The sequence below is a fragment of the Rhodanobacter panaciterrae genome (genome assembly GCF_014651895.1).
GTDB lineage: Bacteria > Pseudomonadota > Gammaproteobacteria > Xanthomonadales > Rhodanobacteraceae > Rhodanobacter > Rhodanobacter panaciterrae.
On record NZ_BMXT01000002.1, the window covers coordinates 1 to 461,373 of the forward strand.

The window sequence follows — 461,373 nt, forward strand, 5'->3', positions numbered from 1 at the left end:
GATTCATTCATCCGGCATCTATCGACCAAGCATTCTCGGCTAGTTGCATGAGGAGTCCATACACGAATAGTTAGGCCACGCCACGCCGCTAGGAGACGATGTTGAGCAACGCATAAGAAAGCGGCGCAGACGCAAACCCAATGAAAAACGAGCGTACAGATTAGATGGCCTAGGCACAAAGGCTAGTGCTATGCCGCCCAAAAGAATCGCTGCGTAGGCAAAAAATGACATGACCCACATGGCATAGAACGCAAAAATATTCCCCTTGTCGGGGTTAAGCAGAAACGCTACCACTACGGCTCCGTAGAGGAGCAATAACGGTGTCACCGCTCCTAAAACAACAATGACAAACTTACGAAGGCGTGGCGCGCGCAACATGACCACGATTGCAGTTGTAGGAACGCTGAGTTCGAACAATAGCGCGCCCCAAAGCATTTCGGTTTCCGAGACGGGCATGGCTGTTCCTTGGCCTAACGCCGGAATTAAGCGGCGGCGCAGCCGTCCGCTTGAATGATTTGTTGGGCGAACAGCGCTCAACCCTTGTCGTATACACGAATGTCCTTGCTCCAAGAAGCTGACGAGCTATCACTCTCGAAAACCTCTACACGTACATTGCCAGCGCGCGCAAAAATAAGTTGCAGTTCAGCTCGACCTGATTCCGCGTTGAAATGCTGCACCGGCGAAGAAGTATTGTCCTGATACTTGCTCATTACCCAGTTGGTGACACCGACCACGTTGTAATGCCAGGCGCCCGAGGTGTCGCTGAGGTACGCGTGTGGCGGGCCATGCAGCACCACGTGAAGAGTCTCATTGTCGGGAATGTCCGCTCGCAATGATAATTCTTGCCCTACGAACGCATCGTGCGTCGTTGCCGCCAACAAATTTGGCCCGTGACGGCCATTCGCTACGTACTGAAACGTGCGAGGCGCAGACGCTTTTGTGCTTTGTTGGTCTGGGCTGCCGGCTCTTGCTTTTAGCAACTCGATTCTCTCGCGATAAAAGAGGTTGGCAGCGCCCCAGCCTGCGCCAAATGCGAGTACTACGAACGTGGCGAAACCCCAAGGGTTTGCAGTTACCCAACCCCAATTCTGCTGTAGCAAGTCCATCCTTCCCCCTCAGCTACAAGATTTGACGCCCAACGCTGGAATTGAGCGGCGGCGTAGCCGTCCGCCTCGAATGACTGGTTAGCATGCAACCTTAGTCCCCGGACTTGAGATTGGCTACTGACAGAACCTTGAAGACCTTGAGCACATGCTTGGAAGCGCCGAGATTGCAGTAATGACCTTTGGGGCTGAGGCTGCCCTGGACGACAACCTCTGCGGTACCGGACTGAGCAGATCGAAGTTGCGCTTTAGCCATCTCGGCGCTGTTGACGCACCAAGCCTCATTGGAGCCTGCTGGTGTGAACGAGGAACTTTCAAAGTTGTAGAAATAGTTGCCCTTGAAGATCTTCGCCGGCGACTGCGTGGCACAACCGGCAAAGAGCAGACTTGCAGAAAGCAGCAACCCGATCGCGAGATTCTTCATTTGCACGCTAACGCTAAGTAGACCCCAGAAATGGAGTGTTGCACGGAGTATGCAGACATCGGTCAATGCCACACAAGGGACAACTTCCTACAAGAGTTCAAGCCTTTGCACCGCTGCGCGACTCTGCGCAAGCGGGCAAGCTGCTGGCGTTATCTGATGATTTTGAGGGTGTATGAGTTACGCAGGTGAAAGTGCGGGTGTAACGGGGACGAAAACGCCGCGGTTGCTGGATCAAGTGCGTGCGCGTTTGCGGTTGAGGCACTACAGCTTGCGAACGGAGCAGGCGTATATCGGCTGGATTCGGCGCTTCATTCTGGCGAATGACAAGCGGCATCCGCGTGACATGGGTGCGGCCGAGGTCGAGGGTTTTCTCAGCACGCTGGCGACCCAGGGACAAGTTGCCGCCGGCACCCAGAACCAAGCGCTTTCGGCGCTGCTGTTTCTGTATCGGGAAGTCCTGTCGATCGAGTTGCCGTGGATGGAAACGATCGTGCGCGCCAAGCGCTCGCAGCGGGTGCCTGTGGTGCTTTCGCGTGATGAGGTGAGTCGACTACTGGCGTTGATGGACGGTTGCTTCGCGCTGATGGCGTCGCTGTTGTATGGATCAGGCATGCGCTTGATGGAGTGCGTGCGCCTGCGCGTCAAGGATGTGGATTTCGAACTCAACCAGATCTGCGTCCGGAACGGCAAGGGCGGCAAGGATCGGCACGTGCCGCTGCCGCAGCGGCTACGCGAGTTGCTGCGCGCACAACTGGAGCGGGTCAAGCTGATCCATCAGCAGGATCTGGACGCGGGCCACGGCTCGGTGTGGCTGCCGGATGCGCTCGCGCGCAAGTATCCGTCAGCGCCGCGCGAGCCTGGTTGGCAATATGTATTTCCCTCGAGCCAGCTTTCGCGCGACCCACGCGGCGGCGCGTGGCGACGTCATCACGTGGATGAAAGCGGTCTGCAGCGTGCGGTGCGTGCGGCACGCATCAAAGCGCATATCGTCAAGCCGGCCACCTGCCACACCTTGCGCCATTCGTTCGCCACACACCTGCTCGAAGCAGGCCAGGACATTCGCACCATCCAGGAACTGCTCGGCCACAAGGACGTGGCGACCACGCAGATCTACACGCATGTGCTCAACCGCGGTGGCCACGGCGTGCTGAGTCCGCTGGATCGCGGCTGAGCGCTGCGGTTACGAACGCCTCAATGGAACTGGTCGCTGGCCGGCACCCACGAACTGGATGGTGACGCGGGCGTGCTGGACGGCTTGACCGGCAGCACGATGCCTTCGCAACCGGGCGGCGGCGGGCCGCCGGCGACGCGGGCGGCGGCGCATTCGGCGCCGTTGTCGAACTTGATCATCGGCGTCGGAGCGGCGCTGCTGGCCGCCGGCGCAGGCGATGCCACCGGATTGGCGGGAGCGAGGTGCAGGCGATCGTAGACTTTCGCATCGAGTGGCTTGGCCGGCGGATCGGGATTCTTGCAGCCGAGCAGCGACATCGGCAGCAGCGGCATCACCGCGCATTCGACGCGCACGCCACGCGGCAGATGGAAGGTGTGCTTGACCGTGGTTTTTTCCACGGCATGACGCAGCGCGGTGTCGATCGAACTCTCGCCCTCGGGAGTCCAGTCCTGATTGAAGCGGGTCGCTTGATAGCCGATGTTCGGCGTGCCGTGACTCATGATCGCGGTATCGCCGCGCGGCTTCAGCTGCACGTACTCGCCAAGCTCGCCGTGCTTCTCGCCCTGATCGGCACCGGGTTGATTGCCGCCGGGCTGACCGCTGCCCTGCTGTTTGCCGGTGCTGCCCTTGTCGCTGCCCTGCCCGGTTTTCGGCGATGCGGCGGTGTTTTTGCCGGTGTCTGCTTCCGGTGCGGCGACCACGCCATTGGGTTCACCCGGCGTGGCGGTGTCGCTGCCTTGCGGCGTGGCATCGGGGGCGCGGCTGACGTCGCGCCCGTTGTCGCGGTCGGCCGGGCTCGGGCTGACCTCGTGTGCGGCAGGCTGTTCGGTGGTTGTGGGCGACGGCGACTGTGCCGGCTTGCTCGCGGTGGTGGTCGCTGGTGTGGCCGCGGCCGCGATCGCGGCTGGCGCGTTCAACTGCGGTCGCTCGATGGACGGCTGGATCGCTGGCGTATGTGCGGTGTCCGCCACCTCGATCTTCACGCTCGGTGCCTGCGCTTCGGTGCGTGCCGGTGGCGCGGGCGTCAGCGGCACCGCTTCGAGTTCGGCTTCGGCCACTTCGATCGCCGGCGCCTGCACCTGCGGTTTCTCATTCGGCACGGTCGGCGTCGGCGCACTCATTGACGTCTGCAGATTCACGCTCGGTGATGGCTGGGCCGGCAACGGAACCGGCTGCAACTCGGGCACCGGTGGTGCCGCGGCCATCTCCGCGTGAGCCGGTACCACGCTGACCGGCGCCGCAGTTTTCGGCACCTCGGCATTCAACGCGATGCTGCTCACGCTGATCGGTGGCAGTGATTGCGGCGGCACTTCCGGCATGGCCAGCGAAGCCGGTGGCTGCAACGGCTGATTGCCTTCCAGTTGCGGCTTGCGCACCGATTCGGGCTGGAACTTCGGTGGCACTGGCGGCTGCAAGGTCGGCGTCGGCAGCACCACCGGCGGTGGTTCGCCGGCCAGCGGGATCGGCTGCAGCGCAGGTGTCGGTGCCGGCTTCGGCAGACTCACTGGCGGCGGTGGCGCGGCTACCGGTTTCGGGGCCGGTGCATGCGACTTGGCGACCTTGGCAAGCACCGGCGTCGCGGCAGCCGGCGCCGGTGCTGCCGCCACCGCAGCCTGCGTATACGCGCTGCGCTCGCTGCTCGACGCGGCCTGGCTGCTGCGACCTTGATGCCGCGGCCCGCGTTCTTTCGGCGGGGTGCCGCGCACCGGTGGTGGCGGTGGCGGCTCGGGCGGTTCGATCAGGCGTACCTGCAAGAACTGCAGCTTCGACTCCGGCGGTGGCGTCAGCTCGTAAGCCGGCCCCAGCACGAAGCTCAACAGAAACACGATATGCACCAGCAGTGCACCGATCGCGGCGAGTGCGTGCAGGCCACGCTCGCGTGGACGCTGGCGGGTACGCTGATGGTAGACCCGCGCCCGGCTGGCCGCCGCCAGTGGCGAGTTCAGCATGATCCGCGCGGGGTTGGCGGAACGGCCAGCAGCAGGTTGGTCCGGGGGTGGCAAGGGCATGCGGCCAGTGTAACGGGCGCGGCCGCCGTTCCGCATGACACTCAGTGGGCCGCGGCGGCACTCTTGGCACGTTCGCGCAGCTCGGTGTCGACCGCACGATTCGGCGTATCGACCGGGCAACCCCACTCCAGTGGTTTGCCGGCGCGATACATCGCGATGCAGGACTCGACGCTGGGCGGCTTCGGCGCGTGCGCCTCGCCATCCAGCGACGTCGCCGGCGCCATGCTGAGACGCTCGTCACCGTCCTTGGCCGAAGGCGGTGCTGGCGGATTGATGCAATTCGGGGTCGGAATGCCCAGCAGCGTCATGCACTTCAGATGCACACCACCGGGCAGATTCACGTCTGTCTTGTTTATCACCTTGTCGACCACATGCCGAACCGCCGCGCCGCCGAGAGTTTCATCCGGCGGCGGAAAGTACTGCTCGAAGCGCGTCGCCTTGTACTTGATCGGGTCGCTGTGCTGCATGACCCGCGCATCGCCTTGCGGCAGGTTCTGCACATAGCCGGGCGCGGGTGCGCTGGCGACCGCTGCCGGCAGCAGCGGCTGGCCCTGCTCGTCATACAGTCGCGCCGTGGCGGCCGGCTTGGGCGTTGGCAGCTGGATGGTCATGGCGTCCTTCGCGACCGGCTCAGGCGGTCTCGGCCGCACCACGGGTTTCGGTGGCGGCGGCAGCGCCTGCGCGGGTGGCAGCGCGGTCACCGCCGTGGGTGAGCGGGCGATGAAACGTATCTGCAGTACCTCCTCGGCTTGCGGCGCCACCAATGCGATCGGCCGCGGCCGCATGCCGTACCAGATCACCACGACGAACAGCGTATGCAGCAACACCGCCACCACCAGCGCCAGCCAGTGCTGCCGACGCTCGTGTCGCGGCTCGCGCCAGCGCCGCTGTCGCAGCCGCGCCTGGGTCGAGCCGTCCAGCGGCGTCAGTCCGCCATCCGGCTGATCCTGACCTGACTGGTTCGGGCTCGGCCATGACTGGCGCTGATGTGCGACCTGCGACGGACGGACGATAACGGTGCCTCACGGGATGCGGATGGCGATGGGCAGGATGCCGGATGGCGCTTGAACCCCGGCGCACCGGCCAGCGGATGCATGCGTGGGTGGCACGCGCACTACAGACCACCGCAACACGCCGCCGGTTCCCCGCACTGCAGCTTGACCGCATCGGCGGTTCGCTCAAGTCTAGGCGGGTGGCGCCACGCGCCACTCCGCCATGACCGCCTTCGCCCCGCACTTGTGAAGGACGACCATGACGGCCCGCCATCGTCAGCCGCCAACGCGCGGCCTCATGCGGCGCCGTTCATGCCACGAGGCCACGCCCTGCTTTGAGGAGGGTCGCATCGTGTCGTACACCACGGAAAATATCCGCAACATCGCGTTCGCCGGTCACGCCGGCGTGGGCAAGACCACGCTGTTCGAAGCGCTGCTGCAGGCCGGTGGCGCGATCCAGGCGCCAGGCACGGTCGAGCGCGGCAACACCGTATCGGACACCGACAGCCAGGAAAAGGCACGTGTGCACTCGATCGACACCTGCATCGCCCATCTCGATCGCGGCGACTGTCACCTCAACCTGATCGATACTGCCGGCTATGCCGATTTCCGCGGCGCCACGCTGGCCGCGCTGGCCGCGGTGGAAACCGTGGCGATCGTGGTCAATGCGATCAACGGCATCGAGTACGGCACCCGCCGCATGATGATGCACGCGAAGCAGCGCGGACTGGCACGCGTATTGGTGATCAACAAGATCGACTTCGACGGCGCCAACCTGGCCGCCGTGGTGGACGCGCTGCGCGAGGAGTTCGGCAACGAATGCCTGCCGGTGAACCTGCCGACCGGGCGCGGCAGCCGCGTGCTGGACTGCTTCTTCCACAGCGAAGGCGCTACCGATTTTTCCTCGCTGGCCGAGGCGCATCAGCGCATTCTCGACCAGGTTGTCGAGATCAACGAAACCGTGATGGGCCAGTACCTCGACGCCGGCGAAGGCGCGCTGACCCCGCAGCAATTGCACGATGCGTTCGAGCAGTGCCTGCGCGAAGGTCACCTGGTGCCGATCTGCTTCGTCAGTGCGCGCACCGGCGCCGGCATCAACGAATTGCTGGATGTCGCCACGCGGCTGCTGCCGAATCCGGCCGAGGGCAATCCGCCGCCGTTCACGCGCGGCGATGGCACGCCGCTGGCAGTCAGCGCCGACCCGGCCAGTCATGTGATCGCCGACGTGTTCAAGATCGTCAACGATCCGTTCGTGGGCAAACTCGGCGTGTTCCGCGTGTGGCAGGGCACCATCCGTCGCGACAGCCAGCTGCTGGTCGACGATGGCCGCAAGCCGTTCAAGGTCGGCCACCTGTTCCGGCTGCAGGGCAAGTCGCATGTGGAGATCGAAGTGGCGATCCCCGGCGATATCGCCGCGGTGGCGAAGATCGAGGAGATCCACTTCGATGCGGTGCTGCACGACTCGCACGACGAGGATCAGATCACGCTGGCGCCGTTGACGTTTCCGTCGCCGATGTTCGGCCTCGCATTGGAGCCGAAGCACAAAGGGCAGGAGCAGAAACTTTCCAATGCGCTGGGGCGGCTGGCCGAGGAGGATCCATGCTTTCGCGTCGAGCACCACAAGGAGCTCAACGAGACCGTGGTGCGTGGGCTGTCCGACCTGCATCTGAAGGTGATGCTGGAGCGCATGCGCGAACGCTACGGCGTCGAGGTGGCAACCCATCCGCCGCGGATCGCCTATCGCGAAACCATCGCCGGCCACGCCGAGGGCCATCACAAGCACAAGAAGCAGACCGGCGGCGCCGGCCAATTCGGCGAGGTGTTCCTGCGGGTGGAACCGCTGGAGCGTGGCACCGGTTTCGAGTTCGTCGACGCGGTGAAGGGCGGCGTGATTCCCGGCCAATTCCTGCCTGCGATCGAGAAAGGCGTGCGCCAGGCGATGGAACACGGCGCCGTCGCCGGCTACCCGTTGCAGGATCTGCGGGTGACCGTCTACGACGGCAAATACCATCCGGTCGATTCGAAGGAAGTCGCCTTCATCAGCGCCGGCAAGAAGGCGTTTCTCGATGCGATCGTCAAGGCGCGACCGATCGTGCTGGAACCGATCGTCAACGTCGAGGTGGCGATACCCGAGCACAACGTCGGCGACGTCACCGGCGGTCTCGCCGGCAAGCGCGCGCGCATCATGGGCACCGATAGCCAGCGCGGCGGCGAGCTGGTGATCAAGGCGCAGGCCCCGCTGGCCGAACTGGTCGACTACCCGACCGAACTGAAGTCGATGACCGGCGGTCGCGGCCGTTACAGCCTCGACCTCAGCCACTACGAAGCGGTGCCGTCGAACGTGCAGAAGCAGCTCAGCGAAGCATGGAAGCCGCACGTGGAAGAGGATTGACGGGTGACCGCCGCGCTCACGCGGATCCGGCATCGTGCCATGCTGGGTCCACCTGCCGACCGCCACGGAGAAACCCATGCATCCGGCCCGCACCCTCTTTGTTCGCAGCCTGCTCACCTGCAGCGCATTCCTGCTCGGCGCATGCGTGATGCGGGCCGATGCGACGTCTGAGCAGCCCATGCATGCGGCCAGCGTCACTCTGCAACGCAGCACCTGCCTCGGCAATTGCCCCAGCTATACGGTGACAGTTACCGCCGACGGCCAGATCAACTTCGTCGGCCACGCCCACGTGCAGGCCGGCGTCGCCAGCGGTCTCGCCACACCGGCCCAGCTGGCAAACATTTTTGCTGCCGTGAAGCAGGCCGGACTGCGTTCCATGCGCGACAGCTACGTAGGAAGCGACGACGGCTGCGAGATGGTGATGAGCGATCAACCCGGCGTGAAGATCACCGTCGTCGATGCCGTGGGCAGCAAGACGGTGGACTTCTACAACGGCTGCACCGGTGCCGTCGCCGATGCCGTTCGACCGAGGATCGAACAGCTCGCCAGGAGCATCGATCAGCAGCTGGATACCGCGAGGTGGATCGGCAAGCCGATGGCGCCGGGCAAGGTTGAGAAGGCAGATCGCTGAGGCAATGCGGTTCTGACGAGAGCACTGAGAAAACCTCACAACTTGTCGACCCTTCACATCTCGTCATTCCGGCCTACGCCGGAATGACGAGTGAGGAGAGGTCGCCGCCACGTGCGGCGTACAACGAGCAGCGAGCTACAGCCGACTGCTCCGCTTCACACTCAGATAGCGCTCGATCAACGCACCCGACAACTCGCTGCAACTGACATCGAGCGTGTTGACGCCTTCGCGCCGCAAACCTTCATGCACGCGCTCGCGCTCGGCCAGGTAGTGCATCGCCGCTGCGCTTCGAATGCTGGTTTCCAGCTCGTCGCCCGGTTCGTTCGCGGCGCGATCCAGCGCCAGTTCGCGCAGGCTGACCAGCATCACCAGATGGCGCTTGGCCAGCATCGACACTGCCATGCGCAGCTCCGCATCGTCTTCGTCGCGCACGTTGGTGATCAGCACCACCAGCGCGCGGCGCTGCTGGTGTGCCTGCAGTGCGCTGGCGGCGGCGAGATAGTCGGTGGCCAGCGGCATCGCCTGCAGGTCGTAGCCGGCGCCAAGCAGCATGTCCATGCCGCCACTGCCCTGTTGCGGTGGCAGCCAGCGTTGCTGCTGGCCGGTGCAGGCCAGCATGCCGACCGCGTCGCCCTGGCGCAGGGCGATGCTGGCCAGCGCCAGCGACGCGTTCAGCACGTGATCGAAATGCGCCAGCTGATCGTCCTGCGCCAGCATGCGCCGGCCGCAATCGAGCATCAGCACCACCTGCTGGTTGCGCTCGTCGCGGTACTCGCGCGAGATCAGCCGGTGGCTGCGCGCGGTGGCCTTCCAGTCGATCTTGCGCAGGCTGTCGCCCACGCGGTAATCGCGCAGCTCCTGGAATTCAGTGCCTTCGCCGCGCCGCCGCTGCAAGCGCGCACCGACACTACGCGAAGCCAGTTCCACGCTGAGTCCGGCCAGTTCGGCCAGCGACGCGAAATTCGGATACACCCGCACCGTCGACGGAACACCGACGACACGACGCGACGTCCAGCAGTGCCACGGTGAACGCAATTGCAGATGGCAACCGTCGAAGCGGAACTGGCCGCGCGCATCCGGCGTCACTGCATAGTCGAGCAGTACGTCGCTGCCGGGCGGCAACGAAACTTTGCGTGGCATGCCGCGCACCGCCCAGCCACCCGGATGCAGGTCGTGCAGCCGCAGCTGTTGCGAACGTGGCGCGGACGCGCGCAGCCGCAGACCGACGCGCGCCTCCGGCCCCAGCGGCATCACCGGCGATACGTCGCGCTGCACGTCGGGCGAAGGTATCCGGCGCAGACGCCAGCCGTCGACCAGCGCCAGCGATGCGATCACGCCACCGCAGGCCACCCATGCCGTCAACGGCAGCCACGCCAGACTGGCCAGCACACCGAGCACGGTCCAGCCGGACAACAACCACAACAGTGGCGGTGCGGGTCGCATCATTGGCGCGGCGCTGGCACCTTGTGCAGCAGCGCGGTGAGTACGTCGTCGGGGCGCTGGCGTTCGATCAGCGCTTCCGGCGCCAGCACCAGTCGATGCCGCAGGGCCGGCAGCGCCACTGCGCGCACGTCGTCAGGGGTGACGAAATCACGGCCATCGAGCACTGCCTGCGCGCGCGCCAGACGCGCCAGCGCCAAGCCACCGCGCGGACCGGCGCCACCAATCACACCCGGCCATTCGCGTGTGGTGCGCACGATGCGCACGGCGTAGTCGGTTACCGTGGCATCCATGCGGATCGCCGCGACGCCCTGCTGCAAGGCCAGCAGTTCGGCTTGCCCCATCACCGGTTGCACGCGCGAGACGTCGAGATCGGCGGCGACCTTGCCATTGACCACGCTGGCGACCATGCGGCTCTCGTCCTCCGCGCTGGGGTAGCCAATCACCACCTTGATCAGGAAACGGTCCAACTGTGCTTCGGGCAATGGATAGGTGCCTTCCTGCTCGATCGGATTCTGCGTGGCCACCACCATGAACGGCGCCGGCAGCGCGAAGCGGCGCCCTTCGATGGTGACCTGCCCTTCCTGCATCGATTCGAGCAATGCGGCCTGCGTCTTCGCTGGCGCGCGGTTGATCTCGTCGGCCAGCAGCAGGTTGGCGAACACCGGACCGCGACGGATCTGGAAACGCTCGGTCTTCGGATCGTAGATCGCGTGACCGGTGACATCCGCCGGCATCAGGTCGGGAGTGAACTGGATGCGTCCGAAGCTGCAGCCGACCGATGCGGCCAGTGCGCGCACCAGCAAGGTCTTGCCCAGTCCGGGCACGCCTTCGATCAACACATGGCCAGCGGCGAGCAAGGCCAGCAAGACCTGATCGAACACGACGGCCTGACCGATGAAGGCATGCGCAACCTGCTCGCGCAGCGCGCGTGCATGGGCGCCGAGTTCGGCAATCGAAAGTGGCGCCAGCGGCGTGACCGGTGCGGCGGCGAGTGTCTCGGTGGTCATGGGCGGCTCCTGAGTCGCGCCAGAGTGATGATGCATGCACGAAACGCCTGCGCGTTCGCGGGTGACTGGAAGGCCTGGGCGATCTGCGCGGCATCGAGTTCGCTGCGCTCGGCCAGGCGTGTGTAGAGCGCATCGCCGTTGAGCATCGCGCAAGCGGGATCGCGCCGACGCAGGCGCACCAAGACGGTCTGACAAGCCAGGCTGTGCAGACTGCGGCCACCGTCGCGTCGATACAGAAATTCACCGGCGGCCTGCACGTGTTCGAGCAGTGCACGTCGATGCATCGCCGGCGCCGGTATCAGCGGACCCAGTCGCGCGCTGCGCATCGCCATCCAGCCAGCCAGCACGAGCGTCAGCGCCAGCAGTGCCGGCCAGCCATCGCGCAACAGCATTTTCAGGAACGAGATGCCGTCCAGCGCGTACACCAGATAGACCTGGCCGCGGCCCATGTTGGGTGCCAGCAGACGCCAGCCGAACTGCTGCGCGGCGGTGCGCTTCAGCGCGTTGCGCGAGAGCGCATTCATGTTGACCAGCAGGCTGACCGCGCCCTTGCCCATTCGGGTGCGGGCAAACAGATAGCCGTCCTGCGCATCGCCGATCGCCGCATCGACGGCAGCCGCTGGCACGAGGCGAAAGCGCCGACCGCACGATTCGATCTCGTTGGCATCTTTGTCCGCGGCGGTGTCCATAACGTGGATCACGCTGCAGGCATATTCCGCCGGCTTCGGATCGAGCAATTGCAGCGCTTCGAACAACGGCGTGTGTACGGCCGTTTGCACCAACCCCGGCGACAGCAGCAGATGACCGCCGCTGTGTACCCACGTCGCGATCCGCGTGGCGTCTTCCACATCGATTCGCGCCACATCGTCACCCAGCACCAGCGTGTCACCGGGACGCAGCGGCATCTGCTGCCGATCCAGTGTGGTCAGCGCAATCACCGGCACATCCAGGCGTTGCAGGATCAGCTCCAGCGCGAAGAAGCGGTTGTAGCGCGCCTCACCCTTGGCGGCCACCGTTTCGGTGACGTCCTTGTGTTCGAACATGGCGAAGAAGCCGCCGACCAGAAGCAGCAGCGCGCCCAGCACCAGCAGAGCCACGTAGTACGGTTTGCGGTTCATGCCGACGCTCCCGCTTCCACCGGCCAGCCGCTCAGCAACTGCTCGATCCCGGCGTCGTCCGGATAACGCCCCGCATAGGCGGCGAACTGCCAGGTGCGCACGATCGCGATGACGCGCTGCGCACGCGCCGGATCGTCGATCGCGGCGGCCTGACGCAGCCAGTCCGCCTCAGTCGCATCCACCGACGGCGGCAGCTTCAGCAAGCGCGCCGTCTGTTCCACGCAGCCGCGATACAGCAGCGCCAACGCCTCGCGCTGATGCTGCGCCTGCCACAACGCGCGGGCGGCACCGGCCAGATCCGCCGGCAGCGGCGCATCCACGACGACACTTGCGCGCATGCTCTGTGACAGCGCCGACGTTGGCTCGGCTGGCATCGGCATCAGCCGTCCGCGCCAGCGCCAGGCGAAGCGCAGCAGCGCGGCGATCGCCACGATCAGCAGCAGCCACATGAGCGCCTTGAAGATGATCGCCAGCGCATTGCCGAAGGCCGGGAACGGTATCGGCTGCGCATTCGGCGTGGGCTTCGGCGTGTACTTGAATACCCACTCGTGCGTCGTGTGCTCGCCGCCGAAGCGCGGGTCGCGGTAAGTTTCTGTCGCTGCCGTGGCAAAGCGCTGGTCGCCGCTGTCCGCCGGCTGCTGGAACACTTGCTGCAGCGATGTCGCCACGGGCTTCGGCGACGCCTGCGCCGGTGTCGCCGCATGGCTTGATAACGGCCACACGCACGCACACACCAGCAGCACGCCAAGCACCTTGCCGAGTGCCTGCAGCCGCGTGCGCATGCGGCGGAAGGCCAGGTCGATATCCCACGCTTCCAGCTGGGTGCGCCGGTTGAGATACAACGCGAACCCGCAGGCCACATACAGCGGCTCGATCGCGCTCATCGCCAGATACGCCACGGCCGCGGCCAGCAACATCCAGGTCGTCGAGGCATCGCGCACGTCATGGCGGAAAAAATCGCCGAACGAATCCGCGCGCCACTCGTGCGGTATCAGCATCGCGCCCAGCAGCCATGCACTGAGGAACAGCACCAGCTCGAACTGCAGGCAGCCGTAGGTCAGCAGGCTGGTGTCCGCCACGATGCGCCGACGCAGCACTTTCCAGCGCGCCGAGCGCAGCTTGCGCGGCGCGCCTTCCAGCAACTCCATCGGCAGACGCAACGCGCGATTGCTGTCGATGCGCAACCAGCTGAGTGCGGCCAGAGTGCTGCGCCAGCTCCACTGACGCTGACCGCGCAGGGTTTCGCACCAGCTCGGCGGCCGATCGAACACGGCACGCGACAGCACGTACAGCGGCAGCCGGTCGAACAGCGGCTTCAGCCACCACATCAATACCAGACCCAGCCATGGCAGGCCCAGCAGCACGCCCAGCGCATTGCACAGCACGAACACCGGCAGGGTGAACGCGAACCATGCCGACCACACCGCCACCGCATTCGCGCGCAGCATCGCGGCGCCCAGATCCAGTGCCTCGCGTGGTGCGCGCGGTCGTAGCACCACGCTGATTCGTTCAAGCTCCATGCGTGCCCGCCCTGCCGCCGCGCCACAGCCAGCCCAGCACCAGCAGCCACAGCAAGGCGCCACTGCCGAACTTCAGTACATCCGGCAACGCCGCGATCGACGACCAGTACGCCTCGACGAAGGCCGCCGCCAGCAACATCGCGAACGCACCCAGCGCGAGTTGCGCGCCGACCCAGCCGGCAGCGACCAGCGCCGGGCCACGCCGTTGCCGGCCCGGCGCCAGCAGGGTCAGGCCGAGCTGCAAACCGGCGCCGCCGGCGATCACCAGTGCGCTCAATTCGAACGCCGAATGGGCCACCACGAAACGCCAGAATGGACCGCCATAACCGATCGCGTTGAGATGCCCGGCCACGCCACCGACCTCCACGCCGTTCGCACCCAGCACATAGACCGCACCGACGCCGAAGAACAGGCCCGAGGCAAACGTGCGGAACGCGATGCTGACGTTGTTCATCACGTAGTAGCCGAACATCTGCATGTCGGTGCCGCTGTTGCGGCCGATGTGCTTGTTCGCCGGGTCGTACATCTTCTCGAAATCGGCCAGCTGGGCGCTGCTGAACACGGTATGCGCCAGCTCGGGCCGCAGCTGCATCAGCACCAGGGTGATCAGCGCCGGCACGTAGAACAGCACCGCCGCCGCGAGCATGCAGCGCCACTGCGCGCGCACCAGACGCGGAAATCCGGCGATCAGGAAACTCGCCACCCGATGCCAGCGTGGCGCTGGCGGCCGATACAGCACGCGATGGCCTTGCTGCACGATGCGCTGCAGCCGATCGGTCACTTCATGGCTGTAACCGCGCCCGCGCGCCAGCGCCAGGTGGTGGCAGAGACGCCGGTACGACAGCGGAAAATCCAGCGCCTGTTCCTGCCGCATGGTCCGCTTCGGCTGCCGTTCGAGCGCGCTCAGCCACGACTGCAGGATGTCCCACTCGCGACTGTGCAACGCCACGAAACGTTCCTGCTTCATGGTCGCCCCAACAGCCAGTTGGCGTGTCCGATCAGCTGCCGCACTGCCGCGGTATCGTTGCGCCCGGTGAGCGGCGTGAGCAGGTTGGCCAGCTCTTCCTGTCGCTGCGGGGTGAGCTGGGCCGAACGTTCGGCGAACTCCACCAGCGCGGCCTGCTCATCGGCCGCCAGCACCACCGGCAGCGGCACCGCCGCAAACGTCGGTACCTGCTGGCCCGCCGGCAACTCGACGGCGTGGATCACCATGGTGCCGGCGACGATGTCGCCGAGCCGGCGCGCATAGGGATCGATCAGCGTGCTGACCAGACCCACGCCATACACGCCCGGCAACACGTCCACCGCGCGCAGCAGATTGCGCACCACGGACGGCAGCCAGGTCACCGGCGTGCCGTCCGCGTTGACCACACGCAAACCCAGCGCGCGCTTGCCTAGCGTCTGCCCGCCCAGCCAGACCTCGCACACCACCGAGTACACCCACGTCAGTGCGAACAGCAGCAACATGGCCAGTCCGTTGCCGCCCATGCCGAACAACGACAGCGGAATCATCGCCATGATGAACACGCCCATGCGCAGCAGCATGTCGACCATCCACGCCTGCGCACGCGGCAACGCCCCCGCCGCACGCAGGCGCAGGGCGATGCCTTCGGGCGTCTCGATCTCGCGAACGGTGTCGAGCATCAAACGTCGACGACGATCGTGTCGGCGAGCAGGTCGTGCACGCAGCGGCGCTCCTTGCCGAAGATCAGCAGCACATCAGCCAGAGTGCATAGTTTGCCCACGACCGGAATCATGCCGATCAGAGTGATCGGCACCACTCGCAGGAAGATGTAGCGGCCCAACCCGACGCGGTTGCCGTCGGTGCGCACGATCGCGATGTCCAGCGCACGCTTGCCGATGGTCTGGCCGCTGCGATGAATCATGATGCAGTTGACGACGAAGATGCCGATCAACAGGATCAGACCCAGCAGCACCACGCCCACCATCGGCGCGGCGGGCTTCAGTCCCCGCCTGACATCAAGCGCCATGGTGACGCCCCAGATGATCGGGAGTAGCCAGATCAGGTTGACCAGGCCATCCAGCAGCGCCGCGCCAAGGCGTTTGCCACGCCCGGCCTTGCGGTTTTCCAGGTCATACGCATCCCACGCGGCCACATCATCGACCACCGCCGCTGGTGCGGCATACGGATTCGATTCCATCGCTTCCTTCCCCTTGTCGCTTGTCCTCGTTGCCCTCCCCCATGTCGGGCAACGTTGCGAGTATAGAAGCGAATTTTGACCGCTGACTACCGCTTGGGCTTGAGCAAGGTGCCGGTGCACTTCGGCGAACCGCACAGGCAAACCCACAGCTTCTTCAGCCGCGCGGTATGCGGCACATCGAGCACGATACCGTAGTCGTAGGTGAGCTCCTCACCCGGCTTGATCGCGCGGATCGTCTCGATCAGCACCCTGTCCTTGCGCGGATCGCCGCTGGCGCTCTCCTCGACCACGGCACGGCAGTTCGGCGCGCAGCTGTGGTTGATCCAGCGCGCGCTGTTGCCGTGCTGGTTCGCGTCGATGATGTAGTCGTCGTTGAGCGTGAACAGGAACGTGTGACCGGTCTCGCCGCCGTCGCCATACAGCTCGTCGGCCTCGGCATGCGTCATCAGCTTGCCCTTGTACTGGATGATCTCCTCGCCTTTGGCAATGGCGCTGACGGCGAAGACTCCGTTGCCGTGGATCGGCGAACGGCGGGCGATGATGCGACGTGCTGAGGTCATGGGCGAATCTGCTGGCTCGGGGAAACGGAGCCGCGATGATGCCCGTTGCGGAGCGTCATGGGAATTTCCGCCAATTTTGCTAAGATTCAAACAATCGTTTGAGGTGAAGTCATGAAACGACTGCTGCAAGGATTTCTGCTTGCCCTGTTGACCGCCGGATTGATCGCCTGCGGCCCGGCAAAGAAGAGCGTCTACCCGCCCACCGTGAGTATCCAGCAATTGTCGGTGTTGCCCGGCGGCCAGTGGCAGCTGACCGTGCGCATCCAGAACAACAGTTACGCCGAGATGGACTTCAAGTCGCTGGACGGCCAGTTGCAGGTCGCCGACTCGGTGCCGATCCGGCTGCACGCCGTGTTCAAGCTGGACATCCCGGCGCTCACCGGTGACGTGGCCCAGGTCGACGTGCTGCCCACCGCGGCGATGGCGCAGGCACTACAGGGCATCGCCGGCCAGGGCAGCAGCGGTAGGCTGGCTTACCGCGTCAGCGGCAGCGCCAGTGCCAAGCCCGAGCAGGAAGACAAGCCGCGCGACTTCGACTTCAACGGCAACGACTGGCTCTCGCCGGTGCCGGGCATTGCCAACACGTATCGCTGATCTCTTTCCACGAATCACCTTTCATCCCAGGAATCACCATGACCGCTTACAAGGCTCCCCTCGATGACCTGCGCTTCGCCCTGTTTGATGTGCTGGGCGCCGAAAAGACCCTGACCGGTCTGCGCAACGGCGAAGCACACAGCCGCGACCTGCTCGACGCGGTGCTGGAAGAAGCCGGCCGCCTCAGCGAACAGCTGCTGGCGCCGACCAATGGCCCCGCCGACGAGGAAGGCTGCCACTTCGACAAGGCCACCCAGACGGTGACCACGCCGAAGGGTTTCAAAGAAGCGTTCAAGCAGTTCGCCGAAGGCGGCTGGACCGGCTTGACCAACCCCGAGGCCTACGGCGGCCAGGCGCTGCCCAACGTACTCGGCACCGCCACCACCGAGATCTTCCAGTCCGGCAACCTGGCCTGGAGCCTGTATCCGCTGCTGTCCGAAGGCGCCACCCACGCGATGGAGATGCATGGCGAGGAGTGGCAGCGCGAGCGCTTCATGAAGCCGATCGTCGAAGGCCGCTGGACCGGCACGATGTGCCTGACCGAGCCGCAGGCCGGCTCCGACCTCGGGCTGCTGAAGACCCGCGCCGAGCCGGGCGAAGGAAATACCTACAAGATCACCGGCACCAAGATCTTCATCAGCGCCGGCGAGCACGACCTCACCGAGAACATCGTGCACCTGGTGCTGGCGCGCCTGCCCGACGCGCCGGAGGGCAGCCGCGGCATCTCGATGTTCATCGTGCCGAAGTTCAAGGTGAATGAAGACGGCTCGCTGGGCGCGCGCAACACCGTCGCCGCGGGCGCGATCGAACACAAGATGGGCATTCACGCCTGTTCCACCTGCGTGATCAACCTGGACGGCGCCGAGGGTTACCTGATCGGCAAGCCGCACAAGGGCCTGATGGCGATGTTCACCATGATGAATGCGGCGCGCCTGTCGGTTGGCGTGCAGGGCCTGGCGTTGGCCGAGCGCGCGCTGCAGAACAGCCTCAACTACGCGCGCGAACGTTTGCAGTCGCGCGCCCTGTCTGGCCCCGTATTCCCCGACAAGCCGGCCGACAACCTGCTGGTGCAGCCTGACGTGCGCCGCATGCTGCTGACCCAGCGTGCCTTTGTCGAAGGCTCGCGCGCGCTGCTGCTGTACACCGCCATGCAGACCGACATCGAATCGCGCAGCACCGAAGAGGCCGCACGCAAGGCCGCTGGCGAGCTGGTCGCATTCCTGATCCCGATCGCCAAGGGCGTGGTCACCGAACTGGCGCAGGAAAGCACCAAGGAAGCGCTGCAGATCTACGGCGGCCACGGCTACATCGCCGAGAACGGCATGGAGCAGTTCGTCCGCGACGCCCGCATCATCACCTTGTACGAAGGCACCACCGGCATCCAGGCCGCCGACCTGCTAGGCCGCAAGATCCTCCAGCTGCAAGGGGTCGGCTTCAAGCATTTCCTCGAGGAGATCAGCGCGTTCTGCCAACAGCACAGCGCCGACGAAGACCTGCGTCCGTACATCGCCCCGCTTGCCATCGCCACCAGGAGCTGGAGCGATCTCACCCTGAAACTCGCCGCGCGCGTGCAGGCCAATCCGGAAGAGCTCGGCGCCGCGGCGGTCGACTACCTGTACTACTCCGGCTATGTCGCACTGGCCTATATGTGGGCACGCAGCCTAGTGGCCACCGCGACCGGCGCACAGTCGGCCGCGTTCAAGCAGGCCAAGCACGACACCGCGAAGTTCTATTTCGCGCGCATCCTGCCGCGCACCCTGACCCATCAGGCGGCGATCGAAGCAGGCGTGGGTACGCTGCCGGCGATCGTCTGAGCCGTCTTCGCGTCACCACGATAAACAAAAGGCCCGGCATGTCCGGGCCTTTTGCTTCGCCACACTGGCCGGTTCTAGGCAACCAGCATGGAAAACCGAATTCCCCACCGTCCATTGAGGTCACGGTGAGGTGTCGAACTTGGTCACCTATGGCTCAGCCGTGACACCATCCCGACTGTAAGCGGCGTGTCACAGGGTGTAACTGTCCTGATACGCAGCGTCGGTCATCCGCAGATACTGCTGGATCAGTGCCTCATGCGCGTCCGCGGCCTGCAGCAGGTCCCGCGCCAGCATCTCTTGCGCGGCAGCGACACTCAACGGAGGCGGCGCCTTGGCTATCCGCAAATCCGGTGCAGCAACCCTGACCGGTTCGGACTCAAGCAGATGGGAGATGTCGTAGGCTTGTTCGCTCATGCCTGCGTCAATGCAACAGGCTTGCCAACTTTGATCGATGGCTCATCGGAATCGACATTGGGGGTACGCTAGGCCGTCTTGTCCGTCCGGGGAATCATGATGCATTCGAGTCGACTCGCTGCCGGGCTGTGGCCCGCGCTGTTCGCCCTGCTGTTCACGCTGAGCGGTGCGCTGCAAGCCGCCGACACGCCACAGGCGAAGTACCCGAACTATCCCAGCGAGACCCCGGCCAAGTTCGTGCCCGCCACCGCCGACCACGACTACGTCTCGCGCGACGTGATGATCCCGATGCGCGATGGCGTGAAGCTGCACACCATCATCCTGATCCCGAAAGGCGCGCAGCACGCCGGCATCCTGCTCACCCGCACGCCGTACGACGCCAAGGCACTGACCACGCACACGATGAGCGGCCACCTCGGCCCGATGCTGCAGGGCTACGACAACGCCACCGACGTCATCGTCGAGGACGGCTACATCCGCGTGGTGCAGGACGTGCGCGGCAAGTACGGTTCCGAAGGCGACTACGTGATGAACCGGCCAGTGCATGGACCGCTGAACCCGACACCGGTGGACGACGCGACCGACACCTGGGACACCATCGACTGGCTGGTGAAGAACATCCCCGAGTCGAACGGCAAGGTCGGCACGCTGGGCATTTCCTACGACGGCTTCGAGCCGCTGATGGCGCTGATCAACCCGCATCCCGCGCTGAAGGTGTCGGTGCCGATGAACCCGATGGTCGACGGCTGGATGGGCGACGACTGGTTCCACAACGGCGCATTCCGCCAGCAGAACCTGAGCTACATCTACGAACAGACCGCCAGCCGCGACAACGGCATCAAGTGGTGGACGAACTACCACGACGAGTACGACCTGTTCATGCACTACGGTTCCGCCGGCGCACTGGCCCACGCCTACGGCATGGAACAGCTCGGCTTCTGGAACAAGATGCTGGCGCATCCCGCCTACGACAGTTTCTGGAGCGAGCAGGCGGTGGACAAGCTGCTCGCCGCGCAACCGCTGAAAGTGCCGGTGATGCTGGTGCACAGTCTGTGGGATCAGGAAGACAGCTACGGCGCACTCGCCGTGTATCGCGCGATCAAGCCGAAGGACTCCAGCGGCAGCATGGTCAAGCTGGTGATGGGCCCGTGGCATCACGGCCAGGAGATCGACGAAGGTAGCTCGCTCGGCGCGATCCATTTCGGCAGCGACACCGCCCAGTATTTCCGCGAACACATCCTGCGTCCGTACCTCGCGCAATACCTCAAGGATGGCGCACCCAAGGCCGACCTCGCTGCGGTCAGCGCCTTCCAGACCGGCACCAATCAGTGGCAGCGGCTGGATCGCTGGCCGCTGGCCTGTGCCGACGGCTGCCCGACCAAGAGCCGCGCGCTGTACCTGGAAGCCGACAACAAGCTCGGCTTCAGCGCGCCTGCTGCCGGTGCCGACTACGACGAATACGTGTCCGATCCCGCGCATCCAGTGCCGTTCCGCGCACGCCCGATCCAGCCGGTCGGTTACGACCCCGGGCAAACCTGGTCGCAGTGGCTGGTAGACGACCAGCGCGAAGCCTCCGGCCGCACCGACGTGCTGAGCTATGTCTCCGACGTACTCACCACGCCACTGAAAATCAGCGGTGCACCCGAAGTGAACTTGATCGCCTCGACCAGCGGCAGCGACAGCGACTGGGTGGTCAAGCTGATCGACGTCTATCCCGATCAGGTCGCCGAGCAACCGGAGATGGGCGGCTACCAGCTCGCCGTGGCGATGGACATCTTCCGCGGCCGCTACCGCGAAGGCTTCGCCGAAGGCAAACCGATCGCCGCGAATCAGCCGCTGCCCTACCGCTTCGATCTCCCCGCGGCCAACCACGTCTTCCTGCCTGGCCACCGCATCATGGTGCAGGTGCAATCGAGCTGGTTCCCGCTCTACGACCGCAACCCGCAGACCTTCGTGCCGAACATCTTCCTGGCCAAGCCGACGGATTACGTGAAGGCCACGCAGCGCGTGTATCACGCACCGGCGCAGGCGAGTTTTATTGCGTTGCCGGTCGTAGGAGGCTAGTCGTCCTGCTCCTCCCCCTGCCCTGCAGGGGGAGGTCGGGCGGGGGTTCGCTTTTGAGCTGAAAGATCGAATCAAGAGCACCCCTCCCCAACCCTCCCCTGCCTTGCAGGGGAGGGAGCACGGCGAAGATCAGTTCGCGCCTTGCTCCTTCGCGATCGCCACAGCTTGATTCACCGCGTCGATGACGATTTCCGGGCGGTCGTACTGCACGTAATGGCCACTTCTCGGCACGATCATGTTCACTCCATGCGTCGACATCGCGGCAATCTGCGTGTGCATGTCCTCCCACAGCAAGGTGTGCTGATCCTGCACTTCCTGGGTCCAGTTCTTGTTCCTTGGATATGGTGAATGCGTAAGCACGACGATTGGCATATCGCCGAAGTCCTTGCGGGTTGCGCGTGTTTGATCTGCGCTTGCGTAGAACATGTTTTGCCGCTCCGACGCAAAAGCCGATTGCCATTTGAGTGACGCCCCATATCCCAGCATCGCCTCGTTGATGGCCTTGCTGTAACGCGGGTCGTCGTCGCCGACACACTTCGCGTAGGCCGGCGTGCCTTTTTTGATGAACCCGCTCTTTGCCGCATCAACGCAACTGGTGTCTTTCAGGCCAGCGTCCCACTTTTCTTTCTGGCCCGGAGCTTCGATGGCCCATGATCGGGTCGACTGGTCCTCATGCGAACCCTCGACCACGACCATGCCGACCACTTCGCTGCGATAGCGATCCGCAAACACCCGCACGGTCATTCCTGCCGCCGAGTGTCCCACCAGAATGTAAGGCGGTTTGATGCGGGCGGCCTGTAGCAAGGCATGCAGGTCTTCCGCCATGTTGCTGACCGTACCGGGGCGCGTGGCCGCGTCACTGAAGCCAAGACCCGCCCGGTCATACGAACAGGTCCTGGTCCGCTTCGCGAGCGCCGGCTGTACCAGTGCCCACGAAATCGTGGAGTCGCCCATTCCCGAATCGAAGATCACGGTAGGCGAACCGGAACCCCGGCAGTAAAGGTTCATGCGGCGCCCGTGATCCATGTCCACCAGTTGCTGCGGCTTCGTGTAGATCGGATCAGTGACGATGGGTGGCTTGGGTGTTTCCTGACCCAAACACAAAGTCGACAACGCCACACCCGCAAGCAGAGACGCCGCAATGGCGACAGACATACGCATGAATTTCCCCTTCCTGAGACATCCGATGAATGAGGGCATTACACACAGGGTGTGCACGTTCCACAACTGAGGTGCGAATGCCTGTCGCCGTGTGGTTACGGCTTCGCCGTCCGCACTGCCGCCGCATGCAGCGCGAGAATCCTGCGCAGCTCAAGGATCGCCGCCGGGGTGTCCTGCACGCTGTGCCAGGACGGGATGGCGAGTTCGGAATCGGCTCCGGCGAGGTGCGCGCTCTGGTACGGCACCACGCCGTCGCTGCTGGTGGCGAGCGGGCCGGTCGATTTGTAGACGCCGACGATGGTGTGATAACGCACGCGCGGCGAGATCGGCAGGTTGGCGGCGGCAACGATGAAGGGGTCGGTGTCGCTTAGGTTGTCGATGCTGTTGGGCACGCGGATCGGCGTGATCTTGGAGCCGTCGCTCTTGAGCAGGTCCGAAAGGCTGGCCACTTCCTTGAGCACGTTGACCGGCAGGCGGATCAGGTTGCCGATCCAGCGCGCAATGCGATGCTGCGCGTACGGGGTGCCGCGATGCGGCGAGGCGAGGAACACGGCACGAGTGACCTGCGGCATCGGCGTGAACTGCAGGTAGGGCGCGAGACGCTTGCGCACCCGCGCGCGTTTCTCCGGCGACAGGTTGGCGCGCACGGGCACGACATCCCACAGCTTGTCGCCGCTGGACGACACCAGCAGCCGCGCGATGACGCCGCCCATGCTGTGGCCGACCAGTACCATGTTCTGCGAGGCACGCGCACGACCGGAGGGATCGAAGTGCTGCAGCGTCGCGTCGAGCGCCTTGCGGATCTGCGCGAGATTCACCGCGACGGGCGCATTGGTCGGGTAGTAAACCTCCCACACCTGGTAGTTGCGGCGCAGGTTCTCATCGCCCATGACTTCGTTTGCCACGTTGATCCACGCCTCCGGACTGCTGGCCAGACCGTGCAGCATGACCACGGTGAGGCGATCGGGATCGTACGGCTGCATCAGCAGCACACGCGGCGTGGTGATGCCGCCTTCGCGACCCAGCAGGGAGCGGATCGACTGGCTGGCAAAACCCGAGCGCGCCAGCCACACGCCATAGGCAGCGGTGAAGTTGGCGCCAAGTGGCACCACCCTGCCGCCGATGGTGATGCTGCGGTCGCGGTACGGATCGCGCGCCAGCAGCTGCACCTGGCTCGTGGCCAGTACGTTAGCCAGCGTGTTGCCGTCGAACACCAGCGCGCCGGTCATCGACACGTAGTCGGGGTTGCGCCATGGCACTTCCGCGGCGGCCGGTTCCGGTGGCGAGACGGCGACGAAATCCGAGCCGAAGCCGTCGCGCTGATAGACGTTGCGCAGGCCGTTGAAGCGCAGGTCCGCGGCGGGAAGGAGTTCCGTCGGCACGCGTGCATCGCCGGCCAGGCGTACATCGGTCTGCGGTCGCAGCACCGTCCAACCGGCCAGCGAAGTCTGCGTCCATTGCGTGCCCAATTGCGGCAACTCGTGAAAGAAGCGCGCCACCGCGCGTTGCACGGCGAAGTTGTAGAAGCCGATTACCTGCACCTGGCGCAACTCGAAGGACCGTTCGGATGGCTGCCGTGCGGTGTAGAACAGATAAGCGTAGGCGTAGCGCGCGGACTGCAGGTAGGCATCGAGCGTCGCGTCGTCCATTGGTGTGCCGGCCTTGGCGCGGTCGGTCTTCATTGCCCGGCCCATCCACAGTTCGGACAGCGTCGAAAGCCGCAGCTCGTCGGTCAGCCCGGGCGAACGGGTGACGGTAGCCGTGCAATCCGCGAACACTCGCGCGCAGGCATCGGTGGTCAGCGCGACGACGTTGAGCGCCTGCACGGTGCCGTCGCTGAGGTGGCCACTGCCGAGCACATCGGCGCGCCGTTCGGCGACATAGTCATGCGGCTTGATTCGGCTGACGCCGACCATGGCGCACGCGCTGAGCGAAAGCAGCATGGCAAGGGCACTGCATCGCACGATCCATATCCGCGTTCCGCTACGCATGCTGCTATCCATTCGACGGGTGCAGGGGAATTGTAGCGATCGGATCGCCGGCCATGGGTTGCCCATGCGCCGGACCATGCATTGTCTTCTCGCAGTCAAAGCCGCACGCTTGCGATGACGGTCAATGCGACGGGAACGAGATGGCGAAGAAACTCCGGATGGTGGGCCGGTCTGTGCTGTTCGTGGCGATCGCGCTGGTCACGCTGCTGTCGGGCGTGTGGGGCGCGCTGGCGCTCTGGTACAAGCTGCCTGGCGGCGTGGCGTGGCGAACGCTGGGCGGCACGATCTGGGCACTCGTGGTGATCGCGCTGGCCGTGTTCGCGATCAGCCGGCGCAGCTGGCTGCCGCTGGGTGTCTACGCGCTGATGTACACGCTGCTGCTGCTCTGGTGGGCGAGCATCGCGCCGTCGAATCACCGGATATGGTCGGACGATGTCGCGCGCATGCTTACCGGCACGGTGCAGGGCAGCGTGGTCACGCTCGACAACGTGCGCAACTTCAACTGGCGCAGCGACACTGACTACGATGCGCGCTGGGAAACCCGCCATTACGACCTGGATCGGCTGGCTTCGGCCGACGCGGTGCTGTCCTATTGGGGCAGCAAGGCGATCGCACACGCCATGATCTCGTTCGGCTTCGACGACGGCAGCCATGTGGTGTTCTCGGTGGAGATCCGCAAGAAGCGTGGCGAGCAGTACTCGTCGATCGGCGGATTCTTCCGCCAGTTCGAAACGATCCTGGTCGCCGCGGACGAGCGCGACATCATCCGTGTGCGCACCAATGTGCGCGGCGAGGACGATTACCTCTACCCGCTGCGCATGGACAAGCCGATCATGCGCGCACTGTTCCTTTCCTACGTGCAGGCGGCGAATACTCTGTCGACCAAGCCGGCGTTCTACAACACGATCACCTCGAACTGCACGACGATCGTCTACCGCATGGCACGACAGATCGATCCGGGGCTGCCGTGGGACATGCGTCTGCTGCTGACCGGTTACCTTCCCGAATATCTGTACAAGGTCGGCGCGCTGGATCGCAGCGTCCCGGTCGAGCAGTTGCGTCAGCGCGGGCGCATCACCGATCGGGCGAAAAACGCGGCACCGGACGAGGATTTCTCGAAGGCGATTCGCACGGGCTCGTAGTGAGCCCCGACGACCCCTCAGCGGCGTCATTCCCGCGAAGGCGGGAATGACGGCAAAAAACAGATATCAGCCGGCCAACTCGAAGCGCGTGCTGCGCTTGACCGGATCGGCCTCGACCAGCTTGACCCTGACGTCGGCACCCAGCGGTAGGCTGGATGTGCTCGATACGCTGGCCTCGATCGCCGGATCGCGCACGATGACCACACCCTTGGTCGGCGCGTTGGCGGCGACTTCGACGATCGCGCCAGCGAAAGTTTCGCCCACGCGCGGCGCCAGCACCGCGGCTTCGGCCAGATCGAGCACGGCTTTCTGGTACTGACTGGCCCGGTGGCCGGAAGCCTGCATCGTGACGGGCAGGCCAGGCAACGCGGCGAGCACCCAGGCAGGCACCGGCTGTTTCGCGCACAGCGCCACGCAGACTTCGCCGGTATAGCGGTCGACCAGTCGGCGCAACGGTGCGGTGGCATGGGTGTATTCCGCAGCCACTGCCCACTGCATCGGCTGTGCGGGCAGTTCGCCATTGAATGCCGTATAGCCGGCGCCACGCAGCACCGTGGTGCATGCAGTCAGCATCGCGACATGGGTGTCTTTCGACGGATCGAGCGAGCGGATGAATTCAGGATAGCTCAAGGCGTCCGGCCAGTCGATGGCCAACGCCTTGGCGGTGATGTGCAGGCGTTGCAGCGACTGCGGTTCGGGTTCGGGCAAGGTGCGCAGCAGGCCGACTTTCGCCTGCACCATCAGCTGCGCCGCGGCCATGCCAGTCAGCAGCGAGATCTGCTCGTTCCAGTCCTCGACCGCCAGACGCGCACGAAACGCCAGCGTCCACTGGCCGTCGACCACGTCGATTTCCTGTTCGGGCAGCGGCAGGCTGATGCCGCCGCGCGCCTGCTCGCGCTGCTTGCGCAGCTCGCCGATCTCGCGCAGCACGGCCCACATCGGATCGGCGCTGCCGGCGTCGATCTGCTGCTGCACGCCGGCATAGTTGAGCTTGGCGCGACTGCTGACGCGGGCGCGCCGCACGTCGATGCTGGCGATCTCGCCGGTCTTGTCCAGTTCAATCGTCCACAGCAAGGCAGGACGCAGCTGACCCGGCAGCAGCGAGGTAGCGCCTTCGGACAGTACCTTGGGATGCAGCGGAATCTTGGCGTCCGCGCCATACAGCGTCTCGCCGCGGCGATTCGCTTCGAGGTCGATCGGATCGCCAGCGGTGACGAACGCGGCGACGTCGGCAATCGCGTAATACACCCTGTGACCGTTATCGGTACGCTCGACGTACATCGCCTGATCCAGGTCCATCGAGTCCGGCGGATCGATCGTGATCAGCGCGATGTCGGTGCGATCCAGCTCCGGCAGCCGTGGATGGGCGGCGGCCTGCGCGGCCGCAGCCTCGACTTCCGGCGGAAACGCCAGTGGCAGTTTCAGCTGACTCTGGATATCGTGCATGCCCTGCACGAGCACGTTGTCGTCGCTGGGCTGGATGTGGATGCGGCGGGTGGTGGTCGGCACGGGCGATCTTCCTTGCGTGGTGGCTTGCGGTAATCCGGAGCACATGCAACACGCCCTGGCGAATGGCGCATTCCTCAAAATATACACGCCTCGGCGCCACGGCCAGCATGGTATGCATACGCCGCGGCCTGCCGGACGGTACTTCCGTCACCGTCGCGCAAGGTGTAGAAACGGCAAGGTTATCCCCGCCCCATCATCGATCCCCTCATGACTGACACATCCCTGCTGATACGTCTGGCCGAAGACGACGACGATTTCGTCCTCTCGCTGGTACCGCGCTTCGTGGATTTCACCCTGCCACCGTGGCGGCGCCGGCACGAATGCATCGAAGGCATCCGCAACGACTTGTTGCGACATCTGGAAGACCAGCCGGCGAACAGCTACCTGTTCGTGGCCGAAGACGCCGAGGGCACGCGGGTTGGCTTCATCCACCTGCAGCGCACCGCGGATTTCTTCACCGGACGCAGCAATTGCCACATCTCCGATCTGGCGGTGGCACCGAAACACGAGGGCAACGGTGTCGGCCAGGCACTGCTGGCGCATGCCGAGGAGTGGGCGCGCGAACATCATTGCCAGCTGGTGACGCTGGCGGTGTTTCCCGGCAACGAACGCGCGCGGGCTCTGTACGAAGCGACCGGCTATGCGCCGGACCTGCTCAGGCTGGCCAAATCGGTGCACTGAGGCCCTAAACGGAAGAAGCCGCCCGAGGGCGGCTTCTTCGTGATCGTGTCGCGATCGACGCGCGATCAGTTCTTGCTGGCGCTGCCGACTGCTTCAGCCTGCTCACGCACGTCCAGGCGCTGGGCCAGACGGTCGATGTTGGCCAGCGACAGCAGGTGCGCGTAGATCCAGCCGAGCACACCTTCACGCAGGAGCTCGTGGGTGACCTTCTCGTCCAACGCGCGCAGCTTCTCTTCACTGACCACGAACAGGCCACTGAGATTGATCGACTTGCCTTCCTGGCCGTCCATGCCGTTCTTCTGCAGCTGAACGTTGCGCGGCTCCAGCAGGTCATGCTTGAGCAGCTGCTCCATGAACCACTTGGTGCGCCCGATGTTCTGCTGGAATTCGCCGAGGAAGCCCACAGCCTTGGTCAGCATCTCGCTGTCGGTGCCGTCTTCCTTGAACAGACGCTCGCCTTCGCTGGCGTTGAAGCCCTCGTAGCGCTCGTCGAGGAACACGGTGAAGTCATCGCCGCCTTCCTGCCCAGCCGGCTTCTCGGCCAGCACGAACGGATAGCGGCGCACGAAAGCCGGGATATAGGTGTCCGACGCCCAATGACCGTCGGCATCGACATACAGGTTTTCGTTCTGGCGTAGGCCAAGCATGGCCATCGGACCGGCTTCGGCCATCGACGTGCCGCCAAACACGATCAGCAGATCGCGCGCGGCAATGCCGAACTCCACACCGGTCAGCGGCACCGAATGCGCGTTCATCGCGAACTTCACGTTCGGCACGCCCTTCAGGCGCAGATCCTTGTGTTCGGTGCGGTTGAGCGGCACCGGATGCTCGTAGAAAAGAACTTCAGCCACGTTACTTACCTCTGCCCCCGCCGTGCCGGGTCACCACCGAAGCGCCCCTACCAAACCCGGCGTCAGGTCTGTGTTGACTGGCAATCATATCAGCGCTTCCGCACGGCGGCGACTGCCCTGCCGACGAGCCCTAACCTGAATTGCATGCGGATTGCAATGAAATTGTTCTATGCTGGCTCCAGACAAGCATCCTGCATTGCCGAAACGCTCTCAAAGCCCTGGCTGAAGGACGATTTACATGCTGATGGAAGTGCCAAGTCGGGCCGATATCAATGCGACCCGTGTGTTGTCGCTGGACGCCGCCGGCCGGATCCTGGACTGGATCAGCTGGCAGGAGGCGGTTTGCCTGTATGTCCGCGACGCAGTCGCCTGGACGCTGGGCGATCCTTGCCTGACCGTGCATGGCGGCCACAACCGCCTGCTTGGCGTGCAAAGCACGATGCAGCTGCACCCGATCATTGCCAGCACCGGCCATTGCCGGGAGCATGCGATCGATCCGGCCCCGGCGCTCACCAACACCGCATTGTTCGCCCGCGATCGCCATATCTGCCTTTACTGCGGTGAGCACTTCACCCGCGGCGAGCTGACCCGCGACCATGTGCTGCCGATTTCCAAGCATGGCAAGGACGACTGGGAGAACGTGGTCAGCGCCTGCCTCGCCTGCAATCTGAGAAAGAGCAACCGCACCCCGCAACAGGCCAACATGCCGTTGCTGGCCGTGCCGTACCGGCCGAGCTGGGTCGAGCACCTGATCCTGTCCAACCGCAATATCCTGGCCGACCAGATGGAATTTCTGGTCAGCCGGTTGCCGCGTGATCGGCGCCCCATCGCCGCCTGAAAGCGGGTTTCCGCGCCAAAGCGCCCCGCTTCCGCCCAGCGTTGCCCTTGCCCCGCCCCGCCGCTGGGCCAACAATACGCGGATGAACGACCTTTCCCACTACCCCCATCTGGCTCCGATCGAGACGCCGGCCGACTTGCGCCGCGTCCCCGACGACGAGCTGCCCGCCGTTGCCGACGAGCTGCGCCAGTATTTGATCGAAGCCGTGGCCAGTTCCGGCGGCCACTTCGGCGCGGGCCTGGGTGTGGTCGAGTTGACTGTGGCGCTGCACCACGTATTCGACACGCCACACGACCGGCTGGTGTGGGACGTCGGCCATCAGTGCTACCCGCACAAGATCCTCACCGGCCGCCGCGACCGGATCACGTCGATCAAGAAGAAGGACGGCCTGGCACCGTTCCCGCGTCGCGAGGAAAGCGAGTACGACACCTTCGGCGTCGGCCACTCGTCCACCTCGATCTCGGCTGCGCTGGGCATGGCCATCGCGGCGCAGCGCAAAGGCGATCAGCGCAAGGTCGTGGCGGTGATCGGCGACGGCGCGATGACTGCCGGCATGGCGTTCGAGGCGCTCAATCACGGCGGCGACGTCGAACCGAACATGCTGGTGGTATTCAACGACAACGGCATGTCGATCAGCGAGAACGTCGGCGCGCTGACCAAGATGATGGCCCGCGCCATGGCCAGCCGCCGGCTCAACGAATGGCGCGAGCGGGCCAAGCGCGCGATTCCGAAGCAGTCGTTCTTCGGCCGCTTCTTCAAGCGCTGGGAGGAACACGCCAAGGGCATGTTCGTGCCCAGCACGCTGTTCGAGGAACTGGGCTTCCACTACACCGGCCCGATCGACGGTCACAACATCCCGCAGCTGCTGCAGGCGCTGCGCACGGTGAAGAACCTGCCCGGCCCGCAGTTGCTGCATGTGATCACCACCAAGGGCAAGGGCTACGCGCCGGCCGAACAGGCGCAGATCGAATACCACGCGGTCGGCCCGTTCGATCCGCAGGCCGGCCTGGTGAAGAAGAACGCGCCGGCCAAACCCACCTATACCGATATCTTCGGCGACTGGCTGTGCGACCAGGCCGCTGCCGACGAACGCCTGCTGGCGATCACGCCGGCGATGCGCGAAGGCTCGGGTCTGGTGCGTTTTTCGAAGGAATATCCGCAACGCTATTTCGACGTGGCGATCGCCGAGCAGCACGCGGTGACGCTGGCCGCCGGCATGGCCTGCGAAGGCGCGAAACCTGTGGTGGCGATCTACTCGACCTTCCTGCAGCGCGCTTACGACCAGGCGATCCACGACGTGGCGTTGCAGAATCTCGATGTGACCTTCGCGATCGATCGCGCCGGCGTGGTCGGCCCGGATGGCGCCACCCATTCGGGCAGTTTCGATCTCAGTTTCCTGCGCTGCCTGCCGAACATGCTGATCATGGCGCCGGCCGACGAAAACGAATGCCGCATGATGCTGAGCACCGGCTTCCAGTACCACGGTCCGGCCGCAGTGCGTTATCCACGCGGTAGCGGCCCCGGCGCCGCAATTCATCAGGCACTCGACACCTTGCCGATCGGCAAGGCCGAGCTGCGCCGGCGCGGCCGCGGCCTCGCCCTGCTCAGCTTCGGCACGATGCTGGCGCCAGCTGCCACAGTCGCCGCCGAACTCGACGCGACCCTGGTCAACATGCGCTTCGTCAAGCCGCTGGATGAGGCGCTGATCGTGGAGCTGGCAAAAACCCACGACGCCTTCGTCACGCTGGAAGACAATGCGATCGCTGGCGGCGCTGGTTCCGCCGTGGCCGAGTGCCTGGCTGCGCATGGCATCGTCAAACCGATCCTGCATCTCGGCCTTCCAGACGTCTATCTGGAACACGGCAGCCGCGAGGAAGTGCTGACGATGGCCGGCCTCGACCTGCCCGGCATCCGCAATGCGATCCTTGCGCGCTTTCCGCAACCGAGTGCCACCAGCATGGCCAGCGCAGGCTGAAGCCGATCGTGGTTCTGCACATGAACGCCCCGCCTCGTGCGGGGCGTTTGGTTTGTGCGATCAGCGACGACCGCCACTGATGCGATCGCGCTGCTCCATGTCCACGGCCGTAAATACCTCGGCATAACCCGCCTCATGCAATAACGCACGAACCGCGTCGCCCTGGTTCCAGCCATGCTCGAACAGCAGCCAGCCACCGGAATGCAGGTGGCTGGCCGCATCGCGCACGATGCGACGGATATCGTCGAGACCATCCGTGCCTGAAGCCAGTGCGCTGGCCGGCTCGAAGCGCAGATCGCCTTGTCCTAGGTGCGGATCGGCGGACTCGATGTACGGCGGATTGGAGACGATCAGCTCGAAGCGCTGACCGGCGAGCGGCGCCAGCCAGTCGCCGCGCACGAAAGTGACGTTGCTGATGGCGTGACGCTGCGCATTGCGCTGAGCGACGGCGAGCGCATCGGCGCTGGCGTCAGTGGCCACCACCTGCGCATGCGGACGCTCGCGTGCAATCGCCAGCGCGATCGCACCGCTGCCGGTGCCGAGATCGGCCACGCCGCACGCAGCATCATCCGACAAACGCTGCAGCGCCAGCTCGACCAGCAGCTCGGTTTCCGGGCGCGGAATCAGCGTAGCCGGGGTCACTTCCAGATCCAGCGACCAGAAGCCGCGCTGGCCAGTAATATAAGCCACCGGCTCGCCGGCCGCACGCCTCCCGATCAGGCTCGCATAAGACGTCTGGACGTCTATATCCAGCACATCGTCGGCATGCGTGAACAGCCAGCTGCGCGATTTCTGCACGACATGCAGCAGCAGCAGCTCGGCATCGAGACGCTCACCGAGCTGCTGCGTGGCTGCGGCCAGCATGTGGCGGACATCAGGCATGCTGCGGCGGCTCCGGCGTGGATGGCGGCAGCTGCGGCGGCGTCGCGTCGGGCTTCGGTTCGCGCTTGCGCCAGTAGCCACCATGCGTCCATGCCTCGAATGCCCAGCGCAGCCAGCCGATCAGCGCGTTGGCCAGCCACAGCGCCCACGCCAACATGGCCAGCTTGTAGACCCACAGCGAGACGCTGAACACGCCGCCGCTCGGCAGGGCACTCGTGCTCTGATCGGCAAACCAATGCAGGTTCCACGCGCTGGAATCGTTGCCGGCCACATGCATGTCAGGCAGACCGAGCAAACCGGTCGGCACCGCACTGATCAACACGATCAGCGACAGCAGCGTGAGTGCAGCAAGACCGAATTGCAGCAGGTTGAATTTCGTCGCGGTCAGTCGTTCCGCTGGCGCCCCGCGCGCGCGCAGGCCGAGCAGGATCAGCCACAGCACCACCAGTGCATAGGCACTCCAGGCAAACGCGGAGAAGCCCAGTCCGAGCAGCAGCCAGTGATGGAAACGCAGTGGTGTCGGCGCATACCGCGCCAGCAACCATGCCGCCAGCAGCAGCACGATCAGCTGCGACCAGTACAGCACCGCCGGCCCCACCGTCGGTCCCCACGTCCACAGCACCCAGCGATCCTGCGGCAACTGCAGCGCGAGATTGATGTTCGCCACCGGTGCATGCAGGGCGAACGCCGGCGTGCGCATGCGCGTGGCAACACCATGCGGCTCGCGCAGACGCAACGTGTAATCGTGCGCGCCCGGCAATAGCGGCAGGCTGAGCTTGCCGTCACGTACGGCGAGATTGATCGGCTGGTTGTCGCGCTGTGCCTCCAGCAATTCGGCACCTGCCGGCAGATCGATCGCATGCTCGCCACCACGCGTGCTGCGCGCATGCAGGCTCAGCGTGGTCTCGCTGGCACGCTCACCGACCGTGCTGGTCAGCTGCACGCCATCGACGGCCAGACTGTCACCCGCCACCGCCACCGGCTGATTGAAGGCGAGCTGCAGGCTCTCACCCGGCAGTGGCTGGTACAGCAGGCCGTCGTCGCTGGTGCTGGTCGGCACGCCCTTGGCATCGACGTGCCACATCGGTGCGGCATGAATTTCCCAGACCTCGGCACGTTCGCCGAGAGCGGGCGCCTTCAGCTCAAGCTGTGCGGCATGATCGAGACGACTGGTCCAGCTCACGCTGTCGCTGTTCGCATTGAAGGTGATGCTGATGTGGCCGTCCTTGACCAGCGCATCGTCACCCAGCGGATGCTCGCCGGGCAGCAGCGGCAGCGTCGTGCTGAAGCCACCCTGCTGTGGTGCGATGCGTTCGGCCACGTTCTGTACCGTCCAGTCGAGACCCAGCACCAGACTGCGGGTCAACCGCACATACGGCGGAAAACTCTGTGCGGCCGGCAGGTTCTTGCCGTCGCTGGCGGTACGCACACGGTGCAAGGCGATGCTGTCGCCCAGCGCGCGGCCATCATCGACACCATCCAGCGACCAGCCTTGACCGTTGAACGCAACGTGTTGCGGGCGCTGCACAAAACGCAGACTGACGCTGTCGGCCGCACCGATGCGGTAGTGCAGACTGACCCGATGCACGCCACGATCCAGCCGCAGCAGCAATTGACCGGCATTGCGCGTCAGCGGCGCATCGGCATGACCGTCCACGGCGACATCAAGCAACTGCAAGGCGTCATCACCCTGTGGCAATGGCAACGCGACCGGCGTGCCGATATGCGCTTCCAGTTCGACATCGAGTATGTCGCCATTGGTCTGCAACTGCGCCTGTGCCAGATCGGCACAGGTCGGTGCGCATTTCGGTGCCTCGGTCAGCCGGTTGCGCAGCTGATCAAGCAGTTGCTGGCTGGGCAGGGTTTGCGCATGCACTCCATGCGGCAGCAGGGCGAGAGCCAGCAACGCGGTACCCACCATGTTGCGGCCGCGCCAGTCGGACCAGCGTGTACGCAGCGGCAACAGCAGCGTCGATACCAGCCTGGCCAGCAGCACAGCCAGCAAGGCAACCATCGCCACGCGAAGCAGCCGTACCAGCCATGCCGGCGCGATCACCAGCCGGGTGCTCTGATCCACTGTCACCGGCCCGGACCAGCCGAGTCGATAGTTGTTGCCCTGATCCCAGTGCGGCATGCCGGCGCCAGCTTGGATGATGCTGCGATTGTCCTGCTGCGGGATCTTGGGAGCCGTCATGACGTTGCCCGATACGGTTATCCCTGACAGATTTTCCGACGAGGACGCAGCGTTATCGACTGCGTTGGCGCTCATTTCCGCGACCGCAGGCAGGCCGGGCGGCGGTGGAGGCAGGGCGGCAGGTGGAGCTGGTGGCGCCATCTGCTTCATCTTCGCATTCGTGTCGATCTCAACTTGCATAGCCGGCTCCGCAAAGTTCGCCGATACGACGCGACTCTGATTGGCTCCTTCCAGCTGTGGATGCAGCGCGTACTGCAGTTGCGTGGCGACGAACGGCAGCGTCCACAACACGGCCAGTGCAAAGACAGTCAACGCGCCAATCCGCGCAAAGGAACGCAAACGCCCTTCCGGCAACGCGCGCAGCAGCAACGCCAACGCCAGCGTGGCGGCCAGTGTCCACAACGGCGCATGGCTTTCGTGCTGCGCCAGCACGAGATAGCCGGCCGCCAGCAGCGCCCACGGCCAGCCGAGCAGACGACCGGCCAGCAGCGCGATCAACGCCACCACGAACAGGTCGAGCAGGCTCCATTGCCCCGCCCACGAATCGGGCGAGCGATCCGCGCCAGCTGCGCCGAGTAGCCGGTAACCCGCGGGCAGGTGCAAGGTGGCCTGGATGCCTTCCAGCGGCAGCTGCCAACCTGCGCTCGGAATCGCGCCGCCATAGTTCGCGAGACGCAGACCCGCATTGAGGTCGAGCTGCTGATCGCGCAGCTCGACACCGCTGCGATCATTGGCACCCTTGGTGATCAGCAGCGGCTCGTCGGCCTGCGCGGCACGCTGCAGTTGCCACGGCGCCGCCACGTCCAAGCGCTGGTGGTGACGCAGGTCGCCGGTGAGATGATCGGCCACGCTGAGGCCGGAACCGTTGAAGTCCAGCCACAGCTCGCGCTGCAGATGCAGCTGGTCGCCCTTGCCGCCTTCGTCGCCACGCGTGCCCTGTTCGATCGCCAGACCGGCGTTGTCGCCCAGCGCATACGCCGGCAGATCGCTCCAGTCGGATGGCACGCCGGCCTGCGCTGCATCGGTGGCGTTGCCTTCGACACGCGTGCTGCGCAGGTCGGTATCGTCGGCATAGCTCCAGATTTCCTGTCGCGGCCACGGTGTGGCGGGCAGCTTCAGGGCGAGCTTGCTCAGCGGCGCGACGCTGCGTGCGCTGAGCGTGACGGTCCATTGTCCCGGCCGCAGTTGCATGCGCAGCTGGCCGTCATTTTCCAGTCGAGCCGGCAGATCGCCGGACAGTGCAGTCGCCACAAAACCCGCCGGCAATACCGGGCCCAGCAATTGCTCACGCGCGCTGCCGGTGACGTTGAACTGCAACCGTGTCTGCAGCGTGGCCGGCAGGCCATCCTCGAGACGGCGATAGACACGCAGCGACAACGCATCGGCCGCCCGTTGTGCGGCGGCGGCTTCGCCGAGGGTGAGCTGATCGCCGTTGCGTTCGATGCGCGCGACCGCCGCACCGTCGACGCTCAACGTGACCAGCCCGATCATCGCCGGCACGCGCAAGCGCGCGGGACGCGAAGTCCACGGCAACGTCCCGCTCAACCGATAATCGCCCGGCGTCAGCCACAGCATCGGCACACCAGCGCGCTGCAGCACCGTGGCCGTCTGCTTGTTGATGCTGACCTGCTGCGGCCAGTTCCTTGCGTCGCCCGGCAACGCCACCCAGCCCGGCGCATCCACGTGCACATCCAGGCTGAAATGGCCGCCATCCTTGCCGGCGTCGAAGGTCAGGCGACCGGGCCACGCGCATTGATAGCTGCCGTCGCCCGGCATCTGGTTGGCGAGGAACGGACAATCGTGCTGCGGCACGTCGTGCAGTACCCAACCCTGCCAGTCGCGCAACGGCGGCGGTACATCCTGCGCCGGCAACGGCGTGGCGAACAACAGCCACAGACTCAGCAACCCAAGACCGAACAACCCTGGCGATCGACGAAGCATGCATTTCTCCCTGTGTGCCCGTGGGGCCGGCACAGTGTAGGTGGAACACGACGGTATAAAGCAGTACCCGCGCCCGGACGGTGACTCGTGCTGCCGGTGCCGATGATCAATACAACGCAGCAGGCAGAGCAAAGGGGTTATCACGAGGTTGGCGTCGTGACGCCGCTGTCCGGTGATGTTGGGCAGCACCATCGCCAGCGATGCCATGCGCTCGTTGGTTTCGCTTGATCGAGGAGCCGTGCGATACCGCGACGCCAAAGAAAAACGCCGGCAGGTTTGCACCTGCCGGCGTTTCTTTTGCGCCTGGGACTTTAGCGAATGGTCGCCGGATCCTGCTTGGCCTTGAGTGCACTGCACAGCTGGATCGATTCGCTGGTCTGCGCCAGACCGCGATCAATGCCGGCGGCATCCTTCACGCGCGGCTTGAAGAACGCCTGCAGACGATCACCCTCGGCGGTGGTGCAGCTGCCGCCAGCGGCCAGCGACGGCAGACGGCCACCGGAGAAGCTGCCGGTGCGTTCGATGATCTGCTGATAGTGCGCGGTGAACCACGTCCACATCGCATCACGCTGGGTTTCCGTGTCACGACCGGCGCGCAGCAACATCGCCATCTCGCCGACCTTGACCGGCTTGGTCAGCGCGAAGTTGCGCACCTGCTCGGTCAGCGCCGGATCTTCCACGCTGGCCAGGCCACCGAGGATGCCATTGCGCAGGGCCGGGTCGCTGGTCTTCGGCAGTTCGGCGATCAACGCATCGACCGCGCTCTTGCCGTGTTCCTGCACCGCCATGCCCAGCGCATCGCCGAGCAGGTCCGGATCGGCCGCCGCCAGATCCAGGCGACCGTCCGCCTTGGGCTTGAGCGCCGCCTCACCCTGCTTGAGCAGGGCTGCACGCACTTCCGGCAACTTGAAGCCGAAGGCTAGGCTGCCGGCCAGCTCGCTGCGCATCAACGCATCGTCCTCGGACTCGCCCGCCTTGCGCTGGTAGCCGAGCTGCTCAAGACGCGGCAGATAGGCATCCTTCGCCCACGCGGCCAGACGGGCACGCTGGGCGTCAGTGGTGGCTTCGTTGCGATAGATCCAGCCGACCTGACCCAGCGGCGCGGTGGCCACTTCGCGGATCTTCGAGCTAGTCAGTGGCTGCAGCGCGGTCAGCACGTCACCGGCATCCAGGTCACCGTGGCGGAAGCTGGCATCGACCGCGTCGGCGTAGGCCAGCTGTTCGGCATCGCTGAACTTGCCGACCTGCTTGACCAAGGCGGCCACACCGTCCTTGCCGAGGCTGAAGCGGTAATAGCCGCTGGCGTTCGCGTTCGGCATCACCCAGGTCGGGTTGCTGGCGCCGGCCAGCGTCATCGAGCCGGTGGCCTTGTCCAGCATCTCGCAGCTGACCTTGCTGCCGTCGGCGGTGCCGTAGCGCACGCATACCGGCACGCCCCAGATGCGCTGCGCGTCGCCGGTGCTGCCGATCGGCAGGTAGCGATTCTGGCTCAGCTGCAGCACGGTCTTGCCGTCTTTCTGTTCCAGTTTGGTCGCAATGTACGGCACACCAGACTGGTCGAGGAAACTCTTGAACGCGTGCTTGAACGCGTCGCCCTTGTCGGCCGCGGCGGCGATCGCCGAGACCAGATCATCGGCGGTGGCATTGCCGAATTTCTGTTTCTGGATATACGCGCGCATGCCCTTCTGGTAGGTCTTCTCGCCCACGTAGTTCTCGAACATGGCGATGACGCTGGCACCCTTCTGATAGGTGATGCCGTCGAACGCGGTCATGATGTCGCCGTTGCCGGTGATCGGCTGGCGGATGCTGCGCGCGCTGACCAGGCTGTCGTTGCTCATCGCGCCCTGCGCACCGCGTACGCGGTCGAGGTCGGCACGGTATTCCGGGTGCACTTCCATGGTGACCTTCTGCTGCATCCAGGTCGCGAATGCCTCGTTGAGCCAGATGTCGTTCCACCACTCGGTGGTCACCGTGTCGCCGGTCCACTGGTGCGCCAGCTCATGCGCGTTGACGTTGAACGAGCCCTGCACGTTGCGCGCCGGCGAATCCTTGTCGATCAGCAGCAGCCAGTCGCGGAACGTCACCAGGCCGGCGTTCTCCATCGCGCCGGCTTCGAAATCCGGTGCGGCAAGCAGGTCGAGCTTGTCCCACGGATAGCCGAAGCCGTAGTAGTTCTCCAGCGCGTGGATGATACTCGGCGTTTCGCCCAGCACGTGCTGCATGCGATGCCCTTCGCCGGCGGCGGCAATGCCGCGCAGCGGCAGCGGTTTGGCACGGTACGCGTCGGGCGAGATGTCCGGCGCCTTGACCACATCCCACGGGCCGACACCGAACGCGACCAGATAGGTCGGCAGCGGCAGCGTCTGCGCGAAGGTCAGCGTCTTCCAGCCCTTGCCCGCGGCGACTTCCTTCACTTGCTGGGTATTCGCCACGCCGACCTGGTCGCTGGGAATGGTCAGGCTGATGTCGAACGGGGTCTTGAAGCCCGGCTCATCGAAACTCGGAAACGCGAAGCGCGCGCTGATCGGCTCCATCTGCGTCATCGCGTACGGCTTGCCCTTGGCGGTGACCTTGTACAGGCCCTGCAGCTGCGCATTGAGCGGCGCGGTGTACTCGAACTTCAGGGTCAGATCCTGCGGCTTCAGGGTGCTGCCGAAGTCCACTCGCACCACGCCGGCCTTCGGGTCCGCCTCGACGTATTTGCCGGCATGCAGCTTGCCCGCGGCGTCGATGATGTCCACCTTCGATACCTTCAGCGCAGCACCATCCAGCCACACATGATCAGACGCCTGGGTCAGCTTGACCTTGATCGTGGTGGTACCGGAAAAATCCTGCTGCGCCGGATCGACCTTGAACGCGATCTGGTACGACTGCGGTATCGCCCAGCCCGGCAACCGGCCCTGTGGTGTCTGGTCGGCGGTGGCGGCAAACGCCGCGCCGCAACAGGCAGCGAGCGCGGTGAGCATGAAAGGACGGGCAAGACGGTGCATGGAGATTTCCCTGGGTCGATGGAGAATCCCCACGCTAGAACCGCCATGACCATCGACCCAGTGCCAGAAGGCACAGGCGCAAGGCGCCGTATGCGCTTCGATGCCGGCGTAGTCGCTGCTTGCAGTTGTCAGCGCACAAAAAAACCGGCGACGAAGTTGACTTCGCCACCGGCAGGGGAAGCCCGCGCGCCTGCGGGGGAGAGGGAGGGGACTCCAGACGCGCGGGGTGTTGCTACCAAAACGTGCACGCAGGATAGAACCCACGCTTGTATTGCTCCAATTGATTGTTACCATCCCAGCCATAGCGCGAGCCTATTGCCTAGCCAGGACGATCCATGAATCTTCGTGATCTCCAGTATCTGGTCGCCCTTGCCGAGCATCGGCACTTCGGGCGCGCCGCCGAGGCCTGCTTCGTCAGCCAGCCGACCCTGTCCACCCAGATCAAGAAGCTGGAGGACGAACTGGGCGTACCGCTGGTCGAGCGCACGCCGCGCAAGGTGTTGCTGACTGAAGTCGGCCGCGACATCGCCATCCGCGCACGCGACGTGCTCAACCAGATCGAACAGATCCGCGGCGTGGCTCGGCGCACGCTCGATCCGGAATCCGGCACGGTGCGTCTGGGCATCTTTCCCACGCTGGGCCCGTATCTGCTGCCGCACGCGTTGCCGCTGGTGCGTAGCGCGTTTCCAAGACTTGAACTGCTGCTGGTCGAGGAAAAAACCGAGGCGGTGCTGCGCCTGTTGCGCGAGGGCAAGTTGGACGCCGGCATCCTTGCGTTGCCTTTGCATGAGGACAGTCTGCACAGCGAGTTCCTGTTCGAGGAACCATTCCTGCTGGCGGTCTCGGGCGAGCACACACTGGCGCACAAGCAAGGCCTGCTGAAACTGGCCGATCTGACCAACCAGAATCTGTTGCTGCTGGAAGACGGTCATTGCCTGCGCGATCAGGCGCTCGAGGTATGCCACATGGTCGGTGCCGGCGAGCACAGCGGCTTCCGCGCGACCAGCCTGGAGACGCTGCGACAGATGGTGGCGGCAAACGTCGGCATCACCCTGCTGCCGGTGACGGCGGTGAAGCCGCCGGTGGCGCCGGTCGAGGGACTGCACCTGATCGAGTTCAAAGGCCATCCGCCGAGCCGGCGCATCGCCATGGTCTGGCGCAAGAGTTCGGCGATGACCGGGTTCCTCAAGCAGCTGGCCGAAGTCTTCCGGCAACTGCCCGCCGACTTGCTGGATGCCCACACGGCAGCCACTCCCATGCCGGCAAAAATCACAGCGCCAGTGGCGCGCAAGACCGCCCGCCGATAGCTGCAGGCTATGCGCACCATCTAGACAATCAATTTCATCGCGGACCCTCCGGGCGCTAGGCTCGGCAGGTCAAGACCGCAAGGCCGACTCGCATTTCCCTCCCAGCCACACGCCACGAGGTGATGTCATGAGCAACCTGAAAGGCTCCAAGACCGAGCAGAACCTGAAAGACGCCTTTGCCGGCGAATCGATGGCCAACCGCCGCTATCTCTACTTCGCCGCCAAGGCCGACGTGGAGGGTTACAACGATGTCTCCGCGGTGTTCCGCTCCACCGCCGAAGGCGAGACCGGCCACGCGCACGGCCATCTGGAATACCTGGAAGCCGTGGGCGATCCCGCCACCGGCCTGCCGTTCGGCGAAACCCACCTGAACCTGAAAAGCGCCATCGCCGGCGAGACCCACGAGTACACCGACATGTACCCGGGCATGCACAAGGCCGCGCGCGAAGAAGGCTTCGACGAAATCGCCGACTGGTTCGAGACCCTGGCCAAGGCCGAGCGTTCGCACGCCAACCGCTTCACCAAGGCGCTGGGCGACATGGGTTAGTCGCATATCCAATCGGGCAAGAGTGTCTTTGCGTCCAGGCGAAAAGGCACTCTTGCTTCTTCCAGCGTAGTGGAGGCCACCGATGGACCTGATCCACGAAAAGGGCGAAGGCAATCTGCAAGCACCGACCCGGCATTCGCTGGACTGGCTCAATCCTGAATTCATGGATCAGCAGGCGCTCGACGCCGAGCTGGAGCGCGTATTCAACATCTGCCACGGCTGCCGCCGCTGCGTCAGCCTGTGCCACGCCTTCCCCATCCTGTTCGACCTGATCGATGAATCCAAGACGATGGAAATCGACGGCGTCGACAAGGCCGACTATCCCAAGGTCACCGAGCAGTGCTACCTGTGCGACCTGTGCTACCAGACCAAGTGTCCGTACACGCCGCCGCATCCGTGGAACGTGGATTTTCCGCACCTGATGCTGCGCGCCAAGGCCACGCACTTCCACGAGCATGGCGCGCCGCTGTCGGCGATGATCCTGTCCAACACCCGCGCCGTCGGCAAGCTGGCCTCTATCCCGGTGGTGGTGCAGGTGATCAACGCCGCCAACCGCCATCCGGGCGCGCGCAAGCTGCTGGAAAAAACCATGGGCGTCGATGCCGACGCGCGGGTGCCCGAATACCACACACCCACCGCACGCAAGCGCCTGCGCGATCTCGACGGCAGCGGCACGGTGACGCCTGCAGGCCGCACGCGCGGCAAGGTCGCCATCTTCGCCACCTGCTACTGCGACCATTCCAATCCGGTGGTGGTCGAGGACCTCGCCGCGGTGCTGACGCACAATGCGATCCCGACGAAACTCGTCGAGCAGGAAAGCTGCTGCGGCATGCCCAAGCTGGAACTCGGCGACCTGCAGACGGTAAAGAAATACAAGGAGCGCAACATTCCGGTGCTGGCGAAGATGGCGCGCGAAGGCTGGGACTTCACCGCGGCGATTCCGTCCTGCGTGCTGATGTTCAAGCAGGAACTGCCGCTGATGTTCCCGGACGATGCCGACGTGACGCTGGTGCGCGAGCGCTTTTTCGATCCGTTCGAATACTTCGCCGAGCGCCACAAGGCCGGCCTGCTGCAGACCGACTTCAAACAGTCGCTGGGCAAGGTCGCCTGGCAGGTGCCGTGCCACCAGCGCGTGCAGAAGATCGGCCCGAAGACGCGCGACATCCTGCAGCTGGTACCGGACACCGAAGTCGTCACCATCGAGCGCTGCTCCGGCCACGACGGCACCTATGGCGTGAAGCATGCGACCTATGCGCTCTCGCGCAAACTGGCGAAACCCGTGGAGACTCGCGTCGAGCAAGCCAACCCCGACCACTTCACCAGTGACTGTCCGATGGCCGGCGGTCATATCGCCCACGGCCTCGACGACAAGCCGGCGGCGGAACATCCGCTGAGCCTGCTGCGCAAGGCGTACGGCATTTGAGGAACGCATCACGCCACTGTTTACCCCCACGACCGTCATTCCCGCGCAGGCGGGAAGTGTCTTACAACAGCGAAGCTGGTCATCGCACTTGTCATTACTCCATAGACAACCATGAATAACCAGCTTCGCTGCCATAGAGCGATTCCTGCCTTCGCAGGAATGACGACAAAGTAAAGACCTGAAGGCACACTCAGGTATCGCACCGACACCATCCTGGACGCAGCATGCAGAAGCTGACCCGCGCCGACCTGCTCACCCTCGAAGCCTATGCGCAGCAACGCAGCGAGTTCCGCACCCGCGTGATCGCACACAAGAAGAAGCGCAGCGTACATATCGGCGAACACCTCACACTGATCTTCGAGGACCGGCTGAGCGTGCAATACCAGGTGCAGGAAATGCTGCGCATCGAACGCATCTTCGAGGGCGCCGGCATCCAGGATGAGCTCGATGCCTACAATCCACTGATCCCCGACGGCGGCAACCTCAAGGCCACCTTGCTGATTGAGTACCCCCACGTCGAGCAACGCAAGCTGGAGCTGGTTCGTCTGCGCAACATCGAGCACGCCATCGTGCTGAGCGTGCAAGGGCACACACCGATTACCGCGATCGCCGACGAGGACATGGAACGCAGCAACGATGAAAAGACCGCCGCGGTGCACTTCCTGCGCTTCGAGCTCGATGCGGCGATGATCGCGAACTGGAACGCGGGCGCGCCGATCAAGATCGCCTCGACTCTGCCAGCGATGCCGATCGAAGTAACACTGACGCCCGAACAGCGCTGCATGCTCGCGGCGGATTTCGCTTGAGCCTGCGCAAACTCCTGCTTGGCGCCGTCCTGCTGCTGGTGCTGCTCGGTGCGATGTCGCACTGGCGCCATCGTCCGTTGCATCCACTGCCGGGCGTGCTCGCCCCCGATGCCCCCGAGCAGGTTGACCTCGACCATGGTGCGCAACTGCAACGCGGCGACGTCACGCTGACCACCCGCGCCCATTTCGACATCACCGCCCGCGTGCTGTCCCGCAAGGATTATTCCTGGGGCGCCGACGCCGATCTGATCCCCGAAGACCTCGCCCTCGGCTGGGGCCGCATGTCCGACAGCGATGTACTCGCAAAGATCGACATCACTCAATCCGATCGTTTCTACTACTGGCACGTGAAGGAATTTCCGATCCCGCGCCGCGAAATCGAAACCTCCAGCGCCAACATGCACATGATCCCCGCCGATGCCGGCGTGAAGCGCGAACTCGAACAGGTGCGCCAAGGCCAGATCATCCATATCGAAGGCTTCCTGGTCGACGCCAGTCGCGTCGATGGCTGGCACTGGAATACGTCGATGACACGCGAGGACACCGGTGCGGGGGCGTGCGAACTGGTTTATGTGGAGAGTCTTGGCATCGTTAAACCGTGAATCCCGTTACACCCGAAAAATCTCAGATAACAAAGCAACCCCTCCATCCATGTAGAACTCCCGGCATCGCACAAAGTCTTGTCTGACAAGGGTGTTTGCCGCTTGAACGGGCAGCAATGAAGCGCAACACCCCGGATATAGGGTCTACTAAGCGTTAGCTGCTCAACTGGACTTGATGATGACCAAGCACATCTACAAATACTTCAGCCCAAGCTTGGCTAACATCGCACTGTCGGAGAATGGAGCCACGCTCAAATGCTCATTGCCTAAGGACTTCAATGATCCATATGAGCTTTTTCTGACGGTAGATTTCAATTCTGATCCGGGGGCTCTAGCCTGCTATCAAGAGGCAATCGGCTCTATCCCTCAACTCCCCACAACTTGCTTCTCGAACTCGCCCGCCGTATCCCCGATGTGGGCTCACTACGGCTCGAACGTAACCGGATTCGCAGTTGAGTTTGATGAGGATCTACTCAAAGAGCACTTTCCTGGGAGCCAATTTGGTGACGTTGCATATCGAGATGAGGCCGATGAAGGACTCACCGAGATGCTTTACAGGGTGCATGTAATAAAGAAACCACGCTATACATATTTCCTGCAAGGTGGAGTGTTCCACGCAGCCTATTTCACCAAGACAGGAGCTTGGTCGTATGAATCTGAGCGTCGAATGGTCGCAGATGAAACTGAGGTGCGCGCATCTTCAGAACTTCTACTTTTGGACGTCCCAGAGGATTGCATAACAGCAATTATTGCCGGCGCAAGAACCAACCCGGAACTAGTAACCGAACTGCAGCAAAGAGCGACCAGTTATTCCTGCAATTTCTTCCAAATGCGGATCGGACGAACTCAAACTGCACCATATTTCCTTGATGCCTCAGGCACCCCATACGTCTTTAACGGTGAAACAATTGTTCCCGCAGCAAACACGTGTGAATCATGCAAAGAGCCCTTAGATGCTGGTAGGTCTAAGTGCTCTTGGTGTCAAATTTCAGACGAGCATCGACTGGAAGCAGCGATGGGCAACCCATATATATTACTCGACCGCGTTGGACAGCTCGACAGCTACATCCAATCCATGAACGACATTACTGAAAAGTTCGCGAAATAGCGTGGTCGTAGCTAAGAATCCATTCAAGCCGACGCCACTTCGCGGCGCAGCTTAATTCGGGCGTCAGGTACTACAAACATGCTCCATGAAATCTGGAAGTGGTTGCAGTTTAATTTTTTATTTGGCTTGATTTGTCTTGCCGCGGACCTGGTTGTTTCGCTGCCGCTTTTGCTAACCAAGTCTCTTCGAGAACGCTTCTTGCGCTCGGCCTACGAGATAGAGACGATCAGTGCTATTACATTGGTCATCGCGATTGTTGTGGTCGGTTTGTACAACCATTTTGGCGCTAGTGGTACTTGATAATTCGCCCGACCGAACCTCAGTAACGCAACAAACTGTGCAGCTGCTGACTCCCAAGCCAACGATCCCGTCCGTGCAGCGCGACCAGTTCGATGACCACACTGGCACCCACCAGCTCCCCGCCAAGCTGCTCGACCAAGGCACGTGCCGCCGCCAGCGTACCGCCGGTAGCCAGCACATCATCGACCAGTAGCACGCGCTCGCCAAGCTTCAACGCACCGCGCTGTGCTTCCAGCCGATCGCTGCCGTATTCCAGCTGATAGTCCACCGTCACCACCGGCGGCGGCAGCTTGCCGGGTTTGCGCAACGGTACGAAACCGGCGTGCAGCTTCTGCGCCAGTGCGGCGCCGAAGATGAAACCGCGCGCCTCGATGCCGCACACGGCCTGCACACCGCTGCCCTGCCATGGTTCGGCCAGCGCGTCGATGCTGCGGGCGAAGCCGCCGGCATCGGCGAGCAGCGGGGTGACGTCGCGGAACATCACGCCGGGCGTGGGGAAATCCGGCACGGCGCGGATCAGTGCAGCGAGGTCTTGCATGAAACTTCCTTGGAGATGGTGCGATCGTGGAACGGTGGTGGCTGATCTTGCTCAGCAAGGCATGAGCAGCGGGCCGTCGGACTGATCGCCAATCTCGTCGATGGCCAACCGCGCCTCGCTCAATTGGGCCTCGACCTCGCCCACGATGCCGCTGGCGAGCGCCAGGCTCGATTCGGGCACGCGCACTTCGATGTAGTTCATCGCCGGCAGCTGGCCTACTGCGCCGGTGAGGTATTCCCCCGCAATGAACGCCGGAATCCCACCGGCCTCCAGCGCATCCTTGACCAGATGGGCATCGAACAGGTTTTCGGCGCGGTAGACGGTGTGCATGGCCCGCACGCTACGCCCCGACACGGGCTTGGGGCAAGCGGCCCCACTTGAACCTCGGGCAAGCGACACCTTGTCCCACCTTGCATCTGGGGCGATCTGCGCCCGGCAGCGGTGACAGGGTAAACTTGGGCGTTTCCGCTACCGCTTGCGAGCCTTGCCTGATGTCGACTGAAAATCCCGCCGCCGCTACCGTTACTCCGACTGCGGTCGTCCACCAGGATTTCATCCGGCAAATCGTGCGCGACGACCTCGCCACGGGCAAGCATCATGCAGTGCACACACGCTTTCCGCCGGAACCGAACGGCTACCTGCACATCGGCCACGCCAAGGCGATCTGCCTGAGCTTCGGCATCGCCGGCGAGTTCAAGGGCTGGTGCAACCTGCGCCTGGACGACACCAATCCGGGCAAGGAAGACCCCGAGTTCGTCGAGGGCATCAAGGACGACGTGCGCTGGCTTGGCTTCGAATGGCACTCGCTGCGCCACGCCTCGGATTATTTCGAGGTGTTCTACCGCTCGGCGCTCAAGCTGATCGAGGACGGCGTGGCCTATGTCGACGACCTCAACGCCGAGGAAATGCGCGAGTATCGCGGCACGCTGACTACCGCCGGGCGCAACTCGCCGCATCGCGAGCGCAGCGTGGAAGAAAATCTCGACCTGTTCCGCCGCATGCGCGCGGGTGAGTTCGCCGACGGCGCAAAGACGCTGCGCGCGAAGATCGACATGAGCGCCGGCAACATCAACCTGCGCGATCCGGCGATCTACCGCATCCGTAAGATCGCCCACCAGAATACCGGCGACGCGTGGCCGATCTATCCGATGTACGACTACGCGCACTGCCTGTCCGATGCGATGGAAGGCATCACCCATTCGCTGTGCACGCTGGAGTTCGAGGATCACCGGCCGCTGTACGACTGGTTCGTCGACAAGGTCGACCTGCCGAATCATCCCGAACTGTGGCAGTCGGTGGTCGCCGCTGGCCTGGAAGCGAAGCCGGCCAAGCCGCGCCAGATCGAGTTCTCGCGGCTCAACCTCAGCTACTGCATCACCAGCAAGCGCAAGCTGGCGCAGCTGGTGAGCGAGAATTTCGTGGACGGCTGGGACGATCCGCGCATGAACACGCTGCGCGGCCTGCGCCGGCGCGGTTTCACGCCGGCCGGCTTGCGCCTGCTGATCGAGCGTGTGGGCGTGAGCAAGCAGAACAGCGTGATCGACTACGCGATCCTGGAAGGCTGTATCCGCGAGGATCTGGACGCCACCGCGGCGCGCCGCATGGCCGTGCTCGATCCGCTGAAGCTGGTGCTGACGAATTTGCCGGAAGGCCACGAGGAAACGCTGACCTTCGCGAACCATCCGAAAGACGACAGCTTCGGCACCCGCGAAGTGCCGTTTGCACGCGAGCTGTGGATCGAGCAGGACGATTTCGCCGAAGTGCCGCCGAAGGGTTTCCACCGCCTGAAGCCAGAGGGCGAAGTGCGCCTGCGCGGCGTCGGCATCATCAAGTGCGAACAGGTGATCAAGGACGCCGACGGCAAGGTGATCGAGCTGCGTTGCACGCTCGACCCGGAAACCCGCCACGGCATGCCGGGCGCGGACCGCAAGGTGAAGGGCACGATCCACTGGGTCAGCGCGAAGCATGCGGTTGCCACCGAGGTGCGTATCTACGATCGCCTGTTCAGTGTGGCCGCGCCGGACAGCGAAGAAGACGGCAAGAGCTGGCTCGACCATGTCAATCCGCAAGCCAAGCGTGTGGTGCAGACGTGGCTGGAGCCGGCGGCGGCGAACGTCGATCCGGAGCAGCGCTTCCAGTTCGAACGGCTGGGCTATTTCGTGGCCGACCGGGTCGATCATCGTGCCGACGCGCCGGTGTTCAATCGCACCGTGACCCTGCGTGACGTGTGGGCGAAACCGGCCGGCCAGTAAAAGGAGAGCATCATGCTGCCCCAGCAAATCCACCTCACCCTGCCGCCATGGATTGGCGAGGTTGCCGACGAAAGCCGGCTCTACCTCACCGATGAAGACAAGGTCGGCCTGGCAATCGAGCTGTCGAAGCACAACGTCGAGCGCAGCCACGGCGGCCCGTTCGGTGCCGCGGTGTTCAACGCGGCGGGGCGGCTGATCTCGGTCGGGGTGAATCGCGTGGTGCCGCAGACCTGCTCGGTCGCGCATGCGGAAATGATGGCGTACATGACGGCGCAGCAGCGCCTGGCGGCCTTCCGGCTCAACGAGCAGGGCGGCCACTACATCCTGGCTACCAGCGCGCAACCGTGCTGCCAGTGTTTCGGCGCCACGGTATGGGCCGGTGTCGATGAACTGCTGATCGGCGCACGCGCCGAGGACGTCGAGGAGTTAACCGAGTTCGATGAGGGCCCATTGCCGGCCGACTGGATCGGCGAGCTCCAACGCCGCAACATTGCTGTACGCCGCGACATCCTGCGCGATCAGGCATGCGCCGTACTGGCCAGCTACGGCGCCACCGGCACACCGTATTGAGTCGCTGGCGCGCCGCGCTGCCACTGATCCTGCTGGTGCTGGCCGGCATCGTGCTGTTCGCCTCCGGCTGGCTGGATCGACTGACCCCACAGCAACTGGTGGCTCACCAGAACGAATTGCACGTGCATATCGCCGAGCATCCGTGGATGAGCCGGCTGGCCTTCATCGGCTTGCTGACCCTGGCCACGTCGACTGGCCTGCCCGGCACGGTCGTGGTGATCCTCGCCGGAGGTTTCGCGTTCGGCGTGGTCGACGGCACCTTGTGTTCGTCGGCGGGACTGACGCTCGGTTCGCTGATCCTGTATCTGGCCAGCCGCTACGCGTTCGGTGCCGGCAGCCGACACCCGCCGGCGATCGTGGCGAAGCTGCACCACGGCTTCGAGCGGCATCCGGTGAGCTACACGCTGTTCCTGCGCTTCGTGCCGGTAGTCCCGTTCGGTGCGGTGACGGTGGCGCTGGCGTGGCTGCGTTGCCCGCTATGGTTATTCGTTGGCGCCAGCTGGCTCGGCGGCACCGTCGCGCTGATCTTCGAAACCTCGATCGGCGCCGGTCTCGGCGCCTCCATGAGTCAGAGCGACACGTTCGGCCTTGGCATGTTCATGCACCGCAACGTGCTGTTGCCACTGGGCGCACTCGCCCTGCTCGCGCTGCTGCCGCTGCTGATCGAACGACTCACCCGGCGGTACCGCCAGGCCGACCGACACATTGATTGAAACATGCGCCGGTGAGTATCACCGGCAGCTGCCAATCCACCCGTTTCGCGCTAGTGTTGTCCCACATCCACGTTGCCCAGAGGCGGCGTCGATGGGCGACTGAACTGTCCCCGGCGTGTCGGCGTGCGGGGTCATGCCGGGGAGGTATCGGGCAAATGGGCACGGCGACCAACTCCTGGCCTGTACGGCTATGGCAGCGCACGTCGCTGATGCAGCGACTGGCCTTCGTCGCGCTGGCGCCTACCCTGATCACGGCCGTGTTGCTGGTGACCTTGCTGACCCAGCGCCAGTTGAGCAACCTGCGTCAGATGGCGCAGAGCAATGCGGACGCCATCGCCACGCAGACCGCTTCGGTCTGCGTGCAGCCATTGCGCAATATGCAGCTGCGCGAGCTGCTGGGCATTGCCGATTCGATCGGTGACCTGCCGCATGTGACGCGCGTGCAGATCCGCACGGCCGCGGGGCAGATCCTCGCCGATCACCGTGAATCCGGTGACAGCCACAACCCGCAGGAAATCATGACAGTCGTGCACGATGTGGTCGACGGTGACCAGGCGGGGCATCCCCTGCTCGGCTCGATCCTGGTGGATGTCAGCCTGCGCGATGCGATCGCTGCACAACACGCCAGTCTGCGTCACGCACTGATCGCGCTGCTGCTGAGCCTGTTTGTCGCCGGCGTGATCGGCTGGCAAGCCGCAAGCTGGATCAGCGCGCCCCTGCGCCATCTGGCAGGTGCGGTGCAACAGCTCGGTCAGGGCGATCGGCGTGTCGCGGTGGCGGTCACTGACCGTACCGAGATCGGCGAGCTGCAGCAGGGTTTCAACCATGCGGCAGCGGCGCTGTTCGATGTGCAGCGCGGCATGGAACAGCAGATCGAGCAGGCCACGCACGAACTGGCGCAAAAGAATGCTGCGCTGGAAGCGGCCAGCGTGGCCAGGTCGCGCTTCCTCGCCGCTGCCTCGCACGACCTGCGCCAGCCGCTCTACGCGTTGACCCTGTTCTCCTCGGCACTGGCGGTGGACGAATACGATCCGCAGCGGCTGGATCGCATCGCGCATATCCAGGAATGCGTGCAGTCGCTCGATCACCTGTTCAGCGAGTTGCTCGATCTGTCGCGGCTGGAAACCGGCGCGGTCCAGGTCGAGATCAGCGAGTTCCCGCTCGATCAGGTATTCACCGAGGTTCGCCGCAATTTCGACATGGTGGCCGAGCAGCGCGGACTGCGGCTTACTAGCCGCCCTACCCGGCTATGGGTACGCAGCGATCGCACCATGCTGACCCGCATGCTCAACAACCTGGTCAGCAATGCCTTGCGCTTCACCCATCACGGTGGCGCGCTGGTGGGCGCGCGACGTGATGTTGATGGCTGCGTGCGCATCGAAGTGTGGGATACCGGCAGTGGCATCGCGCCGGAGCATCTTTCCAGCGTGTTCGACGAGTTCTACCGCATCGATGACCATGCCGATGCCGGACTCGACGACGGCTCGCATTCGGGCCTCGGCCTGGGCCTGGCCACCGTGCAGCGACTGGCGGAACTGCTGGATACTCTGGTTCAGGTGAAGTCGCGACTGGGTCGGGGCAGTGTGTTCCACTTTGAGTTGCCGATCGCCGACGCGCGCGCGGAGCTGGCCGCGCCCGATGACGACATATCGACGGATCTGGCCGGCAAACGCGTACTGGTGCTGGACAACGATCCGGCGATTCTTTCCGGCATCCGTTTCCTGCTGCGCAGCTGGGGCTGCGAAGTGGCGGTGGCCGAGGACCACCTGCAGGCACTGGAGGCGATCGAGAACTGGCCCGGGCCGGCCGACATCGTGATCTCCGACCTGAACTTGCGCGCGGGCGAACGCGGACTTGAGGTGTTTGCCGCACTCGATCGGTACTACCAGCACGATGACGCGACGCCATTCGCGCGGCTGCTGATCACCGGCGAAACCCGCATCGATCATCTGCGCGAGATCATCGCGGCGAAGATTCCGCTGCTGTACAAGCCGGTCTCGCCTCAGCAATTGCGCAGCACGATGATGTCGGTGTGGACGGCGGCCAACGGCGATAGCTGATCCTGCCCCGTTTATCCCGATCGCATGCAAAAAAAGAGCGCCCGATGGGCGCTCTGGAAACTGGTGGGTCGTCCGGGATTCGAACCCGGGACCAATAGATTAAAAGTCTACTGCTCTACCAACTGAGCTAACGACCCATCATTAAAAACTCAAGCCGACAATTTTACGGGCTGGGCGGCAACCGCACAAGCAATCATGTGCTCAGACGTACCGCGTGGGATCAGCCAGCCCTGCTTCGTGGAACCCCTGCGCGCGCAACCGACATGCATCGCAGTGACCGCAGGCACGGCCTTCATCGTCCGCCTTGTAGCAGCTGACCGTCACCGAGAAATCCACACCCAGGCGCTGGCCTTCGCGCGCGATGTCGGCCTTGCTCATGCGCATCAGCGGGGCGTGAATGCAAATGCCGGCACCTTCGACGCCGGCCTTGGTGGCCACGTTAGCCAGCGCCTCGAACGCATTGACGAAGGCGGGACGGCAATCCGGATAGCCCGAGTAATCGACCGCATTGACACCGCACCAGATGTCGCTGGAACCGAGTACCTCGGCCCAACCCAGTGCAATCGAAAGCATGATGGTGTTACGCGCCGGCACATAAGTCACCGGGATGTGGCCGTCGCCGTCGTGTGCACCGTCGTCCAGTGGCACGTCGATATCGGCAGTGAGCGCCGAACCGCCGATGCTGCGCAGATCGATACTGACCGTCTTGTGCTCAACCGCTCCAAGCATCTTCGACACACGATCGGACGCGGCCAGCTCGGAGTTATGACGCTGACCATAGGCCACGCTCAACGCATGCACCTGATAGCCCTGCTCGCGTGCCAGCGCGATAGTGACGGCCGAGTCCATGCCGCCGGAAACCAGCACGACCGCCTTGCGCAATGTGTCTTGAGACATTGATGTATTCCACTTCAGAGTGACCGGTCACCGGCCGCAAACGCCACCGGCAACACAGGCCGGCGCGTCGGTTTTCTTGTCGCTTGCGGCAACATAGCCACAGTGCGGATTTTTCTTGAAGAGTGCGGCCATGGATAGCCGCTTTTTGATCTTCGCGTTCATGGATGAACGCACAAATCTAATGACCGGCTGCGTCGTTCCACAGCAGCTTGTGCAACTGCATCTGAAAGCGCACCGGCAGCTTGTCGGCGATGATCCATTCGGCCAGCTCGCGCGGCTGCACCGCGCCGTGCACCGGCGAAAACAGCACCATGCAACGATCCGCCAGCGAGTGTTCGGCCAGCATCGCGCACGCCCATTCGTAGTCGGCGCGACTGGCGATCACGATCTTGATCTGATCGTGCGGCAATAGATGATCGAGGTTCGACCACAGGTTGCGCTTGCTTTCGCCCGAATCGGGCGCCTTCAGGTCCATCACCTTGCGCACGCGTGGATCGACCGCGACGACATCCAGCGCGCCGGAGGTTTCCAGCGATACCTCGTAACCGGCGTCGCACAGTTTCTGTAGCAGGATCAGGCAGCGCTTCTGTGCCAGCGGTTCGCCACCGGTCACGCAGACGTGCTTGGCGCCATGCGAGGCCACTTCGGCCAGGATGTCGTCGATCGCGTGCCAGTCGCCGCCGTAGAACGAATACTCGGTATCGCACCAGACGCAACGCAGCGGGCAACCGGTGAGCCGCACGAATACCGTGCGCCAGCCGATCGCATCGGCCTCGCCCTGGATCGAGTGGAATATCTCGGTAATCCGCAAGCGCTCGGCGGCAACCGCAGCCGGCGTGGTGGACGCCGTGGATGCGTCATTGCCGCTCATCACTGCGTGCTACTGCTGCAGGCGCTGCAGACGTTCCTGGGCCAGGCTGGCTGCCTTGGAACCCGGATACTTGGTGGTGACTTTCTTCAGCGTGGCCTTGGCTGCATCGACCTGCTTGAGCTCAAGCTGGCTGTAGCCAACCTTGAGCAGCGCATCGGACGCCTTGTCGCTCTGCGGAAACTGGCTGAGCAGCCGCTGGAACGATTCCTGCGCGACCTGGTAATTGGTGGTGGCGTAGTAGGACTCACCCAGCCAGTACCAGGCATTCGGCGCAAGCGCATGGTTCGGATATTGCTGGAGGAAACTGCGGAATTCGCGTGAAGCCTCCACGTAATTGCCCGCGCGAATCGCCTTGAACGCCGTGTCGTAGGCTGCCTGGGCACCGGCCGAATCGGCGGCGCCGCCAGCCGCCGCGGCGGGCTGACCAGTAGCCGCTGCGCTGCCTGCTACAGGAACGACAGTGGCACTTGCTGCGACGGGTGGAGTATTAATCTGGGCCTGCGGATTGTTGCCTGCGGCCGCGCCTGCACCGGCAGCGCCGCCCTCAAGACGTCCCAGGCGGGAGTCGAGGTCGCCGTACTGGGCTTTGTTCTTGTCCTCGATCGTCTGCAGCTGATGCTGCAATTCCTCGAGCTGACCCTGCAGCTGTTGCACCTGTGCCTGCAGCTGTTGCATCTGGTTGACCATGCCGATACCGGACTGGTCCTTGTTCTGTGCCTGCTGTTCCAGCCGCGCGACGCGATCGGCGAGACTCAGCCGCGAGTCCTGCGCGAATGCCGGAAACGCGAACAGCGTGGCGGACGCGATTGCGCCCGCCACGCTGATCCTGGCTGCAAAGCTGTTAGCCAGTCGCTTCATCTCTTACTGCGCCGTGTAGACGATCTCGACGCGACGGTTCTTGCCCCAGCAATCCTCGTTGTGCTCACGGCACACCGGCTTCTCTTTGCCGTAGCTGATCACTTCGAGCTGGCTGGCCGAACCACCGGCTGCCTGCAGCGCGCTGGAGACGGCATTGCCACGACGCTCGCCGAGGCCCAGGTTGTATTCGCGCGTGCCGCGCTCGTCGGTGTTGCCTTCGAGACGGATGTGCGACATCGGGCGATCCTGCAGGTACTTGGCGTGGCACGCCATGATCTGCTGGAACTCCGGCTTGATTTCGGTCTTGTCGAAATCGAAGTACACGACGCGCTGACGCAGGCAGGCATCGGTATCGAGATCGGCGGGGGTGTACTTGCCATCAGACGCCTGAGTCTGAGTCTGGGTGTTCTGCTCCATGGGCGGCTGCGGCTTGACTTCTGCCTTCTTGGAGCAAGCGGCCGCGCCTACGCAGAGCAGGGCAACCAGGGCGACGCGAACGGTCTTATTCATGGTGACGTTCCTTACGAGTTGAGTTCCGACAAACGATGACGATCGAGGTTACGGGACAACGACGCCGGTTAACCGGCTGTTATTTTGACACGTGAAAGATCGGTTGTGCGTAACAATGCACAACCGACCTGACTGGACATGGCGCGGCAAAGCGTCACAACCGAAAACCGAATTACGCCAGAGGCGTTGCTCGGGCCCAATCCTTGGGCATCATGATGCCATACATGGTGCGTGGCAGCATGGAAAATCAGCGTTGACGATACGGACCCCAGGCAGGCTCCTGCACATTGCCGTCGGCAAGTGCGAGCCGTTGCCGGACCATCCCGTCGTTGGATACCGAATACAGAACTCCGCGACTACCCTCGGTGGCGGCGTACAGCAGCATGCTTGCGTTGGGCGCAAAGCTGACGGCGTCGTCGATCGGGCCCGGTGAGACGTAACGCACCTGCCCGCCCAAGCTACGATCCAGAATGGCAATACGATACACGTTCCCGTTGCCCTGCACCATCGCGATCTGTTTGCCGTCGTAACTCACCGAGGCCTTGAGGTTGTTCTGGCCCTGGAAGGTGACCCGCTCGGCCGCCCCGCCACCGGCAGGGACCTGGTAGATCTGCGGACGACCGGAACGGTCGGAGGTGAAATAGATGCTCTGGCCGTCCGGCGCCCATGTCGGCTCCGTATCGATCGACAGGCTGTTGGTCAATCGGGTTTCCTGACGGCTGCCCAGATCCAGCACGAAGATCTCGGGATTGCCGACATAGGACAGCGCGAGCGCCAGCTTGCGGCCGTCCGGCGACCAGGCCGGGGCGCCGTTGATGCCCTTGTGCGACGAGACCAGCTGGCGCGAGCCCGTGGTGATGTCCTGGATATAGATGTTCGAGTTGCCGCTCTCGAATGACACGTAGGCGATCTTGCGACCGTCCGGCGACCACGCCGGCGACAGCAGCGACTCCTTGGAGCGGGCGACGACCTGCGGGTTGAAGCCGTCCGAGTCGGCCACGATCAGCGAATAGGATGTGTTGTTGCCCAGGCCCACGGCGGTGATGTAGGCAATGCGGGTCCAGAACGCGCCGCGCACGCCGGTGATCTTTTCGTAGATCTGGTCGGCAATCTGGTGCGCCACGCCGCGCAGGTCGCCGGCCGGCACAGTGAATGCCTGCGCCAGCAGGCTCTGCTGCTTGTTGACATCCCACAGTTCGTACTCGACCCGCGTCATGCCGCCACCGGCATCGCTCACGCGACCGACGGTGATGTAGTCCTGCTTGAGCAAGCGCCAGGTAGCGAACTTGATGTCCGAACCCTTCGACGGCGTCTCAACGATGTCGCTCTTGGCCAGCGAGCGGAACTTGCCGGAGCGGTTGAAATCGTTGCGCATCACGTCGGCGATGTCGGTCGACAGCGGCGCGCCCCCCTGTTGGGCGAACGGCACCACCACGATCGGCGTGGCGGTCTTGACGCCGCCGACGATGTCGACATTCAGTGATTGGGCACTGACCGGGCCGACAAACAGCGCCGTAATGGCCAGCAGGACGAGGGCGAAGCTTGAGCTGAGTTTGCGCATGGGCTTGATCATTGCGGCCTGAAGGTGAAGGTAAGGTTGCGCTGGAACACGCTTTCAAAACCCTTGTACGGCAAGGTCTTGGTTCGCAGCACCGCGTTTTCGACCGAGCGCCGGCCGGCATCATCGTAGGGACAGCTGGAATCGACGGTGGCACTCATCACGTCACCGCCGGGTGATTGCACGATGTGAACCTGGCATGGAACCGCCGGTATGTTATCCGGCCGTAGCCAGTTCGGCGTGACCGCATTCTGAATGGCCGCGGCATATTCGTCGGCCAGACTGCTGTTGGCGCTGTTGTTGCCGGTCTGGCGCTGCGCGGCAGCAGGCAGATCGGGTTGACCGTCATCCTGCGCGTTCTTCAGGTCTTCCATCTGCTGCTTGGCCTGCTTGGCCTTGTTGTCCAACTGCTTGGTCTGAGCCGAGGCTGCGTCCATCTTGGCAAATATTGCGTCGAGCTTTTTCTTCTGTTCCTCTTTCTTCTTGGCTGCCTGCGCGTCCAGCTCGGACTGGCGCTGAAGTTCCTTTTCTTCCTGCAGCTTCTTGGCGTCTTCCGCCTTCAACGCGGCATCTTCGACCACACGCTCCTGCTCCACCACGTCGACTTGCTTGGGCGGAGGTGGCAGTGCCTTGACCACCGGCGTGTCGGGCTGCGGCGGCGTGGGCGGCGGCACGCTCGGCGGTGGCGGCACGGTATCGGGGATCGGTTTGGCCTTCACCGCCTTGGGCGGTGGGCTGCCGGTGGGGCCGATCAGGGTCGCCTCAATGATCTGCCCCTGCAGCTCCAGCGGCTTCGAGCAGGTGATCGGATTCATCCACGCCGGCAGATGCAGCGCCTCGAAGACGCTTTCGTAGCTCGAACACGGCAGGATCGCGAGGAACAGAAACCCCACGATGCCGATGTGCAGGATGGCGGAAAATACGACCGCCTTCGGCGTCGCCTTACTTTCGTCCATTGGACGTGCTCTTGCCTTGCTCGGGCTGGCCCATCAAACCCACCTTGGCGACGCCGGCCTGCTGCAGATCGGCCAGCACCTTGAACACGCCGCCGTAGGCGCCGCGTTCGTCGCCACCGACCAGCACGCTGACTTCGGGGTTCTCGCGCACGAACGCGCCGACCTTGAGCTTGAGCGCGTCCTCGTCGACCAGTTCTTTCTTCTCGCCGCTGAGGGTCAGATAGAGCTGGCCGTCCTGCAGCACCGAGACCAGTACCGGGTCCTTCTTCTGCTGCAGCGACTTGGCGTTGGCTTGCGGCAACTGCACGTCGACGCTGGAGTTCATCATCGGCGTGGTGACCATGAAGATGATCAACAGCACCAGCATCACGTCGATATACGGCACGACGTTGATTTCGGATTTCAGCTTGTAGCGCTTCTGGCGCCGGAGGGTTGCCATGACTGCTGCTCCGCTCAGGCCACGTCGTCGGTCTGGATCTGCCGCTGCAGCACGGAGGAGAACTCTTCCTGGAACACGTCATAGCGCGAGGCAATGCGCTCGACCTTGGTGGCGTAACGGTTGTACGCCCACTGCGCCGGAATCGCCGCGAACAGGCCCATCGCGGTGGCGATCAGCGCCTCGGAAATGTGCGGCGCGACCACCGCGATGGTCACGTCCTTCATCTCGCCCAAACCCTGGAACGCGCCCATGATGCCCCACACGGTACCGAACAGACCCACGTACGGGCTGATCGAACCGACGTTGGCGAGGAACTCCAGGTTGCGCTCGAGCGCGCCGATCTCGCGCGTGCCGGCGACCTGCATGGCGCGCTCGGAACCCTCGATCACACTGCGCGTGTCGTTCGTCTTGCGTTGCCGTTGACGGGCAAATTCGCGGAAGCCCGACTCGAAGATGTTCTCGATACCGCCGTTGCTGCCACCGCGATTGCTGACCTCGCGGAACAACTGGGCCAGATCGCCGCCGGACCAGAAGCGCTCCTCGAACGCCTCGGCGTCTTCCATCGCCGCCTTGGTCTGCGTGTATTTGCGGATGATGATCACCCATGACAGGAACGAGAACACCAGCAGCACCAGCAACACCAGCTTCACCGGCCAGCTCGAATCCGCGATCAGCGAAAAAATGTTCAGTCCACCGTTCATTGCTTGAAGGTTCTCCGCCAGTTGGCTTGGTTGTCTAGGGTGCAGGTTCGGGAATCAGATCGGCAGGAATCGGTGCCGGGCGCATGCGCTGAAGATCCACGCAGGCCACCCGCACTTGCGCGCGGATCAGGCAGCTGCCGTCTGTCTTCGTGATCGTCTGGGTGAACAGGATACTGGCTGCGCGTCGTTCTTTGACTTCGACCGTTACCGACAGTTCATCATCCAGCAGGGCTGGCTTGAGGAAATCGATCTGCATGTCGCGCACCATGAAGGCCAGCCCGGTGGCCTGCTTGAACGCCATCTGGTCGACGCCGAGCGCGCGCATCCACTCGCTGCGCGCGCGTTCCATGAAGCGCAGGTAGCCGGCGTGATAGACCACGCCGCCGGCATCGGTGTCTTCCCAGTACACCCGCACCGGCCAGCTGAAGACCGACTCAGACATCGCCGGCCTCGGCATTGAACAGGTCGGCCGGCTGCGCCTGTCGCGGCGGCGGGACCAGTCCCAAGTGGCGCCAGCCCTTGGCGCTGATCATGCGTCCGCGCGCCGTGCGGATCAGGTAGCCCTGCTGGATCAGGTACGGTTCGACCACATCCTCGAGGGTGCCGCGATCCTCGCTCAGCGCAGCGGCCAGCGATTCCACGCCGACCGGACCACCGTCGAAGTTCTCGACGATCAGGCTGAGCAGACGCCGATCCAGCTCGTCGAAACCTTCCGGGTCGATCTTCAACATGTCCAGCGCGGCCTGCGCCACCGGCAGCGTGATCTCGCCACCGGCACGTACTTCGGCGTAATCGCGCACGCGGCGCAGCAAGCGGTTGGCGATGCGCGGCGTGCCACGCGAACGACGGGCGATCTCCTGCGCCCCTTCCGGCGCGCAGACGATGCCGAGGATGCGCGACGCGCGACGCACGATCGCGGCGAGCTCGTCGGCGGTATAGAACTCCAGTCGCTGCACGATGCCGAAGCGGTCGCGCAGTGGTGCGGTGAGCATGCCGGCGCGGGTGGTTGCACCGATCAGGGTGAACGGCGGCAGGTCCAGCTTGATCGAGCGTGCGGCCGGACCTTCACCGATCATGATGTCGATCTGGAAGTCCTCCATCGCCGGATACAGCACTTCCTCGACCACCGGCGACAGCCGATGAATCTCGTCGACGAACAGCACGTCGTTCGCCTCGAGGTTGGTCAGCAGCGCGGCGAGGTCGCCGGCACGTTCCAGCACCGGACCGGAGGTGGAGCGCACGTTGACGCCAAGCTCATTGGCGATGACGTGGCTCAGCGTGGTCTTGCCCAGACCGGGCGGCCCGAAGATCAGCACGTGATCCAGCGCACCACCGCGCTTCCTGGCTGCCTCGATGTAGATCGACAGCTGTTCGCGTACCGCCTGTTGACCCAGGTATTCGGCCAGCCGCTTCGGACGGATGGTGGCTTCCAGCGCGTCGTCGTCGAGCTGGGCGGCAGCGGTGATGATGCGGTGGTCGGTCATGTCCGCATTATGGCAGGCCCGTCATGCACATGTAGGAGCCCGCGAGCGGGCTCCTACATGACCATCCCTCAGATTTCGATCTGTGCGCCCAGCTCGATCAGCCGGTTGCCGGGAATCTGGAAGAACGCGGTAGCCGGCATCGCATTGCGCGACAGGAACGCGAACAGCTTGTCGCGCCACAGCGCCATGCCGGGACGGCGGACATCCGCCACGATGTTCTCGCGCGACAGGAAGAACGTGGTGTCCATCATGTCGAAGCCGAGGCCCTCGCGCGTGCACCGCGACAACGCCTGCGGGATGTTGGGATCCTCGGCAAAACCGAAGCGCAGCTCCAGCCCAAAGAAGTTGCCTTCCAGCGGCTTGATCTCGATGCGTTCCTCGACTTCAGCCACCGGCGTCTCCAGCATCTCCACCGTCAGCAGCACGTTGCGCTCGTGCAGCACCTTGTTGTGCTTGAGGTTGTGCAGCAGCGCGTGCGGCACGGCATGCTGGTTGGCGGTGAGGAACACGGCCGTACCCGGCACGCGCAGCGGCGGGTGTTCGGCGATGTTCTCGATGAACGGCTGCAACGCGAGCCCGGACTGCTTGATCTCGCGCACCACCAGTTCGCGGCCGCGACGCCAAGTCGTCATCACGGTGAAGATCACTACGCCCAGCACCAGCGGGAACCAGCCGCCGCGGGCGATCTTCAGCAGGTTCGCACCGAAGAACGCGAGGTCGATGACCAGGAACAGCACGCCGACCAGGATCACCGCGGGCATGCTCCAGTTCCAGCGCTTGCGCGCCACCACCAGCGCAAGCAGCGTCGTGACCGTCATCGTGCCGGTCACTGCGATACCGTAAGCGGCGCCCAGATTGTCCGAGCTGCGGAAGCCGAGCACCGCAAGGATCACCAGCACCATCAGCAGCTTGTTGACCCACGGCACGAAAATCTGCCCGGACATCTCGCGCGAGGTATGCACCACCGCCATGCGCGGCGAGTAGCCCAGCGACATCGCCTCGCGGGTCATCGAGAACGCACCGGAAATCACCGCCTGCGATGCGATCACCGCCGCGGCGGCGGACAACGCGATCATCGGGTACAGCAGCGACTCGGGCACCATCAGGTAGAACGGACTCTCGATCGCCCGCGGATTGCTCAGCAGCAAGGCACCCTGGCCGAAGTAATTGAGCAGCAGCGACGGCAACACGAAACCGAACCAGGCCACGCGGATCGGTTTCTTGCCGAAATGACCCATGTCCGCGTACAGCGCCTCGGCGCCGGTCAACGCCAGCACCACACCGCCCAGGGCGATGAACGAGGTGTCGCCGTGATTGATGAAGAAGCGCACCGCGTGCCACGGATTGACTGCGTACAGCACCTGCGGATTGGCGATGATCTGGCGCACGCCGAGTATCGCCAGTACCACGAACCACACCGTCATCACCGGCGCAAACGCCTTGCCGACCTTGTGCGTGCCATGCCGCTGTACCGCAAACATGCCGAGCAGGATCACCAGCGCGATCCACACCACGTATTTGTCCAGGGCGGGTGCCGCAACGCCCAAACCTTCCACCGCGCCAAGAACCGAAATGGCCGGCGTGATCACGCCGTCACCATAGAACAGCGCCGCGCCAAAGATGCCGAACGCGGCCAGCACCCAGCGTGCGCGCGCCGAGCCGCTCATCGAGCGCTGCGCCAGCGCCATCAGCGCCATGATGCCGCCCTCGCCCTTGTTGTCCGCGCGCATCACGAAGGTGACGTATTTCAGCGACACCACCATGATCAGCGACCAGAACACCAACGACAGCACGCCCAGTACCGCCGACGGCGTCGGCGTCATGCCGTGCGTGCCGAGGGTTTCCTTCATGGTGTACAGCGGGCTGGTACCGATATCGCCGAACACCACGCCGATGGCGCCCAACGCCAGCGCTGTCAGCCGACTGCGGACCTCTGCGGTCGGCCCGCTCTGATTGATTTCATGACTCACGATCAAGCTCCGAGCGCTGCGCGCAGCGCCTTGCGGATGATGGCTTCGGCGTTATCGCCTTCGGCGGCGACCTTCTGCACCAGCCGGGAGACTTCGGCCGGCTTGTAGCCCAGCTGTTGCAGCGCCACGGTAGCTTCGCCGGAGGCATCCAGAGGAGCGCCCGCGGCGTGCACCGGTGCGCCGGAAACGCCGGCCATGCCATCGAGACGATCGCGCAGCTCGACCACGATGCGCTCGGCGGTCTTCTTGCCGATGCCGGGAATCTTGGTCAGCGCGACCACATCACCGGCGTGTACCAGCCGCGCGAAGTGATCGGTGGATACACCGGATAACACGGACAGTGCGATCTTCGCGCCGATCCCGCTGACCTTGAGCAGGTTGCGGAACAGCACGCGTTCGCTCTCATGCAGGAAGCCGTACAGCGTCACGCCGTCCTCCTTCACCGCATGATGGGTAAGCAGGACGACTTCCTTGCCGAGGCCCGGCAGGTCGTAGATCGTCGACATCGGCGCTTCGACTTCATAGCCAACACCGGCGACTTCGACCAGCAGCGACGGTGGCTGCTTGCTGATCAATGTGCCGCGCAGACGCCCGATCATCGACGCCGTCTCCAGGCCGTGCGCGGAATGCCGACGCGAACCAGGCTGGCACGGGTGTGCGCATGGGTGACCGCAATCGCCAGCGCATCGGCGGCGTCCGCCTGCAACGGGCCCTTGAGGCCGAGCAGAATGCCAATCATGTGTTGCACCTGGGTCTTGTCGCTGCGGCCGCTACCGACCACGGACTGCTTCACTTCGGTTGCTGCGTATTCGTGCACCACGATCCCCTGACTGACCACCGCGCAGATCGCGGCGCCACGTGCCTGCCCCAGTTTCAGCGCCGAATCCGGGTTGCGCGCCATGAACACGCGCTCGATCCCGCACTCGGCCGGTTGATGCGCGGCGATGATGTCACACAGTTCGTCAAAGATGCGTTTCAGGCGCAATGGAAACGTGGCCTCGCCGGCCACCACCAGGGCACCGTGAAAGACATGGGTGAGCTTGCCGGCATCATCTACGTCGATGATGCCCACACCGGTGCGCTGACTGCCGGGGTCGATGCCGATAATGCGGGTCATCGTCGGTGCGATGCGAAGGCGCGCGGCCTCCGACTTATTCGGCGACCTCGGCGGGCAGCAAGGCGTTGTGTGACACATCACTGACATCGTCCAGCGCATCGAGCTTTTCGAGCAGGTCGAGCAGCGATTCCAGCGCGTCGTCGGGCACCGCGACGCGATTGTTCGGACGCATCACCACGCCACCATGCTGCGCACTCAGGCCGGCATCGACCAGCGCCTGCTGCACGGCTTCGAAGTTCTCCACCGCGCACAGCACGACACTCTCGCCGTTCTCGTTGACCACGTCGTCGGCACCGGCTTCCAGGGCCGCTTCCAGCACTTTTTCCTCGGCCGCCGCATCGCCATGGGTGATGAACACCAACTCGCCACAGCGGGTGAACTGGAACGCCACCGAGCCGCTGGTGCCGAGGTTACCACCGTGTTTGGTCAGCGCGTGGCGCACTTCGGCGACGGTGCGCACCGGGTTGTCGGTGAAGCTTTCAATGATCAGTGCAATGCCGGCCGGGCCATAGCCCTCATAGCGCAGTTCCTGCATGTCGGCACCGCCGTCAGCACCGGAACCACGCTTGATTGCGCGGTCGATGGTGTCGCGGGTCATGTTCGCCGACAGCGCCTTGTCCACCGCCGAACGCAGCCGCGAATTGGCCGCCGGATCGGCGACGCCGGCGCGGGTGGCGACGGTGATTTCGCGGATCAGCTTGGTGAATACCTTGGCGCGCTTGGCGTCTTCGGCACTCTTGCGGCCTTCGATGGACGGGCCTCTACCCATGACAATACCTGCACTTGGATCAGATGAACGAACCGGGAATTTTACCTGATTTCGGATCGCGTGCCGGAATTCCCCCACGCCGCGGTGGAGTGCGGGTTGAGCCAGTCAATCGGCCTCGAAACGGCCCTGCTTCAGGAATCGCGCGACCCGCTGAGCCACCTCGGCGGAAAACAGCAGGCCGGTATGGTTCGCCTCGACCACGGAGTGGGCAGTCAGTCCGTCCAGCCGGGTTTCGTCGACCGCCACGGTGCCGTCGTGCTCGCCGGCAAAGCGGCCCAGCATGGCACCGAGACCGAGCGGCATGCGGCCGGCGATCATGCCGACTTCGCGCGGCCCGTCCCAGCGCTCGAAGCCCTGCTCCAGCAATTCGCGGTTGTGCCCCAGCAGCACTTCGCCGCCGCGGCCCCAGGCGGCAAAGCCACGCGCGGCGGCGCTGCCCTTCAGAGGCGAACCCAGACAGACGATACGGCCGGGTGGCAGCTCGCCATCGAGGCAAGCACGCAAGGCCAGCAGACCGCCGAGGCTGTGACCGACCAGATGCACCGCATCGGCCTCCGCCGCCAGGCCATTCATGCGCGCCTGCAAGCGATCAAGAATGCGCTGCTGGGTCGCCGCCACGCTGAGGTAGTCGAAACGGTGCACGCGAAAGCCCGCCTCGATCAGCCGACGGTGCAGCATGGACAGCGCAAAGCCGCGCATCCACAGACCGTGCAGCAGGATCACGTGCTCGCTCATGGCATGCCGCAGGAAGGTCGCACGGGGAACTGTCGGCGATTCAGCCGACAGCCTCCTTGCCAGCCGCCACGCGCACATGCAGCTCTTTCAGCTGCGCGTCGCTCACCATCGACGGCGCGTCGGTCATCAAATCCTGCGCGCTGGTGGTCTTGGGGAACGCGATCACGTCACGGATCGATTCGGTGCCGGCCATCAAGGCGGCGATGCGGTCGATACCGAACGCGAGGCCACCGTGCGGCGGTGCACCGAACTTGAGTGCCTTGAGCAGGAAACCGAACTTCATCTCGGCCTCTGCGGCGCCGATGCCGAGCAGCTCAAACACCGTACTCTGCATCTCCGGCCGATGGATACGGATCGAACCACCGCCGATCTCGTTGCCGTTCAACACCATGTCGTAACCGCGGCTCACCGCGTTGGCGGCATTCGCACGCAGGTCGGCGACGTCGTCGATCTTCGGCGCCGTGAACGGATGATGCAGGGCGACGAAGCGCTGCTCCTCCGCGTCGTATTCGAACATCGGGAAGTCGGTGACCCACAGCGGCTTCCAGCTGTCCTCGACCAGGCCGCGATCCTTGCCGGCCTTCAGCCGCAGCGCGCCCATGAAGTCGGTGACCGTCTTCCAGCTACCGGCACCGAAGAACACGATGTCGCCGGTCTGCGCGCCGGTCGCCTTGAGCACGCCGTCCAGCGCCGCGTCGTCGAGGAACTTCGCCACCGGCGAGTTGATCCCGTCGCGACCCTTGGCCAGATCCTCGACCTTCAGCCACGCCAGACCCTTCGCGCCATAACGCGACACATATTCGGTCAATCCGTCGATGTCCTTGCGCGACAGCGTGCTACCGCCAGGCACACGCAGCGCGGCGACACGGCCGGCTGGATCGTTGGCCGGCTCGGCGAATACCTTGAATTCGACGTGCTTCACCGCGTCGGCGATGTCGACCAGCTCCAGCGCGATGCGCAGGTCGGGCTTGTCCGAACCGAAGCGACGCATCGCCTCGGCCCAGGTCATGCGCGGGAAGCTCGCATCGAGTTCGACGCCTTGCACTTCGCGGAACACGTGGCGGATCAGTTCCTCCACGAAATCCTGCACGTCCTTCTCTTCGACGAACGCGAACTCCAGGTCGAGCTGAGTGAATTCCGGCTGGCGATCGGCACGCAGGTCCTCGTCGCGGAAGCAGCGCGCGATCTGGTAGTAGCGGTCGAAGCCGGCCACCATCAGGATCTGCTTGAACAGCTGCGGCGACTGCGGCAGCGCGTAGAACTGGCCCGGATGCACGCGGCTGGGCACCAGGTAATCGCGCGCGCCTTCCGGTGTGGCCTTGGTCAGGATCGGTGTCTCGACGTCCTGGAAACCGCGTTCGTCGAGATAGCGACGCAAGGTCTGCACCAGCTTGATCCGCTTGCGCATCATCGCCTGCATTTCCGGACGACGCAGATCGAGGTAGCGGTAGGTCATCCGCATGTCCTCGTTCGGATTCTCGTGCAGCGCGAACGGCAGATCCTTCGCGGCGTTGAGAATCTCCACCGTGTCGGCAACGAGTTCGACCGTGCCGGTCTTCAACTTGTCGTTGACCGATACGCGTTGACGGATCGTGCCGATGACGCGCAGGCAGTATTCGTTGCCGATCTCGTTCGCCACCGCAAAGGCAGCTGCGTTATCGCGATCGATCACTACCTGGGCCAGGCCCTCATGATCACGCAGGTCGACGAAGGCGACATGACTCTGCAGCCGCAGGGTATTGACCCAGCCGCACAGGGTGACAGTCTGGCCGATCAGCGACTCATTGATGAGGCCGCAGTAATGCGTGCGCATGCGTTGGAACTCCGGCGTCGCCGCAGCGACTTCAGGCGTGGGAAAAGACTGCGAAGTTTACCACCGCGGCGCGGCGGGTCGGCTGGACGCGGCTGTGGGCTGCTCCAGATCCGAGCCTACCAGCGCCGGTCGACGAGAAATTCGCCACGGCAGCCGTGCGCCACCCACACCCCGGCGCGGTTCCAGCCCCAGCTGTAGCCCTCGGTGCAACGGGCGTCGGAGAGCTGCCGCCCCAGCCGCACGCTGCCATTGCGACCCACGTCGACCTGACACATCTGGTACTTCTTCTTGTTGCTGTCGCACTGCAGGCTGATCTGGCGATTCCAGTCGGGACCTGGCTGCCAGCCACCTTGGTCGCCGTAACCACGATCACGGCGATCGTCGTCGTAGCGATTGTCGTAACGGCTGTCACGGCGGTCGCCATAGCCACCGCGGTCGGCCGGACCGAACAAGCCGCGACAACCGCGATCAACCCACAGGGTGGTGTCATCCATGCCCCAGCTCTGGCCGCGGATGCAATCGGCCTTCGACTCCTGCTTATACAGCTCGACGTATTGCCACGGCACGGCGCAACGTGCGTAGTGGCCATCGTTGCTCACGCAGCGCACCGGTGCATCCGACTGCGCCAGGACGGGCGGCGCCACCCCGAGCAAGCCACCCACGAACCCGGCCACGATGATCCCGCCTGCCCATCCGCCCATTGCACGCATCGCCCTGCCTCCTCACTCGTATCGAACCGGCACCGTCGCCAGCGTCTTCGGCATCAGCATATCTTGCGTCGGAATGCAGGAACCGGCCGGGCGTTCTGCCGGTTCAGCTGGCGCTTTCCCCGGAACCGCCGGTCGCAGGCGTGGCGACCGGTGCAGGTGCAGGTGCTGGCGACGCCGCAGTGGTGGTGCCGGACTGGCCACCATCGCCGGCCAGGTTGCGCTTCTTGTCGCCGTCTTTCTTGAAATCGGTTTCGTACCAGCCACTGCCGGCCAGCCGGAACGATGGCGCACTGACCATCCGCCGCAGATGCGGCGCATCGCAGGCCGGGCAGATCGAGGGATCGGTATCGGACAACTTCTGCAGGCGATCGAAACGATGACCGCAATGGCTGCATTCAAATTCGTAGATGGGCATGAAAACTCCGGACAGTCCAGCCAACGCGGGGCTGGCAGCAGACCATTATCGGCGCGTTCGCGCGGATTTCAATGTCCCACCCGGCGCGTGGCACCGGCTGTACTGCGGGAGTAGCCTGCGATCAGGGGGCAGAACAGCCCCAGGCCACCCGTTGATCACGGCATCAATCGGGTGGATTGGACGTATAGACGTCTATACGGCTATTGACGGAGACATGATGCGTCACTAATCTGCAATTGCTGCGACGCAGCACCCATGAAACGGAGAGTCCCCATGAGCAAGCGTTCCAATCCGATCGTACTGGCATGGCTGCCTGCCGCCGTGCTGCTGGCACTGGCCAGCAACGCCGCCGCGCAGGACGCCAGCGCGCCTCCGGCAGCCAAGGCCAAGGACCTGAGCGCCGTGATCGTCACCGGCACCCGCTCCGACAGCCGCACCGAAAGCAGCTCGCTGACGCCGATCGACGTGGTCTCGGCCAAGGTACTGCAGCAGACCGGAACCAACGACCTGCCCACGGCACTCGCCCGCATCATCCCATCACTGAACTTCCCGCGCCCCGCCGCAGCCGATACGGCGGATACGCAGCGTCCGGCGCAGTTGCGCGGGCTCTCGCCGGACCAGGTGCTGGTACTGGTGAACGGCAAGCGCTGGCATCCCGGCGCGATCCTGCTGAACAACGGCGTGATCGGCCGCGGTTCGCAGTCGGTGGACCTCAATACCATCCCGCTGTCGGCGATCGATCACATCGAAGTGCTGCGTGACGGCGCGTCGGCACAGTACGGCTCCGACGCCATCGCCGGCGTGATCAACATCATCCTGAAGAAAGGGGCGAAGGGCGGCGACGTCGAGCTCAGCGGCGGCCAGTATTCCGCGGGCGATGGCCGGCAATGGCAGGGTTCGGCCAACTTCGGCATCCCGCTGAGCGACGACAAGGGCTGGCTGCGCTTCACCGTACAGAGCGGCAACGAGGATTACACCAATCGCGCCGGGCCAGACAAGCGCCCGGGCTTCCCCGGTCTTGGCGTGAACTTCCGCCAAGGCGACCCGGCGGTGCATGACACCAACCTGCTGCTCAACGCGCAGTACGACATCACGCCCGATGTGCAGTTCTACGCGTTTGGCCACTACGGTCGCCGCGAAAGCACCTCGCCGGCATTTTTCCGCTACGGCACCAATTCGCCGAAGCCGAACAATGCCCTGATCAGCCGGGTTTATCCCGACGGCTTCCTGCCGCTCGAGCACGCCGACTCCACCGACCAATCCTTCGTCGCGGGCCTGCGCGGCACGATCGACGGCTGGCGCTGGGATCTGAGCGGCAACTTTGGCCGCAATCGCGTTTCCTATCAAACACGGCACAGCCTCAATTACGCCTACTTGCACGATTTCGGCACCACGCCGACTACGTTCCACGATGGCCTGCTGTCCGCAGCGCAGCAAAGCCTTGACCTCGACATCGCCAAGGACGTCCCGGTCAGCTGGCTGCCCAACCCGGTCACGGTAGCGTTCGGCGCGCAATACCTGCGCCAGACTTACGGTATCCAGGCCGGCTCGCTGCCGTCCTGGTACGTCGGCACATCCGGCGTCTCCGGCGGCGCGCAGGGTTTTGCCGGCTGGCAACCGTCCAACGCCATTGATGCCTCGCGTCAGGACGTGGCCGAATATCTCGACCTGGAAACCAACCTGACCGATAAACTGGGTGTCGCCGCGGCGGTGCGGCACGAGCACTACAACGATTTCGGCAACACCACCTCGGGCTCGCTGGCGGGCCGCTTCGACTTCACCGATACCTTCGCGCTGCGCGCCAGCGCTTCGACCGGTTTCCGGGCGCCATCGCTGGGCCAGGAATACTTCTCGCAGACGTCCTCGCTGTTCTTCGCCAACGGCAATTCGGCAGGCCTCCCTGCCGGCATCTACAACTCGGGTCTGGTGCCGGTTGGCAGCCAGATCGCACGATTGCTCGGCTCGGAGCCGCTGAAGCCGGAGAAGTCGAGGAACTACACCCTGGGCGCGGTATGGAACCCGACCGATGCACTGAACCTCAGCCTGGACGTCTACCAGATCAACATCCAGAACCGCATCGCACTCTCCGGCGCGATCTCGACCACCGCACCGGCCGTGGTGAATTATCTGACGGCCAATGGCATCGGCACCCTCAACTACAGCAGCATCGACTACTTCACCAACGCCGCCAGTACGCGCACGCGTGGCGTCGACGTCGTGGCCACCTATCTGGCCGACCTGGGCAGCTCAGGCACCCTCACCACCACACTGAGCGCCAACTACAACCAGAACACGGTCACCAGCGTCAAACCCAACCCGGCGGTACTGACCAACCTGGGCGTCAATTTCGTCCGCCTGAGCCGCCAGGACATCAAGGGCTACCTGGCCAATTCGAGTCCGCGCAGCAAGCTCATCCTCAGCGAGCAGTACAACGTCGGGAACTGGGGAGTGACCGGCACGCTGACCCGCTACGGCCGTTACACCAGCTACGTCAGCAATCTCGCCAGCTACAACGTGGCCACCGGCGTGGTCGATCAGACGTTCACACCCAAATGGATCCTCGATCTGGCGGTGAACTACAACCTGCATGACTGGACGTTCACCGTGGGTGCGGATGACGCGCTCAACATCTATCCGGACAAGAACATTCCCAACAACACCAACAACGGCACGCTGCCGTATTCCACGTTCTCCCCGTTCGGTTACAACGGCGCCTATGTCTACGGCAAGGTGATATATCGCTGGTAACCCCAGTCGCCAGCGGATCAGTTCACGCCTGTTCCGCTGGCGATGGCAACTCCTCCATGGCCCTTGGCCATCCCGGTCATTGGCGGCAGCAAGCCGTCCTCCCGCACGTTATCTCCCCATCGTCTCTGGCGGATTTCGCTGACAGCAGTTACGCAGTCCGCCCTGCCTGACACCGCATGGCGGTGCTCGACGGGATGTCACTTGACAACCCCGATCCGGCGCGACCAGCATCCGCTGGTACTTGCCCGACGCCGCTTTTCTGCTCGCGCACGACCGCCATCCGGCAACAGGGGACCTGTGGACACGGGCCAACATGGCAGCACATGGGCCGACGTCCAACGCCGAATCGGCAACTGCTTGGGGACCGTGTCACACCATCAACCGGAGGGGATTCCATGAAATCCGCGAATCGTGCAACCACGATCAGCGCCGCACTGGCCATGGCATTGACTGTATGCGGCGCGGCCATCGCCCGCGAAGCGCCGACCATGACCGTCGCCGTGATCGACTTCACCAACCAGAGCAGCTCCGCCAACTGGTGGAGCAGCGATATCGGCAACCAGCTCGCCGATGTGCTCAGCAACGAACTGAGTGCGACCGGCGATTTCAAGGTGATCGAGCGGCAGAAAATCAATGCCGTGCTGTCCGAGCAGGATCTCGCCAGCTCCTACCGCATGCGCCCGGGTAGCAGCCCGCATACCGGCAACGTCACCGGCGCCCAGTACCTGGTCACCGGTAGCGTCAGTGCCTATACCGAAGGCACCTCCAACACCGGCGGCGGCCTCAACATCGCCGGCTTCCACGTGGGTGGCGGCAAGAGCGAGGCTTATGTCGCCGTCGACGTGCGCGTGATCGATGCGGAGACTTCCGAGGTGGTGTACTCGCGCACCGTCGAAGGTCGCAGCTCGGGTGGCGGCGTCAATCTCGGCGGCTATCTGGGTGGTGGCGTCGGCGGCGACTTCATGCATTCGAAAAAGACCCCGGCCAGCAAGGCCGTGCGCGCAGCCCTGATCGAGGCCACCGACTATCTCGATTGCGTGATGGTCAAGCGCGACGGATGTGAGGCCAGCTACCAGCAGAAGGAACAGCGGCGCCGCGACAGCGACAAAAAGACGCTCGATCTCGACGGCTGATCGCACGCGACTGCGCCATCTGCAACAGGGCCGACAAGGCCGCGCCGCAAACCGAAGCCATGCCGTCACACACCGGTGACGGCATGGCCGAAGACCGACCAAGCTCGAATCGCCGAGCGAAAAGCCTCACTTCTTGCCAAAGCCCAAATGCCCGCCTTCGGCCATGACATGGATCGTGTCGCCTGACTGGTAGCGGCCTTCGAGAATCTCTCGTGCCAGCGGATTCTCCAACTGTTGCTGGATCGCCCGCTTCAGTGGCCGTGCGCCGTAGACCGGATCAAAGCCGACGTTGCCGAGCAGGGCCAATGCGGCATCACTGACATCCAGCTTGAGCTGGCGTTCGGCCAGACGCTTCTCCAGATACGCCAGCTGGATCTTCGCGATGGCACGGATCTGCGTCTTGTCCAGCGGACGGAACACCACGATCTCGTCGAGCCGGTTGATGAACTCGGGACGGAAGTGCGCCTGCACCACGCCCATCACCGAGGCTTTCATCTGCGTGTATTGCTCCTCAACGTCGCCGCCTTCGCCGTTCTCGGACGCGTCCTGGATCATCTGCGAGCCGAGGTTCGAGGTCATCACGATCACGGTGTTGCGAAAGTCCACCGTGCGACCCTGGCCATCGGTGAGGCGGCCGTCGTCGAGCACTTGCAGCAGGATGTTGAACACGTCCGGGTGCGCCTTCTCCACCTCGTCGAGCAGGATCACGCTGTATGGGCGGCGCCGCACCGCTTCGGTGAGATAGCCGCCTTCCTCGTAACCCACATAGCCGGGCGGCGCGCCGACCAGCCGGCTCACCGAGTGCTTCTCCATGAACTCGCTCATGTCGATGCGCACCATCGCGTCGGTGGTGTCGAACATGAATTCGGCCAGCGCCTTGCACAGCTCGGTCTTGCCCACGCCGGTCGGGCCGAGGAACAGGAACGAGCCGTTCGGCCGGTTCGGGTCGGACAGGCCGGCGCGCGAACGGCGGATCGCATCGGACACCGCGCGCACCGCCTCGTCCTGGCCGACCACGCGCTTGTGCAGATCGTCTTCCATGTGCAGCAGCTTTTCGCGCTCGCCTTCCAGCATCTTGGCAACCGGAATGCCGGTCCAGCGCGCCACCACTTCGGCGATTTCCTCGGCGGTGACCTTGTCCTGCAGCAGCTTGAAGTCCTGCGTCTCGGCGGCCTGCGCGGCAGCGAGCTGCTTCTCCAGCTCCGGCAGACGGCCGTACTGGATCTCACTCATCTTCGCGTAGTCCTGCCGGCGCTGCGCGGCGTCCAGTTCCTGCCGTGCCTGCTCGATCTGCTCCTTGACCTTGGTCGCGCCCTGCAGCGCGGCCTTCTCGGATTTCCAGATTTCGTTGAGATCGGAGAACTCGCGCTCCAGCTTCTCGATGTCGGTTTCCAGATCGGCGAGGCGCTGTTTCGATTCGCTGTCCTTCTCCTTCTTCAGCATCTCGCGCTGGATCTTCAGCTGGATCAGCCTACGCTCGAGTCGATCGAGTTCCTCCGGCTTGGAGTCGATCTCCATGCGGATGCGCGAGGCGGCCTCGTCCATCAGGTCGATCGCCTTGTCCGGCAGTTGGCGGTCGGCGATGTAGCGATGCGACAGCGTGGCCGCGGCAACGATCGCCGGATCGGTGATCTCGACGCCGTGGTGCACCGCATAGCGCTCCTTCAGCCCGCGCAAGATCGCGATCGTGTCTTCGACCGACGGCTCGCCCACGAAGACTTTCTGGAAGCGGCGCTCCAGCGCGGCATCCTTCTCGATGTACTTGCGATATTCGTCCAGCGTGGTGGCGCCGATGCAGTGCAGCTCGCCACGCGCCAGCGCCGGCTTGAGCATGTTGCCCGCATCCATCGCGCCGTCGGCCTTGCCGGCGCCGACCATCGTGTGCAGCTCGTCGATGAACAGGATCACCCGGCCTTCCTGCTTGGACAGGTCGCTGAGCACGGCCTTCAGCCGCTCCTCGAACTCGCCGCGGAATTTCGCACCGGCGATCAGCGCGCCCATGTCCAGCGCCAGCACGCGGCGGCCGCGCAAGCCTTCCGGCACTTCATCCTTGATGATGCGCTGGGCCAGGCCCTCGACGATCGCGGTCTTGCCCACGCCGGGCTCGCCGATCAGCACCGGATTGTTCTTGGTGCGCCGCTGCAACACCTGGATGGTGCGGCGGATTTCCTCGTCGCGGCCGATCACCGGATCGAGCTTGCCGGACTCGGCGCGCGCGGTCAGATCGATGCAGTATTTCTCCAGCGCCTGGCGCTGCTCCTCGGCGTTCTCGCTCTGCACCTTCTCGCCGCCACGCAGCTTCTCGATCGCGGCTTCGAGGTTCGGCTTCGTGGCACCCGCCGCCTTCAGCGCGGCGCCCAGCTCACCCTTGTCGTCCAGCGCCGCCAGTACGAACAGCTCGCTGGCGATGAACTGGTCGCCGCGCTGCTGTGCCAGCTTGTCGGTGAGGTTGAGCAACCGGGTCAGTTCGTTGCCCGCGTGGATGTTGCCTTCCTGGCCGCTGACCTTCGGCAGGCGTTCCAGCATGTCGTTGACGCGCTGCTGCAGTGCCGGCACGTTGACCTGCGCCTGGGTCAGCAAGGGCCCGGTCGAGCCGCCCTGCTGATTGAGCAGCGCCGCCATCACATGGGCCGGCTCCAGCATGTTGTTGTCGCGGCCCACGGCCAGCGACTGCGCGTCGGCCAGCGCCTGCTGGAAACGCGAAGTGAGTTTGTCCATCCGCATATCGAGATCCCCTGCAAGAGGTAAAGGATTTGGCGGACTCGCCGCCACTGCCCGCAAAGATGCGGACAACGGCAGACGATTCAAGCAGATGGCATGACGACGCCGCGTCAAGACCCCGGCGGACAGTCAGCTGTCGGCCAGCCAGATCAGGCTGGCGAAGCGGCCGCTGCGTGCCCCGTCGCGACGGTAGGAATAGAACCGCGTATCGCTGAACGTATCGAAGCCACCGCCATGGACTCGCGTCACTCCCGCCGCCGCCAGCCGCCGCCGCGCCAGGCCGACCAGATCACATTGCCAATGGCCCGGTCGAGTCGGTGCGAAGCAATCCATCGCCGCCGCGTCGGCAGCCACGAAAGCGTCGCGTACCTCCTCACCCACCTCGTACGACGCTGCGCCGATGCAAGGCCCCAGCCATGCCAGCAACCGTTCGCGCGGTGAGTGCAGCTGGGTCAGCGTCGCTTCCAGCACACCGGCGGCGAGGCCACGCCAGCCGGCATGGGCGGCGCCGATCTCGCTGCCATCGTCGGCACAGAACAACACCGGCAGACAATCGGCAGTGAGGATCGACAGCACGGTGCCGGGGATGTGCGATACCGCCGCATCCGCCTGCGGCTCGTCCGGACTGGGCAGAGGGCCCAGCTCGGCCACGTTGATGCCGTGCACCTGGCGCAACCAGCGCGGCGCGGCCGGCAACCCCAACGACTGCTGCAGCGCGCTGCGGTTGGTCGCCACCGCGTCGGCCATGTCGCCGCTGCGCAAGCCCAGATTGAAACGCTCGAACGGCGGCGCCGAGATACCCGGCCCATGACGGGTGGTGATCGCCGCATGGACACGCGACGGGGCCGGCCAATCGGGAAAGATCCAGGTGTCAGTCATGGGTTCCGGGCATCGGGGGAGCGGAAGTCCCCCAGCTTAAACGAAGCCCGTCGAAAGACGGGCACCGCTGCCTTCAACTCAGTAGTGATCCGAACCGTGCTCGAGCAGATCCGCACGCAGCGCCTCGATCAGCGCCAATTGGTCAGCCGGCCGCTCGGCGCTGAACGACAACGCCTCATCCGTGATCGGATGGATGAACGACAGCTTCTCCGCATGCAGCGCCTGCCGCCGGAAGCTACGCAGCATCGCGATCAGCTCCGCGCTGGCACCCTTGGGCAGCTTCAGGCCACCGCCGTACAGCGGATCGCCGATCAGCGGATGGTTGATATGCGCCAGGTGCACGCGGATCTGATGGGTGCGGCCGGTTTCCAGCTGGCACTGCAGCAGGCTGTGCGCACGAAAGCGCTCGCGCAGCCGGTAATGGGTCACCGCGCGCTTGCCGTCCTCCTCGTCGCGCACCGCCTGACGCAGGCGATCGCCCATGCTGCGACCGATCGGTTCGTCCACCGTGCCACCGGCCACCATCGTGCCCAGCACCACCGCCTCGTACTGGCGTTCCACCTCGTGCCGCGATAGCAGGTCGACCAGCGCGGTGTAGGTCGGCAGGGTCCTCGCCACCACCATCAGACCGGAGGTGTCCTTGTCCAGCCGGTGCACGATGCCGGCGCGCGGCAGCTCGGCCAGCTTCGGATCGTGATGCAGCAAGGCGTTGAGCAGGGTGCCGGCCGGATTGCCAGCACCGGGATGCACCACTAGGCCGGCCGGCTTGTTCAGCACCAGCAGGTGCTCATCCTCATGCACGATGTCCAGTGCGATGTCTTCCGGCGCACTGGTCACCTCGTTTTCCAGCTCGACCTGCAGCCGCACCTGCTCGCCGCCACGCAGCAGCTGCCGCGGCGGCGCCTGCACCCCGTCCAGGGTCACCGCGCCGGACTTGATCCAGCCGCTGAGCCGCGAACGCGAATAATCCGGGAACATCTCGGCCAAAGCCTGGTCGAACCTGCGTCCTGCTGCGGCCAGCGGTACCTCTGCCTCATGCCGGATCGTGGTCATGCCGCGCTCCGCGGGCTGTGGCCGGTTTCGGCTATCATGCCTTTTCGTTCAAACATACTGAATTCATTCCTATGCGCCTATCAATGGGCTTGTCCAAGTTGCCGATGTTCAAATTGCCTGCCCTGAAAGTGCTCGCGGTGCTCGCGCTGGTGGTTTCCATGAGCGCCTGCTCGATGTTCAAATCGAAGCACGACACCATCGACAACATGCCGCTGGAAGCGCTTTACGACAATGCGCATGCCTCTCTGCAGAATGCCGACTATGCCGCTGCCACCAAGGCCTACCAGCGCCTGATCGCGCGCTTCCCGTCGGGCGAGTACAACGAACAGGCCCAGCTCGATCTGGCCTACTCGCAGTACAAGGACAACCAGCCGGATGATGCGTTGTCGACCGTGAACCGCTTCATCAAGACCTATCCGACCCACAAACATGTTGATTATGCCTACTACCTGCGCGGTCTGATCAATTTTGATCGCACCAGCGGCGTGATCGAGCGCTATATCAACCGGGAAGGATCACAGGCACGTCGCGACCAGGGCTACAACCTGCAGGCGTTCGACGACTTTTCCGAGCTGTCGCGCCGCTTCCCGGACAGCGCCTACACCGCCGATGCGCGCCAGCGCATGATCTACCTGCGCAACGTGCTGGCGCAGTACGAAATCAACGTGGCCGAGTTCTATCTGCGCAACAAGGCCTACATTGCGGCGGCCGATCGCTCGCAATACGTGGTCGAGCATTACCAGGAAGCGCCGCAGGCCGGCGACGCGCTAGCCATCCTCACCCGCAGCTATCTGGCGCTGGATCAGAAGACCCTGGCCGACCAGACCCGTCAGGTACTGGCACTGAATTATCCGAACCATCCCTACCTGACCGACGCCAAGTGGCCGCATGCGCCGTCCACTCTGCGCAAGATGGTGCCGTTCTCGGGCCACCATTGATCGATCGGGACGTTTGAAAGAAAAAGCCGGCGAGTGATCGCCGGCTTTTTTCATGCCGGTCAACGCCAACCGGAAGTGATGGGATAACGCCTTTCACGACCGAACGCGCGGGTGGTCACACGCGGGCCTGGTGCCGACTGTCGACGTTTGAATTCGTTGAGCAGGACCAGCCGCACCACCCGTCGCACGGTATCGGCATGAAAGCCCTGCGCCACGATCTCCGCCTGCGACTGCTCGCGCTCGATGAAGCGCTCCAGGATCGCGTCCAGCTCGTCATACGGCGGCAGCGAATCCTGGTCGGTCTGGTTGTCGCGCAGTTCGGCCGAGGGCGGCCGCTCGATCACCGCGGCGGGAATCATCTCGCCCTCGCCGGCCTTCGCGGCCTGTGCATTGCGCCAGCGCGACAGCTTGTACACCACGGTCTTGTAGACGTCCTTCAGCGGCGCATAGGCGCCGCACATGTCGCCGTACAAGGTGGCGTAGCCCACCGCCATCTCGCTCTTGTTGCCGGTCGCCAGCAGCAGCCGGCCGTGCTTGTTGCTCAGCGCCATCAGCATCACGCCACGGGTGCGCGACTGCAGGTTCTCCTCGGTGGTATCGGCGCCCTTGCCGGCGAATGCGGGGGTCAGCGCGTCGACGAACGATTGATAAGTCGCCTCGATGTCGATCACGTGGTAATCCACGCCGAGCTTTTCCGCCTGCGCACGTGCGCCATCCAGCGACAGTTGCGAGGTATAGCGGGTGGGCATCATCACCGCGGTGACCCGCTCCGCACCCAGCGCATCGACCGCCAGCGCCAGCGTCAGCGCCGAATCGATGCCGCCGGACAGGCCGAGCAGCACGCCGCCGAAACCGTTCTTGTCGATGTAGTCGCGGGTGCCACGCACCAGCGCGGCATACAACGTCGCCTCGATCGAATCATCGGCGGCAACCGGCCAGTTCTCCCCCGACAAGCTGCGCGTGACCGGATCGAACTCGGCCCACAGCAACGCATCGACAAAGGCCGGTGCGCGGGCGGCGATCGAGCCGTCGCCGTTCACCAGCAGCGAGGCGCCATCGTAGACCACCTCGTCCTGACCGCCGACCAGGTTGAGATAAACGATGGCGCAGCCGGTTTCGCGCGCACGGGCACCCAGCACCGCTTCACGCTCGACCTGCTTGGCGTTGTCCCACGGCGAGGCATTGATCACCAGCAGCAGCTCCGCACCGGCCGCCGCTGCCTGCGCTGCCGGCTCCGGTTGCCAGATATCCTCACAGACCAACAGGCCGACACGCACGCCGTCGATCATCACGGTGGCCGTCTCGTGACCGGGGCGGAAATAGCGTTTGTCATCGAACACGCCATAATTCGGCAACGCCTGCTTGTGCGCGGTCACTTCGATGCGCCCTTCGCGCAACAGACTGGCCGCGTTGAACACTTCGCCCTCGCTGTGCGGATGGCCGACCAGCGCGGCGACGCCGTTGGTGGCCTGCGCCAGCGCATGGAGTTCACTTTCGCAGGCGGCGAGGAAACTCGGCCGCAACAGCAGATCTTCCGGTGGATAACCGCTCAGGGTCAGCTCGGGAAACACCACCAGGTCGGCACCACCGGTACGGGCCTGTGCGATCAGGTCACCCACCTTCGCGGCATTCGCCGCCACCGCACCCACCGCGAAATCGAACTGGGCCAGTGCCAGACGCAGCCTTGCCATGCACGTACTCCTGAAATGACGAAGGCCGCGACGAATCGCGGCCTTCGCATTTTAGAGCAGTCAGTGCCGACTTACTTCTTCATCAGACCTGCGAGGGTCTTGCCGAGGTCAGCCGGTGACTTCACCGTGGTGACGCCCGCCTTCTCCAGCGCAGCGAACTTCGCCGCCGCGGTGCCCTTGCCGCCGGAGATGATCGCACCGGCATGGCCCATGCGCTTGCCGGCCGGGGCCGAGGCGCCGGCGATGAACGAGACCACCGGCTTCTTGACGTACTCGCCGATGAACTCGGCCGCGTCTTCCTCGGCGCTGCCGCCGATCTCGCCGACCATGATGATGCCTTCGGTCTGCGGGTCGTCCTGGAACAGCTTCAGGCAGTCGATGAAGTTCAGTCCATTGATCGGATCGCCACCGATACCGATGCAGGTGGACTGGCCCAGGCCTTCGTTGGTGGTCTGGAACACGGCTTCATAGGTCAGCGTGCCGGAGCGCGACACGATGCCGACCTTGCCCGGCATGTGGATGTGGCCCGGCATGATGCCGATCTTGCATTCGCCCGGGGTGATGATGCCGGGGCAGTTCGGCCCGATCAGCACGATTTCCGGATGCTGCTGCAGTACGTTCTTCACGCGCAGCATGTCCAGCACCGGGATGCCTTCGGTGATCGCCACGATGACCTTGATGCCGGCATCAATCGCTTCGAGGATCGAGTCGGCCGCGAACGGAGGCGGCACGAAGATCACCGACGCATCGGCGCCGGTTTCGAGTACGGCTTCATCGACCGAGTTGAAGACCGGCAGGCCGATATGCTCGGAACCGCCCTTGCCCGGGGTCACGCCGCCGACCACTTTCGTACCGTAGTCGAGGCACTGCTGTGCATGGAAGGTGCCCTGCTGGCCGGTGAAGCCCTGCACGATCACCTTGGTGTTCTTGTTGACGAGAACGCTCATTCGTTTGCTCCTCAGCCCTGGGCCGCAGCCACGGCTTTCTGCGCCGCGTCGTTGAGATCATCGGCCGGCGTGATCGCCAGGCCGGAATTGGCCAGCAGCTCGCGGCCCTGATCGACATTGGTGCCCTGCAGGCGCACCACCACCGGGATCTTCAGGCCTACTTCCTTGACCGCGGCGATGATGCCCTCGGCGATCAGGTCGCAGCGCACGATGCCGCCGAAGATGTTGACCAGGATGCAGCGCACCTTGTCCGAGGACAGGATCAGCTTGAACGCCTCGGTCACGCGCTCCTTGGTGGCGCCGCCACCGACGTCGAGGAAGTTGGCCGGCTCGCCGCCTGCCAGCTTGATCACGTCCATCGTGGCCATCGCCAGACCGGCACCGTTGACCATGCAACCGATGGTGCCGTCCATCGTCACGTAGTTGAGGTTGTTCAGCAGCGCGGCCGCTTCGGCAGCGTCTTCCTGGGTCAGGTCGCGCATCGCGGCCAGGTTCGGATGACGGAACTCGGCGTTGTCGTCGGAGTTGACCTTGCCGTCGAGCGCGGCAAGGTTGCCGTCCTCGAGGATGGCCAGCGGGTTCAGCTCAACCAGGGCCAAGTCCTGCTCGTTGAACAGCTTGTACAGGCCAAGCATGATCTTGGTCAGCTGGTTGACCTGCTTGCCGTTGAGATCCATCGCGAAACCGAGCTGGCGACACTGGTACGGCTGCAGCCCTTCGACGAAGTCGATCACGATGGTGTGAATGTCTTCGGGTGTTTCCTTGGCGACCTGCTCGATGTCCACGCCGCCGTGCTTGGAGGCGATGAACGACACCGACTTGCTGTCACGGTCGACCAGGATCGACAGGTACAGCTCCTTGGCGATGTTGGTCGCGTCGGTCACCAGCACCAGGTTCACCGGCAGCGCGCGGCCGGCTGACTGGTAGGTTTCCATGTTGGTGCCGAGCATGCCCTTGGCGGCGGCACGCACGTCATCGAAGCTGCGGCAGAACTTGACGCCGCCGGACTTGCCGCGGCCACCGGCATGGATTTGCGCCTTGACCATCCACTGGGTGCCACCCAGCGCCTTGGCGGCGTCGACGGCAGCGTCGGCGGAATTGGCGATCTTGCCCGGCGGCACGGCGATGCCGTACTGCGCGAACAGTTCTTTGGCCTGGTATTCGTGGAAATTCATTCGATACCTCGAGCGAACGGAAAAACGATGGCGGCCGCACGCATGTACAGCAGCGTGGGTCAGGAAGGTCGGACGGCGGAGTGACGCGCTGCCGGGAGGCAAGAGCGCCTGCCACACGAAGTGGCAGAAACCGCGCAATACGGCCGCTCATTTTCGCGGAAGCGGGCGTCAATGGAAAGGGCGGCCTGTTTTGACCCCCGCGGAGGCCGGTTTCATGCGCTTTGGCGCACCGGCACAGCGCCGATCAGCCCGTCTATACTCGGCCGGAACCGCCAGGAGTGCCCACTCACGTGTCCAGCGCACCACCGTTCAATGCCTCGTCCACAAGCCCGGCAACGATTCGTCACGAGCTGTCGTTCCTCAATGTGTTCCGGCTGGTGCAGGCCTTGGTGTATGCCGGACTGGCGTTCGGCCCGTCCGGCATGGGCTGGCCGCAACTGGCCGCACCCGGCTTTGCCCGTACCGTCACCACGCTGTACCTGATCTTCGCGCTGGTGGCGCTGCTGCTGAACCGGCGCAGCATGCCTTACGCCCGGACAGCGGTGGCAACGACCCTGATGGTGGATATCGCCGCCGCCGTGCTGGCGATTGCCGCCATGCACGATGCGCGCATCGGTATCGCGATGATGCTGGCGGTGAACCTCAGTGCCGGTGCGCTGATCCTGCCGTGGCGGCTGTCCAGCTTCTTCGCCGCCGTGGCCACGCTGGGCATGCTCGGGCATACCTTTTTCAGATCATCGGGAAACAATTCCGGCGGCGACCTGCTGGAAGCGGCGTTGTTTGGACTGGCCTATTTCGCCAGCACCACGCTATGTCACGTGCTGGGTCGGCAGTTGCGCGCCACCGAAGCGCTGGCCGAACAGCGCAGCACCGACCTGGCCAACCTGTCGCAGATCAACGAGCTGATCATTCGCCGCATGAAGACCGGCGTGCTGCTGGTCGACGACGCCAACCGCATCCACCAGATCAACGAATCGGCGTGGATGCTGATGGGCAATCCGGGTGCCGACCAGCGCGACCTGGGCCAGCTGGCACCGGAACTGTCGCGTCGGCTGTATCACTGGATGACCTCCGGCAAGCTGGACGAGACTGCCACCCAACTCGCCGATGGCGTGCCCGAAGTGGTGCCGCGCTTCACCCGACTGGCGCCGAACGACGATTCGCACGTGCTGATCTTCCTCGACGACACCTCGCTGCTATCGCGCCGCGCGGAGGAACTCACGCTGACCTCGCTGGGCCGACTGTCTGCCTCGATCGCGCACGAGATCCGCAACCCGCTGGCGGCGATCCGCTACTCGGCGCAGCTGCTGGCCGAGTCGACCAGCATGGACGCCACCGACCAGCGCATGGTCGAGATCATCAACAACCACTGCATCCGGCTCAACGAGATCATCGAGAACATCCTGCAGCTGTCGCGGCGCGAACGCTCGCGGCCGGAAACGCTGGATCTCGGCCACTGGGCACAGGGTTTTGTCGAGGAATACAGCCAGGGCAACGACCTCGGCGCCGATTCGCTGCGGGTGATCGCCAGCAGCGGCACGCCGGTGGCGGCGGTTGCCGATCCGCAGCAGTTGCAGCAGGTGGTATGGAACCTGGTGCAGAACGCGCTGCGCTATGGTCGCCTGCCCGGCGAGCCGGCGCGGGTGATGGTGGTGACCAGGCAGGGCGAACACGGCGTGCCGATCCTGGAGGTGATCGACCGCGGCCCCGGCATCGCGCCGAAGGTGGCCGCGCAGATCTTCGAGCCGTTCTATACCACCCACGAATACGGCACTGGCCTCGGCCTGTACCTGGCCCGGCAGATGAGCGACGCCAATCAGGCGGCGCTGGAATACGTGCGCGTGGCCGGCGGCGGCAGCTGTTTCCGGCTGGTGTTGACGCCACCGGCGCGCAGTCCCGCCGACACTGCTGAAACCACCCAGAACGCTACGCGTTGACCTTTTGGTCTGCCCTAGTAACCTTCGACTGAATCAATCGCGGATCAAAGACCTCTCATGACTGTACAGACCGTTCTGGTCATCGACGATGAACGTGACATTCGCGAGCTGTTGACCATCACGCTGGGCCGGATGGATCTGCAGGTCGACGCCGTCGGCACCGTGACCGAGGCGCGTCGCGCACTGGCCGAACGCAGCTACGACCTGTGCTTCACTGACATGCGCTTGCCCGATGGCAATGGCCAGGAGGTGATCGAGCTGATCGCTGCGAATCATCCTGACATGCCGGTCGCGATGATCACCGCTTATGGCAACGTCGATGCCGCCGTGAACGCACTGAAAGCCGGTGCCTTCGACTTCGTCTCCAAGCCGGTCGACATCCAGATGTTGCGCGGACTGGTGCGCACTGCTCTGCGGCTGGCCGAAGAGAAACGCAGCGGCGGCGGCGCGGCAAAGGCGGGCGACTCCAGCGAGCGACTGATCGGTGACTCGGCGGCGATGCAGCAGGTTCGTGCCACCATCGGCAAGCTGGCGCGCAACCAGGCACCGGTCTATATCGCCGGCGAATCGGGCGTGGGCAAGGAGCTGGTGGCCCGGCTGATCCATGAACAGGGTCCGCGCGCCAGCGGGCCGTTCGTGCCGGTCAACTGTGGCGCGATTCCGTCCGAGCTGATGGAAAGCGAGTTCTTCGGCCATCGCAAGGGCAGCTTCACCGGCGCCAGCACCGACAAGGAAGGCCTGTTCCAGGCCGCGCAGAGCGGCACGCTGTTCCTCGACGAAGTCGCCGAACTGCCGCTGCACATGCAGGTGAAACTGCTGCGCGCGATCCAGGAAAAAGCGGTGCGCCCGATCGGCGGTCGCGACGAAATTCCGGTGGACGTGCGCATCCTGTCCGCCACCCACAAGAACCTCGGCCATCTGGTCGAGCAAGGCCAGTTCCGCCAGGATCTGTTCTATCGCATCAACGTGATCGAGCTGCGCGTGCCGCCGCTGCGCGAACGCCGCGGCGACGTGCCGTTGCTGTCCGCCTTCATCCTCAAGGCGCTGGCCGGCAAGAGCGGCGAGAGTGTCGGCCAGCTGTCGCCGGCCGCACGGGATGCGCTGGATGCGTACGACTTCCCCGGCAATGTGCGTGAACTGGAAAACATCCTCGAACGCGCGATGGCGATGTGCGACGGCGCCATCATCGACGCGTCCGACCTGATGCTGCCGCAACGCGGTGCACGCGTCAGCCACGACGCGCAGCCGGTCGCCGCGGCGAGTCATGAAGCATCGGCTGCGCCGGCTGCGGCCAGCGCCAACGGCGGCCTCGACGACTACATCAGCAACCTCGAACGCACTGCCATCGTCAAGGCGCTGGAAGAATCGCGTTACAACAAGACCGCCGCCGCCCGCAAACTCGGCATCACTTTCCGCGCCTTGCGCTACAAGCTGAAGAAGCTCGGCATCGACTGAGGCACCGGCTTTACTCCCTCCCCTGCTTGCAGGGGAGGGTTGGGGAGGGGTAGCTCTTGATCTTGATGGAAGATCAAAAGCCACCCCCTCCCAACCTCCCCCTAGCTTTGCCAGGGGGAGGAGCAAAAGCACTCGGCTAGAACCGGATGTTCGCGCCAACCAGATCATGCGCTCAAACCGAACGCGTCGCCTCCACCGGCGGCACCGCGGCGGCGCGGCGCGCCGGACCGAACACGGCCAGCTGGCCAAGCAGCCACAGCAACAGCGCGCCGACGCCGAGTACCCACAGCGGCATCCGCGGCAATTCGTAGTGCGTCATCAACGACAGATTCGCGGCGATGCCGAGTGCCACGCCCAGCACCACGCCGATGCCGACGATCAGGGCGTTCTCAGTCTGGAAATAGCGCAGGATGTCGCCACGCGTCGCGCCCAGTGCACGCCGTACGCCGATCGATCGACGCCGCTGACTGACCCAGAAGCTGCTCAGTCCAACGATGCCGCCCGCTGTCGCCAGTAGCAGCAACACACACACCGCGCCCATCATGATCGCCACGCCGCGATCGGTGGCGTAGGCCTTCGTGCGTGCCTGCGCCAGCGTGACCACCCCATTCTCCGGGCTGATCAGGCGCATGCGGTTTTGCGCGACCAAGGCAGCCGGCGCCGAGCGCAGTACCGCCTCCAGTTGCCCCGGTTGCGTACGCACCAGATAGACCACACCGCCGGCAAAAGCTGCCCCGTCGCCGGTACTGGCGTAACGCGCCGGCACCAGCACGGTGTCCTCATCGATCGAACGCGTGCTGCTGCCCGCGTAACTGCCTTGCAGCCGATCGACCACGCCGATGATCGTGCTCGGACTGGCGTCGTTGAGATAGACGCGCTGGCCCACCGCCGCACCGTCGGGGAAAAGCTTGTTGGCCAGGTCGCGGGTGATGATGATCACCACCGGCACCACCTTGTCGTACGGGCCGAGACTGCCGATCTCGTCGGCGCGGAAATTGCGGCCGGCCACCAGCGCGGTGCCGAACGTGTCGATCGCGTGCTCGTCGGCAAAGTAGGAAAGCCCCAGTTGCGCCTTCGTCGTCCGCTCGACCCGATGCTTGATACGCACCAACCCGCCGCCGCCTTCTTCCAGCGGATAGGCCTGGCTGGCAAACGCGTCGCGCACGCCCGGCAGGCTGCGCAAGGTCGCCAGGTCGGTGCGCATCTGCGCATCGATATGCGGCGTGTCCGACTGGCCAATCCACTGGTTGTTGATCACGAACAGATGCGCCTCATCGGTGCCGCTCGGGCGCGACAGATGCACCACCCGCGTCTTTACGATGAACAGCGCATTGCTGACCACGGCCAGGGTCAGCGCGATCTGCAGCACGATGAGCAGCGTGGCCATCTTGTGCCGGCGCAGCGCGGCGAGGATCGGGCGGATCTGCATGGTCGTGTTCACCCGTTCGACTTCAGCTGCCACGCTGGCTGCACCTGGGCGGCACGCCAGGTGGGATACAGCGCGGCGATCAAGGTGGTCGCCACCGCAAGCGCCACGGTCAGCAACAACAGCGATGCGTTCAACATCGCCAGCCGAGCGATTTCCGGCGCGAATACGTGGCCGATGCCGGCCATGCCCAGCGCCGTCAGCAACAATCCCAGCACGCCGCCGGCCAAGCCGATTGCCGCAGCTTCCGTCAGAAACTGAAGATAGATCGAGCCACGCGATGCGCCCAGCGCGCGACGCACGCCGATCTCCGGCGCGCGACGCATGAAGCGCGCCAGCATCAGGCCCACCACGTTGACGAGGCAGATCAGCAGGAAGCTCAGCGAGACAATCATCGACAACGCCGAGGCCTTCGGCACCACGTTCATCAGCTGCAGCCACTGCCCGACATCGGACAGGCGCACGTTCGGTGGCCACGCAAAACGACCGAGACGTTGCTGCTCGGCCGCATAGTTGTGCAGCCAGTCGCGGTAGCGCGCCACGTCGGCGCGCGTGGGCAACTCCACCCACGCGGCGATCCATGCGCAATTGCTGCGCAACACGCTGTCCCAGTTCGGCAGGTCGGGATCGACGGTATTCGTGCTGCAGTAAAAATTGCCGGCGGCCGCTTTCTGCAGGTCGATGGCGCGACTGAACGGGAGATACAACTGGCGCGGATGACTGAAGGGATACCACGCACTAGCCACATCGAAGTAGCGCGGGCTGGGATTCCAGTCGTCCAGCACGCCCACGATGCGATAGGCGTGCGTGTCCAGATTGATCTCGCGGCCTACGCTGTCGGCGCCGCCGAACAGCTGCTGGTTGAGCGTGCTGCTGATCACCACCACCGCTGCGCGTTGATCGTCATCGCCGGCCGACCAGCCACCGCCGTAGCGGAACGGCGCGTCGAACATCGCGAAGAAGTCATGGCTGACTGCATCGCCCTCCTGCGAAGACGGCAAGTGTTGCGCGTCACCCGGCAACACCGTCCACTTGCTGGCGTAGATCAACACCTGCCGCCGCGCCTGGCGCGCATGCGACAACGCCACGGCGTCGGTATAGCTGAGCATGCCCGGCGGCTCGCCTTTATAGTTATGCGCCGGCCCGAAGCTGTCGATCTGCGGCACGAACAGCTGATTCGATTTCCACGGAATCGGATCAGCTGCAGTGGCACGAAACACCGCGAAGGTGACCATGCAGGTGGCGACACCGCAGCCCATCAGCAACACCACGAGCGCGGTCAGCGCCTTGCTGCGCCGGCAACTGCGCAGCGCCAGGTCAAAGTAATACGTCAGCAAGGACACCCCCTGAGTGACCATTCTGCACGTGACACGAAACGATCAGACTAGCCGCCGCTGTCGGCGGCACGCAATGCCTTGCGCAGTGTGCGCAGCAATGTCTGGGTGGTGACCGGTTTGTCGATTACGTAGAGATGCTCCAGCGGCGGCAGCTCGTGCAGATCCGGCGTGGCGCCGGGGCGCGCCAGCAGGATCACCGCACTGCTGTAGCCCTGCTCGATCAGCGCAGCCAGCGTGCGCACGCCGGTGAACAGGTTCATGTCCGCATCCAGCACGACCAGGTCGGGCAGGCCGCCGGCTTCGATCCATTGCAACGCGGCGGTACCGCTCTGGCTGGCATGCGCCTGATAGCCGTAGGCATCGAGCGTATCGGCCAGCAGGGACAGCTGACCGGCTTCTTCCACCACCACCAGCACACGCTCGGCGGCGCCCTCCAGGCTGTCGCGATCGTCCTGTTGCTCGCTGTCTGCCGCCAGTTCCTCCAGCGGGATATACAGGTCGAAACGGGTGCCGCGACCCGGCGCGCTGTCCACCCGCATCACGCCGCCGTGGCTGCTGACGATGCGTTTGCACGACAGCAGGCCCAGTCCGGTGCCGGCTTCCTTGGTGGTGAAGAACGGCTCGAACAGATGCTCCAGCACGTGCTGCTCCATGCCGGGACCGTTGTCGATCACGCTGATTTGCAGGTAATGGCACACGCGCGACTGCTCTTCCGGCAGGAAGAAATCCGCCACCAGCTGGGTCTGCGCCGTCTCGATACGCAGATTGCCGCCATCGGGCATGGCCTGGATCGCATTCAGGCACAGGTTGAGCAGGCATTGCTGCAGTTCGGTGTGGTTGCCCTCGAAGGACAACTCGGGGTCGTCGATGACCAGTTCCATCGATACCGTGCGCGGCACACTGCCTTGCATCAGCAGGTCGAACGCACTGAACAGCGCACCCAGCCGCACCTGCTCCGCGCGCCGCGCGCCGCGCGCGAACGACAGCATCGACTGCACCATGTCCAGGCCGCGCTTGCCGCAGTCGCGCACCAGTTTTCCCAACCGCGCCAAGCGTGGATCGTGCTGGTAATCCTGCAGGCTGTCGCCGGCCAGCAGCAGCGGCTGCAGCAGGTTGCGCAGGTCGTGACTGAGGCCGCCGGCAAGCATCGCCAGGCTCTCGAAACGCTGGGCGCGGATCAGCTCCGATTCGGCCCGGCGACTGGCCCGGCGCGCCTCGGCTTCGCTCAAGGCACGGCGCACCGCGCTGGCCAGCCGGGCCGGATTCTGCTTGAGGATGTAATCGGTGGCGCCGTTGCGCAACGCCTCGATCGCCGCTTCTTCGCCCAAGGTGGCGGAGACGAAGATGAACGGCAGGTCCTCGTCGCGTTTGCGCAACAGCTCAAGTGCATGCTGCCCGGAAAAGCCGGGCATGCTGAGATCGGATAACACGATGTGCGGCTTGAACTCGCCCAGCGCAGCGACAAAGCGCGCCTCGTCGTCGACCAGCCGCACCTCATAGCCGATGTTGTCGGCATCGAGTTCGGCCAGCACCAGCTCGGCATCGAGCTCACTGTCCTCGACCTGCAGCACGCGAATGGTCGGCATGGCCCGTAGCTGCCGGTTTGGCATGTTGATTCCTGCGACTACCTTTTAGCTTTTACGGCGTCTGTACGCCGGTCGCGAGCTGCACCATGCAGCCGCATCCCCTTTCGTTCCGCCGCTCGATCAATCCTTTTCGGGTGCCTGGTTCAGCACCGCCCAGAACTGCCCCAGCGTGCGCACCGCCTCGAAAAACTGGTCCACGTCGACCGGCTTGATCACATACGCATTGGCACCCAGATCCCAGCTGCGCGCCAGATCGCTTTCCTCGCGCGATGAAGACAGGATCACCACCGGAATCCGCCGCAACCGCTCATCGCCGCGCATCTGGGTCAGCACGTCCAGCCCGTTCATGCGCGGCATCTTGATGTCCAGCAACACCACTGCCGGATCGCCCGGCTCACGCGATGCCCACGCACCCCGCGCATAAAGATAGTCCAGGCATTCCACGCCGTCTTCCACATGCACCACCGGGTTGGCCAAGTGCGCCTCGCCCAGCGCGTCCAGCGCCATCTCGGCATCGGCCATGCTGTCTTCAACCAGCAGGATGGTGCGCAGATCCTTCTTGTTCATGCTCGACTCTCGTTATGTATGTGCGCCAGCCGCATCGGTGGCTGGCAGTGAAAAATGGAAGCGGGCACCCTGCCCCGGTTCGGCCTCGGCCCAGACACGTCCACCGTGACGCGCCACGATCCGTCGCACATTCGCCAGCCCGATACCGTTGCCCGGAAACTCCGAGGCGCGGTGCAGACGCTGGAACACACCGAACAGCTTGTCCGCATATTGCATGTCGAAGCCGGCGCCATTGTCGGCCACGGTGAATTCGTAGTCGCCACGTCGCCCCTGCTGCACGCTCACTTCAATCTGTGCCACCTCGCAGTGACTGGTGTACTTGACCGCGTTGCCGAGCAAATTCTGCCATACCGTTCGCAGCATGTTTTCGTCGCCGATCACCATCGGCAATGGCGCGACTTTCCACACGATACGCCGATCCTGCACGCCCGATTCGGCCAGTGAACAGGCCTCGTCGACCACCGACTGCATGTCGATCGCCTGCAGCCGCAATGCGCCACGGCCGAGTCGCGAGAACACCAGCAGGTCGTCGATCAACTGGGCCATGCGCTGGGCCGAACCGGCAATGACCTCGATGTAGTGCGCGACCTTGTCGTCGACGCGGTCGCCCAGATGCTGTTCCAGCTTGCGCGCGAAACCGGAGATGTGGCGCAACGGCGCGCGCAGATCGTGCGACACCGAATAGCTGAACGCCTCCAGCTCGCGGTTGACGTCGGAGATCTGGGCCACCTTGCCTTCGAGCTGGCGATTGAGCTCGTTCACCTTCTGCTCGGCCAGTGCGCGCGTGGTGACATCGCTCACCGTCAGCAGCAGCGCCGGCGCATCGGTATCCTGCTGCTGCAGGCGACGGGCATTGACCACCACATGGCGATCGACACCGTCGGCGGTACGCTGGATCACGTCGTGGTCCCACAATTCACGATCGCGCAACAGCACGTCGTGCAGCCGTTGCAGCAAGACATTGTCGTTCCATGCGCCGTCGCCGATCACGGCCAGCGACTGTGCATTCCGGCTCGGATCCATCCCATAGAGTTCACGGAAGGCGGTGTTCACCAACAGGCTGTTCAGGTCCTTGTCGAACAACGCGATCGGTTCGCGCACGGCCTGAAAAATCAGCTGCGAGCGCTGCACCGCGCGCCCCTCGCGGCTCTCCGCCACCAGCCGCCGGCTGATCTGCCGTTCGGACGCCACCACGATGATCGCCAGCAGCAGCAACTGCGCCAGTGCGGTGATGCTGAGCACCATGCGGCCATTGATGGCCTGCTTCCCGGCATCCGCTTGACGCCCCTGCAGCAGGACGTCCTCGTTGTGCACGATGTCGGTGATCTCGCTGTTGATCGGAAACAGATCGCCAGCATCGCGCAGTGATTGTCGCGCGCCCGCCGAATCGCCCTGCTGCAGACGCGCCAGTGCCTGGTTCATCAAGGTGATGCGGCCATTCGCACCGCTTTCCAGCGCACCGATCGCGGTCTGTTGATCCGGGTTGTCCAGCGTCATTTCGTGCAGCTGCCGTACCAGCCCCGGCACTTGCTGGCTGGCCAGCAGAGCACGTTTGCGGGTCAGCTCATTGCCATCACCCGTCAGCAGCCGATAGCCCGCCGACTCGCTGTCCCGCATCAGATAGGCGATCCGATAGGTGACCGATTTCACCTCGTTGGAATGGATCACCCAGGTGGCGGCCTGCTGCGTATCACGCGAGCTGTTGAGCGTGACCACATAGGGCAGCGCCACGATGACCAGCATCGCGAGCAGCAGGCCAGCGGTACGCCAGCGCATGATTCCCTTCACTTTCATATGGCTTGCAGCATCGGCCAACCCGATGTGGAAAAGACTTCGGGGATTCTGGCATGTTTCCGCAAGGCGTCCGTGAAGCTGCCGGCGCGGCTCATTCGCCGTATCGACTCATCGCGGCGGCCCGCGCCGCATCGCCCTTGCCCCAGTCCTTGTTCGGCTCGGCCTGCATGCTGAAATGCAGCTCGCCGCCGGCCAGGATTTCAGCGTGATGCAGGTAGACGCGATCCAGCGGCTTGCCGTTGAGCGTCACCGCGCCGACGTAGGGATGCGCGTCATCCAGCGGTGCCGCGCTGACCGTGAACGTATGACCATTGCTTAGATGGATTGCCGCATGCGGTACAAACGGCCGACCGATCGCGTACTCGTCGCTGGCCGGTGTCACCGGATAGAAACCGAGCGCGGTGAATACGTACCACGCCGACATCTGGCCAAGATCGTCATTGCCAGCCAGTCCATCCGGCCGCGTGGCGTACTGGCTGTCCATGATCTGCTTCAGCCGCTGCTGCGTCTTCCACGGCGCACCGGCGTAGTCGTACAGGTAGGCGATGTGATGGCTCGGCTCGTTGCCGTGCGCGTACCAGCCGATCAGACCGGTGATGTCCTCGACGTTTTTGAACTGCGCCGGATCGACCTTGGCATCGAACACCTGGTCGAGCTTGCTGACGAACCTCGCATCGCCGCCCATCGCGCTGATCAGCCCGGCCGCATCCTGCGGCACATACCAGGAGTACTGCCAGGCGTTGCCTTCGGTGTAGTCGCTGCCGTAGCCGGCGAAGGCCGGATCGAACGGCTCGCGGAACTGGCCGTTGCTCAACTTCGCGCGCATGAAGCCGGTTTTCGGATCCCAGGCGTTGCGCCAGCTGCCGGCACGCTGGTCGAACGTGGTCGCGATCGCGGTCTTGCCCATCGCCTTCGCCATCTGCGCCAGCGACCAGTCGTCGTAGGCGTATTCCAGCGTCTTCGAGGCCGCCTCCACCTCCTTGTCGATCGGCACGTAGCCGAGCTTCATGTAATCGGCGAGGTCGCCATATGGCCCATACGTGGCACTGGCCACCATCGCCGCAAGCGCCTTGTCCGCATCGAAACCGCGCACGCCCTTGATATAGGCATCGGCGATCACCGGCACCGCGTGATAGCCGATCATGCACCACGTCTCCAACCCCTGGTACGCCCACACCGGCAGGATGCCGAACGGGCTGGCCTGCTGCGCGGCGATCAACGAGTGGATGAACTGCGTACTGAGATCCGGCCGCAGCAGCACCATCAGCGGCTCCTCGGCGCGATAGACATCCCACATCGACCAGCTGGAATAGAACTCGAAACCGTCAGCGCGGTGCACCTGATGATCCGGCCCACGGTAGTCGCCGTTGACGTCCATGCTCAGTGTCGGCGCCAGCATCGCGTGGTATAGCGAGGTATAGAAGCCGGTGCGCTGTGTCGAAGTACCCGCCACGTCGATCACCGACAGCGCCTTGTTCCAGGCAGCCGTCGCTTCGGTGCGACGGGCATCGAAGTCCCAGCCGGCGCCGTCCTGATCGAGGTTGGCGATGGCGTTCGCCTCGTTCACTGGGGAAATCGCCACTTTCACTTCCAGCGGCTGCTTCAGCGCGCCGAAGTCGAACACGCCGACCAGCGCGCGACCGTTCTGCGCTTGCTGATCTTCCGGCTGATTGCCCGGCCCGGCGAAACCCTTGTAGACGACGTCCGCCTCACGGTTGTACAGCTCGCGCGAGGTCATCGGCTGCGAGAAGCGCAGCGCGAAACACAGCTCACGCCCCGGCGCCCAGCCACGGGTGGTGCGACAGCCGGTGACCGTGCCGTCCGGGTGGACGCGCAGGTTCGCCCACAGCACCTTGCCGGGGTAGTCGTAGATGCTGGGGCGCAGATCGAGCAGGACATGCGCCGGCTTGTTCGCCGGGAACGTGTAGCGATGCCAGCCGATCCGACGCCCGGCGGTCAACTCCGCGCGCACCCCGTAATCGCTCAACGTCACCGCGTAATAACCGGCCTGCACCACTTCACTGTCGTGACTGAAGCGCGAGCGGTAGCCGCTGCCGGGCTTGCTCGCATCACCAGGCTCCAGTTTCACATCGCCCGTGATCGGCATCACCAGCACGTCGCCCAGATCCGAATGGCCCGAGCCGGAGAAGTGCGTGTGCGAGAACCCCATGATGGTGGGATCGCCGTACTGATAGCCCGCGGCCCACTTGTAGGCATGCTTGAAATCCGGCATCGCGGTATCCGGCGACAGCTGGATCATCCCGAACGGCACTGTGGCACCCGGAAACGTATGTCCGTCGCCGCCGGTACCGATGCGCGGATCCACCTCTGCGGCATGGCCGCGCGCCTGATCGGTACCCCACGCTACCGCAGGCATCATGGCGGCGATGCCAAGCGCGGCGCCGAGCAGACTGGGAAGCACACCACGCAACCGGACAATCATCGTCAACTCCGCCTTTGAAACGATCCAGAGCGGCACGCTAACACCCGCTGCCGGACAAGGCATGCTGCGCCGCGACGTGTGCAACTGCGTCGATAAGTTACATTTGGATCGTTCTAATCGGGCAAAACTGCATGTCGAGCCACGCTCCCATTGGCCGCAAGGTGACCTTGAACGACATCGCCGCCGGCTGCGACGTGTCGCGCGCCACCGTGTCGTTGGTGCTGCGCGGCAGCCCGCTGGTCAACAAGCGCACCCGCGCGCGGGTCGAGGACGAACTGCGCCGGCAAGGCTATGTCTACAACCGCGCCGCGGCCAATCTGCGCCGGCGCAGCTCGTCCAGCATCGCCCTGATTCTGAACGACCTTGCCAATCCGTTCTTCGCCGAATTCGCCGCCGGCGTGGATGAGGCATTGGGCGCCGCCGGCTTCGTCACCCTACTCGGTTGCACCGGCGAATCGGCCAGCCGCGAGCAGGCAGTACTGGGTTCGCTGCTCGAACACGGCCCTGGCGGCATCATCCTGTCGCCGGCCGAACACAGCAACGCGCACGACGTGCTGGCCGTGGTCGGCCGGCGCGCACCGCTGCTGCTGTTCAACCGCGAACTGGGTGGCACCCTGCCCGAATTCGCGCACTGGGATCAGCTGATGCTGGACAACCAGCATGGCGCGCGACTGGCGACCGAGCACCTGATCGCCCGCGGCCACCGGCGCATCGCGTTCTTCGGCGGCCATCACGATTCCAGTTCGTGCCGGCAACGTCATGCCGGTTATGTCGAAGCGATGCATACGGCCAGACTGCGCACCGAACCGGACTGGCGCATCGAATGCGCGCCGACGCGCCTCGATGCCGCCCATCGCACCAGCGCACTGTTCGACGCCACCTACGTGCCGACCGCGGCGGTCTGCTACAACGACGCCGTGGCGCTGGGCCTTATGCTCGGTCTCCGTCAGCGTGGATTGCGCCCGGGCCAGGATTTTGCACTGACCGGCTTCGACGACATCGCCGAGGCCGCCTTGGGCATGCCGTCACTGACCACCTTGTCGACCGCGCCGCATGAGCGTGGCCGGCAGGCGGCGCAGCTGGTCATGCAGCGACTGCAGCAACCACAAGCCGCAAGCCACCAGACCATTGCACCCGTGCAACTGGTCGTACGCGAAAGCAGCTGTCCACCACCTACCGCCTGAACTCACCCCGGGGAATCCGCATGGCCTTCGTCACTCATCCGACACCGACGCCCGACGCCGCCCGATCCGGTGAGCGCTACACCGATTACCCGATGGCGATGGGCGTGCTCACCACGATCTTCTTCATGTGGGGCTTCCTCACCTGTCTCAACGACATCCTGATCCCGCACCTGAAGTCGATCTTCCAGCTCAGCTACGCGCAGGTGATGCTGGTGCAGTTCACCTTTTTCGGTGCGTACTTCCTGATGGCTCTGCCAGCCGGCCGACTGGTCGCCACGCTGGGCTACAAGAAGGGCATCGTCGCCGGCCTTGCGATCGCCGGGCTGGGTGCGCTCGGCTTCTGGCCCGCCGCCGGCCTCCATCTTTATCCAGCGTTCCTCGGTGCACTGTTTGTGCTGGCGACCGGCATCACCGTGCTGCAGGTGGCCGCCAATCCCTACGTGGCGCTGCTCGGCCCGGAGCGCACCAGCTCCAGCCGGCTGACTTTGGCGCAAGCGCTGAATTCGTTCGGCACCTTTCTGGCACCGTGGTTCGGCGGCCTGCTGATCCTCTCCAACGTGGTGAAGAGCCCGACCGAACTGGCCACGCTGGCACCGGCCGAGCAACTGGTCTACCAGACCCAGCAGGCGCAGGCCGTGCAGGGACCGTATATCGGACTGGCCGTGGTGCTGTTCCTGCTGGCGATCTTCGTGTGGCTGTTCCGCCTGCCGGCACTGACCGAAGCCACCGACAAGGACGACCACGCCAGACACGGCTACGCCGAAGTGCTGCGTCATCCGCACGTGCTGTTCGGCGTGCTCGGCATCTTCTTCTACGTCGGCGCCGAGGTGTCGATCGGCAGCTTCATGGTCAATTACCTGTCGATGCCCGACATCGGCCACATGAGCGAGCAGCAGGCGGCGAAGTACGTGTCCTGGTACTGGGGCGGCGCGATGATCGGGCGCTTCATCGGTTCGGCATTGATGGCGAAGTTCTCACCGCGCCGATTGCTCGCGCTGTTCGCCGCGATCAACGCCATGCTGGTGCTGACCACCATGTTGAGCAGCGGCAACGTGGCGATGTACAGCATCATCGCGATCGGCTTGTTCAACTCGATCATGTTCCCGACCATCTTCGCGCTCGGCATCGAACGCCTCGGGCCGATGACCAGCAAGGCCTCCAGCCTGCTGATCATGGCCATCGTGGGTGGCGCGATCATTCCGCCCCTGCAAGGTCTGTTCGCCGATCACATCGGCCTGCAGCACGCGTTCTTCCTGCCGCTGCTTTGCTATCTGTACATCGTGTTCTACGGCCTCAGCGGCTCAAGAATTCGCAGCGACGAACTCGATGGGAATCAGCCGACATGACCACGCGACCCATCCTGTGCTTCGGCGAGGCGCTGATCGACCTGCATGCGAACGGCAGCGACGATCGCGGCTTTGCCGCCAGCTTCGTACCGTTCGCCGGTGGCGCGCCGGCGAACGTGGCCGTGGCGACCGCCCGGCTCGGTGGCAAGGCCCGCTTCGCAGGCATGCTTGGGAAAGACCGCTTCGGTGATTTCCTGCTCGACAGCCTGCAGCATGCCGGCGTCGGCACCGATGACGTCATGCGCACCGAGGCTGCGAACACGGCACTCGCCTTTGTCACGCTGGATGCACATGGCGAACGCAGCTTCAGTTTCTATCGCGGGCCATCGGCCGACCTGCTGTTCCAACCATCCGACTTCCGCATGGATACGTTCCGCGATATCGCGGTATTCCATGTCTGCTCCAACAGCATGACCGATCCGGCCCTGGCGGCGACCACGCGCGAAGGCATGCAGCGCGCGCATGGCGTCGGCGCATTGGTCAGCTTCGACGTCAACCTGCGTCCGGCATTGTGGCCGGCCGCTGCCGATCCGCGCCCGCTGCTGTGGCCGGCGCTGCATCTGGCCGACGTGGTGAAGTTGTCCGCCGAGGAATTCGCGTGGCTCGCGCTGGATGGCGAACAGGCCGCGCTCGACCGCCTGTGGCAGGGCCGCACGCGCCTGGTCGTGGTGACCGACGGCGCGCAACCGCTGCGCTGGTTCCATCCCGACGCCGAAGGTGAATTGCCGTGCTATCCGGTCAAGGCGATCGATACCACCGCCGCCGGCGATGCCTTTGTCGGCGGCCTGCTGTGCTGCCTGGCCGAGCTTGAAGCGACTCCGGAGCGGATTGATCAACTGGTCACCGAGCTGCCGCGCCTGCACGCGATGCTGCGCTTCGCCGCGGCCTGCGGCGCGCTCACCGTGACCCGTCAGGGTTCGTTCGCCGCGATGCCCAGCGGCGACGAAGTGCTGGCCTTCATGGAGCAACAAGTATGAGCGCCGTACCCACCACGCCCGACTTCCGCTCCGCCACCTTCCTGCGCGAACACATCGCACAGACGATGGCGTTCTATCACCCGCACGCGATCGATCCGGCCGGTGGCTTCTTCCACTACTTCAAGGACGACGGCACGATCTACGATCGCAGCCATCGACACTTGGTCAGCAGCACGCGCTTCGTCGTCAACTATGCGCTGGCAGCGATCGAGTTCGGCAACGATGCGGCGCTCCATCGTGAATACATCGATGCCGCGCGACACGGCCTGCGCTATCTGCGCGAGGCGCATCGCGATCCGTACAGCGGCGGCTACGCCTGGACGATCCGCGACGAGCAACCGGAAGACCGCACCAACCATGCCTACGGCGTCGCCTTCGTGCTGCTCGCCTACTCCACGGCATACAAGGCCGGCATCAGCGAAGCCGCGCTGTGGATGGACGAAACCTGGAACCTGCTGGAGCAGCGTTTCTGGGATGCCGACGCCGGGCTATACCGCGACGAGGCCGATGCCGACTGGCACTTCAGCGGCTACCGCGGCCAGAACGCGAACATGCACATGTGCGAGGCGATGCTGGCGGCTTATCAGGCCAGCGACGAGCCGCGTTATCTGGAACGCGCACTCACGCTCGCCGATCACATGACCCGTCGCCAGGCCGCCAAAGCCGGCGGACTGGTGTGGGAGCACTACGACCGCGAGTGGAACATTGACTGGGATTACCACCGCGACGATCCGAAACACCTGTTCCGTCCGTGGGGTTTCCAGCCCGGCCATCAGACCGAATGGGCCAAGCTGCTGCTGATCATGGAGCCGCTGCTGCTCGAACGCGGTCGCGAGGAAAACTGGCTGCTGCCGACCGCGATGCACCTGTTCGACACCGCGCTGACACGCGCATGGGACAACGAACACGACGGCATCTGTTACGGCTTCGCACCGGACGGCAGCGTCTGCGACGACGACAAGTATTTCTGGGTGCAGGCCGAATCGCTGGCCGCTGCTGCGCTGCTGCATGCACGCACCAGCCTGGCCGTGTATGACGATTGGTACGGGAAGCTGTGGGCATATGCGTGGCAGCATTTCGTCGATCACCGCTACGGTGCGTGGTACCGCATCCTCACCCGCGACAACCGCAAATACGACGACGACAAGAGTCCGGCCGGCAAGACCGATTACCACACCATGGGCGCCTGCCACGAAGTGCTGGCGCTGATCCGTTCCGGCGGCCGGCCGTAAATCCCGCTTCTTCTTCCCCAAGGCATCGCATGAAGAACCTCACGCTTTCCCTCGCCGCCACGCTCGCCGTGCTGCTGGTCGCACCGGCATTCGCTGCCAATCCCGCGACTGCACCATTCGATCCGCCGCAGACGTTTGCACCGTACAGCTACCCGCAACCGGCCACGGCCTATCGCTCGGCCAGTGGCAAACCCGGTCCGCTGTTCTGGCAGAACCGTGCGGACTACCAGATCAAGGCCACACTCGATCCGGCCACGCGCCTGCTCAGCGGCAGCGAAGTGATCAGTTACAGCAACCACAGTCTCGATGCGCTCGATGTGCTGTGGCTGCAGCTGGATCAGAACCGCTACCGCAAGGACGCCCGTGGCGCGTTCACCGACGGCAAGTTCCCGACCGAGTTCACCGACGGCTATCACATCGATTCGATCGAGGTCGACGACGGCTCCGGTCACCTGCAAAAAGCCACGTGGACAGTTTCCGACACGCGCATGCAGGTGCAATTGCCGACCGCGCTGAAGGCGAAGGACGGCCAGCTGCGCCTGCACATCCGCTGGAGCTTTACCGTGCCCGGCGAGTTCGGCGGACGCATGGACGTGAATCTCAGCAAGAACGGCGAGATCTTCGAGATCGCGCAGTGGTATCCGCGCATGGCCGTGTACGACGACCTGCGCGGATGGGATACCGCGCCCTACCTCAACAGCGAGTTCTACCTGGAATACGGCGACTTCGATTATTCGATCACCGTGCCATGGGACATGATCGTGGCCGGCTCCGGCGAATTGCTGAACCCCGAAGACGTGCTGACCAAGACCGAGCAGCAGCGGCTGGAACAGGCACGCCATAGCGACAAGACGGTGATGATCCGCAGCGCAGATGAAGTCACCCAGCCGTCCAGCCGTCCAAAGCAGGACGGCACGCTGACCTGGCACTTCCGCATGCAGAACACGCGCGACGTCGCGTTCGGCGCGTCGAAAGCGTTCGTGTGGGATGCCGCGCGGATCAACCTTCCCGGCGGCAAGACCGCACTGGCGATGTCGGTTTACCCAGCCGAAAGCGGCGGCGATGCTGCCTGGGGTCGCGCCACTGAATACCTCAAGGCTTCGACCGAATATTTCTCGAAGCAGTGGTATCCGTATCCGTGGCCGGTGGCGATCAACGAGGCCGGCACCGCCGGCGGCATGGAGTACCCGGGCATCACGTTCGACCACAAGCTCGCCAAGGGCAAGATCCTGCACATGGTGATTGCGCACGAGATCGGCCATATCTGGTTCCCGATGATCGTGGGCAGCAACGAGCGCCGCGCCGCGTGGATGGACGAAGGCTTCAACACCTTCATCGACGTCTACGAGGACGACGCGTTCAATCACGGTGAATACGCGCCCAAGCGCGACAGCGAATACGCGCCGGGTGGCGGCAACCCCGCCGACGAGATCGCCAAGGTCCTGATGGACGCGGACGCGCCACCGCTGCTGATCGGCGCCGACATGACGCCTGAGAAATATCGTCACCCGATCAGCTACTTCAAGGGCGCTTTTGGCATGGTGCTGCTGCGCGAGCAGATCATCGGACCGGAGCGCTTCGATCCGGCATTTCGCAAGTACATCGCCACCTGGGCCTACAAGCACCCGAGCCCGTCGGACTTCTTCCGCTTCATGGAGAGCGAAACCGGCGAGGACCTGGGCTGGTTCTGGCGCGGCTGGTACGAGCACAACTGGAAGCTCGACCTCGCCGTGCAGAAAGTTGCCTACACCGATGGTGATTATCGCAAGGGCGCCGACATCACCGTGGCCAACCTGGACAAGCTGGTGCTGCCGGCCACGCTCGAAGCGATCTACGACGACGGCAGCAAACAGGATGTGCGCGTGCCGTGGGAAACCTGGCAGCAGCACCGCAGCTTCGTGGTCCACGTGGACGGCACGCGCCAGCTGAAGTCCGTCACCATCGATCCGGCCCATGCCCTACCCGACCATGATCGCAGCAACAATACTTTCGTAATACCGCAAGCATGAGCGCGTGAACGAAAAAGGCGGCAGTCCTGTGACTGCCGCCTTTCGTTCAACTGCCTGCCCACCTTCGCCACAGCAATTGACCAGCTTCGCCAGCGAAACTTACCACGGCCGGCGTCCACGCTTCCCATCATGGCCCAGCACCGTACTCCCTTGTGGCCATTAGAGGCCGATCTGGAGATGAGCTGCCAGATCGCCAGGTCCGGACAACATCGTCCATTTCGCTGTTCGAGAAACTGGCCGGCACAGCCATGCTGTACCGGCCACATCTTTCATGCAGTTACTTACAGATCCACGCCGAAGCCGGCACCCACGGACGTCTGTGAACCACTCGCCGTGGCACCCACGCTGACGTGCATGCGGTTACCCAGCGGTGCGGCATAGCCCACCGAGATGGCCGAACGTCCTGACTGTTCACCCACGCCTGCCGCGATCCGGCCGTTGCCGGAGGCGCCTGCCGCATTGATCGCCATCTGGGTGGCCGCGGCACTCATGGCGCCGTCCTCATTGATGTGCTTGTCGACCTGCTGGAACCGGTCGTTCATCTGGTTCTGCACATTGCCCAACGCGAAATCCGTATATCCCTTCGCCGCGGACAAGGTCTGCGAGGCACTGGTGTCGGTATAGGTCTTGGCCGTCTGTAGTGCCGCGTTCACCTGGCTGCTGACCTGACCCACGTTGGCGGCATCGGTGTCGTTCACACCGGCGGCGACATTGGTGATCTGACGCTGGTTGGTCGCCGAACCGACGGACACCGTGTTGGCGACGTCGGCAACCGAACCCTGGCCCAAGGCCACGGCATTGGCGGCCGTCACCGACGAGCCCTGACCGATGGCCGTACCCGAGGACGCCGTGACGGATGCGCTTTCACCGACGGCCACGGCATTCGTCGCCGTCGCGGCAATGGCCGTATTGGCACCCACGGCCGTGCTGCCATCGGCATTCACCTTGGCGTTGCCGCCAAGAGCCGTGTCATTCGGACCCGCGGCAAAACTGCCGCCGCCCACGGCCGTACCGTTGCTGCCGCCCGCCGCGGCGCCGTTGCCGATCGCCACACCACTCGTACCGGTCACCACGGTGGCGCCAGTGCCGCCGTCCACCGCGATCGTGGGCGGCAACGATGGGCCGGCGTTCTGCAAGTTGGTGATTGAACCCTGCACGGTCAACATCGCGCTGTTGAGCAGACTGATCTGGGACGCATCCAGGCTTTCCAGCGCGCTCAGCGCATTGAGCTGGCCCATGTTCACTGCATCGGTGTTGGCCACACCGGCGGCAACATTGTGGATCACCGTGCCATTGGTACCTCCGAGCGTAACGCTGCTCATGTCGGCAGCATCGTAATTCACCGCCATGGCGCTGACCTGCGACATGCCCGAGGTGATCGCCGACGTAAGCTGACCAAGATTCACCGCGTCCGTGGCCTGAGTGCCGTCCGCAACGTTGGACACCTTCACCGGCGTCGTGCCGTTACCCAGGGTCACACCGGTATGCGTGGCGTCGGTGTACATGACCGCGTTGCCGACCGTGGCGGTCAGCGTATTGACGGCCTGGTTGGTCGCATACAGCTGCGAACCGTTCACCGCATCGGTGCTGGTCGCGTTGAGCTGGCCGGCGGTCACGTTGGTGATGCTACTCGTGAACTTCGTGCCACCCGAGCTGCCGTCATTACCCACCGATACGGTGTTGGCGGTAGTTGCCCGCGCATTGGCACCCAACGCGACCGCGTTGCTGGCCGAGGCGATCGCACTGGTGCCCAAGGCCATCGCATTGGTGACCTGCGAGGTCGCCCCAGTCGGAGTCTTCACTTGCGCGCTGTAGCCGATCGCCACGGAGTTGCTCGGCATGTAGTTCTGCGGGGCGGTTGCGCTGGTGTTCCAGGCCGAGTAATTGAAGATGGCGGCGTTCGCGCCAATCGCCACGTCATTCTTGCCTGCGGCGGCCGCGGAACCCAGCGCGGTACCATTTTGCGTTACCTCGACGCCCCAGCCAATTCCCGTACCGTTGTTGTAGTAGAGATCGTTCCCCAAGGAATCCTGGTACCCCGCCATCATCGCCTGAGTACCGATAATGGTTGAATACTGGCCATTGGCAGCCGCGTTGTAACCAATGCCGATAGAGTACGTGCCCAACGCGTTGGCGAACGTACCCACGGCGACCGTATCTCTGCTACCGGTCATGGCTTGGAAACCAACAGCGACCGACGCCCCTGACTCGGTGATTGCGTTGTACCCGAGCGCGGTGGAGGCTCCACCTTGGGTCATGGCATAGCCACCCAGCGCAATGGACTGGTCACCCGCGGCATTCGATGAATAGCCGATACCAATCGATTGCGCACCGCTGACAGAAGCGGCAGTGCCGATAGCAATGGCACTCGAACCGGAAGCGGCGGCGGTATAGCCGATAGCCACGGCCTCAGTACCCGTTGCAACGGACCCGAAGCCGTTGGCGATGCTGGCGGCGCCCTGCGCCAATGCCGCAGGCCCCATGGCCATGCTGTAGTCGCCGGTGGCCGTGGAAGAATTGCCGATGGCCACGGCATTCGCACCACTCGCCTGCGTGGTAACGCCAAGGGCGATGGAGCCATGGCCCGAAGCCACCGCACTGGCGCCGATGGCTGTGGAGAGATCACCCGAGGCGGCCGCTGCCTGGGGGTTGCCGGATGCGTCGTAAGCCAGTGCGTTACCGCTGGCGTCCACCGCGACCCCACCCAGCGCCACGCTGCTGCGACCACTGGCCTGCGCGTTGGCGCCGACGGCGATCGTGTTCAAGTTCGTAGCGCCCGCACCGAAGCCGAGCGCGGTCGCGTAGTTGGCGCCGATGCCGGTGAAGGCACCATAGCCAAGCGCGGACGAGCCGATGCCATAGACCTTGGAGTTGGAACCGACGGCCGTCGTCTGATCATCAGACGCGTAGCTGTTATAGCCGAGGGCCGTGCTTTCGAGGCCCAGCGCCGTGCTCAGCGTGCCGGTGGCGGTGCTGTTGTCGCCCAGCGCAAAGCTGTTGTAGCCCAGCGCGGTACTCCCGGTGCCGATTGCCGTACTGAGTGCGCCGCCGGCGGTGCTGTCGGTGCCGAGCGACTGTGCGTTGTCGCTGCCGTCCGCGGCGCCATCAGCCGAAAAGTAGATCGGCGTGGTGGGGTTCGGCGCTGGCGAGGAGGTTTGCGTTGTCACCTGCGGTGTCGTTGTCTGCGCCGGACCGTCAGCCGCCATGGCGGACGTGGTGGACAGCGCCATGCCGAACGCCATCGAGGCAGCGGCCAGACCCGCGCGCATGCGCTTGGCACTGCCTCCCTTGCCGTTGGCCTTGGCAAACTCGCCGGCCACGACCATTGCGCCAAGCGACTTGTTCCAGATCTTGCTGTGGATCTTGTTCATTAGATTCCCCGAAATGATTGGACCGTGGTGCGCGTGGCGACCTTCAGGTGCGAGCCACTTGATGTGCGATGCCACGGATACGAGACGTCTGGACGTCCATAAAAAATGGATAAAGCAGAAGTACCGCCTTCCTTTCGACAAAGCGCTCCCTGGCAGCCGTTTAAAGCCGCCCAACGGGAAAACTTCGTCGTCCGGTGGAGAGGTGCCTGCTTACCCAGGCACCTGACCCGCTAGTGAAAACGGCCCATCGTTTACTGCCAGCTGCCGATGACGCTGACGCCGCTGAAGATGGCGCTGCCACCCGTAAGCGTCACGTAATAGGTGCCTGCCGTGACCGGGCGGATGGTTACCGTCTCGCTGTTGGTATTGGCGTGCGCCGACACGTAGTCGTAGGACGATGCACTCGCGGCACTTCCACACTTCACGTACATCGTCACGTCGCCCGTGCCACCGTAGGTGTTGAAGGTGAGCGTCCTGGCACCCGCGGGCACCACCAGCGTGAACTGCTGTGCCGCACCGGCGGTGCCCTGCGTGGTGACCGCGACGTTGTTGGTCAGCGCAGTGAGCACCGGCGGCGGCGCAACGCCCGACGGCGGGGTGCCGTTGCCCCAGGTATAGGCCAGCAAGTTGAAGGCGTTGATGTCGAGCGAGCCGTAGCCCGTGGTGAAATCCCAGCCCGCTGCGGCGTTGTAGCCGTAGGTCGTGCCGGCAAGCCACACGCCGTTGTTGCCCGAGGTCACGTCATGCAGCACGGCCGGGTGGTTCGGAAAATCCCGGTACATATCGCTGGCCGGGAAGCCGATCGAGTTGTTCGCGTAGGTCTGTGCGCGCGCAAACACGCCGACGAAAATCGGCGAAGCGAGGCTGGTGCCACCGACCCCATACTTCTGGCCGCCGATATAGATCAGGGCGCCGGTAACCGACGATGCGTCAAATGCGATGTCCGGTACCTGGCGCGCGGTCGCTCCCAGCGCCGTGGCCTGCCATGCAGGGGCCGCTTCGAACAGGCTCACGCCACCACCGGTGGCCCAGATGCGATTGTCGCCGTCGCCGGCATCCGCGATGCCGTCATTCCAGGTGACTTCTCCTGCCCATGCGGTGCCATTGGTGGTCAACTCCGTACCACCCACGGCGATGACATTCGGCGACACCGCCGGCTCACTCGCCGAATAGGTACTGAGGCTGAACGGTGCCGGCAATACCACGCCAGCGTTGGTTTCGAATTCGCCACCGGTCGCGGTGTACACGCCCTGGTCGCCGGAAGCGACCGAGAAGGTCTGCCCCTGCGCCACGGCCTGGGCAAAGATCGCGTCATCCGCGGTCTGGGAACCCGACTCGTGGGTCGCCGTCTCGTCTCCGCCCAGCGACACGTTGATGATCTTGGCGATGTTGTCGGTGACCGCCTTGTTGTAGGCGGCCGTGATGCCAGCGTCGGTCAGCTCTTCGTCATAAGCGCCATAGCGGCCATTGGCCACCGTATAGAACACGAGTTGCTTGACGCCGCCGGATGTGCCGACGATGGTCTGCGAATCCAGATTCCACTCACCGTCACCGTTGGGGTCATCGGAGAAGTCCCTTTCGCCCGCGAGCGTCACCGGCACGACCTTCACGTTGACCGGATTCATGCCGTTCACCGTCGTCATCGTCCTCAGGTCGGCCTGCGTCTGGGTCAGGTCGCCCCAGGTGATGATGCCCACCGTGGTGTTGTATGCGGACGGCGTGCTCGCGGCGTCATAGATCAGCGGAAACTGCGTGGGCGGGTGCAACACATTGGTCGGGCCGGTCTGCGTACCCGTCGCGGCCACCGAGGAAATCTGTGCGCCGACGTGGCTTAGCGGATGCCTCACGCTGACGTTCTGCAGGCCGGTCACCGCACCGACAATGCCGCTCAACGCCTGCGGCACCATGGCGTCGCTGTCATTGCCGAAGCGCAGCTTGCCGTTCTCGGTGTACGACTTCATCGTCGCATTGAACGCCGTGCCTACGGCTGCGGGATTGCCGTCCGCGAACACCAGCGTGTTGTTTGGCGACACCGTGATGTTGGTGAAGCCCGACTGCTGCATGTGCGTCACGACGGCCTGCACTTGCGCGTCGGTCGGCGCGTAGGACGCCTTGAACTGGGCCGGGGTGAGGAACTGACGGTAATTGGCGCTGCCCGGTGTGTTCAGGCTCTTGTTGAAGGCCTGCAGCTGGTCGACGTTACGCAGGTTGAGACTCACGGCCACATGCAGCAGCTTGGTGCTGTCCAGCGGCGTGACCAGCGCCTGCACGGCGGGCCTTCCGTACGCATTGATCCGGTAGGTAGTGGTCGGGACGGCGGCGCGGCTCATGCCGGTGACCGAAGTCGACTCGGCCTTCAGCAAGGCGGCATGCGTCGTGGTGGGCGCCCACGCGGTGGCCGCGTGGCCACTCATCGGGCTCAGCGCCAAGGCCAGGGCCATGGGCAGCAACGCCTTGTTGCAGGACTCGACAGCCGATTTCAGCTTTTGTATGCGACTCAACATTTTTGATCCCCAAAAAAATGGAAGGCCCCGCGGCGACTTGACTGCGGCTGCCTCGTTTCTGATATGCGCCATCAGGCGGTGTATGGACGTCGAGATGTCCGCGTCCTGCAATCGCCTTGCAAAGAGAATTCGCTATGCAGACGGTGGAGTCACGCACGGTTTTCCACGAAATGTTTCCATGAACTTCTGAAGTTCACGCAACATTGCAGTCGCTTACGCAATGTTGCAGTTGCTCACGGAACGAGCTCATGCGACAACTGTCACGCGAGAGGTCGTGATTTGGAGGCACCGTGATCAAAAAGGCTTGGCGTGCCATAGGCGAATGGCTGGCGCGGGTTCCAGTGATGGATCCCGTGGATCGACGCAATGCACCTTTCGTGCAGGCACTGCTCATTGGCATGGGTTTGCTGATGCCGGTCGACAAGGTGGTCCGCCTGTGTTTCGGTTCGTTTCGGCACACCACGAGCTTGCCAGTTCAAGTGGTGAACACGCTCACCGACGTGCTGATCACGGTTGCTGCCTGGGCGTGCCTTTATCTTGTCCGCGTCGGCCGCTTCCGGCTGGCCATCAAGTTGTATCTTGGGGTGATGCTCTTTTTGGCTGCATGCGCCTATGCCGTGATCGGCCTGGAGCCGCTGTCGGACGATCCGTTGCCACTGCTACTGCTCGGCATGAGCGGGCTGGCCCTCGGCCGGCGTGCGCTATGGACGGTGTTTGCGGTGTTGATGGTGGTGTTCGCCATTGGCGACGCGTCGGATGCCATTCGGCAAGTGGGGCACGGCGTCGTGGCATGGAGCCTGGACCAGCAAGCATCGATGGCCATTAGCTACGTCGTCGTGGCCGTCGTGCTTGATCGCACCATTGCCGGGCTACGCGAGAGCCTGGTCGAATCCAACGCGCGCGGGCGGATGCTGCAGGTGTCCAATGAGCGGTTGCACCGCGAGATGGAAGACCGTGCCCGTGCTCAGCAGCTGCTGATCCATGCCCAGAAGCTGGAGACGGTAGGGCGAGTCGCAGGTGGCGTGGCTCACGATTTCTCCAACGTGCTCGGGGTGATCCTGGGTTATGCGCAGCGCCGCGAGCGGCTTGCCGATAGTGGGCCGGAGGCCTTGCTGAAAGCTCTGCAAGGCGTGGAGATGGCGGCCCGGCGAGGCTTGGCAATTACCCGTCGCCTGCTCAGTTTCAGCCGTCAGGAGCCCACCCAACTGGAAGTATTCAACGCCGACGAAGCGCTACGCGAGCTACTGCCCATGGTCTGCCAACTGTTCGAGGCCAACGTGCGGGTAAGTCTGGCGGTGAGCGAAGGGCCCCTGCCTATTCGTTTCGACCGTTCGCAATTCGAACTGGTCATCCTCAGCATGGCAGCCAACGCCCGCGATGCGATGCCCGAAGGCGGACACTTTCAGCTGGGAGCTTGCCCATGCGAGCAACGCCCTGCCGAAGCCATCGAGGTCACACTGATCGATAGCGGACACGGCGTATCGGAAGAGGTGAAATCACGCATGTTCGACGCCTTCTACACCACCAAGCCGCCGGGGAGCGGTACCGGGCTAGGGCTGGCCGTGGTGAAGGATCTGGTGGTGGACGCCGGCGGCCGCATCGACGTTAAAAGTTCGCCCGGCCGGGGTACTTATTTCCGCATCCGCCTACCCTGCGCGGACGTGCCTCACAGGGAATTGCACCTGTCGGCCTGAACGCTTGTTACCCTCCCTCGTGGGAAGAGGGAGACGGCTGAATTACAACGGCGTGATCGGTGAACCAGTCCGAATGAGGGCGCTCAGTGCTGCATCTCCGCCACGAAAACGTAGCCACTGCCGCGTGCCGTGAGTAGCGGCACTGCCTCGCTGGTGCACTTGCTTATCTTCCGGCGCAGGCGATGGATCAGCATGTCCAGCCGATGTGGATCGAAGTTGTAGATATCCTTGGTGACCAAGGCAATCAGCGCCTCTCGATCTACCGGTGCACCGGCCGCCGCTATCAGCGCGCTGAGCAGGCCGCGCTCGGGTGCGCTAAGGGCGATGACTTCGCCCCTGGGGGAGACCAGGCACCATCCATCGGTATCCAGATGCCAGCGCGCACTGGCATCCGCCGGCATCTCGAACGCCTCTGGCCCCGTGCGCCTCCGTATCCGGCGGGAAAGGCTGTGCAGCGTGGCCGCCAGCACTTCAATGTCGGCAGGTTTGGCCAGATAAGCGTCAGCACCTTCGCGGAGCGCGCGGACCCGATCATTGCGTGAATGGTTGCCCGTAAGCATCACGATGCCAAGGTCGGGTAACTCTTGCAGGTGGCGAACCACACTAAGGCCATCTTCGTCGGGCAAGCCGATATCGAGCACCACCATGTCGAAGGCCTGCTTCACCATATGCCGATACAGTTCTGCCGCGGTGCCGGCGGCAGTCACTTCGAAGCCGAAATCGCGCAGGCCGGGCAGGAGAATAGCATCCCGCAATTCGGGATCATCTTCCAAAACCGCCACGCGCAGCGCCTTGGAAGCCTTGCCAGAAGTGTTGGATTGCACGCTAACTTTCATGGATGTAGCCATCCCTCCACTGCAACAGATACTGCCGTTATCCCGCTGACAAGGCGACGCAGACGGTCGAAGATCAAGCTCTGCTCGATCACCGCACACTCTACTCACTCGTCTGCTTCTGCAACAGCAGAAGATAGCTGGCGGCAGCCCAGCTGAAATTGGGCGACTGATAGCCCTGGCCGGTCAATGGGTCGTAGTTCTCGTACATCGGCGCCTGCTGCGTCAGGCCCTTGGCATTGAGCACCAGACGACGCGCCATGTCGTCGGCCTGCTGGGCGTAGCCGTAGCACCTGAGCGCTTCAACGCCGAAATAGGCTTGATCGATCCATACCGGGCCGCGCCAGTAACCCTTGATCGGCGAGAAGTGCGGGTCGTCCGCGGCGAGTGTGGGGAACGGCATGACGGTGGCGAACTTGGCTGGATCAAGCATGATCCGGATCACGGATTTGGCCTGATCGGGACTTGCCGCGCCCGCCCACAGCGCCGTCCAGCCTTCCGAACCATAAACGCGCACGGGATCGCCGCTGCCTAATTTGGTATCGAAGAAATAACCGCGCGTCATGTCGAACATGCGTGTCTGGATGAAGGCCTTCATCGTCGCAGCCTCTTTCAGCCACTGCACGTGATCCTGTGTCTTGCCGAGAATCGCCGCGACATGCGCCAGATCCAGTTTTTCCTTGTACAGATAGGCGTTGAGATCGACCGACTCCTGATCCATCGACCAGGCGCCCTCGCCGTTCTTGAGCATGTTGATGGCATCGAAACGGACGCCGTTGTCCATGCCGCTTTCCCACTTCGCGGCGACCTTGGTGCCATCGGTCGAACCATATTCGGCCACACCGTTGTGATCGTGATCGCGCGCGGTGAACCACCAGCGGTGATAGCGCACCAGCTTGTCGTACATCTCGGCCAGAAAGGCTTTGTCGCCGGTGGCACGATAGATTTCCAGCGTCGCCCAGACCGCCAACGGCGGCTTGGTGTCGCGCCAGTTGTTGCCGGCCTTGTCCAGATAGACGCAGTCGGGAACCATGCCGTCGGCACCCTGATAGTCGAACATCGCGCGCATCTGATCGCGCGCGAGCGCGGGTGCAAATCGAGCCAGCGCCGCCGCATGTTTCCACGAATCCCAGGCCCAGAAGCCGTTGAAGTCGGGGTTGGAATACGAGGGGATCACGCCGTCGTGATGCAGGTCGCCACGCGCCGCCCGCCAGTTTCCGAGCAAGGTCAGCATGGCCTTGACGGAAACCCGTTGTGCCGTCGCGTCGGGCAAGCCGGAGAGGTGACTCGATGCGACGGACTTCAGATAGCCGGTCCAGCGTTCGCGATTCCTGGCCCACGCGTTGGCCAAGTCGACTGGCGGGGGCGCCTCGGTGCGAACGTCATAGACCAGGGTCTGCTCGACCCAAACCGTCGCGGCCTGATTCGGCTTTAAATGCAGTGGCTGGTTCAGGCCGATTCGATAATCGGTGCCCGACAGCGTGACCTGATCGGCGGCAACGCCATCTGTTTGGAGTCGCGTGGTCAGCTTCGAATTCGAGTGGGCGAAGGTTTGCGTCACCGTATCGCCATCCTTGACCAACCCCTTCTGTTGCTGAGGCATCACGCGCCCTGCGACGGAAAGATCCACGTCCAGCGAAGTTGCCGCAGTCAGTTCGATGCGCACCAGCGCATGCCAGGAATCGGCAAAGAACAAGGTCTGGCTTACCGTCAGGCCAGGGCCGGAAAAGCGGCGTACCAGATAGCCCGGTGCCGCGTGGCTATCGACGGATCTCAAGGCGATGCTCTGCTTGCTGGCGGCATTCCGTAACGTCAGCTGGGCGAAGCGCGCACCGACCCATTGACCGTCGCCAAGGCTGTGCACGAACGGACCGGAAAAACCGGTCGCCGTATCGTTGGCAAGCGGCAGGCTGTAGCCATGCCACGACCCGGCGTCGAAAAAAATGTTGAAGCTTCGATCCGTCGGCGTCTTCGGCGCACCATGCAGGTCGAGCACGTCGACATAGCTTGCAACGGCATCGACCCGATGGTCGGTTGACTCGGCGCGTGCGGCGCCGCCGTCAAGACCAAGAGCGGCGACTGTCACAACGATGATCAGGAATGTGAGGGATGGACGCATGACGTGTCGTTCCTTGGCGCAGACCGCAGGTGAAAAGATTTTCAGGTCACGCTCAAGCACTCAGTCTCCCACCTGCCGTCGCGTCGACCGCTGATGCGGCCGACGCGACGCGGGTTTCCGGATAACAGCAGCTGCCGTTACCCCACTCTTCAGAACTTGTACTTGACCTGGAAGTTGACCTCACGCCCTTCGATCGAGCGGGCGAGAATCACGCCGCCGCCGCTGGCAAAGCCGAACAGGCGGGCGTTGCCTTCGGTGATGCCGATCTCGTTGGTGATATTGGTACCACGCAAGGTCAACATCCAGTTCTGGCCGATGTTGGCGATGGCGCCGATGGCGAGGTCGTGATAGCTGCCCAGTGGCTGCTGCTGCAGCTGGTCGCCATAGCGATTGCCCACGTGTTCATAGGTGAACCAGAACTTCATGCTGCCCCAGCTGGTCGGGACCACATAGGCGGGGGTCAGGCGGTACTGGATTTTCGGCTGACGGTCCAGAACCATGCCGCTGATGGTGTCGCACCGCTGGCTGCCGTCCTGGCCGACGTAAGGCACGCAGCTGTCGTAGCCCGAGTAGTGACCATCCATGTAGTTGCCGCTCAACGCAATCGAGAAATGCTCGAACGGCGTGACCGTCACCTGCGTGTTGATGCCCTTGGTCACCGAGCCATAGACGAGGTTGACCTGTCCGGTGGGCAGATCGATCGAGTACGGGATGCCATGGAACAACCGGCGATAGGCACTGATGTCGGCATAGATCCACGGCGCCTGATACTTGAAGCCAAGTTCCATGTTGTGGATTTTCTCCACCGGCGGATTCCCCTGGTTCACGATGTCGTCGAAGCTGGGCAGGAATACGCCGTCATTGACGCGCGCATAGGCGCTCATGTTGTCGCTCAGCGCGTAGTTCGCTCCGAGGGTCCACGACGATGCGCTCCTCGATCCGGAAGGATGCTGGTAGCTGTTCGTCAGATACTCGGCGTTGTTGTTGTACACGGTGTACGGGTTGCCATCGAGGTCGCCGGAGGTCGTGTTCTGGAACCAGCCGCCGATGTCGTCATGCTGGATTCGCATGCCGCCGTCGAACCGCCACTTGCCGATGTTCCACTCGTCGGCAACGAAGAACGCCGTGGTCGTGGCGTGCCAGCGCTCGTTGAAGGCCATCCATGACTGCGGATTGGAATTCCAGAACAGTCCCTGCGAATCGGTCAAGGCGTAGTTGTTCGTGCCATCGCTCAGATTGACCACGATCGGGTTCGGATTGCTCTTCGCCTGCAGCAGCTGATTGAGCCCGTCGTACTCGGCATGGTTCAGCGAGTACACCGCCGTATAGTTGCCGACCGTCAGGGTGTTGCCCTCGAACAATTCCTTGCTCAGACGAAATTCATTGCTGACGGACTGGACCTTCTTGGGAATGTACTCGGGGTTCTGAACGGTGACGTTTTCATTCATATCTGCCGCTTTGCCGTTGGTGTACGTGGCCTTCGCGGTGAGATTGGCGGGAAGCCCGAAGTCCGAAGCAGCGCCGGCAATGAAGTTGCCCAGCGTGGTCGGATTGTCGCCCGTGCTGAAGAACGCGTTGATATCCATGTGGCCGGCGACGAACAACGCCTTGTCCGACAGTGACCAGCCGTTGTCGAAAGACAGGTCCAGATTGGCGCCCAGCATGTGAATATTGCCGCCCTCGCCGTTGGCCATGTCGATATTCTGGCCGCCCGGCTTGCAGCCTGCGGTGAAGCACGGCGTGGTCTCAAGGTACTGGCGCCGGTCGGCATTGCTGCCAAAGGTGCCGGTCAACGGATTGAACCCCGGATAGGCCGAGAACTGGCCGGGCGCCGGGTTGAGGATCGGCGTATCGGTGACGAACTGGTTCTTGTCCTTCAACACTCGCGCATAGAACATGACCGAACCGTGGGCGAGGTCGTGGCTCAAGGTCGCGGTGAGCTGGCCACCCTTGTCGGCGGGGAATTGCGGATCGCGCACGCCGTCGGATTTGCGCCAGAAGCCGCCGATGCTGCCGTACCAGCCGCTGTCCTTGCCGCCGATGGGAAAGCCATAGAAACCATCGAGGCGCTCCATGCCCTCCGATCCGTAGGTCACGCCGATGCTGCCCGTCGGCGTCGAGGAGCCTTCCTTGAGAATGAAGTTCGCAATGAGTCCGGGCTGGCCGTTGCCATACAGGACCGAGGTTCCGCCCTGCACGGCTTCCATGCGATCGATGGTGTCATCGAGGCGGAACATCGCGTCGGTGAAGTAGTCCCACTTCGGGAAAAGCGGCGAGCCGTTCATCTGCAAGGTGACGAACGGTGCACCACTGTCCGACGGGAAGCCGGCGACTTCGATGTTCGCGCCGGTCTGGCCGCCGGAAGATTCCGGGTACACGCCCGGCGATACCTTCAGCAGATCCGCCACGCTGATCGGGTTGAGTTCCTTGATCTGCTGGCTCGTCACCGTGGTGACCGAGTAGCTGGCGTCGATCTTCTTGATGCCGCCGAAAGCGGAGTTGCCGGTGACCACGATCTGGTCGAGCGTCTGCGCGGATGCCGGCGCGGCGGCTTTCTGCTTGCCGTGCTCAGCGGATGGCGCGGCTTGGGACGGTGCAGCTTGGGGCGCCGCGGCCTGGGACGTGGCGTCCTGGGCCTGGACTGCACCAGTCGCCAGCATGATGCCGATGGCAACACTTAGAGCCCGTCGATTGATCTGCGTGCAAGTTCTCATGATGAAATCTCCTCCCCGAGACATATGGATCAATAGTTATTTGCCTGGACTCGATGCCGTTGCGCCTGCGCGCCAGCCAGTCCCACGTGGTTCCTGAAGCTCTCGCCTCTTCTCCCGCTATCCACGCCACGGGTATCGCATCGGCGAGCTCGCATCCTAACTCAGAAAATTCCATTTGTACTACCATAGTATAAAATGCGGAGATCCGGAGAGGACGCGCACGGTCACACGACACGGGGAGGCGCCCGCGGGATGGCGGCTGGAAAGGTGTGCAAGGACGGGTGCACCAGCGATGCCATCGCACGGCCCATGGCGGGCCCAGGGCAATATGCGAACGTGGCCATGTCTCAAAGCGACAACGGATCGCTGCCGCCGACCTTCAACCCTGCGCGGCCGCCTGTATTTCCGCGCGCCACGCGACCTTCACTCAGTACGTTTGTATGATAAATTTCGAGCGTTATCGCACTGCAGCATGCGGCGACATCCGGTCCACATGGCTTCATGCCACGACTGCGTGACAACGCTGGAAGCGCTCTTACCACGGAGAGAAGTTGAACATGAAGGCTACGGATTCACGCAATCTGCACGGCCATGTGATCCGTGAATTGGGCAAGCGGATCGTTATCGGCGACTTGCGTCCGGGCGATATATTGCCGCGCGAAGAGGCTCTGGCCGAAAGCATGGATGTGAGTCGCACGGCTCTGCGCGAAGCCTTGAAGGTGCTGTCCGCCAAGGGCCTGATCGAGTCGCGCCCGCGAGTGGGTACCCGCGTACGTGCGACGCACTTCTGGAACCAGCTTGATGCAGACGTCCTTTCATGGCGCTGCGCCTCGATGCCGACCGACGACTTCATCGAGAAACTGGTGGAGATGCGGGAAATCATCGAGCCGGCCGCAGCGGCAGCGGCAGCACGCCGGCGCACTGCGGCACAGCTGACGCAGGTGGATCTGGCCTACCGGAAAATGGAGGCCGCTCGCGACCCTGACGAGTGGGCGGCGGCGGATCTCAGCTTCCATGATGCCGTGCTACAGGCGACCGGCAATGAATTGATGATCTCGCTGTTCTCGGTGGTCGAAAGCGCGCTCGGGATGTTCTTCGTGTTGTCGGCGAAAACGGCCGGCGACTTCAGCTATTCGCTGCCGCAGCATCAGAAAGTGCTTGAAGCGATCCGCCGCAAACAGCCGGAGGTCGCCCGCAAGGCGATGCAAAGCATGATTGCGGACTCGCTGGCCAACCTGCACAAGAAGCGCAAGGGCAGCTCCAAGAAAGCCTCCTGATGCTTGATCTGCTGAAACTCGCCACCCGCTGCGTTTGCCAATCCATCGACACCCATGCCGTCGTTCGCTCCATCATCATGGCTTGAAGCTGCGGGCAGCTTCTTCACCGTCTCGCGCTATTGAGCCACTTCGGAGGAAGAAGTTGTGGCGAGTGATGTCGAGGGTATGAGTAGTCTGTTCGAAATTGCTTTTGACCCGCCGCCCAGAGGAAGCCGCCGATCTGCGGAATCCGTCTACGCGCAGTTGCGAGCCGCCGTTCTTGATGGTCGGTTGGTTGCCGGGTCCAAACTACCGGGGGAGCGTCAGTCGGCTGTCTTTTTCGGTGTATCGAGAAACACGGTCGCCCGGGTTTATGCGCGGCTGGCGATCGAGGGTTTGGTACAGCCCCGGCAAGGGTCGGGAACGTATGTGGCGCCGAAGCAAAATCGTCCGCAACGCGAACGCTTCCTGACACAGCAAACGCCCGATCCACGTCTGAATTCGCTGTGGTCGCGGCCTGAGCTGATCCGGACACTCAACTTCTGGCACGACAATCAGCGTGCAAGGGCGCCGAGCGCGGCCGCGTTCCTGGACTTCCGGCCTGCATTGGTCGATCCGCGATTATTCCCCTTCGAAACATTTCGTCGACTCAGCGCCAAGCAGCTCCGGCGAATGGAATTGAAGCCGCCTGCCTTCAAGAGTCCGCAGGGCAACCAGGGGCATTTTCCGTTGCGAGAAGCCATCGCGACGCACATCGGCATCTCGCGCGCGGTCGTGTGCGAGCCCGACGATGTGCTGGTTACCGCCGGCGCACAGCAGGCGTTCGATATTCTCGCCCGTGTACTGGTAACCCCTGGGGTTACCACGGTCGCCATTGAAGATCCAGGCTACCCACCGATGCGCGCTGCATTTCTTGCTGCCGGTGCCAAGGTCGTGCCGGTACCGGTCGACACCGAAGGGCTGGGGGTCGACGCCCTGCCGATCCCGATACAGATCGTCTGCGTATGCCCTTCACACCAATTCCCGTTCGGCGTATCCATGTCCGCGCAAAGGCGGGCGGCACTGCTCGACTTTGCGCGCAAGCATGGGGCCGTCATCGTCGAGGACGATTACGACGGCGAATTCCGCTACGACGGCACGCCACTGCAAGCGCTGCGATCCACGGCGACCGCGGATGATGTGTTCTACGTCGGCACCTTTTCCAAGTGCATGCTGCCCGCACTGCGATTGGGATTCACCGTGGCGCCCCGGTGGGCCATGCCAGCGCTGATCACGGCAAAGAACTGTCTCGATTGGCATTGTCCGACGTTGACGCAGATGGCGGTTGCCCGTTTCATCGCGGATGGGCATCTGGCGCGGCACGTGCGAAAGCTCCGTGACGTATACAGGAAGCGACGGGATCTCATCGAAGAGATCCTGCGGTCGGACTTCTCGGGTGTACTGTCACCGATGCAGTCGCACTACGGCATGCATGTGGCAGCGTTCTCGACGTTATCCAAGCACCTCGAACGTGTCACCGCACGATTGCTGGAGTCAGACATGCATTTGCATTCGTTCGAACGCTATTTTTTCGGTGCACCCACGTCGGAAGGCCTGGTTTTCGGCTATGGCGCCGTTGACCTCAAGGCTATCGAGCAGGGTCTGCAGGCGTTACGACGCGTGCTCTAGCCGGCTGTTGAGAAATCTCCCAACGCCGCGTCGGCAAAGTGGACTACCTTAAATTTCTCCGACTGCCCCTTCTGGCATCACGGGTTTTCCCTAAAGTCTCGTCCTGGGCTTGGTTATGTGGAGAACGCGATGATGTGGAGACTGCTGATACGCGGGGTCATGGTTGCCGGTGTTCTGGCATGCGCGTCCTTGAATGCACGGGCCGCGTCGCCTCGGGACGGCGCGCATGATTTCGACTTCGCGCGCGGGGTTTGGCATACCCATGCCACGCAGGTGCTCGACCCGTTCGATGGCGGGACCCACACGGTGACCATGGACGGTACAAAGACCGCGCGACCGGTGTGGAATGGCCGCGCGTGGCTTGAGGAAATCGAAGCCGACGGCCCCAACGGACATTGGGAGGGCGCGACGCTCTTCGTCTATAACGCCAAAGCCGGGCAATGGAGCCAGACTTACATCGACAGCGACTCGGGAGAGATGGAGGCCCCGACCATCGGAGGCTTCAAGGACGGCCGGGGCGAATTTTTCGGCACGACCGTCCACAAGGGCCGCACGGTTCTGGTCCGCGGCGTCTGGTCCGACATCACGGCCAACGCTCATCGCTTTGAGATTTCCTACTCCCGAGACGGCGGCCGAACATGGGCAACCGCGTTCAAGGCTTATTTGACGCGACTGAAGTGATCGCGCTCGGGCTCCCGCTCGTCATGTCGGACTACGACTCGCGCAACACCTGATCGAGCTTGTCCAGAAATTCTTCGGCGTTGGCCTGACTGAACACGATCGGCGGCTTGATCTTCAGCACGTTGTCGTCCGGACCCTCGGTGGAAAGCAGCACGTGGCGTGCCTTCATCGCTTCCACCACGGCCTTGGCCTTCGGCTGGTCGGGCGTTCTCGCCTCGCAATCTCTCACCAGTTCGGCACCGACAAACAGGCCGCGCCCGCGTACATCGCCAATGCAATCGTGGCGTTGCTGCAATTCGCGCAGTCCTTCCATCAGGAAGGCGCCGACGCGACGTGCGTTCTCCTGCAGCTGTTCGTCGGCAATCACATCCAGCACGGCCAGCGCGATCGCGCAGGACACCGGATTGCCGCCAAAGGTATTGAAGTACTCCATGCCGCTGACAAAGCTCGCCGCGATCTCCGGCGTGGTCACCACGGCACCCATCGGATGGCCGTTGCCGATCGGCTTGCCCAAGGTGACGATATCCGGCACGACGCCCTGGTGCTCGAACGCCCAGAAATGTTCGCCGACCCGGCCAAAACCGACCTGCACTTCATCGGCCAGGCACACGCCACCGGCCGCACGCACCGCCGCGTAGGCTTCAGGCAAGTAGCCTTCCGGCAGCACGATCTGGCCACCGCAGCCCAGCAGCGATTCGCAATAGAACGCCGCCGGCGCGATACCGCTCTGACGCAGGCTGTCGATGGCCGCTGGCAACAGCTGGCCATATTGCATTCCGGCCGTGGAAGCTTCGCGGAAAGGTCCACGATAAGTGTCGGGCATGCCCACTACACCTACATGCGGACTCTGCCCTGCTCCACCCTTGCCGTTGAACTTGTACGGACTCAACTCGACCATCGACGGCGAATGGCCGTGGTAGGCGTGATCCACCACCACCACGCCCTGTGCGCGGGTATGTGCCCGCGCCAGGCGCAAGGCCAGATCGTTCGCCTCGGTGCCCGAGTTGGTGAGAAACACGACTGACAACGGCTTCGGCAAGGTCGCCGTCAGGCGCAGCGCGTACTCGACGATGTTGTCATGCAGATAGCGGGTGTTGGTGTTGAGCTGCGCCATCTGCGCCTGCCCGGCCGCAACCACGCGTGGGTGGCAATGCCCGACATGGCAAACGTTGTTGACCATGTCCAGGTAGGCCTGACCGTACTGGTCGTACAACCAGACACCTTCACCGCGAACGATCTTGAGCGGCTCGTTGTACGACACGCTGAGGGTCGGATTCAGCAGCTGTTTGCGCAGGCGCAGAATGTCGGCATTGCTACGTTGCGGCACGTTGCTGGAGGCGGTGGGATCAGTCATGGCTTGGTTCCAGAAAGGGGCCGACGATGGCATCGTGGTTGACTTCGGCGAGTTCGCGCAACAACGCGCGCACGCCTTGCTGCGACACGAGGATGAACGGGTTATCGGGCTCTTCCCGATGCGCACGTGTCGCCATCAGCACACTGTGGCAAAGGCGCGCGAGGATGAAGGCATGCAGTTGCTCGAGCTCGATGCGCAGCAGCGGGCACTGCGCCAGATAGCCACGGACGATGGTGCGCGCGCACGCCACCGGATCGGCCTCATGCTGCATCGCGTAGGTACAGGCGATCGCCAGGTCGGCCAGACGGAAACTGGTGCACATGTCGCCGAAATCGATCACCGCGCGGACGCGCTGGCCGTCGCCGTCATCCGCCACGATCACATTCAGATCGTTGGCATCGTTGTGCAACACCGTGATCGGCAGCTGCGCCCCCCATTGCGGCAGACGGGCGCAGAACGTCTCGGCGTGCGTCTGCACGATGGCGCGCAGCCCGGCATCTTCGATATGCGCGATTTCGCCGCACAGCGTTGGCAGGCGCAGCAGATTCCAGTCGTGCTGGCGATCGGCCGCCGGATGATGAAAATCCTGCAGCCCACGTGTCAGCCGACCGACCGCACTACCGAGACTCTCGTGCAACGCCGCGCGCTGCGTCTTCGGGACGGCTCCGATGGCATCCGCATACGTCGTGCCGGGCACGAAGCTCAACACGCGCACCTGGCACGGCTGCCCCGCAATCGGCAAGGTCAGCAGGTGCTCGCCGTCCACGGCGAGCTGCACGCGTGGCCATTGCAGCGCCGGCTCGCGCTCGGCCAGCGTCATCATGGCCTGATTCTCGAGATCCAGATCCAGCCGCGACCATGACGGGTGCGCCACCTTCAGCACATACTCGCCATGCTCGGTGCGGATACGGAAGTTCTGATCGGCATAGGATGGCAGTGCGCAAATATCGCCATGGATGCGCCAGTACCGGTCAGCTAGCACCAGCGCCGCGTCGGGAGTCAGGATGTCCATAGGGTTGCGCACAAATATTGCGGGAGTCTTAATTGTAGTATAAGTTGACATTTGAAACTCACCACAGGCGCATCCCATGTTTCGGCCCTTGCTGGCGGCGGTATTGGCCACTGCCATGATGATCACCGCTGCTAACGCGAATCCGGTCGATGCCGGCGGCCCGCATCCGGCGCCGCTGCAAGGCGCGGCGTTGCTGCACCAGCGCGAGCCGATGAGCTTTGGCGTGTTCTATTACCCGACGCAATGGCCGCGCAGCCAGTGGCAGCGCGACTTCGACGGCATGGCCAAGCTCGGCTTCGACTTTACCCACATGGCCGAATTCGACTGGACCTACCTGGAGCCGGTCGAAGGCCAGTTCGATTTCGCATGGCTCGATCACGCCATCGATCTGGCCAACAAGTCCGGATTGCGCGTGATCCTCGGCACGCCGTCAGGGGCACCGCCAAGCTGGATGGACGAACGCTACCCCGAGGTTTACCGGGTGGACGAGCACGGCCAGCGCCACGAGCACGGCATCCGCGCGGAAGTATCCCTGGCCAATCCAAAGTACGAAGCCTTCGTGGCGCGCCTGGTCACCGCCATGGCCCAGCATTACGGCCACGATCCGCGCGTCTGGGGCTGGCAGGTCGACAACGAGCCCGGCAGCTTCCTCGATTACAGCGACAGCGCGCGGGCGGCGTTCCAGGAGTGGCTGCAGAAGAAGTACGGCAGCATCGATGCGATGAATACCGCGTGGGCCGGTTCGTTCTGGAGCACCCGCTACGGCAGCTTCAAGCAGGTGCACCTCCCCAATGCCACGCTCGCGGCCGAAGACAAGCTGAGCCCCCACGCACAGCTCGACTTCGCCCGCTTCCAAGCCGACACCACCGCGCACTTTCTCGATACCCAGGCGTTGATCATCAAGAAGTACGCCCGCACCGGACAATGGGTGACGACCAACTACACCAATGTCTCCACGGCTACCGATCCGCGACGCAGTCACGACCTGGATTTCCCGACCTTCACCCTCTACCCGGTCGCCGGCGCGAATGTGTTGGGTGGCGACAGCTACGAAATCGGCAAACCCGCCAACCTGATGGAAGCCGCGGCGTATTTCCGTTCCATCAACGGCACCTTTGGCGTGATGGAATTGCAGCCGGGCCAGGTCAACTGGGGCGAGATCAATCCGCAACCGATGCCCGGCGCGGTCAGCATGTGGATGTGGCATGCCTTTGCGTCCGGCGCCTCCTTGCTCAGCACCTATCGTTATCGACACCCGCTGCGCGGCAGCGAGATGTACCACGAGGGCATCGTTGGCACCGACGGCGTGACGCTCTCGCGCACGGGGCGTGAATTCGTCGACACCTTGCATCAGATCAAGTCGCTTGAATCGCAACTCGATACCAAGGCGCCACTGCCGCAAAAACTGGCGGCACGTTACACCGCTTATTTGTGGAGCCAGGACGTATTCTGGGATCTGGAAATCCAGCCGCAAACCACGCTGTGGAATAGCTGGGCCTACCGCAACGGCTACACGCTGGCCGTAAAGAGCACCGGCGCGCCGATGGATTTCATTGCGGAAGATGATGACTTCAGCCGCTATCCGTTCCTGATCGCACCGGCCTACCAGATGGTCAGCAAGCAGCTGGCGGACAAGTGGCGGCGCTATGTGGAACAGGGTGGCCATCTGATCCTGACCAGCCGCACCGGGCAGAAAAACGAGCTCGGACAGTTCCATGAAGGACCGTGGTATGCGCCGATCCTCGATCTGATCGGCGCCGATGTCGATGGCTTCGACATGCTGCCGCCAAGCGCCAGCGCGCAGGTAAGCGCAGGCGGCAAGACGCATGACTGGCATCGCTGGGCCGACATTCTTTCGCCGCGGCTAGGCACCGAAGTACTCGCCACGTATGCCGATCATTACTACGCCGGCAAAGCGGCGGCGACCACCCGCAAGCTGGGCAAGGGCAGCGTCACCATGATCGGCGTGTCGACCGATGACGGCGAACTGGAGCGCGAGATCGTGCGCAGCGTCTATCAACGTGCGGGCGTGGCGATCGAAGATCTGCCCAAGGGCGTATTCATCGACTGGCGCGGCGGCTTGGATTTCATGGTGAACTACAACCCGCAGCCGTTTTCCCCCGTGCTTCCGGCAAGCGCGAAGATCGTGCATGGCCAGATGCCGCTGGCCCCGGCGCAGACGCTGATCTGGAAGGACACCACGCCGTGATGCACATGACGTCCACATCGCGGCGCCATGAGGAAAGGCCGAATCCATGAGCGGCTTGATCGGACTCGACTGGGGCACGTCCAGCCTGCGCGCCTACTGGCTCGATGGAGCTGGCGAAATCCGCGAGACGCGGACGCGCGCCTGGGGCATCCGCCATCTGCCGGATGGCGGCTTCGACGCCGCATTGACCGACATCACCGCGGGCTGGCCTCGGCTGCCCCGACTGGCCTGCGGCATGGTCGGCAGCCGCCAAGGCTGGCTGGAGGTACCTTACATGGACGTTCCCGCCGACACCGCGCAGCTCGGCAGCGCCGTCCGCAGCCTGCGCACCAAGGATGGTTTGGACGTCCATATCGTTCCCGGCCTGCGCAACCCGCAAGGCCCCGATGTGATGCGTGGCGAGGAAACCCAGCTGCTGGGTGCCCTTGCCCTGCGCCCGGCGCTGATCCCCGATTCCAGCTGGATCCTGCCAGGCACGCACAGCAAGTGGGCCCGCGTGCGCGATGGCGCCGTGGCCGATTTCTGTACGCTGATGACGGGCGAATTGTTTGCGCTGCTGCGGCAGCATTCGATTCTTTGTGCCGGCTCGGGCGATGCGGCGGTGGATCATGACGCGTTTGCGCGCGGCGTCATTGCGGCACGCGACAGCGGCAGCGCCGGAGCATTCAGCCGGCTGTTCTCGGCACGCGCCTTGATGCTCGACGGTGCACTGGCGCCGGACGCCGTGCCCGAGTATCTCTCTGGCCTGCTGATCGGCGAGGAGCTGCGTTCCAGCCTTGCCACGAATCGTTTCCGCCACGACGCGCCGCTCCAGCTGATTGGCGATGCCGTGCTGTGCGCGCGTTATCGGCTGGCCGCATTCCACTTCGACCTCGATCTCGCCGAACCCCTGGTGGATGCCGCTGCGCACGGGCTGTGGCAGATCGCCTGCGATATCGGCCTGGTCAGCGCCAATTCGTCCACGACATCCAAGGAATCTTCGTCATGCTGAGCCCCTGGCTCAATCCGCTGCCGCTCGTCGTGATTCTGCGCGGCATACGTCCCGACGAAGCCGTGAGCATTGGTCATGCGCTGGCCGATGCTGGCTTTCGCGTGTTGGAAGTGCCGCTCAATTCGCCGCAACCGATGGAAAGCATTCGTCGCCTCACCCAGTCTCTCGGCGACGGCTATCTCATCGGCGCCGGCACCGTGATGACGCCGGCACAGGTGGATGAAGTCGCCGCTGCCGGTGGGCGGCTGATCGTGATGCCGCACGCCGATACCGCCGTGATCCGCGCGGCCAAGGCGGCCGGCATGGTCTGCGTGCCCGGTGTCGCCACGCCCACCGAGGCCTTCGCTGCGCTGGCGGCCGGTGCCGACGGACTGAAGCTGTTTCCCGCCGACCAGGTGTCGCCCGCAGCACTCAAGGCCTGGCGTGCCGTGCTGCCCAAAGAGCTGCCGGTGTTGCCGGTCGGCGGCATTGCGCCCGACAACATGGCGGCATGGGTCGCCGCCGGCGCGCAGGGGTTTGGCATCGGTGCCGCGCTCTATGCGCCCGGCCTCGACGCCGATGAAGTCGCCAGTCGTGCCCACGCCTTCGCTCAAGCGTGGGCAGCTGTCTCTCCAAAGTCTCAGGAACACCGTGCATGAAGATCACCAAACTCACCACCTTCCTGGTGCCACCACGCTGGTGCTTCCTGCGCATCGACACCGATGCCGGTATTTGCGGCTGGGGCGAGCCGGTGGTGGAAGGTCGCGCACATACCGTGGCCGCTGCGGTCGAGGAACTATCCGATTACCTGATCGGCAAGGATCCCCGCCATATCGAGGATCTGTGGAACGTGATGTATCGCGGCAGCTTCTACCGCGGCGGCCCGATCCTGATGAGTGCCATCGCCGGCGTCGACCAGGCGCTATGGGACATCAAGGGCAAGCATCTCGGCGTGCCGGTGCATGAGTTGCTCGGTGGCCCGGTGCGCGAACGCATTCGCGTGTATTCGTGGATCGGCGGCGACCGTCCCGCGGATACGGCCATGGCGGCGAAGGCTGCGGTCGAACGCGGCTTCACCGCAGTCAAGATGAATGGCACCGAGGAGATGCACTTCGTCGACAGTCACGCCAAGGTCGAGCGCGTGCTGGAGAACGTGCAGGCCGTGCGCGAGGCGGTCGGCCCGCACATCGGCCTGGCCATCGATTTCCACGGCCGCGTGCACAAGCCGATGGCCAAGGTATTGATGCGCGAACTGGCGCCGTACAAGCTGATGTTCATCGAGGAGCCGGTGCTGTCCGAGCATCTGGATGCGATTCCGGAACTCGCCAGCATCGCGCCGGCACCGATCGCGCTGGGCGAGCGTCTGTATACGCGCTACGACTTCAAGCGCGTGCTGCAGATGGGCGGCGTCGACATCATCCAGCCCGACCCTTCGCATGCCGGCGGCATCACCGAAACCCGCAAGATCGCGGCGATGGCCGAAGCCTACGACGTGGCGCTGGCGCTGCACTGCCCGCTCGGCCCGATCGCGCTGGCGGCGAATCTGCAGCTCGATGCGGTCTGCCACAACGCCTTCATCCAGGAACAGAGTCTGGGCATCCATTACAACGCCGCCAACGACCTGCTCGACTATGTGGTCGACCGCAATGTATTCGCCTACGCGGATGGTTACGTCGCGATTCCCGGCGGCCCGGGCCTCGGCATCGAGGTCAACGAAGCCTACGTCGCCGAGCGCGCCGAGGTCGGTCATCGCTGGCGCAATCCGCTGTGGCGCCACGACGATGGCAGTGTCGCCGAATGGTGAGCATGTCTTTTTCCGATTGCGGAGTCTGCTGATGCCTACCTTCGCCAGCTATCCCAGCCTGATCGATCGCAGCGTGCTGATCACCGGCGGCGCCAGCGGCATCGGCGCGGCCTTTGTCGAAGGCTTCGCGCGCCAGGGTGCGCGGGTGGCGTTTCTCGACGTGGACGATGCCGGCGCGGCGTCGCTATGTGCGTCGCTCGCCGACGCGCCGCATGCACCGCACTATCTGCACTGCGATCTCACCGACCTGGACGCGCTTCATGCTGCGATCGTTGCGGCACGCGCGCAGATCGGACCGATCGCCGTGCTGGTCAACAACGCGGCCAACGACGCCCGCCATGCACTGGCCGACATCCAACCCGCGGATTTCGAGCGCAACGTGGCTGTGAACCTGCGCCACCAGATCTTCGCCACCCAGGCGGTGATTCCCGACATGCGCCAGCTCGGCGGCGGCTCGATCATCTGCCTGGGTTCCACCGGCTGGATGAAAAAGAATGCGGGCTACCCGCTCTACGCTATGGCCAAGGCGGCGGTGCATGGCTTCGTCAACGGCATGGCGCGCGAGCTCGGCCAGCAGCACATCCGCATCAACAGCCTGGTACCGGGCTGGGCCATCACCGACAAGCAGGCACGCCTGTGGCTGGACGACGCCGGCCGCGAGGAGATTGCGCGCACGCAGTGCATGCCCGGCTTTCTGATGGCCGAGGATCTGGCGCGTGCCGCCCTGTTCCTCGCCGCCGACGACAGCCGCATGTGCACCGGACAGGACTTCATCGTGGACGGCGGCTGGGTATGACGGCCCCGACCGTACTGGCGCCGATGGAGGTTGCGCTGGACGCCGGCAATACCTTGGGCGAAGGCATCGTCTGGTGCGAGCGCGCCCAGGCGCTTTACTGGACCGACATCCAGCGCGCCACGCTGTACCGCCTGCACATTGAAAGCGGCACGCTGCAACACTGGCCGATGCCCGAGCGACTCGCCTCGTTCGCGCTATGCGAAACCGATGGCTGGCTGCTGCTGGCGCTGGCCTCGCAGCTGGCGTTTTTCCGTCTCGCCGATGGCCAGCTGCAGACGCTGCACGAGATCGAGCCCGGGCTGCCGACACGTTGCAACGACGGTGCCTGCGATCGCCAGGGCCGCTTCGTGTTCGGCACGATGCACGAACCCGCGGAAGGCAGCAAACAGGCGATCGGCAGTTTCTGGCGACTCAATGCCGACCTCAGCCTGGAACAACTTGCGCTGCCGAAGGTGGCCATCAGCAACAGCATCGCCTTCAGTCCCGATGGCACCACGATGTACTACTGCGACTCGCTGGCACGCTGCATCCAGCGCTGTGCGTACGGCGACACGCTGGGCACGCCACAGCTGTTCGCGGACCTGGGCGAGCTTGCCGGCGAACCGGACGGCTCGTGTGTCGACGCCGACGGTTCGCTGTGGAACGCGCAATGGGGCCTGGCTCGCGTGGTCTGCTATGCCGCCGATGGCTCGGTGCGCCAAGTGCTGCCGGTACCGGCGCGCCAGCCGACCCGACCCGCCTTTGGTGGCCCCGATCTCGACACGCTCTATGTCACCAGCGCGCGTGATGGATTGTCCGGGGCGCAGCTGGATGCCGACGTCCACGCCGGCGCGCTGTTCCGTTCCCGTGTCGGTGTGCGCGGCCTGCCTGAGCCACGTTTCGCCGGCATGCCGGCGTGAGCATCACTCCATGAAAACCGCCGTTCAACCAACCGCCCATCGCCGTCCGCGGCCTGCAGGATTTCCCTCATGACTACTGTCGCGACATCCCCGCTCCACCCGGCTCGCACCACGGCCTTGTTCACCTGCATGCTGGCTGCGCTGGCCGGCTTGATGTTCGGCCTGGACATCGGCGTGATTTCCGGTGCCACCCAGTTCATCCAGAAAGAGTTCCAGATCTCCGATCACATGATCGAGTGGATCGTCAGCTCGATGATGCTCGGCGCGGCGATCGGTGCGCTGGGCGCGGGCTGGATGTCCGCGACGCTGGGGCGCAAGCGTTCGCTGATCCTCGGCGGCGTGCTGTTCGTGGCCGGTTCGCTACTCAGCGGTTCGGCATGGTCGCCGGAAACGCTGGTCGCGGCGCGGGTGATTCTGGGTCTGGCGATCGGTGTAGCCACCTTCACCGCGCCGCTGTACCTGGCCGAGGTGGCCGAGGAACATATCCGCGGCGCGATGATCTCGCTGTACCAGCTGATGATCACCATCGGCATCCTGGTCGCGTTCCTGTCCGATACCGCCTTCAGCTACAGCGGCAACTGGCGCTGGATGCTGGGCATCATCGCGATTCCCGGCATCCTGTTCCTGCTCGGCCTGTTCCTGCTGCCGGACAGCCCGCGCTGGCTGATGATGCGCGGGCGCAAGCAGGAGGCCACCGACGTACTGAACAAGTTGCGCGGCGATGCCGGCCATGCCGCGCGTGAAGTGGCCGACATCGAGGAGCAGCTGAAGACGCCGCAGCGTGGCTGGCACCTGTTCCTGGAGAACCGCAACTTCCGCCGCTCGGTGGGACTGGGCGTGCTGCTGCAGGTGATGCAGCAGTTCACCGGCATGAACGTGGTGATGTACTACGCGCCACGCATCTTCCAGGACATGGGCTACGCCACCTCGGCGCAGATGTGGTTCACCGCGGTGGTGGGTCTGGTCAACGTGCTGGCCACCTTCATCGCGATCGGCCTGGTCGACCGCTGGGGCCGCAAGCCGATCCTGTACACCGGTTTCAGCGTGATGGCGGTGGGCCTGGGCCTGGTCGGCACGATGATGCACCTGGGCATCACCACACACGGCGAGCAGATTTTCACGGTGGCGATGCTGCTGACCTTCATCGTCGGTTTTGCGATGTCCGCCGGCCCGCTGATCTGGGCGCTGTGTTCGGAAGTGCAGCCGCTGAAGGGTCGCGATTTCGGCATCGGTTGCTCGACCTTCACCAACTGGGTCGCCAACATGATCGTGGGTGCCACCTTCCTGACCCTGCTCAACGGTATCGGCAACGCGGCCACGTTCTGGCTGTACGCGGCGCTCAACCTGGTGTTCCTGGTAATCACCTTCGTGCTGATTCCGGAGACAAAGAACGTCACCCTGGAGCAGATCGAGCGCAACCTGATGGCTGGCCTGCCACTGCGCGAGATCGGCAGTGAATCCTCGGCGGCATCGTCCGGTTTCAGCAGGCAAGCAGCGGAAGACGCCGCCTCCTGATGGGCGCGAACTCGCATCGCCGTTGAATCTGTCGCTCACCTGGGAAAAGCACACGATGGCTACAACGCCGGCAGCAACGAATGAACTCGGCCTGCGTCGTGTGCTCGGCACCAGGGATCTGGTGCTGTTCAACATCGCAGCGATCGTCGCGTTGCGCTGGCTGTCGATGGCGGCGCAGGTGGGGCCGTCGAGCCTGGTGCTGTGGCTGCTAGGACTCGTGGGTTTCTTCATCCCTCTCGCCCTGGCGGTACTCGAACTGAGTTCGCGTGTGCCTGGACAGGGCGGCCTGTATCTGTGGTCGAAGACCGCGTTCGGCGATATGCATGGCTTCATCGCCGGCTGGACGTACTGGGTCTCCAACCTGGTCTATTTTCCGTTCGCGCTGCTGTTCAGCGCCGGCATCTTTCTGCATGTCGGCGGCGACTGCTGGTTGGCGCATGCCGGCGACGGCAGCTACAACCTCGCCTACTGCCTGACGGTACTGTGGGCCGCGACCGGGCTCGGCATCTTCGGCCTCGAGCGCGCCAAGTGGCTGCAGAACATCGGCGGCATCGCGACCTGGTCGGCGGCGGCACTCATTCTCGTTGCCGGCGCGCTCGCCGCGTACCACTTCGGTGCAGCCACCGCGATCACCACGGCGAACGTGATGCCGGACTTCGGCAAGCTCGCAACCTTTTCCACCTTCGCGACGATGGCCCTTGCCTTCCAGGGGCTCGAACTCGGGCTGATCCTCGGTGGAGAAATCAAGGATCCGCGCCGGCAGATTCCGCGTGCCACACTGATTTCCTGCGTGGTCATTGCGGCCATCTATATCGCCGGCACGGCATCCCTGTTGATCGCGCTACCCGCCTCGACCATCGACATCATCGCCGGCATCCCGCAGGCGCTGTCCGCGATTGGCGAACGGATCGGCCTGCCTATGTTCGGCTCGTTGACCGCCGCACTCGTCACGGTCGGCACGATCGGCAGCATCTCCGCGTGGGTCACGGGCACGGCGCGGCTGCCCTTCGTGGTGGGCGTCGATCGCTACCTGCCCGCAGCGCTTGGCCGTCTGCATCCCAGGTATGGCACGCCCCATGTGGCCTTGATCACCCAGGGCATCCTGACTTCACTGGTACTGGCGGCGGCGTTGTCCGGCTCCAGCATCCATGAGGCCTACATCATCCTGGTCGACATGACCGCGATCATGTCGCTGCTGCCCCTGCTGTACATCCTGCTGGCCTTTCCTCTGCTGCGTCGACGCGCTGCCGGTCGCAACGAAGGCGTCAACCTGTCGCCCGGTGGCGCCTTCGGTTGCTGGCTGGCCGCACTGACTGGTTTCGCGGTCACTTTGCTGGCGATCGTTACCTCGATGATTCCACCCGCCGACAGCAGCAACCCGGGCCTGTTCCTGCTCAAGGTGGTAGGTGGCTCGGCCCTGCTGATCGGCATCGGGCTGCTGTTTTATCGGCATGGCCGAAGCCGGCCCGCCATCGAAAGCCACCACCTGAAAACATCTAAGCCCGCCAAGTGGCGGGCTTAGAAATGAAATACAACAGCTATTTGAATAGCGGAATTTAGAACGGAATCTCGTCATCCGCGAAGCCGCTGTCGGCCGGTGCCGGCGACTGACGCGACGGGGCGCCGTGGTCATCGCTGCCGCGCGACTGATTGCCGTAATTGCCGCCGCCCTGGCGCTGGCCACCACCGCTGCCCTGTGGGCGCTCGCGCTGGTAATTGCCACCGCCACCACCGCCGCCTTCATTGCTTCCCAGCATCTGCATTTCGCTGGCAATGATGTCGGTGAAATATTTTTCCACGCCGTCCTTGCCGGTGAATTTGTCGGTGCGAATGGAACCCTCGATATAGACCTGACGACCTTTCTTCAGGTATTCGGCGGCGATCTCGCCAAGGCGGCCGAAGATCTTGATCCGGTGCCACTCGGTACGTTCCTGCTTCTCGCCGGACTGCTTGTCGGTCCAGGATTCGGAGGTGGCCAGACTGAAGCTGCAAATGCTGACGCCGCCGCCGGTGCTGCGCAGTTCCGGGTCCGAGCCCAGGTTGCCGACCAGGATGACTTTGTTGATGCCACGTGCCATGGGATGTCCTCTGTTGAGCCGGCCGCAAATTCGGGATGGGTTGCGGCCGGAGTGATGAAACTGGCTGGATATCATACCTGTGGCAGCCGCCAATGCCACGTGCACAAGCCCCGCTCCGGCGTGGGCCGACTCCCATGCGATCTGCGGCGAAAGGCAGGCGCCACAAGGGTTCTGGCCGCCGTCAGCGATGGCTCAAGGCCAGTTCAAACGGTTGTAAATGTCCGCCGGAGCCCGGCTTGGCCGTCAACCAGAGCGAATTGGCCGGGTCACAACGATAAAGATTCTCTGCCTCCTACGCGGCCGGCTCGGCACGCTGGACAGCCTTATCGGCTGCCTATCGTCATCATGGCTCCTGATGGCATTCAGTCTGCGCGCGAACGAGTCGCGCGCCAGATCCACGCGATCAGCAGTGCAACGGCAGACGCACCCACAACAGCGTCAGCCACAAGGTCGATGCATGCGCAGCGTGCGCATTCAGCAGCATCTGAACATTGGCCGGCAGTACGGCCACACACAACGCGATCAACCCATACCCCGCCCAGCGGCGTGTGGCATGCCACAGCACGCCAAGACCACCAGCCATCTCGCACAAGCCACTGATCGCGACGAGCTCCCGATGCGATGGCAGCCATGCCGGCATGATTCCCATGTAGTTCGTGATGAACAGGAAATGGAACGTGCCCGCGACGATGAAGAACAGCGTGAGCAGGTAGCGGGATAGGTTTTGTTTCATGGGTAGCTAACAGCGAGTCGTCGTTGCATTGGAACAGATCGCGACCACTGGTGAGCATTTCGAAGGATGCGACTGCACATCACTGATGCCCAACAGTGGACGTTGCGGCTATTGCTGCCGTCGGGCAAGCTGCGTACGTCTTCTTCTGATTCAAAAAAAGACGTTCGTATCTGGGCGAGAAGATCAGAATCTTCAAGCGGCATTTTTGAACAAGCGATACGCTCTTCCATGATAAAGACCATGGAATCTGGGGCTACCGGAAACAATGAGAGTCACAGCAACACAAATTCAACAATGGGCCGGCACACGGGAAGCACAAGGATTGCTGCCCATACTGGTTCGGAAGTTGATTGCCGAAACAGCCAAACCCACCGAACTTGCGATGCCCGGGGGAGACTCGGTTGGACAGCCCGGCTGGGACGGTGTTCTGACCGTTGCGGAGGAGAATGCATGGGTTCCGGCCGGCGCTTCTCGATGGGAAATGGGTTGCAATGAAAACATTGCTCGCAAAGCGAGCGATGACTACAAGAAACGCACCGATGAGTACGGCGTCAGCGTGGCAGATACCAATTTTGTATTCGTATCACCGCGCCGTTGGTCCAAAAAGAAACATTGGAGCGATACCGTCGGAAATCCGGGGCCATGGCGCAGCGTGAGAGTCCTCGATGCGGATGATCTAGAGGTGTGGCTGGAGAATGCTCCCGCGACGACACTCTGGTTCGGCGAGTTGCTTGGGCTTGCGGGTCAGGGAATCCAGTCAATTGGATCGTACTGGGAGACATGGCGCAGCCAATCGCTGATTCCCCTCTCGATTGAAGCGATCAGTGTTGGTCGCGAAACGAAGATCCAAGCTCTCCAGGATGCCATTTCTAAGTTGCCTCCTATCCTAGTGATAGAGGCAGACAGCACAGAGGAGGCAGTTGCGTTCGCTTGCGCGGAGTTAGTCTCGCTGGGTCAGTCGGCCTGTGCGGCTTGTGTTACCGCGGCTGACGGATGGCGCTACGTGGACACGAACCCGCAGTTGCGTATTCTCGTGGCGGCGAATTCGGAAGTTGCGACAGCACGAGCTCCCACAGAGGGACAAATGCTGATTGTCCCCGTGAACATCGGCGACCGCCCTAAGCACTTCTCGCCGCTCACAAAATACACAGAAGTCCAACGCATTTCGCTTGAGCGACCAGATACCCGAAGTTTCGAAAAGGCGCTAATTGCAATCGGTGAGAATGAAGCAGATTCCGCACGATATGCGAGGTCGACTGGCCGTTCCTGGTCGGTCTACCGCCGACACATGGCCGCCAATCCTGCAATCGCACATCCTGCTTGGGTCAAAAACCCGATGGCGCGGGTATTGACAGCTGTCGTGCTGGTCGGTGGCTGGAACGAGTCACGGCCAGGGGACATTGCGTGTCTCGAAGAGATTACGGGCAAGAAATATGAGGAACTAGAACGCGAACTTCTCTACTTGGCGCGTTTGGACGACTCGCCGGTATTGAAGATCGGGCACATCTGGAAAGCAAAGGCGCCCCTTGAGCTCCTCCATATCTATGCGAAGGAGATATCGGGTGGAGAACTGGCGCGCTACTTCGCAACGGCCGAGGCTGTGCTGGCGACCCCAGACCCGGCCCTTGAGCTGGATGCCGACAAGCGGTGGATGGCTTCCGTTTACGGAAAGGTTCGGAAGGAGTCTGGAATCGTTATTGAGTCGATCGTCGACTCGCTTGCAAAGCTGAATGTCTACGCAGAGAGCAATCGTGACGGCCGTATGACATCAGGTGTCAACGTTTTGGTCGGGCATCTGCTCGACGGCGCAGATGGAGAGCGCTGGTTGTCGCTCTTCGGAGTGCTGCGGGGCTTGGCGGAAGCTGCCCCCGATATTTTCCTATCCGCAGTCGAAGCAAGTCTGCGCCACAAAGACGCTCCCATTAGCCGATTATTCACCGAGAACAATGGCGATGCGGCGTTTGGTCGAAACTGGCATACCGATCTACTGTGGGCATTGGAAATACTCGCTTGGTCGCCACGTCACTTAGGTCGCGTGGCTGAAATCCTGGCTCAACTCGATGCGTGGCCTGTTCAACATAATCTGATGAACAGACCGATGAATACTCTGATCTCGCTGTTTCGTCCCTGGTGGCCTCAAACGACCGCCTCGATCGAAATACGCCTCGCTTGCCTGGATCACTTGCTGGTTCGGCACAGCGAAGTCGGTTGGAACCTACTCGTTTCTCTATTGCCAAAGCACCTTCTATCGGCAAGCGCCAACGCGAAACCACACTGGCGCGACGACGACGCAGGGGCACCTACTCCCAGTAGAGACATTAGCGTTCACGAATGTTACGAGCAGGTAGCGCATCGCGCGGTCGGACAAGCGCAGGGGCAAGCCAGCCGGATCGCGACGCTGGTCGAGAATCTCGATGTATTCGGCACGAAGCATCGTCGAAAGATCATCGACTTAGTGGAGGACGCCCGAAAACTGCTCGACGAGGATCGTGAAATTGTTCGTTCTGCCGTTCGCAAGTACATCGGCCAGCACAACACTTACAATCAGGACGGCCAGCGACGAGAGCGCACTTCAATTAAGCGCCTGCGTCGCCAGTTCGACGCACTGGCGCCGGCAAGTACATCGAGCCGGAATGCGTGGTTGTTCGAGAACGGCCGCGTCGTGCTTCCAGGTGGGCGCTCAAAGAATTTCGAAGAAGAGAATTCAGCGAGGGAAAAAGCGCGCCTAAAGGCGATCGAGGATGTGTTCAATGATGAGAACTGGCCCGGCCTGACCCGACTCAGTCAATTGGCCGTCGATCCGCTTTTGGTCGGATGGTCAGTCGTGCGAGCAGGTCTGTCGAAGAAAGAAGTCACGACGTGGATTCTGGATCGATTCTCCGAAAGCGGCAGTGAATGGCACGACCCATTAGTGTCCGGCGTCCTCAACGGACTTGATAAGGAGAATCGCCTCGACCTTATGAAGCGGGCGGTGATTAGCCTTCCGCCCCCGGAAGCCGCCGCGTTCCTGAGTAGTGCCCCCTGCAATCCGGAGACGTGGAATTTCCTCGAACATTGCGTCGACACAACCCAGCTGTTCTATTGGAAAAACGTACGTCCACAAATATTTCTTCCTGACGGAGACGACCTAAAGTTCGTCATCGAAAAATTTATACAGGCAGGACGTCATCGCACCGCATTCGCAGCCACTTATGTCGGATCTGACAGAGGTGATCCCGATCAATTGCTCGCATTGCTTGAAGGAATCGCGATAGGTGAAGAACCTGATGGGCCATTGCCGGACAGCTGGCATATCGGCAAAGCCATCGAGCGCATTTCGGACGCAAACATTACTTCGATGCGCCAGCTTGCTCGCTTGGAGTTCGCATACTTTCGCGCGCTTGAACACAGCAACTCCACGCCACACCTCTACGCCGAACTCCTGTCAGATCCTGCGCTGATCATGGAGTGCATAGCGCTCGTTTATAAGTCGCATAACGCGCCTGACGCGCCAATTGATGAATCTCTTCGTGCTAACGCAGAGATCGCCTGGAGTGTCCTGCACAATGGCCGTGGTATCCCGGGGCTCAAGAACGATGGCTCTATAGATCAGACAAGGTTCGATGCGTGGATTACAGAGGTCCGAAGGCATGCCGTTGAGATTGATCGGCAAATTGTCACAGACCTCACCATCGGAGAATGGTTGTCAGCCAGTCCACCCGATACTGATGGAACGTGGCCCTGCCTTGCCGTTCGACAGCTCTTGGAACGTCAGGATGCAACTGATATCCATCGGGGCTTCCACACGGGCGTCATGAACAACCGTGGTGTGCATAGTCGTGCTCTTGATGCAGGAGGAACCCAAGAGCGGGACCTTGCGAATCATTACCGCAGACATGCAAGCGCAATCCTAATCTCGCATCCAACGACTGCTTCCGTTCTTGAGAAGATCGCCAAGAACTACGACCACCAAGCCATTGGCGAGGATGATGATGCGAAATTAATGCGTGAAGGCCTGAGCTAGTGGAATGCTCGCAAGTGACTGCGACCTCAACTCCCCCCAAGAAACCGATACCCCACTCCCGGCTCCGTCTTCAACCAGCGCGGCGACACCGGATCATCGCCGAGCTTCTGGCGCAGCTTGCCGAGCACGATGCGCAGGTAGTGGGTGTCCTGCACATGGGTGGCGCCCCAAACTTCGCGCAGCACTTGCTGCTGGGTCACCACGCGGCCGCTGTGGCGCAGCAGCAGGGCCAGCACGGCGTATTCCTTGCGGGTGAGCGAGAGCGGCACGCCGTCCAGATGCACTTCGCGGCGCGCCATGTCGACGGCGAGATGGCCGTCGTCGTAGCGCGGTGGCAGCTCCGGTTCGCCGGGGCGGTTGCGCAGCAGCGCGCGCAGGCGTGCCATCAGTTCCTGGATGCCGAACGGCTTGGTCACGTAGTCGTTGGCGCCGTGGTCGAGCGCGCGCACCTTTTCGCTCTCGGCATCGCGTACGGACAGCATCAGCACCGGCACCTGGCTCCACTGACGCAGTTCGGACAGCACGTCGTGGCCTTCCATGTCGGGCAGGCCGATATCGAGGATCACCAGGTCGGGCGACTGCGTGGCGGCCAGCGCCAGTCCTTCCGCCGCATTGACGGCGAGCAGCACTTCGTAGCCTTCGGCGCGCAGGCCGATATCGAGAAAGCGGCGGATCTGCGCCTCGTCGTCGATCACCAGGATGCGCGGAGCGGCTGAATTCATAAGGGTAGCGTCATGGACTCGTATCAGGCGGCGCCGGCAACGGCAGGCTGATACGGATGGTGGTGCCGATGCCGTCGCCGGGCAAGGCCTCCACGCTGCCGCCGTGCGCGCCGATCATGCCGCGGCAGATCGCCAGGCCCAGCCCGGTGCCCTGCGGCGCACGGTCGCCGCGTGAGACCGAGTAGAACATGTCAAAGATGCGCGCCCGCTCGTCTTCCGGTATGCCGGGGCCGCGATCCCGCACATCGATCAGCAGCCGCTCGCCGCTGGTGTGCACGCTCACCCGCACCGCTTCGTCCGCCGGCGAGAAACGCGCGGCGTTCTCCAGGATGTTGAACAGCGCCTGCTCGATCAGCGCGGGATGCACATAGAGCAGCACCGTCTCCGGCGGTGCGATCGTCTCCACCCGCAATTCCGGAAACAGCTTGCGCAGGCGCGTCACCGCGGCGGCCACGATCTCGGCGCTGTCGGTCCAGTCGCGATTGAGTTTCAGCGTGCCATGGCCGAGCCGGGTCATGTCGAGCAGGTTCTGGATGTAGCGATCGAGCCGCTGGCCCTCGCCGAGGATCGCCTGCAGCAAGTCGCGGCGTTCCTCCGGCGGCAATTTTTCCTCGTAGCTGATCAGGGTGCCGGCGGCACCGATCATCGAGGCCAGCGGCGAGCGCAGGTCGTGCGACACCGACGACAGCAGCGCGTTGCGCAGGCGCTCGGTCTCGCCCTGTACGCGCGCGCCTTCGAGTTCGTCGGAAAGTCGGGCGCGTTCGAGCGCCTGGCCGATATCCTGGGTCATCGCCAGCGCGAGACTGCGCTGGTCGGGATCGGGCTCGCGAAGTGCCGGATCGAAACGCAACGCCACCGCGCCCAGCGGCCGGGTTTCGCTGCCCAGCGGCAACACCCAGCACGGCGCGCCATTCAAGGTGTCGGTATAGCGCCCGGCCTGCTCGCCATGGCGGTCGCTCCAGTCGGCCGCGGCCAGATCCTGGGCCAGCAACGTACGTTCCACGGGCACACTCGCCACCACGCGCAGCACCTGTTCCGCATCGCGGGCAAGGATGGCCGCGTCGCAGCGCAGCGCATGCGCGAGTGCCTTGCTGCCGACGTCGCGGATGCCGCTGGCGTCGGTGCTGGCGGTCAGCTGCTGGCCCAAGGTGAGCAGCGCGCGTGCCTGCACGTGTGCACCGCGCAAGGACTCGACCTGGCTGGCCAGCCGCGTGGCGAGACGGCTGCACACCAGCGCCGCCACCAGGAACAGCGTCACCGCCAGCACGTCGTCGAAGCTGGAGATCGCCAGCGTGTAGCGCGGCGGCGCAAAGAAGAAGTTGTAGCCAAGGAAACACAGGATCGCCGTATAGACGGCTACCGACATGCGCGTGCGCACCGCCACCACAAGCACCGCAGTGAGGAAGATCAGCGACAGGTTCGCCACCGACAGGTAACGGTCGGCGACGAATGCCAGTCCGAATGCGACCAGCGTGGTGAGCGTGGCGTAGATGTATTCGCCGCGCGAACCGCGTGCGGATGGCTGCGGCAGACGCATCCGCCTGCGCGCCTTCGCCCGCTCGCTCGGCGTGGCGATGATGGTCAGCTCCAGGTGCGCGCCACGACGCAGCAGCAGCTGGGTCAGCGAGCGGCCCAGCATGCGTGCCACCACCCGTTCGCGGGTACGTCCGAGGATGATCTGGCCGACACCCTCACGATCGGCGTGCGCCAGCAGTTCGTCGGCGATCGCATGGCCGCGCAGGATGATCGCCTCGCCGCCGAGCCGCCGCGCCAGCCGCATCGCCGAATCGCGCCGCTCGCGGCGCGCGGGATCCAGCCGCGCACCGGTATCGACGAAGGCGACGCTCCACGGCGCACCGCGCCGCTCGGCAATGCGCCGCGCCACGCGCACCAGGTACTCGCTCTGACCGTGGCCGTCGATCGCCGCCAGCACGCGTCGGCGTACCGTCATCGCGCTGCCGCGCGCCAGCATGTGCTCGCGCAAGTCGCTGTCGACATGGCCGGCGATGGTGTCCAGCGCCAGTTCGCGCAAAGCAGCCAAATTGGTCGGCGAGAAGAACGCGTCGAGCGCGGCGGCAGCCGTCTCCGGCACATACACCTTGCCCTGCTTGAGCCGGCCGATCAGCTCACGCGGCGGCAGGTCGACCAGCACGATGTCGCGCGCGTGATCGAGGAAGGCATCTGGCACGGTCTCGCGCACGGTGATGCCGGTGATGCGGCGCACTTGGTCGTTGAGGCTTTCCAGGTGCTGCACGTTGAGTGCGCTGTATACCTCGATGCCGGCATCGAGCAGCTCGGCGATATCCTGCCAGCGCCGCTCATGCCGGCCGCCTGGCAGGTTGCGATGCGCCAACTCGTCGACCAGCAGCACCGCCGGCTTGCGTGCCAGCGCGGCATCCAGATCGAACTCGCTGAAATTATGAGTAACGCCGTCGCGCTCGCTGCCGTCGGACGACTTGTAACGCACCTGGCGGCGCGGCAACACCTCCATGCCTTCCAGCAAGGCCGCGGTTTCGGCACGGCCGTGCGTCTCGATAACACCGACCACCACGTCCACGCCCTGCCGCTTGAGCTCGCGCGCGGCGGACAGCATCGCGTAGGTCTTGCCGACGCCGGGCGCGGCGCCGAGAAAGATCTTCAGCCGATGGTTGCGCTCGTCGTGTTCGGTGCTCAACAGGGCATCGGCACGTGCTTCGCGGGAGGGCTCGGTCATAGGTGTCCCATCATCGCCGGTTTGCGGGCCGTTAGCTCCCTCTCCCCTCGTGGGAGAGGGCTGGGGAGAGGGGCCGGGCTCGCGTCATTCTCACATCAGAGCCTCTTTCTGATCAGCATCGATGCGGAGCACCCACCCCCTCTCCTCAATCCTCTCCCACGAGGGGAGAGGAGGCCAAGCGCGGTGCGTCCAGCGCCAGGTTGAGTTGCAGCACGTTGACCCGCGGTTCCCCGAACACACCGAGCTGGCGCCCGCTGGTGTATTCGTTCACCAGCGCCTGCACCTGCGCGGTGCTGAGCCCGCGCGCCTTCGCTACTCGCGCCAACTGGTACTGCGCCGCCGCCGGGCTGATCTCCGGGTCGAGGCCGCTGCCCGAGGCGGTGACCAGATCCACCGGCACCGGTGCGGTGTTGCCCGGATCGGCGGCACGCAGCGCGGCGATGCGCTGCTTCACCGCGTCGGTCAGCGCCGGATTGGTCGGGCCCAGGTTGGAGCCGCCGGAGTTGGCGCCATTGTCTGCCTGTGGCGTGGTCGCCGACGGTCGACCCCAGAAGTACTTCGGGTCGGTGAACGACTGGCCGATCAGCACGGAACCAATCGGCTTGCCGTCCTTCACGATCAGGCTGCCGTTGGCCTGCTGCGGAAAGATCAGCTGGGCCAGCCCGGTGGCCACCAGTGGATAAAGCACGCCGGTGATCACGGTCATCAACAACAGCAACATTACGGCATTGCGCAAGAGCCTGGTCATGGTCATCACCTCAGTAGTGCAGGATCGCGTCGAGCAACGCGGTCACCTGATAGTTCTTCTTGCCGCCGTCATACGCCGGAAAGTCGTAAGCGCGCTCATAGCGGAATTCCGGACGGATCTCCAGATCTGGCGTCACCCAATGCGTCATGCCGATCGTGTGGCTGGAATAACGCGTGGCGAAGCCGGTGCGCTGCCCTTGCTGATCGTTGTAGAACTCGTTGCGGATCGAGACCATGTTGGTCGGGTTCAACTCGATGTTGAGGTAGTTGACGATGCCGTAGGCCGGGTTGTTGCCGAGTCGAAAATCGGGCGCCTGGCCCAGCGGATAACCCGGCTCGCCGACCGGCGCGTGCGACTGCGACGGATCGGTGGCTAGCGACTGGTTGCGCACGTAAATGCGGTACGCCTCGGTCAGCATGTGCACGTTCGGACTGAAGCGATGGCCCCAGGTCAGCACGAATTCCTGCAGGTTGTTGTAGGTCTGGCTGGAGTGGTTGTACGACTCTACGCAGGGATACAGCATGTCGTTGTTGGACTTGGATACCCAGCGCACGCAGGCCTGCGCGCTGAGCCGGCTGGTCTTGTCCCAGATCGCCGAATCGTCGCCGCCGTGCACACCCAGCTGCAGCGTCCACTGCTCGTTGAGCCTGGTGGTGGTGATCACGCCCATGTTGGTATACGCATCAACCGTGTACAGGATCGAATGCGTCAGCAGGTAATTGTTGGGCGAGAACTGCGCCTCGATGTCGGGCAGCGAGAGGTAGCGACCGGCGGTGATCACCATGCCCTGTGCGACCCATGGGATGTACAGGTCGACATACGCGATCATCGGATCGTTGCCGTAGATCTTGCCGTTGAGTGGCTGGTTCGGCGCCGGATGGTTGAGCAGCTGGTCGCTGGTCACGCCCTTCATCGTGGTGTAGTGGTAGTCGTAGCCGTACAGATCATCGAAATGGAAACCCCAGTCGATGTGATCGGTCTGCACCGTGTCGGGAACGCGTTGGATGCGGAACAGCGCCTGGTCGAATTCCACCCGGTTCGGTCGCGTCGCGTACGACAGCGGGTAGTTGGTGAAACTCGAACTGCTGAGGTTCATCGACGGATTGATCCAGCCGTACATCTCGATGCGGTTGTCCTGCATCCAGCGACCCACGACCGTACACGCCAGCGCCTTCTCGAGCGGGTACTGCGAGTTCTCGTTTGGCACGCCGATCGGGAAATCCACGCCACCCAGCTGCCATTCGGCCGACGGGAACGGCGGCGAGCTGAACGGCGAATCCATGCCACGGCGCTTGGGCGCAGGCGCGTTCGGGTCGGCCGGCTGCGCGTCCTCGCGATAGGCCGCTGCGAGACGACTGAGAAAGCCGGCCGAACAGTCGTTGCTGGCGACATGCGCCGTAGCCGGTGTCGCAATGACCGATTGCGGATCGGGCGTGCTGACTGAGGTGGCGGTCGCCGCGATGGACTGGCCGATCGGCAGCATCGTCATCAGCAGCGCACTGGGAAGCATTTTCTTGAACAACATGGGAAACCCCTGCAACGACGGCTCGTATCGAGCCGTGACTTTGGTGATGAAAGAATCGTGTTTCGCGTGATCTCAGATGCCGGCGTAGCCGCCGAGCACGTAGTCGTCCTCGGCACTATTCGCTGCGCTCTGGGCGATCGTCCCGGCGACGATGGCGGTGACCGGCTCGCTGCGCGGGCGCAGCGGCAGCGCGATCACCACGTCGCAGTCGGAGTCGTTTGCCGACAGGCGCAACTCCATATCGGGATGGGTTTCGTCGGGTAGCGATACCGATAGTTTCAGTGTTTGCATGACATAACTCCTCAAGCCAACTTGAATCAGGCCAGTCCGCACAGGACCAGCAACATGTCGATGATCTTGATGCCGAGGAACGGCACCACGATGCCGCCCAGGCCGTAGACCAGCAGATTGCGGCGCAGCAGCGAACCGGCGCCGAGCGCGCGGTACTTCACGCCTTTCAGCGCCAGCGGGATCAGGAAGATGATGATCAGCGCGTTGAAGATCACCGCCGACAGGATTGCGCTCTGCGGCGTCGCCAGGTGCATCACGTTGAGCGTGTTGAGCGCCGGATAGGTGGTCGCGAACGCCGCCGGAATGATCGCGAAGTACTTGGCGATGTCGTTGGAAATCGAGAACGTGGTCAGCGCGCCGCGGGTGATCAGCATCTGCTTGCCGATTTCCACCACCTCGATCAACTTGGTCGGATTCGAATCGAGGTCGACCATGTTGCCAGCCTCTTTCGCCGCCTGCGTGCCGGTGTTCATCGCCACCGCCACGTCGGCCTGTGCCAGTGCCGGCGCATCGTTGGTACCGTCGCCGCACATCGCCACCAGCCGGTTCTCGGCCTGGATGTCGCGGATCAGCTTGAGCTTCGCCTCGGGCGTCGCCTCGGCGAGGAAATCATCGACGCCAGCTTCCGCTGCAATAGCGGCAGCGGTGAGCGGGTTGTCGCCGGTGATCATGATGGTCTTGATGCCCATCTTGCGCATCTCGGCGAAGCGCTCCTTGATACCGCCTTTGACGATGTCCTTCAGCTCGATCACACCCAGCGCCCGCGAACCTTCAGTGACGATCAGCGGGGTGGCGCCGCGCCGCGCGATGTCCTCGGCCATGCGTTTGACCAGCGGCGGCATATGGCTGCCTTGCGACTCCAGATGCTTTTCCACCGCATCCAGTGCGCCCTTGCGGATCTGCCGTGTACCGAAATCGACGCCGCTCATGCGGGTCTGCGCGGTGAACGGCACGAACTGCGCGTGCATCGCCTCCAGCTGCTGCTCGCGCAGGCCGAAGTTTTCCTTCGCCAGCACCACGATGCTGCGACCCTCCGGCGTTTCGTCGGCCAGCGAGGCCAGCTGCGCGGCCTCGGCCATGATCTTTTCGTCGATGCCCGGTGCCGGATGGAACGCTACCGCCTGGCGGTTGCCCAGCGTGATGGTGCCGGTCTTGTCCAGCAGCAGCACGTCGACATCGCCGGCCGCCTCGACCGCACGGCCCGAGGTGGCAATCACATTGGCGCGGATCATCCGGTCCATGCCGGCAATGCCGATCGCCGACAGCAGTGCGCCGATGGTGGTGGGGATCAGGCACACCAGCAGCGCGATCAGCACGGTCAGCGTGATCGGGTGGCCGATGCCCGCCGCCTGCACGCTGTAGATCGAATACGGCAGCAAGGTGGCGCAGGCGAGCAGGAAGATCAGGGTGAACTTCGCCAGCAGGATGGTCAGCGCGATCTCGTTCGGCGTCTTGCGCCGCTTGGAGCCTTCCACCATCGCGATCATGCGATCGAGAAAGCTCTTGCCCGGATTGCTGGTGATGCGCACCACCAGCCAGTCCGACAGCACGCGGGTGCCGCCGGTGACCGCGCTGCGGTCGCCGCCGGATTCGCGGATCACCGGCGCGGATTCGCCGGTGATCGCGCTCTCGTCCACGCTGGCCGCACCGACTACCACTTCGCCGTCACCGGGAACCTGCTCGCCGGCCTCGACCAGCACGTGGTGGCCGGTGCGCAATTCGGCGGATGGCGTGAAGGTGATCGCGGCATGGCGATCGGCCGATGCCAGCTTCTTCGCGATCACATCCTTGCGCGAACCGCGCAAGGCATTGGCCTGTGCCTTGCCGCGGCCTTCCGCCAGCGCCTCGGCGAAGTTCGCAAACAGCAGGGTGAACCACAACCACAGGCTGACCCAGAAGATGAAGCCGGTCGGCGCCTCGCCGTGGCCGGCGAGCGCCTGCATCCACAACAGCGTGGTCAGCACGCTGCAGACGAGTACGACGAACATCACCGGATTGCGGAACTGCAACCGTGGCGACAGCTTGCGGAACGAATCGGCCATCGCCGTGAGCACCAGCTCGCGGCTGAAGCCGCTCGCTGCTTGAGTTTGTGCAGTCATGATTCAGTGTCCCGACATCAGGGATTCGGCGATCGGCCCCAAGGCCAGTGCCGGAAGGAAGGTCAGCGCACCGACCACGACCACCACGCAGGCCAACAGCGTGATGAACAGCGGCGTATGCGTAGGCAAGGTGCCGGCCGATTCGGGTACGTGGCGCTTGGCGGCGAGCGAGCCGGCCATCGCGAGCATCGCAATGGTGAGTGGGAAGCGTGCAAGGAACATGCAGATGCCGAGCAACACGTTCCAGAACGGCGTGTTCGCCGAGAGCCCGCCGAACGCACTGCCGTTGTTGTTGGAGGCCGAGCTGACCGCGTAGAGGATTTCGCTGAAGCCATGCGCGCCGGGATTGGCGACGCCGGCCACACCCGCCGGCGTCATCACCGCGATGGCCGTACCGATCACCACCAGCGCACACGGCAGCAGCACCGCGAGGCTGGCCATCTTCATCTCGTAGGCCTCGATCTTCTTGCCGAGGTATTCCGGCGTGCGGCCCACCATCAGCCCGGCGATGAACACCGCCACCACCGCGAAGGCGAGCATGCCGTACAGGCCCGAACCCACACCGCCGAAGATCACTTCGCCGAGCTGCATCAGCCACATCGGCACCAGGCCGCCCAGCGGAGTCAGCGAATCGTGCATCGCATTCACCGCACCGCACGACGCGGCCGTGGTGATCGCCGCGAACAGGCCGGACGCGGCAATGCCGAAGCGGGTCTCCTTGCCTTCCATGTTGCCGCCAGCCTGCAGCGCCGAGGCGTGCTGATCGACCGCCAGTCCATGCAGCGCCGGATTGCCGGCCTGCTCGGCCGCGACCAGGGCGATCGTCAGCGGGATGAAGATCACCAGCATGGTGGCGAGGATCGCCCAACCCTGGCGCCGGTCGCCCACTTGCATGCCGAACATGTAGCAGAGACCGCCGGGGATCAGCAGGATCGCCAGCATCTCGATGAAGTTGGAGAACGGCGTGGGGTTCTCGTACGGGTGCGCCGAGTTGGCGTTGAAGAAACCGCCACCATTGGTGCCGAGCATCTTGATCGCGATCTGCGACGCGGCCGGACCCATCGGCAAGGTTTGCGTGGTGACCGGCGTTTCCCTGGTCACTTCATGGCCGGCGGCATCCTTCACCGCGTTGCCAGCCGCGTCCTTCACCGTCTCGGTATAACTGGTGGTTTGCACCACCGGCACGTCGACATACGGCTTGAAGTTCTGCACCACGCCCTGCGACACCAGCAGCAAGGTCATCAGCAGCGACAGCGGCAGCAGCACGTACAGCGTGCTGCGCGTGAGATCGACCCAGAAATTGCCGATGCTGAGCGAGCTGCGCCGGCTGAAGCCGCGCACCACCGCCACCAGCACCGCGATGCCGGTCGCCGCGGAGAGGAAGTTCTGTACGGCCAGACCCAGCATCTGGGTCAGGTAGCTCATCGTCGACTCGCCGGCGTAACCCTGCCAGTTGGTGTTGCTGGCAAAGCTGATCGCCGTGTTCATCGCCGAATCGGGCGACACCGCAGCGAAGTGCTGCGGATTCAGCGGCAACCACGGCTGCACACGCTGCAACAGGTAGACAACCAGCACGCCGAGTACGTTGAACAACAGCATCGCCAGCGCATAACGCTTCCAGCCCATGGCTTCGTCGGCGCGGATGCCGCACAGGCGATAGATCGCGCGTTCCACGCCACCACCAAAACGGGTGACGCGGTTCGGCGTATCGGCGAACACCAGCGCCATGTAGCTGCCGACCGGCTTCACCAGCAGCAGCAACACCACCAGGTACAGGCCGACCTGCAGGAAATCATGGGTGGTCATTCGAACCACTCCGGCTTGAGCAGGGCCACACACAGGTAGCCGGCCAGCGCCACGGCGATCAGGCCGGCGACGACATAAAGGACATTCATGACGAGAAACTCATGCAGTAGGGAAAGGCAGACGCGGCGGACCGCGTTACTTGCGTGGACTCAGCCGATCGCAGATCAGCGCAAAGCCCAGCGTGGCCGCGCACAGCACGAGCAGGAACAACAGGTAGACGAAATCCATCGGCGTCGACTCCATGAAAGGACGACGCGCACTGTAGGAAGTGCCGTATAAGAACGGGGTATCGGGACGGCGGCTACGCGTATAGAACGCGTAAATTTTCCGGATCCGGCTGGGTCGGCGCTCAGGCCGTCATATGCAGCGAGTCATCCGCGGGGTCACCTGCAAGCCGCTCGACCATGTAGCCGGCTGCATCCCACGCATCGAGCCCGCCCAGCAATGGACGCACGTTGCGGTAACCGATCGTCATCAGCAGCTTGGCCGCCTTGGCTGCGGAGACCTCATTCGGGCAGCTGCAATAGATCACCAGCTCGCGATCCGGCGGGATCGCCTGCAGCGCCTGGGCGACGCCATCCAGATCGGCCAGCAGCGCGCCGGGGATGATCCGCGTGTCGAGAAGGCGTGCCGCCTGCGAACGCACATCGACTACCACCGGGTTCTGCCCCTCCTCGATGGACTGGTTCAGTTCGTCGACGGTGATGCGGGCCATGCGCAGGGCAATCAGCAGACGCCTGCGCTGCCACCACTTGGCGGCGATGTAGAGCACGAGCAGCACCAGCAGCAGCTCAAATGCGACGGTGCCGGCACTGGCCATCGCGTCCAGCAAATCGTCGATCTGAGCGGCGAAGGCGTAACCGAGCCCCACCGCGACACCCACCCACAGCAGCGAGCCGAGGCCATCCAGCAGCACGAACGTGCCGGCGCGCAAACCCATCGCGCCGACCAGCGGCGGCGCCACCGTCGACAGTCCCGGTACAAATTTGGCGATCAGCAGCACGCGCCCGCGCCAGCGCTGGAAGCGTAATTCGGACTGCTTCACGCAGGAATCCGGCGACAGCGAGATGCGGCAGATCGTGCGCATCACGCCGGACCCGAAGCGCCGACCCGCCCAGTACCAGAGCAGATCGCTGAGCAGGCAGGCGAGTACCGCAGCCAGCACCACATCCGCCAACGGCAATTTGCCATTCGCGCTCAGTGCGCCGGCCACGATCATGGTGGGTACCGCCGGCACCGGCACGCCGGCCTGCTCCACCAGCACATTGAAGAACACCAGCAGCAGCCCGTACTGGGCGATCAGCTCGATGATTTGATGGGCCATCGGATCGGTACTCGATGCACGGTTCCGCAGAAACCGCAGGCATCCATGATTGGGCCGGCCACCGACGATTGCAAACCGTTTCGGTTGCCCGGCGTGACATCCAGCCGCACCGCCCCGACCCGCGCAAACAAGGGCTTTCGCCCGGAACATCACCATCGTGATGCAGTCCGGGCCTCAAACCGCGGCGCAAGCCGCTGTGCGCCTCTATAATCAGCGCATACGCCGCCTTGAAGCCTCCATGAACTCGATGCCCGCCGACGCCAGCCGCCCCGCCGACTTCGCCCAAGTGCGTGACCTTGCCGCTGCCGACATGCAGCGCGTCGACACCCTGATCCGCCAGCGGCTGTCCTCCGACGTGGTGCTGATCAACCAGATCGCCGACCACATCATCGCCAGCGGTGGCAAGCGGCTGCGTCCGATGCTGCACGTACTGGCTGCCGGTGCCGCCGGCTATCGCGGCGACCACCACACCAAGCTCGCGGCGATCATCGAGTTCATCCACACCTCGACCCTGCTGCACGACGACGTGGTCGACGAATCCGACCTGCGCCGCGGCCGCAAGACTGCCAACGCGCTATGGGGCAACGCCGCCAGCGTGCTGGTCGGCGACTTCCTCTACTCGCGCTCGTTCCAGCTGATGGTGGAACTCGATGACATGCGCATCATGCGCATCCTCGCCGACACCACCAACACCATCGCCGAGGGCGAAGTGCTGCAGCTGCTCAACATCGGCAACGCCGACGTCAGCGAGGCGGCCTATCTGGCAGTGATCGAGCGCAAGACCGCCGTGCTGTTCGCCGCCGCCACCGAACTCGGCGGCATCCTCGGCGGCCTGCCGGAAGCGCAAGTGACCGCGCTGCGCCGCTACGGCATGGAACTGGGCTACGCGTTCCAGATCGCCGACGACCTGCTCGACTACGTCAGCGATGCCGGCACCCTGGGCAAGAACATCGGCGACGACCTCGCCGAAGGCAAGCCGACCCTGCCGCTGATCTACGCGCTGGAAAAGGCGAATCCCGAACAGGTGCAGTCGCTGCGCCACGCGATCGAACACGGCGGCCTCGACTCGCTCGACCGCATCATCGCCTCGATCCGCGACTCCGGTGCACTGGAGCGCACGCGCGAACGTGCACTGGTCCACGCGCAGGCTGCGCGCGAGGCACTGTCCGCACTGCCCGCTTCCGCCTATCGCGATGCACTGGCCACGCTGGCCGACTATTCGGTGCAACGCACGTTCTGAGCCTGAGCGCAGCGATGCCTCACGGCGTACCGGCAAACGCCGCACGCAACCAGTCATGCATCAACCGGTAGCTGCGTGCGGCGGCGCGTTCGTCGTAACGGCAACCGGCCGAGTTCTCGCCCACCTCGGTGAAGCAGTGCACCGCATGGCCGATCACCACGAACTGCCAGTCGGCCGGGCTTTCGCGCATCTCATCCATGAACTTGTCCGCATCCGGCATGGTGCCCTTGTCGTCGGCACCGTTCATCGTCAATACGCGGGCCTTGATGTGTTTCGCCAGCGCCGGATCATCCGTGGTCAGGCCGCCATGGAACGACACCACCGCGGCGATATCCGCGCCGCTTCGGGCGAGATCTAGCACGGCCGTACCGCCGAAGCAGAAGCCGATCGCGCCCAGCTTGTCGGCATCGATCGGTGCGCTCGCGACCTGCGCCTTCAACTGGGCCAGCGCCGCGTTGATCCGTTTGCGCATCAGCGCACGATCGCCATACAGCGGCTTTATCGCCGCCTGCGCCTGATCGGCGTTGCCCTGCTGGGGACGCACGCTGGCGCCGTACATGTCGGTGAGCAGGATCACGTAGTCCTTGCCTGCGATCATCTCGGCCTTCTGCACGGCCATGTCGTTGATGCCGTACCAGTTCGGCACCATCACCAGGCCGGGCCGTTTCGCACTGGTCGCGTCGTCGTAGACCAGCACGCTGTGGAACCGCGTGCCATCCAGCGTCCATTCGACCGGACGGTGCACCATCTTCGCCTGGGCGGCGAAGCTTGAACCAGCCAGCAACAGCAGACAGCAAAGTCGGGCAATGCGCATGGTGAATCCTCCGATGGATCTGCAGGCTCCCTCCCCCTGCATGCAAGGGGAGGAGAAAAATTCAAAGTCCGGCCGCGTGCTCCGAAATGCGCCGCTTCAGCGGCGCGAGGCGATCGAGCAGACGCACGCCAAGCCCACGTGCGGCAACCAAAGCCGGTGACTGCCACGCATAAATGCGCGCGAGAGCATCGAAACCCAGCGCATCGAGCGTATCGGCGCTGCGCCGGCGGCGTGCGTAACGACGCAGTACGTGTGCTGCACCAATGTCGCGACCGGCGGCACGTGCGGCAACCAGGGTGTCGTGCAGCTCGGCCACGTCACGCAGGCCCAAATTGACGCCCTGCCCGGCCAGCGGATGCACCGCATGCGCGGCATCGCCCAGCAAGACGAAGCGATCCGCCTGATAACGCTCGGCCAACTGCAGTTTCAACGGAAACGCCGCGCGCTTTGTGCTGCCGACGATCCGGCCCAAGCGGAAATCACTGGCGAGGCCTAGTTCGTCGAGGAAAGCCTGCTCATCCAGTGCCAGCACGCGCTGGGCTTCCGCCTCGGGCAAGGACCACACCAGCGAGCTGCGGCCATCCGCGAGCGGCAGCAAGGCCAGCGGCCCGCTCGGCAGGAAACGTTGCCAGGCAGTGTTCTCGTGCGGTCGTTCGGTGCGGACATGCGCCACCACCGCACGCTGCGCGTAGTCGTGACCACGCGTGCCGATGCCGGCCAGCTGGCGTAGTGGCGAGGCCGCGCCGTCGGCAGCTACCAGCAAGCTGGCTACCAGCGTTTCACCATCGGCGAGTTCCAGCTGGATGCGGTCCTCGCGCGCCTCGAAACCCTTCACCTCGGCCGGACACAGGCGGCGGACCCCGGCCGCTTCGAGCGCTTGCCACAGCGTCCACTGCACCAGGTTGTTCTCGACGATGTAGCCAAGCAGATCGCGCCCCTCGCCCGCCGCGTCGAAATTGATCGTCGCGCCGCTCTCGGCATCCCATACGTGCATATGTGCATACGGGCCGGCACGCGTATCGCGAATGGACGTCCAGACGCCCAGATCATCCAGCAGTGCCAGCGATGACGGCGCCAGGCCGACCACGCGCAGATCCACTTCGTCGCCCGCATTCCACGCCGTCGGCGCCCGCGCCTCCAGCAAGGCAGTACTGAAACCGGCGCGCGCCAGCGCCAGTGCGGCGGCAGCGCCGACCATGCCGCCACCGACCACGGCGACGTCCAGCGCCGGCGCACGGCGGCGGAGCGAAACCTCTGATGCCGTTGTGTTCATGGCAGCCGCTCCAGCACGGCCAGCGGTGGTTCACCGCGAAAACCCATGCCACGCCGCGCCAGTGCGCGTTGCAGCGGCGGCAGGCGATCGCAGGCCAGCAACGCCAGCGAGCGCAAGGGTGCCAGCAACGGTTGCGGCAGGCAGGCCAGCCGCACCAGACCATGACTCATCGCCATGGTGCCTTCACGATCCGGTGCACGGCGTGCGGCATAGCGTTCCAGCAGATCGGCGGCGCCCGGGTCGGCCGCGCCGGCCACCAGCTCGGCCAGGGTCAATGCATCGCGCAAGCCGAGGTTGAAGCCCTGCGCGCCGATCGGATGCACGGTTTGCGCGGCATTGCCGACCAGTACCGCGCGCGGACCGATCAGCTGTGCGGCGGCCACGCGATGGATCGCGTACGGATGCCGTTTGCCGGGCCGGCTCAGTCGACCCAGCCGCCAGCCGAAACGCCGTTGCGCCAGTTCGATGAAGCCCGCATCGTCGAGCGCGGCGATCGCATCCGCTTCATCGGTCGCTACGGTGAGCACCAGCCCGCAGCGGCGCTCGGCCAGCGGCAACAGCGCAATCGGACCGTCATCGGCGAAGCGTTCGTAGGCGCGGTTCGCGTGATCGCGTTCCGGCGTGATCGTACAGACGAACAGTGTCTGTTGGTAATCGTGGCGCTCGGCTTCGATACCGAGCTGCGTGCGCACGAACGAGCCGGTGCCGTCGGCACCGACCAGCAGCGGCGCGTCGAGGCTGCGCATGCCGTCGGGCGTGTTGATCTGCGCACGCCAGCCGTCAACCAGCGGTTCCAGTGCGGCCAGGGTCGCAGGTGCCAATCGGGTCAACCGGGTGCATTCGTCGAGCCGGCGCAGCAGCGCCGCGCCGAGCTCGCGCGCAGGCAGCGTCCAGCCCAGCGCATCGACACCTTGCTTGTCCGCGTCGATGCGCGCGCTGCCAAATTCGCCGGCACGGCTGACATGGATATGCCGGATCGGGGTGGCTTGCGCGGCGGCATGCCGCCACACACCGATCGCGTCGAGCCCGTTGACTGTAGCCCGGGCCAGCGCCAGATTGCGTTCGTCGTAACTGGGCTGGGCGTCGGCGCGTGGCGCGGCAGTTTCGACCAGGGTGGCGGCGATGCCGGCCGCATCCAGCGCGATCGCCAGACTGGCGCCGACCAGGCCACCACCGACGATCAGGACCGCGGATTCGTTCGAGACGGGGGATGCGGGCACATTCATGCGCCGATGATACGCGTTGAGACTGCCTGCGTTGCAGTGCATTGGGCTAGACTAGTGGTCTGTTCAGACGCCCATATGGAGCCCCTCATGGTCAAGACACTGACCCAACGCCTCGGCATCTTGCTGGCACTCGCCGTGGTGATGGCGGCTACCCGCATGCATCACTCGGTGCTGCATCACTTCGATGCACTGCCGGATGCCTCCTGGGGCATTTTCTTCCTCGCCGGCTTCTGGCTGCGCGGCGCCGGTCGCTGGGCCTTCCCGTTGCTGATGGCCGAGGCGGTGCTGATCGACTATCTGGTGATCAACAGTCAGGGTATCGATTTCTGGAGCCACTACTGCGTCTCGGTGGCCTACTGGTTCCTGATCCCCTCGTATTTCAGCCTGTGGCTGGGTGGCAGCTGGCTGGCGAAGCACCAGGTCGGCCTGCGCCTGCAGACGCTGGGCATGGCCATCGTGGCGCTGCTGGTCAGCTGGGCCGCGTGCTACCTGGTTTCCAACGGCAGCTTCTACTGGCTCAGCAACAGCGTGCCGCTGCCGCGCAGCTTGGCCGCATGGTTCGCCAATCTGGGCGACTGGTATCTGCCGTTCCTGCAGACCACCGCGCTCTATGTCGGCATCGGCGCAGTGCTGCACGTGCTGGCAGTCCAGATCGCGCATGCGCTGCATGCCGACCAAGCCAAGTTGCCGCGCTGATCCGGAACGCTAATTCGCGATGGGCAACCGGCTCTCGAAGATCTACACGCGCACCGGCGATGACGGCAGTACCGGTCTCGGCGACGGTTCGCGGGTAGCCAAGGATTCGCTGCGTGTGGCTGCCTACGGCACGGTGGACGAGCTCAACAGCACGATCGGCATGGTGCTGGCTGCTGAGGGCGTCGATGCCGCGGTGGCCGAAGTGCTTGGCCAGGTACAACATGCCCTGTTCGATCTTGGTGGGGAGCTGTGCATCCCCGGCATGGCGATGATCGAGGATGCCGACATCGAACGGCTGGAGCAGGTACTGGACGGCTTCAACGATCCGTTGCCACCACTGAAGGATTTCATCCTGCCCGGTGGCGGTATGGCAGCAGCCTGCTGCCATCTCGCACGCACGGTATGCCGCCGCGCCGAGCGCGAGGTAATTGCGCTGGCGCGGATCGAGACCATACGTCCGCAGGCACAGCGTTATCTCAACCGGCTGTCCGACCTGCTGTTCGTGATCTCGCGCGTGCTGGCGCGCGCCAGCGGCCATGGCGAAGTGCTGTGGCAGCATGAGCGCCGCCGCAAGCCCCAGTCTGCCGGATAAGCCGCCGCATGCTGCGGCTGTACACCCATCCCGCCTGTCTGCAGCACGATCCGGGGCCGGATCATGCCGAACGCCCGGCGCGGCTGCGCGCGGTGCTGCAGGCGCTGGATCACGATCGCTATGCCGCGCTCGACCGGGTCGAGGCACCGCGCGCCACGCATGAGCAACTGCTGCGGGTGCACGGTGCGGCCCACGTCGACCACATCCTGGTCAGTGCCCCGCCGGAAGGTGGCACGTATCGGCTGGACGAGGACACCGTGATGTCAGCCGGTTCGGTCGAGGCTGCCCTGCGCGCCGCCGGCGCCACGGTGGCCGCCGTGGATGCCGTGCTGTCCGGTGCGGCCCAACGCGCGTTCTGCGCGGTGCGTCCGCCCGGCCATCACGCCACCCGCGAGCAGGCGATGGGTTTCTGCCTGTTCAACAACATTGCCGTGGCCGCCGCGCACGCGCTGACCGCGCATGGCCTGAAGCGGATCGCGATCGCCGACTTCGACGTGCACCACGGCAACGGCACGCAGGACATCTTCGAGCGCGAACCGCGCGTGGTGTTCGCCTCCAGCCACCAGTCGCCGCTGTACCCGGACAGCGGACGCGAGGATGAGCGCGGCGTCGGCAATATCGTCAATGGCACCTTGTCCCCCGGCGCCGGCTCGCACGAGTTCCGCGAACTGTGGGATGGCGTGCTGCTGCCGCGGCTGCACGCGTTCAAACCGCAGCTGGTGCTGGTCTCGGCCGGCTTCGATGCACACCGCAACGATCCGCTGGCGGATATCCGGCTGGGCCAGGAAGACTACGCCTGGATCACCGAACGGCTGCTGGCACTGGCCAGCACTCACGCGAGCGGGCGGCTGGTTTCCACCCTTGAGGGCGGCTACGACCTCGCCGCGCTGGCCGCCTGCACGGCAGCTCATGTCAATTCGTTGATGGCCTGAGGCTCTGGACGGCGCCGCCGGCGCGCCATTTTGCTCACAATCTGCCCACCTACGCTGAATCCTCGCATTGATCTGGAAACGTTTGCCTGCCGTATCACGGGTCTTTCTGCTAGCTTAACGAGCCTTCAAAGCCGGCAGACTTCCATCGTGATGTCCAAGTTTCCTCCGCGCCGCCTTTTGGCGGTTGCCGCTGCCCTTGCCCTGATCGGTGGCCAAGCCGATGCCAAGGGCAGTCAGAACCGTCCCAAGACCTCGCTGGACGGGTCGGAACAGGTCTGCCCGCTGGGTTCGTTTCACTGTGCGCCGCGGCCGTACAGCTACGCCATGTGCCGACCGAACGCCATGCTGGAGTTCTACGACCCGACCCTGAGCACGGATTCCGACCTGCGCGATGTCAGTCCGGCGTACGTCAAGGCAAAGTCCGTGGACAGCTCCAACCAGACGGTCTACCACCTCGCTGGCGACGCGTGGCTGACCCGTGCCGACCAGCGCTTGCAGGCCGACACGATCGACTACAACGACGACACCACCGACTACGACGCCCGCGGCAATGTCCGCTACCAGGAGGCTGGCCAGCTGATGGCCGGCAGCCACATGCGTGGCAATACCCAGGCCAGCCGAGGCATCGCGGACGACGTGCGCTACCAGTTGCTGGATGCGCGCGGCAACGGCGTGGCGAAGCAGGGGCAGATGCTGGATGCCCAGCACACCCGCTATTCGATGGCCACCTATTCCACTTGCGACGTCGGCAACCATGTGTGGGAGTTCCGCGGCAAGACGATCACCCTCAACAAGGACACCGGCGTCGGTGTGGCGCGTGATGCCACCATGCGGATCGGCAAGGTGCCGTTCCTGTACCTGCCGTATTTCAGCTTCCCGATCGACCACCGGCGCAAGAGCGGCTTCCTGTACCCGACCTTCAGCAAGAGCAGTCGTTCGGGCTTCGAGATCAGCACGCCGTACTACCTGAATCTGGCACCCAACTACGACGCCACCCTGGATCCGCGCCTGTATACCTCGCGCGGTCCGATGCTGGCAGGCGAGTTCCGCTACCTGGTGCCGGGCAGCAGCGGCCAGCTCAACGTGGAATACGTACCGAACGACCACGGCGACAATGATGGCCTGGCCAACACCCACGGCACTTCGCGCTACCTGATCGACTACACGGATCGCACGCAACTGTGGCAGGGCTGGTCATTCGTCGGCTCGTACAACCATGCGTCGGACAGCAGTTACCTGTACGACTACGGCAATGCGTTGTCGCATACCGTCATCTATACCCTCGCCTCGAACGCAGCGATCATCGGCGGCGGCAAGTGGTGGAATGCATCGTTCGGCGGCACCCTTTACCAGAACACCAACCCGTTCGCGACCGACGCCTCGCTGCCCTACCAGCAGCTGCCTTACGCGAATTTCAGCATGAACGTGCCGCTGACGCGCTGGCTGCAGTTCGGCATGGACGACGGCGCGGCATCTTTCAGCAAGAACGGCTATGTCGAAGGCCAGCGCGTCGATCTCTATCCCTATCTTGCCGGCGACTTCGGCACCTCGGCGTGGTTCGTGCGGCCGAAACTGGCTTATCGCTACACCGGCTACCAGCTGAGCGGCGATTACCAGAACTATGGTTACTACGGGCTGCTCGGCAGCGGTACCGCATCGCCGTTCACGCAGAAGTCGCCCAGCCGTTCACTGCCGGTCGTCAGTCTCGACACCGGACTGGTGTTCGACCGCAGCACGTCGCTGTTCGGCCAGAGCTATACGCAGACCCTCGAGCCACGGCTGTACTACCTGTATGTGCCGTATCGCAACCAGAACAATCTGCCGCTGTTCGACACCAGCCTGATGTCGTTCGACTACTGGCAGCTGTTCTCACCGAACCAGTTCTCCGGCGCGGATCGCCAGATGAACGCGAACAACCTCACCGGGGCGATCACCACCCGCCTGCTGGACGATGACGGCGTCGAGCGTCTGTCGGCCAGTTTCGGGCAGATCCACTACTTCACGCCGCAGCGCGTGCAACTGCCCAGCGGAGCGAACACGGTCACCCCCGTCACCGACTGGTCCGGTTCGGCCTACGTGGCCCAGCTCGATCTGCAGCTCAGTGACCGCTGGCGCCTGAGCAGTGAATACCAGTGGGATCCGAACAACCACGTCACCGACATGGCCTCACTGGAGCTGCAACATCGTCTGGGCAGCGACGGCATCATCAACTTCTCGTACCACTATCGCCGTGGCCTGATGGAACAATACAGCGCTTCCGCGGTCTACCCGCTGTCCGAACGCTGGCGCCTGCTTGGCTCGTGGACCTATTCGGTGCCCATCAAGAACGTGATCGGGGTACCGACGGGTACGGTCGATGCGATGGCGGGCGTGGAATACGACAGCTGCTGCGTCACGCTGCGACTGGTCGAGCGCAACTACGTGAACCAGAATTATTACGGAGTGGCCCCGGTTCCCAGCGGCAGCAATATCAACCATCGCGACAACGCCGTCATGTTCGAAGTGGTCTTCAAGGGGCTCGGTTCGTCGGGCGGCCAGATCGACTCCCTTTTGCGCCGTGATATTCTCGGCTATCAATAAACGCATTCGCCCCGGCGATTCAGGCTTTCCATCGATGAAGCAATTCCTTGCATCTCTCCTGCTCGCGCTCGCGATCATGCTCCCCGCCCATGCCCAGATGCTGACGCCAGCCGCGCCGGCGGGTCAGCCGCTGGATCGCATCGTGGCCGTCGTCAATGACGATGTGATCCTGCAGAGCGAACTGAACGACGCCGTGACCTCGGTGCAGCAGCAATATGCCGGTCATACCGAGCAGTTGCCTCCGATGAACGTACTGCAGCAGCAGGTGCTCGATCGTCTGGTGCTGATGCGCCTGCAGATCCAGAAGGCGCAGGATCAGGGTATCCACGTCTCCGACGCCGATGTCGACCAGGCGATCCAGGGCGTGGCCGAACAGAACAAACTCACTCCCGAGCAGTTGCGCGCCCAGGTGGAGCAGAGCGGCTCCAGTTTTGCCGCATTCCGCCAGCAGCTGAGCGACCAGATCACCGTGCAGCGACTGCATCAGAGCGTGGTGCAGGATTCGGTATCGGTCACCGACAGCGAGATCGACAACCTGCTCAGCAGCCCGACCTACAAGGCCGGTGAAGTGCATCTGGCGCACATCCAGATCAGCATTCCCGGTGGCGCCGATGCAGCCGCGATCCAGGCCAGCCAGACCAAGGCCGAGCAGGCGCTTGCCGCGATCAAGGGCGGCATGGACTTCAATGCCGCAGCGATCCGCTACTCCGATGCGTCCGATGCGCTGGACGGCGGCGATCTGGGCTGGCGGCGGATGGACGAGATTCCGGCCGCCTTCGCCGACACGATCGGCTCGATGAAAGCCGGCGACGTCAGCCCGGCGCTGCGCGGTCCGACCGGTTTTCACATCATCAAACTGATCGACCAGCGCCAAGGCAGCCGCAAGATGGTCACCGAATTCCATGCGCGGCAGATCCTGATCAAGCCGAGCGAGCTGGTGACGCCGGCACAGGCCGAACAGAAGGCGAAGGATCTGTACAACCGCATCATCAACAAACATGAAGACTTCGCCACCCTGGCGAAGGAAAACTCCAAGGACGACACCACCGCCAATGTCGGCGGCGACATGGGCTGGTTTCAGCCGCAGGCTTGGGGTGCGACCATCGGCAAACAGCTGGGTGCGCTGAAGGACAATGAAGTGTCGCAGCCGTTCCAGAGTGAAGCCGGCTGGCACATCCTGCAGCGGCTGGGTTCGCGCGAAAGCGACCTGACCGTGCAGACCGAGCGCGATCAGGCTCGCCAGGCGATCGGCACCCGCAAGTCCGAGCAAGCCTACGACGACTACCTGCGTGATCTGCGCTCCAACGCCTATATCAACATCCTGGTGCCCGAATTGCGCGAGGCGGACAGCCAGGCTGCCGCCGGCACCTCGCCGTAAGCTGATTGAACGCCATGCCATTGCCCCGGCTCGCGGTCACTGCCGGTGAGCCGGCAGGCATCGGCGCGGAACTGCTGATCCGACTGGCCGCCACTCCACTGGCGGCCAGTCTGGTGGCGATCACCGACCGCCAGCTGCTGGAACGCGCGGCCACGCGTTGCGGCGTGGCCATCGAACTGATCGACGACGATGGCAGCGTGCAGACCGAACGCCGCCCCGGCAGTCTGCGCCTGCGGCACACACCGCTGGCAGTCGACGAAATACCCGGCCAACCCGATCCACGCAATGCCCGGCACGTACTGGATACGCTGGCCGAAGCGGCCGATGGCTGCATGGCCGGTCGCTACGACGCCGTAGTCACGGCGCCGCTGCAGAAATCCTCGATCAACGACGCCGGTATCCGCTTCAGCGGTCACACCGAATTCTTTGCCGAGCGCGCACACGCAGAAGTGGTGATGATGCTGGCAAGCCCGGAGCTGCGTGTGGCACTGGCGACCACGCATCTGCCGCTGGCGGCGGTTTCCGCCGCGATCACGCAAGCCTCGCTGACGCGTACGCTGCGCATCATGCATGCCGAACTGCGGGCAAAGTTCGGCATCGCCGAGCCGCGCATTGCCGTGCTGGGCATCAATCCGCATGCCGGCGAAGGCGGTCATCTCGGCCGCGAGGAAATCGACACGCTGATCCCGGCACTGGACGCGCTGCGCCACGAAGGCATGCACCTGCTCGGGCCGCTGCCCGCCGACACGGCGTTCGTGCCGGCCCAGCGCCGCCATTACGACGCCGTGCTGGCGATGTATCACGACCAGGCGCTGCCGGTGCTGAAAAGCGAAGCGTTCGACCGCACCGTCAACCTCACCCTCGGCCTGCCGTTCATCCGCACCTCGGTCGATCACGGCACCGCGCTGGATCTGGCCGGCACTGGCCGTGCCGATCCCGCCAGTCTGATCGCCGCCGCCAACATGGCCTTGGAACTCGTGGCGCGCCGCGACACTCGCCCCCCTTCTCCCTTGCGGGGGGAAGATCGGGATGAGGGGACAATCTTGCCGAGAACGATCAAATGAACGCCCGTCCCAAAAAAAGCTTCGGCCAACACTTCTTGCACGATCGCCGCTACATCGAACGCATCGTCAGCGCCGTGGCACCGCGCGCGGAAGATTTCGTGGTCGAGATCGGTCCCGGTGAAGGCGCACTGACACTGCCGTTGCTGACTGCCGCCGGCAAGCTCACCGCGATCGAGCTGGACACCGACCTGATCCCCGGCCTGCAGGCGCGTGCCGCCAGCGTCGGTGAGCTGCACATCATCCACGCCGATGTACTGAAGGTGGATTTCACCGCGATGGCGCACAGCCACGGCGCGCCGCGGCTGCGCATCGCCGGCAATCTGCCCTACTACATCTCCAGTCCGATCCTGTTCCACTGCGTCGAGCATGCAGCTGCGATCCAGGACATGCATTTCATGCTGCAGAAGGAAGTGGTCGACCGCATGGCCGCCGAACCGGGCAGCAAGGTGTATGGACGGCTATCCGTGATGCTGCAGCTGGCCTGTCGGGTCGAGCCGCTGTTCAACGTGCCGCCGGAAGCGTTCCGGCCGCCGCCGAAAGTGGAGTCGGCGGTGGTGCGGCTGCTGCCGCTGGAACCGCACGAGCTGCATGATGCGCGACCCGAGCATGTCTACGCCGTGGTCAAGGCCGCGTTCGGTCAACGGCGCAAGACGCTGGCCAACGCACTCAAGCAGTTGCTCGACAGTGATGCGATCCGCCGCGCCGATGTCGACCCCAAGGCTCGTGCCGAAACACTCGCACCGGCCGATTTCGTGCGACTGGCCAAGGTCTACGGCAGCCTTTGATCGACCGGATGCGTTTCAATTGCGACCGCTGCGCCCCATTCGCGGCGGCAGGCCTTACAATCGGGTCATGACTGAAAAATCTTCCTACACGATCGATGTGCAGGTCGAAACACGCTTCGTCCCCGATCAATCGAAGCCCGGTGACAATCGCTACGTTTTCGCCTACACCGTCACCCTGCGCAATGCCGGCAAGATGCCTGCACGCCTGCTCACCCGTCGCTGGATGATCACCGATGCCAATGGCAAGGTGGAAGAAGTGACCGGCGATGGCGTGGTCGGCGAACAGCCATGGATGCGTCCCGGCGACGATTACGAATACACCTCGGGTGCCGTGCTGGAAACTCCGGTGGGCACCATGGGCGGCAGCTACCAGATGCTGGCCGACGACGGCACGGAGTTCGAAGCACCCATTCCGACCTTCACCCTGTCCATTCCGCGCACGCTGCACTGATGGTTCAGCGCTGACATGGCTACGTACGCGATCGGCGACGTGCAGGGCTGCTATCCCGAATTGCAACGCCTGCTCGACAAGCTGCGCTTCGATCCGGCGCAGGATCAATTGTGGTTCTGCGGCGACCTGGTCAACCGCGGTGGCCAGTCGCTGGAGACGCTACGGCTGATCCACAGCCTGCGCGAGCACAGCGTGGTCACCCTGGGCAACCACGACCTGAGCCTGCTGGCGATTGCCCAGCGGCGTCCGGATGCGCAGGCGCGGGTGAATCCCGAACTGCGTGAAGTGCTGTTCGCCGACGACGCGCCGGTGCTGTTCGAATGGCTGCGCTCGCAGAAACTGCTGCACCACGACGAACAGCTCAACTGGACGATGGTGCATGCCGGCCTGGCCCCGATGTGGACCTTGCGACAGGCACAGAGATCGGCCGAAGATGTCGAGCGCGAGCTGTCCAGCCCGCGTCATCCGCGCCTGCTGCGCAACCTGTTCGGCAACCGGCCGGCGGTGTGGTCAAGCCGCCTGCAGGGGCTGGATCGCCAGCGCGCCACGATCAACACGATGACCCGGATGCGCTATTGCGACGTCAACGGGCGGATCGACTTCGAGGCCAAAGGCATTCCTGGCACGCAGAAGCCGGGACTGTATCCGTGGTTCTCGGTGCCCGGCATGCGCCGGCGCGACACCCGCATCGTCTGCGGCCACTGGTCCACGCTCGGTCGATTTGCGGGGCTCGGCGTACACGCGATCGATACCGGCTGCGTGTGGGGCGGTCAGCTGACCGCACTGCGACTGGATGGCGAGGAGCCGCAGTACATCACGGTGAATGCCGAGCCATATCGCAAGCGGCCGCCGGGCGGCGAAGATTGATTCGGCGCGGATTGCATCTGCGCTCATGAAAAACCCCGCCGCGGCGGGGTTTTTCATGACTGCCGGAATGGCTCAGGCGAGCTGGCCATGGCAGTGCTTGTACTTCTTGCCGGAGCCGCACGGGCACGGCTCGTTGCGTCCCACCTTGGGACCATCGTGCTCGGCCGGCGGCTGTGCGATGCGCATGCCGGCGCCAACCGGTGCCTCCGCATCGCCGCCGAACGCGCCCACCGGCGCACCGCCACCGGTCGCCAGCATCTGCTTCTGCAGGCGCTCCGCCATGCGCTGCTGCTCAGCCTCCATCGCGGCGACTTCCTCTTCACTGCGAATGCGGATCCGCGCCAGCATCTGCACGACTTCGGTCTTGATCCGGCCGAGCATCTCGGAGAACAGCTTGAACGACTCGCGCTTGAACGCCTGCTTCGGATCCTGCTGCGCATAGCCAACCAGATAGATGCCCTGGCGCAGATAGTCCATGTTGGATAGGTGATCCTTCCAGGCGTTGTCGACTACCGTCAGCATGATGTGCTTTTCCAGCTGGCGCATGGTGTCGGCACCGATCTGTGCTTCCTTGGCCTGGAACAGCTCATTCACCGCATTGCGCACGTGCGCGAGGATCATCTCGGCATCGATCTCGTGCTGCTGCTCGATCCAGTGCTTCAACTCGAGCGACAGGCCGAACTCGCTTTCCAGCTCACGGTCGAGACCAGTCAGGTCCCACTGCTCATCGATGCTTTCGGCCGGCACGTACGCGCGCACCATGGTCTGCACCACATCCTCGCGGATGTCGGCGACCGTGGCCGACACGTCGTCGCCCTCGAGCAATTCGTCGCGCTGGCGGTAGATCACCTTGCGCTGGTCGTTGGCGACGTCGTCGAATTCCAGCAGGTGTTTGCGGATGTCGAAGTTGTGCTGCTCGACCTTGCGCTGCGCTTTCTCGATCTGCCGGCTGATCATGCGATCTTCCAGCGCGTCGTCGTCCTTCATGCCGAAGCGCTTCATCCAGCGCACCAGACCTTCGCCGCCGAAGATGCGCAGCAGGTTGTCTTCCAGCGACAGGTAGAAACGCGAGGAGCCCGGATCGCCCTGACGGCCGGAACGGCCGCGCAACTGATTGTCGATGCGCCGCGACTCGTGCCGCTCGGTGCCGATGATGTGCAGGCCGCCAGCGGCGAGCACCTGCTCGTGCAGCTTCTTCCACTCGGCCTTGACGCGCTGGCGATCGATCTCGCTGGCGTCTTCCGGCAGCGCGGCCAGGGCCACGTCCAGACTGCCACCGAGCACGATGTCGGTACCGCGACCGGCCATGTTGGTGGCGATGGTGACCTGTCCGGGTGCGCCGGCCTGCGCCACGATGTGCGCTTCGCGCTCATGCTGCTTGGCGTTTAGCACCTCGTGCGCCACACCGGCTTTTTTCAACAGACCGGACAGCAGCTCGGACACTTCGATCGAGGTGGTGCCGACCAGTACCGGCTGGCCGCGCTTGTGGCAATCCTTGATGTCCTCGATCACCGAGCGGTATTTCGGATCCTGGGCAAGGAAGATCATGTCCGAGTTGTCCACCCGGATCATCGGCTTGTGGGTGGGAATCACCACCACTTCCAGCCCGTAGATGCTCTGGAATTCGAACGCTTCGGTATCGGCCGTACCGGTCATGCCGGCCAGCTTCTTGTACATGCGGAACAGGTTCTGGAACGTCACCGTGGCCAGCGTCTGGTTCTCGCGCTGGATCGGCACGCCTTCCTTCGCCTCGACCGCCTGATGCAAGCCATCGGACCAGCGTCGACCCGCCAGGGTGCGGCCGGTGAACTCGTCGACGATGATCACTTCCCCATCGCGCACGATGTAATCCACGTCGCGCTGGTAGATGCCATTGGCACGCAGCGCCGCATTGAGATGATGCACCACCGCCAGATTCTTGGAATCGTACAGGCCGCTGTCCTGCTCGATCACGCCGGCGGCCTGCAGCAGCTCATCGGCGTGCTGCATGCCCTCTTCGGACAGGTGTACCTGTTTCTGCTTCTCGTCGACCCAGTAGTCGCCGCTGCCGTCTTCCTCGGTCTGCCGGATCATCTGCGGCACGATCTTGTTCACTGCCAGGTACAGCTGCGGAGAATCCTCGGCCGGCCCGGAAATGATCAGCGGCGTGCGCGCTTCGTCGATCAGGATCGAGTCGACCTCGTCGACGATCGCGTAATGCAGGCCGCGCTGGTAGCGCTGCTCCTTGCTCAACGCCATGTTGTCGCGCAGGTAGTCGAAACCGAACTCGTTGTTGGTACCGTAGGTGATGTCGGTGGCGTAGGCCGCGTGCTTGTCGGCGTGATCCATGCCCGGGTACACCACGCCCACATTCAGGCCGAGAAAGTTGTACAGCTTGCCCATCTGCGCGGAATCGCGCCGGGCCAGATAGTCGTTGACGGTAACCACATGCACGCCCTTGCCGGCCAGCGCATTGAGGTAGACCGGCAACGTGCCGACTAGGGTCTTGCCCTCGCCGGTGCGCATCTCGGCAATCCTGCCCTGATGCAGCACCATGCCACCAATCATCTGCACGTCGTAATGGCGCATGCCCAGCGTGCGCTTGGCCGCCTCGCGCACCACCGCAAACGCTTCCGGCAGCAGCTTGTCCAGCGACTCGCCATTGGCGACCCGCTGTTTGAACTCGTCGGTTTTGCCGCGCAACGCGTCGTCGCTCAGCTTTTCGAATTCAGGTTCATACGCATTGATGCGGTGAACGGTTCGGGAAAGCTGGCGCAATACGCGCTCGTTGCGGCTACCAAACAAGCTCGTCAGGGCACGATTGAACATCGGTCTTCCGGATTGGGGAACAGAATGCCCGCAACAGACACGGGCCAATCGGGCATATTACTACATGCCCATTGAAGGCATGCCCATGAAGCCATGCCCGCGAAGGCACGGCTCAAGGCACGCCGGGCCAGCATTCTGCATGGCGCCGGCCATGACCGGATTCAAGGGATTGCCGCCAAAAGACGCGGCGTTACCGGTGGTTGCGCACAAAGGCCAGCGGATTGACCACGCGCCCGTCGTACCAGACCTCGAAATGCACATGCGAGCCGGTCGAGCGGCCGGTCGAGCCGGCTTGGGCAAGCACGTCGCCTACCTGCACGTGCTGGCCCGGATGCACGTCCAGCACACTGTTGTGGGCATAGCGGGTCATGTAGCCATTGCCATGGTCGACCTCGACCACGTTGCCATAGCCGCTACGCACGCCAGCAAACGTCACCATGCCTTCGGCAACGGCATGCACCGACGTACCCAGCGGGGTGGCGATGTCGATGCCGGTATGCCGTGCGGAGCGGCCGTCGAACGGATCCGCACGCACGCCGAAATAGGACGAGATATAGCCAGGCACCGGCATCCCGGTCGGTTTCAGATTCGATTCGATCTTGGCATCCAGCAACAAGCTCTGCAGCGCCGACAACTGCGCCTGCTGCAAGTCAAACTGGCTGGCCAGCTGGCTGATGCTGTTGTCCAGCGCCTGCGGCAACGCGTAGGCACTGCCGCCGATGTCCTCGACACCGCCCACCGCCGGCTGCTGGTCGAAATTGAACTCGCCGTCATCGAGTTTGCCAACCTCGATCAAGCGTTCGCCCAGCGCATTCAATCGGGTCGACTGCGCCTGCAACTGCCCCAGCTTCACCGCCAGCGCATCGAGGCCGCGCTGGGCATCTTGGCGCACACCACCCAGCTGCGTGTTCTGTTGCCGGATTTGCTGCTGCAACTCCTGGATTTGCGCCAGCGCCAGGTCACGCGGGCTGGCGACCATCAGCGCCAGCGCCATGCCCGCACCAATGCAGCCGAGCACGCCCAGCGACAGCAGCGACAATAACTTCCAGCGCAGCCGCCGATCCGCCAGATCGAGGGTCTTCGGCAATTTCCTGGCACGTGATACGAGTATGATTTGCATGTCTTTCCTGAATCGAATGTCGGCACCATGCAACGCGCCGCTCCAGCCACTTCCCGCCGCATCGGCAACGGACCGAAGTCCCTTGTCGACTGTGGCTCCTTCGCGACGCTGGCCAAAAAGGCCGGCGCGCTGGAAGCGCTGGATCGCGCATTGCGTCAGACGTTGCCGTCGCCGTTGCGCGAGCAGGTGCGATTCGCCAACCTGCGCAACGACCGCCTCGTCTTTTTGGCGTCTTCACCGGCCTGGGCGTCGCGCCTGCGCTTGATGCAGACACAGATCCTTGCCACCGCGCATGCCATCGGCACGAGCGCCAGTTCAGTCACCGTGAAAGTGGCCCCCCAACCACCGGTTGCAACAGCGCCGGATCGGTCGAAACCGCTTTCGCTCGCCGCAGCCACCCATTTACGGGCCGCTGCCGCGTCATTCACAGACCCCGAATGGCGGGTACTGTTCCTTGAGCTGGCGTCCCTCGCCGAAACCGCTGATTCCCCTGACTCCGAAGCGGATTGAATCCCACTAATCGCTCCGCCCTACGTGTACCGGCACATCATGCTGACGCTGCCAATCCGTATGACAAGAGTGGGTTTATAGCATGCAGCAGGTTAAGGAATAGCCCGAAATGTCATCGAGGCGTGAAGCAAGACGCGGTCGAAATGTGCTGTTCATCACAAAAAAAACGGCCATATCTCACGATATGGCCGTTTTTGCTAAGTGTTGCTGCTGTGAGGCGTCAGGTGCGACTTAAATCGCCTGCGCCGGGTGCGCATAGGAGATTGGCGAAGTCGCCGGATCGTCCTGGTAGCTGACCTCTTCCCACGCCGAGGCATCGGCCATCAGCGTGCGCAGCAGCTTGTTGTTCAGTTCATGGCCCGACTTGTGCGCGTGATAGGCACCGATCAGGCTGTGACCAAGCAGGTACAGATCGCCGATCGCGTCGAGGATCTTGTGCTTGACGAATTCATCCTCGTAACGGAGACCGTCTTCGTTCAATACGCGGTAGTCATCCAGCACCACGGCGTTGTCCATCGACCCGCCCAGCGCGAGGTTGTGTTCGCGCAGCATCTCGATGTCGCGCATGAAGCCGAACGTGCGCGCCCGGCTCACTTCCTTGACGAAGGAAGTGGTGGAAAAGTCGATCTCGGCGCGCGAAGTGCGCTTGCTGATGATCGGATGATTGAAGTCGATCGAGAAGCCGACCTTGAAACCTTCGAATGGCTCGAAGCTGGCCCATTTGTCGCCTTCCTGCACTTTCACCGGCTTCTTGATGCGAATGAAGCGCTTGGCCACGTTCTGCTCTTCGATGCCCGCGGACTGCAGCAGGAACACGAACGGACCGGCACTGCCGTCCATGATCGGCACTTCCGGCGCGGACAGGTCGACATACGCATTGTCGATACCAAGCCCGGCCATCGCGGAGAGCAGATGCTCGACCGTGGAAACACGGGCATCGCCATTGACCAGTGTGGTCGACAGTCGGGTATCACCGACGTTGTCCTGGCGGGCGCGAATATCCACCGGTGGATCGAGATCCGTGCGGCGAAATACGATGCCGGTATTCGGTGCCGCCGGCCGCAAGGTCATGTACACCTTGTCACCCGTATGCAAGCCGACACCGGTCGCCCGGATGATATTTTTCAGCGTACGCTGCTTGATCATTGTTGTTGGTACCTGTGTAGGCAGCAGCCAATCAGGGGCGGATGCTAACACAGTTTTAACCTGTGATAAAAGCAAACCGTACCGTACAGTCTGATTAAGCCTTCATGTTTCTTTCATCCTTGAAAGCGATGGGCATCCGCTGCCGTTTCTCCCGACAATCCGGCGAATCGACACAATGTTCCGTACCTGGGACGGGAATCCGGTACGGAACATCGGGCTAGTCGCACCGGGCGAACCCGTTACGGCTGGCCATGCGCCATCCCGACGCACAGTCTTGCTGCTACACCTGCGAACGGTTGCCCGACCAGGTCAATCCACCCGCTCCGCTCGCCGCCATGACCCGGCAACGGCGGCACCAACCCCGGCGGTGGACAGCCGGTTTGGGCACGCTGGAAGAGTGACCCGTCTCGCGGGCGTTCGTTCAATATTTTCGCATCTCCTTAACTTGTGCAATCTGCCATTAGTCAGCCTGACGACGCAGGAACGCCGGAATATCCAGGTAATCGAAGCCCGGCTCGGCATTCTTCGCCGCTGCGGCGGGTTCCGCACGGCTATGGCTGCTGATCGTCATCTCCGGCTGTGCGTAATCGACCACTTCATTGCCGGTACCGGTACGCAGCACCACCGGACGCGGACGCATCTGCACCTGCTGCGTTTCGACCATGCGGATCGGCGGCTGCTGGCGCGACGCATTGGCACGATTGAGGCCAGTGGCCACCACGGTAACGCGCACATCGTCCTTCATTTCCGGATCGAGCGAGGTACCGATCACCACGGTGGCGTCTTCGCTGGCGAAGTCATGGATGATACGACCGATTTCGTCGAATTCGCGCATGGTCAGGTTCGGACCGGCGGTGACGTTGACCAGGATGCCGCAGGCGCCATTGAGGTTGACGTCTTCCAGCAGCGGGTTCTTGATCGCCGCCTCGGCCGCCGCCTGCGCGCGGTCATCGCCACGGGCGGTGCCCGAGCCCATCATCGCCAAGCCCATTTCCGACATCACCGTGCGCACGTCGGCAAAGTCGACGTTGATCAGGCCCGGGGCCGTGATCAGGTCGGCAATACCCTGCACGGCACCCTGCAGCACGTCGTTGGCGGCCTTGAACGCGTTGAGCAAGGTCACGTCACGGCCGAGCACGCTGAGCAGCTTCTCGTTCGGCACGGTGATCAGCGAGTCGACGTGTTGTGACAGGTCCTCGATGCCCTTCAAGGCGACCTGCATGCGCCGGCGACCCTCGAACGGGAACGGCTTGGTCACCACCGCCACGGTGAGGATGCCCTTCTCCTTGGCCAGCTGCGCCACCACCGGCGCCGCGCCGGTACCGGTACCGCCGCCCATGCCGGCGGTGATGAACACCATGTCGGCACCTTCGAGCATCGCTTCGATGCGCTCACGATCTTCCAGCGCCGCCTGACGGCCGACTTCCGGATTGGCGCCGGCACCGAGACCCTTGGTTACATTGCCACCGAGCTGCAGGTGGGTCCGCGAGCCGCAGCTGGTCATAGCCTGCGCGTCGGTATTGGCGACGATGAACTCGACGCCTTCGATGTTGGAGTTGAGCATGTGCGCTACGGCATTGCCGCCGCCGCCGCCCACGCCGATCACTTTGATTACTGCATTGGGTGCGAGTTTATCAATCAGTTCAAACATTTCCCGTCCTCCTAAGAGTTGTTGTCGTTGTAACCAGGGATCGCGACTCCTGTCGGTCCATGGTGGTGGGCGGATATCCATTCGCCCGAGGCGACGCGTCCTGCGTCACCCAAAAAATCAAAACCAGCGATCAAAAATTCTTGGTGATCCAGCCGCGCAACTTGCCGACCAGACCACCAACACTGCCGCCCGCCGGCCCACCGACCCGCGTGCCGCCGGCGCGCGCGCCATGCAGCAGCAGGCCCACGCCGGTGGCGTGCAGCGGACTGGAAACGACTTCGCCCAGACCATCGATCTGCTGCGGCACGCCGATGCGCACCATCTTGTGAAAGATCTCCTCGGCCAGCTCCAGCGCACCTTCCATCTTCGAGGCGCCGCCGGTCAGCACCACGCCGGCCGCGACCAGGCTCTCGTAGCCGGAGCGACGCAGCTGGTCCTGCACCATCTCGAAGATTTCCTCGTAGCGCGCCTGCACGCTCTGCGCGAGCGACTGCCGCGCGAGCCGACGCGGCGGCCGATCGCCGACGCTGGGTACCTGGATGGTTTCCTCGGCGTGCGCCAACCCGGTCTGCGCACAGGCGTACTTGATCTTGATCTCCTCGGCATGCGCGGTCGGCGTATGCACGCCATAGGCGATATCGCTGGTGACCTGGTCGCCGCCAACCGGCAGCGACGCGGTGTAGCGGATCGAACCCTGGGTGTAGATCGCGATGTCGGTAGTGCCGGCGCCGATGTCGACCAGACACACGCCCAGCTCGCGCTCGTCGTCGGTCAGCACCGCCTTGGCGCTGGCCAGTGCCGACGGCACCAGCTCGTCCACCGACAGCCCACAGCGCTGGATGCATTTGGTGATGTTCTGCACCGCCGCCGCCGCGCCGGTGACCAGATGCACGTTCGCTTCCAGGCGCACGCCGCTCATCCCGACCGGCGAACGGATACCGTCCTGGCCATCGATGCGGTACTCCTGTGACTCCTTATAGAGAACCTTGCGATCGGCCGGGATCGCCACCGCGCTGGCCGCCTCCAGCACCTGCTCCAGATCGCCGACAGTCACTTCGCGGTCGCGGATCGCCGCGTTGCCGTGCGAGTTGCGGGTTTCCAGATGGCTGCCGGAGATCGATGCGTACACCGAGCGGATGTCGCAGCCGGCCATCAGCTCAGCCTCCTCCACCGCGCGCTGGATCGAGTGCACGGTCGATTCGATGTCGACCACCGAGCCGCGCTTCATGCCGCGCGATACATGCGTGCCGATGCCGATCACGGTGATCGGCTCGCCCGGCTCGTACTCGCCGACGATCGCCACCACTTTCGAGGTGCCGATATCGAGGCCGACCACCAGCTGCTTGTCGTTGCGCGATTTCATAGGGCGGCCTTCAATAGGCAGATCGTCTTCATGAGCGGGGCGAACCTCCAGCGTTGGCGGCGGCCGCTTGCGGCCAGCGCACGGCAAATCCATTGGTGTAACGAAGATCGGCGTAGGCGAAAGCGTCGGTATGACCGGCGATCAGCTGCGGATAGACATCGAGGAAACGGCGCAGCCGCCGGCTGGCCTGCTCGCGATCGCCGATCACGATCTGCGCGCCGCTGGCGGTGCTGACACTCCAGCTGCCGCGCTCGGTCAGCGCCACGCCGTTGATCTGCAGATGAGTACCGGCGAACGCCTTCTGCGTCTCGGCGTAAAAGCTCACCACTTCGGCCAGCCGCGCATCCGGGCCGTGCAGATCCGGCAAGGCGCTGGTATCGGTCGCGCCCGGCGCGTCGAACACCAGGCCCTGCCGGCTGATCAGCTGCTTGTCGTTCCAGCGCGCGAACGGCTGCCGTTCGTAGATGCGCAGTTGCAAGGTGTCCGGCCAGCGCTTGCGCGCCTCGGCCGACTCCACCCACGGCAACGCGGCGACGGCCTTCTGCACGGCATCGAGATCCAGCGCGAAGAAACCTTTGCCCAGCCGTGGTCGCACCACGTCGCGAATCTCGTTTGCAGTGACGTGCTTGAACTCGGCCTGCACAGTCAACTGGGTCACCGGCCAACGGCTGGCCGCAAACCATCCGCGCAGCACGCCGACGATCGGCAGCGCGACCAGCGCGATGGCCAGACACCAGGCAACGAGGCGGATGGTTCCCTTCACGCGCCCTCCCGGAAACTGGTTTCGAGCACGCGCCAACACAGCTCCTGATAGTCGATGCCGGCGGCCGCGGCGGCCTTCGGCACCAGCGAGTGCGAGGTCATGCCCGGCGCGGTGTTCACTTCCAGCAGCCAGTTGCGACCGTTGCGGTCGCGCATCACGTCGACGCGGCCCCAGCCATGGCAGCCGAGCGCATCGAATGCCTGCAGCGACAGCGTGCGCAACTCGCTTTCGGCATGGCCTTCGAGGCCAGGACAGAGATAGAGCGTGTCCTCGGCGATGTATTTCGCGTTGTAGTCGTAGAACGCGCCCTTCGGCACGATGTGGATCGTCGGCAGCACCTCGCGACCGAGGATGGCGACAGTCAGCTCGTCGCCTTCGATCAGGGTTTCCATCAGCAGGTCGCCCGGATACTTCGCGGCCAGTTGCACCGCCTGATCGAGCTGCGCTTCCTCGAACACGCGGGTGACGCCCACGCTGGAGCCTTCACAGGCCGGCTTCACGATCAGCGGAAAACCGATCTGCTTCGCCGCGGCATGCACATCGGCGCCACGTGGCAGCGCGACGAATCCCGGTGTGGTCAGGCCAAGCGACTGCCACACGCGCTTGGAGCGCGTCTTGTCCATCGAGAGCGCGGAACCGAGCACGCCCGAACCGGTGTATGGCACGTTGAGCGACTCCAGCGCGCCCTGCAGCACGCCATCCTCACCACCGCCATGCTGGCCGTGCAGAATGTTGAACACGCGCGCGAAGTGGCCGGCGCGCAACGCATCGAGCAATGCCGGGATACCGTCGATCGCATGCGCATCGATCCCGCGCGCCTGCAGCGCGGCCAAGACGTTGCGGCCGGAATCGAGCGACACTTCGCGCTCGGCCGAGCTGCCGCCCATCACCACGGCGACGCGACCGAACTGGGCGGGGTCTGTAATTTTCATGCTCACTTGCTTGTCCTCAGATGACCGACGTGGGCCAACTCCACCGCTGCCGCGCCGATGTCGCCGGCGCCCAGCAACAGCAACAGATCACCGTCGTGCAGCAAGGTCGGCAAGGTGTCCTTGAATTCGCGTGGATGCTCGATCAGCACCGGGTCGACCTTGCCGCGTGCACGCACGGCGCGCGCCAGGGCACGGCCGTCGGCACCGATGATCGGCGTTTCGCCAGCGGCATAGACCTCGGTCAGCACTAGCACGTCGGCATCGGCGAGCACGTTCGCGAAATCGTCCAGCAGGTCGCGAGTACGGCTGTAGCGATGCGGCTGGAAACCGACCACCAACCGACGATCCGGCCAGCCACCGCGCGCGGCGGCGAACACCGCCGCGAGTTCGCGCGGGTGATGGCCGTAATCGTCGACCAGCAGCACGCTGCCCTGGTCCAACGCGATCTCGCCGCGCCGATGGAAGCGACGACCGACCCCCTGGAAATGCTCCAGCGCATGGGCCATGGCTTCGGCTTCCACGCCCAGCTGCCAGCCGATCGCAGCGGCGGCCAGCGCGTTCAGCACGTTGTGCCGACCCGGCAGGTTGAGCTTCACCGGCAACGCATCGGCGCGGCCCGGCAGCATCAGATCGAAATGCATTTCGAAGCCATGCTGGGTCACATTCAGCGCGCGCACGTCGGCGTCTGCCGTGTCGATGCCGTAAGTCATCACGCGGCGCGTGGTGGATTTCGCCAGTTCGGCCACTTCCGCATCGTCCACGCACAGCACGGCCAGACCGTAGAACGGCAGCCGGTGCAGGAAATCGGCGAATGCCTTCTTCACCTGGGCGAAGTCGCCGCCGTAGTTCTCCAAGTGATCGGCGTCGATATTGGTAACCGCCGCAATCACCGGCGACAGCAGCAGGAACGAGCCATCGGATTCATCGGCTTCCGCGACCAGATACTGGCCCGTGCCCAGCCGCGCATTCGCGCCGGCCGCGTTCAACTGGCCACCGATCACGAAGGTCGGATCGTAGCCGGCCTCGGCCAGCACGCTGGCGGTGAGGCTGGTGGTGGTGGTCTTGCCGTGAGTGCCGGCAATCGCCACGCCACGACGGAAACGCATCAGCTCGCCGAGCATCTCCGCACGCGGGATCACTGGGATACGCGCCGCACGGGCAGCGACCAGCTCCGCGTTGTCCGCCTTGATCGCGCTCGAGGTCACCACTACGTCGGCGTCGCCGATATGTTCGGCGGCATGCCCGACATGCACGATGATCCCGAGCTGCTGCAAGCGCAGTGCGGTCGGCGAATTCGCGCGGTCGGAACCGGACACCGCGTAGCCGAGGTTGTGCAGCACTTCGGCGATGCCGCTCATGCCGACGCCGCCGATGCCGATGAAGTGCACGCGCTTGAACGTGCTCATCAGGTCTTCGTGTGCATGCAGGCGACGCGGCGTCATGCGGCCACCTCCATGCAAGCGCGCGCGATGACCTGCGCCGCGTCGGGTTTCGCCAGCGTGCGCGCGGCCTCGGCCATCGCCAGCAAGCGACTGCGATCACCCAGCAACGACTCCAGTCGCTGCGCCAAAATCTGTATGTCCAGCTTGCTCTCCTGCATCAGTTCAGCGGCGCCGATCGCCACAAGCGCCTCGGCATTACGTGTCTGGTGGTCGTCCACCGCGTGCGGGAACGGCACCAGCACCGCGCCGAGTCCGGCCGCGGTCAGTTCGGCCAGGGTCAATGCACCGGCACGGCAGACAGCCAGATCGGCCCATTCGTAGCTGCCAGCCATGTCGTCGATGAAGGCCACCACCTGCGCCTCGACGCCGGCCTTTGCATACGCTGCTCGCGCCTCGTCGAGGCCGCGCGTGCCGCACTGATGCACCACCTCGGGACGCTGCGCCGGGGTCAGCTGAGCCAGCGCCTGCGGCACCGCGAGGTTCAAGGCGCGCGCACCGAGGCTGCCGCCGAGTACCAGCAGGCGCGGCCTGCCGCTGCGGCCTGCCATGCGCTGTGCGGGCGGCGGCAACGCCGCGATCGCATCGCGCACCGGATTGCCAACCCACTCGGCCTGCGGCAATGCATCGGCGAAACCGGCCAGCACGCGCTTCGCCAGTCCGGCCAGCTTGCGGTTGGTGAAGCCGGCGACGCGATTCTGTTCGTGCACCAGCAGCGGCCGCCGCAGCAGCCACGCAGCAAGACCACCGGGACCTGCAACGTACCCACCCATCGACAGCACACTGCGCGGCTTCACCTGGCGCAGCACGGCCAGCGAGGCGAACAGCGCGCGCAGCAGCATCAGCGGCGCCAGCAGCCGGGTCTTGATGCCCTTGCCGCGCAAGCCACCGACCGCCACCGTGTGCAGCTCGATCCGCTGTGCCGGTACCACCTTCGTTTCCATCCCGCCGACCGCGCCCAGCCACACTACCGGCACGCCCTGCGCACGCAGGCACTCGGCCACGGCCAGGCCGGGGAAGATATGGCCACCGGTACCACCGGCCATGATCAGCACGGGTGCCTGCGTCTTCATGCGGCCACCGCTTCGCGCGGCTTCACCGCGACGTTGGCATCGGCCACCGCGGCGGCCGGTATGCGCGAGGTCATCTGCCGTGCGTCGAGCGCGCGATTGATCTCGAACGTGGCGCGCAGCAGCACGCCGGCCATCGCGCAGGTCAGCACCATCGACGAGCCGCCATAGCTGATCAGCGGCAAGGTCAGGCCCTTGGTCGGCAGTGCGCCGAGGTTCACACCGACCGACACGATCGCCTGCATCGCCAACATCAGCGAGATACCGAAGGCGACGTAGCCAGCAAAGCGCTGACCCACTTCGATGCCCTTCAAGCCCAGATACAGGCCCCGCCCGACGACCAGCGCGAACAGGCCAACCACCAGGATCACCCCGGCCAGACCAAGTTCCTCGCCAATCACCGCAAAGATAAAGTCGGTATGCGCTTCCGGCAGGTAAGACAATTTCAGCACGCTGGAGCCCAGACCCACGCCGGTCCACTCGCCGCGACCGATCGCCATCAATGACTGAGTCAGCTGGAAGCCGTCGTTGAACGGGTCCTTCCACGGATCCATGAACGTGGTCAGCCGCTTCATGCGGTAGCTCTCGCCGGTCGCCGCGATATACAGCAGCGGCATCAGCGGCAGACCCATCAGGAACAGGAAGATCGGTCGCGCACCGCCAAGCCAGACCATCGCGATGGTCACCGCGATCACCAGCGTGGCCGAGCCGAAGTCCGGCTGCGCCAGCAGCATCAGCACGATCACGCCGGCCACCATCACAGGCTTGAACAGGCCAAGGAAGCGCGTCTCCACACTCTCGCGATGACGCACCAGGTAGCTGGCGATGTACACCACCAGAATCAACTTCACCGCCTCGACCGGCTGGAACGTGGTCACCAGCAGGTTCAGCCAGCGGCGCGCGCCGTTGAGGCGCATGCCCAGATGCGGCACGAACACCGCCAGCAGCAGCACGAACGCCAACAGCATCAGATGGAACGCGTACTTCTCGAACAGCTTCAATTCGGTACGCATCGCCATGGCAGCCGCCAGCGCGCCGAGACTGAGAAAGATCAGGTGCTTGCGCAGAAAATAGAACGCACCCATGTGCTGGCTGTCGGCCACCGCGATCGAGCTGGAGGTCACCATCACCACGCCGACGCTGACCAGCCCGATCAGCCCGACCAGCAACCACAGGTCGAAGCTGCCGCGCGGACCCTGCCGGCGTTTGGCCTGAGTGCTGTCGAAACCGAACATCAGCGCACCTTCAACGTGGCAAGACCGACCAGCACCAGCACCACGCTGATGATCCAGAAGCGCACGATCACCCGTGGCTCCGGCCAGCCCTTCAACTCGAAGTGGTGATGGATCGGCGCCATCCGGAACACGCGCTTGCCGGTGAGCTTGAAACTGGCGACCTGGATCATCACCGAGGCGGTTTCCATCACGAACACGCCACCCATCACCAGCAGCACGATTTCCTGACGCACGATCACCGCAACGCAGCCGAGCGCAGCACCCATCGCCAGTGCGCCGACATCGCCCATGAACACCTGTGCCGGATACGTGTTGAACCACAGGAAGCCGAGCCCCGCGCCAGCCAGTGCGCCGGTGAAAATGGCCAGCTCGCCGGCACCGGGAATCGAGGGGATACCGAGGTATTCGGAGAACACCTTGTTGCCAGCCAGGTACGCGAAGATGCCCAGCGCACCGGAGACCAGCACGGTCGGCATGATCGCCAAACCATCCAGTCCGTCGGTGAGGTTCACCGCGTTGGAGAAGCCAACAATCATGAAATAGGTCACCACCACGAAGAACAGCCCCAGCGGCAGCACCACCTGCTTGAACAGCGGCAAGTACAGCGCGGTCTCGGCCACCGGCAGGCCTGCAACACCTACATGCGGCGCGCTGTAGTACAGGAACAGCGCCGCACCGAGACCGAACACCGACTGCCAGAAATACTTCCAGCGGCTGGCCAGCCCGCGGCTGTCCTTCAGCACCAGCTTGCGGTAGTCGTCGTAGAAACCGATCGCACCGTAGGTCAGCATCACGGCCAGCACCACCCACACGTAGCGGTTGCGCAGGTCGGCCCACAGCAAGGTGGCGACGGTGACCGAGAGCAGGATCATCACGCCGCCCATGGTCGGCGTGCCGGCCTTGACCAGATGCGTCTGCGGGCCGTCGCTGCGCACCACCTGGCCAGCCTTCAGCGCAGCCAGCCGATTGATCAGCCACGGTCCGCACAGCAGCGACATCGCCAGCGCGGTGAGCGCAGCCATGATCGTGCGAAAGGTGATGTACTGAAACAGATGCAGCGCGGTGAAATGCCGTGCCATCCAGTCAGCGAGTTCAAGCAGCATCGGAGGCGCCCTCCTTTTGCTCGGGGTTTCGCAATGCGGCAACCACCTGTTCCATACCCGCCGAGTGCGAGCCCTTGACCAGACATGTCACGCTGCTGTGCAGACGCGACTGCAACGCAGCGACCAGTACTGCCTTGTCATCGAAATGTTCGCCTTGCGCCTCGAATGCCTCGACTGCTGCAGCGCTCAACGGGCCAACTGCAAACAACCGCTCGATGCCGCGCTTGCGGGCGCATTCACCCACCTGCGCATGCAACGCACGTGCATCCGCACCCAGTTCCGCCATGTCGCCCAGCACCAGCCAGCGCTCGCCTTGTGCCAACGCCAGCGTGTCGATCGCCGCCGCCATGGAGCTGGGATTGGCGTTGTAGCTGTCGTCGATCAACGTCCAGCCACCAGACATGGCCTCACGCTTGAGCCGACCTGCGACGGCACTCGCCTGCTCCAGTCCGGTGACGATCGTCGCCAGCGGCACGTCCAGCGCCAGCGCGATCGATGCGGCGGCCAGCGCGTTGGCCACGTTGTGTCGCCCCGATAGTGGCAACGCCACCTCGGTGTCACCCACCGGCGTGCTCAGCACGAAGCGCGATCCGTCCACGCGCTGCTCGATGATGTCGGCACCCACATCCGCCTTGTGGTCGAGACCGAAGCGCAGCACCCGGCGCGTGCCGGCCAGGCCACTGAAGAAACTGGCGAACGCGTCGTCCGCATTGATGATCGCCACGCCGTCGGCCGGCAGCGCCTGGTACAGCGCGCCCTTGGTCTCGGCGACGCCTTCCACGCTGCCCATCCGCTCAAGATGCGCCGGCGCGATGATGTTGACGAGGCCGATATCGGGCCGCGCGATGGCAGCGAGATACGCGATGTCGCCCGGCTTGCCGGCACCCATTTCCAGCACCGCGTATTCGGCGTCGACCGGCATCGCCAGCAAGGTCAGCGGCAGGCCGATCTCGTTGTTGTAGCTGCCGGCATTCACATGGGTGCGGCCATGCAGCGAGAGGATCGCCGCAGTCAGCGTCTTCACCGTAGTCTTGCCGTTTGAGCCGGTGATGCCGATCACCCGCGCGCTGCGCTGCGCACGCACTGCGCTGGCCAAGTCACCCAGCGCCAGCTCCACGTTGTCTACCAGCACCTGCGGCAGCTCGCTGTCGACTTTGCGTTCCACCAACGCTGCCGCTGCACCGCGCGCGGCTGCCTGGGCAAGATAGTCGTGGCCGTCCACGTGCTCGCCCTTGAACGCCGCAAACAGATCGCCCGATGCGAGCTTGCGGGTATCGATGGCGACACCGGTTACTTCGACATCGGCGCCGAACAGCTGCCCGCGGGTCCACACCGCGATGGCGCTCAGCGACATCATGCGCGCGGCTCCCGGCTGATCCGTTCCAGCGCGGCATGTGCCACCGCCAGATCGTCGAACGGGCGCTTGCCGGCCGCGCCATCCTGATAGGTTTCATGACCCTTGCCGGCGATCAGCACCACATCGCCGGAGTGCGCCAGTTGCAGCGCCTGACCGATTGCCGACGCGCGATCGCGCTCGACCGTCATCGCACGTGCTGCCGCCATGCCGGCGACGATCTGCGCCACGATCGCGTCGCCGTCTTCGCCGCGCGGATTGTCGTCGGTGACGATCGCGACATCCGCCAGCCGCGCGGCGATTTCACCCATCAACGGACGCTTGCCGGCGTCGCGTTCGCCACCGCAGCCGAACACGCAGATCAATTTGCCGGCGCAATGTGCACGCACGGCATTCAATGCCTGCTCCAGCGCGTCCGGCGTGTGTGCGTAATCGACCACGACCAGCGGCAGGCCATGCAGGCCGCCGAGCCGGCTCATGCGGCCGTTGACCGGCTGCAGCTGTTCGACCGCAGCCACGATGCGCGAAAACGATTCGCCCAGCGCGCCAAGGCAACCCACCACCGCGAGCAGGTTCGCCACATTGAAGCGACCAAGCAGATGACTATTGATCGTGAGCACACCCCACGGCGTGCGCAGCTGGAACGCCAGCCCTTCGGCCGAGGTGGCGATGGCGCTGGCGGCAATCTCCGCGTCGCTGTCGTCGGCCATGCTGAAGCGCAACGGCTGCACGCCGGCGGGCAACTGCGTCGCCAGCTCGCGGCCGAACGCATCGTCGATATTGATCACCGCGCTCTGCAGTCCCGGCCACGCGAACAGCTTCGCCTTGGCTGCGCCATAGGCTTCCATGCTGCCGTGATAATCCAGGTGATCGCGGGTGAGATTGGTGAACGCGGCCACTTCGAAATCCACCGCGCCCACGCGGCCCTGTTCCAGCGCGTGCGACGACACTTCCATCGCCACATGACTGACTTCGGTATCGCGAAAATCCGCGAGCAACGCCTGCACACTGATTGCATCGGGTGTGGTGCGCTCGCCTTCGCGCAACTGGCCATGCACGCCGGCACCGAGCGTGCCGATCGAGGCCGCGCGATGACCGAGCAGGGTCAGTGCCTGTGCCAGCAATTGCACGCACGAGGTCTTGCCGTTGGTGCCGGTGACGCCGACCATCCGCATCGATTCGCTGGGACGCTCGTAGAAGCGCGCGGCGATCTCGCCGACCTGCGTGTGTAGGTTCTCGATCCACAGCAGCGGCACGTCCAGTGGCGTCACGCCGTCGATCGCAGGCGCTTCAGCCAGTACGACCTGCGCGCCACGCTGCACCGCGCTGGCAGCGAATTCGATGCCGTGACCCTGGGTGCCGCGCAATGCGAAAAATGCATCGCCGCGCTGCGCACGGCGCGAGTCGAGCGTGAGCCCGGACAGCACGATGCGGCCGGCACCCGGCGCGGCGGCAACCTGCGCGTCGGCAATCCCCAGCAGCAGCTGATCGAGATGGCCGGTACTCATGGCGCACCTCCATCGATCGGCGCGTCGTCGATCGGCGTATCCACCGGCGCCTTGTTGCCCACCAGCCCGTCGGGACTCTGCAGTGGACCACCGACATACCAGCGACCGATGTTGTCCGGCGGCACGTCGAGCAGGCGCAACGCGCCATCCATCACCTTGGAGAACACCGGCCCGGACACCGTGCCGCCGTAATAGCTGCCCTTCTTCGGATCATCGACCACGACCACACCAACCAGGCGTGGATTCGATGCAGGCACGATGCCGGCGAACGCCGCCGTGTAGTTGTTCTTGGCATAGCTGCCACCGGCGGCCTTGTGCGCGGTGCCGGTCTTGCCGGCCACGCTGTAGTTCGCAATGCGCGCCGTCGTGCCGGTGCTGCCAGGGCCGGTCACCGTCTCCATCATCCGGATCAGCTGGATCGACACATCTGGCGAGACGATCTGCTTCGCCGTGTTGTCGTTGCCCTTGATGAAGGTGGGGGTATGCATCACGCCACCATCCGCGATCGTGGCGTAAGCATTGGCCAGCTGCAGCACAGTCACGTTGAGACCATAGCCGTAACCGAGAATGGCTTTTTCCAGTGGACGCCAGTCGCGCCCGATCCGCAGGTGACCGGAGGCTTCACCCGGGAATCCACTCTGGGTGCTGTCGCCCAGACCGAATGCGCGATAGGTGTCGTACATCAGGCCGGTGTCGAGCTGCATCGCGATATGCGCGGCACCCACGTTGCTCGACTTGGTGATGACGCCCGTCGGTGTCAGCAAGCCGTAATTATGCGTGTCATGGATATCGTGCCCCTGGAAATACCAGTGGCCACCGGTGGTGTCGATGATCGGACTGGTCGGTGTGAACTTGCCGCTGGATAGCGCCGCGGCCATAAGAATGGGCTTCACGGTGGAACCCGGCTCAAGCACGTCGGTCATCGCCCGGTTGCGCCGTTGGCCCGGCTGGCTGCCGCTGAGTGCATTCGGGTTGTAGGTCGGCAGGTTGACCATGGCCAGCACTTCGCCGGTCTTCACGTCGAGTACCACCATCGAACCGGAATCGGCCTGCGATTTCTCCAGCGTGCTTTTCAGTTCGTTGTAGGCGAGAAACTGGATACGGCGATCGATGCTGAGCGTGAGGTCCTGCCCCGGCTTCGGCGCACGGATCTGTTCGACGTTCTCCACCACATGACCCATGCGGTCGCGAATGACCCGCTTGGCACCCGGCTTGCCGGACAGCCAGTCGTCGTAGGCCAGCTCCAGACCTTCCTGACCGTGGTCGTCGATGTTGGTGAAGCCGAGCACGTGCGAGGTCACTTCGCCGGACGGGTAGTAGCGCTTGAACTCGCGCTGGCCGTTGATGCCGGGGATGCTCAAGTCCAGCACGGCCTGCGCTGCCTCTGGCGACATCTGCCGACGCAGATAGACAAATTCCTTGTCGGAACGCTGCGCCAGCTGCTCCTTCAATTCACCCGCATCCACACCCAGCGCCCGCGCCAACTGCGGAATGCGATCCTCGTTGTCGAGGACTTCCGAGGGATTCGCCCAGATCGACATCACCGGTGTCGACACCGCCAACGGCTCGCCGTTGCGGTCGAAGATGGTGCCGCGCGACACCGGGATCGGCATTACACGCAGAAAGCGCGCGTCGCCCTGGCTCTGATAGAACTGCTTGCGCACGACCTGCAGGTCGAACGCACGCGCCACCAGCCCGAGCGAGGCCAACCCGAGCAGGCCGACCACCACCACCATCCGCTTGCGCGAACTGGGACCGGCACTGCGGCGGCGACCGTGCTGGGGAGGCGTGCTGTGCTTGTGCCAGGCCATCAGTGCAGCAACCTGATGTCTTGCGGGCGCGGATCGATCATGCCCAGTTTTTGCCGGGCCTCGTCATCGATGCGTCGCGGCTCGGCATAGGTCGCCTGCTCCAGTTCGAGCCTGCCGTATTCGATGTTCAAGTCGTCGCGCTGGTTCTGCAACGCGGTCAGGTTGACGAACAGCACGCGGCTCTCGTGGCGCGTCCATACCACGCCGATCGCGCTGGCCAGCACGGCCGCGAGCAGGATCAGCATGAACAGGGCGCCGATGGCCTTCATGCGCGGCCCTCGTGCAACGGCGTCTGCTCAAGCAGTTTCTCCGCCACGCGCAGCACGGCCGAGCGTGAGCGCGGATTGGTCGCCGTCTCAGCATCAGACGGAAACTGCGCTTTGCCGACCGCGACCAGACGCGCCGGCGCAGCCTGCACCGGCGGTCCCCGGCGGCTGTTATTCACGCGACCGGAGTGATCGCGGATGAACAGCTTCACCGCCCGATCTTCCAGCGAGTGAAAACTGATCACCGACAGCCGACCACCCGGCTTGAGCCGCTCCACCGCAGCATTCAGACCCTGCTGCAAGGCATCCAGCTCGCCGTTCACGCGGATGCGCAACGCCTGAAAACTGCGCGTGGCCGGATGCTTGCCCGGCTCGCGACGACCGACCACGCGCTCGATCAGCGCGGCCAACTGGCCGGTACGGGTGAATGGCGTAGTCTCACGATCGGCAACGATCGCGCGGGCGATACGCCGGCCGTGGCGCTCTTCGCCGAAACTCCACAGCACTTCGGTGATCTCGCGCTCACTGGCATGCGCCAGGAAATCGGCGGCGCTTTCGCCCTGGGTGGTGTCCATGCGCATGTCCAGCGGCGCATCGGCCATGAAGCTGAAGCCGCGCGCGGCTTCGTCCAGCTGCGGCGAGGACACGCCCAGATCGAGCAACACGCCGTCGAGGCCGGCGGCGGTTTCGTCCCACTCGGCCAGGCTGGAAAAATTGGCATGCCGGATCGACACGCGCGGGTCATCGGCAAATTCGGCTTGCGCCGTGGCGATCGCCGTGGGATCGCGATCCATCAACAGCAGCCGACCAGCGGGGCCGAGGCGCGACAGTACGGCGCGAGCGTGACCGCCGCGACCAAACGTTCCATCGAGATAGCGCCCGTCAGACTGCACGGACAAACCCTCCACCGCTTCACCCAGCATCACCGGGATGTGCCGCAACTGCTGCTCGGCCATGCCGCACTCCCGCTCCCGTCCCGCGTCTGTCGCTGCGCCCGTTTACAGGCGCAGTACGGCCATTTCGTCAGTGATCTCGTCTTCGCCGATGCTCTGGCGGATCTTGGCCAGATGGGCCTGTTCGCTCCACAGCTCGAACTTGTTGCCCATGCCCAGCAGCACCGCCTTCTTCTCGATACCCGCAGCGGCACGCTGACTGGCTGGCAGCAGCACCCGCGCCGCGCCATCCGGCTCGACCACGGCAGCGGCACCGACCAGCTTCATCTGCAGATCGCGATGGGCGGCCTTGACCTTGGGCAGCGCATTCACCTGATCGCGCACCTGTTCCCACTCGGCATACGGGAACAGCCAGAGGCAGCCCGACTCGAACGGGTTGTAGGTGATCACCAGACGATTGGCGCATTCGCCCGCCACCAACTCGCGATACGCGGTCGGAATGGCCAGGCGGCCCTTGTCGTCTACGGTGATGGCGGTTTCGCCCTGGAACACGATCGCTAGACTCCACTAAAACCCACGATTTCACACTGGAACCCACGATAGTCTCGCCCTGTGAGACTGTCAAGGGAATTTCGCTTGTGAATCAAGGAGAAAGGCGAAGTTGTGGCGGTAATTCCAGCGTTTTCTCACGAACCTTTGCAAGGTGTTTGAAAGCAAGGGATTTTTTGATTTTTAATCAATGCCACCACAGCGTCTGGCGAGGACAATTCGGGGTTGCCGACCGCATCGCGATGAACCAGCGTTCATCCGAACGCACTCCCACACATCACCACCGGCGTGGCTGCTTGCCGCGCCGGTGGTGAACTCATGAAAGAGGTGGAGTCGGCCTGTAAGCCGGGTTCTGTACGTCTTGCGACGCGACAGTCATTCCTCTCGGCCAGACGTCGCCGTCTGGCTCCAGCAACCTACCCGGGAACAACGCGGGCCGCGTTATCGTTCCCCTATTTGGTCTTGCTCCGAGTGGGGTTTACCGTGCCGTACGACGTTAGCCCCGTACGCGGTGCGCTCTTACCGCACCCTTTCACCCTTACCACGCACATCCGAAGATGCCGTTCGGCGGTCTGCTCTCTGTTGCACTGGCCGTCAGCTCACGCTGCCCAGGAGTTACCTGGCACTCTGCCCTATGGAGCCCGGACTTTCCTCGATGCACTTGCGTGCGACGCGACTGCCCGGCCGACTCCACCGCCAATTGTACTCCACGCGAGGTCTCAGCCCTCGTAGAGCAGTTTGCGCGGTGCGCCGGTGATCGCCGCGGCCATCTTCGCCGCCTTCGCCGGCGGCAGTTCCTCGCGCAGGATCGCGAAGATGCGCTGACCCTCGATCAGCTTCGCATCGGCCTCCTCGCCGCGGCCAGCCACTAGGATCACGCATTCGCCGCGCTGCTGGTCAGGATCGGCCGCGACCCGCGCGGCCAGTTCCGCCAACGGCTCACCCAGCACCGTCTCGAACATCTTCGTCAGCTCGCGCGCCAGCACGGCTTCACGCGCGAAACCGAAGACATCGCGCATGTCGGCCAGACTCTCGGCAACGCGATGCGACGACTCATAGAAGATGAGCGTGCGCGCATCACCAGCCAGCTCCTGCAAACGACTGCGTCGTGCGGCCGCCTTCGGCGGCAGAAATCCCTCGAATACAAACCGGTCGCTGGGCAACCCGGCCACCGACAACGCAGCAATCGCTGCGCAAGCACCCGGCACCGGAATGCAACGAATGCCTGCCGCACGCGCCGCGCGTACCAGACGAAAACCCGGGTCGCTGATCAAGGGCGTGCCCGCGTCGGAAATCAGCGCCACCGAATCGCCTGCCGTCATTCTGCGCACGATCGCATCCACTGCATCGCGCTCGTTGTGATCGTGCAGGGCGATCAGCGGCGTGTCGATATTGTGATGCACCAGCAGTGGCCGGCTGTGCCGGGTATCTTCGGCGGCGATCACCGCAACTTCACGCAAGGTCACGATGGCGCGGGCGGACAAATCGTCGCGATGACCGATTGGGGTGGCCACCACCCACAGACAACCTGGCTGAACTGCTGACATCGTCATACTCCTGCGCCGTGAGCCGGCAATCCGATCGGCTATGATCGCGCATTGACGACCATGACGAACAAGGGATCTCCCATGCGCCTCATGCGCCTCTCGCGCGCCGCCGCGACCGGACTGCTTTTTTCACTGGTTCTGGCCGCCTGCGTGCCGATGAACGCACCGCGCTCACCGGCCGAAATCGCCGCCGCGCAGAGCGCCGATGCGCTGGCACAGCAAGGTCAGTTCGCACAGGCCGCGCAAGCCTACCTGGCGCTGGCAGATCAATCTCGTGGTCATGCCGACAGTTATCGTTTGCAGGCCGCCGAAGCCTGGCGACAGGAAGGCCAGATCGAGCGTGCCGCGCCGATTCTCGCCAGCATCAAGCGACAACACCTGAGCGACGATGAACCACTGCGTCTCGACCTGCTGCAGGCCGAACTCGCACTCGACCAGCACGACGCAGCTACGGCACTGCGGCTCACCACCCAGCCGAATGTCACGGTACCGGCTGCGCTACAGCTGCGCCTGCTGGAACTGCGCTCGCGCGCGATGGTGGCCAGCGGCGACGACTGGGGTGCCGCACGCACCCGTGTGCAGATGGACGATCAGTTGAGCGGTTTCGATCACGCACAGAATCGCCAGCAGATCCTCGACCTCCTCAACAAGCTCGGCGTCGATCCGCTCAAGCAGCGCGCCGCCGCGATGAAACCCGGTGACCTCATGTTGCCCTGGGTCAACGAGGCGCTGACTCGACTCGGCGTGGTCGTGGCGCAGCCGCAACCGGAATTGCAGCAACCGGTCGGCACCCTGCTGCCGGGCGCCAATGCCAATGTGCGCGAAGGCTACAAGGTGCCGGCCCAAGTCGCCCTGCTGTTGCCCAGCGACGGCAATTACGCGGCGGCGAGCACATCGATCCGCGAAGGTTTCTTCGCGGCCTATCTCGATGCCGGGCGCAACCATGCCCCGCGCCCGTCGGTGCGCGTCTACGACAGCAAGGGCACCAGCGACGGTGCGATCAAGGCGTATCAGCAAGCGGTCCACGATGGCGCCAAGCTGGTGGTCGGTCCGCTCACTCGCGGCGAAGTCGCCGCGGTATTCGGCCAAGCGCAATTGCCGGTGCCGGTGCTGGCGTTGAATCATCCCGACGACAAGCAACTGCCGTCCGGTGATGCCAGCGAATTCGGCCTGCTGCCGGAGACCGAAGGCGCCCAGGCCGCCGACCACATGGTCGAGCGTGGCCTGCGTCAGGTTTACGTACTGATTTCCAACGACGACTTCGCCCAGCGTGCCGCCGGCGCCTTCAAGGCCGAGCTGGCCGCTCGTGGTGGTCAACTCCTCGGCACGATCACCTTGCCAGCCGGCGCGACCAGTTACGCCGACACCATCGCCAGTCTGCACATCCCCACATCCGCGCCAGCCGCCACCACTACCGCCGACACCAGCACGGCACCGGCCAGCGCCGCTCCCGCCGACACCGGCATCTTCATCAGCATGCGCCCGGTGCAGGCCCGCGTGCTGTTGCCGCAACTGCGCATCGCGCAGATCAACCTGCCGGTGATCGCCACCTCGCACGTCTACGAAGGCAACGACGACGCCTCGGCCAATCGCGACCTCGATGGCGTGGAATTCTGCGACGCGCCGTGGTTGTTCAACGCCCAGCCGGGTCTGCCGAACCATGACGACATCGCCGCCCAGCTATCGTCGGCCCGCGGTGGTGGCGCGCGACTGTTCGCATTCGGCATGGATGCATGGAGCCTGGTGCCGTACCTCGACTGGCTGCGCGCGCATCCGGGAAGCTACGTGCCCGGCGCCAGCGGCCAGCTCACCGCCGATCAGTTCGGCCGCGTGCGCCGCGTGCTGATCTGGGCACAATTCCAGGATGGCCTGGCGCACCCGCTGAGCGGCAACCTGCAGACCGACGACATGCCAGCCGGCAGCCCGCCCACAGACAACACGCCGGCATCCGCCACCAGCAGCAATACACCTGCCGACGCCAACCAGCTCATCAACCACTGATGCGCGCCGCCGGCGACGTCTTCGAGCAGCGCGCCCGCGCCGAACTCGAACGCGCCGGCCTAACCTGCCTGGCTCACAATTACAGCACACGCTACGGCGAGCTGGATCTGGTGATGCGCGACGGCGACACCATCGTCTTCGTCGAGGTGCGCTACCGCAAGAGTGCCAGCCACGGCGACGCGGCCACCTCGGTCACTACCAGCAAACAGGCCAAACTGATTCTCGCCGCTCAACACTGGCTGGCCGCACATCCACAATACGCACGCCATGCATGTCGCTTCGATGTGATCAGCTACGACGGGCCCGTCAACGCCATCCGGTACAAGTGGCTGCGAGGTGCATTCGAGGCAAGTTGATACAACGTATCTGTGCTCCCTTGAAACCTCAGTCGTCGCATTTCGTGCCACCTTGATTTGAAAGATCCAGGCGCACGACGACTTGTGCCGTCGCCTTTAACTGACATCCTTCTCGTGATGACGAGTCGCCCCACGACACCATGTCGGCGCGTAACTACATTATTGCAGCGCGCTTCAACGGCCGTCTGTAAGCAAACGCCTACCTCTCCGCATAGATGTGTGTCTTATATTTGTGACTCAAATTTGAGACGCAATCGGCGCAAATGTCACTGGCTGCGTGAAAGAATTTTCGCACCGACATGACGGAATCTTGCGGCAACGCCAGAGGCACCAAGCTCGACACGCAAATCTAAAGTGCAGCTTTTTCGTCGACCACCAGTCGACGATGAATCAAGTTCAGGGAAAGCGGTTGCGCGCTCTGCACAGGGGACTCGAATGGATTCGAACGACTCACGTACGGGAATTTGTTTCCCACTCTGCCATCACGGCGAGACAGAGGATCACATCCGACATCGTCGGCCGATTCCGCTGCACTCTGTTGCAATCACCACAACGCACGACTCACCTGCCACGCACTGTCTGTAATGACGGTGACTTTGGCGTGCCTGACGATTTTCTGATGCGGCGAGGAATCAGATTTTTGACGGCGACAGATTGAACATCTCTTGGCCTATGCAAGCGACGACACGCATCGGTTCGGCGGCGATAGGAACACTCAGGTTCTTGGCTCATGGTGACAATTCAACTACTCGATGCGGAAAAAACTGTGGACACGAAGCTCCGGAATCACGCCCTCAGAGGCAGCCTGATCATTGCGATCATCGCTTTGACAGGATGTGGAACCCCAGCAGCCAAAAACTTCGGCGGCAGCTGGAAACCGGTGAATCAATTTCGGCAACAGCCCACTGAAATACCGTTGACCGCAGCCTATACGTTCTATGCGGCGCCAATGGATGAGACGCTCAAGACCATGCTTACCCGGTGGGCGCGCGACTCGGGGCGAGAGTTGTCATATCAGCTTCCCTTTGACGTCACCCTTTACACACCGGTGTCGAGCATTCGCACCACCGATCTTGATAGTGCGGCCCAACAGCTGACGACAATCTATGCCGCGCAGCATGTGTATGTCTCCGCGACCGATCGAAAGATATTGGTGCTCCCATCCAGCACCGTCAGCAGCAGCACGACCGACGTGGAAGCTGCACCTGCATCGTCGCCACCCGCCAAACCGACAGGCAGCAAATGAAAAGGGAATTTATCAAGCTACCGCGCAGCAGGGCAGGCATTCGCTGATGTTGAACACGAAATCATCCAGTCGAAAAGTCGACGAAGCAGTCTCCAGGTCCGTCAATTTCGAGCTGACCATCGCTGATATCGCCAGACGCAGTGAGCGGCGCGCGTGGTGGGTGGCATTTACGGCCATAGCGATGGCGCTGATTCTTGCCGGCGGCTACTTCTACATGCTTCCGCTCAAGCAAAAAGTTCCGTATCTCGTCATGGCAGATGCCTATACCGGCACCGCCACGGTCGCACGTCTGGACGGTGATTTCGCCATGCGCGGGATAACTACCCGTGAGGCAGTGAACCGCAGCAATGTCGCTCACTTCGTGCTGGCCAGAGAGTCCTACGATTTGACCCTGGTGAATTTGCGCGACTGGAAAACCGTGCAGACCATGGCTTCCGCCGGGGTCAAGGCGGAATACACCGCGATGTTCTCCTCAACCAACCCGGACAGCTGGATCAAGCGGTACGGCAAGGATCAGTCCATTCGCGTCAAGCTGCTCAGCATCCAGCTGGTTGGCGGCGGCGAAGGCATGACACCACGCGGCGCCACTGTGCGTTTCCAGCGCAGTCTTTTCAATAAATCGAACGGCGCCAGCCGTCCCCTCGACAACAAGATCGCCACGATCGAGTTCACCTACAAACAGAATCTGGAAATGGACGACCAGAATCGGATTGAGAATCCACTGGGATTCTGGGTAACCAGTTATCGCGTGGACGACGACTACGCTACCGCGCCACCAGCAGAAATTCCCGGGCCTCCCGTTACCTCGCAAGCCACCATGCCGGTGTCCGCCGCTCCTGCGATCCCGGCGACCACAGCCGCAGCGATGTCAGCCCCGACAACGTCTACCGATTCCGCCACGGGAGCGGCTCGCCCATGAAACGATCAAGCCTCTGGTGTCTTGGATCCATCCTGTGTATTGCCGCTGCCGTTGCACCAACCATGGCGGCGGAGCAGGTGCTGACGCGCTATCAATTCAAGCCCGACAGCATCTATCCAGTGAACACGGGCTTGGGTATCACCACCCAGATCGAACTCAGCCCCAACGAGAAAATACTCGATTACAGCACCGGCTTCAGCGGCGGCTGGGACCTCACTCGCCGTGAAAACGTGTTCTACCTGAAGCCAAAGAACGTGGATGTGGACACCAACATGATGGTGCGCACCGCAACACACTCCTACATCTTCGAACTCAAAGTCGTGGCGACGGATTGGAAAACCCTGGCGCAGGCTCGCCGCGATGGCGTGCAGTACAAGATCGCCTTCAACTACCCGGCTGACACCAGCTTCGCCAACGAAAAGAAAAAACAGCTGCAGGCTGCAGCGCAAGACAGCAACCTGCTACCTGATCGCAGCTACAACTTCGACTACGACTACGCCACCAAAAGCAAAGCGGCCCCATGGCTGGTCCCCGCCAACGTCTACGACGATGGTCGCTTTACGTACATCAAGATGAGCGACCTGAAGGCCTTCCCGACTGGCGATTTTCCGGCCATCTACATGCGTGAGCAGGAGCACAGCGAAGACTCGCTGGTGAATACCACCGTGGAAGGCAACACCATCGTCGTCCACGGCACTTACAACTATCTGGTCATCCGCCACGGCAACGACGTCGTGGGCCTGCGCAGGAATACCAAAAAGTGAATACTCCCCAGTACCCCGAAGACGAGCGCACAGGCAACGATCCGGCGCAGACCGCCGCGCGCGGCCAGAACGAGACCATTCACAACAACCCTTACGCCAACCAGTACCAGCGCAGCGCCGAACCCGATCTCGATGCCAACGCGCCCGAGTTGCGCAGCAATGAACTGCGCCAGATGAACCGCCGCGCGCTGCTCTTGTTGGGCGCCGTGGTGTTGCTGCTGTTGTTCCTGGCTTTTTGGCTGATCAGCGGCGTGGGCAAAAAAAGTGAGCCATCCAAACCACGCGAGGAAAAGGTAACCGTGGCCGAGGCGCCTCTCGCCCAGCCGCAGCTGCCCTCCGCTCCGGTGCCGCAGCCGCAGCCAGCGCCCCAACCCATTCCACTGTTGCCAGCACCAACGCCAGCGCCGAACAGACAGATGCTGGCGCCGAGCGGCCCCACTTTGCTGCAGCGCCGACTCGCCGCAAGCAGTGACGACACTGGCGCCAGCGATTCCGGGGCGCTGGCTGCAACCCAGCAGTCGCTCGGAAAGAAGCTCCCTGGCGATGCCGATTCGGCTCCCACCAGTGCACAGCCGCTAACCCATCCGGATACCTTGATGCAGCGCGGAACCTACATCCGCTGCGTGCTCGAAACACGCATCATTTCAGACATTCCCGGCTTCAGTACCTGCCTGGTCACCGAGCCGGTCTACTCCTTCAACGGTCACACCTTGCTGCTGCCGAAAGGCTCCAAGCTGTTGGGCAGCTACAGCGGCGGCCCCACTGGCGATCGGGAAGCGGTGATCTGGGATCGCATCATCACGCCCACCGGTATCGACGTGAACATGTCCAGCCCTGGCATCGACAACCTCGGCGGCGCCGGCGTGCCCGGTTACTACGATGCTCACTGGGGCAAGCGCATCGGTTCGGCCCTGCTGATCAGTCTGCTCAGCGATGCCTTCAAATACGAAGCGGCCGAGCATGGACCCCGAACCACCAGCATCAGCAACGGCGTCGTGACCCAGACACCGTTCGAAAGCAACACCGCTCAAACCATCCAGAACCTGGCCAATCAGGCCGTTCGCGAAGCCGCCAACCGCCCGCCGACGGTCACCATCAACCAGGGCACCGTCATCTACGTCTATGTGACCAAGGACGTGGACTTCAGCGGCGTGGTTGCGCGCTCCTGATCTGGAATAGCGAAAAGGCACCTGACTCATATAGCCATGGAAGACGTCACCACCCACATCTCGAATGACTTTCTCGACTACCAGTACGAGGTGCTGGGCGTGCGCGAATACATGGCCTCCCCCGAGGTCACCGAGATCTGCATCAACCGCCCCGGCGAGCTGTACCTGGAAACTCGTGGCAGTTGGCAGCGGGTGGACGTGCCTTCGCTCACCTTCGAGCGAGCACGACAGTTCTGCACCGCCGTGATCAACGAGAGCAACACCGGTCAACGCATTACCGACGTGGATCCGGTGGTATCGCTGACCTTTCCCACCGGCCAGCGCGCGCAGTTTGTGATTCCACCAGCCTGCGAGGCCGGCTTCGTCTCGATCACCATCCGGCTACCGTCCAAACAGCTCAAGACGCTGGAGCAGTACGAAAGCGACGGATTTTTCGACGAGATCGTGGAAATCAGTCACGGCCTCAGCGAGCTGGATAGCAAACTGCTGGAACTGCGCGCGGCGCGACGCTACGCCGAGTTCTTTCGCCAAGCCGTACTCGGCAAGAAAAACATCGTGGTCTCCGGCGCCACCGGTAGCGGCAAAACCACCTTCATGAAATCCCTGGTCAACCACATCCCTGCCGATGAACGGCTGGTCACCATCGAAGACGCGCGCGAGCTCTTTATCGAGCAGCCCAACGTGGTGCACCTGCTGTACTCCAAGGGTGGCCAGAGCGCCAGCAACGTCACCGCCAAAAGCTGCATGGAAGCCTGCCTGCGGATGAAGCCCGACCGCATCATCCTGGCGGAACTGCGTGGCGATGAATCCTTCTACTTCATTCGCAACTGCGCCTCGGGCCACCCCGGCTCCATCACCAGTTGCCACTCCGGCAGCACCGAGCAGACCTGGGACCAGCTCGCGCTGATGGTCAAGGCGTCTACCGAGGGTGCCGGGCTGGAGTTCAACACGATCAAGCGTCTGCTGAAGATGACCATCGACATCGTGGTGCACATCAAGGCACACGGCGGACGTCGCTGCATCACCGGCATCGATTTCAATCCTCAACGCAGCCACGAGGAGCATTGAATGTTGCCCGGAATGGAAATGCTGGCCTGTCCCAACCTCGCCGTCTCGCCCGAGGTGATGCAACACATCGTGCACGTCGAATCCAGCGCCAACCCCTACGCCATCGGCGTCGTAGGCGGTCAACTGGAACGCCAGCCCAAGAACCTCGCCGAGGCGCTTGCCACCGTGCAGATGCTCGACACCAAGGGTTACAACTTTTCAGTGGGCCTGGCCCAGGTCAACCGCGCCAACCTGGGCCGTTACGGACTCGATTCGTACCAGAAGGCGTTCAGCGCCTGCGCCAACCTGTCCGCCGGCGCGCATATCCTCGCCGACTGCCATGCCAGCGCACACGGCGACTGGGGCAAAGCCTTCAGCTGCTACTACTCGGGCAACTTCACCACGGGATTTCGCGACGGCTACGTGCAGAAGGTTTACGCCTCGATCAATCGAGAGGCCAACGAGCCAGGAAAAGTGATGCCGGCCTCGGTGCCTGCAGAGGCCATTGCGCTGCGCTCGCAACCAACGGCGCCAGCAGCAGAGGCACCCACGCGCGCAACCGATCTCAAAACCGTCACCGTCTACGCTCCCGGCAGCTCCAACTATCGCGTCGCCTTGCGCAGCATGGCGATAGACGCAGCCGCGGCGGCCACGGTGCCCGCGATCGTCGCTGCGATCAGCCACTCTACGCCCGCAAACGCAGCCACTCCCTCGGACTCGCCGGCGATCAGTCCCATCGGCGCGAGCACCAGCCAAACCGCGCCAGCAGCGCCGGGCCCGGCAGATGCCTTACTTGCACCGACCTCGCCCGCCATCAACCAGACACCCGCTGCACCGTCGAACGACACAGTATTCGTTCCCAAGGTTCGTGGCCCCAACGATTTGCCCGACCCCACTACACCCGCTGATTCGACTCCGGCCATAACCCAGACAACATCCTCCAGCACAGGCGCAGATCGCGCCGACCTCCGCCAGGAGCAGCGCGATGCCGCTTTCGTCTTCTGACATAACCCGGTCCCTGCCCAAGCCGGCGGTTTTGCTTTTATCCGGCGCGCACCTCGGTGCGCGTTGCCCTGGCCTCACGGCCATCCAAATGTCGCGGGGCAACCCGGGACATAACGCAGCACGCAACGCCGCCCAAGGCGGCCAACCCTGAACCGGCTGTCGCCACCTGTCTGGCGTACTGCTTCAACTATCGACAAGGAAACTCAGATGGCTATCCACTCGACCGGCAACGAAAGCATTCTGCACTCTCAGCGCACGCGGCTTTTCATGATCATGTGCATCATGGCCTTTGTCGTGCTTCCCGGCCTTGCTTTCGCGCAGGATGCAGGTGCGACTATCGATACGACCTGCGGTTTCGCATCGAATGTTCAGAAAATCCTCAACGCGTTGTCCATCGTTGTCGTCACCATCGCGGTGATTTTCTCCGGCTATCAGATTGCCTTCGCACACAAACGCATTGGCGATGTGGCGCCCGTCATGATCGGCGCCATCCTGATCGGCGCTGCGGGTCAAATCGCCAATATGTTCCTGAAGCCAAGCGCGGGAACGGATGCCTGCAAGGCAACTACGAGCCTGATCACGCACATCATCACCAACTATGTATAAAAACCCGCTATTTCGCGGCTGCACCCGCCCACCGATGTTCATGGGTGTGCCTTACATACCTTTTTTCATGGGTGCAGGCGGGTGCTTTCTGCTGGCGGTGTACACCAACTTCTTCTACTTGCTGCTGCTTCCGGTAGTGATCTTCATCATGCGGCAGATGGCCCGCCGCGACGAGATGATCTTTCGGCTGCTTGGCCTGCGTCTGCAGTTCCGTACGCGGGTAAGAAACCTGGGCGACAACGACGGTATGTGGGTGTTTACCCCCAACAGCCATCGCGGTCAGGGCAAGGACAAATCGTAGTTTTCCCAGATGCCCTGATCGCAAGATCGGGGCATCATCTCGGACTCGAACCATGGCTAAACCCAGCTTTAGACCCGACACCCCCATCGCCGAATTCCTGCCGCTGTCCACGCACGTGTCGCCCACAGTGCTGAAGACTACCGACGGGGATTTTCTGCTGGTATGGCGCCTCGGCGGACTGCCGTTTGTGGGTCGCGAAGAGTGGGAAATCGAGCATCGCCACAACACCTTCAACCGCCTGCTGCAGACACTGCGGGCGCCCGACTTTGTCAACGTCGCGTTCTGGGTACACGACGTGCGCCGGCGCCGTCGTTTGACCGACCACAGCCACTTCGGCCAAAGCTTCAACCAGCAGATGTCGGACAGCTACTACGAAGCCTTGTCCGCGCAGAAGCTCATGCAAAACGAGCTATATCTGACCATGATGTATCGACCCATCGTGAGCGGCAAACGTTTCGCGGAAAAGTCCAGCGATGTCGGTCGGCTGGAGTCTCAGCAGCAAGACGCGGTGAATACCATCCTGGAGTTGGCCGGCAACGTGGAGGCTGTACTCAAGGACTATGCGCCCTATCGTCTTGGCATGTACGAGGCCAACAATGGCGTTGTGTTCTCCGAAGCATTGGAGCTCTACGGCTACTTGCTCAATCGCATCGATGAGCCGGTACCGGTGCTCGATGCGGCCGTCTACAACTACCTGGCAGTAAGCAAGCAGCGCTTCTCGGCCAAGACCGGTGATTTCGTGATCACCACGCCCGAAGGCAAGAACCATTTCGGTGCCCTTCTCAACATCAAGGAATATACCGATGGCACCTATCCCGGCATCCTCAATGGCCTGAAGTACCTGGATTTCGAATATGTCATCACCCACTCCTTCAGTCCCATGGGCCGCCAAGACGCGCTCAAGGCGCTGGACCGCACCAAGGGCATGATGGTCTCCTCGGGCGACAAGGCCTTCAGCCAGATCGCCGAGCTCGATCACGCGATGGACCAGCTCGCCTCCGGCAACTTCGTGCTGGGCGAATACCACTTCTCCATGGCCATCTACGCACCCAGCCAAGAGGCGCTTTCCCAACAGATTGCGACCACTCGGGCGGAGCTTTCCAACGCCGGCTTTGTCTCGGTCAAGGAAGACCTGGCCGTCACCGCCGCGTTCTACGCCCAATTCCCGGGCAACTGGAAATACCGCACCCGCTTGGCCAACGTCAGCTCGCTCAACTTCCTGGGCCTGTCCCCACTGCACAATTTCGCCACCGGCAAGAAAGAAAACAATCCCTGGGGCGACTGCGTCACTACCTTGCAGACCACCAATGGGCAGGCGTACTACTTCAACTTTCACGCCACCCATCCGGCGGAAAATTCGCTGGGCGAAAAGGCCATCGCCAACACCATGGTCATCGGCAAGTCCGGTACCGGCAAAACCGCGCTGATCAACTTCCTGCTCAGTCAGGTGCAAAAGCTTCAACCCTCGCCCACCATTTTCTTCTTCGACAAGGACCGCGGCGCGGAGATCTTCGTGCGTGCCTGCGGCGGCAATTACCTGGCACTGGAAAACGGCAAGCCCACCGGCTTCAACCCGTTCCAGTGCGAGCGCACCGAGGCCAACGCGCAGTTCCTGGCCGAGCTGGTGAAAGTGATGGTGGGCAAGAGCGTCTACAGTTCGCGCGAGGAAGAAGACATCTTCCGTGCGGTCGAGAACATGCTCGACACACCCATGCACCTACGCACCATGACCAACTTCCAGAAGAGCCTGCCCAACATGGGTGACGACGGCCTCTTCATCCGCATGCGCAAGTGGACCGCCGGCAATTCGCTCGGATGGGTGTTCGACAACCCAGTCGACACCATCGACCTGGAAAAAGCCAACATCATCGGTTTCGACTACACCGAGCTGATCGACAACCCTGAAGCGCGCGTGCCAGTCATCAACTACCTCCTGCACAAACTGGAGGCGCTGATTGACGGCCGCCCGCTCATCTATGTGATGGACGAGTTCTGGAAAATCCTCGATGGCAAGGGCGGGCTCAAGGAGTTCGCCAAGAATAAGCAGAAAACCATCCGCAAGCAGAACGGCCTCGGCATCTTCGCCACCCAAAGTCCCGAAGACGCGCTGGCTAGCGACATCGCTGCGGCCCTGATCGAACAGACAGCCACGATGATTCTGCTGCCCAACCCCAATGCGAGTCGCGAGGACTACGTCGGTGGGCTGAAGCTGACAGACGCCGAGTACCAGGTCGTTGTAAGTTTGGACGAACGCTCACGCTGCTTCCTGGTCAAGCAAGGCCACGCAAGTGCGGTTTGCCAATTGAACCTGCGCGGCATGGACGATGCACTGGCCGTGATCTCAGCCTCCACCGACAACATCGAGATCATGCACGAGGTGCTGTCGCAGCGGGCCGCGATTGAAGGTGTAGCTGTCGATGCACTCAGTCCGGAGCAATGGCTCAACGATTTTTATGACAGCCGCAAGGGTAGCGGCAAACGCAAGCCTGAGCAGCCAACACCACGCTCTTCGCGCGCGGCAGCCAACTGAGCTAAACCAAGCTTACTTACGTGAGGAATTCGCCATGCAAAAGACAAACCCGGGAAAATCGAAGACTCGCCGTCTTTCGGACAAGATAACAGCCTCCATTCTCGCGCTCACTTGCGCATTCGCCTTCAGCAGCGTCAGTGCGCAGGTGCTCGTTGCGAGCCCATCCATCACCGCAGGTATCACCGCATCAAACCATGCGGATTCTGCTTTGAGTTATGCCCGGCAGGGACTGGAATACGCAAAACAGCTGCAGCAATACGAAACACAGCTGCTGCAATACGAACAAATGATCATGAAGGTAAAGGGTCTCGGCACAAACGTATCGATAATCCCTAACCACCTGCAGCAGATTAGCGACCCTTCAACCCTTATCGCTCAGAACTGCCCAGGCTCGTCCGGCGGCTCGGTGGTCGGTAGCGTGGTGACCTCCATTGCATCCGCCTTCAGTCCCGGGGATTCGATCACGATGAGTCAGCAAACGATCTGCGCCAAGATCGTCACGCTTCAGGTCGACAAGTACAACAAGACCGTCATCGTTCTCAACGAGCTCAACCAGTACGGCGGCACATTGCAGCAGCTCAATGACCTGGCCAATCAAATAACCAATGTTGGCAACGCCAGCAATACCACTTCGCAAGCGGAGACAGTCAGCGCCACCATGGCGCGCAGCATGCATGACTGGGAAACCTCGGTAGCCGGGGACGACCGCCTTATCGAAGCACTCAACCAGCAACAGCAGATTCTTGCCAAGGTCGCGATGAACGGCAGTCCCTTGGGCAATGTGGTGCAAGGCGCGGCATTCGCGCTGGCATTTCGCAAGTGACACAAACTCAGGCCTGAAAGCAGGCCTGATGCAGCGCACCACCACTCGGCCGGGATAACGAGCACCATGGTTTACTTCGTCCTAATCTACAATTGGCTTCACGAGAGGATCGACAGCTTCGGGGCCAATCTGATGGGCGCCGTGACCAGTTGGATGACAGCTCTCGCCCTGATACTGGTCACCATATGGATCATGATTCAGGGCTACCGCCTGATCACCGGGCAGTCGCGCGAGTCGATGATGGGCCTGGTGACCAACATGGTGCGGGTAGTGGTGATCGTCACCGTCGCCACCACCGTGGGCGCCGTCGGCCACAGTCTGCACACTCTTGTCACCACCGAGCTGACGACCGACATCAATCAGTTGTTCACCGGTGACGACACCACGCTGGCAGAGACCATCGATAAAAACCTCGCCTACACTCAGTTGGCCATGTCCGCCATCGACACCGTGCAGGTACCCCCAGGCGACACTGAAGGCACCGCCAGCAAGACACGCGCACAAGCCTTCGCCACCTTTGGCACGGCCAGCCCGCCGATGGCTGCGGCCGCCATGCTGTTGCTCTACGAGATCACCCTGGCGCTGGTTATCGGGTTGGCACCGCTGTTCATCATGTGCCTGATTTTCGAGCAGACCAAGGGCCTGTTCCAGAAGTGGCTGCTTTACGGTATCGGCACGCTCTTCTCGATGGGCGTACTGGCCTTCATCAGCTCGCTGGTACTGCAACTCACGCTGAGAGTGGCAGGAGCACTCTGGACAGCCGGCATCATCAACAGCATTACTGGCCTGGGTGCCGAAGGCTTCACCAGTCAATCGATGCAGCAAGGCGGCATCGGCCTGCTGATGACCGTGTTGATCGTCTCCTCGCCACCGCTGGCGGCGATGTTCTTCCAAGGGACGGTGGGTAATTTCATGCACTTCTCAGCCTTTGGCGGCGGCATGGCAAGCCGACCCGGGCCACAGGGGCAACCACCGGGGGCGTATGGCGGCGGGTCCGGTGGTGGGGCGCATGCGCCAGCGCCATATACAGGGCAACCAAATACTGGTGGTCAGGGAGTAAATGCTTTTGGAAGTGCCTTTGGAAACCCAACACGCGTGAATGGTGCTCCCAGCGTTGTTCAGGTCGATGCTATCAAGTCAGTAACACCAAGATGACCAAGGGAGCCACACGATGAAATTCAGCCGCTGGTTATTGATTGGGTTGCTGTTGTTGCTAGGCAATGCAACACATGCCGAAGATGGTTGCCCATCCGGGCTGATTCCCGCAAGCGGCACAAATATCAACTCATGCGTTCCCATACCTCCAGGGTATTACGGCAATCAACAGCCGGCGCAACCACAACCATCGACACGACCGCAATGGGCAGATCGCTGGGGCGCAATCGCTACGGATTCAATGACAGGAAGCCTCGGGGCAGTCACCGGTATGTCGAGCGAAGCTGTAGCCCAACAAGCTGCGCTGTCCGATTGCACGGAGAAAGGGGGGACGAGATGTAAGCCGCAAACTTCATACCGGAATGGATGTGCCGCTATGGTTATTGGAGATAGAGAGTTCAATGTTGGTAGCGCCGCCACCATGAGCGAGGCTATTCAATCGGGTATGAAAGTTTGTACTGATGCCGGAAACACAAGCTGCCGCGTCTACTACTCAGCCTGCAGCCTGCCTGTAAGGATTCAATAGTCCAACCTCTCGCTCAGAACTTGCGTTCCGTCGCTGAAGTAGTTCTCCACCAAACACGGAGGTATGCCATGAAACTGCGCGCCCTATTCACCACCCTCACTCTCGGAGCGGCGTGCCTGACCACCGCTCCCATTCACGCCCAGACCGTGGACCCCTGCACCGTCTACATGTGCATGGCGGGCATCTCCGGCTTCGGACTCAGTGGTGGACCCGCCTGCGCCCCAGCACTTACCTACTGGCATACCGCCCTGGCCGTCTATAGTCCCTACTTCAACCCGCCTGCCAGTGCAGCACGGCGCAGGACATATCTGACGCCGGGCTGTCCTGGCGCCAACGTCGCCACCAACACTGCCGTGTTGAGCGCCATCATGACCCAGTGGGGCTGGGTGCCCTAGGGTCTCGATACTGATAGACCGTGATCCATCGCTTCAACAGCTGATCGATCGAAGATGATGCGCAACGAGACCCTGTCGTACATAAACGTGCTTATGGTTTATGCCCTGGTTGCATCGACGTTAATGCGTCACTTCACTCGCCCAGCACAACACCGGCCTAAGCGTTGTCGACACGACGCCTGACCAGCCTGCCTCAAGGCACTCATTAGTCATACGAATTACGTAATCGAGCCGCCATGTCAAAACGACTGACTTCCTCGCTGATTCTTTCGCTGGCCCTGATCACCTCTGCCTGTGGTTCCCCCATGAAAACTCCTGATATCAAGCAGAACCCGCATCCGAAGATGCGCTACGAAATCACCATGACCATCCAGGGCGCACCGGGGCCGTTCGATTCGATTAGCGGGTTCGTGCAATACAAGGTGTCGAATGGCCACTGCGTGCCCTTGACACCAATCAGCGGCGCCACGCTTCCACCGGAAAGCCGCATCCCTATCTCTTTTACCCGCGTGAGCGACAACTTGTACAAAGGCGATATCTATGCCGACTTGATGCAGGACGAGGACTACTACGGTCTGGGCGTCTGCCATTGGTCGGTGGTGGCGGCATCAGCGGATCTGAAAATCAAGACTGCAGCCTTGAGCCCGGCTATTTTTCACGACGACATCGTGGCGCAGAAGTCCGTGGCTACCTTTTTCGTCAACAGCGACTACCTCGACAGCGACAGTGCAAATGGCGAGGAACGTGTGGTGTCGGGCAACACCAACCGTGCTTTCTACCTGCCTACGTCACGGACTGATCTGTTCTCGATCTCGCTGACTGCCAAGGAAGACTTCCAATGAGTATCAGCTCAAGCGATTACGCCTTGCTGTCTCAGGATTCGTATCACGATCACCAGTTAAAGGACAAAATCACGCTCGGCGGCGTCCAGTACGAAATCCAAGATCACGTCGACAATCCCCGGACTGGCTATCAAGGTACCGCATACAAGCGACTGGATACCGGCGAAGTCGTCATCGCTCACCGTGGTACCGAGTTCGATAGAGAGCCAGTGCATGACGGTGGCATCGACGCAGGCATGGTGCTGGCTGGAGTGAACGCTCAGACGCCCGATGCGATGGCTTTCACCCGAAAGGTACTGGAAGAGGCGAAAGTCGATTCGGAACGGAGCGGACGCCCCCTGAGCGTCACCGTCACCGGTCACTCACTCGGTGGCACCCTGGCTGAGATCACCGCGTACGAATGCGGTTTGCATGGTGAAACGTTCAACGCCTATGGCGCCGCCAGTTTGTTGCAAGGTATTCCCCGCGGCGGACATCAAGTCATCGACCACGTTCGGGCCGGTGATGTAGTCAGCGCCGCCAGTCCTCATTTTGGTGAAGAGCACATCTATGCTGCCCAGCAGGATATCAACACGCTGAGCAAGGCTGGGTATCGCGACGATGGTGGTTTGTTGACTCCGCGCGCCCCACTAAAGGCAATCGACTTTGGCGCACACGCCATCGACAATTTTGTGCCCGAAAGCAAGGCCCTTGGTCACTCGATCATCAGCCCTGAAAGCGAAGCACAGTATCGCGCGCATCACGGCATGATCGATCGTTATCGCAGCGACATCATGGATCTGCGTACCGGTTTATCCGCGAGTTGGGAGATACCCAAGCTGGCGGCAGAAAATGGCATGGCGCTTGGTCGTGCTGCCTCCCATGAAATCACGCAAGGCGTGCATGCCGTTGAACATGGTGCGCAGTACGTCGCTCACGAAGCCGTGCAAGGCGTGCACGCTATCGAGCGTGGAGCTCATGCGGTAGCGCGTACGGCGCAGAGCGTCGCGCATACCGCTCACGACAACGTGCTGAAAGGTGCCCGCGCAACAGAGCACATCGTGTCGCAGAGCGTCCATACCGTCGAGCACACGGCGAAGGCTGTCGCCCGCACGGTCGGTGAAAATATTTCGCACGGTGTACGCACCACTGAACATGCTGTTTCGCAAGGCATCCATGCCGCGGAACATGCCGCGCAATCTCTGGCCAGAGACGCGTCAAAGGCATTCGATACACTGCGCCATCCCGGCTCATGGTTCGACGACAGGCCAGCGCCAGCAGCGGCACCTGTGCGGCTGGATCACACGACGCATCCGGATCATCCGCTCTATCAACAGACTCGCGATGCCGTGCATCGATTGGATGCCGAGCATCATAGAACGCCCGATCAGCACAGCGACAATCTCGCCGCGTCCTTAGTAGTCGCCGCACGGCGCGATGGCATGCAGGCGGTCAACCACGTCGTGCTAAGCAACGACGCGGCACGGACCTTTGCCGTGCAGGGTGATCTGAAGTCGTCGTTCAAACAGATCACCCATGTGGAAACAGTACAGGCCAGCAACACATCCATCGAACAGAGCAGTGCCGCGTGGCAACGCGCCATGCAACAGAAGCAGCCGGATCCGACGCACGCGCCGCAGATGACGCAGGAGCAACGGACCCAACAATCATCCCACCCTGCGACGGGGCCGTAGCTCGTCGCGCGCGGAATCCCGCAAACCGGATGCTCGGACGCCAACTCCGTTGCCCCATCAACAAAGCGCGCGCTTTCGTCATTCGCAATACACGCCACGAGAAACAATCGACGGATGGCGCTCTATGCGTATGAGACCTTAGATTGAATATGAAGAGCGTTCAAAAACACGTATCGCAGGATAGAACTTCATGAACAGGGAAAAGTTGTATTGGGCGATATTCTTGGCGTTTCTCGTGCTGGTGGCCGGAGAATATTTTTCAGGGTTCCTGACGCTGCTGTTCCTTCGACTGGATACCGGCTCGCTCAAATGGAATACCTACCTGGGTTACTTGCGCGCGCTGAACCTGCCGGAAGTTCAACCGTACTTTGGCCGCATCAAGGCGAGCGGTTATATCGGTTTCGGCCTGCCGGCCCTGCTGTGGTTGCTGGCGCTGTATTTCATGGCCCGCAAGAAGAAGCCATCCATCCACGGCGATGCCCGCTTCGCCCACGGTGGTGACCTGAGCAAACACGGCATGTTCAAGCGAACGGACAGCGGCATTCTGGTCGGCAAGTTCAGGGGTGAGCTGGTCAGGCTGAGCGGACAGCAGTTTGTGATACTGGCGGCGCCGACCCGCTCGGGCAAAGGTGTCGGTGTGGTGATCCCGAACCTGCTCGAATACGGCGAGTCGGCGGTGGTTCTGGACATCAAGCAGGAAAACTACGAGCTGACCAGCGGCTGGCGCGCCAGCCAGGGACAGGAGGTCTACCTGTTCAATCCATTTGCGGAAGATCGGCGCAGCCATCGCTGGAACCCGCTGAGCTATGTGTCGAAGGATCCCGCCTTCCGCGTGTCGGACCTGATGAGCATCGCGGCGATGCTTTATCCGGATGGAGCCGACGACCAGAAATTCTGGGTGAGCCAGGCGCGCAATGCGTTCATGGCTTTCGCGCTGTTTCTGTTCGAGAAGTGGGATGACGACGAAAGGAACGGCATTCCACTGCAGTTGCGCAGCAAACCCACACTTGGCGCCGTCTATCGGCTTTCATCCGGCGATGGCTCGGATCTGAAGCAGCTTTATCAGATGCTGGCACAGCAGACCTTTCTCAGCGGCAATGCGCAATCCGCGTTTGCCAATCTACTGTCGCAAGCTAACGAGACGTTCGCCTCGATCCTCGGCACGTTCAAGGAGCCGCTGAACGCATGGATCAATCCCGTGCTCGATGCGGCAACCAGCGACGACGATTTCCTGCTGACCGATGTGCGCAAGAAGAAGATGACGATCTACATCGGCATCCAGCCCAACAAGCTGGCGGAGAGCCGGTTGATCGTGAATCTTTTCTTCAGCCAGCTGATCAACCTGAATACCAAGGAGCTGCCGCAGGCCAATCCGGCGCTGAAATACCAGTGCCTGCTGCTGATGGACGAGTTCACTTCGATCGGCCGGGTGGAGATCATCGCCTCGGCCGTTTCGTTCATGGCCGGCTACAACCTGCGGCTGCTGCCGATCATCCAGAGCATGTCGCAGCTCGACGCCACGTACGGGAAGGACGTTTCGCGCACGCTGATCACCAACCACGCGCTGCAGATCGTGTTCGCCCCGCGCGAGCAACAGGACGCCAACGATTATTCCGACATGCTGGGCTACACCACCGTGCGCAAGGAAAACATCACGCGCGGACGCGAGACATCGCGTAGCCATTCGGAAGAGCGGCGCGCGCTGATGCTTCCCCAGGAATTGAAGGCGATGGGGACCGAGAAGGAAGTCTTCCTGTATGAAGGCATTCCGCATCCGGTGATGTGCCACAAGATTCGCTATTACCAGGACAAGTATTTCACTGTACGCCTGCTGCCCAAGGTCGATATCCCCAGGCTTGCGGTCTAGTCAGCGACGACACTGGCCGTCACGCGCCGCTTCGGCGCTAGACTTGGCGGATGCTGCCACCTTCCCTTCTCGATGCGCTACGCACCATCTTCGCGGCCGATGCACTCTCGGTCGGCGAAGCTGAGCGCATCGCCTATTCATACGACAACTCCCGTCTGCACGCGCTGCCGGATGCGGTGGTGTTTCCCACCGAACATGCACAGGTGGAGTCGCTGGCACAGGCCTGCCGCACGCACAAGGTACCGGTGATCGCGCGCGGACGCGGCAGCAACACCACTGGCGCCACAGTGCCAGTGGACGGCGGTGTGGTGGTGAGTTTCGAGCGGATGAACCGGATTCTGCGGATCGATCCGGACAACCGGCTGGCAGTGGTCGAGCCCGGTGTGTTGAATGGCGATCTGCAGCAGGCATTGGCGCCACACGGTTTCTTCTGGCCGCCCGATCCTACCTCGGCGCCGTGGTGCAGCATCGGCGGCAACCTGGCCTGCAATTCGGCCGGGCCGCGCACGGTGAAGTACGGCAGCCCGCGCGAGAACACGCTGGGTCTGCGCGCGGTGGCCGGCAACGGCGAAGGTTTCCGTTGCGGCACCTATACCAGCAAGGGTGCCACCGGCTACGACCTGACCCGCTTGCTGATCGGCTCGGAAGGTACGCTGGCGCTGATCACCGAGGCGACCCTGAAACTCACGCCGAAGCCGTCGGCGGTACGCACGTTGCGTGCGACCTATCGCGATGTCGGCAGCGCCGCGCGTGCAGTGGCGCGGATCATGGCGCAACCGGTGACACCGTGCGCATTGGAATTCATCGACGACGTGGCGCTGAAGCTGGCGCACGAGCATGGCGGCGACAGCGTGCCGCTGGCTGGCGCGATGCTGATGATCGAGGTCGACGGCGAACCGACCACACTTGAAAGTGCAGTGGATGCAGTGGCTACCGCCGCACGCGGTGACGGACTGGAAGAACTGCGGGTGGCGCAGAGCGCCGAGGAAACCCGCGCGCTGTGGGCGGCACGCAAGGCGCTGTCACCGGCGCAGCGCACGATTTCGCCGAACAAGATCAACGAGGACGTAGTGGTGCCGGTCAGTCATCTGCCCGCGCTGGTCGACGGCATCAAGCAGTTGTCGGCGAAGCACGATGTGTTGATCGTCACCTTCGGCCATGCCGGCAACGGCAACCTGCACGTGAACTTGTTGCCACGCGACGCCGCCGAACGCGAGCGTGCGCATGCCTGCCTCGCCGATGTGTTCGCGCTGGTGATCTCGCTCGAAGGCACGCTGTCGGGCGAGCACGGCATCGGCATGGTCAAGCGCGAGTTCATGCCGCTGGCGCTGGAAGCTTCCACGCTGGCGTTGATGCGCAACATCAAGACCGCATTCGATCCGGACGGGATACTCAATCCGGGCAAGCTGCTGCCGTGAAACCGCGATCCCGGCATGGTCGTGCAACTCTCCCTTCTGTCGCAGGGGAGGGCCGGCCAGGAGTCAACCGACCTCGCGGCAAGCCCGCCCACCCCCTCCCGACCTCCCCCTGCATGCAGGGGGAGGAGCTTCGCTTCGATCATGCCCTGACGTGCATCCAAGGGGCGTTGCGTGGCTGAATCGCTCGACAAGCTGCTCGTCGATATCCGCGCCTGCCGACTGTGCGAGGCACATCTGCCACTGGGCCCACGCCCGGTGTTGCAGGCGTCGTCCACGTCACGGCTGCTGATCGTCAGCCAGGCGCCGGGACGCAAGGTGCATGACACCGGCACTCCGTTCAACGACGTCAGTGGCGAGCGCTTGCGCGCGTGGCTGGGCATCGACCGCGATGCGTTTTACGACGCCAGCCGCATCGCGATCGTGCCGATGGGTTTCTGTTTTCCCGGTACGGGTCGCGGCGGTGATCTGCCGCCGCGACCGGAGTGCGCGCCGACTTGGCATCCGCGTTTGTTGCCGTTGCTGCGGCAAGTACGACTGACTCTGGTGATCGGTCAGTACGCGCAGGCCGGTGTGCTTGGCGTGCCGCGCGGCACCCGCCTCACCGATACCGTGCAGACGTGGCGCGATCATCTCGCGCACGGCCGTCTGCCGCTACCGCATCCGAGTCCACGCAACCGGCTGTGGCTGGTGCGCAATCCGTGGTTCGAGACGGAACTGCTGCCGGTATTGCGCGAGCGCGTGGCGGCGACGCTGAACGACGCCGGCTGAGCCCGCGCCGCAGTGCGCCTTGCCGGGCGCCTGCCGATTCATCTAACCTGCTTGGTCTTCATGGCCACGGGCTTTCCCTCGGCCTTGCTGGGGAAATCACTATGCGGGATATCGATTGATGAGCATCAAGCTCCGTCTTGTGGCAATGAACTTCATGCAGTTTTTCGTGTGGGGTGCGTGGCTGATCACCATTGGCGCCTACTGGTTCCAGTACCGGCACTGGTCCGGTGCGCAGTTCGGCGCGATCTTCTCGACCATGGGCATCGCCTCGCTGTTCATGCCGTCGCTGATGGGCGTGATCGCGGACAAATGGCTCAATGCGGAAAGGCTCTACGGCCTGCTGCACATCGGCGGCGCCGTGGTGTTGTTCATCATCCCCACGATCGACAACCCGACCACGCTGTTCTGGGTGATGCTGCTCAACATGATGTGCTACATGCCGACGATCTCGCTGGCGATCGCGGTGGCCTACAACGCATTGAAAACCAACGGCGCGGACGTGGTGCTGGTGTTCCCGCCGATCCGCGTATGGGGCACGGTGGGTTTCATTGCGGCGATGTGGGTGGTGAGCCTGCTGCATCTGGAAACCTCGGGCGGCCAGTTCTACGTCGCCTCCGCTGCGGCGCTGCTGCTCGGCCTGTATGCGTTCACGTTGCCGAAGTGCCCGCCGCGGCTGCGTGGCCAGGCGCACACATCGTGGCTGGATACGCTGGGCCTGACCTCGTTCACGCTGTTCAAGAACAGCAAGATGGCGATCTTCTTCCTGTTCGCGATGCTGCTGGGTGCGGCACTGCAGCTGACCAATGCCTATGGCGATACCTTCCTGCACGATTTCGCCAACGTCGATGCGTACAAGGGCATGATCGCGGTGCGTTACCCGGCGATCATCATGTCGATTTCGCAGGTTTCGGAGACGCTGTTCATCCTGGCGATTCCGTTCTTCTTCAAGCGTTTCGGCATCAAGACCGTGATGCTGATCAGCATGCTGGCGTGGGTGCTGCGCTTCGGCCTGTTCGCCTATGGCAACCCGGGGCCAGGCCTGTGGATGATCGTGATGTCGTGCATCGTCTACGGCATGGCGTTCGACTTCTTCAATATCTCGGGCTCCTTGTTTGTCGAGGAGCAGAGCGACCCGGCGATCCGCGCCAGCGCGCAAGGCCTGTTCATGCTGATGACCAACGGCGTCGGCGCGGTGCTCGGCAGCCTGATCAGCGGCAAGGTCATCGATGTGTGGTTCACCCATGCCGATGGCAGCAAGGACTGGCACGGGATCTGGACGACGTTCGCCTCGTATTCGCTCGCGGTCGCCGTGCTGTTCATGATCTTTTTCAAGCACAAGCACGATCGCGCCGCTTCGACTGCCACCGTGGACAGCCTGCATCAGGTCTGAGACGGCTCAATGCAGCAGCGAGCTGGCGACTACCCGGTTACGACCAAACGACTTCGCTGAATACAGCGCCGCATCGGCGGCGCGCATCCAGCTGCCGAGGTCATGGCAGCGATCGCCGTCGAACAGCGCCACACCGATGCTGATCGTGATGTGATCCAGCGGCACCGCAGCCGGTAACGACAGTGCGGCGACGCCGGCACGCAGGGTCTCGGCCAGGCGTAACCCGGCGTCCGCACCCAGCCGCGGACACAGCACGGCAAACTCCTCGCCACCGATGCGCGCGATGTGGCCGACGTCGACGATCGCGCAGCTCAGGTAGTCCGCCACCATCGACAGCACACGATCGCCCTGCGGATGGCCGGCGCTGTCGTTGACCCGCTTGAAGTGGTCGAAATCGATCAGCATCAGCACATGCGTCAGCCGCGGCGCATGGTCGTCGCCGAGCAAGGCGGTGGCGCGCTGCATGAAGGCGCGGCGATTGTCGACGCCGGTCAGCGGATCGCGCAGCGCCTGTACCCGCAATTCGGCCGCATACCGGCGCTGTGCGCGCAGCAACAGATACAACAGGCCGGCGATCAGGATAAGCGCCACGCTGACGCCCTTGGTCAGCATGCCGACCAGCGCCTGACGCTGCTGCGACTCGACATGCTCGGCGGCCTCGGCCTGCGCTGTCTTGAGCGCCAGTTCCTGCAATCGATTCTGGTGCTCCAGGGTCTGGATGCGCAGTTCGTTTTCGCGTGTTGCATAACGCGCTTCCAGCGAGACCTCATCCGAGTGCAGTGTCGTGGCATTGCGCTCGCCGAGCAGGCGGATGACTTCACGCGCATCATCCAGCGCCTGGCGCGGCTGGCCAGCCTGTTCGCTCATCCGGCTGCGACGCTCCAGCAGCTCGGGCAGCAGGCCATCCATCTTCGCGGCGCGGGCATCGTCCACCGCGGCGCTGATCGTGGACAACGCCCGCGCCGACTGGCCCAGCGTGGCGTAGTCGAGGGCGATGTTCGCGCGCGAAACCAGCGCGTCGCTGATCCGGCCGGTGGCCTGCTCCTGCGCCAGCGACGCCTGCGACAGCAGCAGTGCCTCCTTCGCCCGGCCGACCTTGAGATACATCTGCGCCAGGTTGTCACCCACCATGGCTACCATCTGCTCGGCGCCGAGGCTGGCGAAGTGCTGACGCGAGCGTTGATAGAGTTCGATCGCTTTCTCAGGCTGGTTCAGGCCAGCGAAGTTCACGCCCTGGTCGTTCTCGGCCTCGGCCAGACTCCAGGTGTCGCCGAGGGCGCGATAGGCGTCCTGCGCCTGTTCGCACAGCGGCATCGCGCCGCTGGCCCGTTCACTCATTGCATAGGCATCGCACAGGTTGTACTTGGCCCAGGCGATGATTTTCGGGTCGGTCGCATCCTGCACTTTCGCAGCCGCGCGCAAGGCCTCGCTGATACCGTCACCATTCCCGCTGGCGATCAGATGGCGCGAGCGCAGGAAGCCGGCCGACGCCGCGGCCAGATCGTAGTGCCGCGCCGCTGCCAGGCTGTCCAGCCGCAGCAGTGCCTCGGTCAGCGCAGTGTCGTCATTGACGTTGACCGCCGCGGTGCCCATCAGCCACAGCAGATCGCGCTCCTGTGCCGGTGCCGCGCTGCCGCCCAGCTTGTCCAGTTGCTGGCGCATGTCCGCGATCAATCCATGCGGATCGGCTTCGGTGCGGTAGCGCAAGGCATCGCGTGCGGACATGGCAACGCCGGCATGCGCAAGCATCGCCAGCAGATACAAACCGATGATCAGCATCCCCCGCATCGCGGCCATCCCCTGGCAGGCCCGAACGGCTTGCATTCTCCGCCATGTCACATGACAAGCAAGTGCCCGCCGCATGGGCATCCCGTCGTCGTGCCGTTGCTGCAGTTACAATGGCGGGATGCGCATCGGCCCTTATCTGATCGACCCGCCCGTGGTGCTCGCCCCGATGGCAGGCGTCACCGACAAGCCGTTCCGCCTGCTGTGCAAGCGGCTGGGCGCGGGTCTGGCCGTGTCGGAAATGACCAATGCCGACCCGCGCCTGTGGCATACGCGCAAGTCGCTGCAGCGAATGGACCACGTCGGCGAGCCCGAACCGGTCAGCGTGCAGATCGCCGGCTACGACCCGGCGATGCTGGCCGAGGCGGCCCGCTTCAACGTCGCCAACGGCGCGCAGATCATCGACATCAACATGGGTTGCCCGGCCAAGAAGGTATGCAATGTATGGTCCGGTTCGGCGCTGCTGCAGGACGAGCCGCTGGTCGCGCGCATCGTCAAGGCAGTGGTCGACGCGGTCGAGGTGCCGGTGACGCTGAAGATCCGCACCGGCTGGGACCGGCAGAACCGCAACGCGCTGAACATCGCGCGCATCGCCGAGGACAATGGCATCGCCGCGCTGGCCGTGCACGGGCGCACCCGCGCCGACAAGTACGAAGGCGACGCCGAATACGACACCATCACCGCGGTGAAAGCCACGGTGCGCATTCCGGTGCTGGCCAATGGCGACGTGAACACGCCGCAGCAGGCGCGCCATGTCTTCGACGTCACCGGCGCCGATGCGCTGATGATCGGCCGCGGTGCGCAGGGCCGACCATGGATCTTCCGCGAGATCGCCCACTATCTGGCCACTGGCGAGCTGTTGCCCGAGCCGGAGCCGGTCGAAGTCGCCGCGATCCTGCTCGGCCATCTTGAGCAGCTCTACGCGTTCTATGGCGAGCTGGCCGGTGTGCGCATCGCGCGCAAGCACCTGGGTTGGTACGCCAAGGACCGGCCGGAGAACGCTGCATTCCGGCAGGTAGTCAACCGCGCCGAATCGGCCGACGCCCAGCTGCGCCTGACCCGCGACTATTTCGCCGCCCTTGCCGCTGGCGAACGGCTGGCGGCCTGAGCAGAACCTCCCGCGGAACCCGCCATATATGTTGAACGGCCGTCCAAACGGCTGAACATCCGCCTAACCCCCTGCCCCGCAGAATCCGTGCGGGCTGCAAAACCTGGGGCGGGGATGTATCATGCCCAACTTCTTTTATCTCTCTATCCGCACGAAAGGATATATACCGCGATGTCCAACTACCTGTTCACCTCCGAATCGGTCTCCGAAGGCCATCCGGACAAAGTCGCCGACCAGATCTCCGATGCCGTGCTCGACGCGATCCTCGTGCAGGACCCGCGCGCCCGCGTCGCCTGCGAGACCATGGTCAAGACTGGCGTGGCGATCGTCGCCGGCGAAGTCACCACCAGCGCGTGGATCGACCTGGAGGCGCTGACCCGCAAGGTCATCGTCGACATCGGCTACAACTCCAGCGAAGTCGGTTTCGACGGCGAGACCTGCGGCGTGCTGAACCTGATCGGCAAGCAGTCGCCGGACATCAACCAGGGCGTGGACCGCAAGAACCCGGAAGACCAGGGCGCCGGCGACCAGGGCCTGATGTTCGGCTATGCGACCAACGAAACGAAAGACATGATGCCGGCGGCGATCTATTACTCGCACCGTCTGGTCGAGCAGCAGGCGAAGGTCCGCAAGGCGAAGAAGTCGCCCTTGCCGTGGCTGCGTCCGGACGCGAAGAGCCAGGTCACCCTGCGCTACGAGAACGGTGTGGCGACTGCCATCGACGCCGTGGTGCTGTCGACCCAGCACGACCCGAGCGTGAAGCAGAAGGACCTGATCGAGGCCGTGCGCGAGCACATCCTCAAGCCGGTACTGCCCGCCAAGCTGCTGCACAAGGGCACCAAGTTCCACATCAACCCGACCGGCAAGTTCGTGATCGGCGGACCGGTAGGCGACTGCGGCCTGACCGGCCGCAAGATCATCGTCGACACCTACGGCGGCTGGGCGCGCCACGGTGGTGGTGCGTTCTCGGGCAAGGATCCGTCCAAGGTCGACCGTTCGGCCGCCTATGCGGCGCGTTACGTGGCGAAGAACATCGTGGCCGCCGGCATCGCCGACCGTTGCGAAGTGCAGGTGAGCTACGCGATCGGCGTGGCGCACCCGACCTCGATCTCGGTGACCACGTTCGGCACCGGCAAGATCAGCGACGAGAAGATCGAGAAGCTGATCCGCAAGCATTTCGACCTGCGCCCGTACGGCATCCTCAAGATGCTCGACCTGATCCACCCGATGTACCAGCAGACCGCCAGCTACGGCCACTTCGGCCGCACCCCGCAGAAGATCAAGGACGCCAACGGCAACACCTACACCACGTTCTCGTGGGAGCAGACCGACCGCGCCGAGGCGCTGCGCAAGGATGCCGGGCTGAAGTAAGCCGACGTCACACGCTGCAAACGAACGGGCCGCCTTGTGCGGCCCGTTTTTTTATCGCACGCAGACGTGTCCGCCATGGGTGTGATCGCCGCACCAGCTACAATGGGCGGATGTCTCTTATCCAATTGCAACGCGTCGACTTCAGCATCGGCGGCCCACTCCTGCTCGAACACGTCGATCTGTCGATCGAGGCGAACGAGCGTGTCTGCATCGTCGGTCGCAACGGCGAAGGCAAATCCACCCTGATGAAGCTGATCGCCGGCGAGCTGCATGCCGACGACGGCGAGGTGCGCATCCAGAACGGCATCGTGGTCGCGCGGATGGCGCAGGAAGTGCCGCAAGGCACCGCCGGCAGCGTGTTCGACGTGGTTGCCGAGGGGCTGGGCGATCTCGGCCATCTGCTGGCGCGCTATCACCACCTGCTGCATGAGCTGCACACGCAGGCCGATTTCGATGCACTGGGCGAGGTGCAACATCAGATCGAGGCACAGCACGGCTGGGACCTGGATCGCCGCGTCACCGAAGTATTGACCCAGCTGGAACTGCCCGGCGACACCGACTTCGCCGCGTTGTCCGGCGGCATGAAGCGCCGCGTGCTGCTGGCGCAGGCGCTGGTACGCAAGCCGGACGTGCTGTTGCTCGACGAGCCGACCAACCACCTCGACATCGAGGCGATCGGCTGGCTGGAAAGCTTCCTCAAGCAATTCGCCGGCAGCATCATCTTCGTCACCCATGACCGCAGCTTCCTCCGTGCGCTGGCCACGCGCATCGTCGAGATCGACCGCGGCGCGCTGACCGACTGGCCGGGCGACTACGACAACTACCTGCGCCGCCGCGAAGAGCGCCTGCACGCCGAGTCGCAGGCGAACGCGCTGTTCGACAAGAAACTGGCACAGGAAGAAGTGTGGATCCGCCAGGGCATCAAGGCCCGGCGCACCCGCAACGAAGGCCGCGTGCGCGCGCTGAAGGCTCTGCGCAACGAGCGTGCCGAGCGGCGCAACCTCACCGGCAACGCGAAGATGGCGCTGGCCACGGCGCAGTCGTCCGGCAAGAAGGTGATCGATCTCGAGCATGTGCATCAGGCCTACGGTGGCCGCGTGCTGATCGACGACCTGTCCACCACGATCATGCGCGGCGACCGCATCGGCATCATCGGCCCGAACGGCGCCGGCAAGAGCACCCTGCTGAAGATCATGCTGGGCGAGCTGAAGCCGCAGCGCGGCGAAGCGACCCTGGGTACCAGCCTGCAGATCGCCTACTTCGACCAGCATCGCCTGCAGCTCAACGACAGCTTGAACGCGCTGGACAACGTCGCCGAAGGCCGCGAGTTCATCGAGCTCAACGGCCAGCGCAAGCACATCATCGGCTACCTGCAGGATTTCCTGTTCTCGCCCGAGCGTGCGCGCTCACCGATCACCCGATTGTCCGGCGGCGAGCGCAATCGCCTGCTGCTGGCGAAGCTGTTTGCGCAGCCGTCCAACCTGCTGGTGATGGATGAGCCGACCAACGATCTGGACGTCGAGACGCTGGAGTTGCTGGAGGAACTGCTGACCGACTACCAGGGCACCTTGCTGCTGGTCTCGCACGATCGCGCCTTCCTCGACAACGTCGTATCCAGCACGCTGGTGCTGGAAGGCCAAGGCCAGATCGGCGAGTACGTGGGCGGCTATACCGACTGGCTGCGCCAGCGGCCCAGCGCACGCAGTGCGGCGACACCCAAGCCTGCAACATCCAGCCCTGCCATCACGACTGCACCCGTGGAAGCCAAGCGCAAGCGGAGCTTCAAGGAACAGCGTGAGCTGGAGCAGTTGCCGAAGCGGATCGAGCAACTGGAAACGGCGATCGCCGCCCACGGCGAGGCGATGAACGACCCGGCGTTCTTCAAGCAGGACAGTGCCACCATTACCCGTGCCAATGAGGCCGTCGCCGCCTTGCAGGCCGAACTCGATGCCGCCTATGCGCGCTGGACCGAGCTGGACAGCTGAGGCCTGCGCGACCGACGAGGGTCAGTCGCGTCGCGGCATTGTCGCGGATGGTTTCTTGCCGGAGTGGCGCGTGGCCAACTTTGTCGCGCCTCCGGTACCGTGAGTGCGTTCGTGGCGTAGGCAGCCAGCCCGGCTTTTGCCGCCTTTCCGGCACACGGCGCGAGACTGGCTGGCCACCACGCTGCGGGTATGCCGACGCGATGCCACCATTTTCTTCGCGCGCGGCCCCACCCTCGGGACAGTCGACGCCTCGGCGCTGCTGATCGGTGACAGCGCGGCGAGTACCCGGTGCGTCATGCTGCGATCGGGCATGCCAGCTTCGGCGACCATTTCAGGCGAAATCTGCCGATGCTCGAAACCGTCGTCCAGCATGTGCGCCATCAGATTGTCGCGGGCGAGCGAGGTGCGTCCGCCCATGACCACGCCGAACAGACGTTGGCCATCGCGCACAGCGGTGGAGGCCAGGTTGAAACCGGCAGCGTCGGTGAAGCCGGTCTTGAGCCCGTCCATGCCCGGGTAACGATCCATCAGACGGTTGTGACCACGTATCAGCTGACCGCGGAACCTGAATTCACGGGTGGCGAAATAAGGTGCCTCGCGAGGGAAATCGCGATAGAGCGCCATCGCCAGCTTGCCAATGTCGCGTGCCGTGGTGGCGTCATCCCGGTTGGGCAGGCCCGAGGCATTGCCGAATCGGGTATTCGTCATGCCCAGCAACAGGCCTTGGGCATTCATCATCTCGACGAAGTGATCCTCGGAGCCGCCCAGCTTCTCGGCCACCACCGTGGCAGCGTCGTTGGCCGACTTGGTGATCATGCCAAAAATGCAGTCCTGCACCGAGATGGTCTGACCGGCGCGCAGGCCGAGCTTGGTCGGCGCCTTGTTCGCTGCCCGGGCCGAGACCGGCAACAGCTGATCCAGCGTGAGCCGCCCATTTTCCAGTGCCTGGAAGGTGAGATAGAGCGTCATCATTTTGGTCAGCGAAGCCGGATGATTGAGCTCGTCCGGGTTGACTGCACTGAGCACGTTGCCCGTTGTGGCATCGAGCACCAGTGCGGCATGGCCCGCATGGGCGTTACCGACAAAACCGCCCACACCACATACCAGCAAGGCCGCCAGTGTCATGCGGCCCAGCCTGCGCAGTGACCGGGTGAGCCTGGGGAAGTTGACATGCATTCGGGCGATCCTCGATTCCTGGTGCAACGATAGCGTGAACCCTACGTCAAAATCCATAGATTCTCACTTGAACTAACCGATACAAATACATGTTCTGCAATGAAAATCATGTCGATGAATGCAGCCTGCATACCCGTATCCGCAGGCAACACGGCAGCCAAGCAAGTCATGCGCCGAACCACGGCGTGCCTCCGCGGATCAAATAACAGCCCGAAGACGGCCGTTACCGCGGCGTATCATCGCCATCCGTCCACCGCGAATGATCGCCATGTACACGCTCTGTTACGCCCCCGGTTCGGCCAACCTGCTGGTGCCTCTGACCCTGCTTGAATGTGGCGCACCGTACCGGCTGGAGCACGTGGACCTGGATGCCGGGCAGCAACGCCTGCGTGAGACTGAAGGGCTGACCGAGTGGGCCTGAGCGCATGAGCGACGCACCCTGTGCCGATGCCTGGGCCGTGTACCTGCTGGAATGCGCCGACGGCCGCGTGTATACCGGCATCGCACGCGATCCCGAACAACGCTACGCAAAACACCTCGCCGGCAAGGGCGCGCGCTTCACCCGCTCGAACCCGCCACGGCAATTGCTCGGCTGGGTATGGGTAGCCGGTCATGGCGAAGCGTTGCGGCTGGAAATCGCCTGGAAGCGGTTGCCACGCGCCGCACGGATCGCCGCGTTAGTCGCATATACCTCACCTCAACCGTAAGAGTCCGCTGGCGCTGATCAACCGGTGTTCTGCAGTCCCTGCGATACGCCGTTGACGCAGGCGACCAGCGCTTGCAGCAAGGCATCGTCGGTACGCTCGGTGGCGCGCCAGCGTTGCAGCAGGTCGACCTGCAGCAGGCTCATCGGATCGACGTAGGGGTTGCGTAGACGGATCGATGCGGCGAGGCGCGGATCACCGCGCAGTAGTGCATCGCTGTGCTTGAGCTGCAACAGCCAGTGGCGGGTGCGCGCGAACTCGTCACGGATCAGGCCGAAAAATTCCTCATGCAGCGGGCCGGACAGTTTCGAGAACGCCTCGGCGATGTCGAGATCGCACTTGGCCAGCACCATCTCGACGTCGTCCAGCAGGTTGCTGAAGAACGGCCAGTCGCGCGCCATCTCCGCCAGTGCCTCTTCGCCGAACTGCTGCACGCCCTGCTCCAGCGCGCTGCCGAGGCCATACCAGCCAGGCAAGATCGAACGGCACTGGGTCCACGCGAACACCCACGGGATTGCGCGCAGATCCTGCACGCCGCGCATGCTGCGACGGCTGGCCGGGCGCGAACCCAGCGTCATCTTTTCGATCACGTCGATCGGCGTGGCGGCACGAAAATAATCGACGAAGTGCTCTCGCTCGACGAAGGCACGATAGGTTTGTCGACTGCTCGTCGACAACGCGTTCATCTGCTCGCGCCAGCGCTCTTCGCGCGGCTCGGTTTCGCGTGGACGCAGGCTGGCCCGCAACACCGCGCCGACGGTCTGCTCTAGGTTGCGCAACGCCAGCGCGCGGATACCGTACTTGCGATGGATCACTTCGCCCTGCTCGGTCACCCGCAGCACGCCGGCCACCGCACCGCGCGGCGACGACATCAGCGCTGGCGTGATCCGCGCGCCACCGCGGCTGGCCGAACCGCCGCGGCCGTGGAAGAACGCCAGCTCGATGCCGGCGGCGTTCGCCACCTCCAGCAACTCCACTTGCGCGCGCTGCAAACCCCAGCGCGAGGCCAGCGTGCCGCCGTCCTTGCCGCTGTCGGAATAGCCGAGCATCACCCACTGCTGGTTGTTGCGCGCGGCCAGGTGCTGGCGATAGACCGGATCGTCGAGCAGCGCCTGCAGCGTGGCCGGCGCGTTCTTCAGATCATCGACCGTCTCGAACAGCGGCGCGATGTTGAGCGGAACGCTATCGTTCTCGACCAGACCGCCGTAACGCGCCAGTGCCAGTACCGCCAGCACGTCGGCGGCCGAGCGCGCCATGCTGATGATGTACAGGCCGACGGCCTCCCTCCCATAACGACGACGGGAGTCGCCCAAGGTGGCGAATACGTCGTAAAGCGAGGTGACTACATCGGCGTGGCTGATCGGGAAACGTGCGTTGCCGCTGGCGTAGTCGCGCAGCTGCTGCGTGCGTGCATCGGCCGCGAGCTGTGGCCACGCCGGGTTGTCCAGCAGTGCGGCCAGCGCATCGTCATGCACGCGTGAATCCTGCCGCACATCCAGTCGCGCCAGGTGCAAGCCGAAGGTGCGCACGCGACGGATCAGACGCTGCACCGCGTACGCACCGGCGTGCAGCCCGTGGTGATCGACCAGGCTGGTGACGATCAACTGCAGGTCGTCGAGCAGCTCGGTCGCGGACGTATAGCCTTCCGGATGGTTGTCGTCATGGGTGGCTTCGAGACGGGCACCGATCACCGTCAGCAGACAGCGGTAAGGCATGTCGGCATGCCGCGGCCGCACCCTTTGCGCGGCGGCGGGAAAGCGGGCGCGGTAATCGTCCAGGCGACGCTGCAACTGTGGGTCGACCGCGGCCCGACCCTCGGTCTGACTGAGCAGACGCGCCAGTCCCGCCACATCTGCCACGTAATGCTCGATCACATGGGCGCGCTGGGTCGCCAGGCTGGCAGCAATGGTGTCCGCGCCGACGTTCGGATTGCCGTCCATGTCGCCACCGACCCAGGTGGCGAAGCCGAGCAGCTGCGGCAATTTCGCAGCCACGCCATAGACCGAATGCAGCGCCTCGGCCAGCGACTCGAACAGCGCGGGCACGATGCGGTAGATCGGGTTGGCCAGGTAGAAGCCCACATGATGGTGCTCGTCCTGCACGGTGGGACTGACCGGCGAGGCTTCGGCGGTCTGCCAGCCGGAAGACAACGCCATGTAGATGCGATCGTCGTCCTCCTTGCGCTCCTGTGGCGTGCGCTCCTGGTCGAAACCGTCGATCAGCGAGCGCACGATCGCCTGCTCCTTCTCCAGCAGCGAGCGGCGCACCGCCTCGGTCGGGTGCGCGGTGAACACCGGTTCGATCCACAACCGGTCCAGCCAGCCCAGCAGTTCGTCCGCGCCGACGCCTTCCGTTTTCAGTCGACCCAGCACGTCGAGCAACGACTCCGGCTGCGCTGTGCTGCCCTCGCGCTGGTAATCGCGGCGCCGGCGGATGCGATGCACCCGCTCGGCGGTGTTCACCGCCTGAAAATAGGTGGCGAACGCACGTGCCAGCGCTTCGGCGTCGCTGGCATCGAGGCCGGCCAGCGAGTCGGCCAGTTCATCCACCGAGGCACCCTCGCGACGGCGGCGAATGGCCGCGACGCGCACCTGTTCGACGCGAGCGAAGAACGCCGCGCCGCCCTGCTCGGCCAGCATCCTGCCGACCATCGCGCCAAGCCGGCTGACGTCCTCGCGCAGCGGGCCATCGGGTGGCAGGAACTCGGCTTCGCGGCTCTCTTCCATGCGGTCGTTCCGGTGTTGGGTGAACGGCCAGCCTATCGAATTGCGGCGTGGGAGGCATCCCTTGCCGTCTCCCGCTACAATGACGGGCTTGTACTGCCCGCCGAGGGGCGCTGCGACCGTTCACTGTGAATGCGGATCCATCCGCAAAAACCCGCACTTCCCTGTGCGGACTCTTCACAAAACCGGCCAGGCTCGGCGCGGCACGTTCCACAACGGCGCCCGGTTGTTTTTACGCGAAGCGATTCGCAATAAACCGGAGATGCACATGAACGCCGTTACCAAAGAAACCACCCACGACTACAAGATTGCCGACCTTTCGCTGGCCGACTGGGGCCGCAAGGAACTGGACATCGCCGAGCACGAGATGCCGGGCCTGATGTCGATCCGCAAGAAGCACGCCGCCACTCTTCCGCTGAAGGGCGTGCGCGTGACCGGCTCGCTGCACATGACGATCCAGACCGCGGTGTTGATCGAGACGCTGAAGGACATCGGCGCCGACGTGCGCTGGGCCTCGTGCAACATCTTCTCGACTCAGGACCACGCCGCCGCCGCGATCGCTGCAACCGGTACGCCGGTGTTCGCGTGGAAGGGCGAGACGCTGGAAGAGTATTGGGACTGCACGATGGACGCGCTGTCCTTCCCCGACGGCAAGGGCGGCTTCCTCGGCCCGCAGCTGGTGGTCGACGACGGCGGCGACGTCACCCTGCTGATCCACAAGGGCTACGAGCTGGAGAACGGCAGCAAGTGGGTCGACGAGAAGGCTTCCTCGCACGAAGAGCAGGTGATCAAGAACCTGCTCAAGCGCGTGCACAAGGAGCGTCCGGGTTACTGGCACACCGTGGTCAAGGACTGGAAGGGCGTCTCCGAAGAGACCACCACCGGCGTGCATCGCCTGTACCAGCTGGCCGAGGCCAAGTCGCTGCTGATCCCCGCGATCAACGTCAACGACTCGGTCACCAAGTCGAAGTTCGACAACCTGTACGGCTGCCGCGAGTCGCTGGCCGATGGCCTGAAGCGCGCGATGGACGTGATGCTGGCCGGCAAGGTCGCCGTGGTCTGCGGCTACGGCGACGTCGGCAAGGGCTGCGCCCATAGCTTGCGTGCCTACGGTTCGCGCGTGGTGGTCACCGAGATCGATCCGATCAACGCGCTGCAGGCGGCGATGGAAGGCTTTGAGGTCAACACCGTCGAATCGACCCTCGGCCGCGGCGACATCTACGTCACCACCACCGGCAACAAGGACGTGCTGACGCTGGATCACCTGAAGTCGATGAAGGATCAGGCGATCGTGTGCAACATCGGCCATTTCGACAACGAGATCCAGGTCGATGCGCTGAACGCGATGACCGGCGTCACCAAACTCAACATCAAGCCGCAGGTCGACAAGTACACCTTCACCGACGGCCGCGCGATCTTCCTGCTGGCCGAAGGCCGTCTGGTCAACCTCGGTTGCGCCACCGGCCACCCCAGCTTCGTGATGTCCAACTCGTTTGCCAACCAGACCCTGGCGCAAATCGAGCTGTGGGCGAACAAGGACAAGTACGAGAACAAGGTCTACATCCTGCCGAAGAAGCTCGACGAGGAGGTCGCGCGCCTGCACCTGGAGAAGATCGGCGTGAAGCTGACCACGCTGACCAAGGAGCAGGCCGGCTATCTCGGCGTGCCGGTGGAAGGCCCGTACAAGCCGGAGCATTACCGCTACTGAGTCACGGTGACACCAAGGCAACATCCAGAAGGGCGCACTTGTGCGCCCTTCTTTATTTCAGGTGCCGCAGGTTATTGATGTGCGCAACCAAGCACTACCCAGCAAGAAACGCCGCCGGTACATAGCGCATCTTGCCGATGCCATTGAACCAACGCAGCTTCATATAAGCCGGCAGACCCAGTACCAGGGTCCAGCGATTCACCGGATGGATATCGTTATGCGCCACCTGCAAATGCGACGGCTCGCCGGGCATCGTGGTGGTCGATACAGAACGCATCCAACTCACCTTCCCGCGCATGCTGCCGCGCCGTTGCCGCTGCGCCTGGATCAGCTCCTCGTACGGAAATGCCACGTCGCGGGCGTGCTCACGGAACAAGCGTCCCTGCCACGCGAACAGCAACTGCAACTGCGGGTGATTTGCAAAGTGCGGCACGATCCGCAGCGGACGCAGCAGCGATGCCAGGGTGATATCCGCGGCGGTGAAACGTCCACCAACAAGGAAACCATCGCGCTCCAACTTCATGGCGATCGGAACCAGTTGTGCTTCCAGTGCCTCGTACACCCGATCCTCGCGGTTGCGATGAAAGCGGAAACGTAGAGTCAGCATCGCGCCAAGCACCGGTGCGGCCAGTGCACGCAGCACCGGTCGGGTGAACAGCCCACCAGCGACATTCGGCATGAACAACCGTGAGAGGGCGTTTGGACATTCCATGATCAGCTGTGTGTAACCCAGCCGACGCGCGTGCAATCCGAGCGTGGAGTCGAGCCGCAACATCCACTGCCACACCTCCTCACGCTCAGCCGGGTCCCACGGCAGCAGTGCGTGTTCCGGGTAGGTCTCATCGAGGTAACGGATGATCGGCGAGGAATCGCTGATCGCCACACCGGTGGCGGTGTCATGGATCAGCGGCACCGTCTGCGCGCAATCGAAGCGCTGCATTTCCTTCTTGGTGAACGCGACGATGTCGATGCCGCGCCAGTTCAGCTGCTTGAAATCCAGCGCCCAGCGCACCTTCTCCACGTAGTGCGACCAATGCAGCTTGTATAGCTCAATCATGACCATCTCCTTGTCGAACCACAGCAATGGGGCTGCTACGCCGGTGCCGCAAGTCAGAGCGGCATGATCCTGGCTCACATCCATCTATCGCTTCATCGCGACACAAAGATATACTTCGACGATACCGCGACCAGGAACCCACGCGATGCCGGCGATCAGCTTCGAATTCTTCCCGCCCAAGACCGACGAGCAGCGCGCACAGCTGGACCGTGCCGCACAGGTTCTGAAAGCGCACCAGCCGGAGTACGCCTCGGTGACCTTCGGTGCCGGCGGCTCGACCCTCAGCTACACCGGCGATACCGTGGCGCGGCTGCACCAGCAGCATGGTCTCAACGTGGCGCCGCACCTGTCCTGCATGGGCGGCACACGGGCGGAGATCGCCGAACTGCTGGACGGCTACCGCGCCGCCGGCTATCGACGCCTCGTGGCGCTGCGTGGCGACATGCCTTCGGGCATGGCCACCGCAGGCGACTTTCGCTATGCCGCCGAGCTGGTGAGTTTCATCCGCCAGCATTGCGGCGATCACTTCCACATCGAGGTGGCGGCGTACCCGGAAACCCATCCGCAGGCCGACGATGCGCTGCGCGATCTGCAGCACTTCAAGGCGAAGATCGATGCCGGTGCGAACGGCGCGATTACCCAGTATTTCTTCAACCCCGACGCGTATTTCCGTTTTGTCGACGACGTGCGCAAGCTGGGCGTGAACGTACCGATCGTGCCGGGCATCATGCCGATCGCGAACTACACCCAGCTGAAACGCTTCTCGGACATGTGCGGCGCCGAGATTCCGCGCTGGATCGCCAAGCGCATGCAGGCGCACGGTGACGATGCCGAGTCGATCCGCGCACTCGGCGCCGAGGTGGTGGCGCAGCTGTGCCGGCGCCTGCTCGAGGGTGGCGCACCGGGCCTGCACTTTTACACGCTGAATCGCGCCAAGGCGACGCAATCGGTACTGCAACAACTAGCCTGAGCCGGCAGACGGGTATGCTGGCGTGATGCGCCCGTCAGTCGCCCTGTTGTGCCTCATCCTGCTCGCCTGGGCCGTCCCGGCGCTGGCGCAGACCGAGATCCATCGCTGCATCGGCGCAAATGGCAGCGCGGTATTCACTGACCAGCCGTGCGCCGCGCTGCAGGCCACCCCGGTCAGCCCAGCTGCCCCGCCCGGCCATGACATCCCGCCGGCTACGCCGCCACCGATCCTGTGCGCGGCCAGCCTGGGCGCACTGCGCCAGAGCGTGATCGATGCGTTCGCCAACCGCGATGCAAACCGCATGGCCGGCCTGATGTTGTGGAACGGCTACGGCCGTGGTGCGGCAATCGCCGACATCCGCTCGCTGGGCGAGTTGATGAAGCAGCCGTTGCTGGATGTCGGCACGCCAGACGATCCGGCGCCCGGCAGCGATCCGCCGGCACCGGCGATCGCCACCAGCAGCACCGGCCCGCTCTCCCCGCCAAGTCCGCCACCAGCCGGCGCCCAGCTGGTGCTGCATACCGCCGGCAACGATGGCAGCGGAAGCCCGCACGAGCAGCGTTTCAACGTCGTCAGCCGCGCCGGTTGCCTGTGGCTGCGCAATGCAGATTGACGCCGGGCAGACTCACAGCAGTTATCATGGGCGGTCCCCATTGGAGAATCGACATGGCGCAGCAGTACCCTGAGTGGATCTGGCAGAACGGCAGCATCAAGCCCTGGGCCGAGGCGACCACGCATGTGATGTCGCACGCGCTGCATTACGGCTCGTCGGTGTTCGAGGGTATCCGCAGCTACGCCACGCCGGACGGAGCGGCGATTTTCCGCCTCACCGACCATCTGAACCGGTTGTACCAGTCGGCCAAGATCTACGACATGGTGCTGCCGCATTCCGCCGATGAGCTGGCCGCGGCCTGCCGTGCGGTGATCAAGAAGAACGAACTGGGCGCCGCTTATCTGCGTCCGGTCGCGTACCGCGGTCTGGGTGGCTTCGGGTTGTCTGCCGAAACTCCGATCGACGTCGCGGTGGCGGCATGGCCGATGGGTCCTTACCTTGGGCCAGAAGCGCTGAAGAACGGTATCGACGCCTGCGTGTCGAGCTGGCAGCGTTTCGCGCCGAACACCATTCCGGCCGGCGCCAAGGCTGGCGGCAATTACCTGTCCGGTCAGCTGATCGCGCGCGAGGCGCGTCGCCTCGGCTTCGGCGAAGGCATCGCGCTGGCTTCCAGCGGTCTGCTCAGCGAAGGTGCGGGCGAGAACCTGTTCCTCGTGTTCGATGGCGTGCTGCACACCACTCCGGCCAGCGCCTCGATCCTCGCCGGCATCACCCGCGACACGCTGAAGACGCTGGCTCGTGAGGATGGCATCGAGGTGGTCGAGCGCGATATCCCGCGCGAATACCTGTATCTGGCCGACGAGTTGCTGATGTGCGGCACCGCCGCCGAGATCACTCCGATCCGTTCGGTCGACGGCAAGCAGGTCGGCACCGGCAAGGCCGGCCGGGTGACCCTGCGTCTGCAGGAGCTGTTCTTCGGCCTGTTCGACGGCCGCACCCACGACAAGTGGGGCTGGCTGGAACAGGTCTGAGGCACAGCCACTCACGGAAACAAAAACGCCCCGCAACGCGGGGCGTTTTTGTTTCTGCCCTGCTCGCTCCCTCCCCTGCACAGCAGGGGAGGGCCGGGGTGGGGTCGGCTCTTGATCTTCCCCGCACGTTCGGACAACCCCCTCCTAACCTCCCCCTGCTGCCCGCAGGGGGAGGAACAGGTTTATGCGAACTTGATGCTGGCGATCGCGCCATTCGCATCGCTGCGCGGGCGCATCGAGACATCCCAGCCGTACAACTCGCACAACCTGCGCACGATCGCCAGGCCGAGGCCGGCACCGCTGCCGCCGGCGCCCTCACCGCGTACACCACGCTGGAACAAGCGCTCGGCATCTTCCGGCTTGATCCCGGGGCCAGTGTCGATCACCTCGATGCGGCCAGCGCCCACTTCGACCCGCACGCTGCCTTCGAGGGTGTACTTGATCGCGTTGCCGATCAGGTTGGTCAATGCCACCGACAACACCGAGGCCGGCGCATTGATATTCACGGGCTCGTTGACGGCCAGGTCGATGGTCAGCGGCTTGCCGCGCATCTGCGGGCGCTGGCTTTCGATCACATCGGCGGCGACCTTGCCGACCTCGGTGGTCTCGCCGCGGGTCGGACCGCGTCGCTCGGCGCGTGACAGCAGCAGCAACGCCTCGATCAGTTCGGTCGCCTGACGCGAGGCGCGCTCGATGCGCTTCAACCGCTCGCTCAACTTCTCGGTCAGGTCGGGTGAGCCCTGCAGCAGTTCGGTAGTGCTGGCGATCACCGCCAGTGGCGTACGCAGTTCGTGGCTGACGTCGGAGTTGAACTCGCGGTCGCGCTCAACCATCGCAGTGAGCCGCTCCGAGTATTCGTCCAGCGCGTGCGCCAGTTCGCCCACCTCGTCGTCGGCGAAATGCTGTGCCAGTGGCTCAGCCTTGCCAGCCTTGCGGAAGTCACGCAGTCGATTGGCCAGCTCGCTGACTGGTTTGAGTACCTTGCGCGACAACCATAACCCGATGGCCAGCGACAAAAGACTGAACAACACCACTGCGCCCACCAGCGAAATCACCAGTTGCTGCTTGCCCAGATCTTCGCGGCTGATGTCGTAACGGGTAAAGCCGATGATCCCGTTCTTGCGTTGCACGGCCAGCTTGTAGTGTCTTTGCTTGCCGCTGCTATCGGTCTCGTAGATATCGTGAACCCCGCTACCCAGGTTCTGCCAGGCAAGCGGCATCTTGTAGAGCGTCCGATCGCTCTTGACCCAGCCTTCGATCAGCTCGGATTGAAATGGCTTGTCTGCAATAGCGTGATCGACCGCCTGATCGACATCGCTTTGCATGCTGTCGTTGATCAGCTGGTTCTCCACCTTGGCGCGCACGTACAACGCAGCCACAGCAAACAACGCGCTGAGGCCGAAACCGAACAGCGCGAAGGAGACGATCAATCGAAAGCGAAGCTTACGCCTGGACTGCATCCGGCTCGACCATCCGATAGCCAATGCCGTGCCGCGTGTGGATCAGCGGCTTTTCGAACGGTTTGTCGATGGCCGCGCGCAGACCGTGGATATGCACGCGCAGCGAATCGCTGTCCGGCAACTCCTCACCCCACACCTTCTGTTCCAGATCCTGTCGGGTAACCACCGACGGGCTCGCTTCCATCAGCGCCTGCAACAGTTTCAGCCCGATCGGGTTCAGCTGGATCGCCTTGCCTTCACGGTTCACTGTCAACGTGTCGAGGTTGAAGGTAAGGTCGGCCACCTTCAACACGCGGCTCTGCGGGCCCTTGCCGCGGCGCGCCAGCACTTCCAGCCGCGCGGCCAGTTCCTGCAGCGCGAATGGCTTGGTCATGTAGTCGTCGGCACCGGATTCGAAGCCGGTCAGTTTCTGCTCCAGCGCATCGCGCGCGGTCAGCATCAGGATCGGCGTCTGCTTGTGCGCCTCGTGGCGCAGCTTGCGCGCCACTTCCAGACCATCCATGCCGGGCAGCGTGAGATCCAGCACGATTACGTCGAAATCATGCACCACGGCCAGATGCAGGCCGGTCACGCCGTCGCCCGCAAAATCGACCACGTTGCCGCGGTCTTCCAGATAATCGCCGATGTTGGTCGCGATATCGCTGTTGTCTTCGATCACCAGAACGCGCATGTATCCCTCCTGCGCAGCCGACACACGGGTCGACTGAGGATGCAAGCTTAACAAGCTTGCGTTAACGAAGTGCGCCGATCGCGATGTGAAACTGAACGCACGATGCTGCAGGCAATAAAAAGGCCCAGATGCGCGACTCGCCGTCGCCCACCTGGGCCCAAACTACTGCCCCGATACCATCATCTGCTCGTCACCGGCCACAGGGCCTGCATGCCACGCAAAAAACAGTGTCTGCTTTATAGGGGGTCGCTGGTTACGGTGTAGTTAACCCGTACTCACCTGGCCGTTAATGCGGTGCGTGGTGCGCCGCCATTCAGGCCCGGGCCGGCTTGCGTCGCGTCCGCGTCTCGGCCGGCGCATCGCCTGCCTGCGCCTGCAGCAGATCCATGATCGCGCCCGCCACATCGACACCGGTTGCCGCCTCGATGCCTTCCAGGCCGGGCGAGGCATTCACTTCCAGCAACAGCGGGCCGCGATTGGAGCGCAGCAGATCCACTCCGGCGATGCCGAGGCCCAGCGCGCCGGCCGCCTGCACGGCGATACGCTTTTCCTCCGCACTCAAGGTCGCCGCCATCGCGCTGCCGCCGCGATGCAGGTTGGCGCGGAACTCGCCCGGACTGGCATCGCGCTGCATCGCCGCCACCACCTTCTTGCCGACCACGAAACAACGCAGATCGCTGCCCTTGGCTTCGGCGATGAACTCCTGCACCAGAAAGTTCGCGTACAGGCCGCGGAATGCCTCGATCACACTCTGCGAGGCGCTGCGCTTCTCGGCCAGCACCACGCCGGTGCCCTGGCTGCCTTCGTTGAGCTTGATCACGTGCGGCGGATCGCCGAGCAGAGCCAGCACGTCGGCGGTGTCGTCCGGGTTGTCGCCGAACACCGTGATCGGCATGTCGATGCCTTGCGCGGCGAGGATCTGAAGACAACGCAGCTTGTCGCGCGCGCGCAGCACCGCATCGGACGGGTTCGGCGTGTACACGCCCATCATTTCCAGCTGGCGCAACACGGCCGTACCGTAGAACGTGCTGGTGGTGCCGATGCGCGGAATCACCGCGTCGATGTCGCGCACTTCCTTGCCCTTGTAGCGGATCGCCACCGCGCCCGGCGCGATGCGCACGTAGCAGCGCAGCGGATCGAGCACGCGCACCACATGGCCACGCTCACGCGCTGCCTCGACCAGTCGCTTGGTCGAATAGAGGCGGGTGTTGCGCGACAGGATGGCGATCTTCATGAGATGTCCGGGGCCACCAGCAGCGGCCGTGGCTGGGTATAGGAACGTGCCGGATCGACCGCAAAACGCCCGCTCAGCGCGCTGCGACCCAACAACAACGGGAACAGCATATGCCGGCGATCGGTCAGATTGATGTCGACACTGAAACGCTGTCCCGCCAGCTGCACTTCGCTGCGGATGAACCAGCGCTCGGTACGCCGGCCACCGGTGTCAGTCACGGCGCGTCGATCCAGCGCCGGTGCCTCGCAACTCACATACACCGGCTGGCGTCGACCCACATGCATGGTGAAGCGCAACCAGGTCGCGTCGTCGCGCTGGAATTCCTCAAGGGTATCGACATGCAACGAACTGCTGCGCGCACCGGTATCGAGCTTGGCCTTGAGCAGATCGATGCCCAGCTGCGGCAACGCCAACCGCTCGCGCCAGCCCAATGTAATCAGGCCCGCGGTAATCAGATCCGCCATAAGGTTTCGGGATAGCTCGGATCACTGCAGCGGGGAGTGGAGCGGGTGAAGGGAATCGAACCCTCGTCAGTAGCTTGGGAAGCTACAGCTCTACCATTGAGCTACACCCGCATTGGCCGGCGGATGGTAACGCGTGATGCGCGCCGTTGGAAAGTCGGGTGCCTTGAAGTTTCACCAAACGTAACCGGCTGCCGCTTCGTTGCGCGTCGGGAGCGGGACACGATCGCTGACCCAACGCCGCATAAATCCCAGATGGCGGCCAGCTGAATCGCCAGTAGCACGACCAGCAAAACTAAGATTGGCCTAACTTTCGATATGTACATAATCGGATCGTCATCGTCGGCTTGCTTCAGAACAGGCTGGCGGATCGAAGGGACTCATTGCGCGATGGCCTATCGCGCCCACCCAGGGGGAACGTCACATGCGTGCGCTTGCCAAATTTTTCACCCCATCACGCTTCAGCTGGCGACTGCCGGCGATTGTGCTGCTGTGCGTGGCCGCAAGCCTGGCCCAGGCGCAGTCCGGCGCAGATGACGACAGCGCCGACCCGCCGAGCCGGGTGGCACGGTTGTCGTACATCGCCGGCGATCTCGGCTTCCTGCCGGCCGGCGCGACGGACTGGAGCGACGCCAGCGTCAACCGCCCACTGACCACCGGCGACCGGCTGTCCACCAGTCAGGGCGCCCGCGCCGAACTGGAATTCGGCGGTGCCAGCTTGCGCATGGACGGCCAGACCGACTTCGGCCTGCTCGATCTGAATGACCAGCTGGCCCAGATCGAGCTGACCCAGGGCACGCTCAACCTCACTGTGCGCAATCTCGATCAGGGCCAGAGTTACGAAATCGACACGCCGACCGTGGCGTTGGTGATCGACCGACCCGGCACGTTCCGGGTGGATATCAACGACGACGGTGGCGGCACCCAGATCACCGCGTTCAACGGCGTCGCCACCGTGTATGGCGAGAACAATGCACAGCGCACGATCAATCCCGGCCGCAGCTATCGCTTCGTCGACTCCAGCCTCGCGGCCGTGGTGATCAGCGACATCGACGGCGGTGACGCATTCGACGCATGGTCCAGCGAGCGCGACCGTCGCTACGTGCAATCGAACAGCAGCCAGTACGTGTCGGATGACGTGGTCGGCTACCAGGATCTGGATCAGTACGGCGCCTGGCAGGACACCAGCGACTACGGTCAGGTGTGGTACCCGACCCAGGTCGCTGCCGACTGGGCGCCGTACCGCGACGGCCACTGGGCGTATATCGCGCCGTGGGGCTGGACCTGGGTGGACGATTCGCCGTGGGGCTTCGCGCCTTATCACTACGGCCGTTGGGCCTATACGCATCGTGGCTGGGGCTGGATTCCGGGACCCCTCGGCGTGCGCTCGATCTACGCACCGGCACTGGTCGCGTTTGTCGGCGGTGGCGGCTGGTCAGTCGGCATCGGTGGCGGCCCGGTCGGCTGGTTCCCACTCGGCCCGGGCGAAATCTACAACCCGTGGTACCGCTGCGGTCGCAGCTGCTACACCAACGTCAACATCCGCAACATGCGAGAGCGCCGCGGCGATGACCGCCGCGCCGACATCGACGACCACTACAACCGCTACCGCAATGGCACGCCATCGCGTGGCGACCATTACGCCAATCGCGACGCGCCACGCGGCTTCACCGCCGTACCGGGCAACACGTTTGCAGGTGGTCGGCATGTACAGCGCAACCTGGTGAAAGTCGATCCACGCCAACTCGCCGCTGCCCCGCTGGTCTCGCGCGATGCCAACAAACTGCGCCCGATCGCAGGTGGCGCAGAGCCATCGCGCAACACGCATGCCCGTAGCCTGCCTACCGGCGGATTCAATCGCGAAGTCGTGGCACGCCGTGCGCCGCCGATGCCACCGCATGATGTGGCGCAATATCCGCGTGGGGCTGGGCGCAACAGTCAGCTCGCCGACTCACCACGCGCCGGCATGCCGACATCCAATGTCCGCGTGCTGAATCCGCGCGACAACCGTGACCGCGGCGACCGCGCTGCCCCGACCGATCGTGCGGATAACGGCCGCGTCGGCGGCGACGACCCACGTCGGTCCTCCGGCACACCGCAGCCGCTTCCTCCCGTCACCCGCATCACCGCGGCTACGCCGGCAGCGACACGAAACGACAACAGTGCCGAAGCACGCGACGACACCGGAATGCCCTCGACACGCTTCGCCCATCCGCGCGGCCGCGACAACATCGACCAACGCGAGGCGACGCCACAGCCCGGTGTCAGCTATATCTCCGGTGCCAACGAAAATCAGCCGCGTCCGGCTTACCGCAACAATGCGACGCTGCCGCAGGTGCCGCAGATCCAGCGTGCCGCCCCGGCCCCAGACAACCGGAACGCGCCGGCCAACGACGAGCGAATCCAGCGCTACCAGTCCAACCGCCCGATGCCGCAAGACTCGCCGGCGCCAGCCGCACCGATGCGCAACACCGACGAGCCGCGCTTCCAGCGTGCCGAACCCGCTCAGCGCAACTACGTCCGCGAACAGCCGCAGCCGATGCCCGTGCCGCAACGCAATGAACCGGCACGTCCGACCTTTCAGCAGCCACACTACGAGCAACCGCAGCAACGCGCCGAAACGCCCCGCCCGCAACGCAGCGAATCGCGGCCCGCACAAAAGCCCGCGCCTCGGGTGAGAGACGACGCGCAGGAGCACTGAGCCGTAGTCGCTCCCCACTCCGACCTTCCCCGCTTGCCGTGGGTAGTCGGAGTGGGGGCGACCGCATCGGCACTCGCGATGGCAGCCGCTACAATGCGCGCATGCCCAAGACCGACCATCCCGACCACGACGACTCCGTACCGGAATACATGCGCCGCATCCGCAGCTTCGTGCTGCGCGAAGGGCGCATGACGCCGGCGCAGCAGCGCGCGTTCGACACACTGTGGTCGCGCTACGGCATCGACTATCACGGCACCCCGCACGACTTCGCCACGAACTTCGGTCGCCATGCACCACTGGTGCTGGAGATCGGTTTCGGCAACGGCGAGGCGCTGGCCTGGGCCAGCGAGCACGACCTGGCGCGCGACTTCCTCGGCGTCGAAGTGCACGGTCCCGGCGTCGGCCGGCTGATGAACGCGCTGGCCGCACGCGATGCCGGCAACGTGCGGCTGTACAAGCACGACGCCGTCGAAGTGCTGGAACATGAGATCGCGCCCGGCACCCTCGCCGAAGCACGCATCTGGTTTCCCGACCCCTGGCACAAGAAGCGCCACAACAAGCGCCGACTGATCCAGCCCGAATTCGTCGAACTGCTCGCCTCGCGCATGGCGCCGAACGGCCTGCTGCATCTGGCCACCGACTGGCAGGCCTACGCCGAACACATGCTCGAGGTGATGGAAACCTCACCGACCTGGCGCAACCAGCTCGGCCCCGGCCGGTACGCCGAGAAACCCGAGTGGCGCATCGAAACCCACTTCGAGCGGCGTGGGTTGAAGCTGGGGCATGGGGTGTGGGATTTGTTGTATCGGAGGGTTTGAGGGGCAAGAGCTTCACCCCCTCCCAACCTCCCCCTGCAAGCAGGGGGAGGGGCAAAAGCCACTACTCAGATGCCGCCGTGTCGTAACTCCCTCCCCTGCTTGCAGGGGAGGGTTGGGGAGGGGTCAGGCTCTTGCCTCACCTTCCAACACCCGAAGAATCTCCGCCACCACATCCTCCGTGCGCAACAGCACGTCGTCGTTCCAGAAGCGCAGCACGCGATAACCTTCGCGCTCCATCGCCTCAGTGCGACGTTGGTCGTAGGTCCGCGCATCAAGGTGTTGCCCACCATCCAGCTCGACCACCAAACGCGCCGGCACGCACACGAAGTCCGCGATGTAGCCAGCCAGCGGATATTGCCGCCGGAATTTGTGGCCGGCCAGTTGTTGGCGACGCAGGAAGTACCACAGGCGGCGCTCGGCATCGGTGCTTTCGTTACGTAGGCGGCGGGCATTGATCCATATGCGCTGCATGGCGAGTCCTTCGCTTGGCTTGAGCGAAAAGCTTTACCCCCTCCCAACCTCCCCCTGCAAGCAGGGGGAGGAGCAATACGCTGTGCTCTCTTCCCTGCACGCAAGAGTGGGCGCAACACGCGATGCTCCCTCCCCTGCTTGCAGGGGAGGGCTGGGGAGGGGTCGCTCTTGGCCTTAGGTTCACCAGCCCTCGCATCAGCCCGCTTATACTCACGCCACTCACCCAGGGACGAATCGACGCAGCGTGAAGCTTCCACTGCCCCGCCGTATCTACCGTAACCCGCCGCCCTTCCGGGACGTCAGCTAGTGGGACTTTCGCTCACCCCCGAAATGATCCTGGTACTCGGGCTGGTGGGCTTCACCATGCTGATGCTGGTGCTGGAGTGGATCCGCGCCGACATGGTCGCGCTGCTGGTGGTGGTGGTGATCGGCCTGACCGGGCTGATTCCGTCCGAGCGCGTGTTCAACGGTTTCGCCGGCAACGCGGTGATCGCGATCATCGCGATCATGATCATGGGCGAGGGCCTCGATCGCGCCGGCGTGCTCAACCTCACCGCACGCTTCGTGATGCGCATGGCGCGCGGTATGGAGTCGCGCCTCGGCGTGGTGATCAATCTGGTCGCCAGCCTGTTCAGCGCGGTGATCCCCAGCCAGGCACTGGCCGCACTGATGATCCCGGTCAGCAGCCGCCTGTCCGCGCGCACTGGCGTGCCGCTGTCGCGGCTGCTGCTGCCGATGGCGTTCTGCATCCTCACCGCGACCAACACCACCCTGATCGCGAACTCGCCGCTGATCGTGCTGAACGACCTGATCGCCAGCGCCAACGTGAACTTGCCGCCCGGCGCGCACACGATCCCGAAGTTCGGCCTGTTCAGCGTCACCCCGATCGGCCTGACCCTGGCCCTGCTTGGCGTGGCGTACTTCTACTTCTTCGGTCGCAAGCTGCTGCCCGGCCATGAGGACGAGCGGCTGAAGGTGACGCCCGGCCGTACCGAGAGTTACTTCGCCGAGACCTATGGCATCGGCGGTGAGACCGCCGAGCTCACCGTCACCGCGGAGAGCCCGCTGGTCGGCATGAGCATCGGCGAAGTGGAACAACTGCACGGTGCGCCGCTGATCCTTGCGATCAAGAGCGGCAACGACGCGCGCATGGCGCCGCCGGCCGACCACGTGATCTGGGTCGGCTCGGTGCTCGGCGTGCTCGGCCCGCGTGACCAGCTGGCCCAGTTCGCCAACAACCATCTATGCCGGCTGTCGACCCGCATGCGCCAGCTCGGCGAGCTGTTCAACCCGACTCGCGCCGGCATTTCCGAAGTGGTGATTCCGCCAGTCTCGCGCTTCATCAAGCACACCGTCGGCGAGTTGCGCCTGCGCAAGCGTTTCGGCATCTCGGTGCTGGCGGTGACCCGCGGCGAACAGGTATTCCGCGACGACGTGCGCGGCGTCAGCCTGCGCGCCGGCGACACCGTGGTACTGCATAGCAACTGGCGCGACCTGGCGCTGGCAGCGGAAGACAAGGATCTGGTCGTCGTTACCGACATCCCGAAGGAAGAGCAACGCCCCGGCAAGATCTGGCAGGCGGTGGGCTTCTTCGTGCTGGCGAAGTGCCTGGCGCTGTTCACCAACCTCGACCTGTCGGTGGCGATGATGACCGGCGCGATCGGCATGCTGCTGTCCGGCGTGCTGAACATGGACGAGGCGTACAAGGCGATCAACTGGAAGACGATCTTCGTGACCGCGTGTCTGATTCCGCTGGGCTGGTCGATGGACGCCACCGGCACCGCCGCCTGGATCGCGCAGGTCGTGTTGCAGCATCTGGGTGGCGCCTCGCCGTGGGTGCTGCAGGCGTGCCTGGCCATCCTCACCCTGCTGTTCTCGCAGGTAATGTCGAACGTCGGCGCCACCGTGATGATGGTGCCGATCGCGATCAGCGTCGCCGTCGCCACGGGTGGCAACCCGTCAGCCTATGCGCTGATCGTGGCGGTCTCCTCGTCCAACACCTTCCTGCTCAGCTCCGGCCATCCGGCGCTGATGATGGTCACCGGCCCCGGCGGCTACAAGGGCAAGGATTTCCTGCGCGTCGGTGCACCACTGACCTTGCTGGTACTCGTGGTCACCCTGATCGCGATCAACCTGATGTTCCACTGAGCCACCCGCCCTACTCCTGTTTCGCAGCTCTGTTCCTCCCCCTGCTTCGCAGGGGGAGGCCAGGAGGGGGTAAGGCTTTTGATCTTGGCTTGAAAAAAGCACCCATCCGGGCCGCTGTGGCGGGAGTACAGATCACCGCCACAGCTCTGTTCCTTCCCGGACACTGGGCCGCGCCCATGCTCAAAAACATCACCTTCACGTCATCAACGCGTGCAGGCAGGCACCTTGGGCCACACTGGTGCGATTGATGTTCATCTACACAACTAAAGACTGAATACGAAATACCCGTGTCGGAGTCAGCCAGCTACATATGTTAAAATTGATGCAGATCACAGTTTGATGCTCTGTAGCCAACAGTCGAAAACCGCTGTGGCTTTGATTGCCATCGACATGATCCGGTTTCAACCGCACGACACTGCTCGCTCTGACAAGAACAGATTCACGCCGATTTGCCGATCACGCAACCCAGACACCTCCTTTTGAAATAATTCAGAAGGGCACTTGAATAGAAAAGGCTCTCTCACATGCAAGATACACGGACGATTCTTGCTTGCCTGATAGCCGTCATCGCTTCAACAGTAGCAATCACCGTGTTGCGTCGATTCGCTCCCACTCTGGGCCTGGTGGATCATCCCAACGAGCGCAAGCATCATGTGGGCAGTGTGCCGCTGGTCGGTGGCGTTGCCATCTTCATCGGCGTGCTTGCCGGAGCACTCAGCTACGGCCAATTCCATACGTACATAAACACGTTGCTCGGTACTGCCGGGATGCTGGTGTTGCTCGGTGCACTGGATGATCGCTTCGACTTGAGGGTACGGATTCGGGTGCTGGTACAGACCATGGTGATCCTGATTGTCATCGCCAATACCGGTGTCTACATCCACACGCTGGGCCACATCTTCGGCTATCAAGTGGAGCTGGGCTGGAGCGGCATACCGATCACCGTGATCGCTGTGATCGGCCTGCTGAACGCGTTCAACATGATGGACGGCATCGATGGCCTGGCCGGCAGCCTCGCCCTTGTCAGCATCGCCGCCATCGTGCTGTTTGCTGGCACTACACCCTTGCGCGGGTCGCTGGCACTGGTCGGCCTGCTTGCAGCCGCCGCACTGCCCTATCTCGCCGCCAACCTCGGCTTCATGGGCCGCAAAATCTTCCTGGGCGACGCTGGCAGCATGGTCATTGGCTACCTGCTGGCGTGGACGTTGATTCGTCTCAGCCAGGCACCCGGCACCCATCTGTCACCGGTCGACGTACTGTGGTGCGTGGCCCTGCCTGTGCTCGACACGTTGGCAGTGATGTACCGTCGCCTGCGTCAGGGCAAGTCCCCGTTCAAGCCGGACCGCGGACATATCCACCACATCCTGATGGGTGCGGGTCTCGGCCCACGAGCCACGTTGATTGCACTTGTCGCACTGGCCGCCTCGATCGCCTTCCTCGGCAGCGTGGTGCGATCTCTGCCTCTCGGCTCCGGCTCCAACCTCGCCGCCTTCTGCATTTTCATGGTCGTCTACATCGCGATTGTCGAACGGACTTGGCTGCGTCAGAGGGCACGCCGGAATCATTTCATCCGCCACTCTGCCGCAAACGATGCTCATGTGTTCGATTTCATCCGCACACCGTTCCGAAAGCCCGGCGTAGACAACAGGAAGGCAATCACTCGGGGAACCCTCCAGGAATAAGGGACCACCTGACGTCTAAAGCCGACTGCTACTCAATGCGTGGACGGTCAAAGTCATGGGCGGCCTGTTGGGTTAACGTCGATTACATATTTACTGTTTACTGATCTCAGTGCGGCAACAATTCGGCTCACGGCACTTGCAGAAGAGTACCTCCTCTCTGCCAGCTCCTTGCCTCGATGTGCCATCTGGCTCCGCAGTTCCGGCGAATCCAGCAATCTTTCTGCCAGTTTGCTCAACTGATGTTGTGCATCGCCAACACAGACGTAACCGACGCCCTCGGTGTCGATGATCTGTTTGAGATCATTTCCCGCATTGATTCGAGCCAGCACTGGCAAGCCTGCCCGCAGATAAGTCAAAAGCTTGCCAGGGATGTTATGCGTGGTATGTCGTGGGTCGAGCGCGATCAAGCCCACATGGCACTGTGCTAACAGGCCTGGAATCGATTTCGAGTCGATCTCGTCCATGAACATTACATGGCGCAGATCATGGCTATTCGCATATTCACGCAAGCGCTCCACCTCGCTACCACGCCCCACGAAAAGAAACCCCGTGTCATTGCGATCACGTAAATCTTCTGCCAGCTCCAACAGGCAATCCATTCCCTGCGCGGCCCCCATATTGCCCGCATAGACAAAAACCGTCTTTCCAGCAAGTGGTGTCTCCTGCAATGAAACTGGGCACTCGGCATCGATCAGGTCGGACAACCAATTGTCCAGCACCTCGATACGAGGATTGCCTCGAGTGGCAGTTGCCTTGACGAGCGGGACATTGCTCGGCGTCTGCACGCCGATCACATCGGCGATTTGGTACTGGTAACGCTCAATTTGTTTGAAAAAACGATACGCCAGTCCGCGTCGCATGATGCCCGCGTCCACCGCCCAGTCAGGAAACAGGTCACGCAGGATCAGATAGCTTCTGATGCCAAGACGCCGCCTCAACCGATGCACCATCGGCCCAAGAAAGATCGTCGGTGAATACCAGATCACGCCACTCCATGATTCCTTGGCTAATGGGCTCCGTAACAGGCCTCGATATAGCAAAAAGGGTAGCAACAGTTCAGCCAGTACCCGCCGTACATAGCCGATATCCTTGGTGCGAAACGCCTTGACCCGAAGCACCTCCACGCCATCCAAATTCTCAATGGTCCAAGAGCGATTCAGCTCCGGCGCTGGCACCACTACCGTTGGCTGATGCCCCTGCCGGGCAAACTCGATCGCCAAGTCATGCATCTGCAATGCTGCGGAGATACGTGCAGGGACGTACGTGTCAACGATGATCAGGATACGCATCCGACACCCATTGACGCGCAAAAATCAGGCCCAATGCAGTCGCTCATGGTTTCTTCCAGACAACCCGATTCACGTAATCCACATAGCTGTGGATGATGCGCACAACTTTCTCGGACACATTCGGCATGCTGTAGTCGGCAACCTGCTGCAGCATGCGCTGCGCTCCCGTCGGCTGTAACTCCAAAATCACCAGCGCCTGCATTACGCGCTCCACGTTCATGCCGACCATCATCACCGCGGCCTCCTCCATGCCCTCGGGCCGTTCATGCGCCTCGCGCAGATTGAGTGCGCGGAAATTGAGTATCGACGCCTCCTCGTTGATGGTACCGCTATCGGACAACACGGCCATGGACAACAACTGCAGCTTCACGTAGTCGGTAAAACCTAGCGGCTTCAGCAATTGAATCCGAGAATCCAATGTGTAGCCCATACTGTCGAAACGCTTGCGCGTGCGCGGGTGCGTCGAGACGATGATAGGCATGCCATAGCGCTGCGCCACCGCGTTGAGTACCTCAACGAGGTGGGCACAATTCTCATCCGACTCGACATTTTCCTCGCGGTGGGCACTGACCACGAAATAGCACCCTTCCTGCAGACCAAGTCGCGCAAGCACATTGGACGCCTCGATCTGATTCGCGTAGTAGTTCAGCACTTCGCACATCGGGCTACCGGTCTTGATCACCATGTCCGGCGATAGTCCTTCGCGCAGCAGGTACTCACGCGCAATATCGCTATAGGTCAGATTGATGTCTGCCGTATGATCGACGATGCGCCGATTGATCTCTTCTGGCACACGCATATCGAAGCAACGATTACCCGCTTCCATGTGGAAGGTAGGGATCTTGCGACGCTTGGCCGGGATCACCGCCAGACAGCTATTGGTATCGCCCAAAACCAGCACCGCATCTGGCCTCACTTCGGCCAGCACCTGATCCACGGCAATAATTACCTTCCCGATGGTCTCCGCCCCGCTGGCGCCGGCTGCCTCCAGGAAGTGATCCGGTTTACGGATTCCCATGTCGTCAAAAAAAATGCCGTTGAGTTCGTAGTCGTAGTTCTGCCCCGTGTGGATAAGCACGTGCTCGCAGCACTCGTCCAGCTTGGCCAGTACACGCGACAGCCGGATGATTTCGGGGCGCGTTCCGACAATCGTCGCAACTTTCAACTTTTTCATATTGGACTCATTGGGCTTAATCACGCACGTGCTCATGAATGAGCCATGTTCCTGGCTTGCAGGACAAAACTATCCCGGCGGCAGCTTTTTATGAAAAGAAGTCGCCTGGCCTTGGATACGAACTCCTCCTCGCCTCGGGTATGTGCCGTCACCCGCCAGCCACGGCTTTCGAAGAAATCCAACCATTCGGCCGTCGCACGAAACCGCACACCCACACCGAATGTATTGGCCTTCAAGGATGGAATGATCCGTGCCACAAGGTTACCGACACTCGAAAGGATGCGACTGCTAGTGATCACATAGATCAGCTTTCCCGAAAGATTCGAGATATAGGAGTCGTATATGTATTCATTGACAAACAAGTGAACTGGCTGATTGCGCCAGGCTTCAAGCGCCGTGCCCTGCAATTGCGCCGTCGACTTATCAGTGGGACCCACCAAATGATGCAGGATCAAATTAAAGCAGACCACGCTCTCATCACCGAAAACAGGTGGCTGGAGTGCATCGCTCTGAATTGCCTCGATTCCCAGCTTCTTGCACTGCTCGATAGAGGTGTCATCCAGATCGATGACCCGTGTGGGGATACCGAGCAAACCTGTAACGGCCGCAGCAAAGAAGCCGCATCCTCCACCGACATCGACGACGCGATCAGCAGCACCCACTTTCACATATGGAGTGCACATGAGCTCAAAGTGCTTGACTTGTGTATCGACAAAAAGGTCGTGATAGAACTCCTTGACCTGCACATTTGCTAGCTTCCGCTGAATAACGGGCTGTGCCATGAAATTTACTCCGTCAAGGAACATCCAACTGTTTCATATACTGCGGTCTGTGTACTCGGACCGACAAATTGCAAAATTCGATATGGCAAATTGAAGCTTGCTGAAATTCCTTTGCATTTTGAGATCATGCAGGAAGTCAAACCGGGCTGGAAATCGTGTCGGGCCTGGTTCGATCGAAGATCTCGTTGGCCCACAACATCACCACCATCTCATCGTCACCCGTATTGGTAATGTCGTGTGCCCAGCCGGGGATGGTCTCGACGATTACCGGCTGCTCACCCGAGGTATCCAGTTCGTACCGTTCATTTGTGAGGATGTGGCGGAATCGGAAGCGTGCCGTACCCTTGATGACCAGAAATTTTTCGGTCTTGCTGTGATGATAGTGACCACCACGCGTGATACCCGGATGTGCGGTGAAGAACGAGAATTGCCCGGAATCCTTAGTCTTCAGCATTTCGACAAACACACCCCGCGGGTCACCGTACTTCAGTACCCCGTAACTGAACGCTTCCGTAGGCAGGTAGCTCACATAAGTGGCATACAACGCACGCACAAAACCCTCGCCCACGCGCTCGGTGACCAGGTTCTGACGCACTACACCAAAGGCTTCGATCTGCCGCACTATCTCGCCGACAGTCGCTGTATAGACCGGGCCGGCTTCAAGCATGGCCGCACCCTGCGGCGGCTCGGACAGAAAGCGCAGAAACTCAGCCACCACGTCGTCCACATACACCAGCCGCACCTGCGCAGCAGGGTCATCGACCCGGATTGGTAAGCCATGCGCCGTGTTATGGCAAAACGTCGCCACCGCCGAGTTGTAGTTGGGCCGGCTCCACTTACCGAAAACATTTGCTAGTCGATACAGCCCTACCCCTGCGCCACTTTGCTCGGCATAGTCCGTCAGGTGCCTCTCGGCAGCGCGCTTGCTCGATCCGTAGGCATTGTCTCGCTCGGCCTGAATCGAAGAGGCAAATGCCACCGGTATCGCGCGCGCCGTAGCACGCAATAGCCTGCACAATCGTGCGGTAAAGTCTGCATTGCCTGCAGTAAATTCGGCTGGATCCTGCGGTCGGTTTACGCCGGCAAGATGCACCACCGCATCCGCCTTGGCGATGACTTGTGCCAGCTCAAGCTCATCCGTAGCACGGGTCACCGGCAGTACTTCGAAGTCCTTCTGTTCGGACAACGCTACACGGAGGTTCTTGCCAATAAAGCCGTCGGCCCCGGTAATCAATACCTTCATGGATCAGTCCACCGGCCTGGCTGTGCGACCCGCGATCAGGTCGCGGATGAAGTTCAGCTTCAGAAGGAGCTTCTTCATCCCTTCCACATCCAGCTGCTCCGTGTTGTGCGACGTGTAGTCCTCGCTAAGACTGATCTTCGCTTCGCCGTGTTCCACGAACTTACCGTAATTGAGATCGCGCAGGTCCGCGGGGATGCGAAAGTAGCCTGCCAAGTCGTCAGTACGTGCATGTTCTTCTCGACTCAGCAAAGTCTCGTGCAGCTTTTCGCCATGACGGGTACCGATGACATCGATCGGGTGGTCTGGACGACCCAGCAAGTCAAACATTGCACGCGCCAATACATCGAGTGTCGCTGCCGGCGCCTTCTGTACAAAGATATCGCCATTGACACCGTGCTCGAACGCATAGAGCACCAAATCGACAGCATCATCCAGCGTCATCATGAAACGAGTCATGGCGGGATCGGTGATTGTCAGCGGCCTCCCGGCCTGCATCTGCTCCACGAACAGCGGAATCACGGATCCACGCGAGGCCATCACATTACCGTAGCGCGTGCCGCAAATAGTAGTGCGCGCGGGATCGACGACGCGTGATTTCGCTACGAACACCTTCTCCATCATTGCTTTGGAGATGCCCATGGCATTGATCGGATAGACCGCCTTGTCGGTGCTCAGGCAAATCACCTTGCGCACGCCGCACTGAATCGCAGCCTCGACCACGTTCTCCGTACCAAGCACATTGGTCTTGACCGCTTCCATGGGATGGAACTCGCACGACGGAACCTGTTTAAGCGCCGCCGCATGGAATACGTAATCCACCCCCCGCATGACATTCATCACGCTCTGAGGGTCGCGTACGTCGCCAATATAAAATTTCAATTTATCATTTACATATATCTTGCGTTGATCGTCTTGCTTCTTTTCGTCTCTACTGAAAATGCGTATCTCTTTGATGCCAGTATCAAGAAAGCGACGAAGCACCGCATTTCCGAATGACCCTGTCCCACCAGTAATTAGCAATACGCCATCTTCGAACACGACAATCTCCCTAACGTAAATTGCACCAAAATTTCAAGTACAGCACACTCAATTCAAATTCACTTTGCCCATCTTAATTTAGAATGAGCAATCAAATACATTATACCCAACATTAGACATACAGTTACCAAACCATTATTTATAAGCTGCATGGGTCCAGCAGATACCCATGATGCCAAAATAAATGATAAGAAAGCATAACCAACCAACTCAGGAATTGTTGTTTTTGAACGAGAAATCATCCAAAAAGTTACTTTTGAATAAAATAGAGAAAGGAAAAATGGAAAAACAAATACACCCATATATCCCCAGTTATAAACGACTGATGTCCACATCGATATAGGTACGGTCCCACGATCCGAGCCATATAAAATTTCGTGAATCTTATTTGATAAATGCGTCCCATGCTCTCCGGGCAAAATGCTCATCAAATCATCAGCCCAATCAGACCCATACTGAACAGGCAGATGATATGTATAACGAAACCCAAAAATAGATCCTATTTGCTGCTCGGAAAAGATGCGGCTGAGTAACTCACCCGCATCATCGGAAATTGTATTTCCGCCGGATCGGCCTAGTGCCAAGCTCATATAAGAAAATAATACAAAAAATCCAATGACCGTGAAAATCACTTCTACACGTCCAATCGTTATTTTCCCGCGCGCAATAAAACCCTTAAGCAAAAATGCGACTATAACAAATCCTACAAAGAATGCACGCTGACCAGTACCGAGCAGTGAGAATACAACAGGGATTAATAGAATAACTGAAACAAAGCGCACGAAAAACAATGATCGTGATAATTTTCGAATGATCATAACAATGGAAAGATATGACCAGGGCAATAAAATATTTTTGAATTGATTAAAATATCCCGGCGCATAATATTTTGAGCCCGAGTAGGAAGCCAAGCGCATGTCCGTTATGTTTACATTCTCAGCCCCACTACCCAACACAAGGAGAAGTACGTTATAACCGACCAAGTAAAAATATATAAATGATGCAACTATTGAAATGATGAAAATACAAGTCGAGATTTGTAAATCCGCGCGGGAATGCGTAATTACTGTTTCCGAACAAAATCTCGACCACGCGGTGCGCAACTTAAAGCCGGCTGAAAAAAGCACGCTAAAAATAAGATATAACATCGCTGTAATAATTATTAATTCAGCATGTGCAACATCCTCAGCACGATTTAAATCAAGCTGGAATAAGATACCGACTCCCATCACGCCATTAAACCAAATAAACAAATTGTGTGGACACATCCACCCGCTTCGTCTAAGCATAAATAAATTTATGCCACAGACCAAAACGAAAAATGTTAATAAAAAAGCGTTCATAGCTATCGGCCAGAAAAATGTCTAAACATTATATTACGCAGCCAAAATCCTAGTCGCGTTGAATGAGTGAAGATTCGAATTCTATCCTTGAAGGGAATTCGTCTAGTCAACAAAACGATGTGCCACCAACCTAGATATTTAGCGATCTCCACAACAATTTCGCGAAGAAGTTGCTTTTCTGCAACCGGTGGTAGTTGAGAACCGCACAAATTGTAGAATTGAAGGTAAGCGCGCGATCTAACCCAAATCATATTTTTATACTGCTGGAAATTATCGTCGCGCCTGTGCGAATTGCCTTCATGTATACGGTAATTTAGGCCCACCTTACCAACATGAGCTATTTCGCAAGGAATGTATTTCAAATGCAACCAGATCCACGTATCTTCGTTAGGCAAATTTCCAGGGAGTGGAAATATTTTGTCGGCATAGCTTCTCGTGAGCATAATTGCTCCACCTGATGGGCTACCTCGTCCCTCAGCCTTGGGTATAATAATATTGTTGTATTTTGGGTTATCTGAAAACATTCGCAATTTACAAAATGAAGCAGCACACTCTTGGCCTAATTTGTCAGAATCAGTGCGTGACAACTTCAGAGCACTTGCCCGTTCGGAAAGTACGGCAGGTAATAGAATGTCATCTCCGCCCATTAAGCAGACACAATCACCGCTGGAAATTGCATATGCCAAATTTATCGCATTATTTTTTCCCTTAACACGGTTCTTTTCGACGGTTAATTTACAATTGCTGTTTGCGCATTTAATTTCATTGATAATATCCAAAGTTCGGTCAGTTGAATAATCATCCACCACTATCAAATGAACGAAAATATTTGAATCGTAATCATAAGACAAGACGGAAAGTATCGCATCTTTGATATATTTTTCTTCGTTATACACGGGCATTAAGATGTCGATATTCATTCACTATCTCGCGTTTATCTCTGAACTGATATTTTTCTAACTAAATAAGAAACTCCTCGCAGCATTATCGCCACGAAGAGCTAATAGTTAGGCGCATGCGCGTCCTATTTACCGCGTCATGTTAGTGCTTAGCGGCCGCACCAAAAATTCTTTTCACGGCCTCGAATGTCTTGCTTCCATCTCGCTTGTCAAGACAATACGTCACCACTCCTTCAATTAGTCCATCCTGTGCCATTTCCGTCATGGCTTGGGCACCAGCAGCAATATTCTCTGGCGTGCCTGCAACGTGATTAAATCTCTCTAAAGTAGACTCATCCCCTGAAACCATTACGATCATCGGGAGTGATTTTTTACGCAATAAAGCTAATGAATTCTCGACAGCTGCTCGGTTCGCCGGATACGCCGCCACGACTCCGTCAATCAATTGACTCCATGTATTAATGAATTGCTCATCATCCATTTGATGAGTAAAATACATCAGCGGATAAAATTTGATTTTAGGATTTATTGCTTTACCGGCCTCCACCATCTTATGAATATAGTCCGGCGTGAATTTTTTTGAATGAACTTCTTTGCTCGGAACTATGTTGCGCCAAAAATCGTCAATCACATACCCCTTAAGATTGGGGTGACTAAGAGAAAGTCTGGCAATCTCTTGAGCCCATTTTATGTAATCAAGACGAAACGGCTCGGGATAATGGAACGTGCTACCTTGAGCGGGTGTCTCAGATGGCGGAACCAAATAAACCCACACTGTAATACCCGCCTTCTCAGCCTTTGGTAAGAATATGGCGAGATCCTGCCAATCGTTTGTCCCGTGCGCAATGAGCCACATATACGTGTTCGCGTTCAGATCTACTAATTTGGTGACAAGGCGATCGGTATCAACACGGCCATTAAGACGTGGCTCTTTGTCATAATCACCTAGTACGAATTTAGAACTAGGCTGCGTGGAGGGTGTTGCTGATGTCGCATATGCCGGAGATATTAGGCCAGAACAAATCAACGTGGTGAATACACAAAAATACAAAGAGTTAATCGTATGTATATATGCCATTCTGAGCCATTTTGCATGTGTTAACGTGACCATATCCATGCTCCTGATGGTTTATGCTGTGGAATATCGGCACTCTTTAGAGTAATGACACGTTCTTGAGAATGTGCAACCCTGTATAACTGCAATTGATCATCTCTCCATCGTCAAGAATCTCACAGGAAAGCAATCGCCGCCCTACAGGCTAAGGCTGTTGTAGTCCAAATCGCCACCCATGGCAAAGCTTCCCGCAATACAGCAATCAATCTTTGCAATCGCATGCCCGAAACAATTACAACTACATACACATAGACAAGATAAAAAAGAAATCCAGAAACAGCATAAATCTCAACAACATCGTCGGCTGCAAATTTGGCAGCAAGCAAAACAGCACCCACACGAACAATAACGCCGAACAGTTGCAGAACTAATGCTCTTCGCTGGTGACCAGTCACATGCAGAGTCATTGATACTGGTGACGCTAGGAACTGGGCAACAAACCATGGCGTCATCCATCCAACAATATCGCCGGCGCGCCGCCATTCTTCGCCAAAAATAATTGGAAATGCAACTGGGGAAATAATGCCGGCAAATATCAACGGGCCGACACCAGATTTGGCAAGTCCTCCGATCACTTTCGCCGTAAATTCACCGAGTGAATCTCTGCGCAACTCTTCTGGCGCACGTGACAAATAAACTTGCGCCACTGAGCTTCCTATCAAAGTCATTGGAGCAGCCATCGCTCGAGTTGCCAGCATAAGATAACCGGCTTCAGGGCCGACAGCCAACGCCGCGATGATAATAACTGGCAACTGAATCCCGGCAGTATTGGCAAGCCCCTCGAAAGTCGAATATTTTGGAAAGCGATCGTATGCGTGAAACATTTTCCGCATGCCATTAAAACTGAGGGATGGTAGTTTGTTACGATCCTCCCTAAAAAAATCCCGACCTAAACCTGCTATCCCCGCGCCACTATTGATCATCTGTCCTAACAACAAACCGAATGGCGCCATACCTAGCCAGCCAAAACCAACTTGAACGCCGGCGCCTCCTATTGCCTGAGTCATCCTTGTTTTAGCTATTACTGTGAATTTATGTTTCCGAGTCGACCAGTATTGGAGAGCCGCATAAGAGCCAGATAGCCATATACCCAAAGGCAGCATCCATAGATAGGGACGCAATCCAGGTTGATGTACAAGCTCTATCACTCTCGCTGGAAAAGCAATGCTTATACAGCCGACAAGCATTGCTAACGCTAATGAGCTACTTAATGCTAGGGCTAACAAATTAATTGCATCACTATCGCTTTCCGGTATTGCAATCGCTATCTCGAATCGCAAACATGCAGCAACGGAAAGGATGCTTAACAGTGATGCATACACAGCAAGTATGCTGAAATGCTGAGGCGTATAAAGCCGCGTAAGTATAGGTAGCACTATTACCGTAAGCGCCTGAGCAACTGCTGTACCTCCAGCCAGAACGCCCACGTGGCGCAAGAACTTATTACTCAACAAGCGTCTAAGCCATATGCGCACGAGCATCACCCACGTAGACTCTGCGGCTGACATCAAAATTCAATCACTATGAAGCGCCGACATAATTTCAACCTGGTGAGCAGGTGACAAATACGGATGCATCGGCAAACTCATTACCCGCTCTGCCACTGCGTCGCCAATCGGCAACCTACTGGTCGCGTCAGCTACTGCGGGCTGCTTGTTTAAGGGAGTCGGGTAATGCACAGCGGTAGGAATACCAACACCCTTGAGTCTAGCCTGCACATTTTCACGATCATCGACCTGTATGGTGTACTGTGCCCAAGCACTGATGTTGTGTGATTCGACATAAGGCGTGGCTTTACTATCAAATTTGGTTAGCAGTTGACCATAGACTTTCGCTATACCCTGACGTAGTTCAATTTCCTCAGCTAGGATTTCCAACTTTGGTAGCAATATGGCTGCCTGTAGCGTATCCAATCGACTATTCACGCCCACACGGATGTGGTGATAACGACGATCCTGACCGTGGCGTGCGATTTGCCGCATGACCTTGGCCAACTCACCGTCACTGGTAAAAATCGCACCGCCATCGCCATAGCAGCCCAACGGCTTGCTGGGGAAAAAGCTGGCGCAGGCAACGGTAGTCAGGTTGCAGCTCTTGCGGCCCTTGTAGCTGGCGCCAAAGCTCTGTGCCGCGTCCTCGATCACCGTGATGCCATGCCTGGTTGCGATGGCGTTGATCGCGTCATAGTCGGCGCACTGGCCGTACAGCGACACGGGAATGATCGCTTTGGTACGCGGGGTAATAGCCGCCTCCAGCAATGTCGGGTCGAGGTTGTACGTGCGCGGATCGACGTCCACGTAAACCGGCTTGGCGCCCAGCAAGGCCACCGTTTCTGCCGTAGCGATATAGGTGAAGCCGGGGGTGATTACCTCGTCGCCCGGACCGATGCCGAGCGCCATCTGGGCAATCTGCAGCGCGTCTGTGCCGTTGGCCACCGTAATGCAATGTCCGGCGCCCACATAAGCGGCAAGCTTTTCCTCCAGCTCAGCCACTTCGGGTCCGAGAATGTACTGACCATGCGCCAACACCCGTTGAATGCCGGCGTCGATCTTGTCTTTGATGCGTGCCTGCTGGGTCTTGAGGTCAACGAATTCGATCATTGCGCTGCATCCAGCTTGTTAAGTTGACGTCCATCAAGCACGTAGCGCACGCCAGTGCGTGCACAAACAGCCTCGCTTGTACCTTGCAGGGGCAGCTTCAATTGCTCGCCGAATTCGCTCATCCAGCCAATTTGACGAGCAGGCACGCCTACCATCAGTGCATAAGCCGGCACATCTTTGTTGACCACCGCGCCAGCACCGACGAAGGCGAATTCGCCGATAGTGATGCCGCAGACGATGGTGCAGTTAGCACCCAACGTCGCCCCTTTCTTCACCAGCGTATTGCGGTACTCATCCTTGCGTTCGATCAGCGAACGCGGGTTGTAGACATTGGTGAACACCATGCTGGGACCGCAGAACACGCCCTCTTCCAGAGTGACATCGTCGTATACCGAGACATTGTTCTGGATCTTGCAGCGATCTCCGATGCTGACCTTGTTGCCGACAAAGACATTCTGCCCCAGGGAGACACCTGCTCCGATATGCGCGCCACCGCAGACGTGCACGAAATGCCATACACGGGACCCCTCGCCAATCTGCGCGCCCTCATCAACGATGGCAGAAGGATGCTGATAGAAGCCCATGTCATTCACCGTTTCAGAAAAGGATGGTAGTCACCTGTCAGCGCAGCGGGTGCCGCGTCGCGAATGGCTGCGACCGTGCTGATTGCGGTGCGATTCTCTTCCAGGCCGAAGCCGCGTCCGGCAAGTATTTCTTCGTAGCTGCGGATATGCAGATCGGTGAAACCACCAGAAAACTCGATCTCCTCGCCGTCCACGGTAATGGAACGATAGGTGCGCTGACCGGTTTCACGTACGGCGGCAGGCACGTCCTCGATATCGACCGAGAGGAACCAGCGTACGCGAGCATTCTCGTATTCCAGGTATCCAGCTGCCTTGGTCTCAGTCGACAGATGCACCACGTTGGACTGCAGCGCACCGAAGATGTAATGCAGCATGTCGAAGAAATGCACGCCGATGTTGGTGGCAATGCCGCCGGATTTCTTCGCATCACCCTTCCAGCTTTGCAGGTACCAATGGCCGCGTGAGGTGATGTAGGTGAGGTCGACTTCGCGCTTGGTATCCCGCTTTTCACTCTGCACTTTCTCACGCAGAGCCACGATTGCCGGATGCACACGCAGTTGCAGGATAGTGTTTACCTTGTGTCCGGTGCCCTGCTCGATTTCCTGCAGGCCGTCGATATTCCAAGGATTGAGCACCAGCGGTTTCTCGCAGATGGCATCGGCACCGGAGCGCAACGCGAAGCGCATGTGCGAGTCATGCAGATAGTTCGGTGAGCAGATCGACATATAGTCGATGCGATTGCTGTGATTGGCGCGACGCAGCTTGTCGACGTGACGATCAAACCGTTCGAATTCGGTGAAGAAGTCGGACTCGGGAAAGTGACTATCGATGATGCCAACCGAATCATTCGGATCGAATGCAGCCACCAGCTGATTGCCCGTAGCCTTGATGGCCTGCATGTGCCGAGGGGCGATGTACCCTGCCGCACCAATAAGAGCAAATTTCTTCATTACGTCCAATGTCCCGATGGAATTGAAAGAGCTTTCATGAAAAGACCGATGACTTACAGCCGTCCGTCGACTTCATCCTTGGGCAGCACACCCTTGATGTCGTAGAGCACGGCACGACCGTTGGCCCAGGCGCGCACACCTTCGCTGCCGGTGGCCTTGAACTCATCGTGGGCGACAGCGAGCACAACGGCGTCGTAGCTGCCTGGCTTCGGTGCCTGAGGCAACAGGACCAATCCGTATTCCGCCTTCGCTTCAGCCACATCGGCCCACGGGTCGTAGATGTCCACTTCGGCACCGTAACTTTCGAACTCTTTCACCAAGTCCACCACGCGGGTATTGCGCAAATCTGGGCAGTTTTCCTTGAATGTAAGGCCGAGCACCAGTACACGGCTGCCCTTGATCGCATGGCCCTTGCCGATCATCAGCTTCACCACTTCGCTGGCCACATGCTGACCCATGCCGTCGTTGATTCGACGACAAGCGAGCAGGATGTCCGGGTAGTAACCCACGGCCTGGGCCTTCTGGATCAGGTAGTACGGATCGACGCCAATGCAGTGACCACCGACCAGTCCGGGTTGGAACGGCAGAAAGTTCCACTTGGTGCCTGCGGCTGCCAGCACGTCCTGGGTGTCGATGCCGAGGCGGTGGAAGATCAACGCAAACTCGTTGATCAAAGCGATGTTGGCGTCCCGCTGCGTGTTCTCGATGACTTTGGCGGCTTCAGCCACTTTCAAGCTGGGTGCCTTGTGGGTACCGGCAATGATGATGGTCCGATACAACGCATCCACGTAATCAGCCGCTTCCGGTGTCGAACCGGAAGTGATTTTGGGGATGGTGGTGAGCCGGCGCAGTTTGTCGCCGGGATTGATGCGCTCGGGGCTGTAACCCACGGTGAAGTCAATGTTGAACTTCAGGCCGGAGACACGCTCCAGCTCGGGCACGCAGATTTCCTCGGTGGCGCCGGGATACACGGTGGACTCATAGATCACCACGTCGCCGTGCTTGAGCACCTTGCCGATCGACTCGCTGGCCTTGATCAGAGGCGTGAAGTCGGGGCGCTTGTGCTCATCGACCGGTGTGGGTACGGAGACGATGAATACGTTGCAGTCGTGCAGCGCCTGAAGGTCATCGGTGTAGGTCAGCCGGCTGGCGGCGGCGAGCTCCTCAGCCGAGGTTTCCTGGGTGTGGTCGATGCCGGCACGCAGTTGCGCGATGCGTGCGGTGTGGATATCGAAGCCGACCGTGTCGAAATGCTTGCCGAATTCCACTGCCAGCGGCAAGCCGACGTAACCCAGGCCGATGATGGCGATTTTCGCGCTGTGCAGTGACTGCATGGTGTTTCCGTAGGGCGATTTGGATCAGGTTGTCTAACAGGAGCCAAACGGCTCAAAAAACATTGAGGCAAGTTTTAACCGTTGATTATGAGTGTTCGTATTGCAGAGGCGGTATTTGTGCTTTGCTCCTCCCCTGTTCTGGAGGGGAGGAGCAAGAGCTCTACCCCTCCTCAGTCCTCCCCTGCAAAAGCAGGGGAGGAGGCACATGGGGAGGAGGCAGAGCGGCAAACACTTATTTGGCGGTTTTGTATTCGTAGTAGCCGTAGGAGTAGTAGCCAGCACTGCGGCGCTCAACGGCATTGAAGATGGCACCCTTGATTTCCACACCGTTCTGCTCGAAACGCTGCTTGGCCAACCCAATCTCGCGTGCCTGGTTGAGGCCAAAGCGCACTACCAGCAGGCTGGTGCCAGCCTGGTGGCCGATTACGGCTGCGTCGGTCACCGCCAGGATCGGCGGAGTGTCGATGATGATCAGGTCGTACAGCGGCATCAGCTTGTTCAGCAAGGCCGTGAAGTTCGCATGCATCAGCAGTTCGGAGGGGTTCGGCGGGATCTTGCCGCGGGCAATGAAATGCATGCCGTCGACGCTAGCCACAGCGCGGATCGCAACAGTGGTGTCTATTTGCCCAGCAATGAGTTCGGACAGGCCGTTCTCGGGTTTGCCGCCCAGGACCTTGTGCTGACCACCCTTGCGCATGTCGGCATCGATCAACAGCACCTTCTGGCCAGCCTGGGCAATCACCGCACCCAGGTTGGATGAAACAAAGGTCTTGCCGGCGTTGGGGCTGGAGCCGGAGATCATCAACAGGTTGTTCTTCGCCTCCAGTCGGGCGAAATGCAGGCTGGTGCGCAGACTGCGCAGCGCCTCGGTGGCCAGATCCGCCGGCGCGTCCACCGCAAGCAAATGTTGTCGGCCATCACTGCGGCGATGCGGGCCACGCAGGGAGATGCTGCGCTCCTGTTCGCTCATCGGGATCGACGCGTACACCGGCAGGCCAAGCTGCTCGATATCCGCAGGATCTTCCACGCCGCGATTGAGCATCTGACGCAGAAAGATGAAAGCGACAGCCAGGAAGCCGCCGAGGAAAGTGCCGCCGAGCGCGATGACTGCCTTCTTCGGCTTCACCGGGCGGCTGGTGTCCGCTGCGGCCTTGTCGATGATGCGCACATTACCGACGGTGCCGGCACGGGCGATATCCAGTTGCTGGGCCTGATTGAGCAGGCTGGTATAGGTGTCATTGCTGACCTGCACATCACGGGTCAGCCGCAGCAGTTCCTGCTGGGTGTCCGGCAACTGGCCAACCTGCTTTTCCATCGCAGCCTTCTGCGCATCCAGTTGACCGATCTGCTGCATCAGGGCCTTGTAGGCCGGATGCTCAGGGGTGAACCGGCGCTCCATATCGGCTTGCTGCATGCGCAACTGCTGGATGCTGGTCTCGATCGCCACTTCTTGGTCCAGCAAGCCCTTGGTCTGCATGGTGATGTCGACCGAATGCGCCTGGGTCTGGTACGCGTTCAGCGCCGTAGTGGCCTTTTCCAGGTCGCGCCGCACGTTCGGCAGTTGTTCCTTGACGAACTTCAGGCTGTTGGCGGCTTCGGCGGAATTACGATCCACGTTTTGGCGCACGTACAGCTCGCTGACCTGGTCGAGCAGGTTGGTGGCCAGTTCCGGGTCGGCGTTGTTGTAAGTCAACGCGATGATGCCCGAGTCCTTGCCTTGCTCGCTGGCATTGACGTCCTGCTGCAATTGGGTGATCACGGCCAGGTCGCGCTGGCGCACCACGTCGAAGCGCATGCCCGGATTGGCGGCCAGCGCCTTCACCTGGATGGTCACGCCGTGGCCGTTGGCGGATTGCCCGACTTGACCACTGAGCAGAGTGTTGTTGTCGTCATCGAGCAGGGTGTAGGCGCCGTTCTTGCCGGCAATCAAGGTCAACGACTTGTCCAGCAAGCTGGCAGGGACATCCAGCTGGAAGATATCCAGCGTCGAACCGCCCCAGTCATAGCTGTTCATGCCGAACTTGGGCGGTGCCACAGCGCCGGCTTGATCTGGCGAGTAACGACGAGCAATGAAACTGCCAATCATTGGGAAGCGTCGCGGCGTGACGTTGATGGCCAAATGAAGGTTGTCGGCCGCCGCGCCGATCACCGTGCGAGAGGTAATCAGCGCTATCTCGGTGGTGGCCTCCGAATTTGACGCGCCCAATGTCTGGGTGATCGCGCTGAGGCCCGGCAAGTTGGGCACTTTCTGCTCCACCTGCACGATCGCATTGGCCTGGTAGACCGGGGTGGCCAGCAAGGCGTAGGCCACGCTGATCACGAAAAACAGGCCGGTAACCAAGATGATCAGCCATTTATGGTCGATCAACGTACCGAGCAGTGCGCCCAGGTCGATTTCGTCATCGCCCTGCGATGGAGTTTGCGTAGCAGCCATTCAGGTGGTCGTCTCTTTGAAATGAATGTGAGTTACAGGTAGCGCAGCCAGCTATCAACACCTTGCGTGATCATGCCGTAAACATGGTCGAACGCGACGCGCTGCTGTCGATAGGGGTCGGGGATGTCCCGTCCCTGCAACCATTTGTCGAATATGAAAATCTTGCCGCTGGCTTCCGGCGCCAGTCGGACCATGGCATCCACATGGCTTTTTTCCATGCCAAGCACCAGGTCGGCCTCTCGCAGCATGGCCGGCGTGAGTTGCCGGGCGCGATGTGCCGCGCCGTCGATGCCATGCTCAGCCAGCAATTGCATCGCGGTCGTATCCATGGAATGCCCGGCAAGCGCGCCGAGGCCGGCGCTGCTCAACTGGATATCGCGTGGCGCCAAACGTTGCCGAAACAGGTATTCGGCAGTCGGGCTACGACAGATGTTGCCTATGCAGACGGTCAAGATCCGTTTGAACACTGTACTGAATGACTCCTCAAGTGCTGGACGCTGGTAAAGCGGGTTGCTCGTCGACTCAGCCGACTGCGCCCGATCAGGTCCATCCTGGAAAACTCCTTGAACTGGATGTTTCCTGCATCCTTTGCCCCGAATCATGCTGCATAGGGACGCTGCGGACCGTTCCGCCATGCAAATCCATGCAACAACCACCGCCGAGCCTTCCATCCAGCCGTTCTCGATGAAAACGCGACGGAGGCACGTGTTTCGGGGGATGCGACATGATAGCTGATGCTGGCCAAATTGATCGTTCCACCCCACCGGGGACATATATCCCCTTCAGTTTGATTGTGGCTATACTTGTCAACACATATATCTGCCGCTTGAAAAAGAGCGCACTTCCCGGGGGGTCTTCCATGAAGAAATTGATCGTTGCATTGCTGGCGAGCGGCCTGATGGGTTCGGCCTTTGCCCAGTCCACCCAACAGCAGCCGACAACGCCACCACCGGCCGCCGCACCGACTGTGCCTGGCGCCAAGGCAGCCAGCACCGCGTCGCTGGGTGAGCTGACTCCGTTCTACGTGGTCGCCGGTGTCGTTGCTGTTGCCGCGATCGTGGTCGCCTCCAGCGGTAGCAGCAAGAAGTCAGGCACAACTGGCACTCACTGACATCGCCATGTTTTGGATAAAGCCGCGCCAGGCAACGCCTGACGCGGCTTTTTTATGGCCCAGGATCTCCGCCACGACTGCAGACGAGAGCTGTCGGCAAAATCACGCTTCATCACACAGCCACACCATACTGAAGCGAATGGATTGAACCGGCCATATATAGTCTCTTCACATGGACACCACTATACTTTCGATGCTCATGAGTACAGGGCCACGACACAAGGAGTTACGCATGAAGATGCTATTAGCTGCACTTTTGGCCACTGGCCTGATGGTTTCAGGACTTGCTCAGGCCGCTGCTACGCCACAACCGAATACCTCGCAAAGTCAGGCGCAGACGCCAGCGGTTGCAGGTGCTGCCGCTGCTAGTACCGCATCCACGGGCGGAATCTCAGCGGCCCAAGTGGTTGCTGTGAGCATTGCTGTCGTCGCAACAGCGGCAGTCGTTTACGGCGCCACCCGCAGCAATAACCGCACCACCGGTACCACTGGTACCCATTAACCCTGTAGTTTCAGTAAAGCAAACGTGCCGAGTCAGTCGGCACGTTTGCTTTTGCTGTGTCCACCGTTTCTTCGCGAACCCAGTGAGTTCTACCAAACCGTGAAAAAGCTCTCCGTCTTGACCGCTATTGCCCTCGCCTCGCTGCTGAACGGTTGCATGTGGGCACCGGGACAGCACATGTCTTCCAATAGCCTGGTTCGTGGCGATTCGGCAGACAACAGTCAAGTTGAATTGATACCGATCACGCCGAAGCTGCTGGCGATGAATCGGGCTGGGGCACAGGCAGCGGCGATATCGCCGGCACTGCTGGCGTATCAACCGGAGCCGTACGTCATCGGTGCAGGCGACACCTTGTACATCACGGTGTGGGATCACCCCGAACTGACCTCGCCTGCTGGCCCACAGCAGCAAACGCTGGCCAATGGCCGTCTGGTACGTTCGGACGGCACGCTGTTCTATCCGTATGTCGGCAGCATCAAGGTCGCCGGCATGACGATCGAGGATCTGCGTCAGGCGATCAGCAGCAAGCTCGCCGCCTACGTCGAGAAGCCGCAGGTCGACGTCAGCGTGATTGGCTATGGCAGCCAGCGCGTGCTGTTGCAGGGTGCATTCGTGAAGACCGATCCGCAGCCGATCACGGCGGTGCCGTTGACCCTGTCACAAGTGCTGGGCACGGCCACCATCAATACCGAACAGGCCAATCTGTCCGGTTTGGTGCTGACCCGCGACGGCCACGACTACCATCTGGATTTGGATGCATTGAACGGCGACAAGAGCCTGGCGCAAGACATTTACCTGAAGCCGGGTGATCGCCTGTTTCTGCCGTACAACGACCGCCAGGAAGCGTATGTCATGGGCGAAGTCATGCGCCCGATGGCGATCAGCTTCAAGACCGCCGACCTCACGCTGACCCAGGCGCTTGGCCGTGCCGGCGGCCTCAATCCGACGACGGCGAAAGGCAACGCGGTGTATGTGATTCGCGGCATGGAAGATCTGGAACAGGCACCTGCCAAAGTCTTCCAACTCGATGCGCAATCACCGGCAGCGTTTGCCCTGGCTGATCAGTTCATGGTGAAACCGGGCGATGTGGTGTTTGTAGGTCCGGCCGGCGTGACCCGCTGGAACCGCCTGCTCACCCAGCTGTTGCCGCTGTCGGGCCTGATCAGCAACGCAGCCAGCGCGAACTACAATCTCGGTCACTGATCGTCACTGATGGTTTCATTGCGCACTTTCACACGCCCCTGCAGGCATAGCCCGATAAGGATGAGGACCCAGGCTTGCAACCGGACCAGTTGACGAACAGCGCGCAGACCACGACGCCAAAAGCACGCACAGCCACCCATCATGCCGTGCCGCGCAGGCGCAGCCTGTTGCTGGTTGCATGGCCACTGTTGCTGCTGGCGCTGCATGGCTGCAGCGACCTGTCGCGGTCCACCGTCGATGCGGCAAAGCTCGCGGTGCACCGACGCCCGCATGTGGAGCCTACGGCTGCCGAGGTGGCGGCCAAGCCGTATTTCCAGTTGCAGGTAACCAGCCCGGTCGGCAGCGCCGTGTTGATTCTCGGCAACGTGGATGGCTCGCGCGAGGCTTGGTATGGCACCAACCAGGTGGCGATTTTCATCGAACATGGCCGGGTGGTGAAAACCATCGGCCTGAGTCAGAACCTCGATGGCGTGCAATTGCCGGCCGATGACCCGTTCGCACGTGGCCTGCAAACCCTCAGTACGCCGATGAATTACCGCATGGGCAAGGACTGGTCACCCGGTTATCGCTACGGTGTACCGGTCGATGCCACGCTGACACCGGCCGGCCATGAGCAGATCAGCATCCTCGGCACCACCCACCAGGTGCTGCGCGTGGACGAACAACTAAGCGCGCCAGCCTTGCATTACCGCGCTACCAATCATTACTGGGTGGATCCGCAAGACGGCTTCATCTGGAAGAGCGAACAGCAAGTGGCACCCGGACTGACCCTGCAACTGGTGCAGTTGCGGCCGTACCGCGAGAAGCAGTCGTGAAGCGCGCGTTGTATGTGCTGTTGATGCTGGTCTGGTCTGCTGCCGCAAGCGCCGTGCAGGTGCAGGCTGACGGCGCCGTGACTCATGCCGGCCTCCAAACACTGAAGGACCCAGCCCGCCTCAGCGACGCAGCGCTGGCCGCGCAACCGCTACCGCAGGCGTACATCTTGGGCGCCGCATGGTTGCGACCGAGCCTGCTGGAATCGCAGCAGCGGCTCAAGGCTGGCGTGTTGTTTGATCTCGGTAGCCTGCGCCAGCGCGCGCATGGCAAAGGAAAGCAGGAGCTGGCCAGAATCGTCGGCGCAATGGTGGACTGGATCACCTCGCTACCGGTCACCGGCCGGCAGTCAGCAGCCCTGCTTGATCCACGCGCAGTCGAGGCCAGCCCGCCGGAAAATCATCCGCTGGCCGCCGGCGACCGCCTGTATTATCCGCTACGCCCTGAAACCATTCGTGTGGTCGGCGCGGTGCAACAGCCGTGCACGTTGCCGCTGGTGCCATTGCAGGATGCGCGCATTTATCTGGCCGCTTGCGCGAGTAGCAGTGAAGCGGATCCGGACAGCATCCAGGTGATCGAACCGGATGGCCGAGTGTTCGTGCAGGGTATCGCACTGTGGAATCGCAGCGTGCCATTGGTGCTGGCACCGGGGGCGGTGATCTATGTGCCGCTGAGGACACGGGCGATCCAGTTGGTGGATCCCGCGTTGAATGGCGACATCGCGACGTTCCTTGCCACACAGCTGTTGCCTGGGCCGGGAGTGGAGTGATGGGTTTTTGCGAAGAGCTTTACCCCCTTCCCTTGAAGGACTCCCGCGAAAAAGCTGTGCTCCCTCCCCTGCGCGCAGGGGAGGGCCGGGGTGGGGTCGCTCTTGATCTCCTTGCCAGCCCAAACCACTCCCTCCCAACCTCCCCCTGCGACCGAAGGAAGTCCCTTTGGGGCAAGCAGGGGGAGGAGCAAGTCAGGCACAGGAACCCACCGGTTTGAACAAGCTCCAGCACATCCGCCGTCGTTGCACCTGCCTGTTGCCGCTGGCTGGCTGGTTGATGACCTGCGCCGTGCATGCGCAAAGCGCGCCCACGCAGAGCGATTTCGGTGGCGCCGGGTTGTTGCAGACCCCGACTGCACGGATGGCCGACGAAGGTGAGGTGGCGTTCACCGCGAGCCGTACGTCTCCTTATACACGCTACAACTTCACGCTGCAGCCGCTGCCATGGCTGGAGAGTGCTTTCCGCTATTTGAATATTGCCAATGTCCCATACGGAATCGTACCAAACAGCAATTCTCAAAGTTACAAAGATAAATCAATCGACGTTAAGGTACGTCTGTGGCCTGAAACCCATTACTTACCAGCGTTTTCGGTGGGCATCCGCGATTTGGGTGGTACCGGCCTGTTCTCTAGCGAGTATGTGGTTGGCAACAAACGCTTTGGGTCGATGGACGCTAGCCTCGGACTGGCATGGGGATACATGGGTAATCGGGGCGATATCGCCAATCCCCTCGACGTATTAAGTGACAAGTTCAAGATTCGTCCAGGCGGCTTTTCGGGAACAGGTGGCAACTTCAATACCAGTCACTATTTCCGTGGCCGGCCGGCCTTCTTCGGTGGCATCAGCTACCAGACGGCATGGCAACCGCTGATCCTGAAGCTGGAATACGAAGGCAACAACTACAAGCACGAGCCGTTCAAGAACAACCAGCCGCAACGCACGCCGATCAACGTGGGCGCGGTCTACCGGCTCAACCGCGGCGTCGACCTGAGCTTGGCGCTGGAGCGAGGCAGGGTCGCGATGTTCGGTTTCACCCTGCATACCAATCTGGCCGAAAGCCCCGGCCCGACCAAGTTGCTTGATCCGCCACCGCCCGTACGTACGCAAACGCCGCCCACGCAAACACCTCAACAAGTCGATTGGTCGGCGGTCAGCACCGAGCTGCGCAGCAATGCCGGCATTGAGGTGTCCAAGATCACCCGCCGTGGCCGCGAAGTGCTGGTCACCGGCGAGCAGCAGCGCTATTTCTACCCAGCCAAGGCGCTGGGTCGTACCGCTCGCGTGCTGGACAACCAGCTTGGAGCGGACATCGACTGGTACACCGTGGTGGCCACTCGCGAAGGCATGCCCATTGTGGCCACCAGCGTGCATCGGCAACGCTTCGATGATCTGCTCGACTACAACATCGACCTGTCGACGTTCCGGCGCAGCGTCGAGCAGGACACGCCGCTGCCACAGCGCGAGGAAGTGTTGTATCGCGCGACACCGAAGAAATTCGACGGCGGTTTCTCGCTGGGTTTCAGCGAGTCGCTGGGTGGCCCGGATGCGTTCGTCCTGTATCAGGTTTCCGCCGATTACGACGCGAACTATCACTTCACTCCGAACCTGTGGTGGAGCGGCGGCTTCAGTGCGAACCTGCTCAACAACTACGACAAGTTCAAGTACGACGCGCCGAGCAACCTGCCGCGCGTACGTACTTATGTGCGCGAGTATCTGACCAGCTCTCGCATCACGATGCCTACGTTCCAGCTCACCACCAGTCGCCAACTCGGCACCGATCTGTACGGCCTGGCTTATGCCGGCATGCTGGAAAGCATGTACGGCGGCGTGGGTGGCGAAGTGTTGTACCGCCCGATGGGCGAGCGCTGGGCGATTGGCGCCGACGTCAACTGGGTCAAGCAGCGCGGTTTCGATCAGGATTTTTCATTCCGCCAATACCATGTCGCCACCGGCCAGGTGACCGGCTATTTCAACCTCGGCTACAAGGATGTCACGCTGGCACTCAGCGCCGGGCGCTACCTGGCGGGTGACTGGGGCACCACCATCGATGTCTCGCGCGAATTCCGCAACGGCGTGCGGATGGGTGCGTATGCCACCTTCACCAATGTCTCAGCTGCGCAGTTCGGCGAAGGCAGTTTCGACAAAGGCATCTACATCTCGATTCCGTTCGACCTGATGCTACCCAGTTCGCATGTGCGCAGCGCCAACATCATGTGGCAACCGCTGCTGCGCGACGGCGGCGCACGCCTCAACAAGCGCTACACGCTGTACGACCTGACCAGCGATCGCGACAGCGACCTGTTCCAGGACAACCTGCAGCAGATCACCGAATAGTCGTTGCCGTGCTCCCTCCCCTGCCTGCAGGGGAGGGTTGGGGTGGGGTCGCTCTTGATCGTGAAGTCAAAAGCCTCACCCCCTCACCTGAAGGATTCCCTTCGGTCACCAACCTCCCCCTGCCGAGCAGAGGGAGGAGCAAAGCGCAGACAGCGCTACGCCAGCTTTACCTCACCATCTTCCACCTGCACTGCGACTTCGCGCAGGTGTTCGCCGCGGCACGGGCCGGCGATGCACAGACCATCGGCCTGGTTGAAGGTGGCGCCGTGCACGGCGCAGATCAGGGTGTCGTTCTTCAGCAGGAATTTGCCCGGGGCGTAGTCGAGCCGACGCGCGGTATGCGGGCAGATGTTGAGATAGCCGCGCACCTGCTCGCCACGCCGGAGCAGGATCACGCTGCTCTGTTCGGGATCGGCCTCGCCATCGGCCAGCATGGCGTCGACCGCGGTGGCACCGCCATCGGGAATCTCGTCCAGCCGGCATAACGCCTGCCGGTGCGGCAATTCGGCGGGGGAAACTGTATCCATCGGCACTTGCCTCGCAGGCCGGATGGCCCCATGGTTGTCGCGTAAGTCGTTGATTTTACCACACGGATTTTTAACACATGCATTTTTCCATGCCTTCCATGCGACCAAAGGGAGTCCCCTTGGGACGCCGCCCTCGCCATCCGCTGGTTCGTGCCTTGTCGCTGCTGTTGGGCGTGGCCTTGATTGGCGTGTTGCTGGTGTTCGGGCTGGTAGTCGCCGGTGTCTTGCTGGTTGGTAGTGTCGTGCTGCTGGCCGTGCGTCAGTGGAAGCTCGGCCGCGCTCCGGCGAGGTCCGCCGCGCCGAACACGCCCCATCAACCGGCCGTGCTGGAAGGCGAGTTCGTGGTGATCCGGCAGGGTCGGCCGGTCGCGCACTGAGCGCCAGCATCTCGACCAAAGTCGCCCCATGACGGGGAAGCCGCTTGGCGACAAGCGGAGTGGGCTCGCGGATAATGCGCCGTCCCCACACGATCCGACCCCATGTCCGATACCTCTGCCAGCGCCGCGGCTGCATCGCCGCGCAGCCTGACCGATCCCCGCTTCCTGATACCGCTGGCGCTGTTCGCGCTGTACGTGATCTGGGGCTCGACCTATCTGGGCATCCGTTACGCGCTGGAAAGCTATCCGCCGTTCCTGCTTGCCGGCGTGCGTTTCCTGTGCGCCGGCGTGGCACTGTACGGTTTCCTGCGACTGCGCGGGATGGCGCCACCGACACCATTGCAATGGCGCAATGCCGCGTTCACCGGCCTGCTGCTGCTCGGGATGGGCAATGGTCTGGTGTGTTTTGCCGAAGAACGGGTGAGCTCGGGTATCGCCGCCGTGGCGGTGGCCAGCATGCCGTTGTTCGCCGCGCTGTTTTCCGGCATGTACGGCGAGTGGCCAAACCGGCGCGAGAGCATCGGCCTGGCGATCGGCTTCGCCGGCGTGATCGTGCTGAACCTGGGCAGCAGCCTGTCCGGTTCGCGACTCGGCGCGCTGGCGCTGCTGGTCGCCGCGATGTGCTGGGCCTTCGGCTCGGCCTGGAGCCGCCGCCGGGAGATGCCGCCGGGGCCGATGAACACCGCCGCGCAGATGCTGTGCGCCAGCGTCGCCCTGCTGCTGGTTGGCTTCGTCAGCGGCGAACGGCTGCCGGCGCATCCGACCACGCGGGCTACGCTGGCGCTGGTCTATCTGGCCGTGTTCGGTTCGATCATCGCGTTCAGTGCGTTCCTGTATGTGCTCAAGCGCGCGCGGCCGGCCGTGGCCACCAGCTACGCCTACGTGAATCCGCCGGTGGCGGTGCTGTTCGGTGTTTTGCTGGCCAGCGAACACGTGGGGCCCTACGACCTCGCCGGCATGGCGATCATCCTGTTCGGCGTAGCGGTGATCACGTTGGCGAAGCAGAAGCGCTGAATGATGGACTCCCTCCCCTGCTTGCAGGGGAGGGCTGGGGTGGGGTTGCTCTTCGCCAAAGCAAGATCAAAAGCCACCCCCTCCTAACCTCCCCCTGCTAGCAGGGGGAGGAACGACCAGGGCCGCTAGCTTTGCTCCCTCCCCTACTTGTAGGGGAGGGTTGGGGAGGGGTTGCTCTTGCCCTCCCCGCCACCCTGCGCCCCCGCCTCCCCCTGCTTTGCAGGGGGAGGGGCAAACGTGGCGGCGCGATTTAGCTCCATTGAAGCTAGACCTTGGTCGGCTTGCCCGCGCAGTCGGTTGGGCGCGACGATGTCGCGATCACCGACGGAGAGCCGCATGAACGCATCGCGAGACGGATGGATGGCGCGCGCAGCCTTGCGCAGCGCAGCCTGGGCAGAACGCTGGTTCCCCGACGCCTGGGTGTTCGCCGCGCTCGGCGTAGTGACGGTGGCGCTGGCGGCATTCGCTTTCGGCGCCACGCCCACAGCGGCGGTGAGCGCATTCGGCGATGGTTTCTGGAGCCTGATCCCGTTCACCATGCAGATGGCGTTCGTGGTGATCGGCGGCTACGTGCTGGCCACTGCGCCGATCGTGGCGCGCTTCATCGATCTGCTCGCACGCGCACCGCGCACCGGACGGGGCGCGATCGTCTATGTGGCGCTGGTCAGCATGCTGGCGTCGTTGCTCAGCTGGGGCTTCTCGCTGGTGTTCGGTGGATTGCTGGTGCGCGCACTGGCGCGGCGCACTGATCTGCGCATGGATTACCGCGCCGCTGGTGCGGCGGCGTACCTCGGCCTCGGCGCGATCTGGGCGATGGGACTGTCCTCATCGGCAGCGCAGTTGCAGGCGAACCCGGCCAGCATGCCGCCGGGCCTGCTGGCGATTACCGGTGTGCTGCCTTTCAGCGAGACGATCTTCCTGTGGCAGTCGTTCGTGCTGACCGGCGTGCTGATCGTGGTGTCGCTGCTGATCTGCTGGTTCACCGCGCCATCGGACGCGAACGCGCGCACCGCGCAGGATTTCGACATCAGCGAAACCTCGACACCTGTGCTGCCGCCGCGCACGCGTCCGGGCGAGTGGCTGGAATACAGCCCATTGCTGTCGCTGGCGATCGGCCTGCTCGGACTGGGCTGGCTCGGCCATGAGTTCGCCAGCAAACCGGCGATCAGTGCGATCGCGAATCTCAACACCTACAACTTCCTGTTCCTCACGCTAGGCATCCTGCTGCATTGGCGTCCGCGCAGTTTCCTCGATGCGGTGAGTCGCGCGGTGCCCAGCACCTCCGGCGTGCTGATCCAGTTTCCGTTGTACGGCGGCATCGCCGCGATACTGACTCATGTGCCCGGTGCCGATGGCGCCACGCTGGCACACCGTCTGTCGAACCTGTTCGTGCATGTCGCCGGCACTGAAAGCTTCCCGGCAGTGATGGGCGCGTATTCGGCCATCCTCGGTTTCTTCGTGCCGTCCGGTGGCGGCAAGTGGCTGGTCGAGGCGCCGTACGTGATGCAGGCAGCGAACGATCTGCACGTGCATCTGGGCTGGGCGGTGCAGGTGTACAACGCGGCCGAGGCGTTGCCGAACCTGGTCAACCCGTTCTGGATGCTACCGTTGCTCGGCGTGCTGGGGCTGAAGGCGCGCGACGTGGTCGGCTACACCTTCATGCAGTTGGTGGTGCACGTGCCGCTGGTGCTTGGCATGCTGTGGCTGCTCGGCTTGACGCTGACCTATGTGCCGCCGGTGATGCCGTAGCCATCGCGTGTAGGAGCGCACCCTGTGCGCGAATGCTTTTGATTCGAAATCGCATAGAGCATTCGCGCACAGGGTGCGCTCCTACAAATCGGCGTTACAGTTCGCGCAACGCTGTGGTCACCGGCAACCGCGCAGCACGCACGGCCGGGAACAGGCCGCCGATGAAGCCGATCGTGAGCGCCCACAACAGGCCGACCCACAACAGTTCCGCCGAAACTTTTAGTTCGAAGCTGAGCTTGCCGACCGTGCCGGCCGCCAGCGTGGAGGCGCTGTAGCCGTTGAAAACCAGCCATGCCAGCACACCGCCGATCAGGCCACCAAGCAAGGCCAGCAACATGGTTTCCAGCATCACCGCCACCACCACCGGCAGGCCGCGGAAACCGATCGCGCGCAGCGTGGCGATCTCGCGGGCACGTGCCGCGACTGCGGCAAACATGCAGTTGAGTGCGCCGAAGATCGCGCCGATCGCCATGATCGAGCCGACCACAATGCCGATGATGGTGAGGAAGGTGCTCATGCCTTCGGACTGCTTGCTGAAGTAGTCCAGCGTGGTGCTGACATCGACCTTGAGTTGCGGGTTCGCTTCCAGCTCGGTCTTGAAGGCATCGAACGCCTTGGGGTCGGCCAGCTTCACGGTAACTGACGCGCGGCTGCTGCCGCGGCGATAGGTGTCGGCCACTACGCCCGCGTCGCCCCATACCTCGGAATCCATCGCATCGCCAGAGGCGAACACGCCGACCACGGTCCACATCTGGCTGCCGAGACGGATCTCGTGACCCGGCTCCAGTCCGGCGAACTGCTTCGCCGCACCCTTGCCGACAATCAGCTCGCGCATGCCGGGATTGAACTTGCGGCCCTCGATGATCTTCAGGTTCGGCCGCACCGCCCAGGCCTGCTCACCGACACCGCGCAACTGCACGCTGCCCTCGTCGTCCGCACTGCCGCCTTTCAGCGGCAGGTTTGCTGCGACCACCAGCTCGGGCGAGGCGATCGGTTGTCCCTTCGCATCCTTGGCGATGCCGACGGCCTGCGGGATCAGGGTGACACTGTCGTGGTCGAGCACCGACATCACTTCAGACGCGGAGGCGCCACGCATCACGATGGCGGTATCGGCGCTGCCGGTCTTGTTCAGCGTCTCGCGGTAGCCGTCACTCATCGCCAGCAAGGCGACCAGCACGGCGACCACGCCGGCGATGCCCACCACGATCACCGACGACATGCCGAGTCGCTGCCTGAGCGTGCTGATGCCGACCGAGGTGATCGAAACCGCCTGCCGGCCCTGCCGGGTCAACAGCATCCAGATCGCCAGGAAGGCCGCGGACACCAGCGCAAAAGTGGAAAACAACAACATCAGAAAATGCAGGAACATGCTCGTTCTCCTCAGCGCCCGGCCAGTGCATCGACGATATTCAGACGCATCGCGCGGATCGCCGGCAACGCGCCGACCAGCAGCCCGACCACGACCATCAGCAGCAACCCGTGCGTCCAGATGCCCGCATCCACCGGGGCCATTGGTATCGCACCGCCCATCTTCGACTGGATGCCACCCACCATCAGCATCGCCAGACCAAGGCCCAGCACGCCGCCGAGCAACAGCAGCAGCACCGACTCGGCCAGCACCATCGCCAGCACGCTATGGCTGGAGAAACCAATCGTCTTCAACACCGCCAGTTCGGAAGTGCGCTCGCGCACCGCCTGCATCATGGTGTTGCCCGACAGCAGCAGCAGGGTGAAGAACACCGCGCCCATGATCGAACTGACGATCAGCCCGATGTCGGCCAGCTGCTTCATCCAGTTGGCAGTCGCGGCGGCCTCGGTCTGCGTACGCGTCTCATGATCGGAGTTGGCCGAAATCGCATCGATCGCCTTGGCCACGCGATCGGCTTGATTGACGTCGGTGACGCGCGTGACATACCAGCCCACCGTGCCGCGGTTGTATGGCGTGGTCTCGTCGAAGTACTTCCAGTTCAGCAGGAACATCTGATCGTAGAAACCACCGGCCTTCTTGTCCTTCGAATGCAGGATGCCGACGATGTCGAACGTCCAGTTCTTGCTGCCTTCGTGGTTCGGAAAGATCGTCGACTGCATCGGGATCTTGTCGCCCACCTTCCAGTGAAACCGTTCGGCCAGCTTCTCACCGACCAGCGCACCGGTGCGGGTATTGTCGAATGCCTTGCGCTCGGCCGCGCTCACCTGCATCTCCGGATAGAGATCGAGGTAGTTCGGTTCCACCGCGAAGCTGAAGACCTGGTTGTGCGGATCCTGATAGGCGCCGCCGAACCAGTTCGCGTAAGTCACCATTTTCACGCCTGGCACCTGCGCGATGCGTGCTTCGAGTGACTGCGGCAGGGTCTGGATGAAGGAAAGCCGGGAGCCGGTCTGTAAGCGTTCCGCGCCATTCGCGCTGTTGCCGGCCTGGTCGAATCCGGTGCGCACCGCATCGAGCATGCCGAACAGCAGGAACGCGGCGATGATCGACACCAGGGTGAGTATCGTGCGGGTCTTGCGCCGGAACAGCGCCGCCCAGATCAGATGAAGGTATTTCATGACGGGACCCTCTCAAGATCATTCGCGTATTGCTCCCTCCCCTGCGTGCAGGGGAGGGCTGGGGTGGGGTCGCTCTGTACCGCAAAGTCAAAAGCCTTACCCCCTCCCAACCTCCCCCTGCACGCAGGGGGAGGAGCAAGAGCCGTGCTCCCTCCCCTGCTTGCAGGGGAGGGTTGTGACCGGAGGAAATCCCTGTGGGAGGGTGGGGTCGCTTTTGTCGACACGCGCGCGGCCATCATCACACCAGCGCCTGCTCGACCAACGTGCCCTTGTCCAGATGCAGCGTATGGCTGGCGTATTCGGCTGCCTTCGGATCATGCGTGACCATCACGATGGTCTTGCCGTGTTCGCGGTTGAGCTGCTGCAGCAGGCCGAGCACGTCTTCCGCGGACTGGCGATCAAGATCGCCGGTCGGCTCGTCGCAGACCAGCAGGGTCGGGTCGGACACAATGGCGCGGGCGATCGCCACACGCTGTTGCTGACCACCGGACAGCTCGCTCGGCTTGTGCGTGGCGCGATCGGCCAGACCCACTAGCTGCAACGCGATCGAGGCGTTTTTCTTCCGCTGGGCACTCGAGAGCTTGGTGAGCAGCAGTGGCAGTTCGACATTGCGCTGCGCCGACAGCATCGGCATCAGGTTGTAGAACTGGAATACGAAGCCGACGTTGGATGCGCGCCATTTCGCCAGCGCACCGCCACCGAGCTGGTCGATGCGCTGGCCGCCCACGGTGATGCTGCCGGCGCTCGGCGTGTCGAGACCACCCATCAGATTCAGCAAGGTGGTCTTGCCGGAACCGGACGGCCCCATCAACGCGAGGAAGTCGCCTTCGGCGATCGCCAGGTTGACGTGGTGCAGCACCTCGACCTTCTGCTTGCCGCGTTCATAGGTCTTGGCGAGATTCTGGATATCGATCAATGTGCCCATGTGTTTCTCCGGATGCCGTGTGACTGTCGCGGCGGAAGCCGCTGCAAAAGAAATCGTTCTATGGCGTTGCGGTTTTCATCTGGACGGCCGAACCATCATGCAGATCGGCCGGTGGCGATATCACCACGCTGTCACCCGGCTTCACCACCGCCGGCAGCAGGCACAGCTCACCGTAAGCCTGCGTGGCCCGATTCACCGTGCGCTGCCGCACCACGCTGCCGTCGACGACGAACACCACGCTGTGGCCGTCGCGCTGCACGATCGCCGTGGCCGGTACCAGCACGCCCTGCGGTACCTGCGTGGTGGCCTCCGCTTTCTCTTCCAGAAACGACACGCGCGCGCCCATGTCAGGCACCACACGCGCATCCTTCTTTTCCAGCGCCACACGCACCTTGATGGTGGCCTTGCCACGATCGGCTGTCGGCACGATGGCGACCACGTGGGCGGGAATCTTCCAGTCGGGATACGCGTCCAGCACTGCCTCGGCCGCCATGCCGGGCTTGACCCTGCCGATATAGGCCTCGTTGACGTCAACGTCGACTTCCAGCGAGTCCATGTCGACGATCGTGCCCACGCCGGTGCGAGTGAAGCCGCCGCCCGCTGAGAACGGCGAGATGATCTCGCCGACCTGCGCATCCTTGGTGGTGATCACGCCAGTAAATGGTGCACGTACTACGCAGTAATCGAAATTGACCTTCGCCTGGATGACCTGTGCATCGGCCGACATGGCCTGCTTCTGCTGCGACTTGAGCTGGGCACGCGTGCTGTCGGCCAGTGTCAGCGCCTGCTCGGCCGCCTGTTTCGACACGAGTCCTTGCGCAGCCAGCGACTGCTGCCGTGCTGTGTCGCGCAGGTTCTGCGCAAGCTGGGCCTGGTATTGCACCACCAGCGCATGCGCCGCGGCCGCCTGTGCCGTGGCCGTATCCAGGGCCGCCTTGTAGGCACTGTCGTCCAGCCGCGCCAGCACCTGATCCTTGGTGACGTGATCGCCTTCTTCGATCAGCACCGCGGTCAGCGTGCCGGTGATCTGCGCCGATACCGTGGCCTGCCGCCGCGCGGTGACGTAACCGGTCGCCTGCAGCACCGCACCGGCCTCGCTGTTGGAACTGGGTGCGATCGCCGTGGCGGTCTGTACGGCCACCGCGCGATGACCGGACAGCATCCAGCCGGCACCGCCGAGCAAGACCAGCAGCATGACCACGCCACCGACGATCCACGGCCAACGCCCCGGACCACGGTCGTGGTCGTCGCGCTGGTGGCGCTCGATGCGCAGTTCCTTCAACAGTTCAGCGTTATCCACTCACGTTCCCCGCCCGGCATGCCGGTTGCTCGATAGGTGCAAGATTGGCCGATCGGCCGCAGCACGATCAGGGTGCGACATCAGCCATCGTCGATGACAGGTGTCATCCGGGCGGGCTCCATGAGTCGATGTAGAGCTTCAAGCCCATCGTGGGTCGCCTTGGTGGAGAAAGGGGTGCTTTCCAGGACGACGAACGCGATCGAAGAAAATCGACATCCGCTTGGAAACTTCCCGAAACCCCGGCGACCAGGCTCGCGTACCGTTGCGGTCATTGCGGCGCGATTGCCGGGAGCTGCGCAGAGAGTAACCTTCCGCGCATTGCGGCTGCCACCTCATGTCGACTATGTGTGTGGACGCGCGACGGTGCTCAAGCGCTTTGCTACGCTTGCCGGCATGACCTACGCCATTGCCGCACCAGCCCAGCCCAGCCTGCCGATCAGCGGCAGTGACCTGCGTTTTCCGATCCGCCGGGTGTTCTGCATCGGCCGCAATTACGCCGAGCATGCGCGCGAGATGGGCGCCAGCGTGGACAAGGCCGCGCCGATGTTCTTCTGCAAACCAGCCGATGCGGTGGTCAGCGACGGCGCCGATGTGCCGTATCCGCAAGCCACCACCGACCTGCATCACGAAGTGGAGATGGTGGTGGCGCTCGGTGCTGGCGGGCACGATCTCACGTCTGAGCAAGCCGCCGCGCTGGTATGGGGCTACGGCGTGGGGCTGGACCTGACCCGTCGCGACCTGCAGGCACAGGCCAAGGCGAAGGGACATCCATGGGACGTGGCCAAGGGGTTCGATCACTCCGCGCCGGTCTCGGCCTTGCGTCCGGCCGCGGAGGTCACACTGACCGCCGACAGCGTGCTGCGACTGAGCGTCAACGGCGAGCTGCGTCAGCAGACCACGCTGGGTGAAATGGTGCATGGCGTGCCGCAAATTATTGCGGCGCTGTCCACGCTGTTCGAACTGAAAGCCGGCGACCTGATCTTCACCGGCACGCCGGCCGGTGTTGCTGCGTTGCAGCGCGGCGACCGCTTCCATGCCGAGCTGGTCGGCGTCGCCGAACTGGACGGCCGGGTCGTCTGAATTCGTGTATTGGCCCCCTGTGCGAGATCAAAGCACTGCGCTAAAGTCCATAGGCCATTCGGCCCAATCCACGGAGAAAAAGCATGAGCATGCTGCAGGAATTCAAGGCTTTCGCCATGCGCGGCAGCGTTGTTGATCTGGCGGTCGGTGTTGTCATCGGCGGCGCGTTCGGCAAGATCGTCAGCTCGTTGGTAGACAAGATCATCATGCCGCCGATCGGCATGCTGACCGGCGGCATCGACTTCAGCCAGCTGAAGTGGGTGCTCAAGCCGGGCGATGACAGTGATCCGAAGCACAAGATCGCCGAAGTGGCGGTCGGCTATGGCGACTTCATCAACACCATCATCACCTTCCTGATCATCGCAGCCGCGATCTTCGTGGTGGTCAAGATGATCAACAGCATGCAGAAGAAACAGGAAGAGGCACCCGCCGCGCCGCCGGCCGATGTGGCCTTGCTCACCGAGATCCGCGATCTGCTGAAGAACAAGCCGTAAAGCGACGATCCACCTCCGAGGGCCGGGCCGCTTTCTGTGGCCCGGCCCTTGTCGTTTCCGTGGCATGCATGACTTCTGGCCTAAGCGACAGCTGCCGGTCGCGCCATAATCAGGATTCACCCTGCGGAGTTCCCCGATGCGCCCTGTTCCCCTCACCCTGCTCGCCGCCAGCCTGCTGCTGGCCACTGGCATTGCCAGCGCCGCCAATCCGACCACCACGATTTCCGCTACGGCCGTAAAGACGGCCGAACAGTTGCGTGACAAAGCGATGCTCGACGACACCGGCTACCGGATCGTCGAGTCGCTGACTACTGAAATCGGCCCGCGCCTGGCCGGCAGCGACGCCGACCAGCGCGCTCGCGACTGGGCCGTGGCCAAGTTCAAGGCACTCGGCTACGACAAGGTCTACACCGAAGAGGTGAAATATCCGCTGTGGGTGCGCCGCAGCGAACACGCCGCGATCGTCGCGCCGTTTCCGCAGTCACTGGTGCTCAGCGCGCTGGGTTATTCGCCGGGCACACCGAAAGGTGGACTCACGGCCCAGGTGGTGAAGTTCGACAGCCTGGATGCGCTGAAGGCCGCCGACCCGGACAGCGTGAAAGGCAAGATCGTCTACATCGGCTATCGCATGCAGCGCGCCAAGGACGGTCACGATTACGGCATGGGTTCGGCCGTGCGCACCGGTGGCCCGGTGCTGGCGCAAACCAAGGGCGCCGCCGGCTTTCTGCTGCGCTCGGCCGGCACCGACGCGGACCAGCGGATTGCACATACCGGCGTGACCGGCTTCCGCGATCCGGCCAAGGCGATTCCCGCCGCCGCTCTGTCCAACCCCGACGCCGACCAGCTTGAGCGCATCCTGGCCTATGGCAAACCGGTCACGCTGAAGCTGGATCTGGACTGCGGTGTGGTCGGCGAATACACCGGCGCCAACGTGATCGGCGAGATCACCGGTCGCAAGCATCCCGATCAGGTGGTGGCGATCGGCGGTCATCTGGATTCGTGGGATCCGGGCACCGGCGCGATCGACGACGGCGCCGGCGTGGCGATCGCGATGGCAGCCGGCAAGCTGATCCACGATCTGCCACAACGGCCCGATCGCACGATCCGCGTGATCGCGTTCGCGAACGAGGAGATGGGCCTGTGGGGCGGTCGCGCCTACGCCGACAAGCATGCGGGCGAAGTGGCGAAGTTCCAGCTCGGTACCGAATCCGACTTCGGTGCCGGCCCGGTCTGGCGCATGAGCGCCAGCGTGAAGCCGCAGGCGCGCGACGCGATCGACCAGATCGCCAAGGTGCTGGCGCCGATCGGCGTGGCCTATGACACCAAGAAGCCTGGTGGCGGCGGTTCGGATCTGTCGCAGATGCACGGCAAGGGAATGGCCGCACTGTCGCTGACCCAGGACGGCACGCATTACTTCGACTGGCACCACACCTCGAACGACACGCTGGACAAGATCGACCCGAAGCAACTGGCACAGAACGTGGCCGTGTACGCCACCTTCTCGTACATGGCCGCGCAGGCCGACGGCGACTTCGGCTCGGCGCCCGGCGCGTTTGCCAATGATGGTGCCGGCGAATAAGAGCCTTGCTCCCTCCCCTGCATGCAGGGGAGGGTTGGGGTGGGGTCGCTCTTTGGCGCAAGGTCAAAAGCCAACCCCCTCCCTAACCTCCCCCTGCGTGCAGGGGGAGGAGCAGAACTTTGCTCACTTTGAGTAATACAGCCCGGACGCCACCAGCGGCTCGGGGATGCAGAACGTCTTCTGGAACACGGCGATCGCCACCGGCACCAGCACCTTCTTCTCGACCCCACCGACACTCGCGCACGAGACATTCGACGGCAGCTGGTAATGGATGATGCGCACGGTGTACTGCGGGCAGACATCCGAACAGGGAAACTCGGCGACTACCGGCACGTTCTGATAGCGGCCCAGTTCGACCGTGGTGTTCATCAGCGTGGCCTTGTCCCATGGCTTGCCGGCGTAGGCCTGCAGTGCGGCGGCGTCCATCTGCGCGGGCGCGGTGGCACAGGCGGTGGTACCGAGGCCCGCACCAGCGATAGCCATGAGCACGGTCATGATCGATGTCAGTCTGCGCATGTTCGCTTCCTCGCTGATGGAGAAGCCAGCCTAACCGTCGCCGACCGAACGCTGCAAGTTACTGTGCCGGTAGCGTCTTGCTCTTGCCGGTTCGCTGAAAACGTTGCTGCAACCGATCCATGTAGATGTAGATCACCGGCGTCAGATACAGCGTCAGCACCTGCGAGACGACCAGTCCGCCGACCACGGCCAGACCGAGCGAGCGTCGTGTCTCCGCGCCGGCACCCATGCCCAGCGCGATCGGCAACGTGCCGGCAAATGCGGACATCGTGGTCATCATGATCGGGCGGAAGCGCACCTTGCAGGCTTCGAAAATCGCTTCGTGCGGCGGCATGTTCTCGACGTTCTGCCGTTCCAGCGCGAAGTCGATCAGCATGATCGCGTTCTTCTTGACGATGCCGACCAGCATCACGATGCCGACGAAGGCGAACAGATCCAGCGACGCGTGGAACAGCACCAGGGTAAGCAAGGCACCTACGCCGGCTGCCGGCAGACCGGACAGAATCGTCAGTGGATGGATGAAGCTTTCGTACAGGATGCCGAGCACCAGATAAATCACGAACACCGCCAGGAGCAGCAGCATGCCCATGCCCTGCATCGAGTCCTGGAACGCCTGGGCGGTGCCCTGCACGCTGCCGGAAATCGTCGCCGGCAAACCGATCCGGGCCATCGCGCCGTTCATGCTGGCCACGGCATCGCTCAGCGACACACCCGAGGCGAGATTGAACGACACGGTGACCGCCGGCAACTGACCCTGGTGGTTCACCGTGAGCACCTGCGGCACGCGATCGAAGCTGGCAACCGTGCCCAACGGCACCAGCGTGCCGCTGCTGGAAGTCACATACAGCCGTGACAGCACGGCAGGATCGTTCTGCATCGGACGATCGACCTGCAGGATCACCCAGTATTCGGTGGCCGCGCTGTAGATCGTGGAAATCTGATTGGCGCCGAAGGCGGTACCCAGCGCCGACTGCACCTGCGCCATGGTCAACCCGAGCGGCGCCAGCTTCTCGCGATTCACCTTGACCTCGATCGAGGGACTGTTGAGATCCAGATCGTTGGTGACATCGAGGAAGCCGGGCAGCTGCTGGAACGCCTGGGTCACCTTGTTGCCCCAGCTGTTCAGCGCATCCAGATCGGTCGACTGCAAGGTGTACTGATACTGCGAGTTGGACTGGCGCCCACCGATCTGGATCGCCGGTGGATTCTGGATGAAGGCCTTGACGCCGGTCACCTTGGCGAACTTCTTGCGCAGTTCGGCGATGATCTGGTCCGGTGTCTGCCGCTCGCTGGCCGGCTTCAACACCAGCAGCAGCGAGCCGTTGTTGACGGTGGCGCGCGAACCGCCGGCACCCACCGACGACATGTACGAAGCGACGTTCGGATCCTTGCCGGCAATCTCGGCCAGTTGCTGCTGGCGCGCCACCATCGCGTCGAACGAGGCGCCATCCGGCCCCTGCGTATTCACCCGCAACTGGCCGCTGTCGCCGGCGGGAATGAAGTCCTTCGGCGTCACGTAGAACAGCAGCACGGTCACCGCGAGACTCAACACGAACACCGCCATGACCCACAGCGGTCGACCCATGCTCCATTGCAGGCTGCGCGTATAGCCATTCTGCACGGCGGTGAAACCCCGATCGAAACGGGCGATCACCCAGTTCTTCTTCTCGTGGTCATGTGCCTTGACGAAACGGCTGCACAGCATTGGCGTCAATGTCACCGCCACCACGCCGGAGACCAGGATCGCAACGCTGATCGTCACCGCGAACTCGTGGAACAGCCGCCCGACGATGCCGCCCATGAACATCACCGGGATGAACACCGCGATCAGCGACAAGGTCATCGAGATGATCGTGAAGCCGATTTCGTTGGCTCCCTTCACCGACGCCTCGAACGGCGTCATGCCCGTTTCCATGTGCCTGATGATGTTCTCCAGCATCACGATGGCATCGTCCACCACAAAGCCGACCGCCAGCGTCAACGCCAGCAGCGAGAGATTGTCCAGGCTGTAGCCGAGCGCGAACATCACGCCGAAAGTGCCGATCACCGAGATCGGCAGCGCGACCGCGGGAATCAGCGTGGCCGAAAGATTGCCGAGGAACAGATAGATCACCAGCACCACCAGCAAGCCGGCCAGCAGCAGGGTGTACTGCACGTCGTTGACCGAGTCGCGGATCGACTGCGAGCGGTCGTACAGCACGTTGAGCTTGACCGACGGCGGCAAAGCCGCGCTGAATCCGGGCAGCAAGGCCTTGATCTGATTCACCGTGGAAACGGTATTGGCTCCCGGCTGGCGCTGCACGGCCAGCAGGATCGAGCGCTGGCCGTTGTACCAGCTGGCGACCTGGTCGTTCTGCACGCTGTCTTCGGCATGGCCGACATTGCCCAGCCGCACCGGCGCACCATTGCGGTAAGCCACCACCACGTTGTTGTACGCCGCCGCGCGCATCAGCTGACCATCGCTGCTGACCGGCAACTGCTGCCGTGTGCCGTACAGCGAGCCGGTGGACTGGTTGACGTTGGCGGCGGCAATCGCGCTCTGCACCTGATCGATGCCGATGCCCGCCGCGGCAAGCCGGTCCGGATTGACGTTGATGCGCACCGCGTACTTCTGCGAGCCGTACACGCTCACCTGCGCCACGCCGTCGACCATCGACAGGCGCTGCGCGAGTTCGGTCTCGCCGTAATCGTCAACCGTCGACAGCGGCAGCGTCGACGAGGTCACCGCGATATACAGGATCGGCGCGTCGGCCGGATTTACCTTGCGGAACGTCGGCGGCGTCGGCATCTGCGTCGGCAGCTGGCGCTGCGCCGCCGAGATGGCCGCCTGCACATCCTGCGCCGCGCCGTCGATGCTGCGGTCCAGTTCGAACGTCAAGGTGATCGAGGTGGATCCCAGCGCACTGGTTGAACTCATCTGGCTGATGCCGGCGATGGTCGACAGCTGGGCCTCCAGCGGCGTGGCCACGGCCGACGCCATGGTCTGGGGCGACGCGCCGGGCAGACTGGCCGAAATGCTGATGGTCGGAAAATCGACGTTCGGCAATTCGTTGACCGGCAACTGCGGATAGCCAACGATGCCGAACACCAGCAGCGCCGCCATCAGCAACGTGGTCATCACCGGTCGGCGGATGCAGAGTTCCGGCAGATTCATGCGCGCGCCTCAGTTGGCGCTGACGCGCGCGTGGCTGCCATCGACCAGCAACATCTGGCCGTCGACAACCACCTGCTCGCCGGCCGCCAGTCCCTTGTCGATCACCGTGCGATCGGCGGTACTGGTACCGGTGGTGATCGGGCGCTGCTCGATCGTGCCATCCGGCTTGAGTACGAACACGAAGCTGCCGGTACTCGAATTCTGTATGGCGACCACCGGCACCGATACCGCATTGGCGATACGCGTCGTCGGCAGTGTCACGTTGACGAACTGTCCGGGCGTCAGCCGATCGTCGGCGTTGTCGAAGCGCGCCTTGAGCGTGATCGTGCTGGTGGTGACGTCGACCGCGTTGTTGATGAATTCCAGCGTGCCGCTGATCGGCTTGCCACTGTCGCCATCCAGTTGCGCCTGCACGGTCACCGCACCACGTGCCTGCGCCTGTCGCACGGCCGGCAGGCTGTCCTGCGGCAGCGCGAACGTCACCCACACCGGCTCGATCTGGTTGAGCACCACGATACCGGTGGTGTTGGCCGTGATCGCCGCACCGGGATACACCAGCGGCGCACCGAGTACGCCGTCGGACGGCGCGGTGATCCGTGTGAAACCGAGCTGGGTCCGGGCGAATTCCTGGGCCGCGCGATCGGACTGCAACGCTGCCGCCGCCACGCCGAGATTGGCCTTGTAGGTATCGATGTCGGTCTGCGCGACATAGCCCTTGGCGAGCAGCGGGGTATAGCGCGCCAGATCGGCCCTGGCCTTGACCAGGTTGGCCTGATCGCGTGCGACAACGCCGATCGTCTGATCGAGTTGAGCCCGCAGCGGGCGCGGATCGATCTGCGCGATCAGATCACCCTTGTGCACGTGTGCGCCGGGCACGAACGCGAGCGACTGGATCTGGCCATCCACCAGCGAACTCACCGTCACCGTCGACCAGGCCTCGACGCTGCCCACCTGTTTGAGCGAGAGATCCACATCACCGCGCGTTGCCACGGCTATCTTCACCGGTACGACGGCAGGCGCCGCCGCAGGCTTGTTGCTGGCCGCGCGATGATGTCCGTACCAGAAAACCAGCAAGGCGACCAAACCCAGCACAGCAACGATCAGCAAGAATTTTTTCAGGGACATGCGTCTGGTACTCGCCGTTTCGCTGCGCAAATTTGCGGCAACATCACGCGCCTTGATGGATCGAAGTGACACGGCTGGCACAGCTGAAACGTGACAAGCCAGGAGATACCAAACGCAGCAGCCGCGTTCCGGTTTACCTGCCACGACATGAAATTTGCACGATGCCACTCGATGTCATCACTCGAACCGCGACCGATGGCACTTGCTGATCCTGATTCCCGTGCTTATGGCGCGTCATCCAGCGGCTGCTGCTCCAGCGCCACCAGGTTGTCCTTGATCCGGCTGATCACCGCCAGCGCCTGCTGCAGCTCGTCGTGGCCGATACCGCGGGTGGCGTCCTTGCGCAGATCGCGCGCGATGATCTCCATGTCACCCACGATCACCCTCGCCTGTTCGGTCGTATACAGCCGCCATGCACGACGATCCTTCGGGTCCGGGCGGCGCTCGACGAACCCCGCGGCCTGCAAGCGGTCGATCACCCGACCCACCGCGATCGGTTCCATTTCCAGAAACTCGGCCAGCTCGGTTTGCCGCAAACCTTCGCGGTGGTACAACACCTTGGTCGCGCGCCATTGCGCGCGGGTCAAGCCGAATTTCACCGCACGCCGATCGAAGTGCTTGCGGAACAGCAAGGTCACGTCGCTGAGCAGATAGCCGAAGGAAATGTCTTCCGTTTTCGCCATGACCCGTTGCCGCCTCATCGCACCTGAATGCCTGCCTGAAGCATAGGACGCCACCCGCGCCGATACCATGCCCTTAAAAGTATCCATCGCTGACATCACCACATTGCGCGTGGACGCGATCGTCAACGCCGCCAACCCCAGCTTGCTCGGCGGCGGTGGCGTGGATGGCGCGATCCACCGCGCCGCCGGACCAGCCCTGCTGGAAGCCTGTCGCGCGCTGCCCGAATCTGCACCCGGCGTGCGCTGCCCGACCGGCGAAGCGCGCATGACGCCCGGCTTTGCGCTCGCCGCGCGTTACGTGATCCACACGGTGGGGCCGATCTGGCACGGTGGCACTCGGGATGAAGCGCAGTTCCTGGCACTGTGCTATCGGCATACGTTGCGTCTGCTGCGCGAGCATCGACTCCGCACCATCGCGTACCCGGCGATCAGCTGCGGCGTCTACGGCTATCCCGCCGCCAATGCCGCCGAGGTGGCCGTGCGCACACTGCGTGACGAGCTGGCCGGGGATGACGCGATCGATGTCACCTTGTGCTGTTTCAGCGAGAGCATGCGCGCGATTTTCCAGCGCGCACTCAGTGCAGCTTGAACGGATACAACGGCGGCAGCCCCGTATCATCATCGCCCGCATCGGCGACACGCCAGACGAAGCCGCGTTTGAATGCCTCCGCCAGCTTCGCGCCGTCACCGGTCATCGGTGCACCGGCGTACTGGCGCTGCTGTAAGCCGGCGATCGCGGCACGTTGCGATGCATCGTCCAGCGCTGCCGCCAGCTCACCCAGGTGCTGGATCGCCGGCCGCTCCGCGCGCGCCCACGCCAACAGCGCGTGCGCCTGTGCTGCCGGGTCGTTGCCGCGCGCCGCGGCGAGGAAGACCAGTTGGCATTGGCGTGATGATGTTCGCGCTGCCGTTGGCGCCGTGGTAGTTGGTGCACGACGTCGGCGCCACAGCCACCAGGCCAGCACGCTGCACAACCACAGGCCGAAGCTGCCCAACGCGATCCAGCGCCATGGTGTTGTGGGTGCTGCCGCGGTCGCAACGACGCTGGCGCCGCTACTGGAGGCCTCTGCAGGTATGGACGGCTGGATGGCCGTAGTGCCGACCGCCGGCAACACCGTCACGCTGTGCGCGGGAATCTGCGCGACTTCCATCCGATCGGTCAGCACGTTCCACCACTGCAAGGTGGTTGCCGGGATGGTCAGCGTGCCGGCACGTTCGGGCACGATCGCAAACGACTGCTGGCGCCGGCCGACCAGCCACTGGCCGTCCTGCCGGGTACCGGTGACCGGTTTGTCCGGATACGCCTTGGCGCCATCCAGCGGCGGCAGGCTCAGCACCGGCAGCGTCTCGAACGGCAGGCCGGTCGCCTGCAGGTTCATGGTGAGATTCAGTGGCTGCCCTACCCGCACCGGCTCCTGTGCACCCGGCCAGCCATCCAGACTCAGACTGAGCTGACGCGCCGGCAACCACGCGCTCTTCCAGTCGGCAGGTGCTGCCTGCACATCGAGCGACACGGCCGGCGCGCTGGCCGAGATCGGCGTGCTGGAGCCAAAGAAGCTGTTCGGGTCGTTCGGATCGATCGCTTCGCCCTGGAAGCTCGCCGCGGGAATTTCGAGATGGCCGGCGTGTTGCGGAATCAACGCATAGCGCCGCTCCAGCACGTGATAGCTGCGGCCACCACGCTCGGCGTCGTAATTCAGATCGTCGCCGAGCTGGCTCACTTCCACACCGTCAAGCGACGGCGCATTCAATGCACCCCTGCTGATGCTGGTGGCGTAGAACAGGCGCACCACGTAACTCAGTTGCTGGCCGACGTAGCCATGCGCAGGTTCGACCTGCGCCTCCATGAAGACATTCTTGTTGGCTGCCGCGGCCGCATTCGGATCCGGCGCACTCACCTGCAGTTGCAGCGGCTGCGTCTGGCCGCCACCCACGTTCAACGCCGGGATCTGCAACGTACCGACATGCTTCGGGCGCAGCGCCACACCGATCGTCAGGGCCGAGCTGGCCGAGCCATTGACGACACTAAGGCTGTTGTTCTGCGAGGTGCCGAGGATGCTGAAGTCCTGGTTCAGCGCATCCAGGTCGGGCATGCCGATGCCGCCGCTCGCATTCTCCACGCGCAGGTTCAGGGTCACCGTCTCGCCCAGCTGCACATTGCTGCGATCCAGCGTCGCCTGCACCTCAGTCGCCCGCGCCAGCGCCGGAACCAGCAGCAGCGCCAGCAGCCATCCCACGATGAGTCGTCGAAACATCACGGCTGTTCATCCTCGCTCGGCGCGCCGCCGTGGCGCTGTTGATATTCCAGCTCGAACTTGCGTCGCAGCAGCGCACCGGGATCATCCGGCACGCGTTGCAGCGCGTGCTGCAGATCAGCCGGCAATTTCGACTGCGGGTCGTCCTTCGCCAGCGTGCCGAGCTGATGCGTCTGCGGCTTGTCCGTCGGGTTGGCCAGCGCCTGGTCCATCTGCTGCTTGAGCGCTTGCTGCGCCTGTTCCGCTTTCGCCTTTTGTTCGGCCTGCTGCTGCTCGGTCTGCGGTTTCGGCTGACCATCGCCTTGATCCTTGCTGGAAGGATCCTGCTTTGATGAATTCTGCCCGGACTGATCCTGCGCCTGCGACTTGCCATCCTGAGCCGGCTGCTCGGACGGCTTGGCACCATCCTGCGCGGATTTCTGATCCTGCGAATCCGACTTGCCGCCCTTGCCCTTCTCGCCAGCCGACGACTGTTCCTTGCTGCCGTTATGGCCCTCGTGCTGCTTCTGGTCGGACGGCTGCTGCTGTTGCTGCTTGCGCAGCCAGTCCTCGACCGCCTTGCGATTGGCCTTGGCATCGGCGTTGCCCGGATCGAGTTTCAACGCGTGATCGTAGGCCTCGATGGCCTGCTGATACTGAGCCTGCCGTGCCAGCGTGTTGCCGAGGTTGTACGCCGCATCGCCACCGGGTGCCCGCTGCAACGCCTGTGCCGCAGCGGCATAATCGCCCGCGCGATACGCCGCTGCACCGCGCCAGGCCGGATCCTGTGCGAGCTGCTCGGCCTGCTTCGCCTGACCCTGCCGCAACGCCTGCGCTGCCTGTTGATCGGGACGCTGCCACAGGTCGTGCCACGTCGTCGCGTCGGCCGTGGCCGGCAGCAGCGGCAGCACGACCAGTGGCAATAACAGCAGCCAGCCACGACGGAACGCCAGCGCCACGATCAGCAACAGCGGCAGCAACAGCCACGGGCCGCGATCCTGCCATTCATCGCCCATCTGCCCACTCGCCGTCGTCGCGGGTGCATCGCGCAGCTGTGCATGCAGCGTGTCGATATCGCGATGGTCCGCCGTCATCGCCACATAGCTGCCACCGCCAGCCGCCGCCAGCGCACTGAGTGCGGCATCGTCACGACGAGCCAGGGTCATGCCACCTTGCGCGTCGTGCAGGAAACCACCATCTGACAGCGGCACCGGCCCGCCCTGCGACGTGCCCACGCCGAGCACCGAGATCTGTACGCCAGCAGCCTTTGCCTTGCGCGCAGCCGCAACGGCGGCGGCATCGGCCTGATCGGTGATCAATACCAGCGAACCGCCGCTGGCCTTGGCATCGTGGATCAACGCCACGCCACGTTCGATCGCCAGTGCGGCGTTGTCGCCATCCATCGGCATCGTGTCCGGTGCCAGCGCATCGAGCAGATCATTGAGGCTGCCCGCATCGGACGTCAGCGGTGCCACCACGAACGCTTCGCCGGCATAGCCGATCAGCGCATTCAATCCGTCGTGGTTGCTAGCCAGCAGATCGCGCGCCTTGTAACGTGCGTGGTCGAGCCGGCTCGGCGCCACGTCACGCGCCAACATGTGTTGCGACAGCGAGATCGCCACCACCTGTGCCGGGCGGCTTGCATACAGCGGTTGGTTGATGCGGTTCCAGCTCGGTCCGGCCAACGCCAAGGCGCACAATGCCCAGCCCGATGCAAACAGCCATAGCGGCAGCTGACGGCTGCTGGCGCGGCCACGCAGCAGATGCGGCAACAGCTCGACATCGACCAGGTGCGACAATTCCAGTTGCGCCGTATTGCGTCGCGCGCCCAGCCAGACCAGCAGCGGCAACATGCCCAGTGTGATCAACCACCACGGCCGCAGGAAATGAAACTGCTGCAGCATTGCGCTCATGCTAGTCGCTCCGGCGCACGGCCAAACCGGCGCGGCACGATCACCAGCAGCAGCAAGGCGATCGCCGCCAGCAACGGCCAGCGGAACAGCTCATGCCGCGGGCGCAAGGTCGGACCCTGTTGCGGCATCGGCTCCAGCGCATCGATCGCACGATAGGCATCGGTCAGTTGGCCACTATCGGTGGCGCGGAAGAATAGCCCACCGGTCTGCGTGGCGATGCTGGTCAGCATGTCCGCATCCAGATCAGCCGAGGGATTGACCAGCTGGCTGCCGAAGAATCCCGGTATGCGCATCTGCGTGGCGCCGATGCCGATGGTGTAGATCCGCACGCCGGCCGCCTTCGCTGCGCGCGCCGCCTCGCGTGGCGTGATGTTACCGGCGTTGTTGACACCGTCGGTGAGCAGTACCAGCACCCGCGCCTGTTCGGGCAGCGCCGACAGCCGTTTCACCGCCACTGCGATCGCGTCGCCGATCGCCGTCTCGGTGCCGGCCAGTCCCACCGCCGCGCCCTGCAATTGCGCGCGCACGGCCGTCAGATCGTAGGTCAGCGGCGTCACCAGGAATGCCTGGCTGCCGAACAGGATCAAACCCATTTCGTCGCCACTGCGACGATCGATGAAGTCGCCGGCAATCGCCTCGACCGCGCCAAAACGACTGACCGACTGCCCGGCCAGTTGCATGTCGCCGGTGCGCATGCTGCCAGACAGATCCACCGCCAGCATCAGTGCACGACCGCTGCGCTGCTGCGCCTGCGGCGGCCCGACCCATTGCGGTCGCGCCGCTGCCGCCAGCAGGCAAAGCCACGCGAGCATCAGCAACCACAGCGCGGCACCCCGCGCACGGACACCTGCCACCGCAGCCAATTGCACGCCCGGCTGCGGCAGATGCAAAGCCTGTCCCGGTGCGGCCGGACGCCACCAGCGACGCAGCAGCCACGGCAACGGCAACAGCACGACAACCCATGGCCATGCGAACTCAGGCATGCACATGCTCCGACGCGGTCCGCTTCCATGCTTCTGGCTTCAAGGCCAGTCGCAACCATTGCCGCACAGCGATGACGGCGGCGGCATGATCGAATGAGGAAGGTGGCCGATAGATCTGCAGATCCAGCGCCAGCAATCGATCCAGCGTGGCCGCATCGACCGGCATCCGTGCCAGCGTTTGTCGCCAGGCATCGCCGCGCTGCTGCGCAGCCAACGCATCGTGCCGTCGCGCCACCCGGCGTAGCAGTTGATGCAGCCCACTCGCCAACGCAGCCTGGTCGCCATCGCGTCGATGCCGCAATACGAGTCGATCGACTTCGAGCAAAACCTGCTGGCGCTGATGCAGCGCACGTCGATGCCGTCGCCACAGCCATATGGCCGCCAGCACTGCCAGCAGCAGCAACGTCGCTAACCCCCACCAGCCCGGCGCGGGTGGCCACCACGATGGTTCGGGCGGCAGATGGATATCGCGCAAGCTTGGGCCCGGCGGTGACGAGGCCGCGGGCGAGACAGGCGGCGCCATCATCGCGCCGACCTCGCGTTGCCAAACAGGCCGGTGATGGCATCAAACGGATCGGCCGTGGTGTCGATGCTGCTGCAACGCAGACCCAACGATTTGGCCAGTTCACCGAGCCGCGTCGGGCCTGCGCCCAGCGCGCGCTGGAACTCGCGGCGCTGGCGTTCGGACTGCAGCAACACTTCGCTGCGCTCGCCGGCATGCTCCAGCGGGTAACGCCCCGCTGGCGCCAAGGCCAGTTCCAGTGCATCGGCCACCACCAGCACGCTGACGCCCGCATACCGGGTCAAATCCAGCAGGCGCTGCCGGGCGGATGTGTCACAGCTGAAGCCATCGCTGATCAGCAAGACGCGGCTGGCGCCATGCAATACGCGCGATGCGCGGGTCAATGCCTCGGACAGCGGCTCGACCTTGTCCGATGACGGCAACGCATCCCACTCAGCCAGTGCGCCGCATAACGCCAATGCACCGCGTGGCCCCGCCTGCGGGCGCAGCAGTTGCTCGGCATGGCCGAACGCCATCACCCCGACCCGCTCGCCGGCACGCACCGCGTACCATGCGGCGGCAGCCGCCGCACGTGCCGCCTGCACCGACTTGAAGCGCACCCGTGTACCGAAGCGCATGCTGGCATGGGTATCCAGCAGAATCAGCAGGCAGCCTTCGCGATCCTCCTGGAACAGCTTGGTGTGCAGCTTGCCGCTGCGCGCGGTGAGTCGCCAATCCAGTCGGCGCACGTCATCGCCGGCCTGGTAGACGCGCGATTCGGCGTAGTCCATGCCACGGCCGTATAGGCGGCTGGATTGTTGACCGCTGCGCGCTGCGCGACTAAGCAGCGGCGCCATGCGCACGCGGCCGACCCGCGCACGCAATGCGATCAGTTCGGCCAGCGAGACCTGACTGCGGCCGTCGCCATCCACGCGATGTGATGCGACGACGTTCACGGCAGCGGCACGAGATCCAGCAGGCGATCGATCACCTGATCCGGCCGCACGCCCTCGGCTTCCGCTTCGTAACTGAGCAGAACCCTATGCCGCAGCACTTCATGGGCAATGCCGTGCACGTCCTCGGGCAACACGTAGTCGCGCCCGGCCAGCCATGCCTGCGCCCGCGAGCAGCGATCCAGCGCAATGGTGGCGCGCGGGCTGCCGCCCCAGGCGATCCAGCGTTTCAGCTCCGCACCGTAGCGGCCGGCATCGCGCGTGGCCAGCACCAGCTGGGTCAGATACTCCTCCAACGCCGGCGCCATGTGCACCGCCATCGCCGCATCGCGTGCGGCGAATACATCGGCCTGACTGAGCAAGGCTGGCGGCGTGGCCACAGGATGTGCGCGACGACTGGCCTGCTCGCGCGCCAGCTTGAGGATGGCCAGTTCGGCCACCGCATCTGGATAACCGATCGTCACGTGCATCAGGAAGCGGTCGAGTTGGGCTTCTGGCAGCGTGAACGTGCCCTCCTGCTCGATCGGATTCTGCGTCGCCATCACCATGAACAACTCGGGCAGTTGCCAGGTGCTGCGACCCACCGTGATCTGCTGCTCGGCCATCGCCTCCAGCAACGCCGATTGCACCTTGGCCGGCGCACGGTTGATCTCGTCGGCCAGCACGATGTTGTGAAACAGCGGGCCGCGCTCGAACTCGAAGCTGCCCGACTGCGGACGAAACACGTCGGTACCGGTGAGGTCGGCCGGCAGCAGATCAGGGGTGAACTGCACCCGATGGAAATCCGCCTCGATCCGCGCTGCCAACGCCTTCACCGCGGTGGTTTTCGCCAGTCCTGGCGCACCCTCGACCAGCAGGTGGCCGTCAGCCAGCAACGCCACCAGCAGGCAGTCGATCAGGTGCGGCTGACCGATGATGCAGCGTTGCAGATCCTCGCGCAGTTGCGCGAAGGAGTGCTGAAGTTTGCTCAGCGGTGGCGTTTCATGCATATCCATCATCGGTTTCCGTTCTCGGCATGACACAGGCTTGATTCGCCGCCCTGTGATGCGCTGGTGGATCAGGCGGCGTGCTACAGACCATAACCCGCGCCGGAAGTTTAATCGGCTGTGTGTGGATGAAAACGACAAAAAAAGAGGCGGCCGAAGCCGCCTCTTTCCATGGGTGTATACCGGAATTTATTGCAACGTATCGCTCAAAATACGCGGCGTCACGAAGATCAGCAGTTCAGCCTTGGTGTTTGTACGCACGGTATCGCGGAACAGTGCACCGATGCCGGGGATATCGCCCAGTCCGGGCACCTTGGTCACCGTATTGGCCTTGTTGATTTCGTAGATGCCGCCGAGCACCACGGTCTGCCCATTGTCCACCAGCACCGACGTGTTGATCTCACGGGTGTCGATGGTCGGGATCTTGCCACTGCCGGGGGCGTCCACGTAACCGGCGAGCGCATCCTTCTTGACGTTGATCGCCAAATAGACCCGGTTATCCGCAGTGATCGTCGGGGTCACCTTCAGCTCCAGCACCGCATCCTTAAACTGCACCGTGGCGGTGCCACTGCCCGCACCACCACCAGCACTGTTCTGGAACGTGACATAGCCGATCTCCTGACCCTGGCGGATCACCGCTTCCTGTTGATTGGCAGTGATCACCCGAGGACTGGAGATCACTTCGCCGCGACCTTCGGTCTGCGCAGCCGAAAGTTCCAGATCCAGCGCGTAATTGGCACCAAGGATAGCCAAGCCGAAGCTGCCTCCCTGAAGAGAAGATGGCAGGTTCACATTGAGGCCGCCCGAACCGACAGTACTTGGCGTACCGTTGCTGCCAATCGTGCCGCCCACTGTATTGCCAAGCTGTAGCACCTGACCGCTGGGATTGACGTGTTTGCCGCTGACTCCGAACTTCGCACCCAATTCACGAGTGAAGTTGTCGGTGGCGACCACGATGCGCGACTCGATCAATACCTGTTGAACTGGCTTGTCCAGCACGGCGATCACGTCACGTACTTGTTTGATTTTTTCCGGTGTGTCGTTGAGCAACAGCGTATTGGTGCGCACGTCGAAGGATACGCTGCCACGTGGCGACAGAAAGCCGTGCTGGGTGTTGGCACCGCCACTACCGCCACCGCCCTGCATGCTGCCGGTGGTCAGCAGCTTGGCGATATCCGCCGCCTTGCCGTAGCTGATCGGCACGTAGTCGGTGACCAGCTCGGCGGTGTCCTGCGCCTTCAGCTTGGCGTCGGCCAGATCCTGCTCGTACTTGGCCAGCTCGGCTTGCGGTGCGACCCACACCACGTTGCCGTTACGGCGCTTGTCCAGGCTCTTGGCGCGCAGAATCACATCCAGCGCCTGATCCCACGGAACATTGACCAACCGCAGCGTGACGCTGCCGCCCACGCTATCCGACGCGACCAAGTTCAGCCCGGAAATATCGGCGATCAACTGCAACGCAGAGCGAACCGGAATATCCTGGAAATTGAAAGTGACGCGCTTGCCGTTGTAGCTCGGCTCCTGACCGAATTTGGCCAACTTGTCCTGCTTGGCATCAGCTTTCTTTGGCGCCACTTCAACCACGTACTGATCGGCAGTCTGGTAGGCCGAAGTATCGACGTCACCCTTGACTGCGATTTCCAAACGCGCCCCACCACCCATGCCGGCACGGGTGACGATCGACTGCACCGGTGTCGCGAAATCCAGCGTATCCAGGCGCTGTGCGAGATTGGCCGGCAGATTCGCGTGATCGACGCTGACCAGCACCTTGTCGCCCTTGCGGCTCATCTCGGCATTCGCACCACTGCCGTTGAAACTGATCAGCACGCGCCCCTCGCCATTCGGGCCGCGGCGGAAATCGATATTCGAAATCGTCGGGCCAACCGACGAAGACGGCAACGTCTTGCTCGGGTCGATGGTGGATGCCGTGGTCACGGACTGATCCGTACTGCCGTTGTTGACTGTCAGGATCAGGCTGTTGCCCTCGACCCGCGAGCGGTAGCTCGACTCACGCATCAACTCGATCACCACCCGTGTGCGGCCGCCAGCAGCCACCGCGGACACGCCGGAGGTCGAGCCCTTGCCAATATCGAGATGCCGCGCCGCTGCGTTGTCGGTGTCGGCAAAATCGACCGCGATGCGCGGCGGATTGCCGGTGGTGAATATCTTCGGTTGCGGCACCGGTCCATCACCGAAGTCCATGTGCAGTTCGACGCTGCCGCCTGGCAGTGCGTCATAGCTGATGTTCTTCAGCGTCGTGGTGGCTGCCATCGCGGCACTGGCCCAAGTGGCACCGGCGATCAGCAGGCCCATCAACATGAAACGGCTCGCATGGCGCATGACACGGCCCCGGACGGATTGGATTTGGTTGGTCATTGCATCAGCCCCTGTCTACCTATTTCGCGTCAAGCGCGATGCTGGCCGGACGTTCCATCCAGCCACCATTACCGTTGGATACCAGCTCGACCAGATCGATATGGTCCTCACTGATCGCAGTGATATGTCCGTAGTTCTGACCCATGTACTCATTGGCATGGACGCGATGGATCACACCACCCGGATCCTTGACCAACACTTCCATGCTCGCGCCAACGCCGACCGTGCCAACCATCTTGAGGCTGTCCAGTGCGAACATCTCCAGTGGTTGCTTGGCACGATTGGCGTCCGGTCGCGGACCGCCGGTCGCGGCATTGGTCTGCAACTCGGCCGTACTCGGACTGAATGGATCGCGCCGATCCTGATCGTCGTACTTGAACGTCTCGAATGTCTTGATCACCGGCAGCGGCTGGATCGGTGCGCCCTTCTTGGCCTTTTCCTGCGCAACCCAGTCACGCAGATCCGACATGCCGCGGGTGCAACCACCAAGCACCAGTGCGATACCCAGCATCAACAGGAGTCTTGCCGCATGCGTCGGTTTGTTGGGAGCAAGCTTGTTCATCATTTCGCTCCTCCCGCGTTGCCTTTGCTGCCTGCAACTGCCGTTGCACTCTCTTCATCGTCCAGATAACGGTAAGTCTTCACTGTGCCCTGCAGTATGAGTTGACCGCTGGCACTGCCATCCTTGCTTGGCGTTTTCGGGGTCAACGAGACATCGTGCAAGGTCAGGATCACGACCCGCGGCAACGAAGCCACGCCACTGATGAAGGTGCCGAACTGGTGATAAGTTCCTGTCATGCGCAGCGTAATCGGCCTTTCCGCGTAGAAATCCTTTGGGGTTTCCGGACCCGGTTGGAACAGGTCACTCTCCAGCCCCGCCGACTGCGCGGTCTGCGAAATGTCGACCAGCAGTTCGGGCATCTCGGTCTTGCTGGGCAACTGGCGCAGCAACTGGCGCAACATGTCCTGCATCTCGTCGAGCTGTTGTTGCAGCGCTTCCAGATTGACCGATTTGGCCTGCTTGGTCGAGAACTCCTGTTTGAGCTGATCTTCCTTGCCAGCGAGCGTCTTCAGGCTGTCCTGCTGGTCGCTGACGAAGAAATACCAGCCGAACAGTAGGACCACGGCGCACAACAACACCGTGAAGAACACCTTGACTGACTGCGGCCAGCCACCAACGTTGTTGCGATCAAGGTTACGGATATCGTCGAGGAACTTCATGGCTTGGCCCCTCCCGTGGCAGCTGACGCACGCACTGGCTTGGCTGCTTCAGGTGTGGCAGGTGCCATCGCGTCGACAGGCTTCGCCAGTGCGGTGGTCATCGCCTTGGCGGCGGTACCGGAGATTGCCGGAGTCGTCGCGGCCGGGGTCGCGCTGGAACTGGCCTCGGCTGGCTGCACCGAGGCCTTGCCGGCGTCGGCCTCATCCGTCTTGGGCCGGCTCAATGTCACATCCAAGCCGAAGGTATACGGCATGCGAGTGGCGTCATGGGTATTTTCGGTCTTGCGCAGATCGGTATGCCCCATCCACGGCGAGCTTTCGACATTGCGCATGTATTCCGCGACGCTGGCATTGGACTGCGCCACGCCATCGAGCGACATCGACTGGCCATTCTGTTTCAGTCCGGTCAGGCGCGCACTGGAAGGAATCGTCTTCACCAATTCGTCGAACAAGTGCACCATCTGCGAGCGGTCTGCCTGCAGTTGCTCGATGATCTGCTTGCGGGCCAGCAGATGTGCACGAACTGCCTCCAGATCCTTGATCTTGGCGATGCGCACGTCGAGTTGCTTGATCTCTGTCTGCAAGTACGTGTTGCGCTCGTTCTGGTTGTCGATGCGCTGATCCATCCAGAACACCCACAGCAACAGCACGCCCAGCGCCACCACGAAGGCGGCGGCCAGTTGCATGTAGAACTCGCGTTCACGCTGCTTGCGCCGCGCGGCGCGCCACGGAAGTAGGTTGACGTGTGCCATCAGTCGAAGCTCCTCAAGGCGAGGCCGACCGCGATCATCAGCGCGGGAGCGTCCTGCGCCAGCGACTGCGCTTGCACCCGTGGCGACAGCGACATGCGAGCCAGCGGATTGGCGACGACACAAGGCACCCCGAGCTGCTCTTCCAGCATCGGGCCCAGTCCTTCGATCGAGGCACAACCACCGGCCAGCACGACCTGGTCGACCTTGCTGTATTCGCTACCGGCAAAGAAGAACTGCAACAACCGACTGATCTGCTGGATCAACGATTCCTTGAACGGCTCCAGTGCCTCGGTCTCGTAGGACTCGGGCAAACCACCCTTGCGCTTGGCACGACCGGCTTCCTCATAGGAAAGACCGAAGCGGCGCATGATCTCATCGGTCAATTGCTTGCCGCCGAAGACCTGTTCGCGCGAATAGATGGTGCGCTGATTGCGCAGCACCGACAGCGTGGTCATCGTGGCGCCGATGTCGACCACCGCGACGAGCGCATCACGACCGACGTTGAGCTGGTCGGCCACCATCGCGAACGCGTTCTCCATCGCGAACGCCTCGACGTCGATCACACCGGCGGTAAGTCCGCCCAGATCCAGTGCCGCCACGCGCATATCGACGTTCTCGGTACGCGAGGCCGCCAGCAGCACGTTATTCATGTCGGGGTTGTCACGTACCGGCCCGATCACCTCGTAGTCGAGACTGACTTCGTCGATCGGATACGGGATGTACTGGTTCGCCTCGACCTGGATCTGGCCTTCCAGATCGTCGTCGGAAAGCTCGCCGGTCATCGGAATGATGCGGGTGATCACGGCTGACCCGGCCACCGCTGCCGACGCGTGCTTGAGCTTGGAGCCTGAGCGCGCCAGCGCGCGACGAATCGCATCGCCCACCGCCTCGACCTCGACGATGTTCTTTTCGACCACGGCATTGGGTGGCAATGGCTCGACCGCGTAATGCTCCACGCGATAGCGGCCGCCCGCTTGACTTAGCTGCAGCAACTTGACGGCAGTCGAACTGATGTCGACACCAATCAGCGCCGGCTTCTTGGGTGTAAAGAGCCCCACGGTGTTTCCCCCTTGCCGCTGACGCCCGTAGCCAGAATCCTGGCGGGGTGCGCAGTGGCATTAAATCGAAAAATTAACGCAATGGCAACGGTCTACAGAAACTTTCTCAAGTAATTGACGTGATGTCCACCACATTTGCGGAATCACCTCAAGTGGCGCAACCCTTGCTTTAGCCAACCCCGCCGCATGTGCCGAATACTGCTACATCTATACTCTGCCATGTTTTGACTCAGGTCTCGCTATCCCCACACCATGCGAATAATCAAGCGTCTGTTGCGCTGGGCATTGATCCTGGCCTTTTCCGGTTTGCTCCTGGCAGTTATCGCGGTTGGCGTGGCGTATTGGCTGATAGCCCCCAGACTCCCCTCGGTGGCGGACCTCAAGGACTACCACATGCAGGTGCCACTGCGCGTACTGAGCGCCGATGGCAAGCTGATTGCCAGCTTCGGCGAGACGCGGCGCATCCCGATAGCCATCGAAAATGTGCCGGATCGGCTCAAGCATGCGGTGCTGTCGGCCGAAGATGCGGATTTCTATCACCATCCCGGGGTGGACTGGCACGGTATTGCGCGCGCCGGCTGGCACGTCGTCGTAACCGGCGGCGACAAGGGGCCCGGCGGCTCGACGATCACCCAGCAAGTGGCGCGCAACATCTTCCTGAGCCCCGAGAAGCTGTATTCGCGCAAGCTAACCGAGATCTTCATCGCGCTACGCATCGAGCATGAGCTCAGCAAGGACCAGATCCTCGAGCTCTATCTCAACAAGATGTTCCTCGGTCACCGCTCGTATGGTGTAGGAGCCGCGGCGGAGTACTACTACGGCAAGACTCTGGATCAGCTGACCGTGGCCGAATGCGCCTTGATTGCCTCGACCTTCCAGCTGCCGTCGGTGGTCAACCCGATCAACAACCCCAAGCGCGGGATCGCCCGGCGCAACTGGGTGCTGGGCGAGATGCTGCGGCACAACTACATCACCAAGCCGGTGTACGAGCAGGCGATTGCCGAGCCGAACCATGCCTATCCACACGAACAGTCGATCGAGGTAGACGCACCCTATCTGGCGGAGATGGTGCGCCGGCAGGTGCTTGATCGATTCGGCAACGACGCCCTCACCGAAGGCTACGTGGTCAGGACCACGGTACAGAGCAAGAACCAGCAGACGGCGGTGGAGGCCGTGCGCGACGGGCTGATCATCTACGACCAGCGGCATGGCTGGCGTGGACCGGAAGCCCATCAGGATCTGCCTGCGGATGCCAGCGAGGCGGATTACGACAACCTGCTCTCCAGCTACACCAATGTTTCCGGCATGCAGCCGGGTCTGGTTACGGCCAGCGACGCGAAGCAGGCAACGATTTACCTGTCCAGTCACGAAAACGTGGTCATCGATCTGGCCGCGATGAGTTGGGCGCGTCCGCATGTCGACGACGACCGCGTCGGCGCCGCACCCACCAGCGTCAGCAGTGTGCTCAAGCGCGGTGACATCATCCGGCTTGCGCGCGACGACAAGGGCGAGTGGCAGCTTGCGCAGATTCCAGCCGCGCAGGCAGCACTGACCTCGATCAATCCGGAAGACGGCTCGATCCAGGCACTGGTCGGCGGCTTCAACTTCGTACGCAGCAAGTTCAACCGCGCGGTGATGGCAGCGCGCCAGCCCGGCTCGAGTTTCAAGCCGTATCTGTATTCGGGCGCGTTCGAGCGCGGCTTCACGCCGTCCTCGATCATCAACGACGCACCCCTGGCACTGCCCGATCCATCGAAGCCGAACGGCTTGTGGACCCCATCCAACGACGATGACAAATTTGCCGGACCGATGCGCCTGCGCGAAGCACTGGTGCAATCGAAAAACCTGGTATCGGTGCGCCTGCTTGATGCGGTCGGTGTGCGCTACATGCGTGAGTACGCCACCCGCTTCGGCTTCTCGCTCGACGCGATCCCGGCCAACCTGTCGATGGCGCTGGGTACCGCGTCGGTGTCGCCGATGAGCATGGCCCGCGGCTATGCGGTGTTCGCCAATGGTGGTTACCTGGTCACGCCGTATTTCATCCACGAAATCGACGATCGCAGCGGCAAACCGGTCTACGTGGCCAATCCCGCGCGTGCCTGCCGCAGCTGCCAGGAGCGCCTGCTCGATACGCGTCCACCCGGCCCGCCACCGGCTGACATGCTGTCGACGCCCGCCAACAATCTGGCCAGCGCCGCCGCGCCCGCGGAATCGAGCAGCGTCGACGGCGTCGGCGAAGCCGTATTGCCGGCCGACGTGCATGGCGACAATACGCACCCGCCGGTACTCGCCCCCTTGGTGATCGAGGCACGCAACGACTATCTGGTCACCTCGCTGATGAAGGACGTGATCGCCAGTCCCCGCGGTACCGGCTACGCCGCCAAGGCACTGGGCCGCGACGACCTTGCCGGCAAGACCGGTTCCACCAACGATCATCGCGACGCCTGGTTCGTCGGCTTCAACGGCGAGCTATCGACCGCGGTCTGGGTCGGCTTCGACGACTACACCTCGCTAGGCCACGGCGAGTTCGGCGCCAAGGCGGCACTGCCGATCTGGATGGATTTCATGGCCGCAGCCCTGAAGGACCAACCGTCGAGCACATTGCCGATGCCACCGGGAATCAGTACGGTACTGATCAACCGCCAGAATGGCCTGCCGACCGCGTCGGGCGACCCGGACGGCATGAACGAGATGTTCAAGGTGGAGGACATCGACCGGCTGCGCAATCAGGCAGCCCAGCAGAAGGAACAAGACCAGCAGCACGCCTACGACATCTTCTGAACCGGCGGGGCAGCCCGGGCACTGCGGGCTTCGCCCTTGCTGCCATCCATTGATCGATGAGGAGCGCGTCATGTCCCGAGGCGAACACCACCGCATCCACGCGCACGACCGGTTGCAACGCAATCGTCTGCGCATCGCCCAGGAAGCCGCGCGCCTGATGAGCGAACACGGCATCCGCGATTTTCATCACGCCAAGCTGAAGGCGGCCGAACGGCTGGGCATCCTCGAAACACAGGCGTTGCCGCGCAATCTGGAGATCGAACAGGCACTGCGCGAACACCAGCGCCTGTTTCTCGCCGACAGCCAGCCGCAGTTGTTGCAGCAACGACGCGAGGCTGCGGTCGAGGCGATGCGCTTCCTCGCCGCGTTCGAACCGCGCCTGGTCGGCGCCGTGCTCGAGGGCACCGCCGACGCACACTCGGCGGTATGCCTGCATGTATTCAGTGACGATCCCGATGCGGTCACGCTGTACCTGCACGATCACGGCGTACCGTTCGAAACGCAGACCCGCCGGTTGCGCAACAGCCGCGATGATCAGCCGGAGTACCCAGTACTGTTGTTTGCGGCCGACGAGCTGCCCTTCGACCTCACCGTGTTGCCACGCGACGCGTTGCGCCAGGCACCACTGGACCGGACCGACGATCGGCCGATGCGCCGCGCCGCGCTGGCCCAGGTGGAAATCCTGCTGGGCGAGGACACCGACGAAGACTTCGAGCAAAGACTGAGCGCCGCGTTGCGCTGAACCGGATCATCCATCACATACGCAAACGCCCCGGTCGAAGCCGGGGCGTTTGTCGTTGGAGCGAGGATCGCCGGATCAGCGTTTGGCGGTCGGCGTGTAATCGCGCACGTCGGCACCGGTGTAGATCTGGCGCGGACGGCCAATGCGCGATCCCGGCGTCTCGTGCTGCTCGATCCAGTGTGCGATCCAGCCGGAGGTGCGTGCAATCGCGAACATCACGGTGAACATCTCGGTCGGGATGCCCAGCGCCTTGTAGATGATGCCGGAGTAGAAATCGACGTTCGGGTACAACTTGCGCTCAACGAAGTAGTCGTCCTTCAGCGCCGCCTCTTCCAGCTTCATCGCCACCTCGAGCAGCGGGTCGTTGACACCCAGCTCGGCCAGCACCTTGTGGCACATCTCGCGGATGATCTTGGCGCGCGGATCGAAGTTCTTGTACACGCGATGGCCGAAGCCCATCAGGCGGAAACTGTCGTTCTTGTCCTTCGCGCGCAGCACGGCTTTCTCGACATTGTCCGGCGTGCCGATTTCCTCGAGCTGCTTGAGCACCGCCTCGTTGGCGCCGCCGTGCGCCGGCCCCCACAGCGCGGTGATGCCGGCGGCGATCGACGCGTACGGGTTGGCGCCGGTCGAACCGACCAGGCGCACGGTGGAGGTGGACGCGTTCTGCTCGTGGTCCGCATGCAGGATGAACAGCAGATCCAGCGCCTTGGCAGCGACCGGATTCAACGTCAGCGGCTCGCTCGGCACCTCGAACATCATGTGCAGGAAACGGGTGACGTATTCGAGGTTGTTGCGCGGATAGCGCACCGGCCAGCCGATCGAATAACGGAAACAGGCGGCCGCAATCGTCGGCATCTTCGCGATCAGGCGGATCGCCGCCATCTTGCGGTCGGCTGGATCATCCACATTGAGGTCGTCGTGATAGAACGCCGACAGCGAGGCGACCGCCGCGGCGAGCATCGCCATCGGATGCGCGTCGTGGTGGAAGCCCTGGAAGAAGTTCTTCTGCGCCTCGTGCATCATCGTGTGATGCGTGATGTCGTGCTCGAAGCTCTCGAACTGCGCCTTGTTCGGCAGCTCGCCATTGAGCAGCAGGTAGGACACTTCGAGGAAGTTGGACTTCTCGGCCAGCTGCTCGATCGGGTAGCCGCGATACAGCAGCACGCCCTGGTCGCCGTCGATGTAGGTGATCGCGCTCTTGGTGCTGGCGGTGCTGCCGTAACCGGGGTCGTAGGTGAAGTGACCGGTGTCCTTGTACAGCGTGCCGATGTCGATGCATGCCGGGCCGAGCGTACCGCTGATCAGCGGCAGCTCACTGCTGCGGTTGCTCGACTCATCCACCAGCTTGACGATCTTGGAATCGGACACGGAAACCTCCTTCATGTGGGTCATCACCGGCAGCTACCGCAATGACGGTGCCGTCCGGCGAGGGAATGTCTGGCATCGCTCTCGGGGAAAGATGCGATGCAACGGACGCCGTGGCGTCGGCTGTCTGACCATTATCGCATAAGGCCCCATCCACATTCGATGGCGAATGGTCGAATGGCGGGCACGAAAAAACACGGGGCAAGCCTGCGCTCACCCCGTGTTTCAAATCGAATCTCGTGGTCGGCCAGCGCAGACGCTGACCGCTACCGTCGATTACTCTTTGACGGTGCCCGCATAGCGGCGACGGAACTTGTCGACGCGACCGCCGACGTCCAGCGACTTCTGCTTGCCGGTGTAGAACGGGTGCGAATGGCTGGAGATATCCACCTTGATCAGCGGGTACTCATTGCCGTCTTCCCACTTGATGGTTTCCTTGCTGGACATGGTCGACTTGGTCAGGAACGAGAAGTCGGACGACAGGTCCTGGAACACCACCGGGTTGTAGTTCGGATGGATATCAGGCTTCATGACAGGCTCTAAAGCGGTGGTGAAAAGAGCGGCATTGTAACGAGAAATCGACCGCCGCCGCAAGCCGGCGCTCATTCAAGCGCTGAAACGGCCCCGGGACACCATCAGACGCCTTATGCACCCAGAGCTCGCCGCACCATCGCGGCAAAGCGGGCGTGATCCACTTCCAGCACGATATTCGCCTGCGCCGGCCGGCCCAACCGCGCGGCCCAGTCGACCACGGTGGCGCCACGGGTCAGCCGACCATCCAGCTCCACCGCCACCGCACGCGTCTCGCTGCGGGTGACGATCGACGGATCGATCGCCACCGCCATCGCCAGCGCATCCGCCGCGATCACCCCGCTGCGGTCATGCTTGGCATTGTAGCGCCGCGCCGTGGCGACGATCCGCCCGAAGAAATCCGCGCGCTTGTCGCCGGCCGCCAGCCACGTATCGAATTCGGCATCGTCGAAGGCATGCCGCAAGGTGGCCTCCCAGTCGACCAAGTCGAACGACGGGAACGCCTCGAACACCACGTGCGCCGCCTCCGGATCGAAGCCGACGTTGAACTCCGCCGGCACCTTGCCGGTATTGCCGTGGCCGGTCACCGCACCGCCCATCACCACCAGCCGGGCGACCCGCTCGGGCAGCGTGGGATCAATCCGCAGCGCCAGCGCCAGATTGGTCAGCGGCGCCAACGCCACCAGGGTCAGTTCGCCCGGGCGCTCGCGGGTCAGCCGCAGCAAGGCCAGCGCAGCCGACTCGGCCGACAGCGGCGCTTTCGGCTCGGCAAAACCGATATCGCCGAAACCGTCCGCGCCATGCACGAACGCGGCATCCTCGTCCGGCGCGCGCACCAGCGGCGTGGCACAACCGGCAAATACCGGCGCGGCGCTACCCATGAGATCGAGCAAGGTGCGCGCATTGCGCACGGTATGCTCGAGTCCCACGTTGCCGGCGGCGATGCTCAGGCCGGCGATATCGGCGTGTGCGTGCGCCATCAGGATGGCCAGCGCGTCGTCCACGCCGGGATCGGTATCAATCAGCAGTTGCGGTTTGCTCATCGGACTAGGGTCAGGTTGGTGCAACGGGTCAGTTTACCGGAACCGCACGACGGATCGCCGTGCCTCATGCATGCACGAAGCGCGCAGCGCCGCCGATCCAACGCTCGATCAGCTGCTCGGTCTGCCGCGGATGTTTCGTCAGCATGTGTTCGCCGACCTGCTGCACGGCCGGCAACAGATGCGCATCCCGGGTCAGGTCGACAATACGGAAGCTGAGCTGGCCGGTCTGGCGGGTACCGAGCACTTCGCCGGGGCCACGCAACTCCAGATCCTTCTCGGCAATACGGAAACCGTCATTAGTGTCGCGCATCACCTGCAGCCGCTCGCGCGCCAGCTGGCCCAGCGGCGGCTGGTACAGCAGCACGCAGTTGGAAGCGAGCGCACCGCGACCGACCCGGCCGCGCAACTGATGCAGCTGCGCCAGCCCGAGCCGCTCGCTGTTCTCGATCACCATCAGACTGGCCTTGGGCACATCCACGCCAACCTCGATCACCGTGGTCGCCACCAGCACGGCCAGCTCACCGGCCTTGAACGCATCCATTACTGCCTGCTTTTCCTTCGGCTTCATGCGGCCGTGGATCAGGCCGATCCTGAAGCCGGCCAGTGCAGCGGACAGTTCGGCGTGCGCCACTTCGGCTGCCTGCGCACGCAGCTGCTCGGACTCCTCGATCAACGTACACACCCAATACGCCTGACGCCCCTCGGTGCAAGCGGCGTGGATGCGCGCGATGACCTCGGCCCGTCGCGCATTCGAGATCGCGATGGTCTGCACTGGCGTGCGACCAGGCGGCAGTTCATCGATGGATGACACATCCAGATCGGCGTAAGCACTCATCGCCAGCGTGCGCGGAATCGGCGTAGCGGTAAGCACCAGTTGGTGCGGCACCAGCTCGCCGTCCTTGCCCTTGTCGCGCAAGGCCAGACGCTGCTGTACGCCGAAGCGATGCTGCTCGTCGACGATCACCAGCCCGAGCCGTGCAAACGCCACCCCTTCCTGCATCAACGCATGCGTCCCGACCACCACCGCTGCACCCGCAGCGACCCGCTCCAGCGCCAGTTTGCGTGCCTTGCCGCTCACCTTGCCAGCCAGCCATTCCACTTCGATGCCTAGCGGCTGCAGCCAGTGGCGGAAATTGTGCAGATGCTGTTCGGCCAGCAACTCGGTCGGCGCCATCAAGGCCACTTGATAACCCGCTTCCACCGCGGCCAGCGCGGCCAGCGCAGCCACCACCGTCTTGCCGCTGCCGACGTCGCCCTGCACCAGCCGCAGCATCGGCTTGATCTGCTTCATATCTCGGGCCACTTCCGTGCTGACGCGCTGCTGTGCCGCAGTCAGCTGGAATGGCAATCCGCTGAGCAAGCGCTTGCACAGGCCGCCATCGCCACCCAGCTTGGGCGCATGCCGGCGACGCACCGTCGCACGCATGCGTTTCAGACTCAGGTGCTGGGTCAGCAGCTCCTCGAACGCCAGTCGCTGTTGCGCCGGATGCTGGCCCAGCGTGAGCTGACCCAGGTGCGCATCCGGCGGTGGCCGATGCACATACAGCAAGGCGTCGCGCAACGAGGTGAGGCCATGCTCGGCACACAGCTCGGGCGGAATCAGCTCCAGTTCCGCGGCCGGCGGCAGCAGCGCCAACGCCTTGCCGATCACACCAGCCAACCGCTTCGGGCCCAATCCTTCGGTAGTCGGATAGATCGGACTGAGCAGTTCATCGACGGCGGCAACATCGTCACCACTCAGGCGCTGATACTGCGGGTGCACCATCTCCAACCCCTGCGCACCATGCCGCACTTCGCCAAAGCAGAGTAGCCGGGTACCCGGCAGCAGTTGCTCGGCCTGCGCCCGGTTGAAATGGAAAAAGCGCAGCAGCAGGGTCTGTTGGCTGATGTCGCCGATCGCCACCTTCAACTGCGGGCGATAGCGAAAGCCACGCTCGACCGCCTCGACCACGCCCTCGACCTGCGCCCGCTCGCCGACACGCAAATCGGCGATGGCGGTGACGCGGGTCTTGTCCTCGTAGCGCAACGGCAGGTGAAACCACAAATCCTGTACGCGCTCCAGCCCGAGCCGTGCCAGCGCTGCGACCAAGGCCGGGCCGACACCCGACAGCGCACTGACCGGCGCGATGCCCGGGTTGGTGTGAGCGGAGGAAGCAGGACGAACGATGCGGGCGGCCATGACGTGCAAGCCTAACCGAGCACCGTCTCGCATCGTAAGTCAGACATCGACACCGACTGTCGGTGCAGGCCGCGCGAAAAAATCAGGCCATCCCCATTACGGCAGCACCATCACCGCGTCGACTTCGACCTGCGCCGCCTTCGGCAGCCCCGACACCTCGATGGTGGAACGGGCCGGATACGGCGGCTGGAAGTATTCCGCCATCACCGCGTTGACCGCGGCGAAGTTGGCCAGATCGGTGACATAGATGCCGACGCGCACGATCTGCGCCAGCGAACCACCCGCGGCCTGCGCGACGGCGGTGAGGTTGTCGAACACCCGGCGCGTCTGCACCGTGATGTCGCCGTCGACCAGTGCAGCGGTAGCCGGATCGAGCGGAATCTGGCCGGAGAAATACACGGTGTTGCCAGCACGCACGGCCTGTGAATACGGGCCGATCGCGGCGGGTGCCAGTTCGGTGGCGATGATGCTGGAGGACATGGGGAGAACCTTGTGTGGGAAAGCGTCAGTTTAAAGCGGATACCGATAGGCGCCACTGACCACACCGGTACGACGCACGCGACGGATCACGTCGGCAAGATGCTTGCGGTTCTTCACTTCCATCGTGAACAACAGGGTGGCGGCGACGGCATCGCGCTCGACGTATTCGACGTTCTCGATATTCGAATCGGCGGCGGCGATCGCCGCGGCCACGGTGGCCAGCACGCCCGGGCGGTTGATCACCTCGATGCGCAGCTCCGCACGATAGTCGCCATGCACGTCCCGGTCCCATTCGATCGCAACACACCGCTCTGGCGACTTGCGCAGCTCGACCACGTTCGGGCATTCCTCGCGATGCACCACGATGCCCTTGCCCGAGGACAGGTAACCGATGATGTCGTCACCCGGCAGCGGATGGCAGCAGTTGGCGAAACTGAGCACGCCGCGTTCGGCGCCGGTGATGCGGATCTTCTCGTGCGCATGCGTCGACACCTGCGGCTTGCCGCCACCCTTCTTGCCGCGCGACGCCAGCAGCTGGCTGGCGACCACGTCGGGCATGCGATTGCCCAGCGCGATGTCGGACAGCAACTCTTCCAGCCGCTTGAGCTTCGACGCCTCCAGAAACCGATCCAGCACGGCCGAAGGGATGCCATCGAGGCTGCTGCCCTGCGCATCCAGCGCGCGATCGAGCATGCGATGGCCGAAGTCGACCGCATCCTCGTGCTGCAGATGCTTCAGGTATTGGCGGATCGCGGTGCGCGCCTTGCCAGTGACCACTACTTCAAGCCACGCCGGATTCGGCACCGCGGACGGCGCAGTGATGATCTCCACCAGCTGACCCGACTCCAGCCGCGTGCGCAGCGGCAGCAGCTTCTTGTCGACGCGCGCGGCCACCGCATGATCACCGACGTCGGTGTGCACGGCGTAGGCGAAGTCCAACGCGGTGGCGTTGCGTGGCAGCGACAGAATGTGGCCGCGCGGGGTGAACAGATAGACCTCGTCGGGGAACAGGTCGATCTTGACGTTCTCGATGAATTCCGACGACGAGACGGTGTTCGCCGAACTGTCCGCCAGCGACGACAGCCATTCGCGCGCGCGCGCCTGCGCACTGTTGGCCGGACCGCTTTCGGTCTTGTAGGCCCAGTGCGCGGCGACGCCGCTTTCGGCCACCGACTCCATCTCGGCCGTGCGGATCTGCACCTCGATCGGTGCACCGAATGGCCCCAGCAATACGGTATGCAGCGACTGGTAACCGTTCGCCTTCGGAATCGCGATGAAATCCTTGAAGCGCTTGTCCACCGGCTTGTACAGCGCGTGCACCACGCCCAACGCCATGTAACAACTCATCGCGCTGTCGACGACCACACGGAAACCGTAGACATCCATCAGCTGGGTGAAGCTCTTGTGCTCGCCGCGCATCTTCGAATAGATGCTCCACGGCGACTTGATCCGGCCCACTACGCGGCTCTGCAGGTGCTCGGCGCTGAGCCGCACCGACAGCGCCGTCTCGATCTTGCCCATCGCCTCGCGACGGTTGCCGAGCGCCGCGCGGATGCGCTCGCTGATCACCCGGTAGCGATCGGGATAGAGCGCGCGGAAGCCGAGATCCTGCAACTCCGCCTTGATCTTGTTCATGCCCAGCCGCTGCGCGATCGGCGCGAAGATCTCCAGCGTCTCGCGCGCGATGCGCCGGCGCGAGGATCCGTCCTTGGCACCGAGCGTGCGCATGTTGTGCAGGCGGTCGGCCAGCTTGATCAGGATCACGCGCAAGTCGCGCGCCATCGCCAGCAGCATCTTGCGGAAGCTCTCCGCGTCCGCTTCCTGACGACTGCCGAAACGCATCTTGTCCAGCTTGGTGACGCCATCGACCAGCTCGGCCACGACCTCGCCGAACTCGGCGGCGATGTCCGCACGACTGAGCTCGGTATCTTCCAGGGTGTCGTGCAGGATCGCCGCGATGATCGTTTCCGCATCCAGACCCAGTTCGGCCAGGATGCCGGCAACCGCCACCGGATGGGTGATGTACGGCTCGCCGCTCTTGCGCTCCTGCCCGGCGTGCGCCTGTGCACCGATCTGGAAGGCGCGCAGGACGCGCTCGATCTGCGCATCCGGCAGGTAGGCAATACGCTCTTTCAATGCCAGCACATACGGCGGCAACACGGACAGGTCGACCGGAGCGGGATGGGTCGCCGCCGTCATCGGTACTGGCGCCAGCTCAGGCGCCCACCTCGTCGCAGGTAGAACGGACGACTGCCAGACGCGCGCAAACCATCACACCGGACCAGCCGGTGCAGTTGCCGCGCGTTGTACAGCAGCCTTCATCCATCAATCGTCGCCGCCCTTGGACAGGTCGTCATCAACCTCGGCCGCGGCCCACTCCAGCGCTTCGCGCTCGGCGCGCTCACGCTCGGCCTTGTCGATCTGATCGATCGTGGCCTGGTCGATACGGCGGGCCGCGATCTCACGCAGCGCCAACACGGTCGGCTTGTCATGATCGGGATTGACCGCCGGCTCGGCGCCCTTTTCCAGCTGGCGAGCGCGCTTGGTTGCCATCAGCACCAGCTCGAAACGGTTGTCGACCACCTCGAGGCAGTCTTCCACGGTAATACGTGCCATGCGAAATCCTTAAAGAATAAAATGACTTATATGGTCTGACAGTGTAGCCAGCAGGTGCTTTGCTGGCAATGCGGGCGGCGCGTATGATGGCGGGCTGTCCGCGGATCGGCACTGCCCGGTGAAAGCACACCGAAAGCCGTGCACGATATAAAACCAGACAGTACACTTATACTGTCCTCCCGACGCGAACTCCCCGCACCCATGCCCTCACAGCTTCGATCTCCCTCATTGAGCCGCTGGTTGCCCGCGCTCGCGATCGCCTTGCTGGCGGGCTGCACGATTGCCAAGCCGCGCACCGACGATCCGCTGGAGAAGTACAACCGCGAGGCCTACCAATTCAACGACGCGGTGGACAAGGCGGTAATCCGCCCGGTCGCGTTGGGCTACCGCAAGGTGACCACGCCACCACTGCGTCGCTCGTTCAGCGACTTCTTCACCAACATCCGCATGCCGATCACGGTCGCCAACGACCTGCTGCAGGCGCGCCCGAAGCAGGCCTTGCAGAGCACGAGCCGGTTTCTGGTCAATCTGACCCTGGGCATCGGTGGCTTCTTCGATCCGGCCAGCCAGCTGGGCCTGCCGCTGGAAGACAACGACTTCGGCATCACCCTAGCTCGCTGGGGCGCACCGGAAGGCGATTACCTGATGCTGCCGTTCTTCGGCCCCAGCACCGCGCGCGATATCTGGCGCCTGCCGGTCGACAGCTACTTCTTCGACCCGTTGAGCCTGTACGCAAACAATCATCACTACAACGGTCTGCAGTATCTGCCGCAGGCTTTGTATCTGGTGACCCTGCGTTCACGCGCCATCGACGCGGAGAACTTCCTGCAGTCCGCCTACGACCCTTACGTATTCATCCGCGATGCCTACCGGCAACAGCGCTTGTACGCCATCTACGACGGCAACCCGCCCGACGAGCTCATCCAGCAGATGCAGGGCCTGGACGACAAGAACTTCGACCCTGACGAGCTGCTCGATCAACAGCACAAGTGGGAAAACAAGCATCCGGACAAGGCGACCCAGCAGCCGTAATCACGCTGATGTCGATGACACGAAAAGGGGCCTCACGGCCCCTTTTTGTTGTACAGCCCAGCCAATCAGAAATCAGGCAATCAGCGGTTCGACTTCGCAGACTTGGGCCAGCACCTGCATGCCGGCCGGCATCCGGACGACCTGCAAGGCCTGTCCGCGCCGATCGGCGTCAGCCATCACCGCCAGCACGCAGGCAAGCCCGGCGCTGTCGCTGTGGCTGACGCCAGCCAGGTCAAGTCGCGCCACACTGCCCAGCGCCAAGGCGGACTGGATCGCCCGCAACGCCATGGCTGCTGTATCGAAGCTCAACACACCGCTTACACCCAGCGTCCCCGGCGTGCCGGTATCCAGCTGGAACCGGGGCTCGACCGCGCTGGTCACTTGGCGTCCTTGTTGTCCTTGGCCATCGTCTCCAGTGCCTTTTCGCCCTGGGTTTCGAGGTTCTTGATCAGCTGCTCGATGCCGACCTTGCGAACTTCGGCATCCACCTGATTGCGGTAATTGGTGACATAGGAAATGCCTTCGATAACCACGTCGTAGGCCTTCCAGTCGCCGTTGCGACCCTTGCGGAAGGCGTAGTCGATCGACACCAGCTTGCCGTCGTCCAGCACCACCTGGGTACGCACCATGGTGCGCTTGTCGTTGAGGTCACCGTTGAACGGCAGCACCTTGACCCGGCCACGCGAATAATTGAGCAGGCCCTCGGCATAACGGTGCGTGATCGAGTTGTAGAACGCCTTGGCGAAGCGCTCGCGCTGGTCCGGAGTGGCTTCGCGGGCATGCTGGCCGAGCACCAGGATCGATGCATAGTCGATGTCGAAGTGCGGCAGGAACACCTCGTCGATGATGCTGATCAGTTTGTCCTGATTGCGCTTCAACTCATCGCGGTGCCCCTCGATCGCCGAGGCCAGTTGATCGGCAATACCCTGCACGATCTGGACGGGTGCCTGTTCGGCAGCGGCCGGCGCGGCAGCGGCCTGGGCAAATACCGGGGCGGCTACGACGGTGCCGAACGCAAGGGCGGTGGCAAGAACCAGTCTGCGCAACATGGAGAACTCCTTCAGGGGCACCGGCTCAGTGTTTGCCGGCGGGGGTATCGGATGATTTGCCGGTATCGGCGTCTTTCTTGTCGCTGGGCGAACCGTTGACCAGGAACTTGCCGATCAGATCCTCCAGCTGCATCGCGGACTGGGTCAGGATCATCTCGTCGCCGTCCTTCAGCATGTCGGGCGAGCCGCCAGGCTGGATCGCAACATACTGGGTGCCGATCAAACCGCTGGTGAACACCGCGGCGGCAGAATCGTCGGGAATCGTGTTGTAGCGCTTGTCGATCGCCAGCACGACCTGCGCATTCAACTTGACCGGATCGGCATGCACCGACAGCACGCTGCCGATCACCACGCCGGCCATCTTCACCGGCGCGCCGGCCGAGAGCGAGCCGACATTGGTGAAGTCCGCCTTCACCGTATAGCTGCCGCCGACATTGTCGACCACGTTACCGGCACCGAAGAATTTGCCCAGCATTTCCTCCAGCGGCTCGGTCGACTTGGTCCGCGCCAGCGTGCCGCCGGCCGCCAGGACCTGCTTCGCAGTGCCGTACTGGATACCCACGTATTGGTCGCCAAGCAGGCCACTGGTGAAGATCGTCGCCACCGAGTCCTGCGGGATCTTGTCGTAGCTCTTGTCGATCGACAGTTTCACGTCAGCCACTTCGTGGCCCGGCGCCAACGTGATCGACCGCACCTGACCGACCCGCACGCCGGCGATCTTCACCGGCGCGCGCTCTTTCAGCTGGCCGATATTGGTGAACTGGGCATCGACCGTGTAGCTGTCGCCCTGGTGCACGTTCGCCACTGAACTGGTCTGGGTCGCCAGATAGGCCAGCGCGGCAAAACCGAGCACGATGAACAGGCCGGTGCCGACGGCATAGGAACTTCTCGGTTGGCTCACGGCACGATCCTCAATAGGGTACGGATAGTCGAAATGGAGTTCATGGCAATCACATCAGAAAGGCAGTAAGCACAAAGTCCAGCGCCAGGATGGCGATCGACGAGGCGACCACGGTGCGGGTGGTGGCATACGCCACGCCCTCGCTGGTCGGCGGCGTGGTGAAGCCCTGGAATACCGCGATCAGCGATACCACCGCGCCAAACACCAGGCTCTTGAACAGCACGCCGTTGACGATGTCGGTATGCACGACCACCACCGAGGTCATGTTCGACCAGAACGTACCGTTGTCGATGCCGAGCCAAGTCACGCCGACCAGGTGACCTCCGAAGATCGCCATCGCGCAGAACACGCAGCACAGCAATGGCATCGCAATCAGTCCGGCCAGGAAACGCGGCGTGGCGACGTAGGCGATCGGGTCGACCGCCATCATCTCCATCGCGTCGATCTGGTCGGTAGCGCGCATCAGGCCGATTTCGGCGGTGATCGAGGTGCCGGCGCGGCCGGCGAACAGCAGCGCGGTCACCACCGGGCCCAGTTCGCGATACACCGCCAGCGCCACGACCATGCCGCTGGCCGAGGTGCTGCCGAAAATCGACAGCACGTTGTACAGCTGAAGCATCAGCACCATGCCGATGAACAGGCCACAGACCATGATGATGGCCAGGCTCATCGCGCCGACGAACCACAGCTGACGGATCGTCTCGCGGACGTAGCGGAAGCTGCGCGGAATCGCCGCCAGCAAGGTGAGCAGAAACAGGCCGCAGTTGCCGATCTGCGTCAACGACTGGATCACCACGTTATTGCTATGTGGTGCGCGCACGTTCATTTCGCTGCTCCAGTAAGGCCCAATGCCTGCGCCAGATCACCGGCCGGATACTGGAACGGCACCGGGCCGTCCGCTTCACCGCCGAAGAACTGCCGCGTCCACGGCGAACCATCATTCGCGATGGTCTTCGGATCGCCCTGCGCGACCACCTTGCCGTTCGCGATCAGGAATACATGATCGGCGACCTGCTTGACCGCCTCCAGCTCGTGCGCGACCAGCACACTGGTGATGCCGAGCGTCTGGTTGAGCGTGCGGATCAGTTTCAGCACCTGGTTCAGCGCCACCGGATCGAGTCCCACGAACGGCTCGTCGTACAGGATCAGCATCGGGTCGAACACAATCGCCCGCGCCAGCGCCACGCGTCGCGCCATGCCACCGGACAGCTCGTTCGGCATCAGCCGCGCCGCGCCACGCAAACCCACCGCCTGCAACTTCAGCAGTACCAGGTTGCGGATCAGCACTTCCGGCAGCTGCGTATGCTGACGCAACGGGAACGCCACGTTTTCGAACACGTCGAAATCGGTCAACAGGGCCGAATTCTGGAACAGGTAACCGACACCTTCGCGCATCTTGTACAGCTGTTCGCGCGACATGCCCGCCACGTTCTCGCCGTTGACGCGGATCTCGCCCGCATCGGCGCGCATCTGACCGGTGATGTGCTTGAGCAGGGTGGTCTTGCCGGTGCCGCTGGGCCCCATGATCGCAGTGACCTTGCCGCGCGGAATGTCCAGATCCAGCGCGTCGAAGATGGTCTTGCCGTTGAGTACCGTGGTCAGGCCACGGATCCGCACCAAGGTGCTGTCATCGGACGACGGGCTAGCAGGTTGCGTCATGGAGACTTCGGCCACAAAGGAGAACAAGGTAATGGAACCCGCGTCGCAACGCCATGCAGCGGGTTCCTACGGCGCCAGCAATTCGCCGATCAGCGATTCATGCCGCTGCCACTGCAGGGCACTGCGCAGGCGCACTGCCCGCACGATCGCCTGCAGGTCGGCCAGCGCATCCTCGAACGCATCGTTGACCAGGATGTAGTCGAATTCATGCGCATGGGCAATCTCGCCGCGTGAATTGCGCAGGCGGCGTTCGATCACCTCGACCGTGTCCGAACCGCGGCCGCGCAGGCGCCGCTCAAGCTCCGCCCGCGATGGCGGCAGGATGAACACGCTGACGCAATCCGGTTTGCTGCGACGGATCTGCTCGGCGCCCTGCCAGTCGATCTCCAGCAGCACGTCGCGCCCCTGCCCCAGCAGTTCCTGCACCGATGTGCGCGAGGTACCGTACAGGTTGCCGTGCACTTCGGCGTGTTCGAGAAAGATGCCTTCGGCGATCTCGCGCTCGAACTCGCCACGCTCGACGAAGTAATAATGCCGCCCGTACAGCTCGCCGGTGCGCGGCGGCCGCGTGGTGTGCGACACCGACAGCGAGATCGCCGGCTCGCGCTCAAGCAGCGCGTTGACCAGGGTGGATTTGCCGGCACCCGACGGCGCGGCGACCACGAACAGGGTGCCCGCTTCAATACTCATAAAGATGCGCAGCACGTTTGCACCCTCTCCCCACCGGGGAGAGGGCTGGAGAGAGGGGCCACGGCTTGCGCGGAATCAACGTGGGCGCGCGCATCTTCATTCGATGTTCTGCACCTGTTCGCGCATCTGCTCGATCAGCACCTTCAGCTCGACCGCGGCATTGGTGCTGCGCGCATCGACCGACTTGGAGCCCAGGGTGTTCGCCTCGCGGTTGAATTCCTGCATCAGGAAATCCAGCCGCCGACCGACCGGCTCCTTCAGTCCAAGCACCCGCCGCGTTTCGCCGATGTGCGTGGCAAGACGATCCAGTTCCTCGTCGACATCGGTGCGGGTGATCTGCAGCACCAACTCCTGCTCCAGCCGACCCGGCTCCACCGGTTGCTTGAGATCGGCCAGCCGTGTTTCCAGCCGGGTGCGCAAGGCGACACGGATTTCCGGCATCCAGCCACGCACGTCGGCAACCACGCGCTCGATGCCATCCAGCTTGTCGCGCAGGATCTCACCCAGCTTCTCGCCTTCGCGTTCGCGGGTGGCGGTCAGCGCGTCGAGCGCGCGGTCGAGTACATCGAACAAGGCAGTCTGTTGCGCTTCCGGATCCATCTCGGCCTGCTGCATCACGCCCGGGAAGCGCAGCAACTCGGTGAATTGCACCTGCATGCCGGGAAACCGCGCGAGCATGTCCAGATTCAGTTCCGACAACCGGGCTAGCAGCGCGCTGTTGATCTGCAGCGACTCGCTGCGCGCATCGCCCGCGCGACGTACGGTAATGTCGAGCTTTCCACGCGACAGCTTCGCCGCGATCCGCTCGCGCAACTGCGATTCGAAGCTGCGCAGATCCTCCGGCAGGCGCGGGCTCAGCTCCAGGTAACGGTGGTTGACCGTGCGCAGCTCGCAGCTGAGCGTGCCGGCGGGACCGGTGGTTTCGGCACTGGCGTAAGCCGTCATGCTGCGGATCATCTGGGCGCCGTCCGGACGTGGGGAAAGGACGCAATGGTAAACTCTCCCGTCCCGCCTTGCCCAATCCGGCCAAGCGACGCCAGGAACCACCCCATGAATCCCGTCTCCCGCCCCAGTGGCCGCGACAGCGACCAGCTGCGTACCGTCAGCATCGAACGTCACTACACCCGCCACGCCGAAGGTTCGGTGCTGGTGAGCTTCGGCGACACCCGCGTGCTGTGCACCGCCAGCATCGAGGATCGCGCGCCAGCCTGGCTGCGCGGCAAGGGCGAAGGTTGGGTCACCGCCGAGTACGGCATGCTGCCGCGCGCCACCAATACCCGCATGCAGCGCGAAGCCGCGCGTGGCGGCCAGGGTGGCCGCACCATGGAAATCCAGCGCCTGATCGGTCGATCCCTGCGCGCCTGCGTCAACCGCCAGGCACTGGGCGAACGCGTGATCACGCTCGATTGCGACGTGCTGCAGGCCGATGGCGGCACCCGCACCGCCGCGATCACCGGCGCCTACGTGGCCCTGGTCGATGCGGTGAATCTGCTGATGAAGCGCGAAAACCTCAAGCGCAACCCGATCATCGGCGCAGTCGCCGCGGTATCGGTCGGCATCTATCAGGGCATGCCGGTACTCGATCTGGATTACGTCGAAGACTCCGGCTGCGACACCGACATGAACGTGGTCATGAACGATGGCGGTGGCTTCATCGAGGTGCAGGGCACCGCCGAAGGCCATGCGTTCCGCCGCGACGAGATGGACGCCCTGCTGGCACTGGCCGAGAAAGGCATCGGCGAACTGGTCGTCGCACAGCGCGCGGCACTCGCGCAGGGCTGAGCAAGATGTCGCGCATCGTGCTGGCCAGCAGCAACCCAGGCAAGCTCAAGGAATTCGGCGCACTGCTTGCCGACAGTGGCCTCGAAGTCATTCCCCAGGCCAACCTTGGCATCGAAGATGCCGAGGAGACCGGCCTGACCTTCGTCGAGAACGCCTTGCTCAAGGCACGCCACGCCGCACAGGCCAGCGGTCTGCCGGCGCTGGCGGATGATTCGGGCCTGTGCGTGGAGCATCTGCACGGCGCGCCGGGACTTTATTCGGCGCGCTACAGCGGTGGCCATGGCGATGCTGCCGCGAACAACGCCAAGCTACTGCGTGAACTCGATGGCGTGCCGGCGGCGCAGCGTGGCGCATTCTTCATCTGCGTGCTGGTGTTGCTGCAGCACGCCAACGATCCGGCTCCGTTGATCGCCGAGGCGCGCTGGCACGGACAAATCCTCACCGAAGGCCGTGGCAGCGGCGGCTTCGGCTACAACCCGGTGTTCCTGCCTGATGGGTATGAGCAGAGCGTCGCCGAGATGGACGACGCTCTGAAGAACCGACTCAGCCATCGTGGTCAGGCGCTTGCGCTGCTGCACGGCCGGCTGCGCGAACTGCACGCATGAGCCTCATCGCACCACCGCTGGCGCTGTACATCCACATGCCATGGTGCGTGAAGAAATGCCCGTACTGCGATTTCAACTCACACGGCTTGCGCAGCGAACCGCCGCCCTACGCCGATTACATCGACCATCTGCTCGCTGACCTGGATGCCGATCGCGTCGACTTTGGTGCGGCACTCGAAGGCCGGCCCGTCATCAGCATCTTTTTCGGCGGCGGCACGCCCAGCCTGTTCGCGCCGGAGCTGATCGAGCGGCTGCTCGATGGCGTGCGCGAACGTCTGCCGCTGGCCAGCGATGCCGAGATCACGCTGGAGACCAATCCGGGCACGGTCGAGCACGGCCGTTTCGATGGCTATCTGGCGGCGGGCGTCAACCGCATCTCGTTCGGCGTGCAGAGCTTCGACGACGACAAATTGAAGCGTCTCGGTCGCATCCATTCGGCGAATGAAGCCGAGGCCGCGGTGAAGTCGGCGCAGGATGCCGGCTACACCAACATCAACCTCGACCTGATGTACGCGCTGCCGCAGCAGACGCTGGACGGCGCGCTGGCCGACGTGGATCGTGCGGTCGCGCTCCAGCCCACGCACATCTCGCACTACCAGCTGACGCTGGAGCCGAACACCGCGTTCGCCGCCAACCCGCCGCCGCTGCCGGATGACGATCACGCTTGGGCGATGCAGGAAGCCTGCGAGGCCCGTCTCGCTGCCGCCGGCTATGGTCAGTACGAGATCTCCGCGTACGCGCAGCCCGACCGGCGTTGCGTACACAATCTCAACTACTGGCAGTTCGGCGATTACCTCGGCATCGGTGCGGGCGCACACGGCAAGCTCAGCGACACCGCCAGCAATCAGGTCCATCGGCGCTGGAAAACCCGCCACCCGCGCGCCTACCTGGAAGCTGCCGGCGGCACCGCACGCATCGGTGGCGACAGCGTGGTCAGCGCCGCCGAACTGCCGTTTGAGTACATGCTGAACGCACTGCGCCTGATCGACGGCGTACCGCTGGCTGCTTTCGCCGAACGTACCGGCCTGCCGCCCGAGCGCATCGCCGCCGGACTGGCCGCCGCCCACCAGCGCGGTTGGCTGCACGACGATCCGCAGCGGCTGCATACCACCCCGCTGGGCCAGCGCTTTCTCAACGACGTGATCGCCAGTTTTCTCGACTGAAGCGATCTCGGCCAGCGATGGCATAGCCGCGGCAACCGGCATAGACTGAAGACTCCGGGGGAAAACACAGGTTCTTGCATGGATGTCGGACAGGATCGACGCCGCTCGCTCGCGTCGCACCAAGGCACCCGCCTCAACAGCGGGCGCTGGCCCGCGCGCGCGCAGCGACTGCTGGAAGCCAGCTACGCGCTCTCCGTGGGAGGGCTGCACGAACCGCTGCGACGTTGCCTGAGCGAGTTCGAACAGCAGCTTTTTGCACTGGCCGAACGGGCGCAACTGCCCAGCGTGCAGCAGGACTACTTCGCCAGCCGGCAACGCGTACTGCAGGATCGGGTCACGTTCGAACAGCGCTTCATGGAGTTGCTAGGCAGCACGTTCGATGAGCTCGACAGCGCCGCCAACCAGGCCGGCGACACGGCGACCGAGGCAACGCCATGGCAGTCTCTGGAACTGCTCGATATGGTCCAGCAGGATCTGTCCATGGCGCTGGAACAACTGGGCGCTCGTGGCGAAGTACGCCACAGCAGCGTGCTGTACGAGCTGAGCTACCGGATGGGCGTGCTGATCGGCGCGCCACCACTGGAAGGCACGGCGCTGCCGCTGGGGCCGCACGCCTTGGCGCAGATGTGCCAACAGGCCAGTGTCGAACTCAAGCTGCCGCTGGCGCACCAGTTGCTGTTGTTGCAGCACTTCGATCAGTGGGTGCTGCAGTCGCTGGCACCGCTATACGACATCGTCAATGCCGAACTGCAGGCCGATGGCATCCTGCCGCAACTGCGCAGCATTCCGATTCCGCGCCATATCAGCAAGCGGCCGCGTACAAGCACCGATGAAGCCGCGGCATCCACCGAACCTGCCCCTGCTGCCGCCACCGGCAACCCGGGCGCGGCTCAGGTTGGTGGCACCGGCAGTGGCTCGGGTGGTGGCTCCATCGAGGTACTGGAATCGCTGCGCAATCTGCTGGCGCAGCAGCGTGCCAATCAGGGCGGCGCCTACGGCCAGTTGTCCGGCCGCGCCGCCAGCGAGGACGAGTTGCAGACCGCGCTCGGCGCGTTGCAGCAGCATCTGGCCCAGGTCACCGATCACGCCACCCGCGAACTGCGCAGCGCTGCACGGCTGCGCGAGGAATTGCTGGCCCAGCTCAACGTCGGCAAGCCCAGCGACGCTCCGCGTACCCAGCTCAGCGGCGAACAGGGCGACAAGGTGGAATTGGTGGCGCGGCTGTTCGAACAGCTCGGCCAGCAACTGCAACATGGCGGCAATGCCAAGACCCTGCTGAGCGACCTGCAGCTGCCGGTGCTGCGCATGGCGGTCGCCGACCGTACCTTTTTCGAAAAGCGCGAGCATCCGGCGCGCCGGCTGCTGGATACGGTCACCGCCACCGCCAACGACTGGCTCGACGGCAGCGACGACGAGAGCAACCGGCCACTGGCGACCAAGCTCGAGCAACTGGTCAGCCGTGCCAATCAGGAGCCGCCCAGCGCCGGTCTGTACACCACGCTGCTGGCCGATATCGAACATCACCTGGCCCTGCTCACACGCAAGGCGCAGGCGGCCGAACGCCGCCACGTGGAAGCGGCACAGGGACGCGAGCGGCTGGATCAGGCGCGCCAGCGCGCCAGCGAGCTGATGGCCGAACGCTTTGCGCAATCGCCGCCACGCGGTCTGCTGCGCGCACTGCTGGATCGGGCCTGGTCAGACGTGCTGGCGTTGACCCTGCTTCGTCATGGTGAGAACAGCGACGCGTTCGGCGCACAGCTGGCAATCACCGATCAGCTGCTCGGCCGCCTCCCCGCCGGCGACCGCGCGAAGTTGCAGGAAAACGTGGAGAACGGCCTGCAGCAAATCGGCATGCACGCCGAGGAAGCGGAACAGGTGGCGCAGCGGCTGCTGGGAGCGGGCAAACCCGACCCGGCGGTGGAACTGCCCAGCGCCACCGATCTCGCCATGCGCCTGAAACAGCATCAGCGCCTGGGCGAACATCAGACTACCCAGCCTGAGCCGGCAACCAGCCATCCCGCACAGGCTTCTGCCCAACCTGCGCAGACTCCCGCACGTGCCCTGCCGCAGCCGCCTGAACCCAGCCCGCGTGAGCGGCGCATCGAGCAGCATCTACGCGAGCTGCCGTTCGGCAGCTGGTTCGAATTCATCGACCCGGCCAGCGGGCAGATCACGCGGCGCAAGCTGGCCTGGTACTCGCCGATGTCCGGGCGCTGCCTGCTGGTCAGCCGACGCGGCCAGCGCGGCGAGGAAGTGAGTTTGAGCCAGCTGGCCCACGAAGTGGCCAGTGGCCGCGTTTCCGAGGTGGTGGACCAGCGTGAGAGCATGCTCGATCGCGCCTGGCGCAGCCTCACCGGCAGCCTGCGTCAGCCGGCCGCTGCCAAACGTTCCACTTCACCGGGATCCGATCACCGATGAGCTCCAGCAACCAGCGTCGCGCCGAACGCAAGCGCACCTCCGTCAATGCCATCGTGACCGACGTCATCAGCGGTCTGCCGATCGGCCACCTGGGCAATATTTCCAGTACCGGCATGCTGTTGATCAGCGCGCAGGCACCACGCAGCGACGCGCTCTATCAGGTAAGCGTGACCCTGCCGGGTTCGGGCCGGATGCTGACCCAGTCGCAGCCGATCGAGGCCGGCATCAAGGAACAATGGCACGAACCCGCTGCCAGTTCCGGACAGATCTGGGCAGGCTACCGGATCGTGGCGATCACCGATGCCGATGCCGCCCGGCTCGACAACTGGCTGGCGCAAGCCTGAGCTTCGCTGGCAGTCGCCGCGCCCGCGCGGCATCATGGGCACCTGCTTTACCCCTTCCCCACCCAGCACGGGCTGTTCCGGCCCTGCGCGCAAGCGGCCCGCAACAGGGTCGCCCGTTGTCACGACGCGTGCAGACGATCCGGCAGCAGAACAGCCCGCCGTCGCAGGAGTCGCCATGCACGATCAACTCGCCAAGCTGTATCCGCACCATCTGGCCACCGTGCGCGAGCGCGCCGACCGGGCACTCGCACTGGGCGGCTTCGATCACCTGCTGATCGCCGCCGGCACACCGCTGCGCAAGTTCCTCGACGACCAGGATTACCCGTTCGTGGTCAATCCGCACTTCAAGCACTGGCTGCCGCTGACCGACGCGCCGGGCAGCTGGATCGCCTACACCCCGGGCCGCAAGCCGAAGCTGATTTTCCTGCAGCCGCGCGACTACTGGCATGTCGTGCCGCAGGCACCGCACGGCTACTGGGTCGAGCACTTCGACATCGTGATCGTGCGCAACGCCGCCGACGCGCTGGCTGAACTGCCCGCCGGCAAGCGCGCGGTGATCGCCGCCGCCTGCCCCACCGTCGATGGCGTCGAGGCGAACAACCCGCCAGTCGTACTCGACTACCTGCACTGGTACCGCAGCTACAAGACGCCGTACGAACTCGCCCTGATGCGCGAAGCCAGTCGCATCGGCGCGCGCGCGCACCGCGCGGCCGAGGCCTCCTTCCGTGCCGGCCGCAGCGAGTTCGGCATCCACCTGACCTATCTCGCCGCCGCGCGGCAGACCGATGCCGAACTGCCGTACGCCAGCATCGTCGGCCTGAACGAGCATGGCGCGGTGCTGCACTACACGAACTTTGACCGCATGCCGCCGGCGCACAGCCGCTCGTTCCTGATCGACGCCGGCGCCAGCGCGGCCGGCTACGCCAGCGATATCACGCGCACCTACGCAGCGCCGCAGGCAGCGAAATTCCAGGCCTTGATCGACAGCGTCGACGCCGCGCAGCAGGGTTTCGTCGCGAAAGTGCGCGCCGGCCAGAGTTATCCCGAACTGCACATCCATGCCCATCACGTGCTGGCCGGCGTATTGCGCGAGCACGGCTTCATTCGCATGAGCGCCGAGAGCGCGGTCGAGTCCGGCGTCAGCAGCGCGTTCTTCCCGCACGGCCTCGGTCATCCGATCGGCCTGCAGGTGCACGACGTCGCCGGCTTCCAGCAGAGCGAGCACGGCGGTAGCATCGCGCGCCCGGAAGGTCATCCGTATCTGCGCATGACCCGCGTACTGGAACCGGGCATGGTGGTGACGATCGAACCCGGCCTGTACTTCATCGACATGCTGCTGGCCGAATTGCGCGACAAACCGTTCGCCGGCGATATCGACTGGGCCAGGGTCGATGCGTTCCGCCAGTACGGCGGCATCCGCATCGAGGACGATGTGGTGTGCACCGATAGCGCACCGGAGAACCTCACCCGCGACGCGTTCGCGCGGCACGACTGAGCGGGCCAACCGTCACAGCCGCACCGTATACTCGACGCTCCAGAGGTCGATCGATCTCCGTGACGGGCCGGGGGGCTTGCGCAAGGCATGGAATTACCAGAAAGCGGCATTGACCTGAGTCCGACCCTGATCGTCGAGGACAACGGCCCAATGCAACAGCGTCTGCGGCGACTGCTGACCGATCTGATCGGCGCCGATGCACAGATCACCGCCGTCGACAGCATCGCCGCCGCCAAGGCGCAACTGGGCGAGAACGCGACCAGCATGGCCCTGATCGACATCGGCCTGCCCGACGGCAACGGCATCGACCTGATCGCATGGCTGCATGTCCACCATCCGCAAGTAACCACGGTGGTGATCTCCGCCTGGGGGCATGAAGACACCGTGCTGGCCGCCCTGCGCGCGGGTGCCATCGGTTACCTGTTGAAAGAGCGCGAGGACATCGAGCTCAGCCTGGCGTTGCAGAGCATCCGCCGCGGCGGTGCGCCGATCGACCCGACGATCGCCCGCGGCATCCTCGCCTTGCTGCAGCTTCCGACCGAGCCGGCAACCACCGTCGCAAGCGGGACCGTAGTTGCTACTGCGCGACCACCGGATCACGCCTTGTCGGACCGCGAATCCGAGATCCTGAAGCTGGTGGCACGCGGCTACAGCAACCGCGACATCGCCGAACTGACCACCTTGTCGCGCTTCACCATCGAGGGTTACACCAAGAGCATCTATCGCAAGCTGGCGGTACGCTCGCGCACCGCGGCAGTCTTCGAGGCAAAAGCGCTGGGTCTGTTGCATTGAGGCACCGCGCATGCGCCTGGTTGGCACTTGGCCTGATGCTCGTGCTCACCGCCTGCGCACGACAGGCAACGCCGGCGACACCGGCCGTGCTGACCATCGACCGCGCCGAAGCCGTGCAGGCCGACTGGCTTTCCGGTGCAGTGCCCAGCACGGGCTGGACCCCGGTCACGTTGATGGACTACTGGAACACCCGCTGGCCACAGCACGATGGCGTGGTCTGGTATCGCGTGCACTGGAACCAGACCAACGCGGACACGCCGGTCGGGATTCTGCTCGAATATGTGTGCATGGCCGATGCCGTCTACGTCAACGGCAGCCTGATCCACCGCGACCCGCAGCTGGTCGAGCCGCTGTCGCGCAGCTGGGTCGCACCGCAATACTTCACCATCGACAAGCCCCTGCTGCACGCGGGCGACAACACCTTGCTGGTGCGCGTCTCCGGTCTCGCCAGCTATCAGCCCGGTTTCGGCAAGGTGCAGCTGGGCAACCCGGAAGCCGTGCACGCGCTCTATCAGCACAACCTGCGCTGGCGTTACGGCATCCGCCAGTTCGACTTTGCGATCAGCGCGGTACTCGGCTCGCTGTTCGGCATGTTCTGGCTGCTGCGACGCAAGGACACCGTCTATGGCTGGTATGCGCTGAGCACCATCTTCGGCGCAGGCTACGGCTGGAATTATGTCGCCGACAGTCCGTGGCCATTCACCACCACGGATGCCTGGCAGGCCTTCAACGTCGCGATGTTCGTGGCCCTGGCGTGCAGTTTCATCGTGTTCCTGCTGCGCTTCTGCGGCCGGCGCTGGCCGCGCACCGAAGGGATCCTGCTGCTGGCAACCGTCGCCGCATTCGCCGTCGCCCTGCTTGCGCCCGGCGTGATGGGGCCGTGGCGCAACCTGTGGGTCATACCCACCGTCGTGCTCTATTACGTCGCGATCGCTGTTTTTCTCTGGTATGCCACGCGCAGTTCGCGCATCGACGTGCGCGTGCTCGCGGCATCGATGCTGTTGCCGGTGCTGGCCTCCATGTACGACCTCTCGCTGTATCTGGAGCTGGTGCGTGGTACTACCTTTCTCGGCGAACTGACCTCGCCGGTGTCCCTGCTCGGCATGAGCTTCGCCGTGGCATGGCGGTTTTCGGAAGCCATGCGCCGGGTTGAGGGCTTCAACGTCGAACTCAGGCACGAAGTCGATGCCGCCACTGCACAACTCGGCGACACACTGACACGCGAGCACCAGCTCGCACTCGCCAACACCCGCATCGGCGAGCGCCTGAACCTCGTGCGCGACCTGCACGACGGCTTCGGCGGCAGCCTGCTCGGCGCCATTGCCACGCTGGAAAATCCGCAGCGTCCGCCAGAACCCGCGCGCGTGGTCAGCACCCTGAAGGAACTGCGCGACGACCTGCGCCTGGTCATCGATACCACCACCCACGAACATGACTCCGACCTGGCCGGCCTGCTCGCCCCGCTGCGCCACCGCTGGAGCCAGCGCCTGGATGTGGCCGACATCGACAGCTGCTGGCAACTGGAAGGCCTCGACGGACTGCACCTCGGCCCCGCGCGCAGCCTCGACCTGCTGCGCCTTCTGCAGGAGGCGCTGACCAACGTGCTTAAGCACAGCCATGCCAGTCGTGTGGAGATCACCGTGCGGCGCTCCAACGCGCAGCTGTCCATTGAAGTCCGCGACAACGGCAGCGGCTTCGACCTCGCTGCCGCACGCGACAGTCATCAAGTAGGCGGCGCGGGGCTGGCCAGTCTGCGCACTCGCGCCGATCGCCTCGGCAGCGAGCTGGTGCTTGATGCATCGCCCGACCGTGGCGTCACTCTGCGCCTGAATGTTCACCTGCAAGCGGCCCGGTAATCAGCCGGCCCCTGCATGACCTGATATACGACCAGCCACCCTGACCTGCCCGGCGCGATATGCGCAGATTGCCGCAGGCTGCGGCATTACTGCGCACGACAGTTGCACAGACGCGGCGTATTCTCGGTGCATATGTGATGCACGGGATCGCCGCATGTCCATATCGTCTGTCGAACCGGATCGCCACGCTCTGCCAGCTCGTCCGCTGCGCCGGCTGACGTTCGAGCTGTTCGGCGTGATCGCCCTCAAGATCGCCGTGCTGATGCTGATCTGGTGGCTGCTGTTCGCTCCGCAGCCGAAACCCGATGTCAGTCCAGAAGCGATCGCGCATCGCCTGGCACCCACCTCGCAAACTCCGTCCGCAGGTCACCCATGATCATCGATACCGATGTCGTCACGCTGTCGCGTCTGCAATTCGCGCTGACCGCGCTGTACCACTTCCTGTTCGTGCCGCTGACCTTGGGTCTGGTGTGGATGCTCGCGATCATGGAGAGCGTCTACGTGATGACCGGGCGCGAGGTGTGGAAGCGCATGGTGCAGTTCTGGGGCGTGCTGTTCGGCATCAACTTCGCGATGGGCGTGGCGACCGGCGTGACGATGGAGTTCCAGTTCGGCATGAACTGGGCGTACTACTCGCATTACGTCGGCGACGTGTTCGGCGCGCCGCTGGCGATCGAGGGGATGATGGCGTTCTTCCTCGAAGCCACCCTGGTCGGCGTGTTCTTCATGGGCTGGGATCGCATCTCGCGGATCAAGCACCTGCTGGTGACCTGGTTCCTCGCGCTGGGCACCAGCCTGTCGGCGCTGTGGATCCTGATCGCGAATGCGTGGATGCAGCATCCGGTGGGCGCCGCGTTCAATCCGCAGACGATGCGCATGGAAGTGACCTCGTTCTCCGAAGTGTTTTTCAATCCCGTGGCGCAGGACAAGTTCGTGCACACGGTGAGCGCAGGCTACGTGATGGGCGCAATGTTCGTGCTGTCGATCAGCGCGTGGTATCTGCTGCGCGGTCGCAACGTGGATTTCGCCAAGCGCTCGATGACGGTGGCAGCGAGCTTCGGCCTCGCCGCGGCGCTGTCGGTGGTGGTGCTGGGCGATGCGTCCGGCTACACCGTGTCGCTGAACCAGAAGATGAAGATGGCCTCGATCGAGGCGATGTGGCACACCGAGCCAGCGCCGGCCTCGTTCACCCTGTTCGGCATCCCCGACGTGCAGCAGCGCAAGACCCACTTCGCGGTGAAGATTCCCTGGGTGATGGGCCTGATCGGCACCCACTCGATCGACGAGACGATGCCCGGCATCGCCGAGTTGGTGGATGCGGCCAAGGGCCGCATCGGCAACGGCATCCAGGCCTACGACGCGATGCTGATGCTGCGGCAGGACAAGGACAACGTACAGGCCAAGGCCACGCTCGCCGCGCACGATCAGGATCTGGGCTACGCGCTGCTGCTGAAGAAGTACGTCGACGATCCGCGTCAGGCGACGCCGGCGGATATCCAGAAAGCCGCCGACAGCACAATCCCGAATGTGCCGGTGCTGTTCTGGGCGTTCCGCATCATGGTCGGCTGCGGCTTCTATTTCATCGCGCTGTTCGCGTTCTCGTTCTGGAAGGCGAGCACGCGCCAGCTCGATACCCAGCGCTGGTATCTGCGCCTGGCGCTATGGAGCCTGCCGCTGCCGTGGGTCGCGATCGAGCTGGGCTGGATCGTTGCCGAATACGGGCGCCAGCCGTGGGCAATCGAGGGCGTGTTGCCGACGGCGCTCGGCGTGTCATCGGTCAGTGCCGGTCAGGTACTCACTTCACTGGGCGGCTTCGTGTTGTTCTACACCGCACTGGCGATCGTCGACGTGATGCTGATGCGGAAGTTCATCCGCAAGGGGCCGGACGGTTTGGGCATCTGGCCGTCCAGCTCTTCCCCCTCTCCCCTTGCGGGAGAGGGGGAAGAGCTGGCGGCACACTCTCGTCAAAGCGCGCAATGATGAATTCCTCGCCAGCGTGCTCCCCCTCTCCTCAATCCTCTCCCACAAGGGGAGAGGAAGTAGAAGCGCGCATCGCGGATCATTCTTGCCAGCACCCGCCTCTCATCTGCCTGTGGCATTTCCCCACTGAGGGGAAAAGAAAATTCGGAGAAAAGCATGTTCGATTATGAAAGCTTGCGAGTGATCTGGTGGGCCCTGCTCGGCACCTTGCTGATCGGCTTCGCCATCATGGACGGCTTCGATTTCGGCGTCGCCGGACTGCTGAAAGTGCTCGGCCGCGACAACGAGGAACGACTGGTGCTGCTGGAAGGGATCGAGCCGACCTGGGAAGGCAACCAGGTGTGGTTCATCCTCGCCGGCGGCGCCACGTTCGCGGCGTGGCCGATGCTGTATGCGGTGTCGTTCTCCGGCATGTACCTGGCGATCGCGCTGGTGCTGCTGGCGCTGATCCTGCGTCCGGTCGGTTTCAACTTCCGCGGAAAGATCCACGACCCGCGCTGGGCGTCGCTGTGGGACTGGATCCTCAGCGGCTCCGGCTTCGTGGTGATGCTGGTCGCCGGCGTCGCGTTCGGCAACCTGTTCCTCGGCGTGCCGTTCCGGTTCGACGGCGATCTGCGCATGAGCTGGCAGGGCGGCTTCTTCGATCTGCTGCATCCGTTCGCGCTGCTGTGCGGGCTGGTGTCGCTGAGCATGCTGCTGGCGCATGGTGCATGCTGGGCTGCGTTGAAGGCCGACCACGTGATCGCGGTGCGCGCGGTGAAAATCGCGCGCTGGATGACCCTGCTCTTTGCGGCGCTGTATGTGCTGGCCGGCGTGTGGCTGGCTTACGGCATTCCCGGCTACGCGGTGGTCGGGCCGGTGGTCACCGACGGCGTTTCCAATCCGCTGTACAAGCAGGTCGCCCAGGGCGGCAGCTGGTTCGCCGGCTACATGCAGTACCCGTGGTTCTGGATCGCGCCGCTGCTGGCGCTGGTTTCCGCTGTCGGCGTGCAGGCCTTGATCGGCCGGCGCAGCGTGGCCGGCTTCATCGCCAGCAGCCTGATGGTGGGTAGCACGATCGCCTCGGCCGGCTTCGCGCTGTTTCCGTTCCTGCTGCCGTCCAGTCTCGACCCGCGTTCCAGCCTCACCGTGTGGGATGCATCCTCCAGTCGCGGCACCTTGCAGCTGATGCTGATCGTCACCGCCGTCCTGCTGCCGATCGTGATGCTCTACACCAGCTGGGTGTATCGCGTGATGCGCGGGCGGATCACCCTCGAACAGGTGCGCAAGGCGCACGGCGGCTATTGAAAGGAGCGCAAGCTGATGTGGTATTTCGCATGGATACTTGGACTCGGGCTGGCCTGTGCTTTCGCCATCCTCAATGCAATGTGGTACGAGGTGCATGCCACTGACGAGGCGAACCGCTTGCGTACTGATGCAGAACTGCCGGACGAACTGAGCTAGCGCGCCGCCAGCAAGGCCTCGATCGCCTCGGCCTCTTTCGGCATCGCTGCCGTAAGCACCTCGTTGCCGTCGCGAGTCACCGCCACGTCGTCCTCGATGCGGATACCGATGCCGCGCCAGCGTTCGGCCACCGTGCGATCATCTGGCGCCACATACAGGCCCGGCTCCACCGTCAGCACCATGTCCGGCTCGAGCAGGCGCGATTCGCCGCCGACGCGGTAGTCACCGACATCGTGCACGTCCAACCCGAGCCAGTGACCGGTCTTGGCCGGAAAGAAACGCTTGTAGCTGCCCTCGGCAATCGCCGCGTCGGCATCGCCCTTGAGCAAACCCAACTGGCACAAACCTTCGGTAAGCACACGCACGGCCGCCGTATGCGCGGCGCTGAACGGTTGGCCGGGCCGCACTTCGTCGATCGCCGCCAGTTGCGCGGCCAGCACAATTTCATAAAGCGCGCGCTGCTCGCGGCTGTAGCGACCGTTGAGCGGAAACGTGCGGCTGATGTCGGACGCATAACAGTCCAGCTCGGCGCCGGCGTCGATCAGCAGCAGTTCGCCATCGCGCAGCGCGGCGCGGTGGCTCTGGTAATGCATCACGCAGGCATTCGCGCCGCCGGCGATGATCGGCGCAAATGCCGGCACGGCGCCGCGGCTGCGTACCACCCGCAGCAACTCCGCCTCGACTTCGTATTCCAGGCGGCCGGGCGTGGCGACCTGCAGCGCCGCCAGATGTGCGTCCACCGCGATCGCAGCGGAGGCGCGCATCAGCCTCAGTTCGGCACGCGACTTGTACAGGCGCAGGTCGTGCAGCAGATGTCCGAGCGCCACGAATTCCTTCGGCACCACGCCGCCGCCACGCAGCTGGCGCAGCTTGCGCATCCAGCCCAGCAGTTGCGCATCGAACTCCGGTTCGCGGCCGAAGTGGCAGTACACGCGGCCACGGCCCTCGATCATGCCGGGCAGGATGTCGTCGATGTCCTCGATCGGGAACGCGTCGTCCATGCCGTAGCCGCTGACCGCCTGCTCGGTGCCGATCGACTGGCCATGCCAGCGATCACGCTCCGGATCACGCTCACGGCAGAACAGCACCACCTCGCCATGCTTGCGACCCGGCAGCAGCGCCAGCACCGCGTCGGCTTCGGGAAAACCCGCCAGGTAATGGAAGTCCGAATCCTGCCGGTACGGCCACGCCGCATCGGCATTGCGCATCCGCTCGGGCGCGGCAGCAACCAGCAACACGGCATCTTCGCCAGCCATCTGCATCAGCTGGTGACGACGCCGTGCGAATTCGTCCGGCGTGATCGCCAGCGCGGCCAGCTTCGGTGTGCTGGGAATCAATGCACCGTGCCGCTGGCGGACGGGTCGTGCGCGCTGCATTCGGTGTGCAGCAGCATCGCGGCGACGCGCACGAACTCCTGCACTTCGATCAGGGCGTCCTCATCTTCGGCCTCGTTGCCGAAATCGAACGACGAGGCGGCGACCGTACCGAGGTCACGCAGGACTTCCTGCGCATCGTCCGACAGCTGCGCATGTGCCGCGGTGCCGGCGAGACCGAAGCCACCGAGGAAACCGCGGCACCAGTCGACCATCGCCTCGGCGCGCTCGGGCAGCGGCCGATCGTCGGCCGGCAGCAGCGGTTCGAAACCCAGCTCCGGATCGGTCAATTCGGCTTCGCACTGCCGGGCCAGCCGCTGCAGCAAAGCCTGGTCGTCCGCGGAGGGATCAGTGGCCTCGCCATCGAGCTGCAGCGCGGCCAGCACGGAGGTGCCGCGCAGCAAGCCGCCACCTGCCAGATAACCGCACAGCGAGCCGTGCAATTCGCTGGCCTCGGTGCCCAGCCGCAGGCGCGTGATCAGCGCATCGATATCGTCGTGGCCTACAGGCTCGGCTGCCGTCATGGCGGTACTCCATCAGGGAATGGCCGCCAGTTTAATGCACCCGCCACGCCGGCCACCGACCTCGGGCGGTAGCCGGCTGACTTCCGTCGGCGTCCTGTTATAGTTTCGTGCATGAGTACGCCCGACCCCGTTCAGTCCGACCACGTCCATCAGGAGCTGGTCGCCTTGAGTCAGCAGCTGGACCGGCTGCTCGACACCGTGCGCCGTCTCACCGAGGAAAACCGCAGCCTGCGCCATAGCCAGGAGCAGTTGTCCGGCGAGCGGGCCGGTTTGATGGCACGCAACGAGCAGGCACGCAGCCGCGTCGAGGCGATGATCCAGCGGCTGAAATCGCTTGAAAGCAACGGTTGATAGAATCCATGTCCAGCAGTGAACCGGTCGCGCTGCGACTGATCGACCGCGAATTCCTGATCGCCTGCGCGCCGGAAGAGCGCGATGGCCTGCTCGAAGCGGCCGGCTTTCTCGACCGCAAGATGCGCGAGCTGCGCGCGAACGCGAAAGCACCCAGTTTCGAACGACTGGCCGTGCTGACCGCGATCAGCGTCACCCACGAGTTCCTGACCCTGCGCAAGCAGCACGATGGCCAGGAGCAGCGCCTCAGCGACGGCCTTGCCGCCTTGCGCAGCAAGCTGGATGCTGCGCTCGAGAGCGACCTGCTGAAGCGCTGATAGCGGCACCGATCACGCTGTTCGATGAACCTGCACTGTCACTCGCCAGTGGCACATTGCCGGGCAAGCGCCTAAAATCGGCCTCGGCGTTTTCTGCGATGTTCGCCAGCACACTCTTACATTTGCCTTGTTCCTAAATACGGCCCCGGGTCGGCTTCACATCGGTTGTTGTGCATGTCCGCCACGTGCGGAAAGCCTTGAGACCATGTAGCTCTCCCACCTGATCCATCTTGGATCAAGGTCGTTTGGTGTGCAGCGGCATCGCGGTTGACGCCACTTAATTTCCCGCCCCGTTCGTCCCGCGATGAACGGGGCGACTTTTCGATGGAGACGCTCGAAACGTGGACGCCACCGCCCAACGACACGAGCTTCGCCAGCGCCTGGCCGACCAGCGCCGCGCCCTCACCCCGCCCGAACGCATGAGCGCCGCGCAAGGCCTGCGCCGCAGCCTTGAGCAACTGCCCGAGTACCTCACCGATGCGCGCGTGGCCGGCTACTGGGCCAGCCACGGCGAGCTGCCGCTGAATCTGGTGATTCCGCCGCTGGCCGCACGCGGCCAGCAATTCCTGCTGCCGGTGATCGGCAAGGGGAAACGCCTGCGCTTTGCGCCGTGGCAATCCGGCGAGGAGGTGCAGCCGAACCGTTATGGCATCCCCGAACCGGTCGCCCAGGGCGAACTGCTCGAACCGTTCCAGCTCGACCTGGTGCTGGTGCCGCTGCTCGGCTTCGACCGTCGCGGCAACCGGCTCGGTCATGGCGGTGGCTACTATGACCGCAGCTTTGCCTTCCTCAACGAGCAGGTACGCCCGACCGAACCGTTGCTGGTCGGCATCGCCTACTCCTTCCAGGAATTGCCGCAGGTCACGGAGGAAGGGTGGGATGTCCCGCTCGACTTCATCGCCACCGAGCGCGAGCTGATCGACTGCAACCCCGGGGTAAACGCATGAAACACTGGTTGATGAAATCCGAGCCCGAGGCGTTCTCGATCGACGACTTGAAACGCAAAAAGCGGGAAGCCTGGGACGGCGTGCGCAACTATCAGGCGCGCAACTTCATGCGCGACAGCATGCGGCCCGGCGACAAGGTGTTCTTCTACCACTCCAACTGCGCCGAGCCCGGCATCGTCGGCATCGCCGAGGTCGCGTCCGACGCGTATCCCGATCCCAGCCAGTTCGACGCCAAGAGCAAGTATTTCGATCCCACCAGCAAGCGCGAGGAACCGCGCTGGATGCTGGTCGACGTGAAGTTCGTGAAGAAGCTCAAGCGCACGATCACGCTGGACGAACTCAAGGGTCACGAGGCGCTGGACGAAATGCTGTTGCTGCGCAAAGGCAACCGGCTGTCGGTGATGCCGGTGGCTGCCACGGAATGGCAGTACATCCTCACGCTCGAATGACTTGAGTCCGCTCCGCGCTGCGCCTATCCACTATCCAGACAATCTCTTCCCGGAATCCATGTCATGAGCAATCCGAACGAAAAACGCCAGGCCGGTGAGGCCGCGATCCGCTTTGTCGAGGACGGCGCCATCGTCGGCGTCGGTACCGGCTCCACCGTGGCGTTCTTCATCGATGCCTTGGCCGACCTGAAGGATCGCATCCAGGGCGCGGTATCCAGCTCGGAGCAGTCCACCGCACAGCTGAAGCGACTGGGCATTCCGGTGCTCGACCTCAACAGCGCCGGCCCGCTGACGATCTACATCGACGGCGCCGACGAGTGCGACCCGTACAAGCGCCTGATCAAGGGCGGCGGCGCTGCGCTCACCCGCGAGAAGATCGTCGCCGCGGCGAGCGAGAAATTCGTCTGCATCATCGATTCCAGCAAGCGGGTCGACCTGCTCGGCAAGTTTCCGGTGCCGATCGAGGTGATCCCGATGGCGCGCAGCCTGATCGGTCGCGAGATCGTCAAGCGTGGCGGCCAACCGGTGTGGCGCGACGGCGTGGTTACCGACAACGGCAACTGGATCATCGACGTGCACGGCTGGCAGATCGCCGACCCGGCCGCGTTGGAAAGCGAGCTCAATCAATTGCCCGGCATCGTCACCGTCGGCCTGTTCGCACGACGTCCGGCCGATGTGGTGCTGATCGGCGATCGTGAGATGTGATCACACGGCGTCGTCAGTCAACGACCGACGACGCCAGTAAACGCTTAAACGCCCGCCGGCTTGATCGGACGCTTCACCACCCGCCCCTTGCGGAAATGCAGATAACGTCCGGACTGGCGTGCCTCCTGCAGGCGCTGCCCATGCGCGGTGAGGATATCGCCGCGGGTGAGGATGCCGACCAGCAGGTATGGCGCTTCATCACCCACCACGATCAGACGGCCGACGTTGTGCGCCACCATGTGATCGGCTGCCTCGCGCAAGGAATGGCTTTCCTTCACCACGATCGGCTCGCGCAGCACCAGCTCACCCAGTGACAGCGTGTAATGCCACTGCGGATCGAGCAGCGTGCGCCGGGTCAACACGCCTCGCACATGGCCTGCTTCATCGATCACCGGATAGCCCTGATGCTGCATGTCGGGCAGACCTTCGTTGAACCAGCGGCGCACCTCGGCCAGCGTCTGCGTGGTGCGCAAGGTCACCACCTCGTGCGTGCAGGCGTCGCGCACCACCACCTGATCCAGATAGTCGGCGGCGTATTCGGCCGGCACGCGCACACCGCGGCGGGCGATCTTCTCGGTCATGATGGTGTTGCGCATCAGCAGCGCGGAAATCAGATACGCCGCGGTGCAACCACCGAGCAAAGGCAGCAGCCCCGCCGGCTGGCCGGTGGTCTCGAACGCAAACACCACGGCGGTGAGCAATGCGCGCGCTGAGCCGGCAAAGATCGCCGCCATGCCGACCAGCGCGGCGATCCGCGGGTCGATGCCGAACTGTGGCGCCAGTGCAGCGATACCTAGGCCGAGCAGCGCGCCCAGCGCACCGCCGATGGTGAACAGCGGCGCCAGCGTGCCGCCGGAGGTGCCGCTGCCCAGCGCGATCGACCACGACAGGAATTTCATCACGCACAGAAACGCCAGCGCACTCAGAGTGAGCTGGCCGGACACGATGTCCTCGATATTGCTGTAGCCCACGCCGAGGGTCAGCGGCGCGAAATAGCCGACCACGCCTACCGCAACGCCACCGATCGCCGGCCACCACATCCAGTGAATCGGCAGCTTCTCGAACACGTCCTCGATGCCGTAGACAATCCGCGTCACGCCCACGCTGATCAGGCCGAGTACGGCGCCAATGCCGACATACGAAAGCAGCGCCAGCAGGCCCGGCGTGGCCAGCGCAGGCATCGCAAACACCGGTGCCGAACCCACCGTGGCATAGCGCACACCGGTCGCCGCGACGGTTGCAAGCGCTACGGGAATCAGCGAACGCGGACGCAGCTCGAACAACAGCAGCTCGATCGCCAGCACCACCGCCGCCACCGGTGAGCCGAACACCGCGGCCATGCCTGCCGCCGCACCGGCGGCCAGCAGCACCTTGCGCTCGGCGCCGGTCACATGCAGCAACTGGCCGACGAACGAACCAAGCGCGCCGCCGGTGGCGATGATCGGACCTTCCGCGCCGAACGGACCACCGGTACCGATCGCGATCGCCGAGGAAATCGGCTTCAGGAAGGTGATCCGTGGCGGAATCTTCGACTCGTTGAGCAGCACCTGCTCCATCGCCTCCGGAATGCCGTGGCCGCGAATCGCGCGTGAACCCCAGCGCGCCATCACACCGACGATCAAACCACCGATCACCGGTACCGCGATCACCCACAGTCCCAGGTGGTTATCGGCCGGCGAGCTGAATGCCGTCGACACCCGGCCGTAGAACGCCAGGTTCGTCACCAATCCGATCAACGCGGTGAGGAGCCGGGCGATGAAGGCCGCCGCGATGCCCAGCAGAATCGCCACCGCCGTGATGCGCAACACGCGACGATCCACCAGGGTCGAACGGCGCGGCATGCGGGTGGCGTCGAGCGTCACGCCGAGCGATGGCGACAGCGGCAAGGCATCGGTGCTGCCTTCCAGGCGCACGTCGGCATGCCCGACTGCGTTTTCGGTTTCGGAGGTCATCGGTTTGCCGCAAGACGAAAGCGGAGATTTTACGCTGGCGGTCTGAGGAACCGAAGAGGCAGGATTTTGCGAATGGCGTGATGTACTGACTAACGCGGTTCGCCTGCGCACCAAGACAAAACAAAAGTCACCGCATGCGCGGGCAAAGCTTGAGGGCACCGGGAGACTAGGATTGTTTGGCCCATCCATGGGCCAAACCCCGCAACGCGGGGCCAGCCTGCGGCTGTCCAAATTTGTTCCAGACAAATTTGTCGAACGTGGCTCGCTTCCCGTACCCCCAATCAAAATAAAAAACCCGCCACGAGGGCGGGTTTTTTATTTTGGCTGGGAGACTAGGATTCGAACCTAGATAGACAGCGTCAGAGGCTGTCGTCCTACCGTTAGACGATCTCCCAAAAACAGCTGGATCGATGCGCTCTGACTTTGTTGCATCGAACCACAACGCAAATCCCGCAGGGGAATTAGCGCTTGGAGAACTGGGTTGCGCGACGTGCCTTGTGCAGACCGACCTTCTTGCGCTCGACTTCGCGGGCGTCACGGGTCACGAAACCAGCCTTGCGCAGCGGCGATTTCAGGGTTTCATCATATTCGATCAACGCGCGGGCGATGCCGAGGCGGATTGCGCCGGCCTGACCGGTGATGCCGCCACCGGCGACCGTCACCTTGATGTCGAACTTGTCCGTGCTCTGGGTCAGCTCAAGCGGCTGGCGCACGATCATGCACGAGGTCTCGCGACCAAAAAAGGCCTCGAGCGTCTTGCCGTTGACTTCGATCGCGCCCTTGCCCTTGCGCAGGAACACGCGGGCGGCGGAGGTTTTGCGGCGGCCAGTGCCGTAGTTCTGCTGGATCGTCATGATGATTCCTTAGAGTTCCAGCGCCTGCGGCTGCTGTGCGGTATGCGGATGCTCGGCACCGCCGTAGACCTTGAGCTTGCGGTACATCTCGCGGCCCAGTGGGTTCTTCGGCAACATGCCCTTGACGGCGATCTCGATCACGCGCTCCGGGTAGGTCGCCAGCAGGTCCTTCAGACTGGTCGTCTTCAGGTTGCCGATGTAGCCGGTGAAGCGGTGGTACTTCTTGTCGTCCAGCTTGGCACCGGTGACGGCCACCTTCTGCGCGTTGATCACCACGATATAATCGCCGGTGTCGCAATGCGGGGTGTATTCCGGCTTGTGCTTGCCGCGCAGACGACGGGCAATTTCGGTCGACAGGCGACCGAGCGTCTTGTTCGTGGCGTCGACCACGAACCAGTCGCGCTTGACGTTGTCTGCATTGGCGCTAAACGTTTTCATTTCAGAATACCTGTTCTGCCGCCGTGAGGCGGTACGCGTAATCGGTGGATCAAAGGCGCGAGATGATAGCGGAGCTGTCATCCATGGCGCAAGCCCACCGACCGGCGGGCTGTGAGCTGGCAATGATAGCATGATGAGCATGCCGCTTGAAAAGTCCCCCCAGCTCGCGCCCGTTGGCCGCATCGCCGAACTGGCCGACCAATGCGTGCAATGCGGGCTGTGCCTGCCGGTTTGCCCCACTTACGCGCTGGATCGGAACGAGGCGGAATCGCCACGCGGGCGCATCGCCATCGCCTCGGCCCTAGCCCGCGGGCTGGCCGACCCCACCGCCGGGCTGCGCGAACACCTGGATCACTGCCTGGGCTGCCTGAACTGCGAAAAAGTCTGCCCAGCCAACGTGCAATACAGTGAATTGCTGATCGAAACCCGCGCCCTGCTGGGACCGGCGCCGCGACGGCCGCGGTTGTTGCTGGGCCTGCTCAAGCAGCCGGCGCTGATGCGCGCGTTGCGCCGCCTCGGCGGCTGGCTGGCCCTGCCGCGCTGGAAAAACGGGCTGGCGCGATGCCTGCCAGCGAACTCGCCGTGGCGCGCTGCCTTGCTCAGCTTGCCGGACAAGAGCCCGGCCGCATCTGTTCGAGTCGACCGCAATGACCGTGAGCAACCGCGACTTGCACTGTTTCCCGGCTGCGTGGCCAGCGTCGACGATGCGGAAGCGCAACAGGCCGCGATCACCCTGCTGCAGGCAGCGGGTTTCCACGTCAGCGTGCTGCCGGCGTTCTGTTGCGGAGCGATGGACCTGCACGGCGGCGCCACGGCGGCGGCCGAGCAGGCCGCGCAGCGCGTGCGCCTAGCCTGGGAGGCCAGCGGCGCCAGCCAGTTGCTCTCGGTGACACCCGGCTGCCTCGGCACGCTGCGTCGCGCCCTGCCCGGTATCAGCGTGCTCGATCCGGTGGAACTGCTGGCGACACGGGCCGAATCGTTACATTTCCGCCCGCTGGCGCAACGGGTGGCGCTGCATCTGCCGTGCACGCAGATCAACGTGGCGCGTACCGATGCGGCGTTGCTGCAACTGCTGCGCCGCGTACCTGGACTTGAAGTGCTCTCGTTGCCGCGACCACCGTATTGTTGCGGTGCAGCTGGCAGTCACCTGCTTGAGTTCCCCGCGCGCGCCGCGCAATTACGTGATGCAACGCTGCAGCGAGCCGCCACGCTGGAACCGCAGCGGCTGTTGTCGTCCAATATCGGTTGTCGCCTGCATCTGGCCGCCGGCATCGACCAGCAAGACTTGAGCTGGCCCACCCAACATCCATTGACCTTGCTGGCTCAGCAACTGATAAGTACTCGATTGAATCAGGAACACTCATGAACGTCCGTACGCTGAACCCGCTCGACCGCCTGCTGATCGGCTGCGAACGCGCGCTGGAGGCGATCGCCGGCTCGCCGCAGGCACATCGCCACTCGCCCGCCACCGGCGTCGCCGAAGCGGAGCTGGACGAGGTCGAACGCCGACATGCTGCTGGCCTGATGCGGATCAACCATACCGGCGAGGTCTGCGCGCAGGCGCTGTATTTCGGTCAGGCTGCGCTAGCGCGTGACGCCGGCAATCGCCAGCACCTGCTGCACGCGGCCGCCGAGGAAACCGATCACCTGGCCTGGTGCGCCCAGCGGCTGCAACAGCTGGACAGCCGCCCGAGCCTGCTCAATCCGCTGTGGTATGCCGGCAGCTATGCGATTGGCGCCGCCGCCGCGCTGGCCGGCGATCCGGTCAGTCTCGGCTTCGTCGTCGAAACCGAGCGACAGGTGGAAGCGCATCTAGCCGAGCATCTGGAAAAACTGCCGGTGCAGGATGAGCGCTCACGCGCCGTGCTGACGCAGATGCAGGCCGACGAGATCCGCCATGCACAGGCCGCGCAGCAACGCGGTGGCATCGAACTGCCGTTCCCGCTGCCGCAGCTGATGCACGTCAGCTCGATGGTGATGAAGGCGGTGGCGTACCGCGTGTAGGAGCGCACATGTGGGAGCGACTTCAGTCGCGATGCTCTTGATCGCACAAAGCATCGCGGCTGAAGCCGCTCCCACAGAAAACCCAAAAAAAACCCGCCTTCCGGCGGGTTTTTCGTCACATCAGGTTGCGGCCGTGGAACAGTTCCTCGATCTCGCGGCGCAGCAGCTGCTCGATGCGCTGGCGCTCCTTGAACGAGAGATCGTCGGCATGCGCCTCGAACAGGTAGGTGTCGAGGTCGAAGTCCTTGATGTGCATCTTCGTGTGGAACATGTTTTCCTGGTACACGTTGACGTCGAACATCTCGTACTTCTGGCGGATGTGCTTGGCCAGGTAGTCCTGCACCGAGTTGATCTTGTGGTCGATGAAGTGCTTCTTGCCCTTGATGTCGCGGGTGAAGCCGCGCACGCGGTAGTCGGCGATCACGATGTCCGACTCGAAGCTGTCGATCAGATAGTTCAACGCCTTCAACGGCGAGATCACGCCGCAGGTAGCCACGTCGATATCCGCGCGGAAGGTCGCGATGCCGTTGTGCGGATGCGTTTCCGGATAGGTATGGACGGTGATGTGGCTCTTGTCCATGTGCGCGACCACGGCACCGGAGATGGTGTCGCGGCCAAGCTTCTCAACCACCGGCTCTTCGGAGATCAGCATCGTCACCGAGGCACCCTGCGGATCGTAATCCTGGCGCGCGATGTTGAGGATGTTCGCGCCGATGATCTCGGCCACGTCGGTGAGGATCTGGGTCAGCCGGTCGGCGTCGTACTGCTCATCGATGTACTCGATGTAGCGGCGACGCTGTTCCTCGGACACCGCGTAGCAGATGTCGTAGATGTTGAAGCTCAACGCCTTGGTCAGGTTGTTGAAACCCTGCAGACGCAGACGGGGAAGTGGTTTGACCACGGACGGCTCTCCATGACCGGACATCCGGTCAGCAGTAGAGGCGGGTTAGCGACAAGGGTCCCCGCAGAATGGTGTGGAGTACAGGCAGGCAGCCTGCACGACCCTTGTGAACGGCGTGCGACAAGCTCGTCGCCACCGAAAGACTGCGAAGTATGCGGCAAAATGAAATGAAATTGAACCTTCGGCAAGCCGTCAGGGTTTGCCATAATGCTTGGCTTGCGGGGAATCACAGGCAGACATGCCGCGGCGGTGGTCGCCGCCGCGGGCAAACAACCAGTTCGGGGATCATCGTGGCGCAACTTAAATACCAGCTCCAACAGGCTTTCGAGCGCTCCCAGGCTCCACTCGGCTTTGCCCCCGACCCGGCCGCGATGGAGCGCTTCCTCGGGCTGTGCCATCGCCGCCGCTATCCCGGCAAGACCGCGATCATCCGCCCGGGCGATCCGGCCAACACACTGCACTACGTGATCGAGGGCTCGCTGGCGGTATGCACCGAGGACGAACAGGGTCGTGAACTGATCCTCGCCTATATCAGCCGCGGCCAGTTCATCGGCGAGATGGGTCTGTTCGTGGAACAGGCGCAGCGCGAATCCATGGTGCGCACGCGCACCCCGTGCGAGATGGCCGAGATCAGCTACGAACGGCTGTTCCAGCTGATGGAAGGCCCGCTGCGTGAGGAATGTCCGAAGATCCTGTTCGCGATCGGCGCCCAACTCACCAACCGTCTGCTGCGCACCTCGCGCCAGGTCAGCCGGATGGCGTTCATGGACGTCACCAACCGCATCTCGCGCACCTTGCTCGACCTGTGCCAGGAGCCGGATTCGATGACCCACCCGGATGGCACCCAGATCCGCATCTCGCGCCAGGAAGTGAGCCGCATCGTCGGTTGCTCGCGCGAGATGGTTGGTCGCGTGCTCAAGCAGCTGGAAGAGCAGCGGATGATCGACGTCTCCGGCAAGACCATCGTGGTGCGCGGCACCCGCTAAGGTTTGCGCGGCCCGCGCTTGCGGGCCGACGCCTTACTTCGGCGCGTAGATCATGTACACGTCGGCGCGCGCATAGTGCGAGCCGGCGCGGATCGTCGGTTGCAGCACGAAACCGGCCTGTTCGTACATGTGCAGCGCGGGCTTCAGGATACTGCTGGATTCGAGGAACAAGGCATCGCCGCCACGTCGGTGGAATTCGGCGATCGCCGCATCCAGCAGCAACCGACCCGCGCCCAGTCCGCGGAATGCTTCGTCGACACCCATCTTGGAAAGTTCGTAGACGCCCGGCGCCTCGTGTAGTAGCGCGCAGGTGCCGATGACCACGTCGCCGAGTCGCGCAAAGAAGATCGCACCGCCGGGTTCCAGCACCATCTGCTCGGGATTGCGCAGCACCTGCTCGTCGATCGGCTCGATCACGAAGTGCTTCTTCAGCCACGCGGCATTCAGCGCGTAGAAGTGTTCGCGCAGATGCGGTTCGAACGGCACGATCTCGATCTGTGGCTGTATCAACGCAGTGTTCCTGGCCAGAATCCGTGGATGCAGCGCCGTGGATTTCAGAACCACTCGACGCGAGTGATCGCCCGACCCAGCGCCTTCTCGACCTTCTTGCACAAGGCGGGCGTGCCGTTGACCAGCACGGCTTCCGTCGCCGGCTTCAGCATCGCCACGTCGAACATCGAATCGCCGTAGGCCACCTGCCATGCGGTGACGCCATGCTCGGCCAGCGTTTTCACTTTGCGCCGGCCCACGTTGTGCCGTAGCGGACGCATGCCGAGCCAGCCCGGACGCAACTGCGAGGCCAGTATCTCCAGATCGGTCAGTCCCAGCTGTTGCAGGATGCCGCTCACCAGCGTGTGCTCGCAGCCAGTCACCACGATCACCCGATCGCCTTGTACCTGATGCCGGCGCAACGCCTGCAGGCCATCGCGACAAAACTGCCGCGACCGGCGCGCCAGGCTGGCGGCAAACGCTTTCGCGGCGGCCTGGTAACTCCGCTCGCCCAGTCCGAACAGTGCGATGCGCACCAGCACACGCACCGGCAACCGGCGCGAGAACGGCAGCTGCAGCAACAGCAGCGGCGTACTCAGCAGCGCCAGCAACGTGCGCCACCACGAACGACGGTAGCGCTCGCGGATGAACAGATAAAACGCATCGCCGTGGATCAGCACGCCGTCGAAATCGAACAGCACCACGCGCGGCAATGCCGCCACATCCGCCGCCTCCACCGATGCCTCCCCCTTCAGCATGATGGTCACGGCGTGGCGAACAGCCGTCGCAATTCGCTGCCCGGATCTTCCGCGCGCATGAACGCCTCGCCGACCAGGAACGCCTGGATGCCGCCTTCGCGCAGGCGTGCCACGTCTTCCGGCGTATGGATGCCCGATTCGGCCACCAGCACGCGGTCGTACTCGATCAACCCCTGCAGTGTCAGCGAGGTTTCCAGCGACGTCTCGAAGCTGCGGAGGTTGCGATTGTTGACGCCGATCAGCGGCACCGGCAACGCCATCGAGCGTTCCAGCTCCTCTTCGTCATGCACTTCGCACAACACATCCAGGTCGAGCTCGGCGGCGAGCAGCGACAGCTGCAACAGCACGTCATCGTCCAGCGCGGCCACGATCAGCAAGATGCAGTCGGCGCCGATCGCACGGGCCTCGTACACCTGGTACGGATCGATGATGAAATCCTTGCGCAGCAGCGGCAGCGAGCATGCCGCACGGGCCTGCTGCAGGAAGGCCTCGCTGCCCTGGAAAAAATCGCTATCGGTCAGCACCGACAGACAGGCCGCGCCGGCTTTTTCATAGCTCTTCGCGATCGCCGCCGGATCGAAATTCGCGCGGATCACGCCCTTGCTGGGGCTGGCCTTCTTCACCTCGGCGATCACCGCCGGCAGGCCGGCCGCGATCTTCGCCTCGATCGCAGCGGCAAAGCCGCGGGTATCCGGCTGCTCCGCAATGCGTGCCATCAATTCAGTCAGTGGCAGCTTTGTCTGGCGCTCGGCAATCTCTTCCGCCTTGCGGGCAAGAATGCGGTTGAGGATGTCGGTCATGGCATCTCGCTAGTCGGTGTAGGGGAGTGCGCTCCGTGCACGGGGTGCTCCGATCCTGCCACTTTGCAGGCCCGTGTGCACCCGGCGGCGCATCTAGTCCAGCGCGGCAAGTCGCCGGGTGGTCGCCACGAAGGCCAGCATTTTCGCATGCGCCGCGCCGCTGGCAATCGTAGTGCGCGCCAGTTCGATGCCATCGTCAATGGAGCCGATCACATCGGCGGCATACAGCGCCGCGCCGGCATTCAGACAGACGATGTCGTGCGGGATGCCGCGGCGGCCTTCCAGCGCCTCCAGCAGCATCGCCTTCGACTCGTCCACGTTGTCCACCCGCAGGTTGCGGCTGGAGGCCATCGCCAGACCGTAGTCTTCCGGCTCGATCTCGTATTCGTGCACCACGCCGTTGCGCAGCTCGCCGACCAGGGTCGCCGCACCGAGCGAGACCTCGTCCATGCCGTCGCGCCCCCACACCACCATCGCGTGCTGCGCGCCGAGCTGCTGCAGCACGCGCACTTGGATGCCGACCAGATCGGGATGGAACACGCCCATCAGGATGTTCGGCGCGCCGGCCGGGTTGGTCAGCGGACCGAGGATGTTGAACAGCGTGCGCACGCCCATTTCCTTGCGCACCGGCGCCACCACCTTCATCGCCGGATGATGGTTCGGCGCGAACATGAAGCCGATCCCGGTCTCGGCCAGGCACTCGGCCACCTGCACCGGTTTCAGGTCGATCGAGGCGCCGAGCGCCTCCAGCACATCGGCACTGCCGGACTTCGACGACACGCTGCGGCCGCCATGCTTGGCCACGCGTGCGCCGGCCGCCGCCGCGACGAACATCGACGCGGTCGAGATATTGAAACTGGAAGCACCGTCGCCGCCGGTACCGACGATATCCAGTAGATGCTCGGTGTTGCCGATGACCGGCACGTTCGCCGACAGCTCGCGCATCACGCGCGCCGCGCCGGTGATCTCGCCCACGGTTTCCTTCTTCACGCGCAGGCCGGTGATGATCGCCGCCGTCATCAGCGGGCTCACTTCGCCGCGCATGATCTGGCGCATCAGTGCGATCATCTCGTCGTGGAAGATCTCGCGGTGTTCGATCGTGCGCTGCAGGGCTTCCTGCGGGGTAATCGTGATGTCGCGCGCGTGCCCGTTCATGCGGCCAGCCGCAGCGGCAGACCGAGGAAATTGCGCAGCAGGTCGTGGCCATGCTGGGTCAGGATCGACTCGGGATGGAACTGCACGCCCTCCACCGGCAACGTCTTGTGACGCAGGCCCATGATCTCGTCGATCGAACCGTCCGGGTTTTCCGTCCATGCAGTGACTTCGAGGCAATCCGGCAACGACGACTGCTCCACCACCAACGAGTGGTAGCGCGTCGCCTCGAACGGATCCGGCAGGCCGGCGAACACGCCCTGCCCGCGATGACGCACCGGTGAAGTCTTGCCATGCATGATCTGCTTGGCGCGGATCACCTTGCCACCGAACACCTGGCCGATCGCCTGATGACCGAGGCATACACCGAACACCGGCACTTCGCCGGACAGCTCGCGCAGCACGTCCAGCGACACGCCCGAATCATCCGGCGTACCCGGCCCGGGCGAGATCATGATGTGCGAGGGCTTGAGTGCACGGATGCCGGCGATGTCCAGCGCATCGTTGCGCACCACCTTCACCTGCTGCCCCAGCTCGCCGAGGTACTGCACGAGGTTGAAGGTGAAGCTGTCGTAGTTGTCGATCATCAGGAGCATGGCGAACCTTGCCGGAATCATGGCGCGTCGGCGCCTGGGGATTCGACATTATAGCCATCCCTTTCCGCTTGCCTTGCGAACCTGACGCCTGTAGCTAGACCCCGCTGAACCGACGCGGCGCCAGCATCGCCGCCGACAGGCCTGCATCGATCAGCGGCGACGGCAGCGGCCGGCCCAGCGCCAGGTTGGCGCAGGCTTCGCCCATCGCGGCGCTGGTCTGGATGCCGTAGCCGCCCTGCGCGGCGACCCAGAAGAAACCCGGCGCATCCGGCGCGAAGCCGCCGACCAGATCGCCATCGGCGACGAACGAGCGCAGGCCGGCCCAGCTGCGCCGCGGCCGGCGGATCGTCATGGTGGTCGCCTCCTCGATGCGATGGATGCCCAGCGCGATGTCGTAGTCCTCCGGCTGCACGTCATGCGGTTCCGTTGGATCGGCGTTCGCGCAGGTACCCAGCAGCAGGCCGGCATCGGGCTTGAAGTAGAAGCTCTCGTCGAAGCTGGTGATGAATGGCCAGTGCGCGGTAGCGATATTTTCCGGTGGATCGAACAGGAACACGGAGCGCCGTTTCGGCACGATGCCGATCGGCGCCACCCCGGCCAGCGTCGCCACCTGATCCACCCAGGCCCCGGCCGCGTTGAGCAATAGCGGCGCGCGGAATGTCTGCTCGCCATCGTCCACCTGCCAGCCACCAGCGCTGCGACTGATCGCGCGAATGTCGACATTCAGGCGCAGCTCGCCGCCGCGCGTGCGCAATCCGCGCAGGAAACCCTGATGCAGCTCGTTGACGTCGATATCCGATGCGCCAGGTTCGTGCAGGCCGATCCGCGCGGCTTCGGGACGCAGCACCGGCACCGTCGCCAGCACGCGGGCCTGGTCGTGCAATTCGATGTCGCGCGTGAACGGCACGATCGCCTCGTACATCGCACGCACGTCATCGACCTGCGCGGCATTACCGATGACCGTGGCACCGAGCCGCCTGAGTATCGGCTGCGCGGCAAAACCTTCCGGCGGCTGTGCAAGGAACGGGCGGGTGGCGCGGGTCAGCGCGCGCACCTGCGGCGAGCCGTAAGTTTCGCAAAACAGGGCCGCCGAACGGCCGGTCGCGTGCATGCCCGCATACGCCTCGCGTTCCAGCACCAGCACGCGCGCATGCGGCGCCATGAAATACGCGACCGAGGCCCCGGCCATGCCGGCACCGATCACGATCGCGTCGAAATTCTGCACAACAAAACTCATGCGGTATCGCGCCTCGATTGTCGGGTGACCACGCTGACAGCGGTGAGATCGGCGGTGACGTTGCCGAGCGTGGCCAGCGCGTCGGGAATCGTGTCCACCGCCAGCATCAAGCCCAGCGGACTCAGCGGCAGGCCCATCGCCTGCGCCACCGGCAGGTTGGTGGCGATGAAGGTGACCTGGCCCGGCAAGCCGACGGACCCAAGACTGATCACCACCGCCAGCATCGCGCCGGCCAGCAGTTGCGCCGTCGTCAGGTCCACCCCGTAGGCCCAGGCGATGAAGGCCGCTGAGGTCATGTACTGCACCGGGCTGGTCAGGCGGAACAGTGACACCGCCATCGGCAGCACCAGCGCGGTGACTTGCTGCGGATAGCCGAGCCGGCGATCCGCGCTTTCCAGCATCGCCGGCAGCGAGGCCAGCGACGACTGCGTGCTGAGCGCCACCACCTGCGCCGGTACCAGCGCAGCGGCGAAGCGGCGAATCCGCTCGCCGCCGAACATCAGCGCCACCGGCAACATCATCACGGTGACCGCGAGGTACAGCAGGCACTCGACCAGCACATACACGCCGAGCGCGCTGAGCATGCCCAGTCCGGAGCGCGCGCATACCGACAGGATCAGCGCGAACACGCCCAACGGCGCAGCCCACAGCACCCAACGCACGATCACGATCATCGCGTCGGCGATCGCCTGGAAGAATTCCAGCAGCAGCGCGCGCCGCTCCGGTGCAAGCCGGGTCAGCGCGAAACCGAAAAACAGCGCGAACACCACCAGCGGCAGCATCGCGCTCTGCGCTGCGGCCATGATCGCGTTGTTCGGCACGATCGCGGTGAGCGCGTCGACCCAGCTCACTGGTGCTGCCTGCGCGGCAGCTGGTATCGCCGCGTGACCGAGCGCCACGATCAACGCCGGGTTGTGCGGAAACAGGGCGAACACCAGCGGCGCCGCCAGCGCGGCAAACAACGCACCGCCGGTCAACACCACGATGAACACCACGATCGCGCGCCGCGCGATGCGACCCGACGCAGCCGCGTCGGTGGCGGTGTTGACGCCGACCACCACCAGCGCCAGCACCAGCGGCACCACGGTCATCTGCAACGCGTTCAACCATAGCTTGCCGATCGGCTGCGCCACGTCAGCGATCTGCAAGGCCAGCGCCGGATTCCAGCCGACCAGCAGCAGGCCGATCGCCGCACCGGCGGCCAGGCCGGTGAGCACGCGCGCGGTCGCACTCACGGCGCGTCGCCCGTCGCGGCGATCGCCGGCAACTGCCAGTCCGTGCGCAGCCGCTCGTACTCATGCTGTGGCAGCAGGATGAAGATCGGCTGGTCTTCCGGCCGCAGCCAGGCCAGCAACGACTGCATCACCGACGGCGTCATCGCGGTACAACCGGCGGTCGAATCCGTCGGCGACGCCCACAGGTGCGCGAAGATGCAGCTGCCCGCCAGCGGCTTGGCCTGCGGGTTCTGTTCGATCACGAAACCCATGCGGTAGCGCTGGTCGCCGTTGACGTGCAGGTCGCGCCGCATCGGTTCGGTGGAACCCTTCACCGCGTCGGCACCGACCACGTTCGCGTCGACGATGCGGTTGTAGTGCGCCGCGCCGCTGACGTCGACGCAGTACTCGGTGGCGTTGAGCGCTAGATACGGCATCGCGGTATCGACATGACTGGCGTAACCGAAGGTGTCACCGATGCGGAACACGCCGGCCGGGCTGCGGTTGTCGCCTTCGCGCTTGACCGGTCCGCCACTTTGCGGCGCATTCAATCCCAACCCCCAACCGGCGCCGGTCTTGCCGATCGTGACTGGCGCCGCCACACCGGCTGCGACCCAGCCATGCGCGCCGCGCGTATACGTGCGCAGCATGCCGTGATCGGTGTTCCAGTCGGCCACGGTGACCAGCACTAGTTGGCGCGATGACTGCCACGGACTGGTCTCGCTCGCCTTCAGATCGTGTCCGGCACATCCGGCCAGGATTGCCAAGGTTGCCAGCGCCAGCACGAGGCACACGGCGCACGAACGGGAATGACGTCGAAAAACCATGCGTACCTGCCTGCAGAAGTTGGGCTACGGCTCCAGCATCAGCTGGATGCGGTCGAGATTGGCCAGCAGCTGTGCGTGGCGGTCGTCGTGCCCTTCGCACAGCAGCACGAACACGCCATCGAGCAGATGCTGCAAGGCCGATTGGTACAGCAGCGGCTGGATGTACGGCTGCTCGTCATGCGCCGACACCACCAGCGCGATATCGGCCAGCGTGCGCAGCGGATTGGCGGTATGCCGCGTCACCGTGATCACCTGGCCGCGGCGCTCGCGGAAGTAGCGGCTGATCTTGCACAGCGCCGGATGGTTGCCGTGTTCGGAGAACACCAGCAGCACATCGCCGGGGCTGGCCGCGGAGACATTCGCGGTCATCCGCGCGGTGTCGAAGTTGTGCACGGTGAGGATGCCCAGCAACGACAGCTTCAGTGCGAAGCCGCGCGCGTAGATGTCGTCCTCGCCCAAGCCGAGGATGAAGACCTTGCCGTTCTTGCCGGCCTGCTCGATCGCGGCGGCCACGGCCTGGATCGTCTCCGGCGAATTGATCAGCCGGGTCGCCTCCTCGGCCTCGGACTTGCGCCGCCACAGGTTGCCGGCCGGCGACGTGTCGGACGCACCGGCGCGCGCGGTGGTCTGCTGCGGCGTGTCGCCGTTGTCGGCACGGGCAATCGCCTCGCCGACCGAATACTTGAGATCCGGATAGCCCTTGAAACCCAGCTTCTGGGTGAACTTCACCACGCTGGACTGGCTGATCCCCAGCGCATTGGCCAGCTGCTGCGAGGAGTAATCGCGCAGCAACTGCGCGTTCTCCAGGATGAAGTCGGCGATGCGCCGCTCCACCGCCGACATCTGGTCGCGCTCCGAACGGATTTTGACCAGTGGCGACATCAGGATTCGATCCTTTCCAGCCCACGGATCTCGCGGATGCCCAGGCCGGGCGCATCCGTCACCGAGATTTCCGATTCGTTGAAGATCACCCCGCCGTCGACCGGATTGAACAGGCACAACGAGGGGCCGTCGAGGTCGATCTTGGTGATCACGTTCGACTTGGCCACCGCCACGTGCACCGCGGCGGCCACGCTGATGCTGGTCTCCAGCATGCAGCCGATCATGCACTCGATGCCGTGCATCGCCGCGATGTCGGCGATGTGGATCGCGTTGGAGATGCCGCCGGTCTTCATCAGCTTGATGTTGATGATGTCGGCCGCGCGCATGCGGATCAGCTCGATCACTTCCATCGGGCCGAACACGCTCTCGTCGGCCATTACCGGCGTGTGCACGCGCTCGGTGACATAGCGCATGCCGGCCAGGTCGCGCGCCTTCACCGGCTGCTCGATCAGCTCCAGCTTGATGCCGGCTTCCTCCAGCGTCTGCAGCGCGTACACCGCCTGCTTCGCGGTCCAGCCCTGGTTCGCGTCCAGCCGCAGCAGCGCGCGCCCTTCCACCGCCGCATAGATCGCCTTGACCCGCTCGATGTCGACGCCGATGTCCTTGCCGACCTTGATCTTCAGCGACTCGAAACCGCGCTCCACCGCGGAGACCGAGTCGGCCACCATCTTGTCGATGTAGTCGACGCTGATGGTGATGTCGGTGGTGATCACCGGGTCGCCGCCGCCGAGCAGCTTGTACAGCGGCGCGTTGTAGAGCTGGCCCCACAGATCGTAGATCGCGATCTCTACCGCCGCTTTGGCGCTGGTGTTCTTCTCCATCGCACTCTGGATCAGCTGGGTGAGATGGTTGAGCTCGGCGATCTCCTGGCCGATCAGCCGCGGCGAAATGTAGTGCCGGATCGCGTCAATGATCGAGCCGTGGGTGTCGCCGGTAATCACCGCGGTGGCCGGCGCCTCGCCGTAACCGACGTGGCCGCTGTCGGTGTGCACCATCACCACGATGTCCTCGACCGTGTTGACCGTGCGCAGCGCGGTCTTGAACGGCGTCTTCAGCGGTACCCGCAGCATGCCGAACTGGATGTCGGTGATTTTCATGGCATAGCCTTCATGGAATCCGTGTCCTCGTTTTCTTCTTTGATGCAATCGGCGACAGGTTCAGCGACGAATCCGCACGATGCTGGTCATTCGGTCGACAAAGGTCTGGTGATCGTTGAACAGCATCGGTAGCAACGGTGTCACCGACACTGCATTGAGCTTGATCTCCGCGATACTGCCGTCGGCCTTGCGGTAACTCATGCCGCCGACGTCATGGATCACGTAGGGTTGGCCGTCGCGCTGACCGATCACCAGCATCACGTGCCCGGGGATGTAGACCAGGTCGCCGACCTGCAATGCATGCGCAGCCTTGATGCGCGCCTCGCGGCTGTCCTTGTCGGTGAACAGGCGATGTTCCAGCGCCGGACTGATCGACTGCTTGCTGGTGTCGCGCGGCATCTCTACACCCATGCTGCGGTACACGTCGGAGACGAAACCGCTGCAATCGCGCCCGTCGTACGAGTGGCCCCAGCCGTACCGCTCACCGAGGAACTTGAACGCCTGGCCGATGATGTTGGCCGGCGTCAGCGGCAGGTAGTCGTCCGCCGTATCGGTGTTCTTCTGCAGCAGCGCCGGGCTGAACTGCAGCTTGCCGTCGGCGTCGCGCAGCGGCAGTTGCAACGTATACGCGGCATACGGCGTCTGCCCGTTGACCGGCTGGTCTGCCGGCAGATCGGTCTGCAGCGGTACGCGCGTGCTCATATCGAGCTGCAGCTGCGAGACGCCGGGCACCTCGCGCGTGAACACGGTGCGTACGCTGGCACCGGTGATCACCCGATACGGTGTCTTGTCGGCATAACCGAAGACCTGTGCGGCGCTGCCTTCTGCCACGTTCTCCTTTTCAGTCCAAGCGGCATAGCGCGGGCTCACCACGAACAGCCAATGGCCGTCGCGGCTGGCATGCACGATCGCCACCGGCACGCCGGGAAACTCGGCGGTTTCCTGGAAGCGGTCGATGTCGGTATCGCCCTTCGAACTGAACACGCGCAGGTTGGTGGGGAAAGCGCGGAACGACGCACGCTTTACCACCAGGCCGTAACGCGTGCCCTGCTGCGCCGGAATGTCGGACAGTGCGAGATTGTCGACCAGCGCATCCAGCGTGGCGGCGGCCACGGGTTGGCCGTCGACGTCATACAGCTGCCGCGCGGGTCGCTCGGACAACGCGTTGATCCAGCCGGCCACCTGCTCGCGCGTCAACGTCGTCGGCAACGCGCGCAGATCATGCATCGACGGATCGGTTTTCAGCAGCGCCGTGTTCTCTGCCTCGATCTGTGCGCGGCTGAGGATCACCCGGTCTGGCTGCTTCTGCAGGCCGACCCAGTACGCCGGCGTGAGCTGCGCATCGCCCACGCCCATCACGCCCGACGGCGGGATCGCGCTGGTGGCGACGTTGTCGCGCGCATGCAGCGGCGCCACGACAAGGCCGAGGATGAACAGCGTGGCGAGAGAAAGAGGAAGTCGCATGATCATGCTCCTGAGTAGAACCCGCTCATGGCCCGGCCAGCGCCGACATCACGGTGGCCACCAGCAGGCCAAAGCCGGTACCGAGAATGTAACCGAGCAGTGCCAGCAACACGCCCACCGGGACCAAGGCGCGCGAGTAGCTCGCCGCCAGCACCGGTGTGGCCGCCACGCCGCCGACCAGCGCAAGCGAGGAAATCCCGCACAGATAAAGATCGAAACGGAAAAGCTTGGCGAAGCCGATCAGCAGTACTGCGTGGATCGCGATGATGGTGACGCCGCACAGCAGATACAGTGGCGCCGCGGCGATCCCGGCGAAGTTGCTTTGCGAAGCGAGCACCGCCACCACGCTGATCAGCATGGCGCTGGAAATGGTGCCGGCACCGGGGAATCGCGCCAGCGGCGTATGCGCCACCACCAGTCCCGCCGCAGTGGCGAGCAGGATCGTCCAGGTGGTGCCGCTGACCATGCTCCCCACCGGCAGCCAGCCCGACAACCAACCCGACAACGCCGCCACCGCCAGTGCCATGCCCAGCCACAGCAGCACGCTGTCGTACGTGGTCGGGCCGCTCACCGGCGTCTCGGCCACCTCCATGTCGCCGCTGGATTTGGCTTTCGTCCAGCGGTTGAACCCCACCGCGAGCCGCGCCACCGAGAACAGCACCACCACCCACATCGAGTAGCACAGCGCATCGGTGAGCAGCGACATCGCCAGATAATGGTCAGACATGCCGATCGCCTGCTTCACCGCGATCATGTTGGCGGTGCCGCCCATCCAGCTGCCCGACAGTGCGGCCAGCGGTTGCCACGCATCGCCCGGCAGCCAGCGGTGATAGAGCAGAAAGGTGGCGATGAAGGCGACGAACAAGGCGATGGTCGCGCACACAAACACCGCCAGCACACGCGGTCCCAATCGCCAGATCGCGCGCAGGTCGCAGTTGATCATCAGCAGGAACAGCAGCGCCGGCACCATGTGCGTGGTGAGCATCGATTGCGCGGTGCGGATTTCGTTGTTGACTCGCCACAGGCCCGACACCGCCAGCGCGGTGACGAACAGATAGGTGAGCACGATCGGCGGCAGCACATTGAAAATCCGCCAGTTGAATCGCCGCTCCACCGCGGGAAACAGCCCGGCGGCCAACAACATCACCGCCAGATAAGGCCAGACCGTGTGGATCATTGCATCCCCTTGTGGGTGGTTCGCAGGCCGGCACAAATCTTGAGGTTTATGCCATTAGGAATAGATGATTCTTTTACAGTTCAATTGAAGCATAAATTATTGACCGGCATTTGCAAGCGTGTTACACAGCGGTTTCAGGGGATTCGATGTGGGGATGCTGGTCGATGGATACGTTGTTACCTGTCGCACTGAAAATACGCCGCCGCAAGCACGGCTTGCGCACCGTCGTGGTCGTGCTCGCCCTGCTGCTGGCCACTCCACTGGCGGTTGCCGGTACCGCCAGCAATCCACCGCTCACCCCCATCATCGCCCAGATCGACGCCGGCCACTTCCAGGCCGCCGATACAGCGATCACCGATGCGTTGGCACAAGCAGGCCTGTCCGCCGAGACCAGAACCGCGCTCGCATTCCAGCGCGAGCGCATGCGCCGCATCCTGCTCGACTTCACGCTCAGCGCCGATGACGTCAAGACGCGCGTGCGCAAGGAAATTCCCGACCTGAGCGATGTCGAGTTCGCGAAGTGGAACGCGGCCGGCCTGTTCGAGCATCAGGTGATCGATGGCAGGACGCTCTACTTCAAGCGCTCGCCCGGCAACCTGTTCCGCCTCAGCCCGGAAGCGGTGGCGCGGCGCGCAGTGCAAACGCCGATCACCGACGGCCCGATGGCATCGTTGAACGGCCATCAGCGCGCGATCTACCACGCGGCACTGACCGGCCATCGCAGCAGCGTGCTGCCGCAGCGTGTACGCATGACTCAGACGCTCACCGTCAACGCCGATGCGGTGCCCGCCGGCGAAACCGTGCGCGCGTGGATTCCCTATCCGCAGGCGGTGCCGGGTCAGCAGGAAGACATCCGCTATGTCGGCAGTGTGCCGGCGCAGCATCAAATCGCGCCCGCATCGACGATGCAGCGCACCGTGTATCTGGAGAAACCCGCAGTAGCCGGCCAGAAGACCGTGTTCTCGGTCACCTACGAGCTGACCCTGTTCGCGCAATACCACGCGCTCGATCCGGACAAGGTCACGGCGGAGAACATCACGCCGGAACTGGCGCCCTTCGTGGCCGAGCGCGCGCCACACATCGTGTTCACTGATGCGATGCGCGCGTTCTCGCGCAAGGTCGTCGGCGACGAGAAGAACCCTTACCGCATCGCGCAGAAACTGTTCGCCGCGGTCGACCAGATTCCGTGGGCCGGTGCGCGCGAGTACTCGACGATCTCCAACATCAGCGACTACGCGCTGCACGCCGGCCACGCCGACTGCGGCCAGCAGACCCTGCTGCTGATGACCCTGCTGCGGCTCAACGGCATTCCCACCCGCTGGCAGTCCGGCATGGTGTTCTCCAACGACGGCACCGACTACAGCAACATCCACGACTGGGGCTACCTGTACCTGGCGCCCTACGGCTGGGTACCGATGGACGTCACCACCGGTCGGCTGCATCCGGGCCCGGCTGACGACAAGGCGCTGGAGTGGTTCTACCTCGGCGGCCTGGACAACTACCGCATCGCCTTCAACAACGACTTCGGGCGCCACTTCATGCCGCCCAAGCGGCAGTTCCGTTCCGACGACGTGGATTCACAGCGCGGCGAGGCCGAGTGGAAGGGCGGCAACCTCTACTTCGACCAGACGGACTACGACTTCAAGTGGCAGGTCCTGCCAGCGGCGCAGGGACCTCGCAGCAAGTAATCAGCGGCTTTCACAAACATGGCATCGACGGCGTCGATGGGGGAGATCGGGAGATGGGAAACACTCGGACATTGCGCAGGAGCGCACTTTGCATGGCGCTGGGCCTCGGCCTTGCATCGCTGGCGGTGCCGACGGCATTCGCAGGCAACACGGATGGCTCGGTGGTAGGTCACACGCAGGCCAATGCGGTCGTCACGGTCACCAGTCCTTCCACCGGTCTGACCCGAACCATCACGGCGGACGGCAACGGCAACTACCGCTTCCCCTTCCTGCCGGTCGGCGACTACCTGCTCACGGTGAACAGCAATGGCAACGCCGTCGGCCAGTCGCGCCATGTCACTGTCACCCTGGGCAATGCCACCACGGTCGACGTGGGCTCGAACGCCAATGCCACCGAACTCTCGTCGATCAACGTCACCAGCAATGCACTGCCGGTCATCGATGTGACCTCTACCGAATCCGCCACCAATATCTCCCGCGAAACGCTGACGCGCCTGCCGGTGGAACAGAGCGTGGCCTCGGTGGCGCTGCTGGCTCCCGGCGTGGTCAAGGGCAATGCCGGTTTCGGTGGCATTTCGTTCGGCGGCTCGTCGATCGCCGAGAACGCCTTCTATGTCAACGGACTCAACGTCACGGACTTCTACAACCGCAACGGTTTCTCCGAAGCACCGTTCGATTTTTACCAGGAATTCCAGGTCAAGACCGGCGGCTACTCGGTGGAGTTCGGCCGCACCACCGGCGGCGTGGTGAATGCCGTGGCACGTTCGGGCACGAACGAATTCAAGTTCGGCACCACCATCACGATGGAGCCGGGCAACTGGCATTCCGCTGCCAAGGATCGCTACAACGCCGACGGCAGTCGCTACATCACCGCCAGCCGCGACCAGGATTCGCTGGTGAAGACCAACGTCTGGGCGGCCGGTCCCATCATCAAGGACAAGCTGTTCTTCTTCGCCATGTATGAGGCGCGCGGCAGCGAACCGCACAACACCGACAATCTCGGCAAAACCATCACCTACAACAATGCAGACAATAATTTCTGGGGCACCACCATCAACTGGAACGTCACCGACAGCAACACGCTGTCCCTGATGGCCTTTTCGGACAAGACCAAGAACGTCGGCGACGTCTACGGCTACGACTACGACACCCATACGGTCGGCCCCCGCTCCAACATCATCAATAGCGACACCGGCGGACGCAACTGGGCGCTCACCTGGAGCAGCTACCTGACCAACGACCTCTCGATGAAGTTGATGTACGGCCAGAACCAGCGCGATGCGAATACGCAATCCCAGCTCGACGTGCAATGCAATGTGGTTGCCGGAACCACGGGGTTCCTGAACATCCACGATCCGGGCGTGGCGCTCGGTTGCACCAACAGCTCGACCGTCTATGCCCGCACCGACAAACGCACGCAGTACCGTGCGGACTTCGAATGGACGCTTGGCAGCAACCTGCTGCGCTTCGGCTACGACCACGAAAAGAACGTATCCGACTACGCACGCCATTACACCGGCCCCGGCGAGTACTACTACAACCTCTATGCAACATCGCCCGGCAGCACCATTCCGAACGGCGGCGTGGTTCCTCCGGGCTACGATGCCTACGTACGTGCACGACGTTACGAGATCGCCGGCACCTTTCCCACCATCAACTCGGCGTTCTACGTCGAAGACAACTGGTCGATCACGCCGAATTTCGTGTTGAACGCCGGCATCCGCAACGACAGTTTCAACAACGAGGACGCATCCGGCCGCAGCTACATCAAGATCAGCAAGCAGATCGCACCCCGCCTGGGATTTTCGTGGGACGTGAAGGGCGATGCCAGCATGAAGGTGTTCGGCAACCTTGGCCGTTACTACCTGCCAGTGGCCAATGTGATCAACATCAAGCAGGCAGGCGGCCTGCTTGATGAAAGGACTTACTACGGCTTCGCCGGTTGGGATATCCAGACGCTCAACGGCCTGACCTATGCCGTGCCGAAGCTCGGCGCACAAATCGGCCCGGTGGACGACTCCCAGGGCAACGGCACCGTCGGCGACCTGCGTTCCGAAGTGGATAAGAACATGGACCCGGTCTACCAGGACGAGGCGATCCTCGGCTTCCAGCAATTGATCAACAACAATTGGTCGTGGGGCGTGCGCGGCATCTATCGCCGCCTGCACAATGCGATCGACGACATGGAGATCAGCGCCACACCGAAATGCGGCGGCGACGGCTACATCGGCTGGGTGATGGCGAATCCCGGCAAGAAGGTGACCGTCTGGGGCGACACCAATTGCGACGGCACCCCGGATGGCTATCTCACCATCGATACCTCCAAATACGGTTGGGCGATGTACGACTCCGACGGCAACTACCTGGGCCAGCGCGGATGGGTCAAGCCCAAGCGCACCTACGAGGCGATCGAACTGCAACTCGACAAGGCCTGGGACGACAAGTGGTCGTTCAATGCGTCGTATACGGCCGCGTGGAATCGCGGCAACGCGGAGGGCCCGGTCAACTCCGACACCGACTTCGACGATACCGGCCGCACGGAAAACTTCGACGACCCCTACGTCAACCTGAGCAATGGCTTCCTGCCCAATGACCGGCGTCACCAACTCAAGCTGCGCGGCACCTATGCGCTCAGCAAGAACTGGCAAGTAGGCGCCAATGTGGAGGTCAATTCCGGCGGTCCGATCACCGGCTATGGCGTCGGCAATCCCTACGACGCGACCAACTACCACAGCTATTTCATCTGCGTGGACAAATGCGGCTCGATCCCTGGGCAGTTCGACACGAACGGAGACCCTGTGCAGTATCCCTCCGAGGATCGCGTGTACAAGTCCTCCCCGCGTGGCAACTATGGCAGGCTGCCGTGGACTTACACCCTCGACGCCAACATCACCTACGTACTGCCCTACGACGGCGGCAAGATGCGTGTGAAGCTCACCGCATTCAACCTGCTCAACCAGCAGCGCACGGTGCAGGTGGATCAGGATCTGCAGACGGATATCTCACCGCAGACCAATTCCACGTTCCGGCAGCCGATCGGTTTCCAGGCGCCGCGTTATGTGCAGCTTTCCTTCTCCGCCGATTTCTGACGACTCCCCGGCCCACGACCCGCGTTTTGCGGGTCGTGCTTTTTTCGAGACCCGCGCTGCCTTCGCCTGACTAAACGTGACGCACCTTCCGTGGCTTTCATGACCCCTACTTCCGTGGCCACCGCGCATTCATTCGTGGCCCAAGCCGCCATTGACGATGTCGATCTCGCTGCCTTGGCGGCCCGTCTCGGCACCCCGCTGCACGCCTATTCCAGCAGCGCGATCCGGCAGCGCATCGGTGGCCTGCAGGCTGCATTGAGTGGCCTCGATGCCACCATCTTCTTCGCGGTCAAGGCCAACCCGAACCTCGCCATCCTGCAACTGATGGCGAACGCCGGCGTCGGCGCCGACATCGTTTCGGTCGGCGAATTGCGGCGAAGCCTGCATGCCGGCATGCCACCGGAGCGCATCGTGTTCTCCGGTGTCGGCAAGAGCGCGGACGAGATCGCCGGCGCGCTGACGGTCGGCATCCATCGCTTCAACGTCGAATCGCACGACGAACTGCTCACCCTGCAACGGCTGGCCAAGGCGCAAGGAGTGACGGCACGCGCGGCGGCACGCATCAATCCGGACGTCGACGCACACACCCACGCGAAAATCTCCACCGGCAAGTCGGAGAACAAGTTCGGCGTAAGCATCGACGAGGCGCGTCGCTGGTTCGCCGAGCACAGGCAGCTCTCGCATGTGCAGCTCGATGGCCTGCACGTGCACATCGGTTCGCAGATCCTCACGCTGGAACCGTTCCGGCTCGCGCTGCAGCGCGTGGCCGAGTTCTGGCGCGAACTCGAACAGGCCGGCCATACGGTCACCAGCATCGACGTCGGCGGTGGTCTCGGCGTGTGCTACCGCGCCGGCGAGGATCATCCGGTGGCGGCAGCGGATTACGTCGGCGTGATCCGCGAGGCGCTGGCCGGCTACCGCGGCCGCCTGCTGCTCGAGCCCGGTCGTTACCTGGTCGCCGAAGCCGGTGTGCTGCTGACCCGGGTGATCCGGGTCAAGCCGGGTATCGAGCGCCAGTTCCTGGTACTGGATGCGGCAATGAACGACCTGCAGCGACCGAGCCTGTACGACGCCTGGCACGACATCGTCCCGGTGTCGGACGAATCACGGCCACTGACCACCTACGACATCGTCGGCCCGGTCTGCGAGACCGGCGACACCTTCGCGCGCAACCGTGTCATGCCCGAATGCGTGGCCGGCGACCTCTTGCTGATCAAGGCCACCGGCGCGTACGGTGCGTCGATGGCGTCTACCTACAACTCGCGGCCACTGGCAGCCGAAGTGCTGCTGAACCAGGGTCGTTATGCGGTGGTGCGTCGCCGCCAGCACTTCGAGGAGATGATCGCTGGCGAGCAACCGGCCCGCCACTGGGAAACGACATGACCACGATTACACGTCTTGCCACCATCGCCGCGCTGACCCTGTGCGCCGCGCTTCCCGCGCATGCCGAACAGGATCCGCCGATCACCATCGACACCCACGTCGACATTCCCTTTACCTACATGCGCGAAGCGCGCTTCGACGTGGGCAAGCCCACCCCGTTGCTGGTCGATCTGGGCAAGATGGAGCGCGGTGGCCTCAACGCCGCTTTCTTCGTGATCTGGGTACCCCAGCACAAGCTCGACGCGGCCGGCTACGCCAAGGCGGTGGAGCAGGCCGAGCAGAAATACGACGCGATCGGCCGCATGCTGATGCAGTATCCCGACCGCATCCGCCTGGCCACCACGCCGGAGCAGTTGCTGGCCAACCACAAGGCTGGCTTGCTGTCGGCGACGATCGAGATCGAGAACGGCTACTCGCTCGGCCACGACATCCGTCGCCTCGATGCGGCGTTCGATCGCGGCGCGCGCTCGATCGGGCTGGCCCACGTCGGCAACAACGATCTGTGCACCAGTTCGCTGCCCGATACCGAACACGGCGAGCCGGCGATGAACAGCGCCGGCGACACCGGCATGAGCGACTTCGGTCGCGCCGTGGTGAAGCGCGCCAACCAGCTCGGCATGCTCGTCGACATTTCGCACTCGTCGGACGCCTGCGTGCGCGAGGCGCTCAAGCTGTCCACAGCGCCGATCTACGCCTCGCACTCCGGTGCCCGCGCCGCACTCGATCATCCACGCAACCTGCCCGACGACCTGCTGCGCGCGATCGCAGCCAAGGGCGGCGTGGTCGATGCGGTGGCTTACAAGGAATTCCTGAAAAAGGACCCGGCCCGCGAGGCCGCCGAGAAGAAACTGCAGGCCGCGATCGCGAAGCAGTCTGGCCACAAGGAGTACGACAGCGATCGCGATGACTACCTGCCGGCGATGGACAAAGGCATGGCCGAGATCCAGCAGAAGTATCCGCTGGCCACGCTGGACGACTACATGAACCAGATCCAGCACATGGTGAAGGTCGCCGGCATCGACCACGTCGGCATCGCCTCGGACTTCGACGGCGGCGGCGGCATCACTGGTTGGGCCAACGCCAGCGAGACGCGCAACGTCACTGCCGCCCTGCACAAGCGCGGCTTCAGCGACACCGACATCGCCAAGCTGTGGGGCGGCAACCTGCTACGCGTGTGGCGCGAGGTGGAGCGTGATGCGCAGCATTAGGCAAACGCAGCTTCTGCCCCCTCTCCTGCGACCGAAGGAAGTCCCTGTGGGGCAACGCAGGGCAGGGTTGGACTGGGGTGCTTTTTCGCATACCCGACCGACCCCCTCCCAGCCTCCCCCTGCCAGCAGGGGGAGGAGCCAAAAACGCGGCGCCATCTCCGACACTGAGCAACAACGGACTGGAGCTTTGCTCCTCCCCCTGCGACCGAAGGAAGTCCCTGTGGGGCAACGCAGGGGAGGGTTGGGGTGGGGTGCTTTTCTGCTCGCGTTTTTGCTCCTGCTCGTCACCCTGGGTGCCACCGCCCAAACCCTCAAATCCGCCAATCCCACCTACGACAAAATTGTCGATGCCGTGATCGCGCGCTATCACCTGCCCGGCATCGCCGTCGGCGTGATCGAGAACGGCCAGGTCGTCTACGTGCGCACCGCCGGCGAAACGGTAGCCGGTTCGGGGCAGAAGATCACGCCGCAGACGCTGTTCAAGATCGCCTCCAACAGCAAGGCGATGACCACCGCCCTGCTTGGCCGACTGGTCGATCAAGGCAAGCTGCACTGGGACGACCCGGTGACGAAATACCTGCCGCAGTTCCGCATGCACGATCCGTGGGTGACCGCGAACATGCGCGTGGCCGACCTGCTGACTCATTCCAGCGGCCTGCCCGAAGGCGGCGGCGACCTGATGCTGTGGCCGGAGCCGAACGCATTCACCCGCGCCGACATCATCCATGGCCTGGCCTTCATCAAGCCCGGCTACAGCTTCCGCTCGCAGTACCAGTACGACAACCTGCTCTACGTGGTGGCCGGCGAAGTGGCCGCCGCCGCAGGCGGCGCGCCCTACGAGACGCTGATGCGTCGCGAGGTGTTCGAGCCGCTGGGACTTTCGCGCTGCCAGGTCGGCGCGTGGAATCGCGATGCGGTCGGCAACGTGGCGCAGCCGCATCGCCAGGACAATGGACACAACGTCGCGATCGACGAGGACGCTGCGCTGATCCCGGCGATTTCCTCCGCGCCGGCCGGCGGCATCCGCTGCGATCTCGACGACATGCTGAGCTGGGCGCGCAACTGGCTGGTGCCCACGCCGGCACAACTGGCCTGGTTGTCGCCGGCGCAACGCCAGATCCTGCAGGCCCCGCACATGCTGATCCCGGTGTCCGCGCAACGTCGCGCGTGGGATCACTCGCACGTGATGGCCTACGGCTACGGCTGGCGCATGACCGATGTCGATGGCGCATGGAATGTGTGGCACACCGGCACGCTGAACGGCATGTACTCGATGCTGTCGCTGTTGCCGGACCGCCGCAGCGGTTTCGTGTTCATGATCAACGGCGAGGCGGACAGCGCGCGCACGGTGCTGGGCGAAGTACTGACCAAGCACTTCACGGCGCCCAGCGATACGCATGACGTGAACTGGTACGCCGACGCACTGGATCGCGCGGCGAAACAGCACGCGGCAACTTCATCGATGCCGGATACTTCGAAGCAGCACCCGGCCACCCCGAGCGATCTGGCGACTTGGACCGGCATCTACCGCGATCCGTGGTTCGGCGAGATATCGCTGTGTCCAAGCAACAACAAAGTGCGCTTCGCCGCGAAGAAGTCGCCGAAACTGGCCGGCACGGTGATGCGCCTGGGTACGCGCCACCTGGTGCACTGGGACGATTCCGGCGATCTGGATGCGTGGCTGGATTTCCATGCCGCCCACGACAGCCAGCCGATCACGCTGCGCATGGCCAAGATCGATCCGAAGGGCGACTTCAGCTCCGACTACGAAGACCTGGATTTCCAGCGCGTCGGCGGTTGCCACTGATGCGTCAGCCACTCACGGCCATCGCACTGCTCCTCGCCATCGGCTCGCCACTCGGCAGTCGCGCCGAACAGCCGCCTTCCCTCTCGCCGGCAAAGACCGCGGCCGCCGCCAATCTGGTCGACATCCGCACGCTGGTGCCGGATATCGCCGAGGACATCAAGTACGCCGGCCGCGACAACTTCGTGGGCGCGCCGGTTGACGGTTACCGTGCACCGAAGTGCTTCCTGTTGCGTCCGGTCGCCGAGGCGCTGGCGCAGGTCGAACACGACCTGCGCGCGCAGCACCTGCGCCTGAAGATCTGGGACTGCTACCGCCCTGCCCGTGCGGTGGCGGATTTCGTGCGCTGGGCGCACGACCTCGGCGACCAGCGCACGAAAGCACAGCACTATCCAACACTGGACAAGTCGAAGCTGCTCGGCGACTACATCGCGCCGGTCTCCGGCCACAGCCGCGGCAGCACCGTCGACCTCACGCTGGAGCGTTGCGCCACCGACGACACACACTGCGAGCCGCTGGAGATGGGCACCGACTTCGACTACTTCGGCGTGCGTGCGAATACCGATACGCCCGGCCTCACCTCCCAAGAGCGCGAGAATCGCGCGCTGCTGCGTAGCGCGATGGAGCGTGGCGGCTTCCACAACTATCCGCTCGAATGGTGGCACTACACCTTCGCGCCGGAACCCGCCCCGCACACGATCTACGACGTGCTGGTGCAGTAGCTCAACTTCTCCCTCTCCCTAAGGCGACCATTAGGGAGTCCCCTTGCGGGCGAGAGGGACTCAAGCTTCACGCACGGAGACTCATCATGCGACTGGCCATGCTTCTTACTTCGCTGTTGCTTGCCACCTTTACTGCCCAAGCGGCAACACCCGATGCGATCCGGAACGCCGACCAGCTGATGCAGAACTACACCGGCAACGTGCCCGGCGCCTCGCTGCTGGTACTCAAGGACGGCAAGCCGCTGCTCCGCCGCGGCTACGGCGTGGCGAACCTCGAACAGCACGAGCAGGCTTCGCCGGCCACCAACTATCGACTGGCCTCGGTGAGCAAGCAGTTCACCGCCGCGGCGATCCTGTTGCTGGCCGAGGACGGCAAGCTGAAGCTGGACGATTCGATCCGCCACTGGCTGCCCTCGCTGCCCGCGACCACCGACAAGGTGACCCTGCGCCAGCTGCTCAGCCACACCGGCGGCCTGATTGACTACGAAGACCTGATGCCGGCCGACACCACCGAACAGCTCAACGACAACGACGTGCTGCGCATGCTGTCGGCCACGCCGAGGACTTACTTCGCACCGGGCACCGCGTATCGCTACAGCAACTCCGGCTACGTGCTGCTCGGGTTGGTGGTGGAGCATGCGTCGGGCCAGAGTCTGCCAGTGTTCCTGCAGCAGCACGTCTTCCAGCCGCTGCACATGGATCACACGCTGTTGTATGTGCGCGGCGGCCCCGAAGTCAGCCATCGCGCCTACGGTTACAGCGATGAGAACGGCGCGTGGAAACGCACCGACCAGGACCTGACCAGCGCCACCCGCGGCGACGGCGGCATCTACTCGTCGATCGACGACCTCGCGAAATGGGACGCTGCGCTATACGACGACCGCCTGCTCAGCGATGCATCACGCAAGCTCGCCTTCAGCCCGCACGTGAAGGTCGTCGGCGAACCTTACGAAGCCAACTACGGTTTCGGTTGGCGCATCACCGGCGACACGCTGTGGCATTCGGGCGAAAGCATCGGCTTCCGCAACGTGATCGTACGCTGGCCGAAGCAGCATCTCACCGTGATCCTGCTCAGCAACCGCAACGATCCGGAGCCGTACCAGACTGTGCTGAAGATCGCGGAGCAGTTCGGCGCACGCTGACAACCGCAGCCGCAGCATGAACACAGCCATTTTTCGGAGTTCGATGATGCGACGTTTTTCCACCGTTCGTTCTGCATGGCGCCAGGCGATCCTGCTCGCCGCCGTGCTTCTGCTCGCCGCCTGCGCCCACGCGCCCGCACACAACCCACTGGCAACCTGGGTGCCTTCGCCCAACCAGGACATCCGTCGTCCGGTGCTGATCGTGGTGCACTACACCGATCAGCATTCGGCACAGGAAAGTCTGGATACCTTGCGCACCGCCAACAGCGGTGGCCCGGTGAGCGCGAACTACCTGATCGGCAGCGACGGCCACATCTACCAACTGGTGTCGGACGAGCGCCGCGCGTGGCACGCGGGGCCGGGCCACTGGGGCACGATCACCGACGTCAACTCCGCCTCGATCGGCATCGAACTCGACAATGACGGCCACTCGCCGTTCGCGCAGCCGCAGATCGACAACCTGCTGCGTCTGCTGGCCGACCTCACCACGCGACTGCACATACCGCGCACGCAGATTGTCGGTCATCAGGATTTCGCGCCGTCGCGCAAACCCGATCCCGGCCCGCTATTTCCGTGGAAGCAGCTCGCTGACGCCGGCTTCGGGCTATGGCCGCAGGGGACGCTGATCGATCCGCCGGCTGGCTTTGATCCATGGATGGCGATGGGACTGATCGGCTATCCGCTGGAAGATCGGCCCGCCGCGGTGAAGGCGTTCCACAATCACTTCCGCGGCATCGACGGCGACACGCTTGACGCGGAGGACCTGCGCATCCTCTACAACCTGGCGCAGCAAATCGAATCGGGCAGCAATACGCGAACCGCTAGCTAGAACGCCAGTACCTGATCGGTATACGTCTCGACCAGCGCACTGAACGGCCGGCCATTGCCGTCAAACAGCATCGCGCGGTGCTGCAACAGCAGATGCGGCATCACCAGCACACCTGACGTCGGTTGCATCTGCGTGCGATGCAACTCCCAGCCGTCGGGCAACGGCGACCACAGCAAGTCAGCACTCAAGGTCTTGCGTCGAAAATGCAGCGACTGCACCACCTTGCCGAAGGGCATATCGCTGCGGTCTAGCTGCCGGTTCATCGCGGCGGTCAATCGGTTTGGCAGATACCAGTTGTCCGCCTCGGACAGCACGTGATCGCCGCAAGATAACAGCACGCGCCGGTACTTCACTGGTTCGTTCGTGCCGACTTCAAGGTGCGCCCGCAGATCAGGCGGAATCGACTTGTCCGCGCCATGCACGCGCGTGGCGATGACGCGCGCCGGCGACGCCATGCGATGCACACCGCACCAGCGCTCCAGCGTCAGCGTCGCGCTGTCGTGGCTGAGCAGATCGGCGTTGAAGGTTTGCAGGAGAGCCATCGCTTGGGTGCGGCCAAGCGGCGTGTCCGCGAAACTCTTTGGAATTTCACGAGACTGAACTGCAAACGAAAGCATGAGTAGCAGGAGAATTGAACCATGTTTCATGACCTCTCCTCCGAATCACCCGTGACCGCCGAACTTCGGTGCGCTCACCACTAACGCGTTGCTTCCGCCACAGTCTTTTCTATCCACTCGATGCCCGAACGAATCACTTCATCGAGCATGACGAACTGTTTGTCTGCGATACATGCAGCAAGGTAACTACGCGCCATATCAACACTTCTACGGGTGCTTGGTTTCTCTGCAGTCATCTGCATGAACTCATGATCCAGGTTCGTTGTGAGCATCGGAAGTAAAAGCTGCTCGCTGGTCAATTGACTTCCCTCGCTAATCCTAAGCATCAACGTTGCCGTTCGATTTGGAACAACATACGCATGCGCCGTCAAATTTCTAAGACACTTCAAAAATGCGAATAGCGGCGAAGATTCCAACTTCAACCTTGTTTCTTCGGATACAAAATCCTTAATCGAGACCAATGCAAACAAAGCCGCATCCGCCATTGCAACAGCGCGAAAACTATCAACAGATATACGACCGCAAGAATCCAAATGTTCGTTGAAAAAAAGACACGCCTCTTTCATCCGAAAATCAGCCGAGTTACCGCACCAATCCTCGTGCATCTGAAACTGGCTATCCGACATCACAGCCCCTTGGCCGCCTGTGCCACCGCGCGGAACAACGCACGCCCCTTGTTCATCGTCTCTTCCCACTCAGCCGCAGGATCGGAGTCGTAGACGATGCCGGCGCCGGCCTGCACGTGCAGGCGGCCGTTCTGGATCACCGCGGTGCGGATCGCGATGGCGGTGTCGGCGTCGCCCCACCAGCCGATCCAGCCGATCGCGCCGGCGTAGATGTTGCGCTTGTACGGCTCCAGCTCCTGGATGATTTCCAGTGCGCGGATCTTCGGCGCACCACTGAGTGTGCCGGCCGGGAACGTGGCTTTCAGCACGTCCATGTAGCTGAGGTTCGGCTTCGCGGTGCCCTGCACCTGCGAGACGATATGCATCACGTGCGAGTAGCGCTCGATCACGAACGACTCGCTGACTTCGACCGTGCAGGTCTCGCTGATCCGGCCGATGTCGTTGCGCCCCAGATCGATCAGCATCACGTGCTCGGCGCGCTCCTTCGGATCGGCCAGCAGCTCGGCTTCCAGCGCCTGATCTTCGGCCTCCGTGGCACCGCGCTTGCGCGTGCCGGCGAGCGGACGCACCACCACCTTGCCGTCCTTCAGCCGCGCCAGGATTTCCGGCGAGGAACCCACGATCTGGGTGTCGCCCAGATCGACGAAGTACATGTACGGCGACGGGTTCAGTGCGCGCAGCGCGCGGTACACATCGACCGGCCGCGCGTTGAAACCCACGCTGAGCCGCTGCGACGGCACCACCTGGAAGATGTCGCCGGCGCGGATGTATTCCTTCGCGCGCTCGACCATCGCCTCGAACTCTTCTTTCGTGAACGAGGATTTGAAATCACTCTCGTCCAGCGCGATCGACTGGGTGAGCTGCGGATACGACGCGCCGCCCTGGCGCAACCGGTAGACCAGAGCATCGAGCCGGCGCTGCGCCTCGGCATACGCCTGCGGCTGTGCCGGGTCGGCGTGCACGATCAGATAAAGCCGGCCCTTGAGGTTGTCGAATACTGCGACTTCCTCGGCCAGCATCAGCAGCACATCGGGCGTGCCCAGCTCGTCGGCACGATCCCACTGCGCCAGCCGTGGCTCGATGTAGCCGATCGTCTCGAAGCCGAAATAGCCGACCAGCCCACCACTGAACGCAGGCAGCTGCGGCAGCCGCGGCACGTCGTACTGCAGACGCAGCTTCTCGATTTCCGCGAGCGGATCGTCCAGATGGCGGCGCTCGGTGATCTCGCCCGAATCCTCCACTTCGAGTTCATGCCCACGCAGGCGATAAACGCGCTTCGCCGGGAGACCGATGATCGAATAGCGTCCCCAGGTGGCGCCGCCCTCGACCGATTCGAACAGGAAGGTGTACGGGCCGTCAGCCAGTTTCAGGTACACCGACAGTGGCGTATCGAGGTCGGAGAACACCTCGCGCACCAATGGAATGCGCGTATGCCCCTGGGCAACCAGCGCGTCGAATTCGTCTCGGGAGATCACGTGTTGAGCGTCCGACTGATGAAAACAGACGACTATTGTAGGCATGATGAGCGCATGTCGCGCGAGCCGGATCGGTGGCGCGATCACCGCGACGTCCGATGTTCACGACCTTGATACTTGAGATTGTGAGTCTGGATGAGCTCACAGCTTGTTCAACCAAGGGTTGATGGTGCATGAAAACACCCCGTCTTGTGCCGACCGACCGTTTCACCGGTGTCGATGTGACTATCCGGTCGCACGTCGCTGCCACGCTGCTTTTCTTGCTCGCTCTGTGGCCCCAGCCCGGCCATCCGACACCGATTTTGGGTCAGGCCATCAACCCTGTGCCGCGGCAGCTTCCCTCCGCGACCTCACAGACTGTCGCGGAGGGAAGCTGCCCCGACGAAAGCCTCTTGCTGGTAAACGACGAAGACCGGTCGCTGGTGACCGGCGGCCAACCCACGTTCACGGGGCGATCGCAGCGCATGGGCAATACCTATGTGGCCGAAGCGACCACCCACCCCATCGGAAACTGTGCAGACACCAGCGTACAGCTCTACTTGTTCCTTGATGGCAAATTCGTCGGTGCTGCCACACCGCACAGTCTGCCTTCGAAACAGGCCCATTTCGAAAGCTTCACGCTCATCGATCCCGAACATCTGCGCTATGTCGTTGCCGACTCGGCATCGACGGATACACGTTGCGCGCGAACCCGCAGCAGGCGTCCCGAAGCCACGACCACGCTGGTGCTGGGGGCGCAGGGCTGGACGTTGCACATGGATCCTTATGCCGACGTGTCCTACCAGGCACGGCAGCCGCTGCGTTATCCGCTCGACCCGAATGGCCACCGCAATGAAGGTCAGGTCGTGGTGCATGCCACCGTGGACAAAGACGGATTTCCTGCGGATATCAGGATCATGCGAAGGGGCTCACATCCGGAGCTCGACCAGGCAGCCATCGAGTACGTGCGCAGACGCTGCTTCAATCCGGCAGAATCCAGCGTCGACATTCCGGTCAACTTCTCGGTTCACAAGCTTTGACGCAGACGCGCCGTCGTTGCACTGGACGTCGCTGCTATAAGCGCTGACGCGGCATGCCGTGCAAGTGCAGAGAGAACGCCACACCCGTGCCGTCGTCGAGGTTGCGCGCGCTGGCCACGCCGCCGTGGCGTTCGGCGACCAGTCGCACCACGTACAGGCCCAGGCCCAGGTGTGGCGCGTCGCCGGGGGTGGCCTTGTCGCGCAGGCTGACCAGCGAGTCGAACAAGCGGCCCTGCATTGCCTCGGGCAACAGCGGGCCCTGATTGGCCAGCTCGATCTCGGCGCCGTCCGGTGCGGCGCATAGGCTTAGACGCAGCCAGCCATGCTCGGGCGTGAACGACAGCGCGTTGTCGAGCAGCTTGTCCAGCGCCTGTGCAATCAGCTCGGGCGCGCAATGCAGGTACAACGGTGCATCGGGCAGCACGCAGTCGAGCTGGCGCGTGCCGATCAAGGCGCGGTAGGCGTCGGCGCAGCCGCGCACCACGTCGCGCAGGTCGACGTCCTCGGGTTCCGCCGCGGTGATCGAACGTTCCATCCGGCTCGACTCGCTCATCGCGCGCACCAACGCGCCGAGCCGAGCCACGCCGTCGCGGGCACGCGCCAGATACGGCTGCGCCTCGGCCGGCAGTGCGGCGTGTTCGAGGTTGTCCAGCGACGATTTCACGATCGCCAGCGGCGTGTTGAGTTCGTGCGAGAGTTTCGAGGCCAGCGTGCGCAGGTAGTCGGTGTAGCCATCGACCACCTCGAACAGGCGCTCGAAGCTGCGCGCAAGGTCGCCGATCTCGTCCGGCGCATCGGTCATCGGGAAGCGGCCCTGCTCGAACAGGCCGTCCAGACGTCCATCGTTGAGTTGCGCGCGTTCGGCCGCATTGCGCAGTCGCGCAAGCCGAAGGCTAAGCCGGGTGGCAAACGCGAGCAGGATGCCGCCGGCGACCAGCAGCACGCCGAAGCTGGTCAACAACAGACCGAGCAAGGCCTTGTTGGCCAGCAGCGGCACGCTGCGGCTGGCCTGCTCCAGCAGCAACACGCCGTCGACCTTGCCCGCATGCTCGATCGGCACCGCGGCGGCCAGTACCACGCTGCCGCGCTCCTCACCGCTGCGCCACACGGCAATCGGTTTGCCCACGCTCGCTTCGCGAACTTCGGCGGTATCCAGCCGCGGCACGTCCTGCGACCACGGACTCGCATCTTCCAATCGGGTCGCCAGCAGCGAGCGATAGATCAGCGAGGCGAACCAGCCTGGCTGGCCATCGGCGCCGGGCGCGGTATTCAGACGGCCAGTCCGCGCCAGCAACCAACCCTGCGAGGTCAGCACGCGCGCCTGTACGCGATCGGGCACCAATTGCGCCAGCTCGCCGGAAAGCTTGCTCGAATAACTGAGCAAGGCCCGCGTATCGGAGCCCATCCGGTCGCCGCCAATCGCCGCGTCATACACGCCGACGCCGAGCACGCGCAGTTGCAGCGTTGCCGGCAAGCGCAGCTCGACCTGATAGCCGCTGCCGTCCTCCTGCCATTGCGCGGCAAGCAGATCAGGCAAGCCATCGACCGCGGGATCGAGCGGCCGTGCCGTCAGCGGTCCCGGCGCCGCGCTGGCCAACAGGTAGCGCCGCTGTCCATTGGCATTGCCCAGGGTCAGGATCAGATGATCGGCGGCCAGCGCATTGGCATCGTCGGCGTCGGCGCGGACGCGCCGGGTGTTGCGCACGACGGCGTACAGGTACAGCCCATCGTCGTCCGCAGCCAGCAGCAGCTTGCCATGCTGATCCAGCGGCTGGCTCCACGGCGTCAGCGGCGCCCAGTCGTCGCCGTAGCCATCCACGGTGATCGGCCCCGGCGCCTGCTGCACGTACCAGGCCCGGTCCGACTCCGGTTGCACCGCACCGGTCACCACCAGGCTGCGCGCCACCGCGCCCGCCGACGCCAGCAGCGCCTGCGCCTGACCGTCGCGCAACAACGCCTCCATCTGCCGCACGTACAACCAGCCCGCGACCGGCAGCGCCAGCGTGCACAGGGCGACCAGCAGGAGTTTTCGGCGCAGGTTCATCGGAACGGACGATCAGCGGCCATGTGGCAGCGATGCTCCCGCATCGGGCGCATAGTGTGTGGCTACTACCACGCGCATGAAGTCATCGAGCAGCGTGCGCCGTGACGGATCGGCAGCATCGAACGCCATCGACCAGCTCAGCTGGACGCCGCTGGCCTGGCCCGGATCGCAGAACACCACCACGTCATCGACATGATCGCTGCCTTGGTAGACGCTCGCCTCGCACGGCATCGTCGGATTCCGCACGACAATGCCGGAGACCTTGCCAGCCGGATCGTGCTGCAGATAACGCTTGCGATCGGCCTGCACTTCAGCCGTCAGCGTGGGCAGTTTGCGAGGGGTCACATTGAGCACCATCACCCGCTGCGGCTTGCCGCTCCATTCGCCCCGATAGAGCACGGCATCGACGCCGATCGCGTGCGCGTAGGTGCAGCAATCGCGCGTCCAGCCGGACGGTGTGGCGGCACTGATCACCCATGCGAGCGTGGCGCCATCACGCGAGCCATGTGCCAGCACGTTGTCTGTTGACGTGCCGGCCTGCGCAAGCGTGGCGAACATACATAACACCAACATCGACAGCATTCGCCGCATCACGGCTTCCACCGGTAACCCACGCCGTGCACCGTCTCGATCGCGTCGAACTCCGGCGCCACCGCGATGAACTTCTTGCGGATGCGCTTGATGTGCGAGGTGATGGTGGCGTCGTCCACGACGAGCTCCGCCTCGCGCATCAGCTGGTCGCGGTTCTTCACGTGGCCGGGGAAGCGGATCAGCGTGTGCACCATCCAGAATTCGGTGACGGTGAGCGGCACTTCCTCGCCGTTCCAGCTGATCCGCATGCGCTCGGATTCCATCTTCAGCGGGCCGTGCTCGATCACCGTCTCGCTGGACGCCGGCGCCTTCAGCGATTCGATCCGGCGGAACAGTGCAGCGATGCGCGCGGCCAGCTGATGCAGGCTGGTGTCCTTGCTGAGGTAGTCGTCGGCGCCCAGGCGCAAGCCGGAGATCACGTCGAAGTCCGAATCGCGCGCGGTGAGGAAGATCAGCGGCAAGGTGGATGACTTGGCGCGCAACTCGCGACATAGGTCGAAGCCGCCCTCCGGCTCGTCGCCGAGGCCGATGTCGATGATCACCAGTTCCGGCAGGCGCATCGCGAACGCGCTGGACGCTTCCTGCCGCGAACCGTAACCGCGCGCGTCGTAACCGAAGCGATTCAACGCCTCGACGTAGTTGGCACGGATCAATGGTTCGTCTTCGACGATGGCAATGTTGCGGCCCATGGCGCGCTCCCTGTGAGGTGTGCGCAGCGTGCTATGCGAACTGCCGCGACGCAAGCCGCGCGACGCGAGTGCCCGCGTTTCGCCACAAGCCAGCGGCAAGCCGGCCCGATTGCGCCGGCGCCAGCGCCCGGGCCGGATGTTTGATGGACACCATGCACCACGCATGGAGCCGGACAATGTCGAAAATCAAATCCACCGAAAGCGACCCGAACGCCGAGCTGCGCAGCTTCGAACCGTTGCGGGTAACGCTGGCGCTTGGCGCCCTGCTGCTCGGCGTGTTGCTCAGCATCCATTGAAGGTGAACGGCATGCACCGATTCCGTTTCAATCTCAGCGTGTTCCATCAGTTTGCCGTGGAAGGCATCGGTGCGGCCGGCGCGAAGGGAATCGCGCCGACCGCGGGGCGGGATGACACCGACCCCGACTGGCAACCGATGTAATCCGCATCCCCTATTCCGTCCAACATGGTGGTTCCTTATCCCCTCCTTGCGAGGGGATTTTTTTACCTGAACCGCATCGGGCCGTGGATTCAGCGCGTTCATAATTCTGCGGGGAACCAAACCGGATCGACCCGGTCAGAACTAACGATTGGTAGCGTTCCATTGCCGTGGAACATGCCGGTACGGCGGCTGACCCCTCCCTGTCCAGCAGTCGCACCGGCACCCACCGATCATGGTGTTTCCTCTCACGTCTCCGACAGACGTTTATCCCGGCGCAGCTGTTCACTGCGCCGGGATTTTTATGTGCGGATGTTTTGCGAGTCGCTGAGGACTGACGCTCAGCCGATCGCCTTGCGCATGGCGTCGATCTCGGCGCGGTAATCCTTGGCATGGAAGATCGCCGAGCCGGCGACAAAGGTGTCCGCGCCGGCGGCGGCAATCGCGCCGATATTGTCGGCGGTGACGCCGCCATCCACTTCCAGCCGGATCGCGCGGCCGCTGGCCTCGATCCGCTGGCGTGCCTGGCGCAGTTTTTCCAGCGTGCCGGGAATGAATTTCTGTCCGCCGAAACCCGGATTGACCGACATGATCAGGATCAGGTCGAGCTTGTCCATCACATAGTCGAGGTAATCCAGCGGCGTGGCGGGGTTGAACACCAGTCCCGCCTGGCAACCCGACTCCTTGATCAGCCCGAGCGTGCGGTCGATGTGCTCGCTCGCTTCCGGATGAAAACTGATCAGGCTGGCGCCGGCTTTGGCGAAGTCCGGCACGATGCGGTCAACCGGCTTGACCATCAGGTGCACGTCGATCGGCGCCGTGATGCCGTACTTGCGCAACGACTGCAGCACCATCGGGCCGATCGTGAGGTTCGGCACGTAATGGTTGTCCATCACGTCGAAATGTACCCAGTCGGCGCCGGCGGTCAGCGCCGCGGCGGTGTCTTCGCCCAGTCGCGCGAAATCGGCGGCGAGGATGGACGGGGCGATGATCGGGGATTGTTTGCTCATGAGGGTGCCTGGATAAAGGGTAGAACGAGGACGCGAAAACAAGCTTCAAGTCTGCCACGACGAAACATCTGGTGCCGCCGCTTTGCTCCTCCCCCTGCTCGCAGGGGGAGGCTGGGAGGGGGTGCTTTTGACTTTGACGCTAAGAGCAACCCCTCCCCAGCCCTCCCCTGCGAGCAGGGGAGGGAAAGTATCTCGCCTACTTGAAGCCGCGTGCTTCCTTGATGCGGTCGTAGGCGGCGTTGATCTCGCTGGCGCGCGATTCGGCACGCTTGCGCATGTCTTCGGGCAGATCGCCGAGGCGATCGGGGTGATGTTCGGAAATCAGCTTGCGATAGGCGCGCTTCACCGCACGGTCGTCAGCGTTGCGCTCGATGCCGAGCACGGCGTACGGGTCCGGCCCTTGCGGCGAGCGCTGCGGCGGCACGTAACCGCCGCCGGTCGGGCCGCCGCGTCCGTAACCGCGCTGGCCGCCGCCATTCCACGCGTAACCCTTCATCGCCATCAGCGCCATCAGCTCCATCTCGCTGACCCGCAGCGCGAACGCGAGCTGGCGCAGGATCGACATCTTCTCCGGCGCCGGGTTGCCCTCGGCCAGCACGGTTTCGATCACTACGTCGAGCACCGGGAACGCATGATCGCGGCGCATGCCGACCCAGTTGCGCAGCGCGGTGATGGTCTGGGTGACGTCGAATTCCGGCTGCTTGCCCACGTTGAAGCTGGTCACCGCCTGCTTGCGCAGCTCGGTGTCCAGATTCATCCGGGTCATCAGACGTTCGGCGATCGCGATCTCCTGCTCCGATACGCGGCCGTCGGATTTAGCCACCGCGCCGAGCAGGGTGAACAGCGGGCCGACAAAGCCGCCGGCCTCCGGCGTGGCGTTCTTGCGTTGGGTGTGGCGCAGGTTGTCGAAGATGAAACCGACCACGGCACCGGTGATCGCGCCGGGCAGGTGGCCGATGATCAGGCCGAAGAACGCGAACCACAGCGTGTAGGAAAAACTCATGGATGGGCCTGTAGCTGCGGCGACTGTGCGCTGTACCAGCGCGCCAGCGCATCGAGTTCGGCGTCGCTGACCGGACCGATCGCGGCGCGCATGATCGGCACGTTGCGGCGGCCGTCGCGGTATTGCTTCAACGCGTCGCGCAGGTAATCCAGCTGCTGGCCGGCCAGGTTCGGCACGCCGGGCATGCTGGCGTGGCCGGTGCTGCCGTGGCAGGCCGCGCACAGGCCCAGTCGGGTCGGCTGCGCCGGGGTCTGTGCGCAGATGGGGAGGGCGGCGACCAGGCACAGCGCCGCGATCAGTAAGGTTCGCATCGGCAACACATGGGGACTAGGACGGGCAATTCTAGCAGTGACGTTTGGCATGGCCGGCCGGGTGCGACTTTCCGGCATTCCGGCCACAGCGGCTAGAATAGGTAGCTTCCCCGCCTGCGGAACCCCTCGCCGTGCCCACCACCCTGCCGCAATCGAACCTGCCCGGCCTGCAACTGATCCATCGCGGCAAGGTGCGCGACGTCTACGCGCTGGACGACGACCGGCTGCTGATGGTCGCCACGGACCGGCTCTCCGCCTTCGACGTGGTGCTGCCGAACCCGATTCCGGGCAAGGGCGAGATGCTCACCCAGATCTCCAATTTCTGGTTCGACAAGACCGCGCACCTGCTGCCGAACCATCTGCTCGATGTGCCGCTGGCCGACGTGCTGCCGCCCGGCACCGACCTGGCGCTGTACGAGAAGCGCGCGGTGGTGACGCGCCGGCTGAAGCCGGTGCCGGTCGAGGCGATCGCCCGCGGCTACCTGATCGGCTCCGGCTGGAAGGATTACCGCGCCACCGGTTCGTTGTGCGGCATCCAGTTGCCGGCCGGCCTGCAGCAGGCGCAGCAGTTGCCGGCGCCGATCTTCACGCCGTCGACCAAGGCCGCCGTGGGCGACCACGACGAGAACGTCAGCTACGACGTGGTGGTCAATGCGGTGGGCAAGGAACTGGCCGACAAGGTGCGCGATGCCACCCTGGCGATCTACCAGTGGGCCGCCGCCTATGCGGCCGAGCGCGGCATCATCATCGCCGACACCAAGTTCGAGTTCGGCACCGACGCCAACGGCACGCTGTACGTGATGGACGAGATGCTGACGCCGGACTCCTCGCGCTTCTGGCCCGCCGAGGAGTATCGCGTGGGCATCAGCCCGCCCAGCTACGACAAGCAGTTCGTGCGCGACTATCTCGAGACGCAGGACTGGAACAAGACCGCGCCTGGCCCGGTGATCCCGGACGAGGTGATCGCGCGCACCGCCGCCAAGTATGCCGAGGCGCTGCAGCGCCTGGCCGGCATCCAACTCAGCTGAATCCAACGCTGAATCCATCGGGGGAAAGCCCATGCGCACCATGCAAGACTGGCTCGACAGTTACAGCGGCGACCACCAGAACCCGACCAATCGACTGTTCCACTGGTTCTGCGTGCCGCCGATCGTGTGGTCGGTGATCGCGCTGCTGTGGACGATCCCGGTGCCGGCCTCACTCTTCCGTCCCGGCACGGTGGCCGTGGCGGTGATGGTGCTGGCGTTCTACTGGTACTGGAAGCACTCGCACCGGCTGGCGCTCGCTCTGCTGATCGCGTTCGCGCTGCTGGGGCTGCTCACCAACCTCCTGTACTACCGGCTCGGTGCCGCTTCGCTGTGCTACCTGGCGATTGGCGTGTTCGTGGTCGCCTGGATCGGCCAGTTCATCGGGCACCAGTTCGAAGGGCGCCGCCCCAGCTTCCTCACCGATCTGTCGTATCTGCTGATCGGCCCGGCCTGGCTGATGGCCAAGCTGCTGCGCGCACTGGGGTTCAAGCAAGTCACATGACCACCTTGCTTACCGTGATCAGCAGCCTGCTCTGGTGGGTGCTGTACAGCAGCATGGCTGCGCTGGTGTTCGCCCTGATCGGTTGGTCAGTGCTGCGCTGGACCGAACGCTGCGCAGTGGTGTTCAACCGCATCTACTTCGCCTGCCTGCTGTGGACCATGATCGGCATGCTGCTGATCGTCGGCGTGGCCGCGTACGAAGGCCATCTGCATCCGCCCTACGTGGCGCTGCTGAGTTCCGGTCTGCTGCGCTGCGCGCTGGTGCTGGACATGCTGATCGGCACCGTCCTGCTGTGGCGGCTCACCCCGCGCATCGACGCGCACCGCATCCGCCCCGGCAGCGCCTGCATGGCGGTGGCGGTGATCATGGCGATCAGCTTCGGTATTGCTACCAGCTTGGCGTGATCCCATCGGGGGCTGTGCAAAGAAAAGGGCGGAGTTCATCCGCCCTTTCTGCATCTGAGCTATCGAAACCTCAGTGCATGCCGAACATTGCAAGGCCGAATACCATCGCCAAAATCACGCCGATGATCAGTACCGACACAAAGAAAATCACCATGTAGACCAGCTGTACCAGGCAGGCCTTGCCGAACCCGATCTGGCTGCCGTCCTGCGACAGCAACAAATAATTTACCACCGCGGCGCCGACCAGGAAATTCACGATCGTCGGCAGCAGCCCGCCGCCGCCATGCATCAGCATGCCCAGCACCACCGAAGCCACCGCCACGGCAACAAATGTCAGCAGGATCACGCCAATCGAGCGCAAATAGGACGGCATGTAGCCGACCACCAGCCGGAACGCCAGGCACAGCACCAGCGCCCCAATCAGGATGCCACCCACGATCATGACCAGCAGGGCCATCATGCCCATGCCGGCCAGCGCCGCAAACGACGAAGTACCCATAAAGTCTCCCCTAGTGATGTCGAAGAAAGCCGCCGCCGGCACTCCCCATGCCAGCCCTCCCGACGGTGGCGCCAGCCTAGCCGATTCCATCGCCAGGTGGGTGGCGGCACTGTCTCCCGCCGCGAGACGGAGGCAAGCTATACAACCCGCTCGCTTGAGAAACTTCCATGAGCCTGCGCAGCCTGTTCGTCGACTTCAACAGTTACTTTGCCTCGGTCGAACAGCACGAGGATCCGACCCTGCGCGGGCGGCCGGTCGGCGTGGCGCCGGTGGCTGCCGAAACCACCAGCCTGATCGCCGCCAGCTACGAGGCGAAGGCGTTCGGCGTCAGCACCGGCACGATGGTGCGCGAGGCACGGCGGCTGTGCCCCGGCATCGAAATCCGCGTGGCGCGGCCGGAGCGTTACGTGTACTGGCACCATCGTCTGATCGAGGCGATCGACCACGCGATTCCGATTGCAAAGGTCGGCTCGATCGACGAAGTCGCCTGCGAGCTGGTCGGCCGCCAGCGCCAACGTGACGTCGCCGAAGCCATCGCGCAACAGGTGAAAGACGAAGTGGCACTGGCCGCACCCGGTGGCGCGATCCGCTGCTCGATCGGCATCGCGCCGAACGACTTCCTCGCCAAGACCGCGTCGGACATGCGCAAGCCCGACGGCCTCACCGTGATCGAGCAGGCCGACCTGCCGCACGCCTTGCACGGTCTGAAACTGCGCGACCTGTGCGGCATCGGCCAGTCCATGGAAGCGCGCCTGCACGAAGCCGGCATCACCACCGTGGCCCAGCTCACCGCCGCCGACAAGCACCGGCTGCGACATGCCTGGGGCGGCATCGAGGGCGAGCGCATGTGGGGCCTGTTGCGCGGCGCCTGGCTGCCGACCGCCCCGACCGAACGCGGCTCGATCGGCCACTCGCATGTGCTGGGACCGGAACTGCGCAGCGCCATTGGCGCCCGCGCCGTGCTGAAGAAACTGCTGGTGAAGGCCGCGATGCGCATGCGCCGCGAGGAAATGCTCAGCGGCGCCATGGCCGTGCGCATCCGCTTCATCGGCCACGACCAGCGCTGGGAACGCGACCTCGCCTTCGACCCCACCGACGACAGCCGCGAATTGCTGCGCCTGTTGAACGGCATGCTGGACAGCGGCAATCGCCGTCGCTTGTTGCCGGGGCCGACAAACGCCACGCCACTATCGGTCAGTGTGACCTTGATGCGCCTGGTGCCACGCACGCAAAGCAGCGGCTCACTGTTTGCACCCACGCAGGACACCGGCCGCGTCGACGCGCTGGTCGACCGCATCAACGCGAAGTTCGGCTACAACAAGCTCTACTTCGGCAGCATGCAGCTGGCACTGGAACACGACGCCGCGCCGATGCGCATTCCGTTCAACCGAGTTCCCGACACGAAGAGCGAGAACGAGGCCACGCATGAGAGCGAGGCCAGCCATGATCCTCTGTGGCTACAACAGATGAATCGCTTCAAAGCAATGGCAGAAGGCGAGCATCGGCGGAGGGAACGCGAGGGCAAGGAAGGCTGAATGTGCTGAAGCACAGCCGCTATTGGATCAGCCCTTGCTCCCCAACACGCCAGCAAAGTTTGATGCGCGGTTATCGACTGCTTCAATCAAAACATGTTGATTGACGCAACGAAGTTTGCAAACCGATGAGTCGCCAATACCAATCCTCAAGCAAGCTCCCACTTTTCATCCAGGATGGACAAAAGTTCTTGTTGTCTCTTCGCAACACTCGTCGGCGTCCATTCCGGACTGTGCAGAACCTGGGTCGTCAAAGCGTAAGACGACACGCCCTGCCTCCCGCCGAAATAGGCCGTCTTTTTGCGCTCGAAATCGTAGTTTTGTGCCGCCGAGTTACGACGCTGCGTCAACGGCACCAAGTTTGCCAGTTTGTGAACCCAACTCCATCTATCCGTAACCTCTGGCCAGCTGCTCGCCCATTCGGAGCCTGCAGCCACCGTTTGCGGAAGTACGTGCTCGATCGTCAACACACTAGGGTCATAAGTCGCTGCACCATCTACAAGGAAAGAGTCCAGCCGCAATATCAGATAGTTCCGTCGACGCGGCGTCATCGTGTAGATGTCAGCGCCTAGGTAGTTCCGCATGGATAACTTCTCACTATCCGTCAACTCCACCGCCACAACAGGCCGCACCATCGAGTGGTCGCTTTCGAGTGCGCGAAGCACGCGCGCATAGCGTTCGATCCGAGCGTTCACGTCATAGCCGCACACGTGAAGAACTGCAGCCAGTCGCTCAAGTTTTCGCAAAAACCAGAGCACATACACCGCATCGCCTGCCTTGTCAGCAAGGAACCTCATTGCCGACGGCAACCAGTCAGAGTTGTCGATGCGATTGAGCCACTTGAGGGCCGCATTCACTTCTGTCGCATTGGACGTGGAAACGTACTGACACTGCTTGGCAACCAGATAGGCCTCTGTGTATGGGGAGATGATTTGGCTTACCAGTTTCTCCGACGATTTCACTTCATCGATAACACGGTCACGGAACTCTTCGAGCAAGGCGCGACGCGCCTTTTCTTTGGCGTAGATCATTCGAATGTGGGTAAAGACCTCCGCAAAGCCATCTCGGCCAGTCTCAACCTCAAGCTGTTCCCATATCTCGGTAAATTCATCCTGCTTCTGATCTTGGATGCTTCCGATCACATCAGACTTGATGATGTCCGTAGGCAACAGATCCAGGCCGCGACTGTTCAGCACGGAAAAAACTCGAAATGCCGACTGCTGGCTCGGTGTGGAGACAGCAACCAAGAAGCATCGCTGCACCAGAAAAGCACCGAACTCGCAGAGTCGATCGATGTCGCTGTTGAAGCAAGTGTCGAGTCGACTGAGCATGACTTCGGCGTTGCGCCGGATGTTGCGCTGTGACTCGTTATCAAGTTGCGCCGGATCCATCGCGATCATTTCATCCAACTTCAAAGCTTGCACGTAATCCGCGAAAAACAGTCGATCACGCTCTCGAAGTTCGAGACGAGGCTTCGGCTTCAGCCCTTGAGACGCACGGCCCGGCTCACGAATGTAGTTCTCAAAATCGGTACGAAGGTCCCCGGAGAACTTTGTAGTCAAGGCGGCAAGCAGGATCGTCAACGTCGTCAGGCGTTGCTGTCCATCGATGACTTCAGCATGCGGGCGCCCCTCTTCCTTGATAAGCACAATGCTGCCAAGAAAGTAGGTGTCGTCCTTCTCTTTCAGAAAGAAGTCATGAAGATCGGAAAACAGTTCGCCAGCCTGCACTTCCGTCCATGCGTACGGGCGTTGGTAGGAAGGTATGCTGTAGTCGAAATCTGAACTGAAAATCTTCGCAAGTGGATACTCGGCACCACTGATCTTCTTGGTCATGCTTCCCTGAGTCCTATTGCGCAAAGATGTGCAGGTTCGCCTCACGTACAGCTTCAACGAAACTGCTAAACGGAATATCGGTAATCCCCACCAAGCCGATGTGACTGTTCTCGCCATCAAGCAGACGGCCAGTGACTGGCTGGTCGACGTAGTCAAACCAGTGTACGCCTACGATGACGGGATCACCCACTGCAGCCCGCACGAAACGTGCATATGCTTCGCCACGCTGCCGCTCGTTCCACACCGACACCACGCCCTTGCCGAACGGGCCGCGATCGTCGGAGCCGAAATGGAATTCGCCGATCAGTACCGGCTTGTCGAGTACATGCATCGCGGCGGCGTCGAAGCCGTGCTGCGGCAGGTCGGCGTAGACGTTGAAGCTGACCACGTCGCAGTACTGGGCGCAGGCGGCGACGGCTTCGGGCGTGTTCACCGCGAAGCGGCCGCCGAGGAACAGGTGATGCGGATCGTGGCGGCGGATCGCTTCGGCCACGGTGCGGAAATAGGTGTCGGCGTAGCGGCGCAGCCACGCACTGTAATCGGCGGTGATCGCCGGATGCGCCTCGTTCGGCGCGGGCGCGACAAAGCCAGTGACGTTCAACGCATCCCATGAACCCAACGCGATGCCCCACGCCGCAGACAGCGTTTCTGGCGCCACATACTTCTTGCGCAGCATCGCGATGAACGCCTGCTTGGCCGGACTCTTCGCATCGCCGGCGAGCGTGCCAACGGCCAGTCCCCAGCGGCCTTGCGCGCCGCTGCCGGCCCAGGCCAGTTCGTTGTCGGCGAAGTAGCCGAGCAGGTACGGATCGTCGCGCATGTCGGCGCTCGCCATGGTCACCGCCGCTTCAGTCGCCTGCACGAAGCGCGGATCGAACGGGTCGGGCATGCGACCCCAGTAGTCGTAGCCGCTGGAGACATTCGCGTAGTCGCCGTCGATATTGATCGAGCGCGTATATGGCAACCGGTGCGCGCGACCCAGCGCATCGTCGCTCCAGTTGCCGATGGTGTTGAAGCCCCACGCCTGCAGGCGATCCAGCGTGCGCGTGCGCCACGCGTCCAACCAGTTCCTGCCGTCGAGGCGATACAGGTTCGCCGCGTAGAAATCGAACCAGCGGCCATGGTTGTAACCGATGCCCTGGCTGGCGCCCTGATCCTTGTTGCGGTTGTCGCCACTGCCGTAGAACGCCGCCCACTCGCCGCTGGCTGGCGGCAGGTCCTTGAACATGAACTCGCGGCCCTCGACATAGCTGCGACCACCGTCGGTAATTACCGCGTTGACGCCGAGCGAGAAGAACGCGTGGCCGTCGGGCGTTACCAATTGCCAGCGGCTGGCGGTTTTCTGCGTGTGGAACCAGCCGGTCTTGTTCAAGCCATGGATGTCCAGGCATCCGCCGTAGGCATCAAGACCGCTGATCGGCGCTCCGGTTGCGCGCGCCTTCCCGGCTGCGCGCAACGCGGCATCGGAATCGATCTTTTCCAGCCACTGGCTACGCGTGAACTGTCCATAGCGGTCGACGATGCCGGCATACGCGTCGTGCAGCGTGGCCTCGCCTGGCGCGGCATCGAGACGACCGAACAGCAACGTCTGCGCGGCCTGCGGCGCGGGTACGCCGAGGCGGATGGCGCTGACCTTGTGTAGATCCAGCACGCCCTGCACCGCAGTCGCCAGCAAAGTCGGCTGACCGTGATCGTCGAATGGCATCGGCGGCCCCACCTGCATACCCTCGCCACGCGGCGACTCGGCACGCAGCGGCATCACCAGCGTCTGCGCCGGGCCGGCTGGCACGCCCACGGTTGCCTGCAGATGCTGGCCGGTGGCATCGTCGATATCGACGGTCAGCGTCGCCGCCCATGCCATCGCGTTCTGCACGCGTAGATGCAGTTCTCCCTGTTTTGACCAGTCCCACGTGCCGTGGGTAGGCGCCAATACGATCTGTGGATGTGCCGCGGATTGGAAGGCATAGCGCTGTTGCGCCACGCCGTCGGAGGCGTGTTCGATGGCGCCCGTGCGTTGGACCTGGTTAAGTGCCACGTGCACGATGGGATCGGGGCTGGCGAGATCCGCGACGACGGGGAGGCTCGCCGCGTGACAGGCGCCAAGGCAGCACAGGCACAGCCAAATCGATAGTCGACGATTCATGCGCAACAAGCCTCGCGATGAGAAGCCTGGGCATTATGCGGCGGTGGTGTGAAATGCGATGTGCAGAGACCGGCACAGTCGTCGGATTGGATGGAAAGCGAAGTGCGATTCCGGCCTGCGCCGGAATGACAATGTTGGGAGGGAGTGACGAGGCTGGAAGGCGCGCCGCGGCTGGAAGGCGGCGCCCTCGGAAAACGCGGAACTACATTCCCGTTACGCCACGCGTCGGCGCGACCACCATTGCCAGCCGTAATACACCGGCACGCCCAGCGCGATGATCAGCAGGCTCATGCCGGCGTCGCCCGGCGCGTGGATCGCGCTGGCCACGATCACGCCGAACACGGTGATCACGAAGATCAACGGCAGCAGCGGGTAGAACGGCACCCGGTACGGCGCCGGCTGGTCGATGAAGTGCTTGCGATACCAGAACAGCGTGCCGATGCCGAACACGTGGCCCAGCCACTCGCCAACCGTGGTGTAGTTGAGCAGCTGGTTGAAGCTGCCCGATACGGTCAGCACGATCGCCCATGCACCGAGCACGGCCAGCGCGATCTGCGGCGCGCGCGTGCGTGGATCGACACGTGCGGTGGCGCGAAAGAACACGCCGTCCGCGCCCATCGTCTGCAGCACGCGCGCGCCGCCGGCAATCGCGATGCTGCAGTAGCCGAAGGTGGAGCAGGCAATGCCGACTTCGATCACGGTGGCGCCATGCGGACCGAACAGCTTCTGCATCAGGTCTGCCGCTGGCGCCGCGCTGGTTGCGAGACCGGCATGACCGAGCCCGGCCAGGTAGGCGAAGTTGACCAGCACATAGCACAGCACCACGCCGGCCATGCCCATGCCCAGCGCGCGCGGCAGGGTGCGCTGTGGGTTGCGCACTTCACCAGCCAGATCGTTGAGGTAATGAAAACCGCCATAGGCGAACAACACTGGCAGCAAGGCGCCGGCGAAAGCCCACGACGACACCGGCTGCGTGGTGTCCGGCACCAGCACCAGCCCGAGCTGGCCATGCGCCAGCACCATGCCGGCGACCACCAGCAAGGCGATCGCCATCACCTTCAGCACGGTGAAGATGTTCTGCATCCATGCGCCGGCGCGAATGCCGAACAGGTTGATGCTGACGATGAACACGATCGCGCCGACCGCGACCGGTGTTTCGTAGAGCCGGCTCAGGCCCAGCGCCCGGCAGAAATAGACGGCGAATTTGGTCACCACCGCCGCCACGCTGCCGGGATAGTTGATCAGCGCCATGGTCCAGCCGAACAGGAACGCCGGCAGCAGACCGAACGCCTCGCGCAGATAGACATAGATGCCGCCTGCTTGCGGCCGCCGCGCCCCAAGTTCGGCGTAACACAGCACGCCGGCCAAGGTCAGCAGGCCGCCGATCGCCCACAGGATCAGCACCTGCATGCCCGATGAGGTGTTCTGCGCCACCGTGGCCGGCGTGATGAAGATGCCTGCACCGATCACGCCGCCGATGACGATCATCGCGGCGTCCCAGGTGTTCAGGCGACGGGCATAGGCATTGGCGGGTTCGGTCAGCATGGAGGCTACCTTGCCATTGTCCGTACCGGTTCGGCCAGTCCCGTGTGGCACAGCGTGTTTCGCCGCACGCAATTGCGACAAATTGACAAGCGCCAGCCGCGCCGGAAGACTGTCGCCGGCAGTGCGACTCGCGCTGCCGGTTTATGGCGCCGCGGGCAAGCTCGCAGCGTCATCGCTGCCGAGGGGTGCTGCAGTGGGCGTCAGCCCACCACGCTTGGTACGCGATTCCGTCGCAAGGGCGCCCTTTCCAATAACTGGAGACGTCGCCATGTCCAACCCCGCTGCCGCCCGCCGGCTCGCCATCGCCACTTCCACGGACCACCCATCGATCCAGCCGGACGATGCCCATCTGGCAACCTCGCTGGAACGTCTCGGCATCCAGCCGATCGTCTGCGTGTGGAATGACCCGGATGTCGACTGGTCGACGTTCGATGCGGTGCTGATCCGCACCATCTGGGATTACTTCAAGCATCACGCAACTTTCCTGGACTGGCTGGACCGACTCGACCGGCTGGGTGTGCCCACCATCAACGACAGCGCCCTGCTGCGCTGGAACAGCGACAAGCGCTACCTGCTCGAACTGGCCCGGCAGGGTGTGGCGATCATTCCGACCCGGCTGGCCAACGCCGCCGAACTACCGGATGTGCTGGCGACGATGGCGGGGCAGCAGGTGGTGATCAAGCCAAGCATCAGCGGCAGCGCCTGGCATACGCTGCGCGGCACGGTCGGCGATGCGGCGTTCGCCGAAGCGGTGGCGCAGCTGCCACGCGAATTCACGTACCTGGTGCAACCGTTCGTGCCGGAGATCGTCAGCGATGGCGAATGGTCGCTGCTGTATTTCGCCGGCGAATTCAGCCATGCAGTGATCAAGCGTCCGGCCGCGGGCGACTATCGCGTGCAGGGCGAATTCGGCGGCAGCGCGGAACCGATCCAGCCGAACGCCGCCACACTGGCGGCGGCCGATCGCGCACTCGCCGCGGTCGCCGCCATCGGCCATGGCGGGCACGCCTACGTGCGCGTCGATGGCGTGATCAGTGCCGGCGGCTTCCTGATCATGGAGCTGGAGTTGATCGAGCCGTTCCTGCATCTGGCCGTGCGTCCGGCCGCGGCCGAACGTCTCGCGCAGGATGTGGCCGGGCGCCTCGCCCGTGTCCAGATGTCCGTGCGGGCAAGCACGTCCTGACATGGCGCATCGGCCAGACCTGCGAGATCCCACCACGGCGGCCAGATCATCGTCGCGCTGGCTGCACATCCTGTCGTGGATCGGATGCGTGGCCATCGTCGGCGCGGCCGTGTGGATCCTGCATCGCTACCTGAGCCAGATCGCCTGGCGCGATGTGACTGCGGCCTGGTCGCAATTGCCGAACCGGCGCATCGCGTATTCCGTCATCGCCACGGCAATCAGCTTCGCGATGCTGGCGATGTTCGATGTGCTGGCGGCGCGCACGGTGGTGCGCGATCGTGTCTCCACCGGGCTGGCCGCGTTCGCCGGTGCGGTTACCCAAGGCATCTCGAACGCGCTCGGCTTCCATGCGATCACCGGCACGGCCTTGCGCTATCGCATCTATGCGACAGCCGGCGTGGGTGCCGGCGACATCGCCCGCATCGTGGGGTTGGCCGGGCTCGGTGTGGGGCTGGGCTTCGCGGTGGTGATCACCGGCGCGCTGTGCTGGCAGCCGGCGATCACACACGGCTGGGGGCGCCTGCCCGGCATCGTGCTGTGCGTGCTGCTGGTGGCGCTGCTGATCTGGCTCGCGCGGCGTCCGCGCACGCTCACATTGGGACGCTGGACACTGGCATTTCCCAGCACCGGCATCGCGGCCGCACAAATGCTGATCGGCGGCATCGAGATGCTGGCCGCGATCACCGCGCTCTACGTACTGCTGCCAGCCAGTGTGGCGCCACCGTTCGTCGACTTTCTGCCGATCTATGTCGGCGCCGTGCTGGCTGGCATCGTCAGCCATTCGCCGGGCGGGCTGGGCGTGTTCGAGACGATCATGCTGGCGGCGTTTCCGGCTGAGGCACGCGCGGATCTGCTGGTGGCGATGGTGTGCTACCGACTGACCTACAGCCTGCTGCCGTTCGTGCTGGCGAGCGCCGCGCTGGCCGTGTTCGAAATGAAGCTGCGCCGACGCATGCGCGGTGCGCGTCGGCGATCATGAAACCCTCATTCGTCAGCATGCCTGCCGATCGCTAGCTAGAATGATGCCGTCCCCTTCGCCCGGCATCGCACTTGCCCTCCCCGCCACGCAAGATTCTCCACGTCGACATGGACGCGTTCTACGCGTCGGTGGAGCAGCGCGATGATCCGTCGCTGCGCGGCAAGCCGGTGGCAGTGGCCTGGCGCGGCGCGCGCTCGGTGGTGTGTGCGGCGAGCTACGAGGCGCGCGTGTTCGGCGTGCGCTCGGCGATGCCGGCGATCCGCGCGGAAAGGCTTTGCCCGCAGCTGATCTTCGTGCCGCCGGATTTCGTGCGCTACAAGGCGGTGTCGCGGCAGATCCGCGAGATCTTCGCGCGACACACCGAACTGATCGAACCGTTATCGCTGGACGAGGCCTACCTCGATGTCACCCATACACTGAGCGGATTGCCCTCGGCCACCGCCACTGCCGAAGCGATCCGCGCCGCGATCCGCGAAGAGACCCAGCTGACCGCATCGGCCGGCGTGGCGCCGAACAAGTTCCTGGCCAAGATCGCCTCGGACTGGAACAAACCCGACGGCCAGTACGTGATCCGGCCGCACCAGGTCGAGGCCTTCCTCACCCCGCTGCCGGTCGGTCGCCTGCCCGGCGTCGGCAAGGTGATGGAGGCGAAACTCGCCGTGCTCGGCATCGCCACCGTGGGCGAATTGCGCGCGTTTGAATTGGTGGAACTGGAGCAGCGCTTCGGTCGCTGGGGCCGGCGCCTGCACGAACTGGCCCGCGGCATCGACGAGCATGCGGTGCAACTGGAACGGCCGACCCTGCAGATTTCCGCCGAGGACACCTTCGAGCACGACCTGCTGCTGGACGAACTCGAACCGCACATCCGCCGGCTCGCCGAAAAAGCCTGGGCCGGCTACCAGCGCGAACTCGACGCAAAAGATCGCAGCCGCGTGGCGCGCACCATCGTGCTGAAGCTGAAGACCGCGGACTTCCACACGCTGACGCGCAGCCTCACCCCGGCCCAGCGACCGCTATCGGCGAACGAACTGGCCGACATCGCCTGCGCGCTGCGCGAGCGTGTCGAGCGCCCCGCCGACAGCCGCTACCGGCTGGTCGGTGTGGGCTTGTCTGGCTTCGTCGAGCAGGACAGCTATCAGGCGCAGACCGATCTGTTCGCGTAATCGTGCGAGCGATCAGGGCGCGTCGGGCAACGTGTACTCGAAGTCATACGAGTGCTTGCCATCGGCGATGGTGATCACCAGCTTTCCCGTCAGCCCCAGCAGTTCACCGGTAGCGGAATCGGGCACCACCGTGATGCTCAGCTGCGGCGCGCCGCGTGTCATCGTGCCGCTGTGCTGCAACGCGAACGTGCCGTGGCGACCATGCAGGATGCCGCTGACCCGCTCCAGCGCGACATAGCCGGCCGAGCCTGATACCTCGGTGCCAGCAGCCAGCATCTGGCCCTTGCTGGCCGCCTCGAGATCGCCGTGAAACTGCTTGTCCAGCGCCATCCGGCCGATACCGGGATCACCGACGCCGTCCTGTGCCGGCTGCGGAGTCATCTTCACTTCGAACGTGCCGCTAGCGTGCATGGTCATGGTGTCTTCTTCGATGGCAATTCGTGCAGCCTAACTGATCACGCGTCCCGCTCACGGCCGAAACGCGGCAGGTTCCAGTGATAGTGCAGCGACAGGAAACGCAGGCCGAAACAGAACAGGATCGGCAGCCAGGTCGCCCACATCGCCGGCCAGTGGTAGTACTCGCCGATCACCGCCAGTGCGGCGCCGGCAAACGCCGCCAGCGCGTAGATCTCCTTCTGCAGCACGACCGACACGCGTGCCAGCAATACGTCGCGCGCCATGCCGCCGCCGACGGCGGTGATCATGCCGAGCAGGATCGCCACCTCCGCGTTGTGGCCGAACAGCAACGCCTTGTGCGCGCCGTATACCGCGAACAGCCCCAGTCCCATCGCATCGAACAGCCGCACCGGATAGGTCAGCCGCTCCACCCACGGATACGCGACGACGGTGAGCAGCGCGGCCACGATCGCGGTGAACAGGTAGCGCCAGTCGGACAGCCCCGCCGGTGGAATCGCGCCGATGCACAGGTCGCGCGCGATGCCGCCGCCGCAGGCCGTGATGAAGGCGATCGCCAGAATGCCGAACAGGTCAAGGTTGCAGCGGCGCGCGGCCGTCGCACCGCTGATCGCGAACGCGAACGTACCGGCCAGATCCACCAGGTTGAACAGCAGCTGCTCATTCATGCGGCTGGTTGTTTCGCGGGCATGCCGACGAGGCGGCGATGCCCGCTATTGAACCAGCTTTAGCTGATCCGCCGCGAGATCGCGAAGAACACCAGGTTGCCCAGACCGGTGGCGCCAGCCAATACGGCAACCAGGCCGGGGGTGACTTCCTGCCAGCCGAAGCCCTGGATCAACCCGAAGCCGAGCGCCACCGACAGCAGCACGATGCCCCAGCGCAGGGAGGAGTGGCGTCGGCGCAGGTTTTCGTCACGCAGGACCGAGTTCACCAGCTCTTCCGAACCGCCGGCGTTGACCATGTGCCGGCGCACCATGGCGTCGACGCAGACCTTGATCGAGTAGGCAATACAGATGAACAGGCTGATCGGAATGAGGTCGCCGAAATTCATGGGGTTCTCCTTGGACGTGGTGGCGGAATGACTGACTGTCGGGACCAGAGATACCGCCACCCCCGCAACGGTTGCAGCCACCCACTTGCAACCGTTGTCACGATGCGCGTATCTCATGCCCCATGGATGACATCCGCAGCAACCCGGACCGCGAACTGGTCGACGCCGTGCTGGCCAATCGGCCGGGCGCGTTCGAGCGCCTGATTCGCGAGTATCAGGGACTGTGCTGGCACATCATCCAGCGCATGGTGCGCAACCCCGAGGACACGCGCGAGCTGTGCCAGGACACCTTCCTGCGCGTGCACCAGTGCCTGCATCAATATCGTTACGAGAGCGCGCTGAAATCGTGGATCGGGCGCGTGGCCTACACCATCGCGCTGCGCCACCTGCAGCACAAGCGCATCCCGCTGGTCGAGCACGGCGACGACGGCGACGACTACGCGCTGGTGGAAAACATCGGCGACGGCTTCGATCTGGAAGCCGCCTGCGCGGACGAGGAGACGGCGCAGCACCTGCACGCCGCGATCGAATCGCTGCCGCCGTTGCAACGTACCCTGTTGACGCTGTATTACCTCGAAGAAACCTCGATCCCGGAAATCGCCCGTATCACCGGGCTGGCCAGCGGTACCATCAAGAGCCACTTGTTCCGCTCACGACTGCGCCTGCGCGGCGAGCTCGAAACGCGGACAGGAGTTGCAGCATGAATCAGCACATCGACGACGATATCCCTCCCTTCGACGACTCAGCCTGCGAACGCGAATGGCTGGCGCAGGAGAGCGCGATGCGGCGCGAACGCCTGCATCTCGATCCCGCTGGCGACGATGCGCGCAGCCGACGCTATCGCCTGCTTGCGCGCGCCTTGCGTGAGCCGATGCCGAACGGCTTGCCAGCCGATTTCGCGCAGCAGGTGGCCGCCCGCGTTGCTGCCTCGCCCAAGGCCGCCCCGCGTATCGAAGTCGTGCTGATGATCGCGCTCGTCGCCGCGCTGGTGATCGCCGCCGCCGGTGTCACCGTCATTTACGGCAGCGCATGGCTGCCGTCGTTCAGCGCGATCCTGCCCGCACCACAGGCGCCGGCCAGTCGCTGGCTGCTGGCGCTTGCCGGCTGCCTCGGCGTGTCCTGGCTGCTGGGGCAATGGCAGCAACGCGTACGCGATTGAGCGTCGATTGGCGCTCTATAACTCCAGCACGGCATCCAGTCCGCGATGCAGGCCGACCAGGCCGGACACCTTGCGGATCGCCAGCAGCGCACCATCCACATAAGGCTTCGCACTGCTGCCCGCGTTGTGGCGCAGGGTCAGCGTCTGGTCGGGCATGCCGAAGATCGTCTCGACGCCGATCACGAAACCCGGAAGACGCACCGCATGCACCTGGCTGCCGGCCAGCGTGCCGCCGCGCGTCTCGCGCAGGCCGACGGTCTGCTCCAGCGGCACTTGCAATAGCGGCTGGCGCACCTTGCCCAGCCGGCCGGCCAGCTCGCGCACGGTGCCGCTGGGCGCATCCGGCTTGCCGGCCGAGGCGTAGTCGATGATCTCCCATTGCGGGATCAGCTTCGCCGCCATCTCGGCAAACTTAATCAGCAGCACCGCGGTGAGCGCGAAGTTGCCGCAGGCCAGCACGCCGCGCTGGCGTTCGCGCGCGACGGCGTCGATCTGCGCGTAATCCTCGTCGGTGAGGCCCGACGTACCCACCACCACATGCGCGCCATGCTCCAGCGCGGCGAGGATGTTTGCCTTCGCGCTGTCCGGCTTGGTGTATTCCATGAAGACATCGCAAGGCTGCGCGAGGGCCTCAGCGGCGCTGGCAAAGATCGGTGCATCGAGCCGGCTCTCGCCCAGGACATCGCCGAGTTTCCGCCCGGCGTGTCGCCGCGCCACCGCGGCAACCAGGTTGAGATCAGCGGTAGCGGCAATGCCACGAGCCAGCTCGGAGCCGGCCCAGCCGGTGGCGCCGGCAAGGCATATCTTCAAGGTCATCGGAAAGGCCTGGATTTATCGACGAAGGAATGACGCAGCGTACGGCGAACCGGCTGCGTCATCCATACATCGAGGGCATGCTCGGCCGATCGATCAGTCGTAAACGTCGTGGCAACGGCGTTCGGTGGTGTAGTAGGCCTTCTTGTTCTGCGCATTTTTCTGCACGCGGTTGCCGACATAACCGCCGGCAACGGCACCGCCTACCGTGGCCAGGGTCTTGCCCTTGCCGCCGCCCACCTGATGACCCAGCAAGCCGCCCGCGACCGCGCCAATGCCGGTGCCGATGATGCGGTGATTATCCTTGGAGTCGATATGCTTGACCCGCACGTTCTCGCAGACCACGCGGTGATGACGTCCCTGCGCCTGTACGGGCATCGTGATGAGCGCAGGTGCGGCCAAGGCCAGCGAGGCCATCAGAATCAATGATTTTTTCATGGGCTTTCTCCGTCTCGATGACATACAGGAATAGCCGGAGGGGCGTGACGGCCCGGTCAAGCCGGCCACAGCCTCGCGTGAATCAGGATCGGCTAAGCTCCGCGTTCGCAAATCCACCTTGCCCGGAGCGACTCCATGCATTTCGAAGTACCGAAACTGCCCATGCGCGGCTTCAAGGATTTTGCCAAGCACTACCTGATGATCGTGCTCAGCATCCTCACCGCGCTGGGGCTGGAGGCGTGGATCGAGCATACCCATCACACGCATGCCGCCGCGCTGGCCAGCCACCAGATCGAAGCGGAGCTGCAGGCCAACCTGGACGGCGTGCACAACTCGTATCAGCGGAATCAGCAGCGCCTTGTCTCGCTGCAGCAGCTCCATGACGCCATCGCGAAGGACGTGCGCGACGGCAAACCCGACACCGCGATCAACCAGCATATCCAGGCGCTCAAGAACGAGTTCAACCTCAGCCTCGACTGGCCGATCTTCGCCAATCAGGCGTGGGACGTCGCCGTCGCCAACCAGTCCGCCAGCTGGATGGATCGTGCTGCCCTGAGTGAATATTCGGCTGCCTACAGCAAGCAGCGCGACGCGGCGAGCTGGATGACCCAGGACAGCACACTGTTTCTCGACGCACCGCGCATGGCGACGCTGCGCACGAAAATAGATCTGGGGCGCGAGGTCGACCCGATCGAATTCCTGTCCGTGCTGCGCCAGATGATCATCACCTCGAGCGAAACCCAGTCACAACTGCAACAGGTCGAGGCGCAGCTGAAGCAGGTGTCGCCGAATCACGCGGACAGCAGCAAGAGCTGAGCTTCACACGCACCACATCATCCAGAGAATTGGAAACAAAAAGCCCGGACCAAGTCCGGGCTTTTTGTATGGTCTCTGTCGCGTCGCTTATTTCTTTTTCGGCAGGTACAGATCGGTGATCGTGCCTTCGTACACCTCGGCCGCCATGCCGATCGATTCGCTCAGGGTCGGATGCGGATGGATAGTGAGGCCGATATCGGCAGCCTCGCTGCCCATCTCGATCGCCAGCGCGACTTCGGAGATCAGCTCACCGGCATGCACGCCGACGATGCCGCCGCCGACGATGCGATGAGTGGCCTCGTCGAAGATCAGCTTGGTGAAGCCTTCGGTGCGGTCGATGCCGATCGCGCGGCCGCTGGCAGCCCACGGGAACTTGCCCACGCCGATCTTCAGGCCCTTTTCCTTTGCCTCGCGCTCGGTCACGCCGACCCAGGCGATTTCCGGGTCGGTGTAGGCGACCGACGGAATCACCCGCGCATCGAAGTGACTCTTCTGTCCGGCGACGACTTCCGCGGCAACCTTCGCTTCATGCGTGGCTTTGTGCGCCAGCATCGGCTGGCCCACGAGATCGCCGATCGCGAAGATGTGCGGCACGTTGGTACGCATCTGGCTATCGACGTTGATGAAGCCACGATCGGTCACTGCGACACCGGCCTTGTCGGCGCCGATCTTGCCGCCGTTCGGCGAGCGCCCTACCGACACCAGCACACGGTCGAACACGGTGGTTTCGGGAATGCTGTCGCCTTCGTAGCTGACTTCGATGCCCTTCTTGGTGGCCTTCGCCTCGACCACCTTGGTCTTCAGGTGCACGCCCTTGAGCTTGCCGGCGATGCGCTTGGCCAGCGGCTTGATCAGGTCGGCATCGGCGCCGGGGATCAGCTGGTCCATGAACTCGACCACGGTCACCTCGCTGCCGAGCGCGGAATACACCGTCGCCATTTCCAGGCCGATGATGCCGCCGCCGACGACCAGCAGTTTTTTCGGCACATCCTTCAGCTCCAGCGCGCCGGTGGAGTCGACGATGCGGTCGTCGTCCCATGGGAACGAGGGCAGCTTCACCGACTGCGAACCCGCAGCGATGATCGCGTACTCGAAGCGGACCAGCTTCACGCCGTCCTTGGTCTGGACTTCCATTTCGTTCGGCGAAACGAAGCTGCCGTTACCTTCGAGCGTGCGCACCTTGCGCTGTTTCGCCATGCTGGTCAGGCCGCCGGTGAGCTGACCAACCACCTTGGTCTTGAAGCCACGCAGCTTGTCGATGTCGATCTTCGGTGCGCCGAAGCTGACGCCGTGTGCAGCCATCGAAGCCGCTTCGTCGATCACCGCGGCCGCATGCAGCAATGCCTTGGACGGAATGCAACCCACGTTGAGGCAGACGCCACCGAGCGTGGCATAGCGTTCCACCAGCACGGTATCGACACCGAGATCCGCGGCGCGGAACGCGGCCGAGTAGCCACCGGGGCCGGAGCCGAGTACGACGAGCTTGCATTCGATGTCCGGCTTCTTTCCCGACAACGCTGCCGCTTGCGGCGCCTTCGCCTCCTCTCCCCTTGCGGGAGAGGATTGAGGCGAGGGGGCGGCGCTTGCGGGAGACTGGCTGGCCTTGTTCGCTTCGCTGGAAGAACTTGGCGAGATTGCCCCCTCTCCCCTGCCCTCTCCCGCGAGGGGAGAGGGGGACGCAGTGTCGGCTGCGCCGACGGTTTCCAAAACGGCAATCACCGCGCCTTCGGAAACTTCATCGCCCACCTTGAGCTTCAGCTCCTTGATCACGCCGGCGGCGCTGGAGGGTATCTCCATCGTCGCCTTGTCCGACTCCAGCGTGATCAGGCTCTGTTCCTTCGCCACGGTGTCGCCGACTTTCACCAGCACTTCGATCACCGGCACATCGTGATTGCCGCCGATGTCGGGAACCTTGATTTCGATCGTGTTCGCCATCGTCGTCTCCAGGTCAGAGCAGCAGGCGACGGATGTCGCCGAGCTGGGTGGCGAGGAAGGCGGTGAAGCGCGCGGCGAGCGCGCCGTCGATCACGCGGTGGTCGTAGGACAGCGACAGTGGCAGGATCAATCGTGGCGCGAACTCCTTGCCGTTCCACACCGGCTTCATCGCAGCCTTGGAGACGCCGAGGATCGCCACCTCCGGCGCGTTGACGATCGGCGTGAAGCCGGTGCCACCGATGCCGCCGAGCGAGCTGATCGAGAAACAGCCGCCGGACATCTCGGCCGGGCCGAGCTTCTTGTCGCGCGCCTTCTTCGAGATCTCGCCCAGTTCACGGGCGAGGTCGAGCAGACCCTTCTTGTCGCAGTCGCGAATCACCGGCACCACCAGGCCGTCGGGCGTGTCCACCGCGATGCCGATGTGGAAATACTTCTTGAGTATCAGCTTCTCGCCGCTCTCGTCGAGCGAAGCGTTGAATTGCGGGAACTGTTTCAGCGCTGCCACCACCGCCTTGATCTGGAACACCAGTGGGGTGACTTTCAGATCCTTGTTCTCCTCACCAAGCTTCTTGCGGAAAGCCTCCAGCTCGGTGATGTCAGCGTCATCGTGCTGGGTGACGTGCGGGATCATCGCCCAGTTGCGCGCGAGATTCGCGCCGGAAATTTTCTGGATGCGCGACAGCGGCTTCTCCTCGATTTCGCCGAACTTGGCGAAATCGACCTTCGGCCACGGCAGCAGATTAAGGCCGCCGAGCGAGGCGGAAGCACCGCCGGTCGGACGCGCACCGGAAGCGAGCGCGTGCTTCACGTAGGCGCTGACGTCCTCGCGCTGGATGCGACCGCCACGGCCACTGCCCTTCACCTGCTGGATATCAACGCCCAGCTCGCGCGCAAATGCGCGGATCGCTGGGCTGGCATACGGCGCATCGCCCGGCATCACGATGCTGGCGTCGAGCGGCGGACGCGCGGTCGGCGGCACGTCCCCTTCCGGCACGTTGCCCGGCAGCACGCTGCGGCCACCGATCGGTGCGGGCTTTTCCTCGACCGGCGGCGCGGCCACTTTGGCCGGCGCAGGCGCCGCAGCCGGCGTGGCAGCTTTCGGCGTCTCGGCGGGAGCAGCTGCAGCGCCGTCAGCCTCGATGATCGCGATCACCGCGCCCTCGGACACTTCGTCGCCGACCTTCAGCTTCAATTCCTTGATCGTGCCGGCGAACGGCGCAGGCACTTCCATGGTCGCCTTGTCCGATTCCAGCGTGATCAGGCTCTGTTCTTTCTCGACCCGGTCGCCGACCTTGACAAGCACTTCGATGACGGGAACGTCAGCGTGGCCGATATCGGGAACGCGGGCTTCTTTGAGATCGGCCATGGATGACTCCTGCTAATGGCGATGGCGTACCGCTCGGGGATGGCGGTCGCGGACAAGGCTTCAATCATAACGAAGGCAGCCCCGATTCGTATGCCTGGGCCGGGCAGTCTCCTCGATTCGACGCCAACCATGCGCACGCGTATGCATGACCTTGAGCGCACGCACGGCCCCGATCCATGCCGTAACCTGATTCTCAAGACCACGCCGCACGCGGCACAGGAAGCAAGCATGTTGACGATTCGCGATCTGTCGAAAACCTACGCCAACGGCGTAAAGGCATTGCGCGGCGTCTCGCTGGACATCCCCAACGGCATGTTCGGCCTGCTCGGCCCGAACGGCGCCGGCAAGTCGTCGCTGATGCGCACGATCGCCACGCTGCAGGATCCGGACGAAGGCACGATCAAGCTGGACGAGATGGACCTGATGGCCGACAAGCAGGCCACCCGTCGCCTGCTCGGCTACTTGCCGCAGGAATTCGGCGTGTATCCGAAGGTCTCGGCCGACGCGATGCTGGATCACTTCGCCGTGCTCAAGGGTGTCACCGTGAAAAGCGAGCGACACGAACTGGTCGAATCGCTGCTGCGCCAGGTGAACCTGTGGGACGTGCGCAAGCGCAAGCTCGGCACCTACTCCGGCGGCATGCGCCAGCGCTTCGGCATTGCGCAGGCACTGATCGGCGATCCTCGCCTGGTGATCGTCGACGAGCCCACCGCGGGGCTCGACCCGGAGGAGCGCAACCGCTTCCTCAATCTGCTCGCCGAGATCGGCGAGCGCGTGGTGGTGATCCTGTCCACGCATATCGTGGAAGACGTCACCGACCTGTGCTCGCGCATGGCGATCATCGGTCAGGGCCAGGTGCTGCTGAGCGGTGAGCCGATCGAGGCGATCCGCTCGCTGGATGGCCGCGTGTGGCGCCGCACGATCGACAAGGCCGAGCTGGACGGCTACCGCGCCCGCATGAACATCCTGTCCACCCGCCTCACCGGCGGTCGAACGCAGCTGCATGTGCTGTCCGACCATTTGCCGGAGGCCGGCTTCGAAGCTGTTTCCCCTGATCTGGAAGACGTCTATTTCGGCCAGCTGCGTGAGCAAGCTACCGCCAAGGCGGCCTGAGGCGACTCGCCTCGGCCACCACGACTTCGACGCAGGGAACGGACCGCATGTTTTTCGAAATACTTCGTTTTGAATGGCGCCAGCAGGTCCGTGCACCGCTGTTCTGGATCATCGCCCTGGCGTTCGGCGCGATCGCGCTCACCGTGGCCAGCACCGATGCGATCGTGATCGGTGGTGCCAGTGGCAACGTGTTGCGCAATGCACCGATGGTGGTCGTGCAACTGCTGACCATCTTCAGCCGGCTCAGCCTGTTCCTGGTTGCTGTCTTCATCGCCACCGCTGCGCTGCGGGATTTCGAGCAGCGCACTGCCGAGCTGCTCTTCACTACGCCGATGAGCAAAGTCGCCTACCTAGGGGGCCGCTTTGCGGCGGCGTATTTGGCGATATTGGCGATCATGCTGATCTGCGCGCTGGGCATTGCGCTCGGCGGACTGATGCCGTGGGTCGACTCGGCACGACTGGGCCCGTTCGACTGGCATGCCTATGTCTGGAGCTTCGGCACGATGGTGTTGCCGGACATGCTGTTCGTCGCCGCATTGCTGTTCCTGCTGGCCACCGTCACGCGTTCGCTGTTGGCCACCTACATCGGCGTGATCGCGTATCTGGTGCTGCAGTCGATTACCAGCCTGCTCACCCAGGACGTCAACAACCACTTCGTCGCGGCACTGTTCGATCCCTTCGGTGCGCGCACGCTGGCCATCGTCACCCGCTACTGGTCGGCCGACCAGCTCAATCACCAGTTGCCGAGCTTGAGCGGCGTCCTGTTGTTCAACCGACTGCTATGGTCGGCCGTGAGCCTGCTGCTGTTCGGCGCGGCGTTCGTCTTGTTCCGCACCAACCGCGACGGCCTGCGACTGCCGGGGCGAAGCAAGCCACGCGCCGAGCCACCGATCCTGCGGCCACCGACGGCGGCACTGACGCTGCCGAACGTGCGCATCGGCGACGACCTGCGCGCGCACCTGTTGCAACTGCGTAAGCAATGGACGTTCGATACGGCCGGCGTGCTGTGGGGCGTGCCGTTCCTGATCATGCTGGTGTTTGGACTGGTCAACCTGGTCTTTACCCTGGCGCTGTCCGGAAAGATCTACGGCACCGCCACCTGGCCGGTCACGCACCAGGTACTCGAGATCCTGCAGATCACGTTCCGCTGGCTGTTGTACATCATCGTCACGTTCTACGCCGGCGAGCTGGTATGGCGTGAGCGCAGCCAGCGTTCGGCCGAAGTCACCGACGCGTTCCCGCTGCCGGACTGGATCCTGCTGGCAGCGAAATTCGGCGCCCTGCTGGCGGTGATCGTGGTGTTCCTGTCGGTCGGCTCGCTGGTCGGCATCGGCTGGCAGATCGCGCATAGCTATACCCATCTGGAGCCGGGCCTGTATCTGGCAACGCTGGCACTGGATACGATCCCGTTCGTGCTGCTGGCGGTGCTGGCGCTGTTCCTGCAGGTGCTGTCGAACAACAAGTTCCTCGGCTATCTGCTGACCATCGTGTGGCTGCTGCTGAGCAGGATCGGTTTCGACCTGCTGCACTGGGAACAGAATCTGTACAACTACGGCAGCGCGCCCGAGGTGCCGTATTCGGACATGAACGGCTTCGGCCATTTCCTGAAAGGCGCGCTGTGGTTCGACTTCTACTGGGCCAGCTGCGCCGTCGTGCTGCTGGTGCTGGCCGCGCTGTTCTGGGTGCGCGGCACCGACCATGCCTGGCATGACCGGCTGCGCGAAGCGCGTGCGCGCCTGCACGCACCGGCGAAGATCACACTGGCGCTCGGCCTTCTCGCCTTCATCGGCAGCGGCAGCTGGATCTACTACAACACCAACGTGTTCAACCACTACCAGAGCAGCGCCACCCAGACGAAACAGCACGCCGATTACGAGAAGAAGTACGCGAAGTACAAGGATCTGCCGCAGCCACGCATCACGGCGGTGAAGGCGGACGTCGACATCCATCCGTACCAGCGCAGGCTGGATATCCGCGGCCACTACACGCTGGTCAACAAGACCACCGCACCGATCAGCGATCTGCACGTGAACTACACCGACGGTTTCACGCTGAAGTCGCTGACGTTCGCGCCGCACGACACGGTCAGCGCGGACAAGGAGCTCGGCTACACCATCTACCGGCTGAAGACACCGCTGGCACCGGGCGCATCGATGGATTTCGCGTTCACGCTGGAATACGCACCGAAGGGTTTCACCAACAGCCCGGACGGCAGCTTCCTTGCGTATAACGGCACATTCTTCAACAACACCGTGATGCCGCAGTTCGGCTACCAGACGCAGGCGCAGATCACCGACCGCAATGACCGCCGCAAGTACGGCCTCAGCGCCGACGTACCGCGGATGCCGAAGCTCGGCGACGAGAAGGCGCGCGCAAACACCTACATCAGCAACGACGCGGACTGGATCAGCTTCGATACCACCGTCTCCACCGCCGCCGACCAGATCGCGGTGGCGCCCGGCTATCTGCAGAAGGAATGGACGGCGAACGGCCGGCATTATTTCCATTACACGATGACTCAAGGCGGCATGGACCAGCCGATGCTGCCGTTCTTCTCGTACCTGTCGGCGCGTTACGCCGTGAAGCGCGAGACGTGGAAGGGCGTGGATATTTCGGTGTACTACAACCCGGCGCATGCATGGAATGTGGACCGGATGATTCAGGGCGTGAAGGATTCGCTCGACTACTACGACGCTCATTTCACGCCGTACCAGTTCCATCAGCTGCGCATCCTGGAGTTTCCGAACTACACAAGCCTTGCGCAGTCGTTCGCCAACACCATCCCGTTCTCCGAATCGATCGGCTTCATCGCCGATCTGCGCGATCCGTCCAGGATCGACTACCCCTACTACGTCACCGCGCACGAAGTGGCGCATCAGTGGTGGGCGCACCGGGTGATCGGCGCGAACATGCAAGGCTCGACCATGCTCAGCGAATCGCTGTCGCAGTACTCCGCGCTGATGGTGATGAAGCACAAGTACGGCGCCGACCAGATGCACAAGTTTCTGAAATACGAACTGGACGGCTATCTGACGGGACGCGCGACCGAGAAGCTGGCCGAGGAACCGCTGGCGAAGGTGGAGGACCAGTCATACATCCATTACAGGAAAGGTTCGCTGGTGTTCTACGCGCTGCAGGATTACATCGGCGAGGACAAGCTCGACGCGATGCTGAAGCAGTTCCTGCTCGACAAGGGTTTCCAGCAGCCGCCGTACACCACCTCGCAGGAATTCATGGACGCGCTGCCGAAAGCCGTCGATCCAAAATGGAAGGGGCTGCTCGACGACTTCTTCTGGAAAATCACCCTGTTCGACAACCGCATCACCGACGCCACCGCGAAGAAGCTGCCGAACGGCAAGTACGAAGTCACCATGAAGGTGCACGCCAGCAAGGTCTACGTCGACGGCACCGGCAAGGAAACCGCGGCGAAGCCGGATATCCCGATCGACATCGGCGTATTCGCCGCCTCCACCGATGCAGGCAAGGACGGCAAGCCGCTGTACCTGGAAAAGCGCCTGCTGCCGGACGGTGACAGCACAATCACCGTGACCGTCGACAGCGTGCCTGCACAGGCCGGCATCGATCCCTACAACGAGCTGATCGACAAGGTCTCCAGCGACAACCGCCGTGCGGTGACGGTGCAGTAGAGTCAGTCGGCTTTCGGTGAGATCGCCGGTGCGCCCCGCACCAGCGTGATCTCCTGCGGCCCCACCGGCACGCTGATCTGCCGGGCGTCGCTCTGCTGCTTGATCGCACGCAGAAGGTCGGCCTGCACGCTCCAGTTGTCGCCGTTGCTGGTCCAGCCGCGCAGCACCAGGTTCACGGACTGACTGGCCAGGCTTTCAATCCACACGCCCGGCGCCGGAGCTTTCAGGATGCGCTGGTCCGCCGCGATCAGCTGCATGATCGTGGCGATCACCTTGTCCACATCGTCGCGATAGGCAATACCGAACTTCAGCTCGAAGCGTCGCATGCCACGCCGGTTGAAGTTGACGATGGCGTCACTACCGATCTTGCCGTTCGGTACGATCGCCTCGCGGTTGTCCGGCAGGATCAGCAGGGTGTGCAAGAGATTGAGACTTTCCACCGTGCCTTCGACGCCGCCTGCGCTGACGTAATCGCCGACGCGAAACGGCTGGAACACCGCCAGCAGAACGCCCCAGGCCAGGTTGCTGAGCGAGCCCTGCAACGCCAGTCCGATCGCCAGTCCGGCGGTACCGAGCGCGGCGACCATCGGTGCCGACGGCACGCCCAGCACGCTCAACGCGGTGACCACCAGCAGAACGACCAGCACGCCATAGATCAGGTTGCGCAGGAAGCCGCTGAGCGTGGAGTCGAAGCGCGCCCGACCCAGCGCACGCTGCGCAAAATTCGCCAGCCGACGCGCGATCCACATGCCGACCAGCAGCACCAGCAAGGCGCCAACCAAGTGCAACCCGAGCTGTACCGCCTGATCGGTGTAGGCGGAAACATCGTGGGTCGTCGCGGCGGCCGCTATCGGCGTGACGGAAATATCGAGCATGGCTTCGTCTCCCGCAGAAAATCGGGGATCAGCCTAACAGCAAGAAGCAGGAAAGCTCGTTGGCGATTCGTACGGCTTTCGATGCAGCGAAGCAGCTTGCGATCAGAGCCGCTCATCCTCGATGTCGCTGACCCGGCCGTCGACGATCGTCACCACGGTGACATGACCGTCGCGACGGTAACGCCATTGCTCGCCGCCCTGATCCTTGCTCGACACGCGAACACCGCCGCGACGACTGCTCCGACTACCGTGACTGCGTGTGCTGCGCTTGTGCGATTTTGACGATGGCTTGCCCAGCAGCTCGGTGACGCGCTCGCGGCTGTCGCCGGCGGTGAGTACCTGGTTGCCCACGCGCAAGGTGGTGGACGCGTGCGCGACAGCACTGAAAACACACAAGGCGACGATGAGACGAATACGCATGACCTGCTCCCTGTCTGATGAAATCCGGAAATCCTTTCCGCTGCGCCGGCAAAACTCAGCCGTGATTTTCGGTGTGATCCTCGATCGCCGCGACCTTGCCGGCGATGATCGTCACGACTACCACATGACCCTGATCGCGACGGTATTGCCAGCGTTCGCCCCGATACGCGCCGAAGGTGTTCTCCACCGGCTCCTTGTAGGCCGGCGTGCCCAGCAGGTCGATCGTGCGGACGGCGGTATCGCCGACCGACAAGACCTGCTGGCCGACACGCAAGGTGTCGCTGGCAAAGACATTCAGGCTGAGGGCCAGCAGCGGAACCAGCAGCAGACGGCGCATATCGCTCTCCCTGTCATTCAGAAGCCGGAACCCGGCTGGGCCAGATGGATCATTTCTTCCGGTGTACTGGTGCGACCAAGCACGGCGTTGCGGTGTGGAAAGCGGCCAAAGCACGCGATCACGTCGTGATGCCGCCGAGCATAATCGAGAAATTCCTCGAAGCGTTCACGCTGTAGCGTCGGCACCTCCGCACAAAGCGTCTCGAACAATGCCACCGATTGGCGCTGCAAGCCCATGTCCTCGGCATGCTCCAGCGGCAGGTAGGCGAACACGCGCTGCAGTGGCAGCAATTGCCGGTCATGACCACGGGCAACACCTGACAAAGCGACACGCTGTGCGCTGGCGTCCTGGGCCCATGCGCGCGAATCACCGCGATGGAGGTTGCGCGGAAACTGGTCCAGCAGGAGCAAGAGCGCCAGCCACCCCCATGGGCTGACCGCCCAGTGATCCAGCCGTCCATCCGCTGCAGCATCCACCGTGCTGCCGAAGCGCTCGCGTATCTGTGCATCGAACGCCGCATCGGCAACAAACCAGTGCGCGGCGCTCGTTTCGGCAAACCAGAAATCCAGCACCTCATGCGCGGCAACGGGCATCCCAGCTCCTAGTAACGTGCGCTACCGACCAGGCTATGCATGTCCAGATGGATGCCGTGCAGGCGTGGCAGCTGCCGGCGCAAGGCGAGTGCCGATTCTGCCGGTTCGACCGCAATCGCCTGCTCGAACGCATGCAGCAACGCGCTTTCATGATGCGCCAGCGCGCGAATCCAGGCGCTGTCACGCCGACTGGCGGCGTGTACCAGCCAGCCGGCCAGATGGCGGTGGGCGGCGCCGCGCCAGGTTCCGTGTTCGCTCGGCTTGCTATCGCTGGCGCGCAGTTGTGCCTGCAGGTCGGCGATCAGCAGATCCAGTGTCTGCACATTCTCATTCAACACCACACGCAAGCCCGGCTCGCACGCCTTCGCGGCATGCCGATACAGCCGTCGCAGGTCGATGCTGCGGCGGATCAGAGCATTGCAGGTGGACGGTGCGACGTACGGCGGCATGGCCGCTCCTGCTGGATAACTCAGTGGAACACGGCGCTATCGTCGTCCTTGCCCACTTAGCGGGAGATTAACCTGGCCAATTTGCCGGATCGCAGTCAGCTCGCGGTGGGGCACACCGGGATCGACCGCGTTCATTGCCCCAGCTGCAGCAGGTTCAACGGTTGGCCGTTGCTGCCACGCACGCCTTGCTGCAACTCGGCAAGCCGCTGGATCGACGGACACAGCGCCTCGATCTGCGGGCGCAAGGCCTGCATGCGCCGCTGCATGCGTGGCTGCAGCTCAGTGGCGAGATCCGCCGCACGGTCACGCAGAGTGGCCGCGGTATCCATGTCGCCGGCCAGCGCCGCATTGATCGCCTGCTGGCCCAGATCTGACGCCAGCAAGGGCAACAGGTCGGCGCCGATCTGCTGCATGGCCTGATCGGTGGCATCGCCTTGCCAGTCATGGGTGCTGCGGCTGACCGCGATGCGCCGCTTGAGCTCGCTGGCGTGCGCGCTCAGCCGACGGTCGAATTCGGCGCGAGTATCGGCACCCAGTCCCATATCACTGGCCTCGGCGCGCATGCCCTGCACCGCCATGTCCACCCCGTTCTGCGCCACCGTGCGCACCCGCGGCGCCAGTGCGCGCAGTGCGCGCTCGAACAGCGCCAACCGATCCTGATCTTCCGCATTCAGGCGTACCGCCGTGCCATCGGTACGCAGCACACCTTGCTGCAGCTCGACATGAAACGGCGCTGGCGCCGCCCGGTCGAACAGCAGGCTGTCGGTTTTCAGGGTGACGTCATAGCTGCTGCTGGCATGGCAAGTTGTCGCCAAATCCTGCGCATGCAGTAACGAACCGGTGAACGGCAACATGAGCAGTAACAGCCATCGCGACAGGTGCATGAACAATTCCTTGGAGACACAGACCCGTCAGCGATAGCCGATGCCGTCGCAACCGCTGCTGAACTGCCCCGCTCAACGCCGAGGCTTGAACTGCACGCGTATCGCCGGCCGACCGAGTTGCCAGGCCAGCCACAGCAGCAGCGGTATCGCGAGCGCCTTGAGTACCAGCCCGACCTGCCAGGTCCGTTGCGCTCGCGCGATCGTCCACAGCGCGATGTCGCCCAGCTGCGGCGGCATGGCGAGTGCATGCTGCCGGGCGGTTTCGAAATCGCCCCATTGCTGCAGCATCAGTACACCGCTGACCAGAGTCCATAGCGCCAGCAACACGGCAAGCACCTGCATGCTCGACCGCGCCCAGGCCAGCCGCAGGATGCAGCCGGCGCACACCACGAAGATCAGCAACGCCGCCAGCAGATAGGCGTATTCGGCATGCTGCAGGTATTGCACAGCACCCATCGCGGCGAACAGCAGCACGATCCACACGCCGATCATCCATACCGAAAACCGCCGCGTCGGCGGCATGTCGGTGCGTGCCGTCGACAGCATCAAAGCACCGCCTGCAAGGTGACCGGATCACTCACCGGTGCAACCAATGCACACAACAGGTTCAACACGAGCACACGGTAAAAGCGACGCATGACGACGGCTCCGACGGGAAAGAAACAAGGAGTAAATATCCGTCGCAGTTTACGCGCTCATAAAAGCGAAGGGCGCCATGCGGCGCCCTTCGGGACAAACTACTGACCTGTCGCGATCAACGCGGGCTGATGGTGAACTTGCCCACCGAGACACCCAGGTTGACGCCTTCGCCGGTACCGGACAGCGCCAGCGAGGTGGTGCCCTTGGTCAGCACCTGCGCGCTGCCGCTCTTCACCACACCGGCCTCGGCGCCGGCCTGCGCGTAGTCGCCGTACACGTCGGCAAGGCCATGCACCTTGCTGATCTCGCCCTTGCCGTTGTCGATGTGGTACTTGCCGGCGGTGAGGCCGCCACCGACCACCACAATCTTCACGTTGGCGCGCTGGCCGTTGTCACAGGTGATCGTGCCATGGCCTTCGGCATGCTTGTAGATCAGCGACCAGCCGGACAGGTTGTATGCGAGATCGCATTTCACCGAAGCCTCGGCGGCCTGTGCGTTGCTCGTCGGCAGCACGGTCATTGCGCCCGCGCAGGCCATTACCAGGGCAGCCATTCCAAAAGTACGCTTGATCATTGTCATCTCCTTGGGTTGTGCGGGGTCGGATTCTTTGCCTGCGCAGGGTCGGGATGCCATCGAAAGATCGGCAAGCCGCTGCGTGGTGGTTGAATCGTGTGCATGACCGCGTGACAAGGGTGTGCAGGCGCGTGACTGACCGTTCAGGTTCGCCGGCTTGATGCTTCGCTAACAAGCTGTCGCGCAGACTGTCGTTGGCCGGCAGGGCGGTATCGTGCAAGCCATGCCGAGGGTTGTGGCATGGCAGAAACCCTGCCTAGACTTCGGCGTGGCCTTGATGCCGGACTGCAGCGAAGGAGAACCATGGTCAAGTATTCATTGGTCGGTTACGACGGCTCCGATGCCTCGCGCCGCGCGTTCCAGTTCGCCATCGATCTGGCCCGTTGCAGCCACGGCCGGGTGCGTGTGGTATCGGTGCTGCAGGTCACCGAAGGCGGCGCCGACGCCTGTGCCCTGATGATGGCCGACTCCGGCACCCAGCGCGTGCAGGAACTGCTCGACGAGCTGACCGCGATCGTGCCGGATGCCGCCACCCTGGTCGATGTCGAGTTGATCCACGGCAGTCCCGGCGATGTGCTGCTGGGCCAGATCGATCAGCACGCGGTGGATCACATCGTGATCGGCCACACCGAACGCGGCGCGCTGGCGCGCTGGCTGCTGGGTTCGGTATCCGGCAACGTGCTGGCACGCGCCCACGTGCCGGTGACGGTGGTGCGCTGAAACGCGGCAACACTCCGCATCACTGAACCGCAAGTCGGGTAGCGTTAATCCGATACCGCGCTCAGGCCGTATCCTGTGTCATCTTTTCGTCATGCAGACGTACCCGCCGATTCGCGTCGCATGCGTTGCCGCACAGGAAATTCGCTTGAATTATTCCACTGCCCTGCCCTGGACCCTGGAAAGTCTCGACCTCGACAACATCGAGGTGGCGCGCATACGCCACAACGAGGATCTGTTCTTCCTGCTGTGCAGTTCGTCGTTCGTCGAGAGCGGCTCGGATCTGTACACGCAGAATCTGATCGACCATTTCGCCGGCGACCAGGAACTGCAGACCTGGCTCAGCCAGCACTGGGAGCACGAGGAACTGCAACATGGCCGCGCACTGGCTGCCTACGTCAAAAAAGTCTGGCCGGAGTTCGACTGGGACAAGGGCTTCCAGGCGTTCTGGAACGAGTACGGCGCGGTGTGCACGGCTGAGCAGCTCGAACCTTGCCGCGGCCTGGAACTGGCCGCCCGCTGCGTGGTGGAAACCGGCACGGCCAGCCTGTATCGCGCGCTCAACGAGATCACCGACGAGCCGGTGCTGAAGCAGCTGACCAACCACATCAAGAGCGACGAAGTGCGCCACTACAAGCACTTCTACCAGCACTACCGGCTGTATCGGGAACGCGAGGGTTTTGGCCGCTACAAGGTGTTCCGTGCGATCCTGCGTCGGGTCAACGAGGTCAAGAGCGAGGACAGCGACATCGCGCTGCGCCACGTGTTCAACCAGTGCTACCCGCAGCACCTGGGCAACGAGATCGAGTTCCGCCGCATCAGTGATCGCGCGCAAGGCCTGTTGCGCCGGCATATTCCGGCCGGCATGACGGTGAAGATGCTGCTCAAGCCGCTGGATCTGCCGGCCCGGCTGCAGAATGCGCTGGAAAAGCCACTGGCGCGGATCACCGAAAAACTGTTCCTGCACTGAGCGCTCCCCCGAGATCGTCGGGGAGCGCCACGGTCACTGCGCCGTGGCTTCCTTGTCGGTGCTGCGCGGCTCGCTCTTGATCTGCCGCTGTTGCTGCTGCACGGCCTTCAGGCTTTTCACATCGACCGGGCGGATCTGCGAAATGGTGCACGGGAAGTTGCGCCGGCCAGTGAGCACCCGATCGAACCCCACCATGACCTGGTTGAGGTTCGAGGTGAGCCCGATGCTGTTGACGAAAGCCAGATCCTGGCAGTCACCGCCAAGATCCAGCAGCCATGCTTCGTTGGGCTTCGTATAGACGGCCAGCTGGCTGTCGCTCAACGGCTCCCACGAATACAGCGAGAAGAAGCGGAAGTGGCGCACCGGTGCACCGGCCGCCGCCGCATACGCGGCCTGGCGTTCGCTGGTGCGTTGCGCATAGGGCGCACTGGCACAGGCGGCGAGCAGCGTTGCCAACGTCGTCGCCAACAATATGCGGATCATCGACATGGCATCAAACTCCATCGGAGGGATACATACATAACGCGCGAGCCACCTTCCGGTGCACCGAAACTACTTCTTGCCCTGCTTGCCAACGCCAACCCACTTGGCGGGATCGAAACCGCCGACCTCATAGACCAGAGTCTGTTTCTTCTCGCCATCGGCCAGGGTCACGTCCAGCGTGATCTTCTTCGCCTTCTGCAACATTGCGATGAACGCCTTGTCGTCGCGGATCATCAACGCCGGCTCGCCCGTGGGCGGCGCGAACGCCATGATGCGCATCGGCTTGCCATCGACCGTGCTGGCGATGGCGCAGTTGCCGTGACAGACGAAGCCGGGCTTGCTGCCATACAGGAACACGCTCTGGCCCCAGCTGGTGTGCCGGCGCAGCACCAGCTGCACGCGATTGTTGGCGATGGTGGCGGTGGACTGCGTGCCGCCGGCCATCGGCGAGACCTGGTACAGCCAGAGGCTCGCCAACCGGTTCTTCTCGCTGGCTTCGCTATAGCGCTTCTCGATTTCCGGCAAGGTCTGCTGCACTTCCTTTGCGGCATCACTGTTGGGGAACCGTTTGACGATGTCCTGACCCATCGTCACCGCCATCTCGTCGTTTTGGATGCGCAGCAGCTGACGGTAGGTGTCGAGGTTGCGCGCCGCATCGCCGGCCTGGGTTTGCTGGGCTTGTTGTTGTGACGCATCCGGCGCCGGCGCGCCGCTCTGCTGCGAGCATCCGGCGAGCAGCGCGGCCGCACAGCAAGCCATCGCGGCGTAATGGGAAAAGGCGGACTTCATGGGCGACCTACCAAAGGGACAGGCGGCTAGCTTGGAACGATCGGCCGCCACCACGCAACCGGCCGGATTCAGTCCGGCTGGCCGAAACGTTCGCGCAGTGCGGCCCGGTAACGCCGGCTGCAGGGAATTTTCACGCTGTCGCGCATCTGCAGCCGGGCATCGCCGGTCTCCAGCGGCTCGATCTCGGCGAGGTAGTCGAGGTTGATGAAATAGCTGCGATGCACACGCACGAAGCGCGCCGGGTCCAGCCGATCATCGATCCCGGCCATCGTGGCGCGCAACGGGTAGTCACGCCCATGCACATGCAGGTTCACGTAGTTGCCCGACGCCTGCAGCCATTCGATCTCGCTGGCATTGATCAGGAACTCCCGCCCCAGCTTGCGCACCAGGAACCGCTCGGGCCGCTCCAGCGGCTCGGCCGGCAAACCCTCGTCCGGCGCGGTCAGCAGTCGCGCCTCGCCCTGCAGGCGCAGCAGCCACAGCCGGTACAGCGTCAGCGTGGTGATGATCGACGCATAGCTGCGCACGTCCTTCAGGTATTCGTAACCGGCATTGATCCACCACGCGCCGAAATCGTAGTGCTCCCCCGCCACGCCATAGGCCAGCTTGCGCAGCGCGACCATACCGACGACGTGGATCAGGCTGAACAGCACGCTGACCAGCAGATGCGCCGGCAGGCTGCGCCGCCACGTGTCGAAACGAAACGGCCAGCGTCGCGCGGCGACGATCGCCAGCGGCAGCAGGGCCAGGGATACCAGCGCGCTGCTCCACTCCCACGACCACGGCTGCCAGGCGGGCAGCCCGGGATGATCGATCGCCGAGGTCATGCTGTTGAAGGTGGCGTTGATGCCGTACAGCGCCAGCCAGAAGCCCACCTCGACCGGCCGTCGCCAGCGCAGGAAGTCCCGGTAATCGAAAGTCGCTTGATCCGTCATGGCCGGGATTCTACGGGCAGCGCCGCGGATTGCCCCGAAACTCGTCCCCGTCAGCCCACCGTTCGTCACTATCGCCGGTCCATCAGTCACTTGGCGCGGGACGGCGGGGCGATGCAAGTCGAGCATGTCGGCACTTCCCACGGAGTTCCCACCATGAACCGCCGCCACGATATCGACGCACTGCGCGTCCTCGCCTTCGGTCTGCTGATCCTCTATCACGCCGGCATGATCTATGTGGCACCCACCAGCGACTGGGGTTTCACGCTCAAGAGCAGCCACTTGGCCGAATGGCTGCAATACCCGATGCTGTTCCTCAATCGCTGGCGGATGGAGTTGCTGTTCCTGATCTCGGGGCTGGCCGTGCATTTCATGCGGGGCAAGATCGGCTTGCCCGGCCTGGCATGGAAGCGGACAGTGCGACTGTTGCTGCCGCTGGTGTTCGGCATGCTGGTGGTGATTCCGATCCAGCCGTATGTGGGCGGGCTGGCCGATCATGCGATCGAGCCAGGTTTCGGGACATTCCTGCTGCATTACTGGACGCATGGCTACAAGGATTACGGGCTGACTTGGGAACACCTGTGGTATCTGCCCTATCTGTGGCTCTTCACGATGTTGCTGTTGCCGTTGCTGCCGCTGCTGGAATCGCGTCTCGGCCAGCGCCTGCGCGCGGCTTGCCTGCGGCTGCGCGGCGCGAGTCTGCTAGTCCATCCGGTGCTGCCGCTGTTCGCGTATGGCGTGCTGCTGTCCTGGCGTTATCCGGAAACGCACGCGCTGGTCGGCGACTGGTACGCGCTGGCGCTGTACGCCACGATGTTTTTCTACGGCTACCTGCTGGGTACCGATGACGGCCTGTGGGCCGAACTGGCGCGCCTGCGGCGCGTCACGCTGCCGCTGGCGCTGGCCTGCTTCGCGGCGTATCTGTGCCTCGACCGGTTCGCCGGTCAGTTCATCCACGCGCGGGCGGCCGTCATCGTCGTCAAGCTGCTCACGGTCTGGCTGCACTACAGCTACACCTGGATCGCGATTGCCGCCATCCTCGGCTGGGGACACGCGCTGCTCAACCGTCCGTTCCGCTGGCTGCCGTATGCGCGCGAGGCGGTCTATCCGTGGTACGTGCTGCACCAGAGTCTGTTGCTGTTCTTCGCCTGGCAGTTGCTGCCGCTGGGTTTGGGGCCTGTCGCCGAGCCGGCGCTGATTCTGCTCGGCACGATCGGCGGCTGCGCAGTGCTGCATGAGTTCGTGATACGCCGCACGTGCTGGCTGCGACCGTTGTTCGGACTGGATGCATTGCCTTCACGGTCTGTCGCAACAACAGCTCCGCAACGGTTGGCCGATGATCTCGCCTGAGCTCAGCCTCCACTCGCCATGATCAAACCCAGAGATGCTCGACCCGAGCGACCTGATCCAGCCAGACGCGCCGGTTCCACTCCGGCACGTCTGGGCGTTGCAGCTTCACCTGGGCGTTGAGCCCTTCATGTTGGTCGGTGTCTCGACACATCTGCATGTTCGGCCGCGCGCTGACCACACCATCGCAACTGCAGCCATCCTGCATGACCAGCACCACATGACCATGGGCCGGCAGCTGATCGATCAACGATTCAAGCTTGCGGATGCTGGCCTGATCGGTATAGACGTGTTGCGCCTGGCTGCCCATGAAACTCACCCCCGCACGATTCGGTGAACCCTGACCGTAGTCGGCGTCCCGGTAAGATCGCGTCAATTCGCCCGTCTGGCAGCTGAATGACCGGTGCGCCCCCCGGCACTTTGCCGGTGGTCGCGGCAGCCGGATAATGGCCGCCCCGCAAGGACACCCGATGCCATCTGCCACTTCGCCGACAGCGGGCTCGCTGCGCCAACACCATGCGTTTGTCGCGTTCTGGTTCGCCCGGATCGCCTCCGGTTTCGGCTTCCAGATGCTGTCGGTGGCGGTGGGCTGGCAGATCTACGCGATCACCGGCCGCGCATTCGACCTCGGACTGATCGGACTGGTGCAGTTCGTGCCGTCGGTGCTGCTGGCGTTGCCGGCCGGGCATGTCGCCGACCAGTTCGAGCGGAGGCGCATCGTGCTGTTCGGGCAGATCGTGGAATGGATCGCGATCGCCGTGCTGGCTGGCTTGAGTCTCGCGCACGGCATCCACGAGATTGGCATCCTGCTGCTGGTGTTCGTGATCGGTATCGCCAAGGCGTTCGAATTTCCGGCGCTGCAGTCGATGCTGCCGGCGCTGGTACCGGCGGAGATCCTGCCGCGGGCGATGGCGGTGAACGCGTCGGCCGGACAGGCGGCGATGATCATGGGCCCGGCGCTGGGCGGTTTGCTGTACGTCGCCGGCCCGGGCGTGGTGTATTCCGTCTGCGGTGCGTTGTATCTGGTCTCGGTGGTGCTGATGGCCCGGCTGCGCTACGAGCAGGCACCGCCGAAGCGCGAACCGGCCACATTGAAGACGCTGTTCGCCGGCGTGCATTTCATCCGCGAGCGCAAGGACGTACTTGGCGTGATCTCGCTGGATCTGTTCGCCGTACTGCTGGGCGGCGCCACTGCGCTGTTGCCGATCTTCGCGAAGGACATCCTGCATACCGGCCCATGGGGGCTGGGCCTGCTGCGCGCGGCGCCGGCGGTCGGCGCGTTGCTGATGTCGGTGTGGCTGGCGCGGCACAGCATGCAGCGGCGGGTCGGCGCGATCATGTTTGCTTCGGTCGCCGGCTTCGGCGCGGCGACGCTGGTATTCGCGGTGTCCACCACGTTGTGGTTGTCGCTGATCGCGCTGTTCGCGCTGGGTGCGTTTGACATGGTCAGCATGGTGATCCGCGGCGCACTGGTGCAGCTGGATACGCCGGACGACATGCGCGGCCGGGTCAGCGCAGTGAATGCGATCTTCATCAACACCTCCAACCAGCTCGGCGAATTCGAGTCGGGCATGCTCGCCGCGTGGCTGGGTGCGGTGGGTGCCACGGTGATCGGCGGCATCGGTACGCTGGTGGTGGTCGGCCTGTGGATGGGGATGTTCCCGAGTCTGCGCCGGCGCCAGCAGCTGCATGTGGCGGCGGCTGCGCCAGAGCAGCCGGCAGCAGATATTCTCTGACGTTCCAGCCGCACGGCACCGTGCGTGTCTGCCGCCATCCGGAGCCGTACCGTGATCACCACGTCGCCGAGCGAATTCCTCGAAGCCTATGCCGCGCTGGCCCCGTTGCCGGATGCCGCGGCCACCGCGCGGGCGGCGTATCTGGTCGCCCCGGCCGAGTTCACGCTGGCGACGGAATCGGCGCGCGACAACCGCTACATGGACATGAGCCTCACGGTCGATCCGTTGAAGGCGCTGGCCCAGCACAGCGCACTGGCGCAGGCCTTGCGCGGCGACTGCCCGGTGATCACGTTTCCCGGCAATCCGGCCACGCCCGACGCGGTATTTCCCAACAACGTGTTCGGCACCGCGCCCGGCCGGCTGATCATCGGCCGCATGCGTCACGCCGTGCGTCAGCGCGAAGCCGAGCGCACCGACATCCGCAACTTCTTCGGCGACGTACTGGGCTACGACGAGATCGACCTGTCCGGCTGCGAGGATCTGGTCGCCGAACTGACCGGCTCGCTGATCATCGATCGTGTGCGCGGCGTCGGTTACTGCGGCCTCAGCGAACGCTGCGACCTGGCCGGCGCGCACGCGATGCACCAGGCGTTCGATCTGCGCCTGACGTTCTGTTTCGAGCTGGCCGAATTCGAATACCACACCAATGTAGTGCTGGCCCTGCTGGCCAGCCGCGCCGCGATCATCGCCGCCGATGGCTTCCGCGACCCGGCCGTGCCGCAGGCAATCGCCAAGGCCTACGGCGACCGCGCGATCTGGCTGACTCCGGCACAGAAGCAGGCGTATGCCGGCAATGCGATCACCCTGTCCGACGAGCGCGTGTGGATGAGCGCCTGCGCCGTCTCCTCGCTGACCGACGAGCAGATCGAGGCGCTGAGCGGCTACGGTTTTGCGGTCGGCGCGGTGGACCTGAGCGAGATCGAGAAAGCCGGCGGTAGCTTGCGCTGCTGTGTGGGCGAGATTTACTGATCCATCGATCGCCAATCCTTTCCCGTTGCACCACGGAGCGCCTCATGATCACCGTTCACCATCTGAACAATTCGCGCTCGCAGCGCATCCTGTGGCTGCTGGAAGAGCTCGGCGTGCCGTACGAGATCAAGCGCTACCAGCGCGATCCGAAAACCATGCTGGCACCGCCGGAATTGCGCGCGGTGCATCCGCTGGGCAAGTCACCGGTGATCACCGATGGCGAGCTCACCCTGGCCGAATCCGGCGCGATCATCGAATACCTCGCCGACCGCTACGGCGCCGGCATGCTGATCCCCACGCCCGGCACGCCGGAACGGCTGCGCTGCAACTACTGGCTGCATTACGCCGAGGGCTCGGCGATGCCGCCGCTGCTGCTGAAGCTGGTGTTCCGCAAAGTCGAGAGCGCACCCGCGCCGTTCTTCGTGAAGCCGATTGCCAAGGGCATCGCACACAAGGTGATGAGCAGCTTTGTCGATCCACAACTCAAGCTGCACCTGGATTATCTGGAAGGTGAGCTGGGCAAAAGCGAATGGTTTGCCGGCGACGCGTTCAGTGCGGCCGACATCCAGCTGAGCTTTCCACTCGAAGCCTTCGCGGCACGCGGAGGACTGGACGCCGGCTACCCGCGCTTGTCGGCGTTCCTGCAACGCATCCATGCACGACCGGCGTATCAGCGTGCCCTGCAGCAGGGTGGCGAATACCGGCTGGGCTGAACGGTTCAGTGCTGCAGGCATCGCTGTTTACGCGTCGCTCACGACGCCACTGGCAGCCTGTGACATCTGAGCCAATGGAGAACGCCATGCGCAACCGTGATATCGAACGCCAGATCCGCGACACCGCCGACCACGCCGGCGAACGTGCGCGCCATTACGCTGACGGCGCTGCCAGCACTGCGCAGAGCCTGCTCGAGCGTGGCCGTCGCCGCATCAACGAGCGCTTCGGCAGAAGCAGCAAGCAGTACGGCCAGCAGTTGACCCAGGCTGCCGAGGATTTTGCCGACGAGGCGAATTACCACTACCGCCGGTTGCGTCGTCAGGTCAACCGCCATCCAGCCGCCACGGTGGCGATCGTCGCCGGCACCATCGGTGCATTCCTGTTGTTGCGCCGCGCGTTTCGCAGCGACGACGAGTAGGCGCCATGCATCAACGCAGAAAGGCCGGACGAGTGATCGTCCGGCCTTTCCGTTTGTGCTGACGAAACGGCTCATCGATCGTGGAAAGTCCACTTCAGCGCGACAGCTCAGCGACCAGTGTGCGGCTGCTCGCTCACCACGTGGTCGAGCACCCACACCACGAACGGGCCGTCGGCGCCGGAGAACACGTAGCGGGAGCCCGGGTCCTTGGACGGGTTATCCATTTTCACGTCCGAGCGATACGCCTTGACGACCAGCTCGTAGTCGTTGCCCTCGACATAGTTGAAGCCCTGGATGCGACCATGCCAGTTCCTCCACGGGCCGTTCTCGCTCTCGCGCACGCGGTAGCAGTAACCCGAGGAGTCGTCGCAGGGCACCGTGTGCGAGCCGATCCATACCGTGCGGGTCACGCTGCGTCTGCCCGGCGCGATGGCGACAGGTGCTGCACTGCCGGCGTCGCTCATGGTGGTGTTGATGACGACGCGACGATTCGGCGCCAGGCAGGCGATCAGCCTCGTGCCCTTCTGATCCGGGCAGTCGACCACGGGATTGGTCGCTCCACGGCCTTCAGTCTGAATCACCCCGGCCGGCACGCCATGCGTCACCAGGTAATCGCGTACCGCCTCGGCGCGTTGCGCGGAAAGCTTCCGGTTGGCCTGCTCGCTGCCGATCCGGTCGGTGTAGCCCAGCACCTGCACCGAGTCGATCTGCGCTGCGGCCTTCAGCTTGTCGGCCAGCGCGTCCAGCTCGGTATTGTCGGCGGATCTCAGCCGCCCCTTGCCGAACGCGAACAGCGCATCGGCCGACAGGCTCTGCTGCTGCGCCGGCATGGCGGCGGGCGCCACTTGTGGCTCCGGTGGCAACGGAGTCGGTTGTGGGGCCTCCGTGTGGCAGCCGGCCAGCGCCAGCGTGACGGCGCCGCCGAGGAGGTAAACGTACGGACGTAGGGTTTGCATGGTCATTCCTCATGTGTCGAATGACTATCGGAAATCACCCGCGATAGCGGGCATCACCGAAGCCGTCGCCGTCCATCACCGGTTCCCCCACGCCCTGCAGGATATAGCGGCTGACCGCTGCGCCGGGTGCAGCGGAGGTGAAGAAAACCGTTCGGGCATAAAAAAACCCCGCCGAAGCGGGGCTTTTCTTGCGCATGACCGACTACTTACTGACCCATCGGATTGGGCCGGTCCGGATCGAGCTTGTATTCCTTGATCGCGCGACTGACATCCTTCGCATTCATCTTGCCGTCCTTCGCCAGTGCGGCCAGCGCGGCATGCGCGATCCAGTACCGGTCGACCTCGAAGAAGTCGCGCAGATGCGCACGCGTATCCGAACGACCGAAGCCGTCGGTGCCGAGCACGGTGTAGCGCATGCCATCGGGCATGAACGCGCGGATCTGGTCGGCGAATTCACGCACGTAGTCAGAGGCGGCAATGGCCGGACCCTGACGGCCGTCGAGCAATCCGGTGACATACGGTACGCGCTGCTCCGCTTCCGGATGCAGACGATTCCAGCGCTCGGCATCGAAGCCGTCGCGGCGCAGCTCGATGAAGCTGGGGCACGACCAGATGTCGGACTTCACGCCGAAATCCTTCTCCAGCAGCTCGGCCGCCGCGATCACTTCGCGCAGGATCGTGCCCGAGCCGAGCAGCTGCACGCGCGGCTCGCCCTTCTTCGGCTTGCCGCCATCCTTGAACAGGTACATGCCCTTGATGATGCCGTCCTCGACACCTTGCGGCAGGTCGGGATGGTTGTAGTTCTCGTTCATCACGGTGATGTAGTAGTAGATGTCCTCCTGCTCCTGCATCATCCGGCGCGTGCCGTCCTGCAGGATCACCGCGACCTCGTACGAGAACGTCGGGTCGTACGACTTCACGTTCGGGATCGCGCCGGACATCAGATGCGAATGGCCGTCCTCATGCTGCAGGCCCTCGCCGTTGAGCGTGGTGCGGCCGGCGGTACCGCCGATCAGGAAGCCGCGCGAGCGCATGTCGCCCGCGGCCCAGCACAGATCGCCGATGCGCTGGAAACCGAACATCGAGTAGTAGATGAAGAACGGCAGCATCGCCTGGTTGCTGATCGAATAGCTGGTCGCCGCGGCCATCCACGAGGCCATGCCGCCGGCCTCGCTGATGCCTTGCTGCAACACCTGGCCCTTCTGGTCCTCGCGGTAATACAGCAGCTGGTCGGAATCCTGCGGCCTGTACTTCTGGCCGAACGGCGCATAGATGCCGATCTGGCGGAACATGCCTTCCATGCCGAACGTGCGCGCCTCGTCGGCGACGATCGGCACCACGCGCTCGCCGAGCTGCTTGTCGCGCAGCAGCAGGTTGATGCCGCGCACCAGCGCCATCGTGGTGGAGATTTCGCGCTCGCCGGTACCCTTGGTGATCTGCTCGAAGGCGGCCAGCTCCGGCGTCTTCAACTTCGCCTCGGCCTTGCGCCGGCGCTGCGGCAGGAAGCCGCCGAGCGCCTTGCGCCGATCCAGCATGTACTGCACTTCCGGCGAGTCCTTGCCCGGGTGGTAGTACGGCACGTCCTTCAGCTTATCGTCGCTGATCGGGATCTGGAAACGGTCGCGGAAATGCCGCACCGCTTCCTCGTCCAGCTTCTTCTGCTGGTGGGTCGGGTTCTGCGACTCGCCGGCCGCGCCCATGCCGTAACCCTTCACCGTCTTGGCCAGGATCACTGTCGGCATGCCCTTGGTATTCGACGCCGCGTGGTAGGCCGCGTAGACCTTGTGCGGATCGTGGCCGCCGCGGTTCAGCCGCCAGATGTCGTCGTCGCTCAAGTTGGCGACCATCTCGCGCGTCTCCGGGTACTTGCCGAAGAAATGCTCGCGCGTATACGCGCCGCCGAACGCCTTGCATGCTTGGTATTCGCCATCGACGGTTTCCATCATCAGCTTGCGCAGCACGCCCTTGGTGTCGCGCGCGAGTAGCGGATCCCAGTAGCTGCCCCAAGCCAGCTTGATCGCATTCCAGCCGGCGCCACGGAACACACCTTCCAGTTCCTGGATGATCTTGCCGTTGCCACGCACCGGGCCGTCCAGCCGCTGCAGGTTGCAGTTGATCACGAAGATCAGGTTGTCCAGGCCTTCGCGGCCAGCCAACGAGATCGCGCCGAGCGACTCCGGCTCGTCGGTTTCGCCGTCGCCGAGGAAGCACCATATCTTGCGGTCGCTCTTCGGCATCAGGCCGCGGTGTTCCAGATACTTGAAGAACTGCGCCTGATAGATCGCCTGGATCGGACCCAGACCCATCGACACCGTCGGCACCTGCCAGTAGTCCGGCATCAGCCACGGATGCGGATACGACGACAGCGCGCGGCCCTTGCCGACCACTTCCATGCGGAACAGATCCATCTGCTCCTCGTCGATGCGGCCTTCGAGGAACGAGCGTGCGTAGACGCCCGGGCTGGAATGCCCCTGGTGAAAGACCAGATCGCCCGGATGGTCCGCACTCGGCGCACGCCAGAAGTGATTGAAACCGACGTCGTACAGCGTCGCGCTCGACGCGAAGCTGGCGATATGGCCGCCCAGCTCGCCCGGCTTGCGGTTCGCGCGCACCACCATCGCCATCGCATTCCAGCGGATCAACGTGCGGATGCGCCATTCCATCGCGGCATCGCCGGGGCTCTTGGCCTCCTGGCTGGGCGAAATCGTGTTGACGTATTCGGTGGTCGGATTGAACGGCAGGTAGCCGCCCGAACGACGGGTCGAATCGACCATGCGCTCGAGCAGGAAGTGCGCACGCTCGGTGCCATCGTGCTGGATCACCGCATCGAGCGAGTCGATCCACTCGCGGGTTTCGGTGGGGTCGATGTCCTGGTTGAGGATATCGTCGAGCTGATCCATGAAGATTCTCCGCGGCGCCATTGCGGCGCCAGGCTTGAGGGGGACTCCCGCCGTCGGGGATACGGCGAGTCAACGACTGAGTTTAGCCGTCACCAAGCATGAGCGCCAAATGGAGGCCCATTCGCCTGCGCACGGATCGGCCTGTGCTGTGCCTCGGCCACGCATCGGCCGAGGCAATGCCTCATCACTCAGCTGCGACGCTCGCCCTGGGCCGCCCTGATCTGTGCATCCACCGCGGCGATCGCCGTCATGTTGACCACGCGGCGCGCACTGGAGGCCGGGGTGAGGATGTGCGCCGGCCGGTCCAGGCCCATCAGGATCGGCCCGATCGCCACACCATCGGTCATCACCCGCACCATGTTGTAGGTGATATTGGCCGCGTCGAGGTTCGGCAGCACGAACAGGTTGGCACGGCCGCTCAAGGTGGTGTTGGGGAACATCCGATGACGCAACGCCTCGTCCCATGCGGTGTCGGCCTGCATCTCGCCATCCATCTCCAGCTTCGGCATGCGCTCCCTGAGGATCTGCCACACCTTGCGCATCTTCGCGGCGCTGGGGTTGTCGTGGCTGCCGTAGTTGGAGTGCGACAGCAGCGCCACCTTCGGCTCGATGCCGAACAGCTTCAGGCGATACGACGCCTGCATCGTCGCTTCCGCGATCTGCTCGGCGGTCGGGTCGCACTGCACGTGGGTATCGACGAAGAACCACGCGCCCTTGTCGTTGATCACGCCGGTCATCGCCGAGGTGCACTGCACGCCCGGATCGAGCCCGAACACGCTGCGCAGGTAACCGAGCTTCTTGTGGTAGCGCCCGACCAGGCCGCAGATCATCGCGTCGGCCTCGCCACGCTCGACCATCAGCGCGGCAATCAGGGTGGGGCGCGAACGCAGCAGGTTCTTCGCCGCCGCCGGCGACACGCCGCGACGCTCGGTCAACGCATGGTATTGCTGCCAGTAGTCGTTGAAGCGCGGGTCGTCGTTGATGTTGGTCAGCTCGAAATCGACGCCGGCGCGCATGCGCAGGCCGAGGCGCTCGATACGGGTGGCGATGACATCGGGACGCCCGATCAGGATCGGTCGCGCCAGCTTGTCGTCGATCACCGTCTGCACCGCACGCAGCACGACCTCTTCCTCGCCCTCGGCATACACCACGCGTTGCGGGTTGGCCCGCGCGCGCTCGTAGACCGGCTTCATCAGCAGGCCGGTGCGATAGATGAACTGGCCGAGCTTTTCGCGATAGGCGTCCATGTCCTGCAGCGGGCGCATGGCGACGCCAGAGTCCATCGCCGCCTGCGCCACCGCCGACGACAGCATCACCAGCAGGCGTGGATCGAATGGTCGCGGGATCAGGTATTCGGGGCCGAAGGTCGGCACTTCGCCGGCGTAGGCTCCGGCGAGATCGCCCGCTTCCATCCGCGCGATCTGCGCGATCGCGCGCACGCAGGCGATCTTCATCGGCTCGTTGATCACTGTGGCGCCCACATCCAGCGCGCCGCGGAACAGGTACGGGAAACACAGCGCGTTGTTGACCTGGTTCGGATAGTCCGAACGGCCGGTGGCCATGATGCAGTCCGGCCGCACCGCCTTGGCATCTTCCGGCGTGATCTCCGGATTCGGGTTGGCCAGCGCGAAGATGATTGGCCGCGGCGCCATCGTCACCACCATCTCCGGCTTCAGGATGCCGCCGGCGGACAAGCCGAGGAACACGTCCGCGCCGTCGACGATCTCGGCCAGCGTGCGCGCGGTGGTCTCCCGTGCGTAGCGCTGCTTGTCCGGGTCGAGGCCGGTGCGTTCGCTATGGATCACGCCTTCGCGGTCGTAGGCCAGGATGTGCTCGGGTTTCACGCCCAGCGCCACCAGCATGTCCAGGCAGGAGATGCCGGCAGCACCGGCACCGGTGGTGGCGATGCGCACGTCCTCGATGCGCTTGCCGACCACTTCCAGCGCGTTCAGCAACGCGGCGCCGACGATGATCGCGGTGCCGTGCTGGTCGTCGTGGAACACCGGAATCTTCATCCGCTCGCGCAGCTTGCGCTCGACGATGAAGCACTCCGGCGCCTTGATGTCTTCCAGGTTGATGCCGCCGAAGGTCGGCTCGAGGCTGGCGATGATGTCGACCAGTTTGTCCGGGTCGTTCTCGTCGATCTCGATGTCGAACACGTCGATGCCGGCGAACTTCTGGAACAGCACGCCCTTGCCTTCCATCACCGGTTTGGCCGCCAGCGGCCCGATGTTGCCCAGACCCAGCACGGCGGTGCCGTTGGTGATCACCGCAACCAGGTTGGCGCGCGCGGTGTACTCGGCCGCCGTGGTCGGATCTTCGACGATCGCATCGCAGGCCGCGGCGACGCCAGGCGAGTAGGCCAGCGACAGGTCGCGCTGGGTCAGCAGCGAGGTGGTCGGGGTGACCCTGATCTTGCCCGGACGCGGCAAGCGGTGATATTCGAGGGCGGCGAGGCGAAGTTCTTCGGGAAGGGACATCGGCGGCGATTTATCGAGGAAGGGAGTGGCAGCCGACACGGCGACTGACTGCCCGTGATGTTAGCACCGGGGCGGCCCTGACCGGCCCGTTCTTGCGACCTGATGACGCAGGCCGGAACGAGGCTAGACGCTCGACAGCAGCTCATCGCCCTGCACCCGGTTCATGTGGATGCCGTTGATGAAGACCGAGAACGCCAGCTTGCCGGCCAACCCGTGCACATGCTGCATCCACGGTGGCAACCAGCGCGGCGGCAGGATCGCGCCGGAGGCGAAATGCGGCTGCAACGCGATCACATCGTGCAGGGTCAGCTTGCCGGCAAACAGGTGGCGCAGCAGATCCATCCGTTGCTGCTTGAACGCCCAACGGAAGAAGGTGTGCACGGTGAGCAGGCCGGACAAGTACACATTGTCCTTGGCAAATGCTGCACCACCGGTCAGCGGTACGCCGCGGAACACCCGCTGGGCCGAGTGGAAGCTGTCGGCCACACTTTGTCCGCAGGCGCTGAAGTAGCGGTAGACCTCGACGAAGTCGGCGCCGTTCAGCGCCATGTCGATCGCCAGGATGCGCAGGCTGATGCGCTTGAGCCGGGCGATGTCGATCGCGCCAGACATCAGCTCGGCGAATACCGCCAGCCCTTCCTGGGTCGCGGTGACTCGTGGCGAGGTGCGCGCCAGCGAGGTCAGCAGCGGCTGCTGACGCCCGTTCAGCGCGGTCAGCGAGTGCACAAACGCCTCGTGCGCCAGCAGCTGATGACGATCGTATTCGCTGAAGCTGGTGTCGCCGCGCAGGCGGATGCGGGTGGCGCCGGCCGCCGCCTTGGCAGTCAGCTCGGCATCCACTTCCACCTTGATCATGCCGGCGCCGAAGAAATCATCCAGCGTCTTCGCCAGCTCGTCGCGCAGCTCGGCGGCCGGCATGTCCACACTGCTGTCGTCGGCGAGCAGATCCGCGCCCAGCTCGTCGGATAGTTCGACGAAATAATGTGCCGCGTCGAGATTGCTGCGCTGGCTGCCGGGGATCAGATCGCCCGGCTTGCCATACAACGCGATCGACGGCGCGGTGACGCCCGCGGTACCGACCGACTCCAGCATCTCGGCGGCGATCCGCCACGACTCGGCCGTGCGGCGCAGGTAATCGCCGAGTGGATCGATATCGTTCGGATCGCTGCCGCCCGCGTCTGCCTCGATCGCCGCCAGTTCGGTGCGTGCCGCGGCCAGGTCCGGCCGTGTGTAAGTCACCTCGGGCAAGGCGAACCGGCCGTTGCCGTAGGCCTCGATCATGCGGGTTTCCAGCGACGCCGGCCACGCCACCGTCGGCAGGATGTGGATGCCGCGCACCGCCGCCAGCAGGCGCTGGTCGAGCGCGGCGTAGCGCTGCAGTTCGGGCGCGATGGCGCCGGCTGGCGCGCTCATCGCGAAGCTCCGCGCAAGGCATCGACGCGCTCGATCAGTTCGGTCGCAATCGGGTCGGGATTGAACGCGCTCATGAAGCCACGCGGACTGGCCGGCATGAAGGTGAGATTGCGCCCGAAGCGGGAATCCGTCCGCAGCATCAGCGTGACGCGCCGCGGATTGGTCATCGTGCTGGCATTGACGTTCATCACGTCGCGCAGCGCCACGCGGATCTTCTCGCCACGGTTCGTCACCACCAGGTTGTCGCCGTCCAGCCAGACCTCGTCCAACAGGTCATGCAGCAGCTTGCGGTAGAGCAGGAACATCACGCCAAGCATGAACAGCGGCATCAGCAGCAGCGGCAAAAATGGCTGCGACGACGCGTCGGCACGGGCATGTTGCATCGCCCATATCTGCAAGCCAAAGGCGGTCAGCACAAAACCGACCCAAAGCACCGGAAAGACCCGCTTGTAGAAGAACGTGAGGGACGACGACAACCGACGCATGCCTGCGCTCCGCAACATGAGATGTCGCGATACTAGATGCTTTGCGGCATCCCGTCCGCAACCGTCATCGCACGGCCGCCGAACCCGAATCAGTCCCGCTCGCGCTGCCCACGATGCCCATGCGGCCGCTCGATCGGCCGGCCACCGCGCTGCCGGCGCAGGCGTGCTTCCAGTGTCGCCGCCTGCTCCTCGCGTTCGTCGTGCAGCTTGAGATAATTGCGCCAGCGCCCCGGCGTCAGCTCGCCGTTGTCCAGCGCCACCTGGATCGCGCAGCCCGGCTCGCTGCCGTGGCCACAGTCGGCGAAGCGGCAACGCTCGGCCAGCACCTCGATGTCGGCGAACAGGTCGAGGTTTTCCTCGCCGGTGAGCTTCAGCTCGCGCATGCCGGGCGTGTCGATCAGGCAGCCGCCGCTGGGCAACTGCAGCAGGGCGCGATGGGTGGTGGTATGTCGGCCACGGCTGTCGTGACTGCGTACTTCGGCGGTGGCCATCGTCGCCGTGCCGAGCAAGGTGTTGGTCAGGGTGGATTTGCCGGCACCGGACGAACCGACCAGCACCGCGCTGTCACCCGGCTGCAGGTACTGCGCGAGCAGCGCCACGCTGGCCGGGTCCTTGCAGTTCAGCGCATGGATCGGCGTGACGTCCGGCAGGCGCGCACGCAAGGCGGCGATCTGTTCGGCAGCATCCTCGCGCGTGTCCAGCTTGCTCAGCAGCACCACCGGCTGCGCGCCGGAATCCTCGGTCAGCGACAGGTAGCGCTCGATCCGCGCCGGATTGAAGTCGCCATCCAGTCCGGTCAGCACCAGCACGTAGTCGATATTGGTGGCGATCAGCTGGCGCTCGTAACGCTCGCCCGCCGCCGCCCGCGACAGCACGGTGCGCCGTGGCGCCACCGTGACGATATGCGGGGGCGTGCCGCTTTGCACCTCGACGAAATCGCCGACGACCGGCCGCTCGCCGGGGTCGATGCCGCGCTTGAGAAAGCGTCCGTCCGGCTGCGCGCCGAACAGGGTTTCGCCATCGTGCAATTCGTAGCCCGCACGATGCTGGGCGACTACCCGCGCCAGTCGCAAGCCACCAGCGGGCAAGACGTCGCCACGCCAGCCGATGTGCCGCAGCCGCTCGATCGTTTCGGCATCACTCATGGCGAAGGTCTGTCTGCATGATCTGGCGATTATGCCCTGCCCGGAGATTGCCCGCCGATGAACCGGAATCCGACCCCACCGGCGCTCGCGCTGCACTGCATCACGCTGCTAGCATCGACCTGCCGGCGATGGCGTCGGCTGTTGACTTCAAAGGATACCGGTGGTGGCTTCGATCACACCCAGTGCGCACCTGGCGGACGTGCGCTACGAAATCCGCGGCGCGCTGACCCGGCGCGCGCGCGAGCTGGAGGCCGCCGGCCTCGACATCATCAAGCTCAACATCGGCAACCCGGGACGTTACGGCTTCGAGGCGCCGGCGCATCTGCGCGAGGCGATCGCCCGTCACCTGCACGACAGCGAAGCCTACGGCCATGAGCAAGGCCTGGAAATTGCCCGCGAAACGATCGCCGCGCAGCAGCGCGCTCGTGGCGCCAGGCACGTCGAGCCCGAGCGCATTTTCATCGGCAACGGCGTCAGCGAACTGATCGACCTGTCGCTGCGCGCGTTGCTGCAACCCGGCGACGAGGTGCTGCTGCCGAGCCCGGACTACCCGTTGTGGAGCGCCGCCACCATCCTCAACGGCGGCCAGCCGCGCTATTACCACTGCCTCGCCAGCCACGATCACCAGCCCGATCCGGACGAGATCGAAGCACTGATCACGCCGCGCACCCGTGCGCTGGTACTGATCAATCCGAACAACCCGACCGGCGCGGTGTATCCACGCGCGCTGCTGCAACGGCTGGTGGCGATCGCGGCGCGGCACCGCCTGCTGCTGCTCGCCGACGAGATTTACGACGAGATCCTGTACGACGGCGCCACCTTCCAGCCGCTGGCCGAAGTGGCCGGCGAATTGCCCTGCCTCAGCTTCGGTGGTCTGTCCAAGGTGCATCGCGCCTGCGGTTACCGGGTCGGCTGGATGAGCCTGTCCGGCGATCCGGCGCGTACGGCGGCCTATCGCGATGCGCTGCAATTGCTTGCCGCATTGCGCCTGTGCGCCAACGTGACCGCGCAATGGGCGGTGCCACCGGCACTGCAGAGCGCGCCCACGATCGGCGCACTGACCGCGCCCGGCGGCCGCCTGCACGAGGCGCGACGCATCGTGCTGGAAGCGGTTGCCGCCAGCGATTACCTGGAGCTGGTCGCCCCGGACGGTGCGCTGTACGCGTTCCCGCAAGTGCGCGCCGACCGTTTCGCCGACTTCGACGACGAGGCGTTTGCCCTGCGCCTGCTGGAAGAAGAATCGGTGTTGGTGGTGCCCGGCAGCAGCTTCAACGTGCCGCGCAGCCGCCACTTCCGGCTGACCCTGCTGCCGCCGCCGGCACAGCTGCATGAGGTCTTCGTGCGGATCGAGCGGGTGCTGGCACGCATGGCGCACGAACAAGCCCAAGCCCCCGCTGCCGCCGTGGCTTGAGCCGTCCCATGATGTCTGCCGCGGCTACGCTGCACTATCTCGCCCTTGGTGATTCCTACACCATCGGCGAGGCGGTCGATGCGCAACAACGCTGGCCAGCCGAGCTGGTGCAGCGGCTGCGCAAGGCCGGCGTGGTGATCGACGATCCACGCATCATCGCGACTACCGGCTGGACAACCGACGAGCTGGCGCAAGGCATGGACGCGGCGTCACTGGCGCCTGCATACGATCTGGTCACGCTGCAGATCGGCGTCAACAATCAGTACCGCGGCCGCACAGCCGACGACTACCGCGATGAGTTCGCTGGCCTGCTGGCCCGCGCGATCATGCTGGCCGGTGGCCACGCCGCGCACGTGGTGGTGGTGTCGATCCCCGACTGGGGTGTCACCCGCTTTGCGCGCGAGCAGGATCGCGATCCCGCCATCATTGCCAGTGAACTGGACGCCTACAACACGATCGCCCGCGACGAGAGCCATCGTGCCGGCGCCCACTTCGTCGATATCACCGGCATCTCACGCGCGCATCCGGAACTCGTCGCCGACGACGGCCTGCATCCCTCGGCGGCGCAATACGCCTTGTGGGTGGAGGCGATCGAGCCGATCGTTCACGCGGCACTCCACTGACACGACCAGCTCGACGGCAACGCGGCTGCAACCTGTTCGCCATGGCACGGTGACGTAGCGATCGCACACTGGCGCCCCGGGCAACTACCGGGAGCCGTGCCATGACCACCTTTCATTGCCGCAGCGCCTTCATCTCCGACGTGCATCTGGGCACGCCCGACTGCAAGGCCACTTATCTGCTCGATTTCCTGCGCCAGCTGCGCTGCGAAAAGCTCTATCTGGTCGGCGACATCATCGATCTGGAGGCACTGGCAAAACGGTACTGGTGGCACGCCGGGCACAGCGCCGTGATCGCCGAGATATTCGCGCTGGCGCAGCGCGGGGTCGAGGTCATCTACATTCCGGGCAATCACGATGCGCCGATGCGCGGCTTGCATGGGCAGAACTTCGGCGGCGTGCGGATCGAACTGGACGCCGTGCACGTCGGCGCCGATGGCCGCCGATACCACGTCAGCCACGGTGACGAATTCGATCCCGAGCAGGTTGGCCGCCGCTGGATGCTGCAGTTCGGCGAAGCGATGCACCGCTTCATCTGCTGGAGCAATCGTCGCCTGCACGCCATGCGGCAACGGCTGGAACTGCCCTACCTGCCGCTGTCGATCATCATCAAATCGCATATCGGCAAGGCGCTGGCGTATATCCATGCCTATGAGGAGCGCGTTGCCGCCGATGCCAGCAAGCGCGGTTTCGATGGGCACATCTGCGGACATATCCACTTCGGCCATGTACGCGAACTGGATGGCGTGCTCTATCTCAACGATGGCGACTGGGTGGAGCACTGCACGGCGCTGGTCGAGGACCATACTGGTGCGATGGAACTGATCCACTGGAGCGAACAGTCCACTGCGCTGGGCCGGGCCAGCCGCGAGCTGGTGTGGCCGTCACCTGCAGCGGCGCTGGCGCTGGCACCGCTAGGCGTCAGCCGACGCCATCTGGGTGAGCTGCGCCGGGCCGCCTGAGTCAGCGGCCTTGAAGGACCGCAGAATCACCGCATATCGGGGCGGCGTATCATTGTCTTCTTTGCCGGAGCTCCCCATGTCCCTCGACACCACCACTCGCGAACGTATCGAAACCCTGCTCAAGGACCACCGCGTGGTGCTGTTCATGAAGGGCGATCGCCGACAGCCGATGTGCGGCTTCTCCGCTGCGGCCACCAACACGCTTAACGAGTTGTTGCCCGAGTACCACACGGTCAACGTGCTGGAAGACCCGGAGATCCGCGAAGGCATCAAGGCCTACGGCGACTGGCCGACGATTCCGCAGCTTTATGTGGAAGGCGAGCTGGTCGGCGGCGCCGACATCATCCGCCAGATGTACGGCAGCGGTGAGCTGCACACGCTATTCGGGGTGACCGCGCCGGATCGCACGCCGCCGCAGATCACCATCACCGATGCGGCTGCCGAAGCGATCCGCCAGGGCACCGCGAACGCACAAGGCGTCGCGCTGCACCTGGAAATCGGTCCCGACCACAGCGCCGGCTTCCAGCTGGCGCCTGCCGGCGAGCACGACATCGTCGCGCATGCCAATGGTCTGGATGTGCATTTCGACCCGGCCAGCGCCCAGCGCGCCAAGGGCATCGTGATCGACTGGGTCTCCACCGTGCAGGGCGAAGGCCTCAGCCTGAAATTCCCCGGTGCGCAGGAGATCAAGTCGCTCAGCGTGCAGGAGCTGAAGGCACGCCTGGCCGCCAACGACATCACCCTGATCGACGTGCGCCCGGCCCACGGCCGCGCCCAAGCCGCACCACTGGCACAGGCACGGGTGCTGGAGGACGAAGGCTACGAAAGTCTCGCCGCCCTGCCGAAAGACACCGCTCTCGCCTTCATCTGCCACCACGGCATCTCCAGCCGCGCCATGGCCGAACGCTTCGCCGCGCACGGGTTCGGCAACGTGCACAACGTCGAAGGCGGCATGGATGCTTGGGCCGCGGAGATTGACTCTAGCGTGCCGCGCTACTGAGTGATCCTTCCTCGCATGTGGGCTGAAATCAAATATCCGCCCACATCCGTAAAAGATTGGCGTGTGATTTGCTAATGGCGTCGAAAGTAGAAGTCTTGCCTTCCTGGCTGAAGATCTGGCGTTTTGCATTCTCCAGATCCCAAAGCAGCTCGCGCCGCGCCGGATCCCGCACCTGACTCTGCACCCAGATGATCGCCGCATCACGCGTGCCGCGAGTGACCGGATTGACGTTGTGCAACGTATTTGCCGGGTAAGCAATGGCTGCACCAGCATCCAGCTTGAAATGTCCGCCGACGCCATTCGTGTACACCACAAGCTCCCCGCCGTCGTAGCTCTTGGGGTCGGACAGAAATACAGTAATTGCGATGTCGGTGCGTACCGCGCTGCCCATGCTGCCCATGACCGGCGCATCCACATGCGGGCCGTACTGCATGTCCTGTCCGTACCGGTTGAACAAGACCTGTGTATTTGCCACCGGCAGCAGGCCTGTCTGCAACATGCCGTTGCGCAGAAAAGCATCACGCACAAATCCCGCCAGCCGATCGTAGCCGGGGGTACCGAGCGCTACTTGCAGGTTTTTCTTCACGCCACGCGCTGACCACCCAGCGGTACTTGCGCCATCGGCGAAACTGGCTTTCTGCAGCTCGGCCCGGATGGTGGCAAGTTCAGTAGCGCTGAGCACATCGGGGACACAGAGGATCAAGGTCAGAATCCTTCGTCGTGGGTGAAGTCAGTGAGCAGATGCTGGCGCATTGTAGCGGCCAGGCATGCTCGGAACCCGGTCACCCGTAAGTGGGATATAGCGGGTGCAATATGCCAGACTTCCTAAGGATACCGAACTCCTCGACTCCTTACCGCCCATGTCGCCAAACCCCATCCCTTTGTCTCCCGACACTCGTCAACGGCTCGCCGATGCCGGCAAAGCGCTGAACCAGAGGAACCCTGATCTCGCCGAACGGTTATTGCGCCGGGTGCTCGCCGAGGCGCCCACATTGGTGGATGCGCAGGTCCTGTACGGCATCGCCTGTCTCATGCGTGGCGACAGCGGCAAAGCAGCGGAATTTTTACGCATGGCTGTACAACGACGCCCTCATGACGCGACGATCCAGATGAGTCTGGGCAGCGCCCTGCACGACTCGGGTGCCGAGAAAGAAGCACTGATCCACCTTCGCCGTGCCTGTGAACTGGCGCCGGGACAAGTGTCGGCCTGGTACAACCTGGGCAAGGCCCTGAAACAGCAGCAACGACTCGACGATGCCAGCAGCGCACTGCTCCGTGCGCTGTCCTTGGATGAACACCACGTGCTGGCGCGCATTTCCCTGGCAGATATCCGCACAATGCAAGGCGAGATCGCCCAGGCTGTCGCCGAGTATCGAAAGGTGCTGCGTCAACAACCCCATCAAGCCGAGGCGTGGCACGCACTCGCCAACCTGAAGACTGAGCTTCTGAGTCCACAGGACATGCAGCAGATCAGCGAGGCCATGCGCGATCCTGCTATCCATCCCGATACACGAATCGCTCTGGGCTTCAGCCTGTTCAGGGCGCTGGAAGATCAACACGATTACGCCGGCGCCTTTGAAGCGCTTCGCGACGCCAACGCAAACCAGCGACGTCTCGTAACCTGGGATCCGGATGTCGAACGAGCACGGGTGGAAGCCATCATGGATGCCTTCCACCCGTCTTTGCCTGCACCGCTGGATCCGACACAGGGACAGGAAGTTATCCTGATCGTCAGCCTGCCCCGTTCGGGCTCGACTCTGGTTGAGCATATTCTTGCATCGCATACGCAAGTAGAAGGCGCTAACGAGATTCCCGATTTGCCTCAGGTCATCGAGGATGAATCACGTCGTCGTGGCCAGGCATTTCCGCACTGGGTCACCAGCGCTACTGCGCAAGATTGGTCGCGCCTTGGCAAGGACTATCTTGCCCGCACTGCCCGTTGGCGTGAAAAGCACCCTCGTTTCACCGACAAGGGACTGCTGAACTGGCAACTGGTAGGCGCCGCACTTGCCATGCTGCCTGGCGCAAAAATCATCAACTGCCATCGCGATCCTGTCGAAACCTGCTTCGCCTGCTACCGCCAGCTTTTCAGGCGCGGCATGCATTTCAGCTACGACCTTGATGAAATGGCCGATCATTACCGGGATTACCAACGCCTGAGCAACTATTGGCAAGCACGCTATCCCGACCAGATCCTGGATTTCCCCTACGAGGCCTTGCTGCAAGAACCCGAATTGCAGATCCGTCATCTGCTCGCATTCTGCCAATTGCCCTTCGAGCCTGCCTGCCTCGCGCCTCACTTGACAAAGCGTGAAGTGCTCAGCACCGCCAGTGCGGCGCAAGTGCGTCAACCCATCCGCAATGACACGGCGCATAGCGCGCCATATCTCGACTTGCTGCAATCGCTGCGCAATCGTCTCGCCCGCTGAAAAAGCAAAGCCGCCGGTTGCCCGGCGGCCTTGGTCATCATGCGCATACCCTTTGCTTGCCGACGCCATCGGCCTGCGATGGCGTCGGGTTGCAGTGGGATGCCTCTTACCAGTCGTACTTGGCGCTGAACTGCACGTAGCGCGGCGCTTCCAACCCCAACGGCAAGTTGTAGGTTGTACGCGGCGAAGCTGTCGAGCCGTATGGCGCGTTGAACTGGGTAACGTTCTGCTCGTCGAGCACGTTGTGAACCTGTACCTGGAAGCTCAGGTGCTTGCCGGCCCATTCCGGTATGTAGTTCACGCTCAGGTTGAGCTGATGGATCCACGGCGTATTGCCCAAGGCGCCCGGAGGCGACGCCTGGCCACCGCACCAGTGGTAGGCATTGCCATAACCGATCGGATCCGGGATTTGAGTCGGACCGAAAGTGTTGCCCAAGCAGACCAACGGAGCACCCGACTGGATGATCACGAGTCCGCTGACCAGCCATTCCGGCGTGATCGCATAGGTGCCGTAGGCTTTCAGCGTGTGCCGGTGCGAGTTAGCCTGCTCGCCGTTGGAATTCTGCATCAGCTCGGGGAAGTCCCACGCCTCGGTGATCGAGCCGGACTGGCCGCCACCGGCAAAGCCCGAAGCGTTGGAGATCTGGCCGAGCGTCGAATCGGTCGGACCTTCCGTGGTGCCGTAGCTCTTGGCGAACACGTAATCGATCTTGCCCATCCACTTGCCGTCCCACGGATGTTCCAGGGCCTCTTCCAGGCTGTAGTACTTGCGGGTGGCCGGCGGGTAGCCATTGAGCACCGTACCCTGCACCGTCTTCGGATCCCAAAGGTAGGTGAAGTAACTGCCGTCAGGATTCTGACCGCGGATGATGTTGGTGCGACCCGGATTGACCAGCGTGTCGAAAGGCGCGGTGGTGATGCCTGCGCCCACGTCATCGACGATATTCTTCATCGTCGAGTAGGACGCTTGCGAGGTCCACACCAAGCCGAGAGTGCCCAGCTGCTTCTGGAAGCCCAGCACGAACTTGTCTTCGTACTCCGGCTTCAAATCGACCGAGGCGACCGTTTTCGGATCCTTCGGCTGACCGTACTCGCCGTCGGCCGAGAATGGCGTCTTGCTGGCGAAGATCGGGGTCAGACCTTGCGGAATACCATTCGCGTCGATGGAAGCGTAGGTGTAGTACGAGTTGACGTAGCTGTTGGCACCCGCCGTACGCACACCCAACCCAGAGGGCAGGGCCAGATAGTAACGACCCACGTTGCCGTACAGCTTGGAGGTGCTGTCGCCGAAGATATCCCAGCTGAAGCCCAAACGCGGTGCCCACTGCGGAGTGGTCTGCCTGACGTAAGCGATCATCTGCGGGTTGTAGTTGGTGAACTGGTCGTTGCGCAGACCGAGGTTCAGCAACAGGTTTGGCGTAGCCTGCCAGTTGTCCTCGACATACTGCGCTTTCTGCTCCACCGTGAAGTTCGACGCGCCGCCGTACACAATCTTGTTGACGTAATAGCCGCCAGCGCCATTGGCATAATTTACGGGGTTGTCGACATAGTCCCCCTGCGGATTGGTCAGCAGGTGATCCGTCGGCACCAAGCTTGGCGCCTTGTCGTACACCCAGTAGTAGCCCGGGCCGGCAGAGATGCTGCCATCGCCATGGTCAACACTGCGCACGTTGTCGATACCGAATTTCACATCATGCTGGGCGGTAACCTTCCACTCCATGTCGATACGGAGGTTCGACTGGCTTGACGTGTGACCCGGATTGGGCAGAGTCGTGGGGTTGTTATTGAAACCGCCGTAACCCGGGGCATTCGGGTTCTGCTGCGTGGGAGTTACACCCGCCAGCAACGGGTCGAAGCCCGCGTAAGCCTGCTGGTAGTCGAAGTACGTGCTCTTCATCTTGCCGTACAGCACGCTGAGCGTGAGGTTATCGGTGATGTACGAGGTGTACTTCAGGATGCCGACCTTGAACTTGTTCGAGTAAAGCGTATTGGCGGACTGGAAACCGCCCGTCTTGTTCGTGGTGTAGTCGTAGCCGTAAGTATTGCTGAAGTTCTGCAGAACCTTGCTCGAGATACCCGTGAGTTCAAGGATGTTGCTGTCGTTGATGTTCCAGTCCAACTTGCCGTAAAACTTGGGCAAGGAACTGCCACTGGAGGTGTAGGTAGGCGCAGTAACCGCGCCAACAGTCTTGCTGTTGGTGTGCTCGGCTTCGGCTGTGATGTAGAAGAACAGCTTGTCCTTGATCAGAGGACCCGAAATGTAGGCGTCGTAGATCGTGGCCCAGTCGCTGTCCTTCTGGCGATTAGTATAGATATCGCCGTATTCCTTGCCCGGCGTGGTCGAACGGGGATTGTTATAATTGATGTTGTCGTAGTTGCCTTCCGCCCAACTCGGCTGCACGGACACATAGGCGCCGGCATGGAACTCGTTACCACCACGTTGGCCCACCTGGCTGATCACGCCGCCGGTGGAACGGCCGTATTCGGCGCCGTAGCCTGAGGTAATGGTTTGCTGTTCGGCAATGGCGAAATACGGCAGGGCGATGCCGCCAGCGTTGCCCACCGGATCAGTGGTATTGAAGCCGTTGATATAGTAGGCATTCTCCACCACCGAGTCGCCGCTGAACGAGAGCAGCGGTGTGCCCGCCGGGCCGGTACCCAAGACGCTGGCGCCGCTGGCCGTACCGGGTGCCAGCAATGCAATGCCTTCGGCACTGGCTGCCACCGGCAACACTTTCAGATCCTGGGCAGAGATCACCGAGCTCTGGCGGGTTGAGGACACATCGATCGCGGGAAGCGAGTTGGCCGTGACCGTGACGCTGGAGAGGTTCTGGGCATTGTTGCTGTTGGCGGCGCCGGCGAACGGTACCTGGGTACCACCACTCACGCTCACCGTAACACCGCTCTGCGTGGAAGCCACCTGGCCGTTGTTGACCAGCGAAACGGTATATTTGCCCACCGGCAGGCTGCCGACGCTGTAATGACCGCTGCTGTCAACCGCCACTTCACGGGTGAGCCCGGTCTGGTTGTTGACGACTCTGACGGTTTCACCAGTTGCTACCGGGGCGGTGCCGAAGATCGATCCCGTGGTGGACTGTGCAAGCACATGCCCGGAAAAACCAAAGCCCATGGCAACAGCCACGGCCAAAGCGGTATGACGTACGTACGCTTTTTTAATATGCGTCAATTTTTTACTGTTCATTAGATAGTTTCCCCAGCGGCCAGAACTCGAAAAAGTAAATGCAAGTAACTGATTTCAACCCAAAAACAGCCATGTATCGAGGTATCCAAATAGCATGGCCATGAAGCATGTTAGCAATTTGTTCTGCAGACACACTAAGGTCAGGGATAACGGAAAGTCAACAACGTTATATTGCGATTATGTCGCATATATTTGCGCACCCGCAGGATGACATGGGCATCATCGCAAAATATTACGATTCTGCGGCTAGCCATACCGGTTTGAAGGTCGCCTCATTAAGTTGGCCCAAGATAACCATCAACTAATCGAAGCAATTTCTCACGAAATCAGTCTTGCCTCTATCTGGCTTTTTCTTGATTTCGCCATCGCAGCGCAGACATCTCGCTTTGCCAGCCGCCCAACACCACCCCCTCATCACATGATTTCGAGTCAAAAACGGCCAGTGAAAACGTCCGGTTGATCACGGTCGATTTATCTGGATAACTTGCTCGGACATGCTCTTGCCATCAGCATTCCTGGCCCTCAGCCGATATCGACCAGGGTACAGGTACAGTTTGCTGTTGGCGTTGGGCTCGGTGAATGCATAAACATCAGCCGAAGTGGCATCGGCCGACTCGTCGATGTAATGGGCGCTTATCAAGCAGGGAGACTGCTTTCTGCACTGCTCAGTACTAATAGGGAACGGGTAGCGTTGCCCATTCAGAGTCAACCACTTCGGCCGCTGCATTTCATTGGGCGCTATCAACATGCCTGAGACAAGGCGCAGGCGTCCGGCGTCAGAGACGTTCTCGATTGTCCTCCCTCCGCCGCTCCATTTTTCATCACCAAAGGTTTTCACATCGAGGGCAATCGGCAAGATCACGTTAAGGTCGTAAAGCTTCGGCAGAGCACTCCATGGTTTGCCGGTGACGGAGTTGATCAAGACTTCAGCTGACTGTGTGGGAAACCGCTGCATCAGCACATGGTAGTCATCTGAAGTATCCGGACCGGACTCTAGAAACTGAGTCTGGTCAATTGACAGTGGATCGAGACCTGTCAACTTCGCCAGCTTCATTGCCATCGGTTCGACGTTGTTGAGACGTCCACTGGCCTTGTCGATGTGCGCATAGCCGGCATGTACGAAAAGGCGCGCCCCAGGGTCCTTGGCGAACACTTTCTGATACAGGCTCTCTGCCTGTGCGGCATCACGTGCCTGCGGGTCGAGAATAGAACTGTCGTAGGGCACGAGAATGAAACCCAGCCGGATCGCTTCGCGTACGATCTCGCCATACAAAGGCTCTTGCAGGTATTCGGTGCCGCTGGTCTTTACTGGATAGCCCCGCCGAGTCAGGCTGGGGTCATCATCTCCCAGCGCCTCGGCCGCAAAGTAGGTAAACCCTAGTGCACGCAAGCGCGGTAACAGCGCCAGCGTGAGCTCGCGGGTTTGCGCGTTGTGGTGAGCCTCGTTGATCATCACGATGCGGCGATCGGTGGCGAGCTTCGTGATGACGTCGACTGCGTCCGCGCCTTTCCACTCATCCTGGTTGGGCAGAACCAGATCGAGTGGCCGCTCGCTCGTGAGCGGAAAACTCAACACAGCCTGGTTGTACAGCCCCAGTTCGTCCAGTGAGAACGAGCGGAACTGTCCGGCCACCACCTGATCCGATGCGGAAAGATGCGGCATGGTCCGCACGAGATATTGGTAACGGGCGAGCTGGTTGGGCTGTCGCCGCAGCGCGCGGAACAGGTCAAGCTCGGACTGATCGTACGATTGCGCAATCACGCCCATCGAAATCAGAGATGCCATCAGACATACGAGCAGGTTGAAAATTCTTTTCGCCATGGCTATCGATCAATAAAGGGCAATGGCCGAAGCGTGCGCGCGAAATATCCACTCGACAAGTACCCGCTGGACGGATACGTCACGTTATCGAAGTTCGAAACGCTCTTGCTCATGGCTTGGTCGACATCTCAGTCTAGGCCATGCACTGTGCCTTGCCATGCTTGATCAGGTCCATATCGCATTCCTTGTGTTTTTAAGGGACGTCGAATAGCCCGTTTTACTGTCATTCCCGCGAAAGCGGGAATTCATTGGCGCTCTCTCGGCGATCAAAGTGGATTCCCGCTTTCGCGGGAATCCGACTGCGTGAGTTTTCGAGATGTCCTTTATTTGTGGTGCGGCAACACCTTTTATTACGGTTCACATTGAACAGCTTCACGCACAGGTTTTCATGAACGACCACGAAGGTCCAGATACGGCTCATCACTGCATCGACCAGTAGGGCGTGGCACACCGATGACTAACCATCGGCAACAGCTGCCTTGAACAGTTCGATCACTCTCCTGATTCCAAGACAACTGTATCGGGGCATGTAGCCGCCTTCCAACCTGCGGCAAATTGGCATCCGGTCATTCCGTCTCGATCTCTTCCTCAAACCGCAGATGCTTCACGCTGCGCCCGTTGCGGCGCACCAGCTTGAGTGCCTCGATGCCGATCTTGATATGCGCCTCGACAAACTGCGAGGTGATGTTGCGATCACTGGCCTCGGTCTTCACCCCTTCCGGAATCATCGGCTGATCGGATACCAGCAGCAGCGCGCCGCATGGGATCCGGTTGGCGAAGCCGGCGGCAAAGATAGTGGCGGTTTCCATGTCCACCGCCATGCAACGGGTACGCCGCAGATAGTCCTTGAAGGTGTCGTCGTGTTCCCACACGCGGCGGTTGGTGGTGTACACCGTACCGGTCCAGTAATCGTGGCCGAGGTCGCGGATCATGGTGGAAACCGCGCGCTGCAGCTGGAACGCCGGCAATGCCGGGACTTCGGGCGGCAGGTAGTCGTTGCTGGTGCCTTCGCCGCGGATCGCCGCGATCGGCAGTACCAGGTCGCCGAGCTGATTCTTCTTCTTGAGACCGCCGCACTTGCCCAGGAACAGCGCGGCATGGGGTTCGATCGCGCTGAGCAGATCCATCACGGTGGCCGCATTGGGACTGCCCATGCCGAAGTTGATCAGGGTGATGCCGTCGGCAGTGGCGTTCGGCATCGGCCGGTCGCGCCCCTGCACTTCCACCCCGTGCCATTGCGCGAACAGCTCCACGTAATGACCGAAGTTGGTCAGCAGGATGTGTTCACCGAATTGTTCCAGCGCCGTGCCGGTGTAGCGCGGCAGCCAGTTGGAGACGATTTCTTGCTTGCTTTTCATGGAAATAAGTACTCGTACGCGTTACCGGCGACGCCACGCCAGCTGGATACCGTCTTTATGATCACCTCATATTAGAGGCTGATCGCGACCAGCGGAACGGCCCGCTGGCTGCTCAAACGATCCGGCTTGGGCAACTTTCGGTTGACGCCGCAGTCCCTCTTTGCATGTTATGTTCGTTTTGCCATTCATGACGGGGGAAACGTGATGCGCATGGGCCTGGCCATTGATGCTTCCTGCGACTTGTCGCAGGAATTTCTGCAGAAGCACAACGTCACGATCATGCCGATCACGGTGAAGGTGGATCGCGAAACCTTCATGGATGACCGCCGGCCCGAGGAGCTTCAGCGCTTCATCGACCGCCGACTCGGCAGCCGTAGCCACTCCGCTGAAACCGAACCATGTCCGGTGGAAGACATCCAGAAGCTGTTTCTCGACAAGCTGGTGCTGGAGCAGGATTGCGTGTTCTGTCTGACCATCACGGCCACCCGCAGCCCGATCAACGAGCATGTGAACCGCGCCAGTTTCGCCATTCTCAAGAACTATCGTCAGGTGCGCGAACAGGCCGCCATCCCTGGCCCGTTCATGATGCGTGTGGTCGACACCCGGAATGTCTTTGCGGGAACCGTGCCGGCCATTTATGAGGCGGCGCGGCTGATCGCCGCCGATCAGCCGCCGGCGGCGATCCGCGAACGCCTCACCCATATCGCCAACAACAGTTACGGCTACATGTTGCCGCGCGATCTGATCCACTTGCGCAACCGCATCAAGAAGCGGGGCGATCGCAGCGTCAGCCTGTTCAGTGCGATGGTCGGCACCGCGCTGGACATCAAGCCGCTGCTGCGCTGTTTCCGCGGCGAGACCGGACCGGTCGGCAAGGTGCGTGGTTTCGATCATGGCGCCGAGATGCTGTTCGGCTATGCCACGCAACGGGTGCGCGCCGGCCTGCTGGTGCCGGTGGTCTGCGTCAGTTACGGCGGCGACCTGGCCGTGCTGACCCATCTGCCGGGATATGCCGAGTTGCGTGCAGCCTGCGAGGAATGCGGTGTGGAGCTGATGGAAGCGCCGATGAGCATTACCGGCATGGTCAACGTGGGCGAAGGCGCCGTGACGCTGGGCTTCGCCGCCGAGGAACACGTCGCCGAGTTCTGAGGGTGCTTGATAGATTCCGCCGCTCAGAAACCGTAGTTCAGGAACCCGCCATCCACCGCCAGCACCTGGCCGGTGATGTAACTGGCTGCCGGCAGGCACAGGAACGCGATCGCGGCGGCCACTTCCTCGGGCTCGCCGATCCGCTTGAGCGGGGTGTGATCGAGCACCTCGTCCAGGTAATCGGCGTCCGCCAATGCCGGCTCCGAACGTTGGGTGCGGATGTACCACGGTGCCACCGCGTTGACGCGGATGCCGTCCACCGCCCACTCGGCCGCCAGATTGCGGGTGAGCTGGTGCAGCGCCGCCTTGCTCATGCCGTACGGCGAACCGGTGCGCACATGCGTGACCGCCGACACCGAGCCTACGTTAACGATCGCCGCATTCGCATGCTGCACCAGCTGCGGATGCGCCAGCCGGCACATCTCGAACGCGGAGAACAGGTTCTGCTCGAACACCTTGCGGTATTCGTCTTCGCGATAGTCGAGCGTGGCCTTGGGCTGGTTGCCGCCGGCGTTGTTGATCAGCAGCGAGACCGGCGCACCCAGATCGGCGATCCAGTCGAACACGGCCATGCGCTCCTCGGCTTCGGTCAGATCGGCGCCGAATGCCAGCACCTCGATACCAGCGAATTCGTCGGCCAGCTCCACCCGCACCTGTTCGAGATAGTCCTCGTCGCGCGCCACCAACAGCAGGTCGGCCCCCAAGCCGGCCAGTTCGCGCGCGGTGGCGTAGCCGATGCCCTTGCTGGCACCGGTGATCAGGGCGGTATGGCCTTGCAGCTGCCAGGCGTCGATGCGGCTGTTCATGCGTGCAGCTTAAAACGTCGCTTCCGGCGCGCATAGCGCGGGCGACGGTTTTGCCAACACCGATGCTTGCTTGCGCCCGGGCGTGGCGGGACACTGGCTCGTCACTTCGCGCGAGAACCGCCATGAAGACGCTGCCGATCCTGCTCTGCGTACTTGCCCTCGGCGCCTGCTCCGGCAAACCGCCGGAGCCGAAGGCCAAACCGGCCGATGTCGCCACCCCGTTCGACGCGCTGAAGGCGGACGAGCAGCGCGCCAAGGACGTGCAGAAAGTCGTCGACAAACAGGCCGACGAACAGCGCAAGCAGATCGAGGCGCAGGGGCAGTAGCGCCCCGGATCAAGTCCGGGGCACTCCTACAAGTCATTGATGGCTGCTCAGCGCGGGCTGCACAGGCAATCGGCGTAGACGTTGGGCGTACCGGCCTTGGCGCTGCGCAGCAGCTGCAGTTCCGGTGCCAGCGCCGGCAACTGGGCAAACCAGTTCGGCAGACGCACGCCCCAGGACTGCAGCACCTGCACGCTGGCGCTCTGGTTGAGGCCGATCAGGAAGCGCTCGAAACCGCTCTGCGGTGTTTCCTCATAACGCACCGGATAGTCCTTGCCCAGCTTGGCCAGACTGGCTGCGTCGGCGACGGCAGCATCCAGGCCGCCAAGCTGATCGACCAGGCCGCGTTCGAGCGCCTGCTGGCCGGTCCACACGCGACCCTGCGCAATCGCGTCGATCGCCTCGTAGCTCTTGCCGCGTGCCTTCGCCACGTTGCCGACGAAGTCGTGATAACCCTTGTCGATGATCGCCTGGATCACCGCGCCGACCTTCGGATCGAGCGGACGGGTGATGTCGAACGCACCGGCCATCGGGCCGGTGCCGACGCCGTCGCTCTGGATGCCGAGCTTGGCCAGCGTGTTCGGCACCGTGTAGTACATGCCGAAGATGCCGATCGAACCGGTGATGGTGTTCGGCTCGGCGAAGATCCGGTTCGCGTTCATCGAGATCCAGTAGCCGCCGCTGGCCGCCACATCGCCCATCGACACCACCACCGGAATGCCGGCGGTACGGGTCAGTTCGATCTCGCGACGGATCTGCTCGGCCGCATACACCTCGCCACCGGGCGAATTGACCCGCAGCACCAGTGCCTTGGTCTTGCGATCCTCGCGCGCCTCGCGGATCAACGCCGCGGTGGATTCGCCGCCGATCGAACCGGGCGCCTGCTTGCCGCCCGCAATCTCGCCCTCGGCCACCACGATCGCCACGCCGGGCGCGAACACGTCGCTATCGCGCGACACGCTCGCCGCATACCGAGCCAGGTCGACCTGACGGAAGCTGTGACCCTTGCGGTCGGCCGGCACACCTTCCTTGCGCATCATCGCGATGAGCTCGGCGCGGGTGGCGAGGCCGTCGACCAGGTGCTGGTTCAAGGCCAGCTGGGCCAGATTGCCTTGGGTGCTGGCAATGTGTTGCGGCAGGTTGTCAATGTCATCGCGCAGCACCGCCGGGTCGAGTTTTCGCAACGTCGCCACTTCGGTGATATAGCCGTCCCACAGTCCGCCCATCCAGTAACCGTCGGCCTGCTTGGCTTCGGCCGAGGCGTGATCGAGGATGTACGGTTCGGCCGCGCTCTTGAATTCGCCGACGCGGAACAGGTGCACGTCGACGCCGAGCTTGTCGAGCAGATCCTTGTAGAACAGCCGGTAGTTGGCCAGCCCGGTGAGCATCACGCCGCCCTGCGGATCGACCAGCAGGCGATCGGCATGTGCAGCGAGGTAGTACTGACCCTGATCCAGATTCACCGCCCACACGATCACCGGCTTGCCCGCCGCGCGGAACCGGTCCAGCGCCGCACCGACCTCGTGCAACGCGGCAAAACCACCCTGCAGTTCATCCGGCAGCAGCAGGATCCGGGTGATGCGCTGGTCCTTGGCCGCCGCGTCGATCGCACCGACCAGATCGCGCAGTTGCACCTGCCCGGACTCGGTACCGGACAAGCGATTCAGGACGCGCTGCGCCGGCGCCGTGCTGTACTGCTCGACCAGCTGGCCTTGCGGCCTGATCACCAGCACGCTGTCGTTCTGCAAGGTGCTAGCCATCCGGCTGCCGGCCACCCCGGCGGTCAGCAGCAACAGCAACACGAACAGCAGACCGAAGAACACCAGGTTGATGATCACCAGCCTGACCATGTTGATGCCGCGCCCGAGCGAGCAGAGGAAGGCCCAGAAACCGTTGCGGCGGGGCGGGAGCGGTGGCGTCATGCGTGCGTATCCAGAGTCATGGGTTCAAGCCTAGCCGGTCAGGCCGGCGCGGTCATCGGTGCATGGTGGCGCCAGCGCTGCTTCCACGCACTGCGCCAGAAACGGGTGAACAGCATCACGGCCGCCACCGACAGTCCGGCGATCAGGCCGATCCACATGCCGCGCGCGCCCATGCCGTGGTGGAACGCCAGCCACCAGCCCACCGGCATGCCGATGACCCAGTAAGCGAACAGGGTGATCGCCATCGGCACGCGGGTGTCCTTGAGGCCACGCAGCGCGCCGTTGGCGGCGACCTGGATGCCGTCGGAAAACTGGAACAGGCCGGCCAGCATGATCAGCTGCGCCGCCAAAGCGATCACCTTGGGATCGCGTGTGTACAGCGTGGCAATGAAGTGCGGCAGGCCCAGCATCAAGACGGCCGAGAACACTTGCGTCACCAGGGTCAGGCCGATGCCGCAGAAGCCGGCGTAACGCACGCCGCGATCGTCGCCACGTCCCACCGCATTGCCGACCCGCACGGTGATCGCCATCGCCAGACCGAGCGGGATCATGAAAAAGAACGAGGCGATATTGATCGCGATCTGATGGCTGGCAATCACGGACTCGCCCAGCGTGGCGATGATCAAAGCGGTGGCCACGAACAACCCGGCCTCGGCCAGCAAGGTCACCGCCATCGGCAGGCCGATATGCACCAGCCGGCCAATGCGGCGCAAGTTGGGCCACTCGAAATGATCGAACAGGCCCAGCCCGCGATAGTTGCGCCGGCAGACCACATAGACGCCGAACGCCAGCAGTTCCAGCCACAGTGCAATCGCGGTGGCCACGCCGCAGCCATGCGCGCCCTGCGGTGGAATGCCCAGCTTGCCGAACATCAATACATAGCCCAGCGGCACCAGCAGAACCAGCCCGCCCAAGCTGAAGTACATCGACGGCCGCGTCAGCGACAGGCCTTCGGAAAGACCTCGCAGCGCGAAATAGCAGGTCAACGCCGGCGCGCCCCAGCTGATCGCCAGCAGGAAGCGCTGCACGTCCGCACGCAGGCTCGGAGTCACCCCGATGAAGTCGATCAGCGGTGCGGCGTGGCGTACCGCAAACCACAACACCAGGCCCATGCCCAGCGCCAGCCACAACGCCTGCCGAAATACCGCGCCGACTTCAGAGCGGCGCCCGGCGCCGTCGAGCTGCGCCACCGAGGGTGGCACCGCCATCATCATGCCGATGCCGCAGACGATCACCAGCGACCAGATATTGGCACCCACTGCCACCGCACCGAGCACATGTTCGTTGACATGCCCGGCAAGCACCGTGTCGATCACATTGCTGCCGATCGCCGCCAGCTGCGCGCAGATCAGCGGCAACGCAAGGCGCACGGTGGCGCGCATCTCGTGCAGCAGACGGGCGCGCTCGGGGCGGAAAGACTTCATCGACACAGCAGACTCCAGGGCCGAACATTCTACCTGAGCCATTCGTCACGCTCCGCTGCATGTAGCTCTGTGCGAAGATCCCCCGCTGCACCGGACGGGAACCGCGATGAAGCAGCTGACCAGCTACGAAGGATTGCACTGCGCCAACTGTGGCGCGTCGATGCAAGGCGAGTTCTGCCACGAGTGCGGTCAGTCGATCCACAGCGTGCTGAAACCGATGCATCACATGGTCGAGGAAACCGTCGAGACGGTGCTGCACATCGACGGCCGCATCGTGCACACGCTGCCGCCACTGTTCCTGAAGCCGGGCTTCCTCACACTTGAATACTTCGCCGGCCGACGAGTGCGCTACATCGCACCGTTCCGGCTGATGTTCGTGCTGTGCCTGCTGTCGTTCTTCGTGATCCATCTGGCAGTCGATCGTCTTGCCGCCATGATCCCTGCGAATGGTCGCCCGCTGGTGGAGATGAACACCAAATCGATCGATGCTGCGACCAGTCCGGCGCAAGTGCGCGAGGCGCTGCAGGAGGAACTGGACGGCCTGCAGGGTGCCACGCAGACCGGCGTACTGCCGCAGAACGTGCTGGACCAGATTCAAGTTGATACGCAGAAGCTGCGCCAGAAAGCCAGTCAGCGCCTGGTCGAGCTCGGCGCGGCTCCGATATCGGCCGCATCCATTGCCGCACCGCTCTCCGCCGCGCCGGTGCAGCCTCACGACCGGGTGAAAATCGGCGATGCCACGCCGAACAAACCCAGCATCCCGGTCGTCGATGAGACGTCGAAACCTGTGCAGATCAGCTGGCTGCCGGACGTGGTCAATGGCCGCCTGAACACATTCAGGGAGCATATTTTCAACAACTGGCACACCTACAAGCATGGCGATCCCGCGGCCAGCGCCGATGCGAAACAGCGCATGATCAGTGGCGTCTTCAGCGTGCTGCCGGCGACCATGTTCGTGCTGATGCCGTTGTTCGCCCTGATGCTGAAACTGTTCTATGTGTTCCGCCGACGGCTGTACATGGAACACCTGATCGTGGCCCTGCACAGTCACGCCTTCCTGTTCCTCTGGTTGCTGCTGTGCACGCTGCTGGCCATGCTGGCCAACTGGCTGGAGCCGCACGCGCTGTGGACCACCTATCCGCTGAACTGGCTGGAACGGATCCTGCTGTTGTGGGCACCGATCTACCTGCTGCTGATGCAGAAGCGGGTTTATCGCCAGGGTTGGCCGATGACCCTGCTGAAATTCTGGTTTGTCGGCTGGTGCTATTTCTGGCTGCTGACGCTGGCGCTGGTGATTGCAGCGGCACTGGGCATGGCCCACTGAGAGCGCTTTCCGGCAGGAGTCACGGCGGGTTTTGCACAGCGTCATGAACCTGTCAAGGCAAGCACAGGCAGTTTGTCAATTGCGTGAACACTGGCCTGACGTCATTTGCATATCATTGAATTACAATGCATTTTTTGCATGATGAAAACTTCGTCAGCGTGTCCCGAAAGGCGCCACGACGCGCTTTGAAGCCCTCCTTCCCCGCTGCATCCACAGACTTATCCACAGCTCCTGTGGATAAGCACAAAACCTCCCGAGGGATAGCCACTTACCCTCGACTCCTCGATAGTCGGACAGCAAGTTCGTGCAACTCCTACAGGCCGCTTTCCAAGGCCATCAACGGCTGGGTACAGGGGCACTGCAGCTACACTGAGCTGCCCTGAGGTACGCCATGCCCGCCGTCCTTCGCGTCGCCCTGCCGGTGCCCCTGCCGACCCTGTTCGACTACCTGCCGCCTGCGGCGGGTGAGGCCTGCGTTGGCAGCCGGGTGCTGGTGCCATTCGGCCGCAGCAAGCTGGTTGGCGTGGTGGTGGCGATTGAGGCCGAGACGACGGTCGGCAACGGCCGGTTGAAGCAAGTACTGCGGCTGCTCGACGACGACGCTCTGCTCGACCCCGAGCTGATGCAGACACTGGCCTGGGCCGCCGACTACTGGCTCGGTGCGCCGGGCGAGGCGTACGCGAATGCGTTGCCACTGGCGCTGCGCGAAGCGAAACCATTGCCGGCGCTCGGCGACGAATATTGGTCGCTCAGCGTCGCCGGCCGCAGCGCCCACGACGCCGGCAGCCGGCGCGGCGGCAGCAAGACATTGCTGGCGCTGCTGGCCGACGGCGCGCTGAGCGCGCAGGAATTGAATGAGCGCCTGCCCGGCTGGCGCGACGCGGCACGTCGACTGGCCAGTGCCGAGCTACTCGAACGCAGTGAGCGGCCGCCACTCGACCGGCCGCTGCCCGCATCCTTCGCTCCGCTACTGAGCAACGAACAGCAGCAGGCGGTCGCCGCGGTCGGCGCCAGTCTCGGCCAGTACCAGCCGTTCCTGCTCGACGGCGTCACCGGCAGCGGCAAGACCGAGGTGTACCTGGCGCTGATCGAACAGGTGCTGGCGCAGGGCAAGCAAGCGCTGTTGCTGGTGCCGGAAATCGGGCTGGCGCCGCAGACCGTGCGGCGTCTGCGCGAACGGCTCGGGGTGATCGTCGAGGTGCTGCACTCCAATCTGTCCGAAGGCGATCGCGCACGTGCGTGGCTGCGCGCCCGCAACGGCAATGCACGGGTGATCCTGGGCACCCGCTCGGCGGTGTTCACGCCGCTGCCACAGGCCGGCCTGATCATCGTCGACGAGGAGCACGACAGCGCCTACAAACAGCAGGAAGGTTTCCGCTATCACGCGCGTGACCTGGCGCTGGTGCGTGCGCGTGCACTGGGCGTGCCGGTGTTGCTGGGCTCGGGTACGCCGTCGCTGGAATCGCTGGCGAATGCCGAGGCCGGCCGCTATCGCACGTTGCATCTGCGCGCGCGCCCCGGTGCGGTCCGGCCGCCGCAGGTGCAGATCATCGATATGCGCGCGCAGCGGCTGGAACACGGTCTGTCGCCAGCGCTGCTGGCCGCGGTGGCGGATACGGTGGCGCGCGGCGAACAGGCGCTGGTGTTCCGCAATCGCCGCGGTTATGCGCCGGTGCTGCTGTGCCACAGCTGCGGCTGGCATGCCGAGTGCCCGCGCTGCGACCGACCCTTGACCCTGCATGCCGGCCGGCGCCAGTTGATCTGCCATCACTGCGACTACCGCCAGCGGATGCCGGCCGTCTGCCCGACGTGTGGCGCCGGCGAGCTGAAGCCGCAGGGCCAGGGCACCGAGCGGCTGGAGGAAGCGCTGATCGCGCAGTTCCCGCAGGTGCCGGTGCTGCGCGTCGATCGCGAAACCACCCGTCGCCGCGATGCATTCGAGCAGTTGCTGTCCACGCTGCAGGACGATCAACCGGCGATCCTGGTCGGCACCCAGATGCTGGCCAAGGGCCACGACCTGCCCAACCTCACCCTGGTCGCGATCGTCGGCGTGGACGAGGGATTGCACAGCGTGGATTTCCGCGCCGGCGAACGGCTGGCCCAGCTGGTGGTGCAGGTGGCGGGCCGCGCCGGCCGCGCGCGCAAGCCCGGTCGCGTGCTGCTGCAGACCCATCAGCCGGAACATCCGTTGCTGCGCAGCCTGCTCGCGCAGGGTTACGCCGCGGCGGCACGCGAGCTGCTGGCCGAGCGTCGGCTGATCCAGCTGCCGCCGTACAGCCATCAGGTACTGCTGCGCGCCGATGCGCCGCAACGCGAACAGGTCGATGCCTTTCTCGCCGCCGCGCATGCGGCACTGCCGATCAACGCACCGTTGCAGATCGCCGGCCCGATGCCGGCACCGATGCCGCTGCGCGCGGGTCGTCATCGCGGTCAGTTGCTGCTGGAGGCCGCCAGCCGCAGCACGCTGCATGGCATGTTGCGCTCATGGCAGCTGGCCTTGATCGCACTGCCGTCGGCACGCCGGGTGCGCTGGTCGCTGGATGTCGATCCGATCGACCTGTACTAATGCGGCTGTATTGAAGCCAGCTATATCGAAAGATGATCAGCCTGGGTCAGGCCGCAATGACCCCGGTTTCACCAGCCAACGCACCGCCAGTACACCCAGCTCGTACAGCAGGCACATCGGAATGCCGAGCATCAGCATCGAGGTGATATCCGGTGGCGTGATCACCGCGGCGATCGCGAACGCACCGACGATCGCGTAACGCCGGCCGCTGCGCAGCTTGTCCAGGTCGACCACGCCGACCGCGGCCAGCACCACCACCGCCACCGGCACTTCGAAGCACAGCCCGAACGCGAAGAACATCAGCATCACGAAATCGAGGTAGTGGGTGATGTCGGTCATCATCTCCACGCCCTGTGGCGTCACCGCGGTGAGGAAGCGGAACGCGGCCGGCAGCACCAGGAAGTACGCGAACGCGCAGCCCAGATAGAACAGCCCCATCGCCGCGATCAGCAGCGGCCGCGCCAGTCGCTTCTCGTGCTTGTACAGGCCCGGGCTGACGAACGCCCACAGCTGGTACAGGATCACCGGCATGCTGATGAAAAGAGCCGTATAGAAGGCCAACTTCAGCGGCGTGATGAACGGGCTGGTGACTTCGGTGGCGATCAGGTGCGCACCCTGCGGCAACCGTGCGACCAGCGGCGCGGCCAGCTCGGCATACAGCCGGTTCGCAAACGGCACCAGCGCCAGCAGTACCAGCACCACCGCCGCCATCGACTTGAGCAGGCGCGTGCGCAGCTCCAGCAGATGCGAGAACAAGCCCTGCTGCAAGCTGTCGGCGATGTCTTCGGATTCCGGCACGTCGGACTCAGGCGTCGTCATGCGCAGGATTCCTTGCCGGTTTCGACAACGACAACGGTTCGCCCAAGGGCAACTCGGACTGCCGGCTGTCCATTGGCTCGGCGGCCATCGGCGATTCATCAGTCGCTGGGGTTTCCGCAGCGGCGACGGGTTCCGGCCTCACCAGTGCGGCAATCTCGGCAGCAGTCTTGCTCAGCGGCTCGTGCACCTGCAGCACACCGTCTTTCAATTCATTCTGCGCTGCTTCCGCACGGGCGGCCGCCTCACGGGCCGTGCGCTTGATCTGTTCGATCTCCAGCTCGCGTTCGACTTCGGCGCGCACGTTGTCCCAGCCACTGCGCACGCGTCGCAGCAGGGCGCCGGCAGTACGCGCGGCGCCAGGCAGCTTCTCGGGACCGAGCACGATCAACGCGATCAGGGCGAGCAACACCATTTTGCCGAGACTGATCTCGATCATCGCCGCGCTCCGCCCACCGCGCGCTTACTTGGTTTCGCTGGAGTCGCGCTGACTCTGCGTGCTGCTGTCGGCGACCGGCGGGTCGGCGCGCAGCTGCTCGGCGGCCTTGCGGGCGGCTTCCGCTTCCTTCTGCTTCGCCTCGTCCTCACCGCTGAGGCCTTTCTTGAAGTCGCGAATCGCCGCGCCGAGATCCGGCCCGAGATTGCGGATCTTCTTGGTGCCGAATACCACCAGCACGATCACCAGAAGGATCAGCCAATGCCAGATACTGTCAAAACCCATAGTCAACCTCGAGGCGGATTCCAGCCAAGTCGTCTTGGCGCCCATCGCGCCGACACTTCGCAATAACTAGCGCGAAGTGTACTCCTCAAGCCGGTCGCGGAAATCGACCACCGGCCCCGGCACATTGCTGACGCCGCCTTCGAAGATGCGTCGCGGCGTGATGCCGGCGCCATACACGGCTTCATTCGCGTCGTAATCGATGCGCAGTGCCGCGCCATCGATCGCCACGCCGGCGAACAGGCCGCGGGCGCGCGAGTAGGAGTAGATCTCGGCCTTCATCTGCTCATCGGTGGACGCGCTGGTGGTGCGTCCGACCGGGCCGGCCGCGGCCGACGCGTCGGCGCCGAGGGTGAACTTGCCGCGCACGATCGAATCCACACCGCGCTGGGTGCGGAACACCAGGATCACGTCGGTCGACGACACGCCGATCTGGAAGCCCACACTGCCGCCGGTCATGCTGATGAAGCTGGGATTGGACCAGGTGCCGTCCGGCCCCTTCACCGAGATCAGGCCTTCACCGCGGCGGCCGCCGAAGACGAAGCCGACCTTCAGCATGTCGGGAATCACCGCGATCGCCCGGGCATCGCGCAGCAGATCCTGCGGGATCGCCTTGTCCGGCGCCTGCATGATGTCGTTGAGCACGCGTACGGCGTTCTGCGCGCGCACCAGCGGCGGATCTTCGGCATGCGCAGCCATCGCCGGCAGCAACAGGGCGAGGCCAATCAGCAGCAAACGATGCAGTGGTGTCTTGAACATGGACGGCTCCACTTGGGTTCGAGGATGAGGAGGTGCGCCGCGGCACACCAGGGCTTGTGGCAGACTCCACGATTGATTCCGTCATGACTGCCACCATGCCACGCAGCAATCACTATACCGGCGTTGCCGACCAATCCGACGCGTCGTCCGTTCAGTCCGTTCAGGCAGGTGTACTGCTGGTCAATCTGGGCACACCCACGGCGCCGACCGCGAAGGCGCTGCGCCCGTATCTGGCTGAATTTCTCGGTGACGCGCGGGTGATCGACTACCCACGCTGGCTGTGGTGGCTGATCCTGCATGGCGTGATCCTGCGTGTACGACCGGCCCGTTCGGCCCGTGCCTACGGCAAGATCTGGACCGCGCAGGGCTCGCCGTTGCGCTTCGGCAGCGAAGCACTCGCCGCGGGCCTGCAGGCCGAACTGGACCGGCAGCAACCGGGGACGCTGCGGGTGGCGCTGGCGATGCGTTACGGCGAGCCGTCGGTGGCGCACACGATCGAACAGCTGCAGCGCGAAGGCGTGCGCCGTCTGCTGGTGTTGCCGCTGTATCCGCAGTATTCGGCCACGTCCACCGGCGCTGTGATCGATGCCGTGGCCGACACGTTCAAGACGCTGCGCTGGCCGCCGGAGCTGCGCTTCGTCAACGACTATCACGACGATGCGAGGCATATCGACGCGCTGGCGACCAGTATCGAACACTGGTGGGTGACGAATGGTCGCGGCGATAAATTGCTGCTGTCGTTCCACGGCATTCCGGAACGTTATGTGCGACTGGGCGATCCGTACTTCGACCAGTGCCAGCGCACCGCGCAATTGCTGCGCGAGCGTCTGCATTTGGGCGAGGACGAGTTGCTCGTCAGCTTCCAGTCACGTGTGGGCCGCGAGAGCTGGCTGCATCCGTATACCGACACCACCGTGCGACAGCTCGCCGCCAGCGGCGTGAAGAAACTCGACGTCGCCTGCCCCGGTTTCGCAGTGGATTGCCTGGAGACATTGGAGGAGATCGCGATGCAGAACCGTGATTTCTTCCTCGCCGCCGGCGGCGAAACGCTGCGCTACATCCCTGCACTCAATGACAGTGCCGAACAGGTACGCAGCCTCGCTGCACTGGTACGACGGCATGTTCGTGGCTGGCCGGAATCCATCGCGTGAGCGCACCCATCGAGCGCCGCATCGCGCTGCAACACCTGAGTTTGAGTGCGCAGGTGTGGGGTGATGAAGCGCTCCCGCCGCTGCTGGCGCTACACGGCTGGCTCGACAATGCCGGCAGTTTTGCGTTGCTGGCGCCGCGGCTGGCAACGCGCTTCCGGGTGATCGCGCTGGACCTGCCCGGCCACGGCTGTTCCGATCATCTGGCGCCGGGCGCCAGCTATCACTACCTCGATTATGTGCGCGTGGTACTCGCCACCGCCAAGGCCCTGCAGCTGGATCGCTACAGCTTGCTCGGCCATTCGCTGGGCGCGGGCATCGCCGCGTTGGTCGCTGCCACGATGCCCGAACGGATCGAACGACTATGGCTGATCGAAGGCCTCGGCCCGCTCGGTGACGATGGCTCGCACACGCTGCAGCGCTTCCGCGACGCGCTGACGCCGCGTGGCGACAACGGCAAACCGTTGCGGGTGTTTCGCGATATCACGCAGGCGATCGACGCGCGCAACATGGTCAGCGGCCTGCCCGCCGAACTGGCGCGACCGATCGTCGAACGCGGCCTGATCGAGACCGAGGGCGGCTGGCAATGGCGCAGCGACCCGCAACTGACCCGGCCCAGTGCAACCCGGCTGGCCGAGTCGCAGATCCACGCCCTGCTGCGCGGCATCACCACGCCCACGGCCTTGCTGCTGGCGCAGCCGGCCACCTCGTACCTGCCCAGCGCACCGATGCAGGCCCGCGCAGATTGCGTGGCGGACATCCGCGTCAGTCATCTCGACGGCGGTCACCACCTGCATCTCGAACATCCGGCCGAAGTTGCCGAGTGGATCCACTCGGCAACCTGACGCGGGCGGTTCAGGGCTGCTTGAGCCCCAGCACATCCAGTCCCTGCTCGAAACGGATGTCGACCGGTATATGCGCCTGATCGAGCCGCTTCAGATCGCCAGCCAGCTGCGCGTCGACCGCGCCCATCTGATCGGTGAGCTGCTTCGCCGCGGTGTAGTCGCCGTCGCCCTGGATGGACAGCAGCTTGGCTGACAGCGCGTTCATCGCCGCCGTCATCTTGTCGAAATCGACGCGGTAGCGGCCGCTCTTCTCATCGCGGGTGAACGCGCCCTGCTGCTTGAAGAAGTTGAAGCGCACCATGTTCGCCTTGGCGTGCGCGTCGCTGGCGCCGAAGCGCACCGAGCGCAGGATGCCGGCGAGGAAGGTGACGTAGTTGTCCATCAACTTCGACTTGTCCAGCTCGCCTTTCTCGGCGAGCTTGCTGACCATGTACAGGCCGAGGATGTCGGCCTTGCCTTCCTCGAAGCTGGAGGCCTGGTCCTTCAGCGCCTTGCGCACGGTGCCCTTACCGTCCAACGTGTTCTTGATGCCGAGGCCGTGCGCCACTTCGTGGAACATGGTGTTCTGGAAGAACGCATCGAAGGTGAGATCCTGCTGCTGATCCTCAGTGATCAGTTCCTTGGCGATCGGCAGCATGATCTGCTCGAACTTTGCCTTCATCACGTTTTCCAGCTGCAGCCGGCGCGTGCCCTTCTTCAATTGCACCTGCTCGTCGTTCGGCAGGTTGATCGCGATGGTCTTGGCGCCGGCGTTGGCGTCGCCGCCGTAATAGATCGCGAAGTAGGCATTGAGGTCAGCATCGGAACCGGGCTGCTCGGCCTTGTATTTGTCTGGCACCGGCAGGCCGCGCTGCAGTTCGGGCAGGTATTGGGCGAAGCGTGCCAGCTTCTTGCTCCAGGCCTGGTCCTTGATCAGCACGTACGATTCGTAGCTGGCCTTGTAGCCGTACAGCTGATCCTCGTAGGTCTCGATCGGGCCAATCACGATGTCGACCAGATTCTTCTTCATCGCCATCCAGGCGAAATCGCTGGCCTGGTAGTCGTCGCTGAGCAGCGCGTCGGCGCGCAGGGTCAGGTATTTCCTGAAGCCGGCATCCTGCGACAGCTTGGCGGCATCACGCAGCAGGCCGGCGGCTTTCTGCAGCTGATCCTTGTATGCCTCGTGATACGGCACGCTGATCAGCTGACCTTGCGCATCGCGGCGCAGCAAGGTGTACAGCGCAGTCTTGTCCTTCAGCGCGGACTTCTCGAACTCTTCCTTGCTCATGTCGGCCGGATAGAACTGCGCACCGGCGGGACGTGCGCCGATGCCCTCGATGAACGGCTGGTCGTTGTCGAGCCGGTCCCACGGGCCGTAGTTGATTTCGGCGAATTCGCGCATGGTCGGATCGCTGATCTTTTGCAGCAACGCGTCCTTGTCGCCCCACGCCTGCTGCCAGTAGATCGCGTTCATGCTGTCGGCCGCCTCGACCAGCAGCGCGATCATCTTCTTCTGCTTCGCGTCGAACGCGGACAGGTCGGCTGTGAGTTTCACCGTGGCGTAATCGGCCAGGTGCTGCTTCACCGCGGCGCTGGTCTTGCTGTCGACCGTGACCGCCGCACTGGCTGCCGTGGCGGGCGCCGTGCTGGTGGGTGCCGGGGCCAGCTCCTCCTTCGATACGGGCGCCATCGGGGCGGCGTCATGGCTGGAGGAGCAACCGGCCAGCGCCAGCAGCAGGCACAAGGGAAGCAGACGTCGGTACATGGCAGTTCCTTGACGAGGGGATCGCCCATGGTATCGCGCCGCGCGCCGCACCGGTTTCCGGTGACGCCGGCACTTACGCACATGTCGCGCCCGCGCCGTTCGGCTATCGTGCATCTCCCAACGCCTCGCCTCGCCCCATGGATCAGTCGCCCACCCTCGCCGCTCCGCGCCACCGCGCCGCCATCAACTTCATCTTCGTCACCGTGATGCTGGACATGCTGGCGTTCGGCATCATCATCCCGGTGCTGCCGCACCTGATCGTGCAGCTGATCGGCGGCAGCATCTCGCAGGCCGCGGTATGGGCCGGCGCGTTTGTCACGCTGTTCATGCTGATGCAGTTCATATTTTCGCCGGTGCAGGGCGCGCTGTCGGATCGCTTCGGCCGGCGCACGGTGATCCTGATCTCGAGCTTCGGGCTCGGCATCGACTTCATCGTGATGGCGCTGGCGCCGGTGCTGTGGCTGCTGTTCGTCGGCCGCGCGGTGTCCGGCATCTGCGCGGCCAGCTTCTCCACCGCGAATGCGTATATCGCCGACATCGTGCCGAAGGAGAAGCGCGCGGCGGCGTTCGGCACGCTCGGCGCCGCGTTCGGCATCGGCTTCATCGTGGGTCCGGCGCTGGGCGGCTTTCTCGGCCACCTGCATATCCGCCTGCCGTTCTGGGTGGCGGCCGGCCTGTCGCTGATCAACTTCTGCTACGGCTACTTCGTGCTGCCCGAGTCGCTGCCGAAGGAAAAACGCAGCCCGCGTTTCGACTGGCGCCATGCCAACCCGTTCGGCGCCGTGGTGCTGTTGCGCCGCTATCCGCAGGTGTTCGGGCTGGCCGCCGTGTACTTCCTGATCAACCTGGCACAGTTCTCGCTGAACTCCACCTACGTGCTGTACACCGACTACCGCTATGGCTGGGGACCGCAGGCGGTCGGCTATACGCTGGGTCTGGTCGGGCTGTGCAGCGGGCTGGTGCAGGCGGTGCTGGTACGCCGACTGATGCCCAAGCTGGGCGAGCGGCGGATGATCCTGACCGGGCTCGCGTTATGCATCGTCGGCTACATTTTCTTCGGCTTTGCCTCGCTACCGTGGGTGTTCCTGCTCGGCATTCCGTTCCTGAGCCTGGGCGGACTGGCCGGGCCACCGGCACAGGCGATGATGACGCACCAGGTCGACCCGCATGAGCAGGGTCGCCTGCAAGGCGCGCTGAGCAGTCTGGCCAGCCTCGCCGGCATCTTCGCACCGGCCCTGTTCTCCAATCTGTTCGCGCTGTTCATCAGCGACCACGCGCCGGTGCAGCATTTACCGGGCGCTGCGTTCGTGCTGGCTGCGGCGCTGCTGCTGATTGCGGGCTTGATTGCCATAAAGGTGACCCGTCACGTGCCGGCGGCTGCCCCCTTGGCGGCGGACGAGATCGTCCCCACCCTGCCATTCAACGATTTCCCGTCCGAATCGATTCCCCACGCCCCACCGGAGCAAACCCCATGACACTGTCCATGTACCAGGCTTCCGTTCCCGTCTTCATCCGCGCGCTCGGCAATCTCAAGCACGTGCTGCAGAAAGGCGCGGAACACGCGAAGGCGAAAAGCGTCGCCGACGAAGTGCTGCTGCAGACCCGGCTGATCCCCGACATGCTGCCGCTGGTCAAGCAGGTACAGATCGCCGCCGACATGGCCACCCGCGGCAGCGCCCGCCTGGCCGGGGTCGAGCCGAAGTCGTTCGAGGACAACGAGACCACGCTGGAGCAGGTCTACGCGCGCATCGACAGCGCGATCGAGTACATCAAGACGTTCAAGCCCGAGCAGATCGACGGCAGCGAAGGTCGCAGCATCGTGCTCAAGATGCGCACTGGCGAAATGACCTTCGAAGGTCAGGCCTACCTGCTGGGCTTCGTGATCCCGAATGTGTTCTTCCATTGCACCACCGCGTACAACATCCTGCGCGAGGCGGGTACCGAGATCGGCAAGATGGATTTCATCGGCCAGGCGTGATCACGACCGGCGCCGCGGCCACGGTCGCGGCGCCATTCCCGCGCGCGCAACGCCAGCGGGAGATATCTGCGAAAATCCGGCCGCTCACTTCAGTTTCCGGATTCCCAGGCACATGTTGCGACTGACCGACCTCAAGCTGCCGCTGGACCACAGCGAGGCCGCACTGACCGCCGCGATCCTCAAGCGGCTGGATATCGAGGCCGTCGCACTCACCAGCTACAGCGTCGCCAAACGCAGCCACGACGCGCGCAAGCGCGGTGCCATCGCGCTGATCTATGCGCTGGACATCGAGACCACGCAGGAAGCGGAGCTGCTGCGGCGCTTTGCCGACGATCAGCACGTCCAGCCCACACCGGACACCGATTACCACTTCGTGGCAAAGGCGCCGGCCCAGCTGGCACAGCGTCCACTGGTGGTCGGCTTCGGCCCGTGCGGCCTGTTCGCCGGGCTGATCCTGGCGCAGATGGGTTTCCGCCCGATCATCCTCGACCGCGGCAAGGAAGTGCGCGAACGCACCAAGGACACCTGGGAGCTGTGGCGCAAGCGCAACCTGCATCCGGAATCCAATGTGCAGTTCGGCGAGGGCGGCGCCGGCACGTTCTCCGACGGCAAGTTGTACAGCCAGATCCGCGATCCGCTGCACCACGGCCGCAAGGTGCTCACCGAGTTCGTCAAGGCCGGTGCGCCGGCGGAAATCCTCTACGTCAGCAAACCGCATATCGGCACGTTCCGGCTGGTGACGATGGTGGAGAACATGCGCGCCACCATCGAATCGCTGGGCGGCGAGATCCGTTTCAGCAGCCGCGTCGACAACCTGCTGCTGGAACCGACGGCAGATGGTCAACAGCAGGTGCGCGGCGTGACCCTGGCCAGCGGCGAACAGTTGCTCGCCGATCATGTGGTGCTGGCGCTCGGCCACAGCGCGCGTGACACCTTCGAGATGCTGCATGCGCGCGGCGTGTATCTGGAAGCGAAGCCCTTTTCGATCGGCTTCCGCATCGAACATCCGCAGTCGGTGATCGACCGCGCCCGTTTCGGCCCGCAGGCCGGCCATCCGGTGCTGGGCGCCGCCGACTACAAGCTGGTGCACCACTGCAAGGGATCGCATGAAGGCAGCGGCCGCACGGTATACAGCTTCTGCATGTGCCCCGGTGGCACCGTGGTCGCCGCCGCTTCCGAGCCGGGCCTCGTGGTCACCAACGGCATGAGCCAGTACTCGCGCAACGAGCGCAACGCGAATGCGGCCGTCGTGGTCGGCATCGATCCCGCCGACTTCGCGCCATTCGACGACAGTGGCAGTCCGCTCGCCGGCATCGCGTTGCAGCGTGCACTGGAAAGCCATGCCTATGTCCTCGGCGGTGAAAACTACAGCGCACCCGGCCAGCTGGTCGGCGACTTCCTCGCCGGCCGCACCTCGCATGAATTCGGCGACGTGCAGCCGTCGTACAAACCGGGCGTGACCCTGGGCAATCTCGACAGCACCCTGCCCGCTTACGCGATCGCTGCGATCCGCGAGGCATTGCCCGCGTTCGAGCGCCAGATTCGCGGCTACGCCATGCACGACGCCATCCTCACCGGCGTCGAAACGCGTACTTCCTCGCCGGTGCGGATCACCCGCGACGACAGCCTGCAGAGCCTCAATACCCGCGGCCTCTACCCCGCCGGCGAAGGCGCCGGCTACGCCGGCGGCATCCTGTCCGCCGCGGTCGATGGCATCCGCATCGCCGAGGCGGTGGCGCTGAGCATCAACGGAAACTGAATCGTATCGCCAATTGATTGCACGGCCCGGCGACCCTATCTAGTAGCGATCTGCAGCTGCCCGCTGCGTATTTCTCACGAAGGTTCACCCATGTCCACCGCAACCACACCCGCTCCGCTGCGTATCGATTTCGTCTCCGATGTCTCCTGCCCATGGTGTGCAATCGGGCTCGCCTCGCTGCAGCAGGCGTTGGCAAAACTGGATGGCGAGGTCGCTGCGGAAATCCACTTCCAGCCGTTCGAACTCAATCCGCAGATGGCGCCGGAAGGTGAGGACTCCACCGAACATCTGGTGCGCAAGTACGGCAGCTCGGCCGAACAGATCGACGCGAACCGCGCGGCGATCCGTGACCGCGGCGCGGCGCTGGGTTTCACCTTCAACATGGATCGGCGCAGCCGCGTCTACAACACGTTCGACGCGCACCGGCTGCTGCACTGGGCCGAACTGGAAGGTCGCCATCTCGCACTGAAGCAGGTGCTGCTGCGTGCCTACTTCACCGATGGTGAGGACGTCAGCGCGCACGACACGCTGCTTCGGCTGGCTGTCGAAGCGGGACTGGATACCGAGCGAGCGCGACAAATTCTCGCCAGCGACGAATTCGCCGACGAGGTGCGTGCGCAGGAGCAGTTCTTCCAGAGCCGCGGTATCCATTCGGTACCGGCGACGATCATCAACGGCCAGCACCTGATTTCCGGCGGACAGCCGCCCGAGGCGTTCGAACAGGCTTTGCGACAGATCGCCGCCACAGCGTAAATCCATTCACGCATCGACCACGCGCGGCTCAAGCCAGCGCGTGGTCGACCCAGTGCATGATCGGCGAAGGATGGCCGAGCAGATAACCCTGCCCCATCTCGCAGCCCATCGCCATCAGTGCGCCGTACTGGATCTCGGTTTCGATGCCTTCGGCGATCACCTGGATGTTCAGCGCACGCGCCAGCGCGAGGATCGCCGCCACCACCGTGGTGCTGTTGGTATTGGCGCCCTTGTCCAGCTCCTGCACGAACGCACGGTCGATCTTCAGGATGCGCAACGGCAGCGAGTGCAGATAGCTGAGCGAGGAGTAGCCGGTACCGAAGTCGTCCAGCGCGGCACCGACGCCGATCGTGCGCAGGCGGTCGAGCGTGGCGCGCACGCGCTCGGGGTTGTCCAGCAGCGCGCCTTCGGTGACTTCGACGACCACCCGCGACGGCGAAAGCCCGGTACGTTCAAGCAGCTGGATCAGACGCCCGTCGAAATCCGCGTGGCGCAGGTGCAGCGCCGAAACGTTCACGGTCATGAAGGTATCGGCGCTACCGTGTTTCAGCAGCAGGTTGCAGCTGAGCTCGAACATGCGCCAGTCGATCGTCTCGATCAGCCCGCTGTCCTCGGCGATCTTCAGGAAGTCGCCCGGTCGCAGCACACCACGCTGCGGGTGGTTCCAGCGGATCAGTGCCTCATAGCCGACCACGCGGCCATCATCAAGCCGGCAGATCGGCTGGAAATACGGCTCGAACTGATCCAGCTGCAGCGCCTGGCGCAGCTCGCCTTCCAGCGCCAGCACGTCGACTACGTTTTTCGCCAGCGTCTCGTCGAACAATTCGAAGCGCTTGCGTCCGAGCTCCTTGGCCCGATACAGCGCGATGTCGGCGTCGCGCAGCACTTCGTCGGCGGCATCGTAGTGATGGTCGCCGATCGCGATACCGACGCTGGCGGTCACCTGAAGTTCCTTGCCGGCGATCAGCATCGGTGCACTCAGCGCATCCATCACGCGCTGTGCCACGGCCGTGGCATCGCGCGGAAACTCCACATCTTCCAACAGGATGGCGAACTCGTCGCCGGACAATCGCGCCACCAGATCAGGGTGACGCACGCAGCCGGCCAGCCGGGACGCCACCTCTTTCAGCACCTCGTCACCGGCCAGATGGCCGAGGCTGTCGTTGATGATCTTGAAGCGGTCGACATCCAGATACAGCAACGCGCAGTGTTGCTGCGGTTCGCGCCGGATCGCGGCCAGCACACGGTCGATGCGATCGCGCAGGTAACCGCGATTGGGCAAGCCGGTCAGCGAATCGTGCATGACCTGATGGCGCAGCTGATCCTGCATGCGTTCGCGTTCGATGATTTCCTTGCGCAACGCCAGCGTGCGCTCTTCCACCCGATGTTCGAGTTGTTCGTAGGCGCGCTTCAGCGACTCGGCGGAACGGCGACGGGTCAGGCTGTTGGCGATCTGCGAGGCGACGAAGCTGAGCAGTTCCTGATCCGCCGGGCCGTAGACCACGCTGGGCCGGTAGCTTTGCACGGTGACCAGTCCGATCACTTCGTCGCCCACGATCAGCGGCACGCCGAGCCAGCACATCGCCGGTGAACCCGAGCGCCCGGGTGCAATCTCGCCTTGCCGATCGAGCTCCTCGATATCCGCGTTGTCCGCACGCAGCGCCGTGCCACGACGCAACACGTACTCGCTGAGGCCACGGCCCAGTGAGCGTTCGGCCGGCGGCAGTTTCACGGCATCCACGGCATAGGGAAAGGTCAATCGCTGGCGATCATCGGAGAGCAACGCGATGAAGAAATTTTCCGCATTCAGCAACTCGCCGACCACCGCGTGCACGCGCCGGTAGAACTCGTCCTGGTCGATATCCGCGGTGGCCAGCTCGGCGAGCTGGAACAGCGCCGCCTGCAGATATTCGGCGCGCTGCCGCTCCAGGATTTCCAGTTGCAGCCCTCGATTGGCCTCGGCCAGCTGCTGGGTGCGCAGCTGCACGCGCTGCTCCAGATCGGCCTTGGTCTGCTTGCGTTCCAGCGCGGTGAGGATATGGCTGCCGACAAATTCCAGCAGGGCCAGGTCCTCGTCGGTGAAGCCGATATCCTGCTGATAGCTCTGCACCACCAGCGCGCCGCGTGGCTGGCCATCGCGCAACATCGGCACCCCGAGCCAGTCATAACTGTCCGGCCCGATCAGGGCGACCGGCCCCGACACCTGGCTGCGCAGTTCCTCGGCGTTGCCCATGCGCGCCTTGCCGTCGCGGATCATGTACCAGGTCAGCGTGTATTCGATCGCGCTCAGCGGCATGTCCTGCCCGACACCCGGAATCGTCGGGTCCTCGACGTCGATGAAGTACAGGAAGCGGATCGTGTCCTGCTCGGCGTTGTGCAGCACGATGAAGAAGTTTTCCGCGTACATCAGCGTGCTGACGATGGCATGGATGCCGCTCAGCATCGCCGGCATGTCGCGCTCGGAACCGGCCAGGTCGGAGATCGCGAACAGCGCACGCTGCAGCGTCTCGGAGCGCTCGAGTTGTTGATGCGAATGCTGCAACTCGCGCCATTCCAGCGCCCGTCGCAGATACTCGCCGGCGAGTTGCAACGGCGCCGCCAGTTCGTCGAGAAAGCCGAAACCATCATGGCCCGGCTGCATGGTCAGCAACAGCAGCGCCGACTCGGGCTGCTGGCACAAACGGATCGCGACGCGGTGGCGATCGGGATGCCAGTGTGGCGTTTCCGCGCGGCTGGCCGCGTCCAGCCACGACAAATCTGCTGCATCGATTCGTGTCGCCGGCACGCAGTGATGACGACCCGGCACATCCAGACCCCACAGCATGCAAGCTGCCGCGCAACCCGGCCGTGCCTGAACCAATGCGGCGATCGTCGCGCCCACTTCATCGGGAGTGTTGCCCGCTGCCAACCGAGCCAGCCAGCTCAATTGCAGTGAGCCGTCAGACGGCGTCGATTCAAGCGCACCCACATGTTTCATTGGTGGAGCTCCCCCCGAGCCTGGCCGCCAACGCCTGTGGGTTAGCATACCCTTTCGATGCCGCACGATAACTCTCACCTCGCTCCGTTTGCACCGGTCCGCCTGCGACCGGATGCGCAAAACCGATAAACTGCCCTCTTGCATCCGGCCAATGGCGCTTTTGGCGCAACGTGCCTGCCCGCAAGCCGTCGCCGCTGTCCGGGCTCCATGCGTCATCCGCGCCACAGGTTCTCGATCCAGCATGCTCGCCGACACCACCAAAGACGCCATCCGCGCCGCCTATGCACGCCTGAAGGACGGGCTGCCGGGCTTTCGCGCGCGCGCGTCGCAGGGAAAGATGATCGCCGAGGTGGCCAAGGCGTTCGGCCGCACCGGCGGCGTGGCGGTGATCGAGGCGCCGACCGGCACCGGCAAGTCGATGGCTTACCTGATCGCCGGCGTGGCCGTGGCGCGCTTCCAGAAGAAGAAACTGCTGATCGCCACCGCCACGGTAGCGCTGCAGGAACAGCTGGTGCAGCGCGATATTCCGCTGTATCTGCAGCTCAACGGCATCGAGGCGAAAGTGGCGCTGGCCAAGGGCCGCGGCCGTTACCTGTGCCCGCGCAACCTGATGATGGCGGCGAACAGCATCAACGACACCGCGCAGATGGGTCTGGCCGGTTTCGACGCCGACCTGGTGCTGTGGACCAAGCCGCCACAGGCGCGCGACAAGCAGGCGCTGACAAAACTGCGCAGCGCATTCGACCGCAACGAGTGGAACGGCGACATGGACAGCGCGCCGGAAGCCGTCAGCGACCTGCTGCGCCCGATGGTGACCACCAGCGCCGGCGGCTGCACCGGGCGCAAGTGCGGCCAGTTCATGATCTGCCCGTTCTTCGCCGCGCGCCGCGCGGTGGACGATGCCGAGATCATCGTGGCGAACCAGGACCTGGTGCTGGCCGATCTCACCATGCCGGGTGAGGATGAAGGCTGGGGCGGCATCATTTTGCCGCGGCCGGACGAGACGCTGTACATCTTCGACGAAGGCCACCACGTGCCGGGCAAGGCGATCGACCGCGGCGCCAGCGAGGTCTACATGAATGTCACGGTGCGCCAACTGAGCCGGCTTGGTCGGCAGGTGCACGCGGCCTATTCGCTCACCGACAAGCAGACGCTGGGCAAGCTGTCGCTGGATGCCGGCGACGCCAAGCTGCAGGAACTGAGCAATACGCTGGAAGAGCTGGAGAAAGAAATCCGCCTCGGCTGGCTGCCCGACCCGGCCGAAACCGAGCCGATGTACCGCGGTTCGCTGGGCCAGCTGCCGGAAGCATGGGTGGAGCACGCGCGCGCACTCAGCCTGTACACCGGCGAGGTGCAGCGCTGGCTGACCGCGGTGCGTCGCGCCGTGGTCGAGATGACCGACGGCGGCCCGACTCAGGAAGCGCTGTCGCGCGAGCTGGGCATCGCCCTGGAGCGCATCGGCAAACAGGCCAGTTGCTGGCGCGCGTGGGCCAACGACGATCCCGATGGCGTGCCGCCGCTGGCGCGCTGGGTCACCTTGAGCGGCGATCAGCAACTGGTCTGCCATGCCTCGGCGGTCTCCGCCGGTGGTTTGCTGCGCAGCGTGCTGTGGGGTAACGCCAGCGGCGTGTTGATGACCTCGGCCACGCTGAGCGCGGGCGGCAACTTCCGCGGTTTCGTCGATGCGGTGGGCCTGCCTGACGATGCAGTGTGCCTGAGCCTGCCCTCGCCATTCGACCTCGCCGCACAGGCACGTCTGGAAGTACCGGCGATGCGCACCCTGCCCGACGCGCGCGAAGCCCACGCCGAGGAAATCAGCGAGTGGCTCGCGGAAAACCTCGACTGGGACGCCGGCAACCTGGTGTTGTTCACCTCGCGGGTGAAACTCGATCGCGTATTGCAGAAGCTGCCGATCGCGCAGGTGCGCAAAGTGCGCGCGCAGGGTTCGCTGGGCAAGTCGCAGCTGATCGCCGAACACTGCGCCGACATCGAGGCGGGCAAGGGCAGCACCCTGTTCGGCCTGGCCTCGTTCGGCGAAGGCCTCGACCTTCCGGGCAAGCTGTGCGAGACGGTGGTGATCACCCAGCTGCCGTTCGCGGTGCCGACCGATCCGGTCGGCGCCACCTATGCAGAATGGCTGGAATCGCGCGGGCGCAATCCGTTCATCGAGGTCAGCATCCCCGAAGCGACGCGCCTGCTGACGCAGTACTGCGGCCGCCTGATCCGCAACGAGACCGACCGCGGCCGCGTCGTGCTGCTGGATCGTCGCGTGGTGACCAAACGTTACGGCAGCGGCATGCTGAAGGCGCTGCCGCCGTTCCAACGCATCATCGAGCGCACCGCATGATCATCCGACTCGCCGATTGCCCGCCGCAGCCATGGAAGAACGGCCTCGGAAGCACGCGTGAAATAGCCATCCATCCGGATGGTGCCGGCAACGACGATTTCCTGTGGCGCGTGAGCATCGCCGAGGTCGACAGTGCGGCACCGTTCTCCAGCTTCCCCGGCATCGACCGCCAGATCGCCCTGCTCGACGGCAACGGCTTCACGATGACGCTGGACGATGACCGCATGCACGCGCTGACCACACCGTTTGAACCGTTCGCGTTTGCCGGCGAGGCGAAGGTGGCGGTGACCCTGGTCGACGGCCCGACACGCGATTTCAATCTGATGGTGCGGCGTACGCAGGCGCGTGGCGAAGTACAGGTATGGCAGGGGCCGGACACCCGGATGCCCGATCCATCCACCGTGCTGGTCTACTGCGCCCGCGGCGTTATCGACACCACCGAAGGCCCGCTGCACGCCGGCGATGCATGGCGACCTGCGCCGGCAAGTCCGCTCAGGCTGCACCACAACGCCTTGGCGCTGGTCATCCGGATCGAGCCAAACGCCAGCTGACCGAAACCGGTGGTCGCCTATACTCGACCGATCCCATTCGCGAGGTAGCCGCCATGTCCGTGCTGATTCTCGGCCTGCTGATCTTTCTCGGCATTCACTCCCTGCGCATCTTCGCCAACGACTGGCGCGACCGGCAGGTCGCCCGGCTGGGCGCGAAACGCTGGAAGGGCCTGTACGCGCTGGTCTCGATCGTCGGCTTCGTACTGATCTGCTGGGGCTTCGGGCTGGCCCGCCAGCAGCCCGTGCTGCTGTATGTGCCCCCGCTGCCACTGCGCCATCTCAATGCGCTGTTCACGCTGATCGCGTTCGTGCTGTTTTTCGCGGCACGCGTGCCGCACAACCGCATCAAGGCGAAGCTGCACCATCCGCAGGTGCTGGCGGTGAAGGTGTGGGCATTCGGCCACCTGCTGGCCACCGGCATGCTGCACGACGTGGTGCTGTTCGGTGCGTTCCTGCTGTGGGCGATCGTGTTGTTCGCCGTATCGCGCCGACGTGACCGGCAGACCGGTACCACGTATCCGGCAGGTACGCTCAAGGGCGACGTGATGACCGTCCTGATCGGCGTCGTGGTGTGGGCCCTCTTCGCGTGCTGGCTGCACCTGTGGTTGATCGGCGTGAATCCGATGAGCTGACCGGTTGAGCTGAATGGGGTGGCATCAGTCATCTACGCACGCGCACCAGCGTGCGCTAGAGTCTGCCCATTCCACCCATCCCGAGGTCATCCTCATGGCCGCTTTCCTGCTCTGGTTGTTGCTGCTGGTGTTCTGCTGGCCACTCGCCCTGCTGGCGCTGGTGCTGTACCCGATCGTGTGGTTGCTGCTGTTGCCGTTCCGGCTGGTCGGCTTCACCGTCGGCGCCGTGTTCGCCTTCCTCGGTGCCCTGCTGATGCTGCCGGCACGCGTGCTGCGCGGCCGACCCGTCTGAGCGACATCGGGCTTTTCCAAGCATGAGCAAGCCTCACTCGCCTTCGTGCGAGCGCAACCGCGAACCGATTCTCGATGTACTGCGCGAGCAGCTGTCCGATCGACGGCATGTGCTGGAAGTCGGCAGCGGCACCGGCCAGCATGCGGTGCATTTCGCCGCGGCGCTGCCGCAGTTGATCTGGCAGAGTTCGGATCGCGCGGAGAACCTGCCGGGCATCCGCGCGTGGCTGGACGAGGCGGCGCTGCCGAATACACCCGCACCGCTGGAATTCGACGTGGCCGGTACCTGGCCGACGATGCAGTTCGATGCGGTATTCAGTGCCAACACCTTGCACATCATGGCGTGGCACGAAGTGGAGTCGCTGTTCGCCCGCTTGCCCACGATCACCACCGACGACGCAAGCCTGATCATCTACGGTCCGTTCAACTATCAGGGCCGTTACAGCAGCGACAGCAATGCCGCGTTCGATCAGTGGCTGCAGGCGCGCGGTGCGCACATGGCGATCCGCGATGCCGAGGCGGTGGATGCGCTGGCAAGCCGGGCCGGCTTCAACCTGATCGACGATATCGCGATGCCAGCCAACAACCGCTGCCGTGTGTGGCGCCGCAACCCTGCCTGAGCGCGTGCCTGCACAACATGCCTGTACAAACGCGCCGAAGCGGGTACAAAGGCGGCATGAAGTCGATCGACACACTGACCCCATGCCCTTGCGGCAACCCGGCTGGCTACGCCCAATGTTGCGGCCCTCTGCACGAGGGCGTCGCTGCCGCGACGGCCGCGCAGTTGATGCGTTCGCGCTACAGCGCCTACGTGCTCAGGCGCGAGGATTATCTGTTGGCGAGCTGGCATCCCGACACGCGCCCGGCATCGCTGCGACTGGCCGCGCAGCAACCACCACCGACCTGGCTGGGACTGGAGATCCGCCAACATCAGCAGAGCGACGACGACCACGCCACCGTCGAGTTCGTCGCCCGCTATCGTCTCGGCGGCGGCCGCGCACAGCGGCAGCACGAAACCAGCCGCTTCGTGCGCGAGGCCGGTCGCTGGTACTACCTCGACGGCGAACTCAATAGCTGAAACTCAGAACCCCTGCACACCGGCCGCATGCAGTCGCGCAGCCTGTGCGCGTACTTCGGGGTGGCTGAAGAATTCCACCAGCTGATTCGCGCGACCGGCACCGATGCCATCGAGTGACTGCCAGTCGCTCGCAGCACGACCGCTCAACGCCGCCCAACCCGACAATCCGTCCGTATCACCGAGCGGCATCCCGAGCGCGCGCAGCCAGCGTGCAAACGGTCGGTCGCGTGCCGTTGCAAAGGTCTGCGCCAGTGTCGCAGCGCGGGTCGAACCGAGGCCCGGCACGGCAGCAAGCTGCGTCGGAGTCAGGTTCATCCAGTCGAGCAGGCCATGGATCAGGCCGGCGTCGATCAGTGCCTGCCAGGTCTCGGCGCCGAGGCCATCCAGCTGCAGGCCCTGCTTGCCACCCAGCCACAGCAGTCGCGCGCGAAATTGCTGTTCGCAACCAGCTACCGCCTGCCAGCAGCTCAAGCGGTCATGGGCTTGCGGATCCGGTGGCGTCACCACCGCACGCTGCTGCGTGCGCCACACCACCGACTGCAGGCGTGGAATGGTCAGGCCGGCGAGCACCACTTCGACCTGATCACCGGGGCGAATATCCAGTTGTTGCCAGCGCTGCAGCGAACCGACACTGACCCGTTGCACGCGGTGATCGTCCAGTTGCACCGGCACCAGCTCCAGTACCGGCGTGATGCGACCGCTGCGACCGACCGTGAAGTCCACTGCACGCACCTCGGCCAGTGCCGATGCTGCCGGATACTTCCACGCCACCGCCCAGTCCGGCGGCGTCGCCTGCCAGGTGCTGGCCGGCGGTCGATGGCCCTGGCGCACCACCGTGCCATCGGCCGCAAACGGCATCGCGTGGCGATACCACTGTTCGCGCCAGCGCTTGACGTCTTCGATTGTCTTGACCGGATACGTATACGTCACGCTGTCGGAGAAACCCATTGCCTTGAGTCCGGCCAGGCGGCCCGGCATATCGGCCGGGCCGCTGGGCCAGTCCCATACGAAAAGGCCGATCTTCGCGGCGGTGTCGGCATCCAGCGTATCGCGTGCCAGTGCACCGGCCACCGCCGAGCGCGCGTTGGCACCACCGTCATCGACCTGCACGTGACCGGGCAGGCGCCAGTAGATTTCGCCCTGCAATACCACGCGCGCCGGCGCGTGTGGCAGGCGCTTGGGAATCGCGTCGATGAGCTGCGCTTTTGCCAGCCAGTCCGAGCCATGAAGGCCATCGCCGCGACTGGTCGCCTGGCGCAACTGGCCGTCCAGATACAACAAGGTGACTGCCACGCCGTCGGCCTTCGGCTGCACCCATAGGTCGTCGTCGCCGTGCTCGCGCATCCACGCTGCGAGAGCTGCGGCATCCGGCAACTTGGCCAGGCCAGTCTGCGCCACCGGTGAACGTGCGCTGCCGCTGGCATCGGCGAGGTGTGCCAGCGGCGCGGGTGCCTGCGCGGGAAAGCAACGACTCCATAGCGCCAGACGTTTCTGCGCCTGATCGTAGACCGCATCGTCGACCGGCGATTGCCCGCTGACCCGATATGCGTGATTCCAGCCGTCGAGCCGGTCGTGCAGCGCGCCCAACTCCTGCCTCGCTTGCGTTGGCGACCAGTCGGGGCAATCGGCGGCACGCGCGACGCCGGTGGCAAACAGCGCGAGGCCGATCATCGGCAACAACCTTTCCATGCGCATGCATCACTCCGCTCCGTGGACGATGCGAGCAGGCTAGCCAGCCGCCAGCCGCATCGGCAGCCGACGATGCCGCTGACGCGCGTAGGCGTCGACCTTTCGGCAGGATGCTACGTCGGCGACGAACCCGCGAAGCGCAGCATCGTCTCACCAGTGAAACGGCCATTCGGTCCGAACCGGCGCTCCACGATCACACCATGACCGTCGTGACCGATCGCCACCACAGTGCTGGCTCGCGTGCCATATGACTCGCCGCGAATGAACGCGGCCGACAGCCAGCGCTCGCGTTCCAGCCCGACGCCGGTATCCGGCAGCTGTTCATCCGGCGCCACTTGTTCATCGGCAAGCGCCACAAACAGCGGTGCGAAATCCGCGGCATCGCCCGCGTCGATCCAGTGTTGCAGGTGCTGCATCAAGAAACGCGTCTTCGGCCATGGCGTATTGAAGTCCGCATTCGACAGCCCGTGCACGCCGGGCGTCACCGCCTGCGCGCGCGGCTCGGGGCGGTTGCCGATATAGAACGCCGCGTCACTGTCGAAGGTGAGCAGGTTGAACGGGCGGTAATCGCCGGCACTATGCAGCAGTTGTCGCGCGTGCGCCGCTGCGTCCGCATGACCATTGAGGTAGTCGGTCGCCAGCAGGCCACGCGAAACACCGAGCTGCGGATCGCGTGGATCGCGCACATTGGTCACCACACAACAGCGCCCGCTGCCGGTGACGCCGAGCCAGGTGCCCCCAGCTTCGAGATCCCGACCACCAGTGATCGGTGCATCGTCCCAGCGAGCCAATGCGGCACTGGGACGCGCATGGAATTCATCGCGATTACCCGCCAGCAACAGACGCCAGTGCGGGTGCGCATTCCAGGCAAAGGCAATCAGGCACATCCGGGAAACTTACGCCACACAGGCCACTTCGGCCAGAGTCAGTTCGCTGAGCATCTGCGCGATCGACCCGGCCGCCTCGCGCCCGTCGTGTACCGCACGCACCACCAGGTCCGCACCACGCATGTTGTCGCCACCGGCGAACACCTGAGGATGACCGGTCTGGAACGGCAATCGGCCATTGCCGCCGGCGAGGATGCGGCCACTGGCATCCAGTGCGATGCCGTGCGCGGCGCACCATGCCGGCGGACTCGGGCGGAAACCGAAGGCCTGGATCACCACGTCGGCGCGCAATTCGGTTTCGCTGCCTTCGACGTTGCGCGGGCGTGGGCGACCATCACCGCTATCGACCAGTTCGGTGGTCACCACGCGCACGCTGCGTATCTTGCCTTGCTCACCCAGCAACTCCAGCGGCTGGCGATGGAACAGGAAGTTGACCCCTTCCTCGCGGCTGTAACCGACCTCGCGGCGCGAGCCGGGCATGCTGGCCTCGTCGCGCCGATACACACAGGTGACCGAAGCGGCACCGAGGCGGATTGCGGTGCGGTTGCAGTCCATGCCGGTATCACCGCCGCCGAGCACGACCACGTGCTTGCCGTTGAGGTCGAGCGCGGACGGCACAGGCTGGTCATCGAGCAGGCGGTTCGCGTTGGCGATCAGGAACGGCAGCGCATCATGCACGCCGGCAAGTTCGCGCCCCGGCAATTCGCCGTCGACGAAGGTGTAGGCGCCGGTGCCGATGAAGACCGCGTCGTAGTCGACCAACAGTTGCTCGAACGCGATATCGCGACCGATCTCTACGTTGAGGTGGAAGCGCACGCCCATGCCTTCCAGCACTTCGCGACGGGTGCGCACCACCGCCTTGTCCAGCTTGAACGGCGGGATGCCGAAGGTGAGCAGACCACCGATCTCGCGCTGACGATCGAACACGTCGACCGCGATACCGGCACGACGCAAACGATCCGCGCAGGACAGTCCGGCCGGGCCGGCGCCAACCACCGCCACGCGCCGGCCGGTTTCCATCACGCCGGAAAGATCCGGGCGCCAGCCCTGACGAAATGCCTCATCGGTGATCGAACGTTCGATGCTGCCGATCGTCACCGAGCCGAAGCCACCCTGCTCCAGCGTGCAGGCGCCCTCGCACAATCGATCCTGCGGACAGACGCGGCCACAGATTTCCGGTAGCGGATTGGTCTCGTGCATCAGCGTGGCCGCTTCGAACAATCGTCCTTCCTGCACGAGCTTCAGCCAGTCAGGAATGTAGTTGTGCACCGGGCAGGCATGCTCGCAATACGGATTGCCGCAATCGAGGCAGCGCTCGGCCTGACCCACAGAAGCCGTTGGCGCGAAATCGCCGCTGATCTCGCCGTAGCCGAGTACGCGGATCGCCACCGGCACCGCCTTGGGCGGCTGTCGCGGGAGGTTGAGGAACTGGAAAAGTTTGTCGCTCATACCTCAGCTCCACCGTAGTGGTCATGTACTCCCTCCCCGGCTCGCAGGGGAGGGTTGGGGTGGGGTCCGCTTTTGATCTTCCCGCCAGCCCGAGCAACCCCCTCCCAACCTCCCCCTGCGAGCAGGGGGAGGAGCAGAGCGTGAGCAGCGCGAGCGCTCATGCCGCCCTCCGCAATTCGTCGGCCAGTGCGGCCAGGCTCGCCGCCTTCGGTTTGACCAGCCAGAAACGCTGAAGCAACCCCCGGAAATCGCTGAGCAGATGCCGTGCCCAGGCACTGCCGGTGAGTTCGGCGTGACGCGCGATCAAACCGCGCAGATGCTGCATGTAATGCTCCATGCCTTCCGGCGAGATGCGCACGATGTCGACCAACTCGTGGTTGTAGCAATCGACGAAGGCGCGCTCGAGATCGAGCACATAGGCAAACCCGCCGGTCATGCCCGCACCGAAGTTCAGCCCGCACGAACCAAGCACGGCGACCACGCCACCGGTCATGTATTCGCAGCAGTGGTCGCCGGCGCCTTCGATCACCGCCAGCGCGCCGGAGTTGCGCACGCCGAAGCGCTCGCCTGCGCGGCCCGCCGCAAACAGTTCGCCGCCGGTGGCGCCATACAGGCAGGTATTGCCGAGGATCGAGGCGTCCTGGCTGGCGAACGGCGACTCCGGCGATGGCCGTACCAGGATGCGGCCACCGGTCATGCCCTTGCCGACACCGTCGTTCGCTTCGCCGGTCAGCTCGATCTGCACACCGCCGGCATTCCATGCGCCCAGGCTTTGCCCGGCACTGCCTTCCAGTTGCAGCGTGATCGGTTCAAGCATGCCGTGATCGCCCCAGCGCCGTGCCACGTCGCCGGACAGGCGCGCACCGATCGCGCGATCGGTATTCGCGATCGCATAGCGGAACGTGCCGCCGCTACCCAGCTCGACCAGTGGCGCCGCATCGACGGCAATGCGCGTGGCCAGCGCGGCTTCATCGCGCATGGGATTGCGTGGCAATGTGCAGGCGCTGTCCACCTCGACGCTCAAGCCGTCCTCGGCAATCAGTCGCGACAGGTCGAGCTGCTTCTGCACCGGCGTGCTGCCCTCGGCCTGGCTCAGCAGATCGCTGCGGCCGACCAGTTCGCCCAGGCTGCGCACACCCAGCTGCGCCAGATGGCCGCGCACATCTTCGGCGACGAAACGGAAGTAGTTCATCACCATCTCGGGCAGCCCGATGAAGTACTCCTTGCGCAATACCTCGTTCTGCGTGGCCACGCCGGTGGCGCAGTTGTTGAGGTGACAGATGCGCAGGTACTTGCAGCCCAGCGCCACCATCGGGCCGGTGCCGAAGCCGAAGCTCTCGGCGCCAAGCATCGCCGCCTTGATCACGTCGAGGCCGGTCTTCAGGCCACCATCGGTCTGCAGCCGCACGCGCCCGCGCAGGCCGTTGCGACGCAGCGTTTGCTGTGCTTCGGCCACACCGAGTTCCCACGGCGTACCGGCGTACTTGATCGAGGTGAGCGGGCTGGCACCGGTGCCACCATCGTGACCGGAGATCGTGATCAGGTCCGCGCCGGCCTTGACCACGCCAGCGGCGACCGTGCCTACGCCAGCATGCGAGACCAGCTTCACCGAGATCAGCGCGGTCGGGTTCACTTCCTTGAGGTCGTGAATCAGCTGCGCCAGATCCTCGATCGAATAGATGTCGTGATGCGGCGGTGGCGAGATCAGGCCAATGCCGGGCTTGGCGTAGCGCAGTCGCGCGATGGTGGCGTCCACCTTGTGGCCAGGCAGCTGGCCTCCCTCGCCGGGCTTCGCGCCCTGCGCGATCTTGATCTGCAGCACCTCGGCGTTGATCAGGTATTCGGCCGTAACGCCGAAGCGACCAGATGAAACCTGCTTGATCTTCGAGGTCTTCTCGGTGCCGTAGCGCGCCGGATCTTCGCCACCTTCGCCCGAATTGCTGCGACCGCCGAGCCGGTTCATCGCAATCGCCAGCGCCTCGTGCGCTTCCGGCGACAGCGCGCCGAGCGACATGCCGGCCGAATCGAAACGCTTGAGGATCGCCTCGACCGGCTCGACTTCGTCCAGCGCAATCGCGGCACGGGCCGCATGCGGCAACAACAGGTCGCGCAGCGCAGACGCTGGCCGCGCATCGACGTGCTGCGCGTAACGGCGATAGTCGTCCATCGAGCCGGTGCGCACGGCGGTCTGCAAGGTGTCGATCACGTCCGGGTTGTACATGTGGTATTCGCCGCCGTGGACGAATTTGTACAGACCGCCGGCACGCAGCGGCTGCGCCTCGTTCCACGCGTCGGCGGCGAGGAGTCGCTGGTCGTGCTCGAGGTCCGCGAATCCTGCACCGCCGACCCGCGACGGCGTGCCGGCAAAACACAACGCCACGACTTCGGGCGCCAGGCCGACGATCTCGAACAACTGCGCACCGCGGTAACCGGCGACCGTGGAGATGCCCATCTTCGACAGGATCTTCAGCAGTCCCTTGCGGATGCCACGGCGATAGCTGCGGCCGATCTCGCGCGGGGCGCCGTCGCCGCGCTTGATATGCCCATCACGACCCAGTTCGAACAGGCTCTGGTAGGCCAGCCACGGATAGATCGCGGTGGCGCCGAAACCGATCAGGCAGGCGAACTGGTGCGCGTCACGCGCGGTAGCGGTTTCCACCAGCAGGTTGCACTGGCAGCGCAGCCCGGTCTCGATCAGGTGGGCATGGACCGCGCCCACCGCCAGCAGCGCATGCGCCGGCAGCGTGTCCTTGTTCGGATAACGGTCGGTGATGAACACCATGCCGGCACCCGCGCGCACGCCTTGCTCCGCCTCGCGGCAGAAACGCCGCAGCGCCGCTTCCAGCGCTTCGCCGAGCGGATAACACAGATCGATCTGCACGGTGGCGTTGACGAACTGCGGCAACGCCAGCAACTGCCGCAACTTGCGCTGCGAACAGATCGGCGAATTGAGCAGGACCTGTTTCGCGTTGTCGGCCGACAGCTCGAATAGATTGCCCTCGCGACCAAACTGGGTCACCAGCGACATCACCAGTCGCTCGCGCAGCGGATCGATCGGCGGATTGGTGACCTGGGCAAAGCCTTCGCGGAAGCGATCGAACAGCGGCCGTATCTGGCGTGACATCGCCGCCATCGGGGTGTCGTCGCCCATCGCGCCGGTGGCTTCGGCTTCGGTTTCGGCAAGCACCTTGAGCACGCTCTCGCGCTCTTCGCGGCTCAAGCCATAGAGCTTCTGGCAACGACGCAATTCATTCGTCGGCAGCGGTTCGGCGGCGAGGCTGGGGTCGATCAGGTCTGATTCGAGATAGCTGACGCCAGCGCGCAACCAGTCGCGGAACGGTGCGCGACTGCGGTTGATTGCGTCGATGTCGGCGTCGTGCAGCAAGCGCCGTTCGGCGAAATCCACCGCCAGCATCTGGCCCGGTCCCAGCCGCCCCTTCGCCACCACGCGCGCCGGTGGCATGTCCCACAGGCCAGCTTCAGAGGCGACGATCAGGTGGTTGTCGTCGGACAGCGCCCAGCGCGCCGGGCGCAAGCCATTGCGGTCGAGCGTGCATACCGCATAGCGGCCGTCGCACATCACCAGCCCGGCCGGGCCGTCCCACGGTTCGCTGTGCAGCGCGTAGTACTCGTAGAAACCCGTGAGATCCTCGTCCAGATCCTCGCGCGCCGCATACGCCGGCGGCACCAGCACGCGCATCGCGGTGAGCATGTCGAGGCCGCCGGCCAGCAGCACTTCCAGCGCGTTGTCCAGACTCTCCGAGTCCGAACCGGTCTGGCGCACCAGCGGACCGATGTCGGTGAGGTCGACCAGCGGCGAACGCAGCACCGCCTCGCGCGCCTGCATCCAGCGACGGTTGCCACGGATGGTATTGATCTCGCCGTTGTGCGCGAGCAGGCGGAACGGCTGGGCCAGCCGCCACTGCGGCGTGGTGTTGGTGGAGAAGCGCTGGTGAAACACCACCGCATCGCTGACCAGTGCCGGATGCCGCAGGTCCGCGAAAACCTCACGCAGCCGGCCCGGCGCCGCCATTGCCTTGTAGCCGATCACCTGGGCGGAAAGACTCACCACGTAGAACTGCGGATCGTCCACCAGCGCCGTTTCGGCGCGACGACGCGCACGGAACAGCGCGCGCTCGAACGCGTCATCGTCCATCCCGGCCGCGGCATTCACGAACACCTGGCGCACGCGCGGACAGGTAGCGCTGGCGAGCGGGCCACAGGCTTCGGCGTCGATGGTCACGTCGCGCCAACCGGCCAGCGCCAACCCGGCTTCGAGCAGATGCCGCTCGAATTCGATCGCCGCCGCTTCGCCACCAGCCGGGTCGAGAAATACCAGGCCGGCGGCAAACCGCTCGGCCGGCATGATGCCGTCGGCGACGGCCAGCGCGCGCAGCCATTGCGCCGGTCGATGGATCAGCACGCCGCAGCCGTCACCGCTGATGCCATCGGCGTTCACGCCACCCCGATGGGAAAGCCTGGCCAGCGCGGCAAACGCCGTATCGACAACCCAGGCACTGGCATGGCCATCAATCTGCGCGACCAGACCAAAGCCGCAGCTGTCGTGCTCGAAAGCCTCGTCGTAAAGCGTTGTTGCGCCAATACCTGCCATCGAGCCCACCCAGTCGGATTGCCAGTCGCATGCGAGTTCCCCAACGCATACGCAAGAGTTTCTGCTCGACTAGAACACAAATGTTGCGATGCGTCAAAATATTTGTTTGGACGGCTATACTTCCAGTTGAAACCTTTTTCATGCCACGCGACCGGCAACACGAAATACGGCGCGGCGGTTGCCCGCCGCGCCGCCTCACCCCGGCCAGACTTCAACGCTTACAGCTTGACCTTCACGCCGACATTGAAAAAGCGCCCGACGATGCCCGCCTGCCCGTACGTCGGGTTGTAGTTGATCGCGGCGTAGTTGATCGGATCAAACGGCGGCTTGC

Annotated in this window: 401 protein-coding genes, 3 tRNA genes, 2 other RNA genes, 2 pseudogenes and 1 riboswitch (1 of these 409 only partly in view); of the genes and pseudogenes, 177 read left to right on the plus strand and 231 right to left on the minus strand. The window is 63.5% G+C overall.

Annotated features, from left to right (window positions below; all coding sequences use genetic code 11):
- Positions 1-39: 39 nt before the first annotated feature.
- The 3 genes from IE071_RS09495 to IE071_RS09505 all read right to left on the minus strand — a co-directional run bounded on the left by IE071_RS09495 (position 40) and on the right by IE071_RS09505 (position 1,527).
- On the minus strand, positions 40-456 hold the full coding sequence (locus IE071_RS09495) for a hypothetical protein (protein ID WP_189440975.1): 417 nt from the start codon (positions 454-456) through the stop codon (positions 40-42).
- 77 nt (positions 457-533) lie between these two features.
- Positions 534-1,106 (minus strand): hypothetical protein, encoded by a 573-nt coding sequence (locus IE071_RS09500; protein ID WP_189440976.1) that lies wholly within the window; start codon positions 1,104-1,106, stop codon positions 534-536.
- A gap of 91 nt (positions 1,107-1,197) precedes the next feature.
- Entirely contained in the window at positions 1,198-1,527 is a 330-nt protein-coding gene (locus tag IE071_RS09505) for a hypothetical protein (RefSeq protein WP_189440977.1), read from the minus strand.
- A 172-nt stretch (positions 1,528-1,699) separates the two neighbouring features.
- Here IE071_RS09505 and IE071_RS09510 point away from each other — a divergent pair, with 172 nt between their 5' ends.
- Positions 1,700-2,698, plus strand: coding sequence for an integron integrase (locus IE071_RS09510; RefSeq protein ID WP_189440978.1), 999 nt, complete (start codon positions 1,700-1,702; stop codon positions 2,696-2,698).
- Between the two features lie 20 nt (positions 2,699-2,718).
- Here IE071_RS09510 and IE071_RS09515 read toward each other — a convergent pair whose 3' ends face one another.
- Entirely contained in the window at positions 2,719-4,647 is a 1,929-nt protein-coding gene (locus IE071_RS09515) for a hypothetical protein (RefSeq protein WP_229792842.1), read from the minus strand.
- A gap of 101 nt (positions 4,648-4,748) precedes the next feature.
- Positions 4,749-5,318: a hypothetical protein gene (locus IE071_RS09520; RefSeq protein WP_229792843.1), complete on the minus strand. Its 570-nt coding sequence runs from the start codon at positions 5,316-5,318 to the stop codon at positions 4,749-4,751.
- Here IE071_RS09520 and IE071_RS15850 point away from each other — a divergent pair.
- From IE071_RS15850 to IE071_RS09530, 3 genes are all read left to right on the plus strand, one after another.
- Complete coding sequence (locus IE071_RS15850) at positions 5,317-5,652, plus strand: hypothetical protein (RefSeq protein WP_229792844.1); 336 nt, start codon at positions 5,317-5,319, stop codon at positions 5,650-5,652. The genes IE071_RS09520 and IE071_RS15850 overlap by 2 nt on opposite strands.
- 399 nt (positions 5,653-6,051) lie before the next feature.
- The gene (gene fusA / locus IE071_RS09525) at positions 6,052-8,091 is read left to right on the plus strand and encodes an elongation factor G (protein ID WP_189440980.1); all 2,040 of its coding nucleotides are present in this window, start codon (positions 6,052-6,054) and stop codon (positions 8,089-8,091) included.
- Between the two features lie 76 nt (positions 8,092-8,167).
- The gene (locus IE071_RS09530; protein ID WP_189440981.1) at positions 8,168-8,722 is read left to right on the plus strand and encodes a DUF6438 domain-containing protein; all 555 of its coding nucleotides are present in this window, start codon (positions 8,168-8,170) and stop codon (positions 8,720-8,722) included.
- Positions 8,723-8,857: 135 nt separating this feature from the next.
- On the opposite strand, the gene IE071_RS09535 is transcribed toward IE071_RS09530, so the two are convergent.
- The 8 genes from IE071_RS09535 to IE071_RS09570 form a co-directional block, all read right to left on the minus strand.
- Positions 8,858-10,165, minus strand: coding sequence for a DUF58 domain-containing protein (locus IE071_RS09535; protein WP_189441760.1), 1,308 nt, complete (start codon positions 10,163-10,165; stop codon positions 8,858-8,860).
- Positions 10,165-11,172 (minus strand): AAA family ATPase, encoded by a 1,008-nt coding sequence (locus IE071_RS09540; RefSeq protein WP_189440982.1) that lies wholly within the window; start codon positions 11,170-11,172, stop codon positions 10,165-10,167. Before IE071_RS09540 ends, IE071_RS09535 begins: the two co-directional genes overlap by 1 nt.
- Positions 11,169-12,290 carry a DUF4350 domain-containing protein gene (locus IE071_RS09545; RefSeq protein WP_189440983.1) on the minus strand — a complete coding sequence of 374 codons (1,122 nt, stop codon included), beginning with the start codon at positions 12,288-12,290 and terminating at the stop codon, positions 11,169-11,171. Before IE071_RS09545 ends, IE071_RS09540 begins: the two co-directional genes overlap by 4 nt.
- Positions 12,287-13,810, minus strand: a complete 1,524-nt coding sequence (locus IE071_RS09550; RefSeq protein ID WP_189440984.1) for a DUF4129 domain-containing protein — start codon at positions 13,808-13,810, stop codon at positions 12,287-12,289. Before IE071_RS09550 ends, IE071_RS09545 begins: the two co-directional genes overlap by 4 nt.
- Positions 13,800-14,777: a stage II sporulation protein M gene (locus tag IE071_RS09555; RefSeq protein ID WP_189440985.1), complete on the minus strand. Its 978-nt coding sequence runs from the start codon at positions 14,775-14,777 to the stop codon at positions 13,800-13,802. Before IE071_RS09555 ends, IE071_RS09550 begins: the two co-directional genes overlap by 11 nt.
- Positions 14,774-15,454 (minus strand): RDD family protein, encoded by a 681-nt coding sequence (locus IE071_RS09560; protein ID WP_189440986.1) that lies wholly within the window; start codon positions 15,452-15,454, stop codon positions 14,774-14,776. The genes IE071_RS09555 and IE071_RS09560 overlap by 4 nt, the downstream gene beginning before the upstream one ends.
- Positions 15,454-15,972 (minus strand): RDD family protein, encoded by a 519-nt coding sequence (locus tag IE071_RS09565; protein WP_189440987.1) that lies wholly within the window; start codon positions 15,970-15,972, stop codon positions 15,454-15,456. Before IE071_RS09565 ends, IE071_RS09560 begins: the two co-directional genes overlap by 1 nt.
- A gap of 86 nt (positions 15,973-16,058) precedes the next feature.
- The gene (locus IE071_RS09570) at positions 16,059-16,532 is read right to left on the minus strand and encodes an SET domain-containing protein (RefSeq protein WP_189440988.1); all 474 of its coding nucleotides are present in this window, start codon (positions 16,530-16,532) and stop codon (positions 16,059-16,061) included.
- Positions 16,533-16,643: 111 nt separating this feature from the next.
- Here IE071_RS09570 and IE071_RS09575 point away from each other — a divergent pair, with 111 nt between their 5' ends.
- Together IE071_RS09575 and IE071_RS09580 are read left to right on the plus strand one after the other, a co-directional pair.
- Positions 16,644-17,126: a hypothetical protein gene (locus IE071_RS09575; protein WP_189440989.1), complete on the plus strand. Its 483-nt coding sequence runs from the start codon at positions 16,644-16,646 to the stop codon at positions 17,124-17,126.
- 38 nt (positions 17,127-17,164) lie between these two features.
- Positions 17,165-18,940, plus strand: coding sequence for an acyl-CoA dehydrogenase C-terminal domain-containing protein (locus IE071_RS09580; RefSeq protein ID WP_189440990.1), 1,776 nt, complete (start codon positions 17,165-17,167; stop codon positions 18,938-18,940).
- Between the two features lie 189 nt (positions 18,941-19,129).
- Here IE071_RS09580 and IE071_RS09585 read toward each other — a convergent pair whose 3' ends face one another.
- Positions 19,130-19,354: a hypothetical protein gene (locus tag IE071_RS09585; RefSeq protein ID WP_189440991.1), complete on the minus strand. Its 225-nt coding sequence runs from the start codon at positions 19,352-19,354 to the stop codon at positions 19,130-19,132.
- A 99-nt stretch (positions 19,355-19,453) separates the two neighbouring features.
- Here IE071_RS09585 and IE071_RS09590 point away from each other — a divergent pair, with 99 nt between their 5' ends.
- A complete protein-coding gene (locus tag IE071_RS09590; RefSeq protein ID WP_189441762.1) occupies positions 19,454-21,418 on the plus strand; it encodes a CocE/NonD family hydrolase in 1,965 nt (654 codons plus the stop codon).
- A 129-nt stretch (positions 21,419-21,547) separates the two neighbouring features.
- Here IE071_RS09590 and IE071_RS09595 read toward each other — a convergent pair whose 3' ends face one another.
- Together IE071_RS09595 and IE071_RS09600 are read right to left on the minus strand one after the other, a co-directional pair.
- Positions 21,548-22,579 (minus strand): alpha/beta fold hydrolase, encoded by a 1,032-nt coding sequence (locus IE071_RS09595; RefSeq protein WP_189440992.1) that lies wholly within the window; start codon positions 22,577-22,579, stop codon positions 21,548-21,550.
- A 95-nt stretch (positions 22,580-22,674) separates the two neighbouring features.
- Positions 22,675-24,570 (minus strand): esterase/lipase family protein, encoded by a 1,896-nt coding sequence (locus IE071_RS09600; protein WP_425503443.1) that lies wholly within the window; start codon positions 24,568-24,570, stop codon positions 22,675-22,677.
- A 140-nt stretch (positions 24,571-24,710) separates the two neighbouring features.
- Here IE071_RS09600 and IE071_RS09605 point away from each other — a divergent pair, with 140 nt between their 5' ends.
- Positions 24,711-25,712 (plus strand): Lnb N-terminal periplasmic domain-containing protein, encoded by a 1,002-nt coding sequence (locus IE071_RS09605; protein ID WP_229792846.1) that lies wholly within the window; start codon positions 24,711-24,713, stop codon positions 25,710-25,712.
- 66 nt (positions 25,713-25,778) lie between these two features.
- On the opposite strand, the gene IE071_RS09610 is transcribed toward IE071_RS09605, so the two are convergent.
- A complete protein-coding gene (locus IE071_RS09610; protein WP_229792847.1) occupies positions 25,779-27,221 on the minus strand; it encodes an RNB domain-containing ribonuclease in 1,443 nt (480 codons plus the stop codon).
- 207 nt (positions 27,222-27,428) lie between these two features.
- Between IE071_RS09610 and IE071_RS09615 the strand changes: the two genes are divergently transcribed.
- A complete protein-coding gene (locus IE071_RS09615; RefSeq protein ID WP_189440995.1) occupies positions 27,429-27,902 on the plus strand; it encodes a GNAT family N-acetyltransferase in 474 nt (157 codons plus the stop codon).
- A gap of 65 nt (positions 27,903-27,967) precedes the next feature.
- Here the strand turns inward: IE071_RS09615 and IE071_RS09620 are convergent, their stop codons facing one another.
- On the minus strand, positions 27,968-28,753 hold the full coding sequence (locus IE071_RS09620) for a SapC family protein (protein WP_189440996.1): 786 nt from the start codon (positions 28,751-28,753) through the stop codon (positions 27,968-27,970).
- 238 nt (positions 28,754-28,991) lie between these two features.
- Here IE071_RS09620 and IE071_RS09625 point away from each other — a divergent pair, with 238 nt between their 5' ends.
- Both IE071_RS09625 and dxs read left to right on the plus strand, forming a co-directional pair.
- The gene (locus tag IE071_RS09625) at positions 28,992-29,591 is read left to right on the plus strand and encodes an HNH endonuclease (RefSeq protein WP_189440997.1); all 600 of its coding nucleotides are present in this window, start codon (positions 28,992-28,994) and stop codon (positions 29,589-29,591) included.
- An 82-nt stretch (positions 29,592-29,673) separates the two neighbouring features.
- Complete coding sequence (gene dxs / locus IE071_RS09630) at positions 29,674-31,566, plus strand: 1-deoxy-D-xylulose-5-phosphate synthase (RefSeq protein ID WP_189440998.1); 1,893 nt, start codon at positions 29,674-29,676, stop codon at positions 31,564-31,566.
- 60 nt (positions 31,567-31,626) lie between these two features.
- Here dxs and prmC read toward each other — a convergent pair whose 3' ends face one another.
- From prmC to IE071_RS09645, 3 genes are all read right to left on the minus strand, one after another.
- On the minus strand, positions 31,627-32,448 hold the full coding sequence (prmC, locus tag IE071_RS09635; RefSeq protein WP_189440999.1) for a peptide chain release factor N(5)-glutamine methyltransferase: 822 nt from the start codon (positions 32,446-32,448) through the stop codon (positions 31,627-31,629).
- Positions 32,441-36,583 carry a hypothetical protein gene (locus IE071_RS09640; RefSeq protein WP_189441000.1) on the minus strand — a complete coding sequence of 1,381 codons (4,143 nt, stop codon included), beginning with the start codon at positions 36,581-36,583 and terminating at the stop codon, positions 32,441-32,443. Before IE071_RS09640 ends, prmC begins: the two co-directional genes overlap by 8 nt.
- Positions 36,584-36,894: 311 nt before the next feature.
- Positions 36,895-39,573: a M1 family metallopeptidase gene (locus tag IE071_RS09645; protein ID WP_189441001.1), complete on the minus strand. Its 2,679-nt coding sequence runs from the start codon at positions 39,571-39,573 to the stop codon at positions 36,895-36,897.
- A gap of 335 nt (positions 39,574-39,908) precedes the next feature.
- Between IE071_RS09645 and IE071_RS09650 the strand changes: the two genes are divergently transcribed.
- The 7 genes from IE071_RS09650 to IE071_RS09680 all read left to right on the plus strand — a co-directional run bounded on the left by IE071_RS09650 (position 39,909) and on the right by IE071_RS09680 (position 45,666).
- Positions 39,909-40,880, plus strand: a complete 972-nt coding sequence (locus IE071_RS09650) for a LysR substrate-binding domain-containing protein (RefSeq protein ID WP_189441002.1) — start codon at positions 39,909-39,911, stop codon at positions 40,878-40,880.
- A gap of 127 nt (positions 40,881-41,007) precedes the next feature.
- Positions 41,008-41,427, plus strand: a complete 420-nt coding sequence (locus IE071_RS09655) for a rubrerythrin family protein (protein WP_189441003.1) — start codon at positions 41,008-41,010, stop codon at positions 41,425-41,427.
- An 82-nt stretch (positions 41,428-41,509) separates the two neighbouring features.
- On the plus strand, positions 41,510-42,850 hold the full coding sequence (locus IE071_RS09660; RefSeq protein ID WP_189441004.1) for a (Fe-S)-binding protein: 1,341 nt from the start codon (positions 41,510-41,512) through the stop codon (positions 42,848-42,850).
- A gap of 224 nt (positions 42,851-43,074) precedes the next feature.
- A complete protein-coding gene (locus tag IE071_RS09665; RefSeq protein WP_189441005.1) occupies positions 43,075-43,656 on the plus strand; it encodes a DUF3501 family protein in 582 nt (193 codons plus the stop codon).
- Positions 43,653-44,258: a hypothetical protein gene (locus IE071_RS09670; RefSeq protein WP_229792848.1), complete on the plus strand. Its 606-nt coding sequence runs from the start codon at positions 43,653-43,655 to the stop codon at positions 44,256-44,258. The genes IE071_RS09665 and IE071_RS09670 overlap by 4 nt, the downstream gene beginning before the upstream one ends.
- A gap of 178 nt (positions 44,259-44,436) precedes the next feature.
- Positions 44,437-45,366: a DUF2971 domain-containing protein gene (locus IE071_RS09675; protein WP_189441006.1), complete on the plus strand. Its 930-nt coding sequence runs from the start codon at positions 44,437-44,439 to the stop codon at positions 45,364-45,366.
- 78 nt (positions 45,367-45,444) lie between these two features.
- A complete protein-coding gene (locus tag IE071_RS09680; protein ID WP_189441007.1) occupies positions 45,445-45,666 on the plus strand; it encodes a hypothetical protein in 222 nt (73 codons plus the stop codon).
- 19 nt (positions 45,667-45,685) lie between these two features.
- Here IE071_RS09680 and IE071_RS09685 read toward each other — a convergent pair whose 3' ends face one another.
- Complete coding sequence (locus IE071_RS09685) at positions 45,686-46,204, minus strand: adenine phosphoribosyltransferase (protein ID WP_189441008.1); 519 nt, start codon at positions 46,202-46,204, stop codon at positions 45,686-45,688.
- Positions 46,205-46,255: 51 nt separating this feature from the next.
- Positions 46,256-46,534, minus strand: a complete 279-nt coding sequence (locus tag IE071_RS09690; RefSeq protein ID WP_189441009.1) for a putative signal transducing protein — start codon at positions 46,532-46,534, stop codon at positions 46,256-46,258.
- Between the two features lie 161 nt (positions 46,535-46,695).
- Between IE071_RS09690 and IE071_RS09695 the strand changes: the two genes are divergently transcribed.
- From IE071_RS09695 to IE071_RS09710, 4 genes are all read left to right on the plus strand, one after another.
- A complete protein-coding gene (locus tag IE071_RS09695; RefSeq protein WP_189441010.1) occupies positions 46,696-48,456 on the plus strand; it encodes a glutamine--tRNA ligase/YqeY domain fusion protein in 1,761 nt (586 codons plus the stop codon).
- Between the two features lie 12 nt (positions 48,457-48,468).
- On the plus strand, positions 48,469-49,026 hold the full coding sequence (locus IE071_RS09700) for a nucleoside deaminase (protein ID WP_189441011.1): 558 nt from the start codon (positions 48,469-48,471) through the stop codon (positions 49,024-49,026).
- Positions 49,023-49,739: a TVP38/TMEM64 family protein gene (locus tag IE071_RS09705; protein WP_189441767.1), complete on the plus strand. Its 717-nt coding sequence runs from the start codon at positions 49,023-49,025 to the stop codon at positions 49,737-49,739. Before IE071_RS09700 ends, IE071_RS09705 begins: the two co-directional genes overlap by 4 nt.
- Before the next feature lie 155 nt (positions 49,740-49,894).
- The gene (locus IE071_RS09710; protein WP_189441012.1) at positions 49,895-51,799 is read left to right on the plus strand and encodes an ATP-binding response regulator; all 1,905 of its coding nucleotides are present in this window, start codon (positions 49,895-49,897) and stop codon (positions 51,797-51,799) included.
- A 61-nt stretch (positions 51,800-51,860) separates the two neighbouring features.
- Here IE071_RS09710 and IE071_RS09715 read toward each other — a convergent pair.
- From IE071_RS09715 to IE071_RS09805, 20 genes are all read right to left on the minus strand, one after another.
- Positions 51,861-51,936 (minus strand) — tRNA-Lys (locus IE071_RS09715).
- Between the two features lie 64 nt (positions 51,937-52,000).
- Positions 52,001-52,696, minus strand: coding sequence for a 7-cyano-7-deazaguanine synthase QueC (gene queC / locus IE071_RS09720; RefSeq protein WP_189441013.1), 696 nt, complete (start codon positions 52,694-52,696; stop codon positions 52,001-52,003).
- Between the two features lie 27 nt (positions 52,697-52,723).
- Entirely contained in the window at positions 52,724-52,858 is a 135-nt protein-coding gene (locus IE071_RS15935; RefSeq protein ID WP_268244959.1) for a hypothetical protein, read from the minus strand.
- A gap of 16 nt (positions 52,859-52,874) precedes the next feature.
- Positions 52,875-53,567 (minus strand): 7-carboxy-7-deazaguanine synthase QueE, encoded by a 693-nt coding sequence (queE, locus tag IE071_RS09725; RefSeq protein WP_189441014.1) that lies wholly within the window; start codon positions 53,565-53,567, stop codon positions 52,875-52,877.
- A 9-nt stretch (positions 53,568-53,576) separates the two neighbouring features.
- Complete coding sequence (gene ybgF, locus IE071_RS09730; protein ID WP_189441015.1) at positions 53,577-54,425, minus strand: tol-pal system protein YbgF; 849 nt, start codon at positions 54,423-54,425, stop codon at positions 53,577-53,579.
- Positions 54,426-54,428: 3 nt separating this feature from the next.
- A complete protein-coding gene (gene pal / locus IE071_RS09735; protein WP_189441016.1) occupies positions 54,429-54,935 on the minus strand; it encodes a peptidoglycan-associated lipoprotein Pal in 507 nt (168 codons plus the stop codon).
- A 247-nt stretch (positions 54,936-55,182) separates the two neighbouring features.
- Positions 55,183-56,508 carry a Tol-Pal system beta propeller repeat protein TolB gene (gene tolB, locus IE071_RS09740; protein ID WP_189441017.1) on the minus strand — a complete coding sequence of 442 codons (1,326 nt, stop codon included), beginning with the start codon at positions 56,506-56,508 and terminating at the stop codon, positions 55,183-55,185.
- Complete coding sequence (tolA, locus tag IE071_RS09745) at positions 56,505-57,449, minus strand: cell envelope integrity protein TolA (RefSeq protein WP_189441018.1); 945 nt, start codon at positions 57,447-57,449, stop codon at positions 56,505-56,507. Before tolA ends, tolB begins: the two co-directional genes overlap by 4 nt.
- The gene (gene tolR / locus IE071_RS09750) at positions 57,436-57,888 is read right to left on the minus strand and encodes a protein TolR (RefSeq protein ID WP_189441019.1); all 453 of its coding nucleotides are present in this window, start codon (positions 57,886-57,888) and stop codon (positions 57,436-57,438) included. The genes tolA and tolR overlap by 14 nt, the downstream gene beginning before the upstream one ends.
- A 14-nt stretch (positions 57,889-57,902) precedes the next feature.
- Positions 57,903-58,589: a protein TolQ gene (gene tolQ, locus IE071_RS09755; protein WP_189441020.1), complete on the minus strand. Its 687-nt coding sequence runs from the start codon at positions 58,587-58,589 to the stop codon at positions 57,903-57,905.
- A 34-nt stretch (positions 58,590-58,623) separates the two neighbouring features.
- The gene (gene ybgC, locus IE071_RS09760; RefSeq protein WP_229792849.1) at positions 58,624-59,031 is read right to left on the minus strand and encodes a tol-pal system-associated acyl-CoA thioesterase; all 408 of its coding nucleotides are present in this window, start codon (positions 59,029-59,031) and stop codon (positions 58,624-58,626) included.
- Positions 59,024-60,073, minus strand: coding sequence for a Holliday junction branch migration DNA helicase RuvB (gene ruvB / locus IE071_RS09765; protein ID WP_189441022.1), 1,050 nt, complete (start codon positions 60,071-60,073; stop codon positions 59,024-59,026). The genes ybgC and ruvB overlap by 8 nt, the downstream gene beginning before the upstream one ends.
- A 68-nt stretch (positions 60,074-60,141) precedes the next feature.
- Positions 60,142-62,043 (minus strand): potassium transporter Kup, encoded by a 1,902-nt coding sequence (locus IE071_RS09770; RefSeq protein ID WP_229792850.1) that lies wholly within the window; start codon positions 62,041-62,043, stop codon positions 60,142-60,144.
- A gap of 2 nt (positions 62,044-62,045) precedes the next feature.
- Positions 62,046-62,642 carry a Holliday junction branch migration protein RuvA gene (gene ruvA / locus IE071_RS09775; protein WP_189441023.1) on the minus strand — a complete coding sequence of 199 codons (597 nt, stop codon included), beginning with the start codon at positions 62,640-62,642 and terminating at the stop codon, positions 62,046-62,048.
- Positions 62,639-63,160: a crossover junction endodeoxyribonuclease RuvC gene (gene ruvC, locus IE071_RS09780; RefSeq protein WP_189441024.1), complete on the minus strand. Its 522-nt coding sequence runs from the start codon at positions 63,158-63,160 to the stop codon at positions 62,639-62,641. Before ruvC ends, ruvA begins: the two co-directional genes overlap by 4 nt.
- 34 nt (positions 63,161-63,194) lie before the next feature.
- A complete protein-coding gene (locus IE071_RS09785; RefSeq protein ID WP_189441025.1) occupies positions 63,195-63,929 on the minus strand; it encodes a YebC/PmpR family DNA-binding transcriptional regulator in 735 nt (244 codons plus the stop codon).
- Positions 63,930-64,034: 105 nt separating this feature from the next.
- Positions 64,035-64,664, minus strand: a complete 630-nt coding sequence (locus IE071_RS09790; RefSeq protein WP_189441026.1) for an alpha/beta hydrolase — start codon at positions 64,662-64,664, stop codon at positions 64,035-64,037.
- Between the two features lie 40 nt (positions 64,665-64,704).
- Positions 64,705-66,477: an aspartate--tRNA ligase gene (aspS, locus tag IE071_RS09795; protein ID WP_189441027.1), complete on the minus strand. Its 1,773-nt coding sequence runs from the start codon at positions 66,475-66,477 to the stop codon at positions 64,705-64,707.
- Between the two features lie 116 nt (positions 66,478-66,593).
- A complete protein-coding gene (locus IE071_RS09800) occupies positions 66,594-67,187 on the minus strand; it encodes a DUF3011 domain-containing protein (protein ID WP_189441028.1) in 594 nt (197 codons plus the stop codon).
- A gap of 103 nt (positions 67,188-67,290) precedes the next feature.
- Positions 67,291-67,602, minus strand: a complete 312-nt coding sequence (locus IE071_RS09805; RefSeq protein WP_189441029.1) for an FmdB family zinc ribbon protein — start codon at positions 67,600-67,602, stop codon at positions 67,291-67,293.
- A 273-nt stretch (positions 67,603-67,875) separates the two neighbouring features.
- Between IE071_RS09805 and IE071_RS09810 the strand changes: the two genes are divergently transcribed.
- Together IE071_RS09810 and IE071_RS09815 are read left to right on the plus strand one after the other, a co-directional pair.
- Positions 67,876-70,350 (plus strand): TonB-dependent receptor plug domain-containing protein, encoded by a 2,475-nt coding sequence (locus IE071_RS09810; RefSeq protein WP_189441030.1) that lies wholly within the window; start codon positions 67,876-67,878, stop codon positions 70,348-70,350.
- Between the two features lie 395 nt (positions 70,351-70,745).
- Positions 70,746-71,483: a CsgG/HfaB family protein gene (locus IE071_RS09815; protein WP_189441031.1), complete on the plus strand. Its 738-nt coding sequence runs from the start codon at positions 70,746-70,748 to the stop codon at positions 71,481-71,483.
- A 126-nt stretch (positions 71,484-71,609) separates the two neighbouring features.
- Here IE071_RS09815 and clpB read toward each other — a convergent pair whose 3' ends face one another.
- From clpB to rluD, 3 genes are all read right to left on the minus strand, one after another.
- Positions 71,610-74,207, minus strand: a complete 2,598-nt coding sequence (gene clpB / locus IE071_RS09820; RefSeq protein ID WP_189441032.1) for an ATP-dependent chaperone ClpB — start codon at positions 74,205-74,207, stop codon at positions 71,610-71,612.
- Positions 74,208-74,333: 126 nt separating this feature from the next.
- A complete protein-coding gene (gene pgeF, locus IE071_RS09825; RefSeq protein WP_189441033.1) occupies positions 74,334-75,083 on the minus strand; it encodes a peptidoglycan editing factor PgeF in 750 nt (249 codons plus the stop codon).
- A gap of 78 nt (positions 75,084-75,161) precedes the next feature.
- The gene (gene rluD, locus IE071_RS09830) at positions 75,162-76,136 is read right to left on the minus strand and encodes a 23S rRNA pseudouridine(1911/1915/1917) synthase RluD (protein WP_189441034.1); all 975 of its coding nucleotides are present in this window, start codon (positions 76,134-76,136) and stop codon (positions 75,162-75,164) included.
- 104 nt (positions 76,137-76,240) lie between these two features.
- Between rluD and IE071_RS09835 the strand changes: the two genes are divergently transcribed.
- Positions 76,241-77,074 carry an outer membrane protein assembly factor BamD gene (locus tag IE071_RS09835; protein ID WP_189441035.1) on the plus strand — a complete coding sequence of 278 codons (834 nt, stop codon included), beginning with the start codon at positions 76,241-76,243 and terminating at the stop codon, positions 77,072-77,074.
- A 59-nt stretch (positions 77,075-77,133) separates the two neighbouring features.
- Here the strand turns inward: IE071_RS09835 and IE071_RS09840 are convergent, their stop codons facing one another.
- The 3 genes from IE071_RS09840 to sucC all read right to left on the minus strand — a co-directional run bounded on the left by IE071_RS09840 (position 77,134) and on the right by sucC (position 81,004).
- Complete coding sequence (locus tag IE071_RS09840) at positions 77,134-78,765, minus strand: NAD+ synthase (RefSeq protein WP_189441036.1); 1,632 nt, start codon at positions 78,763-78,765, stop codon at positions 77,134-77,136.
- A 71-nt stretch (positions 78,766-78,836) separates the two neighbouring features.
- Entirely contained in the window at positions 78,837-79,712 is an 876-nt protein-coding gene (sucD, locus tag IE071_RS09845; protein WP_189441037.1) for a succinate--CoA ligase subunit alpha, read from the minus strand.
- Between the two features lie 11 nt (positions 79,713-79,723).
- A complete protein-coding gene (sucC, locus tag IE071_RS09850) occupies positions 79,724-81,004 on the minus strand; it encodes an ADP-forming succinate--CoA ligase subunit beta (RefSeq protein WP_268244963.1) in 1,281 nt (426 codons plus the stop codon).
- 173 nt (positions 81,005-81,177) lie between these two features.
- On the opposite strand from sucC, the gene IE071_RS09855 reads away from it, so the two are divergent.
- Positions 81,178-82,824 (plus strand): sensor histidine kinase, encoded by a 1,647-nt coding sequence (locus IE071_RS09855; protein WP_189441039.1) that lies wholly within the window; start codon positions 81,178-81,180, stop codon positions 82,822-82,824.
- 57 nt (positions 82,825-82,881) lie between these two features.
- Positions 82,882-84,279 (plus strand): sigma-54-dependent transcriptional regulator, encoded by a 1,398-nt coding sequence (locus IE071_RS09860; protein WP_189441040.1) that lies wholly within the window; start codon positions 82,882-82,884, stop codon positions 84,277-84,279.
- A gap of 172 nt (positions 84,280-84,451) precedes the next feature.
- On the opposite strand, the gene IE071_RS09865 is transcribed toward IE071_RS09860, so the two are convergent.
- The 6 genes from IE071_RS09865 to IE071_RS09890 form a co-directional block, all read right to left on the minus strand.
- Positions 84,452-85,720 (minus strand): ABC transporter permease, encoded by a 1,269-nt coding sequence (locus IE071_RS09865; protein WP_189441770.1) that lies wholly within the window; start codon positions 85,718-85,720, stop codon positions 84,452-84,454.
- A complete protein-coding gene (locus tag IE071_RS09870; protein WP_189441041.1) occupies positions 85,717-87,042 on the minus strand; it encodes an ABC transporter permease in 1,326 nt (441 codons plus the stop codon). Before IE071_RS09870 ends, IE071_RS09865 begins: the two co-directional genes overlap by 4 nt.
- Positions 87,043-87,089: 47 nt before the next feature.
- Positions 87,090-88,628, minus strand: a complete 1,539-nt coding sequence (locus IE071_RS09875) for a response regulator (protein ID WP_189441042.1) — start codon at positions 88,626-88,628, stop codon at positions 87,090-87,092.
- Positions 88,629-88,748: 120 nt separating this feature from the next.
- On the minus strand, positions 88,749-89,195 hold the full coding sequence (locus tag IE071_RS09880) for a response regulator (RefSeq protein WP_189441043.1): 447 nt from the start codon (positions 89,193-89,195) through the stop codon (positions 88,749-88,751).
- A 12-nt stretch (positions 89,196-89,207) separates the two neighbouring features.
- Positions 89,208-90,971, minus strand: a complete 1,764-nt coding sequence (locus tag IE071_RS09885) for a sensor histidine kinase (RefSeq protein WP_229792851.1) — start codon at positions 90,969-90,971, stop codon at positions 89,208-89,210.
- 109 nt (positions 90,972-91,080) lie between these two features.
- Entirely contained in the window at positions 91,081-93,432 is a 2,352-nt protein-coding gene (locus tag IE071_RS09890; protein WP_189441045.1) for a GH92 family glycosyl hydrolase, read from the minus strand.
- A 116-nt stretch (positions 93,433-93,548) separates the two neighbouring features.
- On the opposite strand from IE071_RS09890, the gene IE071_RS09895 reads away from it, so the two are divergent.
- From IE071_RS09895 to IE071_RS09915, 5 genes are all read left to right on the plus strand, one after another.
- On the plus strand, positions 93,549-94,616 hold the full coding sequence (locus IE071_RS09895) for a LacI family DNA-binding transcriptional regulator (RefSeq protein WP_425503455.1): 1,068 nt from the start codon (positions 93,549-93,551) through the stop codon (positions 94,614-94,616).
- A 92-nt stretch (positions 94,617-94,708) separates the two neighbouring features.
- Entirely contained in the window at positions 94,709-95,962 is a 1,254-nt protein-coding gene (gene fucP, locus IE071_RS09900; RefSeq protein WP_189441772.1) for an L-fucose:H+ symporter permease, read from the plus strand.
- Entirely contained in the window at positions 95,959-96,939 is a 981-nt protein-coding gene (locus tag IE071_RS09905; RefSeq protein ID WP_189441047.1) for a carbohydrate kinase family protein, read from the plus strand. The genes fucP and IE071_RS09905 overlap by 4 nt, the downstream gene beginning before the upstream one ends.
- On the plus strand, positions 96,936-98,171 hold the full coding sequence (locus tag IE071_RS09910; protein ID WP_189441048.1) for an AGE family epimerase/isomerase: 1,236 nt from the start codon (positions 96,936-96,938) through the stop codon (positions 98,169-98,171). Before IE071_RS09905 ends, IE071_RS09910 begins: the two co-directional genes overlap by 4 nt.
- 29 nt (positions 98,172-98,200) lie before the next feature.
- On the plus strand, positions 98,201-100,180 hold the full coding sequence (locus IE071_RS09915; RefSeq protein ID WP_189441049.1) for a M1 family aminopeptidase: 1,980 nt from the start codon (positions 98,201-98,203) through the stop codon (positions 100,178-100,180).
- Positions 100,181-100,791: 611 nt separating this feature from the next.
- Here the strand turns inward: IE071_RS09915 and IE071_RS16030 are convergent.
- The 3 genes and pseudogenes from IE071_RS16030 to IE071_RS09925 all read right to left on the minus strand — a co-directional run.
- Positions 100,792-101,289: pseudogene (locus IE071_RS16030) on the minus strand (YadA family autotransporter adhesin); the annotation flags it as partial.
- A 111-nt stretch (positions 101,290-101,400) separates the two neighbouring features.
- Positions 101,401-103,551, minus strand: a pseudogene (locus IE071_RS09920) (ESPR-type extended signal peptide-containing protein); the annotation flags it as partial.
- A 251-nt stretch (positions 103,552-103,802) separates the two neighbouring features.
- Positions 103,803-105,992 (minus strand): protease pro-enzyme activation domain-containing protein, encoded by a 2,190-nt coding sequence (locus tag IE071_RS09925; protein WP_229792852.1) that lies wholly within the window; start codon positions 105,990-105,992, stop codon positions 103,803-103,805.
- Positions 105,993-106,345: 353 nt separating this feature from the next.
- Between IE071_RS09925 and IE071_RS09930 the strand changes: the two genes are divergently transcribed.
- Positions 106,346-107,749 carry a sensor histidine kinase gene (locus IE071_RS09930; protein ID WP_189441052.1) on the plus strand — a complete coding sequence of 468 codons (1,404 nt, stop codon included), beginning with the start codon at positions 106,346-106,348 and terminating at the stop codon, positions 107,747-107,749.
- 83 nt (positions 107,750-107,832) lie between these two features.
- Here IE071_RS09930 and IE071_RS09935 read toward each other — a convergent pair whose 3' ends face one another.
- The 3 genes from IE071_RS09935 to IE071_RS09945 all read right to left on the minus strand — a co-directional run bounded on the left by IE071_RS09935 (position 107,833) and on the right by IE071_RS09945 (position 113,415).
- Positions 107,833-108,585 (minus strand): response regulator transcription factor, encoded by a 753-nt coding sequence (locus IE071_RS09935; RefSeq protein WP_189441053.1) that lies wholly within the window; start codon positions 108,583-108,585, stop codon positions 107,833-107,835.
- 100 nt (positions 108,586-108,685) lie between these two features.
- On the minus strand, positions 108,686-110,701 hold the full coding sequence (locus tag IE071_RS09940; RefSeq protein WP_189441054.1) for an MGH1-like glycoside hydrolase domain-containing protein: 2,016 nt from the start codon (positions 110,699-110,701) through the stop codon (positions 108,686-108,688).
- Positions 110,702-110,850: 149 nt separating this feature from the next.
- Positions 110,851-113,415, minus strand: a complete 2,565-nt coding sequence (locus tag IE071_RS09945; RefSeq protein WP_189441055.1) for a TonB-dependent receptor — start codon at positions 113,413-113,415, stop codon at positions 110,851-110,853.
- A 557-nt stretch (positions 113,416-113,972) separates the two neighbouring features.
- Here IE071_RS09945 and IE071_RS09950 point away from each other — a divergent pair.
- The 3 genes from IE071_RS09950 (at position 113,973) to IE071_RS09960 (ending at position 117,020) form a co-directional block, all read left to right on the plus strand.
- Complete coding sequence (locus IE071_RS09950) at positions 113,973-114,692, plus strand: FadR/GntR family transcriptional regulator (RefSeq protein WP_189441056.1); 720 nt, start codon at positions 113,973-113,975, stop codon at positions 114,690-114,692.
- A gap of 165 nt (positions 114,693-114,857) precedes the next feature.
- Positions 114,858-116,339, plus strand: coding sequence for a MocR-like pyridoxine biosynthesis transcription factor PdxR (gene pdxR / locus IE071_RS09955; RefSeq protein ID WP_189441057.1), 1,482 nt, complete (start codon positions 114,858-114,860; stop codon positions 116,337-116,339).
- A 129-nt stretch (positions 116,340-116,468) separates the two neighbouring features.
- Positions 116,469-117,020, plus strand: coding sequence for a hypothetical protein (locus IE071_RS09960; RefSeq protein WP_189441058.1), 552 nt, complete (start codon positions 116,469-116,471; stop codon positions 117,018-117,020).
- A gap of 31 nt (positions 117,021-117,051) precedes the next feature.
- Here the strand turns inward: IE071_RS09960 and IE071_RS09965 are convergent, their stop codons facing one another.
- Together IE071_RS09965 and IE071_RS09970 are read right to left on the minus strand one after the other, a co-directional pair.
- Positions 117,052-118,374, minus strand: a complete 1,323-nt coding sequence (locus IE071_RS09965; RefSeq protein ID WP_189441059.1) for an aminotransferase class III-fold pyridoxal phosphate-dependent enzyme — start codon at positions 118,372-118,374, stop codon at positions 117,052-117,054.
- Positions 118,367-119,398, minus strand: coding sequence for a phosphotransferase (locus tag IE071_RS09970; protein WP_189441060.1), 1,032 nt, complete (start codon positions 119,396-119,398; stop codon positions 118,367-118,369). The genes IE071_RS09965 and IE071_RS09970 overlap by 8 nt, the downstream gene beginning before the upstream one ends.
- Positions 119,399-119,462: 64 nt before the next feature.
- Here IE071_RS09970 and IE071_RS09975 point away from each other — a divergent pair, with 64 nt between their 5' ends.
- The 8 genes from IE071_RS09975 to IE071_RS10010 all read left to right on the plus strand — a co-directional run bounded on the left by IE071_RS09975 (position 119,463) and on the right by IE071_RS10010 (position 129,101).
- A complete protein-coding gene (locus IE071_RS09975) occupies positions 119,463-121,595 on the plus strand; it encodes a beta-galactosidase (RefSeq protein ID WP_189441061.1) in 2,133 nt (710 codons plus the stop codon).
- Positions 121,596-121,641: 46 nt separating this feature from the next.
- Positions 121,642-122,586, plus strand: a complete 945-nt coding sequence (locus tag IE071_RS09980) for a 2-dehydro-3-deoxygalactonokinase (RefSeq protein ID WP_189441062.1) — start codon at positions 121,642-121,644, stop codon at positions 122,584-122,586.
- The gene (locus IE071_RS09985) at positions 122,580-123,224 is read left to right on the plus strand and encodes a 2-dehydro-3-deoxy-6-phosphogalactonate aldolase (RefSeq protein WP_189441063.1); all 645 of its coding nucleotides are present in this window, start codon (positions 122,580-122,582) and stop codon (positions 123,222-123,224) included. Before IE071_RS09980 ends, IE071_RS09985 begins: the two co-directional genes overlap by 7 nt.
- The gene (gene dgoD / locus IE071_RS09990; RefSeq protein WP_189441064.1) at positions 123,221-124,369 is read left to right on the plus strand and encodes a galactonate dehydratase; all 1,149 of its coding nucleotides are present in this window, start codon (positions 123,221-123,223) and stop codon (positions 124,367-124,369) included. Before IE071_RS09985 ends, dgoD begins: the two co-directional genes overlap by 4 nt.
- A gap of 31 nt (positions 124,370-124,400) precedes the next feature.
- Positions 124,401-125,165 (plus strand): SDR family NAD(P)-dependent oxidoreductase, encoded by a 765-nt coding sequence (locus IE071_RS09995; RefSeq protein ID WP_189441065.1) that lies wholly within the window; start codon positions 124,401-124,403, stop codon positions 125,163-125,165.
- Entirely contained in the window at positions 125,162-126,064 is a 903-nt protein-coding gene (locus tag IE071_RS10000; protein WP_229792853.1) for an SMP-30/gluconolactonase/LRE family protein, read from the plus strand. The genes IE071_RS09995 and IE071_RS10000 overlap by 4 nt, the downstream gene beginning before the upstream one ends.
- A gap of 69 nt (positions 126,065-126,133) precedes the next feature.
- Positions 126,134-127,579 (plus strand): sugar porter family MFS transporter, encoded by a 1,446-nt coding sequence (locus IE071_RS10005; protein WP_189441066.1) that lies wholly within the window; start codon positions 126,134-126,136, stop codon positions 127,577-127,579.
- A gap of 55 nt (positions 127,580-127,634) precedes the next feature.
- Positions 127,635-129,101: an APC family permease gene (locus tag IE071_RS10010; protein WP_189441067.1), complete on the plus strand. Its 1,467-nt coding sequence runs from the start codon at positions 127,635-127,637 to the stop codon at positions 129,099-129,101.
- A 34-nt stretch (positions 129,102-129,135) separates the two neighbouring features.
- Here IE071_RS10010 and ssb read toward each other — a convergent pair whose 3' ends face one another.
- Complete coding sequence (gene ssb / locus IE071_RS10015; protein ID WP_189441068.1) at positions 129,136-129,657, minus strand: single-stranded DNA-binding protein; 522 nt, start codon at positions 129,655-129,657, stop codon at positions 129,136-129,138.
- A gap of 403 nt (positions 129,658-130,060) precedes the next feature.
- Positions 130,061-130,390, minus strand: a complete 330-nt coding sequence (locus IE071_RS10020) for a DoxX family protein (RefSeq protein WP_189441069.1) — start codon at positions 130,388-130,390, stop codon at positions 130,061-130,063.
- Between the two features lie 265 nt (positions 130,391-130,655).
- On the opposite strand from IE071_RS10020, the gene IE071_RS10025 reads away from it, so the two are divergent.
- A complete protein-coding gene (locus IE071_RS10025) occupies positions 130,656-134,393 on the plus strand; it encodes a hypothetical protein (RefSeq protein WP_189441070.1) in 3,738 nt (1,245 codons plus the stop codon).
- A gap of 26 nt (positions 134,394-134,419) precedes the next feature.
- Here IE071_RS10025 and IE071_RS10030 read toward each other — a convergent pair whose 3' ends face one another.
- The 9 genes from IE071_RS10030 to IE071_RS10070 all read right to left on the minus strand — a co-directional run bounded on the left by IE071_RS10030 (position 134,420) and on the right by IE071_RS10070 (position 145,621).
- Positions 134,420-135,115 carry a response regulator gene (locus IE071_RS10030; protein ID WP_189441071.1) on the minus strand — a complete coding sequence of 232 codons (696 nt, stop codon included), beginning with the start codon at positions 135,113-135,115 and terminating at the stop codon, positions 134,420-134,422.
- A 10-nt stretch (positions 135,116-135,125) separates the two neighbouring features.
- Positions 135,126-137,828 (minus strand): sensor histidine kinase, encoded by a 2,703-nt coding sequence (locus IE071_RS10035; RefSeq protein WP_189441072.1) that lies wholly within the window; start codon positions 137,826-137,828, stop codon positions 135,126-135,128.
- Between the two features lie 145 nt (positions 137,829-137,973).
- Positions 137,974-138,576: a potassium-transporting ATPase subunit KdpC gene (gene kdpC, locus IE071_RS10040; protein ID WP_189441073.1), complete on the minus strand. Its 603-nt coding sequence runs from the start codon at positions 138,574-138,576 to the stop codon at positions 137,974-137,976.
- A 10-nt stretch (positions 138,577-138,586) separates the two neighbouring features.
- Positions 138,587-140,101 carry an outer membrane beta-barrel protein gene (locus IE071_RS10045; RefSeq protein ID WP_189441074.1) on the minus strand — a complete coding sequence of 505 codons (1,515 nt, stop codon included), beginning with the start codon at positions 140,099-140,101 and terminating at the stop codon, positions 138,587-138,589.
- A 72-nt stretch (positions 140,102-140,173) separates the two neighbouring features.
- On the minus strand, positions 140,174-140,392 hold the full coding sequence (locus IE071_RS10050) for a hypothetical protein (RefSeq protein WP_189441075.1): 219 nt from the start codon (positions 140,390-140,392) through the stop codon (positions 140,174-140,176).
- Between the two features lie 26 nt (positions 140,393-140,418).
- On the minus strand, positions 140,419-142,491 hold the full coding sequence (kdpB, locus tag IE071_RS10055) for a potassium-transporting ATPase subunit KdpB (RefSeq protein WP_189441076.1): 2,073 nt from the start codon (positions 142,489-142,491) through the stop codon (positions 140,419-140,421).
- A gap of 3 nt (positions 142,492-142,494) precedes the next feature.
- A complete protein-coding gene (kdpA, locus tag IE071_RS10060; protein WP_189441077.1) occupies positions 142,495-144,297 on the minus strand; it encodes a potassium-transporting ATPase subunit KdpA in 1,803 nt (600 codons plus the stop codon).
- On the minus strand, positions 144,294-144,386 hold the full coding sequence (gene kdpF, locus IE071_RS10065) for a K(+)-transporting ATPase subunit F (RefSeq protein WP_189441078.1): 93 nt from the start codon (positions 144,384-144,386) through the stop codon (positions 144,294-144,296). The genes kdpA and kdpF overlap by 4 nt, the downstream gene beginning before the upstream one ends.
- 260 nt (positions 144,387-144,646) lie before the next feature.
- Positions 144,647-145,621, minus strand: a complete 975-nt coding sequence (locus tag IE071_RS10070; RefSeq protein ID WP_189441079.1) for a DedA family protein/thiosulfate sulfurtransferase GlpE — start codon at positions 145,619-145,621, stop codon at positions 144,647-144,649.
- A 238-nt stretch (positions 145,622-145,859) separates the two neighbouring features.
- Between IE071_RS10070 and IE071_RS10075 the strand changes: the two genes are divergently transcribed.
- Positions 145,860-146,861, plus strand: a complete 1,002-nt coding sequence (locus IE071_RS10075; RefSeq protein WP_189441080.1) for a polyprenyl synthetase family protein — start codon at positions 145,860-145,862, stop codon at positions 146,859-146,861.
- Positions 146,862-146,880: 19 nt separating this feature from the next.
- On the opposite strand, the gene IE071_RS10080 is transcribed toward IE071_RS10075, so the two are convergent.
- The 3 genes from IE071_RS10080 to ubiH form a co-directional block, all read right to left on the minus strand.
- Entirely contained in the window at positions 146,881-147,675 is a 795-nt protein-coding gene (locus IE071_RS10080; protein ID WP_189441081.1) for a dienelactone hydrolase family protein, read from the minus strand.
- 61 nt (positions 147,676-147,736) lie between these two features.
- Positions 147,737-148,948, minus strand: a complete 1,212-nt coding sequence (locus IE071_RS10085; protein WP_189441082.1) for a UbiH/UbiF/VisC/COQ6 family ubiquinone biosynthesis hydroxylase — start codon at positions 148,946-148,948, stop codon at positions 147,737-147,739.
- Positions 148,945-150,174 carry a 2-octaprenyl-6-methoxyphenyl hydroxylase gene (gene ubiH, locus IE071_RS10090; RefSeq protein WP_229792854.1) on the minus strand — a complete coding sequence of 410 codons (1,230 nt, stop codon included), beginning with the start codon at positions 150,172-150,174 and terminating at the stop codon, positions 148,945-148,947. Before ubiH ends, IE071_RS10085 begins: the two co-directional genes overlap by 4 nt.
- Positions 150,175-150,261: 87 nt before the next feature.
- Here ubiH and IE071_RS10095 point away from each other — a divergent pair, with 87 nt between their 5' ends.
- From IE071_RS10095 to IE071_RS10135, 9 genes are all read left to right on the plus strand, one after another.
- On the plus strand, positions 150,262-150,870 hold the full coding sequence (locus IE071_RS10095; protein WP_189441084.1) for a hypothetical protein: 609 nt from the start codon (positions 150,262-150,264) through the stop codon (positions 150,868-150,870).
- Between the two features lie 19 nt (positions 150,871-150,889).
- A complete protein-coding gene (locus tag IE071_RS10100; protein WP_189441085.1) occupies positions 150,890-151,462 on the plus strand; it encodes a cob(I)yrinic acid a,c-diamide adenosyltransferase in 573 nt (190 codons plus the stop codon).
- 8 nt (positions 151,463-151,470) lie between these two features.
- On the plus strand, positions 151,471-152,394 hold the full coding sequence (locus IE071_RS10105; RefSeq protein WP_189441086.1) for a histone deacetylase family protein: 924 nt from the start codon (positions 151,471-151,473) through the stop codon (positions 152,392-152,394).
- Between the two features lie 150 nt (positions 152,395-152,544).
- Entirely contained in the window at positions 152,545-154,974 is a 2,430-nt protein-coding gene (locus IE071_RS10110; RefSeq protein ID WP_425503445.1) for an LPS-assembly protein LptD, read from the plus strand.
- Between the two features lie 34 nt (positions 154,975-155,008).
- Positions 155,009-156,352, plus strand: a complete 1,344-nt coding sequence (locus IE071_RS10115) for a peptidylprolyl isomerase (RefSeq protein WP_189441088.1) — start codon at positions 155,009-155,011, stop codon at positions 156,350-156,352.
- Between the two features lie 14 nt (positions 156,353-156,366).
- Positions 156,367-157,416 carry a 4-hydroxythreonine-4-phosphate dehydrogenase PdxA gene (gene pdxA, locus IE071_RS10120; RefSeq protein ID WP_189441089.1) on the plus strand — a complete coding sequence of 350 codons (1,050 nt, stop codon included), beginning with the start codon at positions 156,367-156,369 and terminating at the stop codon, positions 157,414-157,416.
- Positions 157,413-158,201 (plus strand): 16S rRNA (adenine(1518)-N(6)/adenine(1519)-N(6))-dimethyltransferase RsmA, encoded by a 789-nt coding sequence (rsmA, locus tag IE071_RS10125; RefSeq protein ID WP_189441090.1) that lies wholly within the window; start codon positions 157,413-157,415, stop codon positions 158,199-158,201. Before pdxA ends, rsmA begins: the two co-directional genes overlap by 4 nt.
- 67 nt (positions 158,202-158,268) lie before the next feature.
- The gene (gene apaG, locus IE071_RS10130) at positions 158,269-158,652 is read left to right on the plus strand and encodes a Co2+/Mg2+ efflux protein ApaG (protein WP_189441091.1); all 384 of its coding nucleotides are present in this window, start codon (positions 158,269-158,271) and stop codon (positions 158,650-158,652) included.
- Positions 158,653-158,667: 15 nt separating this feature from the next.
- A complete protein-coding gene (locus IE071_RS10135) occupies positions 158,668-159,519 on the plus strand; it encodes a symmetrical bis(5'-nucleosyl)-tetraphosphatase (protein ID WP_189441092.1) in 852 nt (283 codons plus the stop codon).
- 72 nt (positions 159,520-159,591) lie between these two features.
- Here IE071_RS10135 and secA read toward each other — a convergent pair whose 3' ends face one another.
- Both secA and IE071_RS10145 read right to left on the minus strand, forming a co-directional pair.
- Positions 159,592-162,327 carry a preprotein translocase subunit SecA gene (secA, locus tag IE071_RS10140; protein WP_189441093.1) on the minus strand — a complete coding sequence of 912 codons (2,736 nt, stop codon included), beginning with the start codon at positions 162,325-162,327 and terminating at the stop codon, positions 159,592-159,594.
- Between the two features lie 190 nt (positions 162,328-162,517).
- Positions 162,518-163,447: a M23 family metallopeptidase gene (locus tag IE071_RS10145; protein ID WP_189441094.1), complete on the minus strand. Its 930-nt coding sequence runs from the start codon at positions 163,445-163,447 to the stop codon at positions 162,518-162,520.
- Positions 163,448-163,474: 27 nt separating this feature from the next.
- On the opposite strand from IE071_RS10145, the gene IE071_RS10150 reads away from it, so the two are divergent.
- Positions 163,475-163,957: a DciA family protein gene (locus tag IE071_RS10150; protein ID WP_189441775.1), complete on the plus strand. Its 483-nt coding sequence runs from the start codon at positions 163,475-163,477 to the stop codon at positions 163,955-163,957.
- 231 nt (positions 163,958-164,188) lie between these two features.
- Here IE071_RS10150 and lpxC read toward each other — a convergent pair whose 3' ends face one another.
- The 17 genes from lpxC to rsmI form a co-directional block, all read right to left on the minus strand.
- Positions 164,189-165,103, minus strand: coding sequence for a UDP-3-O-acyl-N-acetylglucosamine deacetylase (gene lpxC, locus IE071_RS10155; RefSeq protein ID WP_189441095.1), 915 nt, complete (start codon positions 165,101-165,103; stop codon positions 164,189-164,191).
- Positions 165,104-165,563: 460 nt separating this feature from the next.
- The gene (gene ftsZ, locus IE071_RS10160) at positions 165,564-166,754 is read right to left on the minus strand and encodes a cell division protein FtsZ (protein WP_189441096.1); all 1,191 of its coding nucleotides are present in this window, start codon (positions 166,752-166,754) and stop codon (positions 165,564-165,566) included.
- A 130-nt stretch (positions 166,755-166,884) separates the two neighbouring features.
- Entirely contained in the window at positions 166,885-168,117 is a 1,233-nt protein-coding gene (ftsA, locus tag IE071_RS10165; RefSeq protein ID WP_189441097.1) for a cell division protein FtsA, read from the minus strand.
- A gap of 28 nt (positions 168,118-168,145) precedes the next feature.
- Positions 168,146-168,880, minus strand: a complete 735-nt coding sequence (locus IE071_RS10170; protein WP_189441098.1) for a cell division protein FtsQ/DivIB — start codon at positions 168,878-168,880, stop codon at positions 168,146-168,148.
- Positions 168,877-169,812, minus strand: a complete 936-nt coding sequence (locus IE071_RS10175) for a D-alanine--D-alanine ligase (RefSeq protein ID WP_189441099.1) — start codon at positions 169,810-169,812, stop codon at positions 168,877-168,879. The genes IE071_RS10170 and IE071_RS10175 overlap by 4 nt, the downstream gene beginning before the upstream one ends.
- Positions 169,813-169,814: 2 nt before the next feature.
- The gene (murC, locus tag IE071_RS10180) at positions 169,815-171,254 is read right to left on the minus strand and encodes a UDP-N-acetylmuramate--L-alanine ligase (protein WP_189441100.1); all 1,440 of its coding nucleotides are present in this window, start codon (positions 171,252-171,254) and stop codon (positions 169,815-169,817) included.
- The gene (murG, locus tag IE071_RS10185) at positions 171,251-172,324 is read right to left on the minus strand and encodes an undecaprenyldiphospho-muramoylpentapeptide beta-N-acetylglucosaminyltransferase (RefSeq protein WP_189441101.1); all 1,074 of its coding nucleotides are present in this window, start codon (positions 172,322-172,324) and stop codon (positions 171,251-171,253) included. Before murG ends, murC begins: the two co-directional genes overlap by 4 nt.
- Positions 172,321-173,556, minus strand: coding sequence for a putative lipid II flippase FtsW (gene ftsW, locus IE071_RS10190; protein WP_189441102.1), 1,236 nt, complete (start codon positions 173,554-173,556; stop codon positions 172,321-172,323). Before ftsW ends, murG begins: the two co-directional genes overlap by 4 nt.
- Positions 173,556-174,659, minus strand: coding sequence for a phospho-N-acetylmuramoyl-pentapeptide-transferase (mraY, locus tag IE071_RS10195; RefSeq protein WP_189441103.1), 1,104 nt, complete (start codon positions 174,657-174,659; stop codon positions 173,556-173,558). Before mraY ends, ftsW begins: the two co-directional genes overlap by 1 nt.
- Positions 174,649-176,016 (minus strand): UDP-N-acetylmuramoyl-tripeptide--D-alanyl-D-alanine ligase, encoded by a 1,368-nt coding sequence (locus tag IE071_RS10200; RefSeq protein WP_189441104.1) that lies wholly within the window; start codon positions 176,014-176,016, stop codon positions 174,649-174,651. The genes mraY and IE071_RS10200 overlap by 11 nt, the downstream gene beginning before the upstream one ends.
- Positions 176,013-177,521 carry a UDP-N-acetylmuramoyl-L-alanyl-D-glutamate--2,6-diaminopimelate ligase gene (locus IE071_RS10205; protein ID WP_189441105.1) on the minus strand — a complete coding sequence of 503 codons (1,509 nt, stop codon included), beginning with the start codon at positions 177,519-177,521 and terminating at the stop codon, positions 176,013-176,015. The genes IE071_RS10200 and IE071_RS10205 overlap by 4 nt, the downstream gene beginning before the upstream one ends.
- Positions 177,518-179,332, minus strand: coding sequence for a peptidoglycan D,D-transpeptidase FtsI family protein (locus IE071_RS10210; RefSeq protein WP_189441106.1), 1,815 nt, complete (start codon positions 179,330-179,332; stop codon positions 177,518-177,520). The genes IE071_RS10205 and IE071_RS10210 overlap by 4 nt, the downstream gene beginning before the upstream one ends.
- A complete protein-coding gene (gene ftsL / locus IE071_RS10215; RefSeq protein ID WP_189441777.1) occupies positions 179,332-179,592 on the minus strand; it encodes a cell division protein FtsL in 261 nt (86 codons plus the stop codon). Before ftsL ends, IE071_RS10210 begins: the two co-directional genes overlap by 1 nt.
- Before the next feature lie 5 nt (positions 179,593-179,597).
- Complete coding sequence (rsmH, locus tag IE071_RS10220) at positions 179,598-180,554, minus strand: 16S rRNA (cytosine(1402)-N(4))-methyltransferase RsmH (protein WP_189441107.1); 957 nt, start codon at positions 180,552-180,554, stop codon at positions 179,598-179,600.
- 42 nt (positions 180,555-180,596) lie between these two features.
- A complete protein-coding gene (gene mraZ / locus IE071_RS10225) occupies positions 180,597-181,043 on the minus strand; it encodes a division/cell wall cluster transcriptional repressor MraZ (RefSeq protein ID WP_189441108.1) in 447 nt (148 codons plus the stop codon).
- 322 nt (positions 181,044-181,365) lie between these two features.
- Positions 181,366-181,732: RNase P RNA component class A (gene rnpB, locus IE071_RS10230), an RNA gene on the minus strand.
- 27 nt (positions 181,733-181,759) lie between these two features.
- Positions 181,760-182,587, minus strand: a complete 828-nt coding sequence (gene rsmI, locus IE071_RS10235; RefSeq protein ID WP_189441109.1) for a 16S rRNA (cytidine(1402)-2'-O)-methyltransferase — start codon at positions 182,585-182,587, stop codon at positions 181,760-181,762.
- 81 nt (positions 182,588-182,668) lie between these two features.
- Here rsmI and IE071_RS10240 point away from each other — a divergent pair, with 81 nt between their 5' ends.
- The 21 genes from IE071_RS10240 to IE071_RS10340 all read left to right on the plus strand — a co-directional run bounded on the left by IE071_RS10240 (position 182,669) and on the right by IE071_RS10340 (position 205,388).
- On the plus strand, positions 182,669-184,588 hold the full coding sequence (locus IE071_RS10240) for a penicillin-binding protein activator (RefSeq protein ID WP_189441110.1): 1,920 nt from the start codon (positions 182,669-182,671) through the stop codon (positions 184,586-184,588).
- The gene (locus IE071_RS10245; protein WP_189441111.1) at positions 184,588-184,944 is read left to right on the plus strand and encodes a YraN family protein; all 357 of its coding nucleotides are present in this window, start codon (positions 184,588-184,590) and stop codon (positions 184,942-184,944) included. Before IE071_RS10240 ends, IE071_RS10245 begins: the two co-directional genes overlap by 1 nt.
- A 730-nt stretch (positions 184,945-185,674) precedes the next feature.
- Complete coding sequence (locus IE071_RS10250) at positions 185,675-186,190, plus strand: toxin co-regulated pilus biosynthesis Q family protein (protein ID WP_229792855.1); 516 nt, start codon at positions 185,675-185,677, stop codon at positions 186,188-186,190.
- A 46-nt stretch (positions 186,191-186,236) separates the two neighbouring features.
- A complete protein-coding gene (locus IE071_RS10255; protein ID WP_189441112.1) occupies positions 186,237-187,109 on the plus strand; it encodes a VirB8 family type IV secretion system protein in 873 nt (290 codons plus the stop codon).
- Positions 187,106-187,873 (plus strand): TrbG/VirB9 family P-type conjugative transfer protein, encoded by a 768-nt coding sequence (locus IE071_RS10260; protein WP_189441113.1) that lies wholly within the window; start codon positions 187,106-187,108, stop codon positions 187,871-187,873. Before IE071_RS10255 ends, IE071_RS10260 begins: the two co-directional genes overlap by 4 nt.
- Positions 187,870-189,042 carry a TrbI/VirB10 family protein gene (locus IE071_RS10265; RefSeq protein ID WP_189441114.1) on the plus strand — a complete coding sequence of 391 codons (1,173 nt, stop codon included), beginning with the start codon at positions 187,870-187,872 and terminating at the stop codon, positions 189,040-189,042. The genes IE071_RS10260 and IE071_RS10265 overlap by 4 nt, the downstream gene beginning before the upstream one ends.
- A 36-nt stretch (positions 189,043-189,078) precedes the next feature.
- Entirely contained in the window at positions 189,079-190,110 is a 1,032-nt protein-coding gene (gene virB11 / locus IE071_RS10270; protein WP_189441115.1) for a P-type DNA transfer ATPase VirB11, read from the plus strand.
- The gene (locus IE071_RS15980; RefSeq protein WP_425503446.1) at positions 190,111-191,094 is read left to right on the plus strand and encodes a lytic transglycosylase domain-containing protein; all 984 of its coding nucleotides are present in this window, start codon (positions 190,111-190,113) and stop codon (positions 191,092-191,094) included. It begins immediately after the preceding gene.
- A 207-nt stretch (positions 191,095-191,301) separates the two neighbouring features.
- The gene (locus IE071_RS10280) at positions 191,302-191,700 is read left to right on the plus strand and encodes a TrbC/VirB2 family protein (protein ID WP_189441116.1); all 399 of its coding nucleotides are present in this window, start codon (positions 191,302-191,304) and stop codon (positions 191,698-191,700) included.
- Complete coding sequence (locus tag IE071_RS10285; RefSeq protein WP_072758507.1) at positions 191,693-192,001, plus strand: VirB3 family type IV secretion system protein; 309 nt, start codon at positions 191,693-191,695, stop codon at positions 191,999-192,001. Before IE071_RS10280 ends, IE071_RS10285 begins: the two co-directional genes overlap by 8 nt.
- Before the next feature lie 52 nt (positions 192,002-192,053).
- Positions 192,054-194,531 (plus strand): VirB4 family type IV secretion/conjugal transfer ATPase, encoded by a 2,478-nt coding sequence (locus tag IE071_RS10290; RefSeq protein ID WP_189441117.1) that lies wholly within the window; start codon positions 192,054-192,056, stop codon positions 194,529-194,531.
- A gap of 34 nt (positions 194,532-194,565) precedes the next feature.
- Positions 194,566-195,354 carry a TrbJ/VirB5 family protein gene (locus tag IE071_RS10295; protein WP_189441118.1) on the plus strand — a complete coding sequence of 263 codons (789 nt, stop codon included), beginning with the start codon at positions 194,566-194,568 and terminating at the stop codon, positions 195,352-195,354.
- Positions 195,355-195,420: 66 nt separating this feature from the next.
- The gene (locus IE071_RS10300; RefSeq protein WP_229792856.1) at positions 195,421-196,509 is read left to right on the plus strand and encodes a TrbL/VirB6 family protein; all 1,089 of its coding nucleotides are present in this window, start codon (positions 195,421-195,423) and stop codon (positions 196,507-196,509) included.
- A gap of 16 nt (positions 196,510-196,525) precedes the next feature.
- Positions 196,526-197,035: a DUF4189 domain-containing protein gene (locus IE071_RS10305; RefSeq protein ID WP_189441119.1), complete on the plus strand. Its 510-nt coding sequence runs from the start codon at positions 196,526-196,528 to the stop codon at positions 197,033-197,035.
- A 68-nt stretch (positions 197,036-197,103) separates the two neighbouring features.
- A complete protein-coding gene (locus IE071_RS10310; RefSeq protein ID WP_189441120.1) occupies positions 197,104-197,430 on the plus strand; it encodes a hypothetical protein in 327 nt (108 codons plus the stop codon).
- A 236-nt stretch (positions 197,431-197,666) separates the two neighbouring features.
- Positions 197,667-198,272 carry a hypothetical protein gene (locus IE071_RS10315; protein WP_189441121.1) on the plus strand — a complete coding sequence of 202 codons (606 nt, stop codon included), beginning with the start codon at positions 197,667-197,669 and terminating at the stop codon, positions 198,270-198,272.
- Positions 198,269-199,945 carry an XVIPCD domain-containing protein gene (locus IE071_RS10320; protein WP_189441122.1) on the plus strand — a complete coding sequence of 559 codons (1,677 nt, stop codon included), beginning with the start codon at positions 198,269-198,271 and terminating at the stop codon, positions 199,943-199,945. Before IE071_RS10315 ends, IE071_RS10320 begins: the two co-directional genes overlap by 4 nt.
- Positions 199,946-200,135: 190 nt before the next feature.
- On the plus strand, positions 200,136-201,812 hold the full coding sequence (locus IE071_RS10325; RefSeq protein WP_189441123.1) for a type IV secretory system conjugative DNA transfer family protein: 1,677 nt from the start codon (positions 200,136-200,138) through the stop codon (positions 201,810-201,812).
- 50 nt (positions 201,813-201,862) lie between these two features.
- Positions 201,863-203,230 carry an FAD-binding oxidoreductase gene (locus tag IE071_RS10330; RefSeq protein ID WP_189441124.1) on the plus strand — a complete coding sequence of 456 codons (1,368 nt, stop codon included), beginning with the start codon at positions 201,863-201,865 and terminating at the stop codon, positions 203,228-203,230.
- Positions 203,231-203,401: 171 nt separating this feature from the next.
- Entirely contained in the window at positions 203,402-203,998 is a 597-nt protein-coding gene (locus IE071_RS10335; RefSeq protein WP_189441125.1) for a uracil-DNA glycosylase family protein, read from the plus strand.
- A 118-nt stretch (positions 203,999-204,116) separates the two neighbouring features.
- Positions 204,117-205,388, plus strand: coding sequence for a nucleoside permease (locus IE071_RS10340; RefSeq protein ID WP_189441126.1), 1,272 nt, complete (start codon positions 204,117-204,119; stop codon positions 205,386-205,388).
- Between the two features lie 6 nt (positions 205,389-205,394).
- Here IE071_RS10340 and IE071_RS10345 read toward each other — a convergent pair whose 3' ends face one another.
- Positions 205,395-207,167 (minus strand): GGDEF domain-containing protein, encoded by a 1,773-nt coding sequence (locus IE071_RS10345; protein ID WP_189441127.1) that lies wholly within the window; start codon positions 207,165-207,167, stop codon positions 205,395-205,397.
- Positions 207,168-207,294: 127 nt separating this feature from the next.
- On the opposite strand from IE071_RS10345, the gene dusB reads away from it, so the two are divergent.
- From dusB to IE071_RS10360, 3 genes are all read left to right on the plus strand, one after another.
- Positions 207,295-208,281: a tRNA dihydrouridine synthase DusB gene (gene dusB / locus IE071_RS10350; protein WP_189441128.1), complete on the plus strand. Its 987-nt coding sequence runs from the start codon at positions 207,295-207,297 to the stop codon at positions 208,279-208,281.
- A gap of 171 nt (positions 208,282-208,452) precedes the next feature.
- A complete protein-coding gene (gene metK, locus IE071_RS10355) occupies positions 208,453-209,652 on the plus strand; it encodes a methionine adenosyltransferase (RefSeq protein ID WP_189441129.1) in 1,200 nt (399 codons plus the stop codon).
- Between the two features lie 110 nt (positions 209,653-209,762).
- A complete protein-coding gene (locus tag IE071_RS10360) occupies positions 209,763-211,637 on the plus strand; it encodes an ATP-binding cassette domain-containing protein (protein ID WP_189441130.1) in 1,875 nt (624 codons plus the stop codon).
- Positions 211,638-211,658: 21 nt separating this feature from the next.
- Here IE071_RS10360 and IE071_RS10365 read toward each other — a convergent pair whose 3' ends face one another.
- Positions 211,659-212,762 carry a D-alanyl-D-alanine carboxypeptidase family protein gene (locus IE071_RS10365; RefSeq protein WP_189441131.1) on the minus strand — a complete coding sequence of 368 codons (1,104 nt, stop codon included), beginning with the start codon at positions 212,760-212,762 and terminating at the stop codon, positions 211,659-211,661.
- Positions 212,763-213,081: 319 nt separating this feature from the next.
- Between IE071_RS10365 and IE071_RS10370 the strand changes: the two genes are divergently transcribed.
- Both IE071_RS10370 and IE071_RS10375 read left to right on the plus strand, forming a co-directional pair.
- Entirely contained in the window at positions 213,082-213,234 is a 153-nt protein-coding gene (locus IE071_RS10370) for a thioredoxin domain-containing protein (protein WP_189441132.1), read from the plus strand.
- A gap of 4 nt (positions 213,235-213,238) precedes the next feature.
- The gene (locus tag IE071_RS10375) at positions 213,239-213,520 is read left to right on the plus strand and encodes a GIY-YIG nuclease family protein (RefSeq protein WP_189441133.1); all 282 of its coding nucleotides are present in this window, start codon (positions 213,239-213,241) and stop codon (positions 213,518-213,520) included.
- Positions 213,521-213,537: 17 nt separating this feature from the next.
- Here IE071_RS10375 and ppc read toward each other — a convergent pair whose 3' ends face one another.
- Positions 213,538-216,243: a phosphoenolpyruvate carboxylase gene (gene ppc, locus IE071_RS10380; protein WP_189441134.1), complete on the minus strand. Its 2,706-nt coding sequence runs from the start codon at positions 216,241-216,243 to the stop codon at positions 213,538-213,540.
- 96 nt (positions 216,244-216,339) lie between these two features.
- A riboswitch (S-adenosyl-L-homocysteine riboswitch) is annotated at positions 216,340-216,471 on the plus strand.
- 37 nt (positions 216,472-216,508) lie between these two features.
- On the opposite strand from ppc, the gene ahcY reads away from it, so the two are divergent.
- Positions 216,509-217,948: an adenosylhomocysteinase gene (gene ahcY, locus IE071_RS10385; protein ID WP_189441135.1), complete on the plus strand. Its 1,440-nt coding sequence runs from the start codon at positions 216,509-216,511 to the stop codon at positions 217,946-217,948.
- Between the two features lie 94 nt (positions 217,949-218,042).
- Here ahcY and IE071_RS10390 read toward each other — a convergent pair whose 3' ends face one another.
- Complete coding sequence (locus tag IE071_RS10390; protein WP_189441136.1) at positions 218,043-219,005, minus strand: glutathione S-transferase family protein; 963 nt, start codon at positions 219,003-219,005, stop codon at positions 218,043-218,045.
- 145 nt (positions 219,006-219,150) lie between these two features.
- On the opposite strand from IE071_RS10390, the gene metF reads away from it, so the two are divergent.
- From metF to IE071_RS10405, 3 genes are read left to right on the plus strand one after another with little or no spacing between them, the layout of a single operon-like run.
- Positions 219,151-219,975 carry a methylenetetrahydrofolate reductase [NAD(P)H] gene (metF, locus tag IE071_RS10395; protein ID WP_189441137.1) on the plus strand — a complete coding sequence of 275 codons (825 nt, stop codon included), beginning with the start codon at positions 219,151-219,153 and terminating at the stop codon, positions 219,973-219,975.
- 25 nt (positions 219,976-220,000) lie between these two features.
- On the plus strand, positions 220,001-220,588 hold the full coding sequence (locus IE071_RS10400) for a DUF4124 domain-containing protein (RefSeq protein WP_189441783.1): 588 nt from the start codon (positions 220,001-220,003) through the stop codon (positions 220,586-220,588).
- Between the two features lie 53 nt (positions 220,589-220,641).
- Positions 220,642-221,559 carry a branched-chain amino acid transaminase gene (locus IE071_RS10405; RefSeq protein WP_189441138.1) on the plus strand — a complete coding sequence of 306 codons (918 nt, stop codon included), beginning with the start codon at positions 220,642-220,644 and terminating at the stop codon, positions 221,557-221,559.
- Between the two features lie 182 nt (positions 221,560-221,741).
- Here the strand turns inward: IE071_RS10405 and IE071_RS10410 are convergent, their stop codons facing one another.
- The 5 genes from IE071_RS10410 to IE071_RS10430 all read right to left on the minus strand — a co-directional run bounded on the left by IE071_RS10410 (position 221,742) and on the right by IE071_RS10430 (position 225,498).
- Complete coding sequence (locus IE071_RS10410; RefSeq protein ID WP_189441139.1) at positions 221,742-223,019, minus strand: sensor histidine kinase; 1,278 nt, start codon at positions 223,017-223,019, stop codon at positions 221,742-221,744.
- Entirely contained in the window at positions 223,003-223,689 is a 687-nt protein-coding gene (locus tag IE071_RS10415; protein WP_189441140.1) for a response regulator transcription factor, read from the minus strand. The genes IE071_RS10410 and IE071_RS10415 overlap by 17 nt, the downstream gene beginning before the upstream one ends.
- Positions 223,690-224,002: 313 nt before the next feature.
- Positions 224,003-224,923, minus strand: coding sequence for a 30S ribosomal protein S6--L-glutamate ligase (gene rimK / locus IE071_RS10420; RefSeq protein ID WP_189441141.1), 921 nt, complete (start codon positions 224,921-224,923; stop codon positions 224,003-224,005).
- Positions 224,920-225,387, minus strand: coding sequence for an ATP-dependent zinc protease family protein (locus IE071_RS10425; protein ID WP_189441142.1), 468 nt, complete (start codon positions 225,385-225,387; stop codon positions 224,920-224,922). Before IE071_RS10425 ends, rimK begins: the two co-directional genes overlap by 4 nt.
- Positions 225,388-225,424: 37 nt before the next feature.
- Positions 225,425-225,498: transfer RNA gene (locus IE071_RS10430), tRNA-Gly, on the minus strand.
- 310 nt (positions 225,499-225,808) lie between these two features.
- Between IE071_RS10430 and IE071_RS10435 the strand changes: the two genes are divergently transcribed.
- Both IE071_RS10435 and trmB read left to right on the plus strand, forming a co-directional pair.
- On the plus strand, positions 225,809-228,085 hold the full coding sequence (locus tag IE071_RS10435; protein WP_189441143.1) for a DUF6600 domain-containing protein: 2,277 nt from the start codon (positions 225,809-225,811) through the stop codon (positions 228,083-228,085).
- A 101-nt stretch (positions 228,086-228,186) separates the two neighbouring features.
- Positions 228,187-228,903, plus strand: coding sequence for a tRNA (guanosine(46)-N7)-methyltransferase TrmB (trmB, locus tag IE071_RS10440; protein WP_189441144.1), 717 nt, complete (start codon positions 228,187-228,189; stop codon positions 228,901-228,903).
- 123 nt (positions 228,904-229,026) lie between these two features.
- Here trmB and IE071_RS10445 read toward each other — a convergent pair whose 3' ends face one another.
- Complete coding sequence (locus IE071_RS10445; protein ID WP_189441145.1) at positions 229,027-229,374, minus strand: endonuclease domain-containing protein; 348 nt, start codon at positions 229,372-229,374, stop codon at positions 229,027-229,029.
- 330 nt (positions 229,375-229,704) lie between these two features.
- Here IE071_RS10445 and IE071_RS10450 point away from each other — a divergent pair, with 330 nt between their 5' ends.
- Both IE071_RS10450 and IE071_RS10455 read left to right on the plus strand, forming a co-directional pair.
- The gene (locus IE071_RS10450; protein WP_189441146.1) at positions 229,705-231,522 is read left to right on the plus strand and encodes an SLC13 family permease; all 1,818 of its coding nucleotides are present in this window, start codon (positions 229,705-229,707) and stop codon (positions 231,520-231,522) included.
- A gap of 590 nt (positions 231,523-232,112) precedes the next feature.
- Positions 232,113-233,204, plus strand: coding sequence for an undecaprenyl/decaprenyl-phosphate alpha-N-acetylglucosaminyl 1-phosphate transferase (locus IE071_RS10455; protein ID WP_229792857.1), 1,092 nt, complete (start codon positions 232,113-232,115; stop codon positions 233,202-233,204).
- 53 nt (positions 233,205-233,257) lie between these two features.
- On the opposite strand, the gene IE071_RS10460 is transcribed toward IE071_RS10455, so the two are convergent.
- From IE071_RS10460 to IE071_RS10530, 15 genes are all read right to left on the minus strand, one after another.
- A complete protein-coding gene (locus IE071_RS10460) occupies positions 233,258-234,493 on the minus strand; it encodes a glycosyltransferase family 4 protein (RefSeq protein ID WP_189441148.1) in 1,236 nt (411 codons plus the stop codon).
- Between the two features lie 43 nt (positions 234,494-234,536).
- Positions 234,537-235,667 (minus strand): non-hydrolyzing UDP-N-acetylglucosamine 2-epimerase, encoded by a 1,131-nt coding sequence (wecB, locus tag IE071_RS10465; protein ID WP_189441149.1) that lies wholly within the window; start codon positions 235,665-235,667, stop codon positions 234,537-234,539.
- 32 nt (positions 235,668-235,699) lie between these two features.
- A complete protein-coding gene (locus IE071_RS10470) occupies positions 235,700-236,449 on the minus strand; it encodes a class I SAM-dependent methyltransferase (RefSeq protein ID WP_189441150.1) in 750 nt (249 codons plus the stop codon).
- 136 nt (positions 236,450-236,585) lie between these two features.
- Positions 236,586-237,692, minus strand: a complete 1,107-nt coding sequence (gene wbjC / locus IE071_RS10475; RefSeq protein WP_189441151.1) for a UDP-2-acetamido-2,6-beta-L-arabino-hexul-4-ose reductase — start codon at positions 237,690-237,692, stop codon at positions 236,586-236,588.
- A 3-nt stretch (positions 237,693-237,695) separates the two neighbouring features.
- Entirely contained in the window at positions 237,696-238,730 is a 1,035-nt protein-coding gene (locus IE071_RS10480) for a polysaccharide biosynthesis protein (protein WP_189441152.1), read from the minus strand.
- Between the two features lie 59 nt (positions 238,731-238,789).
- Positions 238,790-239,998, minus strand: a complete 1,209-nt coding sequence (locus IE071_RS10485) for a hypothetical protein (protein ID WP_189441153.1) — start codon at positions 239,996-239,998, stop codon at positions 238,790-238,792.
- A 77-nt stretch (positions 239,999-240,075) separates the two neighbouring features.
- The gene (locus IE071_RS10490) at positions 240,076-240,993 is read right to left on the minus strand and encodes a glycosyltransferase family 2 protein (protein WP_189441154.1); all 918 of its coding nucleotides are present in this window, start codon (positions 240,991-240,993) and stop codon (positions 240,076-240,078) included.
- 121 nt (positions 240,994-241,114) lie between these two features.
- On the minus strand, positions 241,115-242,089 hold the full coding sequence (locus IE071_RS10495; protein WP_189441155.1) for a hypothetical protein: 975 nt from the start codon (positions 242,087-242,089) through the stop codon (positions 241,115-241,117).
- 113 nt (positions 242,090-242,202) lie between these two features.
- Complete coding sequence (locus IE071_RS10500) at positions 242,203-243,594, minus strand: lipopolysaccharide biosynthesis protein (RefSeq protein WP_308427773.1); 1,392 nt, start codon at positions 243,592-243,594, stop codon at positions 242,203-242,205.
- Between the two features lie 6 nt (positions 243,595-243,600).
- Positions 243,601-244,686 carry a DegT/DnrJ/EryC1/StrS family aminotransferase gene (locus tag IE071_RS10505; RefSeq protein ID WP_189441157.1) on the minus strand — a complete coding sequence of 362 codons (1,086 nt, stop codon included), beginning with the start codon at positions 244,684-244,686 and terminating at the stop codon, positions 243,601-243,603.
- A complete protein-coding gene (gene wbpD, locus IE071_RS10510) occupies positions 244,683-245,270 on the minus strand; it encodes a UDP-2-acetamido-3-amino-2,3-dideoxy-D-glucuronate N-acetyltransferase (RefSeq protein ID WP_189441158.1) in 588 nt (195 codons plus the stop codon). Before wbpD ends, IE071_RS10505 begins: the two co-directional genes overlap by 4 nt.
- Positions 245,271-245,275: 5 nt before the next feature.
- Positions 245,276-246,220: a Gfo/Idh/MocA family protein gene (locus IE071_RS10515; protein ID WP_189441159.1), complete on the minus strand. Its 945-nt coding sequence runs from the start codon at positions 246,218-246,220 to the stop codon at positions 245,276-245,278.
- 53 nt (positions 246,221-246,273) lie between these two features.
- On the minus strand, positions 246,274-247,554 hold the full coding sequence (gene tviB / locus IE071_RS10520; RefSeq protein WP_189441160.1) for a Vi polysaccharide biosynthesis UDP-N-acetylglucosamine C-6 dehydrogenase TviB: 1,281 nt from the start codon (positions 247,552-247,554) through the stop codon (positions 246,274-246,276).
- 232 nt (positions 247,555-247,786) lie between these two features.
- A complete protein-coding gene (locus IE071_RS10525) occupies positions 247,787-249,988 on the minus strand; it encodes a polysaccharide biosynthesis tyrosine autokinase (protein ID WP_189441161.1) in 2,202 nt (733 codons plus the stop codon).
- Positions 249,989-250,020: 32 nt separating this feature from the next.
- A complete protein-coding gene (locus IE071_RS10530) occupies positions 250,021-250,455 on the minus strand; it encodes a low molecular weight protein-tyrosine-phosphatase (protein WP_189441162.1) in 435 nt (144 codons plus the stop codon).
- A gap of 392 nt (positions 250,456-250,847) precedes the next feature.
- Between IE071_RS10530 and IE071_RS10535 the strand changes: the two genes are divergently transcribed.
- The 6 genes from IE071_RS10535 (at position 250,848) to IE071_RS10560 (ending at position 256,721) form a co-directional block, all read left to right on the plus strand.
- Complete coding sequence (locus tag IE071_RS10535) at positions 250,848-251,099, plus strand: hypothetical protein (protein ID WP_189441163.1); 252 nt, start codon at positions 250,848-250,850, stop codon at positions 251,097-251,099.
- Between the two features lie 232 nt (positions 251,100-251,331).
- Positions 251,332-251,601, plus strand: coding sequence for a hypothetical protein (locus IE071_RS10540; RefSeq protein ID WP_189441164.1), 270 nt, complete (start codon positions 251,332-251,334; stop codon positions 251,599-251,601).
- Between the two features lie 177 nt (positions 251,602-251,778).
- Positions 251,779-252,804: a polysaccharide biosynthesis/export family protein gene (locus IE071_RS10545; protein WP_189441165.1), complete on the plus strand. Its 1,026-nt coding sequence runs from the start codon at positions 251,779-251,781 to the stop codon at positions 252,802-252,804.
- A gap of 74 nt (positions 252,805-252,878) precedes the next feature.
- A complete protein-coding gene (locus IE071_RS10550) occupies positions 252,879-253,619 on the plus strand; it encodes a YjbF family lipoprotein (RefSeq protein ID WP_189441166.1) in 741 nt (246 codons plus the stop codon).
- Positions 253,616-254,386, plus strand: a complete 771-nt coding sequence (locus tag IE071_RS10555) for a capsule biosynthesis GfcC family protein (protein WP_189441167.1) — start codon at positions 253,616-253,618, stop codon at positions 254,384-254,386. The genes IE071_RS10550 and IE071_RS10555 overlap by 4 nt, the downstream gene beginning before the upstream one ends.
- Before the next feature lie 277 nt (positions 254,387-254,663).
- The gene (locus IE071_RS10560) at positions 254,664-256,721 is read left to right on the plus strand and encodes a YjbH domain-containing protein (protein WP_189441786.1); all 2,058 of its coding nucleotides are present in this window, start codon (positions 254,664-254,666) and stop codon (positions 256,719-256,721) included.
- A gap of 155 nt (positions 256,722-256,876) precedes the next feature.
- Here IE071_RS10560 and IE071_RS10565 read toward each other — a convergent pair whose 3' ends face one another.
- Complete coding sequence (locus tag IE071_RS10565) at positions 256,877-257,248, minus strand: Rieske (2Fe-2S) protein (protein WP_189441168.1); 372 nt, start codon at positions 257,246-257,248, stop codon at positions 256,877-256,879.
- A gap of 77 nt (positions 257,249-257,325) precedes the next feature.
- Here IE071_RS10565 and IE071_RS10570 point away from each other — a divergent pair, with 77 nt between their 5' ends.
- From IE071_RS10570 to IE071_RS10580, 3 genes are all read left to right on the plus strand, one after another.
- Positions 257,326-257,625, plus strand: a complete 300-nt coding sequence (locus IE071_RS10570; protein ID WP_189441169.1) for a hypothetical protein — start codon at positions 257,326-257,328, stop codon at positions 257,623-257,625.
- Between the two features lie 102 nt (positions 257,626-257,727).
- Complete coding sequence (gene yedA / locus IE071_RS10575; protein WP_189441170.1) at positions 257,728-258,639, plus strand: drug/metabolite exporter YedA; 912 nt, start codon at positions 257,728-257,730, stop codon at positions 258,637-258,639.
- Positions 258,640-258,999: 360 nt separating this feature from the next.
- Positions 259,000-260,388: a short-chain fatty acid transporter gene (locus IE071_RS10580; RefSeq protein ID WP_189441788.1), complete on the plus strand. Its 1,389-nt coding sequence runs from the start codon at positions 259,000-259,002 to the stop codon at positions 260,386-260,388.
- Positions 260,389-260,482: 94 nt separating this feature from the next.
- On the opposite strand, the gene IE071_RS10585 is transcribed toward IE071_RS10580, so the two are convergent.
- From IE071_RS10585 to IE071_RS10600, 4 genes are all read right to left on the minus strand, one after another.
- Positions 260,483-261,757: an ABC transporter permease gene (locus IE071_RS10585; RefSeq protein WP_189441171.1), complete on the minus strand. Its 1,275-nt coding sequence runs from the start codon at positions 261,755-261,757 to the stop codon at positions 260,483-260,485.
- 11 nt (positions 261,758-261,768) lie between these two features.
- Entirely contained in the window at positions 261,769-262,935 is a 1,167-nt protein-coding gene (locus IE071_RS10590; protein ID WP_189441172.1) for an ABC transporter permease, read from the minus strand.
- A 238-nt stretch (positions 262,936-263,173) separates the two neighbouring features.
- The gene (locus IE071_RS10595; RefSeq protein ID WP_189441173.1) at positions 263,174-263,860 is read right to left on the minus strand and encodes an ABC transporter ATP-binding protein; all 687 of its coding nucleotides are present in this window, start codon (positions 263,858-263,860) and stop codon (positions 263,174-263,176) included.
- A gap of 58 nt (positions 263,861-263,918) precedes the next feature.
- A complete protein-coding gene (locus tag IE071_RS10600) occupies positions 263,919-265,160 on the minus strand; it encodes an efflux RND transporter periplasmic adaptor subunit (protein ID WP_189441174.1) in 1,242 nt (413 codons plus the stop codon).
- A 393-nt stretch (positions 265,161-265,553) separates the two neighbouring features.
- Here IE071_RS10600 and IE071_RS10605 point away from each other — a divergent pair, with 393 nt between their 5' ends.
- From IE071_RS10605 to IE071_RS10615, 3 genes are all read left to right on the plus strand, one after another.
- Positions 265,554-266,240 (plus strand): fumarylacetoacetate hydrolase family protein, encoded by a 687-nt coding sequence (locus tag IE071_RS10605; protein ID WP_189441175.1) that lies wholly within the window; start codon positions 265,554-265,556, stop codon positions 266,238-266,240.
- A gap of 83 nt (positions 266,241-266,323) precedes the next feature.
- Positions 266,324-266,734 carry a large-conductance mechanosensitive channel protein MscL gene (gene mscL / locus IE071_RS10610; protein WP_189441176.1) on the plus strand — a complete coding sequence of 137 codons (411 nt, stop codon included), beginning with the start codon at positions 266,324-266,326 and terminating at the stop codon, positions 266,732-266,734.
- Positions 266,735-266,870: 136 nt separating this feature from the next.
- Positions 266,871-268,313 carry a M20/M25/M40 family metallo-hydrolase gene (locus tag IE071_RS10615; RefSeq protein WP_189441177.1) on the plus strand — a complete coding sequence of 481 codons (1,443 nt, stop codon included), beginning with the start codon at positions 266,871-266,873 and terminating at the stop codon, positions 268,311-268,313.
- Between the two features lie 123 nt (positions 268,314-268,436).
- On the opposite strand, the gene IE071_RS10620 is transcribed toward IE071_RS10615, so the two are convergent.
- The 4 genes from IE071_RS10620 to IE071_RS10635 form a co-directional block, all read right to left on the minus strand.
- Positions 268,437-268,829 carry a hypothetical protein gene (locus IE071_RS10620; RefSeq protein ID WP_189441178.1) on the minus strand — a complete coding sequence of 131 codons (393 nt, stop codon included), beginning with the start codon at positions 268,827-268,829 and terminating at the stop codon, positions 268,437-268,439.
- Positions 268,830-268,887: 58 nt separating this feature from the next.
- Entirely contained in the window at positions 268,888-271,983 is a 3,096-nt protein-coding gene (locus IE071_RS10625; RefSeq protein WP_189441179.1) for an efflux RND transporter permease subunit, read from the minus strand.
- A gap of 9 nt (positions 271,984-271,992) precedes the next feature.
- Positions 271,993-273,108 (minus strand): efflux RND transporter periplasmic adaptor subunit, encoded by a 1,116-nt coding sequence (locus IE071_RS10630; RefSeq protein WP_189441180.1) that lies wholly within the window; start codon positions 273,106-273,108, stop codon positions 271,993-271,995.
- 224 nt (positions 273,109-273,332) lie between these two features.
- Positions 273,333-273,791, minus strand: coding sequence for a MarR family winged helix-turn-helix transcriptional regulator (locus IE071_RS10635; RefSeq protein ID WP_189441181.1), 459 nt, complete (start codon positions 273,789-273,791; stop codon positions 273,333-273,335).
- 67 nt (positions 273,792-273,858) lie between these two features.
- Between IE071_RS10635 and IE071_RS10640 the strand changes: the two genes are divergently transcribed.
- Positions 273,859-274,380 (plus strand): O-acetyl-ADP-ribose deacetylase, encoded by a 522-nt coding sequence (locus tag IE071_RS10640; RefSeq protein ID WP_189441182.1) that lies wholly within the window; start codon positions 273,859-273,861, stop codon positions 274,378-274,380.
- Here the strand turns inward: IE071_RS10640 and IE071_RS10645 are convergent.
- The 11 genes from IE071_RS10645 to IE071_RS10695 form a co-directional block, all read right to left on the minus strand.
- Positions 274,367-276,046 (minus strand): BatD family protein, encoded by a 1,680-nt coding sequence (locus IE071_RS10645; RefSeq protein ID WP_189441183.1) that lies wholly within the window; start codon positions 276,044-276,046, stop codon positions 274,367-274,369. The two genes, IE071_RS10640 and IE071_RS10645, sit on opposite strands and share 14 nt — an antisense overlap.
- Positions 276,046-277,938 carry a VWA domain-containing protein gene (locus tag IE071_RS10650; protein ID WP_189441184.1) on the minus strand — a complete coding sequence of 631 codons (1,893 nt, stop codon included), beginning with the start codon at positions 277,936-277,938 and terminating at the stop codon, positions 276,046-276,048. Before IE071_RS10650 ends, IE071_RS10645 begins: the two co-directional genes overlap by 1 nt.
- The gene (locus IE071_RS10655; protein WP_189441185.1) at positions 277,935-278,921 is read right to left on the minus strand and encodes a VWA domain-containing protein; all 987 of its coding nucleotides are present in this window, start codon (positions 278,919-278,921) and stop codon (positions 277,935-277,937) included. Before IE071_RS10655 ends, IE071_RS10650 begins: the two co-directional genes overlap by 4 nt.
- Complete coding sequence (locus IE071_RS10660; protein ID WP_308427775.1) at positions 278,914-279,396, minus strand: DUF4381 domain-containing protein; 483 nt, start codon at positions 279,394-279,396, stop codon at positions 278,914-278,916. Before IE071_RS10660 ends, IE071_RS10655 begins: the two co-directional genes overlap by 8 nt.
- A gap of 47 nt (positions 279,397-279,443) precedes the next feature.
- Positions 279,444-280,379 (minus strand): DUF58 domain-containing protein, encoded by a 936-nt coding sequence (locus IE071_RS10665; protein ID WP_189441187.1) that lies wholly within the window; start codon positions 280,377-280,379, stop codon positions 279,444-279,446.
- Positions 280,376-281,371, minus strand: a complete 996-nt coding sequence (locus IE071_RS10670) for an AAA family ATPase (RefSeq protein ID WP_189441188.1) — start codon at positions 281,369-281,371, stop codon at positions 280,376-280,378. Before IE071_RS10670 ends, IE071_RS10665 begins: the two co-directional genes overlap by 4 nt.
- A 180-nt stretch (positions 281,372-281,551) precedes the next feature.
- Positions 281,552-283,702, minus strand: coding sequence for a type IV pilus secretin PilQ (locus tag IE071_RS10675; RefSeq protein ID WP_189441189.1), 2,151 nt, complete (start codon positions 283,700-283,702; stop codon positions 281,552-281,554).
- A gap of 55 nt (positions 283,703-283,757) precedes the next feature.
- Complete coding sequence (locus IE071_RS10680; RefSeq protein ID WP_189441190.1) at positions 283,758-284,300, minus strand: pilus assembly protein PilP; 543 nt, start codon at positions 284,298-284,300, stop codon at positions 283,758-283,760.
- A complete protein-coding gene (locus IE071_RS10685; RefSeq protein ID WP_189441191.1) occupies positions 284,300-284,959 on the minus strand; it encodes a type IV pilus inner membrane component PilO in 660 nt (219 codons plus the stop codon). Before IE071_RS10685 ends, IE071_RS10680 begins: the two co-directional genes overlap by 1 nt.
- On the minus strand, positions 284,956-285,711 hold the full coding sequence (locus tag IE071_RS10690) for a PilN domain-containing protein (protein ID WP_189441192.1): 756 nt from the start codon (positions 285,709-285,711) through the stop codon (positions 284,956-284,958). Before IE071_RS10690 ends, IE071_RS10685 begins: the two co-directional genes overlap by 4 nt.
- Positions 285,711-286,769 carry a pilus assembly protein PilM gene (locus IE071_RS10695; RefSeq protein WP_189441193.1) on the minus strand — a complete coding sequence of 353 codons (1,059 nt, stop codon included), beginning with the start codon at positions 286,767-286,769 and terminating at the stop codon, positions 285,711-285,713. The genes IE071_RS10690 and IE071_RS10695 overlap by 1 nt, the downstream gene beginning before the upstream one ends.
- Before the next feature lie 252 nt (positions 286,770-287,021).
- Here IE071_RS10695 and IE071_RS10700 point away from each other — a divergent pair, with 252 nt between their 5' ends.
- Together IE071_RS10700 and IE071_RS10705 are read left to right on the plus strand one after the other, a co-directional pair.
- The gene (locus IE071_RS10700) at positions 287,022-289,550 is read left to right on the plus strand and encodes a penicillin-binding protein 1A (protein WP_189441194.1); all 2,529 of its coding nucleotides are present in this window, start codon (positions 287,022-287,024) and stop codon (positions 289,548-289,550) included.
- A 70-nt stretch (positions 289,551-289,620) separates the two neighbouring features.
- A complete protein-coding gene (locus IE071_RS10705; RefSeq protein WP_189441195.1) occupies positions 289,621-290,292 on the plus strand; it encodes a hypothetical protein in 672 nt (223 codons plus the stop codon).
- A gap of 75 nt (positions 290,293-290,367) precedes the next feature.
- Here IE071_RS10705 and IE071_RS10710 read toward each other — a convergent pair whose 3' ends face one another.
- The 7 genes from IE071_RS10710 to rpoZ all read right to left on the minus strand — a co-directional run bounded on the left by IE071_RS10710 (position 290,368) and on the right by rpoZ (position 298,509).
- Entirely contained in the window at positions 290,368-291,663 is a 1,296-nt protein-coding gene (locus IE071_RS10710; protein WP_189441196.1) for a citrate synthase, read from the minus strand.
- A 273-nt stretch (positions 291,664-291,936) separates the two neighbouring features.
- Positions 291,937-292,191: a type B 50S ribosomal protein L31 gene (locus IE071_RS10715; RefSeq protein WP_077515765.1), complete on the minus strand. Its 255-nt coding sequence runs from the start codon at positions 292,189-292,191 to the stop codon at positions 291,937-291,939.
- 113 nt (positions 292,192-292,304) lie between these two features.
- Entirely contained in the window at positions 292,305-293,234 is a 930-nt protein-coding gene (locus IE071_RS10720) for a nucleoside hydrolase (protein ID WP_189441197.1), read from the minus strand.
- Between the two features lie 64 nt (positions 293,235-293,298).
- Positions 293,299-295,413: an ATP-dependent DNA helicase RecG gene (gene recG / locus IE071_RS10725; protein WP_189441198.1), complete on the minus strand. Its 2,115-nt coding sequence runs from the start codon at positions 295,411-295,413 to the stop codon at positions 293,299-293,301.
- A gap of 96 nt (positions 295,414-295,509) precedes the next feature.
- Positions 295,510-295,893: a Rid family detoxifying hydrolase gene (locus IE071_RS10730; protein WP_189441199.1), complete on the minus strand. Its 384-nt coding sequence runs from the start codon at positions 295,891-295,893 to the stop codon at positions 295,510-295,512.
- A 30-nt stretch (positions 295,894-295,923) separates the two neighbouring features.
- On the minus strand, positions 295,924-298,107 hold the full coding sequence (locus tag IE071_RS10735) for a RelA/SpoT family protein (protein WP_425503456.1): 2,184 nt from the start codon (positions 298,105-298,107) through the stop codon (positions 295,924-295,926).
- A gap of 111 nt (positions 298,108-298,218) precedes the next feature.
- Entirely contained in the window at positions 298,219-298,509 is a 291-nt protein-coding gene (rpoZ, locus tag IE071_RS10740) for a DNA-directed RNA polymerase subunit omega (RefSeq protein ID WP_007509529.1), read from the minus strand.
- A 201-nt stretch (positions 298,510-298,710) separates the two neighbouring features.
- On the opposite strand from rpoZ, the gene IE071_RS10745 reads away from it, so the two are divergent.
- Positions 298,711-299,541, plus strand: a complete 831-nt coding sequence (locus IE071_RS10745) for an MlaA family lipoprotein (RefSeq protein ID WP_189441201.1) — start codon at positions 298,711-298,713, stop codon at positions 299,539-299,541.
- A 72-nt stretch (positions 299,542-299,613) separates the two neighbouring features.
- Here the strand turns inward: IE071_RS10745 and IE071_RS10750 are convergent, their stop codons facing one another.
- The 7 genes from IE071_RS10750 to IE071_RS10780 all read right to left on the minus strand — a co-directional run bounded on the left by IE071_RS10750 (position 299,614) and on the right by IE071_RS10780 (position 304,797).
- Positions 299,614-299,922 carry an STAS domain-containing protein gene (locus IE071_RS10750; protein ID WP_229792859.1) on the minus strand — a complete coding sequence of 103 codons (309 nt, stop codon included), beginning with the start codon at positions 299,920-299,922 and terminating at the stop codon, positions 299,614-299,616.
- A complete protein-coding gene (locus IE071_RS10755; RefSeq protein ID WP_189441202.1) occupies positions 299,919-300,590 on the minus strand; it encodes an MlaC/ttg2D family ABC transporter substrate-binding protein in 672 nt (223 codons plus the stop codon). The genes IE071_RS10750 and IE071_RS10755 overlap by 4 nt, the downstream gene beginning before the upstream one ends.
- A gap of 25 nt (positions 300,591-300,615) precedes the next feature.
- Complete coding sequence (gene mlaD / locus IE071_RS10760) at positions 300,616-301,491, minus strand: outer membrane lipid asymmetry maintenance protein MlaD (protein ID WP_189441203.1); 876 nt, start codon at positions 301,489-301,491, stop codon at positions 300,616-300,618.
- A gap of 49 nt (positions 301,492-301,540) precedes the next feature.
- Positions 301,541-302,317, minus strand: a complete 777-nt coding sequence (mlaE, locus tag IE071_RS10765; protein ID WP_189441204.1) for a lipid asymmetry maintenance ABC transporter permease subunit MlaE — start codon at positions 302,315-302,317, stop codon at positions 301,541-301,543.
- The gene (locus IE071_RS10770; protein WP_189441205.1) at positions 302,314-303,150 is read right to left on the minus strand and encodes an ABC transporter ATP-binding protein; all 837 of its coding nucleotides are present in this window, start codon (positions 303,148-303,150) and stop codon (positions 302,314-302,316) included. Before IE071_RS10770 ends, mlaE begins: the two co-directional genes overlap by 4 nt.
- A gap of 66 nt (positions 303,151-303,216) precedes the next feature.
- A complete protein-coding gene (gene gmk / locus IE071_RS10775) occupies positions 303,217-303,840 on the minus strand; it encodes a guanylate kinase (protein ID WP_189441206.1) in 624 nt (207 codons plus the stop codon).
- Between the two features lie 96 nt (positions 303,841-303,936).
- Positions 303,937-304,797 (minus strand): YicC/YloC family endoribonuclease, encoded by an 861-nt coding sequence (locus IE071_RS10780; protein ID WP_189441207.1) that lies wholly within the window; start codon positions 304,795-304,797, stop codon positions 303,937-303,939.
- A gap of 93 nt (positions 304,798-304,890) precedes the next feature.
- Here IE071_RS10780 and rph point away from each other — a divergent pair, with 93 nt between their 5' ends.
- The 12 genes from rph (at position 304,891) to cydX (ending at position 317,718) form a co-directional block, all read left to right on the plus strand.
- On the plus strand, positions 304,891-305,622 hold the full coding sequence (rph, locus tag IE071_RS10785; RefSeq protein ID WP_189441208.1) for a ribonuclease PH: 732 nt from the start codon (positions 304,891-304,893) through the stop codon (positions 305,620-305,622).
- 5 nt (positions 305,623-305,627) lie between these two features.
- Entirely contained in the window at positions 305,628-306,227 is a 600-nt protein-coding gene (gene rdgB, locus IE071_RS10790) for an RdgB/HAM1 family non-canonical purine NTP pyrophosphatase (RefSeq protein ID WP_189441209.1), read from the plus strand.
- The gene (hemW, locus tag IE071_RS10795) at positions 306,224-307,390 is read left to right on the plus strand and encodes a radical SAM family heme chaperone HemW (protein WP_189441210.1); all 1,167 of its coding nucleotides are present in this window, start codon (positions 306,224-306,226) and stop codon (positions 307,388-307,390) included. Before rdgB ends, hemW begins: the two co-directional genes overlap by 4 nt.
- Before the next feature lie 78 nt (positions 307,391-307,468).
- Complete coding sequence (locus IE071_RS10800; RefSeq protein ID WP_189441211.1) at positions 307,469-309,808, plus strand: DUF1631 family protein; 2,340 nt, start codon at positions 307,469-307,471, stop codon at positions 309,806-309,808.
- The gene (locus IE071_RS10805) at positions 309,805-310,152 is read left to right on the plus strand and encodes a PilZ domain-containing protein (RefSeq protein ID WP_189441212.1); all 348 of its coding nucleotides are present in this window, start codon (positions 309,805-309,807) and stop codon (positions 310,150-310,152) included. The genes IE071_RS10800 and IE071_RS10805 overlap by 4 nt, the downstream gene beginning before the upstream one ends.
- Positions 310,153-310,327: 175 nt before the next feature.
- Positions 310,328-311,647, plus strand: a complete 1,320-nt coding sequence (pepQ, locus tag IE071_RS10810) for a Xaa-Pro dipeptidase (protein WP_189441213.1) — start codon at positions 310,328-310,330, stop codon at positions 311,645-311,647.
- Positions 311,648-311,734: 87 nt separating this feature from the next.
- Entirely contained in the window at positions 311,735-312,439 is a 705-nt protein-coding gene (locus tag IE071_RS10815) for a response regulator (RefSeq protein WP_189441214.1), read from the plus strand.
- Between the two features lie 35 nt (positions 312,440-312,474).
- Positions 312,475-314,295: a sensor histidine kinase gene (locus IE071_RS10820; protein ID WP_189441215.1), complete on the plus strand. Its 1,821-nt coding sequence runs from the start codon at positions 312,475-312,477 to the stop codon at positions 314,293-314,295.
- A gap of 154 nt (positions 314,296-314,449) precedes the next feature.
- On the plus strand, positions 314,450-314,671 hold the full coding sequence (cydP, locus tag IE071_RS10825; protein WP_189441216.1) for a cytochrome oxidase putative small subunit CydP: 222 nt from the start codon (positions 314,450-314,452) through the stop codon (positions 314,669-314,671).
- Positions 314,671-316,275 (plus strand): cytochrome ubiquinol oxidase subunit I, encoded by a 1,605-nt coding sequence (locus tag IE071_RS10830; RefSeq protein WP_229792906.1) that lies wholly within the window; start codon positions 314,671-314,673, stop codon positions 316,273-316,275. The genes cydP and IE071_RS10830 overlap by 1 nt, the downstream gene beginning before the upstream one ends.
- A gap of 156 nt (positions 316,276-316,431) precedes the next feature.
- Positions 316,432-317,562: a cytochrome d ubiquinol oxidase subunit II gene (gene cydB, locus IE071_RS10835; protein ID WP_189441217.1), complete on the plus strand. Its 1,131-nt coding sequence runs from the start codon at positions 316,432-316,434 to the stop codon at positions 317,560-317,562.
- Positions 317,563-317,577: 15 nt separating this feature from the next.
- Complete coding sequence (cydX, locus tag IE071_RS10840; protein WP_189441218.1) at positions 317,578-317,718, plus strand: cytochrome bd-I oxidase subunit CydX; 141 nt, start codon at positions 317,578-317,580, stop codon at positions 317,716-317,718.
- Here cydX and IE071_RS10845 read toward each other — a convergent pair.
- The gene (locus IE071_RS10845) at positions 317,715-319,055 is read right to left on the minus strand and encodes an aminopeptidase P N-terminal domain-containing protein (protein ID WP_189441219.1); all 1,341 of its coding nucleotides are present in this window, start codon (positions 319,053-319,055) and stop codon (positions 317,715-317,717) included. The genes cydX and IE071_RS10845 overlap by 4 nt on opposite strands.
- Positions 319,052-319,615, minus strand: coding sequence for a UPF0149 family protein (locus IE071_RS10850; protein WP_189441220.1), 564 nt, complete (start codon positions 319,613-319,615; stop codon positions 319,052-319,054). Before IE071_RS10850 ends, IE071_RS10845 begins: the two co-directional genes overlap by 4 nt.
- A 111-nt stretch (positions 319,616-319,726) precedes the next feature.
- Between IE071_RS10850 and IE071_RS10855 the strand changes: the two genes are divergently transcribed.
- From IE071_RS10855 to rpiA, 6 genes are all read left to right on the plus strand, one after another.
- Positions 319,727-319,966, plus strand: a complete 240-nt coding sequence (locus IE071_RS10855) for a TIGR02449 family protein (protein WP_189441221.1) — start codon at positions 319,727-319,729, stop codon at positions 319,964-319,966.
- An 8-nt stretch (positions 319,967-319,974) separates the two neighbouring features.
- Entirely contained in the window at positions 319,975-320,283 is a 309-nt protein-coding gene (locus tag IE071_RS10860) for a cell division protein ZapA (protein ID WP_077443315.1), read from the plus strand.
- Between the two features lie 87 nt (positions 320,284-320,370).
- Positions 320,371-320,557: non-coding RNA, 6S RNA (gene ssrS, locus IE071_RS10865), on the plus strand.
- 67 nt (positions 320,558-320,624) lie between these two features.
- Positions 320,625-321,230 (plus strand): 5-formyltetrahydrofolate cyclo-ligase, encoded by a 606-nt coding sequence (locus IE071_RS10870; RefSeq protein WP_189441222.1) that lies wholly within the window; start codon positions 320,625-320,627, stop codon positions 321,228-321,230.
- Positions 321,227-321,679, plus strand: coding sequence for an EVE domain-containing protein (locus IE071_RS10875; protein ID WP_189441223.1), 453 nt, complete (start codon positions 321,227-321,229; stop codon positions 321,677-321,679). Before IE071_RS10870 ends, IE071_RS10875 begins: the two co-directional genes overlap by 4 nt.
- Before the next feature lie 63 nt (positions 321,680-321,742).
- On the plus strand, positions 321,743-322,384 hold the full coding sequence (gene rpiA / locus IE071_RS10880) for a ribose-5-phosphate isomerase RpiA (RefSeq protein ID WP_189441224.1): 642 nt from the start codon (positions 321,743-321,745) through the stop codon (positions 322,382-322,384).
- 44 nt (positions 322,385-322,428) lie between these two features.
- Here the strand turns inward: rpiA and IE071_RS10885 are convergent, their stop codons facing one another.
- From IE071_RS10885 to rplM, 4 genes are all read right to left on the minus strand, one after another.
- Positions 322,429-324,336: a chloride channel protein gene (locus tag IE071_RS10885; protein ID WP_189441225.1), complete on the minus strand. Its 1,908-nt coding sequence runs from the start codon at positions 324,334-324,336 to the stop codon at positions 322,429-322,431.
- A gap of 321 nt (positions 324,337-324,657) precedes the next feature.
- Positions 324,658-324,731: transfer RNA gene (locus IE071_RS10890), tRNA-Gln, on the minus strand.
- A 66-nt stretch (positions 324,732-324,797) separates the two neighbouring features.
- Positions 324,798-325,190: a 30S ribosomal protein S9 gene (rpsI, locus tag IE071_RS10895; RefSeq protein ID WP_189441226.1), complete on the minus strand. Its 393-nt coding sequence runs from the start codon at positions 325,188-325,190 to the stop codon at positions 324,798-324,800.
- A 9-nt stretch (positions 325,191-325,199) separates the two neighbouring features.
- Positions 325,200-325,628, minus strand: a complete 429-nt coding sequence (gene rplM / locus IE071_RS10900) for a 50S ribosomal protein L13 (protein ID WP_077440973.1) — start codon at positions 325,626-325,628, stop codon at positions 325,200-325,202.
- A gap of 139 nt (positions 325,629-325,767) precedes the next feature.
- Between rplM and IE071_RS10905 the strand changes: the two genes are divergently transcribed.
- Together IE071_RS10905 and coq7 are read left to right on the plus strand one after the other, a co-directional pair.
- Positions 325,768-326,994: a (Fe-S)-binding protein gene (locus IE071_RS10905; RefSeq protein ID WP_229792860.1), complete on the plus strand. Its 1,227-nt coding sequence runs from the start codon at positions 325,768-325,770 to the stop codon at positions 326,992-326,994.
- Entirely contained in the window at positions 326,991-327,632 is a 642-nt protein-coding gene (gene coq7 / locus IE071_RS10910; RefSeq protein ID WP_189441228.1) for a 2-polyprenyl-3-methyl-6-methoxy-1,4-benzoquinone monooxygenase, read from the plus strand. Before IE071_RS10905 ends, coq7 begins: the two co-directional genes overlap by 4 nt.
- 115 nt (positions 327,633-327,747) lie before the next feature.
- On the opposite strand, the gene speD is transcribed toward coq7, so the two are convergent.
- Positions 327,748-328,533, minus strand: coding sequence for an adenosylmethionine decarboxylase (speD, locus tag IE071_RS10915; protein WP_113723501.1), 786 nt, complete (start codon positions 328,531-328,533; stop codon positions 327,748-327,750).
- A gap of 284 nt (positions 328,534-328,817) precedes the next feature.
- Between speD and crp the strand changes: the two genes are divergently transcribed.
- Entirely contained in the window at positions 328,818-329,519 is a 702-nt protein-coding gene (gene crp, locus IE071_RS10920) for a cAMP-activated global transcriptional regulator CRP (RefSeq protein ID WP_189441791.1), read from the plus strand.
- Between the two features lie 33 nt (positions 329,520-329,552).
- Here the strand turns inward: crp and IE071_RS10925 are convergent, their stop codons facing one another.
- The 12 genes from IE071_RS10925 to IE071_RS10980 all read right to left on the minus strand — a co-directional run bounded on the left by IE071_RS10925 (position 329,553) and on the right by IE071_RS10980 (position 341,212).
- A complete protein-coding gene (locus IE071_RS10925) occupies positions 329,553-330,029 on the minus strand; it encodes a GNAT family N-acetyltransferase (RefSeq protein ID WP_229792861.1) in 477 nt (158 codons plus the stop codon).
- A gap of 44 nt (positions 330,030-330,073) precedes the next feature.
- Positions 330,074-330,766, minus strand: coding sequence for an HAD family hydrolase (locus IE071_RS10930; protein WP_189441230.1), 693 nt, complete (start codon positions 330,764-330,766; stop codon positions 330,074-330,076).
- Between the two features lie 5 nt (positions 330,767-330,771).
- Positions 330,772-331,566 carry an indole-3-glycerol phosphate synthase TrpC gene (gene trpC / locus IE071_RS10935; RefSeq protein ID WP_189441231.1) on the minus strand — a complete coding sequence of 265 codons (795 nt, stop codon included), beginning with the start codon at positions 331,564-331,566 and terminating at the stop codon, positions 330,772-330,774.
- Positions 331,567-331,659: 93 nt separating this feature from the next.
- On the minus strand, positions 331,660-332,721 hold the full coding sequence (gene trpD / locus IE071_RS10940) for an anthranilate phosphoribosyltransferase (protein WP_189441232.1): 1,062 nt from the start codon (positions 332,719-332,721) through the stop codon (positions 331,660-331,662).
- On the minus strand, positions 332,718-333,314 hold the full coding sequence (locus IE071_RS10945; RefSeq protein WP_189441233.1) for an anthranilate synthase component II: 597 nt from the start codon (positions 333,312-333,314) through the stop codon (positions 332,718-332,720). The genes trpD and IE071_RS10945 overlap by 4 nt, the downstream gene beginning before the upstream one ends.
- Before the next feature lie 94 nt (positions 333,315-333,408).
- Positions 333,409-334,551, minus strand: coding sequence for an NAD(P)/FAD-dependent oxidoreductase (locus tag IE071_RS10950; protein WP_229792862.1), 1,143 nt, complete (start codon positions 334,549-334,551; stop codon positions 333,409-333,411).
- Positions 334,548-335,786, minus strand: a complete 1,239-nt coding sequence (locus IE071_RS10955; protein ID WP_189441234.1) for a dicarboxylate/amino acid:cation symporter — start codon at positions 335,784-335,786, stop codon at positions 334,548-334,550. The genes IE071_RS10950 and IE071_RS10955 overlap by 4 nt, the downstream gene beginning before the upstream one ends.
- Positions 335,783-336,592: a L,D-transpeptidase family protein gene (locus IE071_RS10960; RefSeq protein ID WP_229792863.1), complete on the minus strand. Its 810-nt coding sequence runs from the start codon at positions 336,590-336,592 to the stop codon at positions 335,783-335,785. Before IE071_RS10960 ends, IE071_RS10955 begins: the two co-directional genes overlap by 4 nt.
- A gap of 24 nt (positions 336,593-336,616) precedes the next feature.
- Entirely contained in the window at positions 336,617-337,474 is an 858-nt protein-coding gene (locus IE071_RS10965) for a MurR/RpiR family transcriptional regulator (protein ID WP_189441235.1), read from the minus strand.
- Entirely contained in the window at positions 337,474-338,571 is a 1,098-nt protein-coding gene (locus IE071_RS10970; protein WP_189441236.1) for a dipeptide epimerase, read from the minus strand. The genes IE071_RS10965 and IE071_RS10970 overlap by 1 nt, the downstream gene beginning before the upstream one ends.
- A 60-nt stretch (positions 338,572-338,631) precedes the next feature.
- A complete protein-coding gene (locus IE071_RS10975; protein ID WP_189441237.1) occupies positions 338,632-340,035 on the minus strand; it encodes a C40 family peptidase in 1,404 nt (467 codons plus the stop codon).
- Positions 340,036-340,060: 25 nt separating this feature from the next.
- Positions 340,061-341,212: a DUF819 family protein gene (locus IE071_RS10980; protein ID WP_189441238.1), complete on the minus strand. Its 1,152-nt coding sequence runs from the start codon at positions 341,210-341,212 to the stop codon at positions 340,061-340,063.
- 164 nt (positions 341,213-341,376) lie between these two features.
- On the opposite strand from IE071_RS10980, the gene IE071_RS10985 reads away from it, so the two are divergent.
- From IE071_RS10985 to IE071_RS11020, 8 genes are all read left to right on the plus strand, one after another.
- Positions 341,377-342,900 carry a transglutaminase-like domain-containing protein gene (locus IE071_RS10985; RefSeq protein WP_189441239.1) on the plus strand — a complete coding sequence of 508 codons (1,524 nt, stop codon included), beginning with the start codon at positions 341,377-341,379 and terminating at the stop codon, positions 342,898-342,900.
- 53 nt (positions 342,901-342,953) lie between these two features.
- Entirely contained in the window at positions 342,954-345,989 is a 3,036-nt protein-coding gene (locus IE071_RS10990) for a TonB-dependent receptor (protein WP_189441240.1), read from the plus strand.
- Positions 345,990-346,088: 99 nt separating this feature from the next.
- Positions 346,089-347,372 carry a diaminopimelate decarboxylase gene (gene lysA / locus IE071_RS10995; RefSeq protein ID WP_189441241.1) on the plus strand — a complete coding sequence of 428 codons (1,284 nt, stop codon included), beginning with the start codon at positions 346,089-346,091 and terminating at the stop codon, positions 347,370-347,372.
- The gene (locus tag IE071_RS11000; RefSeq protein ID WP_189441242.1) at positions 347,369-348,580 is read left to right on the plus strand and encodes a dipeptidase; all 1,212 of its coding nucleotides are present in this window, start codon (positions 347,369-347,371) and stop codon (positions 348,578-348,580) included. The genes lysA and IE071_RS11000 overlap by 4 nt, the downstream gene beginning before the upstream one ends.
- A 271-nt stretch (positions 348,581-348,851) precedes the next feature.
- Positions 348,852-350,387 carry a serine hydrolase gene (locus tag IE071_RS11005; RefSeq protein WP_308427779.1) on the plus strand — a complete coding sequence of 512 codons (1,536 nt, stop codon included), beginning with the start codon at positions 348,852-348,854 and terminating at the stop codon, positions 350,385-350,387.
- Complete coding sequence (locus IE071_RS11010) at positions 350,387-351,106, plus strand: M15 family metallopeptidase (protein WP_189441244.1); 720 nt, start codon at positions 350,387-350,389, stop codon at positions 351,104-351,106. Before IE071_RS11005 ends, IE071_RS11010 begins: the two co-directional genes overlap by 1 nt.
- 86 nt (positions 351,107-351,192) lie before the next feature.
- Positions 351,193-352,248, plus strand: coding sequence for a serine hydrolase domain-containing protein (locus IE071_RS11015; protein WP_189441245.1), 1,056 nt, complete (start codon positions 351,193-351,195; stop codon positions 352,246-352,248).
- A 43-nt stretch (positions 352,249-352,291) separates the two neighbouring features.
- Positions 352,292-353,077: an N-acetylmuramoyl-L-alanine amidase gene (locus IE071_RS11020; protein WP_189441246.1), complete on the plus strand. Its 786-nt coding sequence runs from the start codon at positions 352,292-352,294 to the stop codon at positions 353,075-353,077.
- On the opposite strand, the gene IE071_RS11025 is transcribed toward IE071_RS11020, so the two are convergent.
- The 3 genes from IE071_RS11025 to trpE all read right to left on the minus strand — a co-directional run bounded on the left by IE071_RS11025 (position 353,074) and on the right by trpE (position 355,795).
- Positions 353,074-353,619 (minus strand): hypothetical protein, encoded by a 546-nt coding sequence (locus tag IE071_RS11025; protein WP_229792864.1) that lies wholly within the window; start codon positions 353,617-353,619, stop codon positions 353,074-353,076. The genes IE071_RS11020 and IE071_RS11025 overlap by 4 nt on opposite strands.
- Positions 353,620-353,774: 155 nt before the next feature.
- Positions 353,775-354,320 carry a hypothetical protein gene (locus IE071_RS11030; protein ID WP_189441248.1) on the minus strand — a complete coding sequence of 182 codons (546 nt, stop codon included), beginning with the start codon at positions 354,318-354,320 and terminating at the stop codon, positions 353,775-353,777.
- On the minus strand, positions 354,320-355,795 hold the full coding sequence (trpE, locus tag IE071_RS11035) for an anthranilate synthase component I (RefSeq protein ID WP_189441249.1): 1,476 nt from the start codon (positions 355,793-355,795) through the stop codon (positions 354,320-354,322). The genes IE071_RS11030 and trpE overlap by 1 nt, the downstream gene beginning before the upstream one ends.
- Positions 355,796-355,968: 173 nt before the next feature.
- On the opposite strand from trpE, the gene IE071_RS11040 reads away from it, so the two are divergent.
- On the plus strand, positions 355,969-356,814 hold the full coding sequence (locus IE071_RS11040) for an energy transducer TonB (RefSeq protein WP_189441250.1): 846 nt from the start codon (positions 355,969-355,971) through the stop codon (positions 356,812-356,814).
- 34 nt (positions 356,815-356,848) lie between these two features.
- Here IE071_RS11040 and IE071_RS11045 read toward each other — a convergent pair whose 3' ends face one another.
- From IE071_RS11045 to pdsR, 3 genes are read right to left on the minus strand one after another with little or no spacing between them, the layout of a single operon-like run.
- The gene (locus IE071_RS11045; protein WP_189441251.1) at positions 356,849-358,858 is read right to left on the minus strand and encodes an ATP-binding protein; all 2,010 of its coding nucleotides are present in this window, start codon (positions 358,856-358,858) and stop codon (positions 356,849-356,851) included.
- A 12-nt stretch (positions 358,859-358,870) separates the two neighbouring features.
- Entirely contained in the window at positions 358,871-359,416 is a 546-nt protein-coding gene (locus IE071_RS11050; protein WP_229792865.1) for a hypothetical protein, read from the minus strand.
- 32 nt (positions 359,417-359,448) lie between these two features.
- Complete coding sequence (pdsR, locus tag IE071_RS11055; protein WP_189441253.1) at positions 359,449-360,138, minus strand: proteobacterial dedicated sortase system response regulator; 690 nt, start codon at positions 360,136-360,138, stop codon at positions 359,449-359,451.
- Positions 360,139-360,445: 307 nt separating this feature from the next.
- Between pdsR and IE071_RS15940 the strand changes: the two genes are divergently transcribed.
- On the plus strand, positions 360,446-360,577 hold the full coding sequence (locus IE071_RS15940) for a hypothetical protein (protein WP_268244960.1): 132 nt from the start codon (positions 360,446-360,448) through the stop codon (positions 360,575-360,577).
- 338 nt (positions 360,578-360,915) lie between these two features.
- Here IE071_RS15940 and rpe read toward each other — a convergent pair whose 3' ends face one another.
- The 3 genes from rpe to IE071_RS11070 all read right to left on the minus strand — a co-directional run bounded on the left by rpe (position 360,916) and on the right by IE071_RS11070 (position 362,898).
- Positions 360,916-361,584, minus strand: coding sequence for a ribulose-phosphate 3-epimerase (rpe, locus tag IE071_RS11060; RefSeq protein WP_189441254.1), 669 nt, complete (start codon positions 361,582-361,584; stop codon positions 360,916-360,918).
- Between the two features lie 196 nt (positions 361,585-361,780).
- Positions 361,781-362,587 (minus strand): co-chaperone DjlA, encoded by an 807-nt coding sequence (gene djlA, locus IE071_RS11065; protein WP_189441255.1) that lies wholly within the window; start codon positions 362,585-362,587, stop codon positions 361,781-361,783.
- Positions 362,584-362,898, minus strand: coding sequence for a c-type cytochrome (locus IE071_RS11070; RefSeq protein WP_189441256.1), 315 nt, complete (start codon positions 362,896-362,898; stop codon positions 362,584-362,586). The genes djlA and IE071_RS11070 overlap by 4 nt, the downstream gene beginning before the upstream one ends.
- Positions 362,899-363,029: 131 nt before the next feature.
- Here IE071_RS11070 and IE071_RS11075 point away from each other — a divergent pair, with 131 nt between their 5' ends.
- Genes IE071_RS11075 through IE071_RS11085 form a run of 3 tightly spaced genes read left to right on the plus strand, consistent with a single transcriptional unit; the run spans position 363,030 to position 364,832 of the window.
- Positions 363,030-363,926, plus strand: a complete 897-nt coding sequence (locus tag IE071_RS11075; RefSeq protein ID WP_189441257.1) for a phosphoribosylaminoimidazolesuccinocarboxamide synthase — start codon at positions 363,030-363,032, stop codon at positions 363,924-363,926.
- A 31-nt stretch (positions 363,927-363,957) separates the two neighbouring features.
- Positions 363,958-364,428: an Mpo1 family 2-hydroxy fatty acid dioxygenase gene (locus IE071_RS11080; RefSeq protein ID WP_189441258.1), complete on the plus strand. Its 471-nt coding sequence runs from the start codon at positions 363,958-363,960 to the stop codon at positions 364,426-364,428.
- Positions 364,425-364,832: a hypothetical protein gene (locus IE071_RS11085; protein WP_189441259.1), complete on the plus strand. Its 408-nt coding sequence runs from the start codon at positions 364,425-364,427 to the stop codon at positions 364,830-364,832. Before IE071_RS11080 ends, IE071_RS11085 begins: the two co-directional genes overlap by 4 nt.
- 70 nt (positions 364,833-364,902) lie before the next feature.
- Here IE071_RS11085 and IE071_RS11090 read toward each other — a convergent pair whose 3' ends face one another.
- The gene (locus IE071_RS11090) at positions 364,903-365,331 is read right to left on the minus strand and encodes a hypothetical protein (RefSeq protein ID WP_189441260.1); all 429 of its coding nucleotides are present in this window, start codon (positions 365,329-365,331) and stop codon (positions 364,903-364,905) included.
- A 167-nt stretch (positions 365,332-365,498) separates the two neighbouring features.
- Between IE071_RS11090 and IE071_RS11095 the strand changes: the two genes are divergently transcribed.
- Positions 365,499-366,866 carry a DNA polymerase Y family protein gene (locus tag IE071_RS11095; RefSeq protein ID WP_189441261.1) on the plus strand — a complete coding sequence of 456 codons (1,368 nt, stop codon included), beginning with the start codon at positions 365,499-365,501 and terminating at the stop codon, positions 366,864-366,866.
- Positions 366,867-367,012: 146 nt separating this feature from the next.
- Here the strand turns inward: IE071_RS11095 and IE071_RS11100 are convergent, their stop codons facing one another.
- The 3 genes from IE071_RS11100 to IE071_RS11110 all read right to left on the minus strand — a co-directional run bounded on the left by IE071_RS11100 (position 367,013) and on the right by IE071_RS11110 (position 372,386).
- A complete protein-coding gene (locus IE071_RS11100) occupies positions 367,013-368,698 on the minus strand; it encodes a DUF262 domain-containing protein (protein WP_189441262.1) in 1,686 nt (561 codons plus the stop codon).
- A gap of 13 nt (positions 368,699-368,711) precedes the next feature.
- Entirely contained in the window at positions 368,712-370,841 is a 2,130-nt protein-coding gene (locus IE071_RS11105; protein ID WP_189441263.1) for a beta-agarase, read from the minus strand.
- Positions 370,842-371,054: 213 nt separating this feature from the next.
- Positions 371,055-372,386: an APC family permease gene (locus IE071_RS11110; protein WP_189441264.1), complete on the minus strand. Its 1,332-nt coding sequence runs from the start codon at positions 372,384-372,386 to the stop codon at positions 371,055-371,057.
- 268 nt (positions 372,387-372,654) lie between these two features.
- On the opposite strand from IE071_RS11110, the gene IE071_RS11115 reads away from it, so the two are divergent.
- The 3 genes from IE071_RS11115 (at position 372,655) to dinB (ending at position 375,711) form a co-directional block, all read left to right on the plus strand.
- Positions 372,655-373,569 (plus strand): ATP-grasp domain-containing protein, encoded by a 915-nt coding sequence (locus tag IE071_RS11115; protein ID WP_189441265.1) that lies wholly within the window; start codon positions 372,655-372,657, stop codon positions 373,567-373,569.
- 88 nt (positions 373,570-373,657) lie between these two features.
- Positions 373,658-374,548 (plus strand): putative bifunctional lysylphosphatidylglycerol flippase/synthetase, encoded by an 891-nt coding sequence (locus IE071_RS11120; protein WP_229792866.1) that lies wholly within the window; start codon positions 373,658-373,660, stop codon positions 374,546-374,548.
- 71 nt (positions 374,549-374,619) lie between these two features.
- A complete protein-coding gene (gene dinB, locus IE071_RS11125) occupies positions 374,620-375,711 on the plus strand; it encodes a DNA polymerase IV (RefSeq protein WP_189441267.1) in 1,092 nt (363 codons plus the stop codon).
- 12 nt (positions 375,712-375,723) lie between these two features.
- On the opposite strand, the gene IE071_RS11130 is transcribed toward dinB, so the two are convergent.
- The 3 genes from IE071_RS11130 to IE071_RS11140 are packed head-to-tail and all read right to left on the minus strand — an operon-like array spanning position 375,724 to position 377,179.
- A complete protein-coding gene (locus tag IE071_RS11130; protein ID WP_189441268.1) occupies positions 375,724-376,128 on the minus strand; it encodes a DUF3224 domain-containing protein in 405 nt (134 codons plus the stop codon).
- Positions 376,129-376,166: 38 nt separating this feature from the next.
- Entirely contained in the window at positions 376,167-376,793 is a 627-nt protein-coding gene (locus tag IE071_RS11135) for a trimeric intracellular cation channel family protein (protein WP_189441269.1), read from the minus strand.
- A gap of 59 nt (positions 376,794-376,852) precedes the next feature.
- On the minus strand, positions 376,853-377,179 hold the full coding sequence (locus IE071_RS11140) for a hypothetical protein (RefSeq protein WP_189441270.1): 327 nt from the start codon (positions 377,177-377,179) through the stop codon (positions 376,853-376,855).
- A 122-nt stretch (positions 377,180-377,301) separates the two neighbouring features.
- Here IE071_RS11140 and IE071_RS11145 point away from each other — a divergent pair, with 122 nt between their 5' ends.
- Entirely contained in the window at positions 377,302-377,883 is a 582-nt protein-coding gene (locus IE071_RS11145) for an RNA polymerase sigma factor (RefSeq protein WP_189441271.1), read from the plus strand.
- Positions 377,880-378,338 (plus strand): hypothetical protein, encoded by a 459-nt coding sequence (locus IE071_RS11150; protein WP_189441272.1) that lies wholly within the window; start codon positions 377,880-377,882, stop codon positions 378,336-378,338. The genes IE071_RS11145 and IE071_RS11150 overlap by 4 nt, the downstream gene beginning before the upstream one ends.
- Positions 378,339-378,353: 15 nt before the next feature.
- Here the strand turns inward: IE071_RS11150 and dapB are convergent, their stop codons facing one another.
- Both dapB and IE071_RS11160 read right to left on the minus strand, forming a co-directional pair.
- Entirely contained in the window at positions 378,354-379,154 is an 801-nt protein-coding gene (gene dapB, locus IE071_RS11155) for a 4-hydroxy-tetrahydrodipicolinate reductase (protein ID WP_189441273.1), read from the minus strand.
- Positions 379,155-379,247: 93 nt separating this feature from the next.
- Entirely contained in the window at positions 379,248-379,589 is a 342-nt protein-coding gene (locus IE071_RS11160; RefSeq protein WP_189441274.1) for a glycine zipper 2TM domain-containing protein, read from the minus strand.
- A 135-nt stretch (positions 379,590-379,724) separates the two neighbouring features.
- On the opposite strand from IE071_RS11160, the gene IE071_RS11165 reads away from it, so the two are divergent.
- Positions 379,725-380,405, plus strand: a complete 681-nt coding sequence (locus IE071_RS11165; protein ID WP_189441275.1) for a hypothetical protein — start codon at positions 379,725-379,727, stop codon at positions 380,403-380,405.
- A gap of 87 nt (positions 380,406-380,492) precedes the next feature.
- On the opposite strand, the gene lpdA is transcribed toward IE071_RS11165, so the two are convergent.
- On the minus strand, positions 380,493-382,340 hold the full coding sequence (gene lpdA / locus IE071_RS11170; RefSeq protein ID WP_189441276.1) for a dihydrolipoyl dehydrogenase: 1,848 nt from the start codon (positions 382,338-382,340) through the stop codon (positions 380,493-380,495).
- Positions 382,341-382,353: 13 nt separating this feature from the next.
- Positions 382,354-383,706 carry a dihydrolipoyllysine-residue acetyltransferase gene (aceF, locus tag IE071_RS11175; RefSeq protein ID WP_189441277.1) on the minus strand — a complete coding sequence of 451 codons (1,353 nt, stop codon included), beginning with the start codon at positions 383,704-383,706 and terminating at the stop codon, positions 382,354-382,356.
- 228 nt (positions 383,707-383,934) lie between these two features.
- Between aceF and IE071_RS11180 the strand changes: the two genes are divergently transcribed.
- Complete coding sequence (locus IE071_RS11180) at positions 383,935-384,819, plus strand: ABC transporter ATP-binding protein (protein ID WP_189441278.1); 885 nt, start codon at positions 383,935-383,937, stop codon at positions 384,817-384,819.
- Positions 384,820-384,866: 47 nt separating this feature from the next.
- Positions 384,867-388,466, plus strand: coding sequence for an ABC transporter permease/M1 family aminopeptidase (locus IE071_RS11185; RefSeq protein ID WP_189441279.1), 3,600 nt, complete (start codon positions 384,867-384,869; stop codon positions 388,464-388,466).
- Positions 388,467-388,468: 2 nt separating this feature from the next.
- On the opposite strand, the gene IE071_RS11190 is transcribed toward IE071_RS11185, so the two are convergent.
- From IE071_RS11190 to IE071_RS11225, 8 genes are all read right to left on the minus strand, one after another.
- Positions 388,469-389,341, minus strand: coding sequence for a mechanosensitive ion channel family protein (locus IE071_RS11190; RefSeq protein ID WP_189441280.1), 873 nt, complete (start codon positions 389,339-389,341; stop codon positions 388,469-388,471).
- Between the two features lie 102 nt (positions 389,342-389,443).
- Positions 389,444-389,761 carry a DUF2845 domain-containing protein gene (locus IE071_RS11195; protein ID WP_189441281.1) on the minus strand — a complete coding sequence of 106 codons (318 nt, stop codon included), beginning with the start codon at positions 389,759-389,761 and terminating at the stop codon, positions 389,444-389,446.
- A 55-nt stretch (positions 389,762-389,816) separates the two neighbouring features.
- Positions 389,817-390,098, minus strand: a complete 282-nt coding sequence (locus IE071_RS11200) for a DUF2845 domain-containing protein (protein WP_189441282.1) — start codon at positions 390,096-390,098, stop codon at positions 389,817-389,819.
- A gap of 17 nt (positions 390,099-390,115) precedes the next feature.
- On the minus strand, positions 390,116-390,691 hold the full coding sequence (locus IE071_RS11205; RefSeq protein WP_189441283.1) for a DUF924 family protein: 576 nt from the start codon (positions 390,689-390,691) through the stop codon (positions 390,116-390,118).
- Positions 390,692-390,699: 8 nt separating this feature from the next.
- Positions 390,700-391,140: a DUF2383 domain-containing protein gene (locus tag IE071_RS11210; RefSeq protein ID WP_189441284.1), complete on the minus strand. Its 441-nt coding sequence runs from the start codon at positions 391,138-391,140 to the stop codon at positions 390,700-390,702.
- A 131-nt stretch (positions 391,141-391,271) separates the two neighbouring features.
- Positions 391,272-392,024, minus strand: coding sequence for a DUF2884 family protein (locus tag IE071_RS11215; protein ID WP_189441285.1), 753 nt, complete (start codon positions 392,022-392,024; stop codon positions 391,272-391,274).
- Between the two features lie 72 nt (positions 392,025-392,096).
- Positions 392,097-392,570 (minus strand): hypothetical protein, encoded by a 474-nt coding sequence (locus tag IE071_RS11220; protein ID WP_189441286.1) that lies wholly within the window; start codon positions 392,568-392,570, stop codon positions 392,097-392,099.
- A 208-nt stretch (positions 392,571-392,778) separates the two neighbouring features.
- Positions 392,779-393,237, minus strand: a complete 459-nt coding sequence (locus tag IE071_RS11225; RefSeq protein ID WP_189441287.1) for a hypothetical protein — start codon at positions 393,235-393,237, stop codon at positions 392,779-392,781.
- Between the two features lie 303 nt (positions 393,238-393,540).
- On the opposite strand from IE071_RS11225, the gene IE071_RS11230 reads away from it, so the two are divergent.
- Entirely contained in the window at positions 393,541-393,957 is a 417-nt protein-coding gene (locus IE071_RS11230; protein WP_189441288.1) for a universal stress protein, read from the plus strand.
- A gap of 145 nt (positions 393,958-394,102) precedes the next feature.
- Positions 394,103-394,924 carry a ferritin-like domain-containing protein gene (locus IE071_RS11235; RefSeq protein ID WP_189441289.1) on the plus strand — a complete coding sequence of 274 codons (822 nt, stop codon included), beginning with the start codon at positions 394,103-394,105 and terminating at the stop codon, positions 394,922-394,924.
- A 33-nt stretch (positions 394,925-394,957) separates the two neighbouring features.
- Here IE071_RS11235 and IE071_RS11240 read toward each other — a convergent pair whose 3' ends face one another.
- From IE071_RS11240 to IE071_RS11250, 3 genes are all read right to left on the minus strand, one after another.
- Complete coding sequence (locus tag IE071_RS11240; RefSeq protein WP_189441290.1) at positions 394,958-395,413, minus strand: DUF6491 family protein; 456 nt, start codon at positions 395,411-395,413, stop codon at positions 394,958-394,960.
- A gap of 63 nt (positions 395,414-395,476) precedes the next feature.
- Positions 395,477-396,196, minus strand: coding sequence for a hypothetical protein (locus IE071_RS11245; RefSeq protein WP_189441291.1), 720 nt, complete (start codon positions 396,194-396,196; stop codon positions 395,477-395,479).
- Between the two features lie 68 nt (positions 396,197-396,264).
- Positions 396,265-397,131, minus strand: a complete 867-nt coding sequence (locus IE071_RS11250) for a LytTR family DNA-binding domain-containing protein (RefSeq protein ID WP_189441292.1) — start codon at positions 397,129-397,131, stop codon at positions 396,265-396,267.
- Between the two features lie 153 nt (positions 397,132-397,284).
- On the opposite strand from IE071_RS11250, the gene IE071_RS11255 reads away from it, so the two are divergent.
- A complete protein-coding gene (locus IE071_RS11255; protein WP_189441293.1) occupies positions 397,285-398,478 on the plus strand; it encodes an acyltransferase family protein in 1,194 nt (397 codons plus the stop codon).
- Positions 398,479-398,500: 22 nt separating this feature from the next.
- On the opposite strand, the gene IE071_RS11260 is transcribed toward IE071_RS11255, so the two are convergent.
- Positions 398,501-398,851, minus strand: a complete 351-nt coding sequence (locus IE071_RS11260; protein ID WP_229792867.1) for a DUF3247 family protein — start codon at positions 398,849-398,851, stop codon at positions 398,501-398,503.
- 94 nt (positions 398,852-398,945) lie between these two features.
- Here IE071_RS11260 and IE071_RS11265 point away from each other — a divergent pair, with 94 nt between their 5' ends.
- From IE071_RS11265 to IE071_RS11280, 4 genes are all read left to right on the plus strand, one after another.
- Positions 398,946-400,211 carry an MFS transporter gene (locus IE071_RS11265; protein WP_189441294.1) on the plus strand — a complete coding sequence of 422 codons (1,266 nt, stop codon included), beginning with the start codon at positions 398,946-398,948 and terminating at the stop codon, positions 400,209-400,211.
- Positions 400,212-400,262: 51 nt separating this feature from the next.
- Entirely contained in the window at positions 400,263-401,180 is a 918-nt protein-coding gene (locus IE071_RS11270; RefSeq protein WP_189441295.1) for an arginine deiminase-related protein, read from the plus strand.
- A gap of 44 nt (positions 401,181-401,224) precedes the next feature.
- The gene (locus IE071_RS11275; protein ID WP_189441296.1) at positions 401,225-401,893 is read left to right on the plus strand and encodes a glutathione S-transferase family protein; all 669 of its coding nucleotides are present in this window, start codon (positions 401,225-401,227) and stop codon (positions 401,891-401,893) included.
- A gap of 86 nt (positions 401,894-401,979) precedes the next feature.
- Entirely contained in the window at positions 401,980-402,312 is a 333-nt protein-coding gene (locus IE071_RS11280) for a hypothetical protein (protein ID WP_189441297.1), read from the plus strand.
- A 107-nt stretch (positions 402,313-402,419) separates the two neighbouring features.
- On the opposite strand, the gene IE071_RS11285 is transcribed toward IE071_RS11280, so the two are convergent.
- From IE071_RS11285 to rsgA, 7 genes are all read right to left on the minus strand, one after another.
- Positions 402,420-403,268, minus strand: a complete 849-nt coding sequence (locus IE071_RS11285) for an OmpA family protein (RefSeq protein ID WP_189441298.1) — start codon at positions 403,266-403,268, stop codon at positions 402,420-402,422.
- Between the two features lie 34 nt (positions 403,269-403,302).
- A complete protein-coding gene (locus tag IE071_RS11290) occupies positions 403,303-403,464 on the minus strand; it encodes a hypothetical protein (RefSeq protein WP_189441299.1) in 162 nt (53 codons plus the stop codon).
- A 10-nt stretch (positions 403,465-403,474) separates the two neighbouring features.
- Positions 403,475-406,168, minus strand: coding sequence for a pyruvate dehydrogenase (acetyl-transferring), homodimeric type (aceE, locus tag IE071_RS11295; protein ID WP_189441300.1), 2,694 nt, complete (start codon positions 406,166-406,168; stop codon positions 403,475-403,477).
- 188 nt (positions 406,169-406,356) lie between these two features.
- Complete coding sequence (locus IE071_RS11300; protein ID WP_189441301.1) at positions 406,357-408,648, minus strand: NADP-dependent malic enzyme; 2,292 nt, start codon at positions 408,646-408,648, stop codon at positions 406,357-406,359.
- Between the two features lie 123 nt (positions 408,649-408,771).
- Positions 408,772-410,061, minus strand: a complete 1,290-nt coding sequence (locus IE071_RS11305; RefSeq protein ID WP_189441302.1) for a peptidase MATCAP family protein — start codon at positions 410,059-410,061, stop codon at positions 408,772-408,774.
- Positions 410,058-410,546: a hypothetical protein gene (locus tag IE071_RS11310; RefSeq protein WP_189441303.1), complete on the minus strand. Its 489-nt coding sequence runs from the start codon at positions 410,544-410,546 to the stop codon at positions 410,058-410,060. Before IE071_RS11310 ends, IE071_RS11305 begins: the two co-directional genes overlap by 4 nt.
- An 89-nt stretch (positions 410,547-410,635) precedes the next feature.
- Positions 410,636-411,691: a ribosome small subunit-dependent GTPase A gene (gene rsgA, locus IE071_RS11315; RefSeq protein ID WP_189441304.1), complete on the minus strand. Its 1,056-nt coding sequence runs from the start codon at positions 411,689-411,691 to the stop codon at positions 410,636-410,638.
- A 163-nt stretch (positions 411,692-411,854) separates the two neighbouring features.
- On the opposite strand from rsgA, the gene IE071_RS11320 reads away from it, so the two are divergent.
- From IE071_RS11320 to grxD, 4 genes are all read left to right on the plus strand, one after another.
- Entirely contained in the window at positions 411,855-413,102 is a 1,248-nt protein-coding gene (locus IE071_RS11320) for an aminotransferase class I/II-fold pyridoxal phosphate-dependent enzyme (protein WP_189441305.1), read from the plus strand.
- Positions 413,103-413,110: 8 nt separating this feature from the next.
- On the plus strand, positions 413,111-413,725 hold the full coding sequence (locus IE071_RS11325; RefSeq protein ID WP_229792868.1) for an SGNH/GDSL hydrolase family protein: 615 nt from the start codon (positions 413,111-413,113) through the stop codon (positions 413,723-413,725).
- Positions 413,726-413,826: 101 nt separating this feature from the next.
- Positions 413,827-414,684, plus strand: a complete 858-nt coding sequence (locus tag IE071_RS11330; protein WP_189441306.1) for a UDP-2,3-diacylglucosamine diphosphatase — start codon at positions 413,827-413,829, stop codon at positions 414,682-414,684.
- 76 nt (positions 414,685-414,760) lie between these two features.
- A complete protein-coding gene (gene grxD / locus IE071_RS11335; protein ID WP_189441307.1) occupies positions 414,761-415,684 on the plus strand; it encodes a Grx4 family monothiol glutaredoxin in 924 nt (307 codons plus the stop codon).
- 28 nt (positions 415,685-415,712) lie between these two features.
- Here grxD and IE071_RS11340 read toward each other — a convergent pair whose 3' ends face one another.
- Positions 415,713-416,387 carry a Fe2+-dependent dioxygenase gene (locus IE071_RS11340; RefSeq protein ID WP_189441308.1) on the minus strand — a complete coding sequence of 225 codons (675 nt, stop codon included), beginning with the start codon at positions 416,385-416,387 and terminating at the stop codon, positions 415,713-415,715.
- 103 nt (positions 416,388-416,490) lie between these two features.
- On the opposite strand from IE071_RS11340, the gene IE071_RS11345 reads away from it, so the two are divergent.
- Positions 416,491-418,113, plus strand: coding sequence for a tetratricopeptide repeat-containing sulfotransferase family protein (locus IE071_RS11345; protein WP_189441309.1), 1,623 nt, complete (start codon positions 416,491-416,493; stop codon positions 418,111-418,113).
- Between the two features lie 106 nt (positions 418,114-418,219).
- On the opposite strand, the gene IE071_RS11350 is transcribed toward IE071_RS11345, so the two are convergent.
- The 3 genes from IE071_RS11350 to IE071_RS11360 form a co-directional block, all read right to left on the minus strand.
- The gene (locus IE071_RS11350; RefSeq protein WP_189441310.1) at positions 418,220-421,255 is read right to left on the minus strand and encodes a TonB-dependent receptor; all 3,036 of its coding nucleotides are present in this window, start codon (positions 421,253-421,255) and stop codon (positions 418,220-418,222) included.
- Between the two features lie 520 nt (positions 421,256-421,775).
- Positions 421,776-423,101, minus strand: a complete 1,326-nt coding sequence (locus IE071_RS11355; RefSeq protein WP_229792869.1) for a hypothetical protein — start codon at positions 423,099-423,101, stop codon at positions 421,776-421,778.
- Positions 423,102-423,703: 602 nt separating this feature from the next.
- On the minus strand, positions 423,704-424,495 hold the full coding sequence (locus tag IE071_RS11360; protein ID WP_189441312.1) for an AMP nucleosidase: 792 nt from the start codon (positions 424,493-424,495) through the stop codon (positions 423,704-423,706).
- Between the two features lie 204 nt (positions 424,496-424,699).
- On the opposite strand from IE071_RS11360, the gene IE071_RS11365 reads away from it, so the two are divergent.
- Entirely contained in the window at positions 424,700-425,644 is a 945-nt protein-coding gene (locus IE071_RS11365; protein WP_189441313.1) for a DegV family protein, read from the plus strand.
- Positions 425,645-425,667: 23 nt separating this feature from the next.
- Here the strand turns inward: IE071_RS11365 and IE071_RS11370 are convergent, their stop codons facing one another.
- Complete coding sequence (locus IE071_RS11370) at positions 425,668-426,450, minus strand: SDR family oxidoreductase (RefSeq protein ID WP_189441314.1); 783 nt, start codon at positions 426,448-426,450, stop codon at positions 425,668-425,670.
- Positions 426,451-426,572: 122 nt separating this feature from the next.
- Here IE071_RS11370 and IE071_RS11375 point away from each other — a divergent pair, with 122 nt between their 5' ends.
- Positions 426,573-426,776 carry a hypothetical protein gene (locus tag IE071_RS11375; RefSeq protein WP_189441315.1) on the plus strand — a complete coding sequence of 68 codons (204 nt, stop codon included), beginning with the start codon at positions 426,573-426,575 and terminating at the stop codon, positions 426,774-426,776.
- 47 nt (positions 426,777-426,823) lie between these two features.
- On the opposite strand, the gene sppA is transcribed toward IE071_RS11375, so the two are convergent.
- Together sppA and IE071_RS11385 are read right to left on the minus strand one after the other, a co-directional pair.
- Entirely contained in the window at positions 426,824-428,695 is a 1,872-nt protein-coding gene (gene sppA, locus IE071_RS11380) for a signal peptide peptidase SppA (RefSeq protein ID WP_189441316.1), read from the minus strand.
- A gap of 38 nt (positions 428,696-428,733) precedes the next feature.
- On the minus strand, positions 428,734-430,119 hold the full coding sequence (locus IE071_RS11385) for an MATE family efflux transporter (RefSeq protein WP_189441317.1): 1,386 nt from the start codon (positions 430,117-430,119) through the stop codon (positions 428,734-428,736).
- Between the two features lie 106 nt (positions 430,120-430,225).
- On the opposite strand from IE071_RS11385, the gene IE071_RS11390 reads away from it, so the two are divergent.
- Positions 430,226-431,443, plus strand: coding sequence for a DUF3667 domain-containing protein (locus IE071_RS11390; protein WP_189441318.1), 1,218 nt, complete (start codon positions 430,226-430,228; stop codon positions 431,441-431,443).
- A gap of 391 nt (positions 431,444-431,834) precedes the next feature.
- A complete protein-coding gene (locus tag IE071_RS11395) occupies positions 431,835-434,009 on the plus strand; it encodes a primosomal protein N' (RefSeq protein ID WP_189441319.1) in 2,175 nt (724 codons plus the stop codon).
- Positions 434,010-434,045: 36 nt separating this feature from the next.
- Here IE071_RS11395 and tatC read toward each other — a convergent pair whose 3' ends face one another.
- From tatC to IE071_RS11415, 4 genes are all read right to left on the minus strand, one after another.
- Positions 434,046-434,828 carry a twin-arginine translocase subunit TatC gene (tatC, locus tag IE071_RS11400; RefSeq protein ID WP_189441320.1) on the minus strand — a complete coding sequence of 261 codons (783 nt, stop codon included), beginning with the start codon at positions 434,826-434,828 and terminating at the stop codon, positions 434,046-434,048.
- Positions 434,815-435,264, minus strand: a complete 450-nt coding sequence (tatB, locus tag IE071_RS11405) for a Sec-independent protein translocase protein TatB (RefSeq protein ID WP_189441321.1) — start codon at positions 435,262-435,264, stop codon at positions 434,815-434,817. The genes tatC and tatB overlap by 14 nt, the downstream gene beginning before the upstream one ends.
- 24 nt (positions 435,265-435,288) lie before the next feature.
- Entirely contained in the window at positions 435,289-435,546 is a 258-nt protein-coding gene (gene tatA, locus IE071_RS11410; protein ID WP_189441322.1) for a Sec-independent protein translocase subunit TatA, read from the minus strand.
- A 66-nt stretch (positions 435,547-435,612) separates the two neighbouring features.
- Positions 435,613-436,302: a lipid-binding SYLF domain-containing protein gene (locus tag IE071_RS11415; RefSeq protein ID WP_189441323.1), complete on the minus strand. Its 690-nt coding sequence runs from the start codon at positions 436,300-436,302 to the stop codon at positions 435,613-435,615.
- A gap of 95 nt (positions 436,303-436,397) precedes the next feature.
- On the opposite strand from IE071_RS11415, the gene hemH reads away from it, so the two are divergent.
- Together hemH and IE071_RS11425 are read left to right on the plus strand one after the other, a co-directional pair.
- Positions 436,398-437,453, plus strand: coding sequence for a ferrochelatase (gene hemH / locus IE071_RS11420; protein ID WP_189441801.1), 1,056 nt, complete (start codon positions 436,398-436,400; stop codon positions 437,451-437,453).
- A complete protein-coding gene (locus IE071_RS11425; protein WP_189441324.1) occupies positions 437,450-438,295 on the plus strand; it encodes an alpha/beta fold hydrolase in 846 nt (281 codons plus the stop codon). The genes hemH and IE071_RS11425 overlap by 4 nt, the downstream gene beginning before the upstream one ends.
- Before the next feature lie 10 nt (positions 438,296-438,305).
- Here IE071_RS11425 and IE071_RS11430 read toward each other — a convergent pair whose 3' ends face one another.
- A complete protein-coding gene (locus IE071_RS11430) occupies positions 438,306-440,039 on the minus strand; it encodes a dipeptidyl-peptidase 3 family protein (protein WP_189441325.1) in 1,734 nt (577 codons plus the stop codon).
- A 137-nt stretch (positions 440,040-440,176) separates the two neighbouring features.
- Here IE071_RS11430 and IE071_RS11435 point away from each other — a divergent pair, with 137 nt between their 5' ends.
- The 4 genes from IE071_RS11435 (at position 440,177) to IE071_RS11450 (ending at position 444,529) form a co-directional block, all read left to right on the plus strand.
- Positions 440,177-441,514, plus strand: coding sequence for a TCR/Tet family MFS transporter (locus tag IE071_RS11435; RefSeq protein WP_189441326.1), 1,338 nt, complete (start codon positions 440,177-440,179; stop codon positions 441,512-441,514).
- Positions 441,511-442,017, plus strand: a complete 507-nt coding sequence (locus tag IE071_RS11440; protein WP_189441327.1) for a DUF1993 domain-containing protein — start codon at positions 441,511-441,513, stop codon at positions 442,015-442,017. The genes IE071_RS11435 and IE071_RS11440 overlap by 4 nt, the downstream gene beginning before the upstream one ends.
- 112 nt (positions 442,018-442,129) lie before the next feature.
- On the plus strand, positions 442,130-443,776 hold the full coding sequence (locus IE071_RS11445) for an NAD(P)/FAD-dependent oxidoreductase (RefSeq protein ID WP_189441328.1): 1,647 nt from the start codon (positions 442,130-442,132) through the stop codon (positions 443,774-443,776).
- A gap of 90 nt (positions 443,777-443,866) precedes the next feature.
- Positions 443,867-444,529 (plus strand): DsbA family oxidoreductase, encoded by a 663-nt coding sequence (locus IE071_RS11450; RefSeq protein ID WP_189441329.1) that lies wholly within the window; start codon positions 443,867-443,869, stop codon positions 444,527-444,529.
- A 28-nt stretch (positions 444,530-444,557) separates the two neighbouring features.
- Here the strand turns inward: IE071_RS11450 and IE071_RS11455 are convergent, their stop codons facing one another.
- Positions 444,558-447,506, minus strand: a complete 2,949-nt coding sequence (locus tag IE071_RS11455; protein ID WP_189441330.1) for a bifunctional diguanylate cyclase/phosphodiesterase — start codon at positions 447,504-447,506, stop codon at positions 444,558-444,560.
- Between the two features lie 241 nt (positions 447,507-447,747).
- Here IE071_RS11455 and dinG point away from each other — a divergent pair, with 241 nt between their 5' ends.
- The 6 genes from dinG to IE071_RS11485 all read left to right on the plus strand — a co-directional run bounded on the left by dinG (position 447,748) and on the right by IE071_RS11485 (position 452,405).
- Entirely contained in the window at positions 447,748-449,853 is a 2,106-nt protein-coding gene (gene dinG, locus IE071_RS11460; protein WP_189441331.1) for an ATP-dependent DNA helicase DinG, read from the plus strand.
- Complete coding sequence (locus tag IE071_RS11465; RefSeq protein ID WP_189441332.1) at positions 449,850-450,404, plus strand: HutD/Ves family protein; 555 nt, start codon at positions 449,850-449,852, stop codon at positions 450,402-450,404. The genes dinG and IE071_RS11465 overlap by 4 nt, the downstream gene beginning before the upstream one ends.
- 53 nt (positions 450,405-450,457) lie before the next feature.
- Positions 450,458-451,036, plus strand: a complete 579-nt coding sequence (locus IE071_RS11470; protein ID WP_189441333.1) for an NnrU family protein — start codon at positions 450,458-450,460, stop codon at positions 451,034-451,036.
- Between the two features lie 94 nt (positions 451,037-451,130).
- Entirely contained in the window at positions 451,131-451,328 is a 198-nt protein-coding gene (locus IE071_RS11475) for a hypothetical protein (protein ID WP_077439231.1), read from the plus strand.
- Between the two features lie 22 nt (positions 451,329-451,350).
- Positions 451,351-451,947: a DUF938 domain-containing protein gene (locus IE071_RS11480; protein WP_189441334.1), complete on the plus strand. Its 597-nt coding sequence runs from the start codon at positions 451,351-451,353 to the stop codon at positions 451,945-451,947.
- A gap of 56 nt (positions 451,948-452,003) precedes the next feature.
- Positions 452,004-452,405 carry a YchJ family protein gene (locus IE071_RS11485; RefSeq protein WP_189441335.1) on the plus strand — a complete coding sequence of 134 codons (402 nt, stop codon included), beginning with the start codon at positions 452,004-452,006 and terminating at the stop codon, positions 452,403-452,405.
- 3 nt (positions 452,406-452,408) lie between these two features.
- Here the strand turns inward: IE071_RS11485 and ligB are convergent, their stop codons facing one another.
- The 5 genes from ligB to IE071_RS11510 form a co-directional block, all read right to left on the minus strand.
- On the minus strand, positions 452,409-454,094 hold the full coding sequence (ligB, locus tag IE071_RS11490; RefSeq protein ID WP_425503457.1) for an NAD-dependent DNA ligase LigB: 1,686 nt from the start codon (positions 454,092-454,094) through the stop codon (positions 452,409-452,411).
- Between the two features lie 113 nt (positions 454,095-454,207).
- Positions 454,208-454,981 (minus strand): NRDE family protein, encoded by a 774-nt coding sequence (locus IE071_RS11495; protein WP_189441337.1) that lies wholly within the window; start codon positions 454,979-454,981, stop codon positions 454,208-454,210.
- A 9-nt stretch (positions 454,982-454,990) separates the two neighbouring features.
- The gene (locus tag IE071_RS11500; protein WP_189441338.1) at positions 454,991-456,430 is read right to left on the minus strand and encodes an FAD-dependent oxidoreductase; all 1,440 of its coding nucleotides are present in this window, start codon (positions 456,428-456,430) and stop codon (positions 454,991-454,993) included.
- A 157-nt stretch (positions 456,431-456,587) separates the two neighbouring features.
- On the minus strand, positions 456,588-461,042 hold the full coding sequence (gene gltB, locus IE071_RS11505) for a glutamate synthase large subunit (protein ID WP_189441339.1): 4,455 nt from the start codon (positions 461,040-461,042) through the stop codon (positions 456,588-456,590).
- 218 nt (positions 461,043-461,260) lie between these two features.
- On the minus strand, positions 461,261-461,373 hold the end of the coding sequence (locus tag IE071_RS11510) for a TonB-dependent receptor plug domain-containing protein (protein ID WP_189441340.1). The gene runs 2,701 nt beyond the window's last position; 113 of the gene's 2,814 nt are visible here — the last part of the coding sequence; its start codon lies off the right edge, out of view; its stop codon occupies positions 461,261-461,263.

Bases quoted from the DNA above. Each gene is read 5' to 3' on its own strand.
- IE071_RS09495 (WP_189440975.1), bottom strand. From the start codon at position 456: ATGCCCGTCTCGGAAACCGAAATGCTTTGGGGCGCGCTATTGTTCGAA.
- IE071_RS09500 (WP_189440976.1), bottom strand. From the start codon at position 1,106: ATGGACTTGCTACAGCAGAATTGGGGTTGGGTAACTGCAAACCCTTGG.
- IE071_RS09505 (WP_189440977.1), bottom strand. From the start codon at position 1,527: ATGAAGAATCTCGCGATCGGGTTGCTGCTTTCTGCAAGTCTGCTCTTT.
- IE071_RS09510 (WP_189440978.1), top strand. From the start codon at position 1,700: ATGAGTTACGCAGGTGAAAGTGCGGGTGTAACGGGGACGAAAACGCCG.
- IE071_RS09515 (WP_229792842.1), bottom strand. From the start codon at position 4,647: ATGCTGAACTCGCCACTGGCGGCGGCCAGCCGGGCGCGGGTCTACCAT.
- IE071_RS15850 (WP_229792844.1), top strand. From the start codon at position 5,317: ATGGCGTCCTTCGCGACCGGCTCAGGCGGTCTCGGCCGCACCACGGGT.
- IE071_RS09520 (WP_229792843.1), bottom strand. From the start codon at position 5,318: ATGACCATCCAGCTGCCAACGCCCAAGCCGGCCGCCACGGCGCGACTG.
- IE071_RS09530 (WP_189440981.1), top strand. From the start codon at position 8,168: ATGCATCCGGCCCGCACCCTCTTTGTTCGCAGCCTGCTCACCTGCAGC.
- IE071_RS09535 (WP_189441760.1), bottom strand. From the start codon at position 10,165: ATGCGACCCGCACCGCCACTGTTGTGGTTGTTGTCCGGCTGGACCGTG.
- IE071_RS09540 (WP_189440982.1), bottom strand. From the start codon at position 11,172: ATGACCACCGAGACACTCGCCGCCGCACCGGTCACGCCGCTGGCGCCA.
- IE071_RS09545 (WP_189440983.1), bottom strand. From the start codon at position 12,290: ATGAACCGCAAACCGTACTACGTGGCTCTGCTGGTGCTGGGCGCGCTG.
- IE071_RS09550 (WP_189440984.1), bottom strand. From the start codon at position 13,810: ATGGAGCTTGAACGAATCAGCGTGGTGCTACGACCGCGCGCACCACGC.
- IE071_RS09555 (WP_189440985.1), bottom strand. From the start codon at position 14,777: ATGAAGCAGGAACGTTTCGTGGCGTTGCACAGTCGCGAGTGGGACATC.
- IE071_RS09560 (WP_189440986.1), bottom strand. From the start codon at position 15,454: ATGCTCGACACCGTTCGCGAGATCGAGACGCCCGAAGGCATCGCCCTG.
- IE071_RS09565 (WP_189440987.1), bottom strand. From the start codon at position 15,972: ATGGAATCGAATCCGTATGCCGCACCAGCGGCGGTGGTCGATGATGTG.
- IE071_RS09570 (WP_189440988.1), bottom strand. From the start codon at position 16,532: ATGACCTCAGCACGTCGCATCATCGCCCGCCGTTCGCCGATCCACGGC.
- IE071_RS09575 (WP_189440989.1), top strand. From the start codon at position 16,644: ATGAAACGACTGCTGCAAGGATTTCTGCTTGCCCTGTTGACCGCCGGA.
- IE071_RS09580 (WP_189440990.1), top strand. From the start codon at position 17,165: ATGACCGCTTACAAGGCTCCCCTCGATGACCTGCGCTTCGCCCTGTTT.
- IE071_RS09585 (WP_189440991.1), bottom strand. From the start codon at position 19,354: ATGAGCGAACAAGCCTACGACATCTCCCATCTGCTTGAGTCCGAACCG.
- IE071_RS09590 (WP_189441762.1), top strand. From the start codon at position 19,454: ATGCATTCGAGTCGACTCGCTGCCGGGCTGTGGCCCGCGCTGTTCGCC.
- IE071_RS09595 (WP_189440992.1), bottom strand. From the start codon at position 22,579: ATGCGTATGTCTGTCGCCATTGCGGCGTCTCTGCTTGCGGGTGTGGCG.
- IE071_RS09600 (WP_425503443.1), bottom strand. From the start codon at position 24,570: ATGCGTAGCGGAACGCGGATATGGATCGTGCGATGCAGTGCCCTTGCC.
- IE071_RS09605 (WP_229792846.1), top strand. From the start codon at position 24,711: ATGGCGAAGAAACTCCGGATGGTGGGCCGGTCTGTGCTGTTCGTGGCG.
- IE071_RS09615 (WP_189440995.1), top strand. From the start codon at position 27,429: ATGACTGACACATCCCTGCTGATACGTCTGGCCGAAGACGACGACGAT.
- IE071_RS09625 (WP_189440997.1), top strand. From the start codon at position 28,992: ATGCTGATGGAAGTGCCAAGTCGGGCCGATATCAATGCGACCCGTGTG.
- dxs (WP_189440998.1), top strand. From the start codon at position 29,674: ATGAACGACCTTTCCCACTACCCCCATCTGGCTCCGATCGAGACGCCG.
- prmC (WP_189440999.1), bottom strand. From the start codon at position 32,448: ATGCCTGATGTCCGCCACATGCTGGCCGCAGCCACGCAGCAGCTCGGT.
- IE071_RS09640 (WP_189441000.1), bottom strand. From the start codon at position 36,583: ATGCTTCGTCGATCGCCAGGGTTGTTCGGTCTTGGGTTGCTGAGTCTG.
- IE071_RS09645 (WP_189441001.1), bottom strand. From the start codon at position 39,573: ATGCACCGTCTTGCCCGTCCTTTCATGCTCACCGCGCTCGCTGCCTGT.
- IE071_RS09650 (WP_189441002.1), top strand. From the start codon at position 39,909: ATGAATCTTCGTGATCTCCAGTATCTGGTCGCCCTTGCCGAGCATCGG.
- IE071_RS09655 (WP_189441003.1), top strand. From the start codon at position 41,008: ATGAGCAACCTGAAAGGCTCCAAGACCGAGCAGAACCTGAAAGACGCC.
- IE071_RS09660 (WP_189441004.1), top strand. From the start codon at position 41,510: ATGGACCTGATCCACGAAAAGGGCGAAGGCAATCTGCAAGCACCGACC.
- IE071_RS09665 (WP_189441005.1), top strand. From the start codon at position 43,075: ATGCAGAAGCTGACCCGCGCCGACCTGCTCACCCTCGAAGCCTATGCG.
- IE071_RS09675 (WP_189441006.1), top strand. From the start codon at position 44,437: ATGACCAAGCACATCTACAAATACTTCAGCCCAAGCTTGGCTAACATC.
- IE071_RS09680 (WP_189441007.1), top strand. From the start codon at position 45,445: ATGCTCCATGAAATCTGGAAGTGGTTGCAGTTTAATTTTTTATTTGGC.
- IE071_RS09685 (WP_189441008.1), bottom strand. From the start codon at position 46,204: ATGCAAGACCTCGCTGCACTGATCCGCGCCGTGCCGGATTTCCCCACG.
- IE071_RS09690 (WP_189441009.1), bottom strand. From the start codon at position 46,534: ATGCACACCGTCTACCGCGCCGAAAACCTGTTCGATGCCCATCTGGTC.
- IE071_RS09695 (WP_189441010.1), top strand. From the start codon at position 46,696: ATGTCGACTGAAAATCCCGCCGCCGCTACCGTTACTCCGACTGCGGTC.
- IE071_RS09700 (WP_189441011.1), top strand. From the start codon at position 48,469: ATGCTGCCCCAGCAAATCCACCTCACCCTGCCGCCATGGATTGGCGAG.
- IE071_RS09710 (WP_189441012.1), top strand. From the start codon at position 49,895: ATGGGCACGGCGACCAACTCCTGGCCTGTACGGCTATGGCAGCGCACG.
- queC (WP_189441013.1), bottom strand. From the start codon at position 52,696: ATGTCTCAAGACACATTGCGCAAGGCGGTCGTGCTGGTTTCCGGCGGC.
- IE071_RS15935 (WP_268244959.1), bottom strand. From the start codon at position 52,858: ATGAACGCGAAGATCAAAAAGCGGCTATCCATGGCCGCACTCTTCAAG.
- queE (WP_189441014.1), bottom strand. From the start codon at position 53,567: ATGAGCGGCAATGACGCATCCACGGCGTCCACCACGCCGGCTGCGGTT.
- ybgF (WP_189441015.1), bottom strand. From the start codon at position 54,425: ATGAAGCGACTGGCTAACAGCTTTGCAGCCAGGATCAGCGTGGCGGGC.
- pal (WP_189441016.1), bottom strand. From the start codon at position 54,935: ATGAATAAGACCGTTCGCGTCGCCCTGGTTGCCCTGCTCTGCGTAGGC.
- tolB (WP_189441017.1), bottom strand. From the start codon at position 56,508: ATGATCAAGCCCATGCGCAAACTCAGCTCAAGCTTCGCCCTCGTCCTG.
- tolA (WP_189441018.1), bottom strand. From the start codon at position 57,449: ATGGACGAAAGTAAGGCGACGCCGAAGGCGGTCGTATTTTCCGCCATC.
- tolR (WP_189441019.1), bottom strand. From the start codon at position 57,888: ATGGCAACCCTCCGGCGCCAGAAGCGCTACAAGCTGAAATCCGAAATC.
- tolQ (WP_189441020.1), bottom strand. From the start codon at position 58,589: ATGAACGGTGGACTGAACATTTTTTCGCTGATCGCGGATTCGAGCTGG.
- ybgC (WP_229792849.1), bottom strand. From the start codon at position 59,031: ATGTCTGAGTCGGTCTTCAGCTGGCCGGTGCGGGTGTACTGGGAAGAC.
- ruvB (WP_189441022.1), bottom strand. From the start codon at position 60,073: ATGACCGACCACCGCATCATCACCGCTGCCGCCCAGCTCGACGACGAC.
- ruvA (WP_189441023.1), bottom strand. From the start codon at position 62,642: ATGATCGGGCGTCTGCGCGGCACATTGATCAGCAAGCAGCCACCGTCG.
- ruvC (WP_189441024.1), bottom strand. From the start codon at position 63,160: ATGACCCGCATTATCGGCATCGACCCCGGCAGTCAGCGCACCGGTGTG.
- IE071_RS09785 (WP_189441025.1), bottom strand. From the start codon at position 63,929: ATGGGTAGAGGCCCGTCCATCGAAGGCCGCAAGAGTGCCGAAGACGCC.
- IE071_RS09790 (WP_189441026.1), bottom strand. From the start codon at position 64,664: ATGAGCGAGCACGTGATCCTGCTGCACGGTCTGTGGATGCGCGGCTTT.
- aspS (WP_189441027.1), bottom strand. From the start codon at position 66,477: ATGCGCACGCATTACTGCGGCCTCATCAATGAGTCGCTGATCGGCCAG.
- IE071_RS09800 (WP_189441028.1), bottom strand. From the start codon at position 67,187: ATGCGTGCAATGGGCGGATGGGCAGGCGGGATCATCGTGGCCGGGTTC.
- IE071_RS09805 (WP_189441029.1), bottom strand. From the start codon at position 67,602: ATGCCCATCTACGAATTTGAATGCAGCCATTGCGGTCATCGTTTCGAT.
- IE071_RS09810 (WP_189441030.1), top strand. From the start codon at position 67,876: ATGAGCAAGCGTTCCAATCCGATCGTACTGGCATGGCTGCCTGCCGCC.
- IE071_RS09815 (WP_189441031.1), top strand. From the start codon at position 70,746: ATGAAATCCGCGAATCGTGCAACCACGATCAGCGCCGCACTGGCCATG.
- clpB (WP_189441032.1), bottom strand. From the start codon at position 74,207: ATGCGGATGGACAAACTCACTTCGCGTTTCCAGCAGGCGCTGGCCGAC.
- pgeF (WP_189441033.1), bottom strand. From the start codon at position 75,083: ATGACTGACACCTGGATCTTTCCCGATTGGCCGGCCCCGTCGCGTGTC.
- rluD (WP_189441034.1), bottom strand. From the start codon at position 76,136: ATGACCACGATCCGGCATGAGGCAGAGGTACCGCTGGCCGCAGCAGGA.
- IE071_RS09835 (WP_189441035.1), top strand. From the start codon at position 76,241: ATGTTCAAATTGCCTGCCCTGAAAGTGCTCGCGGTGCTCGCGCTGGTG.
- IE071_RS09840 (WP_189441036.1), bottom strand. From the start codon at position 78,765: ATGGCAAGGCTGCGTCTGGCACTGGCCCAGTTCGATTTCGCGGTGGGT.
- sucD (WP_189441037.1), bottom strand. From the start codon at position 79,712: ATGAGCGTTCTCGTCAACAAGAACACCAAGGTGATCGTGCAGGGCTTC.
- IE071_RS09860 (WP_189441040.1), top strand. From the start codon at position 82,882: ATGACTGTACAGACCGTTCTGGTCATCGACGATGAACGTGACATTCGC.
- IE071_RS09875 (WP_189441042.1), bottom strand. From the start codon at position 88,628: ATGCCGACCATTCGCGTGCTGCAGGTCGAGGACAGTGAGCTCGATGCC.
- IE071_RS09880 (WP_189441043.1), bottom strand. From the start codon at position 89,195: ATGAACAAGAAGGATCTGCGCACCATCCTGCTGGTTGAAGACAGCATG.
- IE071_RS09885 (WP_229792851.1), bottom strand. From the start codon at position 90,971: ATGCGCTGGCGTACCGCTGGCCTGCTGCTCGCGATGCTGGTCATCGTG.
- IE071_RS09890 (WP_189441045.1), bottom strand. From the start codon at position 93,432: ATGATTGTCCGGTTGCGTGGTGTGCTTCCCAGTCTGCTCGGCGCCGCG.
- fucP (WP_189441772.1), top strand. From the start codon at position 94,709: ATGGCGATGGGCGTGCTCACCACGATCTTCTTCATGTGGGGCTTCCTC.
- IE071_RS09905 (WP_189441047.1), top strand. From the start codon at position 95,959: ATGACCACGCGACCCATCCTGTGCTTCGGCGAGGCGCTGATCGACCTG.
- IE071_RS09910 (WP_189441048.1), top strand. From the start codon at position 96,936: ATGAGCGCCGTACCCACCACGCCCGACTTCCGCTCCGCCACCTTCCTG.
- IE071_RS09915 (WP_189441049.1), top strand. From the start codon at position 98,201: ATGAAGAACCTCACGCTTTCCCTCGCCGCCACGCTCGCCGTGCTGCTG.
- IE071_RS09925 (WP_229792852.1), bottom strand. From the start codon at position 105,992: ATGGCCCTGGCCTTGGCGCTGAGCCCGATGAGTGGCCACGCGGCCACC.
- IE071_RS09935 (WP_189441053.1), bottom strand. From the start codon at position 108,585: ATGAAAGTTAGCGTGCAATCCAACACTTCTGGCAAGGCTTCCAAGGCG.
- IE071_RS09940 (WP_189441054.1), bottom strand. From the start codon at position 110,701: ATGCGTCCATCCCTCACATTCCTGATCATCGTTGTGACAGTCGCCGCT.
- IE071_RS09945 (WP_189441055.1), bottom strand. From the start codon at position 113,415: ATGAGAACTTGCACGCAGATCAATCGACGGGCTCTAAGTGTTGCCATC.
- IE071_RS09950 (WP_189441056.1), top strand. From the start codon at position 113,973: ATGAAGGCTACGGATTCACGCAATCTGCACGGCCATGTGATCCGTGAA.
- pdxR (WP_189441057.1), top strand. From the start codon at position 114,858: ATGAGTAGTCTGTTCGAAATTGCTTTTGACCCGCCGCCCAGAGGAAGC.
- IE071_RS09960 (WP_189441058.1), top strand. From the start codon at position 116,469: ATGATGTGGAGACTGCTGATACGCGGGGTCATGGTTGCCGGTGTTCTG.
- IE071_RS09965 (WP_189441059.1), bottom strand. From the start codon at position 118,374: ATGACTGATCCCACCGCCTCCAGCAACGTGCCGCAACGTAGCAATGCC.
- IE071_RS09975 (WP_189441061.1), top strand. From the start codon at position 119,463: ATGTTTCGGCCCTTGCTGGCGGCGGTATTGGCCACTGCCATGATGATC.
- IE071_RS09980 (WP_189441062.1), top strand. From the start codon at position 121,642: ATGAGCGGCTTGATCGGACTCGACTGGGGCACGTCCAGCCTGCGCGCC.
- IE071_RS09985 (WP_189441063.1), top strand. From the start codon at position 122,580: ATGCTGAGCCCCTGGCTCAATCCGCTGCCGCTCGTCGTGATTCTGCGC.
- dgoD (WP_189441064.1), top strand. From the start codon at position 123,221: ATGAAGATCACCAAACTCACCACCTTCCTGGTGCCACCACGCTGGTGC.
- IE071_RS09995 (WP_189441065.1), top strand. From the start codon at position 124,401: ATGCCTACCTTCGCCAGCTATCCCAGCCTGATCGATCGCAGCGTGCTG.
- IE071_RS10000 (WP_229792853.1), top strand. From the start codon at position 125,162: ATGACGGCCCCGACCGTACTGGCGCCGATGGAGGTTGCGCTGGACGCC.
- IE071_RS10005 (WP_189441066.1), top strand. From the start codon at position 126,134: ATGACTACTGTCGCGACATCCCCGCTCCACCCGGCTCGCACCACGGCC.
- IE071_RS10010 (WP_189441067.1), top strand. From the start codon at position 127,635: ATGGCTACAACGCCGGCAGCAACGAATGAACTCGGCCTGCGTCGTGTG.
- ssb (WP_189441068.1), bottom strand. From the start codon at position 129,657: ATGGCACGTGGCATCAACAAAGTCATCCTGGTCGGCAACCTGGGCTCG.
- IE071_RS10020 (WP_189441069.1), bottom strand. From the start codon at position 130,390: ATGAAACAAAACCTATCCCGCTACCTGCTCACGCTGTTCTTCATCGTC.
- IE071_RS10025 (WP_189441070.1), top strand. From the start codon at position 130,656: ATGAGAGTCACAGCAACACAAATTCAACAATGGGCCGGCACACGGGAA.
- IE071_RS10030 (WP_189441071.1), bottom strand. From the start codon at position 135,115: ATGAATTCAGCCGCTCCGCGCATCCTGGTGATCGACGACGAGGCGCAG.
- IE071_RS10035 (WP_189441072.1), bottom strand. From the start codon at position 137,828: ATGACCGAGCCCTCCCGCGAAGCACGTGCCGATGCCCTGTTGAGCACC.
- kdpC (WP_189441073.1), bottom strand. From the start codon at position 138,576: ATGACCAGGCTCTTGCGCAATGCCGTAATGTTGCTGTTGTTGATGACC.
- IE071_RS10045 (WP_189441074.1), bottom strand. From the start codon at position 140,101: ATGTTGTTCAAGAAAATGCTTCCCAGTGCGCTGCTGATGACGATGCTG.
- IE071_RS10050 (WP_189441075.1), bottom strand. From the start codon at position 140,392: ATGCAAACACTGAAACTATCGGTATCGCTACCCGACGAAACCCATCCC.
- kdpB (WP_189441076.1), bottom strand. From the start codon at position 142,491: ATGACTGCACAAACTCAAGCAGCGAGCGGCTTCAGCCGCGAGCTGGTG.
- kdpA (WP_189441077.1), bottom strand. From the start codon at position 144,297: ATGACCACCCATGATTTCCTGCAGGTCGGCCTGTACCTGGTGGTGTTG.
- kdpF (WP_189441078.1), bottom strand. From the start codon at position 144,386: ATGAATGTCCTTTATGTCGTCGCCGGCCTGATCGCCGTGGCGCTGGCC.
- IE071_RS10070 (WP_189441079.1), bottom strand. From the start codon at position 145,621: ATGGCCCATCAAATCATCGAGCTGATCGCCCAGTACGGGCTGCTGCTG.
- IE071_RS10075 (WP_189441080.1), top strand. From the start codon at position 145,860: ATGAACTCGATGCCCGCCGACGCCAGCCGCCCCGCCGACTTCGCCCAA.
- IE071_RS10080 (WP_189441081.1), bottom strand. From the start codon at position 147,675: ATGCGCATTGCCCGACTTTGCTGTCTGCTGTTGCTGGCTGGTTCAAGC.
- IE071_RS10085 (WP_189441082.1), bottom strand. From the start codon at position 148,948: ATGAACACAACGGCATCAGAGGTTTCGCTCCGCCGCCGTGCGCCGGCG.
- ubiH (WP_229792854.1), bottom strand. From the start codon at position 150,174: ATGAATGTGCCCGCATCCCCCGTCTCGAACGAATCCGCGGTCCTGATC.
- IE071_RS10095 (WP_189441084.1), top strand. From the start codon at position 150,262: ATGGTCAAGACACTGACCCAACGCCTCGGCATCTTGCTGGCACTCGCC.
- IE071_RS10100 (WP_189441085.1), top strand. From the start codon at position 150,890: ATGGGCAACCGGCTCTCGAAGATCTACACGCGCACCGGCGATGACGGC.
- IE071_RS10105 (WP_189441086.1), top strand. From the start codon at position 151,471: ATGCTGCGGCTGTACACCCATCCCGCCTGTCTGCAGCACGATCCGGGG.
- IE071_RS10110 (WP_425503445.1), top strand. From the start codon at position 152,545: ATGTCCAAGTTTCCTCCGCGCCGCCTTTTGGCGGTTGCCGCTGCCCTT.
- IE071_RS10115 (WP_189441088.1), top strand. From the start codon at position 155,009: ATGAAGCAATTCCTTGCATCTCTCCTGCTCGCGCTCGCGATCATGCTC.
- pdxA (WP_189441089.1), top strand. From the start codon at position 156,367: ATGCCATTGCCCCGGCTCGCGGTCACTGCCGGTGAGCCGGCAGGCATC.
- rsmA (WP_189441090.1), top strand. From the start codon at position 157,413: ATGAACGCCCGTCCCAAAAAAAGCTTCGGCCAACACTTCTTGCACGAT.
- apaG (WP_189441091.1), top strand. From the start codon at position 158,269: ATGACTGAAAAATCTTCCTACACGATCGATGTGCAGGTCGAAACACGC.
- IE071_RS10135 (WP_189441092.1), top strand. From the start codon at position 158,668: ATGGCTACGTACGCGATCGGCGACGTGCAGGGCTGCTATCCCGAATTG.
- secA (WP_189441093.1), bottom strand. From the start codon at position 162,327: ATGTTCAATCGTGCCCTGACGAGCTTGTTTGGTAGCCGCAACGAGCGC.
- IE071_RS10145 (WP_189441094.1), bottom strand. From the start codon at position 163,447: ATGCAAATCATACTCGTATCACGTGCCAGGAAATTGCCGAAGACCCTC.
- IE071_RS10150 (WP_189441775.1), top strand. From the start codon at position 163,475: ATGCAACGCGCCGCTCCAGCCACTTCCCGCCGCATCGGCAACGGACCG.
- lpxC (WP_189441095.1), bottom strand. From the start codon at position 165,103: ATGATCAAGCAGCGTACGCTGAAAAATATCATCCGGGCGACCGGTGTC.
- ftsZ (WP_189441096.1), bottom strand. From the start codon at position 166,754: ATGTTTGAACTGATTGATAAACTCGCACCCAATGCAGTAATCAAAGTG.
- ftsA (WP_189441097.1), bottom strand. From the start codon at position 168,117: ATGAAATCGCGCAACGACAAGCAGCTGGTGGTCGGCCTCGATATCGGC.
- IE071_RS10175 (WP_189441099.1), bottom strand. From the start codon at position 169,812: ATGAAAATTACAGACCCCGCCCAGTTCGGTCGCGTCGCCGTGGTGATG.
- murC (WP_189441100.1), bottom strand. From the start codon at position 171,254: ATGACGCCGCGTCGCCTGCATGCACACGAAGACCTGATGAGCACGTTC.
- murG (WP_189441101.1), bottom strand. From the start codon at position 172,324: ATGAAGACGCAGGCACCCGTGCTGATCATGGCCGGTGGTACCGGTGGC.
- ftsW (WP_189441102.1), bottom strand. From the start codon at position 173,556: ATGTTCGGTTTCGACAGCACTCAGGCCAAACGCCGGCAGGGTCCGCGC.
- mraY (WP_189441103.1), bottom strand. From the start codon at position 174,659: ATGCTGCTTGAACTCGCTGACTGGATGGCACGGCATTTCACCGCGCTG.
- IE071_RS10200 (WP_189441104.1), bottom strand. From the start codon at position 176,016: ATGATGTCGCTGAGCGCCATCGCGGTGTGGACCCGCGGGCAGCTGTTC.
- IE071_RS10205 (WP_189441105.1), bottom strand. From the start codon at position 177,521: ATGAGTACCGGCCATCTCGATCAGCTGCTGCTGGGGATTGCCGACGCG.
- IE071_RS10210 (WP_189441106.1), bottom strand. From the start codon at position 179,332: ATGGCCTGGCACAAGCACAGCACGCCTCCCCAGCACGGTCGCCGCCGC.
- rsmH (WP_189441107.1), bottom strand. From the start codon at position 180,554: ATGGCCGAGCAGCAGTTGCGGCACATCCCGGTGATGCTGGGTGAAGCG.
- rsmI (WP_189441109.1), bottom strand. From the start codon at position 182,587: ATGTCAGCAGTTCAGCCAGGTTGTCTGTGGGTGGTGGCCACCCCAATC.
- IE071_RS10240 (WP_189441110.1), top strand. From the start codon at position 182,669: ATGCGCCTCATGCGCCTCTCGCGCGCCGCCGCGACCGGACTGCTTTTT.
- IE071_RS10245 (WP_189441111.1), top strand. From the start codon at position 184,588: ATGCGCGCCGCCGGCGACGTCTTCGAGCAGCGCGCCCGCGCCGAACTC.
- IE071_RS10250 (WP_229792855.1), top strand. From the start codon at position 185,675: ATGGTGACAATTCAACTACTCGATGCGGAAAAAACTGTGGACACGAAG.
- IE071_RS10255 (WP_189441112.1), top strand. From the start codon at position 186,237: ATGTTGAACACGAAATCATCCAGTCGAAAAGTCGACGAAGCAGTCTCC.
- IE071_RS10260 (WP_189441113.1), top strand. From the start codon at position 187,106: ATGAAACGATCAAGCCTCTGGTGTCTTGGATCCATCCTGTGTATTGCC.
- virB11 (WP_189441115.1), top strand. From the start codon at position 189,079: ATGGAAGACGTCACCACCCACATCTCGAATGACTTTCTCGACTACCAG.
- IE071_RS15980 (WP_425503446.1), top strand. From the start codon at position 190,111: ATGTTGCCCGGAATGGAAATGCTGGCCTGTCCCAACCTCGCCGTCTCG.
- IE071_RS10280 (WP_189441116.1), top strand. From the start codon at position 191,302: ATGGCTATCCACTCGACCGGCAACGAAAGCATTCTGCACTCTCAGCGC.
- IE071_RS10285 (WP_072758507.1), top strand. From the start codon at position 191,693: ATGTATAAAAACCCGCTATTTCGCGGCTGCACCCGCCCACCGATGTTC.
- IE071_RS10290 (WP_189441117.1), top strand. From the start codon at position 192,054: ATGGCTAAACCCAGCTTTAGACCCGACACCCCCATCGCCGAATTCCTG.
- IE071_RS10295 (WP_189441118.1), top strand. From the start codon at position 194,566: ATGCAAAAGACAAACCCGGGAAAATCGAAGACTCGCCGTCTTTCGGAC.
- IE071_RS10300 (WP_229792856.1), top strand. From the start codon at position 195,421: ATGGTTTACTTCGTCCTAATCTACAATTGGCTTCACGAGAGGATCGAC.
- IE071_RS10305 (WP_189441119.1), top strand. From the start codon at position 196,526: ATGAAATTCAGCCGCTGGTTATTGATTGGGTTGCTGTTGTTGCTAGGC.
- IE071_RS10310 (WP_189441120.1), top strand. From the start codon at position 197,104: ATGAAACTGCGCGCCCTATTCACCACCCTCACTCTCGGAGCGGCGTGC.
- IE071_RS10315 (WP_189441121.1), top strand. From the start codon at position 197,667: ATGTCAAAACGACTGACTTCCTCGCTGATTCTTTCGCTGGCCCTGATC.
- IE071_RS10320 (WP_189441122.1), top strand. From the start codon at position 198,269: ATGAGTATCAGCTCAAGCGATTACGCCTTGCTGTCTCAGGATTCGTAT.
- IE071_RS10325 (WP_189441123.1), top strand. From the start codon at position 200,136: ATGAACAGGGAAAAGTTGTATTGGGCGATATTCTTGGCGTTTCTCGTG.
- IE071_RS10330 (WP_189441124.1), top strand. From the start codon at position 201,863: ATGCTGCCACCTTCCCTTCTCGATGCGCTACGCACCATCTTCGCGGCC.
- IE071_RS10340 (WP_189441126.1), top strand. From the start codon at position 204,117: ATGAGCATCAAGCTCCGTCTTGTGGCAATGAACTTCATGCAGTTTTTC.
- IE071_RS10345 (WP_189441127.1), bottom strand. From the start codon at position 207,167: ATGCTGATCATCGGTTTGTATCTGCTGGCGATGCTTGCGCATGCCGGC.
- dusB (WP_189441128.1), top strand. From the start codon at position 207,295: ATGCGCATCGGCCCTTATCTGATCGACCCGCCCGTGGTGCTCGCCCCG.
- metK (WP_189441129.1), top strand. From the start codon at position 208,453: ATGTCCAACTACCTGTTCACCTCCGAATCGGTCTCCGAAGGCCATCCG.
- IE071_RS10360 (WP_189441130.1), top strand. From the start codon at position 209,763: ATGTCTCTTATCCAATTGCAACGCGTCGACTTCAGCATCGGCGGCCCA.
- IE071_RS10365 (WP_189441131.1), bottom strand. From the start codon at position 212,762: ATGACACTGGCGGCCTTGCTGGTATGTGGTGTGGGCGGTTTTGTCGGT.
- IE071_RS10370 (WP_189441132.1), top strand. From the start codon at position 213,082: ATGTACACGCTCTGTTACGCCCCCGGTTCGGCCAACCTGCTGGTGCCT.
- IE071_RS10375 (WP_189441133.1), top strand. From the start codon at position 213,239: ATGAGCGACGCACCCTGTGCCGATGCCTGGGCCGTGTACCTGCTGGAA.
- ppc (WP_189441134.1), bottom strand. From the start codon at position 216,243: ATGGAAGAGAGCCGCGAAGCCGAGTTCCTGCCACCCGATGGCCCGCTG.
- ahcY (WP_189441135.1), top strand. From the start codon at position 216,509: ATGAACGCCGTTACCAAAGAAACCACCCACGACTACAAGATTGCCGAC.
- IE071_RS10390 (WP_189441136.1), bottom strand. From the start codon at position 219,005: ATGATTGAGCTATACAAGCTGCATTGGTCGCACTACGTGGAGAAGGTG.
- metF (WP_189441137.1), top strand. From the start codon at position 219,151: ATGCCGGCGATCAGCTTCGAATTCTTCCCGCCCAAGACCGACGAGCAG.
- IE071_RS10400 (WP_189441783.1), top strand. From the start codon at position 220,001: ATGCGCCCGTCAGTCGCCCTGTTGTGCCTCATCCTGCTCGCCTGGGCC.
- IE071_RS10405 (WP_189441138.1), top strand. From the start codon at position 220,642: ATGGCGCAGCAGTACCCTGAGTGGATCTGGCAGAACGGCAGCATCAAG.
- IE071_RS10410 (WP_189441139.1), bottom strand. From the start codon at position 223,019: ATGCAGTCCAGGCGTAAGCTTCGCTTTCGATTGATCGTCTCCTTCGCG.
- IE071_RS10415 (WP_189441140.1), bottom strand. From the start codon at position 223,689: ATGCGCGTTCTGGTGATCGAAGACAACAGCGATATCGCGACCAACATC.
- rimK (WP_189441141.1), bottom strand. From the start codon at position 224,923: ATGAAGATCGCCATCCTGTCGCGCAACACCCGCCTCTATTCGACCAAG.
- IE071_RS10425 (WP_189441142.1), bottom strand. From the start codon at position 225,387: ATGGCGGATCTGATTACCGCGGGCCTGATTACATTGGGCTGGCGCGAG.
- IE071_RS10435 (WP_189441143.1), top strand. From the start codon at position 225,809: ATGCGTGCGCTTGCCAAATTTTTCACCCCATCACGCTTCAGCTGGCGA.
- trmB (WP_189441144.1), top strand. From the start codon at position 228,187: ATGCCCAAGACCGACCATCCCGACCACGACGACTCCGTACCGGAATAC.
- IE071_RS10445 (WP_189441145.1), bottom strand. From the start codon at position 229,374: ATGCAGCGCATATGGATCAATGCCCGCCGCCTACGTAACGAAAGCACC.
- IE071_RS10450 (WP_189441146.1), top strand. From the start codon at position 229,705: ATGATCCTGGTACTCGGGCTGGTGGGCTTCACCATGCTGATGCTGGTG.
- IE071_RS10460 (WP_189441148.1), bottom strand. From the start codon at position 234,493: ATGCGTATCCTGATCATCGTTGACACGTACGTCCCTGCACGTATCTCC.
- wecB (WP_189441149.1), bottom strand. From the start codon at position 235,667: ATGAAAAAGTTGAAAGTTGCGACGATTGTCGGAACGCGCCCCGAAATC.
- IE071_RS10470 (WP_189441150.1), bottom strand. From the start codon at position 236,449: ATGGCACAGCCCGTTATTCAGCGGAAGCTAGCAAATGTGCAGGTCAAG.
- wbjC (WP_189441151.1), bottom strand. From the start codon at position 237,692: ATGAAGGTATTGATTACCGGGGCCGACGGCTTTATTGGCAAGAACCTC.
- IE071_RS10485 (WP_189441153.1), bottom strand. From the start codon at position 239,998: ATGTGTCCACACAATTTGTTTATTTGGTTTAATGGCGTGATGGGAGTC.
- IE071_RS10490 (WP_189441154.1), bottom strand. From the start codon at position 240,993: ATGAATATCGACATCTTAATGCCCGTGTATAACGAAGAAAAATATATC.
- IE071_RS10495 (WP_189441155.1), bottom strand. From the start codon at position 242,089: ATGGATATGGTCACGTTAACACATGCAAAATGGCTCAGAATGGCATAT.
- IE071_RS10500 (WP_308427773.1), bottom strand. From the start codon at position 243,594: ATGTCAGCCGCAGAGTCTACGTGGGTGATGCTCGTGCGCATATGGCTT.
- IE071_RS10505 (WP_189441157.1), bottom strand. From the start codon at position 244,686: ATGATCGAATTCGTTGACCTCAAGACCCAGCAGGCACGCATCAAAGAC.
- wbpD (WP_189441158.1), bottom strand. From the start codon at position 245,270: ATGGGCTTCTATCAGCATCCTTCTGCCATCGTTGATGAGGGCGCGCAG.
- IE071_RS10515 (WP_189441159.1), bottom strand. From the start codon at position 246,220: ATGAAGAAATTTGCTCTTATTGGTGCGGCAGGGTACATCGCCCCTCGG.
- tviB (WP_189441160.1), bottom strand. From the start codon at position 247,554: ATGCAGTCACTGCACAGCGCGAAAATCGCCATCATCGGCCTGGGTTAC.
- IE071_RS10525 (WP_189441161.1), bottom strand. From the start codon at position 249,988: ATGGCTGCTACGCAAACTCCATCGCAGGGCGATGACGAAATCGACCTG.
- IE071_RS10535 (WP_189441163.1), top strand. From the start codon at position 250,848: ATGAAGAAATTGATCGTTGCATTGCTGGCGAGCGGCCTGATGGGTTCG.
- IE071_RS10540 (WP_189441164.1), top strand. From the start codon at position 251,332: ATGAAGATGCTATTAGCTGCACTTTTGGCCACTGGCCTGATGGTTTCA.
- IE071_RS10545 (WP_189441165.1), top strand. From the start codon at position 251,779: ATGTCTTCCAATAGCCTGGTTCGTGGCGATTCGGCAGACAACAGTCAA.
- IE071_RS10560 (WP_189441786.1), top strand. From the start codon at position 254,664: ATGACCTGCGCCGTGCATGCGCAAAGCGCGCCCACGCAGAGCGATTTC.
- IE071_RS10565 (WP_189441168.1), bottom strand. From the start codon at position 257,248: ATGGATACAGTTTCCCCCGCCGAATTGCCGCACCGGCAGGCGTTATGC.
- IE071_RS10570 (WP_189441169.1), top strand. From the start codon at position 257,326: ATGCATTTTTCCATGCCTTCCATGCGACCAAAGGGAGTCCCCTTGGGA.
- yedA (WP_189441170.1), top strand. From the start codon at position 257,728: ATGTCCGATACCTCTGCCAGCGCCGCGGCTGCATCGCCGCGCAGCCTG.
- IE071_RS10580 (WP_189441788.1), top strand. From the start codon at position 259,000: ATGGCGCGCGCAGCCTTGCGCAGCGCAGCCTGGGCAGAACGCTGGTTC.
- IE071_RS10585 (WP_189441171.1), bottom strand. From the start codon at position 261,757: ATGTTCCTGCATTTTCTGATGTTGTTGTTTTCCACTTTTGCGCTGGTG.
- IE071_RS10590 (WP_189441172.1), bottom strand. From the start codon at position 262,935: ATGAAATACCTTCATCTGATCTGGGCGGCGCTGTTCCGGCGCAAGACC.
- IE071_RS10595 (WP_189441173.1), bottom strand. From the start codon at position 263,860: ATGGGCACATTGATCGATATCCAGAATCTCGCCAAGACCTATGAACGC.
- IE071_RS10605 (WP_189441175.1), top strand. From the start codon at position 265,554: ATGACCTACGCCATTGCCGCACCAGCCCAGCCCAGCCTGCCGATCAGC.
- mscL (WP_189441176.1), top strand. From the start codon at position 266,324: ATGAGCATGCTGCAGGAATTCAAGGCTTTCGCCATGCGCGGCAGCGTT.
- IE071_RS10615 (WP_189441177.1), top strand. From the start codon at position 266,871: ATGCGCCCTGTTCCCCTCACCCTGCTCGCCGCCAGCCTGCTGCTGGCC.
- IE071_RS10620 (WP_189441178.1), bottom strand. From the start codon at position 268,829: ATGCGCAGACTGACATCGATCATGACCGTGCTCATGGCTATCGCTGGT.
- IE071_RS10625 (WP_189441179.1), bottom strand. From the start codon at position 271,983: ATGAATCTGCCGGAACTCTGCATCCGCCGACCGGTGATGACCACGTTG.
- IE071_RS10630 (WP_189441180.1), bottom strand. From the start codon at position 273,108: ATGTCCCTGAAAAAATTCTTGCTGATCGTTGCTGTGCTGGGTTTGGTC.
- IE071_RS10635 (WP_189441181.1), bottom strand. From the start codon at position 273,791: ATGGCGAAAACGGAAGACATTTCCTTCGGCTATCTGCTCAGCGACGTG.
- IE071_RS10640 (WP_189441182.1), top strand. From the start codon at position 273,859: ATGCCCTTAAAAGTATCCATCGCTGACATCACCACATTGCGCGTGGAC.
- IE071_RS10645 (WP_189441183.1), bottom strand. From the start codon at position 276,046: ATGTTTCGACGACTCATCGTGGGATGGCTGCTGGCGCTGCTGCTGGTT.
- IE071_RS10650 (WP_189441184.1), bottom strand. From the start codon at position 277,938: ATGAGCGCAATGCTGCAGCAGTTTCATTTCCTGCGGCCGTGGTGGTTG.
- IE071_RS10655 (WP_189441185.1), bottom strand. From the start codon at position 278,921: ATGCCTGAGTTCGCATGGCCATGGGTTGTCGTGCTGTTGCCGTTGCCG.
- IE071_RS10670 (WP_189441188.1), bottom strand. From the start codon at position 281,371: ATGGATATGCATGAAACGCCACCGCTGAGCAAACTTCAGCACTCCTTC.
- IE071_RS10675 (WP_189441189.1), bottom strand. From the start codon at position 283,702: ATGCGCCATGCGAGCCGTTTCATGTTGATGGGCCTGCTGATCGCCGGT.
- IE071_RS10680 (WP_189441190.1), bottom strand. From the start codon at position 284,300: ATGAACAAGCTTGCTCCCAACAAACCGACGCATGCGGCAAGACTCCTG.
- IE071_RS10685 (WP_189441191.1), bottom strand. From the start codon at position 284,959: ATGAAGTTCCTCGACGATATCCGTAACCTTGATCGCAACAACGTTGGT.
- IE071_RS10690 (WP_189441192.1), bottom strand. From the start codon at position 285,711: ATGGCACACGTCAACCTACTTCCGTGGCGCGCCGCGCGGCGCAAGCAG.
- IE071_RS10700 (WP_189441194.1), top strand. From the start codon at position 287,022: ATGCGAATAATCAAGCGTCTGTTGCGCTGGGCATTGATCCTGGCCTTT.
- IE071_RS10705 (WP_189441195.1), top strand. From the start codon at position 289,621: ATGTCCCGAGGCGAACACCACCGCATCCACGCGCACGACCGGTTGCAA.
- IE071_RS10715 (WP_077515765.1), bottom strand. From the start codon at position 292,191: ATGAAGCCTGATATCCATCCGAACTACAACCCGGTGGTGTTCCAGGAC.
- IE071_RS10720 (WP_189441197.1), bottom strand. From the start codon at position 293,234: ATGAGCAAACCGCAACTGCTGATTGATACCGATCCCGGCGTGGACGAC.
- recG (WP_189441198.1), bottom strand. From the start codon at position 295,413: ATGGCCGCCCGCATCGTTCGTCCTGCTTCCTCCGCTCACACCAACCCG.
- IE071_RS10730 (WP_189441199.1), bottom strand. From the start codon at position 295,893: ATGTCCTCCAGCATCATCGCCACCGAACTGGCACCCGCCGCGATCGGC.
- rpoZ (WP_007509529.1), bottom strand. From the start codon at position 298,509: ATGGCACGTATTACCGTGGAAGACTGCCTCGAGGTGGTCGACAACCGT.
- IE071_RS10745 (WP_189441201.1), top strand. From the start codon at position 298,711: ATGCCCTCACAGCTTCGATCTCCCTCATTGAGCCGCTGGTTGCCCGCG.
- IE071_RS10755 (WP_189441202.1), bottom strand. From the start codon at position 300,590: ATGTTGCGCAGACTGGTTCTTGCCACCGCCCTTGCGTTCGGCACCGTC.
- mlaE (WP_189441204.1), bottom strand. From the start codon at position 302,317: ATGAACGTGCGCGCACCACATAGCAATAACGTGGTGATCCAGTCGTTG.
- IE071_RS10770 (WP_189441205.1), bottom strand. From the start codon at position 303,150: ATGACGCAACCTGCTAGCCCGTCGTCCGATGACAGCACCTTGGTGCGG.
- gmk (WP_189441206.1), bottom strand. From the start codon at position 303,840: ATGAGTATTGAAGCGGGCACCCTGTTCGTGGTCGCCGCGCCGTCGGGT.
- IE071_RS10780 (WP_189441207.1), bottom strand. From the start codon at position 304,797: ATGATCCGCAGCATGACGGCTTACGCCAGTGCCGAAACCACCGGTCCC.
- rph (WP_189441208.1), top strand. From the start codon at position 304,891: ATGAATCCCGTCTCCCGCCCCAGTGGCCGCGACAGCGACCAGCTGCGT.
- rdgB (WP_189441209.1), top strand. From the start codon at position 305,628: ATGTCGCGCATCGTGCTGGCCAGCAGCAACCCAGGCAAGCTCAAGGAA.
- hemW (WP_189441210.1), top strand. From the start codon at position 306,224: ATGAGCCTCATCGCACCACCGCTGGCGCTGTACATCCACATGCCATGG.
- IE071_RS10800 (WP_189441211.1), top strand. From the start codon at position 307,469: ATGGATGTCGGACAGGATCGACGCCGCTCGCTCGCGTCGCACCAAGGC.
- IE071_RS10805 (WP_189441212.1), top strand. From the start codon at position 309,805: ATGAGCTCCAGCAACCAGCGTCGCGCCGAACGCAAGCGCACCTCCGTC.
- pepQ (WP_189441213.1), top strand. From the start codon at position 310,328: ATGCACGATCAACTCGCCAAGCTGTATCCGCACCATCTGGCCACCGTG.
- IE071_RS10815 (WP_189441214.1), top strand. From the start codon at position 311,735: ATGGAATTACCAGAAAGCGGCATTGACCTGAGTCCGACCCTGATCGTC.
- IE071_RS10820 (WP_189441215.1), top strand. From the start codon at position 312,475: ATGCTCGTGCTCACCGCCTGCGCACGACAGGCAACGCCGGCGACACCG.
- cydP (WP_189441216.1), top strand. From the start codon at position 314,450: ATGTCCATATCGTCTGTCGAACCGGATCGCCACGCTCTGCCAGCTCGT.
- cydB (WP_189441217.1), top strand. From the start codon at position 316,432: ATGTTCGATTATGAAAGCTTGCGAGTGATCTGGTGGGCCCTGCTCGGC.
- cydX (WP_189441218.1), top strand. From the start codon at position 317,578: ATGTGGTATTTCGCATGGATACTTGGACTCGGGCTGGCCTGTGCTTTC.
- IE071_RS10850 (WP_189441220.1), bottom strand. From the start codon at position 319,615: ATGACGGCAGCCGAGCCTGTAGGCCACGACGATATCGATGCGCTGATC.
- IE071_RS10855 (WP_189441221.1), top strand. From the start codon at position 319,727: ATGAGTACGCCCGACCCCGTTCAGTCCGACCACGTCCATCAGGAGCTG.
- IE071_RS10860 (WP_077443315.1), top strand. From the start codon at position 319,975: ATGTCCAGCAGTGAACCGGTCGCGCTGCGACTGATCGACCGCGAATTC.
- IE071_RS10875 (WP_189441223.1), top strand. From the start codon at position 321,227: ATGAAACACTGGTTGATGAAATCCGAGCCCGAGGCGTTCTCGATCGAC.
- rpiA (WP_189441224.1), top strand. From the start codon at position 321,743: ATGAGCAATCCGAACGAAAAACGCCAGGCCGGTGAGGCCGCGATCCGC.
- IE071_RS10885 (WP_189441225.1), bottom strand. From the start codon at position 324,336: ATGACCTCCGAAACCGAAAACGCAGTCGGGCATGCCGACGTGCGCCTG.
- rpsI (WP_189441226.1), bottom strand. From the start codon at position 325,190: ATGACGATCCAGCAGAACTACGGCACTGGCCGCCGCAAAACCTCCGCC.
- rplM (WP_077440973.1), bottom strand. From the start codon at position 325,628: ATGAAAACGTTTAGCGCCAATGCAGACAACGTCAAGCGCGACTGGTTC.
- IE071_RS10905 (WP_229792860.1), top strand. From the start codon at position 325,768: ATGCCGCTTGAAAAGTCCCCCCAGCTCGCGCCCGTTGGCCGCATCGCC.
- coq7 (WP_189441228.1), top strand. From the start codon at position 326,991: ATGAACGTCCGTACGCTGAACCCGCTCGACCGCCTGCTGATCGGCTGC.
- IE071_RS10930 (WP_189441230.1), bottom strand. From the start codon at position 330,766: ATGCTGAAGGGGGAGGCATCGGTGGAGGCGGCGGATGTGGCGGCATTG.
- trpC (WP_189441231.1), bottom strand. From the start codon at position 331,566: ATGACCGACATCCTCAACCGCATTCTTGCCCGCAAGGCGGAAGAGATT.
- trpD (WP_189441232.1), bottom strand. From the start codon at position 332,721: ATGAACGGGCACGCGCGCGACATCACGATTACCCCGCAGGAAGCCCTG.
- IE071_RS10945 (WP_189441233.1), bottom strand. From the start codon at position 333,314: ATGCTCCTGATGATCGACAACTACGACAGCTTCACCTTCAACCTCGTG.
- IE071_RS10950 (WP_229792862.1), bottom strand. From the start codon at position 334,551: ATGAGTTTTGTTGTGCAGAATTTCGACGCGATCGTGATCGGTGCCGGC.
- IE071_RS10960 (WP_229792863.1), bottom strand. From the start codon at position 336,592: ATGGTTTTTCGACGTCATTCCCGTTCGTGCGCCGTGTGCCTCGTGCTG.
- IE071_RS10965 (WP_189441235.1), bottom strand. From the start codon at position 337,474: ATGTCGCCACTGGTCAAAATCCGTTCGGAGCGCGACCAGATGTCGGCG.
- IE071_RS10970 (WP_189441236.1), bottom strand. From the start codon at position 338,571: ATGAAAATCACCGACATCCAGTTCGGCATGCTGCGGGTACCGCTGAAG.
- IE071_RS10975 (WP_189441237.1), bottom strand. From the start codon at position 340,035: ATGCGACTTCCTCTTTCTCTCGCCACGCTGTTCATCCTCGGCCTTGTC.
- IE071_RS10980 (WP_189441238.1), bottom strand. From the start codon at position 341,212: ATGATCCACACGGTCTGGCCTTATCTGGCGGTGATGTTGTTGGCCGCC.
- IE071_RS10985 (WP_189441239.1), top strand. From the start codon at position 341,377: ATGGATACGTTGTTACCTGTCGCACTGAAAATACGCCGCCGCAAGCAC.
- IE071_RS10990 (WP_189441240.1), top strand. From the start codon at position 342,954: ATGGGAAACACTCGGACATTGCGCAGGAGCGCACTTTGCATGGCGCTG.
- lysA (WP_189441241.1), top strand. From the start codon at position 346,089: ATGACCCCTACTTCCGTGGCCACCGCGCATTCATTCGTGGCCCAAGCC.
- IE071_RS11000 (WP_189441242.1), top strand. From the start codon at position 347,369: ATGACCACGATTACACGTCTTGCCACCATCGCCGCGCTGACCCTGTGC.
- IE071_RS11010 (WP_189441244.1), top strand. From the start codon at position 350,387: ATGCGTCAGCCACTCACGGCCATCGCACTGCTCCTCGCCATCGGCTCG.
- IE071_RS11015 (WP_189441245.1), top strand. From the start codon at position 351,193: ATGCGACTGGCCATGCTTCTTACTTCGCTGTTGCTTGCCACCTTTACT.
- IE071_RS11020 (WP_189441246.1), top strand. From the start codon at position 352,292: ATGATGCGACGTTTTTCCACCGTTCGTTCTGCATGGCGCCAGGCGATC.
- IE071_RS11025 (WP_229792864.1), bottom strand. From the start codon at position 353,619: ATGGCTCTCCTGCAAACCTTCAACGCCGATCTGCTCAGCCACGACAGC.
- IE071_RS11030 (WP_189441248.1), bottom strand. From the start codon at position 354,320: ATGTCGGATAGCCAGTTTCAGATGCACGAGGATTGGTGCGGTAACTCG.
- IE071_RS11040 (WP_189441250.1), top strand. From the start codon at position 355,969: ATGAAAACACCCCGTCTTGTGCCGACCGACCGTTTCACCGGTGTCGAT.
- IE071_RS11045 (WP_189441251.1), bottom strand. From the start codon at position 358,858: ATGAACCTGCGCCGAAAACTCCTGCTGGTCGCCCTGTGCACGCTGGCG.
- IE071_RS11050 (WP_229792865.1), bottom strand. From the start codon at position 359,416: ATGTTCGCCACGCTTGCGCAGGCCGGCACGTCAACAGACAACGTGCTG.
- pdsR (WP_189441253.1), bottom strand. From the start codon at position 360,138: ATGGGCCGCAACATTGCCATCGTCGAAGACGAACCATTGATCCGTGCC.
- IE071_RS15940 (WP_268244960.1), top strand. From the start codon at position 360,446: ATGCACCGATTCCGTTTCAATCTCAGCGTGTTCCATCAGTTTGCCGTG.
- rpe (WP_189441254.1), bottom strand. From the start codon at position 361,584: ATGAGCAAACAATCCCCGATCATCGCCCCGTCCATCCTCGCCGCCGAT.
- djlA (WP_189441255.1), bottom strand. From the start codon at position 362,587: ATGAGTTTTTCCTACACGCTGTGGTTCGCGTTCTTCGGCCTGATCATC.
- IE071_RS11070 (WP_189441256.1), bottom strand. From the start codon at position 362,898: ATGCGAACCTTACTGATCGCGGCGCTGTGCCTGGTCGCCGCCCTCCCC.
- IE071_RS11080 (WP_189441258.1), top strand. From the start codon at position 363,958: ATGCGCACCATGCAAGACTGGCTCGACAGTTACAGCGGCGACCACCAG.
- IE071_RS11085 (WP_189441259.1), top strand. From the start codon at position 364,425: ATGACCACCTTGCTTACCGTGATCAGCAGCCTGCTCTGGTGGGTGCTG.
- IE071_RS11090 (WP_189441260.1), bottom strand. From the start codon at position 365,331: ATGGGTACTTCGTCGTTTGCGGCGCTGGCCGGCATGGGCATGATGGCC.
- IE071_RS11095 (WP_189441261.1), top strand. From the start codon at position 365,499: ATGAGCCTGCGCAGCCTGTTCGTCGACTTCAACAGTTACTTTGCCTCG.
- IE071_RS11100 (WP_189441262.1), bottom strand. From the start codon at position 368,698: ATGACCAAGAAGATCAGTGGTGCCGAGTATCCACTTGCGAAGATTTTC.
- IE071_RS11105 (WP_189441263.1), bottom strand. From the start codon at position 370,841: ATGAATCGTCGACTATCGATTTGGCTGTGCCTGTGCTGCCTTGGCGCC.
- IE071_RS11110 (WP_189441264.1), bottom strand. From the start codon at position 372,386: ATGCTGACCGAACCCGCCAATGCCTATGCCCGTCGCCTGAACACCTGG.
- IE071_RS11115 (WP_189441265.1), top strand. From the start codon at position 372,655: ATGTCCAACCCCGCTGCCGCCCGCCGGCTCGCCATCGCCACTTCCACG.
- IE071_RS11130 (WP_189441268.1), bottom strand. From the start codon at position 376,128: ATGACCATGCACGCTAGCGGCACGTTCGAAGTGAAGATGACTCCGCAG.
- IE071_RS11135 (WP_189441269.1), bottom strand. From the start codon at position 376,793: ATGAATGAGCAGCTGCTGTTCAACCTGGTGGATCTGGCCGGTACGTTC.
- IE071_RS11140 (WP_189441270.1), bottom strand. From the start codon at position 377,179: ATGAATTTCGGCGACCTCATTCCGATCAGCCTGTTCATCTGTATTGCC.
- IE071_RS11145 (WP_189441271.1), top strand. From the start codon at position 377,302: ATGGATGACATCCGCAGCAACCCGGACCGCGAACTGGTCGACGCCGTG.
- IE071_RS11150 (WP_189441272.1), top strand. From the start codon at position 377,880: ATGAATCAGCACATCGACGACGATATCCCTCCCTTCGACGACTCAGCC.
- dapB (WP_189441273.1), bottom strand. From the start codon at position 379,154: ATGACCTTGAAGATATGCCTTGCCGGCGCCACCGGCTGGGCCGGCTCC.
- IE071_RS11160 (WP_189441274.1), bottom strand. From the start codon at position 379,589: ATGAAAAAATCATTGATTCTGATGGCCTCGCTGGCCTTGGCCGCACCT.
- IE071_RS11165 (WP_189441275.1), top strand. From the start codon at position 379,725: ATGCATTTCGAAGTACCGAAACTGCCCATGCGCGGCTTCAAGGATTTT.
- lpdA (WP_189441276.1), bottom strand. From the start codon at position 382,340: ATGGCGAACACGATCGAAATCAAGGTTCCCGACATCGGCGGCAATCAC.
- aceF (WP_189441277.1), bottom strand. From the start codon at position 383,706: ATGGCCGATCTCAAAGAAGCCCGCGTTCCCGATATCGGCCACGCTGAC.
- IE071_RS11180 (WP_189441278.1), top strand. From the start codon at position 383,935: ATGTTGACGATTCGCGATCTGTCGAAAACCTACGCCAACGGCGTAAAG.
- IE071_RS11185 (WP_189441279.1), top strand. From the start codon at position 384,867: ATGTTTTTCGAAATACTTCGTTTTGAATGGCGCCAGCAGGTCCGTGCA.
- IE071_RS11190 (WP_189441280.1), bottom strand. From the start codon at position 389,341: ATGCTCGATATTTCCGTCACGCCGATAGCGGCCGCCGCGACGACCCAC.
- IE071_RS11195 (WP_189441281.1), bottom strand. From the start codon at position 389,761: ATGCGTATTCGTCTCATCGTCGCCTTGTGTGTTTTCAGTGCTGTCGCG.
- IE071_RS11200 (WP_189441282.1), bottom strand. From the start codon at position 390,098: ATGCGCCGTCTGCTGCTGGTTCCGCTGCTGGCCCTCAGCCTGAATGTC.
- IE071_RS11205 (WP_189441283.1), bottom strand. From the start codon at position 390,691: ATGCCCGTTGCCGCGCATGAGGTGCTGGATTTCTGGTTTGCCGAAACG.
- IE071_RS11210 (WP_189441284.1), bottom strand. From the start codon at position 391,140: ATGCCGCCGTACGTCGCACCGTCCACCTGCAATGCTCTGATCCGCCGC.
- IE071_RS11215 (WP_189441285.1), bottom strand. From the start codon at position 392,024: ATGCACCTGTCGCGATGGCTGTTACTGCTCATGTTGCCGTTCACCGGT.
- IE071_RS11220 (WP_189441286.1), bottom strand. From the start codon at position 392,570: ATGCTGTCGACGGCACGCACCGACATGCCGCCGACGCGGCGGTTTTCG.
- IE071_RS11225 (WP_189441287.1), bottom strand. From the start codon at position 393,237: ATGATCAAGCGTACTTTTGGAATGGCTGCCCTGGTAATGGCCTGCGCG.
- IE071_RS11230 (WP_189441288.1), top strand. From the start codon at position 393,541: ATGGTCAAGTATTCATTGGTCGGTTACGACGGCTCCGATGCCTCGCGC.
- IE071_RS11240 (WP_189441290.1), bottom strand. From the start codon at position 395,413: ATGTCGATGATCCGCATATTGTTGGCGACGACGTTGGCAACGCTGCTC.
- IE071_RS11245 (WP_189441291.1), bottom strand. From the start codon at position 396,196: ATGAAGTCCGCCTTTTCCCATTACGCCGCGATGGCTTGCTGTGCGGCC.
- IE071_RS11250 (WP_189441292.1), bottom strand. From the start codon at position 397,131: ATGACGGATCAAGCGACTTTCGATTACCGGGACTTCCTGCGCTGGCGA.
- IE071_RS11255 (WP_189441293.1), top strand. From the start codon at position 397,285: ATGAACCGCCGCCACGATATCGACGCACTGCGCGTCCTCGCCTTCGGT.
- IE071_RS11265 (WP_189441294.1), top strand. From the start codon at position 398,946: ATGCCATCTGCCACTTCGCCGACAGCGGGCTCGCTGCGCCAACACCAT.
- IE071_RS11275 (WP_189441296.1), top strand. From the start codon at position 401,225: ATGATCACCGTTCACCATCTGAACAATTCGCGCTCGCAGCGCATCCTG.
- IE071_RS11280 (WP_189441297.1), top strand. From the start codon at position 401,980: ATGCGCAACCGTGATATCGAACGCCAGATCCGCGACACCGCCGACCAC.
- IE071_RS11285 (WP_189441298.1), bottom strand. From the start codon at position 403,268: ATGCAAACCCTACGTCCGTACGTTTACCTCCTCGGCGGCGCCGTCACG.
- IE071_RS11290 (WP_189441299.1), bottom strand. From the start codon at position 403,464: ATGCGCAAGAAAAGCCCCGCTTCGGCGGGGTTTTTTTATGCCCGAACG.
- aceE (WP_189441300.1), bottom strand. From the start codon at position 406,168: ATGGATCAGCTCGACGATATCCTCAACCAGGACATCGACCCCACCGAA.
- IE071_RS11300 (WP_189441301.1), bottom strand. From the start codon at position 408,648: ATGTCCCTTCCCGAAGAACTTCGCCTCGCCGCCCTCGAATATCACCGC.
- IE071_RS11305 (WP_189441302.1), bottom strand. From the start codon at position 410,061: ATGAGCGCGCCAGCCGGCGCCATCGCGCCCGAACTGCAGCGCTACGCC.
- IE071_RS11310 (WP_189441303.1), bottom strand. From the start codon at position 410,546: ATGCGTCGGTTGTCGTCGTCCCTCACGTTCTTCTACAAGCGGGTCTTT.
- rsgA (WP_189441304.1), bottom strand. From the start codon at position 411,691: ATGAGTGATGCCGAAACGATCGAGCGGCTGCGGCACATCGGCTGGCGT.
- IE071_RS11325 (WP_229792868.1), top strand. From the start codon at position 413,111: ATGATGTCTGCCGCGGCTACGCTGCACTATCTCGCCCTTGGTGATTCC.
- IE071_RS11330 (WP_189441306.1), top strand. From the start codon at position 413,827: ATGACCACCTTTCATTGCCGCAGCGCCTTCATCTCCGACGTGCATCTG.
- grxD (WP_189441307.1), top strand. From the start codon at position 414,761: ATGTCCCTCGACACCACCACTCGCGAACGTATCGAAACCCTGCTCAAG.
- IE071_RS11355 (WP_229792869.1), bottom strand. From the start codon at position 423,101: ATGGCATCTCTGATTTCGATGGGCGTGATTGCGCAATCGTACGATCAG.
- IE071_RS11360 (WP_189441312.1), bottom strand. From the start codon at position 424,495: ATGAAAAGCAAGCAAGAAATCGTCTCCAACTGGCTGCCGCGCTACACC.
- IE071_RS11365 (WP_189441313.1), top strand. From the start codon at position 424,700: ATGCGCATGGGCCTGGCCATTGATGCTTCCTGCGACTTGTCGCAGGAA.
- IE071_RS11370 (WP_189441314.1), bottom strand. From the start codon at position 426,450: ATGAACAGCCGCATCGACGCCTGGCAGCTGCAAGGCCATACCGCCCTG.
- IE071_RS11375 (WP_189441315.1), top strand. From the start codon at position 426,573: ATGAAGACGCTGCCGATCCTGCTCTGCGTACTTGCCCTCGGCGCCTGC.
- sppA (WP_189441316.1), bottom strand. From the start codon at position 428,695: ATGACGCCACCGCTCCCGCCCCGCCGCAACGGTTTCTGGGCCTTCCTC.
- IE071_RS11385 (WP_189441317.1), bottom strand. From the start codon at position 430,119: ATGAAGTCTTTCCGCCCCGAGCGCGCCCGTCTGCTGCACGAGATGCGC.
- IE071_RS11390 (WP_189441318.1), top strand. From the start codon at position 430,226: ATGAAGCAGCTGACCAGCTACGAAGGATTGCACTGCGCCAACTGTGGC.
- IE071_RS11395 (WP_189441319.1), top strand. From the start codon at position 431,835: ATGCCCGCCGTCCTTCGCGTCGCCCTGCCGGTGCCCCTGCCGACCCTG.
- tatC (WP_189441320.1), bottom strand. From the start codon at position 434,828: ATGACGACGCCTGAGTCCGACGTGCCGGAATCCGAAGACATCGCCGAC.
- tatB (WP_189441321.1), bottom strand. From the start codon at position 435,264: ATGATCGAGATCAGTCTCGGCAAAATGGTGTTGCTCGCCCTGATCGCG.
- tatA (WP_189441322.1), bottom strand. From the start codon at position 435,546: ATGGGTTTTGACAGTATCTGGCATTGGCTGATCCTTCTGGTGATCGTG.
- IE071_RS11415 (WP_189441323.1), bottom strand. From the start codon at position 436,302: ATGTTCAAGACACCACTGCATCGTTTGCTGCTGATTGGCCTCGCCCTG.
- hemH (WP_189441801.1), top strand. From the start codon at position 436,398: ATGCCACGCAGCAATCACTATACCGGCGTTGCCGACCAATCCGACGCG.
- IE071_RS11430 (WP_189441325.1), bottom strand. From the start codon at position 440,039: ATGTACCGACGTCTGCTTCCCTTGTGCCTGCTGCTGGCGCTGGCCGGT.
- IE071_RS11435 (WP_189441326.1), top strand. From the start codon at position 440,177: ATGGATCAGTCGCCCACCCTCGCCGCTCCGCGCCACCGCGCCGCCATC.
- IE071_RS11440 (WP_189441327.1), top strand. From the start codon at position 441,511: ATGACACTGTCCATGTACCAGGCTTCCGTTCCCGTCTTCATCCGCGCG.
- IE071_RS11445 (WP_189441328.1), top strand. From the start codon at position 442,130: ATGTTGCGACTGACCGACCTCAAGCTGCCGCTGGACCACAGCGAGGCC.
- IE071_RS11450 (WP_189441329.1), top strand. From the start codon at position 443,867: ATGTCCACCGCAACCACACCCGCTCCGCTGCGTATCGATTTCGTCTCC.
- IE071_RS11455 (WP_189441330.1), bottom strand. From the start codon at position 447,506: ATGAAACATGTGGGTGCGCTTGAATCGACGCCGTCTGACGGCTCACTG.
- dinG (WP_189441331.1), top strand. From the start codon at position 447,748: ATGCTCGCCGACACCACCAAAGACGCCATCCGCGCCGCCTATGCACGC.
- IE071_RS11465 (WP_189441332.1), top strand. From the start codon at position 449,850: ATGATCATCCGACTCGCCGATTGCCCGCCGCAGCCATGGAAGAACGGC.
- IE071_RS11470 (WP_189441333.1), top strand. From the start codon at position 450,458: ATGTCCGTGCTGATTCTCGGCCTGCTGATCTTTCTCGGCATTCACTCC.
- IE071_RS11475 (WP_077439231.1), top strand. From the start codon at position 451,131: ATGGCCGCTTTCCTGCTCTGGTTGTTGCTGCTGGTGTTCTGCTGGCCA.
- IE071_RS11480 (WP_189441334.1), top strand. From the start codon at position 451,351: ATGAGCAAGCCTCACTCGCCTTCGTGCGAGCGCAACCGCGAACCGATT.
- IE071_RS11485 (WP_189441335.1), top strand. From the start codon at position 452,004: ATGAAGTCGATCGACACACTGACCCCATGCCCTTGCGGCAACCCGGCT.
- ligB (WP_425503457.1), bottom strand. From the start codon at position 454,094: ATGGAAAGGTTGTTGCCGATGATCGGCCTCGCGCTGTTTGCCACCGGC.
- IE071_RS11495 (WP_189441337.1), bottom strand. From the start codon at position 454,981: ATGTGCCTGATTGCCTTTGCCTGGAATGCGCACCCGCACTGGCGTCTG.
- IE071_RS11500 (WP_189441338.1), bottom strand. From the start codon at position 456,430: ATGAGCGACAAACTTTTCCAGTTCCTCAACCTCCCGCGACAGCCGCCC.
- gltB (WP_189441339.1), bottom strand. From the start codon at position 461,042: ATGGCAGGTATTGGCGCAACAACGCTTTACGACGAGGCTTTCGAGCAC.